The organism is Streptomyces yongxingensis, assembly GCF_055597465.1.
The window spans coordinates 1,075,753-1,537,125 of sequence record NZ_CM145717.1 but is presented as its reverse complement, the minus strand read 5'-3'; the positions used below and the strand labels follow the sequence as shown (position 1 = coordinate 1,537,125).

The 461,373-nt window shown below is 72.3% G+C and carries 236 protein-coding genes and 7 pseudogenes (2 of these 243 cut by a window edge); 122 read left to right on the top strand and 121 right to left on the bottom strand.

Going from position 1 to position 461,373, the window contains the following annotated elements; translation table 11 throughout:
- Positions 1–1,824: the 3' portion of an SDR family NAD(P)-dependent oxidoreductase gene (locus tag ACZ6TD_RS06120; RefSeq protein WP_471351416.1), read on the top strand. 4,539 nt of this gene lie to the left of the window's left edge; only the last 1,824 of its 6,363 coding nucleotides appear in the window; the start codon falls outside the window, past its left edge; the stop codon is at positions 1,822–1,824.
- Positions 1,825–1,862: 38 nt separating this feature from the next.
- Here ACZ6TD_RS06120 and ACZ6TD_RS06115 read toward each other — a convergent pair whose 3' ends face one another.
- Genes ACZ6TD_RS06115 through ACZ6TD_RS06105 form a run of 3 tightly spaced genes read right to left on the bottom strand, consistent with a single transcriptional unit; the run spans position 1,863 to position 4,148 of the window.
- Positions 1,863–2,546 (bottom strand): DUF4232 domain-containing protein, encoded by a 684-nt coding sequence (locus ACZ6TD_RS06115; RefSeq protein WP_471351414.1) that lies wholly within the window; start codon positions 2,544–2,546, stop codon positions 1,863–1,865.
- A 58-nt stretch (positions 2,547–2,604) separates the two neighbouring features.
- On the bottom strand, positions 2,605–3,984 hold the full coding sequence (locus ACZ6TD_RS06110) for a Gfo/Idh/MocA family protein (RefSeq protein WP_471351413.1): 1,380 nt from the start codon (positions 3,982–3,984) through the stop codon (positions 2,605–2,607).
- Entirely contained in the window at positions 3,981–4,148 is a 168-nt protein-coding gene (locus ACZ6TD_RS06105) for a hypothetical protein (RefSeq protein ID WP_471351411.1), read from the bottom strand. Before ACZ6TD_RS06105 ends, ACZ6TD_RS06110 begins: the two co-directional genes overlap by 4 nt.
- Before the next feature lie 31 nt (positions 4,149–4,179).
- Between ACZ6TD_RS06105 and ACZ6TD_RS06100 the strand changes: the two genes are divergently transcribed.
- The 3 genes from ACZ6TD_RS06100 (at position 4,180) to ACZ6TD_RS06090 (ending at position 9,468) form a co-directional block, all read left to right on the top strand.
- Positions 4,180–4,554: a hypothetical protein gene (locus ACZ6TD_RS06100; RefSeq protein WP_471351410.1), complete on the top strand. Its 375-nt coding sequence runs from the start codon at positions 4,180–4,182 to the stop codon at positions 4,552–4,554.
- Between the two features lie 244 nt (positions 4,555–4,798).
- Entirely contained in the window at positions 4,799–7,489 is a 2,691-nt protein-coding gene (locus ACZ6TD_RS06095; protein WP_471358853.1) for a SpoIIE family protein phosphatase, read from the top strand.
- 107 nt (positions 7,490–7,596) lie between these two features.
- Positions 7,597–9,468, top strand: coding sequence for a CASTOR/POLLUX-related putative ion channel (locus ACZ6TD_RS06090; protein ID WP_471351408.1), 1,872 nt, complete (start codon positions 7,597–7,599; stop codon positions 9,466–9,468).
- Between the two features lie 16 nt (positions 9,469–9,484).
- Here the strand turns inward: ACZ6TD_RS06090 and ACZ6TD_RS06085 are convergent.
- Both ACZ6TD_RS06085 and ACZ6TD_RS06080 read right to left on the bottom strand, forming a co-directional pair.
- Positions 9,485–9,594 (bottom strand): annotated as a pseudogene (locus ACZ6TD_RS06085) (AraC family transcriptional regulator); the annotation flags it as partial.
- Complete coding sequence (locus ACZ6TD_RS06080; RefSeq protein WP_471351407.1) at positions 9,588–10,361, bottom strand: SDR family NAD(P)-dependent oxidoreductase; 774 nt, start codon at positions 10,359–10,361, stop codon at positions 9,588–9,590. The pseudogene ACZ6TD_RS06085 and the gene ACZ6TD_RS06080, both read right to left, overlap by 7 nt.
- 174 nt (positions 10,362–10,535) lie before the next feature.
- Between ACZ6TD_RS06080 and ACZ6TD_RS06075 the strand changes: the two genes are divergently transcribed.
- Positions 10,536–11,750: a DUF4032 domain-containing protein gene (locus ACZ6TD_RS06075; RefSeq protein WP_471351405.1), complete on the top strand. Its 1,215-nt coding sequence runs from the start codon at positions 10,536–10,538 to the stop codon at positions 11,748–11,750.
- 23 nt (positions 11,751–11,773) lie between these two features.
- Here the strand turns inward: ACZ6TD_RS06075 and ACZ6TD_RS06070 are convergent, their stop codons facing one another.
- The 3 genes from ACZ6TD_RS06070 to ACZ6TD_RS06060 all read right to left on the bottom strand — a co-directional run bounded on the left by ACZ6TD_RS06070 (position 11,774) and on the right by ACZ6TD_RS06060 (position 14,468).
- On the bottom strand, positions 11,774–12,529 hold the full coding sequence (locus ACZ6TD_RS06070) for a thioesterase II family protein (protein WP_471351404.1): 756 nt from the start codon (positions 12,527–12,529) through the stop codon (positions 11,774–11,776).
- Positions 12,530–12,690: 161 nt separating this feature from the next.
- Complete coding sequence (locus ACZ6TD_RS06065) at positions 12,691–13,524, bottom strand: ATP-grasp domain-containing protein (RefSeq protein WP_471351402.1); 834 nt, start codon at positions 13,522–13,524, stop codon at positions 12,691–12,693.
- Entirely contained in the window at positions 13,521–14,468 is a 948-nt protein-coding gene (locus ACZ6TD_RS06060) for an ATP-grasp domain-containing protein (protein WP_471351400.1), read from the bottom strand. The genes ACZ6TD_RS06065 and ACZ6TD_RS06060 overlap by 4 nt, the downstream gene beginning before the upstream one ends.
- Before the next feature lie 191 nt (positions 14,469–14,659).
- Here ACZ6TD_RS06060 and ACZ6TD_RS06055 point away from each other — a divergent pair, with 191 nt between their 5' ends.
- The 6 genes from ACZ6TD_RS06055 (at position 14,660) to ACZ6TD_RS06030 (ending at position 19,111) form a co-directional block, all read left to right on the top strand.
- A complete protein-coding gene (locus ACZ6TD_RS06055) occupies positions 14,660–15,796 on the top strand; it encodes a carbohydrate kinase family protein (RefSeq protein WP_471351398.1) in 1,137 nt (378 codons plus the stop codon).
- Positions 15,793–16,728, top strand: a complete 936-nt coding sequence (locus ACZ6TD_RS06050) for a pseudouridine-5'-phosphate glycosidase (RefSeq protein ID WP_471351396.1) — start codon at positions 15,793–15,795, stop codon at positions 16,726–16,728. Before ACZ6TD_RS06055 ends, ACZ6TD_RS06050 begins: the two co-directional genes overlap by 4 nt.
- Positions 16,729–16,792: 64 nt before the next feature.
- Entirely contained in the window at positions 16,793–17,572 is a 780-nt protein-coding gene (locus tag ACZ6TD_RS06045; protein ID WP_471351395.1) for a GNAT family N-acetyltransferase, read from the top strand.
- A 66-nt stretch (positions 17,573–17,638) separates the two neighbouring features.
- Positions 17,639–17,965 carry an MmcQ/YjbR family DNA-binding protein gene (locus ACZ6TD_RS06040; protein ID WP_137981522.1) on the top strand — a complete coding sequence of 109 codons (327 nt, stop codon included), beginning with the start codon at positions 17,639–17,641 and terminating at the stop codon, positions 17,963–17,965.
- A gap of 154 nt (positions 17,966–18,119) precedes the next feature.
- Complete coding sequence (locus ACZ6TD_RS06035) at positions 18,120–18,692, top strand: hypothetical protein (protein ID WP_471351394.1); 573 nt, start codon at positions 18,120–18,122, stop codon at positions 18,690–18,692.
- Between the two features lie 107 nt (positions 18,693–18,799).
- Positions 18,800–19,111: a hypothetical protein gene (locus ACZ6TD_RS06030; RefSeq protein WP_471351393.1), complete on the top strand. Its 312-nt coding sequence runs from the start codon at positions 18,800–18,802 to the stop codon at positions 19,109–19,111.
- A 117-nt stretch (positions 19,112–19,228) separates the two neighbouring features.
- On the opposite strand, the gene ACZ6TD_RS06025 is transcribed toward ACZ6TD_RS06030, so the two are convergent.
- Positions 19,229–21,643: a tetratricopeptide repeat protein gene (locus ACZ6TD_RS06025; RefSeq protein ID WP_471351392.1), complete on the bottom strand. Its 2,415-nt coding sequence runs from the start codon at positions 21,641–21,643 to the stop codon at positions 19,229–19,231.
- A 72-nt stretch (positions 21,644–21,715) separates the two neighbouring features.
- Between ACZ6TD_RS06025 and ACZ6TD_RS06020 the strand changes: the two genes are divergently transcribed.
- From ACZ6TD_RS06020 to ACZ6TD_RS06005, 4 genes are all read left to right on the top strand, one after another.
- Positions 21,716–22,261, top strand: a complete 546-nt coding sequence (locus ACZ6TD_RS06020; RefSeq protein ID WP_471351390.1) for a GNAT family N-acetyltransferase — start codon at positions 21,716–21,718, stop codon at positions 22,259–22,261.
- Positions 22,262–22,332: 71 nt separating this feature from the next.
- The gene (locus tag ACZ6TD_RS06015) at positions 22,333–23,883 is read left to right on the top strand and encodes an ABC transporter substrate-binding protein (protein WP_471351389.1); all 1,551 of its coding nucleotides are present in this window, start codon (positions 22,333–22,335) and stop codon (positions 23,881–23,883) included.
- A gap of 14 nt (positions 23,884–23,897) precedes the next feature.
- Entirely contained in the window at positions 23,898–25,895 is a 1,998-nt protein-coding gene (locus tag ACZ6TD_RS06010) for an ABC transporter permease subunit (protein WP_471351388.1), read from the top strand.
- 74 nt (positions 25,896–25,969) lie between these two features.
- Positions 25,970–27,430: an aldehyde dehydrogenase family protein gene (locus ACZ6TD_RS06005; protein WP_471351387.1), complete on the top strand. Its 1,461-nt coding sequence runs from the start codon at positions 25,970–25,972 to the stop codon at positions 27,428–27,430.
- Positions 27,431–27,444: 14 nt separating this feature from the next.
- On the opposite strand, the gene ACZ6TD_RS06000 is transcribed toward ACZ6TD_RS06005, so the two are convergent.
- Together ACZ6TD_RS06000 and sigJ are read right to left on the bottom strand one after the other, a co-directional pair.
- Positions 27,445–28,527, bottom strand: coding sequence for an NAD(P)/FAD-dependent oxidoreductase (locus ACZ6TD_RS06000; protein ID WP_471351386.1), 1,083 nt, complete (start codon positions 28,525–28,527; stop codon positions 27,445–27,447).
- Between the two features lie 74 nt (positions 28,528–28,601).
- Positions 28,602–29,474 (bottom strand): RNA polymerase sigma factor SigJ, encoded by an 873-nt coding sequence (gene sigJ / locus ACZ6TD_RS05995; RefSeq protein WP_471351385.1) that lies wholly within the window; start codon positions 29,472–29,474, stop codon positions 28,602–28,604.
- Between the two features lie 133 nt (positions 29,475–29,607).
- Here sigJ and ACZ6TD_RS05990 point away from each other — a divergent pair, with 133 nt between their 5' ends.
- Positions 29,608–30,723: a PP2C family protein-serine/threonine phosphatase gene (locus ACZ6TD_RS05990; protein WP_471351384.1), complete on the top strand. Its 1,116-nt coding sequence runs from the start codon at positions 29,608–29,610 to the stop codon at positions 30,721–30,723.
- Positions 30,724–30,806: 83 nt separating this feature from the next.
- Positions 30,807–33,437 carry an ATP-dependent Clp protease ATP-binding subunit gene (locus ACZ6TD_RS05985; protein WP_471351382.1) on the top strand — a complete coding sequence of 877 codons (2,631 nt, stop codon included), beginning with the start codon at positions 30,807–30,809 and terminating at the stop codon, positions 33,435–33,437.
- Between the two features lie 20 nt (positions 33,438–33,457).
- On the opposite strand, the gene ACZ6TD_RS05980 is transcribed toward ACZ6TD_RS05985, so the two are convergent.
- A complete protein-coding gene (locus tag ACZ6TD_RS05980) occupies positions 33,458–34,627 on the bottom strand; it encodes a CapA family protein (RefSeq protein ID WP_471351381.1) in 1,170 nt (389 codons plus the stop codon).
- Between the two features lie 345 nt (positions 34,628–34,972).
- On the opposite strand from ACZ6TD_RS05980, the gene ACZ6TD_RS05975 reads away from it, so the two are divergent.
- Positions 34,973–35,824 (top strand): class I SAM-dependent methyltransferase, encoded by an 852-nt coding sequence (locus ACZ6TD_RS05975; protein ID WP_471351379.1) that lies wholly within the window; start codon positions 34,973–34,975, stop codon positions 35,822–35,824.
- Between the two features lie 104 nt (positions 35,825–35,928).
- On the opposite strand, the gene ACZ6TD_RS05970 is transcribed toward ACZ6TD_RS05975, so the two are convergent.
- The 4 genes from ACZ6TD_RS05970 to ACZ6TD_RS05955 form a co-directional block, all read right to left on the bottom strand.
- Complete coding sequence (locus tag ACZ6TD_RS05970; protein WP_471351378.1) at positions 35,929–37,800, bottom strand: Xaa-Pro dipeptidyl-peptidase; 1,872 nt, start codon at positions 37,798–37,800, stop codon at positions 35,929–35,931.
- Positions 37,801–37,913: 113 nt separating this feature from the next.
- Complete coding sequence (locus ACZ6TD_RS05965; RefSeq protein ID WP_471351376.1) at positions 37,914–38,153, bottom strand: DUF5988 family protein; 240 nt, start codon at positions 38,151–38,153, stop codon at positions 37,914–37,916.
- Positions 38,154–38,171: 18 nt separating this feature from the next.
- On the bottom strand, positions 38,172–38,942 hold the full coding sequence (locus ACZ6TD_RS05960; protein WP_470006853.1) for an AfsR/SARP family transcriptional regulator: 771 nt from the start codon (positions 38,940–38,942) through the stop codon (positions 38,172–38,174).
- 727 nt (positions 38,943–39,669) lie between these two features.
- The gene (locus tag ACZ6TD_RS05955; RefSeq protein WP_471351374.1) at positions 39,670–40,482 is read right to left on the bottom strand and encodes an SAM-dependent methyltransferase; all 813 of its coding nucleotides are present in this window, start codon (positions 40,480–40,482) and stop codon (positions 39,670–39,672) included.
- A gap of 244 nt (positions 40,483–40,726) precedes the next feature.
- Between ACZ6TD_RS05955 and ACZ6TD_RS05950 the strand changes: the two genes are divergently transcribed.
- The 6 genes from ACZ6TD_RS05950 to ACZ6TD_RS05925 are packed head-to-tail and all read left to right on the top strand — an operon-like array spanning position 40,727 to position 96,391.
- The gene (locus ACZ6TD_RS05950) at positions 40,727–48,043 is read left to right on the top strand and encodes a type I polyketide synthase (protein ID WP_471351372.1); all 7,317 of its coding nucleotides are present in this window, start codon (positions 40,727–40,729) and stop codon (positions 48,041–48,043) included.
- Between the two features lie 41 nt (positions 48,044–48,084).
- A complete protein-coding gene (locus tag ACZ6TD_RS05945) occupies positions 48,085–54,783 on the top strand; it encodes an SDR family NAD(P)-dependent oxidoreductase (RefSeq protein WP_471351371.1) in 6,699 nt (2,232 codons plus the stop codon).
- Positions 54,784–54,824: 41 nt separating this feature from the next.
- A complete protein-coding gene (locus ACZ6TD_RS05940; RefSeq protein WP_471351370.1) occupies positions 54,825–66,971 on the top strand; it encodes an SDR family NAD(P)-dependent oxidoreductase in 12,147 nt (4,048 codons plus the stop codon).
- A 16-nt stretch (positions 66,972–66,987) separates the two neighbouring features.
- Positions 66,988–79,194, top strand: coding sequence for an SDR family NAD(P)-dependent oxidoreductase (locus ACZ6TD_RS05935; protein ID WP_471351368.1), 12,207 nt, complete (start codon positions 66,988–66,990; stop codon positions 79,192–79,194).
- Positions 79,195–79,236: 42 nt separating this feature from the next.
- Positions 79,237–91,347 (top strand): SDR family NAD(P)-dependent oxidoreductase, encoded by a 12,111-nt coding sequence (locus ACZ6TD_RS05930; RefSeq protein ID WP_471351367.1) that lies wholly within the window; start codon positions 79,237–79,239, stop codon positions 91,345–91,347.
- 16 nt (positions 91,348–91,363) lie between these two features.
- A complete protein-coding gene (locus ACZ6TD_RS05925; RefSeq protein WP_471351366.1) occupies positions 91,364–96,391 on the top strand; it encodes a type I polyketide synthase in 5,028 nt (1,675 codons plus the stop codon).
- Between the two features lie 213 nt (positions 96,392–96,604).
- On the opposite strand, the gene ACZ6TD_RS05920 is transcribed toward ACZ6TD_RS05925, so the two are convergent.
- Entirely contained in the window at positions 96,605–97,471 is an 867-nt protein-coding gene (locus ACZ6TD_RS05920; RefSeq protein ID WP_471351364.1) for an alpha/beta fold hydrolase, read from the bottom strand.
- Between the two features lie 172 nt (positions 97,472–97,643).
- On the opposite strand from ACZ6TD_RS05920, the gene ACZ6TD_RS05915 reads away from it, so the two are divergent.
- Positions 97,644–98,903 carry a cytochrome P450 gene (locus tag ACZ6TD_RS05915; RefSeq protein ID WP_471351363.1) on the top strand — a complete coding sequence of 420 codons (1,260 nt, stop codon included), beginning with the start codon at positions 97,644–97,646 and terminating at the stop codon, positions 98,901–98,903.
- An 81-nt stretch (positions 98,904–98,984) separates the two neighbouring features.
- Here ACZ6TD_RS05915 and ACZ6TD_RS05910 read toward each other — a convergent pair whose 3' ends face one another.
- The 9 genes and pseudogenes from ACZ6TD_RS05910 to ACZ6TD_RS05870 form a co-directional block, all read right to left on the bottom strand.
- Positions 98,985–99,395 (bottom strand): acyl carrier protein, encoded by a 411-nt coding sequence (locus ACZ6TD_RS05910; RefSeq protein ID WP_471351361.1) that lies wholly within the window; start codon positions 99,393–99,395, stop codon positions 98,985–98,987.
- Positions 99,396–99,724: 329 nt separating this feature from the next.
- Positions 99,725–103,348 (bottom strand): annotated as a pseudogene (locus ACZ6TD_RS05905) (type I polyketide synthase); the annotation flags it as partial.
- Positions 103,345–104,775, bottom strand: coding sequence for an NAD(P)/FAD-dependent oxidoreductase (locus ACZ6TD_RS05900; RefSeq protein WP_471351360.1), 1,431 nt, complete (start codon positions 104,773–104,775; stop codon positions 103,345–103,347). The gene ACZ6TD_RS05900 and the pseudogene ACZ6TD_RS05905, both read right to left, overlap by 4 nt.
- Before the next feature lie 34 nt (positions 104,776–104,809).
- The gene (locus tag ACZ6TD_RS05895) at positions 104,810–105,277 is read right to left on the bottom strand and encodes a nuclear transport factor 2 family protein (protein WP_137981537.1); all 468 of its coding nucleotides are present in this window, start codon (positions 105,275–105,277) and stop codon (positions 104,810–104,812) included.
- A gap of 35 nt (positions 105,278–105,312) precedes the next feature.
- A complete protein-coding gene (locus ACZ6TD_RS05890) occupies positions 105,313–105,699 on the bottom strand; it encodes a nuclear transport factor 2 family protein (RefSeq protein ID WP_471351359.1) in 387 nt (128 codons plus the stop codon).
- 47 nt (positions 105,700–105,746) lie between these two features.
- A complete protein-coding gene (locus ACZ6TD_RS05885) occupies positions 105,747–111,587 on the bottom strand; it encodes a type I polyketide synthase (protein ID WP_471351357.1) in 5,841 nt (1,946 codons plus the stop codon).
- A gap of 88 nt (positions 111,588–111,675) precedes the next feature.
- Positions 111,676–118,269: pseudogene (locus ACZ6TD_RS05880) on the bottom strand (type I polyketide synthase); the annotation flags it as partial.
- Positions 118,270–118,358: 89 nt separating this feature from the next.
- Complete coding sequence (locus ACZ6TD_RS05875) at positions 118,359–132,686, bottom strand: type I polyketide synthase (RefSeq protein ID WP_471351355.1); 14,328 nt, start codon at positions 132,684–132,686, stop codon at positions 118,359–118,361.
- Positions 132,687–132,727: 41 nt separating this feature from the next.
- The gene (locus ACZ6TD_RS05870) at positions 132,728–133,276 is read right to left on the bottom strand and encodes a hypothetical protein (protein WP_471351353.1); all 549 of its coding nucleotides are present in this window, start codon (positions 133,274–133,276) and stop codon (positions 132,728–132,730) included.
- Positions 133,277–133,659: 383 nt separating this feature from the next.
- On the opposite strand from ACZ6TD_RS05870, the gene ACZ6TD_RS05865 reads away from it, so the two are divergent.
- A complete protein-coding gene (locus tag ACZ6TD_RS05865) occupies positions 133,660–135,057 on the top strand; it encodes a M28 family metallopeptidase (RefSeq protein WP_471351352.1) in 1,398 nt (465 codons plus the stop codon).
- Positions 135,058–135,143: 86 nt separating this feature from the next.
- Here the strand turns inward: ACZ6TD_RS05865 and ACZ6TD_RS05860 are convergent, their stop codons facing one another.
- Complete coding sequence (locus ACZ6TD_RS05860; protein ID WP_471351350.1) at positions 135,144–137,147, bottom strand: M6 family metalloprotease domain-containing protein; 2,004 nt, start codon at positions 137,145–137,147, stop codon at positions 135,144–135,146.
- A gap of 489 nt (positions 137,148–137,636) precedes the next feature.
- On the opposite strand from ACZ6TD_RS05860, the gene ACZ6TD_RS05855 reads away from it, so the two are divergent.
- A complete protein-coding gene (locus ACZ6TD_RS05855; protein WP_471351349.1) occupies positions 137,637–139,271 on the top strand; it encodes an AMP-binding protein in 1,635 nt (544 codons plus the stop codon).
- A gap of 120 nt (positions 139,272–139,391) precedes the next feature.
- Here the strand turns inward: ACZ6TD_RS05855 and ACZ6TD_RS05850 are convergent, their stop codons facing one another.
- Entirely contained in the window at positions 139,392–139,760 is a 369-nt protein-coding gene (locus ACZ6TD_RS05850) for an arsenate reductase family protein (protein WP_470004088.1), read from the bottom strand.
- 122 nt (positions 139,761–139,882) lie between these two features.
- On the opposite strand from ACZ6TD_RS05850, the gene ACZ6TD_RS05845 reads away from it, so the two are divergent.
- The gene (locus ACZ6TD_RS05845; protein ID WP_471351347.1) at positions 139,883–140,179 is read left to right on the top strand and encodes a hypothetical protein; all 297 of its coding nucleotides are present in this window, start codon (positions 139,883–139,885) and stop codon (positions 140,177–140,179) included.
- A gap of 262 nt (positions 140,180–140,441) precedes the next feature.
- A complete protein-coding gene (locus tag ACZ6TD_RS05840) occupies positions 140,442–140,921 on the top strand; it encodes a YflT domain-containing protein (RefSeq protein WP_471351345.1) in 480 nt (159 codons plus the stop codon).
- Between the two features lie 609 nt (positions 140,922–141,530).
- On the opposite strand, the gene ACZ6TD_RS05835 is transcribed toward ACZ6TD_RS05840, so the two are convergent.
- Together ACZ6TD_RS05835 and ACZ6TD_RS05830 are read right to left on the bottom strand one after the other, a co-directional pair.
- The gene (locus ACZ6TD_RS05835; protein ID WP_471351344.1) at positions 141,531–142,247 is read right to left on the bottom strand and encodes a M56 family metallopeptidase; all 717 of its coding nucleotides are present in this window, start codon (positions 142,245–142,247) and stop codon (positions 141,531–141,533) included.
- 197 nt (positions 142,248–142,444) lie between these two features.
- Positions 142,445–142,813, bottom strand: coding sequence for a BlaI/MecI/CopY family transcriptional regulator (locus tag ACZ6TD_RS05830; RefSeq protein ID WP_069860587.1), 369 nt, complete (start codon positions 142,811–142,813; stop codon positions 142,445–142,447).
- Positions 142,814–142,971: 158 nt separating this feature from the next.
- On the opposite strand from ACZ6TD_RS05830, the gene ACZ6TD_RS05825 reads away from it, so the two are divergent.
- Entirely contained in the window at positions 142,972–143,502 is a 531-nt protein-coding gene (locus ACZ6TD_RS05825) for a TerD family protein (protein ID WP_471351343.1), read from the top strand.
- A gap of 113 nt (positions 143,503–143,615) precedes the next feature.
- On the opposite strand, the gene ACZ6TD_RS05820 is transcribed toward ACZ6TD_RS05825, so the two are convergent.
- Complete coding sequence (locus ACZ6TD_RS05820; RefSeq protein WP_471351342.1) at positions 143,616–144,491, bottom strand: hypothetical protein; 876 nt, start codon at positions 144,489–144,491, stop codon at positions 143,616–143,618.
- Complete coding sequence (locus tag ACZ6TD_RS05815; protein WP_471351340.1) at positions 144,491–145,759, bottom strand: VWA domain-containing protein; 1,269 nt, start codon at positions 145,757–145,759, stop codon at positions 144,491–144,493. The genes ACZ6TD_RS05820 and ACZ6TD_RS05815 overlap by 1 nt, the downstream gene beginning before the upstream one ends.
- Positions 145,760–145,927: 168 nt before the next feature.
- Between ACZ6TD_RS05815 and ACZ6TD_RS05810 the strand changes: the two genes are divergently transcribed.
- Together ACZ6TD_RS05810 and ACZ6TD_RS05805 are read left to right on the top strand one after the other, a co-directional pair.
- Entirely contained in the window at positions 145,928–148,726 is a 2,799-nt protein-coding gene (locus ACZ6TD_RS05810; RefSeq protein ID WP_471351339.1) for an alpha/beta fold hydrolase, read from the top strand.
- A gap of 5 nt (positions 148,727–148,731) precedes the next feature.
- Entirely contained in the window at positions 148,732–149,586 is an 855-nt protein-coding gene (locus tag ACZ6TD_RS05805; RefSeq protein WP_471358850.1) for an ABC transporter permease, read from the top strand.
- A gap of 137 nt (positions 149,587–149,723) precedes the next feature.
- Here the strand turns inward: ACZ6TD_RS05805 and ACZ6TD_RS05800 are convergent, their stop codons facing one another.
- Positions 149,724–150,908 (bottom strand): FAD-dependent monooxygenase, encoded by a 1,185-nt coding sequence (locus ACZ6TD_RS05800; RefSeq protein ID WP_471351338.1) that lies wholly within the window; start codon positions 150,906–150,908, stop codon positions 149,724–149,726.
- A gap of 684 nt (positions 150,909–151,592) precedes the next feature.
- Between ACZ6TD_RS05800 and ACZ6TD_RS05795 the strand changes: the two genes are divergently transcribed.
- From ACZ6TD_RS05795 to ACZ6TD_RS05785, 3 genes are all read left to right on the top strand, one after another.
- Positions 151,593–153,932 (top strand): glycosyltransferase, encoded by a 2,340-nt coding sequence (locus ACZ6TD_RS05795; protein WP_471351336.1) that lies wholly within the window; start codon positions 151,593–151,595, stop codon positions 153,930–153,932.
- Positions 153,929–155,176, top strand: coding sequence for an acyltransferase family protein (locus tag ACZ6TD_RS05790; RefSeq protein WP_471351335.1), 1,248 nt, complete (start codon positions 153,929–153,931; stop codon positions 155,174–155,176). Before ACZ6TD_RS05795 ends, ACZ6TD_RS05790 begins: the two co-directional genes overlap by 4 nt.
- A 170-nt stretch (positions 155,177–155,346) precedes the next feature.
- Positions 155,347–155,952: an extensin gene (locus ACZ6TD_RS05785; protein ID WP_471351334.1), complete on the top strand. Its 606-nt coding sequence runs from the start codon at positions 155,347–155,349 to the stop codon at positions 155,950–155,952.
- Positions 155,953–155,963: 11 nt separating this feature from the next.
- Here the strand turns inward: ACZ6TD_RS05785 and ACZ6TD_RS05780 are convergent, their stop codons facing one another.
- The 5 genes from ACZ6TD_RS05780 to ACZ6TD_RS05760 all read right to left on the bottom strand — a co-directional run bounded on the left by ACZ6TD_RS05780 (position 155,964) and on the right by ACZ6TD_RS05760 (position 161,345).
- On the bottom strand, positions 155,964–156,860 hold the full coding sequence (locus tag ACZ6TD_RS05780; RefSeq protein ID WP_471351333.1) for a lysozyme: 897 nt from the start codon (positions 156,858–156,860) through the stop codon (positions 155,964–155,966).
- An 82-nt stretch (positions 156,861–156,942) separates the two neighbouring features.
- Positions 156,943–157,590 (bottom strand): TetR/AcrR family transcriptional regulator, encoded by a 648-nt coding sequence (locus ACZ6TD_RS05775; protein ID WP_471351332.1) that lies wholly within the window; start codon positions 157,588–157,590, stop codon positions 156,943–156,945.
- 10 nt (positions 157,591–157,600) lie between these two features.
- A complete protein-coding gene (locus tag ACZ6TD_RS05770) occupies positions 157,601–159,763 on the bottom strand; it encodes a xanthine dehydrogenase family protein molybdopterin-binding subunit (protein ID WP_471351330.1) in 2,163 nt (720 codons plus the stop codon).
- Positions 159,760–160,761 (bottom strand): FAD binding domain-containing protein, encoded by a 1,002-nt coding sequence (locus ACZ6TD_RS05765; RefSeq protein WP_471351329.1) that lies wholly within the window; start codon positions 160,759–160,761, stop codon positions 159,760–159,762. Before ACZ6TD_RS05765 ends, ACZ6TD_RS05770 begins: the two co-directional genes overlap by 4 nt.
- On the bottom strand, positions 160,758–161,345 hold the full coding sequence (locus tag ACZ6TD_RS05760; RefSeq protein ID WP_471351327.1) for a (2Fe-2S)-binding protein: 588 nt from the start codon (positions 161,343–161,345) through the stop codon (positions 160,758–160,760). Before ACZ6TD_RS05760 ends, ACZ6TD_RS05765 begins: the two co-directional genes overlap by 4 nt.
- 50 nt (positions 161,346–161,395) lie before the next feature.
- Here ACZ6TD_RS05760 and ACZ6TD_RS05755 point away from each other — a divergent pair, with 50 nt between their 5' ends.
- Complete coding sequence (locus tag ACZ6TD_RS05755) at positions 161,396–162,547, top strand: XdhC family protein (protein ID WP_471351325.1); 1,152 nt, start codon at positions 161,396–161,398, stop codon at positions 162,545–162,547.
- A gap of 78 nt (positions 162,548–162,625) precedes the next feature.
- Complete coding sequence (locus ACZ6TD_RS05750; protein ID WP_471351323.1) at positions 162,626–163,969, top strand: MFS transporter; 1,344 nt, start codon at positions 162,626–162,628, stop codon at positions 163,967–163,969.
- Between the two features lie 82 nt (positions 163,970–164,051).
- On the opposite strand, the gene gndA is transcribed toward ACZ6TD_RS05750, so the two are convergent.
- From gndA to ACZ6TD_RS05735, 3 genes are all read right to left on the bottom strand, one after another.
- Positions 164,052–165,506, bottom strand: a complete 1,455-nt coding sequence (gene gndA / locus ACZ6TD_RS05745) for an NADP-dependent phosphogluconate dehydrogenase (protein ID WP_471351322.1) — start codon at positions 165,504–165,506, stop codon at positions 164,052–164,054.
- 220 nt (positions 165,507–165,726) lie between these two features.
- Positions 165,727–166,770 (bottom strand): sensor histidine kinase, encoded by a 1,044-nt coding sequence (locus tag ACZ6TD_RS05740; protein ID WP_471351321.1) that lies wholly within the window; start codon positions 166,768–166,770, stop codon positions 165,727–165,729.
- The gene (locus ACZ6TD_RS05735) at positions 166,767–167,405 is read right to left on the bottom strand and encodes a response regulator (RefSeq protein WP_471351319.1); all 639 of its coding nucleotides are present in this window, start codon (positions 167,403–167,405) and stop codon (positions 166,767–166,769) included. Before ACZ6TD_RS05735 ends, ACZ6TD_RS05740 begins: the two co-directional genes overlap by 4 nt.
- 259 nt (positions 167,406–167,664) lie before the next feature.
- Between ACZ6TD_RS05735 and ACZ6TD_RS05730 the strand changes: the two genes are divergently transcribed.
- Together ACZ6TD_RS05730 and ACZ6TD_RS05725 are read left to right on the top strand one after the other, a co-directional pair.
- Positions 167,665–168,729: an alpha/beta fold hydrolase gene (locus tag ACZ6TD_RS05730; protein WP_471351318.1), complete on the top strand. Its 1,065-nt coding sequence runs from the start codon at positions 167,665–167,667 to the stop codon at positions 168,727–168,729.
- Positions 168,730–168,739: 10 nt separating this feature from the next.
- Complete coding sequence (locus ACZ6TD_RS05725; RefSeq protein ID WP_471351317.1) at positions 168,740–168,919, top strand: hypothetical protein; 180 nt, start codon at positions 168,740–168,742, stop codon at positions 168,917–168,919.
- A 93-nt stretch (positions 168,920–169,012) separates the two neighbouring features.
- Here ACZ6TD_RS05725 and ACZ6TD_RS05720 read toward each other — a convergent pair whose 3' ends face one another.
- From ACZ6TD_RS05720 to ACZ6TD_RS05695, 6 genes are all read right to left on the bottom strand, one after another.
- On the bottom strand, positions 169,013–169,504 hold the full coding sequence (locus ACZ6TD_RS05720) for a hypothetical protein (RefSeq protein WP_471351315.1): 492 nt from the start codon (positions 169,502–169,504) through the stop codon (positions 169,013–169,015).
- 121 nt (positions 169,505–169,625) lie between these two features.
- Positions 169,626–170,189: a DoxX family protein gene (locus tag ACZ6TD_RS05715; protein WP_471351313.1), complete on the bottom strand. Its 564-nt coding sequence runs from the start codon at positions 170,187–170,189 to the stop codon at positions 169,626–169,628.
- Positions 170,190–170,280: 91 nt separating this feature from the next.
- Positions 170,281–170,700 carry a hypothetical protein gene (locus ACZ6TD_RS05710; protein WP_471351312.1) on the bottom strand — a complete coding sequence of 140 codons (420 nt, stop codon included), beginning with the start codon at positions 170,698–170,700 and terminating at the stop codon, positions 170,281–170,283.
- Complete coding sequence (locus ACZ6TD_RS05705) at positions 170,688–170,888, bottom strand: hypothetical protein (protein ID WP_471351310.1); 201 nt, start codon at positions 170,886–170,888, stop codon at positions 170,688–170,690. Before ACZ6TD_RS05705 ends, ACZ6TD_RS05710 begins: the two co-directional genes overlap by 13 nt.
- Positions 170,876–171,232, bottom strand: coding sequence for an MFS transporter (locus ACZ6TD_RS05700; protein WP_471351309.1), 357 nt, complete (start codon positions 171,230–171,232; stop codon positions 170,876–170,878). The genes ACZ6TD_RS05705 and ACZ6TD_RS05700 overlap by 13 nt, the downstream gene beginning before the upstream one ends.
- A 78-nt stretch (positions 171,233–171,310) precedes the next feature.
- Complete coding sequence (locus ACZ6TD_RS05695; RefSeq protein WP_471351307.1) at positions 171,311–171,814, bottom strand: metallophosphoesterase family protein; 504 nt, start codon at positions 171,812–171,814, stop codon at positions 171,311–171,313.
- Between the two features lie 96 nt (positions 171,815–171,910).
- Here ACZ6TD_RS05695 and ACZ6TD_RS05690 point away from each other — a divergent pair, with 96 nt between their 5' ends.
- A complete protein-coding gene (locus ACZ6TD_RS05690) occupies positions 171,911–172,465 on the top strand; it encodes a tyrosine-type recombinase/integrase (RefSeq protein ID WP_471351306.1) in 555 nt (184 codons plus the stop codon).
- 83 nt (positions 172,466–172,548) lie between these two features.
- Here the strand turns inward: ACZ6TD_RS05690 and ACZ6TD_RS05685 are convergent, their stop codons facing one another.
- The 6 genes from ACZ6TD_RS05685 to manD all read right to left on the bottom strand — a co-directional run bounded on the left by ACZ6TD_RS05685 (position 172,549) and on the right by manD (position 181,835).
- Positions 172,549–176,055 (bottom strand): phosphodiester glycosidase family protein, encoded by a 3,507-nt coding sequence (locus ACZ6TD_RS05685; RefSeq protein WP_471351305.1) that lies wholly within the window; start codon positions 176,053–176,055, stop codon positions 172,549–172,551.
- 153 nt (positions 176,056–176,208) lie between these two features.
- Positions 176,209–176,631: a YchJ family protein gene (locus ACZ6TD_RS05680; protein ID WP_471351303.1), complete on the bottom strand. Its 423-nt coding sequence runs from the start codon at positions 176,629–176,631 to the stop codon at positions 176,209–176,211.
- A gap of 94 nt (positions 176,632–176,725) precedes the next feature.
- On the bottom strand, positions 176,726–177,733 hold the full coding sequence (locus ACZ6TD_RS05675; protein WP_471351302.1) for an NAD(P)-dependent alcohol dehydrogenase: 1,008 nt from the start codon (positions 177,731–177,733) through the stop codon (positions 176,726–176,728).
- Between the two features lie 42 nt (positions 177,734–177,775).
- On the bottom strand, positions 177,776–179,155 hold the full coding sequence (locus tag ACZ6TD_RS05670) for an MFS transporter (protein ID WP_471351301.1): 1,380 nt from the start codon (positions 179,153–179,155) through the stop codon (positions 177,776–177,778).
- Between the two features lie 32 nt (positions 179,156–179,187).
- Complete coding sequence (locus ACZ6TD_RS05665; RefSeq protein WP_471351299.1) at positions 179,188–180,621, bottom strand: mannitol dehydrogenase family protein; 1,434 nt, start codon at positions 180,619–180,621, stop codon at positions 179,188–179,190.
- Complete coding sequence (manD, locus tag ACZ6TD_RS05660) at positions 180,618–181,835, bottom strand: D-mannonate dehydratase ManD (protein WP_471351298.1); 1,218 nt, start codon at positions 181,833–181,835, stop codon at positions 180,618–180,620. Before manD ends, ACZ6TD_RS05665 begins: the two co-directional genes overlap by 4 nt.
- A 107-nt stretch (positions 181,836–181,942) precedes the next feature.
- Between manD and ACZ6TD_RS05655 the strand changes: the two genes are divergently transcribed.
- The gene (locus ACZ6TD_RS05655; RefSeq protein WP_471351296.1) at positions 181,943–182,701 is read left to right on the top strand and encodes a GntR family transcriptional regulator; all 759 of its coding nucleotides are present in this window, start codon (positions 181,943–181,945) and stop codon (positions 182,699–182,701) included.
- Between the two features lie 20 nt (positions 182,702–182,721).
- On the opposite strand, the gene ACZ6TD_RS05650 is transcribed toward ACZ6TD_RS05655, so the two are convergent.
- From ACZ6TD_RS05650 to ACZ6TD_RS05640, 3 genes are read right to left on the bottom strand one after another with little or no spacing between them, the layout of a single operon-like run.
- A complete protein-coding gene (locus ACZ6TD_RS05650) occupies positions 182,722–183,483 on the bottom strand; it encodes an aminotransferase class IV (protein ID WP_471351294.1) in 762 nt (253 codons plus the stop codon).
- Positions 183,480–183,851, bottom strand: coding sequence for a VOC family protein (locus ACZ6TD_RS05645; RefSeq protein ID WP_471351292.1), 372 nt, complete (start codon positions 183,849–183,851; stop codon positions 183,480–183,482). Before ACZ6TD_RS05645 ends, ACZ6TD_RS05650 begins: the two co-directional genes overlap by 4 nt.
- A gap of 19 nt (positions 183,852–183,870) precedes the next feature.
- Positions 183,871–184,242 (bottom strand): MerR family transcriptional regulator, encoded by a 372-nt coding sequence (locus ACZ6TD_RS05640; protein WP_471351290.1) that lies wholly within the window; start codon positions 184,240–184,242, stop codon positions 183,871–183,873.
- Positions 184,243–184,449: 207 nt separating this feature from the next.
- Between ACZ6TD_RS05640 and ACZ6TD_RS05635 the strand changes: the two genes are divergently transcribed.
- On the top strand, positions 184,450–186,552 hold the full coding sequence (locus tag ACZ6TD_RS05635) for a sulfatase-like hydrolase/transferase (protein ID WP_471351288.1): 2,103 nt from the start codon (positions 184,450–184,452) through the stop codon (positions 186,550–186,552).
- Positions 186,553–186,575: 23 nt separating this feature from the next.
- On the opposite strand, the gene nrfD is transcribed toward ACZ6TD_RS05635, so the two are convergent.
- The 3 genes from nrfD to fdh are packed head-to-tail and all read right to left on the bottom strand — an operon-like array spanning position 186,576 to position 191,904.
- On the bottom strand, positions 186,576–187,625 hold the full coding sequence (gene nrfD / locus ACZ6TD_RS05630; protein WP_471351287.1) for an NrfD/PsrC family molybdoenzyme membrane anchor subunit: 1,050 nt from the start codon (positions 187,623–187,625) through the stop codon (positions 186,576–186,578).
- The gene (locus ACZ6TD_RS05625) at positions 187,625–188,644 is read right to left on the bottom strand and encodes a 4Fe-4S dicluster domain-containing protein (RefSeq protein ID WP_471351285.1); all 1,020 of its coding nucleotides are present in this window, start codon (positions 188,642–188,644) and stop codon (positions 187,625–187,627) included. Before ACZ6TD_RS05625 ends, nrfD begins: the two co-directional genes overlap by 1 nt.
- Positions 188,641–191,904 (bottom strand): formate dehydrogenase, encoded by a 3,264-nt coding sequence (gene fdh / locus ACZ6TD_RS05620; RefSeq protein WP_471351284.1) that lies wholly within the window; start codon positions 191,902–191,904, stop codon positions 188,641–188,643. Before fdh ends, ACZ6TD_RS05625 begins: the two co-directional genes overlap by 4 nt.
- Before the next feature lie 123 nt (positions 191,905–192,027).
- Here fdh and ACZ6TD_RS05615 point away from each other — a divergent pair, with 123 nt between their 5' ends.
- Positions 192,028–192,699, top strand: coding sequence for a DUF429 domain-containing protein (locus ACZ6TD_RS05615; protein ID WP_471351283.1), 672 nt, complete (start codon positions 192,028–192,030; stop codon positions 192,697–192,699).
- 114 nt (positions 192,700–192,813) lie between these two features.
- Here the strand turns inward: ACZ6TD_RS05615 and ACZ6TD_RS05610 are convergent, their stop codons facing one another.
- On the bottom strand, positions 192,814–193,971 hold the full coding sequence (locus tag ACZ6TD_RS05610) for a transglycosylase family protein (RefSeq protein ID WP_471351282.1): 1,158 nt from the start codon (positions 193,969–193,971) through the stop codon (positions 192,814–192,816).
- Positions 193,972–195,633: 1,662 nt separating this feature from the next.
- On the opposite strand from ACZ6TD_RS05610, the gene ACZ6TD_RS05605 reads away from it, so the two are divergent.
- Entirely contained in the window at positions 195,634–196,467 is an 834-nt protein-coding gene (locus ACZ6TD_RS05605) for an MOSC domain-containing protein (RefSeq protein ID WP_471351281.1), read from the top strand.
- Between the two features lie 8 nt (positions 196,468–196,475).
- Here ACZ6TD_RS05605 and ACZ6TD_RS05600 read toward each other — a convergent pair whose 3' ends face one another.
- Both ACZ6TD_RS05600 and ACZ6TD_RS05595 read right to left on the bottom strand, forming a co-directional pair.
- Positions 196,476–196,886, bottom strand: a complete 411-nt coding sequence (locus tag ACZ6TD_RS05600; protein WP_471351280.1) for an SRPBCC domain-containing protein — start codon at positions 196,884–196,886, stop codon at positions 196,476–196,478.
- A 75-nt stretch (positions 196,887–196,961) separates the two neighbouring features.
- A complete protein-coding gene (locus ACZ6TD_RS05595; RefSeq protein WP_471351278.1) occupies positions 196,962–197,975 on the bottom strand; it encodes an Lrp/AsnC ligand binding domain-containing protein in 1,014 nt (337 codons plus the stop codon).
- Positions 197,976–198,068: 93 nt separating this feature from the next.
- On the opposite strand from ACZ6TD_RS05595, the gene ACZ6TD_RS05590 reads away from it, so the two are divergent.
- The gene (locus tag ACZ6TD_RS05590; RefSeq protein ID WP_471351277.1) at positions 198,069–199,730 is read left to right on the top strand and encodes an AbgT family transporter; all 1,662 of its coding nucleotides are present in this window, start codon (positions 198,069–198,071) and stop codon (positions 199,728–199,730) included.
- Positions 199,731–199,780: 50 nt separating this feature from the next.
- The gene (locus tag ACZ6TD_RS05585) at positions 199,781–200,935 is read left to right on the top strand and encodes a M20 family metallopeptidase (protein WP_471351276.1); all 1,155 of its coding nucleotides are present in this window, start codon (positions 199,781–199,783) and stop codon (positions 200,933–200,935) included.
- A gap of 107 nt (positions 200,936–201,042) precedes the next feature.
- Here the strand turns inward: ACZ6TD_RS05585 and ACZ6TD_RS05580 are convergent, their stop codons facing one another.
- Together ACZ6TD_RS05580 and ACZ6TD_RS05575 are read right to left on the bottom strand one after the other, a co-directional pair.
- Positions 201,043–201,279, bottom strand: a complete 237-nt coding sequence (locus ACZ6TD_RS05580; protein ID WP_470004036.1) for a DUF397 domain-containing protein — start codon at positions 201,277–201,279, stop codon at positions 201,043–201,045.
- 5 nt (positions 201,280–201,284) lie between these two features.
- Positions 201,285–202,145: a helix-turn-helix domain-containing protein gene (locus ACZ6TD_RS05575; RefSeq protein WP_471351275.1), complete on the bottom strand. Its 861-nt coding sequence runs from the start codon at positions 202,143–202,145 to the stop codon at positions 201,285–201,287.
- Positions 202,146–202,285: 140 nt separating this feature from the next.
- Between ACZ6TD_RS05575 and ACZ6TD_RS05570 the strand changes: the two genes are divergently transcribed.
- On the top strand, positions 202,286–202,828 hold the full coding sequence (locus ACZ6TD_RS05570; protein ID WP_471351273.1) for a hypothetical protein: 543 nt from the start codon (positions 202,286–202,288) through the stop codon (positions 202,826–202,828).
- Positions 202,829–202,847: 19 nt separating this feature from the next.
- Here ACZ6TD_RS05570 and ACZ6TD_RS05565 read toward each other — a convergent pair whose 3' ends face one another.
- Positions 202,848–204,812 carry a pyridoxal phosphate-dependent aminotransferase gene (locus ACZ6TD_RS05565; RefSeq protein WP_471351272.1) on the bottom strand — a complete coding sequence of 655 codons (1,965 nt, stop codon included), beginning with the start codon at positions 204,810–204,812 and terminating at the stop codon, positions 202,848–202,850.
- A gap of 198 nt (positions 204,813–205,010) precedes the next feature.
- Positions 205,011–207,317 carry an ATP-binding protein gene (locus tag ACZ6TD_RS05560; protein ID WP_471351270.1) on the bottom strand — a complete coding sequence of 769 codons (2,307 nt, stop codon included), beginning with the start codon at positions 207,315–207,317 and terminating at the stop codon, positions 205,011–205,013.
- A 366-nt stretch (positions 207,318–207,683) separates the two neighbouring features.
- Between ACZ6TD_RS05560 and ACZ6TD_RS05555 the strand changes: the two genes are divergently transcribed.
- The 6 genes from ACZ6TD_RS05555 to ACZ6TD_RS05530 all read left to right on the top strand — a co-directional run bounded on the left by ACZ6TD_RS05555 (position 207,684) and on the right by ACZ6TD_RS05530 (position 218,143).
- The gene (locus ACZ6TD_RS05555) at positions 207,684–207,878 is read left to right on the top strand and encodes a DUF5999 family protein (RefSeq protein ID WP_471351268.1); all 195 of its coding nucleotides are present in this window, start codon (positions 207,684–207,686) and stop codon (positions 207,876–207,878) included.
- On the top strand, positions 207,875–208,378 hold the full coding sequence (locus ACZ6TD_RS05550) for an ATP-binding protein (RefSeq protein WP_471351266.1): 504 nt from the start codon (positions 207,875–207,877) through the stop codon (positions 208,376–208,378). Before ACZ6TD_RS05555 ends, ACZ6TD_RS05550 begins: the two co-directional genes overlap by 4 nt.
- A gap of 312 nt (positions 208,379–208,690) precedes the next feature.
- The gene (locus ACZ6TD_RS05545) at positions 208,691–211,591 is read left to right on the top strand and encodes a helix-turn-helix transcriptional regulator (protein WP_471351265.1); all 2,901 of its coding nucleotides are present in this window, start codon (positions 208,691–208,693) and stop codon (positions 211,589–211,591) included.
- Positions 211,592–211,649: 58 nt separating this feature from the next.
- Positions 211,650–214,406 (top strand): AAA family ATPase, encoded by a 2,757-nt coding sequence (locus ACZ6TD_RS05540; RefSeq protein WP_471351264.1) that lies wholly within the window; start codon positions 211,650–211,652, stop codon positions 214,404–214,406.
- Positions 214,396–217,206, top strand: coding sequence for an AAA family ATPase (locus ACZ6TD_RS05535; protein WP_471351262.1), 2,811 nt, complete (start codon positions 214,396–214,398; stop codon positions 217,204–217,206). The genes ACZ6TD_RS05540 and ACZ6TD_RS05535 overlap by 11 nt, the downstream gene beginning before the upstream one ends.
- Positions 217,207–217,537: 331 nt before the next feature.
- Positions 217,538–218,143 carry a LuxR C-terminal-related transcriptional regulator gene (locus ACZ6TD_RS05530; RefSeq protein WP_165556367.1) on the top strand — a complete coding sequence of 202 codons (606 nt, stop codon included), beginning with the start codon at positions 217,538–217,540 and terminating at the stop codon, positions 218,141–218,143.
- A 243-nt stretch (positions 218,144–218,386) separates the two neighbouring features.
- Here the strand turns inward: ACZ6TD_RS05530 and ACZ6TD_RS05525 are convergent, their stop codons facing one another.
- The gene (locus ACZ6TD_RS05525) at positions 218,387–220,072 is read right to left on the bottom strand and encodes a PucR family transcriptional regulator (RefSeq protein WP_471351260.1); all 1,686 of its coding nucleotides are present in this window, start codon (positions 220,070–220,072) and stop codon (positions 218,387–218,389) included.
- Between the two features lie 202 nt (positions 220,073–220,274).
- Between ACZ6TD_RS05525 and ACZ6TD_RS05520 the strand changes: the two genes are divergently transcribed.
- The 4 genes from ACZ6TD_RS05520 (at position 220,275) to ACZ6TD_RS05505 (ending at position 225,150) form a co-directional block, all read left to right on the top strand.
- Positions 220,275–221,534, top strand: coding sequence for an aspartate aminotransferase family protein (locus ACZ6TD_RS05520; protein ID WP_471351259.1), 1,260 nt, complete (start codon positions 220,275–220,277; stop codon positions 221,532–221,534).
- An 88-nt stretch (positions 221,535–221,622) separates the two neighbouring features.
- Positions 221,623–223,095: an NAD-dependent succinate-semialdehyde dehydrogenase gene (locus ACZ6TD_RS05515; RefSeq protein WP_471351257.1), complete on the top strand. Its 1,473-nt coding sequence runs from the start codon at positions 221,623–221,625 to the stop codon at positions 223,093–223,095.
- Positions 223,096–223,195: 100 nt separating this feature from the next.
- Positions 223,196–224,593 carry a CAP domain-containing protein gene (locus ACZ6TD_RS05510; protein WP_471351255.1) on the top strand — a complete coding sequence of 466 codons (1,398 nt, stop codon included), beginning with the start codon at positions 223,196–223,198 and terminating at the stop codon, positions 224,591–224,593.
- Positions 224,594–224,724: 131 nt separating this feature from the next.
- Positions 224,725–225,150 (top strand): DUF4158 domain-containing protein, encoded by a 426-nt coding sequence (locus ACZ6TD_RS05505; RefSeq protein WP_471351254.1) that lies wholly within the window; start codon positions 224,725–224,727, stop codon positions 225,148–225,150.
- A gap of 147 nt (positions 225,151–225,297) precedes the next feature.
- Here ACZ6TD_RS05505 and ACZ6TD_RS05500 read toward each other — a convergent pair whose 3' ends face one another.
- From ACZ6TD_RS05500 to ACZ6TD_RS05480, 5 genes are read right to left on the bottom strand one after another with little or no spacing between them, the layout of a single operon-like run.
- Positions 225,298–225,951: a GntR family transcriptional regulator gene (locus ACZ6TD_RS05500; RefSeq protein ID WP_471351253.1), complete on the bottom strand. Its 654-nt coding sequence runs from the start codon at positions 225,949–225,951 to the stop codon at positions 225,298–225,300.
- 46 nt (positions 225,952–225,997) lie between these two features.
- Positions 225,998–226,657, bottom strand: coding sequence for a 4-carboxy-4-hydroxy-2-oxoadipate aldolase/oxaloacetate decarboxylase (locus ACZ6TD_RS05495; protein WP_471351251.1), 660 nt, complete (start codon positions 226,655–226,657; stop codon positions 225,998–226,000).
- Positions 226,654–226,821 carry a hypothetical protein gene (locus ACZ6TD_RS05490; protein WP_471351250.1) on the bottom strand — a complete coding sequence of 56 codons (168 nt, stop codon included), beginning with the start codon at positions 226,819–226,821 and terminating at the stop codon, positions 226,654–226,656. The genes ACZ6TD_RS05495 and ACZ6TD_RS05490 overlap by 4 nt, the downstream gene beginning before the upstream one ends.
- Complete coding sequence (locus ACZ6TD_RS05485) at positions 226,806–227,024, bottom strand: hypothetical protein (protein ID WP_471351248.1); 219 nt, start codon at positions 227,022–227,024, stop codon at positions 226,806–226,808. Before ACZ6TD_RS05485 ends, ACZ6TD_RS05490 begins: the two co-directional genes overlap by 16 nt.
- Before the next feature lie 60 nt (positions 227,025–227,084).
- Positions 227,085–227,954, bottom strand: coding sequence for a DUF1932 domain-containing protein (locus ACZ6TD_RS05480; RefSeq protein ID WP_471351246.1), 870 nt, complete (start codon positions 227,952–227,954; stop codon positions 227,085–227,087).
- A gap of 305 nt (positions 227,955–228,259) precedes the next feature.
- Here ACZ6TD_RS05480 and ACZ6TD_RS05475 point away from each other — a divergent pair, with 305 nt between their 5' ends.
- Positions 228,260–228,862: a recombinase family protein gene (locus ACZ6TD_RS05475; RefSeq protein WP_471351245.1), complete on the top strand. Its 603-nt coding sequence runs from the start codon at positions 228,260–228,262 to the stop codon at positions 228,860–228,862.
- Positions 228,863–228,933: 71 nt separating this feature from the next.
- Here ACZ6TD_RS05475 and ACZ6TD_RS05470 read toward each other — a convergent pair whose 3' ends face one another.
- Complete coding sequence (locus ACZ6TD_RS05470) at positions 228,934–229,668, bottom strand: peptidoglycan-binding domain-containing protein (protein ID WP_471351244.1); 735 nt, start codon at positions 229,666–229,668, stop codon at positions 228,934–228,936.
- A gap of 181 nt (positions 229,669–229,849) precedes the next feature.
- Here ACZ6TD_RS05470 and ACZ6TD_RS05465 point away from each other — a divergent pair, with 181 nt between their 5' ends.
- Positions 229,850–231,103, top strand: coding sequence for an FAD-dependent oxidoreductase (locus ACZ6TD_RS05465; RefSeq protein ID WP_471351243.1), 1,254 nt, complete (start codon positions 229,850–229,852; stop codon positions 231,101–231,103).
- Between the two features lie 57 nt (positions 231,104–231,160).
- On the opposite strand, the gene ACZ6TD_RS05460 is transcribed toward ACZ6TD_RS05465, so the two are convergent.
- Positions 231,161–232,681: an amino acid permease gene (locus ACZ6TD_RS05460; RefSeq protein WP_471351242.1), complete on the bottom strand. Its 1,521-nt coding sequence runs from the start codon at positions 232,679–232,681 to the stop codon at positions 231,161–231,163.
- Between the two features lie 58 nt (positions 232,682–232,739).
- Positions 232,740–233,747 (bottom strand): hypothetical protein, encoded by a 1,008-nt coding sequence (locus ACZ6TD_RS05455; protein ID WP_470004020.1) that lies wholly within the window; start codon positions 233,745–233,747, stop codon positions 232,740–232,742.
- Positions 233,748–233,999: 252 nt separating this feature from the next.
- Here ACZ6TD_RS05455 and ACZ6TD_RS05450 point away from each other — a divergent pair, with 252 nt between their 5' ends.
- The 3 genes from ACZ6TD_RS05450 to ACZ6TD_RS05440 are packed head-to-tail and all read left to right on the top strand — an operon-like array spanning position 234,000 to position 238,222.
- The gene (locus ACZ6TD_RS05450) at positions 234,000–235,496 is read left to right on the top strand and encodes an FGGY family carbohydrate kinase (protein WP_471351241.1); all 1,497 of its coding nucleotides are present in this window, start codon (positions 234,000–234,002) and stop codon (positions 235,494–235,496) included.
- 48 nt (positions 235,497–235,544) lie between these two features.
- The gene (locus ACZ6TD_RS05445) at positions 235,545–236,972 is read left to right on the top strand and encodes an FAD-dependent oxidoreductase (protein WP_471351240.1); all 1,428 of its coding nucleotides are present in this window, start codon (positions 235,545–235,547) and stop codon (positions 236,970–236,972) included.
- A complete protein-coding gene (locus tag ACZ6TD_RS05440) occupies positions 236,969–238,222 on the top strand; it encodes an NAD(P)/FAD-dependent oxidoreductase (protein ID WP_471351238.1) in 1,254 nt (417 codons plus the stop codon). Before ACZ6TD_RS05445 ends, ACZ6TD_RS05440 begins: the two co-directional genes overlap by 4 nt.
- Before the next feature lie 7 nt (positions 238,223–238,229).
- Here the strand turns inward: ACZ6TD_RS05440 and ACZ6TD_RS05435 are convergent, their stop codons facing one another.
- Positions 238,230–238,619, bottom strand: coding sequence for an RNA-binding S4 domain-containing protein (locus tag ACZ6TD_RS05435; protein WP_046084839.1), 390 nt, complete (start codon positions 238,617–238,619; stop codon positions 238,230–238,232).
- A gap of 30 nt (positions 238,620–238,649) precedes the next feature.
- Here ACZ6TD_RS05435 and lpdA point away from each other — a divergent pair, with 30 nt between their 5' ends.
- Positions 238,650–240,050: a dihydrolipoyl dehydrogenase gene (gene lpdA, locus ACZ6TD_RS05430; protein ID WP_471351236.1), complete on the top strand. Its 1,401-nt coding sequence runs from the start codon at positions 238,650–238,652 to the stop codon at positions 240,048–240,050.
- Positions 240,051–240,134: 84 nt separating this feature from the next.
- Positions 240,135–242,774 (top strand): SpoIIE family protein phosphatase, encoded by a 2,640-nt coding sequence (locus tag ACZ6TD_RS05425; protein WP_471351234.1) that lies wholly within the window; start codon positions 240,135–240,137, stop codon positions 242,772–242,774.
- Between the two features lie 8 nt (positions 242,775–242,782).
- On the opposite strand, the gene ACZ6TD_RS05420 is transcribed toward ACZ6TD_RS05425, so the two are convergent.
- The 5 genes and pseudogenes from ACZ6TD_RS05420 to ACZ6TD_RS05400 all read right to left on the bottom strand — a co-directional run bounded on the left by ACZ6TD_RS05420 (position 242,783) and on the right by ACZ6TD_RS05400 (position 247,422).
- Positions 242,783–243,781, bottom strand: a complete 999-nt coding sequence (locus tag ACZ6TD_RS05420) for an MBL fold metallo-hydrolase (RefSeq protein ID WP_471351232.1) — start codon at positions 243,779–243,781, stop codon at positions 242,783–242,785.
- 111 nt (positions 243,782–243,892) lie between these two features.
- A complete protein-coding gene (locus ACZ6TD_RS05415; RefSeq protein WP_471351231.1) occupies positions 243,893–245,395 on the bottom strand; it encodes a glutamate synthase subunit beta in 1,503 nt (500 codons plus the stop codon).
- Between the two features lie 38 nt (positions 245,396–245,433).
- Positions 245,434–245,688, bottom strand: a pseudogene (locus ACZ6TD_RS05410) (nitronate monooxygenase); the annotation flags it as partial.
- Between the two features lie 213 nt (positions 245,689–245,901).
- Positions 245,902–246,056, bottom strand: a pseudogene (locus tag ACZ6TD_RS05405) (acyl CoA--acetate/3-ketoacid CoA transferase subunit alpha); the annotation flags it as partial.
- Positions 246,057–246,339: 283 nt separating this feature from the next.
- A complete protein-coding gene (locus tag ACZ6TD_RS05400) occupies positions 246,340–247,422 on the bottom strand; it encodes a GDSL-type esterase/lipase family protein (protein WP_471351229.1) in 1,083 nt (360 codons plus the stop codon).
- 310 nt (positions 247,423–247,732) lie between these two features.
- Between ACZ6TD_RS05400 and ACZ6TD_RS05395 the strand changes: the two genes are divergently transcribed.
- Positions 247,733–249,775 carry an Ig-like domain repeat protein gene (locus ACZ6TD_RS05395; RefSeq protein WP_471351228.1) on the top strand — a complete coding sequence of 681 codons (2,043 nt, stop codon included), beginning with the start codon at positions 247,733–247,735 and terminating at the stop codon, positions 249,773–249,775.
- 113 nt (positions 249,776–249,888) lie between these two features.
- Here the strand turns inward: ACZ6TD_RS05395 and ACZ6TD_RS05390 are convergent, their stop codons facing one another.
- From ACZ6TD_RS05390 to egtA, 6 genes are all read right to left on the bottom strand, one after another.
- On the bottom strand, positions 249,889–251,112 hold the full coding sequence (locus ACZ6TD_RS05390) for a transglycosylase family protein (protein WP_471351226.1): 1,224 nt from the start codon (positions 251,110–251,112) through the stop codon (positions 249,889–249,891).
- Entirely contained in the window at positions 251,052–251,486 is a 435-nt protein-coding gene (locus ACZ6TD_RS05385; protein ID WP_471358847.1) for a GH85 family endohexosaminidase C-terminal domain-containing protein, read from the bottom strand. Before ACZ6TD_RS05385 ends, ACZ6TD_RS05390 begins: the two co-directional genes overlap by 61 nt.
- Before the next feature lie 227 nt (positions 251,487–251,713).
- A complete protein-coding gene (gene egtD / locus ACZ6TD_RS05380; protein ID WP_471351224.1) occupies positions 251,714–252,679 on the bottom strand; it encodes an L-histidine N(alpha)-methyltransferase in 966 nt (321 codons plus the stop codon).
- Entirely contained in the window at positions 252,676–253,431 is a 756-nt protein-coding gene (gene egtC, locus ACZ6TD_RS05375) for an ergothioneine biosynthesis protein EgtC (protein WP_471351223.1), read from the bottom strand. The genes egtD and egtC overlap by 4 nt, the downstream gene beginning before the upstream one ends.
- Positions 253,431–254,759 carry an ergothioneine biosynthesis protein EgtB gene (gene egtB / locus ACZ6TD_RS05370; protein ID WP_471351222.1) on the bottom strand — a complete coding sequence of 443 codons (1,329 nt, stop codon included), beginning with the start codon at positions 254,757–254,759 and terminating at the stop codon, positions 253,431–253,433. The genes egtC and egtB overlap by 1 nt, the downstream gene beginning before the upstream one ends.
- Positions 254,756–256,021, bottom strand: a complete 1,266-nt coding sequence (egtA, locus tag ACZ6TD_RS05365) for an ergothioneine biosynthesis glutamate--cysteine ligase EgtA (protein ID WP_471351221.1) — start codon at positions 256,019–256,021, stop codon at positions 254,756–254,758. Before egtA ends, egtB begins: the two co-directional genes overlap by 4 nt.
- A 241-nt stretch (positions 256,022–256,262) precedes the next feature.
- Here egtA and ACZ6TD_RS05360 point away from each other — a divergent pair, with 241 nt between their 5' ends.
- The 5 genes from ACZ6TD_RS05360 to ACZ6TD_RS05340 all read left to right on the top strand — a co-directional run bounded on the left by ACZ6TD_RS05360 (position 256,263) and on the right by ACZ6TD_RS05340 (position 261,594).
- Positions 256,263–257,267 carry an NADPH:quinone oxidoreductase family protein gene (locus ACZ6TD_RS05360; protein WP_471351220.1) on the top strand — a complete coding sequence of 335 codons (1,005 nt, stop codon included), beginning with the start codon at positions 256,263–256,265 and terminating at the stop codon, positions 257,265–257,267.
- Positions 257,264–258,469, top strand: coding sequence for an acyl-CoA dehydrogenase family protein (locus ACZ6TD_RS05355; RefSeq protein ID WP_471351218.1), 1,206 nt, complete (start codon positions 257,264–257,266; stop codon positions 258,467–258,469). The genes ACZ6TD_RS05360 and ACZ6TD_RS05355 overlap by 4 nt, the downstream gene beginning before the upstream one ends.
- Positions 258,466–259,617, top strand: coding sequence for an acyl-CoA dehydrogenase family protein (locus ACZ6TD_RS05350; RefSeq protein WP_471351217.1), 1,152 nt, complete (start codon positions 258,466–258,468; stop codon positions 259,615–259,617). Before ACZ6TD_RS05355 ends, ACZ6TD_RS05350 begins: the two co-directional genes overlap by 4 nt.
- Positions 259,618–259,714: 97 nt before the next feature.
- Positions 259,715–261,235, top strand: coding sequence for a GMC family oxidoreductase (locus tag ACZ6TD_RS05345; RefSeq protein WP_471351215.1), 1,521 nt, complete (start codon positions 259,715–259,717; stop codon positions 261,233–261,235).
- Between the two features lie 164 nt (positions 261,236–261,399).
- The gene (locus ACZ6TD_RS05340; RefSeq protein WP_020866016.1) at positions 261,400–261,594 is read left to right on the top strand and encodes a hypothetical protein; all 195 of its coding nucleotides are present in this window, start codon (positions 261,400–261,402) and stop codon (positions 261,592–261,594) included.
- 36 nt (positions 261,595–261,630) lie between these two features.
- On the opposite strand, the gene ACZ6TD_RS05335 is transcribed toward ACZ6TD_RS05340, so the two are convergent.
- Positions 261,631–263,019 carry a family 2B encapsulin nanocompartment shell protein gene (locus tag ACZ6TD_RS05335; RefSeq protein ID WP_471351214.1) on the bottom strand — a complete coding sequence of 463 codons (1,389 nt, stop codon included), beginning with the start codon at positions 263,017–263,019 and terminating at the stop codon, positions 261,631–261,633.
- Positions 263,020–263,110: 91 nt separating this feature from the next.
- Positions 263,111–264,523, bottom strand: a complete 1,413-nt coding sequence (locus tag ACZ6TD_RS05330; protein WP_471351213.1) for a family 2B encapsulin nanocompartment shell protein — start codon at positions 264,521–264,523, stop codon at positions 263,111–263,113.
- Between the two features lie 392 nt (positions 264,524–264,915).
- On the opposite strand from ACZ6TD_RS05330, the gene ACZ6TD_RS05325 reads away from it, so the two are divergent.
- Positions 264,916–265,833: a phosphatidylinositol-specific phospholipase C/glycerophosphodiester phosphodiesterase family protein gene (locus tag ACZ6TD_RS05325; RefSeq protein WP_471351211.1), complete on the top strand. Its 918-nt coding sequence runs from the start codon at positions 264,916–264,918 to the stop codon at positions 265,831–265,833.
- Between the two features lie 70 nt (positions 265,834–265,903).
- Entirely contained in the window at positions 265,904–266,392 is a 489-nt protein-coding gene (locus ACZ6TD_RS05320) for a GNAT family N-acetyltransferase (protein WP_246618734.1), read from the top strand.
- Here ACZ6TD_RS05320 and ACZ6TD_RS05315 read toward each other — a convergent pair.
- Positions 266,373–267,671 carry an ROK family protein gene (locus ACZ6TD_RS05315; protein ID WP_471351209.1) on the bottom strand — a complete coding sequence of 433 codons (1,299 nt, stop codon included), beginning with the start codon at positions 267,669–267,671 and terminating at the stop codon, positions 266,373–266,375. The genes ACZ6TD_RS05320 and ACZ6TD_RS05315 overlap by 20 nt on opposite strands.
- A gap of 71 nt (positions 267,672–267,742) precedes the next feature.
- Positions 267,743–269,200, bottom strand: coding sequence for a xylulokinase (gene xylB / locus ACZ6TD_RS05310; protein ID WP_471351208.1), 1,458 nt, complete (start codon positions 269,198–269,200; stop codon positions 267,743–267,745).
- Between the two features lie 118 nt (positions 269,201–269,318).
- Here xylB and xylA point away from each other — a divergent pair, with 118 nt between their 5' ends.
- Positions 269,319–270,491, top strand: a complete 1,173-nt coding sequence (gene xylA, locus ACZ6TD_RS05305) for a xylose isomerase (protein ID WP_471351207.1) — start codon at positions 269,319–269,321, stop codon at positions 270,489–270,491.
- Between the two features lie 96 nt (positions 270,492–270,587).
- On the opposite strand, the pseudogene ACZ6TD_RS05300 reads toward xylA, so the two are convergent.
- The 3 genes and pseudogenes from ACZ6TD_RS05300 to ACZ6TD_RS05290 form a co-directional block, all read right to left on the bottom strand.
- Positions 270,588–271,628 (bottom strand): annotated as a pseudogene (locus ACZ6TD_RS05300) (pectinesterase family protein); the annotation flags it as partial.
- 468 nt (positions 271,629–272,096) lie between these two features.
- Entirely contained in the window at positions 272,097–273,374 is a 1,278-nt protein-coding gene (locus tag ACZ6TD_RS05295) for an SWIM zinc finger family protein (protein ID WP_471351206.1), read from the bottom strand.
- A complete protein-coding gene (locus tag ACZ6TD_RS05290; RefSeq protein WP_471351203.1) occupies positions 273,371–276,322 on the bottom strand; it encodes a DEAD/DEAH box helicase in 2,952 nt (983 codons plus the stop codon). The genes ACZ6TD_RS05295 and ACZ6TD_RS05290 overlap by 4 nt, the downstream gene beginning before the upstream one ends.
- A gap of 142 nt (positions 276,323–276,464) precedes the next feature.
- Here ACZ6TD_RS05290 and ACZ6TD_RS05285 point away from each other — a divergent pair, with 142 nt between their 5' ends.
- Positions 276,465–276,647 carry a hypothetical protein gene (locus ACZ6TD_RS05285; RefSeq protein ID WP_471351201.1) on the top strand — a complete coding sequence of 61 codons (183 nt, stop codon included), beginning with the start codon at positions 276,465–276,467 and terminating at the stop codon, positions 276,645–276,647.
- A gap of 307 nt (positions 276,648–276,954) precedes the next feature.
- Here the strand turns inward: ACZ6TD_RS05285 and ACZ6TD_RS05280 are convergent, their stop codons facing one another.
- Both ACZ6TD_RS05280 and ACZ6TD_RS05275 read right to left on the bottom strand, forming a co-directional pair.
- Positions 276,955–277,752 (bottom strand): hypothetical protein, encoded by a 798-nt coding sequence (locus ACZ6TD_RS05280; protein ID WP_471351198.1) that lies wholly within the window; start codon positions 277,750–277,752, stop codon positions 276,955–276,957.
- Positions 277,753–277,854: 102 nt separating this feature from the next.
- Complete coding sequence (locus tag ACZ6TD_RS05275; protein WP_471358844.1) at positions 277,855–278,391, bottom strand: PadR family transcriptional regulator; 537 nt, start codon at positions 278,389–278,391, stop codon at positions 277,855–277,857.
- Positions 278,392–278,501: 110 nt separating this feature from the next.
- On the opposite strand from ACZ6TD_RS05275, the gene ACZ6TD_RS05270 reads away from it, so the two are divergent.
- Positions 278,502–279,269 (top strand): alpha/beta fold hydrolase, encoded by a 768-nt coding sequence (locus ACZ6TD_RS05270; protein WP_471351196.1) that lies wholly within the window; start codon positions 278,502–278,504, stop codon positions 279,267–279,269.
- Positions 279,270–279,299: 30 nt separating this feature from the next.
- Here ACZ6TD_RS05270 and ACZ6TD_RS05265 read toward each other — a convergent pair whose 3' ends face one another.
- Complete coding sequence (locus ACZ6TD_RS05265) at positions 279,300–279,920, bottom strand: class I SAM-dependent methyltransferase (protein ID WP_471351194.1); 621 nt, start codon at positions 279,918–279,920, stop codon at positions 279,300–279,302.
- 241 nt (positions 279,921–280,161) lie between these two features.
- On the opposite strand from ACZ6TD_RS05265, the gene ACZ6TD_RS05260 reads away from it, so the two are divergent.
- The gene (locus ACZ6TD_RS05260) at positions 280,162–280,680 is read left to right on the top strand and encodes a roadblock/LC7 domain-containing protein (RefSeq protein ID WP_471351191.1); all 519 of its coding nucleotides are present in this window, start codon (positions 280,162–280,164) and stop codon (positions 280,678–280,680) included.
- Complete coding sequence (locus ACZ6TD_RS05255) at positions 280,649–281,842, top strand: zinc-dependent alcohol dehydrogenase (RefSeq protein ID WP_471351190.1); 1,194 nt, start codon at positions 280,649–280,651, stop codon at positions 281,840–281,842. The genes ACZ6TD_RS05260 and ACZ6TD_RS05255 overlap by 32 nt, the downstream gene beginning before the upstream one ends.
- A 53-nt stretch (positions 281,843–281,895) precedes the next feature.
- Here ACZ6TD_RS05255 and ACZ6TD_RS05250 read toward each other — a convergent pair whose 3' ends face one another.
- Positions 281,896–282,324, bottom strand: a complete 429-nt coding sequence (locus ACZ6TD_RS05250) for a PPOX class F420-dependent oxidoreductase (RefSeq protein ID WP_471351188.1) — start codon at positions 282,322–282,324, stop codon at positions 281,896–281,898.
- Positions 282,325–282,443: 119 nt separating this feature from the next.
- Between ACZ6TD_RS05250 and ACZ6TD_RS05245 the strand changes: the two genes are divergently transcribed.
- Positions 282,444–282,848 (top strand): roadblock/LC7 domain-containing protein, encoded by a 405-nt coding sequence (locus tag ACZ6TD_RS05245; RefSeq protein ID WP_020865999.1) that lies wholly within the window; start codon positions 282,444–282,446, stop codon positions 282,846–282,848.
- Positions 282,849–282,946: 98 nt separating this feature from the next.
- Positions 282,947–283,909 (top strand): DUF6397 family protein, encoded by a 963-nt coding sequence (locus tag ACZ6TD_RS05240; RefSeq protein ID WP_471351185.1) that lies wholly within the window; start codon positions 282,947–282,949, stop codon positions 283,907–283,909.
- A 42-nt stretch (positions 283,910–283,951) separates the two neighbouring features.
- On the opposite strand, the gene ACZ6TD_RS05235 is transcribed toward ACZ6TD_RS05240, so the two are convergent.
- On the bottom strand, positions 283,952–284,842 hold the full coding sequence (locus tag ACZ6TD_RS05235; RefSeq protein ID WP_471351184.1) for an acyl-CoA thioesterase: 891 nt from the start codon (positions 284,840–284,842) through the stop codon (positions 283,952–283,954).
- Positions 284,843–284,903: 61 nt separating this feature from the next.
- Positions 284,904–287,432 (bottom strand): DEAD/DEAH box helicase, encoded by a 2,529-nt coding sequence (locus tag ACZ6TD_RS05230; protein ID WP_471351182.1) that lies wholly within the window; start codon positions 287,430–287,432, stop codon positions 284,904–284,906.
- A 136-nt stretch (positions 287,433–287,568) separates the two neighbouring features.
- On the opposite strand from ACZ6TD_RS05230, the gene ACZ6TD_RS05225 reads away from it, so the two are divergent.
- Positions 287,569–288,360: a metal-dependent hydrolase gene (locus ACZ6TD_RS05225; protein WP_471351180.1), complete on the top strand. Its 792-nt coding sequence runs from the start codon at positions 287,569–287,571 to the stop codon at positions 288,358–288,360.
- A gap of 92 nt (positions 288,361–288,452) precedes the next feature.
- On the opposite strand, the gene ACZ6TD_RS05220 is transcribed toward ACZ6TD_RS05225, so the two are convergent.
- Complete coding sequence (locus ACZ6TD_RS05220) at positions 288,453–290,234, bottom strand: ABC transporter ATP-binding protein (RefSeq protein WP_471351176.1); 1,782 nt, start codon at positions 290,232–290,234, stop codon at positions 288,453–288,455.
- Positions 290,231–292,183: an ABC transporter transmembrane domain-containing protein gene (locus tag ACZ6TD_RS05215; protein ID WP_471351175.1), complete on the bottom strand. Its 1,953-nt coding sequence runs from the start codon at positions 292,181–292,183 to the stop codon at positions 290,231–290,233. The genes ACZ6TD_RS05220 and ACZ6TD_RS05215 overlap by 4 nt, the downstream gene beginning before the upstream one ends.
- Before the next feature lie 157 nt (positions 292,184–292,340).
- Here ACZ6TD_RS05215 and ACZ6TD_RS05210 point away from each other — a divergent pair, with 157 nt between their 5' ends.
- Positions 292,341–293,081 carry a hypothetical protein gene (locus tag ACZ6TD_RS05210; RefSeq protein WP_471351171.1) on the top strand — a complete coding sequence of 247 codons (741 nt, stop codon included), beginning with the start codon at positions 292,341–292,343 and terminating at the stop codon, positions 293,079–293,081.
- Positions 293,082–293,164: 83 nt separating this feature from the next.
- On the opposite strand, the gene ACZ6TD_RS05205 is transcribed toward ACZ6TD_RS05210, so the two are convergent.
- A complete protein-coding gene (locus ACZ6TD_RS05205) occupies positions 293,165–293,605 on the bottom strand; it encodes a MarR family winged helix-turn-helix transcriptional regulator (RefSeq protein ID WP_471351170.1) in 441 nt (146 codons plus the stop codon).
- Between the two features lie 135 nt (positions 293,606–293,740).
- On the opposite strand from ACZ6TD_RS05205, the gene ACZ6TD_RS05200 reads away from it, so the two are divergent.
- Positions 293,741–295,603, top strand: a complete 1,863-nt coding sequence (locus ACZ6TD_RS05200; protein ID WP_471351166.1) for an ABC transporter ATP-binding protein — start codon at positions 293,741–293,743, stop codon at positions 295,601–295,603.
- Between the two features lie 55 nt (positions 295,604–295,658).
- Here the strand turns inward: ACZ6TD_RS05200 and ACZ6TD_RS05195 are convergent, their stop codons facing one another.
- Both ACZ6TD_RS05195 and ACZ6TD_RS05190 read right to left on the bottom strand, forming a co-directional pair.
- Positions 295,659–296,495 (bottom strand): AfsR/SARP family transcriptional regulator, encoded by an 837-nt coding sequence (locus tag ACZ6TD_RS05195; RefSeq protein ID WP_471351165.1) that lies wholly within the window; start codon positions 296,493–296,495, stop codon positions 295,659–295,661.
- Positions 296,496–296,669: 174 nt separating this feature from the next.
- Entirely contained in the window at positions 296,670–296,867 is a 198-nt protein-coding gene (locus tag ACZ6TD_RS05190) for a hypothetical protein (RefSeq protein WP_471351163.1), read from the bottom strand.
- 180 nt (positions 296,868–297,047) lie between these two features.
- Here ACZ6TD_RS05190 and ACZ6TD_RS05185 point away from each other — a divergent pair, with 180 nt between their 5' ends.
- Genes ACZ6TD_RS05185 through ACZ6TD_RS05085 form a run of 21 tightly spaced genes read left to right on the top strand, consistent with a single transcriptional unit; the run spans position 297,048 to position 321,456 of the window.
- Positions 297,048–297,626, top strand: coding sequence for a Pvc16 family protein (locus ACZ6TD_RS05185; RefSeq protein ID WP_471351160.1), 579 nt, complete (start codon positions 297,048–297,050; stop codon positions 297,624–297,626).
- The gene (locus ACZ6TD_RS05180; RefSeq protein WP_471351158.1) at positions 297,623–298,348 is read left to right on the top strand and encodes a carboxypeptidase-like regulatory domain-containing protein; all 726 of its coding nucleotides are present in this window, start codon (positions 297,623–297,625) and stop codon (positions 298,346–298,348) included. The genes ACZ6TD_RS05185 and ACZ6TD_RS05180 overlap by 4 nt, the downstream gene beginning before the upstream one ends.
- 10 nt (positions 298,349–298,358) lie before the next feature.
- Positions 298,359–300,623 (top strand): phage tail sheath C-terminal domain-containing protein, encoded by a 2,265-nt coding sequence (locus tag ACZ6TD_RS05175; protein WP_471351156.1) that lies wholly within the window; start codon positions 298,359–298,361, stop codon positions 300,621–300,623.
- Between the two features lie 19 nt (positions 300,624–300,642).
- Positions 300,643–301,098 carry a phage tail protein gene (locus ACZ6TD_RS05170; RefSeq protein ID WP_471351153.1) on the top strand — a complete coding sequence of 152 codons (456 nt, stop codon included), beginning with the start codon at positions 300,643–300,645 and terminating at the stop codon, positions 301,096–301,098.
- 1 nt (position 301,099) lies between these two features.
- Entirely contained in the window at positions 301,100–302,593 is a 1,494-nt protein-coding gene (locus ACZ6TD_RS05165) for a phage tail sheath family protein (RefSeq protein ID WP_471351150.1), read from the top strand.
- Entirely contained in the window at positions 302,590–303,108 is a 519-nt protein-coding gene (locus ACZ6TD_RS05160) for a phage tail protein (RefSeq protein WP_471351147.1), read from the top strand. The genes ACZ6TD_RS05165 and ACZ6TD_RS05160 overlap by 4 nt, the downstream gene beginning before the upstream one ends.
- On the top strand, positions 303,105–303,299 hold the full coding sequence (locus ACZ6TD_RS05155; protein ID WP_471351145.1) for a putative phage tail protein: 195 nt from the start codon (positions 303,105–303,107) through the stop codon (positions 303,297–303,299). The genes ACZ6TD_RS05160 and ACZ6TD_RS05155 overlap by 4 nt, the downstream gene beginning before the upstream one ends.
- Positions 303,296–303,967, top strand: coding sequence for a CIS tube protein (locus ACZ6TD_RS05150; RefSeq protein WP_471351143.1), 672 nt, complete (start codon positions 303,296–303,298; stop codon positions 303,965–303,967). Before ACZ6TD_RS05155 ends, ACZ6TD_RS05150 begins: the two co-directional genes overlap by 4 nt.
- Before the next feature lie 10 nt (positions 303,968–303,977).
- On the top strand, positions 303,978–305,159 hold the full coding sequence (locus ACZ6TD_RS05145; RefSeq protein WP_471351140.1) for a phage late control D family protein: 1,182 nt from the start codon (positions 303,978–303,980) through the stop codon (positions 305,157–305,159).
- Between the two features lie 2 nt (positions 305,160–305,161).
- Positions 305,162–305,857, top strand: coding sequence for a phage baseplate assembly protein V (locus tag ACZ6TD_RS05140; RefSeq protein ID WP_471351138.1), 696 nt, complete (start codon positions 305,162–305,164; stop codon positions 305,855–305,857).
- The gene (locus ACZ6TD_RS05135; protein ID WP_471351135.1) at positions 305,854–306,276 is read left to right on the top strand and encodes a GPW/gp25 family protein; all 423 of its coding nucleotides are present in this window, start codon (positions 305,854–305,856) and stop codon (positions 306,274–306,276) included. Before ACZ6TD_RS05140 ends, ACZ6TD_RS05135 begins: the two co-directional genes overlap by 4 nt.
- Entirely contained in the window at positions 306,273–308,213 is a 1,941-nt protein-coding gene (locus tag ACZ6TD_RS05130; protein ID WP_471351133.1) for a putative baseplate assembly protein, read from the top strand. Before ACZ6TD_RS05135 ends, ACZ6TD_RS05130 begins: the two co-directional genes overlap by 4 nt.
- Positions 308,210–310,285 carry a putative baseplate assembly protein gene (locus ACZ6TD_RS05125; RefSeq protein WP_471351131.1) on the top strand — a complete coding sequence of 692 codons (2,076 nt, stop codon included), beginning with the start codon at positions 308,210–308,212 and terminating at the stop codon, positions 310,283–310,285. The genes ACZ6TD_RS05130 and ACZ6TD_RS05125 overlap by 4 nt, the downstream gene beginning before the upstream one ends.
- Complete coding sequence (locus ACZ6TD_RS05120; protein WP_471351130.1) at positions 310,282–312,234, top strand: phage tail protein I; 1,953 nt, start codon at positions 310,282–310,284, stop codon at positions 312,232–312,234. The genes ACZ6TD_RS05125 and ACZ6TD_RS05120 overlap by 4 nt, the downstream gene beginning before the upstream one ends.
- 12 nt (positions 312,235–312,246) lie before the next feature.
- Complete coding sequence (locus tag ACZ6TD_RS05115) at positions 312,247–313,524, top strand: hypothetical protein (protein ID WP_471351126.1); 1,278 nt, start codon at positions 312,247–312,249, stop codon at positions 313,522–313,524.
- Positions 313,525–313,526: 2 nt separating this feature from the next.
- Positions 313,527–315,533: a hypothetical protein gene (locus ACZ6TD_RS05110; protein ID WP_471351123.1), complete on the top strand. Its 2,007-nt coding sequence runs from the start codon at positions 313,527–313,529 to the stop codon at positions 315,531–315,533.
- A complete protein-coding gene (locus ACZ6TD_RS05105) occupies positions 315,530–316,666 on the top strand; it encodes a hypothetical protein (protein ID WP_471351122.1) in 1,137 nt (378 codons plus the stop codon). The genes ACZ6TD_RS05110 and ACZ6TD_RS05105 overlap by 4 nt, the downstream gene beginning before the upstream one ends.
- Before the next feature lie 2 nt (positions 316,667–316,668).
- Positions 316,669–317,199, top strand: coding sequence for a hypothetical protein (locus ACZ6TD_RS05100; protein ID WP_471351119.1), 531 nt, complete (start codon positions 316,669–316,671; stop codon positions 317,197–317,199).
- Positions 317,196–319,064, top strand: a complete 1,869-nt coding sequence (locus tag ACZ6TD_RS05095) for a hypothetical protein (protein ID WP_471351117.1) — start codon at positions 317,196–317,198, stop codon at positions 319,062–319,064. Before ACZ6TD_RS05100 ends, ACZ6TD_RS05095 begins: the two co-directional genes overlap by 4 nt.
- 5 nt (positions 319,065–319,069) lie before the next feature.
- Positions 319,070–321,172, top strand: coding sequence for an ATP-binding protein (locus tag ACZ6TD_RS05090; protein ID WP_471351114.1), 2,103 nt, complete (start codon positions 319,070–319,072; stop codon positions 321,170–321,172).
- 5 nt (positions 321,173–321,177) lie between these two features.
- On the top strand, positions 321,178–321,456 hold the full coding sequence (locus ACZ6TD_RS05085) for a hypothetical protein (protein ID WP_471351113.1): 279 nt from the start codon (positions 321,178–321,180) through the stop codon (positions 321,454–321,456).
- On the opposite strand, the gene ACZ6TD_RS05080 is transcribed toward ACZ6TD_RS05085, so the two are convergent.
- The 4 genes from ACZ6TD_RS05080 to ACZ6TD_RS05065 all read right to left on the bottom strand — a co-directional run bounded on the left by ACZ6TD_RS05080 (position 321,435) and on the right by ACZ6TD_RS05065 (position 328,847).
- Positions 321,435–322,097, bottom strand: a complete 663-nt coding sequence (locus tag ACZ6TD_RS05080; RefSeq protein ID WP_471351111.1) for a hypothetical protein — start codon at positions 322,095–322,097, stop codon at positions 321,435–321,437. The two genes, ACZ6TD_RS05085 and ACZ6TD_RS05080, sit on opposite strands and share 22 nt — an antisense overlap.
- Positions 322,094–326,608, bottom strand: coding sequence for a phage tail protein (locus ACZ6TD_RS05075; RefSeq protein ID WP_471351109.1), 4,515 nt, complete (start codon positions 326,606–326,608; stop codon positions 322,094–322,096). Before ACZ6TD_RS05075 ends, ACZ6TD_RS05080 begins: the two co-directional genes overlap by 4 nt.
- Before the next feature lie 269 nt (positions 326,609–326,877).
- On the bottom strand, positions 326,878–327,549 hold the full coding sequence (locus ACZ6TD_RS05070; protein WP_471351107.1) for a TetR/AcrR family transcriptional regulator: 672 nt from the start codon (positions 327,547–327,549) through the stop codon (positions 326,878–326,880).
- Between the two features lie 83 nt (positions 327,550–327,632).
- Positions 327,633–328,847 (bottom strand): cytochrome P450, encoded by a 1,215-nt coding sequence (locus ACZ6TD_RS05065; protein WP_471351104.1) that lies wholly within the window; start codon positions 328,845–328,847, stop codon positions 327,633–327,635.
- Positions 328,848–329,327: 480 nt separating this feature from the next.
- Between ACZ6TD_RS05065 and ACZ6TD_RS05060 the strand changes: the two genes are divergently transcribed.
- The 14 genes and pseudogenes from ACZ6TD_RS05060 (at position 329,328) to ACZ6TD_RS04995 (ending at position 444,378) form a co-directional block, all read left to right on the top strand.
- Positions 329,328–330,419: a cytochrome P450 gene (locus ACZ6TD_RS05060; protein WP_471351102.1), complete on the top strand. Its 1,092-nt coding sequence runs from the start codon at positions 329,328–329,330 to the stop codon at positions 330,417–330,419.
- 112 nt (positions 330,420–330,531) lie between these two features.
- On the top strand, positions 330,532–330,738 hold the full coding sequence (locus ACZ6TD_RS05055; protein ID WP_471351100.1) for a ferredoxin: 207 nt from the start codon (positions 330,532–330,534) through the stop codon (positions 330,736–330,738).
- Between the two features lie 258 nt (positions 330,739–330,996).
- Entirely contained in the window at positions 330,997–346,554 is a 15,558-nt protein-coding gene (locus tag ACZ6TD_RS05050; protein ID WP_471351098.1) for a type I polyketide synthase, read from the top strand.
- Positions 346,555–346,639: 85 nt separating this feature from the next.
- Complete coding sequence (locus tag ACZ6TD_RS05045; RefSeq protein WP_471351096.1) at positions 346,640–361,432, top strand: type I polyketide synthase; 14,793 nt, start codon at positions 346,640–346,642, stop codon at positions 361,430–361,432.
- A gap of 25 nt (positions 361,433–361,457) precedes the next feature.
- Positions 361,458–375,716, top strand: a complete 14,259-nt coding sequence (locus ACZ6TD_RS05040; RefSeq protein ID WP_471351093.1) for a type I polyketide synthase — start codon at positions 361,458–361,460, stop codon at positions 375,714–375,716.
- A 77-nt stretch (positions 375,717–375,793) separates the two neighbouring features.
- Positions 375,794–400,570, top strand: coding sequence for a type I polyketide synthase (locus ACZ6TD_RS05035; RefSeq protein ID WP_471351092.1), 24,777 nt, complete (start codon positions 375,794–375,796; stop codon positions 400,568–400,570).
- A 45-nt stretch (positions 400,571–400,615) separates the two neighbouring features.
- Complete coding sequence (locus ACZ6TD_RS05030; RefSeq protein WP_471351090.1) at positions 400,616–410,233, top strand: type I polyketide synthase; 9,618 nt, start codon at positions 400,616–400,618, stop codon at positions 410,231–410,233.
- Between the two features lie 72 nt (positions 410,234–410,305).
- Positions 410,306–425,290 carry a type I polyketide synthase gene (locus ACZ6TD_RS05025; RefSeq protein WP_471351086.1) on the top strand — a complete coding sequence of 4,995 codons (14,985 nt, stop codon included), beginning with the start codon at positions 410,306–410,308 and terminating at the stop codon, positions 425,288–425,290.
- 52 nt (positions 425,291–425,342) lie between these two features.
- Positions 425,343–433,034 (top strand): annotated as a pseudogene (locus ACZ6TD_RS05020) (SDR family NAD(P)-dependent oxidoreductase); the annotation flags it as partial.
- Between the two features lie 186 nt (positions 433,035–433,220).
- On the top strand, positions 433,221–440,123 hold the full coding sequence (locus ACZ6TD_RS05015) for an SDR family NAD(P)-dependent oxidoreductase (RefSeq protein WP_471351082.1): 6,903 nt from the start codon (positions 433,221–433,223) through the stop codon (positions 440,121–440,123).
- Positions 440,124–440,253: 130 nt separating this feature from the next.
- The gene (locus ACZ6TD_RS05010; protein WP_471351079.1) at positions 440,254–441,690 is read left to right on the top strand and encodes a class I adenylate-forming enzyme family protein; all 1,437 of its coding nucleotides are present in this window, start codon (positions 440,254–440,256) and stop codon (positions 441,688–441,690) included.
- A complete protein-coding gene (locus ACZ6TD_RS05005) occupies positions 441,687–442,706 on the top strand; it encodes an ACP S-malonyltransferase (RefSeq protein WP_471351077.1) in 1,020 nt (339 codons plus the stop codon). The genes ACZ6TD_RS05010 and ACZ6TD_RS05005 overlap by 4 nt, the downstream gene beginning before the upstream one ends.
- Positions 442,707–442,778: 72 nt before the next feature.
- The gene (locus ACZ6TD_RS05000) at positions 442,779–443,384 is read left to right on the top strand and encodes a TetR/AcrR family transcriptional regulator (protein WP_471351074.1); all 606 of its coding nucleotides are present in this window, start codon (positions 442,779–442,781) and stop codon (positions 443,382–443,384) included.
- Positions 443,385–443,493: 109 nt separating this feature from the next.
- Positions 443,494–444,378, top strand: coding sequence for an alpha/beta fold hydrolase (locus tag ACZ6TD_RS04995; protein WP_471351070.1), 885 nt, complete (start codon positions 443,494–443,496; stop codon positions 444,376–444,378).
- A gap of 117 nt (positions 444,379–444,495) precedes the next feature.
- Here ACZ6TD_RS04995 and ACZ6TD_RS04990 read toward each other — a convergent pair whose 3' ends face one another.
- Entirely contained in the window at positions 444,496–444,903 is a 408-nt protein-coding gene (locus ACZ6TD_RS04990; protein ID WP_471351068.1) for a RidA family protein, read from the bottom strand.
- A gap of 295 nt (positions 444,904–445,198) precedes the next feature.
- On the opposite strand from ACZ6TD_RS04990, the gene ACZ6TD_RS04985 reads away from it, so the two are divergent.
- On the top strand, positions 445,199–445,987 hold the full coding sequence (locus ACZ6TD_RS04985) for a hydrolase (protein ID WP_471351065.1): 789 nt from the start codon (positions 445,199–445,201) through the stop codon (positions 445,985–445,987).
- A 146-nt stretch (positions 445,988–446,133) separates the two neighbouring features.
- On the opposite strand, the gene ACZ6TD_RS04980 is transcribed toward ACZ6TD_RS04985, so the two are convergent.
- Together ACZ6TD_RS04980 and ACZ6TD_RS04975 are read right to left on the bottom strand one after the other, a co-directional pair.
- Positions 446,134–447,414, bottom strand: coding sequence for a YeeE/YedE family protein (locus ACZ6TD_RS04980; protein ID WP_471351062.1), 1,281 nt, complete (start codon positions 447,412–447,414; stop codon positions 446,134–446,136).
- A gap of 287 nt (positions 447,415–447,701) precedes the next feature.
- Positions 447,702–448,463, bottom strand: a complete 762-nt coding sequence (locus ACZ6TD_RS04975) for a FadR/GntR family transcriptional regulator (RefSeq protein ID WP_471351059.1) — start codon at positions 448,461–448,463, stop codon at positions 447,702–447,704.
- A 158-nt stretch (positions 448,464–448,621) separates the two neighbouring features.
- Here ACZ6TD_RS04975 and ACZ6TD_RS04970 point away from each other — a divergent pair, with 158 nt between their 5' ends.
- Positions 448,622–449,425 (top strand): carbon-nitrogen hydrolase family protein, encoded by an 804-nt coding sequence (locus ACZ6TD_RS04970; RefSeq protein WP_471351057.1) that lies wholly within the window; start codon positions 448,622–448,624, stop codon positions 449,423–449,425.
- Positions 449,419–450,855 carry an APC family permease gene (locus ACZ6TD_RS04965; protein ID WP_471351056.1) on the top strand — a complete coding sequence of 479 codons (1,437 nt, stop codon included), beginning with the start codon at positions 449,419–449,421 and terminating at the stop codon, positions 450,853–450,855. Before ACZ6TD_RS04970 ends, ACZ6TD_RS04965 begins: the two co-directional genes overlap by 7 nt.
- A 64-nt stretch (positions 450,856–450,919) precedes the next feature.
- Here the strand turns inward: ACZ6TD_RS04965 and ACZ6TD_RS04960 are convergent, their stop codons facing one another.
- Entirely contained in the window at positions 450,920–451,786 is an 867-nt protein-coding gene (locus ACZ6TD_RS04960; protein ID WP_471351053.1) for an AraC family transcriptional regulator, read from the bottom strand.
- Between the two features lie 252 nt (positions 451,787–452,038).
- On the opposite strand from ACZ6TD_RS04960, the gene ACZ6TD_RS04955 reads away from it, so the two are divergent.
- On the top strand, positions 452,039–452,383 hold the full coding sequence (locus tag ACZ6TD_RS04955) for a hypothetical protein (protein ID WP_471351051.1): 345 nt from the start codon (positions 452,039–452,041) through the stop codon (positions 452,381–452,383).
- Here the strand turns inward: ACZ6TD_RS04955 and ACZ6TD_RS04950 are convergent.
- The 6 genes from ACZ6TD_RS04950 to ACZ6TD_RS04925 all read right to left on the bottom strand — a co-directional run bounded on the left by ACZ6TD_RS04950 (position 452,341) and on the right by ACZ6TD_RS04925 (position 458,557).
- Positions 452,341–453,048 (bottom strand): pentapeptide repeat-containing protein, encoded by a 708-nt coding sequence (locus ACZ6TD_RS04950; protein WP_471351049.1) that lies wholly within the window; start codon positions 453,046–453,048, stop codon positions 452,341–452,343. The genes ACZ6TD_RS04955 and ACZ6TD_RS04950 overlap by 43 nt on opposite strands.
- A 20-nt stretch (positions 453,049–453,068) precedes the next feature.
- Complete coding sequence (locus ACZ6TD_RS04945) at positions 453,069–453,602, bottom strand: ferritin-like domain-containing protein (protein WP_471351046.1); 534 nt, start codon at positions 453,600–453,602, stop codon at positions 453,069–453,071.
- Between the two features lie 167 nt (positions 453,603–453,769).
- Positions 453,770–454,654, bottom strand: a complete 885-nt coding sequence (locus ACZ6TD_RS04940; RefSeq protein ID WP_471351044.1) for a DNA/RNA non-specific endonuclease — start codon at positions 454,652–454,654, stop codon at positions 453,770–453,772.
- Positions 454,655–454,863: 209 nt separating this feature from the next.
- Positions 454,864–457,014 carry a xanthine dehydrogenase family protein molybdopterin-binding subunit gene (locus ACZ6TD_RS04935; RefSeq protein ID WP_471351041.1) on the bottom strand — a complete coding sequence of 717 codons (2,151 nt, stop codon included), beginning with the start codon at positions 457,012–457,014 and terminating at the stop codon, positions 454,864–454,866.
- The gene (locus ACZ6TD_RS04930) at positions 457,011–458,003 is read right to left on the bottom strand and encodes an FAD binding domain-containing protein (RefSeq protein ID WP_471351038.1); all 993 of its coding nucleotides are present in this window, start codon (positions 458,001–458,003) and stop codon (positions 457,011–457,013) included. Before ACZ6TD_RS04930 ends, ACZ6TD_RS04935 begins: the two co-directional genes overlap by 4 nt.
- The gene (locus ACZ6TD_RS04925; protein WP_471351035.1) at positions 458,000–458,557 is read right to left on the bottom strand and encodes a (2Fe-2S)-binding protein; all 558 of its coding nucleotides are present in this window, start codon (positions 458,555–458,557) and stop codon (positions 458,000–458,002) included. The genes ACZ6TD_RS04930 and ACZ6TD_RS04925 overlap by 4 nt, the downstream gene beginning before the upstream one ends.
- Before the next feature lie 251 nt (positions 458,558–458,808).
- On the opposite strand from ACZ6TD_RS04925, the gene ACZ6TD_RS04920 reads away from it, so the two are divergent.
- A complete protein-coding gene (locus tag ACZ6TD_RS04920) occupies positions 458,809–459,420 on the top strand; it encodes a TetR/AcrR family transcriptional regulator (protein WP_471351032.1) in 612 nt (203 codons plus the stop codon).
- Between the two features lie 65 nt (positions 459,421–459,485).
- On the opposite strand, the gene ACZ6TD_RS04915 is transcribed toward ACZ6TD_RS04920, so the two are convergent.
- Both ACZ6TD_RS04915 and ACZ6TD_RS04910 read right to left on the bottom strand, forming a co-directional pair.
- Entirely contained in the window at positions 459,486–460,508 is a 1,023-nt protein-coding gene (locus tag ACZ6TD_RS04915) for a Gfo/Idh/MocA family protein (protein ID WP_471351030.1), read from the bottom strand.
- Positions 460,505–461,373 carry the 3' portion of a Gfo/Idh/MocA family protein gene (locus ACZ6TD_RS04910; protein WP_471351028.1) on the bottom strand. Its footprint extends 136 nt past the window's final position, so only the last 869 of its 1,005 coding nucleotides appear in the window; its start codon lies off the right edge, out of view — the gene reads right to left on this strand; its stop codon occupies positions 460,505–460,507. The genes ACZ6TD_RS04915 and ACZ6TD_RS04910 overlap by 4 nt, the downstream gene beginning before the upstream one ends.

The window sequence follows — 461,373 nt, the reverse complement described above, 5'->3', positions numbered from 1 at the left end:
GTCGTCCCCGCCGACCGCACCGCGCCCCTCCCCGAGGGCCTGGACCCGCACACCGCCGCCGGCCTGCCGATCGCGTTCCTCACCGCCTGGTACGCGCTGCGCCACATCGGCCGGGTGGCCGCGGGGGAGCGGGTGCTGATCCACTCGGCCACCGGCGGCACCGGGCTGGCCGCCATCGCGGTGGCCCGGCTGCTGGGCGCCGAGGTGCTGGCCACGGCGGGCAGCGAGGAGAAGCGGCGCTTCCTGCGCGGGATGGGCATCGCCCGGGTGATGGACTCGCGGTCGCTGGACTTCCGCGACGAGGTCATGGAGGCCACCGGAGGCGAGGGCGTCGACGTGGTGCTCAACTCCCTCTCCGGAGCCGCCATCCGGGCCGGTCTCGAGTGTCTGCGCCCCTTCGGCCGCTTCGTCGAACTCGGCGTCCGCGACATCCTCTCCGACGCCCCGCTCGGACTCTCCCCGCTGCGCCACAACATCACCTTCTCCACCGTGGACCTCAGGGAGCTCCAGCTGGACCGCCCGCGGGAGTACGCGGCGATGCTGCGCGAGGTGCTCACCGCGATCGGCGAGGGCCGTCTCAAGCCACTGCGCTGCACCACCTATCCGCTCGCGGAGGTCACCGACGCGTTCCGGCGGATGGCCGGCGCCCGCCACATCGGCAAACTGGTGCTGACCATCCCGCAGGAAGGCCAGGTCGACGCGGTGCTGCCCGACGGACCGCGCACGGTGCGCGACGGCGGGACGTACATCGTCACCGGCGGTCTGCGCGGCCTCGGACTGGCCACCGCCCGCTGGCTGGCCGGGCGGGGCGCGGGCCACCTGGTGCTCAACGGACGGACCGCACCGGTCGGCGCCGCCGCGCGGACGCTCGCCGAACTCTCCGCCGCCGGCACCAGGATCACCGTCGTCACCGGCGACATCGCCCGCCCCGACACGGCCGAGCGGCTGGTGGCCGCCGCCACCGCCGACGAGGGGGCGTCGCTGCACGGCGTCGTCCACTCCGCGATGGTCCTCGACGACGCGGCCGTGGCCAACATCCGCGAGGACCAGCTGCGCCGCGTATGGGCGCCGAAGGCCACCGGGGCGTGGCGGCTGCACCGGGCCACCGAGGGACACCGGCTCGACTGGTTCGCGGTGTACTCCTCGATGGCCTCCCTGCTCGGCAACGCCGGACAGGGCGCCTACGCGGCCGCCAACGCCTGGCTGGACGGCTTCGCCGCCTGGCGCTCGGCGCGCGGGCTGCCCACCCTCGCGGTCAACTGGGGCCCGTGGGGCGAGACCGGAGTGGCCACCGGCTTCGCCGAACGCGGCTACCAGACGATCCCCACGGACGAGGGGCTCCGCGCGCTCGGCACCCTGCTGGCCCATCGGCGGGTGCAGACCGGGGTGATCCCCGGCGAACCCGCCACCTGGATCCCCGCCACCGGCCGCCGGTCCTCCCTGTTCGCCCCGCTCCTCCCCGGCGACGACACCCCGGCGGCCACCCGGGAGAGCACCGACGACATCCGCGGCCGGCTGGCCGCACTCCCCGCCGGTCCGGCCCGCCGCACCGCGCTGGAGTCCTATCTGACCGAGCACATCCGAGCCGTGCTGCGGCTCAGCAGCACCACCCTCGATCCGCGGACCCCGCTCAAGTCACTGGGCTTCGACTCGCTGCTCGCCATGGAACTGCGGGTGCGGCTGGAGACGGGGCTGGGCATCAAGCTCGCGGGCAACTTCGTCTGGCGGCATCCGACCGTGGAGGCCCTGGCCGCCGGGCTCGCCCAGCAGCTGGAGCCGGACCCGGCCGACCGGCCGGAGGAGCGGCTGGGCGCCCCGGGCTGACGGGACCGCGGGATGGCTACGGCGCCACCGGCGGGCGGCTACGGACGGGCGTCCGGGCGCTCCGGGGAATCCGGGGCCGGGCGGGCCCAGGCGCTCACGCCCAGCTTGCCGGTGGTGCCCAGGTCGATATGGTCGGGCACGGTCTGGGTGTCCGTTCCGCCGCCGTTCGGCGCGATCCGCAGATAGCGCCCGTCGGCGGCGGGGCGTGTCACGTCCGTCACCAGGTTCCGCCACGCCAGCCGCGCCACCGCCCGCTCGCCGGGCTTCAGCCGCACCGGCCCGGTGGCCGTCTCGAAGCCGTCGAGGGTGGCGATGGCCGAGGCCCCGTGGCTGACCGTGACCTCCAGCGGCTCCAGGTCCTCGTCCAGCACCTGGACGGACGGATGGCCGCTCACCGTGTAAGCGCGCGTGCCGCAGTTCACCAGCTCGATCTGCTGCACCCGCAGCCCCATCGCCGCGTCGGCCTCCGCGGCCCGCAGCAGCACCCCCGAGTCGGGGCAGGCCGCGGGAGCGGTGGGGGCGGTGGTGTCCGGGGAGGCGGTGGGGCCCGCCGGGCGGGACGTGGCCTCGTCGGGCACCGCGGCCACTCCCGACGGGACTTGCGTACCGCACGCGGTGAGCAGACCGGCCGCCGCGAGCGCGCCGAGCAGCCGTCTTCGGCGGTGCCGGGCGGCGCTCCGGAAGAGGGGCGCCCGGGGTGTGGTGATCGCATCCGTGTCCATGCGGCTCATCCTGCCCCAACCCCGGACGGAATGAGCCGCGTTGGACCGAACGCCCCGGTTACAGCGTCACGACGTCCGCCGTGGCCACCGGCTTTCCGCTGACGAACGACTGGTTGGCCGCGAGCCCGGTGACCAGCGCGAGTGCCCCGTCCTCCTCGGTGGCCCGCCGGCGGGACGCGTCCGAGGCGTCCACGGCCGCCCCTTCGGCGGCCGCCGCCGGATCCACCGGGCCGTCCGCCGGGCCCACCGGGCCGTAGAGCACATCGAGCATCCGCTCGTCCCCGCCGCCGTGTCCGGCGTGGTCGAACGCCGGCAGCTCCACCTCCCGCGGCGGCTCCCACAGCGGTCGCAAGCCCAGCCGCGGACCGCCCGCGTTGGCCAGGGCCTGGTCGCCGTGGATGGTGCCGCGGCCGGAGGCGGTGCCCAGCAGCGGCGGCTGCCACGCGCTCTCCTCGACCTCCAGCTCCAGCCGGCCCCGGGTGCCGTTGAACATCACGCGGTAGCCCTCCCAGGGGGAGTAGGCGGTCAGGTGGTACGTCATGGTGGCGCCGGTGTCATAGCGGACCAGCAGCGCCATGTCGTCCTCGATGGTGATGTCGTCGCCGAACACATTGCGGTCGCGGTGGTAGCCGTCCTCGCCCTCGGCGTCCAGGTACAGCGAGCGCATCGCGTCGTTCTCGGCGAGCTCCAGCGCGAACGGGTCGTCCCTGGCGGCGGCGGCGCCGTGCGCCCGCTCGTACTCGCGCCGGTAGCCGCTGCGTTCGCCCGCCGCACGGCCGTAGAAGCCGAGCCGGCCGTAGCCGAACACCTCCTCGGGCCGCGCCCCCAGCCACCAGTTGACCAGGTCGAAGTGGTGGCTGGACTTGTGCACCATCAGCCCGCCGCTGTGCTCCTTCTCGCGGTGCCAGCGGCGGAAGTAGTCGGCACCGTGCCGGGTGTCCAGCAGCCACTCGAAGTGCACCGACAGCACCTCGCCGATGGCGCCTGCGGACAACTGCCGGTGGACCTCCTCGTGCACCGGGTTGAAGCGGTAGTTGAAGGCGACCGCCAGATGGTTGCCGGTCTCCCGGACCGTCTCCAGGATGCGGCGGCACTTGGCCGCGTCGGTGGTCATCGGCTTCTCGGTGACCACCCGGCAGCCGGCCCGCAGCGCGGGCACGATGTACGCGTCGTGCAGCGCGTCCACGCAGGTCACCACCACCTCCTGGATATCGTCCGCGCGCAGCCTCCGCTCGAACTCCTCCGGGCTCCAGGCGGCCGCCTCCGGCTCGCCGGCCTCCTTCAGCAGCCGCTGGTGGTGGGCGATGCGCACGGGGTTCGGATCGCACAGCGCGGCGACCCTCAGCCGTGGGCGGCGGGCCAGTGCTTCGGTGAACATCTGGGCCCGGGAGCCGGTGCCCACCACCACGGCCCGGGACGGGGTGCTGCCGACGGTCATGCGTCCTCCAGCGGAAGCAAACGATTCAATCCGAAGTCGATCAACGCCTGCGCAGGATAGGACGATCGGCCGCCCGCCACCACGGGGAGTGCCGCACGGCGCCGGGGCGGCCGCGCCATGGGGTGCACCGGCGGACCCTGTGCAAGGATGAAATAGGTGGACATGACCTCCAGGGTCCCGGGAGGGCGACGGGCCATGACCGATATCCAGGAGTCGCTGCGCGAGGTGATGGAGTGCGAGGGCGCACTCGCGGCCTCGCTCGTCGACTATCTGAGCCGGATCACCCTGGGCGCCCTCCAGACCCCGCAGGGACCGGACCTGGAGAAGGTGGCCTACGGGGACACGGATGTGCTGCGGGCCAAACTGTCCACTCTGGAGTTCCTCGGCTACAGTCCGGAGCGCCTCGAGGACATCGTCGTCACGCTGGACACCGAATACCACCTGATCCGTCCGCTCAGTCAGCGCACCAGCCAGGGTGTCTTCCTCTATCTGGTGGCCGACCGGGCGCGGGTGGATCTGGACGCCGCGAGGGCGACGATGCGCGATGTGGCCCTCCGGGTCGACGTGTGACCGTGTCCCCTCGTTCCGGCGGGGCCGGTGACACCCGTCGAGGGGGCCATGATGAGCGCTGCGTGTGCGGGGCGCCACACATCGTGCCGACCCGTATCACGCTTCGGGACGGCCGTCGATCGTGCGCCACGGGGCTTCCCGGCCGGAGGGGAGTAAATGGTAGGAAGGGTGCGTGATCGGAGTTTTCGGTCTATCGAGACTTGCCCCGACCCCCTCCCGGACGCGCCTCCGCTCGCTCCTGCGCCTGCGCGGCTTGAGCGTGCGCAGCATCGCCGGGCAGGTTTTCGCTGTCCAGGTGCTGCTCGTGTGCCTGCTCATCGTGGCGGCCACGACGGCGCTCATCCTCCAGGCCCGGATCGACAGCGAGCAGGAGGCCCTCAACCGCGCCACCGCCGTCGCCCAGACCTTCGCCACCTCCCCGGGCACCGCGTCCGCGATGCGCACCGAGAATCCCACCACCCTGCTCCAGCCGCGGGCCGAGGAGACCCGCCGGCGGGCGCATCTGGACTTCGTGGTCGTGGCGAACACCCACGGCATCCGTTACACCCACCCCAAGCCGCAGTACATCGGCAAGACGCTGGTGGCCGACTGGCGGCCCGTGGTGAAGGGCAAGATCGTCACCGAGTCCGTGCAGGGGCCCCTCGGCCGGGAGGTCCAGGCCACCGTCCCGATCCCCAAGGGCGACGGCACCGTGGCCGGTGTGGTGTGCGCCGGGATGACCGCCGCCGATGTGAGCGGCCGGGTCGAGCGCCAGCTTCCGCTGGTCTTCGGCTCCGCCGCCGGTGCGCTCGCGCTCGCCACCGGTGGGACGGCGCTGGTGGGTGGGCGGCTGCGGCGGCAGACGCGAGGGCTCGGCCCCGCTCAGATGACCCGCATGTACGAGCACCACGACGCCGTTCTGCACTCCGTGAAGGAAGGCGTGCTCATCGTCGACAGCCACGGCCGCCTGGTCCTCGCCAACGACGAGGCCGGCCGGCTGCTCGACCTGCCCCCGGACGCCGAGGGCCGCCCCGTCACCGAGCTCGGCATCGAGCCGCGCACCGCCGAGCTGCTCGCCTCGGGCCGGGTCGCCACCGACGAGGTGCATCTGGCCGGGGAGCGGCTGCTGGCCGTCAACCAGCGCTCCACCCGGTGGGACGGCGGGATGTCCGGAAGCGTCGCCACGCTCCGCGACTCCACCGAACTGCGCGCCCTGTCCGGCAAGGCCGAAGTGGCGGAGCGGCGGCTGAGGCTGCTCTACGAGGCCGGTGCGAAGGTCGGCACCACCCTCGATGTCGTACGGACCGCCGAGGAGCTGACCCGCTTCGCCGTCCCGTGGTTCGCCGACTTCGCCACCGTCGACCTCGTGGACCCCGTGCTGCGCGGTGACGAGCCCGTGGGCAGCGCAATGCGCCGCACCGCCACCTGTGGCATCCGGGCCGACCATCCGCTGTGGCGGGTCGGCAAGATGATCACCTACAGCGGCACCGTGCCCCAGGCGCTGGGCTTCGGCGCGGGCCGGTCGGTGCTCGAGGCGGACCTGCGGACCTACGAGGGATGGCAGGAGCAGGACCCCGAGCAGGCCACCAAGATCGTCAAGTATGGCATCCACTCGATGATCACCATCCCGCTGCGGGCGCGGGACGTCACCCTGGGCATCGCCACCTTCTGGCGCTCGGAGAAGTCCGAGCCGTTCGACGAGGACGACGTGGCGCTCACCGAGGAGCTGGTCGCCCGCGCCGCGGTGGCCATCGACAACGCCCGCCGCTACACCCGCGAACACGCGATGGCGGCCACCCTGCAGCGCAGCCTGCTGCCCCAGGGCCTGCCCGAACAGGACGCCATGGAAGTGGCCCACCGCTATCTGCCCGCGCGGGCCGGAGTCGGTGGCGACTGGTTCGACGTCATCCCCCTGCCCGGCTCCCGGGTCGCCCTCGTCGTCGGCGATGTCGTCGGCCACGGACTGCACGCCGCCGCCACCATGGGCCGGCTGCGCACCGCCGTGCACAACTTCTCCGCGCTCGACCTGCCGCCCGATGAACTCCTGGCCCATCTCGACGAGCTGGTCAGCCGGTTCGACCAGGACCAGGCCGCCGCGGGCACCGACGCCCCGGGGATCAGCGGCGCCAGCTGTCTGTACGCCGTCTACGACCCGGTCTCCGGCCGCTGCACGATGGCGGGCGCCGGCCACCCGGGCCCGGCGGTGGTCCTCCCCGACTCCACCGTGACCTTCCCCGACGTCCCCCTCGGCCCGCCGCTGGGCCTGGGCGGCGATCCCATCGAGACCGTCGAGCTGGAGCTGCCCGAGGGCAGCCGGCTCGCCCTGTTCACCGACGGGCTGATCCGGGACCGCGGCCGGGACTTCGACGAGGGGCTCGGCGTGCTGCGCGCCACCCTCGCCGGACTGCCCGAGCGCACTCCGGAGGAGACCTGCCAGGCCGTCTTCGACACCATGGCGTCCTCCCACCCCGGCGACGACATCGCCCTCCTCGTGGCCCGCACCCATCTGCTGGACCCCGGTCACGTCGCCGAATGGGAGCTGCCCTCCGACCCCGCCGCGGTGGCCCGCATCCGCAACGAGGCCGCCGAGCAACTGAGCGCATGGGGACTGGAGGAGGCCGGCTTCACCACCGAACTCATCCTCAGCGAGCTGATGACCAACGCCATCCGCCACGGATGCGGCCCCAGCCGCGTCCGGTTGCTGCGCGCCCGCACCCTCATCTGCGAGGTGGCGGACGGCTCCAGCACCTCCCCGCATCTGCGCCGCGCCGCCACCACCGACGAAGGCGGCCGAGGTCTCTTCCTCGTGGCCCAGTACGCCCAGCGCTGGGGGACCCGCTACACTCCCAACGGCAAGATCATCTGGGCCGAGCAGCCCCTGACCGGCCCGGTGACACCGCCGGGCGAACGCACGGGCGACGACCTCCTCGACCAGTGGGCCGACACCCCCGGCTGACCCCGATTGGCGCCGAAGCCCCGTCAGACGACACCCTCATGGCGTAAAGCGCCGCTCACCACGGGCCGTTGGGCCCGGTGGCGCGATGGGCTATGGAGGAATGCGGCATGCGCAAGAGGCTGCGGGAGCGGCTGCGGTACTGGTTCGACGGGACGATGGACCGTGGCACCCCGGCGCTGATCGGCTGGCTGGGGCTGGCCTCATTGGCGTTGATCACCCTGGTCTCCGGGGCGGCGGTCGCCTTCGCCCACAAGGACACCAAGGAGAACGGCGGCTGGCCGGGCATCGTCTGGATGAGCCTGCTGCGCACCCTCGACCCGGGCACGATGGGCGGGGACAGCGGCCGGCCGCTGTTCCTCATCCTCATGCTCACGGTGACCATCGGCGGCATCTTCATCGTCAGCGCGCTGATCGGTGTGATGACCACCGGCCTGGAGGCCCGGATCCAGCAGCTGCGCAAGGGCACCTCACGGCTGATGGAGCACGGCCACACCATCGTGCTGGGCTGGTCGGAGCAGGTCTTCACGGTGATAGCGGAGCTGGTGGAGGCCAATCAGAGCGAACGGCGCTCCTGTGTGGTGATCCTCGCCGACCGGGACAAGGTCGACATGGAGGACGAGATCCGGCGCCGCATCCCGGACACCGGGAAGACCCGGGTGGTCTGCCGCTCCGGCAATCCGCTCCAGCGCGGCGACCTGGAGCTGGTGAGCCCGGACAGCGCCAAGGCCATCATGGTGCTCTCGCCCATCGGGGACGACAGCGACATCGACGTCATCAAGTCGCTGTTGCTGCTGAACAGCCGCACCTGGACCGGGACCCGGCCCAATGTGGTGGCGGCCGTGCAGAGTTCGGCGAACCTGGCGGCCGCCCGGCTCGCCGCGGGGGACACCGCGCTGGTGATCGACGCCGATGACATCGCGGTCGGCCTGATCGTGCAGTCCCACCGCCAGTCCGGTCTGTCCACCGTCTTCAACGAACTGCTCAGCTTCATCGGCAATGAGATCTACCCCTGGGACGAGCCCGCACTGGCCGGCGCCACCTACGGGGAGTCGCTGAACGCCTTCGAGCTCGGGGTGCCCATCGGCGTGCGCCGCGCGGACGGCGAGGTGCTGGTCAACCCGCCCATGGACACCGTCATCGGGCGTGGGGACCGGCTGCTGATGGTCGCGGAGGACGATCTGCTCATCAAGGCCGCGGCCACCCGGCCCCGGATCGTACGCCCGGCGATGGCCATGGCCGAGTTCCAGCCACCGGTGCCGGACCGTACGCTGCTGATCGGCTGGAACTCCCGCGCGGAGAAGATCATCGCGCAGCTCGACCTGCTGGTGAAACCCGGGTCGGTGGTGGACATCGCCGCCCCGCGTCCGCCCCGGGAGGAGGCGAACCGGGAGCTGAAGAACCTGACCGTCGGCTTCAAGCACTGCGAACCCACCCGCCGTCCGTCGCTGGAGGCGCTCGGGCTGGACGGCTACCGCCACATCGTGGTGCTGACGGACGACGGGATCGACCCCGGACGCGCCGACGACCGCACCCTGGTCACCCTGCTCCACCTGCGCGACATCGAGATCCAGCTCGGCGATCCGTATTCCATCGTCACCGAGATGCACGACGACGCCAACCGCGAGGTCGCGCAGGTCACCAAGGCCGACGACTTCATCGTCAGCACCAAGGTGATCAGCCTGCTGCTGACCCAGCTCACCGAGAACCGCCATCTGTACGCGGTCTTCGCCGACCTCTTCGACCCGCAGGGGTCCGAGATCTACCTCAAACCGGCGCCCAGCTATCTGATACCGGGCGCGGAGGCCAACTTCGCCACCGTCATCGAGGCCGCCCGCCAGCGCGGTGAGACGGCCATCGGCTACCGGCTGGCCCGGCACAGCGACGAGCCGCCGCTCTACGGAGTCCACCTCAACCCGTCCAAGACCGCGCCGCTGACCCTGGGGGAGGGCGATACGGTCGTGGTCCTGGCCGAGGACTGAACGCGGGCGCGGGGCGTCAGCCGAGCGCGCGATGGGCGCCTGGGGTGTGGCCGAAGGCCCGGCGGAAGACATCGATGAAGGCGCTGCTGGACGCCGGCCGCAGCGATGCGCCACGGCCGTCAGCGGACGGCCAGTGCGCCGTCCACGTTCATGATGGTGCCGGTGGTCCACCCGGCTCGGGGGGAGGCGAGGAAGGCCGCCGCGGCGGCCACCTCGTGGGGTTCGCCGGTCCGGCCCGGCGGATGGGCCTCCGGGGCGTGACCGGCTCCGTACCGCTCCCCGGTGCCCATCGGGACGAGGCGGTCCCGTTCGCACGCCGGGGCGGGCACGGCGCCGGGAGCGATGCCGTTGACCCGGACTCCGGAGGGACCCAGTTCATTGGCGAGTGCCCTGGTCATCGCGTTGATGGCGCCGTGGGTGGCGGAGTAGGCCGCGGACGGGCGGTCGGCGGACGCCGTATGGGCCCAGTAGCTGCTGATGTTGATGATGCTGCCACGCCCCTCGACGAGCGCGGGCAGCAGCGCCTGGGCGAGGAGGAAGGGCACCCGGACATTGTGGTGCAGCATGGCGTCGAAGGAGTCGGCCGAGGTCTGGGCGAGCGGGCTGAAGTGTGCCGTGCCCGCGTTGTTGACCAGGGTGTCCACCCGCCCGGTGAGCGCGAGCACCTGACGCGCGGCGGCGGTGGCGGCGCCGGGGTCGGCCAGGTCCACGCAGAGTCCGCGTACGGTGGTGCCGTGTCCGGCCAGGGTGTGGCGGGCCCGCTCCAGCTTGTCCCGGTCATGGGCGAGCAGTACCAAGTCGGCGCCCTCCACCGCGAAGGCGTCCGCGATGGCGTAGCCGAGGCCCTCGCTGGCTCCTGTGATCACCGCGGTGGTGCCGGCGAGGTGGGTCATGCGCGGGCTCCCTTCGAAGTGTCGGTCCTGTCGCGGCGGCCTCCCTGAGCGGACAGATCTTGTCCGATTGGATCTTCAGCGTATGTATCCGGATAGATTCTGTCCATTTGATCGTGCGTCGGGTCCCCGTACGACCGGCTCGGATGCCACGTCCGTACCGCACACTGGGGTGTCATGGAGCTGCAGATCACCGCCACCTCGCCCGAGCATCCGGCGTCCCTGCTCGATCTGCCGTGGAACATCCCGCTGGCGGAGTGGCCGGAGGAGCACCTGGTCGCGCTGGACCGGGGCATCTCCCGCCATGTCGTCCGCTTCGCGCGGGCGGGCGGCGAGATCGTGGCGGTCAAGGAGGTCGGCGAGTGGGCGGCGGTGCGGGAGTACGGGCTGCTGCGCGATCTGGACCGGCTCGCGGTCCCCGCGGTGGACGCGCTCGCGGTGGTGACCGGGCGCACCGACGAGCACGGCGATCCGCTGGAACCGGCGCTGATCACCCGCCACCTGGCGGGGTCGCAGCCGTACCGGTCCATGTTCCAGACGACCATGCGGCCCGGCACCATCAGACGGCTGCTCGACGCGCTCGCCGTGCTGCTGGTGCGGTTGCACCTGGCCGGGTTCGCCTGGGGCGACTGCTCGCTGTCCAACACCCTCTTCCGGCGCGACGCGGGCGCGTACGCCGCCTATCTGGTGGACGCCGAGACCGGGCAGATCCAGCCGAGGCTCACCAGCGGACAGCGGGAGTACGACGTCGAGGTGGCGCGGGTGAACATCGCGGGAGAGCTGATGGACCTGGAGGCGAGCGGCTCCCTGCACCCCTCGGTCGACCCGGTGCTCTTCGGCCAGGCCATCGTCGAGCGGTACTGCGACCTGTGGCACGAGCTGACCCGTCAGTCGGTCTATCCGCTCGCCCAGCGCCACGCCATCGACCGGCGCGTCCGCCGCCTGAACGACCTCGGGTTCGACGTGGCGGAGATGCAGATCGAGCGCTCGCCCGACGGCGACGCCGTCACCTTCGTGCCCAAGGTCGTGGACGCGGGCCACCACCAGCGGCAGTTGCTGCGGCTGACCGGGCTCGACGCGGAGGAGAACCAGGCCCGCAGCCTCCTGAACGACCTGGAGACCTGGATGGCCACCCAGGACGACTACGCGCCCGGCGATCCGCTCGGCGCCCGCCCTGAGGTGCTCGCCCACCGGTGGGTCCGCGATGTCTTCCGGCCCACCGTGCGGGCCGTGCCGAAAGAGCTGCGCGGTGCCACCGACACCGCGCAGATCTACTACGAACTGCTGGAACACCGCTGGCTGTTGTCCGAGCGGGCCGGCCGGGACGTGGGCCTGGACACCACCGTGGAGGACTACATACGGACCGTCCTGACCCACCGGCCAGGCGGCTGAACGCCCTGCGGCCGGGCGGGTGTTCAGGACTTCGAGGTCAGCACGTCCCGGATCGACGCGATCACCCGCGGCGCCTGGTCGTTGAGGTAGAAGTGGCCGCCGGAGTAGACCTGGAGGTCGAAGCCACCGGTGGTGTGCTCGCCCCAGGCGCGGGCCTCCTCCACGCTCGCCTTGGGGTCGTCGTCACCCACATGCGCGTGGATGGGCGTCGCCAACCGCGGGCCGGGGGTGTAGCGGTAGGTCTCGGCCGCCTTGTAGTCGCTGCGGATCGCGGGCAGCACCATCCGGAGGATCTCGTCGTCGCCGAGGAGCTGGGTGTCGGTGCCGCTGAGCGCCTTCACCTCGGCGATCAGCCCGTCGTCGTCGCGGAGGTGCACGGACTCGTCACGGTGGCAGGACGGGGCGCGCCGCCCCGACGCGAACAGCGCCACCGGCAGCACCCCCTTCTGCTCCAGGCGCAGGGCGACCTCGAAGGCCAGCGTGGCGCCCATGCTGTGGCCGAAAAGCGCCACCGGCTTGTCCGTATAGGGCAGCAGCTCGGGCACCAGCGCGTCGGCCAGCTCGGCGATGTTGTCTATGCACTTCTCGTTGCGCCGGTCCTGGCGTCCCGGATACTGCACGGCGAGCACATCGACCGTGGGCGAGAGGGCCTTGGAGACGGGGAAGTAGTAGGAGGCGGACCCGCCGGCGTGGGGCAGGCAGACGAGTCGCGTCGCCGCGGTCGGCGCGGGGTGGAACTGCCTGATCCACAGGCTTGTGCCGGTGGGGTTTGCGGTCACGTGATGTCCTTTCGTGCCGCTCGCTCTGCGGCGGCTGTCGGGTGGCTGTCACGCGCGTGCCTCGGGTCGCGCGCAGACCAGTAGACCACCCTGCCGGTCCCATCCGAGCTGCGGCCACCCCTATTTCGGCCGGGAGTCCCCTAGTATTTCCCTCGTGTCGGTCATGTGCGGGAGGCGGTGAGTCCGCCCCGTTCGGCCGTCCGCAGCGCCAGGGCCGCCAGCGCCTCGGGAGCCCCCGCCTGACCGCGGATTCCCGGGAAGGCGTTGATGTCCACGATCAGCGGGGCGCCGCCGCCCGCGTCGATCAGATCCACACCGTAGACGTCCAGACAGAACACCGAACCGACCCGGAGCACCGGATCCAGCCAGCCCGGTGGCAGCGAGTCGAGGGCGAGCGGCAGGTTCGGACCGCGGCCGCCGGCCGCCAGCTCCGACCGGCGCAGCGCGGCGAACACCCGGCCCGCGACCACCCACAGCTTGTGGTCCCAGCCGTCGTTCGGGACGAAGTCCTGCACCACCACGGGCTCATCCGCCCAGTTCGCGGTCAGGGCACGCAGATGTGCGGCGTCGTCCACGCGGGCCACCAGGTCGTGGCGGCGGCTGTGGCGGCTCTTGACGACGACGGGACGACGGGGCGGCTCCGCCGCCAGTCCGGCGAGGCAGGCCACGGTACGGGTGGGGGCGAACGGCAGACCGGCGCGGAGCGCCCGTTCGGCCATCGCCGTCCGGTCCTGGCACCGCGCGGTGGCGGCGGCGGAGTTCACCACCGGGGCGCCACGCCGCTCCAGGGACCGGGCGAGCGCCAGCGCGGGCGGGGTCCGGGCCTTCAGCAGATACACATCGGCGAGTTCCCTGGGGGAGGCCAGGTCCTGCGCCTTCGTTCCGTCGTGGCCACGCGGGTCGAGCGCCACCACCTCATGGCGGGGGCTGAGCAAGGCCGTGGCGTCGGCGAGGAGTTGATGGCCGGGGTCGGCGGTGATCAGGCCGATCCTCATCGGCCGCCGCTCACCGTGGCGGTCATCCGGCCCGTGGCCGTGGCCGCGGGGGTACCCGGGACCGGCTCCGGAGCGCCTACCGGAGGCTCGGCCCCGGTGAGGGCGCCGACGAGCTCCGGTCCGGACCGGCCACCGCCCCCGCGCGCCAACTCCAGTACCGCGCGCCCCACCCGGGCCGCCGCGTCCGGCACCTCCTTGAAGCTGGGGAAGTCGTTCACATCGACGACCACCGGTCCGTCCGGGCCCAGCAGCACATCCACCCCGTACAGATCGAGACCGTAGGCCGTGCCGACCTCGGCGGCGATGGCCGCCACTTCGGCGGACAGCGGTACCCGGCGGCCGCGTTCGCCCCCGTCGCCACCGAGCGGTGACACCCGCTCGGTGGCGTACAACTCCCCGCCCACGCAGTACACCTTGAGGTCGATGCCCGAATTCGGCACATACGGCTGTGCGATGAGCATCCCCTCCGCCGCCAGCTCGGCCCGCAGCGCCCTGAGCCGGTCCGGGGTCGGCACCAGCCGCACGGCCCGTCCCGAGCTGCCGTCCGCGGGCTTGACCACCAGGGGGAACTCGGCCTCCGGTATCTCCTCCAGCGCCTCGGGCCGGGCCGCCGCGTAGGTGGGTGGCATCGGCAGGCCACGGCTGCGCCCGATGGCGGCCGCCAGGGCCTTGTCCCGTACACCGCGGATGGAGCGGGCGTCGTTGACGGTGGTCAGCCCGACCGCCGCCGCGGCCTCCAGCAGCGTGAGCCCGGGCCCCCCGGACACCGTCTTGAGCACCCAGGCGTCATGGCTGCCCGCCCGCACCGCGTCGGACATCCGCATCAGGGAACGACCCGGCCGGACCACGTCCACCTGGTGGCCCCAGGCGGAGAGCTGACGGATCACCTCACGCGGCATGCCGTCGTGGCGATAGCGCTCCTCCACCAGAAAGCAGAGTCTCATCGGTCTTCTTCCTCGTCACCGGACAGGTTCCCGGGCCGCTGCCGAGAGTGTCCGGCGCGCCATGGCTCCTCAGGATGTCATCCGCCGTTCTTGTGCGATCTCCTGGGCCAACCCATGGGCGTCAGTGGCCTGTTCCACGGCCCCTGACCGCAGCCTGTTTATCGGGCTAAGTTTGCTTTACTCTGCTGAACATGACGCTGACGCGCAGGGAGCGGGAGATACTCGCGCTGCTGCGGCGGGACCCGCTGGCCGGAGCCCAGTCCATCGCCGACGCCCTCGGGACCACGCGGGCCGCGGTCAATGTGCACCTCTCCAACCTGGGCAAGAAGGGCGCCATCCTGGGGCGCGGCTACATCCTGCGCCAGGAGCACGCGGTGGTGGTCATCGGCGGGGCCAATGTGGACATCAAGGTGCGCAGCCTCGCCCCCGTGGCGTACCGCACCAGTAATCCGGGGCGGTCCCACACCAGCCCCGGCGGGGTGGCCCGCAATGTCGCCGAGAACCTCGCCCGGCTGGGCACCCCGACCCATCTCATCGCGGCCGTGGGGCAGGACGCGGCGGGGGAGCGGCTGCTGAGCGAGACCCAGGCCGCCGGGGTGCGCGTCGAGCATGTGCACCGCGGCCCGCATCCCACCGGCACCTATACGGCGGTGCTGGACGCCGACGGCGATCTGGTCGTGGCCATCGCCGATATGGCCGCCACGGACGCGCTGGCCCCCGAGCACCTCCACGCCGCGCGGGAACTCATCGGCAACGCCGGTCTGCTGGTACTGGACGGGAACCTCTCCCCGCGGGTGCTCTCCTACGTCCTGGACCTCGCCTCCGCCACCGGGGTCCAGACGCTGATCGACCCGGTGAGCGTCCTCAAGGCGGCGCTGCTCGCCCCGCTGTTCGCTACCGGGCGCCCGGTCTTCGCCGTCACGCCGAACGTGGCGGAGCTGGGCGCGCTCGCGGGCCGGGACCTCGACGGGGCCACGGACGCGGACGACCCGGAGCTGCTCCGGGCCGTGGCCGTCCTCCATGACCGCGGCGTGCGGCACGTGTGGGTGCGGCTCGGGGCGCGCGGCTCCCTGCTGAGCACCCTCGACGAGGGCCGGACGTCACTGGAGGCGCCGCCGGCCGAGGTGCGGGACGTCACCGGGGCCGGGGACGCGATGCTCGGCGCGTTCGCCCACGCCCTGCTCGGTGGCGCCGACCCGGTCGACGCCGCCCGCAACGGCCACGCCGCCGCCGCGCTGACCGTGGCCACCCCCGCCACCGTACGACCCGACCTGACCCCGCGTCTGATCGAGGACGCGCTCGACGCCCCGCTGCGGAGGACCACATGACCACCCCCCACCCCCGGCTGACCCTCACCGAGGAGGTCGCGGAGGCCCTGCTCGACGGCCGTCCCGTGGTCGCGCTGGAGTCCACGATCATCAGCCACGGCATGCCGTATCCGCAGAACGTCGAGATGGCCACCGAGGTCGAGGAGATCATCCGCGCCGAGGGCGCGGTCCCCGCCACCATCGCCGTCCTCCACGGCAGGCCGCGCGCCGGTCTGGACCGGGCCGATCTGGAACTGCTCGCCACCAGCCCCGAGGTGGGCAAGGTCAGCGTGCGCGACCTCGCCCATGTCATCGCGCGCGGCGGCCATGGCGCGACCACCGTGGCGTCCACCATGCGGCTCGCCGCGCTCGCCGGGATCCGGGTCTTCGTCACCGGTGGCATCGGCGGAGTGCACCGGGGAGCGGAGCGGTCCTTCGACATCAGCGCCGATCTCACCGAGCTCGCCACCACCCCGGTGGCCGTGATCAGCGCCGGGGTCAAGAGCATCCTCGACATCGGGCTGACCCTGGAGAAGCTGGAGACCCTGGGCGTTCCGGTGCTCACCTACGGCACCGACGACTTCCCCGCCTTCTACTCCCGGGTGAGCGGCTTCCGCTCCCCGCTGCGCGTCGACTCACCCGAGGAGATCGCCGCCACCATGCGCGCCCAGTGGGAGCTGGGCATGACGGCGGGGCTGAGCATCGCCAACCCGGTTCCCGAGGCCGAGGAGATCCCCGCCGGGCGGATGGACGGCATCATCGAGCGGGCCCTCGCCGAGATGGCGGAGGCGGGGATCGGCGGCAAGGACGCGACCCCGTATCTGCTCAGCCGGATCGTGGAGTTGACGGAGGGGGAGAGCCTGCGGACCAATATCGCCCTGGTCAAGAACAACGCACGGCTCGGGGCGCGGATCGCGATCCACTACGCCGCCGGGGCGGCGGGCGGATCGTAACGCGTCGACCTCGACGGCCCGAAAATCGTTTGCCGTCGGCGGGGCCCGGTGCTGGGGTGGGCGCATGGACCGTGATGTGGTGCGTGAGCTGTACGACCGGGAGATGAGACAGGGCGCGCGGGCCGACGGCCCCGGCGTCCGGGTCGAGCGCGTGGGCGCGGTGGTGCGGCAGACCGGCGGCGGCCGCGACGACTGGAACGGCGTGCTGTGGTCGGATCTGGACGACGCCACCGCCGATGCGGCGATCGCCGCGCAGCTACGGCACTTCGGGGGCGCGGACCGCGCCTTCGAATGGAAGCTGTACGCGCACGACCGCCCCGGCGACCTCGGCGAACGGCTCCGGGCGGCCGGATTCGTCCCCGAGCCCGAGGAGACGCTGATGGTCGCCCAGGTGGCCGACCTGGACACCGCCGTCGAACCGCCCCAGGGCATCCGGCTGCTCCAGGTGACCGACACGGCCGGTGTGGAACGGGTGGTGGACGTCCATGAGCGGGCGTTCGGCGACGACGGCGCCGCTCTCCGGCACCGGCTCCTCACCCAGCTCGCCGAGGAGCCGGACACGGTCGTCGCGGTGGTGGCCATGGACGGTGACCGGCCGGTCAGCGCGGCGCGGATGGAGCTGCCGCCGGGGGCGCCGTTCGCCGGGCTCTGGGGCGGGGGCACCGTGCCGGAGTGGCGCGGCCGGGGCATCTACCGCGCCCTGGTCGCGTTCCGGGCCCGTGTCGCCGCCGACCGCGGCTATCGCTATCTCCAGGTCGACGCGTCCAGCCTGAGCCGCCCGATCCTGCGCCGGCTCGGCTTCGTGCCCCTGACCACCACCACGCCGTACGTGTACCGGGCCTGACGACAGCCGGGGCCGGGGGCGGACGTGACCGGGGGCCTTGTCGGTGGGGTGTTCTACGGTCTGGCCATGACCACCTCCGATGATGTCCGTGCCATCGCCCTGTCGCTGCCGGAGACCACAGAGAAGATCGCCTGGTCGATGCCCACCTTCAGGGTCGCCGGGAAGATGTTCGCCACCTTGCCCGAGGACGAGACCTCGATGGCCGTCAGATGTCCCAAGGTCGAGCGGGAGGAGCTGGTGCTGGCGGAGCCGGAGAAGTTCTGGGTCGCCGGCCATGAGGCGAGTTCGGCCTGGGTGCGGGTGCGGCTCGCCGCGCTGGACGACCTCGATGAGCTGCGGGACATCCTGCTCGACTCCTGGCGGCAGGCCGCACCGGCCTCATTGCTCGAATGATCACACCATGCGGCCGGTCGCTCCTCGAAATGTGGCGTTATGGGTGTTCGAGTAGATAACCGACACGGGTGAAAGTATGGACTTTTCCCGGTAATCGGAGTGCCGTCTTCCGCTGTGCGGGGTTCCCTGGAGGGGGATCAGCGAGGGAGGCCGCATGGTGCACGGCCGCAGGACGAACCGCCCCGCGGTGTGCGGCGGCCCGTGCGCGGCCGCGGTCCTCCTGCTGCTGGCGGCCACCCTGCTGCACGCCGTGCTGGCCCTGGGGGTCGTCCGTGCCTCGCCGTCCAGCGGGCCGGAGCGGTGCGCGGCCGGGAAGGCCAGGGCGGCCGGAGCGGTGAACCAGGCCCCGGCCACGTCCGTGCCCGGTGGCGCAGGCGCTCCCGCCTCGGCCCGGGCCCTCGCCGCGTCCGCCCCCGCTGGTGCTCCCACTCCCGTCACCCCTGTTCCGGTGGTGCCGGAGGCCGAGGACGAGCGGTCCACCTCCTCGGCGTCGGCCGTGTTCTCCGCCCGGGACGGTGCCGGGCATCCGGCGCGGCACGCCGGGCGGGTGGCGCACGGCGCCTCGTTCGGCGCGCATCGCTCCCTCTCGACGTCCCTCGGCCCCCTCGTGCTCGTCGGGGTCCGCGGTCGCCCTGCCGACCCGGCGCCGGGCCCCGGCGCGTTCGGCGCCGGGGGCGACGTCCCGGCCGGCCGGCTCTCCTCGCGGTCCGTCGTTCTGCGCTGCTGACCGGGCCCGGGCCGTCCGTCATCCGTTTCCGCGTCCGCCGCGGACCCCGGATGCGGTCCGCCCTGCTCGCTCAGCCGTAGGACGTCCGAGACCGCAGGAGTATCCGCATGCCCACCGATGTCTATGCCGCCATGCGCGCGATGCTGCGCGCGGAAGCCACCCGGCGCCCCGTCACCCCGCGGGCCGGTACCGCCGATCCGTCGCCGCCCGCGGTGGATCCGGCCGCTCCCGTCCAGGTGAACGCCACCGTTCGGGACACGTCCGCCGAGGGGGCCGTACCGGCTCCGTCCGCCGCACCACGCCCCGTCCGCCGGGCCCGCCCATCCCGGTACCTGTCGCGCTGCCGTGCCGTGCTGTGCGCCGTACGCCACGCCGTGTCGTCCTGCTTCGCCGGACGTACGTCACGACAGGGCCGGTGACACACAGGGCCGGTGACACAGGGGCAATGACACAAGGCCAATGACACAGGGCCCGTTGACACACGGCCGTTGACCGGCCGCCGAGGGAGCGGAGCCGGAAGCACGGGTGCCGGGAGGTCACACCGGCCCGTCGTTCCGTCCGCCCTCCGGTGAATCCCCGCTCGAGAGCAACCGCTCGCGCTGCGCCACGGCCCAGGCGTAGCCGGGATTCAGCGCCACCGCACGCTCCAGATCCGCCAGCGCCTCCGCGCGTCTGCCCAGGGCCTCGTTGGCCATCGCGCGGCTCCCCAGGGCCCAGGCGTAGCCGGGGTCGAGGGCCAGCGCCCGGTCGTACACCGCGATGGCCTCCTCGTAGTGGCCCGCGAAGCGGTGGACATCGCCGCGTTCGCCGAGCGTTCCCGGGATGCCCGGCTCCAGTGCCTCCGCCCGGTCCAGGTCCTCCAGCGCGCCCGCGGTGTCCCCCAGGGTGCTGCGGACGCGGGCCCGCCGGACCAGCGCCCAGGTGTAGTCGCCGTGTCGCTCGATGGCCCGGTCCAGATCCGCCAGGGCCTCGTGGATCCGGCCGAGCGCCATCTTGGTCTGGCCGCGGCTGCCCAGGGCCACATGGTCCGTCGGATCGGCCTCGATCACCGGGTCGAGCCGGGCCAGCGCCTCCTCGTACCGGCCCGCCCGGCGGCAGGTCTCCCCGCGCTCCCGCTGCACCCAGGTCGAGCCCGGCTCCAGCGCGTCCACGCGGTCCAGCGCGTCCATCGCCGCGGCGAACTCCCCGGTCGCCCGGTGGACCACGGCACGCCCGAAGTGCGCGCGCACGTTCCCGGGGTCCAGCTCGATCGCCCGGTGGAAGTCCCCCAGCGCCCCGTCGAACTCCTCGACCGAGCGGCGGTGCCAGCCCCGTACGACCAGGGCCGCGACCCGGCCGGCGGCGTCCAGCCCGGCCCGGGCCAGCAGCAGCCCCATCGCCTCGATACCGCGCCGCCGTTCGTCCGCCAGCGCCTCCACCAGGTGCCGCCCCCAGGTGCGCACCGCGTCGGCGTCGGCGTCCTCGCCCGCCTCGACCAGGGTGGTCGCCCAGCGCCGGGCCACCGCGGGGCCCGCGTCGCAGGCGTCGATCCCGTCCCGCAGCGCTCCGGGCAGCGCCGCCGACGGCCGTGCGCACAGCAGGTGGTACCACTCCTCCAGACGCGGTCCGCTCCAGGTGTCCAGCCGCCATCCGTCGCGCGGGTCGAGCCCTCCGGCGGCCGCCTCCCGCCATCCGGCGAAGGTCTCCGCCAGCCGGGTGTGCGCCGCGCCCCACCGCTGCGGGGAGGTGGTCCGCTGCAGCCGCAGCATGGGGGCGCGCACCACATCGTGGTAGCGGGCCGCGCCGTCGCGGTCGCCGATGAACGGCAGCGACCGCAGCCAGCCGAACAGCCCGGCCCCGTCGCCGTCCACCGCCGCCCTGAAGACGTCCTCGTTCAGCCGCCGGGGCAGCGCCCCCGCCAGTGCGGCGGAGCGGCGCACCGGATCGCGCTCCCACTTCAGGAACCGGTCGACGGCGGTGGCGCTGGGGTCGTCCAGGTCCCCGCCGGTTCCGGGGTTCTCGGCGAGGGTGGACACCAGGACCGGCAGCCGACCGGAGAGCCGCAGCACCTCCCGCACCACCGGCTCATCGGTGATCCCCTTGGCGGTCAGTAGCTGCCGGGCCTCCGCGTCGGTGAACGGCTCCAGCGGCAGCTCCGCGACCACATCGGCCAGGTCGCCCCAGCAGCCGGGGTCCAGCCGGGTCTGCCCGGCCAGCACCAGCACGGTGTTGGCGGGGAGGGTGCCGAGGCGTTCGCTGGTCAGCAGGGTGCGCAGCCAGGGGTCGAGCAGCGGGCCGAGGCGCTCGTAGGTGTCGAAGAGCAGTACCAGCCACGGCACCGCCGCGGCCGCCTCCGACAACTCCCTGACCAGCAGCGGGGACAGGGTCTCCGCCGGGTCCAGCACCAACTGGACGTCCTTGTGGTCGCGGAACCGCGAGCTGAGCGCCGCCCGCAGCCGGTCGGTGCCCTCGGCCAGCGGCACCGGATCGACGGCGCTCGCCAGCGCCCCGACACCCGGCACCAGGCCGAGCCCCGCGAGACCCGCCCGCGCGACGACCGTACTGCCGGTGCTGGGCCCCTGCCGCTCGCCCTCCGCCGGTACCGACTCCGCCTCGTGGCGGCGCTGCCGATAGGTGGCGAGCCGTCGATCGAAGGCTGTCAACTCCCGACCCTGACGGGCGAATTGCTCGCTGATCGCGGCCATCGCCTCGGGGACGGAGCTCGCCGTCTCGTCGATACGGGCGGTGAGCGCTCCGTACTCCTGGCGGGCGGTCTCCTCCAGTCGGCGCACCAGCCAGGTCTTGCCCACGCCCGCGTGGCCGTGCACATGGAAGACGAAGCGATGCCGCGCGTCCTCCGGCGGCAGCCCGAAATTGTCCCGGAACGCGTCCAGTTCCAGACGCCGGCCCACGAATCCGGCGTTCCTGCGCCGCTGGATCAGCTCCTGCATCGACGGCCGTGCCCGCCCCATCGGCCCCTCCTCCCCTTGGGATCCAGTCTGCCAGCACGATCGGCGCACGGGCTTATTGCGTACGATGCGCAGGTGCCCAGCTACCGCATCAGAACCGCGACCCCCGACGACCTCGACGCCGCCCGTGGCGTGATGCTCGACACCGTCTACCGCGACTTCGGAACCGGCTATGTGCCGCGCTGGCACGCCGACATCATCGATCCCGCCGCCGCGTATCTGGACGATGTGCGCCACACCCTGCTGGTCGCGGTGGACGACGGCGACGGGGCGGTCGTGGCGACCGCCGCGCTCGATTCCCGGGGACCGGCCCATCCGCCCAACCCCCCGTGGCTGGCCGCGCGTTATCCGTCGGGCGAGACCGCCCAGCTCCGCCGGGTCTATGTGCGCCCCGAGCACCGGCGCCACGGGCTGGCCCGGCGGCTGGTGCGTGCGCTGCTGGACTTCGCCGAGGCGGACGGCGGCTATCGCGCGGTCTATCTGCACACCGATCCCGCGGTGCCGGGCGCCGAACCGTTCTGGCGGTCCCTGGCGAAGGTCGTCTGCGATGAGCGGGAGGCGCCCGGGGGCGGTCAGGGCATCGTCCACTTCGAGGTTCCCATGACCTCCGGGGCGTACTGAGCCTTATGGAAATGATTATCATCTAATATTCGTGTCCGGCCGTCCCCGCGCAGCTCTGGAGAACCACGCCCATGCACTCTGTCCGCCGCCGGTGGGCCGCCGCGCTGCTGCTCCTCCCGCTGCTCGCCGGGTGTTTCGCCGCCCGCGACGGTTCGCCGTACGACGCCGGGACCGAGGCGGGCGGCGGGCGCCTCCGCGTCGCGATGGCCTTCCCGCCCGCCGAGCGCTTCTCCCCGTACGGCGCCGACGCCACCCTGCTCAGCAGGCTGGGCGTCACCGAGGGGCTGACCCGGCTGGACGGCAACGGCGGCGCGGTGCCCGCCCTCGCCGAGTCCTGGACCCGGGAGAGCGGCCGGGGCTGGGTGTTCACCCTGCGCGAGGCGCGGTTCCAGGACGGCGCCGAGGTCACCCCGGCGGCGGTGGCGGGCGCCCTCGCCCATGCCACCCGCGCCGATCCGCCGCCCGCCGCGCTCACCGGGGTCGCGCTCACCGCGGCGGCGGTGGGGGAGCGGCGGGTCCGGGTCACCACCGCGACCGCCGACTCCGCCCTGCCGCTGCGGCTGTCCAGCCCGAGCCTGGCCATCCTCTCGCCCAAGGCGTACCGCACGAAGGCCGGTACGACGCGAGGGGAGACGGCGGACGGGGCGACGGCGGACGGGGCGACGGCGGTCGATCCGGCCGGCACCGCCACCGGCCCCTTCACTCTGGCCAGGACCACCGGCAGCACCCGCGCCACCCTCCACCGCTTCGACGACTACTGGGGCGGCCTGGCCCACGCCTCCGGCCTCGACGTCCGCTTCATCGCCGACGGCACGGCGCGCACCAACGCGCTGCGCAGCGGCGAGGTGGACATGGCCGAGGCGGTCCCGGTCTCCCAGGCGGCCACCCTCGACAAGGCCACCCTCCGCGAGGTGCCCACCGCCCGCACCACCGCCCTCTTCCTCAACACCCGCTCCGGCCCCTTCGCCGACCCCGGCGTCCGTGCCGCCGCCCGCGAGGCCGTCGACGCCTCCGCCCTCGCCGAGGACGTGTACGAGGGGCATGCCGACACCGGCCGTGGTCTGTTCGGCCCGGCCCTCACCTGGGCCGCGGGCGAGCGTCCCCGGCCGTCCGGCCGCCCCGCCGCCACCCGGGTCCGGAACACCGCGATCACCCTCGCCACGTACGACAACCGGCCCGAACTCCCCGAGGTCGCGCAGGTGCTGCAACAGCGGCTACGCGAGGCCGGGTTCGGCGTGAAGCTGGAGGTGCGGGAGTACTCCCGGCTCGAACGCGACGCCCTGGCCGGGAAGTTCGACGCCGTGGTGGCCGCCCGGAACACCATGCTCGACACCGGCGACCCGGTGTCCTATCTCGCCGACGACTTCACCTGCGACGGTGGCTACAACCTGGCGCGGGTGTGCGACAAGGCCGTGGACCGCGCGGTCGCGGAGGCGGGCTCCCGCGCCGACGACGCCGCGCGCCACCGCGCCGCCCTGGCCGCGCAGAGGGCCGTCCTGCGCACGGACGGCGTGGTCCCGCTGGTCCACCAGCGGATCCTCCACGGCGTCGGCGCCTCGGTGCGCGGTGTGATCCTCGACCCGTACGAGCGCACGCTCGTCGGCACCGGTACGCGGCGTTGAGCGGCGGCGCACGGATGTGGCCTTTCGGGCGGGGCGCGGAGCGGCTCACCGGGCCGGGTGCGGTGCGGTCCCCCGGACCGGGCGCGGGGCGGTCGGCCGAACCGGGCGCGGGGCGGACCGCCGGGTCGGGTGCGGGCCGGTCCGCCCGGCCGGGCGGGTCCCCCGAACCGGAGGCGGGCAGGACCGCCGGGCCGGGTGCGGGACGGTCCACCCGGTCGGGTGCGGGCCGGTCCACGGGACCGAGCACCGCACGGACCGCCGCGCTGGTCGCGCTGTGGCGCGTCGCGCTCGCGGGGGCGTTGCTGTGCGGGATCGGTCTGCTGCCCTGGCTGTCCCGTACCGACCCCGCCCGCACCGTCCTCAAGGCGCGCGCGGCCGACCGCGACCCCAGCCCCGAGCTCCTGGAGTCCCTGCGCTCCCAACTCGGCCTCGACGCCCGGCCGTTGAGGCTGCTCGGCCGGTGGCTCGCCGGACTGCCCCACGGGGACGCGGGCACGTCCTGGATCTCGGGGACGGCCGTGGCCCCCTCGGTGGCCGAGGCGCTCGGCGTCTCGCTGCTGCTGATGGGCGGGGCGCTGGTGGTCGCGGCGGCCACCGCGGGCGCGGTGTGCGGGCGCACGCTGTGGCTCGGGCCGCGGCGGCGGGCCGCCCGGCGCGGGGCCGGTGCGGGGAGCGGTGGCGCGCTGCTCGCCGCGCTGCCGGAGTTCCTGCTGGCGTCCGTGCTGGCCGCCGTGGTCGGGGTGCGGCTCGGCTGGCTGCCCGCGGTCGGCTGGTACGGACCGCGGTGGATGGTGCTGCCCTCGCTCGCCCTCGGCCTGCCCGCGGGCGCCCTGCTGGGCCGGGTCCTGGACGACGCGCTGCCCGGCGCGTTCGCCGAACCCTGGGCGCGGGCCGCCGCCGCGCGCGGGCTGCCCGCCCGGCGGATCGCCCGCCAGGCGCTGCGCCGCGCCGTGCCCGGAGTGCTGCCGAACATCGGGCTGTTCGTGGTCGGGCTCACCGGAGGCGCGGTCGCCGTCGAGCAGGTCTTCGACATCCCCGGGCTCGGCCGGCTCTCCCTGCAGGCGGCCGTCGCCCAGGACCTCCCGATGCTCCAGGCGTGCGCCCTCGTCCTGATCCTGCTCGCGGCCGTCGCCGGAGGTCTCGCCCGGTTCGCGGCCCGGCTGCTGCTCGGGCCCGCACTGCGCGACGGGGCACTGCCCTCGCTCGACCGGTCCACCGCCCCGCCCGCCCGCTCGATTCCGCTGCTGTACGGCGCGCTCCTGCTCACCGTCGTGGCGTTCGGTGCCCTCCGGGAGCCGCTGGCCGTGGACACCGCCGCCCGGCTCACCGGCCCGTCCTGGGCGCATCCGTTCGGCACCGACGCCCTGGGCCGCGATCTGCTGGCCCGGGTGGGACACGGCGCGCTGTCCACGCTCGCGCTCGCGGTGGCGGTGAGCGTCGCCGCGCTGGTGGCGGGGGTGCTGCTCGGGCTGGTGCCCCGGCTGTCCGGCGGACTCGCCGAGACGGTGAACGCGGTGCCGCCCGTGCTCGCCGGGCTGCTGGTCGCCGGGGCGGCGGGCCGCGGCCCGTACACCCCCGCGCTCGCCGTGGCCGCCGTCGCCTGGGCCCCGCTGGCCACGCACACCTCCGCCTTGCTGCGGCAGCAGCGCGCCGCCACGCATCTCGCCGCCACCCGCGCGCTGGGCGCCTCCCGCCGCCATCTGCTGCGCCGCCACATCCTGCCCGCGGTCCTGCCCCCGGTCGTCCGCCACGCGTTGCTGCGCCTGCCGTCCGTGGCGCTCGCCCTGGCCGCGCTGGGCTTCCTCGGCCTGGGCGCCCAGCCGCCGTCCCCGGAGTGGGGCCGGCTGCTGGCCGAGAACCACCCCTACGCCGAGCGTGCCCCGTGGGCCGTCCTCGCCCCCGCCGCCGCGCTCGCCCTCCTGGGCCTCCTGGCGGTGACGGCGTCCGGCGGGGTGCGGTGGCCCCGACGGCGCCTGCGCATTGACGACCGCCCGGGGCGCGTCGGAGACTGACGGTCCGCCGCAGTGAACCGAAGTTCATTCTGCGAACATGCCCTTGGGGCGAGGGACCGCGAAGGACATCCGATATGACCCTCCACCGCGATCTGTTGATCGATGGCAAGGACACCCCGGCCGTCTCGGGGCGCACCGCCGAGGACCTCAACCCCTACACCGGGGAGGTGTTCGCCACCGTCGCCGCGGCCGGGGCCGAGGACGTGGCGCGTGCGGTGGCCGCGGCCGACGCCGCCTTCCCGTCCTGGGCGGAGTCGGCCCCGTTCGAGCGCCGTACGATCTTCCTGACCGCGGCGGACCTGCTGGAGTCGCGCGCCGCGCGCGCCGCCGAGATCATGGCCCAGGAGACCGGGGGCACCGCCCCCTGGGCGCACTTCAACGTGAGCCTGGCCGCCAACATCCTCCGCGAGGCCGCCGCCGCGATCACCGCCCCGCGCGGTGAGGTGCTCAGCGCCCAGGAGGCGGGCGCGCTCGGCCTCGCCGTCAGCGAACCGGCCGGTGTCGTCGCGGCCTTCGCCCCCTGGAACGCGCCGGTCATCCTCGGTGTCCGCTCCGTCGCGGCGCCCCTGGCGGCGGGTAATACGGTCGTGCTGAAGCCCAGCGAGGACGCCCCGCTCGCCTGCGGGCTCTTCATCGCCGATGTGCTGCGCGACGCCGGGCTGCCCGACGGGGTGCTCAACGTGGTCACCAACGCCCGTGAGGACGCCGCCGAGGTGGCCGAGGCGCTCATCGCCGACCCGCGTGTGCGGATCGTCAACTTCACCGGGTCCACCGGCGTCGGCCGGACCATCGGCTCACTCGCCGCACGGCACCTCAAGCCGGCCGTGCTGGAGCTGGGTGGCAAGAACGCCATCATCGTCCTGGACGACGCCGATGTGGACCACGCGGTGAACGCCGCCACCTTCGGCGTGTTCATGAACTCCAGTCAGATCTGCATGTCGGGCGACCGGATACTCGTCCATGAAAGCCTCGCCGAGGAGTTCACCGCGAAGTTCACCGCCAAGGTGGCCGCCCTGCCGTGCGGCGACCCAGCCCAGCCGACCACCGTGGTCGGCCCGCTGATCGGGGCCGATTCGGCACGCCGGGTGGCGGCCCTGGTGAAGGACGCGATGGACAAGGGCGCCACGGTGCTGACGGGTGGTGGCGAACCGGACGGCGCGATCCACCCGGCGACGGTGCTGTCCGGGGTCACCCCGGACATGGAGATCCACCACGCCGAGGCGTTCGGGCCGGTCTGCGTGGTGGACACCTTCGCCGACGACGATCGGGCCGTGGCCCTGGCCAACGCCACCGACCACGGCCTGACCTGCGGCATCATCACCGAGAACGGGACCCATGGGCTCAAGGTCGCCCGCCGTATCCGGACCGGCATCGTGCACATCAACGACCAGTCGGTGGCGGACGAGCCCCAGGCCCCGTTCGGTGGCGTCAAGCACTCGGGGTACGGGCGGTTCGGCGGCCGCTGGGGCATCGAGGCGTTCAGCGACACCCGGTGGATCACCCTCGCCACCCAGCACGCCCACTACCCCTTCTGACGACCGTGCGCCCCTCAGCCGATCCCGGGAATGAGGGGCACGGCCCCGGGGCGGCGCGCCGCCAGCCGCAGCGCCCTGACCGTGGAGCGCACCACCTGCTCCTTGGTGCGCGCGGCCGACTCCCCGCGCAGCACCGTCTCGCGCGGGGAGTCGTCCGCCCGCACCAACTGGACCAGCCCGTCCCGGCGGCCCAGGCTCACGCACTGCGCCATGAAGCGGAAGCGCAACGGCTTCGGCTCCCGGCCCCGCGTCTCGGCGATGATCGAGGAAGCGGCGTGCGAACCGGACGGGAGCGCGGTGGCGCAGGCCATGCGCAGGGCACCGGCGACCGGGGTGGCCATGGCCGCCGCGTCGCCCACCGCGTAGACCTCCGGATGGGACACCGAGCGCAGTGTGGCGTCGACGCGGACCCGGCCGCCGGGGTCGAGGGTGATTCCGGCGGCCTCGGCCAGGGCGGTGTTCGCGGTCATGGCGGTGGCCCAGACCACCGCGTCGGCGTCGATGTCCTCGGGGCGCGCCACCCGGCGGCCCTCCTCGATCCGGACGCCGAGCCCGGTGAGCGTCGTACGGACATGGGCGCGGCCCTTCGCCGACAGCCCCGCGCCGACCTCCGCGCCCGTGACCAGCCGGACCTTCCAGGCGTCGTGGGACTCGGCGATCTCGGCCGCGAGCTCGATGCCGGTGAGTCCCCCGCCGACCACCGTCAGCTCACCCGGGCCGTCCAGCAGCCGCTTGTGCAGTTCGGCCGCGGTCTCGGGGGTGTAGGCGCGCTCACCGGGGTCGGCGGTGCGGCTGCCGAGCGCGTACACCAGCCGGTCGTACGGGAGCCGGCGGCCGTCGTCGGTGGTGATCCGCCGGGCGGCCGGGTCGATCCCGGTGGCGCGGGCGGCCACGTGGACGATCCCGGCCCGCCGGGTCAGCGCGTCCAGCGGATGCGTGATGTCGGGCCGTCCGACGGCCCGCTCGTGCAGCCGCACGCGCTCGGTGAAGGCGGGGCTCGGTTCGACCAGGGTGACGCGGGTGTGCGGGGCCAGCCGCAGGGCGGCCATCAGCCCCGCATAGCCCGCGCCGAGTACCAGGACCTGCTGCTTCTCCATGTGGGCGGCCTCCTTGCCGGTCGGTGTTCACGAGGAGGACGACACGGCGGCCCGAGATGTGACGGTGATGCCGGTCACAGGTTCGGCAGGTCGAGGTGGCGGAGCTTGTCGGGGTTGATGATCGCGTCGATCTCGGTGATCCGGCCCTGGTGCACGGAGAAGGCGAAGACCACGGCCTGCCCGCCCGCGCTGTCGACCAGGACCAGGCCCGGGGCGCCGTTGACGTCGCGCTGGTGCACCAGCATCGTGGCCGGGTCGAAGCCCCGGGCCAGCCGCTGGGCGAAGCGGGCCACTTTCTCGTCGCCCAGCACCGGGAGCCGGGCCGCCGCCACCTTGCCCCCGCCGTCCGAACGCCAGACGACCTCCGGATCCAGGATCTCCAGCAGCCCGTCCATGTCGCCGCCCATGACCGCCCGGAGGAACGCGTCCACGGCCCGCCGGTGCTCCTCGCGGTCCACCGAGCGCCGCGGCGCCTCCGCCCGGACCCGCTTGCGGGCGCGGGAGGCCAGCTGCCGTACGGACTCCGGGCTCCGGCCCACCACCTCGGCGATCTCCGGGAACGGCACCGAGAAGACATCGTGCAGGATGAAGGCGGTCCGCTCCGCCGGAGTCAGCCGCTCCAGCACGGTGAGCAGCGCAAGACCCACCGACTCGTCCAGCGTCACCCGGTCCTCCGGACCGCCGGCCGCCACCACCGGCTCGGGCAGCCAGGGGCCGACGTAACGCTCGCGCCGCACCCGCGCCGACCCCAGCAGGTCGTAACAGATGCGGCTGATGACGGTGGTCAGATACGCGCGGGGGTCGGCGACCTCGTCCGCGGGCAGCGCCTGCCAGCGCAGCCAGGTCTCCTGCACCGCGTCATCGGCGTCGGCGACCGAGCCGGTGATGCGATACGCGACGGCCCACAGCCGGTCGCGCTGCTGTTCGAAGGCGGTCAGCTCTGCCATGTCCCGATCCTCTCCTCGGCCTGAGAGGGAGGACGAGACAGCGGCCGGAAGTGTGACAGCCGCCTCCCGGGGCGCGGTCGTGCCCCGGGCCGGTGGGTTGGCGCGGGGGCCACGTCGGGCGTAAGCAGTAGATGTGCACACGCGGCAAGGTCCCCCGGATCTGCGCGGGCCGAGGTGGCGGACCCGCGTCCTGGTCGTGATCCCCCTGCTGGTCATCGGGCTGATCACGCTCGGCGATGTGCTGTCCCCGGCGAGTGTCCGGCTCAGCCCGCTGCTGATCGCCGCCCCCGCCATGACCGCCTCGTTCGCCGGTCCCCTGCTCACCGCGTGCGTCGGGCTCCTGGCCGTCGTCGCCCAGGTAGCGGCGAACGCCTCGGAGGGGTCCCTCGGCAATCCCGGCCGCCTGACCGAGGTGATCACCCTGGCCCTGGTCTCGGCGATGATCGTGCTGTTCCGCGCGGTCCTCGACCGGCACATGCGCGAGCTGAACCGGGTACGGGCGGTGGCCGATGTGGCGCAGCGGGTGCTGCTGCGCCCGCTCCCCGTCAGGGTCGGCCCGCTGCTGATCGCCTCGGTCTACCTCGCGGCCGAGCCGGGGGCGGAGATCGGCGGCGATCTGTACGCGGCGGCGCGCACCGCGAACGCCACCCGGCTGATCATCGGCGATGTCCGGGGCAGCGGGCTGACCGCCGTCGCGGACGCCTCCCTGGTGCTCGGCGCCTTCCGCGCGATCGCCCACTGGCCCGTACCGCTGACCGATCTGGCGTCCCACCTGGACACCGCGCTGTCCGCGGAGCGGACCGAACCCCGCGACAGGGCGCCCGGGGCGGGGGAGTCGTTCGTCACCGCGGCCGTGCTGGAGATACCCGACGACCAGCCGGTGGTCCGCCTCGTCAACTGCGGACATCCGCCGCCGCTCCTGCTGCGCGACTCCGGTGTCAAGGCGCTGGAGGGCCAGGCGCCCGCACTGCCGCTGGGCCTCGGCCACCTGGCGGCCGGCCGCTACCACACCGAGGACTTCCCGTTCGACGAGGGCGATCAGTTGCTGCTCTACACCGACGGGGTGATCGAGGCGCGGAACAGCGAGGGCGCTTTCTTCCCGCTCGCCGAGCGGCTCCCCGGAGCGGACGGCGGCGGCCCCCAGTACCTCGTCGACCGTCTGCACCGCGATCTGCTCAGCCACACCGGCGGCCACCAGGGCGATGACGCCGCCCTGGTCGTCCTCGAACGCCATGGGGCGGAGCGCTGACGCACCGATGGCTCCGGGCCGGTGCCCGCTCGCGGAACCGCCCAGGAACGGACATCGGTATCGATCGCTCGTAAACTGGTCATATGGGCAGCGGGAACGAGGGCCCGAACCAGGGCCCTGAGGACTTCGGGCCGGATCCACTCGGCGACTTCCTCGCACGCTTCCTCGGGACCGGACCGGCTGGGCAGCGGCCCGATTCACGCCATGTCGACTTCGGCCGGCTGATGAGCGAGAACGCGCGCCATCTCGTCTCGGCCGCCGCCTCCTACGCCGCCGAACACGGCAGCACCGACCTCGACACCGAACATCTGCTGCGGGCGGCGCTCTCCGCCGAGCCCACCCGCACCATGGTCTCGCGCGCCGGAGCCGACCCCGACCGGATCGCCGCGGAGATCGACCGGGAGGCGGGGGGCGGGCCGCCGCGCAACTCGGTCGCCGTCACCCCGGCCGTCAAACGGGCGTTGCTCGACGCCCATGAGATAGCCCGCTCGCGCGGCTCCTCGTACATCGGCCCGGAACACGTGCTGATCGCGCTCGCCGCCAACCGCGAGTCCACCGCCGGGCAGATCCTGGGCGCCGCCCGCTTCGAACCCCGGGCCCCCGGCCCGCCGACCGGCGGCCTCACCCCGAGCGCCCCCACGGCCGACCAGCGGCCCGTCGTGGACCAGCGGAAGACCCCGAACCTCGACCGGTTCGGCCGCGATCTGACCGAACTGGCCCGCGAGGGGCGGATCGACCCGGTGATCGGCCGCGACGAGGAGATCGAGCAGAGCATCGAGGTGCTCGCCCGGCGCGGCAAGAACAACCCCGTCCTCATCGGCGAGGCCGGAGTCGGCAAGACGGCCGTCGTCGAAGGGCTCGCCCAGCGGATCACCGACGCCGATGTGCCGGACATCCTGCTCGGCCGCCGGGTCGTCCAGCTCGACATCGCGAGCGTCGTGGCCGGCACCCGCTTCCGCGGCGACTTCGAGCAGCGCGTCACCAGCATCATCGACGAGATCCGCACCAACTCCGGCGAATTGATCATCTTCATCGACGAGCTGCACACGGTGGTCGGCGCCGGCGGCGGTGGCTCCGAGGGCGGCCAGATGGACGCCAGCAACCTCCTCAAGCCCGCGCTCTCCCGCGGCGAACTGCATGTGATCGGCGCGACCACGCTCCGGGAGTACCGCCAGTACATCGAGAAGGACGCCGCGCTCGCCCGCCGCTTCCAGCCCATCATGGTCCCGGAGCCCACCTCCGCGGACGCCGTCGCCATCCTGCACGGCCTCCGCGACCGCTACGAGGCCCATCACCAGGTCCGCTACACCGACGAGGCGCTGCTCGCCGCCGTCGAGCTCTCCGACCGCTATCTGACCGACCGTTTCCTGCCCGACAAGGCCATCGACCTCATGGACCAGGCGGGGGCCCGGGTACGGCTGCGCTCCAGCGGCCGCGGCACCGATCTGCGCGCCCTGGAGCGGGAGGTCGAGCAGCTCACCCGGGACAAGGACCAGGCCGTCGCCTCCGAGAGCTATGAACGCGCCACCTCCCTGCGGGACCGGATCGCCGAGCTGAGCAACCGGATCGCACAGGCATCCGAAACGCAGTACCACGGCGGGCGTGTCGCCGAGGTCACCGTCGAGGACATCGCCGAGATCGTCTCCCGGCAGACCGGGATCCCCGTCTCCAGCCTCACCCAGGAGGAGCGCGAACGGCTGCTGGGCCTGGAGGAGCACCTCCACCGCCGGGTCGTCGGGCAGGAGGAGGCCGTGTCCGCCGTGGCCGACGCGGTCCTGCGCGCCCGCGCCGGACTCGCCGACCCGGGCCGCCCCAGCGGCAGCTTCCTCTTCCTCGGCCCCACCGGCGTCGGCAAGACCGAACTCGCCCGCGCACTGGCCGAGGCGCTCTTCGGCAGCGAGGACCGCATGGTCCGCCTCGACATGAGCGAGTACCAGGAGAAGCACACCGTCAGCCGGCTCGTCGGCGCGCCACCCGGATACGTCGGGCACGAGGAGGCCGGACAGCTCACCGAGGCGGTGCGCCGCCAGCCCTACTCGCTGCTGCTCATGGACGAGGTGGAGAAGGCCCACCCCGATGTCTTCAACATCCTGCTCCAGGTGCTCGACGACGGCAGGCTGACGGACGCCCAGGGCCGCACCATCGACTTCAAGAACACCGTCATCGTGATGACCAGCAACCTCGGCTCGGAGGCCATCACCGGACGCGGTGGCCCCCTGGGCTTCGGCGGCGGTGGCGAGGATGCCGACAACGCGGCGCGCCGGGAGCGGGTGCTGCGCCCGCTGCGGGAGCACTTCCGGCCGGAGTTCCTCAACCGCATCGACGAGATCATCATCTTCCGCCGGCTCGCCGACGACCAGCTGCGGCAGATCGCCGATGTGCTCCTGGAGGAGACCCGGCGCCGGCTGCACGCCCAGGACGTCGGCGTGGAATTCACTCTGGCCGCCGTCGACTGGCTGGCCAAACACGGACACCAGCCGGAGTACGGCGCCCGGCCGCTGCGCCGCACCATCCAGCGCGAGGTCGACAATCCGCTCTCCCGGATGCTGCTCGGCGGCGAGCTGCCCGCGCACAGCCAGGTCCGGGTCGATGTGCACGACGACCGGCTGATCTTCCACACACAGGACGCCGCCGACCGGACGGGTCAGCCCGGCCCGCCGGGTCACACGGAGCAGTCGGGCGGGACGGAGCGACCGGGGCAGCCGGAGCGGTAGCGCCACCGGGAGCGAGCGGGTCAACGCCCCATGGACAGGCCGTCCTTCTTGCCGCCCCGGCTGAGCACCGCCTCCTGGATGGTGCTCAGGGCGCTGGTGTAACCCGGGTTGCCGGGGCTCTTCTCCAGGGCCCGCGGAAGGTTCACCAGGGTGATCGGGTCGTTGTCCACGGCGTGTGGGATGTACTCCGCCTTCTTCACCCGCCACGCCCTGCCCGGGGCGGAGGGCGGGGTGAAGGTGAAGCGCGCCGCCGAGCCCATCTGGCCGCGCTTGTCGGGCATGACCCCCGCGATCTGGTCGCCCATGCCGTAGACCACCCAGGTGCCGTTGACCTTCTCGTACGCCTGGGGGATATGCGCGTGGGTGCCGATGATCAGGTCGATGTCGCGGCGGCCGCCGTCCTTGGAGGCGGTGAGCTTCTTGGCGAGCGAGAGCTGGAGCTTGTCCGGCGCCTGCTGCCATTCGGTGCCCCAGTGCACGCTGACGACGACCACATCGGCCCCGGCGCGCCGCGCGGCCCGCGCGTCCTTGATGATCCGCGCCGGATTGATGAGGTTGACCAGCCACGATTTGCCCTTGGGCACCGGGATGCCGTTGGTGCCGTAGGCGTAGGCGAGATGGGCCACCTTGGCGCCCCCGGCCTCCATGATCGTGGGACGGACGCTCTCCGCGGCGGAACGGGCCGATCCGGCGTGCTTGAGCCCGGCCTTGTCCATGGCGTCGAGGGTGCGGACCACCCCCTCCGGACCGGCGTCGAGGGTGTGGTTGGAGGCGGTGGAGCAGGAGTCGTAGCCGATGTCCTTCACGGCCGAGGCGAGCTGCGGAGGCGTCTTGAAGGTCGGATAGCCGGTGAACGGCCCGTGGGCGGCCCCGTAAACGGTCTCCATGTGGCAGATGGCCAGGTCGGCCCGGGCGACGAGGGGCGCGGCCGCCCGGATCATGCGCCGGAAGTCATAGCTCTCACCGCCCGAGTCCGCCTTCGCCTGCCGGATGACTGAGGCGTGTACCAGCAGATCGCCGGTGGCCACGAGGGTGAAGTCCTTCGTGGACCCGCTCCTGGCCACCGCCGAGGTCTTCGATGGCTTCTCCTCGGCCTTCGGGGTGGCCGGTGTCCCGCTGCCGCACGCGGTGGCGGTGCCGAGCAGGGCGACGGCGAGAAGCGCCGTCCGATGGCGTGGGTGATGGGACACGGTGCACTCCGCACTGGTCCGGCCATACCGGACCCTTTTGTTCTGATTGTCGGATTGTCGTATTTATTGCACGACATCAGAGGGGCTTGCGGAGTGGTGGGGAGCTTCACCGGTTCGGCCGACCGGTTGCACCCGATGGGCCCGGTCAACCCCTGTCCGGGGCCCATCGATGGGACAATGCGCGCCCGCCGCGCGGCACCACGTCCGGGGCGGTCCCCGGGTGGCCGTTCATCGCGTAACTCCGTTGTGGACAAGGGCGGTCAGCGGTGCGCTGCGGGTGTTGAGCTGACACCATGGGGGTGTCGCTCGCGGCATCCGCGGTGGGACCTCGGGGGAGGACGTTCCATGCAGATCGGCCGGCCCAGCATCACCGCCCGCGGCGCGGCCGCCTTCCGCGCGGCCCACCAGGAGCTGGAGGGCGGCCGGGTGTTCCACGACCCGCTGGCGCTCCGCATCCTCGCCGCCGACGCGGACGACCCCGTCCTCGAGGCGGCCTTCCACCCCGAGCGCGAGGATGTACGGCTGTCCGTGGCCGCCCGTGCGCGGTTCGCCGAGGACGCCGTCGCGGCCGCCGTGGCACGCGGGGTACGGCAGGCGGTGGCGCTCGGGGCGGGGCTGGACACCTTCGGGTGCCGCAATCCGTACGAGGCGGAGGGCCTGCGGGTGTTCGAGGTGGACCACCCCGCCACCCAGGAGTGGAAGCGCGACCGGCTGGCCGCCGCGGAGATCCCCGTACCGCCGTCACTGACCTTCGCACCGGTGGACTTCGAGCGGCAGAGCCTGGCCGACGGGCTGACGGCGGCGGGCTTCGAACCGGCCCGCCCGGCGTTCTTCTTCTGGCTCGGAGTGGTGCCGTATCTGACGCACACCGCCGTGCTGGACACGCTCGGCTTCATCGCGGCCCTGCCGGACGGCTCGGGCGTGGTCTTCGACTACGGCGAGCCGCCGGACGCGCTGCCACCGGAGCAACGTGCCGTGCACGAGGCGCGCGCGGCGTGGGCCGCCGAGGCCGGTGAGCCCTTCCTCAGCTTCTTCACCCCGGAGGAACTCGCGGACGAACTGCGGCGGCTGGGCTTCTCCGCGAGGGAGGACATCCGCTACCGCGACCTCACGGCCCGGTACGAGAGCGGCCACCGCATGGCCGAGGGGAACGCGGACCTCGGCGCCCATGTGATCCACGCCTGGGCGCAGGGTTGAGCGCGTGGACGCGGGGCTGAGCCCCTGGACTCAGGACCGGGCCCCTGGACTCAGGACTGAGCCCGGACCGCCGGTGGCGGGCGGCCCGGACCTCGTCAACGCGCCTAATAGCTAGGGGAGTTGCGGAGACTTTCGGCGGCGGTTACCGGTACGGTGACCCGGCTGCCGCCCAGGTCCACCGTCACCTTCGCCCCGGTCGCGTCCTCGAAGTAGAGGAAGTCGGCGTCGGTGCCGCCGAGGACCAGCCCCAGCCGATGGCCCGGCTTGATCTCGTAGTCGCCCGGCAGGGTCTTCCAGGTGATCCGGTAGGACCGGCCGGGGGTGAGTGGCTCGGGGGTGGTGAGCGAGTGGCGGTTCTGGGCGTCCATCCAGCCCCGGGCGATCACCTCGGAGGATTTGCGCGCCGTCACATTGGCGGTCTGCTGGTAGCAGGCGTCGTCCTGGGCGGTGCTCTTCCCGTGGCAGGACTCCTCGTCCAGCCCCCGCAGGCCGTCGTGGATCCGGTTCTGGGGTTCGTCGCGGTTCCAGTCGATCCGTTCGTCCTCGCCGTAGTCCACGAGGAGCGCGGTGAGGTTCGACGTCGGTTTGTCGAGCGTGACCCGCAGATCGGCGGTGGGTGTGCCGGAGAGCCTTACCCCGGTGCGCAGCGGCGGGGTGAGGAACGCCAGCCGGCCCGGACGGTTCGCCGACGGGTCGGCGGCGAGATCCGCCTCGCTCAGCTTGGTGTCGGTGAAGGTCCCGGTGCCGCTCGCGGGGCTCAGCGCCAGCGAGCCGTCGGACCCGGGGTGCAGGGGGACCGAGGAGGTGCCCGCGGGCCAGTCGGCCTGGGTCGTCCAGGTGTCCGGGCCGGTCTGCAGATCCACGCGGGGCTCGTCCATGATTCCGTTCTGGACGTCGTACAGCCAGTGGTCGAACCACCGGTGCACGGTGTCGACCCACTGCGCGCGCCGACCGGGCCAGTCGAACGGATCGGTGTGGCCGTAGCGGCCCAGCCACAGCTTGCGTGGCACCCCGCGCTCGGCCAGCGCACCCCACCAGTTCGCGAGCTGGTTGATCCGGATGTTGTAGTCGTTGATGTCGTGCGCGGCGAGGACGCTCGCGCGCACTTTGTCCACCTCGGGCGCGGGCTGCGCGATGTAATCGCGCTCGTGCCAGTGGGCGTTGTAGTTGCCGGTGGCGTCGTCCTCACCGGCCTGGAGCCGCTCGCGCACCGCCTGGCACTTCTGGGGCGGGTCGGTGTCCAGGGCGGTCGTCAGATACGAGGCGAAACCGTTCCAGTGCTTGGCGCCGTTGGTGCGGGCGAACTCGTACCAGGAGCTGACTCCGGAGATCGGGACGATGGTCTCCAGACCCTCCACCCCGGTGCCCGCCACGGCGTTGGCCAGCATGCCCTCGTACGAGTGGCCGATCATGCCCACCTTGCCGGTGGACCAGGAGGCTTTCACCTCGCTTCCGTCGGCCGCGTACGCGGTGGCGCGGCCGCCCAGCCAGTCGATGGTGGCCTTGGCGGCCGCCACATCGGCGCCGCCGCCGACCGTCAGACAGCCGTCGGATCTGCCGGTGCCGGTCACGTCGACATCGACCACGGCGTAGCCGCGCGGCACGAAGTAATTGTCGTAGAACAGAGGGAACTTGGCCGGGTTGCCCTGGGCGTCGTAGACCTTGCGCTCCGACTCGAAGCCACGGCCCACGGTGTCGTTGTAGGGGCTGGACGACATGATGACCGGCACCTTGAGATCCTGCTGGGTCTCCTTGGGGCGGATGATGTCCACCGCGACCCGGTCCTTGTGGCCATCGCCGTCACTGTCGACGGGCGTCCGGACCATCAGGTGCTCGCGCACGGCGTCCGCGTAGGAGAACACCGGCTGGGTACGGCCGTCCACCACCTTGGCGGCGGGTCTGGCGGCCGTCCGGGCCGACGCGGGCCCGGCGGGCAGTGCGGCAAGGGCTGTCGACATCGTGAGCGCGGCGATCACGGCCCCGTACCATCGTGAAGTGCGCATACGGACCTCCTGGCCACGGCCCCCGCCCCGGGACCACCGGCCGGCGGTGGCCGGTCGGCGATCCCGGGGTTCCGGAGCCATGGAGGCTACTCGGCGATTTTCGTACGCATGGTCCAGCGAAAGATCGCTGTGGTGATGTCAGCGGAATCGTTGACGAGTTCGAAGTGCTCGTATCCATTGCGGTGCTGGATTTTGAGCTTCTTGCTGATGAGGGTCGACCGCCCGGTCCGGAATGCCCGGGGCAGATCGTCCGGTCCGCCTTCGAGGACGACCTCGATCGGACTGCCGTCGGACAGATAACTGACGTGTTCGCTCAATATCTCCACCTCCTTACGCGGTCCTCCTCAAGCGGGAACATGCAGTTCCAGTCGGTCATCCGAGGTGAGGATGGCCTGCTGCATGTCCTGCAGGGCCCGGCACGGCTCGAGCCCGAGTTCTTCATTGAGGGTCTTGCGCGCCGCTTGATACACATGCAAGGCGTCCGCCCGGCGGCCACAGCGGTAGAGCGCCAGCATCAACTGACGGTGCAGTGCCTCCCGTAAGGGATGCTCGGTGGTCAGCTGATACAGATCGCTCACCAGTTCACGATGTCGGCCGAGCATGAGCCGGGAATCCGTCAGCATCTCGATGCATTCCAACCGGGCTTCCTTCAGCCAGGTCTGAAAGCCTTCGAGGATCGGGCCATGGCATACGTCGTCCAGCAATGGATCGCGCCAGAGATCGAGCGCGCTTTCGAAAGTGGCGGTGGCCTGCTGGTAACGTCGCTCCCTGAGGTGATCCCGGCCCTCGCACACCAGCCGTTCGAAGCAGTGGAAGTCGAGGTGATCGGGGCCCAGCCGCAGGACATATCCCGGCGGGCGGGTGATAACGGGGCTTTCGCTCTGGCCGGGCCGGCGCAGGAACTTACGGATCTGGGAGACATACACATGAAGCCCGGCGATCGCCCGGCGCGGCGGGTCCTCCCCCCAGATCTCCGTGATGAGCTGGTCGATCGGCACCACTTGGTCGGCGCGGACGAGAAGGACGGTCAGCAGGACCTCGATCTTCCGCGCCCTGATAGTTAATTTCCTCTCCCCTTCTACTACGCGGAGAGGTCCCATGATCTCATATCGCACGATGTGCCCCATCCGAGTCGCCGACGAGTGCGGTCATGGGACAGTCGGCGTCTTTGCCGGAATTGCCCGCGGGGTTGTCTGGGTGTTCTCTCGATTTCGAGGGTGATCTGCTTCCGGAGGCGAACGCATGTACGGAACGGGGTCTGACGGCCCATGCGGAACGTCGGCCCGGGTCGTCCGGGTGGCGCGCGGGAATTGTCACGTCCCCGGAGTCCGGCGACCCTGAAGGGGATGGGAAGTGGGCGCTTGCCGAGCCGCTTGCGTGTGGAAAGGGGTCCGGCCGCGCCTCCCCGGGCGGGGACGGGCGGTGCCGCCGGGTCCACTGACGCACGCCGTTCGCGACTGCCATTACTCACCCCTCTTTTATCGCGGGCCTGCCGAGGAATCAGAGAGCGGACGAGATCGACGCCTTCGGCAGGTGCCCCACATCGTAAGCGAGTCCTATGACTACCCACCTCACCTAGAATCCGGATATACGCGCCCTCGAGGCGGCGTCCTCGACGGTACGGAGCGGGTATTCGCAATACGGTCCGGAAGATCGGAGTCCGGATATCCCGCACGTGAGGTGTTGCAGTCCGCGAAAGAGACTACGCGGATCACATCGGCCGGGACAAGCACGTCTTGCGAGATCATGGGCCCCTTGGCGGCGCTTTGATGAGGAGTGGAGAATTCCGTCTGCGTGGGACCCATGAAGGGTTCTCGAATAACCGTCAGGTTCGTCGCCGATTCAGGGCTTGTGGGCCACCACGATGGCGCAGCCGGCGCTGGGCACGGTGGGAAGCGCCGACTTGGCGGCGTCCAGCACCTCCTGCACGCTGACCCCGTGGCGCGCCTCGAACTCCCGGCGACAGCGCAGGATGCCGTCGATCATGCGGTTGGCGGTGTCCTTGGTGTTCTCGGTGACATCGGTCAGCTCATCGAGCACCAGTCCGGCGTCACCGACCAGGCCGGGCCAGTCCTCCAGCCGGGTCAGCGAGGTGACCACGGCGGGATCGTCGTCCGGCTGATAACTGCCGTCGCTCGGCGGGGTCACATCCGTGAGCACCACCCGGCCTCCCGGCCGCAGCACACGGGCCATCTCCCGCAGCGCCGTCGGACGGTCCATGTGATTGATCGATTCGAATGCGAGTACGGCGTCGAAAGACGCGTCGTCGAAAGGCATCGCCATGGCGTCGGCGTATTGGAATGCCACCCGGTCGGACAGCTCGGCCAGCCGGGCGGATTCGGTCGCCTGTTTGACCTGGAGCTCGCTGATCGTGACGCCCAGGACATTGGCGCCGGTGGCGGACGACAGCCGCATCGCCGGTTTCCCGATGCCACAGCCGACATCCAGTACCCGGTCTCCCGGCCCCACCCGCAGCCGTTCGATCAGCAGATCCGTGAAGCGATCGGTGGCCTCTTGGACCGAACGGGTATCGGCCGGGCCGTCCCAGTAGCCGAAGTGGAAGTTGTCGTCCCACGCCATCTGCAGAAGCGGGCCAAGCGAGCTGTAGTAGTCCGACACCGTGCCGCCTGGCGGCACGGCCGAGGGAGAGGTCATGGCACTCCTCCTGTGTGCTCGAAAGATCGGGTCGGCCCAGGGCACATAAAGGCTCACCCGCTCAAGCGATGGTCCGGGGTTCCGGTAACGCGTCTCTAAAGTCACCGGCCGTGGCCTATTTGGTCTTGCTTTAGAACCGCGCCCCACGATGGGCCACGTGCTCGCACCGATCATCAATCCGGAGCGGGAGTGCCGCCCATGACCACGAACACGCAGTCGTTCTCCGAGCGCCGTATGGGGTGCGATGGATAGCGCCGCGCCCACCCGCACACCTCAGCACGCGGAGCCCATCGCCGTGGTGGGAATGGCCTGCCGCCTGCCGCACGCACCCAGCCCGTCGGCCTTCTGGCGGCTGCTGCGGCAGGGCGGGAACGCCATCACCACCATGCCGGACGACCGCCGCCGGACCGGCTCCACCGCCGAGGGGCCCACCGCCGAGGGGCCCACCACCGATGGCCCTGCCACCGATGGCCCTGCCACCGACGGCCCCGCTACCGACGGCCCCGACCGGCCGGCGCCGACCTGGTACGGCGGCTTCCTGGACCGCGTCGACACCTTCGACGCCGCCTTCTTCGGCATCTCGCCCCGCGAGGCCACGGCCATGGACCCCCAGCAGCGGCTGATGCTCGAACTCGCCTGGGAGGCGTTCGAGGACGCGGGAATCCGCCCCGGAACGCTGAAGGACAGCCCGACCGGTGTGTTCGTCGGTGCCATCTGGGACGAGTACGCCGCCCTTGTGCGCCGGGACACCACTGCGGCCACCCGGCACGCCATGACCGGTGTCCACCGCAGCATCATCGCCAACCGGGTGTCCTACGGCTACGGTCTGCGCGGTCCCAGCCTGACCGTCGACACCGCACAGTCCTCCTCGCTGGTGGCCGTGCACACCGCCTGCGAGAGCCTGCGCCGCCAGGAGTGCGCCCTTGCCCTGGCCGGAGGCGTCAACCTCATCCTCACCGAGGACAGCATGGCGGCCGCCGCCGCCCAGTTCGGCGGGCTCTCCCCGGACGGGCGCTGCCACACCTTCGACGCCCGCGCCAACGGATTCGTGCGTGGCGAGGGCGGCGCGGCGGTCCTCCTCAAGCCACTCGCCGCGGCCGTACGCGACGGCGACCCGGTGTACTGCGTCATCCACGCGAGCGCCGTCAACAACGACGGCGCCACCGACGGGCTGACGGCCCCCAGCCCGGCGGCCCAGGAGGACGTGGTGCGCACCGCCCACCGGCGGGCCGGCGTCTCACCCGACGAGGTCCAGTACGTCGAGCTGCACGGCACCGGAACCCCCGTCGGCGACCCCGTCGAGGCCGCGGCGCTCGGCGCCGCGCTCGGCACCGTACGGACCGACGGCACACCGCTGCTCGTCGGCTCCGCCAAGACCAACGTGGGTCACCTCGAGGGCGCAGCGGGCATCGTCGGACTGCTCAAGACCGCCCTCGGCATCACCCACCGCCTGCTCCCGGCCAGCCTCCACTTCGACACGCCGAACCCGCGGATCCCGCTGGCCGAACTCGGACTGCGGGTCCAGGACCGGCTCACCGAGTGGCCGCGCCCGGACCGGCCGCTGCTCGCCGGGGTCAGCTCCTTCGGCATGGGCGGCACCAACTGCCATCTCGTCCTCGGCGAAGCATCCGCGTCGGCGCCCGTTCCCACCGACGACGGCTCCTTGCCCCCCGTGGTGGCCTGGCCGGTCTCCGCGAAGACCCCTTCGGCGCTGCGCGCCCAGGCCGGGCGGCTGCGGGACCATCTGGCCGACCACGACGGCCATTCCCCGGCCGACATCGGACACTCCCTGGCCACCACCCGGACCGCCTTCGACCACCGCGCCGTGGTCCTCGGGGCGGGCACCGACGAACTGCTGAGCGGGCTGGACGCGCTGGCCGACGGCATGGAGACCGCCGGAGTGGTGCGGGGCGGTGCCACGGACGGCGGTCTCGCCGTCCTCTTCAGCGGCCAGGGCAGCCAGCGAGCGGCCATGGGCCGTGAGCTGTACGCCGCCTATCCGGTCTTCGCGGCGGCGCTGGACGAGGTGTGCGACTGTCTCGACGGGCAGTTGGCAGAGCCATTGCGCGAGGTGATGTCCGCCCAGCCCCCGTCCCCGCGAGCGGCGTTGCTCGACCGCACCTCGTACACCCAGCCCGCGCTGTTCGCCATCGAGGTGGCCCTGTACCGGCTGGCCGAGTCCTGGGGGCTCACCCCCGGCCATCTGATGGGCCACTCGGTTGGCGAGATCGCCGCGGCCCATGTGGCCGGTGTGCTCACCCTGCCCGACGCCTGCACCCTGGTGGCCGCCCGCGGCCGGCTGATGCAGGCCATCACGGTGCAGGGCGCCATGGCCGCGCTGCAGGCCGACGCGGACGAGGCCGCGGGACTGCTCGCCGGCTGGGAGGACCGGCTGGACCTCGCCGCCGTCAACGGCCCCTCGTCCGTGGTGATTTCGGGCGACCACGACGCCGTCCACGCGGCCGCCGCCGCGTGGCGCGAGCGCGGCCGCAAGGCCCGGCTGCTGAAGGTCAGCCACGCCTTCCACTCGCCGCACATGGACACCATGCTCGACGAACTGCGCGCCGTCGCCTCCGGACTGACCTTCTCCGCACCGGCCATTCCCCTCGTCTCCAATGTGACAGGACGGCTCGCCACCGCCTCGGAACTCGCCGCACCGGACTACTGGGCCCGGCACGCCCGCCACGCGGTGCGCTTCATGGACGGTGTGCACACCCTTCTGGACGCCGGTGTCACCACCTTCCTCGAACTCGGGCCGGACGCCCCGCTCACCGCCATGACCCGCGAATGCCTCACCGCACGGCCCGGACCGGCCCCCGGGCGGCCACGCCCGGCCGCCGTGGCGGCACTGCGCCGTGACCGATCCGAGGCGCGCACCTTCGCCGCCGCCATGGCCCAGGCGTATGTCCGCGGCGCCGAGGTGGCCTGGGACCGGGTCTGCGGCGGACACCCCCGGCGGCGGGTCCCCCTGCCGACGTACGCCTTCCAGCGGGACCGCTACTGGCCCGGCACCACACCCGAACCCACCGCACGCGGCGCTCACACCACCGGGACGGACACCGCCCCGGACCAGGCAGCGCCCGTAGGAGAGACGGCCGGGCCCGGCGACACCGGGCCGGTCCGGGACCCGCTGGAGGTCGTGCGGACCCAAGTGGCCCTCGTCCTCGGACACTCCGAGCCGGACGCCGTCGATCCCGGACTCACCTTCAAGGAGCTGGGCTTCGACTCGCTCGCGGCGACCGAACTGAGCGAGCGGCTCGCCGCCGCCACCGGGCTGCCCCTGACCGCCACGCTCACCTTCGACCACCCCACCCCCCTGGCCGTCGCCGACCACCTGCGGGCCCACACCGCATCTGCCGCCACCCCGCCCGCGCCAACGGTCCCCGCACCGCGCGACGCCGACGAGCCGATCGCGGTGGTGGCCATGGGCTGCCGCTTCCCGGGCGGTGTCGACTCGCCCGAGGCACTGTGGCGGCTGGTGGCCGAGGGCGTCGACGCGATCGGGGAGTTCCCCCGGGACCGCGGCTGGGACCTGGCCGGCCTCTTCGACCCCGACCAGGACCGCCCCGGCACCAGCTACGCCCACGAAGGCGGCTTCCTCTACGACGCACCGGAATTCGACGCGGAGTTCTTCGGGATCAGCCCCCGGGAGGCGCTCGCCACCGATCCACAGCAGCGGCTGCTGCTGGAAACCGCGTGGCAGACCTTCGAACGGGCGGGCATCCCCTCCACCGCCCTCCAGTCCAGCCCCACCGGGGTGTTCGTCGGAGTGATGCCCCAGGACTACGGTCCCCGGCTGCACGAGGCGCCCAAGGGGCTCGACGGCCATCTGCTGACCGGCGGCACCCCGAGCGTGGTGTCCGGCCGGGTGGCGTTCACCTTCGGTCTGGAGGGGCCCGCGGTGTCGGTGGACACGGCGTGTTCGTCGTCGCTCGTGGCCATCCATCTCGCGGTGCGGGCACTGCGGCAGGGCGAGTGCGCGCTCGCCCTGGCCGGAGGGGTGACGGTGATGGCCGCACCCGGCATGTTCACCGGCTTCTCGCGCCAGCGCGGCCTGGCCCCCGACGGGCGGTGCAAGCCCTTCGCGGCCGCCGCCGACGGCACCGGATGGGGCGAGGGCGTCGGCCTGCTGCTCCTGGAGCGGCTGTCGGACGCCCGGCGCAACGGCCATCGGGTGCTGGCGGTGATCCGGGGCTCGGCCGTCAACCAGGACGGCGCCTCCAACGGCCTGACCGCGCCCAACGGCCCCTCCCAGCAGCGGGTGATCCGCCAGGCCCTCGCCGACGCCCGGCTGTCCCCGTCCGAGGTGGACGCCGTCGAGGCGCATGGCACCGGAACCACCCTCGGCGACCCGATCGAGGCCCAGGCCCTGCTCGCCACCTACGGGCGGGAGCGGCCGGAAGAGCGGCCCCTGTGGCTGGGCTCGCTGAAGTCCAACATCGGCCACACCCAGGCCGCGGCCGGTGTGGCGGGCGTCATCAAGATGGTGATGGCCATGCGGCACGGACTGCTGCCCGCCACCTTGCACATCGACGCGCCCAGCCCCCACGTCAACTGGGACGGCGGCGCGGTGCGGCTGCTGACCGAGCCGGTGGAGTGGCCGCGCGAGGAACGCCCTCGCCGCGCGGGCGTGTCCTCCTTCGGCATCAGCGGCACCAACGCGCATCTGATCGTGGAACAGTCCCCCGAACCGGAACCCGCCCCCAGCGGCGCGCGGCCGGACGAGGACGACCGGCCGGTGCCCTGGGTGCTGTCCGCCCGCAGCGCCGAAGCTCTCCGGGGACAGGCCCGGGAGCTGGCCGCCCACGCGGGCGCCGACGACACGCCGTCGCCCTGGGACGTGGGCTGGTCACTGATCACCACCCGGACGGCGTTCGAGCACCGCGCGGTGGTGGTCGGCGCGGACCGTGACGAACTCACCGCCGCCCTCGCCGCGTTGGCGGCCGACGAATCCCACCCGGGCGTGGTGGGTCCGGGTGCCACCCGCTCCGGCGCGGCAGTTGACGCGGGCCCGGTGCTGGTCTTCCCCGGCCAGGGTTCACAGTGGGCCGGGATGGGCGCCGGACTGCTGGACGCCTCACCGGTGTTCGCCACCCGGGTGGCGGAGTGCGAACGAGCACTCGCGCCCCACGTCGACTGGTCGCTCACGGACGTCCTGCGGGGAGCCGAAGGCGCCGCCGATCTGAGCCGGGTGGATGTGGTGCAGCCGGTGCTCTGGGCGGCGATGGTGTCCCTGGCGGCCGTATGGGCCGAGTACGGTGTGCGCCCCGCCGCCGTGGTGGGCCACAGCCAGGGCGAGATCGCGGCGGCCGTGGTGGCGGGAGCGCTGTCCCTGGAGGACGGCGCGAAGGTCGTGGCACTGCGCAGCCGGGCCCTGCGGCGACTCGCCGGGGGCGGGGCCATGGCCTCGCTGGCACTGGGCCATGAGCAGACCGAGGAACTGCTGACCGGGCTCGGCGACCGGGCCGCCGCGGTCGTGGTGGCGGTGGTGAACGGGCCCGAGTCCACCGTCGTCTCCGGGCCGCCGGAGCAGGTGGCCGCGGCCGTTGCCGCCTGCCAGGAGGCGGGCGAGCGGGCGCGGCTGATCGAGGTGGACTACGCCTCGCACAGTCCTCAGGTCGATGAGATCGCCGAGGAACTCACCGAGCTGCTGAGGGGAGTTGAGCCGGTCGAGGCGCCCGGATCCTCCGGGGTGGCGTTCTACTCCACCGTGACCGGCGGCCGGACCGATGTATCCATCCTGGACACGGACTACTGGGTGCGGAATCTGCGGGAGCGGGTGCGGTTCGCCGATGCCGTCGAGGCGCTGCTGGCGACTGGGCACCGGGTGTTCATCGAGGCCAGCACCCATCCCGTCCTCACCATGGCGATGCGGGAGAGCTTCGAGCACGCCGGGAGCGGCGCCGCCGCGGTGCCCACCCTGCGGCGGGATCACGGCGACCTGGCCCAGCTGACGAAGTCGGTCGCGCGGGCGTTCACCGCCGGGGCCGAGGTGGACTGGTCGGCCGCCTTCCCGGCCGACCCCACGCCTCGTACGGTCGATCTGCCCACGTACGCCTTCCAGCGTCGGCGCTACTGGCTGGACGCCCCCGGCGGGCGCGGTGGGGATCCCGGCGCCCTCGGCCTGGTCGCCGCGGACCACCCGCTGCTGGGCGCCGCGGTGCGGCTCGCCGACGGCAGCGGGCATGTGCTGACCGGACGTCTCTCCCCGCAGACGCACGGCTGGCTCGCCGACCATGTGGTGGCGGACGTGGCCCTGGTGCCCGGAGCCGTGCTGGTGGAGTGGGCGCTGCGGGCGGCCGACGAGGCCGGCTGCGGTGCGGTGGAGGAGCTGGCGCTGCGGCTGCCGCTGGTGCTGCCCGCGACCGGCGGCCGGTGTGTGCAGGTGGTGGTGGGCCCGTCCGCCGACGACGGACGCCGCGACATCGCGATCTACTCCCTGCCCGACGACCTGCGCGTGGGTGGCGACACCGACTGGATGTGCCATGCCGTGGGCGTCCTCGGCCCCGCCGTACCGGAGGACCGGTCGGGGGACTTGCCGGGGACCTGGCCTCCGTCCGGAGCGCGGCCGGTGGACACCGGCGGGTTCTACGAACGGATCGCCGCATCCGGGTACGCCTACGGCGCCGCGTTCCAGGGGCTGCGCGCGGTGTGGCGGGACGGCGCGGACCTGCTGGCCGATGTGGAGCTGCCCAAGACCGCGGGAGAGCCCGGTGGGTTCGGTATTCACCCCGCCCTGCTGGACGCGGTGCTGCATCCGACGTTGCTGATGGACGGGATGGACCGGATGGACCGGACCCGGGGGGAGGAGGACAGGGGCCGGATGTGGTTGCCGTTCACCGTCAGCGGTGTGGCACTGTGGGCGGCCGAGGCCACCGCCGTACGCGTCCGACTCACCCCCCATCCGCAGACCGCCGAGGCCGAGGCCGACGGCGAGCGTGAACTTCGGGTCGTGGTCGCGGATGCGGTGGGTGCCCCGGTGCTGACGATCGACGCGCTGGTGCTGCGCCCCGCCGACGCCGATCAGCTGCGCTCCCTGAACACCGGCCGGGTGGTGGCCACTGACAGCCTCGGTGGCGGAAGCGTACGGCGGCGCGCCGCCGCTGCCGCCACCGGAGCGTCATCCGTCGACTGGGCCGCCCGGCTGGCGCGGCTGTCGGCCGTGGAACGGTATCGCGCCCTCCTCGACCTGGTGCGCGACCACGCCGCCACCGTGCTGGGGCACACCGATGCCGAGGCGGTGCACGCCGACGCCAGCTTCAAGGAGCTGGGCTTCGAGTCCCTGACCGCCGTCGAACTGCGCGATCGCCTCGCGGCCGCCACGGGTCTGCGGCTGCCCGCGGCCCTGATCTTCCGATATCCGACCCCGGAAGGCATCGCCCACCACCTTGTGCGCCGGCTGACCTCCGACGGCACCGACGCCACCCCCACCGTGGTCGTCCCTCCGAGCACGCACTTGCCACGGCAGCCGACGGATGAAATGAGCGCGGCCCAAAGGCTGGAGTCCGCCTCCGCGGATCAGGTCCTTGAGTTTATTGACAACGAGCTTGGTGTGTCCTGAATGTGCCGGGCGCGACGATCGCTGAAGGCCGGGTGACCCTCATGGCGAACGAAGAGAAGCTGGTCGAGTATCTCAAGCGTGTTTCCGCCGATCTGCACGATACGCGTCTGCGGTTGCGCGAGGTGGAGGAGCGCTCCCAGGAGCCGGTGGCCGTGGTGGGCATGGCCTGCCGCTTTCCCGGCGGGGTCACCTCCCCGGAGGAGCTGTGGGAACTGCTCGTCTCGGGTGTCGACGCGATCGGGGACTTCCCGACGGACCGTGGCTGGGACCTGGAGAACCTCTACCACCCCGATCCGGAGCACTACGGCACCAGCTGTGTCCGTCAGGGCGGATTCATCGAGGCGGACCGCTTCGACGCGGCGTTCTTCGGCATCAGCCCCAGGGAAGCCCTCGCCATGGATCCGCAGCAGCGGCTGGTGCTGGAGATGGCGTGGGAATCCCTGGAGCGGGCCGGTATCGATCCGGTGTCGCTCAAGGGGACCCGCACGGGTGTCTACACCGGTGTGTCCAGCCAGGACTATCTGTCCAGGGCCCCGCGCATCCCCGAGGGATTCGAGGGCTACGCCACCACGGGCGGACTCACCAGTGTGATCTCGGGCCGGGTGGCCTACACCTTCGGTCTGGAGGGGCCGGCGGTGACGGTGGACACCGCCTGCTCGGCCTCGCTGGTGGCCATGCATCTGGCGGTGCAGGCTCTGCGGCAGGGGGAGTGCACCCTTGCCCTGGCGGGCGGTGTCACCTCGCTCGCCACCCCCATCATGTTCACCGAGTTCTCCCGGCAGCGCGCACTGGCCCCGGACGGCCGGTGCAAGTCCTTCGCCGCCGACGCGGACGGCACCGGCTTCTCCGAAGGCGTCGGTCTGGTGGTGCTGGAGCGGCTGTCGGAGGCCCGGCGCAACGGCCATCGGGTGCTGGCCGTGATCCGGGGCTCGGCCATTAACCAGGACGGTGCGAGCAACGGCCTCACCGCGCCCAACGACGTGGCCCAGGAACGCGTGATCGGCCAGGCGCTGGCCAACGCCGGGCTGGGGCCGGGCGATGTGGACGCCCTCGAAGCACACGGCACCGGCACCACACTCGGCGACCCGATCGAGGCCGAGGCCCTGATCGCCACGTACGGCCGGAACCGCCCCGCCGACCGGCCACTGCTGTTGGGCTCGCTGAAGTCCAACATCGGCCATACGCATGCGGCGGCCGGTGTGGCGGGCGTGATCAAGATGGTGATGGCACTCCGGCACCCCGGACTGCCCGCGAACCTGCATCTGGACGAGCCCACCCCGCATGTGGAGTGGGAGGGCAGCGGGCTGCGGCTGCTGACCGAGCCGGTGGAGTGGCCCCGCCTGGAGCGGCCCCGCCGTGCGGCGGTGTCGTCGTTCGGCATCTCGGGTACGAACGCCCATCTGATCCTGGAGCAGGCTCCTGAGGAGGATGTGCCGACGGCGTCCTCCGAGGTGGGTGGGGTGGTGCCGTGGGTGGTTTCGGGGCGGAGTGTGGAGGCGTTGCGGGGGCAGGCGGCGGCGTTGGCTGGGCGGGTGGGTGGTGCGTCTGAGTTGTCGTTGGTGGATGTGGGGTGGTCGTTGGTTACGGCGCGGTCGGTGTTTGAGCATCGGGCGGTGGTGGTGGGTGGTGATCGGGCTGGGTTGTTGGCTGGTGTGGAGGCGTTGGCGGGTGGTGTGTCGCATCCGGGTGTGGTGCAGTCGGGTGTTGCTGCGCTGACGGGTGATGTGGGGCCGGTGCTCGTCTTCCCCGGTCAGGGTTCGCAGTGGGTGGGGATGGGTGCGGAGTTGTTGGGGGTGTCGTCGGTGTTCGCGGCGCGGGTGGGGGAGTGTGAGCGGGCGTTGGCGCCGTTTGTGGATTGGTCGCTTTCGGATGTGTTGCGTGGGGTGGAGGGTGTGGCGGATGTGGGCCGGGTGGATGTGGTGCAGCCGGTGTTGTGGGCGGTGATGGTGTCGTTGGCGGCGGTGTGGGCGGGGTATGGGGTGCGTCCTGTGGCGGTGGTGGGTCATAGCCAGGGTGAGATCGCGGCGGCTGTCGTCGCGGGTGCGCTGTCTTTGGAGGATGGTGCGAAGGTTGTGGCGTTGCGGAGCAGGGCGTTGCGGCGGTTGGCCGGTGGTGGGGCGATGGCGTCGCTCGGTGTGGGTCGGGAGCGGGCGGGGGAGCTGCTTTCCGGCCTGGGAGACCAGGCTGCTGGTGTGGGTGTGGCGGCCGTCAATGGGCCGTCGTCGACGGTGGTTTCGGGTCCGCCGGATGAGGTGGCCGCTGTGGTGGCGGCGTGTCAGGAGGTGGGGGAGCGGGCGCGGCTGATTGAGGTGGATTATGCCTCGCACGGTCTTCAGGTGGAGGAGATCCGTGAGGAGTTGAATGAGGTTCTGGCCGGTGTGCGTCCGGTTGTCGCGGGTGCGGATGAGGTGGTGTTCTATTCGGCGGTGACCGGTGGCAGGGTCGACGCTTCCGTGCTGGACGCGGATTATTGGGTGCGGAATCTGCGGGAGCGGGTGCGGTTCGCTGATGCGGTTGAGGCGTTGCTGGCGGATGGGCATCGGGTGTTCATCGAGGCCAGTACGCACCCTGTGCTGACCATCGGGATGCAGGAGATCTTCGAGCAGGCGGGTGTGGACGCGGTCACTGTGCCCACGCTGCGTCGTGATCACGGTGGCCAGGCCCAGCTCCTTCACTCTCTGGGCCAGGCGTTCATCGCCGGGGTGGAGGTGGATTGGAGGGCGGCGTTCCCGGCCGACCCCGCCCCTCGTACGGTCGATCTGCCCACCTACGCCTTCCAGCACCAGCGCTATTGGCTCGACGGTCTCAGTGGCCGGGGTACGGACCCCACCGACCTCGGACTGGTCGCCGCGGGCCATCCGCTGTTGAGCGCTGCCGTGGAGTTCGCCGACGGCCAGGGCCATCTGCTGACGGGACGGCTCTCGGCGCAGTCTCATGGCTGGCTCGCCGACCATGTGGTGGCGGGCGCGGTGCTGGTGCCCGGGACGGCCTTGGTCGAGTGGGCGCTGCGGGCCGCCGATGAGGTCGGCTGCGGTGGGGTGGAGGAGCTGGCGCTCCAGGTACCGCTGGTGCTGCCGCCCAGCGGCGGGGTGCGGCTGCAAGTGGTCGTGGGCGGGCCGGGCGCCGATGGCCGACGCGATGTGCGGATGTACTCGCGCCCCGACGACGGCGCCGACACGGCGGCCGGGTGGGTGTGTCACGCGGAGGGCCTGCTGAGCCCATCTCCCGAGGGCTCCACGCCAGTGGAGGAGCTGGGCGGGGCATGGCCACCGGCGGGTGCGAAGCCGATCGACCCCGTGGACTTCTACGAGCACATCGCGGCGTCGGGATACGCGTACGGTCCGGCCTTCCAGGGGCTGCGCGCCGTGTGGCGGGACGGTGCGGACCTGCTGGCCGAGGTGGCGCTGCCTGAGGCCGCGGGGGAGCGGACGGGATTCGGCATCCACCCGGCGCTGCTCGACGCCGCCCTGCATCCCGTTCTGCTGACCGATGGGTCACCGAGCGACGTCGAGTCGGCCGATGGCCGGGTGTGGTTGCCGTTCACCTGGAACGGGGTGTCGCTGTGGGCGGCCGGGGCGAGCACGGTACGGGTGCGGATCTCTCCGTACGGGCCGAGCGCGGAGGGGGAGCGTACGCTGCGGGTGACCGTGGCGGACGCCCTGGGTGCCCCGGTGCTGAGCGCCGACGCGGTGGTGCTGCGGTCCGCCGACGCCGATCAGCTCCGTACGGCCCAACGGCCGGGCGCGGACGGGCTGTTCGTCATGGACTGGAGCCCTTTGCCGGTTCCCGCGCCGCCCAACGGCGACGGTCGGTCCGCGGATTACCCGGCCGACGACACCGACTGGGTGATCCTGGGGCCCGAGGACCGGGCTCCGGCCGGGTCCGCCGCCGTATGCCATCCGGATCCGCAGGCGTTGATCAGTGTGCTCGACGCGGGCGCCCCGGCCCCCGCCGTCGTCCTGGCACTCGAGCCCGCCGAGGCGGTCCGTGCCCGGGATGGCGGGATGGCGGCCGACGGGCTGGCCTCGGCGGAACGGGCTCTGGCGCTGTTGCAGAGCTGGCTGGCCGAGCCGCGCCTGGCCGAGGCCCGGTTGGTGGTGGTGACACGTGGCGCCGTCGCGACCGGCGACGCGGGTGGCGTTGACCCCGTGGCCGAAAGTGTGGATGTGTCCGGCGCCGCGGTATGGGGTCTGGTGCGCAGCGCTCAGGCCGAGAACCCCGGCCGTTTCCTGCTGCTCGATCTCGACCCCCGCACCGAGGTGTCCGCCGACCTCGTGACCGACGCCGTGGCGCGCGCCATCGAGCTGGACGAGTCGCAACTGGCCCTGCGCGCGGGGCGGGTGCTGATGCCCCGGCTGGTGCGCGCCACGCCGAGCGCGGGCCTGGCGGCCCCGGTGGGGCAGTCCGCGTGGCGGCTCGGGCTCGAGGGCGCCGGGACGGTGGACAGCGTGCGGCCGGTGGTGTGCCCGGAGGTGCTGGAGCCTCTGCGGGAGGGCCAGGTGCGCATCGACGTCCACGCGGCGGGCGTCAACTTCCGCGATGCGCTGATGGTGTTGGGGATGTACCCCGGGGACGCGGTGTTCGGTGGCAGCGAGGGCGCCGGTGTGGTGCGGGAGGTCGGCCCCGGCGTGACCGGTCTCGCTGTGGGCGACCGGGTGATGGGGCTGTTCGAGGGCGCGTTCGGCCCGCTGGCCGTGGCGGACGCCCGTACGGTCGTACCCATCCCCGAAGGCTGGACGTTCCGGCAGGCGGCCGCCGCCCCCGTCGTGTTCCTCACCGCCTGGTACGGGCTCGTGGAGCTGGGGGGACTCCAGGCGGGCGAGCGCGTGCTGATCCATGCCGCGACCGGCGGTGTGGGGACGGCCGCCGTGCGGATCGCGCGGCATCTCGGCGCGGAGGTCTTCGCGACGGCGAGTCCGGCGAAGCATGGGGTCCTGGAGGAGATGGGCATCGATGCGGCCCACCGGGCCTCGTCGCGCGACCTGGCCTTCGAAGAGGCGCTCCGGGAGGCCACCGGTGGCCGGGGCGTCGATGTGGTGCTCAACAGTCTCGCGGGGGAATTCGTGGACGCCTCGCTCCGCCTCCTCCGCGAGGGCGGCCGGTTGCTGGAGATGGGCAAGACCGATGTCCGTGACCCGGAGCGGATCGCGGCCGGGCACCCCGGTGTCCGCTACCACGCGTACGACCTGATCGCCGACGCCGGTCCGGCCCGTATCGGCGAAATGCTGCGAGAGCTGGGCGAGTTGTTCGCCTCCGGTGCGCTGGAGCCTCCCCCGGTGCACGCATGGCCACTCAGCCGCGCGCGTGAGGCGTTGCGGTATCTCAGCCAGGCCAAGCACACCGGCAAGCTGGTCCTGGACGTCCCCGCCCCGGTGGACCCCGAGGGCACCGTGCTCATCACCGGCGGCACCGGCACCCTCGGCGCTCTGGTGGCCGAACACCTCGTCCGTACCTGGAACATCCGCCATCTGCTGCTGGTGAGTCGCGGTGGCCCCGACGCACCCGGGGCGAAGGAGCTGGTGGCCCAGCTCGCCGACCTGGGCGCCGACGTACGCATCGCCACGTGCGACATCGGCGACGCCGCCCAGGTGGCCGAGGTCCTCGCGGGCATCGACCCGGCACACCCGCTGACCGGTGTCGTGCACGCGGCGGGGGCGCTGGACGACGCGATGCTTCCCTCGCAGGATCCGAAGCGGCTGGCACGGGCCTGGGCGGCGAAGGCCGCGGCGGCGGCCCATCTGCACACCGCCACCGAGCGTCTGCGGCTCGGCATGTTCGTCCTGTTCTCCTCCTTCGCCTCCGATCTCGGCACCCCCGGTCAGGCCAACTACGCTGCCGCCAACGCCTTTTGCGACGCCCTGGCCGCCCGACGCCAGGCCGCCGGGCGGCCAGGGCTGTCGGTGGCATGGGGGCTCTGGGCGGCCACCAGCGGCCTGACCGCGCGGCTGGCCGACGCCGATCTGGCCCGGATCGGCCGTCTGGGCATCAAGGCCAACAGCACCGAGGAGGGGCTGGCGCTGCTGGACGCGGCCTGCCACCACGGCCATCCGCATCTGCTGGCCCTCCACCTGGACACCGGCGCCCTCGCCGCTCAGGCCCCGGGCACCCTGCCCACCCCCCTGCGGGCCCTCGCCACCGTCGGCGGCAGCGGACGGGCGCGGCCCACGGCGGCCGCCGGTGGACAGAACACCGACTGGGCGGGCCGGCTCAGGGGGCTGCCGCCCACCGAACAGCACCGGCTGCTGCTCAACCTGGTGCGCACCCAGGCGGCCACCGTCCTCGGCCACGCCGATCCGGGTGTGGTGCGGCCGGACGCCTCGTTCAAGGACCTCGGCTTCGACTCGCTCACCGCCGTGGAGCTGCGCAACCGGCTGGCCGCGGCCACCGGGCTGCGGCTGCCCGCGGCCCTCGTCTTCGACCACCCGGAGGCGGCGGTGCTGGCCGAGCATCTGCGCCGGGAGCTCTCGCCGGACGGTGAGCCGGGTGCCCAGGGCCCCGACGCACCCCGGCCCCATCCCGTCCTCAACGAGCTGGTCAGGCTGGAGAACAGCCTGTCGGCCGTCGTGGTCGAGGACGTGGACTCCGGCGCGGTCACCGCCCGGCTGGAGACCTTGCTGTCCAAGTGGAAGGCGATGTGCTCGTCGGCACAGGCGGACGACGGCAATGCCGTGGAGCGGTTGCAGGTGGCGACCGCCGATCAGGTTCTGGAATTCATCGACAACGAACTTGGCCTGTCATGAACAACGTGGCGCGCCCTTCGCTGAAGGCCGGGTGATCCTCCGTGACGCACGCTAATGAAGAGAAGCTGGTCGACTATCTGAGGCGAGTGGCAGGCGATCTGCACGAAACGCGTCAGCGGCTGCGCGAGCTGGAGGACCGCGCCCAGGAGCCGGTGGCCGTGGTCGGCATGGCCTGCCGCTACCCCGGCGGGGCCGACTCGCCCGAGGCGCTGTGGCGGCTCCTCGCCTCCGGCGCGCACGCGATGGGGGAGTTCCCCGACGACCGTGGCTGGGACCTGGAGGGGCTGTTCCACCCGGACCCGGACCACCCCGGCACCAGCCATGCCCGCCAGGGCGGCTTCCTCTATGACGCCGACCGCTTCGACCCCGAGTTCTTCGGGATCAGCCCGCGCGAGGCGCTGGCCATCGACCCGCAGCAGCGGCTGCTGCTGGAGGTGTCCTGGGAGCTCCTCGAACGCGCCGGAATCGATCCGGTCTCGCTGAAGGGCACCTCGACGGGCGTGTACGCCGGGACCGCGCTGCCCGGCTTCGGCACCCCGCACATCGAGAAGAGCGCCGAGGGCTATCTGGTGACGGGCAACGCGCCCAGCGTGCTCTCCGGCCGGGTGGCGTACACCCTCGGCCTGGAGGGGCCGGCCGTCACGGTGGACACGGCGTGCTCGTCCTCGCTGGTCTCGATGCACCTGGCCTCTCAGGCGCTGCGGCAGGGCGAGTGCACCCTGGCCCTGGCCGGCGGGGTGACGGTGATGGCCATCCCGAACGTCTTCACCGAGTTCTCCCGGCAGCGCGGGCTGGCTCCGGACGGCCGGTGCAAGGCGTTCTCCGCCGACGCCGACGGCACCGCCTTCTCCGAGGGCGTGGGCCTGGTGCTGCTGGAGCGGCTGTCCGACGCACAGCGCCACGGCCATCGGGTGCTCGCGGTGATCCGGGGCTCGGCCATCAACCAGGACGGCGCCTCCAACGGCCTGACCGCGCCCAACGGACCCTCCCAACAGCGCGTCATCCTCCAGGCGCTGGCGAACGCACGGCTGTCCCCGGCCGAGGTGGACGTGGTGGAGGCGCATGGCACCGGAACCCGCCTCGGCGATCCCATCGAGGCCCATGCGCTGCTCGCCACCTACGGCCGGGACCGGACCGAGGACCGGCCACTGTGGCTGGGATCGGTCAAGTCCAACATCGGACACACCCAGGGCGCCGCGGGCGTGGCCGGTGTCATCAAGATGATCATGGCGATGCGGCATGGGACGCTGCCCGCCACCGTGAACGTCAACCAGCCGACGCCCCACGTGGCATGGCACACCGGCGCCGTACGCCTGCTCACCGAAGCGGTCGGGTGGCCGGGTGGCGAGCGGCCCCGTCGGGCCGCGGTGTCCTCCTTCGGCATCTCGGGGACCAACGCCCATCTGCTACTGGAACAGCCTCCCGCCGACGAGCCCTCCGCGTCGGACCGGACCCCTGAGCCGACCGCCGTGGACGCGGCGACGACGGCCCGCCGCGTGGTGCCCTGGGTGGTGTCCGCCCGTACCGGACAGGCGTTACGGGACCAGGCCGAGGCGCTCGCCGCACACCTCGCCGCCCACCCCGCGCTGCCCGTGGCCGATGTGGGCTGGTCGCTGGCCCGGACCCGCTCGGCCTTCGAGCACCGGGCCGTGGCCATCGGCGAGGACCGTGACGAACTGCTGGCCGCCGTGCGGGCCCTGGCCGACGACCAGAGCCACCCCGGGCTGATCCGGGCCACGGCGGCGACCCGCTCCGGCGGCACCGCCTTCATGTTCACCGGACAGGGCAGCCAGCGGCCCGGTACGGGCCGTGAGCTGTACCGGACCTTCGAGGTGTTCGCCGCCACCCTGGACGAGGTCTGCGCCCATCTCGATCCGCTGCCCGGCCACCCGCTGCGCGAGATCCTCTTCGCGGCGGAGGACACCGACCAGGCGCGGGCCCTGCACGGCACCGGTGTGACCCAGGCGGCCCTCTTCGCCCTGGAGACCGCGCTCTTCCGGCTCGTCGAGTCGTTCGGCCTCACCCCCTCGTTCCTGACCGGACACTCCGTCGGCGAACTGGTGGCGGCGCACGTGGCGGGTGTGCTGTCGCTGCCGGACGCCTGCGAACTGGTGGCCGCGCGCGGCCGGTTGATGCAGGCGCTGCCGTCCGGCGGCGCCATGGCCGCCGTCGAAGCCACCGAGGAGCAGGTCCTCCCCCTGCTCGCGGGCCGTGAGGACCGCGTGGCCCTCGCCGCGGTCAACGGCCCCACCTCGGTGGTCGTGTCCGGAGCCACCGAAACCGTCGACGAGATCGCCCGCACCCTGAAGGAGCGGGGGCACCGCACCAAGCGGCTCCGGGTCAGCCACGCCTTCCACTCGCCCCTCCTGGCCCCCATGCTCGACGACTTCCGCGAGGTGGCGCGGCGGCTCACCTACCACGCACCGCGCATCCCGGTGATCTCCAACGTCACCGGCCGGCAGGCCGACCCCGAGCAGCTCCGCGACCCCGAGTACTGGGTGCGCCACGTCAGCGAGCCCGTGCGGTTCCACGACGGGCTGCGCACCCTGCACGGCGAAGGCGTGACGCGCTACCTCGAACTCGGCCCGGACGCCGTCCTCACCACCATGGCCCAGGACGCCCTGGCCGCCGAGCCGACCTCCTCCGACACCCCCGGCGCCGCGCCCGTGTTCGCCACCGCCCTGCGCCCGGGCCGCGACGAACCCCGTACGCTGCTGACCGCGCTCGCCCTGACGCACATCGACGGCGCCACGGTCGACTTCGCCGCCGCCCTCCCCGAGGACGCGGGCCGTGTCGACCTGCCCACCTACCGGTTCCAGCGGCAGCGGTACTGGCGGCCCGTCCCGAACGCCACCGCCGACGTACGCGCCGTCGGCCTCGGCGCCACCGGCCATCCCCTGCTCCAGGCCGCCGTGGAAACGCCCGACGGCGGGCTGCTGCTGACCGGACGGCTGTCCGCGCACACCCATGCCTGGCTCGCCGACCACACCATCGCGGACAGCGTCCCCCTGCCCGGTACGGCCCTGCTGGAGCTGGCCCTCCTCGCCGCCGCGCACACCGGCTGTGAGCTGATTGACGACCTCACCCTGGAGACGCCGCTGATCCTGCCCGCCTCCGGCGCGGTACGGATCCAGCTCGCAGTCTCCCCGCCCGACGAGGCCGGACGACGGGCCGTCACCATCGCCTCGCGCCCCGCCGAGGAGGGCGGCGACGCCCTGGACGCGCCCGCCGCCTGGCGCCACCACGCCACCGGTGTGCTGTCCGACGCGGCCACGCCACCGCCCGACGACGAGCCGCCGGCCACGGCCTGGCCACCCGCCGAGGCCGTCCCGGTCGATGTGGCGGACCTGTACGAGCGCCTGGCCGCTCAGGGATACGCCTACGGGCCCGCCTTCCGTGGACTGCACACCGCATGGCGGCTCGGCGAGGAGATGTTCGCCGAGGTACGTCTGGCCCCCGAACAGCGCGGCGACGCCGACGGCTACGGGCTGCACCCCGCCCTGCTCGACAGCGCCCTGCACCCGGTGGAGGAGCTCTTCGGCGGCTTCGGAGGCTCCGGCGGCTCCGGCGGCTCCGGCCGCTTCGGCGGTGACCACGCGCCGGACGGCGCCGAGGGGACCGTCCGGCTGCCGTTCTCCTTCGGCGGGGTGCGGCTCTTCGCCACCGGAGCCACCCGGCTGCGCGTACGCATCACCCCCACCGCCCCGGACACCATCACCCTGAGGCTGACCGACGACCACGGCGCGCCCGTGGCCACCATCGACGCGCTCGGGCTGCGGGAGGTCTCCGCCGACCGCTGGCGCTCGGCCCGCGCCGCCACGGCCGACACCCCGCTGTACCGCCTGGACTGGCAGCCGTATCCGGTCGCCACCGACACCGCCCCGTCCACGGCGGGTTGGGCGCTCGTCGGATCCCAGGACCCGGACCCGGCCCTCCCGTCCCATCCGGACCTGGCCGCCCTGCGGGCCGCCCTCGACGGCGGACAGCACGCCCCCGACGTCGTCATCCTCGAATGCCCCGGTGCACCGGAGATCTCACCACACCCCGACGAAACACCCGCCCGTGTACGCGCGGCGGTCCATCAGGTCCTCGACGCGCTGCGCACCTGGCTGACGGACGAGCGGTTCGGCGGAACCCGGCTGGTCATCGCCACCCGTGGCGCGGTCGCCACCGGCCCGGGGGACGCGCCCGCCGACCTGGCCACCGCGCCCGTATGGGGCCTGGTCCGCGCGGCCCAGGCCGAACACCCCGAGCGCATCCTGCTGCTGGACCTGGACGACGACCCCGCGTCGCGCGAGGCCCTGCGCACCGTCCTGCCGGCCGCCGTCGCCGGTGCCGAATCCGAGGTGGGGTTAAGAGCGGGAACGGCCCATGTGCCCCGTCTGGTCACCGTCCGCCCCGGTCAGGACACCCCGCCCCGCCCCCTCGACCCGGACGGCACCGCACTGATCACCGGTGGCACCGGAGCGCTGGGCCGGCTGGTGGCCCGCCATCTGGTCACCGCACACGGCGCCCGCCACCTGCTGCTGGTCAGCCGGCGCGGTGGCATCACGGAGGACATCGACGCGTTCGCGGACGAACTGACCGCGCTGGGCGCGGCGGACGTACGCGTCACCGCGTGTGACGCCGCCGACCCCGAGGCGCTGGCCGCCCTGCTCGCCACCGTCCCCGAAGAGCATCCGCTGACCGCCGTCGTCCACGCCGCAGGGGTGCTCGACGACGGTGTGGTCACCGCCATGACCCCCGAGCAACTCGACACCGTCCTCGCCCCGAAGCTGGATGCCGCATGGCATCTGCACCGGCTGACCCGGGACATGGATCCGGCCGTGTTCGTGATGTTCTCCTCCGCCGCCTCCATCATGGGCAACGGCGGCCAGGCCAACTACGCCGCGGCCAACATGTTCCTCAACGCCCTCGCCGAACACCGCCGCGCCGAAGGGCGGACGGCCCACACCCTGGCCTGGGGGCTGCTGGCGTCCGCGGGTGGCATGACCGGCCACCTGGACGACGCGGACCTCGCCCGGATGGCCCGCTCCGGTATCGCCGCCGTCTCCAACGAGCAGGCGCTGACGCTGCTCGACACGGCGCTCACCACCGACCACCCCACGCTCGTCCCCGCGCGCTTCGACCTCGCGGCGCTGCGCACCCGGGCCGCCGCCGGACCGCTTCCGCCCGTGCTGCGACGGTTGGTGCACGTCCCCACGCGGGCCGCGCGGAACACCGGGGCGGGCTCCTTGTCCGGGCGGCTCGCCGGGCTGTCCGCCGAGGAACAGGACCGGCTCATCGCGGAGCTGGTGCGCGATCAGGTGGCCACCGTGCTCGCCCATCCCGCCCCGGAGGCCATCGACCTGGGCAGGGCCTTCCAGGACCTCGGCTTCGACTCGCTCACGGCCCTCGACCTGCGCAACCGGCTCAACGCTGCCACCGGCACCCGGATCCCGGCCACCGTCATCTTCGACTATCCGACCCCCGACGCCCTGGTGCGCTTCCTGCGGGAGCGGCTGGGCGGCGCACCGGCCGGGACACCGCTCCCGGCGACGGCAGCCGTCGTGGCCACCGACGACGACCCGATCGTCATCGTCGGCATGGCCTGCCGCTATCCGGGCGGAGTGGGCTCCCCCGAGGAGCTGTGGCGGCTGGTGGCCGAGGGCGTGGACGCGATCGGGGAGTTCCCCGCGGACCGCGGCTGGGACCTCGGGGGCCTCTTCGACCCCGACCCGGACCACACCGGCACCAGCTACGCCCGCGAGGGCGGATTCCTCTACGAGGCACCGCGGTTCGACGCCGAGTTCTTCGGGATCTCCCCCCGCGAGGCGCTGGCCACCGACCCCCAGCAGCGGCTGCTGCTGGAGACGGCGTGGCAGGCGTTCGAGAGCGCGGGCATCGACCCGGTGAGCTTACGGGGCAGCCGCAGCGCGGTGATCACCGGCGTGATGTACGACGACTACGGCAGCCGCTTCCTGGGCCGCACCCCGGAGGGCGTCGAGGGCCGGCTGATGACCGGCAGCACACCGAGCATCGCCTCCGGTCGCGTGGCGTTCACCTTCGGCCTGGAGGGGCCCGCGGTGACGGTGGACACGGCGTGTTCGTCGTCGCTGGTGGCCATGCATCTCGCGGCACAGGCCCTGCGGCAAGGGGAGTGCACCCTGGCCCTGGCCGGTGGCGTCACGGTGATGGCCACACCGAACACCTTCGTGGAGTTCTCGCGGCAGCGCGGACTGGCCCCGGACGGCCGCTGCAAGCCGTTCGCCGCGGCGGCCGACGGCACCGGCTGGGGCGAGGGCATCGGGCTGCTCGTCCTGGAGCGGCTGTCGGACGCGCGCCGCGAGGGCCGTGAGGTGCTGGCGGTGATCCGTGGGTCGGCGGTCAACCAGGACGGCGCGTCCAACGGTCTGACCGCGCCGAACGGCCCATCGCAGCAGCGGGTGATCCGCCAGGCCCTGGCCACCGCACGGCTCTCCCCGGCGGACGTCGACGTGGTCGAGGCCCACGGAACGGGCACCACGCTCGGCGACCCCATCGAGGCCCAGGCGCTGCTGGCCACGTACGGGCAGGAGCGGCCGGAGGGCCGTCCGCTGTGGCTCGGCTCCATCAAGTCCAACATCGGTCATACGCAGGCCGCCGCGGGCGTGGCGGGTGTGATCAAGATGGTGATGGCGATGCGCCACGGTCTGCTGCCCGCCTCACTGCACATCGATGAGCCGAGCCCGCATGTGGAGTGGGACGACGGGGGAGTGCGGCTGCTGTCCGAGGCGGTCGAGTGGCCGACGGACGAACGTCCGCGCCGGGCCGCTGTGTCGTCCTTCGGCATCAGCGGCACCAACGCCCATGTCATCCTCGAACAGGCCCCCGACCGGGACGAACGCACCAAGCAGGAGCCCGAGTCCGACGGCCCTCGAGTGGTGCCCTGGGTGCTGTCCGCGCGGGGCGCGGGCGCGCTGCGGGACCAGGCGCGGGCGCTGGCCGCGCGGCTGGCCACCGGCACCACGGCCACGCCCGTCGAGGTGGGCTGGTCCCTCATCCGCTCCCGCACCCTGTTCGACCACCGCGCCGTGGTGGTCGGCGAGAGCCACGCGGAACTGATGGCGGCCATCGAGGCGCTGGCGGCCGACGAGACACACCCGGGCGTGGTGCACACGGGCACGGCCGCCACCACGGGCGGCGCGGGCCCGGTGCTGGTCTTCCCCGGCCAGGGCTCCCAGTGGATCGGGATGGGCGCCGGACTGCTGGACGCCTCACCGGTGTTCGCCGCCCGGGTGGCCGAGTGCGAACGAGCGCTCGCGCCCCATGTCGACTGGTCGCTCACCGATGTGCTGCGCGGCGTGGCCGGCGCGGGCGATCTGAGCCGGGTGGATGTGGTGCAGCCCGTCCTGTGGGCGGTGATGGTGTCCCTGGCCGCCGTATGGGCGGGCCACGGGGTGCGGCCCGCCGCCGTGGTCGGCCACAGCCAGGGCGAGATCGCCGCCGCCTGCGTGGCCGGGGCGCTGACCTTGGAGGACGGCGCCAGGATCGTGGCCCTGCGCAGCCGGGCGCTGCGCCAACTGGCCGGTGGCGGGGCCATGGCCTCCGTCGGCGTGGGCCAGGAACAGGCCACGAATCTGCTGTCCGGACTCGGCGACCGCGCCACCGCCGTGGTCGTGGCCGCCGTGAACGGCCCCGCCTCCACAGTGGTGTCCGGCCCGCCGGAGCAGGTGGCCGCCGCCGTGGCGGCCTGCCGTGACACCGGGGAACGCGCCCGTATGATCGAGGTGGACTACGCCTCGCACAGCCCCCAGGTCGATGAGATCGCCGACGAACTCACCGAGTTGCTCAGGGGAGTCGAGCCGGTCGAGGTGCCCGCGTCCGAGGTGGTGTTCTACTCCACCGTGACCGGTGGCCGGGCCGACGGCTCCGTCCTGGACACGGGCTACTGGGTGCGGAATCTGCGGGAGCGGGTGCGGTTCGCCGAGGCGATCCAGGCACTGCTGGCCGATGGCCACCGGGTGTTCATCGAGGCCAGTACCCACCCCGTCCTCACGGTGGGCATGCAGGAGAGCTTCGAGGAGGCGGGCGTCCCCGCCGCCACCGTCCCCACCCTGCGCCGCGACCACGGCGATCTCGCCCAGCTGGTGCGGTCGCTGGCCCAGGCGTTCACCGCGGGCGTCGACGTCGACTGGACCACCCTGTTCCCCACCGACCCCGCGCCCCGCACCGTGCCGCTGCCCACCTACGCCTTCCAGCGCGAGCGCTACTGGCTCGAGGGCACCGCGGGCCGGGGCGGCGACCCCATCGACCTCGGCCTGGTCTCCGCGGACCACCCGCTGCTCGGCGCGGCCGTGGAACTCGCCGACGGCAGCACCCATCTGCTCACCGGGCGGCTGACGGCCGGTGGCGGCGAGGGCTGGCTCGGCGAACACGTGGTGGCGGGCGCCCGGCTGGTGCCGGGCGCGGCCCAGGTCGAATGGGCGCTGCGGGCCGCCGACGAGGCGGGCTGCGGCACGGTGGAGGAACTCGCCCTGCAGGTTCCGCTCGTCCTCCCCGACACCGGCGGGCTGCGCGTCCAGGTGGTGGTGGGCGAGGCCGCCGCCGACGGACGCCGCGACGTACGGGTGTACTCCCGGCCCGACCGCGACACCGAAACCACCGCGGACCCGGTCTGGGTGTGCCATGCGGTCGGCGTACTCGGCCCCCAGGGCGAACCGGCACCCCGACCCTCCGGGGTCTGGCCCCCGCCGAGCGCGGAGCCGGTGGACATCGACGGCTTCTACGAGCGTGCCGAGGCCGCCGGATACGGATACGGCCCCGCGTTCCAAGGCGTCCGCAAGCTGTGGCGCGACGGCGCGGATGTGCTGGCCGAGGTGGCGCTCCCGGAGGCCGCGGGCGACCAGGCCGGATTCGGCATCCACCCGGCGCTGCTCGATGCCGCGCTGCACCCGGCGTCCCTCCTCGACCGGCCCGACCGGCCCGAGGAGCAGCACGACGACGGCCGGGTGTGGCTGCCGTTCGCCTGGAACGGCGTGTCGCTGTGGGCGGCCGGAGCGACCACCGTACGCGTCCGGCTGTCCCCGCGTGAGCAGGGCGCGGACGGCGAGCGGGCGCTGCGGATCGCCGTGGCCGACGCCGTGGGCGACCCGGTGCTCACGGTCGACTCGCTGGTGCTGCGCCCCGCCCGTACGGATCAGCTGCGGACCGCCGGACGAGGCGCCGTGGACGGACTGTTCACCCTGGACTGGATCCCGCTCTCCGAGCCGGCGCCCGGAGCGGACACGGGCCTGCCCCAGTTGGTGGCCGGGGACGGCGGCTGGGTGGCGCTCGGCTCCGAGGGCCTGGACTGGGCCCCACCGGGCGTAGTCCGCCACCCGGACCTGGAGTCGCTGGTCGCGGCGATCGACGCCGGGAGCCCCGTACCCTCGGTGGCGCTGACCGCCGTACCGGCCTCGACCACGGCCGTGGACATCGTGGCCGCGGAGGCCGATGCCCTGGCGGCCGTACGGCGGACCCTGGATGTGTTGCGGGGCTGGCTGGCCGAACCCCGACTGGCCGAGAGCCGCTTGGTCGTGGTGACACACGGCGCGGTCGCCGCAGGTGGCCAGGTGGCGGAGGACCCCGGCTCCGGGGCCGTGGACACGGCCGGTGCCGCGGTGTGGGGGCTGCTGCGCAGCGCACAGGCGGAGAACCCGGAGCGGTTCATCCTGCTCGACCGCGATCCGCACGGCGCGCCCGACCCCGACGAGATCGGCGCGGCGGTGCTGGACGGTGTGCTGAGGTCCGTCGCCCTGGACGAACCGCAGGTGGCGGTCGGATCCGGCCGGGTGTGGGCACCCCGCCTGATGCGCGCGGGCGGCCCCGGCAGCGGCGGTCTGGTCGGCCCGGTGGCACAGCCCGCGTGGCGGCTCGCCGTGGAGGGCGCGTCCACCGTGGACAATGTGACGCCCGTGCCGTGCCCCGAGGTGCTCGAGCCACCGGGGCCGGGAGAGGTCCGGATCGCCGTGCACGTGGCGGGCATGAACTTCCGCGATGCGCTCATCGTCGTCGGGATGTACCCCGGGGGCGGGGTGTTCCGCGGCAGCGAGGGCGCCGGGGTGGTCGTGGACATCGGCCCGGAGGTGACCGGTCTCGCGGTGGGCGACCGGGTCATGGGCCTGTTCGAGGGCGCGTTCGGCCCGTGGGCGGTGGCGGACGCGCGCATGGTCGTGCCGATCCCCGACGGCTGGAGCTTCCGGCAGGCGGCCGCCGTACCGGTGGTGTTCCTCACCGCCTGGTACGGGCTGGTGGACCTGGCCGGGCTGCGGAACGGCGAAACGGTGCTGATCCACGCCGCCACCGGCGGCGTCGGCATGGCGGCGGTGCACATCGCCCGCCACCTGGGCGCCGAGGTCTACGCCACGGCGAGCCCTGGCAAGCACGGGGTGCTGGCGGAGATGGGCATCGATGCGGCGCATCGGGCCTCGTCGCGCGATCTGGACTTCGAGGAGGTGTTCCGTGAGGCCACCGGTGGCCGTGGTGTCGATGTGGTGCTCAACAGCCTCGCCGGGCCGTTCGTGGACGCCTCCCTGCGGCTGCTGGCCGACGGCGGACGGCTCTCCGAGATGGGCAAGACCGACATCCGCGACCCGCAACACCTCGCGGCCGCGTATCCGGGTGTCCGCTATCGCGCCTTCGACCTGGTCCCCGACGCCGGGCCGGACCGCATCGGGGAGATGCTGCGCGAGTTGAGCGAGCTGTTCGCCGCCGGAGTGCTGCGACCCGCGCCGGTACGGCCCTGGCCGCTCAGCCGGGCGCGGGACGCGCTACGGCAACTGAGCCAGGCCAGGCACACCGGCAAGCTGGTCCTGGACGTACCTGCGGCGGTCGACCCGGACGGCACGGTCCTCATCACCGGTGGCACCGGCACCCTGGGCGGCTACATCGCCGAACACCTCGTCCGCGCCTGGGGGATCGGCCATCTGCTGCTGGTGAGCAGGCGGGGGCCGGACGCTCCGGGCGCCCGCGACCTGGCCGCCCGGCTGGAGGAGCTGGGCGCCCGGGTGCGCGTCGCGGCGGCGGATGTCACCGACGCCTCGGCGGTGGCGGAGCTGGTGGCGGGGGTCGACCCCGAGCATCCGCTGACCGGAGTCGTCCACGCCACGGGTGTGCTGGACGACGCGGTGGTCACCTCACAGACCCCCGAACGGCTGGCGCGGGTCTGGACGGCCAAGGCCACGGCCGCGGCCCATCTGCACACGGCGACGGCCCATCTGCGGCTCGGCATGTTCGTCCTCTTCTCCTCCGCCGCCGGCACACTCGGCAGCCCGGGACAGGCCAACTACGCCGCCGCCAACGCCTTTTGCGACGCGCTCGCCGCCCACCGCCGGGCCGTCGGGCTGCCGGGTGTCTCGATCGCCTGGGGGCTGTGGGCCGACGCCAGCGGCATGACCGGACACCTGGCCGAGGCGGATCTGGCCCGGATGTCCCGGACCGGCGTCGCGGCCCTGAGCACCCGGCACGGTCTGGCCCTGCTCGACGCCGCCGTCCAGCACGGCGGTGCCCATCTGGCCGCCGCCCACGTGGACCCCCGCACCCTCGCCGGACTGCCCGCCGACAGCCTGCCCGCCACGCTGCGCGCCCTGGCCGCCACGGGCGGCGGTGGCGGCACCGGGCGGCGCACCGCGGCGGCGGCCGGGGAGGACCGGCAGGTCGACTGGGGCGCCCGCCTCGCGGGCCTGTCCACGGCCGAACGGCACCGACTCGTGCTCAACCTGGTCCGTGGCCACGCCGCCACGGTGCTCGGACACGCCGATGTGGACGCCGTGCAGGCCGAGGCCAGCTTCAAGGAGCTGGGTTTCGACTCGCTGACCGCCGTCGAACTGCGCAACCGCCTCGCCGCCGCCACCGGTCTGCGCCTGCCCGCGGGAATGGTCTTCGACTACCCGGAAGCGGCCGCACTCGCCGACCACCTGCTGGAACGGCTGGCACCCGGCGACGGGGCCGCGCCGGGGCGGGACGCGGTCGACCCGGTCCTGGGCGAGCTGGCCAGGCTGGACACCACCTTGGCCACCCTCGACACGGACGACGAAGGCCGGCAGCGGATCGCCCAACGGCTGGGCGCCCTGCTGGCGAAGTGGAACGGCGGCGGGTCCGGCGACCCGGCCGGGGCGACCGGCTTCGACGCCCTCGAAGCCGCCTCGGACGACGAGATGTTCGAGCTCATTGACCGTGAACTGCCCTGATGGAGGCGCGGAACTGATGTCGGGTACCGAAGAGAAGCTCCGCCAGTACCTCAAGAAGGTCACGGCCGATCTGGGGCAGACGCGTCGGCGACTTCGCGAAATGGAGGAGCGTTCCCAGGAGCCGGTGGCCATCGTCAGCATGGCCTGCCGATTTCCCGGCGGAATCACCTCGCCCGAGGACCTGTGGGAGCTGGTCGCCGCGCGCGGGGACGCGATCGGGGAGTTTCCTACCGACCGCGGCTGGGACCTGGCCGGGCTGTTCCACCCCGACCCCGACCACTCCGGCACCAGCTATGTCCGCCACGGCGGATTCCTGGACCGGGCCGACGGCTTCGACGCCACCTTCTTCGGCATCAGCCCGCGCGAGGCCCTGGCGGCCGAACCCCAGCAGCGCCAACTCCTCGAAGTCTCCTGGGAATTGCTCGAACGCGCCGGAATCGACCCCACCTCGCTGAAGGGCACCCCCACCGGGGTCTACGCGGGCGCCGGAATCCTCGGCTTCGGCACCCCGCAGATCGAGAAGAGCGCGGAAGGATATCTGCTCACCGGAAACACCCTGAGCGTCGTCTCCGGCCGGGTGGCCTTCACCCTCGGGTTGGAAGGGCCCGCGGTGACGGTGGATACGGCGTGTTCGTCGTCACTGGTGGCGATGCATCTCGCCTGCCAGGCGCTGCGGCAGGGGGAGTGCACCCTGGCCCTGGCCGGAGGAGTGACCGTCATGACCACCCCGAACACCTTTGTGGAGTTCTCCCGCCAGCGCGGTCTGGCCCCCGACGGCCGGTGCAAGCCCTTCGCGGCCGCCGCGGACGGCACGGGCTTCTCGGAGGGCGTGGGGCTCCTGCTGCTGGAGCGGCTGTCCGACGCACAGCGCAACGGCCACCAGGTGCTGGCGGTGCTCCGGGGCTCGGCCATCAACCAGGACGGCGCGTCGAATGGACTGACCGCACCGAACGGCCCCTCCCAGCAGCGAGTGATTCGCCAGGCGCTGATCAACGCGCAGTTGTCCTCCGCTGAGGTGGACGCGGTGGAGGCCCACGGCACGGGCACCACGCTGGGTGACCCGATCGAGGCCGAGGCGCTGCTTGCCGCGTACGGCCGGGACCGGCCGGAGGGCCGGCCGCTGTGGCTCGGCTCGCTGAAGTCCAACATCGGCCATACGCAGGGTGCGGCGGGTGTGGCCGGTGTGATCAAGATGGTGATGGCGCTGCGTCATGAACTGTTGCCCGCCACGCTGCACGTGGATGAGCCGACCCCGCACGCGGACTGGTCCGGCGGGGCGGTGCGATTGCTTACGGACCCGGTGGAGTGGCCGAGGAACGAGCGGCCACGCCGGGCCGGGGTGTCCGCGTTCGGGATCAGTGGCACCAATGCGCATGTGATTGTGGAGCAGGCTCCTGAGGAGGATGCACCAAAGGATCCGGGCTGCTCGGACGGCATGGTGCCGTGGGTGGTGTCGGGGCGGTGTGTGGAGGCGTTGCGGGGTCAGGCTGCCGCTCTGGCTGGGCGGGTGGGTGGTGCGTCTGAGTTGTCGTTGGTGGATGTGGGGTGGTCGTTGGTCACCAGTCGGTCGGTGTTTGAGCATCGGGCGGTGGTGGTGGGTGGTGATCGGGCTGGGTTGTTGGCTGGTGTGGAGGCGTTGGCGGGGGGTGTGTCGCATCCGGGTGTGGTGCAGTCGGGTGCGGCGGCGTTGACGGGTGATGTGGGGCCGGTGTTGGTGTTTCCGGGTCAGGGTTCGCAGTGGGTGGGGATGGGTGCGGAGCTGCTGGGGGTGTCGCCGGTGTTCGCGGCGCGGGTGGGGGAGTGTGAGCGGGCGTTGGCGCCGTTTGTGGATTGGTCGCTTTCGGATGTGTTGCGTGGGGTGGAGGGTGTGGCGGATCTGGGCCGGGTGGATGTGGTGCAGCCTGTCCTGTGGGCGGTGATGGTGTCGTTGGCGGCGGTGTGGGCGGGGTATGGGGTGCGTCCTGTGGCGGTGGTGGGTCATAGCCAGGGTGAGATCGCGGCGGCTGTCGTCGCGGGTGCGCTGTCTTTGGAGGATGGTGCGAAGGTTGTGGCGTTGCGGAGCAGGGCGTTGCGGCGGTTGGCCGGTGGTGGGGCGATGGCGTCGCTCGGTGTGGGTCGGGAGCGGGCGGGGGAGCTGCTTTCCGGCTTGGAGGGCCAGGTCGCTGGTGTGGGTGTGGCGGCCGTCAATGGGCCGTCGTCGACGGTGGTTTCGGGTCCGCCGGAGCAGGTGGCCGCTGTGGTGGCCGCGTGTCAGGAGGTGGGGGAGCGGGCGCGGCTGATTGAGGTGGATTATGCCTCGCACGGTCCTCAGGTGGAGGAGATCCGCGAGGAGTTGATGCGGGTGCTGGAAGGCGTCCGTCCGCTCGATACCTCCGGTTCGGATACGGCGTTCTATTCGACAGTGACGGGCGGCCGTGCCGTCACCACCGACCTGGACGCCGCCTACTGGGTGACCAATCTCCGTGAGCGGGTGCGGTTCACCGATGCCGTTGAGGCGCTGCTGGCGGACGGGCATCGGGTGTTCATCGAGGCCAGCACCCACCCCGTGCTCACCCTTGGCCTTCAGGAGACCTTCGAGCAGGCGGGTGTGGACGCGGTCGCTGTGCCCACGCTGCGTCGTGATCACGGTGGCCAGGCCCAGCTCCTTCACTCTCTGGGCCAGGCGTTCGTCGCTGGGGTGGAGGTGGATTGGAGGGCGGCGTTCCCGGCCGACCCCGCCCCTCGTACGGTCGATCTGCCCACCTACGCCTTCCAGCACCAGCGCTACTGGATGAACGCCTCGGGCACGGCGGGTGACCCGAGCGGCCTCGGTCTGGTCGCCGCGGATCATCCGCTGCTGGGCGCTGCCGTGGAACTGGCCGACGGGAGCACCCACCTGCTCACCGGGCGTATCGCGGCCGGTGGCGGTGACGGCTGGCTCGGCGAACACATCGTGGCGGACGCCGTCCTGGCCCCGGGCGCGGCCCTGGTGGAGTGGGCGTTGCGGGCGGCCGACGAGGTCGGCTGTGGTGGGGTCGAGGAGCTGGCGCTGCAGGTCCCGTTGGTGCTCCCCGAGTCGGGCGGACTGCGCATCCAGGTGGCAATGGGCGCCACGGCGGAGGACGGGCGGCGCGATGTGCGGATCTACTCCCGTCCGGATGGCGAGGCCGACTCGGGCAATGACATGGGCTGGGTGTGCCATGCCGAGGGGGTACTGAGCCCGGCACCGGAAGGCGCGGACCGGTCGGCCGAGGGGCTGGGCGGCGCATGGCCCCCTGCCGGTGCGCGACCGGTGGATCTGGAGGGGTTCTACGAGCGCGCCGCGGCGGCGGGCTATGCGTACGGTCCGGCCTTCCAGGGGCTGCGTGCCATGTGGCGGGACGGTGCGGACCTGCTGGCCGAGGTGGCGCTGCCCGAGGCGGCGGGCGACGCGGACGGATTCGGCATCCACCCGGCGCTGCTCGACGCGGCTCTGCACCCGGCCCTCCTGCTCGACACGGGATCCGACCAGGAGCGGGACGGCGGCCAGGTGTGGCTGCCGTTCGCCTGGAACGGGGTGTCCTTGTGGGCCGCTGGAGCCAGCACCGTACGCGTTCGGCTGTCCCCGCATCGGGATGGTGCCGAGGGTGAGAGGGGGCTGCGGCTGGTGGTGGCCGATGCCGTGGGCGACCCCGTTCTGACGGTCGACTCCCTGGTGACGCGACGGGCGGCCGTGGAGCAGGTGCGAGCTGGGGCGGCGCGTGGTGTGGACGGTCTGTTCGTCCTGGACTGGACCCCACTGCCGCAGCCGACCCGGACCAACGAGCCGGTGGCCGATCGCGATAGCTGGGCGGTGCTGGCCACCGAGGGCGCTGACCCGGATCTGGGGGCGTTGCTCGCGGGGCTCGATGACGCGGAGCCGGTCCCGGCCGTGGTGCTCGCCGAGTTCCCGCGCCCGGACGCCGCTGCCGATGCCGTGGCCGACATGGCGACTGCTGGCCTGGCGATGGCGCAACGAGCCCTGGAGCTGGTGCGGAAGTGGCTTACCGAGCCGCGGTTGGCCGATGCCCGGTTGGTCGTGGTGACGCGTGGCGCGGTCGCCGTCGCCGACGCCGAGAGTGGTGCGGATGTGGCCGCCGCCGCGCTCTGGGGACTCCTGCGGAGCGCTCAGGCCGAGAACCCGGGGCGCTTCCTTCTGCTCGACCTCGACAGGGCGACCGATGCGACGGCAGAGGATGTGCGGGACGCCGTCGCGCGGGCGGTGGACCTGGATGAGCCGCAGTTGGCCGTGCGGGATGGTCGGGGGTGGGTGCCACGGCTGACCCGTGCCTCCGCCGGCAGCGGTGCGGAGGGGCGCGACGCCCCGGTGGCGCTCGATCCCGACGGCACCGTGCTGGTGACGGGCGGCACCGGCACCCTCGGCGGCCTGGTGGCCGAACATCTGGTGCGCACCTGGCAGGTCGGCCATCTGCTCATGGTGAGCCGTCGCGGGCCGGACGCCCCGGGAGCGCGCGAACTGGCGGCGCGCCTGGAGGAGTTGGGCGCGCGAGTGCGGATCGTCGCCGTGGACGTCACGGACGCGTCGGCGGTGGCAGAGCTCGTGGCGGGGATCGACGCCGACCATCCGCTGACCGGTGTCATCCATGCCACGGGGCTCCTCGACGACGCGGTGGTGACCTCACAGACGCCCGAGCGGCTGGCCCGGGTATGGGCGGCCAAGGCGGCGGGCGCGGCGCATCTGCACAACGCCACCGCCGATGTTCCGCTGTCCCTGTTCGCGATGTTCTCGTCGGCCGCCGGGGTCCTGGGCAGCCCGGGCCAGGCCAACTACGCGGCGGCGAACGCCTTTTGTGACGCCCTCGCCGCCCACCGTCGGGCCCATGGCCTCCCCGGCCTGTCGGTGGCCTGGGGCCTGTGGGCCCAGGCCAGTGAGCTGACCGGAAAGCTCGCCGCGACGGACCGGGCCCGGATGTCCCGCTCGGGCATCACCGCGATGTCCGGCGAGAAGGCGCTGGGCCTGCTCGATGCCGCCTGTGCGCAGGGCAGCTCCCTCTGTGTCGCCGCCGCCGTCGACACGGCCGGGGTGGCTCGTGAGGATCTCCCGGCGGTGCTGCGGGGGCTGGTGTCCGGCCGGACCGCGCGCCGGATGGCGGCCGGTGAGACGGGGACCTCCGGATTGGCCGCTCAGTTGGTGGGGTTGGATGCGGCTGGTCGGTTGGATGTGGTGGTGGAGGTGGTGCGGGGTGGTGTGGCGGTGGTGTTGGGGTTTGGTTCGTCGGGTGAGGTGCGGGTGGATGCGGCGTTCAAGGAGTTGGGTTTTGATTCGTTGACGGCGGTGGAATTGCGTAATCGGTTGTCGGTGGTGACGGGGTTGCGGTTACCGGCGACGTTGGTGTTCGACTATCCGACGCCTCGGGTGCTGGCGGAGTATTTGTGCACCCGGCTGACTGGCGAGACCGCCGGAACCCGTGCTGCCCTCGCCGCGAGGGCCGACGCGGACGAGCCGATCGCCATCGTCGCGATGACCTGCCGCTTCCCTGGCGGGGTCAGCTCCCCGGAGGAGCTCTGGAATCTGGTCGCCTCGGGCCGTGACGCCATCGGGGAGTTTCCGACCGGCCGGGGCTGGGACCTGGACGGGCTCTTCCACCCCGACCCCGACCACCCCGGCACCTCGTACGCGCGCAAAGGCGGGTTCCTGTACGACGCCGATGCCTTCGATGCGGCGTTCTTCGGGATCAATCCGCGGGAGGCGCTGGCCACGGATCCGCAGCAGCGGTTGCTGTTGGAGGCGTCGTGGGAGGTGCTGGAGCGGGCGGGGATCGATCCGGTGTCGTTGAAGGGCAGCCCGACCGGTGTCTACGCGGGTGTGATGTACCACGACTACGCGGCCGGGCTCAGCGGTGGCGACGCGCGGCTGGAGGGCTACGCCATGCTGGCCAGCTCGGGCAGTGTGGTTTCGGGTCGGGTGGCGTACACGTTGGGCTTCGAGGGTCCGGCGGTGACGGTGGACACGGCGTGTTCGTCGTCGTTGGTGGCGATGCATCTGGCGGCGCAGGCGTTGCGGCAGGGGGAGTGCACGCTGGCGTTGGCCGGTGGGGTGACGGTGATGGCCACCCCGGATGTGTTCACCGGTTTCTCGCGCCAGCGCGGTCTGGCCCCCGATGGTCGGTGCAAGCCCTTCGCCGCTGCGGCTGATGGCACGGGCTGGGGCGAGGGTGTGGGCGTTCTGCTGCTGGAGCGGCTGTCGGATGCCCGGCGCAACGGCCACGAGGTCCTGGCGGTGATCCGTGGGTCGGCGGTCAACCAGGATGGCGCGTCCAATGGGTTGACGGCACCGAACGGCCCTTCGCAGCAGCGGGTGATCCGGCAGGCGTTGGCGAGTGCCGGGTTGTCGGCCTCGGATGTCGATGCGGTGGAGGCGCACGGTACGGGTACGACGTTGGGTGATCCGATCGAGGCGCAGGCGCTGCTGGCCACCTACGGTCAGGATCGTCCCGCCGATCAGCCGCTGCTGCTGGGCTCGATCAAGTCCAACATCGGGCATACGCAGGCGGCGGCGGGTGTCGCGGGCGTCATCAAGATGGTGCAGGCGATCCGGCACGGAACACTGCCCGCCTCCCTGCACATTGACGAACCCACTCCCCATGTGGACTGGGAGAGCGGTGCCGTGCGGCTGCTGACCGAGCCGGTGGAGTGGCCGAACGGTGAGCGCCCGCGCCGGGCCGGTGTGTCCTCCTTCGGCGCCTCCGGCACCAACGCCCATCTCCTTCTTGAGCAGGCCCCCGAGCCCGGCGGGCGCGTCACGACCGAGCCCGTGGCCTCTCCCGACCCGCGGGTCGTCCCATGGGCGCTGTCCGCCCGGAGCGCGGAGGCGCTGCGTGGCCAGGCCGCCGCGCTGGCCGACCGCATAGTCGGGCACCCGGAGATGTCGGCGGCCGACGTGGGCTGGTCACTCGCCACCACCCGGTCGCTCTTCGAACACCGGGCGGTGGCGTTGGGCGATGATCCCGCCGAACTGCTGGCCGCCGTGGAGGCGCTGGCCACCGGTGAACCCCATCCGGGTGTGGTGCTCCCCGGCAGTGCAGCGGCGGCGGGCAAGACGGTGTGGCTCTTCAGCGGTCAGGGCAGCCAGCGCCAGGGGATGGGGACGGGGCTGTACGACCGGTTCCCGGTGTTCGCCACGGCGTTCGACGAGGTCTGCGGACTGCTCGACCCCGACCTGGAACATTCCCTCCGCGATGTGGTCTTCCACGGTGTGGCCGAGCGGCCCAGGCTGTTGGACCACACCACCTACGCCCAGGCGGGGCTGTTCGCGTTGCATATCGCCCTGGCGCGGCTGCTCGACTCGTTCGGCGTACGCCCCGACGCCGTCATCGGACACTCCATCGGAGAGATCGCCGCCGCCCATGTCGCCGGGGTCTTCGACCTCCCCGACGCCTGCCGACTCGTGGCCGCCCGCGCCATGCTGATGGGTCAACTCCCCACCGGCGGAGGCATGGCCACCATCGCCGCCACCCCCGAGGAACTCGCCGAGGATCTGGCGGCACACGACGGCCAAGTGGGCATCGCCGCTCTGAACACCCCCGGCAACACCGTGGTCTCCGGTCCGATCGAGCTGGTCGCCGACATCCGCGCCACCTGGGCGGCGAAGGGCCGTAAGACCAGGTCCCTGACGGTCAGCCACGCCTTCCACTCCCCGTTGATGGACCCCATTCTGGAGCCGTTCGCGCGGGCCATCGACGGCCTGACCTTCCACCGGCCCACCCTTCCGGTGCTCAGCAACCTCACCGGTGAGCCGGCCGACGAGGAGATGGCCACACCGGGCTACTGGGTGCGGCACATCCGCCGACCCGTGCGATTCCACCCCGCCGTCGCTCATATCGCCCCCGAAACCGGCGTCTTCCTCGAGCTCGGCCCCGACCCCGTCCTGGCCACCGCGACCCAGCACACCCTTCAGCACCTCACCGCCGACCAGGCGACGGCCGACACCGACGAGGGCGAGGGCGGGGCCGGGCGGCCGAGCCCGCTGGTGGCGGCCACCCTGAGCCGCAAACGCCCCGATGCCCACGCCCTCGGCCACGCCCTCGCCCAACTGCACACCCATGGCACCGATGTCGACTGGGCCCGCTGGTTCCCGGCCGATCCGGCGCCCCGGACGGTGGATCTGCCGACGTACGCCTTCCAGCGCGAGCGCTACTGGCTGGCGGCGGGCGGTGGCGTCGGGGACGTGGGGGCCGTCGGGCTCCAGCGCCTCGAGCACGCGCATCTGCCGGCGGCCGTCGGGCTCGCCGACGGCGGGCTGGTGCTGACCGGCCGGATCGCGGCCGGGGGCGCCGGGGGGTGGCTGGCCGAGCACGTGATGGCGGGCGCCGTGCTGGCGCCGGGTGCGGCGCTGGTGGAGTGGGCGCTACGGGCCGCCGATGAGGCGGGCTGCGGCGGGGTGGAGGAGCTGGCGCTCCAGGTCCCGCTCGTCCTGCCCGCGTCCGGTGGGCTCCGTGTGCAGGTGGTGGTCGGCGTGGCCACCGAGGACGGGCGGCGTGATGTGCGGGTGTACTCCCGGCCCGACCGCGATGTCGGGCCCGGTGCCGACCCGGGCTGGGTATGCCACGCCGAGGGCATCCTGGGCCCGCCGTCCCCGCAGGGCACCGCGCGGGGTCCGGCGGACGAGCCGGATCTGGCATGGCCTCCGGTGGGTGCGGAACCCGTACGGCTGGACGGGTTCTACGAGCGCGCCGAGGCATCCGGGTACGCGTACGGGCCGTCGTTCCGTGGACTGCGGGCGGTATGGCGGGACGGCGCCGATGTGTTCGCCGAAGTGGCGCTGCCCGACGCCGCCGGAGACCCGGAGGGGTTCGGTATCCACCCGGCACTGCTGGATGCCGCGCTGCATCCGGCGTTCCTCCTGGACCGGCCCGAGGAGGACCATGACGACGGCCGGGTGTGGCTGCCGTTCGCCTGGAACGGCGTGTCGCTGTGGGCGGGCGGTGCCACGACCGTACGGGTCCGGCTCTCGCCCCAGCGGCAGGAGGCGGGTGGCGCCGGGGGCGAGCGCGGGCTGCGGGTCGAAGTGGCCGACGCCGTGGGCGGTCCGGTGCTGACCGTCGACTCGCTGGTGATGCGACCGGCCGCCGTCGACCAGCTCAAGACCTCCGGTGGGCCGCAGGTGGACGGGCTGTTCACCCTGGAGTGGACGCCCCTGCCCGTCCCCGCACAGGACACCGATACGGAAGGCCAGGAGCCGGATCCGGTGGGCGGTGGCGCTTGGGCGGTTCTGAGTCGGGACGAGTGCGGACCACTCGTGCCGGGCGCGGTGCACCATCCGCATCTGAAGGCGTTGGTGTCCGCCCTCGACGGTGACGACCCCGCCCCCTCGGTGGCCATCGCGTATCTGCCTGCCCTCTGCGACCCGTCCGACGAGGACACGGGTACGGACCTGGCGGCCGCGGGTCTGGCGGCCTCGGAGCGGGTGTTGGAGCTGGTGCGGGGCTGGCTGGCCGAACCTCGGCTGGCCGACGCCCGGCTGGTGGTGGTCACGCGGGGGGCGGTGGCGATCGACGCCCCCGAGGCGGAAGGCGCCGGAGACGGCGGCGTGGACATGGCCGGGGCCGCCGTGTGCGGCCTGGTGCGCAGTGCGCAGGCGGAGAACCCGGGGCGGTTCCTTCTGGTCGATCTCGACCCGGACGCCGAGCCGCTCGCGGAGGGTGTGCGCAGCGCGGTGGCGTGGGCGACGCGTCTGGACGAGCCCCAGGTCGCGCTGCGGGCAGGGCGGCTTCGGGTGCCCCGGCTGATGCGTGCCGGTGGCGTGAGCAGCGGTGGTGTGGCCGCACTGGTGGGACAGCCCGCATGGCGGCTGGAACTGACCGGCGCGGCCACGGTGGAGAACGTGAAGCCGGTGCCGTGCCCGGAGGTGCTCGAACCCCTCGGACCGCGCCAGGTGCGGGTGGCGGTGCACGCGGCCGGTATCAACTTCCGCGACGCACTCATCAGTTTGGGCATGGTCCCGGGCCAGACCGGGCTCGGTGGCGAGGGCGCCGGTGTGGTGCTGGACATCGGCCCCGAGGTGACCGGGCTCGCGGTGGGCGACCGGGTCATGGGGGTCTTCGACCGCGCGTTCGGCCCGACGGCGGTGACCGACGCCCGCATGGTGGCGCCCATTCCCGCCGGGTGGACCTATCCGCAGGCGGCCTCGGCGCCGGTGGCGTACCTGACCGCCTGGTACGGGCTCGTGGAGCTGGCCGGGCTCCGGGCCGGGGAGTCGGTCCTGATCCATGCCGCGACCGGCGGTGTGGGCATGGCGGCGGTGCGGATCGCCCGCCACCTGGGGGCGGAGGTCTACGCGACGGCGAGCCCTGGCAAGCACGGGGTGCTGGCGGAGATGGGCATCGATGCGGCGCATCGGGCCTCGTCGCGCGATCTGGACTTCGAGGAGGTGTTCCGCGAGGCCACCGGTGGCCGTGGTGTCGATGTGGTGCTCAACAGCCTCGCCGGGCCGTTCGTGGACGCCTCGCTGCGGCTGCTGGGCGAGGGCGGTCGGCTGATGGAGATGGGAAAGACCGACCTCCGTGACCCCGAGCGCGTCGCCGAGGAGCACCCGGGGGTGACGTACCAGGTCTACGACCTGATCACCGACGCCGGACCCGAACGCATCGGCCGGATGCTGGGCGAACTGGGCGAGCTGTTCACCGCCGGAGCTACACGAGCCGCCGAGGCCACAGAGGCCGCCGGGCCCACCGAGGTCACCGGAGCCACCGAGGCCACCGGAGCCGCCGGAGCGACCGGACCCACCGCGGCCCTGCCGCCGCTGCCGGTGCGGACCTGGCCGCTGGGGCGGACACGTGAGGCGCTGCGCCACCTCAGCCAGGCCAAGCACACCGGCAAGCTGGTCCTGGACGTCCCCGCCCCGGTGGACCCGGATGGCACGGTCCTCATCACCGGGGGCACCGGCACGCTGGGCGCGCTCGTCGCCGAACACCTCGTACGGGTCTGGCGGATCGGGCATCTGCTGCTGTTGAGCCGCCGGGGCCCGGACGCGCCGGGCGCCCAGGACCTCGCCGCCCGGCTGACCGCCCTGGGCGCGCGGGTACGCGTCGTCGCGGCCGATGTCACCGACGCGGCAGCCGTGGCCGATCTGGTGGCGGGGGTCGATCCCGAGCATCCGCTGACGGGAGTCATCCATGCCGCGGGTGTGCTGGACGACGCGGTCGTCACCGCGCAGACTCCCGAGCGGCTGGCGCGGGTCTGGGCGGCGAAGGCCACCGCCGCGGCGCATCTGCACACCGCGACGGCACATCTCCGCCTGGGCGCGTTCGTGCTGTTCTCGTCGGCCGCCGGGGTCATGGGCAGCCCGGGGCAGGCCAACTACGCGGCGGCCAACGCCTTCTGTGACGCGCTGGCGGCCCACCGCCAGGCACTGGGCCTGCCGACGGTCTCGGTGGCGTGGGGGCTGTGGGCCGAGGCCAGCGAGATGACCGGCGGCCTCGCCGACGCGGACCTGGCCCGGATGTCCCGCTCGGGCGTCACCGCGATGGCCGCGGACCACGCCCTCCGGCTGCTCGACGCGGCGGCCGAGCACGGCGGCCACCAGCTGATCGCGGCGGATATGAACACCCGTGTCCTCGCCGCCCAGCCCGCCGACAGCCTCCCCGCCACGCTCCGCGCCCTCGCCGCCTCGGGTGCCGGTGGCGCGGTGGCGCGGCGTACGGCGGCGGCAGCCGACGCACGGCCGGACGACTGGGCGGACCGGCTGGCGGGCCTGTCCGCCGCGGAACAGCAGCGCGCCGTCCTCCAGTTGGTCCGTGGCCATGTGGCCACCGTGCTCGGACACGCCGACGCCGAGGCGGTGCAGGCCGACACCAACTTCAAGGAGTTGGGCTTCGACTCGCTGACCGCCGTCGAACTGCGCAACCGGCTCGCCGCCGCCACCGGGCTGCGCCTGCCCGCCGCCCTCGTCTTCGACTATCCGGACGCCGCCGTGCTGGCCGACTACCTGCTGGGGCGCATCGCCCCGGCGGTCGGCGCCACACCGGGCCGGGGAGGCGCCGATCCGGTCCTCAACGAACTGGCCAGGCTCGAAGCCACCCTGATCGGCCTCGAGATGGAAGACGGTGACTCGGGGGCGGTCACGGCACGGCTCGAAAGCCTGCTGGCGAAGTGGAAGGCGACACGAAAGCAGGCGGAGGAAGAGATGACCGCCGCGGAGAGGCTGGAGTCCGCGTCCGCGGCCCAGGTTCTCGACTTCATCGACAACGAACTGGGCGTGTCCTGAATGTGCCGGGCGCGACGACCGCTGAGGGCCGGGTGAAACCTCATGGTGAACGTGAATGAAGAGAAGCTGGTCGAGTATCTCAAGCGCGTTTCCGCGGATCTGCACGATACGCGCCTGCGTTTGCGTGAGGTGGAGGAGCGATACCAGGAGCCGATCGCGGTCGTGAGCATCGCCTGCCGGTTCCCGGGCGGGGTGACCACACCCGAGGACCTGTGGCGGCTGGTCGCGGACGGCGTGGACGCCATCGGGGACTTCCCCACCGACCGCGGCTGGGACCTCGACAGCCTCTATCACCCGGACCCGGACCACCCCGGCACCACGTATGTCCGCCGGGGCGGATTCCTCGACGACGCCGACCGATTCGACCCGCGGTTCTTCGGCATCAGCCCGCGCGAGGCGCTCGCCACCAGCCCCCAGCAGCGACTGCTGCTGGAAACCGCCTGGGAGGCATGCGAACGGGCGGGAATCGACCCGGTGTCCCTCAAGGGCTCCCGGACGGGCGTCTACGCCGGTACGGCCACCACCGGCGGTGCCACATCGGGCGACCTTCCGCAGAAGGGATCCGAGGGATACGCGGGCAACGCACCGAGCCTGCTCTCGGGCCGAGTGTCCTACACCCTCGGCCTGGAGGGACCGGCCGTCACGGTGGAGACGGCGTGCTCGTCGTCGCTCGTCGCGATCCATCTGGCCTGCCAGGCACTGCGGCAGGAGGAGTGTGCCCTGGCCCTGGCCGGCGGGGTGACGGTGATGACCACCCCCGAGGTGTTCACCGGCTTCTCCCGGCAGCGCGGGCTGTCCCCGGACGGGCGGTGCAAGGCGTTCTCGGTGAACGCCGACGGAACGGGGTGGGGCGAAGGCGTCGGCCTGGTGCTGCTGGAGCGGCTGTCCGACGCGCGGCGCAACGGCCATCGGGTACTGGCGGTCATCCGTGGTTCGGCCATCAACCAGGACGGCGCCAGCAACGGTTTCACCGCGCCGAACGGCCCTTCCCAGCAGCGGGTCATCCGCCAGGCCCTCGCCAGCGCCCGGCTCGCCCCGTCCGAGGTGGACGCGGTGGAGGCGCATGGCACGGGCACCAAGCTGGGAGACCCGATCGAGGCCGACGCGCTGATCGCCACCTACGGCCGGGACCGGCCGGAGGACCGGCCGCTGTGGCTCGGCTCGCTGAAGTCCAACATCGGCCATACGCAGGGTGCGGCGGGTGTGGCCGGTGTCATCAAGATGGTGATGGCCCTGCGGCACGGCGTCCTCCCGGCCACCCTCCATGCCGAGGAGCTGACGCCCCATGTGGAGTGGGACGGCGGCGGTGTACGGCTGCTGACCGAGCCAGTGGAGTGGCCGAACGGTGAGCGCCCGCGCCGGGCCGGTGTGTCGTCTTTCGGGATCAGTGGCACCAATGCGCATGTGATTGTGGAGCAGGCTCCTGAGGAGGATGTGCCGACAGCGTCCTCCGAGGTGGGTGGGGTGGTGCCGTGGGTGCTTTCGGGGCGGAGTGTGGAGGCGTTGCGGGGGCAGGCTGCGGCGTTGGCTGGGCGGGTGGGTGGTGCGTCTGAGTTGTCGTTGGTGGATGTGGGGTGGTCGTTGGTTACGGCGCGGTCGGTGTTTGAGCATCGGGCGGTGGTGGTGGGTGGTGATCGGGCTGGGTTGTTGGCTGGTGTGGAGGCGTTGGCGGGTGGTGTGTCGCATCCGGGTGTGGTGCAGTCGGGTGTTGCTGCGCTGACGGGTGATGTGGGGCCGGTGCTCGTCTTCCCCGGTCAGGGTTCGCAGTGGGTGGGGATGGGTGCGGAGCTGCTGGGGGTGTCGTCGGTGTTCGCGGCGCGGGTGGGGGAGTGTGAGCGGGCGTTGGCGCCGTTTGTGGATTGGTCGCTTTCGGATGTGTTGCGTGGGGTGGAGGGTGTGGCGGATCTGGGCCGGGTGGATGTGGTGCAGCCGGTGTTGTGGGCGGTGATGGTGTCGTTGGCGGCGGTGTGGGCGGGGTATGGGGTGCGTCCTGTGGCGGTGGTGGGTCATAGCCAGGGTGAGATCGCGGCGGCTGTTGTCGCGGGTGCGCTGTCTTTGGAGGATGGTGCGAAGGTTGTGGCGTTGCGGAGCAAGGCGTTGCGGCGGTTGGCCGGTGGTGGGGCGATGGCGTCGCTCGGTGTGGGTCGGGAGCGGGCGGCGGAGCTGCTTTCCGGCCTGGGAGACCAGGCTGCTGGTGTGGGTGTGGCGGCTGTCAACGGGCCGTCGTCGACGGTGGTTTCGGGTCCGCCGGAGCAGGTGGCCGCTGTGGTGGCCGCGTGCCAGGAGGTGGGGGAGCGGGCGCGGCTGATTGAGGTGGATTATGCCTCGCACGGTCCTCAGGTGGAGGAGATCCGCGAGGAGTTGATGCGGGTGCTGGAAGGCGTCCGTCCGCTTGATGCCTCCGGTTTGGATACGGCGTTCTATTCCACAGTGACGGGCGGCCGTGCCGTCACCACCGACCTGGACGCCGCCTACTGGGTGACCAATCTCCGTGAGCGGGTGCGGTTCACCGATGCCGTTGAGGCGCTGCTGGCGGACGGGCATCGGGTGTTCATCGAGGCCAGCACCCACCCCGTGCTCACCCTTGGCCTTCAGGAGACCTTCGAGGAAGCCGAGATTTCGGCCGTTACCGTGCCCACCCTGCGCCGCGATCACGGCGGCCAGGCCCAGCTCCTCCACTCCCTCGCCCAGGCGTTCACCGCCGGGGTCGACGTCGACTGGATGGCCGCGTTCCCGGGTGAGCCCACCCCTCGTACGGTCGATCTGCCCACCTACGCCTTCCAGCGCCAGCGCTACTGGGCCACTGCCACCGGCGGGGTCGGTGATGTGGGTGCCGCGGGGCTGCAGCGGGTGGAGCACCCGTTGTTGCGGGCGGCGGTGGGCCTTGCCGATGGCGGCCTGGTGCTGACCGGGCGGGTGTCGGCTACCGGCGGTGACGGCTGGCTCGGTGACCATGTGGTCGCCGGGGCGTCGCTGGTGCCGGGTGCGGCGTTGGTGGAGTGGGTGTTGCGGGCGGCCGATGAGGCGGGCTGTGGTGGCATCGATGAGCTTGCGCTGCAGGTGCCGTTGGTGCTGCCGGAGTCGGGCGGGCTGCGGGTGCAGATCGTGGTGGGCGGGGCCGCCGAGGACGGGCGGCGCGATGTGCGGGTGTACTCCCGGCCCGACCGCGATGCCGAGCCCGGCGCCGATCCGGACTGGGTGTCCCATGCGGAGGGTGTCCTGAACCCGCCGGCCGCGCCGGCTGCGGCCGAGGAGCTGGCGGGAGTCTGGCCTCCCGAGGGCGCGAAGCCGATGGACGTCGAGGACCTCTACGAGCATGCCGCGGCGTCGGGGTATGCGTACGGGCCCTCGTTCCAAGGGGTGGGCGCCGTGTGGCGGGACGGTGCGGACTGGCTGGCCGAGGTGGCGCTGCCCGAGGCGGCCGGGGACGCGGATGGATTCGGCATCCATCCGGCACTGCTCGACGCGGCCCTGCACCCCATGCTGCTCGCCGCCGACACCGAGTCGGCCGACGATGGGATGAGGCTTCCGTTCGCCTGGAACGGCGTGTCGTTGTGGGCCACGGAGGCGACCACGGTCCGGGTCCGGCTCTCGCCCCATCGGGATGGTGCGGCGGGTGAGCGCGGGGTGAGGGTGGTCGTGGCCGATGGCATGGGCGCCCCGGTGCTGACGGTCGGCTCCCTGACGATGCGTCCCGCCGACCCCGGTCAGCTGCGGTCCGTGGGTGGACGTGGCGTCGATGGGCTGTTCACGCTGGACTGGATCCCGATGCCCGACGTGCCGGACGCGGACGCTTCCGACACCACGGGCTGGGTCGTGCTGGGCGAGGACGCCCTGCACTTGGCCGAGGAGCCCGGACTCGGCGGTGGGGGAGTGGTGTGCCAGCCGGGTCTCGAAGCGCTGGTCGCCACGCTCGACGACGGTACGCCACCTCCCGCGTTCGCCGTGACCTGCCTGCCCGCCGACGGCGGCCCGGCGGGGGCCGGAGCCGCGGCGAGGGCGGCTGATGGCTTGGCTGCCGTTGGCCATGCGCTGGAGTTGGTGCAGGGGTGGCTGGCCGAACCACGGCTGGCCGACGCCCGGTTGGTGGTGGTGACACGCGGCGCGGTGTCGATCGGCGGCCCCGAAGGCGGGGATTCCGGCGGCGGAGAGCTGAATGTGGCGGCTGCGGGGCTGTGGGGCCTGCTGCGGAGTGCGCAGGCGGAGCACCCCGACCGGTTCGTCCTCCTCGACCTCCACCAGGCCATCGATCCGGCCGCGGGTGAGGTGGCGGATGCCGTGCTCCGTGCCGTACGGGCGGATGAGCCACAGGCGGCGCTGCGCACCGGGCAACTGGTGGTGCCCCGGCTGGTGCGCGCGCGTGCCACCGACGGTGCCGACGAGGCGGAATCCGGCGGGCTGACCCCTGGTGGGCTCGACCCCCACGGCACGGTGCTGATCACCGGGGGTACGGGTCTGCTGGGCGGTCTGGTGGCCGAGCATCTCGTACGTACGTGGCAGGTCAAGCGTCTGGTCCTGGTCAGCCGACGTGGCTCGGACGCGCCCGGCGCACCGGAGTTGGCCGAACGGCTGAGTGACCTGGGCGCGCAGGTGCGGATCGCCGCGGTGGATGTCACGGACGCGGACGCGGTGGCCGATACGGTGGCCGGTATCGACCCGGCGCATCCGCTGACCGGTGTCATTCATGCGGCGGGGCTGCTGGATGACGCGGTGGTCACCTCGCAGACCCGGGAGCAGGTGGCGCGGGTGTGGGCGGCGAAGGCCACGGCCGCCGCCCATCTGCACACCGCCACGGCGGACCTTCCGCTCCGCATGTTCGTGATGTTCTCCTCGGCCGCCGGAGTCGTGGGCAACGCGGGTCAGGCCGGATACGCGGCGGCGAACGCTTTTGTCGACGCACTGGTCGCCCATCGGCGGGCGCTGGGGCTGCCCGGGCTTTCCGTCGCCTGGGGGCTGTGGGCGCAGGCCAGCGAGATGACCGGACATGTGGGCCGGGCGGACCTGACACGGCTGCGCGGAATGAGGCCCTTGGCGTCCGAGCGCGGGCTGGCCCTGCTGGATGCCGCCTGCCGGTTCGCGAACCCGCTGATGGTGGCCGTGGACTTCGACACGGCCGGGGTGGCCGGTGAGGATTTTCCGGCGGTGCTGCGAGGGTTGGTGTCCGGCCGTACCCGGCGGCGGGCCGCCGAGGGAGGACCGTCGGCCTCGGGGTTGGCCGCTGAGCTGGTGGGGTTGGATGCGGCTGGTCGGTTGGATGTGGTGGTAGAGGTGGTGCGGGGTGGTGTGGCGGTGGTGTTGGGGTTTGGTTCGTCGGGTGAGGTGCGGGTGGATGCGGCGTTCAAGGAGTTGGGTTTTGATTCGTTGACGGCGGTGGAATTGCGTAATCGGTTGTCGGTGGTGACGGGGTTGCGGTTACCGGCGACGTTGGTGTTCGACTATCCGACTCCTCGGGTGCTGGCGGAGTATTTGTGCACCCGGCTGACCGGGGAGACCGCCGGAACCCGTGCTCCGCTCGCGGTGCGGGCAGATGCGGAGGATCCGATCGCGATCATCGGCATGACCTGCCGTTTCCCGGGAGGTGCGAACTCCCCCGAAGCGCTGTGGGACCTGGTCGCCTCAGGGAAGGACGCGATCGGGGAATTTCCCAGCGGCCGGGGCTGGGACCTGGACGGGCTCTTCCATCCGGACCCCGATCACCCGGGCACCAGCTATGCGAACGAGGGTGCCTTCCTCTATGACGCCGATGCCTTCGATGCGGCGTTCTTCGGGATCAATCCGCGGGAGGCGCTGGCCACGGATCCGCAGCAGCGGTTGCTGTTGGAGGCGTCGTGGGAGGTGCTGGAGCGGGCGGGGATCGATCCGGTGTCGTTGAAGGGCAGCCCGACCGGTGTCTACGCGGGTGTGATGTACCACGACTACGCGGCCGGGCTCAGCGGCGGCGCGGATGTGAAGCTCGAGGGGTATGCGATGCTCGCGGGCTCGGGCAGTGTGGTTTCGGGTCGGGTGGCGTACACGCTGGGCTTCGAGGGTCCGGCGGTGACGGTGGACACGGCGTGTTCGTCGTCGTTGGTGGCGATGCATCTGGCGGCGCAGGCGTTGCGGCAGGGGGAGTGCACGCTGGCGTTGGCCGGTGGGGTGACGGTGATGGCCACCCCGGATGTGTTCACCGGATTCTCGCGTCAGCGCGGCCTGGCCCCCGACGGTCGGTGCAAGCCCTTCGCGGCGGCCGCCGATGGCACGGGCTGGGGTGAGGGTGTGGGCGTTCTGCTGCTGGAACGGCTGTCGGATGCCCGGCGCAACGGCCACGAGGTCCTGGCGGTGATCCGTGGGTCGGCGGTCAACCAGGATGGCGCGTCCAACGGGCTCACCGCGCCCAATGGCCCTTCGCAGCAGCGGGTGATCCGGCAGGCGTTGGCGAGTGCCGGGTTGTCGGCCTCGGATGTCGATGCGGTGGAGGCGCACGGTACGGGTACGACGTTGGGTGATCCGATCGAGGCGCAGGCGCTGCTGGCCACCTACGGTCAGGATCGTCCCGCCGATCAGCCGCTGCTGCTGGGCTCGATCAAGTCCAACATCGGGCATACGCAGGCGGCGGCGGGTGTCGCGGGCGTCATCAAGATGGTGCAGGCCATGCGCCAGGGAATGCTGCCCGCCTCGCTGCATATCGATCAGCCGAGCCCGCATGTGGACTGGGAGAGCGGTGCGGTGCGGCTGCTGACCGAGCCGGTGGAGTGGCCGAACGGTGAGCGCCCGCGCCGGGCCGGTGTGTCCTCCTTCGGCGCCTCCGGCACCAACGCCCATGTGATCCTGGAGCAGGCTCCCGCCCTGCCCGAGGAGGATGCGCCGGAGGCGGAGACGGTCTCCTCCGACATGGGCACGGTCTCGTGGGTGCTTTCGGCACGGAGCGCGGAGGCGTTGCGGGGGCAGGCGGCCGCCCTGGCTGACCGCGTGGGCAGCGCGTCCGAGTTCTCGCCCGTCGATGTGGGGTGGTCGTTGGTGACCACGCGATCGGTGTTTGAGCATCGAGCGGTGGTGGTGGGCGATGACCGCGCGGAGCTGTTGGCCGCCGTGGAGGCGTTGGCGGGGGGTGTGTCGCATCCGGGCGTGGTGCAGTCGGGCACGGCGGCGCTGATGGGCGATGTGGGTCCAGTGCTGGTCTTCCCCGGCCAGGGTTCGCAGTGGGCCGGTATGGGGGCGGAGCTGCTGGAGGCGTCGCCCGTGTTCGCGGCCCGAGTGGCCGAGTGCGAGCGGGCACTGGCGCCCTATGTGGACTGGCCGCTCACGGACGTGCTGCGTGGCGCGGAGGGCGCGGCGGATCTGGGCCGGGTGGATGTGGTGCAGCCTGTCCTGTGGGCGGTGATGGTGTCGCTGGCGGCGGTCTGGGCTGGACACGGCGTACGTCCTGCGGCGGTAGTGGGCCACAGCCAAGGCGAGATCGCGGCGGCTGTCGTCGCGGGGGCGCTGTCCCTGGAGGATGGTGCCAAGGTCGTGGCGCTGCGGAGCAAGGCGTTGCGGCGGCTGGCCGGGGGCGGGGCGATGGCCTCCCTCGGCGTGGGCCTGGAGGGGGCGGGCCAACTGCTCTCCGACCTGGAAGACCGGGCCGGAGGCGTAGGCGTGGCGGCCGTCAACGGCCCCTCCTCCACGGTGGTTTCAGGACCGCCGGAGCAGGTGGCCGCTGTCGTGGCCGCGTGCCAGGAGGCGGGGGAGCGGGCACGGCTCATCGAGGTGGACTACGCCTCGCACGGCCCTCAAGTGGATCAGATCCGCGAGGAGTTGAACGAGCTCCTGGCCGGTGTCCATCCGCTCGATACGTCCGGTTCGGGCGCGGCGTTCTACTCCACCGTGACCGGTGGTCGGGCCGACGGCTCCGTCCTGGACCCGGACTACTGGGTGCGGAACCTCCGTGAGCGGGTGCGGTTCACCGATGCGGTTCAGGCGCTGCTGGCCGACGGGCATCGGGTGTTCATCGAGGCCAGCACCCACCCCGTGCTCACGCTCGGCCTGCAGGAGACCTTCGAGGAAGCCGAGATCCCGGCCGTTACCGTGCCCACCCTGCGCCGCGATCACGGCGGCCGGGCCGAGCTCCTCCACTCGCTCGCCCGGGCGTTCACCGCCGGGGTCGACGTCGACTGGACCACCTTGTATCCGGGCTCTCCGACGCCCCGCGTGGTCCCTCTGCCCACCTACGCGTTCCAGCGCGAGCGCTACTGGCTCGACGGCCACGGCGGACGCGTCGGCGACCCGGCCGACCTGGGGCTGGTCTCCGCCGGACATCCGCTGCTGGGCGCCGCTGTGGAGCTCGCCGATGGCCGTGGCCATGTGCTGACGGGCCGGATTTCGGCGCGTACGCACACATGGCTCGGTGAGCATGTGGTGGCGGACGCGGTGCTGCTCCCGGGTGCGGCGCTGGCCGAGTGGGTGCTGCGGGCGGCCGATGAGGTCGGCTGTGGCGGCGTGGACGAACTGGCGCTCCACGTGCCGCTGGTCCTGCCGGAGTCGGGTGGGCTGCGGGTGCAGATCGTCGTGGGCGAGGCCGCCGAGGACGGGCGCCGCGAGGTGCGGGTGTACTCCCGGCCCGCCGCCGGTGAAGGAGAGGCCGTCGCCACGGGATGGACGTGCCATGCGGAGGGTGTGCTGAGCCCGCCCTCGGACCGTTCCGACGAGGCGCCGGGCCTGGGCGGGGCGTGGCCTCCGGCCGGTGCGGCACCGCTCGGCGTCGAGGGGTTCTACGACCGGGTGTCGGCCTCGGGCTATACCTACGGGCCGTCCTTCCAGGGGCTGCGGGCCGTGTGGCGGGACGGGGCCGACGTGTGCGCGGAGGTGGTCCTGCCCGAGGCCGCCGGTGAACAGGCCGGATTCGGCATCCACCCGGCGCTGCTGGACGCCGCGCTGCATCCCGCACTGCTGATCGACCAGCTCGACACGCACGATGACACCGGGACGACCGGTGACGAACCCACCGATGGCCGGGTCTGGCTGCCATTCGCCTGGAACGGCGTGACGTTGTGGGCGGCCGGGGCGACCACCGTCCGGGTACGCCTCTCTCCCCACCAGGAGGCCGCCGAGGGCGAGCGCGCACTGCGGCTGACCGTGGCCGACGCCGTCGGCGCTCCGGTGCTGACCGTCGACTCCGTGGCGATGCGGCCCGCGAGTGTCGATCAACTGCGGGCGGCGGTGGCCCCCGGCAGCCACGCCACGGACAGTCTGTTCACCGTCGAGTGGACTCCCTTGCCGCTCGCGGCCGGGGGCGGAGAGGCGGCGGCCGAGGACGATGGCTGGGCGGTCCTGGGGGCCGGAGGTCACCCGGATCCGGCAGCACTGGTCTCGGCACTCGATGACGATGAGCCCGTACCACCCATCGTTCTCGCCGATATGACCGACCTGACCGGGCCCACCGGCGAGGGCGCCGAGGAGGCGGCGGCCGAGGCGCTGTCGGCGACCGGACGGGCGCTGGAGCTGGTGCGGGGCTGGCTGGCCGAACCGCGGCTGGCCGACGCCCGGTTGGTGGTGGTCACGCGGGGCGCGGTCGCCGTCGACGGCCCCGAGAGCACCACCCGGGCGGACCTGGCCGCGGCCGCCGTATGGGGCCTCGTACGCAGCGCACAGTCGGAGAACCCCGGCCGCTTCGTCCTCCTCGACCGCGACGAAGACCCCGACAACGACCCCGACAACGACCTCGACGTCAAAGCCGCCCCGCACACCGGCGCCGTGCGCGTCGCCGTGGCGCGCGCCGTGCGGATGGACGAGCCCCAACTGGCCCTGCGCGCCGGTCGGGCCCTCGTGCCCCGCCTGGTCCATGCCGGGACCGGGGGTGCGGGGCTGGTGGGCCCCGTGGCGCAGCCGGAGGCATGGCGGCTGGACACGGCGGGCACGGCGACCCTGGAGAACGTCGTACCGGTGCCCTGCCCCGAGGTGCTCGAGCCCCTGGGGGCGGGCCAGGTGCGGATCGCCGTGCGCGCCGCTGGGGTCAACTTCCGTGACGTCATGGTCGGTTTGGGCATGGTGCCCGGCCAGACCGGACTCGGCGGTGAGGGCGCCGGAGTCGTGGTGGACATCGGCCCCGAGGTGACCCACGTGTCCGTGGGCGACCGCGTCATGGGCGTCCTCGACCAGTCGTTCGGACCGCTCGCGGTCACCGACGCGCGGTTGCTGGCGCCGATCCCGGACGGATGGAGCTTCCGGCAGGCGGCGGCCGTACCGGTGGCCTATCTGACCGCCTGGTACGGACTGACGGACCTCGCCGGGCTCCGGCCCGGGGAGTCGGTGCTGATCCATGCCGCGACCGGTGGCGTGGGAACGGCCGCGGTGCGGATGGCGCGGCACCTGGGTGCGGAGGTCTATGCGACGGCGAGTCCGGCGAAGCATGGGGTCCTGGAGGAGATGGGCATCGATGCGGCCCACCGGGCCTCGTCGCGCGACCTGGCCTTCGAAGAGGCGCTACGGCAGGCCACCGGCGGAGGTGGCGTCGATGTGGTGCTCAACAGCCTCGCCGGCCCCTTCGTCGATGCCTCACTCCGTCTCCTCCGCGAAGGCGGGCGGCTGCTGGAGATGGGCAAGACCGATGTCCGTGACCCGGAGCTGATCGCGGCCGAGCACCCCGGGGTGGCCTATCGAGCCTACGACCTGATCGCCGACGCCGGTCCGGCCCGTATCGGCGAAATGTTCCGGGAACTGGGCGAGTTGTTCGCCTCCGGTGCGCTGGAGCCTCCCCCGGTGCACGCATGGCCACTCAGCCGCGCGCGTGAGGCGTTGCGGTATCTCAGCCAGGCCAAGCACACCGGCAAGCTGGTCCTGGACGTCCCCGCCCCGGTGGACCCCGAGGGCACCGTGCTCATCACCGGCGGCACCGGCACCCTCGGCGCTCTGGTGGCCGAACACCTCGTCCGTACCTGGAACATCCGCCATCTGCTGCTGGTGAGCCGCGGTGGCCCCGACGCACCCGGGGCGAAGGAGCTGGTGGCCCAGCTCGCCGACCTGGGGGCCGAGGCCCGGATCGAGGCGGCGGACGTCACCGACGGCGCCGCGGTGCACGACCTCGTCGCGGGCATCGACCCGGCACACCCCCTGACCGGTGTCGTCCATGCGGCGGGTGTGCTGGACGACGCGGTGGTCACCTCGCAGACCCCGGAGCGCCTGGCGCGGGTGTGGGGGCCCAAGGCCACGGCCGCGGCGCATCTCCACGCCGCCACCGCGCATCTGCGGCTCGGCATGTTCGTGATGTTCTCCTCGGCCGCGGGCGTGATGGGCAGCCCGGGCCAGGCCAACTACGCGGCGGCCAACGCCTATTGCGATGCCCTGGCCGTCCACCGCCAGGCCATGGGCCTCCCGGCCGTCTCGGTGGCCTGGGGCCTGTGGGCCGATGCCAGCGGGATGACCGGGCATCTGGACGAGTCGGACCTGGCCAGGATGTCCCGCTCCGGCATCGCCGCCATGTCCGGCGCGCGGGCGCTGGGGCTGATGGACGCCGCCTGCTGGCACGGCGCCCCGCAACCCGCGGCCGTACAGCTCGACCTCCGAACCCTGGCCGCCCAGCCCGCGGACACCCTGCCCGCCCTGCTGCGCACGCTCCTCGACAGCGGGACGACCACCCGTCGTACCGCCGCCACCGGGGCGCCCGCCGCCGGTCTGGTCGCGCAGCTCGCGGCGGTGCCCGCGGAGGAGCAGCACCGGATCCTGCTCACGCTGGTGCGCACGCAGGCCGCGGCGGTCCTGGGCCACACCGACGCGGGGGCGGTGTCCGGTGACACCCCCTTCAAGGACCTGGGCTTCGACTCGCTGACCGGCGTCGAACTGCGCAACCGGCTCGCCGCCGCCACCGGGCTGCGGCTGCCCGCCACCGTCGTCTTCAGGCATCCGACGCCCTCGGCCATCGCCGCCGAACTGCGGACGCGGCTGTGCCCCGCACAGGCGGACACCTCGGCGCCGGTCTTCGGCGAGCTGGAGCGGCTGGAGGCGGCCATGGCGGGGCTCGGTGCCCACGACGAGGCCCGCGGCCGGCTGGCGAAGCGCCTGGAGGCGCTGGTATGGCGGCTCAACGACGACACACCGGCCGAGGCCACCGCCGAGCACCGCCCCACCGTGGACGACGGCGCCCTCGACTCCGCGTCGGACGACGAGTTGTTCGAGTTCATCGACAGGGAACTGCCCTCTTGATCGTGAGTGAGGACTGATGTCGGGTACGGAAGAGAAACTCCGCCAGTATCTGAAGCGGGTCACGGTGGATCTCGGGCAGGCCCGTCAGCGGCTGCGCGAGATGGAGGAGCGGTCCCAGGAGCCGGTGGCCATCGTGAGCATGGCCTGCCGCTATCCGGGTGGCGTCGGCTGCCCCGAGGAGCTGTGGGAGCTGGTGGCCTCCGGTGGTGACGGCGTCACCGCGTTCCCCACCGACCGCGGCTGGGATCTGGAGGGCCTCTACCACCCGGACCCCGACCACCCCGGCACCAGCTATGTCCGGCACGGCGGTTTCCTGGACGGCGCCGACCGCTTCGACGCGGAGTTCTTCGGGATCAGCCCGCGCGAGGCCCTGGCGATGGATCCGCAGCAGCGGTTGCTGCTGGAGGTGGCCTGGGAGCTGTTCGAGCGCGCGGGTGTCGACCCGGTGACGATGAAGGGCAGCCGGACCGGTGTGTACGCGGGCGTGTCCAGCCAGGACTATCTGTCCCGGATGCCGCAGGTCCCCGAGGGCTTCGAGGGCTATGCCACGACCGGCAGCCTGACCAGTGTGGTGTCCGGCCGGGTGGCGTACACCTTCGGTCTGGAGGGCCCGGCGGTGACGGTGGACACGGCGTGTTCGTCGTCGCTGGTGGCGATGCATCTGGCGAGCCAGGCGCTGCGCCAGGGCGAATGCGATCTGGCGCTCGCGGGCGGGGTCACCGCGCTCACCACACCGACGGCGTTCGCCGAGTTCTCACGGCAGCGCGGGCTGGCCCCGGACGGCCGCTGCAAGTCCTTCGCGGCGGCCGCGGACGGCACGGGCTTCTCCGAGGGCGTCGGCCTGGTGCTGCTGGAGCGGCTGTCGGACGCGCGGCGCAACGGACATCGGGTGCTGGCGCTGATCCGGGGCTCGGCCATCAACCAGGACGGGGCCAGCAACGGACTGACCGCGCCCAACGACGTATCGCAGGAACGGGTGATCCGCCAGGCGCTGGCCAACGCGCGCCTCGCCGCCGACCAGGTCGACGCGGTGGAGGCGCATGGCACGGGGACCTCCCTCGGCGACCCGATCGAGGCACACGCACTGCTGGCCACCTACGGACGGGACCGGCCCGGTGAACGGCCCCTGTGGCTGGGGTCGCTCAAGTCCAACATCGGCCATGCCCAGGCGGCCGCCGGTGTGGCCGGTGTGATCAAGATGGTGATGGCGCTCCGCCACGAGACGCTGCCGGTCACCCTGCACATCGATGAGCCGACCCCGCATGTGGAGTGGGAAGGCGGCGGGGTACGGCTGCTGACCGAACCGGTGGCGTGGCCGAGGGGCGAGCGCCCTCGCAGGGCCGGGGTGTCCTCGTTCGGCATCAGCGGCACCAACGCCCATCTGATCCTGGAGCAGGCCCCCGAGCCGAGTAGCCCTGCCGGGCAGGAGGAGCCCGGGCAGGAGGAGCCCGAGCAGGAGGAGCCCGCCGACCGCGGGTCCGAGGCGGTGGCCGTGGCGGTGGCGACGGCGGTGGCGCCCTGGGTGCTGTCCGCCCGTAGCGCCCAGGCCCTGCGGGGGCAGGCGGCGGCGCTCGCCCGGCGGATGGCCACCGATCGGGGGCCGTCCATCGCCGAGGTGAGCTGGTCGCTGGTCACCACCCGCTCGGTGTTCGGCCACCGGGCCGTGGCCGTGGGCGAGACGCGCGAGGAGCTGATGGCGGCCGTGGAGGCGCTGGCCACCGGCGGAACGCACCCGGGCCTGGTCCACCCCGGTGGCGCCGCCGTGGCCGGGGACCTGGGCCCGGTGCTGGTGTTCCCCGGCCAGGGCTCGCAGTGGGCGGGCATGGGCGCTGAACTGCTCGACGCCTCACCCGTGTTCGCCGCCCGCGTGGCGGAGTGTGAGCGAGCCCTGGCGCCGTACGTCGACTGGTCCCTCACCGATGTGTTGCGCGGCGCCGACGGGGCGGCCGACCTGGGCCGTGTCGACGTGGTGCAGCCCGTCCTGTGGGCCGTGATGGTGTCCCTCGCCGCGGTGTGGGCAGGCCATGGCGTACGTCCCGCGGCGGTGATCGGGCACAGCCAGGGCGAGATCGCGGCGGCCGTGGTGGCCGGGGCCCTGTCGCTGGAGGACGGTGCCAAGGTCGTGGCGCTGCGCAGCAAGGCGTTGCGGCGGCTGGCCGGTGGCGGGGCGATGGCCTCCCTGGGAGTGAGCCGTGAGCGGGCCGAGAAGCTGCTGGCCGGGCTGGGCGACCAGACGGCGGCCGTGGGCGTGGCGGCCGTCAACGGCCCCTCGTCCACGGTGATTTCCGGGCCGCCCGAGCAGGTGGCGCACGCCGTGGCGGCGTGTCAGGAGGCGGGCGACCGGGCCCGCCCGATCGAGGTGGACTACGCCTCGCACAGCCCCCAGGTGGACGAGATCGCCGACGAGCTGGCGGAGGCCCTGGCCGGTGTCCGGCCGGTCGCGTCCACCGTGGCGTTCTACTCCACGGTCACCGCCGGCCGGATCGACACCACCGCGCTGGACACCGGCTACTGGGTGACCAACCTCCGTGAACCGGTGCGGTTCGCCGACACCGTCCGGGCGCTGCTGGCCGATGGCCACCGCGTGTTCGTCGAGAGCAGCACCCACCCCGTCCTGACCGTCGGCATGCAGGAGAGCTTCGAGGAAGCCGGAGTGGACGCGGTCACCGTGCCCACGCTCCGGCGCGACCACGGCGGCCCGGCGCGGCTGATCGAGTCGCTCGCCCTGGCCTTCACGGCGGGCGCCGCGGTCGACTGGACCACCCTCCACCCCACCGGCCCCGCCGCCCCGCGTACCGTCGAACTGCCCACCTACGCCTTCCAGCGGGAGCGGTACTGGCTGGCCGACTCGGTGTCCTTCGACACCCGGCCCGCGGCGGACGAGGAGGAGTCCCGGTTCTGGGCCGCGGTGGAGGGCGAGGACCTGAGCACGCTCTCCGAGACGCTGAGCCTCCCGGATGACACCGGCCACCGGACCTCGCTGGGCACCGTGCTCCCCGCGCTCTCGACATGGCGGCGCGCCCGGCGTGAGCGCTCCGCCGTGGACTCCTGGCGCTACCGCGTCGCGTGGTGGCCCGTCGGTGATGCCGCTCCCGCTGCCGAGGGCTCCTGGCTCGTGGTCCACCCGAAGGGCGCCTCCGACGGCTGGGCGGACGCCTGCGTACGGGCGCTGGGCGCGGGCGGCGGCCAGGTGCGGCGGCTGGAGCCGGCCGAGGACACCGACCGGGAGGGGCTCGCCGAACTGCTGCGCTCCTGGCGCGCCGAGGAGCCGCCACCGACGGGCGTCCTGTCGCTGCTGGCCCTGGACGACGGCCCGCCGCCGCTCCCCGGCGTGGCCCCCGGCCTGACCGGCACGCTCACCCTGCTCCAGGCGCTGGTGGACGCCGCCGTCACCGCGCCGCTGTGGTGCGCCACCCGCGGCGCGGTCTCCATCGACGACTCCGATCCCCTGGACGCTCCCCACCAGGCCCAGCTGTGGGGGCTCGGCAGGGTGGCCGCCCTCGAACACCCCGACCGGTGGGGCGGTTTGGTGGATCTGCCCGCGAGCCCGGACACCCTCGACGCGGAGCGGCTGCGGGCTCTGCTCACCGGGGCCTGTGGCGAGGACGAGGTGGCGCTGCGCCCGGCCGGTGCGTACGGCCGCCGACTGGTCCCCGACCCGATCGGCGGCCGTGCCCCGCGGCGCGCCTGGAAGCCCGAGGGCACCGTGCTCATCACCGGAACCGCCGACGGCCCCGCCGCCCATGTCGCTCGCCACCTGGCCGCCGACGGGGCGGAACACATCGTGATGCTGTGCCCGGGAGGTGGCGATGCCCCCGGTGCCGTGGAGCTGAAGGCCGAACTGGACGCGCTCGGCACCGGACTCACCGTGGCCGACCACGCGCCCGCCGACCGGGAAGCCACCGCAGGCGTCGTCGAGCGCGTGGCGGAGGAGAGCGGACGGATCGGGACCATCATCCACACCTCGGCCTCCGGCGAGCTGGCCCCGCTGATGGAGCTCACCCCGCCGCGGCTGGCCGAGGAGATCCGCGCCCATCTGGACGACACCGGGCGCCATCTGGACGAACTCTGCGGTATGGGCCCCGAGAACACCGTGGTCTATTTCTCCACCGTCGCCGCGTCCTGGGGCAGCAAGGACCACGGCTCCTACGCGGCCGCCACCGCCTGCCTCGACGCGCTGGCGCGGCGCGACCGGGCAGACGGACGGCCCACCGTCTCGATCGCGTGGGGGCTGTGGGACCTGCCGTACGGCGGTGACACACCGGACGCGACGACGCCCTCGCCCACCGAACGCTCCCGGCGGCAGGGCCTGTCCCCGCTGCACCCCCGGCCGGCGCTGACCGCACTGCGCCAGGTGCTCGACCACCACGATCCGGGCCTCACCATCGCCGATGTGGCATGGGAGCGCTTCGCGCCGCTGTTCACCCTCGCCCGCCCCAGCAGGCTCTTCGAGGGTGTCCCGGCCGCCCGCCAGGCCATCGAGGCCGCGCGGGGACCCGCGGCGGACACCGGCACCGACGAGGCGTCGGCGCTGCGGCGGGAGCTGGCCGCCCTGCCCGAGGACGAGCGGGTCGAGCGGCTGCTGGCGCTGGTACGCGCCCATGTGGCGGCCGTACTGCACTATCCGGCACCGGAGGCGGTCGAGCCGGACCGCCCGTTCAAGGAGCTGGGGTTCGACTCCATCGCGGCCGTGGAGCTCAGGAACCGGCTGCGCGCCGCCACGGGGCTGAGCCTGCCGACCACGGTGGTCTTCGACTATCCGACACCTCGCACGCTGGCGGGCCATCTGCTGGCCGAGGTGGACCCGGGGGAGGCCGACGCGGCGCATCCGGTGTCCGGACACCTCGACGAGCTCGAGGCCGCACTGGCCGGGCTGCCGGCCGGTGACCCGCGCCGCGCCGCCCTGGTGAACCGGTTGCAGGCCCTGGTGTGGAAGTACACCGCCACCGCGCAGGAGGCCGATGAGCCGACGGACGAGCAGGATCTGACGGCGGCCACCGCCGATGAGGTGTTCGCCCTCATCGACCGCGAACTCGGGGTCTGACCGGCGGATCCGGGCCCCGGGTCCGGACCGCCGGTGCGTCAACTGCTGTGCTCCCGGCGTCGGCTGCTGATCGAGTCGGGGTCCCAGCCCGGTCGGGGAACGGACGACGGCCAGCGCCCTCGCGATCGCGGCGCGTTGGCGCCGGCCGCCGGAGAGCTTGCGGAGGTGAGGTCGTCGGCGCGGTGGCAGGCGACCAGGGCCGTGCCGTGCCGGTCAGCGAGCGTTGCCGGCCGGCTGGAGGCCGCGGGCCAGGTCGAGCAGATCGTCGGCCACCCGCCGGGGGTGCTGGGCGTGCAGATCGTGCTCGGAGTCGAGATATTCACGCATCGTCGCATGGCGCAGATCGGCCGTGGTCTCCCTGACGCGGGAGCGGATGCGGTCCGCCCACTTCGCGTCGGCGCCCTTGGGGATGGCGGGCATCAGCAGGGTGGGCACGTCGATGGCCGCGTACCACGGCCTCGGCGGCTCGTTCCAGATGCTGTGCAGGACCGACATGTGCTGCTCGGTGGACATGCGCCGGGACAGCGACCCGTCCGGGTTCTCCCGCATCGTGGCCACCGCGGCCTCGATCGCCGCCGGGGACCAGTCCGGGTGGATGGCACGGAAGTAGTCGCTCACGCTCTGCACGGTGGCGCCCTCCAAGGACGCCGGCCGCAGCGCCCCGACGAACGCCTCCCAGGAGGAGAACGCCTTGGCCGGCTCCAGCCAGCCGCCGTCCACCAGGGCCAGCGCGGCGACCAGCTCGGGGTGCTCGGCGGTCAGCCGTACCGAGATATTGCCGCCCCAGGAGTGACCGGCCACCACCACCCGGTCCAGCCCGAGAGCGGCGGACGCCGCCACCAGATCCGCGACCGCGGTCGGGGTGTCGTACCCGGTCTCCGGGGCGTCGGAGTCCCCGTGGCCGCGCAGATCCACCGCGTACACCGCATGGCCCGCGGCGGCCAGGTGGTCGGCGACCTCGTCCCACAGCCGGGCACTCGACGCCATGCCATGGACCAGGAGAAAGGGAAGCGGTGCCGTTCCCGGCCGGTGCCGGAAATGCAACTTCACATCGTCGGTTACGGGCACGGAAAGATCCATGACGGAATTCTAGCCGGACCGCCCAATCCGATTCGACCGCTGGGGATGTGATGTATTCCCAGATTAGCGGCGCTTAAGCGGGACGCGAGATGCTGGATGACCGGGTGATTCATACTCTCATGCCGACCCACCTCCCTTGCCGACCGTAGACTCCGAGCTGAAGTGAGGCGCCGTGTATCCCCCGGAATCCAGGTTCGCCCACATCGACAACATCGACCTCACCGACTTGTCCTTCTGGGCACAGCCCTACGGCGACCGCGACGCCGCCTTCGCGGCGCTCCGCGGACGGCCGGAGCCCGTTCTCTTCCGCGAGCCGGTCATGCCCGGGTTCGGGCAGGGTTCCGGCTATTACGCGATGGTGCGGCATGCCGATATCGCCGAGGTGAGCCGGCGCCCGCAGGACTTCGGCTCCGTGCCCACCGCGATCAGCATCATCGATCTGCCGGAGGAGTTCAACAACTTCTTCGGATCGATGATCAATATGGACAATCCCCAGCACGCCCGGATGCGCCGATTGGTCTCCCGCGCGTTCGGCCGGGGAATGGCCGCCGAGTTCGAGGCGGCGTCCCACAAGGCGGCCCGGAAGATTGTCGACGACCTCATCGCGGAAGGGCCCGGCGACTTCGTCCGGAAGGTCGCGGCGATCATGCCGATCGCGGTGCTCAGCGGCATGATGGGGATTCCCGATGATGACTACGAGTTCATTTACGACCGGTCCAATATCATCGTGGGCACCTTCGATCCGGAATATGTTCCCCGGGCCGATCAGGCCACCGCCGCTCTGCTGAAGACCTCCCATGAACTCGCCGACTACATCGCACGGCTCGCCGCCGACCGCACCCGCAACCCCACGGGGGACCTGATCACCCGGCTGGTGCAGGCGCAGATCGACGGTGAGCGGCTGAGCCCCGAAGAGCTCTCGTCCTTCTTCATCCTGCTCGTCGTCGCCGGAATGGAGACGACCCGCAACGCCATCTCGCGCGGTCTGGTGCTGCTCAGCGAGCACCCGGAGCAGCGGAAGCTGTTGCTCTCCGACTTCGAGGGCTACGCGCCGGGCGCGGTCGAGGAGATTCTGCGGGTCGCGACCCCCATCAACTGGATGCGGCGCACCGTCCGGCGCGACTGCGAGGTGAACGGCCACCGCTTCACGGAGGGAGACAAGCTGCTGCTCTTCTACTGGTCGGCCAACCGGGACGAGGACGTCTTCCCCGACCCCTACGCGTTCGACATCACCCGGGACCCCAATCCCCATATGACCTTCGGGTCGGTCGGACCGCACTTCTGCCTGGGTGCCCATCTCGCCCGGATGGAGGTCACGGTGCTCTTCCGCGAGCTGTTCAGCCGGTTGCCGGAGATCCGCACGGTGGGGGAGCCCCGGCGGCTGGTGGCCAGCTTCGTCGAGGCCATCAAGCATGTGGAGTGCGCCTTCTGACCACCTGCCCCGCATCATCAAAAACGCCGCGCGGGAGGGGGCTGATCCCCCTCCCGCGCGCGTTGTGCCCCGCGGGCCGGACTAGGCCGTGGCGCCGTCACCGGAGGTGACCGCGGCGTACGCCTCGGCCAGGTAGTGGCCGAGCTGGGCGGGGGTGGGGTACTCCAGGATGGCGACGAGGGGGATCTCCACGTCGGTGAGCGTCATCAGATTGCGGGTGAGCTCGAGCGCGGTCAGCGAAGTGAGCCCGTTCTCCAGGAAGTTGCTGTCATCGTCCACCACGGTGGGCGCCAGGATGTCGGCCAACTGCGTCCGTACGGTCTCCCGCATGATGTCCTCCCGCCCCTCGGCCGTGGCGATGGCGAGCGCCTGGTGCAGCGCCGCCCCGTCGAGTGCGGTCTCGCTCTTCTCCGTCTGCATCGCGGATCCGTCTCCTTGGGCTTCGGTGGCGTCGCCGGGGGTGTGGTTGTTGACTTTGGTGTGTGCGTTCATGGGTACTCCCGCCTGGTTGGGCCGGTCGGCGTCGGTCACCGACCGCGGTGCGTATGCGGCGTGCTCGAAGGGCCGGAGACGTCATCGAAGAGCCGATGTGTTCCCAGCTCGGAGGCGTGTGCGGTCATCCAGGTCCAGTCGATGTCCGCGATGACCACGGACGCCGTGTCCGCCATGACCGCCTGCCGCAGCAGGGCGGCGGCCGAGCGCTGGGGCAGCGCGGGCAGCCCGTTGGTGCGCAGTTGCTTGGCGGCGCCGGCGGCTGTGTCGGGATCGTCGATCGAGCCCCAGCACACCGATGTCGCCGGAACGCCCCTTGCCCGGCACTCCTGGGCGAGTGCGCTCAAGTAGGCGTGCGCCGGCGCCTGGTTGCCCAGACCCGGGCTGGGCAGGACGCCCACGACCGAGCACCCGAGCACCAAGGCCGACAGCTCATGGTCGCTGCCGAGGGCGCAGAGGTTCACCGCGCCCGCCACCGTGGCCGCCCACTCGTGCTCGATCCGCGCCACCTCCAGCCGCCCCGCCTCGGCGGCCAGGGGCGCCGTGAGATGCAGGACGGCGGTCAGCGGGAACTCCGCGGGAATGCCCGCCACGGCCGTGGCGAGCGCCTCGGGGTCCGCCACATCGAGGGTGGCCACGGACACCCGTACGCCCGAGGCGCCGAGCTCGGCCACCAGGTCGGCGGCCGGTGGCGCGGTGTCGATGAGCAGCAGGTGTTCGGCGCCGTCCTCGGCCGCCCAGCGGGCGGTGTGCGCGCCCAGGGCGGTGGCGGCGCCCGTGATGAGGGCCGTTCCCCGGAGCCGCCGGGCGGAGGTGGTGAGGGCCGTGGGGACATCGCGCACCAGGCGCCGGGCGAAGCAACTGTCGGCTCGTACGGCCACCTCTCCTTCGCCGTACGCCCCGGCCAGCACCCCCGTGAGCCGTCGCCCCGCGCGGTCGTCGAACCTCTCCGGCAGCTCGACCAGCCCGCCCCACCAGCGCGGACGCTCCATCGCCAGCGCGCCGCCCAGGCCCCAGAACCCGGCCTGCTCCGGACGGGACATCCGATCGCCCACGTCGACGCTGACGCCACCGCGGGTGGCCAGCCACACCGGGGCCTCGACCCCGGCCCGCCGCAGCGTCTCGAACAACTCCACGGTCGGGGCGAGCGCCGGGCTCCGCCCGTCGTCGGCCGGGGGGCGCGCGCTTTCCAGGGCCAGCACGGAGAGCACCCCCGCGACCGGCCGTCCGGCGACGGCCTCGGCCATCCGCCGGGCCCGCGCCTCGGCGTCCGGCGGTGTGGAGTCCGACGCCGTGGTGTCCGGGGCGAACGCGACGGTCTCCGCGCCATGGTCGCGCAGCGCGGCGGTCACCGCGTCCACCGTGGCGTCGTCCCCGTCGTCCCCGTCGTCGCCGGACGTCACGACCAGCCAGGTGCCGGTCAGCCGTGGCGTCGGTGGGTCGGGTAGGGGCTTCCAGGCGATGCGGTAGCGCCACTCCCGCTGCCGCCGCCAGGTGGCCAGGGCGGGCAGGATCTCCGCGAGCACCTCCCGCCGGTCGGCCGGGACCTCGAGCGCCCGCGTCAGGGCCGCCGCGTCCGTACGTTCCACGGCATCCCAGAACTCGGCCTCCGCCCAGGTCTCGACCGTGGGCACGGCATCCGCCGGCGCCTCGTTCTCCAGCCAGAAGCGCTGTCGCTGAAAGGCGTAGGTGGGCAGGGCGACGGTGCGGGGCGCCGGATCGGCGTCGAACAGGGCGGCCCAGTCCACGGTGGCGCCCATGGTGTGCATACGGGCCAGGCCGCACATCAGCTCCCGCACCTCGGACCCCTCGCCACGGAAGGGCGACAGCGCCAGCGCGGCCGGGGCGGAGGGCAGCATCGTCCCGGGCCCCAGCTCCCACACCGCACCGGCCTCGTCGAGCGAGGGCATGGGCGGTCGCTCGTACTCCACCGGCCCCCGATCGGCGTCGGCGGCCACCAGCCGGCAGGCGTGGGCGAGGTCCAGAGCACCGGTGATGTGTGCCGCGGCGATCTCCCCGACCCCGCGGCCCACCACCGCGTCGGGGCGCACCCCCACCGAGGCCAGCAGCCGGGCCAGCGCGATGTAGAGGGCGAACAGCCCGGCCCGGGAGGACACGTCGGGTCCCCCCTTCACCCCGAGCAGCCCACCGACCTCGTCGAAGGCCATGGCGAAGACCGGGAACCGGTCGTACAGCCCGGCGCCCGTCCCCGGCGGATGACCGCCCTCGCCACCGAAGGCGAACACCGTCCCGCCCGCCGAAGCCGCCGTGCCGGAACGGGCCACATCGGGCCCCACCACCGCGGGATGCGGCTCACCGGCCGCAAGCGCCGCCAGCCCCGCCCTCAACTCGTCCGGCCCCCGGCCGACCACGACCGCGCGGTGGTCGAACACCGACCGCGTGGTCACCAGCGACCAGCCAACGTCTGCGGGGGACAGCCCGGGAGCGGCCGTATGTGCGGCCAGCGCACGGGCCTGGCCGCGCAGCGCCGCCGCGCCGCGCGCGGACAGCACCCACGGCACCACCTCCGGATCGCGGGGGTCACCGTCGTCGGCGCCCTCCACCGGTTCGGTGAACTGCTCCAGAATCACGTGGGCGTTGGTGCCGCTGGCGCTGAACGAGGACACACCGGCCCGCCGCGGCCGGTCCACCCGCGGCCAGTCCATCCGCTCGGTCAGCAGCCGCACCGCGCCCTTGCGCCAGTGCACCAGCCGGGTCGGCCGGTCGATGTGGAGCGAACGCGGCAGCACGCCCCGGCGCATCGCCATCACCATCTTGATCACACCGGCCATTCCGGCGGCGGCCTGCGTATGACCGATGTTCGACTTGATGGATCCCAGCAGCAGCGGCCGGTCGTCCGGACGGTCCTGCCCGTACGTGGCGAGCAGCGCCTGGAGCTCGATGGAGTCGCCGAACGCGGTACCCGTGCCATGCGCCTCCACCGCGTCCACGTCCCCCGTGGCCAACCGGGCGTTCGCCAGGGCGTCGCGGATCAGCTGCTGCTGGGCGGGGCCGTTGGGCGCGGCCATGCCCGTACTGGCACCGTCCTGGTTGATCGCCGAACCGCGGATCACGGCCAGCACCGGATGGCCGTTTTGCCGTGCGTCCGACAGCCGCTCCAGCAGCAGCAGACCGGCGCCCTCCCCGTACACCATGCCGTCGGCGCCGTCCGCGAACGACCGGCACCGGACATCGGGAGACAACTGGCGCTGGCTGGACGCCACTTGGAACACGCTCGCGGTGTACATGATGGCGGCGCCACCGGCCAGCGCCAGCGTGCACTCGCGCCGCCGCAGCGCCCCGGCCGCCAGGTGCATCGCCACCAGCGACGACGAACACGCGGTGTCCAGGCTGACCGCCGCGCCCCGCAGGCCGAGGGTGAACGCCACCCGGCCCGAGGACACACTGCCCGCGTTGCCGTTGCCCACATGGCCCAGCAGGCCCTCGGGGATCTCGTCCAGACGTGAGGCGTAGTCGTGGTACATCACCCCCGTGTAGACGCCGGTCCGGCTGCCCCGCAGGGTGTGCGGATCGATGCCGGCGCTCTCCGTCGCCTCCCACGCCAGCTCCAGCAGCATCCGCTGCTGCGGTTCGATGGCCGCCGCCTCCCGGGCGCCGATGTCGAAGAACTCCGCGTCGAAGTCGGCCGCGTCATAGATGAAGCCGCCGGCCCGCACGTACGAGGTGCCGTGGTTTTCCGGATCGGGGTGGTAGAGGTTCTCCAGGTCCCAGCCCCGGTCGGTGGGGAAGCTGGAGACGGCGTCCCGCCCGTCGGCCACCAGGTCCCACAGCTCGGCCGGGGTGCGCACCCCGCCGGGGAAGCGGCAGGCCATCCCGACGATGGCGATCGGCTCGTCGAGGTCCTCCCGCACCTCCCGCAGCCGCTGCCGGGTCTCGTGGAGCTCGGACGTGGTCCACTTCAGATAGTCGACGAGCTTTTCCTCGTTGCTCATGAGCCGCCCGCACCCACTGTGCTGCGCGGGCTCAGATCCACCAGCGCCAGCTCATCGGCGGTCAGCGGCGGCTCGGTGAGCTCCGGGAGGACCCGGTCCTTCTGCATCAGCGAAAGGAAGCCGCTGGACGCCAGCTCGGACTGTGGGGCGGTGAGACTGATGACGTCGGTCACCACATCACACACCGCCGAGGAGCGGATCGACCGGTCGGCGATCAGATCGGAGAAGCGCTGCCGCGCCACGGCCCCGCCCGTCAGCCGTGGATCCGTCGTGTTCATCCGGCAGTTGACGTACTCCACGTCCTTGGACGCGGCCATGATCCAGGGGTCGTCCACGGTGGCGCTGATCGCCTGCTGGGCCCGGTGCGTCGTTCCCCCGGCGATCCCGGACCGCTGGAGTTCGGCGTCCAGAGCGGCGGCCGCGCGAGCCGCCGAGCTCATGCCATGCCCGTAGATCGGGTTGAACGCGGCCAGCGCGTCCCCGAGCACCAGCAGCCCCTCCGGCCAGATGTCCAGCCGCTCCGGATACAGCCGCCGGTTGGCGCCGACCCTTGAGACGGCCACCGAGGTCAGTGGCTTCGCGAGCGCGATGAGATCGGCGACCAGCGGATGGCGCAGCGTCCGCGCGTAGGGCAGGAACTCGTCGTCGTGGGTGGGCAGCCCGGCGCCCCGGGTGCACGACAGGGTCACCATCCAGGTGCCGTCCTCCTGGGGATACACCACCCCGAACCGGCCCGGCTCGCGCAGCCGGTGGTCGGCGGCCACATTGACGGCGGGGAATCCGGCGGCGGCGCCCGGCGGGCCCTGGTACACACGGGTGGCGTAGGCGATGCCCGCGTCGACGATGTCCTCCTCCAGCGGCGGCACATCCAGCGCCGACAGCCAGTGCCGGAGCCGGGAACCGCGCCCGGAGGCATCGACCACCAGATCGGCCTCCAGGGTTTCGCCCGCCCCGGTGTCCATGTCGCGCACCCGGACCCCGGTGACCCGTTTGGCATCGCCGACCAGATCGAGGATCTCGGTGCGCTGGCGCACCGCGATCCGCCCGGTGGCGAGCACGCGGTCGCGGACCTTCCAGTCCAGGAACGGACGGGTGCACATCAGGGCGTACTGCCGCGGCGGAAAGCGGTGCTGCCAGCCGTGGGACGTCAAGGTCACGAGGTCCTGATGGAATCCGATCCGGCGGGCGCCCGCGTCGAGCAGTTGGTCGATCATGCCCGGCAGCAGCGTGTCCACGATGCGCGCACCGCTGGACCACAGCACATGGACGTGGCGCCCCTGCGGCGATCCCTTGCGGTGCCGGGGGCCGTCCGGAAGCACATCGCGCTCCACGACGGTGACGCGCTCCAGATGGCGGGCCAGCACATGGGCAGCCAGCATTCCCGCCCAGCCTCCGCCCAGAACGACTCCGTGTGTGGGTTCGGTCATGGTTTTCGCTCTCGTCCCTTCACCGCTTACGGCTTTACATCGGACTGGGGCTGCCCTTGGCCTGGACCATCTTGGCGAGGTTCTGGGTGACCGCCATGAAATGCGCGACCCCGGTGAGTTCGGGGCCGTCGCCCACTTTCGTATCCGTGATGCCCCAGAACGCCTGGGCGTGATGGACCAGACCGTCATCACCGAGTTCGATCACGCCGATGATGCTGAAGGTGAGTTTGGCCGGCGCGTACACCGTGACCGTGGTCGGCACCGCCACCCTGCGGCCGTCCATCGAGGTGACCGGACGGCCCGGGGTCTCGTGCACCTGGCATTCGATGGACCAGGCGATGTGTTCGCGAAGCGCGTCCTTTCCGATGAGCGGGGGCGCGCCGACCGGGTCCTCGAAGACGATATCGTCCGAGAACAGCTCCAATACGGCCTCGACATCACCCTCGTTCATGCGCCGCGCGTATTCCAGAGCCATCCTCTTGAGGGTCGCCTCATCGGCCATGAACGCCTCCTGTGCGGTGCCGGGGTCGTGGGGGATCAGCCGGCGATACCAATGTCCGACCTCCCCCAGAACATCTGCAGTTCCTGAATGAGGCCACCGGCCCCCGCGCGCATCATCAGGACGTAGTCCCAGGTGATGCGGGAGTCCTCCGGGGCGTCCGGGGCCGTCAGCCAGCCGCGCTCGGCGAAGCCGGGGCCTTTGGGCAGATAGTCCATGGTGGCCGTCACCGGCACCAGGACATGCACACCGTCCTGCCCCGCGACCGGCTCACCGGGAATCTCGGTGATACCCGCCGCGGCGAGCTCCTCGAAATGCGCACGAAGGGCGTCCCGTCCGGTCCTGGGCCCCGATCCGACCGGATCCTCGAATGAGACCTCGTCCGCGTAGAGTTCGAGTAGGCCGTCGATATCCGCGGCGTTCATCCGGCGGCTGTGCTCGAGAATGAGCTTCTTCCGGCTTCGCTCATCAATCACCGTGTGCCCCCATGTGCGTGCTCTCCGTCGCTTTCGCTTCGGCCCAGGTCCTGGTCGATGAACTGGAAGATCTCGTCGGCCGTGGCGTCCTGAATACGGCCGGCCGCTTGGCTTTCCTCCGTCCCGCCGCCGTGCAGGGCGCCCAGCTTCGACAGCGTGGACTGAAGACGCTTCAGCAGCGCCTCATGCGCCGTCTCGTCCTGGGCCACGGAAAGCAGCGCGCTTTCCAGCCTGTCGATTTCGCCCAGCATCGGGGGAAGCGGATCCACATCCTCGGGCGCCAATTCCGCGTGCAGATGGGCGGCGAGCGCGGCCGGATTCGGGTGGTCGAAAATGAGGGTGGTGGCCAGCCGCAGCCCGGTCACGGCCGTCAGCCTGTTGCGCAGTTCGATCGCGGTCAGCGAGTCGAAACCGAGCTCCAGGAAGCCGCGCTCGGTCTGGATCCGCCCCGGGTCGGAGTGGCCCAGCGCCGCCGCGGCATGGGTGAGCACCAGGTTGAGCAGCGTACGGCGCTGCTCCTCCACCGGCAGCGCGGCCAGATGACCGGCCCAGTCGGTGTGCGGGCGGGCCGTGGCCGCGGTGCGCCGGGCCGTACCGCCGCCGGTGAGCGCCCGCAGGGGAGCGGGCAGGGTGAGCGCCGGCCGGCCCGCCAGGGCCCGTACGTCCAGGTCGATGGCGATGAGATGGTGGTGGCCGTGGCGCACGGCGGCGTCCAGCAGCCCCAGCGCCCGCTCGCTGGACATCGCCCCGATGCCCGACCGGCTCATCCTGGCCCGGTCCGTCTCCCCCAGATGCCCGGTCATTCCGCTGGCGTCGGACCACAGGCCCCACGCCACCGAAAGCCCCGGCAGGCCGAGGGCGCGGCGCCGGGCGGCCAGGGCATCGCAATAGGCGTTCGCAGCGGCGTAGTTGGACTGCCCGGAGGCACCCAGCGTGCCCGCCGTGGAGGAGAACATCACGAACAGGGACAGCGGCAGCTCCGCGGTCGCGGCGTGCAGATGGGCCGCGGCCGTGGCCTTCGGACGCCACACCCGCGCCAGCCGCTCCGGGGTCTGGCTGGTGAGGACCGCGTCGTCCAGCACCCCGGCCGCGTGGACCACACCGGTCAGCGGATGCGCGGGATCGACCCCGGCCACCAGACCGGCCACCGCGTCCGGGTCGGTGACATCGGCTGCGGCGATCCGTACCTGAGCGCCCAACTCGGTGAGTCGGTCGGTGAGTTCATCGGCCCCGGCGGCCTCCGGGCCGCTTCGGCTCACCAGCAGCAGATGCCTGACTCCCCACGTGCGCACCAGGTGTTCGGCGACCAGAGCGCCCAGGGTGCCGGTGCCACCCGTGATCAGCACGGTGCCCTCGGCGTCGAGTCCGGTGGTCTGCTCTTCGTCCTGGCCGCCGATGGCCGGGCCGGGTGCGGCCGTCGCGCGGACCATCCGGGGCACCAGCATCCGGCCGTCCCGCACCGCCACCTGGGGCTCCTGCGCGTCGACCGCGCGCACCACGGCCTCCACGAGACCCTCCCGGCACTCATCGAGGTCGAGCAGCACAAACCGGCCCGGGTTCTCCGACTGGGCGCTGCGGATCAATCCCCATGCCCCGGCACCGGACGGATCCAGCGCGATGTCGTAGGCGTCGTCGGTGTGGTCGGTGTCATCGGTGTCATCGGTGTCATCGGTGTTTTTGCCTGGACGGCCCGCCGCCACCGCGCTCCGCGTGACGACCACCAGCCGCGTGTCGGCCAGCGCCGGCCGCCGCAGCCAGGACTGCACCAGCCCCAGCAGCTCCTCGGTCGCCCCCAGCCCGTCCCCGTGGCCGCCCCCGGCGGCGGACGGATGGACCAGGACGACGGCAGGGGCGGGCTCACCCGTGTCGACGGCCGCGATCAGCGCTTCCAGGTCCGGATGGCACGCCACGGCAGCGCCCGTGCCCGCCTGGACCGGCTCCGCCAGCCCCAGCCGGTCCTCGCCCAGCACCACCCAACCGCCGTCGCCCACCACCGAAGTGGGGGACGGCGCGGTGGCCGCAGCGGGCAGCGGCGTCCAGTCCAGGGCGAACAGCCCGTCCACGGCACGGGCGGCCGTGCGCAGCCGGTCCGTCGCGGCCGGACGGGTCACGAGCGAGTCGACCGTCAGCACCGGAGCGCCCACCGTGTCCGCCACCGTCAGCCGCAGCGACTGCCGCTCCTCGTCCCGCGACAGCCGGACCCGTACGGTGGCCGCCTCGGTGGCCCACAGGGACACGCCGTTCCAGGCGAACGGCAACCACACCTGGCCGTCGTCCTCCTGCCCCTCGGGCCGGTCCATCAGCAACGACGGATGCAGCGCCGCGTCCAGCAGCACCGGATGGATGCCGAATCCGTCCCGGCCCCCTGCGGCATCGGGCAGCGCCACCTCGGCGAGGACATCCCCGCCATGGCGCCACGCGGCCGTCAGACCTTGGTACGCCGGGCCGTATCCGTACCCCGCCGCCATCACCTGCTCGTAGAAGGCGCCGACGTCCAGCGGCTCCGCGCCCGGCGGCGGCCATACCCCGCCCAGGCCCTCCACCGGTGCGGGGGCGTCGGCGGCGGGTGCGAGTACACCCACCGCATGACACACCCACCCCGCGTCCGGGCCGGGACCGAGGGCCAGGGCGTGGCCGACGCCGTTGGGGCCGCCGGGACGGTCGGGCCGGTCAGGACGCGAGTACATCCGCACCTCGCGCCGACCGTCCTCCGTCGCGGCACCCACCACCACCTGCACCCGCAGGCCACCGGACTCGGGCAGCGCCAGCGGAACCTGCAGTGCCAGCTCCTCCACACCGCCGCAGCCGACCTCGTCGGCCGCCCGCAGCGCCCACTCCACCAGCATCGCGCCCGGCGCCAGCACCGCACCCGCCACCACATGCTCGGCGAGCCATGGATGGGTCCGCGTGGAGATCCGGCCGGTGAGCACGTGGGTGGTGCCGTCGGCGAGTTCCACGGCGGCACCGAGCAGCGGATGCCCGGCGGCCGTCAGCCCCAGATCGGCCGGATCGCCACCCGGACCGCCCTCTCCGTCCAGCCAGTACCGCTCACGCTGGAAGGCGTAGGTGGGCAGGTCGATGACGCGGGGTGCGGGGTCGGTGGGAAACCAGCGGGTCCAGTCGACGGTGACCCCGGCGGTGAACGCCTGCGCCACGGACCGTGCCAGCTGGGCCGGCCCACCGTGGTCGCGCCGCAGGGTCGGGATGGTGACCGCCTCGACCCCCGCCTCCTCGATGCTCTCCTGCATGCCGATGGTGAGGACGGGGTGGGTGCTGGCTTCGATGAACACGCGGTGGCCGTCGTCGAGGAGTGCTCGTACGGCGTCGGCGAAGCGGACGCGTTCGCGGAGGTTCTTGACCCAGTAGGCGGTGTCGAGTCCGCTGGTGTCCATGCGGGTGCCGGTGACGGTCGAGTAGAACGCCACCTGGCCCGGCATCGGCTTGACCCCGGCCAGGAGTTCGTGCAGCTCGTCTGCGATTTGGTCGATTTGGGCGCTGTGGGAGGCGTAGTCGACGTCGATGTGTCGGGCGCGGTGGCCTGCTTGTTGGCAGGCGGTGACGGTGTGGGCGACTTGTTCGGGTGGTCCGGAGATGACGACGGAGCCGGGTCCGTTGACGGCGGCGATGCCGACGTTGTGGGCTGGTTGGCCGAGTTTGGTGAGGAGTTCTTCGGTGTGGTTTTGGCTGAGGGTGAGGGAGGCCATGGCGCCGTGGCCGGTGAGGCGGCGGAGGGCGTGGGCGCGGAGGGCGACGATGCGGGCGCCTTCGTCGAGGGTGAGGGCTCCGGCGATGCAGGCGGCGGCGATTTCGCCTTGGCTGTGGCCGACGACGGCGGTGGGGGTGACGCCGTGGTGGTCCCATACGGCGGCCAGGGAGACCATGACGGCCCATAGGGTGGGCTGGATGATGTCGACGCGGGTGAGGTCGGCGGTGTTGACGCCGCCGCGCAGGACTTCGGTCAGGGACCAGTCGACGTGGGGGGTGAGGGCTTGTTCGCATTCGGTTACGCGGGTGGCGAAGGCGGGTGAGGTGTCCAGGAGTCCGGCGCCCATGCCGAGCCATTGGGAGCCTTGGCCGGGGAAGACCAGGACCGGGCCCGTGCCTGCTGTTCCTGGGCCGCCGCGGGTGGTGGTGGTGCTTGGTTCGATGAGGGTGGGGTGGGTGTCGCCGGTGGCGAGGGCGTGGAGTCCGGTCAGGAGTTCGTCGTGGTGTGTGCCGATGATGACGGCGCGGTGGTCGAAGACGGACCGGGTGGTGATGAGTGACCAGCCGACTTCCGTCGGTGATGCCTCGGGGCCGGTGGCGATCCGTTCGGCCAGTGCCCGTGCCTGACCGCGCAATGCCTCAGCGCCGCGCCCGGACACCACCCACGGCACCACACCACCCGCCGGAACACCACCCGCCGACACACCGCTCCCCGAGGTGTCCGATGCGGGGGCGGCCTCGGCCGGTTCGGGTGCCTGCTCAAGGATCAGATGGGCGTTCGTACCGCTGATGCCGAACGACGACACACCCACACGGCGCGGCCGTCCGTTCGCCGCCCACTCGACCGGTTCGGTCAGCAGCCGCACCTCGCCCGCGCCCCAGTCCACATGCGGTGTCGGCTCGTCGATGTGCAGCGAGGCGGGCAGCACCTCATGCCGCAGCGCCTGCACCATCTTGATGACGCTCGCCACCCCGGCGGCGGCCTGGGTGTGCCCGATGTTGGACTTGATGGAGCCCAGCCACAGGGGGCGTCCCTCCGGCCGGTCCTGCCCATACGTGGCCAGCAGCGCCTGCGCCTCGATGGGGTCGCCCAGCGTCGTGCCCGTGCCGTGCGCCTCCACCGCGTCCACCTCGGACGGCGACAGCCCCGCGTTGGCCAGGGCCTGCCGGATCACCCGCTGCTGCGAGGGCCCGTTCGGCGCCGTCAGACCATTCGACGCGCCGTCCTGGTTGACCGCAGAGCCCCGGATCACCGCCAGCACCCGATGCCCGTTGCGCCGTGCGTCCGACAGCCGCTCCAGCAGCACCAGGCCGACGCCCTCGGAGAAGCCCGTGCCGTCGGCCGCCGCCGCGAACGCCTTGCACCGCCCGTCCGGGGACAGCGCGCGCTGACGCGAGAACTCGGTGAACCCACCGGGCGTGGCCATGACCGTCACCCCGCCCGCGAGGGCCAGCGAGCACTCGTCCTGCCGCAGCGCCTGCACGGCCAGATGCGTGGCCACCAGCGACGACGAGCACGCCGTGTCCACCGTGACCGCCGGCCCCTCCAGGCCGAACGAGTACGACACCCGGCCCGAGACCACGCTGCCGAGGTTCCCGGTGGCTACATAGCCCGCCGAGTCGCTCGTCGTCTGGCCGATGAGCGACAGGTAGTGGTACGAGTCCACCCCGGCGAACACCCCGGTGGCACTGCCGCCCAGCGCCTCCCGCGTGAGCCCCGCGCGCTCGAACGCCTCCCACGCCGTCTCCAGCAGCAGCCGCTGCTGCGGATCCATCGCCGCGGCCTCACGCGGGCTGATCCCGAAGAACTCGGCGTCGAAGTCGGCCACATCGCGCAGGAATCCGCCCTCGCGAGCGCTGCTGGTGCCGACGTGCTCCGGATCCGGGTCGTAGAGACTCTCCAGGTCCCAGCCACGGTCCTCGGGAAACGAGGAGATGACGTCCACGCCCTCGTCCACCACTCGCCACAGGTCCTCGGGGGTCGCCACATCACCGGGGAAGTGGCAGGCCATCCCGATGATGGCGACGGGCTCCCGGGCGCGGTCCTCGACCTCGCGCAACTGCCGCCTGGCCAGACGCAGATCGGCGGTCGCCCGCTTGAGATAGCTGCGGAGCTTCTCGTCATCCGTCATATCGCATCAACCCGATCGTCACGGCTGTCCTGATTCAGCGGTCCTGATCCAGTGGTCCTGGTCCTGGTCCTGGTCCAGCGGTCCTGATTCATCGGAGACTGTCGTCGGAGGGGACGGTCAGCTCGTTGTCGAGCGCCCGGAACAACTCCTCGTCGCTGGCCGACGCCAGATCCTCCTCGGCGTCGTCGTCGCCGTCCGCGTCCTGCCACGGGCCGTCCGCCTTGCGCAGCAACTCCCGCAGCCGGGCCGCGATCCGGGCCCGCTGCTCCCGGTCGGTGATCCCCCCGGCCAAGGCGGCGTCGAGGGAGTCGAGGCCGGTGAGGAGCGAGTCCGCCGACGCCGCCCCGGCCGGGGCGAGGAGCTCCTCCAGCAGCCGCACCACCGCGGTGGGCGTGGGGTGGTCGAAGACCAGCGTGGCGGGCAGCCGCAGACCGGTGGCGGCGCCCAGCCGGTTCCGCAGCTCCACGGCGGTCAGCGAGTCGAAGCCCAGCTCCCGGAAGTTCTGGGCGGGGTGGATGGCGTCCGCCGCGTCATGGCCCAGCACCGTCGCCGTGGCATTGCGCACCAGCTTCAGGAGCGCCTGCTGCCGGTCCTCCCCGGACATGGCGGCGAACGCCTCGGCGGGTGCCGCTCCGCCCGACGCGATGGCTCCGGTGGCCGCCTGTGGGGCGGCGCCGCGCACCAGGCTCCTGAAGAGGGGCGGCAGATCGTCGGCATGGGCCTCACGCCGCATGGTGACCAGGTCGAGCCGGATGGGCGCCAGGGTCGGCAGGCCGCTGTCGAGCGCGAAGTCGAGCAGTGCGAGGCCCTGTTCGGTCTCCAGCCCCACCATCCCGGCCCGCGTCAGCCGTGCCCGGTCGGTGTCGCTCATCCCTCCGGTCATCCCGGTGGTCTGGGCCCAATACCCCCAGGCCAGGGAGGTGGCGGGCAGGCCGCGGGCATGACGGTGCACGGCGAGCGCGTCCAGGAATGCGTTGGCCGCCGCGTAGTTGCCCTGGCCCGCGGCGCCCAGCAGCCCGGCGGCCGCGGAGAACAACACGAACGCCGACAGCCCGGCGTCGCGGGTGAGTTCATGGAGATTCCACGCCGCGTCGGCCTTCGCCCGCAGTACCTCATCGAGCTGATCGGGCGTGAGCGCTTCGACCGTGGCATCGCGCAGCAGCCCGGCGGCGTGGACGACGGCGGTGAGCGGATGGCGGTCGGGAACGGTCTCCAACAGCTTGGCCAGCGCGGCCCGGTCGGCCGCGTCACACGCCACGACGGAGACGTGTGCGCCGAGCTCGGTCAGTTCGGCCACCAGCTCCGTGGCCCCCCGGGCGTCGGGGCCCCGGCGGCTGATGAGCAGCAGCCGACGTACGCCGTGGTGGGCCACCAGATGGCGGGCGGTGGCGGCGCCGAGGGTGCCCGTGCCACCGGTGATGAGGACCGTGCCCTCCGGGTCGAGGGCGGTGGGGAGCGTCAGGACGATCTTGCCGATGTGGCGGGCCCGGCTGAAGTAGCGGAACGCCTCGGGGGCCCGGCGGATGTCCCACAGCGTGGTGGGCAGCGGTTGCAGCGTCCCGTTCTCGAAGAGGGTCGACAACTCGGCCAGCATCTGCTGGACACGGTCCGGGCCCGCGCCGCCGACCAGGTCGAACGCGCGGTAGGCGACCCCCGGATACCGGGCGCCGACCTCCCCGGAATCGCGGACATCGGTCCGGCCCATGTCGATGAAGCGGCCACCGGGCGCCAGTAGCCGCAAGGACGCGTCCATGAAGTCACCGGCCAGGGAGTTGAGCACCACGTCGACGGATCCGGCGGCGGTGCGGAACCGCTCCTCGAAGTCGAGGGTGCGCGAGGAGGCGATGTGGCGGTCGTCGAAACCGCGCTCCCGCAGGGCGTGCCACTTCGCCGGTCCGGCCGTGGCGTACACCTCGGCCTGCCAGTGGCGCGCAAGCTGCACGGCCGCCAGGCCCACCCCGCCGGTGGCCGCGTGCAGCAACAGCTTCTCCCCGGCCCGCAGCCCCGCGAGGTCGGCGAGACCGTAGTAGGCCGTGAGGAAGGCGGACGGTGTGGTGGCCGCCTGTGCGTAGGACCACCCCGCGGGGATCCTGGTGATCATCCGGACGTCGGTGACGACCAGCGGCCCGGTGCCGTTGAACAGGCCCATCACCCGGTCGCCCACCGCGAACCCCTCGGTGTCGGGCCCCACTTCGACGACCACGCCCGCACCGTCGCCGCCCAGTGGCCTGGGGTCCTCCACCATGCCGAGCGCGACGACGACGTCATGGAAGTTCACCCCGCCCGCCCGAAGCGCCACCCGGACCTCGCCCCGGCCCAGCGGGCGGGTGTTGTCCGGGCAGTCGACCAGCGCCAGCTGATCCAGGCTGCCGTGGCCGGTCAGCCCCAGACGCCACGCCGCCGACCCCTCCGGCGGGGTGAGCCGCTTGGCCGCGTCGTCGTGGACCAGCCGCGGTACGTACGCCACACCCTCGCGCAGCGCAAGCTGGGGCTCGCCCGATGCCACGGCGCCGGCCAGGGACCGTAGCGAGGCGTCCCGTCCGTCGAGCTCGAGTCCGTCGACGTCGAGCAGCAGGACCCGGCCGGGGTTCTCCGACTGGGCGCTGCGCACCAGACCCCACACGGCGGATGCGGGCAGATCGTGGACATCCTCATGGCTCTGCGGGGCGACCGCCCCACGGGTGACCACCGCCAACCGTGCGTCGGTGAATTCAGGGGCGGCGAGGAACTCCCGCAGCACCCCGAGGGCCTCCCTGCCCAGGTCATGGGTGCGCTCCACCGGATCGCCCCGGCCATCGGCGGAAGAGCCGAAGAAGGCGAACACCACATCGGGGGCGGGGGCCCCGTCCGCCACGGCCGCCCGCACGGCGGCGAGATCCGGGAGGTGGGAGGCATCGGGCAGCGCGCCGGCCAGGGGGCCGCCGTCCGGGCCGATCACGGCCGAACGGCACGCGGGGGCGCCCTCGGCCGGTGTCATCCGCGTCCAGGCGAGCTGGAACAGCGCATTCCTGCCCGCCGCACGGGCCCGGCCCAACTGCCCGTCCGGCACCGGGCGCAGGATCAGATCGTCCACGACGGCCACCGCCGCGCCGGTCGGATCGGCCGCGAGCAGGGTGAGCCGGTCCGATGCCGTCGGAGTGATGCGGATCCGCAGCGTGTCCGCGCCGGTGGCGCGCAGCCGCAGACCGCTCCAGGTGAACGGGAGCAGGATCCGGTGCGCGTCCTCGGAGTCCGGGGCGACGTCCAGGGCGCGGGCGTGCAGCGCGGCGTCGAACAGGGCGGGATGGATGCCGTACGCGGTCGCGCCCTCGCGCTCCCCTTCGGGCAGGGACACCTCGGCGTAGACATCGCCGTCCAGCCGCCACGCGGCGGTGAGGCCCTGGAAGGACGGTCCGTAGTGGTATCCGTGGTCGGCGAGCCGCCGGTAGAAGTCCTCGACGGGGAGCGGTGTCGCCCCGGGGGGCGGCCAAGCACCGCCCAGGGTATGGGAGTTGGAGGCGGCGGAGGTGGCGAGCGCCCCCGTGGCGTGCCGGGTCCAGGCCGCATCGCCGGTGTCGGCCGCCGGCCGTGAATACACCGTGATCGGACGCTCGCCCGTGTGATCGGGAGCGGCCACGGCGATCTGCACATCGACCGCCTCGCCCTGCGGAATCACCAGCGGTGCGTGCAGGGTCAGCTCCGCCACATGGTCACAGCCGGTCCGCGCGGCCGCGTGCAGGGCGAGCTCGGCGAAGGCGGTGCCCGGCAGCAGAACGGTGTCCAGCACCCGGTGGTCGTTCAGCCAGGGACGGGTTCGCGGCGACAGCCGACCGGTCAGCAGATGGGCGCCGCCCTCCGCGAGTTCCACGGCGGCACCGAGCAGCGGATGCTCAGCGGACCCCAGCCCGAGGTCGCCCGGGTCGCCACTGCGGCCACCCCTCCCGTCCAGCCAGTACCGCCGCCGCTGGAAGGCGTAGGTGGGCAGGTCGATGACGCGGGGTGCGGGGTCGGTGGGGAACCAGCGGGTCCAGTCGACGGTGACCCCGGCGGTGAACGCCTGCGCCACCGACCGCATCAACTGGGCGTGGTCGCCGTGGTCCCGGCGCAGGGTCGGCACCGCGGCGGCGGGCACACCGGCTTCCTCGAAGGTCTCCTGCATGCCGATGGTGAGGACGGGGTGGGTACTGGCTTCGATGAACACGCGGTGGCCGTCGTCGAGGAGTGCTCGTACGGCGTCGGCGAAGCGGACGCGTTCGCGGAGGTTCTTGACCCAGTAGGCGGTGTCGAGTCCGCTGGTGTCCATGCGGGTGCCGGTGACGGTCGAGTAGAACGCCACCTCCGCCTGGACGGGCTCGATCCCCGACAGTATGTCCCTCAACTCATCTGCGATTTGGTCGATTTGGGCGCTGTGGGAGGCGTAGTCGACGTCGATGTGTCGGGCGCGGTGGCCTGCTTGTTGGCAGGCGGTGACGGTGTGGTCGACTTGTTCGGGTGGTCCGGAGATGACGACGGAGCCGGGTCCGTTGACGGCGGCGATGCCGACGTTGTGGGCTGGTTGGCCGAGTTTGGTGAGGAGTTCTTCGGTGTGGTTTTGGCTGAGGGTGAGGGAGGCCATGGCGCCGTGGCCGGTGAGGCGGCGGAGGGCGTGGGCGCGGAGGGCGACGATGCGGGCGCCTTCGTCGAGGGTGAGGGCTCCGGCGATGCAGGCGGCGGCGATTTCGCCTTGGCTGTGGCCGACGACGGCGGTGGGGGTGACGCCGTGGTGGTCCCATACGGCGGCCAGGGAGACCATGACGGCCCATAGGGTGGGCTGGATGATGTCGACGCGGGTGAGGTCGGCGGTGTTGACGCCGCCGCGCAGGACTTCGGTCAGGGACCAGTCGACGTGGGGGGTGAGGGCTTGTTCGCATTCGGTTACGCGGGTGGCGAAGGCGGGTGAGGTGTCCAGGAGTCCGGCGCCCATGCCGAGCCATTGGGAGCCTTGGCCGGGGAAGACCAGGACCGGGCCCGTGCCTGCTGTTCCTGGGCCGCCGCGGGTGGTGGTGGTGCTTGGTTCGATGAGGGTGGGGTGGGTGTCGCCGGTGGCGAGGGCGTGGAGTCCGGTCAGGAGTTCGTCGTGGTGTGTGCCGATGATGACGGCGCGGTGGTCGAAGACGGACCGGGTGGTGATGAGTGACCAGCCGACTTCCGTCGGTGATGCCTCGGAGTCGGTGGCGATCCGTTCGGCCAGTGCCCGTGCCTGACCGCGCAATGCCTCAGCGCCACGCCCGGACACCACCCACGGCACCACACCACCCGCCGGAACACCGTCGCTGTCGCCGTCGGTCGGCACCGTTGCGACGGATGGCGTCCCGGCGGGGGCGGGTGCCTGCTCCAGGATCAGATGGGCGTTCGTACCGGAGATCCCGAACGCGGACACACCGGCCCGGCGCGGACGCTCCCCACGCGGCCACGCAACCGGCTCGGTCAGCAGCCGCACCGCACCCGACGCCCAGTCGGCGTGCGGCGTCGGCTCATCGATGTGCAGTGAGGCGGGCAGCAGCTCATGCCGCATCGCCATCACCATCTTGATCACACTGGCCGCACCGGCGGCGGCCTGCGTGTGCCCCAGGTTGGACTTGATCGAGCCCAGCCACAGCGGCCGGTCCTCCGGCCTGCCCTGGCCGTACGTGGCCAGCAGCGCCTGCGCCTCGATCGGATCGCCGAGGGTGGTCCCGGTGCCGTGTCCGTCGACCGCGTCCACCTCGGCGGTGGACAACCGCGCGTTGGCCAGGGCCTGCCGGATCACCCGCTGCTGCGAGGGCCCGTTCGGCGCCGTCAGACCGTTGCTGGCCCCGTCCTGGTTGACCGCGGAACCCCGGATCACCCCGAGGACACGGCGGTTGCGGCGCTGCGCCTCACACAGGCGCTCCAGGACGATCAATCCCGCGCCCTCGCCCCACCCGGTGCCATCGGCGGCCGCCGCGAACGGCTTGCAGCGGCCGTCCGGCGCCATGCCGCGCTGACGGGAGAACTCGATGAACGCGCCGGGCGTCGCCATCACGGCCACGCCACCGGCCAGGGCCAGATCGCATTCGCCGTTGCGCAGCGCCTGACACGCCAGATGGATGGCGACCAGCGACGAGGAACAGGCGGTGTCCACCGTGACCGCCGGCCCCTCGAGGCCGAGCGAGTACGCCACCCGGCCGGACACCACACTGCCGAGGTTCCCGGGGCCGACATAGCCCTCCACCTCGCTGGTGATGTCGCCGATGACCGACAGATAGTCATGCGAACCCACCCCGGCGAACACCCCGGTGTTACTGCCGCCCAGCGACGCCCGGTTGAGCCCGGCGCGTTCGAACGCCTCCCACGCGGTCTCCAGCAGCAGCCGCTGCTGGGGGTCCATGGCCTGGGCCTCGCGGGGGCTGATGTCGAAGAAGGCCGCGTCGAACTCGGTCGCGTCGTAACAGAATCCGCCCTGGTCCACATAGGACTTCCCATAGCTTTCGGGATCCGGGTCGAACAGCTCCTCAACGCCCCAACCCCGGTCCGTGGGAAAGCCGGAGACGGCGTCCTCGCCGTCCCGCACCAGCCGCCACAGCTCCTCCGGCGACCGCACCCCGCCCGGATAGCGGCAGGCCATGCCCACGATCGCGATGGGCTCCGGCTCGGCGGACTCGGCCTCCCGCAGACGCTCACGGGTCTGGCGCAACTCGGCCGTGACCCACTTGAGGTGGTCGAGAAGCTTCTCTTCGTTCGACATCTAGCGGGGGCTCCTTGGCGCGTCGCGGAGGATGGGGGTCATCGGGCTCACGGCTTTCCGAACTCGTCGGACTTTCCGAACTCGTCGGAGATGAGGTCGAAAATGTCTTCTGCCGTCGCCGTCTCGAGCTCGCTGTGGGCCGCGGAACGCTCCGTTTCCCGTTCCGTGTCGTTCCACTTGGCCAGCAGCAGCCGCAGTCGCCCGGTGATCCTGCGACGGGCCGCCTCGTCCACCGCCGAGGGCCCCGAGACCGCGTCCCACCGGTCGAGCTCCGACAGCAGATGCCCCTCGGAGGTCAGCTGCCCCTCGACGAGCCGCTCGCGCAGATAGTCGGCCAGCTCCTTGGGGGTGGGGTGGTCGAAGACCAGGGTGGGCGGAAGGTCGAGACCGGTGGCGGCGGAGAGCCGATGCCCGAATTCGACGGCCGTGAGGGAGTCGAACCCCAGCTCCTGGAACGGCTGGGCGGGCGGGATGGCATCGATGGTGGGATGGCCGAGGATCGCGGCGGCGTGTGTCTGGATGTGATGGAGCAGGAGCTGATGCTGCTGGGCGGGGGAGCCGGTGGCCAACTGCCGCTGAAGCGAACTGCTCATGGCCGCGGTGGCATCCGGGGCGGCATCGGCGCCCGGCGACGCGGCGGCGGCCAGGTCGGACAGCAGCGGGCTGGGCCGCTGTGCGGTGAAACCGGCCGGGAACCTCTCCCAGTCGATGTCCGCGATGGTGATCGCGGTGTCGCCGTGGTCCAGGGAGTGCTGGAGCGAGGCGATGGCGAGATCGGTGTCCAGGGGACGCATCCCGCGCCGGCGGTAGTAATCGATGACGGCCTCGTCGGCGGCCATACCCGCATCGCTCCATGGCGCCCAGGCGAGGCTGGTGGCGGGGAGTCCCCGGGCGCGGCGGTGCTCGGCGAGGGCGTCGAGATAGGCGTTGGCGGCGGCGTACGAGGGCTGTCGGCTACCGCCCCACGCGGCCGCGCCGGACGAGAAGAGCACGAAGGCGCTGAGGCCGAGATCCTCGGTGAGCTCATGGAGATGGGTGGCCGCGAGCGCCTTGGGCCGCAGCACTGCCTCGATCCCCGGAAGGTCGAGCTCGGCGAGCGGGATGTTCTCCGCGAGCCCGGCGGCGTGGACGACGGCGGTGAGGGGGTGTTCGGCGGGGATGGTGCCCAGGAGGTGCTGGAGTGCGGCGCGGTCGGATACGTCGCAGGCGGTGACGGTGACGGTCGAGCCCAACGCCGTGAGCTGTTCAATGAGTTGTGTGGCGCCAGCGGCATCGGGGCCGGAGCGGCTGACGAGGTGGAGACGGGGTGCGCCCTGACGGGCGAGCCAGCGGGCCACATGGGCGCCGAGACCGCCGGTGCCGCCGGTGATCAGAGTCGTACCCGTGGGGCGCCACGCGGTGGGTGCGGTGTCCGGGCAGGCGGCGCGCTCCAGACGACGCGCCAGGGCGGTGGCGCGGATCGCCACCTGGTCCTCGGGCTGGCCGGGCGCCAGTACGGCGGCGATACGGGCGGGGGTGCGGACGTCCACGTCGGCCGGGAGGTCGATGAGGCCGCCCCAGAGGTGGGGGTGCTCCAGCGCCGCGACCCGGCCCATGCCCCAGACCTGGGCCTGGCGCGGGTGGGGGAGCGGATCGGTGGCGGTGGCGGCCACCGCACCCTGAGTGACGCACCACAGGGGCGCGATGAGCGGCGTCTGGCTGAGGGCCTGGACAACGGCGGCCGTCGCGGCAAGCCCGGTGGGGACGGCCGGGTGGTCGGGGTGGGGCCCCTGGTCGAGCGCGAGCAGACTCAGAATGCCCTCGGGTGTGCCGCCGTCGGGGAGGTGGGAGAGCAGGGGGACGAGGGCGTCGCGTCGGGCGTCCGCGCCGTCGAGCGACAGGATTTCATGGGCCGCGCCATGGGCATCCAGCGCCTGGACGGTGGTGTGGACGGCCGGGTGCTCCTCCAGCCCCGATGGGACGAGCAGCAGCCAGGTCCCGCTGAGCGCCGGCGCGGTGGCGGAGTCCGGCAGTTGCTTCCACGCGACGCGGTAGCGCCAGGAGTCGATGGTGGACCGCTCGCGGTGCCGGCGCCGCCAGGTCGACAGGACGGGGAGCGCGGGCAGTAGGGCGTCGATGCCGGGGCTGTCCTTGTCGAGCTGGAGCGTGCTGGTGAGGGCGTCGACGTCGAGCTCCTCGATGGCGTCCCAGAGCCTGGCTTCGGCCGGGTGGTGGCCGTTGAGATGACCGTCGGCGCGCGGAGCGGGCGGGGCGAGCCAGTAGCGCTGGTGTTGGAAGGCGTAGGTGGGGAGGTCGATGGTGCGGGGGGTGGGGGTGGCGGGGTACCAGCTGGTCCAGTCGATGGTGGTGCCGTTGGTGTGGAGTTGGGCGAGGGTGTGGGTGAGGGCGTGTGTGTCGGGGCGTTTGTGGGTGAGGGTGGAGGTGATGAGCGGTGTTGTGGGGTTGTTCTGGTTGGTGGTGTGGTGGTGGAGGGTGTGGTGGGTTGCGGTGGCGAGGATGGGGTCGGGGCCGAGTTCGAGGTAGATGTTGGTGTGGGGTGTGGTGTGGGTGATGGCGGGGTGGAAGTGGACGGGTTGGCGGATGTGTTGGGCCCAGTAGTCGGGGGTGGTGATGTGGTCGTCGGCTGGTTGTCCGGTGAGGTTGCTGATGAGGGGGATGGTGGGTGGGTGGTAGGTCAGTCCGTTGATGGCTTCTTTGAAGGGTTCGAGGATGGGGTCCATCAGGGGGGAGTGGAAGGCGTGGCTGACGGTCAGGTTCTTGGTTTTGCGGCCTTTGGCTGCCCAGGTGGTGCTGATGTTGGTGACGAGGTCGATGGGGCCGGAGATGACGGTGCTGGTGGGGGTGTTGAGGGCGGCGATGCTCACTTGACCGTGGTGTGTGGCCAGGTCCTCGGCGAGTTCGTCGGGGGTGGCGGCGATGGTGGCCATGGCTCCGCCTTCGGGGAGTTCTCCCATGAGGGTGGCGCGGGTGGCGACGAGGTGGCAGGCGTCGGGGAGGTCGAAGACTCCGGCGATATGGGCGGCCGCGATTTCGCCGATGGAGTGTCCGATGACGGCGTCGGGTCGTACGCCGACCGATTTGAGGAGCCGTGCCAGGGCGATGTGGAGGGCGAAGAGTCCGGCTTGGGCGTAGGTGGTGTGGTCCAGCAGTGCCGCCTGTTCGGGGTTGCGGCTGAAGACCAGCTCCCGCAGGGGGTGTTCGAGATGCGGATCGAGAAGACCGCAGACCTCGTCGAAGGCTTCGGCGAAGACGGGGAAGCGGTCGTACAACTCGGCGCCCATGCCGGGGCGTTGGCTGCCCTGTCCGCTGAAGAGGAACACCGTCTGACCGGTGGCCTCCGCCGTCTCCCTGGGCTCCACCAGGCCCGGATGGGGTTCTCCGGCGGCCAGTGCCTCCAGTCCCGCCACCAGCTCTTCGCGGTCCTGGCCGATGACCACGGCGCGGTGGTCGAAGAGCGTCCTGGACCGCAGCAGGGACCAGCCCACCTCAGCGGCACTCACCTCGGGCCCGTCGATGATGTGCCCGGTCAGGGCCCGCGCCTGGCCCCGCAGCGCCGCGTCGCTCTGCGCTGAAATCACCCAGGGCACCACACCGGCGACGTTCGATACGGGGGCGGGCTCGATCGGCTCGGGGGCCTGCTCAAGGATGAGATGGGCGTTCGTACCGGAGATGCCGAAGGAGGAGATCCCCGCTCGACGGGGCCGTTCGCTCCGGGGCCATGGGACGGGCTCGGTGAGCAGGCGCAGGTTGCCCGCGCTCCAGTCGACATTCGGGGTCGGTTCGTCGATGTGCAGTGAGGCGGGCAGCACGCCGTGGCGGATCGCCATCACCATCTTGATGACCCCGGCCACTCCGGCGGCGGCCTGGGTGTGGCCGATGTTGGACTTGATGGAGCCGAGCCACAGCGGACGCCCCTCGGGCCGCTCCTGCCCGTACGTGGCCAGCAGCGCCTGCGCCTCGATCGGATCGCCCAGCGACGTACCCGTACCGTGCGCCTCCACGGCGTCCACCTCGGACGCCGACAGCCGGGCGTTGGCGAGCGCCTGCCGGATCACCCGCTGCTGCGACGGCCCGTTCGGCGCGGTGAGGCCGTTGCTGGTGCCGTCCTGGTTGACGGCGGAGCCACGGACGACGGCCAGCACGCGGTGGCCGTTGCGCCGCGCGTCCGACAGCCGTTCCAGCAGGACGAGACCGACGCCCTCGCCCCACACCATGCCGTCCGCCGCGGCCGCGAACGGTTTGCACCGCGCGTCGGGCGCCAGACCGCGCTGGCGGGAGAACTCGATGAACGCGCCCGGGGTGGCCATCACCGTCACCCCGCCGGCCAGGGCCATCGTGCATTCGCCCTGCCGCAGCGCCTGGGCCGCCAGATGCATGGCCACCAGTGAGGACGAGCACGCCGTGTCCACCGTGACCGCCGGACCTTCGAGGCCGAACGAGTAGGCCACCCGGCCGGACACCACACTGCCGATATTGCCCGTGGCGACATAGCCTTCGACGTCGCTCGCCGTATCGCCGGTGAGGGAGATGTAATCCTGGGACGTCACTCCCGCGAACACACCCGTGTTGCTGCCCGCGAGCGCCTCCCGGTTCAGGCCCGCGCTCTCGAAGGTCTCCCAGGCGGCCTCCAGGAGCAGGCGCTGCTGGGGGTCCATGGCGACCGCCTCGCGCGGGCTGATGCCGAAGAACCCGGGATCGAACTCGGCCGCCTGGTAGAGGAATCCGCCCTCACGGACATAGCTCGTCCCTGAGCGGTCGGGATCGGGGTCGTAGAGCGCGTTCAGATCCCAGTTGCGGTCGGTGGGCATGTCCGCGATGGCATCGCGGTGGGCCATGACCAGCTCCCACAGGTCCTTCGGGGAGTGTGCGTCGCCGGGGTAGCGGCAGGCCATGCCGACGATCGCGATCGGCTCGTCCTGGGCGGCCGTGGTGGGGGTGCGAGCGGCGACGGCCGACTGCTGGCCCGTGAGTTCGGCGCGCAGGTACGTGGTGAGGGCGTTGGGCGTGGGGTGGTCGAAGACGACCGCGGGCGCGAGGTCGATTCCGGTGGCGGTGGCGAGCTGGTTGCGCAGCTCCACGGCGGTCAGGGAGTCGAACCCGAGCTCCTGGAACGGCTGGGTGGGCGGAATGGCGTCCGGCCCGGAATGCCCCAGGATCGAGGCCGCGAGGGACTGGATCCGCTCGAGGAGGAGCTGGTGCTGCTGCTCGGGGGTAGCGGCGGAAAGCCGCTGTTGGAGCGAGCTGCCGGCGGACGTGCCGGCGGTTCGCTCGGTGGGGTTCTCGGCGGCCGTGACCAAGTCGTCGAGCAGCGGGCTGGGACGCTGCGCGGTGAACGCCGTCGGGAACTTCTCCCAGTCGATGTCCGCCACGGTGACCGTGGTGTCACGGTGGTCCAGGGCGTGCTGGAGCGATGCCACGGCCAGCTCCGGGCTGAGCGGAGACAGCCCACGCCGCCCGTAGAACGTGAGCGCGGTCTCGTTGGCGGCCATGCCCGCGTCGCGCCAGGGGCCCCAGGCGAGGCTGGTGGCGGGGAGTCCCCGGGCGCGGCGGTGCTCGGCGAGGGCATCGAGGTACGTGTTCGCGGCGGCGTAGGCGCCTTGCCGACTGCCGCCCCACGCGGACGCGCCGGACGAGAAGAGCACGAAGGCGCTGAGGTCGAGCCCCTGGGTCAGCTCATGCAGATGAGCGGCGGCCAGGGCCTTGGGGCCGAGCACATGCTGCAGCCGCTCCGGCCCCAGATCGGCGATGAGCTGGGTGTCCGACGTTCCGGCGGCGTGGATGACGGTGGTGAGGGGGCGTTCGGCGGGGATGGTGTCGAGGAGGTGCTGGAGTGCGGTGCGGTCGGAGGCGTCGCAGGCGGTGATGGTGACGGTCGTGCCCAGGCCGGTGAGTTCTTCGGCGAGTTGTGTGGCGCCGGGGGCGTCGGGGCCGGAGCGGCTGATGAGGTGGAGATGGGGTGCGCCGTGGTGGGCGAGCCAGCGGGCGACATGGGCGCCGAGGCCACCGGTGCCGCCGGTGATGAGCGTGGTGCCGGTGGGCTGCCAGGTCCTGGGCGCCGTGGTGGGCGTACTGGCCCTACGGAGGCGCCGGACGTAGCTGCCGGCGGCGCGGATGGCGGTCTGGTCCTCCGGGCCACCGGGGGCGAGCAGGGCGGCCAGACGGTCGGCGGTGTGGTGGTCGATGACGGTCGGGAGGTCGATCAGGCCACCCCAGCGGCGAGGGTGCTCCAGGGCCGCGGCCCGGCCCAGGCCCCACGTCTGCGCCTGCCGAGGGCTGGGGAGCGGATCGCCGGGACCGGTGGCGACGGCGCCCTGCGTGAGGCACCACAGGGGCGCCGGGATCTCGGCGTCGTCGAGGGCCTGGACGAGCGCGGTGGTCGCGGCCAGCCCGGAGGGCACGGCGGCGTATTCGGGGTGCGGCTCCTCGTCGAGGGCGAGCAGGCTCAGTACTCCGGCGGGTTCGTCCTCCGTGGCCAGACGCGTGAGGTGGCCCGCCAGGGCGTCACGATCGACGGTACGGGTGTCGAGCACATGGCGGAGCGGAGTGGCGCCGTGGCTGGTCAGGGCCTGCGCGGCGGTTGCCACGGCAGGGTGGTCGGACTGATCGGCGGGGATGATCAGCAGCCAGGTGCCGGAGAGGTCCGGACGCACGGAGGAAGCGGAAAGACGCTTCCAAATGGTCTGGTAGCGCCAGGAATTGATGACCGACCGCTCCCGGTGCTGCCGCCGCCAGGCGGACAGCGTGGGGAGAACAGCGCCCAGCATGGGCCGCTGGTCCGCCGGTGAGTCAATGGTCGCCGCCAGGGCTTCCAGATCCTCGCGCTCCACCGCCTCCCAGAACTCCCTGTCGACCAGAGCAGCCTCTGTGGGCGCCGAGTCGGAGGAGGAGGCGGACGACAGCCAGTAGTGCTGGTGTTGGAAGGCGTAGGTGGGGAGGTCGATGGTGCGGGGGGTGGGGGTGGCGGGGTACCAGCTGGTCCAGTCGATGGTGGTGCCGTTGGTGTGGAGTTGGGCGAGGGTGTGGGTGAGGGCCCGCCCCTCGGGCTGCTTACGGGTGAGGGTGGAGGTGATGAGCGGTGTTGTGGGGTTGTTCTGGTTGGTGGTGTGGTGGTGGAGGGTGTGGTGGGTTGCGGTGGCGAGGATGGGGTCGGGGCCGAGTTCGAGGTAGACGTTGGTGTGGGGTGTGGTGTGGGTGATGGCGGGGTGGAAGTGGACGGGTTGGCGGATGTGTTGGGCCCAGTAGTCGGGCGTTGCGATCTGCTCGTCGGCTGGTTGTCCGGTGAGGTTGCTGATGAGGGGGATGGTGGGTGGGTGGTAGGTCAGTCCGTTGATGGCTTCTTTGAAGGGTTCGAGGATGGGGTCCATCAGGGGGGAGTGGAAGGCGTGGCTGACGGTCAGGTTCTTGGTTTTGCGGCCTTTGGCTGCCCAGGTGGTGCTGATGTTGGTGACGGGGTCGATGGGGCCGGAGATGACGGTGTTGGTGGGGGTGTTGAGGGCGGCGATGCTCACTTGGCCGTGGTGTGCGGTGAGGTGCTCGGCGAGTTCGTCGGGGGTGGCGGCGATGGTGGCCATGGCTCCGCCTTCGGGGAGTTCTCCCATGAGGGTGGCGCGGGTGGCGACGAGGTGGCAGGCGTCGGGGAGGTCGAAGACTCCGGCGATATGGGCGGCCGCGATTTCGCCGATGGAGTGTCCGATGACGGCGTCGGGTCGTACGCCGACGGAGTCGAGGAGCCGTGCCAGGGCGATGTGGAGGGCGAAGAGTCCGGCTTGGGCGTAGGTGGTGTGATCCAGCAGCCCGGTACGCTCCCGGTCGGTATCGAAGACCACCTGCCGTAGCGGGTGTTCAAGATGCGGATCGAGAAGACCGCAGACCTCGTCGAAGGCTTCGGCGAAGACGGGGAAGCGGTCGTACAACTCGGCGCCCATGCCGGGGCGTTGGCTGCCCTGTCCGCTGAACAGGAACACCGTCTGACCGACCGCCTCGGCGGCCCCGCCGGGGTGCACCAGGCCCGGATGGGGTTCTCCGGCGGCCAGTGCCTCCAGCCCCGCCACCAGCTCTTCGCGGTCCTGCCCGATGACCACGGCGCGGTGGTCGAAGAGCGTCCTGGACCGCAGCAGGGACCAGCCCACCTCAGCGGCACTCACCTCGGGGTCGGCGTTCACCCGTGTCACCAGCGCCCGCGCCTGGCCTCGTAGTGCCTCCGTACCGCGTGCGGACACCACCCACGGCACCGGCCCACCCATCGGTTCTGCCGACTCCACCGGCTCCGTCGGTCCCGCCTCGACGGCTCCCACCGCCGCCACCGGCTCATCGGGCGCCTGCTCCACGATGACATGCGCATTGGTCCCGCTGATGCCGAAGGACGAGACGCCCGCTCGGCGTGGATGCTCGCCCCGCGGCCACTCCCGCGCCTCGGCCAGCAGGCGGACATCGCCCGCGTTCCAGTCCACGTGCGGGGTCGGTTCGTCGATGTGCAGTGAGGCGGGCAGCACCTCGTGGCGCATCGCCATCACCATCTTGATGACCCCGGCCACTCCGGCGGCCGCCTGGGTGTGGCCGATGTTGGACTTGATGGAGCCGAGCCACAGCGGGTGTCCCTCGGGCCGCTCCTGCCCGTACGTGGCCAGCAGCGCCTGCGCCTCGATCGGGTCGCCGAGCGTGGTGCCGGTCCCGTGTCCCTCCACCGCATCGACCTCTGTCGGCGACAGCCGGGCGTTGGCGAGCGCCTGGCCGATCACCCGCTGCTGCGACGGCCCGTTGGGCGCGGTGAGGCCGTTGCTGGTGCCGTCCTGGTTGACGGCGGAGCCACGGACGACGGCCAGCACGCGGTGGCCGTTGCGGCGCGCGTCCGACAGCCGTTCCAGCAGCAGTAGCCCCGCGCCCTCGCCCCAGCCGGTGCCGTCGGCCGCCGATGCGAACGGCTTGCACCGGCCGTCGGCCGCCAGGCCGCGCTGGCGGGAGAACTCGATGAAGGTGGTCGGCGTGGCCATCACGGTCACGCCACCCGCCAGCGCCATCGTGCACTCGCCCTGCCGCAGCGCCTGGGCGGCCAGGTGCATCGCCACCAGCGAGGACGAGCACGCCGTGTCCACCGTCACCGCCGGGCCCTCGAGGCCGAACGCGTACGCCACCCGGCCCGACATGACACTCGGCGTACCGCCCGCGAGTAGATACCCCTCGACCTCCCGCGCCGAGGAGTTGCCGGAGGCGCCGTAGCCCTGATAGGTGCCGCCGGCGAAAACGCCGGTGTCGCTCCCGGCGAGCGTGTCCCGGTCCAGGCCCGCGCTTTCGAAGGTCTCCCAGGCGGTTTCCAGGAGCAGCCGCTGTTGGGGGTCCATGGCGAGCGCCTCGCGCGGGCTGATGCCGAAGAACGCCGCGTCGAACCCGGCCGCGTCGTGGAGGAAACCGCCCTCGCGCGCATAGCTGGTGCCCAGACGCTCGGGGTCGGGATCGAAGAGGGTGTCCAGATCCCAGTCGCGGTCGGCGGGCATCTCCCCGATGGCGTCCCGGCCCGTGATGACCAGTTCCCACAGCTCCTCCGGCGACCGCACACCGCCCGGGTAGCGGCAGGCCATGCCGACGATCGCGATCGGCTCGTCGTCGGCGGCCACCGACGACGCGTGGGTGGTGACGGCGGCCTTCTGCCCCGCGAGTTCGGCGCCCAGATACGTGGCGAGCGCGTTCGGCGTCGGATGGTCGAAGACCAGTGCCGGGGCGAGGACGAGGCCGGTCGTGGCGGCGAGCTGATTGCGCAGCTCGACCGCGGTGAGGGAGTCGAAGCCCAGCTCCTGGAAGGGCTGCCCCGGGGGGACCGCGTCCAGGCCGGAGTGGCCGAGGATCGTCGCGGCCAGGGCCTGGACATGGCGCACCAGGATCTGGTGGCGCTGAGCGGCGGGCGCCGCACTGAGTTGTCGCCGCAGCGGATTGTCGTCGGCGGTGGCCGTGGACGTGGCGGGCTCCGCGATCGACGGCATCAGTCGGGTGAGGAACGGACTCGGGCGCTGCGCGGTGAACGTACGGCCGAACCTCTCCCAGTCGACATCCGCGATCGTGACGGCGGTGTCGTCGTGTGTCAGCGCGTGATGCAGGGACGCGATGGCGAGGTCGGTCGGGAGAGGGGAGAGACCCCGCCGCTCGAGGTGGGAGAGCGTGTGCTGGTCGGCCGCCATGCCCGCCTCGCCCCACGGCCCCCAGGCGAGGCTGGTGGCGGGCAGGCCCCGGGCCCGGCGGTGTTCGGCGAGCGCGTCCAGGTAGGTGTTCGCGGCGGCGTAGGCGGCCTGTTGCCCGCTGCCCCATGTCGCGGCGTTCGACGAGAAGAGCACGAAGGCCGTGAGATCGAGGCCCTGGGTGAGGTCGTGCAGATGAGCGGCGGCCAGGGCCTTGGACCGCAGAACGGACTGCAACCGCCCCGGGTCCAGCTCGCCGATCTGCCCGAGTTCCATCGTGCCGGCGGTGTGGATGACCGTGGTGAGGGGGTGTTCGGTGGGAACGGTGTCGATGAGCCGCCGGAGCGCGGTGCGGTCGGAGACATCACAGGCGGTGATGGTGACGTCCGTTCCCAGAGCGGTGAGCTCATCACTGAGCTCGGACGCGCCGGGCGCGTCGGGTCCGGAACGGCTGACGAGGTGGAGGCGGGGTGCGCCCCGGCGGGCCAGCCAGCGGGCGACCTGGGCGCCGAGACCGCCGGTGCCACCGGTGATGAGCGTGGTGCCCGACGGCTCCCAAGGGGTGGGGGCGGTGTCGGCGGCGGGCACACGAGTGAGGCGGCGCGCGTACGTACCGGTGGTGCGGATGGCGACCTGGTCCTCGGGCTGCCCGGGGACGAGAAGGGCCGCCAGCCGACCCGCGGTGTGGTGGGTCATGGTGGCGGGCAGATCGATGAGACCGCCCCAGCGCCGCGGATGTTCCAGCGCGGCCACGCGGCCGAAACCCCAGATCTGCGACTGCTCGGGGTGGAGGAGGAGGTCGCTGCGGCCGGTGGCGACGGCGCCCTGCGTGACGCACCACAGGGGCACGCTGATTCCGGCGTCATCGAGAGCCTGGAGGAGGGCGGTGGTGGCGCCGAGCCCGGCGGACACCGCGGCGTGACCGGCGAGCGGCCCCTGGTCGAGGGCGAGCAGGCTGATGAGTCCGGTGAGCCGGGACTCCTCGGTCAGCCGGTCGAGGCGTTCGCGGAGCGCGGCGCGATCGATGTGATGAGCGTGGACCGCGTACGGGAGCGCCGTGGCGCCGTGCGCCCGCAGCGCCTGGAGGGTGACCTGGACCGTGGTGTGCTCCTCCTGCCCGGCAGGGACGACCACCAGCCAGGTGCCTGTCAGGGCCGGGGAGGCCGCGTCGGGGAGCTGCTGCCACGTGGCCCGGTAGCGCCAGGAGTCGATGGTGGAGCGTTCACGGTGCTGCCGCCGCCAGGCGGACAGAACGGGGAGCGCGGGCAGTAGGGCGTCGATGCCGGGGCTGTCCTTGTCGAGCTGGAGCGTGCTGGTGAGGGCGTCGACGTCGAGCTCCTCGATGGCATGCCAGAGCTGCGCCTCGGCCCGGTCCCCGGCAGCCCCCTCGATGCTCGTACGGGCGGCGGGCGGGGCCAGCCAGAAGCGCTGGTGCTGGAAGGCGTACGTCGGCAACGCGACGACCTGGGGGGCCGGGTCGGCGGGGAACCAACTGGTCCAGTCGACCTCGACACCGGCGGTGTGCAACTGGGCGAGGGTGTGGGTGAGGGCCCGCCCCTCGGGCTGCTTACGGGTGAGGGTGGAGGTGATGAGCGGTGTTGTGGGGTTGTTCTGGTTGGTGGTGTGGTGGTGGAGGGTGTGGTGGGTTGCGGTGGCGAGGATGGGGTCGGGGCCGAGTTCGAGGTAGACGTTGGTGTGGGGTGTGGTGTGGGTGATGGCGGGGTGGAAGTGGACGGGTTGGCGGATGTGTTGGGCCCAGTAGTCGGGCGTTGCGATCTGCTCGTCGGCTGGTTGTCCGGTGAGGTTGCTGATGAGGGGGATGGTGGGTGGGTGGTAGGTCAGTCCGTTGATGGCCTCTTTGAAGGGTTCGAGGATGGGGTCCATCAGGGAGGAGTGGAAGGCGTGGCTGACGGTCAGGTTCCTGGTTTTGCGGCCTTTGGCTGCCCAGGTGGCGCTGATGTCGGTGACGAGGTCGATGGGGCCGGAGATGACGGTGTTGGTCGGGGTGTTGAGGGCGGCGATGCTCACTTGACCGTGGTGTGTGGCCAGGTCCTCGGCGAGTTCGTCGGGGGTGGCGGCGATGGTGGCCATGGCTCCGCCCTCGGGGAGTTCTCCCATGAGGGTGGCGCGGGTGGCGACGAGGTGGCAGGCGTCGGGGAGGTCGAAGACTCCGGCGATATGGGCGGCCGCGATTTCGCCGATGGAGTGTCCGATGACGGCGTCGGGTCGTACGCCGACCGATTCGAGGAGCCGTGCCAGGGCGATGTGGAGGGCGAAGAGTCCGGCCTGGGCGTAGGTGGTGTGGTCCAGCAGTGCCGCCTGTTCGGGGTTGCGGCTGAAGACCAGCTCCCGCAGGGGGTGTTCAAGATGCGGATCGAGAAGACCGCACACCTCGTCGAAGGCTTCGGCGAAGACGGGGAAGCGGTCGTACAACTCGGCGCCCATGCCGGGGCGTTGGCTGCCCTGTCCGCTGAACAGGAACACCGTCTGACCGACCGCCTCGGCGGCCCCGCCGGGGTGCACCAGGCCCGGATGTGGCTCTCCGGCGGCCAGTGCCTCCAGCCCCGCCACCAGTTCCTCGCGGTCCTGGCCGATGACCACGGCGCGGTGGTCGAAGAGCGTCCTGGACCGCAGCAGGGACCAGCCCACCTCAGCGGCACTCACCTCGGGGTCGGCGTTCACCCGTGCCACCAGCGCCCGCGCCTGGCCCCGTAGCGCCTCCGTACCGCGTGCGGACACCACCCACGGCACCGGCCCACCCACCGGCTTGACCGACTCCACCGGCCCCGCCTCGGCGTCCCCCTGAACCGTCGCGGCGCCCTCCGGGGCCTGCTCCAGGATCAGATGGGCGTTCGTCCCGCTGATGCCGAACGACGAGACCCCCGCCCGTCGGGGATGCTCGCCCCGCGGCCACTCCCGCGCCTCGGTCAGCAGATGGACATCGCCCGTGCTCCAGTCCACGTGCGGGGTCGGTTCGTCGATGTGCAGTGAGGCGGGCAGCACCTCGTGGCGCATCGCCATCACCATCTTGATGACCCCGGCCGCGCCCGCGGCCATTTGTGCGTGCCCGATGTTGGACTTGATGGACCCCAGCCACAGCGGACGCCCCTCGGGCCGCTCCTGCCCGTACGTGGCCAGCAGCGCCTGCGCCTCGATCGGATCGCCCAGCGACGTACCCGTACCGTGCGCCTCCACGGCGTCCACCTCGGACGCCGACAGCCGGGCGTTGGCGAGCGCCTGCCGGATCACCCGCTGCTGCGACGGCCCGTTCGGCGCGGTCAGGCCGTTGCTGGCGCCGTCCTGGTTGACCGCCGTACCCCGGATCACGGCCAACACCCGGTGGCCGTTGCGCCGCGCGTCCGACAGCCGTTCCAGCAGCAGGACGCCCACCCCCTCGGCCAGGGTCATGCCGTCGCTGTTGGCCGAGAACGCCTTGGACCTGCCGTCCGGCGCGAGCCCGCGCAACTCGCTGAAGCCGATGAACGGTGCCGTCGAGGACATCACGGCCACGCCCCCGGCCAGCGCCATATCGCATTCGCCCTGCCGGATCGCCTGGCAGGCCAGATGCATGGCGACCAGGGAGGAGGAGCACGCGGTGTCCACCGTCACCGCGGCTCCCTCCAGCCCGAGGGTGTACGCCACCCGGCCGGACACCACGCTGGCGGAGTTGCCGATGGTGAAGTAGCCGGCCGAGCCCTCGGGCACCTGGGAGGCGTCGGAGCAGTAGTCGAGGTGATCGCAGCCGATGAAGGTGCCGGTCCGGCTGCCCCGCAGCGACTCCGGATCGACCCCGGCGTGCTCGATGGCCTCCCAGGACGCCTCGAGGGCCAGCCGCTGCTGCGGGGCCATCCCGAGCGCCTCGCGGGGGCTGATGCCGAAGAACGTGGCGTCGAATCCCGCAGGGTCGTCGATGAAGCCGCCCTCGCGCGTATAACTCGTCCCCGGGTGGTCCGGGTCGGGGTGGAAGAGATTCTCCAGGTCCCAATTGCGGTCGGTGGGGAGCTCCGAAATGGCGTCCCGCTCCGTGGCGACCAGTTCCCACAGCTCTTCGGGGGACCGTACGCCTCCGGGGAAGCGGCAGGACATTCCCACGATGGCGACCGGCTCATGCCCCGCGGACTCGACATCCTTCAGACGGCGCTGCGTCTGCCGGAGATCCGCCGTCACCCGCTTCAGATAGTCGAGCAGCTTCTCTTCATCACTCGCCATGGTCGGCCACCCCCACTTCCCTCGGTCCGGAACGCTGAACGCTATTGGCGGCGGCAGTCGTAACTGCCCTGCAAAGTACTTCCGTCGGGGAAGGTGAAGCTCGTGGTGTCCTTGAAATGCCCTGGCCCGAGCACCTGGTAGTCATCCTTGAGATCCAGCTTCACGCCCGTTGTCTGCCCCGAGGCATTCGGTGTGATCACCTGGGTGAGGGGACCCTTGAATATCAGGTGGCCGTCCTGCCAACCGGACGAGGTGTAGTTTCCGGAGGAACCCCAGTTGTCGTGGTATTGGGTCATGAATTTCCCGTCCACGGGGTTCCAGCCGAAGGACGAACGGCCGACCACGCTTCCGGGTTCGAGCGTGGCGTCCGTGTACAGGTAATGCCCGCCCATGGCCCGCCTGGTGTTCAGCTTCAGCACCGCCGGCTTTCCGCCCGGCGGTGGGGTGTAGTCGCAGGTGTAGGAGCCGAGCAGAAAGTCCAGGTCGCGGATCTGCGGGGGAGCGGGGAGCGGATTCCTGCCGCGCGGCGGTTTGGCTCTGGTATCGGGCTCAGCGTTCACCGGGGAGACGGTGAGCGCGATCAGGCTCACCGCGGCCACACCCACGACACCGGCCGGGACCTGCCGGCTCCACCTCCTCCGCCGGGCCGTGCCCCGCGGTTCCCGTTCCCGTTCCCGTTCCCGTTCCCGTTCCTCCGACCTTTCGGTACGCACACTCGACTCCCAACCGTCAATCGGGCGCTGACCTGTGGTTGAGCCGCCTGATCGGCGGCTTGTCCGGATACGGCGACCATCATTTGTGCCGTCACCAAAGTGGGTCTAACGCCCGGCTTGGCCTCCTCCCGGATGAGAACCAGACCTCCTCCCGGATGAGAAAAGGGGCACCGCGAAAGAGGAGTACCGGCCTCGCATTAGCCCAGCTTTAGCCCGCCCGCCGACCATGAATGCCGACCATGGCGATGAGGAGGATGACGATGAGCGGATGGCCGGAGCTGGAGAAGTACATCGATCGGGCCCCCACCTCGAAGGAGATGATGGCCTGGATCGAACTGATCGTCAGCCAGGGCATTCGCCGGGCGGGCTACCCGGCCGACGGCTGGACCGAGGAGTGGGCCGCCGAACAGTTCCGGGAGACGGGCCTGGAGGACGTACGGCTGGAGCCGCTGGACACGCCCATCTGGCGGCCGCGGTCCGCCGCCTTCGAGATCTGGCCCACCGGCCGGCCCGATGAGGTCATCCGCTTCGAGGGACTCGCCCTGCCGTACACCACCCCGACCGAGGGCACCGAGGGCCGGCTGGTGCGGATGGAGGACGGGGAGGTGCGGGGCTCCATCGCGGTCCAGGAGATCGGCTTCACCCGGCTGCCGCAGACCGAGGTGCAGGCCCGCGCCACCGGCTCCTACGACCCCGAGGGCGTGTTCCCCGACCTCGTCCAGACCGTGCCCTTCGACCTTCCCCATGTGCTGGACTTCGACATCGCCATCAAGGACGGTGCCACGGCCTATGTCGGCCTGCTCACCGGACTGCCCTGGGAGACCAGCGACTTCTACTGGCCTTATGACGCCGAGCGTCGCTCCGTCCCCGGCATCTGGCTGAGCGGCGAGGACGGGCAGCGGGTCCGCGAGCTGATGGCGTCGGGGGAGTGCGAGGGCCGGATCGTCTCCGATGCCACCATCACCGAGGAGACCACCCACAACGTGGTGGGCACCCTGCCCGGCGCCTCCGACCACTGGGTGATCGTCGGCTCACACCACGACGGTCCCTGGGCATCGGCCGTGGAGGACGCCTCCGGGGTGGCGCTCGTCCTGGCGCAGGCCAAGTTCTGGGCGTCGGTGCCGCGGGAACTGCGGCCGCACAACATGCTGTTCGTGCTGACGTCCGGCCACATGGCGGGCGCCGCGGGCACCCAGGCGTTCATCGCGGCGCACCCCGAGCTGTTCCCCCAGGTCGTCCTCGAAATGCATCTGGAACACGCCGCACGCCAGGCGGAGGTGGTCGACGGGGAGGTCGTGCCCACCGACGACCCGGAGGTGCGCTGGTGGTTCACCACCCAGGCGCCCGAGCTGGAGCGGCTGGTGGCCGAGTCGCTCGAGGCAGAGGACCTGCGCCGCTCGTGGATCCTGTCGCCGACCGCCTTCGCGCCGAACCCGGCCACCGACGGCGCCTACTTCTACTACACGGGTGTGCCGCTGGTGCAGCTGATCACCACGCCCATGTACATCTTCGATCCGCGGGACACCCCGGACAAGGTGGACGAGCAGAGCCTGGTGCCGCTCACCAAGGGGGCGGCGCGGATCATCGCCGGTACGGCGGGCTGTGAGCCCGACACCCTACGGGTGCCGATTCAGACCGCGGCCGACGAGACGGAGTAGGACGGCCGGCGGAGTGGGACGGCCGACGGAGTGGGACCGCCGAACGGGGACGGCCCGCCGAGTTCCGGCGGGCCGTCCCCGTCGCCCTACCGGCGACCCGACAGCCGGCACAGCGCCTTGGCGGTTCGGTGCGGATCGCTCTCGGAGCGGGCGGTGAGGACGACCGCGCCCCGCCGCTCGGCGCCCTTCTTCGCGGCCACGGCCACCTCCACATCCACCGAGCCACCGGCCCTGGCGGTGGCGAGACGGTTGGGCAGCCAGGCGGACCAGCCCCGGCCGACGGCCCTCGCCGACAGCCGGTAGACATCCGAGTCCACCGACGTGGCCGGAGCCGTCGCCCGCTCCCCGGTGGCGCGTGCGGTGTTGTCGAGGCCGAAGGTGCACACGGCCCGGGAGCGGGAGGGATCCCCCTTGGCCTCGCCGCGGTGCAGGGCCACTCCGCGGCGCTGCGGTCCGGCGCCGTCGAGGGACTTCACGGCGATGGTGTACGAGAGCACTCCGGACCTGTCGCGCTTGAGGTCGAGCACATAGAAGTGCAGCCGGTTGGCCCGGTCGAGGTACTCGTACTGGCTGCCGGAGTCGGCTCCGGCGTGGAAGAGCGCATCGCTGAGCTGCCGGTAGTCGCCCATGGTGATCTTCTGGGTGGTGCCGTCGGGGCGCCGGAAGTCCACCAGGTCGATGTCCTCGGGGTGGGCGTCGACCACCCAGGCGAACGGCGCCCGGTCCTTGTTCTTGGTCTTGGCCAGCAGCACCCCGTGATCCGGGGTGAACGAGTCCATGCCCATGCGGTCGACGACCTCGACGGTGTAGTTGTCGTAGCCGCCGCCGTCGCACAGCGGGTCGGTGCCGTTGTCGCAGGGCTCCGACAGATCGCTGCCTATGGCGATGTTGACCCCGGAGAGCCCCTTCTCGCCCGGTGGCGCCGAGCGTGCGGTGACCCGGGCGACGACCAGGCCGGAGCTCTTCAGCGCGTCGCGGTCCAGCCGCAGCACGTTCTTCTCATCGACGATGCCGAGCTTCAGCTTGTCGCGCAGTACATGCTGGGAGCCCATCGAGCCCCCGGCCGTGGCGGGGATCTGCCAGCGGGTGTGCGGTCCGCCGGGGCCGTTGAAGGAGCCGCGGGAGAGCATGCTCCAGATACCGGTGTACGAACGGCTGAGGGGGGTGCCGTACGGGTTGTTGTAGTTGTCCCCGATGCCCAGGATGTGGCTGAGCTCATGGGCGTACACGGCCATGCCGGAGCTCTCGGCCTGCACCGACGACCCGTCGGCGGCGTTGGGCCAGATACGGGCGGCGGCCTGCCAGGACGTCCACGGCACATAACGGGTCCGGGCGGAGTTGTCGCCCGCAGAGGACGGCGGCCCCCAGGCGGCGGGTACGTCCGGTGCGCCCGGGAACTTCATCGGGCCGAACTCCTGCCAGGTGGACGACTCGTCCTGTCCGGCGGTGAGATAGAAGACGAAGTCGAACGAGTCCGCCTTGTCGGCGCCCACATCGGCTACCCAGGCGGCCTTGCCGTCCTCCCGGATGTCTTTGCCGCAGGTGTCCCCGGCCGGGCAGGCGCCCGGGTTCATCGAGTCCTCGACGCCGTACTGATAGGACTTGCCCGGCATGCGGTACACACCGAAGGCGGTCAGATCGACACCGATGCGGCCGCCGGAGTCCTCCATCCAGTACTCGTTGATGGTGTGACCGTTGTTCAGCGGCCCCGGGGTGTTGAGGAAGTCCTGGTAGAAGCGCGGGAGGCGGTCGCGCGGGATACCGGAGGCGCTCGGCTGCGGATTGCCGAACAGGGTGGAACCGGCCGGCCGGCTGACCGTGAACTCCTCGTCCGGGTAGTCCAGGAGCACCAGCGCGCCCTTGAAGGTGCGCTGGGTGGGCTTGACGGAGAGGTCCGCCCAGTGCGTACCGGGGACCGCGCGGTAGTCGGCCCAGGTCATGTCGTCGGGGTTGCGCCAGTGCTGCGGATCGATCGGCCGCACCAGCGACGGCCGGGCGGAGGCGGCCGACGGTGTGCCGTCGGGGGTGGCCCGCGCGGGTCCGGCGGCGATGGCCGCCGCGGTGGCGAGGACGGTGGCGACGACGGTCAACCGGCCGACGGGTCTTCGGGGGAGGAACAAGGCTCACCTCGTGTCGGGCGTCTCGGAGCTCAGACATGACAAGCCGTGCGGGCGGTATGCCTACCGCTGCCCAAAGGTAGGACGGGGGAAGGGGGGACGCCAGAGTGCCTCGGGACGCAAGAGTGCGTCAGGACTTCCGGAGTGCCTCGGGGGCGCCACGTGCCTCGGGACTACCGGACGTCCGGGGCGTCGCCCGCCGCCCCCGGCTCCGGCCCGCGGATGCCGTCCCGGTCCCGGTACCGGAGGACGGCTGCCGGGCCGGCCGGAAAGCGCGATAGCGTGTACAGGCCAACGGGAGCTGCCGCCGCCTGGGACTTCGTCAGCACACCCCGGGAACAGCCCACCCCGGAAGGCGAGGTGCGCCCGTGCCTCCGAGGTGCGTCCGCGCTCGCCCGAAGCCGGGCACCGGCCCTCCCTCCCGTCCGGCGCGACTCGTGGATACCAGCACTAGGAGCCCTCTTGACCAGCCCAGAACAGCGCATGGCTGACCTGCTCAAGACCTTCGGTGAGCCTGCGGCGAACACCGCGTACCTGCTGTGCGACAGGCACCCGGACGACGCCGTCGCGTTCACGGTGGTGGACAAGGACATGACCGGCCACGACATGACGTACGGGGAGCTTCGTGACCGTTCCTCGCGCATGGCCGGTTCCCTGGCCGCACTGGGAGTCGGAGTGGGCGACCGCGTCGCCACCTTGATGGGCAAATCCACCGAACTGCTGGTCGCGAGCCTTGCGATCTGGCGGCTCGGGGCCGTCCAGGTGCCGCTGTTCACCGCGTTCGCCCCGCCGGCCGTCGCGCTGCGGATCACGGGCAACGACACCAAGGTCGTGATCACCGACGCCGACCAACGCCCCAAGCTGGACCCGGAGTCGGGCTTCCCCGGCGAGCGCCCCTGGCGGATCGTCACCACCGGGCCGGTCACCGAAGCCGATCTGTCCTTCGCGGAGCTGGCCGAGGGGCACGCCCCGCTGTCCGAGCCGGCGGCCGTGGGCGGCGACGGGCTCATCGTGGAGCTGTTCACCTCCGGCACCGCGGGCACCCCCAAGGCCGTCCCGATCCCGCTGCGGGCGGTCGCGAGCTTCGCCATGTACCAGCAGTTCGGCCTGGACCACCGGCCCACCGATGTCTTCTGGAACGCCGCCGATCCGGGCTGGGCGTACGGCCTGTACTACGCGATCATCGGGCCCCTCGCCCTCGGGCAGCGCGGACTGCTGCTGAACGGCCTGTTCTCCGCGGAGTCCACCTGGGAGGTGCTCTCCCGCTTCGGCGTCACCAACTTCGCCGCCGGGCCCACCGTCTACCGCAAGTTGCGCACCTCCGGCACCCCCGCCCCCGCCGATCTGCGGCTGCGCTGCTGCTCCGCGGCGGGCGAACCGCTGCCCCCGGACGTCGTCGACTGGGCGCTCGAGACGCTCGGTGTGCCCGTGCGCGACCACTACGGCTCGACCGAGCTGGGCATGGTGATCGCCCACGCCTGGCACCCGGCCCTGCGCGAGGAGATCAAGCCCGGCTCCATGGGCCGTCCGCTGCCCGGCTGGGGCGTGCAGGTGCTGCGCGAGGACACCAACTCCGCGCCGGCCCGCGTGGACATCCCCGGCCGGGTCGTGGTGGACATCGCCGACAGTCCGCTGATGTGGTTCAAGGGCTACCGCGACGCCCCCGAGCAGACCGCGGAGAAGTTCAGCCCCGACGGGCGCTGGTTCTACACCGGTGACACCGCCGCCCGCGACGAGGAGGGCCACCTGTTCTTCTCCGGGCGCGGCGACGACATCATCCTGATGGCGGGTTACCGCATCGGCCCCTTCGAGGTGGAGACCGTGCTGCTGGAGCACGCCGCGGTGGCGGAGGCCGCCGTGGTCGGCGTACCGGACGAGGAGTACGGCGAGGTCGTGGAGGCGTTCGTCGTGCCGCGTCCCGGGATCGAGACGGGCGACGCGCTCGCGGCCGAGCTGCAGCAACTGGTCAGGGAGCGGTACGCCAAGCACGCCTATCCGCGGCATGTGCACTTCGTGTCCGAGTTGCCGAAGACCTCCAGCGGTAAGACGCAGCGGTTCCTGCTGCGCCCGCAGCAGGCCGCACCGCGGAGCCGCTGAGTCGGCCCCAGGCGGTGTGCACGACCGGGCACCGCGTACGCCCCGGCGCCCCGTGTACGTACACGGGGCGCCGGGGCGTTTCCGTGGCCCGAGGCGTGGTCCCGAGGCGTGGCCCTGACGTCAGCCGCGGGACCGGGACAGCGCCTCCCGCACCGCCTCCTCGGTGCGCCCCACCACCGCCGAACCGTCGTCCGCCGTGATGATGGGCCGCTGGATGAGCTTGGGGTGCTCGGCGAGCGCCGCGATCCAGCGGTCCCGTGCGCTCTCCTCACGCGGCCAGTCCTTCAGGCCCAGCTCCTTCGCGGCCGCCTCCTGGGTCCGGGTGATGTCCCACGGCTCCAGCCCGAGCCGGTCGAGCACCGCGCGGATCTCGTCCTGGCTCGGTACGTCCTCGAGATAGCGGCGCACGGTGTAACCGGCGCCCTCCGCGTCGAGCAGGGTGAGCGCGCTACGGCACTTCGAGCATGCCGGATTGATCCAGATCTCCATGCCGCACACGGTACCGCGAGACCGCCTTGGAACGGGGCCTGACCAGGGGCCTTTGTCAGTGCCCGGCCGTAGAATGGAAGGAGTTGAAGGGAAGGTTTCCCGACCAACTCAGGAGGTTGCCGATGGCCGTTGCCGGACCCCCTCTTCAGGATCTGCCGACCTTTCCGACCCTGCCGAAGAAGCGGATGCCGGCCGGGCGCCCGCGTGAGTGGTACGAGTCCCACAACCGCCGTCTGAAGGCCATGCGCCTGGCCATCGCGCTGCTCAACTCCGGTGTCTACCGCCCCGAGCAGGCGCCCAACCGCAAGATACGCTCCACGGCCGCCAGGATCGGGGTGCATCCGCCGTCCGACACCACCTGCCGGATGGTGCGCTCCCTCATCCGCACCGACCACACCGACCGCGCCGCCCGCCGCTGATACCCGTAAGGTCCGTCGCGCCTCCGGTTCCTTTCCGCTCGACGGAAAGGAACCGGTCGCTCCCGGGAATCGCGCGGTGTCGGGCCGGGTGGGAATTGAGGGGCGGAGAGTGCCGGGGAAATGTTCCGCGGAGAGCCGCGGTGGCCGTTCCGGATATCCGGTGACGCGGGCCCTCGGCGGGTTTCTCCGCTCTTCACCGCCCCGCTCCCGTTGCGCGGGGGCAGGCGCGGGCGCACGCTCTCCTTGACGGAGGGAGTCAGCGATGACCCAGCAACCGCCGTCGGCGGTGGTCGACCGCCCGGTCGTCGGCTCGTACCCGACCTACGCCGGCGCCCAGCGCGCGGTGGACTTCCTGGCCGACAACAAGTTCCCGGTGGAGCACACGGCGATCATCGGCTCGGACCTCCGGATGGTCGAGACCGTCCTCGGGCGGCTGACCAGGGGCCGGGCGGCGCTCGCGGGTGCCGGTACGGGGGCCTGGTTCGGGCTGCTGATCGGGCTGCTGCTGTCCGTCTTCGCGGCGGGGGCCCACAACGTGATCGTGCTGCTGGTGAGCGGTCTGGTGTACGGCGCGGTGTTCGGCGCGATCTTCGGTTTCGTCGGGCACGCCATGACCGGAGGGCGGCGCGATTTCTCGTCCCGGAGCCAGATCGTGGCCGCGCGCTATGAGGTGGTCGCGGACGCCCAGGTCGCCGATGAGGCGAAGAACATGCTGGCCAGGCTGGCGATGCGGGAGGGCTGAGCGGCTCCCGGGGGCCTTCGCCACGCACACTCTGGGCCACCCCGACGGCGGCTCCGGCTCGGGCATGACCCACTCGGCGCACCATGCGCTCGGTGAGATGCGCCCCGCGCTGTATGGCGGTGCCCCCGCACCGTATGGCGTCGGCCACGGCGGCGGTACGGCCGCCACCGGCTCCGGGTCGTGGCGGACCGCTCTCGCCCCGTCCGCCGAGGCCGGGCACGCCCGGCCGCGCCCGAGACAAAGCCACGCGAACCCATGACCGGTATGGACATGGCCTCGCCGTGTGTCGCGGTGCTCGGCGTGTGGGGGTGCTCGGAGCGCTCCTGCACGCGGCGGTCACCCGCCGGAGCGGGCCACCGCTGAGGCTTCCCGTGGCGGCGGTCGCCGTCGCCCGGCCCGATCCTCCCTCGCCCAGACCCGACCTCACCGCCCTGTCTGTTCTGCGGATATAGGCCGAACCGCGCGTAAGGCGCCGGTACGTCCCATGAAACAGTCAACACTTGGCAAAAAGAGGTATATCGACATGACCGCATTCACGCGTCATGCCCCGCCCCGGGTCTTGCGGTCCGTCCGCAGGGCCCGGGGCGGCCTTTGAGGGTGCTTGACGTGTTACATCCCGGGGGCGCAGCCCAGTAGGGGAGGCAGTAGCGGTAAGCCCACCGCGACCGCCGCCACCACGCCGCGCAGCGCCGGATGCGGGCGCCGCCGGGCGTCCAGCATCCGCCGCAGCCGGACCACGGCGCCCGGTCCGCCGACGGTGAAGGCCCCGCCGGGAGCGTGGGAGCAATGGCTCGCCGCCATCGTGTAGAGGGCGGAGACGAGCGCCTGGCGCGGATGGCGGCGCAGCGCGCGGTCGTCCGCGGCCATCTCCAGCAGGAGCGCCGTCTGTGCCCTGGCCTCGCGCGCCAGTGGCAGCCACCGGAACGCCCGCGCGAACGCCTCCGTGGCCGCCAGCGCCAGATGGTGGCGGCCCGCGATGTGCGCGCGCTCGTGCTCCAGTACGGACTCCAGCTGTGCGGGGGAGAGCAGCCGCAGCGCGCCCGCGCTCACCACGATCCGCGGCCTGCGGCCGGGCAGGCAGTAGGCGGTGGGCGTGTCGTGGTCCAGCACGGTGGCGCGCAGCCGCGCCGAGCGTCGGCCGACCATGTCCAGAACGTCCCGGTGGCGGGCGCGGACGCGTCGGGCCCGCAGCACCTCATGGCCGAAGCGGGCGAGCGGAACCAGCGCCACCGAGGCCGGTGCGGCGATGGCCGGAACGCCGACCGGGCCCGTGCCCGGGAGCCGGGCGTCCGGCGTCAATCCGCAGAACCGGAGCAAGCCGGACATTCCATTATGAAGATGCCAAGTTGGGGTGACGAGGTGATAAGTGGTCAGAGCGAGCGCGATGGTGAACGACAGGACCAACCCGTGCCAAACGGCAACCGCCAAGGCGGGTGCGCGATGCGGCCAGGCGCTGCGCGTCAGCGCCTTCGGGGCCGCTGCGCCGACGACGGCGGCGTAACAGGCCAGGGCGAGGGCGGCCGTCACGCCCTGGTCCGGCGCCCCGCGGCCCGCAGGGCCTTGCGCAACGCGCTGACCTCCTCGGGGCCCATCTGCTCGACGAAGTGGGTGAGGGCGGCGGAGCGGTCCTCGCTGGTGCCGAGGGCGTCCTCCATCAGCGCCGCGGTGTACTCCTCACGGCTGCGGACCGGTGAGTACACCCACGCCCGGCCCTCCTTGGCGCGCAGCAGCCAGCCCTTGTTGTAGAGGATCGAGGCGACGGTCATCACCGTGGTATAGGCGACCGGGCGGTGCTCATTGATGTCGTCCACGATTTCCCGCACCGTCGTGGGACGCTGCCAAGCCCAGAGGCGGTCCATGATCTCCGCCTCGAGCTCCCCCAACCGTCGCATGGACGCTTCCTTCCGCCGTTAGTACGGAGGCCCATAGTAGAGACCCCTCGGCGGGGCGCCGCACGCGGCTGTGGAAAAATCCTCAACTCGCCCCGCCCGCGATAGGCTTGACGCCACGCGCATTCACATCCGCACGGTTCCAGGGAAGGGAAGTCCGGGTGACTGGTCTCAACAAGGGGCTTCAAAAAATCGAGGTGGCGCTCAAGTGGGATCCGAGCCCCATGGGTGAGCCGCCCCATGATCTCGACATCGTGGCCGGGACGTACCGCGCCGCCGATCCGTACGGTGCGCCCGCGTACCTCGTCCACTTCGACAGCCGCTCACCGGACGGCACCATCAACCTCAACAGGGACAGCCGCACCGGTCAGGGCCTTGGCACCGACGAGTCCATGACCCTCGAGCTCGAACGGCTGTCGTCCGAATACGTTCGTGTGGTCGTCGGGATAACCATCCAGCAGGGCTCGGGGCGGAAGACGTTCGGAGATGTCCCGAACACCAGTGTCCGGATTCTCGACGGATACACCGAACTCATGACGAGTGACTTCACCGGCGTCTCGGAAGCCACTTCCGCCACGGTCGCGGTATTCACCCGGGACGACGCGGGGGAATGGGGAATTCAGAGCGCTATTCGTGGATTCGAGGCGGACCCCGAAGGCTTTGGGCAGCTCATGGGCAAGGACTATTCCTGAGCGTCCGGGCGAACTTCCCGAGAGCTTCCTGAGCGGCCGGTCCACCGGGGCCGGACGCGGCGCGGGGCCCGCACCATCGTCGTGCGGGCCCCGCGCCGATTCCGGACATCAGGTCAGATGTCGGATCCGGGTCCGACCGGTGGGCGGCCCGGAGCGCGCGGCCCCCGGGTGAGGGTGTAGCCGCCCACCCCGGCGAGCGCCGCCAGCGCCGCGCCGATCACGGTCCACACCCACCGGTCCGACCACCAGCCGGAGCCCCAGCCGTCCTCCGGCTCGGCGACCGCGTGCGGGACCTCCCCGCCGCTGTCGTTCGGGGAATCCGAGGCCGTGTTGTCGTCCGGCGGCTCGGAGTCCGTCCCGGGGGCGGTTCCGGCCCGCAGCACCGGATTGAGCGGGGTCACGTCCCCGCCGTCGGCATGCGCCCCGCCCGCGTCCCGTACGGACGCCTCGACCTCGGCCTCGATCGGCAGCCCGAGGTCCTGGGCGGGCAGATCGACGACGGTGAGCCGCACGTAATACGCGCCCTGCAGGGGGTCGTTGGCCCAGCGCTCGGACCAGGACCGCACCTGGCGCAGGGTGCAGCTCACGGTGACCGTCCGATCCTGCTGGGCCGCCCGGCGCGCCGGGGTGCCCGAGGCGCACGGCTGGTGGCGGCGCAGACCGTCGTAGACATCCAGCTGCCAGGTGGCGCTGCCGTGCCGGCTCGAGGCGTCGGGCAGCTTCAGCTCCGCCTCGACCTCGGGAACCTGCCCGGCGGCGGCCGGGAACACCCAGTACAGATAGTCGCCGGTGGAGGCCGCCGCGGTGGCCTGCTGACCGGGCTTGATCTCGGTGGCGGTACGGAAGTTGGTGCCCGCCTCGGTGGGCGCCTCCGTGCCGCTCTTGCCGTCCGTGCCGTCCGTGCCGTCCGCGGCGGCCGGTGCGGCGGCGGTCAGCCAGGCGGCGGCGCACAGGGTGAGCGCGGCGCCGAGAGTACGCAGGGCTCGCATCAGTTGGACCTCCAGACGGTGACACGCCAGCGGGCCAGCCAGCCCCACAGCAACCCCACGAGCAGCCCGCCCACGGTGAGCACGCCCAGCAGCACCCAGCCCCGGCCCAGGCCGAAGGCGGCCACATCGGCGGGCGGATCGTCGTTGTCCACCACATCGACGGCGAGCTCCACCGGAAGGCCCGGAGCGCGCTTGACGGAGGCGGGCGCGGAGAACGACTGGCTCAGCTCGACGCACACCGTCCGCGCCGTCTCGTCCTCGTCGTCGTCCACATCGGCGACCGGATGGCGCAGCCCGCTGGAGATGACGTCCGTACGGCCGCTGCCCGCCTCGCTGCCGCGCACCAGCTCCCGGCCGCCCGGGGTCACCGCCCGCAGCAGCACGCCGTAGTCCGGGTCGACGGCGCGGTCCACGGCCACGCTCGCCGAGGCCCGCAGCTCCTGACCGGGTGCCACCCGCATCCGGTACCAGAGGTGTTCCCCGAAGCTCTCCCGGTCGCTGTACAGGCCGGAACCCAGATACGGGGCCTTCGCACACTGGGCGGCGCCCCGCACCGGCGTGGGCGTCTCCACGGGGGTGTCGGCGGAGCGCCGGACCAGCTGCTTGATACGGCTGGAGAGCTGGTCCCGGTGCTGGATCGCCGTATACGTGCCGCCGGTGGCCTCGGCGATGCAGCTGAGCTGCTCGCGGACCTTGCGGTCCAGCGTCAGCCCGAGCGTGTCGACGACCAGGTGGGTTCCCTGGGCGGCCAGTTCACGGGCCACATCGCACGGGTCCGGCAGACCGCAGGAGTCCTCGCCGTCCGTGATCAGCACGATCCGGCGGGTCCCCTCGCCGCCGGAGAGGTCCTTGGACGCGCCGCGCAGCGCGAGCCCGATGGGCGTCCAGCCGGTGGGGCGCAGCGTGGCGACGGCCGCCTTGGCCTCGGTGCGGTCCACCTGGCCCACCGGGTAGAGCCGCTCGCTGTCCTGGCAGCCGGCCTTACGGTCCTTGCCGGGGTAATTGGCGCCGAGGGTGCGGATGCCCAGCCGCACCTCTTCGGGTGTGGCGTCCAGCACCTCGTTGAACGCCTGCTTCGCTGCCGCCATCCGGGTGTCGCCGTCGACGTCGCGGGCCCGCATGGAGCCGCTGACATCGAGCACCAGCTCGACCTTGGGGGAATCGGGAGCCGGTTCGCCGGCCATCGCGGCGGGAGGGGATATCAGGCCGCAGGCGAGGGCCGCGAGCAGCCCCAACGCGCCTGTCGCCAGACGTTTCTTTATGATCACCGGCGCATCCTATGGAGCATCATCCGACTGATCCAAAAGACCGGCCGCCACGGTCGGGGGCATACCGCGCCGGGTGTACGGGGGGTGTCCGGGTACTCCCCGGGGAGTGGACGAGAATCCGTCTGGTGTCAGCCGTGCCGTTTGCCTCCTCCTCTTAGGGTTTCAGACATGGATCTCCGAAAGACCCGGCCGAGGGGCCGGCGCCTGGCCGCCGCCGTAGCCGCCGCGGTCCTCCTCGTGGGCGCGGGCACCTGGGCGGTCGCCGCCTCCGGCGACCGGCCGGCCGTGCACCGCCAGGACCGCGTGCTGGACATGCCGGGCGCGCGCATCGACACCTCGTACTTCACCGCGGGCACCGGCCGCCGGCCCGCGGTCCTGCTCGGCCACGGCTTCGGCGGCAGCAAGGACGACGTACGCGACCACGCCGAGGAACTGGCCCGCGACGGCTACGCCGTGCTGACCTGGTCGGCGCGTGGCTTCGGCAGATCCACGGGGAAGATCGGGCTCAATGACCCGGACCACGAGGTGGCCGATGTCCGGCGGCTCATCGACTGGCTGGCGAAACGTCCCGAGGTGCGGCTCGACCGCCAGGGCGACCCCCGGGTGGGCGTCGCCGGCGCCTCCTACGGCGGGGCGATCTCCCTGCTCGCCGCCGGATACGACCGCCGGGTGGACGCCATCGCGCCCGAGATCACCTACTGGAACCTCGCCGACGCGCTCTTCCCGAACGGCGTCTACAAGAAGCTCTGGGCCGGGCTGTTCTTCACCACCGGCTCGGGCGACCTCACCGGTGCCCAGGGCGGCCAGGGCGACGCCAGCGGCGCGGGAGGCTCAGGTGGGGGGATGGGGCCGGGAGGTCAGGGGGGCCAGGAAGGCGGCGGGGCGGGCCAAGGGGCCCAGGCAGACCCGGGAGAGGCGAACGGCGGGCGAGAGGCCAGGACGGACCGGGGCCAGGGCTGCGGTCGCTTCGAGAAGCAGCTGTGCGAGATGTACGAGCGGGTCGCGGTCGCCGGAAAGCCCGACGCCGCCGCCCGCCGGCTGCTCGAGGCCCGCAGCCCGTCCGCCGTCGCCGACCGGATCAAGGTCCCCACGCTGATCCTCCAGGGGCAGGCCGACTCCCTCTTCCCCCTCGGCCACGCCGACGCCATGGCGAAGGCGATCCGGGCCAACGGGGCTCCGGTCGCCGTCGACTGGACGGCCGGAGGACATGACGGCGGCGACCGCGAGACCTCACGGGTGGCGGCCCGCACCGACGCCTGGTTCGACCGCTACCTCAAGGGCGACAAGGGCACCGACACCGGACCCGCCTTCCGGATCAGCCGCACCGGCGGCATCGACACCACCAACGGCGCGGTCCAGTTGCGCGGCGCCACCGGCGACCGCTACCCCGGTCTCGGCGACGGCAGCCGGACGGTGCCGCTGCGCGGACGCGAGCAGTCGTTCGCCAACCCGCCCGGAGCGGGGCCGCCCTCCGTCTCCACGGTGCCGGGCATCGCCGGGCTGTCCCAGGTGTCCTCGCTCGGCGTCGGCCTCACCCTCGATGTCCCCGGCCAGTTCGCCCGGTTCGACTCGGCGCCGCTGGACCGGGCCGTGCGGATCACCGGATCGCCCGAGGTGAAGGTGCGGGTCAAGGCCGACACGGACGACGCCGTGCTCTTCGCCAAGGTCTACGACGTCGGGCCGGACGGACAGCAGGTGCTCCCCGAGCAACTGGTCGCGCCGCTGCGCGTCAACGGCGCGAAGCAGGGCCGTACCGTCACCGTGCGGCTGCCCGCCGTGGACCACGAGCTCATCGCGGGCCACCGGCTGCGGCTCGTGTTCGCCTCCACCGACCTCGGCTACGCCTCCCCGGCCGAGCCCGCCACCTACACGGTCGGGCTCGCGGACGGCGGCCTGACGGTGCCCACCGCCCCCGGGGTGCACACCCAGCCCGCCCCGCTGCCCGCATGGGTGTGGGGGCTGCCGCTCGGCGCGGCCGTGGTGGCGCTCGCGCTGCTGCTGGCCGGCAGGCGGCGTACGGCCACTGCACCGCCCGACCCCGAACTGGCCGACGTACCCCTGCAGATCACCGGCCTGAGCAAGCGCTACGCCAAGTCCGCCGATCGCTACGCGGTGCGCGATCTGTCCTTCCGCGTCGAGAAGGGGCAGGTGCTCGGGCTCCTCGGGCCCAACGGCGCGGGCAAGACCACCACTTTGCGGATGCTGATGGGGCTCATCACCCCCGACGACGGCGAGATCCGGGTCTTCGGCCAGGCCATCAGGCCCGGCGCGCCCGTGCTGTCCCGCGTCGGCGCCTTCGTCGAGGGGGCGGGCTTCCTGCCGCATCTGACCGGCAGCGCCAACCTCGAGCTGTACTGGCGGGCCACCGGCCGCCCCGCCGCCGACGCCCATATCGAGGAGGCCCTGGAGATCGCGGGCCTGGGCAGCGCGCTGGAGCGTGCCGTACGCACCTACTCCCAGGGCATGCGGCAGCGGCTGGCCATCGCCCAGGCCATGCTGGGCCTGCCCGATCTGCTGATCCTCGATGAACCGACCAACGGCCTCGACCCGCCGCAGATCCGCGAGATGCGCGAGGTGATGATCCGGTACGCCGCCGCGGGGCGCACGGTGATCGTTTCCAGCCATCTCCTGGCGGAGGTCGAGCAGTCCTGCACCCATCTGGTCGTGATGGACCGCGGCCGGCTCATCCAGGCGGGTCCGGTCGGCGAGATCACCGGCAACGGCGGCAGTGTGCTGGTGGGCCACGACGGCGAGCTGAGCGAGGCCCTGACGGGCAAGGTGGGCGCGCTGCCCGGGGTCGGCTCCGCCCGCCGCACCGCCGACGGACTGCTCGTCCAGCTCGACGGGACCACGCCGGCGCGGCTGCTCGCCGAACTGGTGCGGCTGGAGATCCCGGTGACCAGCTTCGGGCCCAACCGGCGCCTCGAAGACGCCTTCTTGACACTGATCGGAGGAGGATCCGCGTGAGCTCCCTGTCCCAGGTCACCGAGGTCGCACCCGGCTACCGGGCCGGCCACACCCTGCCGCTGCGGGTCGAGGCCGTACGGCAGCTACGCCGTCGCCGGACCCTGGTGATGGGCCTGGTGCTGGCCGTGCTGCCGTTCGTCCTCGTGGTCGCGTTCGCCATCGGCGGCACCCCCGAGGGGCAGGAGAACCGGGTCACCCTGATGACCACGGCCACCGCCTCCGGCGCCAACCTCGCGGCCACCGCGCTGTTCGTCTCGGCCGCCTTTCTGCTGGTGGTGCCGGTCGCGCTGTTCTGCGGCGACACCGTGGCCTCCGAGGCAAGCTGGTCCTCGCTGCGCTATCTGCTGGCCGCGCCCGTGCCCCGGGCCCGGCTGCTGGTGAGCAAGCTGACGGTGGCCCTGGTGTTCAGCGCGGCCGCCATGGTGCTGCTGCCGCTGGTCGCGCTCGCGGTGGGCACCGTGGCGTACGGCTGGGGGCCGCTGCGGATGCCCACGGGCGGTGAGCTGCCGGTCGGCGACGCCCTCGTCCGGCTGGCCCTCGTGGTGCTGTACATCTTCCTGTCCCAGCTGGTCACGGCCGCCCTGGCGTTCTGGCTCTCGACCGTCACGGACGCGCCGCTCGGCGCGGTGGGCGGCGCGGTGGGGCTCACCATCGTGGGCAATGTGCTGGACGCGGTCACCGCGCTCGGCTCGTGGCGCGACTTCCTGCCCGCGCACTGGCAGTTCGCGTGGGCGGACGCACTCCAGCCCCACATGGAGTGGGGCGGAATGGTGAAGGGCGTCTCGGTGTCCGTCGCGTACGCGCTGGTGCTCGTCGCGCTCGCCTTCCGCGGTTTCGGCCGCAAGGACGTGGTGTCCTAGCCCGGCCACGACTCCTGGTCCGGGCCCGGCCACGGCTGCTGACCCGGTCCCGGCTGCTGACCCGGTCCCGGCTACTGGCCCGGCCACGGCTGCTGGCCCGGCCAGGGCTGCTGGCCCGGCCAGGGCCGTCGGGCCGGTCAGTAGTCCTTGAGCGGGTAGGAGTTGACCACCTCGTAGAAGCGGTCGTCGATTTGGGTCGGGTTGGTGTCGGGCTCCTGCCCGGCCGCTGTCTCCTGCGCCGCGTCCTTCCGGGCCTTGTTGTCCAGCGCGAGCTGCTGGTTGGCCGCCACATAGCCCCGCAGCTCGCGCTCGTAGGCGGCGAAGGCCGCGGTGTGGTCGCCGCCCGCGGCCCTGAGCTCGCCCGCCAGGACATAGGCGCCGACCACGGCCACGCTGGTGCTCTGCCCGGACGCCGGTGAGCCGCAGTAACCGGCGTCACCGACCAGGGTCACCCGGCCACGGGACCAGGAGTCCATGTGGATCTGGGCCATCGCGTCGAAGTGGAAGTCCGGCGCCCCCCACATGTACTCCAGCAGCCGTGGCATCTCCCAGCGCGCGTGCCGGTACCGCTCGGCCACCAGCCGCTTCTGCTCCGAGACGGACCGGGAGCCGAGGAACGTGGCGGGCGGCTCGTCCGAGTCGATGCCGATGTAGACCCGGGCCTCGGTGTTGTCGCGGACACTCATCACCATGCCGCCCCAGACGTCGCCGGCCATCTGGTAGATGACCTCCCAGCGGTCGAGGCCCAGATAGTTCGGCACCGTCCACACGCCCAGATAGCCCCCCAGATGGCGGAGGAAGCTCTCCTCCGGGCCGAAGACCAGCGCCCGGGTGGAGGAGTGCACCCCGTCGGCCGCCACCACGATGTCGAAGGCACGCGCGCCGCCCCGGTGGAAGGTGACCGCCACCTCGTCGGGGCCCTGGACGAGCGAGGCGATCGAATCGTTGAAGAGGTACTCGATTCCGTCGCCGCCCGCGGCCATCAGTACCGACGACAGATCGTCCCGGAGGATCTCGATGTCGGAGCTGCTGAGATCCCCGCCACTCGCGGTCCGCTCGGTGGTGCTGAACAGCTCCTTTCCGTCGTCGTCGACCATCGACATGCCGCGCAGCCCGGTGCGGCGCGCCCGGACCTCCTCCAGTACGCCCATCCGCTCGCACACCTCGAGCGCCGGGCCCCGTACGTCGATCGCCTGTCCGCCCGGGCGCGGCCGCGCGGCGCGCTCCACGACGGTGACCTGGAAGCCATAGCGATCCAGCCAGTAGGCGAGCGCGGGCCCGGCGATACTGGCCCCGGAAATCAGAACCCGTGCATTCCGCATGGTGTTGTCCCTTCCGAATTCAACCACCGAATGTGGTGCCTCGAAAAAGACTGGCCGGAGCTACCGACACCGCACCGACGCGCCGCCGACGCCGGGTCGATGACGCGCCGACGAGCCACCGACGCCGTACCGACAGAGCTCCGACACCCCCGTGTCGCAGGCAAGTTGGGCATGGCCGTGGTCGATCGGCAGGCGAACGGAACTCTCTCATCGGTTAATGAGAGTGTTACTTCGATGTGTTGTGTGATTCCGTAGTGATCGATGAGACTGGGGATTCCGACCGGTCGGCCCAAAAGATCGGTCGCCCCGTACTGGTGACGTTCGGTCCGCCCCCCACGATCCGAACAGGATGGGACCTAATGCGCAATTCGCTGGAGCACGTCCGCGTGATCCCCGCCGCCGTCGTGCCCGTCTGCCCGAGACCCCGCCGGAGATCTCACCTCTCCCCGCGCGGATCGGTCACGGTCGCGGCGTAGCCGCCTCTCACCACTCACCGAACGGCGGATCGCCCCGGCCTTCCCGGCGACGCCGTCCTCCGGCCTGCCCGTAGGCACCTGCCCCTGTGCACATGCCCGCGGGCCAGGTGGTCTGCCATGACCACGTGGTCTGCCCTGGCCCCGGCCGGAACGTCCGCGTGCCCACGGCCCGTTCGGTGACGCACCCCCCACGAAAGGAACCCCTCAGGTGCTTACTTCGCACCACCCACGATCACGCGAATCCCAGCAACCCGTGCCCGCCGCCCGCGGCGGCGTGGCGGGATCGAACGGGCATGTGCTGGCGGTTGGCGCACCGGGCCCCAGGCTCGACCGGCTGACACGGACACTCGTCTCCACCGGGCATGAGGTGAGCCATGCGGAGCCCGGCGACGTCAGCCGGCAGATGCGGCACTCCCCGCCGGACGCGATCGTCGCCCTGGACGACGCCGACGACGGACTGGACGTGATACGCGAGGTCCGCGCCGTCCCCGCGGGACGGGCGCTCCCCCTGCTGATGGTCACCTCCGACCCCGGCCCCACCGGGGTCGCCGACATGCTGCGCGGCGGCGCCGACGACTGCGTGGCGGAGACCTCCGACCCCGTCGAGCTCTCCGCCCGGATCGAGGCCAAGCTGCGCCGGGTCCCGGTCCCCGTCGAGAACCTGCTGCTCGACCCGCGCACCGGGCTGTACTCCCAGCCCCACTTCCTGGGCGAGCTCGACCGGGAGCTCAAGCGGGTCGACGACAGCCGCACCGGTGGCGTCGTCGCCATGGTGGGCGTGGCCGAGATCGCCGCCCTCGAGGCCCGGCTGGGGCCGCGGGTGCGCCGTGAGGTCGCCGAACGTCTCGCGGGAGTGGCCGAGAAGCTGGGCGGCGTGTGCGACCGGCTCGGCTGGGACGACGAAGGCCATCTGCTGATGCTGATGCCCGGTGTGGACGAGGACACCGCGCGCCGCGAACTGCAGAACTTCGCCAACGCCGTGGCCGGGACCCGCTTCGTGGTGGCCGATGAGAACGTGCGGCTGACCCCGGCGATCGGATGGATCCCGCTGGCCGACTGCGCGGACCGGGCCCAGGCGGTCGCGGGCGCCCGGAACGCGGTCGAGGAGTCGATCCGCCACCGGGACCTGCGGCCGGTCAAGTACGCGGCGTGGATGCGCGGCACCCACCGGCGCGGCCGTCGTACCTTCGCCACCGCGCTCCGCGCCCTGCTGTCGGCGCTCTCGCCCGTCCTGGTGCTCCTCTTCGGGGTGGGCATCCCGTTCGTCTTCTACCAGCAGATGTACGAGCTGGGCTGGGACGTCGGCTCGGCCGCGTACTGGGTCGTGGTGTCCGGCCTGGTGCTCTCCGCCGCGCTGATCGTGCTGGAGTGCCTCTTCTCGCTCGACGCCAAGCCCCGGCCGGAACGGCCCGCGCAGCCGTATCCACCGGCCAGCGCCGTCATCGCCGCGTATCTGCCCAATGAGGCCGCGACCATCGTCGACACCATCGAGTCCTTCCTGCGCCTGGACTACCCCAACGAGCTGGAGATCGTGCTCGCGTACAACACGCCGCACCCCATGCCCGTCGAGGAGACCCTGCGCGAGATCGCCCGCCGCGACCCGCGGCTGGTGCTGATGCCGGTGGCGGGCAGCACCTCCAAGGCGCAGAACGTCAACGCCGCGGTCACCCGGGTACGCGGTGAGTTCGTCGGCATCTTCGACGCGGACCACCACCCGGTGCCCGACGCCTTCCAGCACGCCTGGCACTGGCTGTCGAACGGGTATGACGTGGTCCAGGGCCACTGTGTGATCCGCAACGGCGAGAGCTCCTGGGTCTCCAAGCTGGTGGGCGTGGAGTTCGAGGCCATCTACGCCGTCAGCCACCCCGGCCGGACCCGGCTCTACACCTTCGGCGTCTTCGGCGGCTCCAACGGCTTCTGGCGCACCGATCTGCTCGCCCGGACCCGGATGCACGGCACGATGCTCACCGAGGACATCGACTCCACGATGCGCGCCCTGCACGAGGGTGCCCGGATCGCCACCGACCGCACGCTCATCTCGCGCGAACTGGCGCCCACCACCCTCAAGGCGCTGTGGAACCAGCGGTCGCGCTGGGCCCAGGGCTGGCTCCAGGTGTCGCTGAAGTACCTGTGGCGGGGCTTGCGTTCTCCGGCCTTCACCACCCGCCAGAAGGCGGGACTGCTGATGCTGCTGGGCTGGCGGGAGATCCAGCCGTGGCTGACCCTGCAGATCCTGCCCGTGCTGCTGTACTCGGCGTGGCGGGCCGGGGGAGTGGACCACCTCGACTGGGCGGTGCCGGTCTGCCTGCTGGCCACCCTGTTCACGCTGTCCGCCGGGCTGGTGCAGGCGCTGTTCGCATGGCGGCTCGCGGTGCCCGAACTGCGCCGCCGCAGGGCGTGGTTCTGGCGGTATCTGCTGGTGTCCACCGTCTTCTACAGCCACTTCAAGAACATCGTGGCCCGTCAGTCGCTCCTCAAGGAGGTGCTGCGGGACCGCCAGTGGCGGGTCACCCCGCGCCCCGGTGACAAGGCGGTGAAGCGGACATGAGCACGGTGTCCACGACCATCGCGTCCACGACCCCTCCCCGGGCCGTCAACGGCACGCCCGCCAGGAGCGCGCCCGCGCGGAACCGGAGGAACCAGGAGATCCAGGGCTTCCGTGGAATGGCGGCGCTCCTCACGGTCGTCTTCCACGTCTGGCAGCAGTACTTCGTCTACGACCGGGACGGCGCCCACTCACCGGTGCCCAACCGGTACGCGAACGCGCTGGTGTCGCTGGAGGTCATCGACTTCTTCTTCGTCCTCTCCGCGTATCTGCTGACGCTGTCCTACGCACGGGCGGCGATCGACGGGGGCTCGACCCGCCCCGGCCGGGTGTTCCTCTTCCGGCGGGCCATCCGGATCGTCCCGCTGTACTTCCTGGCGGTGACGTTCATCTGGGCCACCCGCAATCCCACCCTGCCCGGCGAGTGGTCCGATCTGCTGCACCATCTCACCTTCACCCAGGTCTTCGACCAGGAGCAGATCTTCTACACCATCGGCCCCACCTGGTCGTTGTCGCTGGAAATCATGTTCTATGTGGCGCTGGTGGGGCTCGGCCCGCTGGCCGCCCGCGCCTGCCGTCCGCTGCGCCGGAGGGCCTCCCGGGTGGCGGTGTGCGCCGTGGGATGTGCCGTGCTGTACATCGGGCCGTTTCTCTGGATCGCGGTCGCCCGCTACGGGCTTCGGATCCCGCACACCGAATGGCCGGTGTACTTCGGACCGCAGGCCCGCTTCGGCGGGTTCGCGGCGGGCATGGGCCTCGCCGTGCTGATGGTCGCCCTCGGCGACCGCGGACGGCTGCACGCGAAGGTGGCGATCCCGCTGCGGGCGGCCGCCCTGGTGGGGCTGTATGTGCTGTCCTTCTCCGGTACGGAGGCGGAGGACTTCCCCACCACCTTCTACCATCCGCTGTCCGCCCTGCTGTGGACGCTGCTGCTGTACAGCACCATCCATGTGCGGCGGCAGGGACGGTGGCACTCGTGGCTCACGGCCCGCTGGCTCACCGGTGTCGGCCTCGCCAGCTACAGCCTCTTCGTCTGGCATGAGCCGATCATGCTGGGCCTGTACAACGCGGGGCTGCTGCCGCCCGACGGCCAGTCGGGCTTCCCGCTGGCCGTGGTCATCGTGCTGGTGGTGGCCGTGGCCGCCGCCGCGGTGAGCTACTGGGTCATCGAGTACCCGGCGAGCCTGCTCGGGAAGCTCAAGGACGGCAAGGGCCGTCCGCGCGACTTCTATGAGGCCGCGCGCTAGCCAGGAACACACGTTCCCCGGTGCACGGGTGGCCGTACACCGGGGGACGGTGGTTATCATCTGGCTCGTTCTTTACTCTGTGACACGTGTGCGTCGGACATCAGTTCCGCTGGGAATCGGGCTTCCGGGGCACCCCACCCAACCCATGCCATAACGGGGAGACCAGCGAAATGGGTCGACACAGCCGACCGACCGCCGCACATCAGGCGCGCACCACGACGCTCAAGGCGGCCACCGCCCTCGGAGTGGCCGGAACCATAGCCATCGGCCTCCACTCGACGCTCGGCGGTGACAAGTCCGTGCAGGCCCGCTCCGATGTGAACGCACAGCAGGCGCAGGCGCCGGAGATCGAGCCCACCGCGGATGACACGCCCTCGCAGAGCCATGTCGCGCCCAGCGAGTCCACGAAGCCGAAGCTGATCTCCGACCACACCGACGCCGCCACCCCCGGCGGTGGCGGTTCGGACCGGAGCGCCGGCACACCGCGGCACGCCGCCCCGGCCACCCCGGACGCGGCCCCCTCCAAGGCCGCGCCCACCATGGCGCCCACCGCCCCCGCGCAGCGGGGCGACCAGGTGCCCTCGTCGCCCTCCTCACCGAGCGAGACGACCCCGAGCGCCGACCCGACCACCCCGCCGCAGCAGCCCGGCCAGCCGTCGCAGACCCCTGGCCAGGGTGGTCACCACGGCAAGGGTCTGGTGGGCGGACTGGTGGACGGTGTCGGTGACACCCTGGACGGGGTGCTCGGCGGGGTCGGCGGTGTGCTCGGCGGCTGAGCGCCGCCGCCTCACCCCGTGGCCAGCGCCTTGAGGTCCGCCAGGCTTCCGTTGAACCGGTTGTGGTCACCCACCAGCGGCCCGCTGGAGGTGTACTGCCACAGGGTGTGGGTCTTCCAGCCGGCCGGCAGCGGCCCGGGGGTGGCGGCGTACCGCGCCAGCCACAGCGGGTTCCGGTCGGCGAAGGCGGCGCTGTCGCCGGTGCACGTCTGCCACCAGCCGGTCGTCGTGTAGATCACCGGCCGGCGTCCGGTGCGCTCCGCGACGCGGGCCGTGAAGTCGCCGATCCAGTTCACCATCTGGGAGGCGGTCAGGCCGTAGCAGGTTGCTCCGTACGGGTTGTACTCGAGGTCCAGGACGGGCGGCAGCGTCTTGCCGTCGTCCGACCAGTCGCCACCGCCCGCGACGAAGAAGTCCGCCTGACGGGTGCCGCTGGAACGGTCCGGCAGGGCGAAGTGGTAGGCGCCACGGATCATGCCCTGCTGGAAGGAGCCGTTGTACTGCGAGGCGAACGAGGGGTTCTTGTAGGTCGTGCTCTCGGTGGCCTTCACATAGGCGAATCGGACGTTGTCGTCCCACAGGGCCGCCCAGTCGACCGAACCCTGGTGGTCGCTGACGTCCACGCCCTCCACCGAGGCCGCTCTGGTGGCCCGGGGCGTGGCGCCGGGGTCGGTCTTCTCGTGGCGGGCGATGGTCGAGCCCATCCAGTCCCGCTCGGGGTGCGGGACGGACGCGGCGGGGGCCGGGCCGTTGCCGGCGTCGGGGTCGGGGTCGGTCGTCGAGGCCGTGGCCGGTACGAGGGTGGCGAGGACGGCGGCGGTGACCGCCATTCCCAGTCCGCCGATGGCGTAGGGCGAGCGCAGACGCGAAGGCGCCCGGTGGGCGCCCTTACCGGATTTCAGGGACATCTGTTCCTCCGATCCGTTCCGCATCGACGGTATGCGCGCCGAACGAAGAACGTGAAGCGGAACGGGAAATTCTGTCCCTCCGTCAGCGGTCCCGGCCCTCCTCGCCAACCGGCCCGGACGGCACGCCGTAGCCCGCCACCAGCGCCCTGGCGGCCCGGGTCGCCCGGATGGCGACCTCCTCGACCACGTCATCCGGATCGCCGAACTTCCCTTCCAGCAATTGGGCGACATAGCCGCGGGCGAGCGCGTGCAGGGCGTCGAGCAGCGCCACGGCCGTCACCGCGGCCTCGCCCGGGGCGACCACCTCGAAGGCGCTCGGCAGCAGCAGATCCACGAACTCCCTGCTGCTGTCCCGTAGCTCCGGATGGGTGGCCCGCAGCCCCGGCGCGAAGAGGATGTCCAGCCCGCCGCGGTAGCGGGCCGCCGTGCGCACGAAGGTGCCCGCCACCGTCGCCAGCCGCTCCTGGGCGGACCCGATGTCGGCCACCGTGTCCAGGTAGATGGCCCGCAGCCGCCGCGAGACCTCGAGGGCGGCGGCCGCGAGCAGCGCGTCACGGTCGGCGAAGTGGCGGTACGGCGCACCGGGGCTCACACAGGTGCGCCGCGCCGCCTCCGCCACCGAGAAGCCGCGCACTCCGACCTCGTCGATGATCTCCAGGGTCGTCTGCACCAGCGCGGCGGCCAGGTCGCCGTGGTGGTAGGTGGCGCGTCCCTTCGAGGTGGGTGCCATTCGGGTGACCCTACCCGACCCGTGATTCCGGCTCACTCGCCCCTGGCCTGCGCCTTTCGGCGGCCCGGGCGGCCCGCAGCGCGTCCCGCGAGCGCTCGATGCGGATCGGCAGATCCCGCACCCGCTCTCCGGTGGCATGGTGGAAGGCGTTGCCGATGGCCGCCGCCGCGCCCACGATGCCCAGTTCGCCGATGCCCTTGGCGCCCACCGGGTTGGTGGTGTTGTCGTCCTCCTCCAGCAGCACCACGTCCAGTCGCGGAACGTCGGCGTGGGCGGCGATGTGATAGCCCGCGAAGTCATGGTTGGCGAAGTCGCCGAAGACCGGATCGACCTCGCCGATCTCCAGCAGCGCCATCGACAGACCCATCGTCATGGCCCCGAGGAACTGGGAGCGCGCGGTGTGCGGATTGACGATCCGCCCGGCCGCGAACACGCCCAGCATCCGGTCCACCCGGATCTCACCGGTGTCGCCGTCCACCCGCACCTGGGCGAACTGCGCCCCGAAGGTGTGCCGCGACAGATCCGCCCGCCGCTTCAGATCCTCGGCGGTGTCGGCCACCACCTCCAGACCGCCGTCCGGGACCACACCCCCGTAGGTGTCCAGCTCCTTGAGCAGCGCACGGCACGCCTTGTCCACCGCCCAGCCCCACGAGGCGGTGCCGAGCGAACCGCCCGCGAACGGCGCCATGCCGAGCGACGCACGCCCGATCTCCAGCCGCAGCCGCGACAGCGGAACGCCGAGCGCGTCCGCCGCCACCTGGGTGAGGGCGGTACGGGCGCCCGTGCCCAGGTCGGCCGCGCCGATGCGCACCCGGTACGTCCCGTCCTCCTCGGCGCGGGCCACCGCGGAGGAGGGGAAGGTGTAGTCCGGGTGATGCGAGGCGGCCACACCGGTGCCCAGCAGCCAGCGGCCCTCGCGCCGGATCCCCGGCGCCGGATCGCGGCGCTCCCAGCCGAAGCGCGCCGCGCCCTCACGCAGACAGGCGACCAGATTGCGGCTGCTGAACGGCTTGCCGCTCTCCGGGTCGTGCTCCGGCTCGTTGCGGATCCGCAGCTCGACCGGGTCCATGCCCAGCGCCCCGGCCAGCTCGTCGACGGCCGACTCCAGCGCGAACATCCCCGGGGTGTGGCCGGGGGCGCGGAACCAGGCGGGCGTCATCACATCCAGCGGCGCCACCTTCACCGTCGTACGGGCGTGGGGCGCCGCGTACATCATCCGCGTCGAGGACACCGTCTGGTCGGCGAACGGCACCTGGGCCGAGCGCTGCTGCACCGACTCGTGCTGGATCACCGTCAGCCGGCCGTCGCGCTCGGCCCCCAGCCGCACCCGCTGGATCGTGGGGGAGCGGTAGGGGATGAGCTGGAACATCTGCTGCCGGGTCAGGGCGATCTTCACCGGCCGTTCGACGGCCCGCGCGGCGAGCGCCGCCAGCACCGTCGGCGAGCGCGGAATGCCCTTGGACCCGAAGCCCCCGCCGATGTACTCGGCCACGATCTCCACCGCGCCCAGCTCGATCCCGAACAGCGCGGACATCACCTGCGCGCTCATGTAGGGGCCCTGGTCGGAGTTGAACAGCGTCAGCCGGTCCTCGTCCCACACCGCGATGGTGGCATGCGGCTCCATCGGGCTCGGATGCTCCACCGGAGTGGTGTACGTGGCGTCCACCCGCACCGGCGCCGCCGCCCAGGCGGCATCGGCGTCACCGCGCTCCACCAGGCCCGGGCTGCCGTCGGTCACCGTCTCGGCGATCTCCAGCCGCTCGTCGTCGGCGCGCAGCACCACATCGTGCGGCTCCCGCTCATAGCCCACCCGGACCGCCGCCGCGCCCTCGCGCGCCGCCTCCAGCGAGGTGGCCACCACGGCGGCCACCATCTGGCCGTGGTACGCCACCTGAGGGGACTGCAGCACGAAGAGGTCCGCGCTCGCCTCCGCCTCGGCGTTCAGCCGCGGGGCGTTGGTGTGGTCGAGCACCGTCAGCACACCGGGCAGGGCCAGCGCCGGGGCGGGGTCCACCTCCGTCACCCGGCCACGGGCGATGGTGGCCTGCACCGGCCATACGTAACTGACGTCCCGGGTGGGGAACTCATAGGCGTAGCGCGCCGCGCCGGTCACCTTGTCCAGGCCGTCGACCCGGATCACCGGGGCGCCGATGCTTTGCTCGACGGTGGTCATGCGCGATCCCTCCTCGCGACGAGGTCGCGGACGCCCGCGACGATCAGATCGGTGGCCAGGTCGACCTTGAAGGCGTTGTCGGGCAGCGGTCGCGCCTCGGCCAGCTCGGCCCGCGCCGCCTCGCGCAGCGTCTCCTCGTCCGGCCGGCCGCCGCGCAGCCGCTCCTCGGCGATCCGGGCGCGCCACGGCCGCGGCGCCACCCCGCCGAGCGCGATCCGCACGTCCCGCAGCGAGCCGTCCTCGGCCACGGACACCGCGGTGGCGACGCTCACCAGCGCGAAGGCGTACGACCAGCGGTCGCGCACCTTGCGGTAGCGCATCCGGGCACCGTGCGGCGGCGGGGGCAGTTCCACGGCGGTGATGAGGTCGCCGTGGTCCAGGACGGTCTCCCGGTGCGGTGTGTCGCCGGGCAGCAGATACAGCTCCGCCACCGGAACGGTGCGCGAGCCGCCGTCCACCGACCGCACGTGTGCCACCGCGTCGAGCGCCACCAGCGCCACCGCCATGTCGGAGGGGTGGGAGGCCACGCAGTGGTCGGAGGTGCCCAGCACGGCCAGATCGCGGTGCGCGCCCTGAATCGCCGGACACCCGGTGCCCGGCTCGCGCTTGTTGCACGGCTTGGTCACGTCCTGGAAGTACCCGCAGCGGGTGCGCTGCAGCAGATTGCCGCCCACCGTGGCGACCGTGCGCAACTGCCCGGAGGCCCCCGCCAGCAGCGCCTGGGACAGCAGCGGGAAGCGCTCGCGGATGCCCGGATCGCCCGCCAGCGCGCCGTTGCGCACGGTGGCGCCGATGAGCACGGAGCCGTCCTCGCGGTGCTCGATCCGGTCGTACGGCAGCCGGGTGACGTCGATGAGCAGCCCGGGGCCGGTGACGCCCAGCTTCATCAGGTCCACCAGATTGGTGCCCCCGCCGAGATAGGTGGCGTCGGGGCGCTGGGCGATCAGCGCGGCCGCCTCGGCGGCGTCGCCCGCGCGGGCGTAGGCGAACTCCTTCATCGGACGCCTCCGACGGCGGCCGTGTCCTGGGCGCCTTGGGCGCCCGCGGCCTCCAGCACGGCCTCGACGATCCCGTTGTACGCGCCGCAGCGGCACAGGTTGCCGCTCATGCGCTCGCGCACCTCCGCCGCGTCCAGCGCCGAGACATCGGCCACCCCGGTGGCGGTGTCCTCGGTGACATGGCTGGGCCAGCCGCGCCCGGCCTCGCCCAGCGCCCCGATGGCGGAGCAGATCTGGCCCGGGGTGCAATAGCCGCACTGCAGCCCGTCGTGGTCGAGGAAGGCGCGCTGCACCGGGTGCAGCTCCCCGCCGTCCGACAGCGCCGCCACGCCCTCGATGGAGACGATCTCGCGCTCCTCGGCGGTCACCGCGAACATCAGGCAGCTGTTCACCCGCTCACCGTCCACCAGCACCGTGCAGGCCCCGCACTGACCGTGGTCACAGCCCTTCTTGGTGCCCGTGAGCCCCAGTCGCTCGCGCAGCACATCGAGCAGGGTCGATCGGTTGTCGATGGTCAGGGCGTGGGACGTGCCGTTGATCCGCAGGATGATGTCGCTACTCGGTGAGTGATGTGAGAGGCTCATACATTGAATGTATCAACCTCTTACATCCGTGGCGAGGAGATATGAATTCCATGCGGGACGTCGTAGCGCAGATGCACCGATGGTGGGGCGAGGGCGAGCCGTTCGCCCGTGCCACGGTCGTGGCGACCTGGCATTCCTCGCCACTGCCGCCCGGGACGTCCATGCTGGTCGGGCCCGATGGCGCCGCGATCGGCAGCGTCTCCGGCGGCTGCGTCGAGGGCGCCGTCTACGAACTTGCCCAGGAGGTGACCGACAGCGGCAGGCCCGCGCTGGAGCGCTACGGCGTCAGCGACGACGACGCCTTCGCGGTCGGGCTGACCTGCGGCGGAATCATCGACGTCTATGTGGAGCGGATCGACCCCGCGGGCTTCCCCGAACTGGGCGAGGTGGCCGAGGCGGTGGCCGCCGGAGAGCCGGTGGCCGAGGTGATCTGCGTGGCCGTCGACGGGCCCGACCCGGAGGGGCGGCTGGGCCGCCGGCTGGTCGTACGGCCCGAGGGCACCTCCGGATCCCTCGGCTCCGGGCGGCTGGACGCGGCCGTCGCCGAGGACGCGCGCGCACTGCTGGCCGGCGGGCGCACCGAGACCCTGGCCTACGGCTACGACGGCGTCCGCATGGACGAGGAACTCACCCTGTTCGTCTCGGTCCACGCCACCCCGCCGCGGATGCTGGTCTTCGGCGCCGTGGACTTCGCGGCGGCCATGGCCCGGATCGGCGCCTACCTCGGCTACCACGTCACCGTGTGCGACGCCCGGCCCGTCTTCGCCACCCCGCGCCGCTTCCCCGAGGCACACGAGGTGGTCACCGACTGGCCGCACCGCTATCTGCGCACCGAGGCGGAGGCGGGCCGGATCGACGAACGCACGGTGGTCTGTGTGCTCACCCACGACCCCAAGTTCGATGTGCCACTGCTGGAGGTCGCCCTGCGCCTGCCACTGGCCTACGTGGGCGCCATGGGCTCCCGCCGCACCCACGACGACCGGCTCCGCCGGCTGCGCGCCACCGGCCTCGGCGAGGAGTCGCTGGCCCGGCTCGCCTCGCCGATCGGCCTGGACCTCGGCGCCCGTACGCCGGAGGAGACCGCCGTCAGCATCGCGGCCGAGATCATCGCCGACCGCTGGGGCGGCAGCGGCACCCGGCTGACCTCCCTCAGCGGCAGCATCCACCGTCAGGAGCCGATGCGGCCCGCGGCCGGAGGCTGAGACCGGGGCACGGCTGGGGCCGGGGATCGTCACAATGGTTCCCGGCCCGAAATGGATGTAGGAGGAATCGAACCAGCCGTGGAGACCGCTCGAAGCAGCGACGACGACATAGAACCCACCGCCGCCGACGATGACGCCGTCCCCGGCGCCGTGGACGCCGCCCCCGCCCCGCCGCCGAGACCCGGCTGGCGCCGCTGGGTGATGGACACCCGGCCGCTGCGCCACCGCCCCTTCCGCCGGCTGTGGAGCTCCACCACCGTCACCGCCATCGGCAGCCAGCTCACCGCCGTCGCCGTGCCCAAGCAGATCTACGACATCACCGGCTCGTCGGCGTGGGTCGGCTACGCCAGCTTCGCCGGTCTCCTCCCGCTGGTGGTCTTCGCGCTGTGGGGCGGGGTGGTCGCCGACCGGATGGACCGGCGCACCCTGATGCTCGTCACCAACGTCGGCATCGCCGTCACCTCGCTGCTGTTCTGGGCCCAGTCCTTCGCCGGTCTGGACTCGGTGGCGCTGCTCATGGTGCTGCTCGCCGCCCAGCAGGGCTTCTTCGGTATGAACTCCCCGGCCCGCAGCGCCTCCGTCGCCCGACTCGTCCCCGCCGACGAACTGCCCGCCGCGGGCGCCCTGCAGTCCACCGTCGCCCAGACGGGCATGATCCTCGGCCCGCTGCTCGCGGGCGCCCTGATCCCCGTCCTCGGCCTGCCCGCGCTCTACCTCATCGACGCCGTGGCGCTGTGCGCCACCCTGTGGGCCGTCTGGCGGCTGCCCGCCCTGCCGCCCCTCACCGAGGGCGGTGCGGGCGGCGCGCGGCGGGCCGGATGGCGGGATGTGGCCGACGGCTTCCGGTACATCGCCGCCCACCGCATCCTGCTGATGTCCTTTCTCGCCGACATCATCGCCATGGTCTTCGGCATGCCCCGCGCGCTCTTCCCCCAGCTCGCCTCGCACACCTACGCGCCCTGGGGCGAGGGGTTCGCGCTCGGCCTGCTCTTCGCGGCGATCCCGCTCGGCGCGGTGGCCGGCGGTCTGCTGTCCGGCACCTTCTCCCGCGCCCGCCGCCACGGTCTGATGGTCATCGCCGCCGTGGTGGCCTGGGGCGTGGCCATCACCGGATTCGGGCTCAGTGTCAACCTGTGGTGGGCGGTGGCCTTCCTCGCCCTCGCGGGCGTGGCCGACATGGTCTCGATGGTCTTCCGCGGGACGATCCTCCAGGCCGCCGCCACCGACGACATGCGCGGCCGGATGCAGGGCGTGTTCACCGTGGTGGTGGCGGGCGGCCCGCGCATCGCCGATCTGCTGCACGGCACCGCGGGCTCCCTCCTCGGGGCCCGCGCGGCGGTCGCCGCGGGCGGGCTGCTGGTGGCCGTCAGCACGCTCGGGCTCGCCGTCGCGGTGCCCGCCTTCCGCCGCTACACGCCCTGACGACGCGGCCGCGCGGGCAAGCGAACGCACCACGGCCGTGCCCCCGCCGGAACCCGGGGCGGGGGCACGGCCGTCGCGGCTCTCAGGCCGTACGCTCGTCGCGGTCGCCGCCCCACAGCGTGTGGAACGAACCCTCGCGGTCCACCCGCCGGTAGGTGTGCGCGCCGAAGAAGTCCCGCTGCCCCTGGACCAGCGCCGCGGGCAGCCGCTGCGAGCGCAGCGCGTCGTAGTACGCCAGCGCCGCCGAGAAGCCCGGCGCCGGCACGCCCAGTTCGACCGAGGTGGCCACCACCCGCCGCCAGGCGTCCTGCGCGGTGCCCAGCGCCTCGGCGAAGTGGTCGTCGGTCAGCAGCGTGACGGGCTTGCGCTCCTTGGCGTACGCCTCGGTGATCCGGTTCAGGAACCGCGCCCGGATGATGCAGCCGCCCCGCCAGATCCGCGCGACCGCCCCGGGGTCGATGTCCCAGCCGTACTCCTGGCTGCCCGCCTCGATCTGGTGGATGCCCTGTGCGTACGCCACGATCTTCGAGGCGTACAGCGCCTGCTCGACATCGTCGGCGAACCGCTCCGCCGCGGCGCCCGTGAGCCCCTTGCCGGACGGCCCCGGCAGCCCCTGCGAGGCGTTCCGCAGATCCGCGTGGCCGGACAGCGAACGGGCGAACACCGCCTCGGCGATCCCGCTCACCGGCACGCCCAGGTCCAGCGCGGTCTGCACGGTCCAGCGGCCGGTGCCCTTCTGCTCGGCCTGGTCCTGCACGACGTCCACGAACGGCTTGCCGGTGGCGGCGTCGGTGTGCCCGAGCACCTCGGCGGTGATCTCGATCAGATACGACTCCAGGCGGCCGCCGTTCCAGGTGCGGAACACCTCCGCGATCTCACCCGGCGACATGCCAAGAGCCCGCCGCAGCAGGTCGTACGACTCCGCGATGAGCTGCATGTCCGCGTACTCGATGCCGTTGTGCACCATCTTCACGAAGTGGCCGGCGCCGTCCGGGCCGATGTGGGTGCAGCACGGCGTGCCGTCCACCTTGGCGGAGATGGACTCCAGCAGCGGGCCGAGCGACTTGTAGGATTCCACCGATCCACCGGGCATGATGCTGGGCCCGTTGAGCGCGCCCTCCTCGCCGCCGGAGATGCCGGTGCCCACGAAGTGCAGCCCGCGCTCGCGCAGGGACTTCTCCCGGCGCCGGGTGTCCTCGAAGTGGGCGTTGCCCCCGTCGATGATCACGTCGCCCTCTTCCAGGAGGGGTGCGAACTCCTCGATGACGGCGTCGGTGGGCGCACCCGCCTTGACCATGATGATCAGCCGCCGGGGCCGCTGCAGCGCGGCCACGAACTCCTCGGCGGTCTCGGCCGGCACGAAGTCCCCCTCGTGGCCGTGCTCCTCCATCAGCGCCTTGGTCTTGGCGAACGTGCGGTTGTGGAGAGCGACGGTGTGCCCGTGCCGGGCGAAGTTGCGGGCGAGGTTGCTCCCCATGACGGCGAGCCCGGTGACGCCGATCTGGGCCGTGGGCTGGGCGGTGGAAGGGCTGGGCATTCGGTGTTCCACTCCTGTCACGCGCATCGAAAGCTTATGCGAGGCAGCAACGCCGAGGGGAGCGAGGATCTTCCCCATCGATCAGCCGGGTATCGCCCGGCCATAGTTGCACGATGTGCGCGACGGCGGATGAGTGTCCGGGGAAAGCGGCCGGGGTGTGTCATTTTTCTCCCGCCCGGGCGCTGCACCGGATTGTGGAGTATCCATAAAAAGACAACGACTAGGCCCTGGAGCGTCGCTTGGCGCGGCGGGGTATCAGGAGCGAGACGCGGGTTCCCTCACCGGGGGTGGAACCAATGGTGAGGTGTCCGTTCAGCAGGTGGCCGCGCTCGCGCATGGCCGACAGTCCGGTACCCGTGGAGACCACCGTGCGGAGCGCGGATCGGTCGACCGGGGTGGAAGGTTGATGAGCCATTCCGCGGCCGTCGTCCCTGACCGCCACCCTGATCGCGTGATCGTCGCTGTCGAGTTCCACGAGAAGGTGGCTCGCCTGAGCGTGCTTGACCGCGTTGTTCACCGCTTCCTGCACGATGCGGTAGATGTGGGCCTGGGCTTCTGGCGACAGTTCGTCCCCGAGCCCGCTCCACTCGGCTCCGACGCGCAGTTCCGCCTCCAGCCCGAAGGTTTCCCCGGTGCGCCGGCACAGCGTCTCGAGGGCGGGCGCGAGTCCGAGCTGGTCGAGGGCGAAGGGCCGCATTTCCACGATCAGGTGCCGCAACGATGTGATCTGGTTCGCGATCAGGCCGCGCGCCTGGTTGATGGCCTCCTTCATGGCGGCAGGCTCGCCGCCGCCGGCGGCGGTGGACAGAACGATCTGAACGGCGACCAGTTCCTGAAGCGTCTCATCGTGCAACTCGCGTGCCCAGCGCCGCCGTTCTCGTTCTTCGCCGTCGCTGCGGGCCCGAGCCCGCTCCCGCGCGAGACTGCGGCGGCGCGCCACCGCGCTGCGGCCCAGCATGGCGGCGCAGCCGATCAGCAGGAGAGGCACGATGTTCAAGCCGTTGAAGAGCGGCTCTTTGGTCATGCGCACCAGTTGTGACACGGCGAGGATGAGTGCGAGCCCGCACAGGGCCGCCAGCCATGCCCGCCGGACGGCGGTGTTCAGCGCCGCCGCGATGATGAGGACAACGGCCGCGCCGAGGGAGAGCCGCATCACCCAGCGGGGCTGCTGCTGGAGGACCTCGATCGCGAAGGCGATGACGAGCAGCGCCGCACCGGCGGCCTCCATGATCGGACCGGCCTTGGCCCGCGGCGAGCTGTTCATCCCAGCAGTCCGCGCTCGCGAGCCGCGGCGATGAGTTCTGCCCGGGTCTCGGTTCTGAGCTTGTCCCGAAGCCTGGCGCGGTGAGTCTCCACCGTCCGGACCGAAACGTGGAGACGTCGCGCGATCTCCTGGTTGGTGTGGCCCAAGGCGAGCAGCGAGAGAACCTGAAGCTCGCGCGCGGTCAAAGACGCATCGCCATCGGTGCCGGGAGTGCCGGTGTCCGCGATGGCCAGTCGGGCGCCCATGGCGGGTTGGAGGTACGTGGCTCCCTTCGCGACCTGGCGAGCCGCACCGACCAGTTCTTCCGCCGCCGCTTCCTTGAGCAGATATCCGGCCGCCCCGATCCGCAGGGCCGCGCGGGCGAACGCGGGATCCTCCTGCATCGTGAGGACCAGGATCCGGGTGCCGGGGGACGCCGCGAGCAGGTCCGGTATCGAGGGCAGGCTGGATTGCCCGGCCATGGTGAGATCCAGGACCAGCACGGACGGCTGGTGCTTCGTCACGGTCTCCACGGTCTCCGGGACCGTGGAGCTCTCCGCGACGACCTCCAGGGAATCGTCCTGGGACAACAGCACTCGCATCCCCGCACGGACCACAGGATGATCGTCGGCGATCACCACGCTGAGGCGCGACACGGCATCCACTCCCTGTTCAGCGCGGTCGGCATGCACGGGAGTAAAGGTACTCGGCGGGGCCGGCCGGTCCGGGCCCCAGGGCACCGGTGGAGCGATCGGACGAACTCCGGAGCGGCGGCTGCGGGAAACCCGAAGGAAGCCTGCGGACGGACACCGAGGCCCCCACGGCGCCGGAGCACCACTATGGCTGTTCAGAGCACTCAGTCGGGCGTGAAACGCCCGCCGCGCCGACACGGACAGAAACGGTTCAGGTTCACAGATGATCGACAGGCGTACCTTCGGCAAGGCCATCGGCGCGGGGGCGGCGGGAACGGCTGCCGCATCACTGACCGGCCTGAGCAGCCCCTCGTCGGCAGCGGCCTCGTCGTCATCCGGGCCGGGCGCCGGCAGGGCGGCAACGGCGCCGGCGTCGCACACCGGCGGCGGGTCCTTCCCGGTGCTGAAGCAGGTCAAGGCCGGCGAGCTCACCATCGGCTACGCCGAAGCCGGTCCGGCCCACGGACCGGCCGTCATCCTCCTGCACGGATGGCCGTACGACATCCACAGCTACGGGGAGGTCGCGCCCCTGCTGGCGGCCCGGGGCTACCGGGTCATCGTCCCCCATCTGCGCGGCCACGGCACCACGAGCTTCCGCTCGCCCCACACCTTCCGCAACGCGCAGCAATCGGTGATCGCCCTCGACATCATCGCCCTGCTGAACGCCCTGAAGATCGAGAAGGCCGTGTTCGGCGGCTTCGACTGGGGATCCCGGACCGCCGACATCATCGCCGCACTCTGGCCGGAGCGGTGCAAGGCCCTGGTCTCCGTGACCGGTTACCTGATCACCAACCGGGAGAAGAACAAGCTGCCGCTGCCGCCGTCGGCCGAGTGGGCATGGTGGTACCAGTACTACTTCGCGACCGACCGCGGTGCGCTGGGCTTCGAGAAGTACCGACACGATTTCGCGAAGCTCATCTGGCGCACTGTCTCCCCGACGTGGCACTTCGACGACGCCACCTTCGATCGCACGGCGGCGGCGTTCGACAACCCCGACTACGTCCCCATCGTGGTGCACAACTACCGCTGGCGGCTGGGCCTGGCCAAGGGCGACCCCCGCTATGACCGGCTCGAGGCGCGCCTGGCGGCCGCGCCCGGCATCGCGGTGCCCACGATCACCCTCGACGGTGAGCTGGACCCCTTCACCCCGGCCGGTGACGGCGCCGCGTACCGGGACAAGTTCACCGGCCCCTATGACCACCGAACGCTCGAGGGCATCGGCCACAACGTGCCGCAGGAAGCGCCCGAGGCGTTCGCCGAAGCCGTCCTCGACGTCGACCGATTCTGAGGAGGATGACATGACATCCGAAATGCCCACGCCCTCCGATGCCGCCGAGACCAGGAGGCGTGCCAGGTTCGGCACGTTGCCGGAGCGCATTCGTGCGGAGCAAATGATCGAAGAAAAGCCGGCCACGGTACCGGATTCGGCGAGAGACGCGTACGACTCCGACGAATGGCTCGTTCGTACGTGCCTGTGAAAGGCGCCGCGCATACGAGGGTGCCGTCCGGATGGGGACGGCACCCTCGTATCCGTGGCCTTTCCAGCCGTTTCCCCGTGCCCGGGGGCGGTGTTATCTCGGCATCTCCGTCGCCGTGCCGTTCACCGTTCCGGTGGCACGCGTCGGGCGCTCCAGGATGCCCCGGGCGTCGGGCGGGGCCGGATCCGGCGCGCCGGCGGTCTGCTGCGGGCCCGTGGAGTCGGCGGAGCCGTTCGCGGTGCCGTTGTGCGGATGCGCCGAGCCGTTGATCTTCTCGATCGCCTGCCGGGCCTGCTCACCGGGGGAGCGGGCGGCCAGCGGGGGCGAGGTGTGGGGCGCGGTGGGCGCGGGCTGGTTCCGCTCCCGCTCCGGTTTGGCGTGGACGCCGATGGTCTGGGTCGTCCCATGGCGCAGCCGGTGGCTGACCGCCTCGTCGAGGCTCACCGGCCGCTGTGACTGGGCCGCCAGCCGGCCGGCCTCCTGGCCCAGGGCGGCGACCACTTCCCAGGGCAGATGGAGCACCAGGCGGACTTCGGCGTCGCCATCCGGCAGCGCCTGGATGGGAGGGATGAACCGGTCATTCATGGAACGGGGCCTCCGGTCTCGGTATCGGCCTGTGCGGGCGGTGCGCGTCCCCATGGGCAGGACGCACACAGAGCCATACGGAGAACCGGCCCAGCGTGTTCACCCGACCGCCGGAGGGCTGTCAGGTCTTGCTGAGCACGATCGTCACCGTCGCCAGGATCGCCGCCAGCACCAGCAGGGCGATGCCGTAGATCAGCCGCTGCGACCGCAGGAGGGGGAGGAACGCGTCGAGGGAGATCCGGCCGGCGCCGGACAGCGCGAGCCCGGCCGCGCCGACGCCGATGAGCACCGGGAATTCCATGCCGCCGAAATAGCCGAGCGGCGTGGAGGCGGCCACCGCGTTGGCCATCGTGCCCGCGACGGCCGCACCGGCGAGCGGGGTGAGCAGCCCCACGGCGAGGCCGAGGCCCCCGAAGGTCTCGGCGATTCCGGCGATCACGGCCATGGCCTTGGGCGCCGGATAGCCGAAATGCGCGAACGCCACCGCCGTCTTGTCGATGCCCAGGCCGCCCCACCAGCCCAAGAGGTGCTGTGCGCCGCGCGCGGCGACGACCAGCCCGACGCCGAGCCGGATGACCAGCAGACCGACGTCATGGGCGAGCAGCACGTGCGGCGCGGACCTGGGTGAGTGCGGGGCGGGTGCGGAGGCGTTCTCCGAGTCGTTCTCGTAGGGGGAATAAGACATGGCGCCCTCGTCTGGTCGGGCTCGGCGCGGATCGCCGAGCCGATATCCGATATGCACCTTAAGTACTCTTTATTCCACCGGGGCGCCGGGTTCAATCCGGACGCCCGTCGGCGGCGGGGCGGCCTCCGCGGGAGCCACCGGGCCGTGTCCGTGTCACCAGCGTGATGACCAGGAGCGCGGCCCCGGCCAGACAGCAGCCCCCGGCCGCCGTCAGGGCCGCGTCGGCCGTGCGAATACGCCCCGCCACCGGCCCGGCCAGCGCCATCGCCGCCGCCGGGGCCAGGAAGGCCGCCCCCGCTTCCGTGGCCGACAGCCCCCACGGCCCCTGGAGCGCCAGGGGCACGACGAACAGGACGACCACGGTCGCCGCATTGGCCGCCGCCCCGGCCGCCGTGAGAGCCACAAAGGGCCGGTTGCCGAACAGGGCGAGATCCACCAGCGGATCCGCCACCGCCCGCTCATGCCGTACGAAGACGCACCCGAGCGCGACGGCCAGCGTCAGGGCCGCCACCGAGCGGCCCGAGGACCAGCCCCACAGCGGCCCCGGTCGACCAGGACCGCGAGCGCCGCGAGCGCGCCGGTGGCCGTGACCAGCCCCGCCACGTCCACGGACGGCGGCGCGGTGGTGTCCCGCGACTCCCCGGCCCGTGCCGCGCACACCCCGGCGACCAGTGCGACCGGTACGTTCAGCCAGAACACGCCCGCCAGGACACCGCCTCGGTGAGGACCCCGCCCGCGTACGGCCCGCATACGGTGGCCACGCCCCCGATGCCCAGCGCCCGTCCCATGACCCGCGCCCGCGAACCGGGCGGGCACGCGTTCGTCAGCAGGGCGAGCCCGGCCGGCATGGCCACCGCCCCGCCCGCGCCCTGCACCACCCGCGCGGCCACCAGCACCGGGAGCGACGGGGCCAGCGCACACACCAGCGACGCGCCGCCGAACACCGCCAGGCCCGCCGCCGGCGACCGGCGGCGGCCGTACAGATCGCCGAGCCGCCCCGCACCCGCCATCAGCGAGCCGGCCGCGAGCAGATACCCGCTCACCACCCACCAGCGGCCGCCTCCCGCCGCCCCCAGGTCGCGCCCGGGAGAACGGCGATACGCCCGGGGAACGGCGATCGGTCAGCGGCGGGGCGGCAGCCGGTGCAGCTCCACGGCGGTCAGCCGCCCGCCCTCGATCGCGGCCGTCAGATACGTACAGTACGGCTGCCGGCGCCGGTCGGTGGGGGAGCCGGGGTTGAGCAGCCGCAGCCGCCCCTCGGCCGTGGTGTCCCACGGGATGTGGCTGTGGCCGAACACCAGCACATCAAGGTCGGGGAACCGCTCGGCGCAGCGCCGCTCCCGCCCCTTCGCCTGGCCGGTCTCGTGCACCACGCCCAGCCGCACACCGGCCAGTTCGGCCTGGGCCACCTCCGGCAGCCGCGCCCGCAGCTCGGGCCCGTCGTTGTTGCCGTACACCCCGATCAGCCGCCGCGAGCGCTCCTCGAGCAGATCGAGGGTGGCGAGGTCGACCCAGTCGCCCGCGTGGATCACCACATCGGCGTCCGGCAGCCGCTCCAGCAGCTCCCCGGGGAGCGCCTTGGCGCGCCGGGGGAGATGGGTGTCGGACATCAGCAGAAGGCGCACACGGACGACCGTACCGCCGCCCGTCCCTTGACGAGCACATCGGCGGAAGAAATAGTGTGCCAAGCGGCTCGATCGGGAGGCTCCCAGGGGGTGGACATGGTGGCGCGGACGGCGAAGGAGCCGGCGCGGGACCGCTATCCACGGCCGGTGGTCACGACGGCGGAGGCGGAGTGGATCTGGCGCCGGTTGTCGGTGCAGGCGATGGAGGACGGCGCGAAGCCGGAGACCGTACGGCTCGCCGTGGTGGTGGGCCTGGCGCGGGCCAGCGGCGCCCGGTACGGCGGGCTGCTGCGCTGCACCCTGTCGGCGCTGGACCTGGACTCCGGATGGGTGACCATCGAGCACGGCAAACACCGCGTCCCGCGCCGGCACGGCCTGGACCGCGGCACCGTACTGGTGCTGCGCCGCTGGCTGCGGGTGCGTCAGGAGCTCTGCGCCGAGCTGGAGGGGTCGGTGCCGGACGCGCTGCTGCTGACGGTGCACCACACCCATGACAACGGGGTGACCGTGGCCGCCGGGCTGCCGATCACCCGGCAGGGTCTGGTGCTCTCCTGGCGCCGGTTCGTCCACCGCACGAACGCCCGGTACGCCGGACGCCGCCCTCCGCTGCCCACCCGCTTCGAGCAGGTGCGCCGTGTCTGGGACACCTGAGCGCGACGGGGCGACTGGGCCTGGTGGGGCCCCTGGGCCTGGTGGGGCGGGGCGCTCAGGCCGCCCCGCCCCCACCGGCCCGGCTAGGCCGCCGGCGCCGCGGCCGCCGCGGCGACGGTGAACCGCGCCTGTGCGGTGGCGCCGTTCACGCTCACCGCGAGGGTGGCCGTTCCCGGGCGCAGCGCGGTCAGCCTGCCGGTCGCCGGATCGTACGCCGCAACATCGCGGCGCCCGGCGTCGTCCGGATCGCCGATGTGGAGGTTGGGCGAGCCGGTCCAGTCCGCGCTGAGCGGGAAGCCGACCGGCACCCGGCGGGCAGCGGTCCCCTCGCCCTGGAGGACGGTCGCGGTCACATCGGCGTCCTGCCCGGTGCGCAGTTCGGCCGGGGCGGTGACGGTCAGCCCGTCCACATGGGCGCGGGTCTGCACGGACACCCAGTCCGGGCCGCCCTGCCACGGTGCGTGGCGGGCGGCCGCCCGCTCCCGCGCCGAGACGTGGTCCACGCCGACCAGCGACCAGCCGGTGAAGCCGCCCTGGCCGGGCGGGGTGGCGGGGTTCTTGCCCGAGTTGCCGTTGATCAGGTATGGGACGCCGTCCACCCGGGAGGCGTGGAAGGTGCCGACGTGGCTGCCGATGAACCCCGCGCCCTTGCCCGTCGTGCGACGGAAGTCGGCCAGCCAGCCCTCCAGCAGCGCCGCCTCCTTGCGGTCGCCGAGCTGGCTGCCCTGCTGCGGGGTGGGGTCACGCGGCGGTACGTGCTCGATCACCATGACCGACCCGATGTCCGGGTCCTCGGCGGCCGCGTCCAACTGGGCGCGCAACTCCTTGATCTGGTCGAAGCCACCGGCGCGCAGCCCCAGACGTGAGGTGTCCAGGGTGAGGAAGCGGGTGCCCCGGTGGTCGAACGTGCGGTGGGCGGGCCCGAATTCGGCGGTGAAGTTGTCGATGGAGCCGCCCATCACCTCGTGGTTGCCCGGTACGTAAGTCCAGGGCAGCTCATCGCCCAGCTCCTCCTTCAGCACGGTGCGGGCGAAGGACAGGTCGGCGGGCGAGCCCTCGTCCACCAAGTCGCCGTTGATCACCAGGAAGTCGGGCTTGGCCGCCTTGATCTCGCGCAGGGTGCGGCGGGCCTGGGCGACGATCGGGCTGTCCGGATCGCGGGCCACGAACTGCGCGTCGGACATCACCGCGAACCGCCAGTCGCGTCCCCGCGTCCGGGCGGCGGTGGAGACGAGCGGATCGGGGCGCGCGCTCTCCGTGGGCAGTTCGACGGAGGGCGGCACCCGCGCGGTGAGGTCGTCGATGACCACGCTGCCGGTGTACTGGCGGGTGGCGGAGGTCTCGGCGAGGTAGAAGCGGTTGGCCTTCAGCGGATAGGCGACCCCGGCCGGTACGGCGAAGTCGACATGTCGCCATCCGGTCCAGGTGACATACGGCCCGCGGAGCAACTGGTCGGAGCCCGCCGCGTCCTTGAGGTGCAGGGTGGGCCAGGCCCCCTTGCCATCGCCCTTGATCCACAGCCCGAAGGACTGCGGCTGTCCGTCCACCGCGATCTGCTGGGGCGGGGTGACATAGGCGGCGCGGGTGGCCGTGGACTGGGTGAAGTCGTAGTCCAGCTTGAGCCCGGTGCCGGTGTGGCCGTCGGGCGTGGCCTCGGCCGAACCGGAGGCGCGGGCCTGGCTGAAGGTCCAGCGGTCGGCGTCGTCGAAGGCCGCCTCCGGCCGCTCGGTCAGGCCGACGGTGACGGCGAGCACCGTGGTGGTGCCGTCGACGGCGACCTTGACCTGCCCCGCGGCCTGGTCGTGGCGCGCCGTGACGGCGAAGGTGCCGGTCCGGGGGTCCGGGGCGATGTCGAACAGCGCGTGGTCGTACGACAGTCGCACATCGGACGGTTCGATGGGGGCGCTGGTGCCGTGCGCGTCCAGGCCGACGACGCCGAACCGGCCCGTGGCCTCGGCGTCGGCCAGGCCGACCAGTCGGCTGGTGGGCTGGATCCGGTCCAGCCGGTCCAGGACGGTGAGGCCGAGGTCGCCATGGGCGGCGCCGCGCCGGGCGGTGACGGTGGTGTCGCCGCCGTGGCGGGCGGTGAAGGTGCCGTCGGCATCGACCCGGCCGATGTGGGTGTCGGCCGTCCGCCACTGCGGCGCGCCCTCGGCGGGGCCGTACGTCTCGTCGTAACCGGCGGCGGTGAGGCGGCGGGTGAGCCCGGGGAAGACCCGCTCGGGGTGGCCGCCCCGGACCGGATCGGCGGTGGGCGCGGAGGCGCGGTCCATCGCGGTGTCCACCCAGAAGCCCTTGAGGCGGCCGCTGCCGTCTGGGGCGGTGAGGGCCAGGCCGTTGGGGACGGTGCGCTCGGCCCCGTCGGACGGGCTGTTCTCGACCCGGGTGGTGTCGCTGCCGGGTTCGCGGGCGACGAGCGTGGAGGAGCCGCCGCCGTCGAGGTTGAGCGCGCTGTAGGCGCCCGCGTCCTTCATCATCAGGCCCAGCTCGGTGAGGGTGACGCCGCCGCTGTCGGCCTGCCGCCCGTCCACGGTGAGGATCCGCATGGTGCGGCCGTCGCGGGAGAAGCCGACCGCGGTGCGCGGCGCCGTGGCGTTGTTGCCCTCGCCCTCGTGGCCGACCGCCTTGCCGTCCACGACCAGCAGCTCGCGGCCGCCGAGGGCGGTGCGGGGCAGGTCGCCGCCGTCGGTGCGGGGCCGGTACTCCATCGACACCGCGTCGCCGACGGCCAGTTCGGACAGCGTGTCGGCCCCGGCGTCCCGGCCGACCAGCACGGTGGCGTCGGCCGGGATCGGGCCCTTGCCGGGCGCGCCGGCCGCCTGGGTGACCTTGCCGTCCACGACCGTGACCTCGGCGGTGCGCCGTGCGCCGTCCACGGTCTGGGCGCGGTCCGCCTCGCCCCACTGGGCGGTGTACGCCCCGATCCCGGTGGCCGGGACGTTGGCGGCGTTGAGCGCCGCGAGGGGGTGGGGGCCGTCGGGGAGGGTCAGGGTGCCGTCGAAGTAGAGCTGGAGGACGCGGCCGGCGTCGGCGGGGCCGATGCCGACGGCTCGGGCGGGCCCGGCCGCGGAGGCGGAGTTGACGAGGCGGCCGTCGCCGATGCCGTTCCCCTCGGGGGCGCCGGTCTGGTTGATGTCGAAGAAGTCACCGTTGATGGCCGCGACCGTGCGGCGCCCCGGCCCGGGGTCGTGCTCGGCGGCCAGTTGGGAGACGGTCCGGCGCCCCGCGACCTTGTCGGGGTGGAGATAGTCGACCTTGGTGCCGCCGGCCAGGTCCACCGACAGCGAGTCCACTCGCAGCCATTTGTCCGACTCCAGCCGGTCGTACGAGGTCAGCCGCACCCCGGGGGCGACCGGCCGGGAGGAGCGGGCGGTCTGCACCCCGTCGCCGTCGGCCACGGACCGGGTGCCGGTCGCACCGCTGGCGGCCGGGGGCGCGACCGGACGCAGCATCTCCGAGGACGACCTGGGAGCGGGTTCGGGCGCCGGGGCGGGGGTGTTGTCGGCGGTGGCCTGGCCGGCGGCGCCCAGTACGAGGGCGGACACCGCGGCCAGGGCCGCCAGTGGTCTGGAACACGCGACAGGGGGCACGGCAACTCCATGGAGCCGGGGGGCACGCGTGGTTCACACGCACAGCGCCCCAGCATCGCCCCGGAGTTGACCGGGCACCAGAAGGCGTCGGCGACGACACGGGAAACAAATGACCAAGTCGGTGCGGACCGTGATCGCTGACGCGGGGTGGGGTCAGTCCCCGGTCACACCGTCGAGATAGACCCAGGCGCCCTCGTGGCGTACGAAGCGGCTGTTCTCGTGGAGCGAGCCCGCGCGGCCGCCCTGGGTGTAGTGGGCGCGGAACTCGACGGTGCCGGTGGTGTGGAACGCGCTGCCCCCGGTGGTGCCCAGGATCTCCAGGCGCACCCAGCGCAGCCCCGGGTCGAGGTCCGCGCCGGGCGGCCGGGTGGTGGGGTGCCGGCTGCGCAGCAGATACGCCTGGTCCCCGACGGCGAAGGCGCTGTAGCGCGAGCGCATCAGCTGTTCGGCGGTGGTCGCCGGGGCCTGGCCGCGGTGCAGTCGCCCGCAGCAGTCGTCATAGGCCGCGGGCAGCCCGCAGGGGCAGGTGGCCGGGGTGGCGCTGGTCTGCTGCGGGCGTCGGGTACGTCGGGACATGATCCCCATTTTGACGGGTGGGACGGACGGGTTGCCGCCGTGCCACGGCTGCTCAGGTCGCTGGGGCTCTGCCCCGGCTCGCGGCCCGAGCGGCTCAGGGCTCGATGACGACCTTCAGTTGTGCCGGGTCGGTGAGCGCCGTCTGGAGCGCGTCCGCCGAACGTTCCAGCGGGAAGCGCGCGGTGATCAGCGACTCCAGGGCGACCCGTCCGGTGGCGGCCAGGGACACCGCCGCGGGGAACTCCCCGGCGTAGCGGAAGGCGGTGACCAGGCTGAGCTCCTGGCGCTGCATCCAGGCCAGCGGGAGCGTGGTCCGGGGCTGGGGCGGGTTGCCGACGGCGACCAGGGTGCCGCCGGGGCGTACCGCGTGCGCGGCGGCGGCGAGGGCGGCCTCGATGCCGGAGCAGTCGAGTGCGATGTCGAACAGCGGCTCCTGGGGCAGCGGTTCACGGGAGGTGTCCAGGATCCGGTCGGCGCCCAGGCGGTGGGCGTGGGCGAGCCGGCCGGGGTTGATGTCGGTCACCACGGTCTCGCCCGCCCCCACCGCGCGGGCGGCCTGCAGGACCAGCAGGCCGATCGGCCCGGCGCCGGTGACCAGCACCCGGTCCCCGGCCGCGACGCCGCCGCGGCGCACCGCGTGCAGGGCCACCGCGAGGGGTTCGACGAGCGCCCCGGAGGCGAGGGGGAAGCCGTCGGGGAGGGGATGGGCGAACTCCGCCGGCACGGCCAGGTGTCCGGTCAGGGCGCCGTGAGTGGGCGGGGAGCCGAAGCAGCGGCCGTGCGGGCACTGGTTGTAGCGGCCCGCGCGGCAGGCGCGGCAGCGTCCGCAGGGGATGGCGGGCTCGATCGCGACCCGGGTGCCCGCGGGCAGCGGGCCGTCGCCCGCCACGACCGTTCCGGCCGCCTCGTGGCCGAGCGCGGTGGGGGAGCGGAGCACATTGGGGCCGTTCTCGCCGTGGGCGTAGTAGTGCAGGTCGGAGCCGCACAGCCCGACCGCGCCGATCTCCACGAGGACCTCGCCGGGGGCGGGCTGGGGAATCGGGTGCCGCTCGATGCGCACCTCCTTCGGGCCGTGCAGGATCGCGGCGGTGGCGTCGTTCATCGGGGTGGTTCTCCAGGTACGTGACGGATGTGCGGAGGGGGCTCAGGCGGCGGTCAGCCGCAGCGGTTCGACGCGCTTGATGACCAGGCCGTAGGTGAGGGCGCCGACGACGCACAGCGCGCCGGACAGCATCAGCGGGGCGACGAAGGAGTGGTGGAAGAAGCCCAGCAGCAGACCGGTGGTGGTCGAGCCGAGCACTCCGGCGAGGTTGGAGGCGAAGTTCTGGATGCCGCCGAGCGAGGCGACATGGCGCGGGGTGGGTGCGACGTCGGCGGGCAGGCTGGCCACCGAAGCGGCGGAGAAGGCCAGGCTGGCATAGCTGACGGAGAGCAGGGCCAGGGCCCACATGGCGCTGGGGACGAGCACGGCGAAGGCGATGACGGAGGAGAAGAGCATCCCGCACACCAGGCAGGTCTTGCGGGCCCGGGACACCGACCAGCCGCGGCGCAGCAGGGTGTCGCTGGTCCAGCCGCCGAGCAGGCTGCCGCCGATGGCGACGATGCCGGGCAGGGCGCCGTAGAAGCCCAGTTTGAGCAGGTCGAAGCCGCGGGCGTCGACGAGGTAGCTGGGGAACCAGGTGATGAAGAAGTAGATGACGTAGTTGAGGCAGAAGAAGCCGATCATCATGCCCCAGACCGTGCGGTGGCGGAACAGGTCGCGCCAGCGGACGGCGGGCTCCTCCGGGGCCGCCTTCTCCTCGGCGGGGTTCTCCTCGAGCCGGGCGCCGCCCGCCATGACGTAGGCGCGCTCCTCGGCGCTGAGCCCGCCGCGCGCCGAGGGCTCGCGGTACGCCTTGAGCCACAGCGCCACCCACAGCAGGGCCACGGCTCCGGTGACCCAGAACGCCATCCGCCAGCCCTGCCAGGCGATCAGCGCGGTGACGACGGGGGCGGCGACGGCGGTGCCGGCGCGGGCGCCGTTGTCCCAGACGCTGTTGGCCAGGGCCCGTTCGCGGACCGGGAACCAGCGGGAGACGGACTTGGCGCACGAGGGGTACGCGGGGGCCTCGCCCGCGCCGAGGGCGAGGCGGGCGAAGAGCAGGCTGCCGATGCCCCGGACGAATCCGGTGCCCACGGTGACCAGTGACCAGATCAGCCCGCCGATGGCGAACATGCGCTTCTCGCCGTAGCGGTCGATCAGCGCCCCGGCGGGCAGTTGGCCCAGCGCGTAGGTCACGAAGAACATGCTGAGGATGACGCCCTGCCACTCGGGGCCGATGTGCAGGTCATCGGTCATATAGGGCAGGGAGATGGAGATCGTGGCGCGGTCGACGTAGTTGACGGTCATGCCCAGGAAGCAGAGGAAGACCATCAGCCAGCGGGTGTTGTGGCGCAGCCCGCGGGGGCGCGGTGGCGCAGGGCTGGCCTCGTCCTGGGATGGGGAGGGCTGCTCGGTGGCGGGGACGGCTCTGGGGGTCTTCAAGGCGGCTCTCCTTTGAAGGGTGGTGCGTGGGGTCAGCGCGGTGGCGGGGCGCCGGGGTTCAGCTCCGCCCGTACGGAGGCGACGAGGGCGGTGTCGTCCGCGAGGTCCTCGGCGCCCAGCAGCCGCAGCAGCCGGCGCGGGGCCTCGGTGTGCGGGCCGTCCCAGGCACGGCGCAGCTCCTCGGCCCGGGGATCGTCCAGGGGGCGGTCGCGGGTGAGGCGGGCCCAGGCGGCGAGGGCGCCGGCCAGGAGCGGGGTGTCCCGTCCGGCGGCGCGCAGTTCGCGCAGCGGGGCGAGCCACCGTTCGGGGATCTTCTGGGATCCGTCCATGGCGATCTGCTGGATGCGGTGGTGCATGGCGGGGTTGGCGAAGCGGTCCACCAGGCTGTCGATGTAGGCGGGGAGGTCGAGACCCTCGGTGGGCGGCAGGCTCTGCGCGGCCTCGGCGCAGTAGGCGCGTACGGTCTCCTCGCCCCAGGGGGTGGCCAGGACGTCGGCGACGGTCTCGCATCCGTCCGCGAGGCCGAGGTACGCGATGAGCGAGTGGGAGCCGTTGAGCAGCCGGAGCTTGGCGAGCTGGTAGGGGCTCACATCGGGGACGAAGCGCACCCCCGCCGCCTCCCAGTGCGGGCGGTCGGTGGCGAAGATGTCCTGGAGCACCCACTGGGTGAACGGTTCGCCGGTGACCGCGCCCGCGTCGTCCACGGTCAGGGCGCGGGCGGCGGTCCGCCGGTCGGTGTCGGTGGTGGCGGGGACGATGCGGTCGACGACGGTGGCGGGGAAGGCGACCGAGCCGGTGATCCAGTCCAGCAGGCGGTCGCGGTCGTCCCATGCGGTGGCGGTGATGAACTCCCGTACCAGGCGCCGCAGCACGGCGCCGTTGTCGGCCATGTTGTCGCAGGAGACCAGCGACACCGGGGCGCCGCCGGCCCGCAGCCGGGCGCGCAGCCCGGCGGCGAGCTGCCCGGCCACGCTCGCGGGGGCGGGCCGGCCCGCCAGGTCGCCCCGGATCAGCGGGTCGTCCAGGGCGAGTCCGCCGGTGGCGGCGGCGCGCCGGTAGCCCTTCTCGGTGACGGTGAGGGTGACGACGGTGACCTCGGGGGAGGCGAGGAGCGCGCCGAGCCGGGCGGCGTCGTCGGTGGCGTGCAGCACCTCGGTCACGGTGCCGACCACGCGGGTGGCCGGGCCGTCGGGGCGCCGCTCGGTGAACGAGTACAGCCCGTCCTGTGGGCGCAGCGCGTCCACGACGGACCGGCTGCGCTGGGTGACACCGGCGATGCCCCAGCCGCCGCCGTGCGCGGCCTCGGCGCCTTCGGTGTAGAGGGCCTGGTGGGCGCGGTGGAAGGCGCCGATGCCCAGGTGCACGATCCGGGGGCGCAGCGTCCGCGGGTCGACGCGCGGGCGGCTCTCGGCGGGGACGTGGGGCAGGGTGGCAAGCGACAGGCGCCGCGCGGAGTCGGCGCTCACCAGTCGTGCACCGACCCGTCGGTACGGCGGCTCACCGGGAGGTACTTCGGGTCGTACGGGAAGCGGGCGGCCGCCTCCTCGTCGAGCTCGATGCCGAGGCCGGGCACGGCCTGGGGGTGCAGCGCGCCGTCGATCAGCTCGTAGCTGGGCCGGAACACCTCGTGGGTGAGCGGGTCGTGCGCCATGTACTCCTGGATGCCGAAGTTGGGCACGGTGACATCGAGGTGGACGGCCGCGGACATGCTCACCGGGGACAGGTCGGTGGCGCCGTGCGAACCGGTGCGGACCTGGTACAGCTCGGCGAGGTGGAAGATCCGCCGCAGATGGGTGATGCCGCCGGCGTGCACGACCGAGGCGCGGATGTAGTCGATGAGCCGCTCGGTGATGAGCTGCTGGCAGTCCCAGATGGAGTTGAAGACCTCGCCGACCGCTATCGGGGTGGTGGTGGACTGGCGGATCTGGCGGAAGGACTCCTGGAGCTCGGCGGGGGTGGGGTCCTCCATCCAGAACAGCCGCACCTCCTCCAGGCTGCGGCCGAGCCGCCCCGCCTCGGTGGGGGTGAGCCGGTGGTGGACGTCGTGCAGCAGGTGGAAGTCGAAGCCGAACCGCTCGCGGACCGCCTCCAGGTAGCGCGGTGCGAAGTCCAGGTACGCCTCGGTGGACCACGGCTGCTCCTCGGGCAGCGCGCCGGTGGCGGGCTCGTAGACGGTGGCGACCGTGCCGTGGCGGATGCCGTAGGTGCCCGGTGAGCCGGGGACGGCGGCCTGGGCGCGGATCGCGCGGTAGCCCATCTCCTGGAAGCGGGCCACGTCGTCCAGCAGCTCGGGGATGTCGCCGCCGCTGGCGTGGCCGTAGACGAGGACGCCCTCGCGGGCCTTGCCGCCCAGCAGCTCGTACACCGGAAGGCCCGCGACCTTGCCCTTGATGTCCCACAGCGCGGTGTCCACGGCCGAGATGGCGGTCATGGTCACCGGGCCGCGGCGCCAGTAGGCCCCCTTGTAGAGATAGTGCCAGGTGTCCTCGATACGGGCGGGGTCGCGCCCGATCAGCAGCGGTACGAGGTGGTCCTCCAGATAGGAGGCGACCGCGAGTTCGCGGCCGTTCAGGGTCGCGTCACCGAGACCGGTCACGCCGTCGGAGGTGGTCACCTTCAGGGTCACGAAATTGCGACCCGGCGAGGTGACGATGACCTTGGCCTCCGTGATCGTGGCCATGCGTGGGTGCTCCTCACTGAGCGGGCTCCCGGGGTGGAGCCCGGGCTGTCGGTCGGCTACCATACAAGTACGTCAGCAAGCGGAGTCAAGGGTTCGGAAGGGGTCGGATGGGACCGGCGGAGGGATTGCACGCGGCACGCTCCCGGGGGCGGAACACCCGGCAGCTGGTCCATGAGGTGCTGCGTTCGCGCATCGTCGGCCTGGAGCTGGAGCCCGGCTCCGCCGTCTCGGAGAACGACCTGGCGGCCGAGCTCGGGGTGAGCCGCACCCCGGTCCGCGAGTCCCTGATCCTGCTCGCCGACGAGGGGCTGGTGGACATCTATCCCCAGATGGGCACGTTCGTCTCGCGCATCCGGGAGCGCGATGTGGCCTCCGCCCAGTTCATCCGGGAGGCGCTGGAATGTGCCGCGCTGCGGGAGGCCGTGGAGAAGGCCACCGCGCGGGACGTGGCGGAGCTGCGGGTGCTGCTCACCGCGCAGGAGGAGGCCGACCGCCAGTCCGACATGGAGGGCTTCTTCCAGCTGGACGAGGAGTTCCACGCCCGGCTGATGGCGGTGAGCGGACACGCCTCGGCCTGGCCGGTCGTCAGCCAGGCCAAGGCCCAGCTGGACCGGGCCCGCAGGCTGTCACTGCCGATGACCCAGCAGATGTCCCTGCTCATCGGCCAGCACCGGGAGGTGGTCGACCTGCTGGAGGCGGGCGATCTGGACCGCGCCGACGAGTCGCTCCGCTCCCATCTGCGGCTGGTCTTCAGCGATGTGGAGAAGATCCGCGTCAGGCACCCCGAGCTCTTCAGCGACGAGGACGCGCCCTTGCGGCCCCGCCGCGACAGCGCCCGGCGCACCGCCGCCCGGGGGGACCGCTAGCGGCGGCCCCCCGGGCATCCTCAGATGGCGTCCCACTCCACCGCGTCGTACGCCGCGCCCACCCGCCGCATCAGCTCCGCGTCGACCGCGTACTCGACCTCGTCGATCCGCCGCACCGGTGCGAATCCCTGCGAGTTGGTGAGGAACGCCGACCGGTAGGAGGAGAGGTCGGCGAGGGTGACGCGGCGGCGGGCCGAGGGCAGGCGCGGGGCGAGCAGGGCCATGGTGATGCCGAGCAGCGAGGGGGCGTCCGGCCAGATCACGGACGCGCCGTCCCAGAAGGCGATATTGGTGATCGCGCCCTCGGCCACCACGCCCTGGGGGTCAGCCAGGAGGGCCTCGTCGTGCCCGGCGCGGTGCGCGGCGGTGAGGTAGTGGTGCTGCCCGAAGCCGCCCAGGTGCTTGATGTGGGGGATTTCGCGGACGTAGGGGACCGACATCACGGACTTCGGCTCCGTGGCCATCGTCTGCGGGGGACGCACCGTGACCATCAAAGTGGCCCGCTCGTCGCCCTCGGGCCAGTAGACATACACCCGCAGCGAGGCGTCGCGGACGCCGGCGGCCTCCAGGGCGTGCCGGATGTCCGCGCGTACGCGCGCGTCGTCGAGGTCGCCGCCGAACAGTTCCCGGGTCGCCGAGCGCAGCCGCTCGAGATGGAGGCCGAGGCCGCGGACCCGGGCGTCCCTGATCTGCATGGCCGTGAAGTGGCCGTAGCTGGTGAGCGCGGGCAGCCGCAGGGCGTCCGCGGTGGCGGGCGATCCGTTGATCTCGATGTAGCTCATCCGTCCACGTCCCCGGGCTCCCGGCGGTGGGTCAGCACATTGATCACCCGGCCGTTGGGGTCGCGGACGAAGAAGCGGCGGACGCCCCACTCCTCGTCCCGCAGGGGGTGGACGATCTCGGCGCCGCTGTCGCGCATCGCCGCGTAGGCCGCGTCCACGTCGTCCACCTCGATGCTCAGATCGGGGACCACCGGCCCGGTTTTGTCGTCGGTCATCACGCCGATCTGGGCCGTGGGGTTGGTGGGGGCGGCGAGGGTCATGACCCAGCCGAGGTTCATCACCTCCTCGAGGCCCAGGAGACCGTAGAACTCCCGGTTCTCGCGCATCGCTTCGGACCGGACGTTGGGTACGACACGGCGGACGGTCATCGTGGGCTCCCCCGGTGGTTCAGCTGGTGGTGTGGTTGTCGAGCACGGCGTCAAGATACTCGGAGATGGCGTCCCGGTTGCGGGTCAGGCACTCGATGCGCCGGGTCATGCGGTCCCGCTCGTCCTCCAGCGTGGCGATCATCTCCGGTGTGGCATCGGAGAAGTGAATGAGCCGGGGCTTGTCGAGGCACGGCAGGATCTGCTTGATGATGCGGGTGGGGAGCCCGGCGTCGAGCAGGCCCCTGATCTGCAGCACCCGGTCGACGAGCCGCTCGTCGTAGGCGCGGTAGCCGTTCGCGCAGCGGTCGGGCAGGATCAGTCCCTGCTCCTCGTAGTAGCGCAGCAGCCGGCGCGGCGTGCCGGTGCGCTCCGACAGCTCTCCGATGCGCATATGCGGGTCCCCCTCACCTTCACATCTGTGTGAGGCACGCAGCGTAGCGTCAGGGCGGGCGCACTCGCGAGGGGCGGAGGGCGCCGGGAAAAGTGCCAGGTGATTGAACGCGGACCCCCGGCACGCCGTACGGATAACCGACGGGCCCGGCCACCCGAGCCGGGTCCGCCGTGCCACCACCGGGCTTCGCAGGGAAGGACCTTCGGGTTGTCGCGCCAATCGAGCTCTCGCCAGCGGTCGGAAACGGACAAGGGAACCACGGAGGAGGGCCTGACGGAGGGCCCGTCACCGGAGGGTCCACCTGAGCGCACGCCGGATGTCCCCGCCCAGGGGCGGGATGACGCGGAGGAGCGGGATACGGCCCCCGCGCGGGCGGCGGACACGGACGCCTCCGCGGACACGGACACCGCCACGGAGACGGGCGCCGCCGCGAACGCGGACGTCCCCCCGGACACGGGCGCCTCCGCGGGACACGACGAGTCCCCGGAGCCGTCCGGCGAGGCGGAGGAGGCGGAGGACCCGGAGGAGACCACCGTGACCGGCCCGCTGGCCGGCACGGCCCCCGACGTGGCCCCCGCCCGCGAGGGATGGCGGGCCAAGTACCCTCTCGTGGCACGAACGGTGGCGTGGACGGCCACCGGACTGTCCCTCGCCCTCGTGTTCATCGCCCTCCTCCTGCCGACCAAACTCACCCTCGTCGAACCCAGCGCCTTCATGCGCATCCCGGTGGAGGGGATCTTCGGCGCCACGCTGCTGCTCATGCTGCCGACGACGGCGCGGCGGGTGGTGGCGGTGCTCGCCGGGGCGGCCCTCGGGGCGCTGACCATCCTGAACCTCCTCGACATCGGCTTCAACGAGTTCCTCGGCCGTGGGTTCAACGTGGTGCTGGACTGGATACTGCTGGACGACGCCGAGTCGTACCTCAAGGACTCGTTCGGCGAGACGGCCGCCACCGTCGCCGTGATCGGGGTCGTGGTCCTCGCCGTCGCCGTCCTCGTCCTGATGGCGCTCGCCGTCCTGCGGGTCAGCAACGTCATGGCGCGGAACACCGCCGTGGCCACCCGCACCACTCTGGTGCTCGGCACCGTGTGGGTGATGTGCGCGGCGCTCGGGGTACAGGTGGCCGGGGCGCCGTTTGCGTCCAGGAGCACCACCGCGCTGGTCCAGGACCGGGCGGAGCGGGTGCGCAAGACCCTCAAGGACGAGCGGGAGTTCGCCAAGGTGGCCGCCGTGGACACCTATGGCGACACCCCCGGCGACCAGCTGCTGACCGGGCTGCGCGGCAAGGACATGATCTTCACCTTCATCGAGAGCTACGGCCGCTCGGCCATCGAGGACCCGGCGATCGCACCCGGTGTCGACAAGACGCTCAAGAACGCCACCAAGCGGCTGAGCAAGGCCGGGTTCGCCGCCAAGAGCGGCTGGCTCACCTCGGCCACGTACGGCGGCAGCAGCTGGCTGGGCCACTCGACCTTCCTCACCGGGCTGTGGATCGACAACCAGAACCGCTACCGCACCGTCACCGCGGGCGACCACATGTCCATCACCCGCGCCTTCCAGCGCACCGGCGCCTGGCGGACCGTCGGCATCATGCCGGGTGTCACCAAGGGCTGGCCGGAGGGCAAGTTCTATGGCCTCGACCACGTCTACGACTCCCGCGACCTCGGCTACAAGGGCCCCAAGTTCAGCTGGTCGACCATGCCCGACCAGTACGCCCTGAAGGCGTTCCAGCGCCTGGAGCACGGCAAGAAGCGCGACAAGCCGCTGATGTCGGAGATCATCCTGACCTCCAGCCACCAGCCCTGGGCGCCCATCCCCAAGACGATCCCCTGGAGCCAGGTCGGCGACGGCTCGGTCTACAAGGCCATCCAGAAGGCGGGCAAGAAGCCCGCGGACGTGTTCACCGACCCCACGAAGGTGAAGACCGAGTACGGGAGGTCCATCCAGTACTCGGTGAACAGCCTCATCGACTATGTGCTGAAGTACGGCAACAAGAACACGGTGCTGGTCTTCCTCGGCGACCATCAGCCCCTCGCCCGGGTCAGCGGCGACAACGCCAGCCGGGACGTGCCGGTGGCGATCGTCGCGCACGACAAGGCGGTGCTCGACCGGATCTCCCACTGGGGCTGGGACGACGGTCTGATGCCGGGCGCGAAGGCCCCGGTGTGGAAGATGAGCTCCTTCCGCGACCGCTTCCTGGACGCCTACGGGCCGAACCCCGGCGGTGGCACGGCGCCCGCCTCACCATCGGCCTCGCCCGAGGCAACCTCGCCGAAGACGACCCCGCCGTCGCCTTCGGCGAAGCGATAGCCCTCGACGCTCCCGGCGGCGGGTCAGTCGTCCTCCGACCGCTCCCGCCGCGCGTCGAGCCGCTCCCGCTGGGGCAGGACCGTGTACTTCGGGTCCTCCGCCGACCGCATCCCGGCGTGGAACACCCCGAAGCGGGTGCAGGCGGAGGCCGCCAGCAGGGCAGCGCCGCTGAGGGCCGCGGCGGGGCGGCTGCGGCGGCCGAGGAGGGCGCCGCCGAGCGCGCCCGCCACCGACAGCGCCTCGGCGGCGCGCATCAGCGTGCCCGCCCGGCCCTCGCGGTAGGTCTCGGCGACCACCCCGAGCCGCCGTTCCATGGCCTTGACGGCGGCGGTCTCCACCGCCGTGCCGAGCAGCGCCACGCCCCGCGCCGGGGCGTTCTCGGCGACCGGCGAGGCCAGCAGGGCCATACCGCCCGCCGCCATGGCGGCCGAGCCCACGAAGAGATACGGCAGTTCGCGGTAGCCGTCGTGCCATGCCGGGACGGCGGTGTCGGCGGCCAGCACCGCCGTGTACGAGGCCACCGCCGGGCCCAGCAGCGCCGCCCCCACCGTGGCCGCCCGGCCGGCCCGCGGCAGCCGCCCGGCCACGTCCGAGGCGGCGGCAGCACCGGCCATCGGGCCGTAGGCCGCCAGCAGCCATGAGCCGACGCTCATCGGCGAGGTGGGCTTGAAGACCCGCAGCATGTTCGCGAACCGCCCCGGGCGCCCGAGGTCGTGGATCAGGGCGGCGGTGGAGCCGGTCAGGGCGGCGACCGAGGACACCTTGAGCGCGCGGGCCATGGCCGGACGGCCGGTCAGCTCGGCGCCCGCCGCGAGCACCGACCCGGCGCCCGCGAGCCCGCCGAGGAAGAAGTAGCCCGCGATGTCCCGGGAGCGCCAGGTGGGCGGATTGAGCACCGGCCGCCCGTAGTAGGAGGTGAACTCCGCCCGGGGGACCATCGACTGCTCGCCCCTGCGGCCCTTCCCACCCTTGCGGCCACGCCGCTTGCCGTCCCCCATCCCCTTGCCGACCTGCGCGTCCCGGCCCGGCCGGGCGCCGCGGACGCCGTCACGGGTGACGTCCGACTCGCTCATCAGCGCCTCCTTCCGGTACGGCGCCCGCTCACGCCGGCCTGGGCCGCGAACACGGCGGCCACGCCCCCGAGCAGGGTCAGGGCCGCGGTGCCCGCGTGCCGCCACATCGAGGGCAGGTCCCGGGTGGTGACGACCGGGTCCGGCGGCAGCCCGTACACCTCCGGCTCGTCCAGCAGCAGGAAGAAGGCGCCGTCGCCGCCGACGCCGTCCTCCGGATCGTGTCCGTACAGCCGCGCGTCCTCGACGCCCACCCGGTGCAGCTCCTCGACCCGGGCGGCGGCGCGCTCGCGCAGCTCGTCCAGGGGGCCGAACTGGATGGAGTCGGTCGGGCACGCCTTGGCGCACGCGGGCTCCTGCCCCGCGCCCAGCCGGTCGTAGCACAGGGTGCACTTGTGGGCCCCGCCGTCCTCGGGCGTCACGTCGATGACCCCGTACGGACAGGCGGGCACGCAGTAGCCGCAGCCGTTGCAGACGTCGTCCTGGACCACCACGGTGCCGAACTCGGTGCGGAACAGCGCACCGGTCGGGCACACGTCCAGGCACGCCGCGTGGGTGCAGTGCTTGCACACGTCCGAGGACATCAGCCACCGCAGCCCGTGCTGCCCGCCGTCGGACGGGGGCGCCGGGGAGGTGGGGGTGATCGCCGCCTCCTCGACGGGGGTCCCGGAGCCCTGTGCCGCGAGGGCCAGCACATCGACATCGCCGTGGTCGACCCCCGTCCCGTCCCGGCCCAGCGGCTTGTTCTGCTCGATGAAGGCCACATGGCGCCAGGTGGAGCCGGAGAGGCCCTGGGTGTTGTCGAAGGACATGCCGGTGAAGTCCAGCCCGTCCTCCGGGACGGCGTTCCACTCCTTGCACGCCACCTCGCACGCCTTGCAGCCGATGCACACCGAGGTGTCGGTGAAGAAGCCGACCCGGGGCGGATGGTCCTCGTGCCCGGCGTCCCCGGCGACATCCGGTTCGGCTCCGGCGAGCAGATTGCGGCCGATCAGCGAGGAGCGCTTCGAGGTGTCGGTCATCCCCGCACCTCCGTTCCGGTCCGCACCGTGATGCCGGCGCGCCGCCGGTAGTCCTCGAGCAGGGCCGTCAGCTCCGGGCCGCGGGGGCGGCGGCCGGGACGGATGTCGGCGCTCAGCGCCTTCACCTCCTGGATGTGGACATTCGGGTCCAGGGCGATGGCGGTCAGTTCATTGGCGGCGTCCCCGCGGGTGTAGCCGTTGGGACCCCAGTGGTACGGCAGCCCGATCTGATGCACCGTGCGGCCCCCGGCCCTGATCGGGGACATCCGCTCGGTGACCATCACCCGGGCCTCGATCACCCCGCGCGCGCTGATCAGCGTCGCCCAGCCGGTGTGCTCCAGATGCCGCTCACCGGCCAGCTCGGGGGAGACCTCGCAGAAGAACTCCGGCTGGAGCTCGGCCAGATACGGCGTCCAGCGGCTCATCCCGCCCGCAGTGAAGTGCTCGGTGAGCCGATAGGTGGTGATCATGTACGGGAAGACCTCGCTGCCCGGCTCACCCCCGCTGGGGTGGAGGGCGTTGTGCTCATCGGGGATCACCTCCCGGGCCGGGTTGCGCTGCTGCTCCGGGTAGAGGGGATTGCGCACCGGCGAGTCCTGCGGCTCGTAGTGCGTCGGCATCGGGCCGTCCACCAGCCCGGCCGGGGCGTACAGCCACCCCTTGCCGTCGGCCTGCATGATGAACGGATCCACTCCGCTGAGCGCGTCCGGGCCTTGGGCGTCCTGGGGCGGCCGGTAGGACGGCGCCCGGTCGGGGATGAAGTCCGGGATGTCATGGCCGGTCCACCGCTCTTGCTCGGCATCCCACCACACCAGCGCCTTGCGCTCGCTCCACGGCTTGCCGTCGGGGTCTGCCGAGGCGCGGTTGTAGAGGATGCGGCGGTTGGCCGGCCAGGCCCAGGCCCATTCGGCGGCGACCCAGTCCTGCTCGGTGTGCGGCGTGCGGCGGGCGGCCTGGTTGACGCCGTCGGCGTACACCCCGCAGTAGATCCAGCAGCCGCAGGAGGTGGAGCCGTCGTCCTTGAGCTGGGTGTACGCGCTGAGCGGCTCGCCCCGCGCGTCACGGCCGTTGATCTCCGCCAGGATCGCCTCGGCGCTGGGCTCGTCCTGCGGGCCCTCGGTGGGGTAGGACCAGGCCAGGTCCTGGATGGCCCGGTCCATCGGGTCGGTGGAGTCCTTCAGCCGCTCCTTGATCCGCCGCCCCAGGTGGTACATGAACCACAGATCGCTGCGCGCCTCGCCGTCCGGCTCCTTGGCCGCGAAATGCCACTGCAGCATCCGGTTGGTGTTGGTGAAGGAGCCGGACTTCTCGGTGTGGGCGGCGGCGGGGAAGAAGAACACCTCGGTGGCGATGTCCTCGGTCCGCAGCTCGCCGGTCTCGATCTCCGGGCCGTCCTTCCACCACGTGGCCGACTCGATGAGGGAGAAGTCGCGGACCACCAGCCAGTCCAGGTTGGCCATGCCCAGCCGCTGCATCTTGGTGTTGGCCGAGCCCACGGCGGGGTTCTCGCCCATCAGGAAGTACCCCTTGCAGACTCCGTCCAGCATCTCCTTCACGGTGTGGTAGGTGCTGTGGGAGCCGGTCAGCCGGGGCAGATGGCCGAAGCAGTAGTCGTTGTCGGCGTGCGCGGCGTCGCCGAAGTACGCCTTGAGCAGGCTGACGACATAGGAGCGCATCTCGCCCCAGAAGCCCTTGTCGGTCTTCATGGCCTCGACGAAGGTGTCCAGGTCCTCGTGGGCGTGGGCGTGCGGCATCGGGATGTAGCCGGGGAGCACGTTGAACAGGGTCGGGATGTCGCTGGAGCCCTGGATGCTGGCGTGGCCGCGCAGCGCCTGGATACCGCCGCCGGGGCGGCCGATGTTGCCGAGCAGCAGCTGGAGGATGCTGGCGGTGCGGATGTACTGGGCGCCCACGGTGTGCTGGGTCCAGCCGACGGCGTACACGAACTCCGAGGTGCGGTCCGGGCCGGAGTTCTCCACCAGCGCGCGGCACACCTCGAGGAAGGTGTCCTGGGGAATCCCGCAGGTCCTCTCGACCATCTCGGGTGTGTAGCGGGAGAAGTGGCGCTTGAGGATCTGATAGACGCAGCGCGGGTGTCGCAGGGTCCGGTCGGTGGGGACCTCCGCGGAGGCGGGCGCGCCGCCGGAGCCGTGGGATTCGGAGGAGGCGGCGGTCGACAGGGACGCGCCACGCCGGGTGCGGTCCTCGTACAGCTCGTCGGGCGCGCCCTGCGGCGCCTGGACCTCGGCGCCCTCGTAGGCCCAGGTGGAGATGGAGTAGTGGCCGGTCTCCGGGTCGAGACCGGAGAAGATCCCCGCCAGGTCCTCGGTGTCCTTGAACTCCTCGCCGACGATGCTTGCCGCGTTGGTGTACTCCAGGACGTAGTCGCGGAAGTCGTGGCCGCCGGTCAGGACGTGGTTGATGATGCCGCCGAGGAAGGCGATGTCGGTGCCGGCCCGGATCGGTACGTACAGATCGGCGAGCGCGCTGGTGCGGCTGAAGCGCGGATCGACATGGATGACCTTCGCGCCGCGCGCCTTGGCCTCCATCACCCACTGGAAGCCCACGGGGTGGGCCTCGGCGAAGTTGGAACCCTCGATCACGATGCAGTCCGCGTTCTGGAGGTCCTGCAGAAACGTGGTGGCGCCACCGCGGCCGAAGGAGGTGCCGAGCCCGGCCACGGTCGAGGAGTGGCAGACCCGGGCCTGGTTCTCCACCTGGATCACCCCGAGCCCGGTCAGCAACTTCTTGATGAGGTAGTTCTCCTCGTTGTCCAGGGTGGCGCCGCCGAGGCTGGCGATCCCCAGGGTGCGGTTGACGCTGACCCCGTCCCGCTCCCACTGCCAGCCCTCGCGGCGGGTGTGGATCACCCGCTCGACGACCATGTCCATCGCGGTGTCCAGGTCCAGCCGCTCCCAATCGGTGCCGTACGGGCGCCGGTGGAGCACCTCGTGGCGCCGGGACTCGCCGGTGGTCAGCTGGAGGGACGCCGAGCCCTTGGGGCACAGCCGGCCGCGGCTGACCGGTGAGTCGGGGTCGCCCTCGATCTGCACCACCCGGTCGTCCTTCACATAGACGTTCTGGGCACACCCCACCGCGCAGTAGGGGCACACCGACTTGACCACCTTGTCGGCCGTGACGGTGCGGGGGCGCTGCTCACGGGTGGCGGCCGAGGTGGTGGCGGCGCCGCGGCCGAGCGGGTCGCTGCCGGTCAGCTGGCGGTAGACAGGCCATTCCTGAATCCATGTACGTACGCCCATCGCCGTCCTCTCCTGCCGTTCGGCCCCGTACCGGCTCATCCGCGTGGTCGGATACGGCGCATGGGTTCCCGTCGCGATACTTTTCACACTCCGCCCGCACCCGGATGCGCCGAATCGCCCGTCGTGGGAGTGGACGCCTGCCGCACCGGCTGGGTGGCCGTGAGCCTGGACGAGGAGGGCCGCTTCGCCGGGGGCGACACCGCCGAGGCGCTGAGCGAGCTGCTCGGCCGGGTTCCGGACGCCGCCGTGGTGGCGGTCGACATGCCGCTGGGACTGCTGGCGGAGGGATGGCGCGCGGCCGACGCCCTGGCCACCGCGCTGGTGGCCCCGCACCGCTCCCGGGTCTTCTCCGTACCGCCGCGCGAGGTCTGGGAGGCGGACGACTACGACAACGCCAACGCGGTCTGCCGGCGGCTGACCGGTCAGGGGCTGAGCCGTCAGTCGTGGGGGCTGGCCGCGAAGCTGCGCGAGGCCAACGCCTGCCGCGACGGGGGCGACCACCGGCTGTACGAGGTCCATCCCGAGGTCTCCTTCGCCGCCCTCGGCGAGGGGCGGCCCGTGCCCTGGAGCAAGAAGAGCTGGAGCGGCCAGGCCGTGCGCCGCCGGCTGCTGGAGGACCAGGGCATCGTCCTGCCCGACGACCTCGGACCGGCCGGGCGGGTGCCGCCCGACGACGTCCTGGACGCCGCGGCGGCGGCCTGGAGCGCGCGGCGCATCGCGCTCCGGGCCGCCCGGAGCCTTCCCGATCCGCCTCAGACGGCGGAGACCGGGCTGCCCGTCGCGATCTGGTACTGACCGGTCCCCGCGCGGATGGCGGGAGGCCGCCCGAGCCGTGCCTCGGGCGGCCTCCCCTTCCCCCACCCCTCGGAGATGGACCGTGCGGACGCGAGGCGTCCGGTGAGTGCGGCGTCAGACGCTGACGCCGTGGGAGCGCAGATAGGCGAGCGGGTCGATGTCGGACCCGTAGCGCGGACCGGTGCGGACCTCGAAGTGGAGATGGGGTCCGGTGGCGTTCCCGGTGCCGCCGGACCGGGCGATCCGGTGGCCCGCCCCGACCGACTGCCCGGTGCGGACCGTCAGCGCCGACAGATGCGCGTAGTGGGTGTGGAGCCCGTCGGCGTGGCGGATGATCACCTGGTAGCCGAAGGCGCCGCCCCAGCCGGCCGCCACCACGGTGCCCGGGGCGGCCGCGCGCACGGAGGTGCCGATGGGGACCGCGAAGTCCACGCCGGTGTGATGGCCGCTCGCCCACCGCGAGCCGCGGCTGCCGTACCCGGCGCTGATCGGGCCGCTGACCGGGGCCACATGCGGACGGGCCGCCGTCTTGCGGACCACCGTGTGGCTCGAGATCGCCGAGGCGCGGTGCCGGGGCGCCGTCCTGTGCGGATGCCGGGAGCCCGCGGGCAGGGTCAGCCGCTGCCCCGGGTGGATCAGATCCGGGTTCGGGCCGACGGTCTCGCGGTTGGCGTGGTACAGCGCCTTCCAGCCACCTTGGACGGACGCACGCGTGGCGATGCGGGACAGCGTGTCGCCGCGGACGACCGCGTAGGAGCCGGACGCCGCCGCGCGCCGGGCGGTGTGCTGCCGGGCCCGGGACTTCGCGGCGGACTTGGCCGACTTCTTGGGCTTGGCCGGGTGCTGGGCGCGGGGGTGGGCGTTCTGGCTCGTCACTCCGGCGGGTGGACCGGACCGGGTCAGCCGGCTGCGGACGGAGCACACCGGCCACGCGCCGGGGCCCTGTTTGCGCAGCACCGCCTCCGCCACGGTGATCTGCTGGGCCTTGGAGGCCAGATCGGCCCGCGGGGCGTAGCCGGTGCCGCCGAACGCCGCCCAGGTGTGCTGGGAGAACTGCAGTCCGCCGTAGTAGCCGTTGCCGGTGTTGATGTGCCAGTTGCCCCCGCTCTCGCACTTGGCGATCCGGTTCCAGGTGTCGACCGAGGCCGCGTGGGCGGCGCCGGTGCCGAGGAACGGCAGGACGATGCCGACACCACCCGCGGTGAGCGCCGCGCACAGCGGCGAGACCCGGTTGGGCGATGCGGGGCGTCGGTGACTTCCTCGTACGGCCATGAGGCTGGTTCCTCTCCACAACGGCTCTCGACGTCGCCCTCCGGAGGACCCGGCGGGCTGTACGAGTACCGCAGCCCGGCCCCGCCGGTCACAAGGCGCAGGGGGCCTCATGGACCGCCGCGCGCCGCCCGGTGCCACCCCGGAATCGGCTGACGCCCCCTCAGCTGCGCTGCGGGAGGCGCATGGAGGACCGGGGGCGCACGGCCGCCGGCGGGGCGGGAGCGGCGGCGCGGGGGCGGGCGCGGGCGATCACGCGCCGCCGGACGTCCTCGTACGGCGGGAAATGATTCTCCGGGGCGCCGGACCGGGCGGACGCTATTCCGCCGGATTGGTTTGCGGGGCGATCGGTGACCGATCTCGGACGGCGGTCCGGGCGAATTGCCGCCGGAGCACGGGAGGTTGAAGCGCGGACGAGCGGCGGGCGGCTCAATACGGCGTCCGGTGCGGGCCGGGCCCGTGGCACGGGATCTTCCCCGGTGCTATTGCGTCACCGCCCGGTCAAGATCGGCCGCTTGGCGGCCGGGCCCGGGCAGGCGGCCGTAACCGTGCGGCACCGCGCCGGATCCCGCCGTTCCGGCCCCCTCCCCGGCATCCGGAGAATGCCGGGGAGGGGAGGAGAGGAAGGCGCGAGCGGGAGAGGGCGGGAGGGGCGGGAAATAGGACGGCCTTGCGGTGGGACGGGGAAGAGGGGGACGCATGAGCGAACGCCCCGGAGGTGCCCGGCGGAGATTCCCGGGGCGCGGCGGGAGACTGAAACCTATCGACGGGGCCCGCCGCCGACCGTGGCGTTCAGGGGCGGGGCGGGCCGGGAGCGGGCGCGGCCCCGGGCGACGGCACGGCGGGGAGACGACGGGGAGATGGCGAGGCGACCGCCTCTTCTTGGGGCGCTCGCCTCCGGGCGCTCTGATCCGGTGCCGGCACTCCTCGTCGACGGTCGCTCGTTCCTCGCTCCCCGCTCCTCGTCGTTTTCGGCACCGGCGCGCCCTACGGCTCGCTCCCGAGGGCGCCGGGCGCGGAACCCGGGCCCCGACTCGTATGCCCTCTCGCCCCCGGTATGGCCCCCGGAACCGGGGCAGCCGCTCGGCGCCTGGCCAACTCATGGGCCACCGAACGGACTTGACTCGGCGTTTGCCGTATCTCTTGTCGGGCATCGCCTCGCCGGCCGCCCGTGCACCGCGGCAGTTCTCCGAAAAGGGCCGGTCGTCATGGCGGCGGGGAACTGGCGGAGAATCACGCCGCCCGTGTATAGCGGGAACCGCGCCGCCGCGCATATCATTGCCTCACATCGACTTCCTCCCTTCCAGCCGCTCGCCGGAGCGGCCCCGGAATAATCTCCCTTCACCCCCGCCTGTCCGGGACCCCGGGCGGCGCCGGTGGCCGCGCTTTTCCCGCGGCCTCGTCCGCCGCTCCCTGGAATCGGTTCGTTTTGGTTCCCGCCGACGGAAGCCGCAGCGCGCCTACGGCGTATGCCGGTGGTCACCGGCCGTGCGCGGTGGGTCATTCGGCGTACTCGGCGCTAGGCCCTGCCGCTGGACGTCGGGCCGGGGGCGCATGGCGGAGCCGGGCCGTGCCGTGAAACGCCGGTCGGGCACCGGACGATGGGGGATGAGCGCCCCGACCGGCCGCTCGGAGGCGCCGCCACCCCTGGGGTAGGGTGCCCGCGTGGCCACCGTTGTCGAGCTGATCTGCTATCCCATCAAGGGCTGCGCGGGCGTTCCCCTGTCCGAGGCGCTGCTGACGGAGGCGGGTCTGCGACACGACCGCAGCTTCATGGTCATCGGCGAGGACGGAGAGTGCCGCACTCAGCGGCGGGATCCCCGGCTCGCCGTCATCCGCCCCGCCATCGACCCGCTCGGCACCCGGCTCACCCTGTCCGCGCCCGGCGAGGGCGAGGTGGCCATCGACATCGACACCACCTCCGCGCGGCGCGAGGTCACCGTGTTCGACAAGCCCTACCTCGGCATCGACCAGGGTGAGGACGCCGCCACGTGGCTCTCCCGGTTTCTGGGCGCGCCGAGCAGGCTGGTGCGGGTGCCTCCGGAGCACGACCGGGTGACCGACGGATGGATCCCCGGCACCTGTGGCTACGCCGACAGCGCCGCGGTGCACATCGTCTCCCGGGCCAGCCTGGACGGGCTGAACGAGCGGATCGCCGAGGCGGGCGGCGCGGCGCTGCCGATGAACCGCTTCCGCCCCGGCATCGTGATCGGCGGATGGGACGAACCCCATCGGGAGGACCGGGTCCGCAGGATCGCCATCGGCGGTGCCGAGCTGGGTTTCGCCAAGCACACCGCCCGGTGCGTCGTGACGACGGTCGATCAGAGCGAGGGCGTCAAGGCGGGCCCGGAGCCACTGCGCACCATGGCCGGCTACCGGCGCGGCCCCCGTGGCGCCCCCCTGTTCGGCTGCCAGTTCTCCGTGATCCGCGCCGGAAAACTGGCCGTGGGCGACGAGGTGGACGTCATCGAGTGGGACGGGCCGCCGCCGGGGGAGTGACCGGGAGCTCAGACCGACGCGAGCACCTTGGCGAAGGCGTCCAGGAGCTGGGCGGCACCCTCCTCGGCCTGGGCGCACTGCTCCTGCGGCGGGGCCGGCTGCCGGAGCACCACCCGGGTCCGGCCGCCGTCCAGATCGGCGAACGCGGCGGTCATCTCCATCGCGCCCTGCGGCAGGTCCAGCGTCCACACCAGCCGCTCCCGCTCGACCACCTCGCGGTAGACACCGCGCATCGGCATCTCGCCCGTGGGTGTGGCGACGGTCGCCCGCCAGGCGCCACCCGGCCGGACGTCGAGGGCGACGGACTCGGGGGCGGCGCCGAACCAGCGGGCGAAGTACTCCGGCTCGGTCCACACCCGCCACACCGTCTCGCGCGGTGCGTCCAGGTCCCGGGTGATGGTGATCTCGTCGCTGCTCATGGTGTCTCCTCGGTGAGCGGGAGCGGGAAGGTCTCGCCCCCTGTCTCACCCTCGGACCGGCGCGCCGACCGGAACTCATCGGTCCTGGTTCAGCAGCCTTCCGTCCTCGCGGCCGATCCAGTACCGGCGCAGCACATCGAGGACCACCGACACCTCGCAGGCGGTGATGCCGGGGAGCGTCGCCAGATCGCGGGTGAGCAGCTCGGCCAGGCCGTCCTCGTCCCGGAACGCCCCGTGGTGGATCACCGAGGAGGTGCCCGCCACGATCGAGACATAGCGCGCCGAAGGATGCCGGGCCAGCGCGTCGGCCACTTCCTGGATGGCCCCGGGCGCGGCATGCAGCTCGATCACGACCTCCAGCGGATGGCCGAGCAGCGCCGGTTCGATCTCCACGCGGGGCCGCACCAGCCCGCGCTGGAGGAGCGACTGGGTCAGCCGGTAGGCGGTGGACCGGCTGATGCCGAGCCCGCGCGCCACCTCGGCGGCGCTCGCCCGACCGTCCTGGCGCAGCAGCTCCATGGCCCGCAGCTCGTCGTCGCTGAACCCGGTGACGGAGGCGGGCTCCTCCACCGGATCCGCGACCTCCCGCAACGCCCGCACCTGGGCGTCGTCCAGCCGCCGCAGCCGCCAGGAGTCGGACTTCGCCGTCGCCCGCAGCACCAGTTCGGTATGGGCCGACCGGACACCGGGGACGGACGGGATCCGTGTCATCAGCAGCTCACGCGCCCGGTCACGCCGGGTGGCGTGCAGGGAGCAGTAGACATCGGTACGGCCCGTGGTCGTGGCGACGAACGGGATCTCGGGCAGCTCGGACAGCTGCCGGGCCACCTCCCACGCCTGCCCCGGGGCCGTGGCCACCCAGATGTGCATGGGGTTGCCCTCGGCCAGCATCGGCCACTCCACCTGCCCGATCACCCGCAGCAGCCGCTCCTCCTCGAGCCGGGTCAGCCGGCGGCCGACGGTGCTGGCGGAGCTGCCGAGCACCTCGGCCAGCGCGCTCAGCGGCGCCCTCGGCGCCACCTGCAGGGCGGCCACCAGATCGAGGTCGGCGTCGTCGAGCACCGGTGGGGTGGGAGGAACGGTTGCCATGGGTACGAATCTATCGTGCGATTGGTGCGCCATGCGTGAATCATTCTTGCGTAACGAGTCTTTTACTTGCCTCATTCCGCCATACCTTCTCTAATGGACGACCACTACTGCGTTGTCGACGAAGGAGTGCGGACGGTGAGTTCCAACGACACCACGACCACGCCGGACAACACGCCCGGCAAACCGCCTCCCGACGCGCCCGGGGACTCCTCGGCGGCGCTGTCCGCGCTGCTCCGGGTGCTCGGCGCCGTCGAGCGCGCGGGCAACAAACTTCCCCATCCCTTCTGGCTGTTCGCCATCCTCAGCGCCGCCCTCGCGCTGATCAGCTGGGGGCTCGCCACCGCGGACGTCTCCGCGGTCGACCCGGCGGGGGACAAGACCGTGGCGGTGCGCAGCCTGATCTCGGTCGACGGGGTGCGGTCGATGATCAACGACGCGATCACCAACTACGCCACCTTCCCACCGCTGGGCACCATCCTGGTCGTCATGCTCGGTGTCGCCGTCGCCGACCGGTCGGGGCTGCTCGCGGCGATGCTGCGGGCCGGTGTCGCCAAGGTCCCGGCGCGCTGGATGACCTTCGCCCTGGCCTTCACCGCGATGGTCGCCCACATCGCGTCCGACGCCGCCTACGTGGCGCTGGTCCCCCTGGGCGGGCTGGCCTTCCGGGCCGTCGGGCGCAGTCCGCTGCTGGGGATCGTCGTGGCCTTCGTCGGCGTATCGGCCGGCTATGACGCCAGCCCGCTGATCACTCCGATGGACGCGGTGCTGTCCGGGCTGACCACGGCCGCCGCGCACACCGTGGACCCCGGCTATGTCGTCACCCCGCTGTCCAACTACTTCTTCTCCCTCGCCTCCTCGGTGGTGCTGGCCGCCGTGATCACCTTCGTCACCGAGAAGGTGCTGGTGAAGCGGGTGGCGGCACTTCCGCCCGAGCCCGAGGAGGCGGACGGGGAGACCGCGCACCCGGCCGGGGACACCCCGGAGGTCGAGCTCACCCTGGCCCCCGAGGAGCGCCGCGGGCTGCGCCGCGCCGGCGTCGCCCTCGTCATCTACCTCGCGGTGATCGTGGTGGCGATGATCCCCACCGGGTCCCCGCTGCGCGGCGAGGGTGGCAGCATCGTCGAATCGCCCGTGCTCTCCGGTATCGCCGTGGTGCTCGGACTGCTCTTCGCCCTCCTCGGCGCGGTCTACGGGCGTGCGGCCGGCACCGTGCGAGGCGGCCGTGACATCCCGGACTTCATGGCGCAGGGCATGCGGGAGATGGCCCCGATCCTGGTGCTGTTCTTCGCCATCTCCCAGTTCCTCGCGTACTTCAAGTGGACCGGCGTCGGCCAGGTGCTCGCCATCCGCGGCGCCGATCTGCTGAAGGACCTCGGGGTCACCGGCCCGGTCGCCTTCCTCGGCATCGTGGTGGTGTGCACGGTGATCAATCTGGCGATGACCAGCGGTTCGGCCATGTGGGCGCTGGTCGCCCCGGTCTTCGTGCCGATGCTGATGCTGCTGCACATCCCCCCGGAGGCCACTCAGGCCGTCTACCGCATCGCCGACTCCTGCACCAACGCCATCACCCCGATGAGCGCCTACTTCGTCATGGCGCTCGGCTTCCTCCAGCGCTACCGGCGCTCCGCCGGAATCGGCACCCTCGCCTCGCTGACCCTGCCGCTGTCCGTGGCCATGCTGGTGGCCTGGACCCTGCTCTTCTACGTCTGGTGGGCGCTGGGCATTCCGCTCGGCCCCGGCGCGCCCGTCCGCTGATCCCCAGCCGCTCCCTCACCCACGCCACCCCCGGGAAGGATCCTCATCGCATGACCCCCTCCGACCTCGCCGCCGCCACCGCCCAGGCGCTGCCCGAGATGATCGAAGACCTACGGGCGCTGGTGGAGCTGGAGACGCCGAGCAACGACAAGCGGCTGCTGGACGCGGGACTCGCCACGATCAGCGGCTGGGTCGTCGACCGGCTCGGCGAGCCGGACGGAACCGAGCGCCACGACTGCGGACCGCACGGCGATGTGCTGGCCCTGACCTATCGCGGCACGGCACCCGGCACCGTGCTGATGCTGTGCCACTACGACACGGTGTGGCCGGCCGGAACGCTCGCCGAATGGCCCTTCGAGGTCGAGGACGGCCGGGCGAGCGGCCCCGGTGTCTTCGACATGAAGACGGGTCTGGTGCAGGCCGTCTGGACGCTGCGGCTGCTGCGCGAGCTGGAGCTCCCCCACCCCTCGGTAAGGCTGCTGCTCAACGGCGACGAGGAGATCGGCAGCCCCGCCTCCCGGCGCCATATCGAGCGGCTGAGCGAGGACGTCCTGGCCACGCTGGTCTTCGAGGCATCGCTGGACGGGGCGCTCAAGACCTCCCGCAAGGGCGTCGGGCTGTTCGATGTGACGGCCTACGGCATCGAATCGCACGCGGGTCTCGACCCGTTCGCGGGCGCGAGCGCCATCCACGCGCTGGCCGAGGTCGTCCCGCAGATCGCCGCGCTCAGCGCCCCGGAGCGGGGGACCACGGTGAACGTGGGGCTGATCACCGGCGGCACGGGGCGCAATGTGATCGCCGCACAGGCGAGTTGCGGCATCGACATCCGGATCGCCACACCGGAGGAGATGAAGCGGATCGACGCCGCGCTGCACGCCCTCGCCCCCTCCGACCAGCGGGTGCGGCTGACCGTCACCGGCGAGTGGAACCGGCCGCCGATGGTCCCCAACGACCCGTCCCGCCGGCTGTTCGAGCAGGCCCACGCGATCGCCGCGGAACACGGCTGGGAACTGGAGGAGACCGCGGTCGGCGGTGCCAGCGACGGCAACTTCGTCTCCGCGCTCGGCCGTCCGGTCCTCGACGGGCTCGGCGCCCTCGGCTCCGGCGCCCACGCCCGCCACGAACACACCGTGCTCGCTCCGATCCCGGCCCGCACCGCGCTGACCATCGGCCTGCTCCGGGCACTGGCGGCGGACGCCTCCTAGGGGTGTCCGGCGGAACGTGACGCCTGCGGCGGGCTGCCCCCGCCCCTTCCCGGCACCTGACGATCGGCGCCGACCGGCCGACCGGCCGTCGGCGCCGGTGAGGCACATCAGCAGACGAGGAAGTCCGCCTCGCCCGCCTTGGCGCCCTGGATGAACGCGATGATCTCGCTGCGGGTGTAGACCAGCGCCGGACCGTCCGGATCGGTCGACTGGCGGATCGCGACCCGGCCGTCGTCCAGCTTCATGGCTTCGACGCAATTGCCGCCGTTGCCGCCGCTCCACGGCTTGTGCCAGCCCTCACTGCCGAGGTCGCTCGCGCGCATGCCGTTGTGAATGCGATCCATTCCGATCAGAGCTCCTTGCGGAAATCCCGGAGGATTTCCTTTGTGCGTCGTGCGGTTGCCGCCTGGGCCGCCATGCGGTCCATGGCCTCCAGATGGGAGGCCACCTCGATGCGCTCATCCAGGTAGACGGCGCCGGTCAGGTACTCGACGTAGACCATGTCCGGCAGTTCGGGGACAGCGAAGCGGAAGAGGACGAAGGGCCCATAGGTGCCCGGATGGTGCCCGGAGGAGAACTCCGAGATCTGCAGCGTGATGTGCGGCATCTCCACGGCCTCCAGCAGCCGGTCGACCTGCCGGCGCATCACCGCCGCCGAACCCACCTGCCGGCGCAGCACCGTCTCGTCCATCACCACCCACAGCCGGGGTGGATCCCGCCGGGTGAGCAGGCCCTGCCGCTCCATGCGCAGCGCCACATGGCGCTCCGTCTGCCGGGGACCGGCCTGGCCGATGGCCCCGGTCTGCATGACCGCGCGGGCGTAGTCCTCGGTCTGGAGCAGCCCGGGCACGAAGTGCGGCTCGTACGCCCGGATCATCTCGGCCGCGCCCTCCAGGCTGACGTGGACGCTGAACCAGTCCGGCAGGATGTCGTGGAACCGCTGCCACCAACCGGGCTTGTTGGCCTCCTCGGTCAGGGTGATGAACGAGTCGAGCTCCTCGCCGGTGATCCCGTAGGCGTCCAGCAGCATCTGCACATACGGAACCTTCAGCGCGACCTCGGCGGTCTCCATGCGGCGGATGGTGGCGGGCGCCACCCGCAGCACTCTGGCCGCCTCGTCCCGCTTGAACCCCGCCTTCTCCCGCAGATCCTGCAGCCTCTTGCCGAGGACGACCTGACCCACGGTCGGGGCCGACCGCGGTTCGCTCACCTGAATCCCTCCCTGACCTCCCCAACGCTGATGTTCGCAGTGTGCCATGGCCAGTGCGGAACGGACACATTGCACTGACGACTCTGCACTTTTCAGAGTGCCCCTTGCCAAGTGTCCCCGGCGATGCGCATAGTTGCGTCATGATCCCGTTACCGCGCTCCGCCGCGGCGACCGCAGGCACCATCGGCCCGACCTCTGTGAAGTGCCCCTCGATGACGTACGCCTTCGCCGGTGCGCTGACCGGCCTCGTCCGCGGCCGGTTCGGCCGGCGGGGATTCCGCGCGGTGTCCGGCCGCCACCGCCTTCAACTGCCCCCGGCGCTGCGGACGGACCGGGCCTACGACGCGGTGGGGATCGCCGAGCGGCACGGCCCCGGGGTGATGGCCCTGCTGCCCCGGGCGGGATGTGTGCTCACCGGCGCCGGACACTGGTGGTGGGTCGTGCCGCCCCATTCGGACGTCGGGGTCGACTGGCCCGCACCGGCCGTCTACGCGGTCGGCGCCATGGTGACCGGCCCGCCCGCGCGGCGGACCGGCCCCACGGGGAGGGAGGAGCCCGGTGTGGTGCACTGGCCGGGCGACGGGGAGCCGTACACCCATCCCCTGCTGCTGCACATCGCGGTCTGCGCGGCGGCCGGGGTCTCCCCGGCCTGGCCGTGCGACGACCGGATGCGTCGGTCGTGACCTCGGCACCGGGGCCCGGTCATGCGGTCGAGTCGTCCTGGAGGTACGCCGCGGGGCGCGGATAGCGCTGCAGCGCCGGGGTCTGGCCGGTCGGGTCGTCGTCCTGCTCGCTGAGGGGAATCACCGGGGCCGCTGCCGCCGCCGCGGCCTTCAGCTCGGCGGGGTCGTAGGTCATGGCCTGCGTCCGCTCCATCGGCGACGGCTCGGGTATTCCCGTGTCCTGCTGCCCGTAGAGCGGGATCTGGTCCATCGTCGTCTCCTCGGGCCGGGACTGGACGTACGCCGCCGTCCCCTGCCCCTGCGCACCCTGGGCCTGTGCCTGGGCTTGGGCCATCGGCATCTGGGAGGTCTGCGCCTGGGCGCCCTGGTACTGCGCGCTCTGCGGCTGGGGCGCCATCTGCATCAACGGCGCCTGACCCTGCGGCGCCTGGCTCTGGGCCGGCTGTAACTGCGGGGCCTGGAACTGCTGCGCCGGTGCCTGCTGCGGGATCTGCGGCTGCGGGGCCTGGACCATCTGGGGCTGCGGCAGCGCGGCCGGGGCCTGGTACAGGGGTGGCTGGGCCGGGGGAGTGGCGACATACGCGGGCGACAACTCCGGGAGCGGCTGCTGCTGGACATACCCGGCCGAGGCACCCGTGCCCGCGAAGGACGCCTGCCCGTACGGGTCGCCGGAGACGCCCTGCGGGGCCGGGAGGGCGGCCGCGGAGTACATCGGCTGGGGCTCCTGCGCCACCGGCGCGGCGGGCAGCTGGGGCGGCTGCTGGTAGGAGTAGTCCAGCGACTGCTGCTGGTAGGAGTAGTCCAGCGACGGCTGCTGGTCCCAGCTGACCTGCGGGGCGTAGAAGGACGTCCCGTACAGCACCGTGCTCAGCCCGGTCAGCAGCCGCTGCACATCCGGCTGGGAACGCACCACCAACCGCATGAACTGGCTGCTGCTGCCCAGTTTGTTGCCGCATTCGCGCACCAGCACACCGTGCTGGGACAGCAGTTGGTCGCGGACCCAGCCGCCGTCCGTCCCGGCCGGCAGCTTGACGAAGACGAAGTTTCCCTGGGAGGGATAGACCGTCATCCCGGGCAGTCCGGCCAGCTGGGTGGTCATCTGCTGCCGGTCGCGGCTGAGCATGCGCAGGCTCTCCACGTACTCCTGCCGGTACCGCTTCAGCATGAAGACGATGACCTCGGCGAAGGAGTTGAGGTTCCACTTCGGCAGCCGGGAGCGGATCTGCACGGCGAGCGACGGGTTGGCCACCAGATAGCCGAAGCGCACCCCGTGCAGTCCGAAGTTCTTGCCGAGGCTGCGCAGCACGATCACGTTCGGGCGCAGGATGGCCTCGTCCACGACGCTCGGATACGCCTCGGCGTCCGCGAACTCCAGGAAGGACTCGTCGATCACGATCAGGTCGAGGTCGGCCAGGGCGTCCATGATGCCGATGAGGGCCTGGCGGGGCACCAGGCCGCCGTCGGGGTTGTTGGGATTGCAGATCACGGCGACCCGGGAGCCCCGGGAGCGTACGAAGTTGACGAAGGCGTTGGGGTCGAGTGCGAATCCGCTCATTTCCGGGAGCTGGAACATATCGACCCGTTTGCCGGTCTCCATCGGCTGGTCGGTCCAGCGGCCGAAGGTGGGGATCGGCACCGCCAGGCTTTCCTTCACCAGCAGATGGTCGATCCAGGTGATGAGCTCGGTCGAGCCGTTGCCCATCGCCATGGTCTGCGGCTGGAGCCCGAGCACATCGGCCAGTTCGGCGGTGATGGTCTCCGCGGAGCTCGGGTAGTAGGTGAGGATGTCCCGCAGCCTGACCGCCATCACGGCGAACATCGCGGGGGTGGGGAAGTACGGATTGCAGGGGATGCAGAAGTCCACGAGCTCCTGTCCGCCACCCGTGACCCCGGCGCGGTTGAGCGCGAAGAACGACGGGCTGTGGGCGGTGCCACGGAAAAGCCCCATGGCATCACCGGTATTGCCGACTGCGGCAACAGTCACGGCGGGACCTCCTCGGTCGCATGGGCCGCGTCGACGCACTGACACGGCCGTTGCGGCTCGTCCCTCGAGCCTGACGCATGATCTCTCGAAGCCGGGGTGGGCGAGGATTTTCGTGGGGGTTTGGAAAACTTCCGGGACACCTGCTCCGGTCTCGAATAGAATTCCGCCCCTTGCCCCTTGAGAATGCCGGTGCGGCCTTCAGACCGTATCCCCCGGCGGGCGTTCGCCAGCGGCCCCGGTGGTGCGGTGCTGTTCCGCTACCCAGACCGCCACCTGCGCACGCGAGGTGAAACCCAGCTTGCTCAAAATGTGCTCAATATGGCCCTCGGCCGTGCGCTGGGCGATGACCAGGGACGAGGCGATCTCCTTGTTGCTGAGCCCCTGCGCGACCAGCCGCGCGATTTCGGACTCCCGGGGCGTCAGCTGCGACGGCCGCCCGGCCGCTGCCGTCTCTCCGCTGGGCAGTTCGTCCTCCAGCGCGTACTCCAGCGCCTCGGCGTAGGACAGCCGGGCGCCCTGTTTGCACGCCGCGTTGAAGGCCGGTTTGCCCAGGGCCCGCCGCACCGCGGCCTCGCACTCCTCGTGGTAGTGGACGAGGTGCCCGTAGCCGGAGTGCGGGGCGCCGATGGCGTGCCAGAGGGTCCCCAGGGCGCCCAGCAGCCTGGCCGCCCGGGTGTGGTCCTGTTCGGTGGCCGCGATCCAGGCCAGCACCTCCAGGTTGACCCCGACGCCCAGCGGGTCGTCCAGCGAGCGGTTGAACGTGAGGCTCTCCTTCTCCAGGGCGGCCGCCCTGGCGGTGTCGCCCTGGCGCCAGACGTCCACGCCGAGCGCCATCATCGTGTAGGCCCGGTGCCAGCCCTCCCCGTACGCGTCGCACACCTCCAGCGACTCCTCGCCCAGGGCGATCGCGCGCGGTGAATCGCCGATGAAGGAGTGGGCGAGCGAGAGCCGGATGAGCGCCAGGGCCAGCCCCACCGGGTCGCCGGTCGCGCGATGGCGGACCACGGCCTCCTGGTAGAGCGCGATCGCGGACCGGGTCTCGCCCCGGTACATGGCGACCATGCCGGAGTAGAGCGCGACGTAGCCGAGCACCGGCTCCAGGCCCAGCCGGGTGCCGAGGGACCGGCTCTCCTCGAGCATGGCCGCGGCGGCGTCGACGTCGGACTGGATGACGGCCAGCCAGCTGTCGGTCCACAGGGCCCGCGCCCGTGCCCCGTCGGGTTCGGTGTACAGCGCGAGGGCCTGGTCCAGCCAGCGGCGGCCCTCGCCGAGGTAGTAGCTGGTGATCCAGTGGTAGAGCAGGTCGGCGGCCATGTCGAGGCCGCATGCGGTCTGTCCGGGCTCGGCCAGCCAGCTCTCCAGGGCGGTGCGCAGATTGGCGTGCTCCAGGTGAAGCCGGGTGAACCACTGCACCTGGGCCGGTCCGAAGAGCGCCGCCCGCGCGTCCGCGGCGAGTCCGCGGTAGTAGTCGCGGTGGCGCCGCAGCCGTACGGCGGCGTCCTCCCCGGAGGCGGCCAGCCGCTCACGGCCGTACTGGCGCAGCGTGTCCAGCATCCGGTAGCGCACCGCCGTCGGGTGCTCCTCCCTGAGCAGCACCGACTTGTCCACCAGCTCGGTCACCAGGTCCAGGATCTCCTCGCGGTCGATGCCCTCGCCCGAGCAGACCGCCTCGGCCGCCTCCAGGTCCAGGCTTCCGGCGAACACCGAGACCCGGTCCCACAGCAGCCGCTCCCGCTCGGTGCACAGCTCATAGCTCCAGTCGATCAGCGCCCGCAGCGTCTGGTGGCGGGCGAGGACCGTCCGGGAGCCGGTGGTGAGCAGCCGGAACCGGTCGTCGAGCCGGTCCAGCAGCTGCTGGACGGACAGGGCGCGCAGCCGTACGACCGCGAGCTCGATCCCCAGCGGGATGCCGTCGAGCCGGCGGCAGATCAGCTCCACCCCGTCCCGGTTGTCCTCGCTGAGCTCGAACCCGGGGACGATGGCCGCGGCCCGCTCGACGAACAGCCGTACCGCGTCCCACCGGGCGAGCGTCGCGAGCGACGGCCGCGGCCCCTCGGGGTCCGGCAGTCCCAGGGTGGGCACGGGGAGGCTCTGCTCACCGGCGGTGCCCAGCGCCTGACGGCTGGTGGCCAGCAGCCGCAGCCGGGGGGCCGCGCGCAGCAGCCGGTCGGCGAGCCGGGCGCAGTCCTCCAGGAGGTGTTCGCAGTTGTCGAGGACGATCAGGGCCTGCCGGTCCCGCAGATGGTCGACGAGGATGTCCATCGCCGGGCGGGAGGAGTGGTCGCGTATCTCCAGCGCCTCGGTGACGCCCTGGGCGAGCAGCGTGGGGTTGTCCAGCTCGGCGAGTTCGGCCAGCCAGACCCCGTCGGGGAAGGCCCGGCGGGCCTCGTCCGCGACCCGCAGCGCCAGCCGGGTCTTCCCGACCCCGCCGACCCCGGTCAGGGTGACCAGGCGGGACGCGGACAGCATCCGCCTGACCTCGGCCGCCTCGTGCCGACGTCCCACGAAACTCGTCACCTCGGCCGGCAGCCTGACTGTCTGCCGCCCGGTCGGGGTGCCTGTCGCCACCGCACCCATCGATGCCTCGCACCGGCCCCGGGTGGGCGGGACCTGTGCCCGCACGGACCCGGAGCCCTGTTTCCAGGCTATGCCCGGGCCAGGGGCCGCCGCACCCACCCCGGGCGGGCGCGGGCAGGGTGCGCCGAGGGTGAGCTGTGGCCGACCGACCGTGACCGCCCCGGCGGGGGAGGGGAGCGGAACGGGTACCGATGCGGGGATATCTCCCCTCGCCGCGTCCGGCCGCGCCGACCCACGATGGTGGCCTCGGTGAGTTCCGCCGCTCCCTCTGGCGGAAGATCGAAGGTTCGGACCATGTGCCTCCATCAACCCCCATGTCCTCCCGCCGACGCACCGGACCACGATTCGGCGCGTCCGGTGGCCTCCCACCTCGAGCAGGGATGGAGCCTGCTGTGCAACGGAGTGGTGATCTTCGCGGACACGGGTGAGATCCTTCCCGACGGGCGCGCCATCCCCGCCCCCCGGACCAGCCCCGACCCGTCAGCATGAACGCCGCTGCCCCCACCCTCACCCACGGCTCCACGATGAGCACCGAGCGCCGCCCCGACACAGCGCCCCCCGCCACCAGCGGCGGGACGTCCTGGCTGCTCCCCTCCGAGCCGTCCTCGGTGCCGACGGCCCGGCGGCTGACGCTCGCCCAGCTGTCGGCGTGGACACTGCACGACTTCGCCGACGACGCCGAACTGCTCGTCAGCGAGCTGGTCACCAATGCCCTGCGGCACGCGGGCGGACCGATCCGCCTGACGCTCTCCCTGTGCTCCGTCGACCGCGCCTTCCGCTGCGAGGTGGCGGACGAGGACCCCGGCCGGCCCCGGGTGCGCCGGGCGTGCGGCGATGACGAGGGCGGGCGCGGGCTCCACCTGCTGGACCTGCTCTCCCGCTGCTGGGGATCCACCTGCACGGCGGCGGGCAAGGTCGTCTGGTTCGAGCTCCACCCGCCTGCCATCGCCCTGGAAGCCGCCCTGGAAGGGGCCCCCGAGACCCCGTGATCGTGAGCCGACGAAGGGAGATGCCATAGACGACTTCACGCCTCGTACCCACACAGTGATACCGAACGGCCCGGGGACGGAATGGTGAACGCCCTCACCACGCCTTCCGTCTCCGGGCTTCGCTGATCGCGCTCCGGGCCCGACTGATCGGGATCCGGACTTCACCGATCGGGCTGCGGGCGGGACGGCCGATCGGGATTGCATGACGGCTGATCGGGATTGATCGTCGTCATTGCGCTCGTGTAATCTGCTGATCGCGGCAGCAGCACACTTTTCCGAAATTCTTCGCATTTTGTGGCTCGAGGAGGCTGCGTGGTGGACCGGAAAATGGATTCCGGTTTACCCGGCGCGCTGGTCGGACGCGCCGCCGAACTCGCCGCGCTGACCGCCCACGCGGAGGCCGCCCACAGCGGCCGTTCCGGTCTGGTGGTCCTGTCCGGTCCGGCCGGAATCGGCAAGACCAGCCTGCTGCGCGCCTTCCTCGACGGCGACGCCTGCCGGAAGATGACCGTGCTGCACGGCGCCTGCGGTGAAGTGGTGGCCGGCGCCGGATACGGCGGGGTGCGCGCCCTCTTCGGAAGCCTCGGGCTCTCGGCCGAGGACGCCCAGGACTCCCCGCTGCTGCGCGGCAGCGCCCGCCGCGCCCTCCCCGCGCTCAGCCCCCGCCCCGGCGAGGAGGGGCCGTCCACGGCCGCCACCGTCTACCCGGTGCTGCACGGCCTGTACTGGCTCGCCGCCAACCTGATGACCCAGGGCCCGCTCGTGCTCGTCCTGGACGATGTGCACTGGTGCGACGAGCGCTCCCTGCGCTGGATCGACTTCCTGCTGCGCCGGGCCGACCAGCTGCCGCTGCTGGTGGTGCTCGCCCAGCGCAGCGAGGAGGAACCGGTCGCCCCCGCGGCCCTGGCGGACATCCTCGCCCAGCCGCGCTCCGCGGTGATCCGCCTCGACCCGCTGACCGACGCCGAAGTGGCCGAAATGGCGCACCAGGTCTTCGCCGCCCCCGTCGCGCCCTCCTTCGCCGAGCGCGCCGCCGCCGTCTGCGGCGGCAACCCGCTGACGGTCGCCCGGCTGCTGCGCGAGCTGCGGGCCAAGGGCGTGGCGCCCGACGAGAGCGGCATCCGCGAGATCGCCGAGGTCGGGAGTTACGTGGTCGCCCTGTCCGTGCGCGCCCTCTTCGACGCCCAGCCCGGCTGGGTCCGGGACGTGGCCACCGCCATCGCGGTGCTCGGCCAGGAGGACGCGGAGCACATCGGCGCGCTGGCCGGAGTGCCCGCCGCCCGCGTCGCGGAGGCCGTGGAGCAGCTGCGCGAGGCCGATGTGATGGCGCCGGACCGGGCGGACCTGACCCATGACGTGGTGCGCTCCGCGGTGCTGGAGGCCGCCGGGGAGGAGCGGCTGGCCGAGCTGCGCGCCAGGGCCGCCCTGCTGCTGAGCGACGCCGGACGGCCCGCCGAGGAGGTCGCCAACCAGGTGCTGCTGGTGCCCGGCACCCCCCAGCCGTGGATGGGCTGGGTGCTCCGGGAGGCCGCCGCCCAGGCCGAGCACCGCGGCGCCCCGGAGGCCGCCGCCCGCTATCTCTACCGGGTCCTGGAGGCGGAGCCGGACAGCCTGTCGGCCCATGTCCCGCTCGCCAAGGCGCTCGCGGAGATCAACCCCGCCGAGGCCATCCGCCTGCTGAAGCGGGCGCTCACGCTGGCCACCGACATCCGCACCAAGGCGCCCATCGCCGTGCAGTTCGGCCTCACCTGCCTCACCGTCCAGCAGTCACCGGCCGCCGTACGGGTGCTCAGCGAGGTGCTCGACGAGCTCGAGGCCGAGCTGGGGCCGGACCCCGATCCCCGCGACCGCGAGCTGCGCACCCTCGTCCAATCGACGCTGCTGATCAGCGGATCCGATGAGAAGGCCACGATCCACACGGTCCGGGAGCGCTTCGCGCGCATCCCCGAACCCGCCGGGGACACCCCCGCCCAGCGCCAGATGCTCGCCATGATGACGGTCCTGTCGGCGATGGAGGGCCGCTCGGTGCGGCGGGCGGTGGGGCAGGCCCGCCGCGCGCTGAGCTCCGCGGACCGGCTCGACAACTGGTCGCTGCTCTTCTCCGCGTTCACCCTCGGCCTGGCCGACGAGATCGAGGAGGCGATGGAGGCCCTGGAGCACGCGCTGCGCCACGGCCAGGACAACGCCGCGGTGTGGTCGTACGTGATCACCCTCTCCTACCGCGCCCTGCTGCTGCACGGCGTCGGCGCGATCCCCGACGCCCTCGCCGACGCCCAGACCGCCGTCGAGATCATCGGCGAGGAGCGGTGGAGCGCCAATGTGACCGTGCCGCAGACCGCGCTCGCGACGATCCTGATCGACCGGGGCGAACCGGAGCGGGCCGAGGAGCTGCTGGCCGCCGTCACCCGGCCGAACCTGGACGGGTTCGTCATGGAGTACCACTCGTATCTCATGGCCCGCGCCCGGGCCCGCTGGGCGCTCGGCGACAGCGCCACCGCGCTGCGGCTGCTGCTCGACTGCGGCGCCTCCCTGGAGGAGTCCGGCTTCGCCAATCCGGTGTTCCTGCCCTGGTGGACCGAGGCGGCCTGTCTGCTCGCGGCGGAGAAGCGGGCGGACGAGGCGCGGGACCTGGTCGAGCACGGCGCCGAGCTGGCTCGCCGCTGGAGCACCCCGCGCGCCTTCGGACTCGCCGCCCTCGCCCGCGGGGTGACCACCCCCGGCGAGGAGGGCATCGCCCGACTCACGGAGGCGGTCGAGCACTTCTCCGGGTCGCCCGCCCGCGCCGAGCACGCCCGGGCCGAGTTCCTGCTCGGCGGGGCGCTGCTGGACGCGGGGCGGCCGCGCGAGGCCCGGGAGCGGCTGCGCTCGGCCGTCGACCTCGCGCAGGGCTGCGGCGCGCTCGCGCTCGCGAAGGACGCCCGCAACCGGCTGGTCGCGGCGGGCGGCCGGATGCGCGAGATCACCGCCTCACCGGTCGACCTGCTCACCGGCACCGAGCGCAAGGTGGCCCAGATGGCCTCGCGCGGGGCGGGCAACCGCGAGATCGCCGAGGCGCTGTTCGTCACCGTACGCACCGTGGAGACCCATCTCACCAGCGTCTACCGGAAGCTGAGCGTCAGTCAGCGCGGGGAGCTGGCCTCGGTGCTGAACACCCCGCGCCTTCCCGACCCACAGGCCCCCGCGTGGGTCTTCGCCTCGCGCGGCCGTCGCTGACGCGCGCAGGGCGGTTCGGTGACAGGTCCACGCCCCATCCCAGGCATATAGTCACACCATGCAGCTCAACGGGCTCCCGTTCCCCGGCCGTGAACGAGAGCAGGCCATGCTTGCCCAGACCGTCGCCGATCTCGGCCGGGGCCGATCCTCGGTGGTGACACTGATCGGCAAGCCCGGTTACGGACAGAGCCGCCTGTTGAACCTCGCCGCCCGGCTGGCCGAGGACCAGGGCTTCCGCGTGCTGCGCGCCAAGGCGACCCCCGGCGAGCGCGATGTGCGCTACGGCGTGGTGGGACAGCTGCTGGCCCCGATGGACGGACTCACCGACGGCTCGATGAGGGCCCTGACCGGACGGGGGCCCGAGAGCCGCTTACCGGGCCTGACCGAGTTGCTGCGGACCGCCCGGGAGCGGCCCACACTGCTGGTGGTCGACGATGTGGAATGGCTGGATCCGGCCTCGCTGCGCTGGTTCGGGGCGCTCATACGGCGGCTGCCCGACGCCCTGATCGTCCTCCTGGTGGGCGGCACCGGCCGGCTCCGCCCCGGCGCGTGCCCCCTGTCCACCGCGCCGCAGCAGGTGATCACCCTCGAATTCGAACTGGCCCCGCTCGCCCCGCGCGACGTGGCCGCCACGGTCGCGCTGATCTGCGGCCGCCCCGGCGACAACGCCTTCATCTCCGCGGCCCTGGAGGCGAGCGCGGGCAACCCCGAGGTGCTGTCCGAGGCACTGCGCCGCTTCACCAAACACGGCTACGCGCCGGTGGCCGGGCGGGTGCCGGAACTGTCCACCATCACCGAGGCCGTGGGCGGTGAACACGCCGTCCGCGTGCTGGGAGCGCTGTCCGACACGGCCGTCGCGCTCGTCCGCGCGCTCGCCGTCTGCGGCGATCTGCTGGACGTTTCCCTGCTGTACGCGCTCGCCGGCCCCCGCGCCGCGAGCGAGCCCGGACTGCCCGAGGTCCTCCAGGAGAGCGGGCTCGCCATCGCCTCCGGGACCGGGCTCCGGCTGAGCCGGCCCGAGGCGCGGAGCTGGATCCTCGCCGAGATGCCCGGCGAGGAGCGGGCCGAGCTGCACGCCCGGGCGGCCGAGTTGGCCTACCGGGCGGCCGTGGCCGACGAGGACATCGCCCGGCTGCTGCTCGCCGCCCGCCCGGTCGACGAGCCCTGGGTGATCCCCGTGCTGCGCCGCACCTGCGCCGCCGCACTGCGCGCGGGCCGGACCGCCCAGGCGATCGCCTGTCTGTCCCGGGCGCTGGAGGAGCCGCTGGACCCGGCGCCGCGCGCGCGGCTGGGCCTCGAACTCGCCGCCATTGAAGTGCTGGCCGCCCCCGAGGCCGCGGGCCGCCGGCTGGCGGAGATCATACGCACCGGCGACGGCGGGCCCGGCCGGATCCGGGTGCGCGCCGCCGACCTCGGACTCTCCCGCGGCGACGACAAGGCGCTGCGCCGCGCGATCGTCGAGGTGCTGCCCTCGACCGACGGCGAGGAACGGGGGGCACTGGCCGGGCTGTTCTGGCTCACCGAGTCCGACGGGCAGGACGACACCGATCTGGTCCCGGACGGGATCCCACCGCTGCCCGACGACCCCACCTGCCCGGTGCAGGCCGCGGCGCGCGCCTGGCGGCTGGCCCTGCGCGGGGCGGACCTGCCCACCGCCCGGGCGCTGGCCCATCGGGTCTTCACCCTGGACGGCGGCGCGGGCGCCCTGATCCTGCCCCGGCTCACCGCCGCCCGGACCCTGCTGCTGACCGACGACCTGGACGAGGCCGAGGTCCGGCTGGACGTGCTCCACACCGACCTGCGCCGGCGGCACGCCCGCGCGGCCGCGGCCCAGGCCCTGGCCGTCCGCGGCGAGCTGAACCTGCGGCGCGGCCGTCTCGACATGGCCGAACGGGACGTGGCCGCCGCCGAGCGGTCACTGCCCCGCTCCCTCTGGCACCGCTACACCGTCCCGTATCTGCTGGCCGTCCGGATCCTCATCGCCCTGGAGAACGGCGACCTCGGCCAGGCCGGTGTGCTCGCGGCCGCCTCCGCCCCCGCCGAGTCGCGCGAGGGCGCCTCCTGGGGCTATCTGCTCTTCGCCAGGGCGCTGGTGGCCGTCAAGGACGACCGGCTGCCCGAGGCGGTGGAGCTGTTCCGGGCCACCGGCAGATGGCAGCTGGGCCGCGGGCGGATCAACCCCGCCCTGATGCCCTGGCGTTCGATGGCCGCCCGGGTCCACGACGCCCTCGGCGACCACGAGGAGGCACGGCGGCTCGCCGACGAGGAGCTCGCGCTGGCCCGGTTGTGGGGCGCCCCCAACACGCTCGGCTGGGCCCAGCTGGGCGCCGGACGGGTGGCCCACGAGGGGCGGGTCGAGCGGCTCCGCGAGGCGGTGGCCACCCTGCGCTCCACCCCGGCCCGGCTCGCCTACGCGGGGGCCCTGCTGGAGCTGGCCACGGCCGAACTCGACACCGGGAACCCGCGCGCCGCGGCCCCCCTGGTGGCCGAGCTGTTCACCTTCGTCATCGCCCACCGGCCCTCCAGCAAGCTGGTCGCGAAGGTGCGCGAGCTGTCCGAGCGGACGGGGCCCTCCGCCGTCCGCGGACGCGTCCCGCATCCGGCGTGGGCGACGCTGACCGAACCCGAGCAGCGCACCGCCGCCCTCGTCGGACTCGGCCATGGCAACCGGGAGATAGCCGAGACCCTCTCCGTTAGCAGACGCACCGTGGAGCTGAGGCTCAGCGGTGCGTACCGAAAGCTGGGGATCGGCGGTCGCGCGGAGCTGATCGCGTTGCTGCGGGCGGCACAGGGAGGCGGAATCGATGTTGCTTGAACGGGAGGCCGAGCTGGCGCAGGTCGCGGAGGCCCTGCGGGCCGCGGCGGCGGGCGACTCGTCACTGCTGTTGCTCACCGGCCCCCTGGGCACCGGCCGGACCGCGCTGCTGCACCAGCTGCCGATGCTCGCTGACGGCGAGAGGATCAGGGTCCTGCGCGCCAACGCCGCGCCGATGGAGCAGGACTTCGACTTCGGCGTGGTCCGCCAGCTCTTCGACAGCCTGCTCACCGGCGCCCCGGAAGAGCTCCGCGGGCACCGCATCGAGTCGGAGGTCGACCTCTGCCGGACGGTCTTCTCCGACGACGCCCCGCCGCTCGGCGAGGACGGGGCCGTCACCATCCCCGAGGAGGCGCTGTACGGCCTGCGCTCGGTGCTGGCCGTCGCCGGCGCCGAACGCCCGCTGCTCATCCTCGTGGACGATCTGCAGTGGGTCGACACCCCCTCGCTGCGCTGGCTCGCCTTCCTCGTCAAGCGGCTGCACGGGCTGCGCGCCGTGGTCGTCTGCGCGCTGCGGGACGGCTACCGGCGCCCCGGGGACCCACTGCTGCGGGAGATCGTCGAGGCGGCGCGCCGGGTGCTGCGCCCCGCGCCGCTGTCGCTGGGCGCCACCAAGGAAGTGATCCTCGAGCAGTTCGGCGTGCCGGGGGACGAGGAGTTCGCCCGCGCCTGTCACGAGAGCTCCGGGGGCAACCCGCTGTTCCTGAAGTCGGTGCTGGCGGACCTGGCCATGCGCGGCCACCGCCCCACCGCCGAGCAGGCCGAGACGGCCCGCACCCTGCGCCCCGCCCTGCTGCGCGAGCGGCTGGCCAGCTCCCTGCGGGCCCAGCCCCGGCCTCCGCGCGACCTGGCAGCCGCCATCGCGGTCCTCGGCGACCAGGCCGAACCGGACCTGCTGGGCCGGCTGGCCGGGCTGGACCCGATCGGCTTCCTGGCCGCGCTGCGCGACCTCCACCAGCTGGGGCTGCTCGCCGCCGAGCAGGAGCCGCGCTTCCTCCACCGGGTGGTGCAGGACGCCGTCGAGTCCTCGATGACCGTGGCCGAACGGGAGCGGCTGCACGACGCCGCGGCGGCCCTGATGTACCACAACGGACGCCCCGCCGAGCTCGTCGCCGCCCAGCTCATGGCCGTCACCAGCTCCGACCACCCCTGGGCGGTGGAGGTGCTGCGGGCCGCGGCGGACACCGCGCTGCGCCGCGGCGCGCCCCGCACCGCCGCCCGCTATCTGCGCCGCGCCCTCCTCGACGGCTCGCTGACCGGGGAGGGCCGGGCCCGGCTGCTGATCGATCTGGCCACCGCGGAGCGCGGCTTCGACCCGGCCGCCTGTGAACGCCACATCTCCCAGGCGATCCCCCTGCTGACCACGGCAAGGCTCCGGGCCGCCGCGGCCCTGCGGATCTCGCCCACCATCGTGGGCCTGGGGCCCCCGTCGGTCATCGATCTGCTGCACCAGGTCGCCGAGGACCTGGGGCCCGCGGCCTCGCTGGAGGGCACGGCCCGCGATGTGGCGCTGCGGCTCGAGGCGCGGCTGCGGCACGCCGGACACGAGGACCCGGCGGAGCTGGCCGCGGCGGTCGAGCGGCTGTCCGCGCTGGGGGAGGAGCCGCCACTTCTCACCTCCGCCGAGCGTGAGCTGACGGCGGTGCTGCTCAACGCGGCGGTGCTCACCGCCCGATGGCCCGCGGCCGAGGTCGCCCGGCTGGCCAACCGCATCCTGGAGCGCGAACCGGCCACTTCCGACCAGGTCCACACCCCGCTGCCGCTGGTGGTGATCGGGCTGGTGGCCGCCGATTCGGTACGGGGGATCAGCTCCTGGCTGGCGATGGAGCAGCAGACGCGGCGGCAGGGCGGCACGGTCGTGGACGCGCTCGTCAACGTTCAGCAGGCCATGGTGCTCAGCGCCCGCGGCCGCGTCGCCCAGGCACGTGAGTACGGTGAGCGCGCGGTGCGGCTGGCCGAGGTGCACTGGCAGGAGGCCGGGGTCGTCTCCACCCTCGCCCTCACCCGCGTCGCCCTGGACCTCCAGGACTCCGCGCTGATCGAGCGGATTCTGGACGGTCCCGGGCGGCGCCGCTCCTCGAGCCTGGCCCTGACCACGGCGCTGCAGTTCGTCAAGGCGGCGCAGGACGCCGAGCAGGGCCGCTGGACCAGCGCCCTGGAAACCCTCCTGGCCAGCGGCCGGCAGTTGGAGGCGTCGGGCTGGCGCAATCCCGTGCTCTTCTCCTGGCGGCCCTGGGCTGCCGACCTCCACCGGCGGGTCGGTGACCCCTGCGCGGCCAGGGCGCTGGCCGACGAGGAGCTGCTGCGGGCGACGGAATGGGGCGCCCCGGTGGCACTCGGCCGCGCGCTGCGGGTGAAGGCCCGGTTGAGCGACGGTGACCAGGGGGTGCGGCTGCTGCGCGAATCGGTCGATGTGCTGCGTGCCTCGGCCAATGAACTGGAACTCGCCCGCACGCTCCTGCTGCTGGGCAAGCGGCTGAGGCCGGGAGGCGGCGAGGCGGCGGCGGTCCTCCGGGAGGCCGCGGCCCTGGCCTCGGCGTGCGGGGTGCCACGGCTGGTCGAGCGGATCCGCGCGGCGGACGGCAGCGGTGCGGCGGCCGCCCCGCCGGAGGCGACCCTGACCCGTACCGAACGCACCGTGACCTCCCTCGTCGGACGCGGCCTGACCAACCAGGAGGTCGCGGCCGAGCTGGGGGTGAGCTCCCGCGCCATCGAGAAGCATCTGACGAGTTCCTATCGCAAGCTGGGCGTCTCCGGGCGGCGCGAGCTCATCGAGCTGCTGCCTCGCATGCATTCGTGAACGGCGCGTTAACGGCGATAATTGGACGCTGTTTGACGAGGATTCGTGAACCGACCGTACCGGCCCACCGAAGGGGTGGGGTGCGGACCGAACCTTCGGGGCACCCCACCACGGGATTGGGCGGCGACACCCCTGTTGACGTTGACTTCCGTACCCGTAGATCCCTAGTCTCAATTCTGAAATGAACATTTGGAATTGAATATTGATATTCGATTCCGAATACTGAGAATTAGGAAGGGATGGCAGTCCCTTGGCATTGCCTTTACTAGCGGATTCGGCTCGGCCAACCCCCCACGAGCTTGGACACGAGCAGACCGAGTACACGGATCTATTGCGCCAGTTCGATCAGCCAGGGGCGTGTGTCGTCTGTCTCGACCCGTCGCTCATCGTCCAGCAGGCGAACCGGGAATTCTTCCGGCAGTTCGACGACGCCTCCTCGGACGTGTGCGGCCGCGACTTCCTCGACCTTGTCCACCCCAGCGTCCGACAGGCGCTGAAGCGGCAGTTCACCCGGCTCCTCGACGGCTCCCGCCACCGGTTCACCACCCATGTGGTGGCCATCGGGGCCGAGGGGGCCGCCTTCACCAGCGGGCTCACCGCCGTGGCGGTGCGCGAGGGCACCGCCCATGTGGCCTCGATCCTCGTGGTGATGCGTCCCACGGCGGGTGGCGAGGAGGTGGACATGGTCACCAACCGTAAGAAGCTCCTCACCGAGACCGAGGCGCGCATCCTGGAGGGCATCGCCGCCGGGCTCTCCACCATCCCCCTGGCCTCCCGGCTCTACCTCAGCCGGCAGGGTGTCGAGTACCACGTGACTCGGCTGCTGCGGAAGCTGCGGGTGCCCAACCGCGCGGCCCTCGTCTCCCGCGCCTACTCCATCGGCGTACTCAACGTCGGTTGCTGGCCGCCAAAGGTCGTCGACGACTTCGTCAAATGACCCGCGTGCCGCGGAGGTCCACGAACGCGCCACGGCCGGCCCGGATTCGATCCGGGCCGGCCGTGGCGCGTCGCCGTTTCAGAGCCTGTGTCATATCCCCGGTCGGATCAGCGTGCGGCGTCTGGGGCGTGCGATCGCAAGGCGCCGGAGCGCCCTCGTGGCGGAGCCACTTGGGCGTTTCGGCAACGCGGCGAGCGTGCGTGCCAGGCGTCGCACGCCCGGCCGGGGATATGACACAGGCTCTCAGGACGGGGCCGGGCCCCGGGACAGCCGCAGCAGACGGAAGGCGGTGAGTGCCACATGGAGCTGGGTGCGCTGCTCACCCGACTCCAGATCGCAGCCCAGCACCCGCTCCACCGAGTGCAGCCGCTGGTAGAACGCCTGCCGGGACAGATTCGCGCGCTTGGCGGCCACCGTCTTGTTGCCCGCCGCGTCCAGGAAGGTGTGCAGCACCGGCAGCAGATCGGTGCCGTGCCGCTCGTCGTAGTCCACCAGCCGCCCCAACTGCCGCTCCACGAACTCCTGGAGCCGCACATCGCCGCGCAGCGCGTACAGCAACTGCCGCAGCCCGATATCGGACAGCTCGTGGAACGCCTTGTCCGGCGTCCCCGGAACGGCGGCGTCCGCGACCCGTGCCGCCTGCTGGAACGACCGGGCGGTCTGCGACAGCTCCGACACCTCGGAGCCGACGCTGATCACGGCGTCCGGCCGGGACTCCCGCACCGAGCGGCTCAGCCGCTCCACCAGCGGCCGCCACGGCGTGGCGGCGGGCAGGGCCAGCAGCACCCCTATGTGGTCACCGGGCACCGCGCCGACCAGCACGGCGGCCCCGGCCGCCCCCAGCTCGTCCGTCAGCCGGTCCTCCAGCTCGGTCGTCTCCCCGGCGCCGGGGCCGGGGCTGACCAGTACCACCAGCAGCCGGCGGCCCGCGACCGGCACGCCCAGCGCCTCGGCCCTGGCCCGGGCCTCGCCCCTGGACCGGCAGCGCTGCTCCACCAGGTCCAGCAGCAGCGTGCGCTGGGCCCGCCGCTCCCAGCGGGTGTGATGGGTGAGCCGGGCGATGGTCAGGGCCGTGGCGGTGCGCTCCAGGACCATCGCGTCCTCGGGGCCGACCGCCGGGTCCCCGGTCCCGTCCGGGAGCATCAGCAGCCGCCCCCACCGCTCGCCCCGGTACTCCACCGCGGTCACCAGCCAGTCCTCCGGGCCGCTCAGCCCGGTCCGGTCGGGCGAGCGGGTGGCGCGCGAGCGCCGCTCCCAGCCGGTCAGCGCCCCCTCCACCCCGCGCCCCGGGGAACCGCAGATGACGGCCTGGTGCACCAGGTTCTCCAGCACCACGGGGTGCCCGCTCATCTCGGCCGCCATGTCCACCACCTCCTCGGGCCCGGCGCCGCGCAGGGTCAGCGCGGTGAAGGTGTCATGGACGTCCTGGGCCCGGCGCAGGCTCTCCACCTGACTGCCGACGATCAGGGAGTGGAGCACCTGGGTGACCTCCACGAAGTTCACCGTCCGCGAGAGCAGGACGAGCGGGAAGTCCCGCGCCAGACAGGCCCGTACCAGCTCCGAGGGCGGCCGGTGGTAGCGCCGCACCAGCTCGATGACCAGTCCGGCGGCGCCGACGTCCGCGAGCTCGTCGACATACCGGCGGACCAGCGCCGGGTCCTCGGGCAGCGGCATCCCGGTGGTCAGCACCAGCTCCCCGCCCTTGAGGAAGGACGCCGGGTCGAGCAGCTCGGTGATGTGGACCCAGCGGACCGGCCGGGACAGCTGCCCATGGCCGGAGACCACCTCCGGCGCCCCGGCGGCCAGCACCGGAAGCCGCAGCACCTCGGCGAGGCTGAGCGGCGGACGCCCCGGGATCCGCGGGGGCTCGGCGGGCCGGGTCGGCGGCCGTCCGGCAGCGTCGTACGCGGTGCCACCGGAGCCGTTCATGCCGCTCACTCTGACAAGCCCGCACGCCGAGCGCAACCACGATCCCGGTCGGCCTCTTGACAGGGCCCGTCCCCGGGGTCGTTGACAGATCGTCCATAGCGATCACCACCCAGCGACACAGTGATCATTGTCCCGACCGGGTCCGCCCCCTCACCCTCGAAGTGTCCGAGAGCATCGCCGACCCGTGGGTGTGGGAGAGAACATGACCAATCTGTCGCCGCAGCTCCGTCAAGCCACTCCGGTGGTCGCCGTCCGCGGAGAGGGCGCCTACGTCGACGGCGAGGACGGGCGGCGATACCTCGACTTCACCGCGGGCATCGGCGTCACCAGCACCGGGCACTGCCATCCGCGGGTCGTCGCCGCCGCCCAGGAGCAGGTGGGCACGCTCATCCACGGTCAGTACACGACCGTGATGCACCCGCCGCTGCGGCGACTGGTCGAGAAGCTGGGCGAGGTGCTCCCCACGGGCCTCGACAGTCTGTTCTTCACCAACTCCGGCAGCGAGGCCGTGGAGTCGGCCCTGCGCCTGGCCCGCCAGGCCACCGGCCGGCCCAACGTCCTGGTCTGCCACGGCGGATTCCACGGGCGCACCGTGGCCGCCGCCTCCATGACGACCTCCGGAACCCGCTTCCGCTCCGGTTTCTCGCCCCTGATGAGCGGCGTCGTGGTGACCCCGTTCCCCACGGCCTACCGGTACGGCTGGGACGAGGAGACCGCGACCCGGTTCGCCCTGCGGGAGCTGGACTACGTCCTGCAGACCATCTCCCCGCCCGACGACACCGCCGCGATCATCGTCGAACCGGTGCTCGGCGAGGGCGGCTATGTGCCCGCCACCGAGGGCTTCCTGCAGGGCCTGCGGGAGCGGGCGGACCGCCATGGCTTCCTGCTGATCCTGGACGAGGTGCAGACCGGGGTGGGCCGCACCGGACGGTTCTGGGGCCATGACCACTTCGGCGTCCGCCCCGACATCCTGGTCACCGCCAAGGGGCTGGCCAGCGGCTTCCCGCTGTCCGGCATCGCCGCCTCCGAGGAGCTGATGAGCAAGGCATGGCCCGGCTCCCAGGGCGGCACCTACGGCGCCAACGCCGTGGCCTGCGCGGCGGCCGTCGCCACCCTCGACGTGGTCCGCGAGGAGAACCTCGTGGCCAACGCCGAGGCCATGGGGGCGCGGCTGCGCAGCGGTCTGGAGGACGTGGCCGCCAAGACCCCCGCCATCGGCGATGTGCGCGGCCTCGGCCTCATGCTGGCCAGCGAGTTCGTCACCGCCGACGGCGAGCCGGACCCGGCGACCGCGGCCCGGGTGCAGCGCGCCGCCGTGGACGAAGGGCTGTTGCTGCTCCTGTGCGGCGCCTGGAACCATGTGGTCCGGATGATCCCCGCCCTCGTCGTCGACGAAGCGGCGATCGACGAGGGTCTGCGCGCCTGGTCCGCCGCCGTCAGCGCCGGAACGGCGGAATCCTGACGCGCACCGCACATCACCCACGGGAGCCCGATCCGCCCGCCGGTCCGAACCCCTCGGACCGGCGGCGGTCCGATAGGAGATTGCCCCTATGTCCACCCCCTCGTACCCCTCGGCCGCGGAGGTCCTCGCCGCGGTGCCCAAGCAGCTCTACATCGCCGGGTCGTGGTCCGACGCGGCGGGCGGCCAGACCATGTCGGTCGACGACCCGGCCACCGGTGAGGTGCTGTGCGACGTCGCCGACGCCGCCCCCGCCGACGGGCAGCGCGCCCTGGCCGCGGCCGAGGAGGCCCAGGAGAAGTGGGCGGCCACCGCGCCCCGCGCGCGCAGCGAGATCCTGCGCCGCGCCTATGAGCTGATCATGGAGCGGGCCGACGCGCTCGCCGCGCTGATGACGGCCGAGATGGGCAAACCGCTGGCCGAGGCGCGCGGAGAGGCGGCCTACGCCGCGGAGTTCTTCCGCTGGTTCTCCGAGGAGGCCGTGCGCGTCGAGGGCGGGTTCTCCACGCTGCCGGACGGCAAGAACCGCATGCTGCTGATGCGCCGCCCGGTCGGCCCCTGTCTGCTCATCACGCCGTGGAACTTCCCGCTGGCCATGGGCACCCGCAAGATCGGCCCGGCGATCGCCGCGGGCTGCACCATGGTGCTCAAGCCCGCCCCGCAGACCCCGCTGTCCAGCCTGGCGCTCGCCGGGATCCTGGCGGAGGCGGGACTTCCGGCCGGGGTGCTCAACGTGGTCACCACCTCCCGCGCGGGTGAGGTCGTGGAGCCGCTGCTGACCGGCGGGCACGTCCGCAAGCTCTCCTTCACCGGCTCCACCCAGGTCGGCCGCACCCTGCTCGCCCAGAGCGCGCCCGCGGTGGTCCGCACCTCCATGGAACTCGGCGGCAACGCCCCCTTCATCGTCTTCGAGGACGCCGACCTCGACGTCGCGGTCGAGGGCGCCATGACCGCCAAGATGCGCAACATGGGCGAGGCGTGCACGGCGGCCAACCGCTTCTTCGTCCACTCCTCCGTGGCGGCCGAGTTCGCCGACCGGCTGGCCCGCCGCATGGGCGCGCTGGAGGTCGGCCCCGGCAGCCGCCCCGGTGTCCAGGTCGGGCCGCTCATCGACCGGGCCGGCCGTACCAAGGTCGAGGAACTGGTCGCGGACGCCGTGGCCCGCGGCGCCGAGGTCCTGGTCGGCGGCAGCACCCCCGAGGGCCCCGGCTGCTTCTACCCGCCCACCGTGCTCACCGGTGTCTCCCCGGCCAGCCGGCTGATGGAGACCGAGATCTTCGGACCGGTCGCGGCCGTCCTCACCTTCGACGACGAGGACGAGGTCGTCGCCACCGCCAACAGCACCGAATGGGGCCTGGTGGGCTATCTGTTCACCCGGGACCTCAACCGCTCGCTGCGGGTGAGCGAGCGGCTCGAGGTCGGCATGGTCGGCCTCAACACCGGACTGGTCTCCAACCCCGCGGCCCCCTTCGGCGGCGTCAAACAGTCCGGGCTCGGACGCGAGGGCGGCCGCGTCGGCATCGACGAGTTCCTGGAGTACAAGTACGTCGCGGTGCCGGTCTGACCGCCGCCACACCGCCCGGGCGCCCGCCGGAACCGCCGGGGGCGCCCGGGCGTTGCCCTCATGACGCGTTGCCTCCGGATACACGCGGTGAGGAGCGGACATGGGCGAGTTGGTGCCCGGCGGGAACCAGGCGCTGCCCGACGGCGCGCTGACCATCCGGGTGCCGGGCCCGTTCGACCTGTCCGCGCTGATCACCGGCGAGGACGGAAAGGTCGCGGGCGACGGCGACTTCGTCTTCTTCAACCAGCCCACCGCACCCGGCGCCCGGCTGGACGGCGACACCGTCACCCTGCGACCGCGGGCGCTGCGGCCCGGCGCCGCCCGGGTCACCCTCGTCATCAGCCCCGCCGACCCGGGCACCCCGCTGGGGCGGCTCCCGGCGCCCGTGCTGAGCGTCCTGGACGAGCGGGGAGCGCCGCTGGCCCGGTTCGCCCCGCCGCGCCCCTCGCGGGAGACGGTGCTGCTGCTCGCCGAGATCTACCGCCGTGGCGGCGACTGGAAGGTGCGGGCCATCGGCCAGGGGTACGCCGACGGACTGGCCGGTGTGGCCCGGGACTTCGGCGTCGACGTCGCCGACGACGGAGCCCCTGCCGCGCCCGGGTCCTCCGCGTCCCCCGCGTCCGCGCCTCCCCAGGCTCTCGTGTCTCCCGCGCCTCTCATGTCTCCCACGCTCGCGCCTCCCGCCCCGGCGCCTCTCGCCCCCGCGCCCGTCGACGGGGCCTCGCGGCAGGCCCTCGACGTGGTGAACGCGGCGCGGGCACGGGCCGGGGCCGCGCCCGTGGCCCTCGACGGACGGCTGACCGCGGCCGCCGAGGCGCACGCCCGGGCCATGGCCGCCCACGGCGCGCCGGCGCTGGAGAGCCCGGACGGGACCTCGCTGTTCCACCGGATCGCCGCGCACGGATACCGCCCGCTGACCGTCGCCGAGCACATCGTCTCCGGGCCGCGCACCCCACGGGAGTTCGTGGACTACTGCATCGAGGGCGCCGAGCGCAGGGGACCGTTCCACGATCCGGCCCTCGTCCACCTGGGGATCGGCCGGGCCGACGGACCCACCACCGGGGACGTCTACTGGACGGCGGTATGGGCGTGTCCGTTCACCCCGGACGGGCTGCTGCGCCTGGCCTCCGAGGTCATCGCCCTCACCAACGCGGAGCGCGCCGCCGCCCGGCTCGCGCCCCTGGCCCCGGACCCACGGCTGACGGCGGCCGCACAGGCGCACAGCGACGACATGGTGGCCCGCGACTTCTACTCCCACACCGGCCCCGAAGGGGCCCAGCCCTGGGACCGGGCCAGGGCCGCCGGGGCCGCCCACCGCGGCATCGGCGAGAACATCGCGTGCGGCCAGCGCTCCCCGGAGGAGGTGGTGCGCGGCTGGATGAACAGTCCGGGCCACCGCGCCAACATCCTGAAGCCCGACTTCACCCACATCGGCGTCGGCCACGCCACCGGAAGCCGCGCGGGCACGTACTGGACCCAGGTCTTCGGCGCCGCCTGATGGCCCCCGCCCCTGTCCGCCTCCGGCCGTGGCGGCCCTGTTCTCCCGAAGCTACGGCGAAGTGACAAGTAGCTCTCTGTAGCGGATCTGGGGTGCGCTTGTCAGCGTTTTTGAACGCCGGGGAGATCCCGGTGCCGGCGGTGTCGTACGTCGCCCGGCAGGTGAAGGTGGCCGCGGAGGAGTGGGCCGCGTACGACTGGTCGGGGCGGGCGATCAAGCGGCACCGGATGGAGATCCGGGGCGGGTTCGGCTTCCGTGAGTGCTCCGAGGACGACCAGGCCCGGCTCGCCGAGTGGCTGGCGGTCGAGCTGTGTGGGGTGGAGCTGAACAGGGACAGGCTCGCGGAGGCGGCGGTGGTGGCCCGTTGCCGCAAGGACCGGCTGGAGCCGCCGGCTCCAGGACAGATAGCCCGGCTGGTGGGCAAGGCGGTCAGCACCTTCGAGGAGCGGTTCTGCACGGTCACCGTGGGCCGACTGTCAGCGGCGACCCGGTCCCGGCCGGACGACCTGATCACCGAGGACGCGCGGCAAGGAGGGCATCCTGCTGCGGCTGGCTGAGGCGGCGGCGGCTCGACGACGCCGAACGCCGCCTGGCCGGGCTGCGCACCTTCGCCGCCTCGCTCCAGCACGCCCTTGAGCACCTGGACGCGCTGCCCGACCGCAGCACCCGCTGCGACCCCGAGTGCGGATTCCTCCCCCCCCCCGCTAGCACTGCAGGGGCGCAGGCGCCGCGGTCAGTGCCAGGTAGGACAGCCGCAGGTGGGCCTCCATGACGGCGCGCGCGGCGGCGGCATCGCGCAGGGCGATGGCGTTGGTCAGTTCGCGGTGGTCCTGGAGGCTGCGCCCGAGTTGGTGACTGTTGTAGAGCTGGAAGGAGCCCAGCATCATCGGCGCGCGGGCGAGGTTGACGGCGATGCCGTACAGGCGAGGTGAGGCGGCACATTGCAGCACGAGGAGATGAAAGTCGTGGTTGCTGTGTGCCAGTTCATCGCGGAAGTCAGAGGCTTGCTCTGTGGCGCAGGCTTCCATCCGGTCGCACAGGGTGTAGAGCTCGGTGAGCTGGGAGTCGGTGCGGCGTTCGGCGGCGAGTTGGGCGGCGTACGGCTCGAGCATGGAGCGGATCGCCATGACTTCGGTGGCGTCGCTGTCGGTCCAGGAGGCCACGAAGGCGCCGCGGTTGGTCTCGATGGTGACCAGGCCGTCCTCGCTGAGTCGGCGCAGGGCGTTGCGGACCGGGGTGCGGCTGACGCCGTACTCGGCGCGGAGGTTTTCTTCGACGAGGTGCTCGCCGGGGGCGAGCTGGCCGGTCTGGATGGAGGATTTCAGAGCGAGGTAGATCGCGTCTGCTGGCCGCCCCAACCTTACTCGCCTCCTCATACCGGTTGCCCCCGGCAAGACTAGCCGACTACCGGCTTGCCTCCGTGGTGCCGGGGTGAGGGAGTCCGAGCAGGTCAAGGGTGGATTCACCGGCGCGGATGCGGTCGCGGAAGTCAGCTTCCTTGGCGGCACGGGCTTCGGAGGCGGCCAGGGCATGCTCGGTGCGGTCGGCGGTGATGCGGACGAGGCCGTCGGCGTCTCCGAGGATCACGTCGCCGGGGTGGATGAGGACGCCTCCGACGGTGACGGGAACGTTGATCTGGCCGGGGACGGCCTTGCTGGTGCCCTTGATGGACAGACCGCGGGCGAAGACCGGGAAGCCGGCCTCGACGATGTCGCGGCTGTCGCGGACGGCACCGTCGATGACGAGTCCGGCCAGCCCTCGTTCCTGGGCCGCGCAGGTCAGGACGTCGCCCCAGGGTCCTGCTTCGGTGTAGCCCTGGGCGTTGACGACGAGGACGTCGCCGGGACCGGCCTGGAGGAGTGCGACGTGGATGTACCAGTTGTCGGCGGGTGCCAGGTCGACGGTGACGGCGGTGCCGACCAGCGTGCGGCTGGCGTCGAGTGGCTTGAGACCGGAGTCCAGGGCGCCGGTCTGGCCGTTGGCCTCGTAGACGGTGGCGGCGCCGAGTTCGCCGAGACGGGTGAGGATTTGCTGAGCGGGACGGGGAGCGTGGATGAGGGTCACGTTCGGTCCTTCGGGATCGGCGAGCGGGAGGTGTCGGCGGCAGGGGCAGGCGTGGGGGTGCGGTCGTGGTCGGTGTCGGTGGGCGCGCGCAGTGCGGCTTCGGCGTCGCGGACGAAGCGCGGGCGTACCACGAGGAGACCGGAGATGATCAGGACGACGGCCACGAGGGCAGGCCCGCTATCAGACCGAACTGGGCCTGGCTGATGCCCAGGTCGGCGTTCATGTCGAGGGCGGCATAGCCGACGTTGGCGCGGTCGATGAAGGCGATGACGTAGAGCAGTGCCAGGAACGGTACGAGCCGCAGTCTGACCCTGTTGACGACGGCGGGCCTGTACTGTCCGGCCACGTCATTGGGGACTGTGGACATGGCTCTCCGCTGAAGAGGGGGATGAGGAAAAGGTGGGGGGCGGGCTGAGGAAGGCACGGGTCAGAGCGTGTTCGAGCGGGTCGCGGTGATCCAGTCGATCGCTGCGTCGGTGGTGTCGTCCGCGGGGCCGGAGGAGTCGGCAGCCGCGCGGGTTACCGCAAAGCGCTGCTCGGTGGCGCGGGTCATCGCGCTCGGGCAGCCGATCTGCTCAAGCTGCTCGGCGGCCTGCGCGACCTCGTGCTCGCGGCGGGCGGCGTGCCTCGGGTGGGTGCGGGTCATGGCCTGGAGCAGGTTGGTGAAGCCCGTGCGGTCCACGTCCTGCAGAGCGGCCCAGAGCTGGTCGAGCACGCCGTAGGCACGGGCAGCCGGCAGGCACTCCACGGCCAGCGCCTCCAGCCCCTTCATCAGCACCGAGCGCAGGAGCTTGACGCGCATCGCGTCCCCGGGGCGGCTGTCGTCCAGCAGCGTGACCGGGGCGCCGAGTTCCCGGAACAGGTCGAGGAGTTCTGGGATCGTCTCGCCCGCGTAGAGCAGTGGGGTGGCGGCCCTGCTGACCGCCACCGACCCGGTGATGGCGATGTCGACGTAGCGTGCGGAGGTTTGTGCGCAGCGTGAGGCGGCGTCCCGCTTGGCGTCCGCGGAGGCGGTGCTCAGGTCGGCGATCACGGCACCGGCAGGGAGATGAGGCAGCAGCGAGTCGAGCACTGGCTGGAGCGCACCGCCCGGGGTGGCCAGCAGCACCAGCTCCGCCCCGCTCAGCCATTGCCCGGTCTCGCGGTGCAGTGACAGGCCCCGCCCGTCGGCAAAAGCCACCGCCGCAGATGCCGGAGCGGGATCGAGCAACTCCAGGTGCGGAGCAGAACTGAGCTGCAGGGCCTTCTCGGCGTAGGCCAGACCGACCTCGCCGCAGCCCACGATCACGATCTTCATGCTTGGGGACCTTGCCTTCCGCGCACAGCGACCCACTCAACAATGGATCGTGCAATCAAAGAACAATCAGCCGCGTTCACGTCGGGAAACCGTGTGCTAATCGTTTGGTTGTACTTTGATAGCACGGTTGGGGTGACCTGCCTACCCCCTCCGGATCGAGCACCGCCGGGGGATCGAGGCCGCGATGTCGCAGCACACAGCCCCGCGGTCCTGCCCGGGAGCGTCCACGCGCAGCAACCTGGGTAAGGGTCGACACCGCAGAGAGCAGTGCAGCGTCCGAACAATCGACCCGACGACCTGATCCAGTGAGTGCACCTCCAAGGACCTCGGCGGCCGGCGCCCACGCGGCAGCCGCCGACGGCGGGCGAGGCCCGGGCCGCCCGTGGCGGCCCGGCAACCCACCCCCGGCGCCGATCGACCCGGACCTGCCGAGCGCGGACGTCCGCATCGGCTACGCGCGCTGCTCGACCCTCGGGCAGGAACTCGACTCCCAGCTCGACGCGCTCGCCGAGCACGGCATCCCCCGCGACAAGATCTTCAGCGAGAAGATCAGCACCCGCGTCCGGGCCCGCCCCCAGTTCGAGGAGGCACTCCGCACAGCGCGGGAGATCAAGGCGCACGCCCCGCACTGCCGGGTCATCTTCACCGTGTACGAGATGAAGCGCCTCGGCCGCGACGCCGCCGAGCTCACCGCGCTCGCCGACCACTTCACCGCCCACGGCCTGGTCCTGGAGATGCTCATCCCCGCCGGCAAGCGCAAGGCAGAACCCCTCCGTCGCGAGCATCTACCGGGCGCTCGCCGAGCACGCCAAGCGCGAGGCGTACCCCGAAGCCGTCGAGCAGGCCCACGCCGACTTCGCCGCCCTTCAGGTTGGCGAAGTCCCTGGGCCCCGCCTCACTCTCCCTGACCGGGCGTCACTCTCATTACAGAGAGCTACTCGTCACTTCGCCGTAGCTTCGGGAGAACACGGCCGTGGCGTCAGGTGCGCGACTCCAGACCGCGCCGTGTGGCGCTCCCGTACACCCCGTTCGCGTCACCCCGGATCCCGTACCACACCTGGAACCGGGAGACGGCCTGGGCCAGCGTCTGGTCGTACTGGCCGTTGACCTGCCCGTCCTGATACACGTTCGGGACCCGCAGCAGCCGCTTCTGGAGCTCGGTGACCTCCGGGCCGGTGCTCCCGAGGGTCAGCACATCGCCCGGGTCGCCCGGCGGCGGCAGTTGGTCGTCCGGGGCCTGGGAGGCGGGGGCGCTCGGCGTCTGCGGCGCGCCGGAGGTCGCGGGCGCGCTGGGCGCGGTCGGTGTGGCCGACGCGCCGCCCTCGGCCGCGCCGGACGCCGAGTCCCGGGGCATCATCATCACCAGCGAGAGGGCGACCCCCGCGCCGAGCCCGGCCAGCACCAGCAGGGCGGCGCTGGGGCGGCGCCGTCCGGCCGGGGCGGGCGGTTGCTGAGGCGCGGCCGGTGCCTCCTGCGGGGGCCAGGCGTCGGCGGCGGACGGGCCGCCCGTCATCTCCTGGGTGTCGTCATCCGCCATGGGCGGGGCCTCGGGCGGGAGCTCGGTGCCCGGCGGGCGGAAGAGGTCGAGCTCCTCCATCCACCCCTCGACCGGCCCCTCCGAGGCATCGTCGTACTCCGGCGTCGCGGGGAAGACGGCGGTCGGCTCGATCACCTGACGCCCGGCTGGTCGGTCCGGATCGGGTTCGGCTGCCATACAGACCTCCTTATGCGCCCCACACCATCACGCGGGGATACGGACGCGGGCGCGGGAAGATTCAAGCCGATCGTGAATCGGAGGCCCCGGAGCCCCGCGGCGCCGGTGTGGCGTGGCGCTGCCGGGTAACCCCTCCTGAGAGGGTGCGCATGGCCTCGGGGACGTCGAAGGGAGCCATGAGATGGAGCGGACCACATGCTGTGTGGTGGGCGGCGGGCCGGCCGGGATGGTCCTCGGCCTGCTGCTCGCCCGGGCCGGGGTGGAGGTCACCGTCCTGGAGAAGCACGGGGACTTCCTGCGCGACTTCCGCGGCGACACGGTGCACCCCAGTACGCTGAGGCTCCTGGACGACCTGGGCCTCGCCGACCGGTTCGCGGCCCTGCCGCAGCGGCATGTGCACTCCATCCAGTTGCCCATAGGGCGGGGCGGCGAGCTGTTCACGGTCGGCGATATCGGCTCACTGCCGGGCAAGTACAACTACGTGGCGATGGTTCCGCAGTGGGACCTGCTCGATCTGCTGGCGGACGAGGCCGGCCGGGAACCCACCTTCCACCTGCGGACGAACACCGAGGTGACCTCCTTCCTCATGGAGCGCGGACGGGTCACCGGGGTCCGCTACCGCGACCGCACGACCGGCTCCGCCGGCGAACTGCGCGCCACCCTCACCGTGGCCTGTGACGGCCGGGGATCGCTCGCCCGCGACCTGCCGGAGCTCGGACTCCAGGAGTTCGCCTGCCCGATGGACGTCTGGTGGTTCCGGCTGCCGCGTGCGGAGAGCGACCCCCAGGGGCTGGTGGGCAATGTCGGCGAGCGCTTCCTCACCGCGATGATCGACCGTGGGGACTACTGGCAGTGCGCCGCCCTGATCCCCAAGGGGGCCGACGCCAAGTGCCGGGCGGAAGGTCTCGACCGGTTCCTCGCCGCGTTCACGGAGGCCACCCCATGGATGCGGCGGGGCCCTGCCGACCGTGAACCCGGCCCGCGGTCCTGGGACGAGGTGAAGCTGCTGGACGTACGGATGGACCGGCTCCGCCGCTGGCACCGCCCCGGGCTGTTGTGCATCGGGGACGCGGCCCACGCGATGTCGCCCGTGTTCGGGATCGGCATCAACCTCGCCGTCGAGGACGCGGTCGCCGCCGCCCGCCATCTGGCCGGGCCGCTGCGCGAGGGCACCGTGGGCCTCGCCGACGTACGCGCCGTCCAGCGCCGCCGGTGGCCGACCACCGTCGCGACGCAAGGGTTGCAGCGGATCGCCCACGCACGGGTCATCGGGCCGCTGCTGGAGGGGCGTTCACCGGCCGCCGGAGGGCAGCCGCTGCGGCTGGCCGAGGTGCTCACCAAGGCGCCCTGGCTGAAGCGGGCTCCCGCGTACTTCCTCGCCTACGGCGCGGGCCGCGAGCGGCCCCCGGCCGAGTCGCTGCGCCGTTCCGGATGAGCCGGTGAAGCCGGGTGCGGTTTCCTTCCGCACCCGGCTTCACACCTGCGCAGAACCTCAGACGATGCCCTCCGCGATCTCCGCCTGCTCACGCGCGGTGCCGTACGCGGACGGTGTGTTGTACGAGCGGCGGGCCACGAACCACCAGATCGTGGCCAGCAGCAGCACCACGGCCAGCGCGATCGAGGCGTAGTTCATCGAGTCCACCGTCACCGGGCTGGACTGCGGCAGACAGAACAGCACCGTCACCACCGCCACCCACACCACCGCGACCCAGCCCACCGGCTTGCTCCAGCGGCCCAGGTTCCACGGGCCCGGCTGGAACCGGTCCCCGGCGCGCAGCCGCAGGAAGACGGGGATGGCGTAGGCGGGGGTGATCCCGATGACGTTGATGGCGGTCACCGCGCCGTAGGCCGTCTCGGAGTAGAGGGACGGCAGGGCCAGCACACACGCCACCGCCACCGACAGCCAGACCGCGAGCACCGGCGTCTGGGTACGGGAGCTGACCCGCTGCCACAGCCGTGAGCCCGGCAGCGCGCCGTCCCGGCTGAACGCGAACACCATCCGGCTGGCCGCCGCCACCTCGGCGTTCCCACAGAACAGCTGCGCCACGATGACGATGAGCAGCATCGCGGTGGCGCCGCCCGTGCCCAGGGCGTCGATCAGAATCTGCGCCGGCGGCACCCCGGTGGCGCTTCCCTGCGTACCGGCGTAGTCCTGGATGGCGAAGGTGAGCCCGGCCAGCAGCACGAACCCGGCCACCCAGGACACCCAGATGGCGCGGACGATCCCCCGGGCGGCGTAGACGGAGGCGTTGGAGGTCTCCTCGGACAGATGCGCGGAGGCGTCGTAGCCGGAGAAGGTGTACTGGGCGAGCAGCAGTCCGATCGCGGTCACATACAGCGGATTCGACCAGCCGGTGTCATTGACGAATTCGGTGAAGACGAATTCGGGCGACTGGTGGTGGGAGGGCACGATCGCCAGCGCGCCGACGATGATGGCGACGCCCGCCAAATGCCACCACACACTGACCGAGTTGAGCACGCTCACCAGCCGCACTCCGAACAGATTCAGCGCCGCGTGCAGCAGCAATATGCAGACGAAGATGAGCATGGTCGATTCCGGTGTGGGATCGAATCCCCACTGGAGGTTGAAGAGCGCGCCGGTGAACAGGGCGGCGCCGTAGTCGATTCCGGCGATGGCCCCGAGCAGCCCCAGCAGATTGAGCCATCCGGTGTACCAGCCCCAGGTCCGTCCGCCCAGCCGGTCGGCCATGTAGTACAGCGCCCCCGAGGTGGGGTACGCGCTGGTCACCTCCGCCAGGGCGAGCCCGACGCACAGCACGAAGAGCCCCACTCCGGCCCAGCCCCACATCATGACCGCGGGGCCTCCGGTGTCCAACCCGAAGCCGTACAGCGTCATGCATCCGGAGAGAATGGAGATGACCGAGAAACTGATGGCGAAATTGCCGAAGCCGCCCATGCGGCGGGCCAGGACGGGTTGATAACCGAGCTCACGCAGCCGCTGTTCATCGTCCCGGTGGGGGGCGGGACGTGAACTCGACCATGCCGTGGACATGAATGTACCTCCGGAATGCTGGGGCGGGCGAGGGGTGGTACAGGTGGGGGGAATCGGCTCAGCCGTGGGCCCCGGGTCTTGGCCCACGGGCGCCGGCCAGCGAGCGGACCCGGGCGCGAAGAAACATTTCTTCAGCCAGGGCGCGGTCGGTCGCGTCGTGGGTGCGGTAGGCCCAGGGGAGCGGGGTGAAGTACGGCCCCAGCGTCTCGAAGACGCGGGCCGCGTCGGAGAACAGCAGCGCGCCCCACAGGGCGTGTGCCAGATGGTTGAGATCGAGCAGGGAACTCGTCGCGACGTCCGCGTGGTCGAACCAGCCGTGCAGCGCCTTCCTCGCGTCCCGGGTGGCGTCCTCGGTGGCCCAGTGCAGGTCGAGCGCCTTCTCGTAGCCCCGCTCCTCGCGGTACCGCTCGACATGGACGTACAGCGGCAGCACCTGCAGCGCGGATCCCTCGGGCGCGCCCGAGACCACCCACTGCACGAAGTTGACCGCTTCGGCCAGCGAACCCCCGGCCCGCCGGGCGTACACGAACTGCAGCATCCGGTGGTATGCCTCGCGGTTGTACGGATCGCGCCGGTCGGCCTCCGCCAGCAGCCCCCAGGGGCCGGGGAACAGCAGCGGACCGGGCGGGGCCACCCGGTGTTCCTCCTGCCGCTGCTCCTTGTCCAGTTGGGCCAGGGCCAGCAGACACACCCAGGGCACCGGATCGGCCGGGGAGTTGTGCGCGGCCAACTGGCAGGACTGCCACGCCTCCCGCCACAGCTCCCGGGTGCGGGGGTGTCCCTCGCGGTGTGCGCGCACCGCGCGCTCCACCCCGACCCGGGTGTGCATCACCAGGGCCGCCACGCTCTGCGGCTCCTCGGTCCGCCACGCGTCCACCACATTGGATCCGGCGGCGGCCGTGGCCAGCACCTGGGTGCGCTGGGTCCACAGCGACCAGGTGGGAGTCTCCGCGAGCAGATTGCGCATCGATATCCAGCGTCCGGTGCGCAGATCCTGCAGCGCGACGCGCAGCCCGCCGTCATAGCCCGCGGGGTGGTACACGGGGCGGAACTCTTCCTCGGGCATCGGATGACTTTCGTACGGAGCTGACGTACCGGACGCGGGAAAACGATGGGCCTGGGGGATGATTGCAGGGATCTTATAGTCCCGGCACAACGATTCGGGAACGGGGGACTCCGGTCCGTGCCCGAACGGGCCGTCTTGACGCCCGCCCCGCGCCTGCACCAGGCTTTCCGGCAAGATCTCCGCGCCCCGTCCCGCGAGCGCGCCGTCCCCCGAGCCCGAAACGATCCGCCCGTCCCGAGCGAAGAACCGGACATGCTGCCTGCAGAGCGTCGCCACCGCACCCCGGCCGACCCCGCGACCGGCCCGGTCCTCGCCATCGACCAAGGCACTTCGGGCACCAAGGCGCTGGTGCTCTGCCCCGAGCGCGGGGTGATCGGCTCCGCCGAGGTGCCCGTACGGCCCCGCTATCTGCCCGGCGCACTGGTGGAGGTCGAGCCGGCCGCGCTGCTCACCTCGGTCCTCGAGGCCGGACGCCAGGCCCTCGCGGCCGCGGGGGAGCCGGTCGTGGCGGTCGGCCTGGCCAACCAGGGCGAGACCGTACTGGCCTGGGACCCCGTCACGGGAGAGCCGCTGACGGACGCGCTGGTCTGGCAGGACCGACGGGCCCACACGGTGTGCGAGCGGCTCGCGCCGCACGCCGAGACGCTGCGCGAACTCACCGGTCTGCCCCTCGACCCGTACTTCGCGGCGCCCAAGATGGCGTGGATCCGGCGCCATCTGACCGGCGAGGGCGTGGTCACCACCAGCGACGCCTGGCTCGTCCATCGGCTGACCGGCGCGTTCGTCACCGACGCCGCCACCGCCGGGCGCACCGGGCTGCTCGACCTGGACCGCGTCGCCTGGTCCCCGAAGGCGCTGGACCTGTACGGGCTGACCGCCGAACGGCTGCCGCGCGTCGTCGACGCCGCCGGGCCGGTCGGCACCACCACGGCCTTCGGCGGCGAGGTCCCGCTCACCGGGCTCCTGGTCGACCAGCAGGCGGCCCTGCTGGCGCAGCGGGTGACCGAGCCGTCCACCGCCAAGTGCACGTACGGCACCGGTGCCTTCCTCCTCGCCCAGACCGGCGACCGGCCCCGGCGTGGCCCCCATGGGCTGGTCTCCTGTGTGGCCTGGCGGTTCGGCGGGCGCACCAGCTACTGCCTGGACGGCCAGGTGTACACCGCCGCCTCCGCGGTGCGCTGGCTCAGCGACCTCGGGGTGATCCAAGGGCCCCAGGACCTCGACCCGGTCGGGGGGACGGTGCCCGACACCGGGGGAGTGACCTTCGTACCGGCGCTCGCCGGGCTCGCCGCGCCGTGGTGGCGCGGCGACCTCAAGGGCTCGCTGACCGGGCTCGGCCTCGACACCACCGCCGGGCATCTGGTGCGCGCCCTGTGCGAGGGCATCGCCGCCCAGGTCGTGGAGATCGCCGAGGCGGCCGCCTCCGACCTGGGCGCGCCGCTGACCGTCCTGCGCGTCGACGGGGGACTGACCCGCTCGGCGCTGCTGATGCAGACCCAGGCCGATCTGCTGCAGCGGCCGGTGGAGGTGTCGGCGCTGCCGGACGCCACGGCGCTGGGCGTGGGCGCCGCCGCGCGGATGGGGCTCGACCCGGGCCTGACGGTCGAGGAGGCGGTCCCCGCGTGGGAGCCCGCCGCGGTCTACGAACCGCGGATCAGCGCCGAGCGGGCCGCCGAGCGGCTGGCCGCCTTCCGCTCGGCCGTGGCCACGCTGCTGGACCACGCGCCGACGGCCGCCGCCCACGACTGAGGCCCCCGCGCATCAGGAGCCGTGTCCACCACCGAGCAAGGGACCAGCATGACCGTTACGACCACGGGTGACCTCCCCGACGAGGTCTACGACGTGGCCATCATCGGCGCCGGGGTGGTCGGCGCCGCCATCGCCCGCGAACTGGCCCGGTACCGCTTGCGGATCGCCCTGGTCGAGGCGTCGAACGACGTCGGCGACGGCACGTCCAAGGCCAACACCGCGATCCTGCACACCGGGTTCGACGCCACCCCGGGCACCCTGGAGGCCCGCCTGGTGCGCGAGGGCTACCAGCGGCTGACCGCCTACGCCGCCGAGACCGGCATCCCGCTCGAACCGCTCGGCGCGCTCCTCGTCGCCTGGGACGGGGAGCAGCTCGCCGCGCTGCCGTCACTCGCCGAGAAGGCGGCGCGCAACGGCTACGACGAGACGGCCATCCTCGACGCGGACGCGGTCTACGCCCGCGAACCCCACCTGGGACCCGGCGCCCTCGGCGCGCTCGAGGTCCCCGGCGAGAGCATCATCTGCCCCTGGACGACGACGCTCGCCTACGCCACCCAGGCGGTCCGCGCGGGCGTCGCCCTGCATCTGAACTGCCCGGCCGGGGCCATCGCCACCGGCGCGGACCACCACGAGATCGCCACCCCGCGCGGGGTGCTGCGCACCCGTCATCTGGTGAACGCCGCGGGGCTGTACTCGGACGAGATCAACCGGCGGCTCGGCCACGAGGAGTTCACCGTGACCCCGCGCCGCGGCCAGCTCATCGTCTTCGACAAGTTCGCCCGCGGCCTGGTCGGCCACATCCTGCTGCCGGTGCCCACCGCGCTCGGCAAGGGCGTGCTGGTGGCGCCGACCGTGTACGGCAATGTGATGCTCGGCCCCACCGCCGAGGACCTCGACGACAAGACCGCCACCGGATCGTCGGCCGACGGACTGGCCTCGCTCCGCGAGAAGGGCGCGCGGATCCTGCCGGAGCTGCTGGAGGAGGAGGTCACCGCGGTCTACGCCGGGCTGCGCGCCGCCACCGAGCACGGCGACTACCAGATCCACACCGACCCCGGGCGGCGGTATGTCGCCGTGGGCGGCATCCGCTCCACCGGACTCACCGCCTCCATGGCGATCGCCGCGCATGTGGCGGAACTCCTCGTCGACTGCGGTCTTGACCTCGGAGGCGAGCGGGAGATCGAGCCGGTACGGATGCCCACCATCGGCGAGGCGTTCCCGCGCCCCTACCAGCGCGCCGACCTCATCGCCGCCGACCCCGCGTACGGCACCGTGGTCTGCCACTGCGAACGCGTCACCCGGGGCGAGATCCGCGACGCGCTGACCGCCACCGTGCCACCGGCCTCGCTCGACGGCCTCCGGCGCCGCACCCGGGCCCTGGCCGGGCGCTGCCAGGGATTCTTCTGCGGCGCCGCAGTGCGCGCCCAGTTCGAGGCGGCCACCGCGGCCCAGGACCGGACGGAGGCCCGGCGATGACCCCCACCGACCGCATCCACCGCACCGTCGACGTCCTGGTCATCGGGGCCGGACCGGCCGGACTCGCGGTCGCCGCGCGGCTGGCCGCCGCCGGGGTGGACCGGGTCGAGGTCCTCGACCGCGAACAGCGCGCGGGCGGCATCCCCCGCCACTGCCACCACACCGGATTCGGGCTGCGCGATCTGCGCCGGGTGATGTGGGGGCCGGACTACGCCCGCCACCACATCGCCGCCGCCATCCGCGCCGGGGCCGTGCTGCGCACGGGTGTCACGGCCACCGGCTGGGCGGCGCCCCGGACCGTGGACATCACCGGCCCGACCGGCCTGGAGCGGATCACCGCCACGGCCGTCGTCCTGGCCACCGGCGCCCGGGAACGCCCGCGCGGCGCCCGCCTGGTGCCCGGCACCCGGCCGGCGGGTGTCTTCACCACCGGGCAGCTGCAGCAGGCCGTCCATGTGCACCACCAGAGCGTCGGCCGCCGCGCCGTCATCGTCGGCGCGGAACGGGTCAGCTACTCGGCGGTGGCCACCCTGCGCCGGGCCGGGGCCGAGGTCGTCGCCATGGTCACCGACCAGCCCCGCCACCAGACCCACCCGGCGCGCCACCTCGGCACCTGGCTGCGCCACGGCGTATCGCTGGTCACCGACGCCACCGTGGCCGAACTGACCGGCCGGGGGCGGCTGGAGAGCGTACGGCTGCGGCACCGGGACGGCAGGACCGCGGCCATCGGCTGCGACACCGTGGTGTTCACCGGCGACTGGATCCCCGACCACGAACTGGCCAGAAGCGCCGGGATCGCCCTCGACCCCGGCACCCGGGGCCCGGCCACCGACGCCGAGTTCCGCACCGGCGAGCCCGGGGTCTTCGCCGTGGGCAATCTGCTGCACCCGGTCGAGACCGCCGATATCGCCGCCCTCGACGGCCGGTTCGCCGCCGGGCCCGTACTGCGCCATCTCGCGGGTGTGCCATGGACCCCGGGACCGCTGCCGGTGCGGGTCGAGGCGCCGCTGCTGTGGATCTCACCCAACCGGCTCACCCCGGACGGGCCCCGGCCGCCGCGCGGCCGGTTCACCCTGCGCACCACGCGGTTCCTGACCCTGCCGGTGCTCACCGTCAGCCAGGACGGCCGGACGCTGCACCGCGGACGCCTTCCTCACACGGTGGCGCCCAACCGGCCGTTCCACCTGCCCGCCGACTGGATCGCCGGGGCCGACGCACACGGCGGCCCCGTGCGTATCACCGCGGACTGACCAGTTCTCAGCCGAGGCCCCCGGGCGTACCGCGCAGCCGCTCCATCTCGCGCCGGTCGCGCTTGGTGGGGCGGCCCGTCCCGCGGTCGCGCAGCCCGATCGGCACGGTGTGCTCGCGCGGAGGCGGCGGCGGGCTGTTGTCGACGTAGCACTCCACCGCCACCGGCGCCCCGACCCGCTTGCGCACGATGCGCGAGACGACCACGATCCGGTCGCGCCCCGCATGGCGCAGCCGCACCTCGTCCCCGGGTCGCACCGTGTGTGCGGGCTTGACGCGCTCGCCGTTGACCCGGACGTGCCCCGCGCGGCAGGCCGAGGACGCCATGGAGCGCGTCTTGGTCAGCCGCACGGACCAGATCCAGCTGTCCACCCGTACGGACCCCTCGTCTGAAGCCATACCCCGACTCTAATGTCTAAGGTGCGACGCATGAGCGCACATTTCGACGTGGTGGTCCTGGGAGCCGGGCCGGGTGGCTATGTCGCCGCGATCCGCGCCGCCCAGCTGGGCCTGACCACGGCCGTGGTCGAGGAACGCTACTGGGGCGGCGTCTGCCTGAACGTGGGCTGCATCCCGTCCAAGGCCCTGCTGCGCAATGCCGAGCTGGCCCATCTGTTCATCCACGAGGCCAAGGACTTCGGCATCCGGGTGAACGGCGATGTCACCGTGGACTACCGCGACGCGTTCGAGCGCAGCCGCAAGGTGGCCGACGGACGGGTCAAGGGCGTCCACTATCTGATGAAGAAGAACAAGATCACCCAGTACGAGGGCCGGGGCACCTTCACCGGACCCCACGACATGCGGGTCACCCGCTCCGGCGGCGGCACCGAGACGCTCACCTTCGACCACTGCGTCATCGCCGCGGGCTCGATCACCAATCTGCTGCCCGGCACCTCCCTCAGCGAGCGGGTGGTGACCTACGAGGAGCAGATCCTCTCGCCCACCCTGCCCGGCAGCGTTCTGATCGCGGGCGCGGGCGCCATCGGCGTGGAGTTCGCGTACATCATGCACAGCTACGGGGTGCAGGTGACGCTGGTGGAGTTCATGGACCGGATCGTGCCCCTGGAGGACGAGGAGGTCTCCGCCGAGCTCACCCGGCGCTTCCGCAGGCTCGGCATGAACATCCTGACCTCCACCCGGGTGGAGGCGATCAACGACGCGGGCCCCGCGGTCAAGGTCATGGTGACCACGGGCGGCCAGCGGCAGACCCTCCAGGCCGCCCGGGTGCTCCAGGCCATCGGGTTCCGGCCGCGGGTGCACGGATACGGGCTGGAGCACACCGGCGTCCGGCTGACCGAGCGGGGCGCCATCGGCATCGACGGCCGGTGCCGCACCAATGTGCCGCACATCTTCGCCATCGGCGACGTCACCGCCAAGCTGATGCTGGCGCACGCCGCGGAGGCCATGGGCATCGTCGCGGCCGAGACCATCGCCGGTGCGGAGACCATGGAGCTGGACTATGTGATGATCCCGCGCGCCACGTTCTGCCAGCCGCAGATCGCCAGCTTCGGCTGGACCGAGGCCCAGGCGCGCGAGCGCGGCTTCGACGTCCGGGTGGCGAAGTTCCCGTTCACCGCCAACGGGAAGGCCCAGGGGCTCGGCGACCCGGTCGGCTTCGTGAAGCTCATCGGCGACGGCCGCCACGGCGAGCTGCTGGGCGGCCACCTCATCGGCCCCGAGGTCACCGAACTGCTGCCCGAGCTCACCCTCGCCCAGCAGTGGGATCTCACCGTGCACGAGGTGGCCCGCAACGTCCACGCCCATCCGACCCTCAGCGAGGCGGTGAAGGAGGCCGTCCACGGGCTCGCCGGACACATGATCAACATGTGACCGCCGGTGCTCCCACCCCGGCCGCCACCAGGTGTGCGACCCGCGGATGTGCGTTAGACAGGGCATGTGAACGTGCGCTCGGGCTTGAGCTCGCGCAGTGTCGGCGGGCAGGTGCTCGCCCTGATGCTGGTCATCGTGACGCTCCTGGTGCTCGCCGCGGGGGCCACGCTGTCCCTCCAGGCGCGCGGCAGCCGGGACAACCAGGCCCGGGGCCGTGCGCTGACCGTCGCACGGACCGTCGCCTTCGCCCCCGGCGTCCAGCAGGCGCTGGAGTCCCGCGACCCCTCCAGGACCCTCCAGCCCTACGCCGAGAAGGTCCGGCGGCGGACCGGTGTCGACTACATCGTGGTGACCACCCCCCGGGGCATCCGCTGCAGCCATCCGAACCCGAAGATGATCGGCAAGCGCGTCGACCGCAGCCTCTACCCGGCCACGGTGGGCCGGGCCTTCACCGACAAGACCCCGGGCATCACCCGCCCGGCCCCCTCGATCCGGGCCGCCGTGCCGGTCACCAACGCCCGGGGCCGGGTGATCGGCGTCGTCAGCGCCGGGGTCTCCATCCCCTCCGTGGCCCGCACGGTCAGCCGTCAACTGCCGGTGATCTACGGCTCCACGGCCTTCGCCCTCCTCCTGGGCGGGGGCGGCGCGGCGCTCGTGGCCCGGCGGCTGCGGCGCCAGACCCACCGGCTCGGCCCCGCCGAGATCACCAGGATGTACGAACACCACCATGCCGTGCTGCGCTCGGTTCGGGAGGGGGTGCTGATCCTCGACGACGAGGGACGGCTGCTGCTCGCCAACGACGAGGCGCTGCTCCTGCTGGGTCTCGCACGCGACGCGCACGGACGGCGGATCACCGACGTCGGTCTGCCCCCGGAGATCGCCGGGCTGCTCGCCTCCGCCCGCGAGGCCACCGACGAGGTGTACGAGGTCGGGAACCGGCTGCTGGCGGTCAACCAGCGCCCGGCGGAGCGGGGCGGACAGCCCTGGGGCAGCGTCGCCACCCTGCGGGACACCACCGAGCTGCGCGCCCTGACGGACAAGGCCGACCGGGCCTACGCACGCCTCCGGCTGCTGTACGAGGCCGGAGTCCGCGTGGGCAGCAGCCTCGACATGGAAGGCACCGCCCAGGAACTGACCCGGGTCGCCGTGCCGCGCTTCGCCGACTACGCCACCGTCGATCTGCACGAGGCCGTGCTGGGCGGCGAGGAGCCGGGCGACCGGGACTCGCCGCTGCGCCGGGCCGCCTTCAGCGGCATCCGGCAGGACCCTCCGCTGCGCCGGGTCGGTGAGCGCGTGTCGTCCTTCCCCGTCACCCAGCGGGCCGGGGGCACCGGCCAGGCGCGCGTGTTCGCCGTCGGCGAGCTGCCGTCCCACGCCGACTGGACGCCCCGGGACCCGGAGCGGCTGGAGTGGGTGAGGGAGTACGGCATCCACTCGCTGCTGGCCGTGCCGCTCAGCGGGCGCGGCGTCCGGCTGGGCCAGGCGGCGTTCTGGCGCTCGGGGGACACCCCGCCGTTCGACGAGGAGGACCGGACCTTCGCCGAGGAGCTGGCCGGTCAGGCGGCGGTCGCCATCGACAACGCCCGCCGCTACGCGCGCGAGCACGCCACCACCCTGGCCCTCCAGGAGAGCCTGCTGCCGCGCGGCCGCCCCGAGCAGCAGGCCGTCGTGGCCGCCCAGCGCTATCTGCCCGCCCCCGGCGGGGTGAGAGGCGACTGGTTCGACGTCATCCCGCTGTCCGGGGCCAGGGTCGCCCTCGTCGTCGGCGATGTCGTCGGCCACGGACTGCACGCCGCCGCGACGATGGGCCGGCTGCGCACCGCCGTGCGCAACTTCTCCGTCGTGGACCTTCCCCCCGATGAGCTGCTCGCCCGGCTCGACGACGTGGTCGACCAGCTCGACCGGGAGGAGACCGCCATGGGCGGCGGCGCCGGGGCCGCCGGGGCCACCTGTCTGTACGCGGTCTACGACCCGGTCTCCCGGCACTGCACCCTGGCGCGGGGCGGCCATCCGCCCCCGGCCCTGGTCCATCCCGACGGCTCGGTGACCTTCCTCGACCCGCCCGCAGGACCGCCGCTGGGACTCGGCGGACGGCTCTACGAGGCGGCCGAGACGGAGCTGCCCGAGGGCAGCCGCATCGTCCTCTACACCGACGGGCTGGTGCAGGACCGCGAACGGGACATCGAGGCCGGGCTCGCCCAGTTGCGGGACGCCCTCACCGATGCCGACCCCGACCCGGAGCGGGCCTGCGACACCGTGATGGCCGACCTGCTCTCGCCGCGCCGCACCGACGACGTCTGCCTGCTCATCGCCCGTACCGCCGCGCTGGACCCGCGCCGGGTGGCCTCGTGGGACCTCCCGGCGGATCCGGAGGTGGTGGCCAGGATGCGGGCGGCCGTCGCCCGCACCCTGGCCGAGTGGAACCTGGAGGAGGCCGCCTTCACCACCGAGCTGGTGGTCAGCGAGCTGCTCGGCAACGCCATCCGGCACGCGGTGGGCCCCGTACGGCTGCGCCTGCTGCGCGACCGGGCACTGATCTGCGAGGTCGCCGACGGCAGCACCACCGCGCCCCATCTGCGCCGGGCGGCCACCACCGACGAGGGGGGACGCGGGCTGTTCCTCGTCGCCCAGATGGTCCAGCGCTGGGGCACCCGCTACACCAGCCAAGGCAAGATCATCTGGACCGAGCAGGACCTCCCGGCCGCGGAGCGCGCCCTGCGGTGACCAGGTGGTCAGGCCGAGGCCGCCTGCGCGCCCTCGCGCCGCTCCCATGCCACCTGGGCCAGATCGGCCATGGTGGCCATGAGGTCCGCCGCCTCCTCCGTGCCGTTCAGATGCCGGTACTCCGAGCCCACCGTGATCACCAGCCGCTCGGGCAGGCCCAGCGACGGATACGCGTTCTCGGCGATCAGGGTGCGGGCGGCCTCCAGGGCCGGTACCCCGGCCGTGTGCAGCTCCCGCGTGCGGTCCCGCAGATGTTCCAGATAGCCGATGTGGCCGCGGACCCCCTCCCGGTCGAGGACCGGGCCATGGCCGGGGACGATCACCTCGGCCCCGGTCGCGAGCACCCGCTCGCACGCGGAGATCACATTGTCCAGCGGGCCCGCCCAGTGCACCGCGTGGTCGCCGGGGTCCTGCGGACCGGAGGCGAAGATGACATCGCCGGTGAACGCCACCTTCTGCCGCGGCAGATACGCCACCAGGTCGCCCGCGGTGTGCGCGGACTCCAGGCTGAACAGCCGCACCGGCACCTGGCCCACGCGCAGGTCGAGTTCGCCCACGAAGGTGAGCGTCGGCTCGACCACCTCGGTGGCGGACCAGTCGAACCGCCCGAAGTGCCGCTGGAGGTACCAGCCGAGGGGAGTCGCCGGATCGCTGCCGTGCACCAGGCCGTGCAGTTGCTGTGGCGAGGGCTCGTACTCGATGTGGCCGAGCGCCTCGCGGGTGGCCACGATCTCCGCGTCCGGTACGACCTCCGCGCCCCACAGGTGGTCGCCGTTGGCATGGGTGACGACCACCCGCTCGATCCGGCCCCCGTCGGGCAGCAGGGCACGGCTGTATTCCAGGAACTCACCGGCCATCCGACGGTCGTAGGGGCTGTCGATCCAGGCGGCGTGGCCGTCGGGCGAGACGATCAGACCGCAGTTGGCCAGACCCCAGCCGGCGCTCGGGGTGGGGGACCAGATGTGCACACCGTCGGCCACGGTGAGGAGGGGGGATTGCGAGATCATGGACGCACACTATGCCCGCGCCGCACACCCGTGGCAGGCGGCCCGCCCTACCCGCGCGGGTCCCCGCCACCCGGCCACCGCCGCGTCAGGCCGTCATCGGCAGGTCGGTCGTCAGGCCGTCATCGGCTGGTCGGTCGGCCCGACCGGTGCCGGGAGCGTCGTGGAGCCCGCGAGATAGCGGTCCACGGCGGCCGCGGCCGAGCGGCCCTCGGCGATCGCCCAGACGATCAGCGACTGGCCACGGCCCGCGTCACCCGCCACGAACACCCCGTCCGCGCTGGTGGCGAAGGACGCGTCGCGGGCGACGGTGCCGCGCTCGTCGAGCTCGAGACCGAGCTGGTCGATCAGCCCACCGTCCCGCTCCGGGCCGCGGAAGCCGAGGGCCAGCAGCACCAGATCCGCCCGCAGCACCCGCTCCGTGCCCGGTCCGGGGTCGCCATCGGCACGGGCCCCGACCAGACGCAGCGCCCGGACGCCGCCGTGCGGCCGCTCCGCGTCCGGTGCGGTCCCCTCGAAGCGGACGGTGGTCGCGGAGAAGACCCGCGCGTCCACGTCCGCCTCCGGAGAGGCCGCCAGCTCCCGCGCCTCCTCATGGGCGGCGGACATCCGGTAGATCTTGGGGTAGGTGGGCCAGGGCTCGCCCTCGGTCCGCTCGTCGCCGGGGCGGGGGTGGATGTCCAGTTGGGTCACGGAGGCGGCGCCCTGCCGCAGCACGGTGCCCAGACAGTCCGCGCCGGTGTCCCCGCCGCCGACGATGACCACATGCTTGCCCTCGGCGGTGATCGGCGGCCGGGCGTAGTCGCCCTCCAGCACCCGATTGGCCATCGGCAGATACTCCATCGCCTGATGGATCCCGGCCAACTCCCTTCCTGGAACGGGCAGTTCACGCCAGGCTCGGGCGCCCACGGCTATCACGACCGCGTCGTAGCGCGCCCGGATCTCGGCGGCGTCCATATCGGTGCCGACGTCCACGCCGGTACGGAACTTGGTGCCTTCCGCGCGCATCTGCTCCAGCCGCCGGTCCAGATGGCGCTTCTCCATCTTGAACTCGGGGATGCCGTAGCGGAGCAGTCCGCCCACCCGGTCGTCCCGCTCGTACACCGCCACGGTGTGCCCCGCGCGGGTGAGCTGCTGGGCCGCGGCCAGGCCCGCGGGCCCCGAGCCGACGACGGCGACGGTCCGGCCGCTCAGCCGGTCCGGTGGCTTGGGGGTCACATGGCCGCTCTCCCAGGCCCGGTCGGCGATGGCCACCTCGACGTTCTTGATGGTGACCGCCGGCTGGTTGATGGCGAGCACACAGGCGCTCTCGCAGGGGGCCGGGCACAGCCGGCCGGTGAACTCCGGGAAGTTGTTGGTGGCGTGCAGCCGCTCGCTCGCGCGCAGCCAGTCGTCACGGGAGACCAGGTCGTTCCACTCCGGGATGAGGTTCCCCAGCGGGCAGCCCTCGTGGCAGAACGGGATGCCGCAGTCCATGCAGCGGCCCGCCTGCGCGTTGATGATCGGCAGCAGTCCGCCGGGCGCCGGAACCTCGTCCCAGTCCCGCACCCGCTCGTCCACCGGACGCCGGGGCGGAAGACGACGGGGTGTCGTGAGGAAACCCTTGGGGTCGGCCATGACGACCTCCCATTACCCATGTCATGGTCTGGCCGCTTTCACCCCACTGTACGACCGCTGGTCAGCAGGTCCAGGGTCTGCGCGGCCTCGGCCGTGATCCGGTCCACCAGCTCCGCGCAGGTGGGCAGATCCCCGATCACCCCGGCCACCTGACCGGAGGCCGTCACCCCCGTGTCGGTGCGGCCGTCCACCATCGACGCCTTCAGCGGCATCGGGGCGGTGGCGGCCGGCAGGACCTGGCTCCAGGTGAGGTCCTTGCCGTGCCGCATCGCCAGCCCGTCGCGCACCATCCGCGCGTCGGCTCAGCCCGGCCGTCCGCCGGCCCCGCCCGTCGTGGAAGCCGCCCGCGGCCACGACCGGGACGTCCACCGCGCCCGCGTCCTTGAGCCGGTCGATCAGCTCGCGCTCGGGGGCCGGCGTGAACGAGGGGGCGACCCGCACCCCTCCTCGACGATGATCCGCACCCCGCTCCCCGGCGTCCCACCCACCCCATGCCCGTCTGGACGATCGGATGGCGCACCCCGACGAGCCGGGTCAGCGGGCAGCCGGTGTACGGCGGCGGTCAGCCCCCACATCATCATCGCCTCGTCCAGCTCGGTCAGTTCGATGTCCCCCGCTCGCGCGCCACCCGGAAGCGCGGCTAGAGGGGGATCGAGTCGAGCGGTTCAGCCCCCCTACGACTGGACCGCCGGAGCCATGATCTCGACCGTGGACGATCTGACCCGGTTCGAGCGGGCGCTCTTCGGCGGCAAGCTGCTCCGCCCCGACCAGCGCCAACTGGTCCTGGCCGCCACCGTCTACGACCGAGACGGCGGCCCTGTGCGACTGAGCCCCTTCTCCCCTGTAGCCCCCCCCGGTCGCCCTTCTCAGGAAACGGGCCGCCGGGGCCAGCGTCGGCACCGAGGCGTGGCCCAGCGGGAACTGACGGACGCAGACCTCTTCGATCAGGGTCTCGACAGGGGCACACAGCCGGCCTGCCGCAGAAGGGTGCTGAAGCGCGAGGCGAGGACCGGATGGCCGTCCGCCGCGGGATGCAGCCGGTCCGAGCCCTCGGCCTCCAGCATCAGCCGCGCACAGGCGGGGCCGAACACATCGGGGCCGTGGAGGTAGCGCAGCCGGGTGTCGCCGTGGTCGCGCAGCAGGGTCACGGCCCGGCGTATGCGCGCCCGGCACTCGCGCATCGTCAGCCCCGAAGGGCCCGGCACCTCCTCCCGCTCGGGTGCCGTGATCGTGGACATCACGGCGAACGGGGTCGTGGGGTGGCCCTCGCGCACGGTGCGGACGAAACCGATGAGCGCCGAGACCAGCGCGTCGCGGTTGTGGCTGCCGAGCACCTGGACGTTGACCCCGACGCAGAGGGTGAGGAGATCGGCCGGTAGATCCCGCATCAGCCGCGCCGTCATGGGCTCCAGACAGCTGGACCTGCCCACGGCCAGTGAGGTGAGATCCCAGCCGTTCCGCCGGGCCACCAGGGCGGTCCAGGTCCGGCTGGGGGACGCGGCGCCGCGCCCCTGCGAGATGGAGCTGCCGCAGTGGACCCAGCGCGGCCGCGGCCCGGGGGCGTCGCCCTCCACGGCCGCGCCCGCCTCCACGGACAGTCCGCGCAACCGGAACTGATGGTAGAACGGCAGCCACAGCTCGACCGTCGCCATCCGCCCCGGCAGCCCGTCGCACCGGAACTCGGCGTCCCCGCCGTGGGTCTCGAGCTTCACGGTGTCGGCCCGTCGCCCGTCGCACACCACATCGAGGTGGGCCCGCTCCTCGGGCCCGTTCAGCGTGGGCGCGGGGTCGGCCTGGTAGCGGCAGGTGAGCGAGGAGCTGTCGGTGCGCAGCGCCACGCGCACCCCGGACGGCATCGCGGCCCGGCCCAGCCCGCCCTCGGGGAGATACAGCGCCGCCTCCTCGCGCGGCAGCCGCCAGGGGGCGGTCCACGCGGGGTCCCGCTGCAGGGAAACCGCGCCCCGGTAGCGCAGCCGGGGATCGTCGTGAGGGATGTCGAGCGAGGCGCGGGCGGGGCGGGTCTGCATGGTCGCGAGTCTGACACCCGCCTCGGACATGTGAGGTGAACCGCGCCGCTCAGGGGCTACTCGGCCGTGCAGCGAGTGCCCTCTAGGCCAAAGGGGTGATTTTCCGTACCCAGTGTGGTGAATCGTCCCGCGCGGTGAGTGTACTGGTACTGACGACTGTGGGGTGCCCATCTCCCTGTCGGGGTAAGGACGGAGACGTTTCCGCGTTCTCTGGTCCATTCCTTTGGGCACCCCGGCGGCGAGTGGCAGCCCCACCACCCTCACTCGAAGGGGCTGCATCATGCCAGTCGCTATCACTCCCCCCACACCCGTGGCGTGTACCACGTTCACGGCGCAGGTCACCTCCATCCCTGCCGGGGTCAGCGCCGGAAACACCGCCACTTTCACGTACGACGGCCAGACCCAGTCCGCGACCGTCGCCGCCGACGGGACCACCCCTCCGGTCACCTTCACCGCCGTGGGATCCGGGCCCCAGACCATCACCGTGGTGTACACCAGCGGCGCCACCATCACCGGTACCGAGGTCGTCCCGGTCACCGTCACTCCCGCACCCCCCGGGACCCTGACGACCACCCTGACCACCGTGGGCACGACCACGCAGGCCAGCACGACCCTCACCTGCGGCGGTGCCGCCACCTCGATCAACGGCACCATCCAGTACACCCTGCCCGGCGGGGGGACGGTATCGACGCCCGTGGTCAACGGCGTCGTGACCCCGGTCAACCTCGGGGTGCTGCTCACCTCGGGGCAGTCGGTGACGGCCACGTTCGTGGCGGCTGCCGGTACCTGCCCCGCGTGCACCTTCGCCCCGGTCACCACAAGCCTGTGCACGGTGGTGCTGCTGCCTCCGGCGGGTGTGGTCACGGCGGGTCAGCCGACCACTCTCCAGGCGCTGGTGCTGTGCAACGGCGTCCCGGTCAGTGGTGCCACGGTCTCCTTCGCCACTCCGAGTGGCACGTTGGGCACGGGGACGACCAACGCGTCCGGGTTGGCTTCGGCGACGGTCACCTTCCCGACCGCCGGGGCCACCACGGTCACGGCCACCGTCACCGCTACCCCCGCCGGCACCGCATGCAACTGCACCGGAACGGCGTCCGCGCCCCTCCCTGTCGTAGTGGTGCCCGCGGCCGTCTGCACGGTGGTGCTGCTGCCTCCGGCCGGTGTGGTCACCGCTGGTCAGCCCACGACCCTCCAGGCGCTGGTGCTGTGCAACGGCGTCCCCGTGAGCGGGGCCACGGTCAGCTTCACGAGCCCGAGTGGCACGTTGGGCACGGGGACGACCAACGCGTCCGGGTTGGCTTCGGCGACGGTCACCTTCCCGACCGCCGGGGCCACCACGGTCACAGCCACGGTCACCGCCACTCCCGCCGGTAGCGCCTGCAACTGCACGGGGACGGCGTCCGTCCCGCTCCCCGTCGTGGTGTTGCCCGCGGCGGTGTGTACGGTGGTGCTGCTGCCTCCGGCAGGTGTGGTCACCGCTGGTCAGCCCACGACCCTCCAGGCGCTGGTGCTGTGCAACGGCGTCCCGGTCAGTGGCGCTACGGTCAGCTTCACGAGCCCGAGTGGCACGTTGGGCACGGGGACGACCAACGCGTCCGGGTTGGCTTCGGCGACGGTCACCTTCCCGACCGCCGGGGCCACCACGGCGACTGCCACCGTCACCGCCACTCCCGCGGGCAGTGCCTGCAACTGCACGGGGACGGCGTCCGTCCCGCTCCCCATCGTGGTGCTGCCCGCGGCACTCTGCACGGTGGTGCTGCTGCCTCCGGCCGGTCTGGTCACCGCTGGTCAGCCCACGACCCTCCAGGCGCTGGTGCTGTGCAACGGCGTCCCCGTGAGCGGGGCCACGGTCAGCTTCACCACTCCGAGCGGCAGTTTGGGCACGGGCACGACCAACGCCGCCGGGCTGGCTTCGGCGACGGTCACCTTCCCGACCGCCGGGGCCACGACGGTCACGGCCACCGTCACCGCCACTCCCGCCGGTAGCGCCTGCAACTGCACCGGCACGGCGTCCGTCCCCCTCCCCGTCGTTGTCCAGCCCGGGTCGACCACGCCGCCGGGACCGCTACAGGCCCTCCCCGCCTGCTGGCGGGTCAACCTGTCCAACCCGACCGTCTTCCCGACCACTCTGACGGCCAAGGTGACGCCGCCGACCGCGGGCATCCCCGTGCAGTTCCTCGTGGGCGGCGTGCCCGTGGGGACGGCGACGACCGATGCGACCGGCACCGCCACCCTCCCGGTGAACCTCACCCTGTTCCAGATCATCAACACCACCTACCAGGCGACCGCGGTCGTCGGAGGCACCACGGTCACCTCGACGGCCTCCCTGCAGCCGTGCATCCCGCCGGTGTGACCCTGGTCCACGGGTGAACGCGTGCGGAAATAAAGGGCTGTCCCCCGTAGTGCGAGTACGGGGGACAGCCCGGCGTTCGGCACGCCCGCGTGTCCACCGACCCGGGCCAAGGGTCAGAGGCTGACGCCGTGTGACCGCAGATAGGCGAGCGGATTGATGTCCGAGCCGTAGCCGGGGCCGGTGCGGATCTCGAAGTGGAGATGCGGCCCGGTGGCATTGCCCGTCGAGCCGGAACGGCCGATCTGCTGGCCGCCGTTGACGTTCTGCCCGGCCCGCACCGAGAGCTGCGAGAGATGGGCGTACTGGCTGTACTTGCCGTCCGGATGCCGGATGACCACCTGATAGCCGTACGCGTCGCCCCACCCCGCCGAGACCACATCGCCCGAGCCCACGGCCTTCACCGAGGTGCCGATGCCCACGGGGAAATCCACACCCGTGTGGTAGCCGCTCGACCAGCTGGAGCCGGCCGCCCGGTAGGCGGTGCTCGGGCTGACGCCGCTGACGGGGGCGGTGAAGCCCGAGGAGACGACGGGCTTGGCCGCCCGCTCCCGGCTGGTGTGCTTCTCGGCCTTCGGGTGCGGCGCGGGCTTCGGCTTCGGCTTCGCCTTGGCCTTGTGGTGGGGCTCGGGTTCCGCCTTGGGCTTGGCGGTGGCCTTACCGCCCTTCAGGGAGAGCTTCTGACCGGGGTAGATCAGATCGGGATCGCCGCCGATCGTCTCGCGGTTGGTCTCGTAGAGCGCCTCCCAGCCGCCGTTGACGTCGTGGGTGTCGGCGATACGGGACAGCGAGTCACCGCTGACGACCACATAGCGGCCGGACTTCGTGGAGGCGCGCCCCTGGAGGCTGGTGGGCGTGGGCTTGCTCGCCGCCGCCTGCTGGGCCTTCTCCGGCCGATGGGTCTGCTTGATCGGGGCGGCGGCCGTCCTGACGACCTTCTGAGCGCTCTGCGGCGCCGCGTCGTCCCGCGTCAGACCGGCCTTGCCCGAGCACACCGGCCACGCGCCGGGGCCTTGGCCGTCGAGCACCTTCTCCGCGATCGCGATCTGCTGGTCCTTGGTGGCCAGATCGGCCCGTGCCGCGTAGGCCGTGCCGCCGTACGCCTCCCATGTGCTCTGCGTGAACTGCAGCCCGCCGTAGAAGCCGTTGCCGGTGTTGATGTCCCAGTTGTCGGTGGACTCGCACTGGGCCACCTTGTCCCAGGTTTCGCCCGAGGCCGCGGACGCGCCCGCGGCGCCGACGAGTGGAAGGGCGATTCCGGCGCCGCCCGCCGTGACGGTCAGTGAGGCACGGGAGATGCGGTTGGGCTTGTAGCGGCGGTGGCGTCCCCGTAAGGGCATGGACGGCTCCTTCTCGTGCTGCCGGGTGCGGCGAGCTGCCGGGCGGGCCAAAGATAAGGGGGCCGATTTGGGCACAACAAGAGGGAGTTCACCTGGAAAGAGGGCCACAGCGCGCTGTGCTGCGGCCCTCTCCCGCTTATGTGATGTGCATCACACGAATTCGGTCGGTGGTTCGGGCGGGACGCAGGGTGACCGGCCCGCCCCGGCTGCCAGGCGAACGACGCGGCGGAGGGCTCGGACGAGGTGAACAACGCGTCCACGGCCCGGACTTCGATCCGCGTCGCCGCCTCGCCGCCCTGGCGTGCGAGGGCGGCGACGTAGAAGGCGGTCTGGCACGTCCCTCCGAGGAAACGGCGGCCCCCGTCCGGAGCCACCTGGTGCAGTTCGTCATGGCGCACGGCACCGGGGAGCGGCCCCAGGACAGCCGCAGTGCGGCCGTTCCGCCGTCCGTCGCGGTGAGGCGCACGCCCAGGGCGTGAACGGTGTCCGGGCGCACCCCACGCAGCCGTCGGCCGATCCGCAGGGTGGCGGTGGTCCAGCCGGTGCCCGCCGCCCGCGACCGATGGTCCCGGGCGGCGGCGTGCCGTGCTCTGCCGAGGAGTTACCGGCGCACGGCGAGCGACACCGCGAAGCGGCCCTCCGCGTCGGTCCACCAGCGCCGCGAATCCATCCCCGCGGCGGCAAGTTCGGCCCGCACCTTCTCCTCCCGGAACTTGGCGGACACCTCGGTGCGGACCTCCTCCCCGGCCGTGAAGTGGACCGCGAGATCCATGGCGGGGATCTTCGCGGTGAGCTCCTTACGGGCCCTCAGCCGCATCTCGATCCACTCCTCCTCGGCGTTCCACACCGCCACGTGGTCGAAGTCGGAGGGGTCGAAGTCGGCGCCCAGCTCGCGGTCGAGCACCGTCAGCACGTTCTTGTTGAACGCCGCGGTGACCCCCTGGGCGTCGTCGTAGGCGGAGACGAGCGTGGCCTCGTCCTTCACCAGGTCGGTGCCGAGCAGCAGCGCGTCGCCGGGCGCGAGCAGCTCGCTCACCGAGGCGAAGAAGGCCGCCCGCTCCGCCGGCAGCAGATTGCCGATGGTGCCCCCGAGGAAGGCCAGCAGCCTCGGCCCCGGGGTGTCGTCGGGCAGCGCGAGCCCGTTCATGAAGTCGGCCACCAGCGCGTGCACCGTCAGCCGTGGATGCTCGGCCAGCAGGGCCTCCCCGGCCAGTTCCAGGGCGCTCTCGCTCACGTCGACGGGTACGTAGACGTGCAGATCCGGCAGTGCCCGGATCAGGTGGCGGGTCTTCTCGGAGGAGCCGGAGCCCAGTTCGATGAGGGTGCGGGCCCCGGTGGCGTCGGCGATCTCCGCCGCGCGGGCGACGAGGACCTCCCGCTCGGCGCGGGTCGGGTAGTACTCGGGCAGCCGGGTGATCTCTTCGAAGAGCGCGCTTCCCCGGGCGTCGTAGAACCACTTGGGCGGAAGCTGTTTGGGGGTGCTGGTCAGCCCGTCGGCCACATCGGCGCGCAGCGCGGCCGTGGTGGCATCGGCGGGCAGGGTGCGGGTGACGGTGAAGGGGCTCAACGGGAAGCCTCCTTGAGTGCGGTGAGCAGTACATCGGTGCGGGTGGCGGTGAGCAGGGTGCGGTCGGGGACCTCGGTCCAGCCGGGGTCCTGGTCGTACGGCTCGGAGGCCACCACCACGCCCCGGTCCGGGTCGGCCAGGTACCACAGCGTGTCGCCCCAGGCGGTGGCGGCGATGGTCTCGCCGTCCATGAGCAGCAGATTGAGCCGTGAGCCGGGGGAGGCGCCGGCGAGCTGCTCGACGGCCTCGGCCAGCGCCTCCGGCGGCGCGTGGCCCAGCCGCAGCCGGTGCAGCACCAGCGCCCAGACGAACGCCGAGTCGCACCGGGCCTCCAGGCCGAGCAGATCCACCGGTGGCAGTGCGGCGGCGAGGTCCGCGACCGCGTGCGGCCAGTCGCGGATCGCCCCGTTGTGGCTGAACAGCCAGGTCCCGGAGGCGAACGGCGAGGCGCCCGCCTCACCGTCCGCGCTCGCCTCGGTGGCATCCCTTACGGCGGCCATCAGCGCCTCCGTGCGCACCACGCGGGCCAGGTCGGCGAACGACAGATCGCCCCAGATGGGCCCGGCGCGGCGGTAGCGCGCGGGCACCGGGTCGCCCGACGCGTACCAGCCGACGCCGAACCCGTCGGCGTTGACCGTGCCGTGCGCCTGCCGCCGCGGCGCCCACGACTGCCGGAACAGGCTGTTCGCGGGCGCCACGACCACCTCGCCGATGGAGGTCCGCGGCCCGAGGTAGGCCAGGTGCCGGCACATCAGGACGCGTCCCGCGCGGTGCGGAAGCCGGCGAAGATCTGGCGGCGGACCGGCAGGTCCCAGTTGCGGAACGTGCCCCGGCAGGCGACCTCGTCCACCGCGAAGGAACCGCCGCGCAGCACCTTGTGCGACGGGCCGAAGAACACTTCCGAGTACTCGCGGTACGGGAAGGCGCGGAACCCCGGATAGGGCAGGAAGTCGCTCGAGGTCCACTCCCAGACATCGCCGATCAGCTGCCGCACCCCCAGCGGGGAGGCGCCCAGCGGATAGCTGCCCGCCGCCGCGGGCCGCAGATGGCGCTGGCCCAGGTTGGCGTGGACGGGCGTGGGGTCCTCGTCGCCCCACGGGTAACGCCGGGACCGGCCGCTCTCCGGGTCGTGGCGGGCGGCCTTCTCCCACTCCTCCTCGGTCGGCAGCCGCCGTCCCGCCCAGCGGGCGTAGGCGTCCGCCTCGTACCAGCTCACATGCACCACCGGCTCCTCCGGCGGCACCGGCTCCGTCACCCCGAACCGCCGGCGCAGCCACTGCCCGCCCTCGCGCCGCCAGAACAGCGGGGCGGCGAGGCCGTGCTCCTGGATGTACGCCCAGCCGTCGGCCGTCCACCAGCGCCGCTCGGTGTAGCCGCCGTCCGCGATGAACCGCTGGTACGCGCCGTTGGTCACCGGGGTGGTGTCGATGTGGAAGGCCGGGACCAGCCGGTGGTGTGCGGGCCGCTCGTTGTCCAGGGCCCAGGGCTCGGCCGAGGTACCCATGGTGAACGGGCCGGCCGGGACCAGCACCTCCTCGGGCAGCGCAGCGCCGTCCGCCGTGCCGGGCGGCGGCGGGGCGGTGAGCGCGGCGGGTCCGCGGCGCAGCTGGTGGGTGATGAGCATCGTCTCGTCGTGCTGCTGCTCATGCTGCGCGATCATGCCGAAGGCGAAGCCCGCGTCCACCAGCGGGGCGCCGCGCAGCTCGATCCGCTCCAGGATGTCCAGCACCCGGCCGCGCACCTCGTGCACATAACCGCGGGCCTCGGCGGGCGCCAGCAGCGGCAGGGTGGGCCGCTCGGCGCGCGGATGCTCGAAGGCGTCGTAGATCGAGTCGATCTCGGGGCGCAGGGCGTCACGTCCGCCGACCGCGCGCAGCAGCCACTGCTCCTCCTGGTTGCCTATGTGCGCCAGATCCCACACCAGCGGGGACATCAAAGGGGAGTGCTGGGCGGTGAGGTCGGGCTCGTCCACGCAGGTGGTCAGGGTGTGGGTGCGGTCGCGCGCGGTGCGCAGCGCCTTCTCGGCGCGCCGGCGCAGCGCCTCGGGATCGATGGTGAGATCGGAATCGGGGGCGGTCATGACCGTCCCTCCTTACCGGTGAGGGGAGCGAGCAGATCGTCGGCGGGACATCGGCCGCGGACCACGTAGCGGTCGGTGAAGGCGGCGACGGCGGCGGTGACGGCGGGGGAGGCGCCGATACGCGGCAGTGCGTCCAGCGCCGTGGTGAAGCAGCTGACGGCGGCGGTGCGCAGCTCGGGGTCGGCCAGACCGTGGCGGGCCGCGGCCCGCCACAGCGGATTGTCCGGTGCGGGGCGGGCGCCCGCCGTCTCGGCGAGGGGTTTCACCACCCGGTAAACCGTTTCAGCAGCCTCGGGATCGTCGAAGAGCGCGACCGTGACGGCGAGGGGGACGATCCATCCGTCCTCACCGCTCTGCGCGTCGATCATGCGCAGTTCCAGATGGCCGCGCGGGCGGACGGGGGGAAAGAGGGTGGAGATGTGGAAGTCGAGGTCGCCGTGGGTGGGTGGCCGGGGCAGCCCCGTCCGGGCCCACTGGCGGAAGGTCACCCCGGACGGCACCGTCCAGGGCGCCTTCTCGTCCCGGATGGCCATCACGGGCGCGTCCAGCACGTAGTGGGCCCAGGCCGTGCGGGGATCCTGGCCGTCGGCCGGGGCGTGGGTGCGTCCGGGGTCCATCGCCGTCCACAGCGCCTGCCGGGTGGAGCGGTAGCCCGTGGGGCGGCCCTGGCGCAGGGGCGAGTTGGCGAACGCGGCGGTGAGTACCGCCCCCAGCAGATGGGCGAGCCGCCAGCGCCGTGCCATGCCGAGCGGTCCGGGCTCCTCGTGCCCGGCGTCCACGCAGACCTGCACGGAGGCGGTGTTGCACATCATGGAGCGCCCGGCCGGCCCCCGGCGGTCGAAGTAGGTCTCCATGCACTCGTACCGGGGCGTGGCGAGGAAGCGTCTCGGCGGGCGCCAGGGGTCATGCCCGTGGCCGGCGAGACCGAGGCCGAGGCCGGTGAGTACCGAACGTACGAGGACCAGATCGGCGGCCGCGGACTCCACACACGCGGTGAGGGAGTCGGCCGGGAGGGAGCTGAGCTCCACCTGACCGCCGGGTTCGAAGGTGACGGCGGACCGCAGCGGCAGTCCGCGCAGGGCGGTGACCGCGGCTTCGAGCCGGGCCGCCTCGATGGGTCGTGCCGGGTCGTGCGGGTCGTACATGAGCCATTCGAGTTCGACTCCGATGCGGCGCGGCGGCCCGGTCTTGAAACAGATGCCGTGCAGCCTGGCCTCCATCTCGGCCTCGCTGATCGCCTTGTCGTCGGGCACAGTCGTCATCTCCCGTCCCGTTCCGGCAGTGGCTCGCCGGGAAACGAACCGATATGTCGCCGTCCACTCTCAACTGCCGACGCGCCGGGCTCAAGGGTGCCTCCAGAGTTGCACAAGAGTTCATCCGCCGCCGGGCGGGCAGGTCAGGATGGCTGACGGTGGTGGCGGTTCCGCTCCTCGTACCGACTGGTTAGTATGTTCGATCCGGCGCGGTACCGCGTTCCGACGATCCGTTTGTGGAGGCCACCGGATGCAGGCATGGCGAGTGCACGACAATGGCGAGCCCGGTGAGGTCATGCGCCTCGACGAGGTGCCGGACCCCCAGGCGGGACCGGGACAGCTGCTGCTGCGGGTCCGGGCCGTCAACGTCAACTTCCCCGACGCCCTGCTGTGCCGCGGCCAGTACCAGGTGCGGCCGCCCCTGCCGTTCACCCCCGGCGTCGAGGTGTGCGGCGAGGTCGTCGCCGTCGGCGAGGGCGCCGAGGCCGTGGTCGGCTCCCGCGTCCTGGCCACGCCCACGCTCCCCGCGGGCGGCTTCGCCGAGCTGGTGCCCGTGGAGGCGGCGGCCGCGCTGCCCGCGCCCGACACCCTGGACGACGCCGAGGCCGCGGCGCTGCACATCGGCTACCAGACCGGCTGGTTCGGCCTGCACCGCAGGGCCCGCCTCCAGTCCGGCGAGACGCTCCTGGTGCACGCCGCCGCGGGCGGGGTCGGCAGCGCCGCCGTCCAGCTCGGCAAGGCGGCCGGGGCCACCGTGATCGGGGTCGTCGGCGGCGACGACAAGGCCCAGGTCGCCCGGGAGCTCGGCTGCGACCTCGTCCTCGACCGGCGCGCCGACGACATCGTGGCGGCCGTCAAGGAGGCCACCGGCGGACGGGGCGCGGACGTCGTCTACGACCCGGTCGGCGGCGACGCCTTCGTCAAGTCCGTCAAATGCGTCGCCTTCGAGGGCCGCATCGTGGTCGTCGGCTTCGCCAGCGGCGTCGTCCCCCAGGCCGCCCTCAACCACGCCCTGGTCAAGAACTACGCCATCCTCGGCCTCCACTGGGGCCTGTACAACACCCACGACCCGGCCGCGATCCGCGCCTGCCACGAGGAGCTGACCGAGCTCGCCGCACAGGGCACCGTCAAACCGCTGGTCAGCGAGCGCGTACCGCTGAAGGACGCGGCCGACGCCGTCCAGCGCGTCGCCGACGGCGTGACCACCGGCCGCGTGGTCGTCGTTCCCGGGCAGGCCGCCGGAGGGGCCCGATGAGCACCACCCGGCACCGCCCCGCCGTGGACGCCGACGAGCTGCGCCGCCGCGTCCGCGAACTCCTGGACGCCCATCCGCCCGCCACCACCGACCGCCTGGACTTCCTGCGCGCCCGCTTCGACGCCGGGCTCGCCTGGGTGCACTACCCGGCCGGGCTCGGCGGCCTGGACGCCCCGCGCTCCCTGCAGGCCGTCGTCGACGCCGAGCTGGAGACCGCGGGGGCACCTGACAACGACCCCCGCCGCATCGGCATCGGCCTCGGCATGGCCGCCCCCACCATCCTCGGCTTCGGCACCGACGAGCAGCGGCAGCGGCTGCTGCGCCCGCTGTGGACCGGCGAGGAGGTGTGGTGCCAGCTCTTCAGCGAGCCCGGCGCCGGATCCGACCTCGCGGCGCTGGCCACCCGGGCGGTGCGCGACGGCGACGACTGGGTGGTCGACGGACAGAAGGTCTGGACCTCCAGCGCCCATCTCGCCCGCTGGGCCATCCTCATCGCCCGCACCGACCCCGGCCAGCCCAAACACCGCGGCATCAGCTACTTCATCTGCGATATGACCGACCCCGGGGTCGAGGTCCGGCCACTGCGCCAGATCACCGGCGAGGCGGAGTTCAACGAGGTCTTCCTCACCGGGGTGCGGATCCCCGACAGCCGGCGGCTCGGCGAGATCGGCGAGGGCTGGCGCGTCGCCCAGACCACCCTGATGAACGAGCGGGTCGCCATCGGAGGCGGCCGCGTCCCCCGCGAGGGCGGCATGATCGGCCTGGTCGCCGACACCTGGCGCGAGCGGCCCGAACTGCGCACCCACGACCTCCACCAGCGGCTGCTGCGGCTGTGGGTGGAGTCCGAGGCGGCCCGGCTCGCGGGCGAGCGGCTGCGCCAGCAGCTCGCGGTCGGCCAGCCCGGCCCCGAGGGCTCGGCTATGAAGCTCGCCTTCGCCCGCCTCAACCAGCACATCAGCGCGCTCGAGGTCGAGCTGCTGGGGGAGGAGGGGCTGCTCTACGACGACTGGACGCTGCGCCGTCCCGAACTCGTGGACTTCACCGGCCGCGAGGCCGGCTACCGCTATCTGCGCGCCAAGGGCAACTCCATCGAGGGCGGCACCTCGGAGGTGCTGCTCAACATCATCGCCGAACGCGTCCTGGGCCTGCCGCCCGAGCCGCGGACCGACAAGGACGTCCCGTGGAAGGACCTGCCCCGATGAGCACCGCCGACCTGCTCTACTCCGAGGCGGAGGACGATCTGCGCGCGGCCGTACGGTCGCTGCTCACCGACCGCTGCCCGCCCGCCACGGTGATCTCCGAGGCCGAGAGCGGCCGGGCGTACGACGTGGCGCTGTGGCGCGCGCTGGGTGCCGAGATGGGCACCGCGGGGCTGCTGGTGCCGGACAAGCTCGGCGGCCAGGGCGCCACCGCGCGTGAGGCGGCGGTGGTGATGGAGGAGCTCGGCCGCGCCGTCGCCCCCGTGCCCTACCTCACCAGCGCCGTCCTCGCCGCCGCTGCCCTGCTCCGCTGCGACACCGACCAGGAGGCCGTGGCCCGGCTGCTCGGCGCGCTCGCCGAGGGCCGCACGGTCGGCGCCCTCGCGGTGCCGCTGTCCACCGTGGCCGTAGCGCCCGGCGGTGGATCCGGCGCGCCTGCCGCGACCGTACGGGCCGACGGCGACACCACGCTCAGCGGCCAGGTCTCCGGTGTCGCGGGCGCGGCGGGCGCCGATGTGCTGCTCGTCCCCGCCACCGGCGCGGACGGCTACGGTCTCTACGCCGTGGAGACCGCCGAGACCAGCGTCACCGTCGAGCCCCTCACCTCCCTCGACCTCACCCGCCCGCTCGCCGCGGTGACCCTCACCGGCGCCCCGGCCCGCCGGCTGGCCGGGCCCGACCGGGCCGAGGCGGCCATCGGGCGGGCGCTGCTGACCGGGGCCGGGCTGCTCGCCTCCGAGCAGCTGGGCGTGGCCGAATGGTGTCTGACCGAGACGGTCCGCCACACCAAGGAGCGCCATCAGTTCGGGCGCCCCATCGGCTCGTTCCAGGCACTCAAACACCGCATGGCCGCGCTGTGGCTGGAGCTGGTCTCGGCGCGCGCCACCGCCCGGTACGCCGCCGACGCACTGGCCACGGACAGCCCGGACACACCGGTCGCGGTGGCCGTGGCCCAGGCGCACTGCGCCGAGGTGGCGGTGCACGCGGCCGAGGAGTGCGTCCAGATGCACGGCGGCATCGGCATGACCTGGGAGCACCCGGCGCATCTGTACCTCAAGCGGGCCAAGAGCGACGAGATCGCGCTGGGCACCCCCGGCCGCCACCGGCAGGCGCTCGCCGGGCTGGTGGATCTGCCGGCCCCCACCGGCTGACCGGCCGGATCCGGCGAACCCGCCCCCGCTCCGCGATCACGCCACTAGAGTGCCGAACGGCTGTGCGGCACGTCGGGCGAGGCCGGAACGGGGGCACATGATGAGCGACTTCGACTACATCGTGGTGGGGGCGGGCTCGGCGGGCGCCGTGGTGGCGGCCCGGCTGACGGAAGCCCCGGACGTACGGGTGCTGCTGCTGGAGGCCGGAAAGGACGACGCGGCCGAGCAGATCCACGACCCCACCGCGTGGTTCACCCTCATCGGCGGTGAGCACGACTGGGGATACACCACCGTCCCGCAGCCGGGCCTGGCCGGGCATCCGCAGGCCGCCGCGCGCGGCAAGGTGCTCGGCGGCTCCAGCAGCATCAATGTGATGACCTACGTCCGCGGCCACCTCGGCACCTTCGACGCCTGGGCCGCCGACGGCTGCACCGGCTGGGACGCCGCCTCGGTGCTGGAGACCTTCCGCGCCCTCGAGCACACCGAGGGCCGTGACCCGCGCTTCCGGGGCACCGGCGGCCCGCTGCGGCTCAGCCGGGCCGAGACGCCCAACCCGCTGAGCAGCGCCTTCCTCGAGGCTGCCAAGGAACTCGGCCATCCCTGCAACGACGACTTCAACGGCGCGGAGAGCGACGGCGCCGGGCGCCATGAGTGGACCATCCACGAGGGGCGCCGCCAGAGCACGGCGGTCGCCTACCTCGATCCGGCGATGGACCGCCCCAACCTCACCGTCCGCACCGAGGCCCGGGCACACCGGCTGCTCTTCGAGGGCACCCGCTGCGTCGGCGTCGAATACGCGGGCTCCGGTGGTGTGGCACGGCGGGTGCGCGCGGCGCGGGAGGTGATCGTGTGCGCGGGCTCGGTGGACTCGCCCAAGCTGCTGATGCTCTCCGGAATCGGCCCGGCCGGCCATCTGCGCGAAGTGGGCGTCCCGGTGCTGGTGGACGCCCCCGAGGTGGGGGCCAATCTCCAGGACCACCCCCTGGTCGGGCTGGTCCACGAGGCGGGCACCCCGCTGCCGCCGCCCCCGCTGACCACCGCCGAGGCGGCCCTGTTCACCCGGACCGACCCCGAGCTGCCCCGCCCCGACCTCGAGGTGTTCCTCTTTCACATTCCGTTCCACCCCAGACTGCTGCCGTTCCCGCCGAACAGCTTCACTCTGACGGCCGCCGCGATGCAGCCCCACAGCCGGGGCACGGTCCGGCTCTCGGGCGCGGACCCCGAGGACCGGCCGCTGATCGACCCCGGCTATCTCGGCGACGGAAGGGACCTCGCCACCCTGGTCCAGGGGGTCGAACTGGCCCGGTCGCTGGCCGCCACCGACGCGTTCGGGGCGTGGCAGCCGCGCGAACTGCTGCCCGGCCCCGGGGTGAGCGGCCGGGACGGACTGGCCGACTTCGTCCGCGAGAACACCGGCACCTACTTCCACCACGTCGGCACCTGCCGGATGGGCGGGGACGAGCAATCGGTGGTGGACCCCCGGCTGCGCGTCCGCGGCGTCGAGGGGCTGCGGATCGCCGATGGATCGATCATGCCGTCGATCGTCTCGGCCAACACCAACGCGGCCTGCGTCATGATCGGCGAGATGGCCGCCGAGCTGATCCGCGCCGACGCCTGAGCGGGCTCCCCGCACCCGCCCATCACGGAGGGGCAACCGCCTGGGAGTAACCGAACAGCAGATCGGCACCCGTATGGAGCACCAGGTGGCGGCGGTACAGGGGCGATTCTGGGCCACACTGACGGCCGGATTCCGATGCTCCGTAGTGGCCGAGGAGGCTCCCCATGGCCATTTCCATCTCCGTGGTGCTGCTGCTTCTGATCCTCACAGTGGTGTTCCTCCGCAGCGGCGGACTGCGCATCTCGCATGCGCTGGTCTGTGTGACGCTGGGCTTCTACCTGGCGAGCAGCAGCGTGGCGCCCACCATCTCCGAGGGGCTGGCAGCCACCGCGGACGTGGTCAGCAGCGTCCGTCCCTGATCCACGCCCGCGGCGACCGGTCTCTGACGGCCGGGCTCAGCGGCCGATCTCGACGTCCTCCAGCACACCGAGCGCATCGGGCACCAGAATCGCCGCCGAGTAGTAGGCGGAGACCAGGTAGGACGTCACGGCCTGCTCGCTGATGCCCATGAACCGGACGTTCAGACTGGGCTCGTACTCATCCGGGATACCGGTCTGATGCAGACCGATGACCCCCTGGCTCTCCTCGCCGGTGCGCATCGCCAGGATCGAGCTCGTGCCGGACTCGCTGATCGGGATCTTGTTGCAGGGCAGCAGCGGAACCCCGCGCCACGCCCGCACCGCGACCCCGGCCACCTCGACGCCCTGTGGATACAGACCACGGCTGCTGCACTCCCGTCCGAAGGCGGCGATGGTGCGCGGATGCGCCAACAGATACTGGGTCTTGCGGCGCCGTGCCAGCAGCTCGTCGAGGTCGTCGGGGGTGGGCGGTCCGCTGCGGGTGTGGATGCGCTGGGAGAGGTCGGCGTTGTGCAGCAGGCCGAATTCGCGGTTGTTGACGAGCTCGTGCTCCTGGCGTTCGCGCAGGGCCTCGATGGTGAGGCGGAGCTGCTGCTCGACCTGGTTCATGGGCTCGTTGTAGAGGTCGGCGACGCGGGTGTGGACGCGCAGTACGGTCTGGGCCACGCTCAGCTCGTACTCCCGCGGCTCCAGTTCGTAGTCCACGAACGTGCCCGGCAGCGCCGGCTCACCCGAGTGGCCGGACGCGATGGCGATATCGGCCTCGCCGCGCCGGTTCTGCGCGGGCGCGGTCCGCTCGGCGAGCCCCTGGAGATGGTCGCGCAGCGACGCGGAGCGGTCGGCGGCCTCCTGGACGACGCGGCGGGGGAGGGTGAGCACCGTGGTCCGGGTGACGGCCCGGGCGGTGAACTCCCAGGTGCGCTCCGGACCGGTCAGGACCGCGTCGCCGAAGTACTCCCCGTCGGCCAGCACCGCCAGCGTGCTGCCCTCGTCATACGCGCCGGGGGCGATCTGGCGGACCTTGCCATGAGCGATCAGGAACACCTGGTCGGCCGGGCGGCCCGCCTCCACCAGCACATCCCCCGGCGCGTACTCGCGCTGCACACAGCCGTCGGCCAGCGACTCCAGCACGGGGGTGTCCGCGAAGCCGCGCAGCGTCGGCAGCTCGCCCAGCTCCGGTGGGATGACCCGCACCTGTGATCCGGTGGTGATGAACTCCACCCGCCCGTCCCCGACCGTGTAGGTCAGCCGGCGGTTCACCCGGTACGTACCGGCCGACACCTGGACCCAGGGGAGGACGCGCAGCAGCCACCGGGAGGAGATGGCCTGCATCTGTGGAACGGACTTGGTGGTGGTCGCCAGGTTCCGTGCGGCGGCCGTGCCCAGACTCAGCGGCTGCTCACCGGACTCCACGGAGGTGGTCATAAGTGCTCATCACCCATTTCGGTAGATCTTCGGGAAGGTATGCGAAGGCCACAGGCCCGGTGGGGTGGACGTCAGAGTCCGTCGGGTGGATTCAGAGTCCGACTTCCACGTTCTCCAGAATTCCGAGCGCGTCCGGGACGAGCACGGCCGCGGAATAGTAGGCGCTGACGAGATAAGAGATGATGGCCTGCTCGCTGATCCCCATGAACCGCACCGAGAGGCTCGGCTGGTATTCGTCGGGAATTCCGGTGCGATGCAGTCCGATGACCCCCTGATTCTCCTCCCCGGTGCGCAGAACGAGAATCGAGCTCACCCCGCTCCGGGAGACCGGAATCTTGTTGCACGGGAGGATGGGCACCCCCCGCCAGGCCGGCAGCGCGTGCCCGTTCACCTCAGTGGGCTGCGGGGAGATGCCACGGCTGTTGAACTGCCGGCCGATCGCCGCGATGGCGCGCGGATGGGCCAGGATCAGCCCCGGGTCCTTCCAGACGGTGGCCAGCAGCTCGTCGAGGTCGTCGGGGGTGGGCGGTCCGCTGCGGGTGTGGATGCGCTGGGAGAGGTCGGCGTTGTGCAGCAGGCCGATCTCGGGGTTGTTGATGAGCTCGTGCTCCTGGCGTTCGCGCAGGGCCTCGATGGTGAGGCGGAGCTGCTGCTCGACCTGGTTCATGGGCTCGTTGTAGAGGTCGGCGACGCGGGTGTGGACGCGCAGTACGGTCTGGGCCACGCTCAGCTCGTACTCCCGCGGCGCCAGCTCGTACTCCGCGAAGGTGCCCGGCAGGACCGGCTCGCCCGAGTGGCCTGAGGCCAGCGCGATGGCCGCCTCCCCGTGCTCGTTCCGCTCCGTCTCCGGCGCCGAGCGCACCGCCTCCACATGCGCGCGCAGCTCAGATGAGCGGTCCAGCTGCTCCTCGAACTCCTGCCGGGGCAGGGCCAGCACGGTGCAGGACGTCACGGCCTTCACGGTGATGCCCCAGGTGCCCGCCTCGGCGGCGGTCAGCTCCGGCTCCCCGATGTGGTCGCCACCGGCGGCCGAGCCGACCACCGAGGGCTCGTCGAACGCGCCCTCGGTCAATTTCTCGACCTTGCCGTGGGCGATGAGGAGGAGCTCATCGGCCGGGCGCCCGGCCTCCACCAGCACATCGCCGGGCGCGAATTCCCGCTGGGTGAAGCGGTCCGCCAGGGCCTCGAGCACCGCGGTTTCCTCGAATCGCCGCAGCAGCGGCAGCTCGCGCAGCTCGACCGGGATGACCCGCACCTGTGATCCGGTGGTGGTGAACTCCACCCGGCCGTCCCCGAGCGTATGGGACGCCCGGCGGTTCACCCGGTAGGAACCACCCGGAACCTGCACCCACGGCAGCATGCGCAGCAGCCACCGCGAGGTGACGCCCTGCATTTGCGGAACGGATTTGGTCGTCGTCGCCAGATTCCGCGCGGCCGCCGTGCCGAGGCTCAACCGCGGCTGCGAAATGTCGGTACCGGAACCCGGTTCAACGGACGTCGTCATCGTGAATGCTCACCCATCCCTGTACAGACCTTGAAGAGAAAATCCGCTCGAGCAACTGCCAAGCTATCAGCGGACTTTGGGCGGCTGCATTCACTCAAAAGAGTGCCCGGGTGAGGGTTATGGCGGCGGTCGCCGACGGGTAAACACTCCGAATGCGCCGTGGGCCGACGGCCGCCGCGCCGCGCCCGTTCACCCGGCGCGCGCATCCGCCCGGCGCCCCCACGAGCACCGCCGCCACCGCCCCGGCACCTTGGGAACGGCGAGGAAATGGCCGGGGACCACCCGTGGAACTCTTCGCTCAGTACTGCCCTTTGGGTGTACGGCCGCCCGATACTCACTGGCGTCGAGCCTGCGTATCCCGCACCGCGCCGGGACGAGAGCCGGGAGGCCCCATGGACCGCCGTACACGCCGTGCCTTTGTCGTCACCCTCGGAGCCGCTCTGGCGGGCGGCGCGGCCGCGCCCGCGTTCGCGGGCACATCCGCCTCGTTGGGCGACACCGCCGTCGCGAAGGACAACTCCGAAGACGGCTCGAGGGACCGCTCCAAGGGCAAGCGGCCGCTGGCCAGAGCCCACGCCCACAACGACTACGAGCACCCGCGTCCGCTCCTCGACGCGCTCTCCCACGGCTTCGGCAGCGTCGAGGCCGACATCTGGCTGGTCGACGGCCAGCTGCTGGTCGCGCACGACGCCACGGACCTCGACCCCACCCGCACCCTGGAGTCGCTCTACCTCGACCCGCTGGCCCGGCGGGTCAAGGCCAACGGCGGCCGGGTCTACCGCGGTTACGACCTGTCGCTGCAGCTGCTGATCGACCTCAAGACCGCCGGGGAGCCCACCTACCTGGAGCTGGCCAAGCGGCTGCGCCGCTACGGCCACCTGTTCAGCGCCGCCTACGGCGGGGTCGGCGGCCGGGTGCGCCGCGGCGCGGTGACCGCCGTCATCTCCGGCGACCGCGGCGCACGGGCCCCCATGGAGGCCGAGAAGGTGCGCCACGCCTTCTACGACGGACGGCTGGAGGACCTCGGCTCGGGCGTGCCCGCCTCCTTCATCCCGCTCATCAGCGCCGATTGGACCAAGACCTTCACCTGGACGGGAGCCGGTCCGATACCGGCGGCGGAGCGCGAGACCCTGCGCCGCCTCGTCGCCTCCGCGCACGACGCCCGGCAGACCGTGCGCTTCTGGGCCACCCCGGACGTGGCAGGGCCGGAGCGCGACGCCCTGTGGGGTGAGCTCCTGGCCGCCGACGTGGACTACCTCAACACCGACGACCTGGCGGGCCTGGAGGCGTTCCTGCGCGCGGCCCGCTGAGGCCCCGTGGGGCGGCGGCCGGGGAGAAAACCACTCGCGTGCCGCCGCCCGCACGGCCATGCTGACCCTCATGCTCATCAGGACCGCCACCGCCGAGGACTGGCCCGCCATCTGGGCCTTCCTGCGCCGCATCGTCGCCGCGGGGGAGACCTACACCTACCCCCGGGACCTGGACGAGGACCGGGCCCGCGAGATCTGGATGCTGGAGCCCCCGAGCCGTACCGTCGTCGCCACCGACCCCGATGGCACGGTCCTCGGCTCGGCCAAGATGAACCCCAACCACATGGGGCCCGCCGCGCATATCGCGGGGGCCAGCTTCATGGTGGCCCCCGAGCACGGCGGGCGCGGTGTGGGCCGGGCCCTGGGCGAGCATGTCCTGGACTGGGCGCGCGCCGAGGGCTACAAGGCCATGCAGTTCAACGCCGTGGTGGAGAGCAACACCCGGGCGGTGGCGCTGTGGCGCTCACTCGGCTTCGAGGTCATCGGCACCGTCCCCAAGGCGTTCGCCCACCCCACGAACGGCTATGTGGGGCTGCACATCATGCATCGCTTCCTCTGATCCCGGCCGGCTCACCGGCCCCGGCGGGGTCCCTGAACCCCGCCGGATCGTCGAGGACCGCCTGCACCACCGAGCTGGCCGCGCCCAGCAGCGGACCGTCCGGGCCGAGCCGGGAGACGGTCACCGCCCCGCTGCCCGGACGGGCCGGGTCGGTGAGCCGCCGGCCCAACTCCCGCTCCAGGGCGGGCAGCAGCCAGGGCGCCAGCGGCGTCAGCGCGCCTCCGAGCACCACCTTCTCCGGGTCCAGGAGGTTCACCGCGCCCGCGAGGGCGATCCCGAGCGCCGAGCCCGCACCGCGCAGCGCACGCCGCGCCCGCTGGTCGCCGCTCGCCGCCCGCACGGCCAGTACGGCGATACGGCCGCCGGGGCCCGGGTGCTGGGCCGCGGCCTCCTCCGGGGACAGGCCGCTCGCCCGCAGTACCGCCTCCTCGCCCGCGTACTGCTCCAGACAGCCGCGGCCGCCGCAGGCGCACTCCGGCCCCTCGGGACGCACCGGCACATGGCCCAGCTCGCCCGCGAATCCATGGGTGCCGCGCAGCAGTTGCCCGTCGAGCACGACCGCGGCGCCGATGCCGATCTCGGCCGAGACATGGACGAAGTCCCGGGGCGCCGGGTCGTGGCCGCCCCGCCACAGCTCGGCGAGCGCGCCCAGATTCGCCTCGTTGTCCACGGTCACCGGCAGACCGGGCAGCGCCGCGCGCAGCTCGGGGCCGATGTCCACCCCCTCCCAGCCCAGATTGGGGGCGCGGACGACCAGCGACGAGTCCCGCGCCACCAGGCCGGGCACCGCTACCGCGAGCCCCACCGGCCGCAGCCCGCCCAGCTCCGCCTCCGCCGCGACCTGCCGGACCAGACCGGCGAGCTGGGTGAGCACCGGGGCCGGTGAGCGGTCGCGGTTCGCCGACGCGAGCTCCGTACGGGCCCGTACCCGCCCGGCGAGGTCCACCGCGCACACCGCGAGGTGGTCCACCCCGATCTCGGCGCCCAGCCCGGCCGGACCGCGCTCGTTGAGCTGCAGGGCGCTGCCGGGGCGGCCGACCGTGCCGGGCCGGGAGGGGCCCAGCTCGACCAGCAGCCCGTCCCGGATCAGCTCGTCGACGAGCGTGGAGACGGCGGCCCGGGTGAGCCCCACCCGGGCCGCCACCGCGGCACGCGACAGCGGGCCGTGGGCGGCCACGGCGTGCAGCACGAGGGAGAGATTGCGCCGGCGCATCGCCTGCTGGGTGTTGGGCAGTGGCGCTGCCACCTGAATCCGTCTCCTCTCGGCCGATCCGCTCATTGTGCCGGGCCGGTACGACACCGGGCCCGCCCGGCCGCCGCCGTACGGCGTTCATGCGTGGCGCGGCGCGCTCACGCGTGGCGCAGCAGGCCGTCCGCGTTGGCCAGCACCCGGGAGAGCCGCTCCAGCGCCGCCTCGTCGCGGGGCACCGGACCGTAGGACGGCCCCTCGGCGGTGGACCAGCGCCGGGCCACCGCCGCCGGGTCCTCGCCCAACACCAGCCCCGCGGCCTGCGCGGCGGCCCCGAGGGCGACCAGTTCCTCGGCCCGGGGCACCTGGACCGGGCGTCCGCTCAGCCGCCGGACCGTCTCCCGCCACGCGGTGCCCTTGGCGCCGCCGCCGATGAGCAGCAGCGGGGCGTCGGGCGCCGCGTCCTCGTCCAGCACCTGGTCCAGCGCGGTGAGCAGGGCGAAGACGGCCCCGTCGTAGGCGGCCTGGAGTACCTGGCCCGGGGTGGTGTCATGGCGCAGACCGTGCAGCAGCCCGGAGGCGTGCGGCAGGTTGGGGGTGCGCTCACCGTCGAGGAACGGCAGCAGCACGGTCGAGCCGCCCGGCTCCACCGCCTCCCGGTCGCGGCCCAGCAGTGCCGCGATCCGGTCCACCGCGAGCGTGCAGTTGAGGGTGCACGCCAGTGGCAGCCAGGCGTCACGCGTGTCGGCGAAGCCGGCGACCACCCCGGTGGGGTCGGCGGGCCGGTGTACCGAGACCGCGTAGACGGTGCCGGAGGTGCCCAGGCTCAGCACCGGCTGCCCCGGGCGCAGGCCGAGCCCCAGGGCGGCCGCCATGTTGTCGCCCGTGCCGGTGGCCACCAGGGCGCCGGTGGGCAGCGGCAGATCGGGCAGCTCCCGCACGGTCCCGGCGGCCTCGCCGTGGCGCAGCACGCGCGGCAGCAGCTCGGCGGAGAGCCCGACCCGGTCCAGGATCTCCTCGTCGTAGGACTCGGTGCCCGAGGCCCACCAGCCGGTGCCCGAGGCTTCGCCGCGGTCGGTGGTGCCGTAGCCGGTGAGTCGTTCGGTGAGATAGTCGTGAGGGAGCCGGACGGCCGCGGTGGCGCGGGCCGCCTCCGGCTCGTGCTCCATGAGCCAGGCCCACTTGGTGACGGTGAACGACGTCGGAGGCACGCTGCCGACCCGCTCCGCCCAGGTCTTCGGGCCGCCCAGCTCCTCGATGAGCCGGTCGCGCTGGGGCGCGGAGCGCACATCGTTCCACAGCAGGGCGGGCCGCACCGAGCGGCCGGAGGCGTCCAGCGTGACCAGGCCGTGCTGCTGGCCGCCCACGGAGACCGCGGCCGCCTCCCGGGCCGGGGTGCCGCACTGGCGCAGCGCCTCGGTGAGCGCCTCCCACCACTGCTCGGGGACGGACTCCTTACCGGTGCCGTCGCTGCCGCCGCCGACGGTGTGCGGGGCCTGTCCTCGGGCGACGACCGCACCGGTCGCGGAGTCGACGACGAGCGCCTTGGTCGACTGCGTGGAGCTGTCCACGCCGACGACGAGCGGTCCTTGCGGCACGGGCACGGCTGCTGCTGCCATCTCGCGCTCTCCCTTGCGTCCATGGGTCGTGCGGTGTGCGGGCTGTACGGGGCTTCCCCGGAATGCTCGCGCATACTAATTTGTAAAGCGCCATGACGAAATAGGCGAGGGAGCCGCGATGAGCTACAACCCCACCCCCGAGGACAGGTTCACCTTCGGACTGTGGACGGTCGGCTGGCAGGGCCGGGACCCGTTCGGGGACGCCACCCGCCCGGCGCTCGACCCCGTGGAGTCCGTGACCCGGCTCGCCGAACTCGGCGCGTACGGCGTCACCTTCCACGACGACGACCTCATCCCCTTCGGGGCCTCGGAGACCGAGCGCGAATCGCACATCAAGCGCTTCCGGCAGGCCCTGGACGCCACCGGGATGACCGTGCCCATGGCGACCACCAACCTCTTCACCCATCCGGTCTTCAAGGACGGCGCCTTCACCGCCAACGACCGCGATGTGCGCCGCTACGCGCTGCGCAAGACCATGCGCAACATCGACCTCGCCGCCGAGCTGGGCGCGAAGACCTATGTGGCCTGGGGCGGCCGCGAGGGCGCCGAGTCCGGCGGGGCCAAGGACGTGCGCGCCGCGCTCGACCGGATGAAGGAGGCGTTCGACCTGCTCGGCGCGTATGTCACCGAGCAGGGCTACGATCTGCGCTTCGCCATCGAGCCCAAGCCCAACGAGCCGCGCGGCGACATCCTGCTGCCCACCGTCGGCCACGCCCTGGCCTTCATCGAGCGGCTGGAACGGCCCGAGCTGTACGGGGTCAACCCGGAGGTCGGCCACGAGCAGATGGCCGGGCTGAACTTCCCGCACGGCATCGCGCAGGCGCTGTGGGCGGGCAAGCTCTTCCACATCGACCTCAACGGCCAGAACGGCATCAAGTACGACCAGGACCTGCGGTTCGGCGCGGGCGATCTGCGGGCCGCCTTCTGGCTGGTCGACCTGCTGGAGACCGGTGGCTACGAGGGCCCCCGCCACTTCGACTTCAAGCCCCCGCGCACCGAGGACGTCTCGGGCGTCTGGGCCTCGGCGGCGGGCTGCATGCGCAACTACCTCATCCTCAAGGAGCGCGCGGCCGCCTTCCGCGCCGACCCCGAGGTCCAGGAGGCGCTGCGCGCCTCGCGCCTGGACCAGCTGGGCCGCCCGACCCTCGACGAGGGCGAGACCCCGGCGGCGCTGCTCGCGGACCGCACCGCCTTCGAGGACTTCGACGTCGAGGCGGCCGCCGAGCGCGGCATGGCCTTCGAGCGCCTCGACCAGCTGGCCATGGACCATCTGCTGGCCGCGCGCGGCTGACCGGGCCCGGCTGACCGTGTCCGGCCGCCGGTCCCGCCCCCCGACGGGACCGGCGGCCGGGGCTCTCACCGGCTCAGGACTCCGGCCGGCGGCCGCTCAGGACGACGGCTGCCAGCCGCCGAGCCAGTCGGCGATCTCGTAGTCCGCGGCCTGGGCGTCGGTCAGCTGCGGTCGGTCGGTGCTCGCCGCACCGGAACCGGCGCCGGTGTTCTTGTACTCCCCGAAGCGGTCGTCCTTCCAGGAGAAGCCGCTCATATCCGTCCACGGTGTGGTCTTGATCGCCGCTGACAGATCCGTATTGCGGACGATCGCCTGCGGATCGAGACTGGCGTCGCCGCCCGCGTGCCAGGGACGGCCGAGATAGAACGACCGGCTGCTGACATCCCCGGTGACGTTGCTGTTGATGAACAGGAAGCCCTTCTTCCCGGCCGCCGTCGAGGGTGCCGCGACATAGCCGCCGGAACTGCCGTCGTAGCGCTTGACGAGCCGGATCGCCGACTTGTTGATCACGGCGGAGGCCCGGCCGAAGATGAAGTCGACGTTCCCCTGGATCCAGGCGTCGTTGACATACACCCGGCCGGCCTTGTCCTTGCTCGCCGAGTCCAGCAGCAGGGTGTCCTGGTCCCCGACCGCGCCGATGTTGTCCAGGACGATCCGGTCGCCCGCGGTGCGCAGGGCGACCGCCTGCTTGTCGGTGATGCTGGTGTCGCCCTCGTTGAAGTCGTTCACGAACTGAAGATTGCGGGCCTGGAAGTCATCGGCCTCGACGGCGACGGTCGCGCTGCCGCTGGTGCCGTAGGTGCCTCCGCCGGGCTTGGGGGTGCCGGAGGCGTTGTTGTAGACGATCGTCACGTCGTTCTTGCTGCTCGTGGTCCCCACCAGCCGGATGTGCGGCTTGTTGGCGGGGACCTTCACCGTCTCGCGGTACGTACCGGGCTTGACGGAGATGGTGACGGCGGACGGGTTGTTCGCCGGCACCGCGTCGACGGCCGCCTGCACGGTGGTGTAGGTGCCGCTGCCGTCCTTGGCCACCACGATGGTGGCGGCCGCGGCGGCCGTGGGCGTGGCGGCGTGGGCCGGGGCGACGGCGAGCCCGACACCGGTGGCCAGGGCCAGGGAGCCGATGAGCGGAGCGGGGCGGCGGCGCCGGGGGCGCCGTGGACTGAGGGTCATGGTCGGTGACTCCGTCCCGTGGAGGCGTGCCGAGGGGGTTGACGCCTTACGGTCTCCACGGCCCACCCAAAGGTTGCCGCCCGGCTGCCTTCGGCGTGGCCGGCTCTTCGGTCCGGCTGGATCTTCGGCCTGTCTCGTCCACGGTCACCGGCCGCACCCGTAGTACGGGCGGCCGGGAGGGTTAGCCCGCGAGGCGTACTTCGGCCCGCCCCGCGAGCCGGGGCGATGGCCCGGGCCTCACCCCTTCCGTACGGGCGGCCGGTCCCGCTACTTCCCTGAGGCCGGGCCTCGCGCCTTCCTTACCGGCAGCGTCATCGGGATCGGGCGAACCTCCTGCCCGAGGCCCGAGGCCCGAGGCCCGAGGCCCGAAGCCCGAGGCCCGAGGCCCGGTACCGGTGGCGGAGGGATACCGCCACCGGCCGTGTCGCCCCGTCAGCCGTCGGAGACCGGCATCGCCAGCGCCGCCGCCGGGTCGTGTCCGGCCGGGCCCGCGGGCCACCAGCGGCCGCGTTCCCTGCGGTACGGCCACCAGCGGCCGTCGTGGCCGTAGCGCACCTGGAGATCGGCGCCCACCACCGTCCAGCGGTTCGCCGTGGCACGCATCCGGGGCGCCCGCTCGTCCCCCTCCCAGGCGGCCGCGAGCTGGGCGCGGGCCCGCGCGAGGGCTTCCGCGTCCGGCGTCCACTCCTCCTCCAGCACGGTGAGCGCGGCGGCCCCGCCGTGCTCCCAGGCGCGGACGGCCCGCGCCAGATCGGTGCGGTCGCGCCCGCAGCCGGCCGCGAGCCGCGCGGCGATCGGGGCCGGGGGACCGGCGGCGGTCAGCCGCACCGTGTCCTCCCACACCGTCAGCGTCGCCGGGACGGGGGAAGTGGCGTGGCCGGGTGCGAGCGCCTCGGCCAGCAGCCGCTGGGCGCGTACGGCGGCGTCCGCCGCCAGGAACTCCAGCGCGGCCACGTCCAGCCCCTCGGCCGGGTCCGTGCCGCCCGCCAGCGCCGGCGGACGGCCGGGCGCGGCGACCGTGGGCGGAGGTCCGGGCAGCGGCGGCGGGCCGGGCGCGGCGAACGCCTCCCGGGCCGGTACCCCCTCCGGAGCCGGGGGAGCGGCGTCCTCCGCCGCCCGCGGAAGGTGCCGGGCGGCCCGCGCCGCACTGCGCACCTGGAGCTCGTCCAGCAGCTCCCGCTCCCCGCGTCCGCGCATCAGGAGCAGCACATACGGATCCTCGTCCAGCAGCCGGGCGAGCTGGTAGCACAGCGCGGCGGTGTGCGGGCAGTGGTCCCACGCCTCGCAGCCGCACTCCGGCTCCAGATCGCCTATCCCCGGCAGCAGTTCGACGCCCACGGCCGCCGCGTCCTCGGCCAGCTGCGGGGGCATGTCGCGGTCCAGCAGGGCGGCGATATGGCCGGAGCGGTCCGCGACCACCCCCAGCAGCCGGTCCCATTCCGCGTCGGTGAACTCCCGCAGCAGTACATCGGACCGGTAAGGCGTGCGGTCGCGGTCCCGCACCACGGCGGTGATCCGGCCGGGGCGTACACACACCGCGCCCACCGCTCCCTCGCGCGCCTGCTTGCGGCCGCGCTTCAGCTGTTCGCCGTCCAGCGCCGTGTCCTCCAGGGCCTTCAGCCACGCCTGGCCCCACCAGGTGCGGGCGAAGCCGCGGCCACGGGCGGGCGGCAGTGCGGCGAAGGTGCGCTCGGACTCGGTACGGCTCATCGTTCGGTCCCCCTCAGCTCCACGAGCTCCGCCAGCTCGGAGTCGGTCAGTTCGGTCAGCGCGCCCTCGCCGGAGCCGAGCACGGCGTCCGCCAGCTCCCGCTTGCGCGTCAGCATCGCGGCGATGCGGTCCTCCACGGTTCCCTCCGCGATGATGCGGTGGACCTGCACCGGCTGGGTCTGGCCGATGCGGTACGCGCGGTCGGTGGCCTGTGCCTCGACGGCCGGGTTCCACCAGCGGTCGTAGTGCACGACATGCCCGGCCCGGGTGAGGTTGAGCCCCGTGCCCGCGGCCTTCAGCGACAGCAGGAACACCGGGACCTCGCCGTCCTGGAAGCGCCGCACCATCTCCTCGCGCCGCGCCACCGGCGTACCGCCGTGCAGCAGCTGGGTCGGCACCCCGCGCGCGGCCAGGTGGCTCTCGAGGATGCGCGCCATCTGGACGTACTGGGTGAAGACCAGGACGCTCGCGCCCTCGGCCAGGATGGTGTCCAGCAGCTCGTCGAGCAGCTCCAGCTTGCCGGAGCGCCCGGGGATCACCGGCCGGTCCTCCTTCAGGTACTGCGCCGGGTGATTGCAGATCTGCTTCAGACCGGTGAGGAGTTTGACGATCAGCCCGCGCCGGACGAGACCGCCGGTGCCGGAGATCTCGGCGAGGATCTCGCGCACCACCGCCTCGTAGAGCCCGGCCTGCTCCTTGGTGAGCGCGACGGCCCGGTCCGTCTCGGTCTTCGGCGGCAGCTCGGGGGCGATACCGGGGTCGGACTTGCGGCGCCTGAGCAGGAAGGGGCGGACCAGTTTCGCCAGCCGCGCGGCGGCCTCGGGGTCGCTGCCGCTCTCCACGGCCTGGGCGTAGCGCCTGCGGAACGCGCCATGAGTACCCAGCACTCCCGGCGTGGTCCAGTCGAGGATCGCCCACAGCTCGGAGAGGTTGTTCTCGATGGGCGTTCCGGAGAGCGCCACGCGGGCCTTCGCGCCGATGGTGCGCAGCTGCCGCGCCGTCGCCGAGAACGGGTTCTTCACATGCTGCGCCTCGTCCGCGACCACCATGCCCCACGGCCCGGCCTCGGCCAGCCGCTGCGCGTCGAGCCGCATCGTGCCGTAGGTGGTGAGGACGAACTCGCCGTCGTCAAGGCCGTCCAGGCTGCGCGCGGAGCCGTGGTAGCGGCGCACCGGGGTGCCCGGCGCGAACCGCTCGATCTCCCGCCGCCAGTTGCCCATCAGCGAGGTGGGACAGACCACCAGAGTGGGTCCGGAGGCTTCGGGGACGCCCATGCGGTGCAGGTGGAGCGCGATGAGGGTGATGGTCTTGCCGAGGCCCATGTCGTCGGCGAGACAGCCGCCGAGGCCGATCGAGGTCATCCGGACCAGCCAGTCCAGGCCGCGCAGCTGATAGTCGCGCAGTGTGGCGGCCAGGGCGGCGGGCTGGGACACGGGCGCCCGCTGGGCACCGGCGGTCCCCTCGGGGTCGGCGAGGTGGTCCCGCAGGGCCTCCAGCCAGCCGGTGGCGCGCACCTCCACATCGGTTCCGTCGGCCTCCGTGCGGCCGGTAAGGACGGCGCCGAGGGCGTCGGCGGGGGTGAGCTTGCGGTCCTGCCGGTCCTGGACCCGGCGCGCCGCCTCGGGGTCGAGGAGGACCCATTGGTCGCGCAGCCGTACCACCGGCCGGCTGGCCTCGGCGAGCTTGTCGAGTTCGGCGCGGGTGAGCTCCTGGTCGCCCACGGCGAACCGCCAGCTGAAGCGCAGCAGTGCGTCGGCGGAGAGGAAGGCGGGGAACCGGGGCCCGGCGTCGTCCTGAGCCTCGTCGTCCCCGTCCGGGCCGATGACGGCGCGGGCGGTGAGCCCGCGGGCCAGCTCCCTGGGCCAGTGCACCTGGACCCCGGCGGCGTCCAGCGCTCCGGCCGCCGGACCGAGCAGCTCGGTGACCTCCTCGTCGGCGAGGTCGAGGGCGTCGGGCACGGCGGCCGACAGCAGCGGGGTGAGCGGCGCCCAGGCGCGCGCCGCGCGCCGCAGGGTCAGCAGGGCGTCCATACGGGCGCGCGGACCGAGGGCCGGGGTGATGGGCGAGGTGCCCGCCCAGACATCGGCGGCGTCCGCGACCAGTGCCGGATCGGTGAGGCTGTGCAACTGGAGGACGGCACGGAAGCGCGGCCCGTCCGCCTTACCGTTCCCACCGACGCCGTGCAGCAGCTCGATACGGATCGAGAGCCGCACCCCCGCGTCGTGCCCGGCGGCCACGTCGGCGGCCCAGGCACGCTGTTCGGGCAGCCGCCGTGGCGCCGGGGCGGCGAAGGCGGGGCCGCCCGCGGCCAGCGCCGCCGCGGGCGAGCGCGGCAGGCCGTCCGCCACCGCGTCCAGGAACGCCCGCAGATGCCGCTCGGGCTCGGGCAGCAGCACCGGGCCGGAGACGGGCAGCGGCGTCGCGTGCGCCGTGGGCGGCATGGCGGCGGCCAGCTCGCGCACCCGCGTCAGATCGTCGGGGGTGAGCGGGCCGACGCGCCAGGCGTCGTGGTCGGTGGCGCTGAGCCCGGGCAGCAGCCTTCCGCGGGCCGCGAGTTGGAGGGCGAGTACGGCGGCGGCGCCCCAGAAGGCCGTGGCGGGGTCGCACTGCCCCGGACCGGCCTGGGCGGCCCGCGCCCGGGCCCGGGTGAGCACCGGCAGTGCCTCGCCCAGGGGCAGTACGAGCGCTCTTACGGTACGCGTCTGGACGTCGAGGCCGGTGGGGGCGGGGCCGGTGGGGCCGTCATGGGGACCGTCATCGGTGCCGTCCACCGGGACGACGACGGTCAGCTCCTCGGTGGAGCCGGTGGCGGGGCCGGAAGGAGGCGCGCCGTCCGGCCGCCAGAAGGCGACCCGGCCGGTGCGTGCCGGGTCACCGGGAAGGAAGACCGCGGTGCAGCGGGAGAGTTCGGCGATGTCGGAGGGTGTTGCCGCGGAGGGTGGTGTCACAGCGCTGAGCGTTCCTCAAATTTGACTAGTCGAGCCCGGGCCGCCCGAGGGTACAGGATCACGGCGCGGGGAGGAACCGGGGGCCGCCGGTGTCCGTTGTGTGAAGTGAGTGCGGCTATGGGCCGCGAAGGAGGCGGGTGAGATGTCCACACGCGCGAAGGTCGCCACCGGTGGTGTGGTGGCGGGTGTGATCCTGCTCTGGGTGTTGCCCTTCTGGGCGGCGCTGCTGGTGATGGTGGGAGTGCCGGCGGCGGCCTATCTGCTGCTGGACTCCTCCCAGCGCCGCAGGCTGAACAGGGTCACCCGTAAGCAGCTGGGCCGCTGAAGCGGCCGGGCCGCCGAGCGCGGCCGCGCTCGGCGGCCCGGCTGGGCCAGGGGCCACGGGCGGAGCGCACCCGGGAGTGACCGTGCAGTACCGACCGCGGACCGCCCGCGACCCCGTTCCTGGTCCGGCCGGCTGGGAGCGATCACGCCCCCGCCTGGGCCGGAGGCCCGGACGGAGAGGGCCGCGTGAACCGTAAGGGCGCGAGGTCACGTAGGTCGGCGTGCCCGACCGGCCCGGACGGCGTCCTCGACCGGTTCCAGACGGCGTCCTCGACCGGCCCGTACGGGAGAGGGCAAGGCGTCAGGTCTCAGTGCGGGCGCACGGCCAGCTTGTCCAGAGCCGTCAGCAGCCCCGGCAGCTCGGGGCCGCGACCGACCGGCAGCACCTCGCCCGGTGCGTCGTCCAACAGCACGAACGCGATGTCGTCGGTCCGCGCGACCATGCTCCAGCCCGGCCCGTCGGCCCGGAGCGTCCGCGCGTCACCGGAGGCGAACGCCGAACGGATACGCCCCGGCGGCGGGGGTGAGTCCAGATAGCCGCGCGCCTCTTCGAGCACCCGTCGCACGCCCCCGTGCGGTTTCTCGCCCGGGGACACGAACGTCACATCGCTGTCGACCTGCTCACGCCAGATCGCCCACTGGAGCGCGATCTCATCGGCGCCGAGCCGCCGCTGGGCCGGGCCCCACTGCTCGGAGTCCGGCGGCGACAGCGGCGCCCGGGAGGCGCTTTCCCCCAGCTCGGGGTCGGGCGCGGGATCATGAGGAGCCGGTACGCCCGGGGCGGCCACGGCCACCGCGAGCGGCCAGCCGGGAAGCGAGGCGACCACCGTACGGTCTTCGATGGCCAGGGCGTACTCCATACCGCAGTCCCAGGTCGCGATGGCGATGGCCACGAGCGACACATCGTCGGTGACCACCGTCCAGCGGGCGCCGCCGCCGTCCTGCCCCAGCACCAGTCCGTAGCCGGTCTCGTACGGCTCCAGCCCGAGCGCGGCACATGCCTCGGGATAGTCGTCGCCGAGCACGCTCGGGAATTGAGCGGGTGTCAGCAGCACCGCGGTCAGCACATACAGCGCCTCGTCGCGTGACTCCTCCGTGGCGGGCACGACAGCCTCCTCTTGCGCACGCGGATCCGATGAGCGATCCGTCGTCGCGCACCTTAACCACCCAGTAGCCACGGAGTCGAGACATCGGGCCGCGGTCGGCCCTCAGTCGTCGCTCGCCGCCCGGAGCGTGTCCAGTGTGCGCCGCAGCCAGGACAGTTCGGCCTGGCTGGTGGCGCGGGCGATGGTGAGAATGCCGCGCCGGAAGGGATCCTCGACCTCTTCGGCCCGCAGCGGACGGTCGCCCTCGTAGAAGAAGCTCGACGGCTGCCGCAGAAAGGCCATCCGGCGCTCCAGCACCTCCGCCTGGGCCGACGGGTCGTCGAGGTGGCGCAGGAACGCCAGCACGGTGAACCAGCGGTTCTCGTCGGTGATGTCGACGTCCGCCGGGTGCGCGAGGCGGCGGCGCAGCTCCGCCTGCCCCTCGGCGGTCAGCGTGAGCACGTGCCGGGGCGCGGCCCCCGCGCCCGGCTGGGTCCGGCGGGCCAGCAGACCGGCCTTCTCCAGCCGCTTGATCGCCGGGTAGAGGGTGGACTCGGCCACGGGTTTCACATGTCCGGTCAGCGCGGCGATGCGCTTGCGCAACTCGTAGCCGTGCAGCGGCGCGTCGTGGAGGAAGCCCAGGATGGCGAGTTCGAGCATGGTCGCATTGTGTCGCATGACCGCTGTACCTCGCAGACGTAATACATCGATAGCGATGTATTGTCGGTGTCCGACGCGATCCTCAAGGCGGGAACGGCGGGAGGAAGGTCATGGAGCACGCCTCATTCGGCCCGGAGGGGGCCCACATCAGATGGACCGGCACGGCCGGGGACGGGGACGGCGGCCCGCCGCGGGTGTACGTCCATGGGCTCGGCGCGACATCGGCCGTCTATCACGCCCATATAGCCGCCGTCCCGGCCCTCGCGGGCCGGCGGTCGCTCTTCGTGGACCTGCCCGGCCACGGGATCAGCGACCGCCCCGCCGACTTCGGCTACACGCTGGAGGACCATGCCGACGCACTGGCCTCGGCCCTCGACGCGGCCGTGGTGCGGGGTGCCGAGCTCATCGGGCACAGCATGGGCGGATCGGTCGCCATCGTGCTGGCGGTGCGCCGCCCGGAGCTGGTGTCCCGTCTGGTGCTCACCGAGGCCAATCTGGATCCCGACCCGCCCCTGACGGCGGGCAGCAGCCGGATCGCGGCGTACCCGGAGGACGCGTTCGTGCACGGCGGCGGATTCGAGGAGACCCTGGAGCGGATCGGGCCGGTGTGGCGGGCGACGATGCGGCTCGCCGACCCGACCGCCGTGCACCGCAGCGCGTGCGCACTGGTCCGCGGTACCCGGCCGACCATGCGGGAGATGCTCCTCGGCCTGGAGATTCCCCGCACCTTCCTCGTCGGTGGGCACGGTGAGGAGCTCAGCGGGCGCGAGGAGCTGACGGCGGCCGGGGTGACGGTCCGTACCGTGCCCGGGGCGGGGCACAACGTGATGTTCGACAACGCCCCCGGCTTCGCGGCGGCGGTCGCGGGTCAGCCGTGAGCGGTCTGCTCGGGCCGGCCGTTCCGATCCTCAGCCGACTTCGCGGACGGAGAGCGCCAGAAAGCGTGTGTCCTCGTCGGTGTAGGACTCCAGCCGCCAGCCCGCGCCCGCCAGCAACGTCCGTAGCCGGGGCTCCGCCCGCAGATCGTCGGGGGTGAGGGCGCGGCCGTGGCGGGCGGCGAGAGCGGCCCGCCCCACCGGGTGGAACAGCGCGAGCCGCCCGCCGGGGCGCACCACCCGGGCCAGTTCGCGCAGGTTCTCACGGGGGTCGGAGAGATGGGAGATCAGCCCGGCGGCGAACACCGCGTCGAGGCGGCCGTCGTGCAGCGGCAGCCGCGCCACATCGGCGAGGGCGAGGCCCGCGCAGCCGTCCCGGCCCTCGCGCAGGGCGGCGTCCAGCATGGCGGGCGTGAGGTCCACTCCGAGGACCGTCCCCTCGGGGCCGACCGCGGCGCGCAGCGCGGGCAGCGCACGCCCCGTTCCGCACCCCGCGTCGAGCACCGCGTCCCCGGGGCGGAGCCCGAGGTCGGCGACGGCGGCGGCGTAGGCGGGGCCGTCGTCCGGGAAGCGGCGGTCCCAGTCGGCCGCCCGGGGAGTGAAGAAGTCCCGCACGTCGGCCGCGCTGTTTCCATGGGAGGGCTCATGTGGCACGGGAACTCCTCGGGGCACCTGGGACACGACGGTGAGACGCTGCGCTGAGCAAGCAGCCTACGCCCGCATCGAGGGCAGATTCGGACGCTCATCGATCGCTCTGGCATCTGACTCTGTCAATTTTCAACAGGTTCCGTAATGCGCCCTCAATGTGTGCCCCCGCCGGGTCTAGCGTCCCTGGCCCAGGGGAACACCTGGAGCGCCGCACGGCGCGGCGCATCCCGACCGAGGGAGACCGCCCATGACCAAGCCGCGCAGCACCGCCGCACGCTCCGTGGCCGATCTCGACCGGATTCTGGACGGTCTGGTGGCCGGAGCCGCAGGCGTACGCCATGCCGTGGTGCTCTCCCGGGACGGGGCGACCGTCAGCGCGTCCGGTGGGCTCTCCCGCCATGAGGCCGAGCACCTGGCCGCCGTCGCCTCCGGATTCCACGGCATCGCCGCGAGCGCCGGGCGCCGGGGGCGTGGCGGGCCGTCCCGGCGGACGATGATCGAGACGGCGGCGGGCACCCTCTTCGTCGTGGCGCTGGCCGACGGCGCGTGCCTGGCCGTGCTGGGCACCGCGGGCGCCGAGCCGGGCGTGATCGCCGAGGAGACGACCCGGCTCGTGGACCTGGTGGACCGGCGGCGCGGCCCATGGTCCCGCCGACGGTTCGGCCGGATGCGCCGGGGTACCCGGAATGGCCCCCGGAAGATCACTCCGACGACCACGGCGAAGGGATGCGGCGATGCGAGCGGTGACCTGGCAGGGCCGACATGATGTGCGGGTCGAGACGGTGCCCGACCCCATCATCAAGGAGCCGACGGACGCGATCGTCCGGATCACCACCACGGGGCTGTGCGGGTCCGATCTGCATCTGTACGAGGTGCTCACGCCCTTCATGACCCCCGGCGACATCCTCGGCCACGAACCGATGGGCATCGTGGAGGAAACCGGCCCGGAGGTGACGCACATCAAGCCCGGCGACCGCGTGGTGGTCCCGTTCCAGATCGCCTGCGGTCACTGCTGGACGTGCCGCTCCGGTCTGCCGACGCAGTGCGAGACCACCCAGGTCACCGAGCACGGCATGGGGGCGGAGCTCTTCGGCTACACCAAGCTCTACGGTGCGGTGGCCGGCGGCCAGGCGGAGTATCTGCGGGTGCCGCAGGCCCAGTACGGCCCGATCAAGGTGCCCGAAGGAGTCCACGACGACCGCTACGTCTATCTGTCCGACGTACTGCCCACGGCATGGCAGGCGGTCGAGTACGCGGAGGTGCCGCGCGGCGGCACGCTCGCGGTCCTGGGGCTGGGCCCCATCGGGATCATGGCCTGCCGGGTGGCGAAGGCCCGGGGTCTGGCCGACCGGATCATCGGCGTGGACCTCGTCCCCGAGCGGCTGCGCCGGGCGCGCGCCGATGGCGTCGAGGTCCATGACCTCAATGACTTCTCCCGCCAGGAGGACCTGGTCGAGGCCGTCCTCTCGACCACCGGCGGCCGCGGACCGGACGCGGTCATCGACGCGGTGGGAACGGAGGCCCACGGCAGCCCGCTGGGCCGGACCGCCCAGCGGGCCACGGGTCTCCTGCCGCGGGAATGGGCCGCCAAGCTCACGGAGAAGGCCGGGGTCGACCGGCTGGCGGCGCTGCGGCTGGCCATCGCGCTGGTGCGGCGCGGCGGAACGATCTCCCTCAGCGGGGTCTACGGCGGGATGGCCGATCCGCTGCCGCTGATGACCATGTTCGACAAGCAGATCCAGCTGCGGATGGGCCAGGCGAACGTGCGGCGCTGGGCCGACGACATCTTCCCGCTGCTGACGGACGACGACCCGCTGGGCGTCGACGGGTTCGCCACCCACCGCGTGCCGCTTGAGGAGGCACCCCGCGCCTATGAGATGTTCCAGCACAAGGAGGACGGTGCGATAAAGATCCTCATGCGCCCGTAAACGTCGGATGGGCGCGGGTGCGTCATGAAGGGATGGATTTCGGTCGAATCTCGCTACTCGGCGACCCCGGAGAGCGCGAGCACCTTGTCGACGCGCACCCTGACCAGCAGCTCGCCCGGCACGCCATTGCGGGCGCCGTACTCCTCGGCCCGGTCCTCGCCCATGTAACGGGCGGCGATCCGGGTGGCCCAGTCGCGGACCTGCCCCAGATCGTCGATGAGTTCGGCGCGCCCCCGCAGGGTGACGAAGGCGAACGGCGGCCTGTCGTCGTCCACACAGATGGTGAGCCGGTCGTCCCGGGCCAAGTTCCGCCCCTTGACCGTCTCCTGACCTGTGTTGAAGACGAGGTCGTCACCGTCGAGCAGGAACCACACGGGGGCGAGGTGCGGACTTCCGTCGGCCCGCACGGTCGCCAGCTTCGCGGTGCGGGTGCCCTCCGTGACGAACTTCTGCCACTGATCCTTGGTCATGTTCTGTGCCATGTCCCCATCCTGCGTCAATCAGCGCACAAGCGTGGGGTGCCGGGCGGGGTGGGTTGCCCAGACGGCGGCAGTGAGAAAGGCTGGCACGCAGCTGAAGGGGAATCGGGGAGGAATCGGATATGGCAGTGAACAAGGGGCTCGACTGGTTACTGGACGACCTGACCGAGCGGATCGCGGAGATACGGCACGCGCTGGTGTTGTCCAACGACGGGCTGGTGACGGGGGCGAGTTCCACGCTGGTGCGCCAGGACGCCGAGCACCTGGCGGCGGTGGCGTCCGGGCTGCACAGCCTCGCCAAGGGATCCGGGCACCACTTCCGCACGGGCCGGGTGCGGCAGACGATGGTCGAATTCGACGAGGGCGTCCTCTTCGTCACGGCGGCGGGGGACGGCAGCTGTCTGTGCGTGCTCACCGGGCCGGACGCGGATGTGGGGCAGGTCGCCTACGAGATGGCGCTGCTGGTCAACCGGGTGGGGGAGCACCTGGGAGTCGAGGCCAGGCAGGAGAGCGGCGCACCCAGTTGATGCCGCGCGGAAGTTATCCACAGGCATGACCGGCCGTCTTGCTTCGCGGCTATCGTCGTCACTGTCAGTGATTGAGGCAGTGCGGGGGAGGACGTCGCATGGCAGTGCGGGTGGATCAGGAGCTGCGGGAGAGCCAGGGGCCGTGGAGCCCGGAGTGGCTCGGCGAGCCGAGCGTGCCGGGACGGGCGAGCGGGCCGGGAGACCCTGGCGGGCCGGCGGGGCCGGGCGGATCGGGCGAGAGCGTCGCGTTCGGCGCGGCGGCCCGGGCGCTGGGGCTCAGCACGCGGGAGTTCGAGCTGGCCGTTCAGCTGGGGGAGGTGCGCACCGTCACCACCGGTCTGGGCCGGCGGGTGGCGTGCGAGGAGTTGAGGCGGGTGACCGCCGCCGAGGGATTCCCGGAGGCGCTCATCGCCCGTCTCCGCGTGGTCGGCACCGCGGAGGGCGCGGAGCTGCTCGGCATTACCCAGGGGCGGTTGACCCGCCTCGCGCGCGGGGGTTTCTTCGCCCCCGTCCGGTTCTATGTCAATCGCTATCGGGCCGTCGTATGGCTCTATCTGGCGTCGGATCTGACCGAGTTCGCCGTCAGGCAGCCGGAGTTGCTGAGCGGCCGCACCCCGCCGGGGCTGAGCGCCGCATTGGCCGCCGGGGAGGACTGGCGGGCCGCCAAATGGCGCAGCCGCAGGATCGGCCAGCTGCTCGCCCAGACCGAGGACCCCTGGGAGCGGGCCGCGGTGCCGGCCTCGGTGCTGGGCTCCGTCGAGCTGGCCTCGGCCGTGGCCGATCCGTATGAGCGGGCCCATCTGCGGGAGCTTCGCCCCGCGCTCGTCCGGATGCGTCCCGAGGCCGGCACGGTCCGGGATGTCGTCGACAGGGTGGTCACGGCGGACGACCCACGGGAGATCCGGCGCTATCGGGCCGCCCTCGCCGCATCGTTGGACGACGCCCGCCGGACCCGGCCCGCGCCGCGCCCGGACGCCGGGCCGGAGCCGACGCTCGATGACCGCATCCCGGCCCCGGGCCGCCCGCGAAGCCTGTGGCAGAAGCTGATCGGCAGGCGATGAGCCATGGCGCGGCACGTCCCGGTGGAGCACACCACGATGGGCTCAGCCGCCGTCGGCGGCACCTTCGGCGGGCCGTAGCGGACGAAACAGTCCCTCTTGCACCACGGATACCAGGAGCCGACCCGCGCGGTCGTAGATCCGGCCGCGCGCCAGTCCCCGGCCGCCCGTGGCCACGGGCGACTCCTGCTCGTAGAGAAACCACTCATCGGTGCGGAACGGCCGGTGGAACCACATGGCGTGATCGAGCGAGGCCATGTCGAAGCCCCGTGGGCCCCACAGCGGCTCGACCGGCACCCGCACCGCGTCCAGCAGCATCATGTCGCTCGCATAGGTGAGCGCACAGGTGTGCACCAGCGGGTCGTCCCCGAGCGGCCCCACCGCGCGCATCCATACGGCACTGCGCGGTTCCGCGCCCTTGAGCTCCTCGTCCGTCCAGCGCAACCGCTCCACATAGCGGATGTCGAAGGGCTGCCGGCGCTCCATGCGGGCGAACGCCTCGGGGAGCGTGCCCAGATGGGCGCGGACCTCGTCGGCGAGGGTCGGCAGACCCTCCGGCCCGGGCACATCCGGCATCGGCAGCTGCTGCTCGATACCCGGCTCAGGAGAATGAAAGGAAGCCGTCAGATTGAAGATCGTGCGACCCTGCTGGATGGCGACGACCCGGCGGGTGGTGAAGGAGCGCCCGTCCCGGACCCGCTCCACCTGGTACACGATGGGCACACCGGGCCGCCCCGGCCGCAGGAAGTACGCGTGCAGCGAGTGCACCGGCCGCCGCCCGTCGGTGGTCCGCCCGGCGGCCACCAGAGCCTGGCCCGCCACCTGCCCGCCGAACACCCGCTGCAGCGACTCATCGGGGCTGCGGCCGCGGAAGATGTCCAGCTCGATCCGTTCCAGGTCGAGCAGATCGACCAGGCGCTCGGCGGGATTGGTCATCGGTGGTGCTCCTTCACTGAGGGGGCCGGGCCGGTCCCCGGCGTGGACCGCCTCCAGGAGGCTACAGTTGGCCCACGTCGGTGACCCGGACCACCGCCCGGCCCTCCTCGTCGGAGGCGGCGAGATCGACCTCCGCCGAGATGCCCCAGTCGTGATCGCCGTTCGGGTCGTCGAAGGTCTGCCGCACCCGCCACAGACCGTGCTCGGGGTCCTCCTCGATCCGCAGCAGCTTCGGCCCGCGGGCCTGCGCTCCGGTACCGAGCTCCTCGTACTCCTCCCAGTACCCGTCCAGCGCCTCCGCCCAGGCGTCCTCGTCCCAGCCGGAGTCGGCGTCCATCTCCCCGAGCTCGGCGACCTTGTCCAGCGCGGCCAGCTCCACCCGGCGGAACATGGCGTTGCGCACCAGCACGCGGAAGGCGCGGGCGTTGGCGGTGACCGGCCTGACCTGGTCGGCGCGCTCCTGGGCCTCCTCCGCCGACTCCTCCTCCGGGTTGGCCAGCTGCTCCCACTCGTCGAGGAGGCTGGAGTCGACCTGCCGCACCATCTCACCGAGCCAGGCGATGATGTCCTGGAAGTCATCGGACTTCAGATCGTCCGGCACGGTGTGGTCCAGGGCCTTGAAGGCGCTGGCCAGGTAGCGCAGCACAATGCCCTCGGTCCGCGCCAGGTCGTAGAACGAGGTGAACTCGGTGAAGGTCATCGCCCGCTCGTACATGTCGCGGATCACCGACTTGGGCGAGAGCGGATGGTCGCCGACCCATGGATGGCTCTTGCGGTAGAGCCCGTACGCGTGGAAGAGCAGGTCCTCCAGCGGCTTGGGGTAGGAGATGTCCTGGAGCCGCTCCATGCGCTCCTCGTACTCGACGCCGTCCGCCTTCATCGCGGCCACCGCCTCACCGCGCGCCTTGTTCTGCTGCGCCGCCAGGATCTGCCGGGGGTCGTCCAGCGTCGACTCCACGACCGAGACCATGTCCAGGGCGTAGGAGGGCGATTCGGGGTCCAGCAGCTCGAAGGCGGCCAGCGCGAAGGTGGACAGCGGCTGGTTGAGCGCGAAGTCCTGCTGCAGATCCACCGTCAGCCGGACGATCGGGGCGCCTCCGTCCTCCCCGTCGGCGTCCCTGGGCTTCACCTGCTCGACCACCCCGCCGTCCAGCAGCGAGCGGTAGATCGCGATCGCCCGGCGGATGTGCCGCAGCTGGTTCTTGCGCGGCTCGTGGTTGTCCTCCAGCAGGTGGCGCATCCCCTCGAAGGCGTTGCCGGGACGGGCGATGACCGACAGCAGCATCGCGTGGGTGACCCGGAACCGGGAGGTGAGCGGCTCGGGTTCGGAGGCGATGAGCTTCTCGAAGGTGTTCTGGCCCCAGTTGACGAAGCCCTCCGGCGCCTTCTTGCGGACCACCTTGCGGCGCTTCTTCGGATCGTCCCCGGCCTTCGCGAGCGCCTTCTCGTTCTCGATGACGTGCTCGGGCGCCTGGGCCACCACAAAGCCCGCGGTGTCGAAGCCGGCCCGTCCGGCCCGGCCCGCGATCTGGTGGAACTCCCGGGCCCGCAGCGTCCGCACCCGCTGGCCGTCGTACTTGGTCAGCGCGGTGAACAGGACGGTGCGGATGGGCACATTGACGCCCACGCCCAGGGTGTCCGTACCGCAGATGACCTTGAGCAGCCCGGCCTGCGCCAGCTTCTCCACCAGCCGCCGGTATTTGGGCAGCATGCCCGCGTGGTGCACACCGATCCCGTGCCGGACGTAACGGGACAGGTTGCGGCCGAACTTGGTGGTGAACCGGAAATTGCCGATCAGCGAGGCGATCTCGTCCTTCTCGGCGCGCGAGCACATATTGATGCTCATCAGCGCCTGGGCCCGCTCGACCGCCGCCGCCTGGGTGAAGTGCACGATGTAGACGGGCGCCTGCTGGGTCTCCAGCAGCTCGGTCAGCGTCTCGGTCAGCGGCGTCGTCCGGTACTCGTAGCTCAGCGGCACCGGCCGGGTCGCGGACCGCACGACCGCGGTGGGCCGCCCGGTGCGCCGGGTCAGATCCTCCTCGAACCGGCTCACATCACCGAGCGTCGCCGACATCAGGATGAACTGCGCCCTCGGCAGCTCCAGCAGCGGGATCTGCCACGCCCAGCCCCGGTCCGGCTCCGCATAGAAGTGGAACTCGTCCATCACCACCTGGCCGATATCGGCGTCCTTGCCGTCCCGCAGGGCGATGGACGCCAGCACCTCGGCGGTACAGCAGATGACCGGCGCGTCCGCGTTGACCGACGCGTCGCCGGTGAGCATCCCGACGTTCTCGGTGCCGAAGAGCTTGCACAGCTCGAAGAACTTCTCCGAGACCAGGGCCTTGATCGGCGCGGTGTAGAAGGTGACCTCGTCCCGGGCGAGCGCGGCGAAGTGGGCCCCCGCCGCCACCAGGCTCTTGCCCGAGCCGGTGGGGGTCGAGAGGATCACATTCGCCCCGGAGACCACCTCGATCAGCGCTTCCTCCTGGGCGGGGTACAGCGAGATGCCCCGCTCCTCGACCCAGGTGGAGAACGCCTCGAAAAGTGCGTCGGGGTCGGCGTCGCTCGGCAGCTGATCGATAAGAGTCACGCACCTATACTGCCTGGTTTCCCCGCCGGGGCGGCAACCGGCTGTACGTGCGAAGATCGTCCGCAGCTAGGCTGTGCCGGGCCGAAGCAGTCAACTCCCGCTCGGAAGCGGGAAAGAACAGGGGCGGGGTACGACCATGATGGGACCGGCGCATTCGCTGTCCGGGGCGGCGGCCTGGCTGGGGGTGGGGGCGGCGGCCGCGGCGGCCGGCCACGCGATGCCCTGGCCGGTACTGGTCGCCGGCGCGCTGATCTGCGCGGGAGCGGCGCTCGCCCCCGACCTCGACCACAAGGCGGCGACCATATCCCGCGCCTTCGGGCCCATCTCGCGGGCTCTGTGCGAGGTGATCGACAAGCTCTCGTACTCCGTCTACAAGTCGACCAGGAAGGCGGGCGACCCGCGCCGCTCCGGCGGCCACCGCACCCTCACCCACACCTGGGTATGGGCGGTGCTGATCGGCGCCGGAGCCTCGGCGCTCGCGATGGTCGGCGGGCGCTGGGCGGTGCTGGGCATCCTCTTCGTGCACATGGTGCTGGCCGTCGAGGGCCTGCTGTGGCGGGCCGCGCGGGTCTCCAGCGATGTCCTGGTGTGGCTGCTCGGAGCGGCCAGCGCCTGGATCCTCGCCGATGTGCTGCACAAGCCCGGCAATGGCTCGGACTGGCTGTTCAGCGCACCGGGCCAGGAGTACCTCTGGCTGGGCCTGCCGATCGTGCTCGGCGCCCTGGTCCACGACATCGGGGACGCGCTCACGGTCTCCGGCTGCCCGATCCTGTGGCCCATTCCGATCGGCCGCAAGCGCTGGTACCCGATCGGTCCGCCGAAGGGAATGCGGTTCCGGGCCGGCAGCTGGGTCGAATTGAAGGTGCTGATGCCGGTCTTCATGCTGCTCGGTGGCATGGGCGGACTGGCCGCCCTCGGCGTGATCTGAACCCCGGACCGGGCCGGGGCGGCCCCGGACTGGACCAGGGGGGTCCCGGACGGCACCGGGGTGGCCACGCCGGTGCGCGGCCACCCCTGCTGCTACTGATGCCAGGAGCGCCACAGCGCGGCGTACGCCCCGTCCGCCGCGACGAGTTCGTCATGGCTGCCCAGTTCGGTGATCCGGCCGCTCTCCACCACGGCGATCACGTCCGCGTCATGCGCCGTGTGCAGCCGGTGGGCGATCGCCACCACGGTCCTGCCCTCCAGCACCCGGCCCAGCGACCGCTCCAGATGGCGCGCCGCCCGCGGGTCCAGCAGCGAGGTGGCTTCGTCCAGCACCAGCGTATGCGGATCGGCGAGCACCAGCCGGGCCAGCGCGATCTGCTGCGCCTGTGCGGGGGTGAGCGCGAGGCCGCCCGACCCGACCTCGGTGTCCAGGCCCTCGTCCAGCGCGCGGGCCCAGCCGTCTGCGTCCACCGCGCCCAGCGCCGCCCACAGCTCGGCGTCCTCGGCGTAGGCGCGGGCCAGCAGCAGATTGTCCCGCAGCGAGCCCACGAAGACATGGTGCTCCTGGTTGACCAGGGCCACATGCTCCCGGACCCGCTCGGCCGGCATTCGCGCCAGCTCCGCCCCGCCCAGGGTCACCCGGCCGGTGCGCGGGGAGTAGATCCCGGCCAGCAGCCGCCCCAGGGTGGACTTCCCCGCCCCGGACGGGCCCACCAGCGCCAGCCGCGTCCCCGGAGGCACCTTCATGGACACCTCGTGCAGCACATCGCTGCCCTCGTGGTAGCCGAACCGCACCTCGTCCGCCCGCACCTCCCGGCCACCGGGGACCACCCCCTCGTCGGCGGGGCCCTCCTCGATCTCCCGCACCCCCACCAGCCGGGCCAGCGACACCTGCGCGACCTGCAGCTCGTCGTACCAGCGCAGGATCAGCCCGATCGGCTCGACCAGCATCTGCGACAGCAGCGCCCCGGTGGTCAGCTCGCCGATCGACATCCAGCCCCGCATCACACACAGACCGCCGATCATCAGCACCGAACCGGTGATCAGCGTGTAGCTCACATTGATCACCGGGAAGAGCACCGAGCGCAGCCAGAGGGTGTAGCGCTCCCATGCCGTCCACTGCCGGATGCGCAGCTCGGACTGGGCGATCCGCCGGTCGCCCAGCCGGTGGGCCTCGATGGTCCGCCCGGCGTCCACGCTCTCGGTGAGGGAGGCGGACACCGCCGCGTATCCTGCCGCCTCCGAGCGGTAGGCGCTCGGCGCGCGGCGGAAGTACCACCGACAGCCGATCACCAGCACCGGGAGCGCCACCAGCACCGCGAGACCCAGTGGGGGAGCGGTCAGGGTCAGCGCGCCGAGCAGCAGGCCGGTCCACAGCACACCGATGGCGAGCTGGGGCACGGCCTCCCGCATCGCGTTCGCCAGCCGGTCGATATCGGTGGTGATCCGGGACAGCAGATCCCCGGTGCCGGCCCGCTCCAGCACCCCCGGGGGCAGACCCACCGACCGTACGAGGAAGTCCTCCCGCAGATCCGCCAGCATTTGCTCGCCGAGTACCGCCCCGCGCAGCCGCACCAGCCGGACGAACACGGTCTGCACCACCAGCGCCACCGCGAACAGCGCCACGGTGCGCCCGATGTGGAGGTCCTTCTCGCCCTCGGAGAGGTCCTCGACCACGCCACCCAGCAACTGCGGGCCGACCATGGAGGCGAGCACCGCGGTCGCGTTCACGACCATCAGCACGGTGAAGGCGGCCCGGTGCCGCCGCAGCAGCTCACGCACATAGGCCCGCACGGTGGTGGGTGTGCCGACCGGCAGCGTTGTCGCCGACTCCGGTGCGGCCGGGTCATAGGCGGGCGGTGCCACGCCGATCATGCCGACTCCTCGATCTGTTCCTCGATCCGCCCGATGTCTTCGCGCGCGACGTCCTCTCGCGCGAGGTCCTCCGGGCCGTGGTCGGCCGGCCCGGCGGGCCGCCCGGCACTCCGCACGGCGGCCTCGCCGTCCGTCTCGCGGGTGACGACCGCGCGATACGCGGAATCGGTGCCCAGCAGCTCACGGTGGGTGCCCACCCCCGCCGCCTCGCCGTCGGCCACGAACACCACCCGGTCGGCCCGGTCCAGCACCAGCGGGCTGGAGGTGAACACGATGGTGGTCCGGCCCGTCCGCAGCCGCCGCACCCCGTCGGCGATCCGCGCCTCGGTGTGCGAGTCCACCGCGGAGGTCGGCTCGTCCAGGACCAGCACCTCAGGATCGGTCACCAGCGAGCGGGCCAGCGCCAGCCGCTGCCGCTGGCCACCCGACAGCGAGCGGCCGCGCTCGGTGATCCGGGTGCGCATGGGGTCGGCGTCACCCTCGTCGGCCGCCGACGCCTGCGCCAGGGCCTCCAGCACATCGCCGCACTGGGCCGCCTCGAGGGCCTTCTCCGCCGAGACCTCCCCGGACCTCGGCACATCCAGCAGCTCGGCGAGCGTCCCTGACAGCAGCACCGGGTCCTTGTCCTGCACCAGCACCGCCGTGCGCGCCGAGGCCAGTGCCACCTCGTCCAGGGCGACCCCGCCCAGCAGCGCCGACGGCGCCGCGCCGTGGTCCCCGTCGCCCGGGCCGCCGTGCGCGGGATGTCCGCCGAGCCGGTCCGCCAGCCGCCCGGCCGCGTCCGGGTCGCCGCACACCACCGCGGTCAGCACCCCGCTCGGCGCCAGCATCCCGCTCACCGGGTCGTACAGATCCCCGCCGAGCGGTGTGGTGGCCTCCCGCGCTTCCGCGCGCTCGCCACCGTCCGCGGACGCCGCGGTGGCCACGGTGGCCGTGCCCTCGCCGCCCCCGGAGGAGCGCCGCAGCGCCAGCACCCGGGCCGCGCGCTGCGCGGAGGGCCGGGAGAAGGAGTACGCCATGGCGATCTCCTCGAAGTGCCGCAGCGGGAAGAGCAGAAAGGTGACCGCGCTGTAGACGGTGACCAGTTCGCCCACCTCGATCCGCCCCTCGCGGGCCAGCGACGCCCCGTACCAGACCACACCGATCAGCAGCAGCCCCGGCAGCGCCACCTGTACGGCCGCGATCAGCGCCCACATCCGCGCGCTGCGCACCGCCGCCGCCCGCACCTCCTGCGAGGCGTTCCGGTAGCGGCCCAGGAACAGCTCCTCGCCGCCGATGCCGCGCAGCACCCGCAGCCCGGCCACGGTGTCCGAGGCCAGCTCGGTGGCCCGGCCCGCCTTCTCCCGCTGGTCGTCGGCCCGGCGCGCCGCGCGCGGCAGCAGCGGCAGCACGGCCAGCGCCAGCGCGGGCACACCCACCGCCACCACCACTCCCAGCGCCGGCTGGTAGAGCACCAGCGCCACACAGAGCGCGACGGTGGTGATCGCGGCCGCGGTGAAGCGGGACAGGGCCTCCACAAACCAGCCGATCTTCTCGACGTCGCCCGTGGAGACGGCGACGACCTCGCCGGCCGCCACCTTCCGGGTGAGCGCGGCCCCCAGCTCCACCGCCTTGCGGGACAGCAGCTGCTGCATCCGTGCCGCCGCCGTGATCCAGTTGGTGACCGCCGCACGGTGCAGCATGGCGTCCCCCAGCGCGGTGACCACGGTGAGCCCCACCATCAGCGCCCCGGCCATCGCCAGCCGGGAGCCGGAGCGGTCCACCACCGCCTGCACACCGAAGCCGATGGCGAGCGGGAAGGACACCAGCGCGGCCATGTGCACCAGACCCCAGAGGGCCGCCTTGACCTGCCCGCCCAGCTGATTCCTGCCCAGCCAGAAGAGAAACCTCGGACCTGACCGCACGTCGGGTCGGCCGGGATCGGGGTACGGAAGATCGCGAATGTGCATGACGTCCCAAGGTCGGGCGGGCGGCGGAGGAGGGGAGGCAGGAGACGTGCAAGGCTGACGTTCTCACGGTGCGGAATTCAACTGGTTTTCCCGGGACCGGCCGGAACACGCCAATCCCGCATGCCCCACTGTCCTATGGGGGTGGGACCATGGGGACATGCGAATTTCCGGCACGATGTCCATGCGTGCGGCGGCCGCGGCCGCCGCGGCCCTCGTCCTCCTCACGGCCTGCGGTGACGGCGGCGGTGACAGCGGCGGCGACAAGGGTGCGGACCAGGGCGAACAAGCGCTGCGCAGCGGGGCGCCCAGGCCGGATCCCACGCGTATCCCGGATGTGGGGGACAAGCTCCAGTCCAGGATCCCGGACCAGTCCCGTCAGGTCGTTGCGGTCTACGGCAAAGGGGTGAACTCCGGGGACTCGACCGTGGTCCTCTACACCAAGCAGGGCAAGGCATGGGAGCGGACGCGCAGTTGGACCGCGCACAATGGCAAGCGCGGCTGGACGACGAACCATCACGAGGGCGACAAGCGCAGCCCGGTCGGGGTCTACACGCTCAGCGACGCGGGCGGTGTGCTGCCCGACCCCGGCGCCCGGCTGCCGTACACCTCGTCCGGCTCCTTCGCCGCGCCGCACTACTGGCCCAAGTCCCACTGGACGGACTTCAACTACGTCATCGCCATTGACTACAACCGCGTCAAGGGCACCTCGCCGCTGGACCAGACCCGGCCCGAAGGGCAGCGCAAGGGCGGCAGCATCTGGCTGCACATGGACCACGGCAGCGGCACTTCGGCCTGTGTCAGCCTCCCCAAGTCCGGTATGGAGTATCTGCTGAAGAACCTCGACCCCAAGCTGCACCCGGTGGTGGTCATGGGGGACAAGGCGCACCTGGCCGCCTGAGCGCGGCGCCGGGGACTTCCCGGCGGTCCAACGGATCGAGGTGGCGAGGTCACACGGATCTCGGCGGGGCAGCCGCCCAGATCTCAGCAGCGGTGGTCCGGGGCGCCGGACAGGGTGTCCAGCAGCTCGCCCAGCACCTCGCGCTGCTGATCGTCGAGCGGTGCCAGGATGTCCTCCGCGGCGGCCCGGCGGGCCTCGCGCAGCGATCGCAGCGTGGAGCGCCCGGTGTCGGTGAGCTCGACGCGCACCACCCGGCGGCTGGTCGGATCCGGTACGCGGCGCACCGAGCCATGCGCCTCCAGGGCGTCCACCAGCGTCGTCACGGCGCGCGGGACCACCTCGAGGCGCTGGGCCAGGTCCGCCATCCGCGGCGGCTGGTCGTCATGGGCCACGGTGCGCAGCAGGCGGGACTGGGCGGGGGTGATGCCCAGTGGCTCCATATAGCGCTTCTGGGCGCGGTGCAGTCTGCGGGTCAGGCGCAGCAGCTGCTCCGCGAGGAGGCCGGATGTCTCGGGCGTGGGCATGATCGCAGTTTATCAGGACCGGGTTCATTGTGAGCATAGGTAACAATGAGCTATGCTCTCAAAGTCCGCGCCGACGCGGCCGCGGCTCGACCAAGCCGACACCCGCGGCGGCCTCCCTGTCTCCAGAAGGAGCCCATGCACCCCGACACACCTCCGTCATGGACACCGTCCGCACAGGAGCCCGAGCGGCCCGCCCAGGTGCGCCGCATCCTCCGGCTCTTCCGTCCCTACCGAGGCCGCCTCGCCGTGGTCGGCCTGCTGGTCGCCGCCTCCGCGCTGGTCTCGGTCGCCACGCCGTTCCTGCTCCGGGAGATCCTCGACACCGCCATCCCCGACGGCCGCACCGGACTGCTCACCCTGCTCGCCCTCGGCATGATCTCCGCGGCCGTCGTCAACAGCGTCTTCGGCGTTCTGCAGACCCTGATCTCCACCACCGTCGGCCAGCGTGTGATGCACGATCTGCGCACCGCCGTCTACGACCGGCTGCAGCGCATGCCGCTCGCCTTCTTCACCCGCACCCGCACCGGCGAGGTGCAGTCCCGTATCGCCAATGACATCGGCGGTATGCAGGCCACCGTCACCTCGACCGCGACCTCGCTGGTCTCCAACCTCACCAGCGTGGTCGCCACCGTGGTCGCGATGCTCGCGCTCGACTGGCGGCTGACCGTCGTCTCCCTGCTCCTGCTGCCGGTGTTCGTCTGGATCAGCCGTCGCGTCGGCGCCGAGCGCAAGAAGATCACCTCGCAGCGCCAGAAGCAGATGGCGGCCATGTCCGCGATGGTCACCGAGTCCCTGTCGGTGAGCGGAATCCTGCTCGGCCGCAGCATGGGCCGGTCCGAGTCGCTCACCCAGCAGTTCGCCCAGGAGTCCGAGCGCCTGGTGGGCCTGGAAGTGCGCTCCAACATGGCAGGCCGCTGGCGGATGTCCACCATCGGTATCGTCATGGCCGCCATGCCCGCGCTGATCTACTGGGCCGCGGGCATCGCCCTCCAGGCCGGTGGCCCCGCCGTCTCCATCGGCACGCTCGTCGCCTTCGTCTCGCTCCAGCAGGGGCTGCTCCGGCCCACGGTGAGCCTGCTGTCCACCGGTGTGCAGGTGCAGACCTCCCTCGCCCTCTTCGCCCGCATCTTCGAATACCTCGACCTGCCGATCGACATCACCGAGCCCGCCGACCCGGTGCGCCTGGAGAAGGTGCGCGGTGAAGTCCGCTTCGACGGCGTCGACTTCGACTACGACGGCACGCCGCCCGGCCCGTCGAAGGGCGCGTCGAAGGGCCCGTCGAAGAGCACGCCGTCGAAGGGCACCCTGCGCGGCATCGATCTGACCGTCCCCGCGGGCGGCAGCCTGGCGGTCGTCGGATCGACCGGCTCGGGCAAGACGACCCTCAGCTATCTGGTGCCCCGGCTCTACGACGTGACCGGCGGCCGAGTGCTGATCGACGGCGTGGATGTGCGCGACCTCGACTTCGACTCCCTCGCCCGGGCCGTCGGCGTCGTCTCCCAGGAGACCTATCTCTTCCACGCCTCCGTCGCCGAGAATCTGCGCTTCGCCAAGCCCGACGCGACCGATGAGGAGCTCGTGGCCGCGGCCGAGGCCGCCCAGATCCACGACCACATCGCCTCCCTCCCGGACGGCTATGACACCCTCGTGGGAGAGCGCGGCTATCGCTTCTCCGGTGGGGAGAAGCAGCGGCTGGCCATAGCCCGCACGATTCTGCGCGACCCGCCCGTCCTCATCCTGGACGAAGCCACCAGCGCCCTGGACACCCGCACCGAGCAGGCCGTCCAGGAGGCCATCGACGCCCTGTCGGCCGGCCGCACCACGATCACCATCGCCCACCGGCTCTCCACCGTGCGCGACGCCGACCAGATCGTCGTCCTCGACGGCGGCCGCATCGCCGAGCGGGGGACCCATGAGGAGCTGCTGGCCAAGGACGGACGCTACGCCGCACTGGTGCGGCGCGACGCCCATCTGTCGCCGGTGGTCCCCGCCGTCTAGTGCCCAAAGCCCTCCGCAGAACCTCCTGAAAGACGCGGCACCGCAACCCCCACGGTCACGCGGGCACGGTGCCGGCCGGGGCCGAGGTGTCCGTGCACTGCGCCGGGACCTCGCTCGCCGGGTGGCAGACGATCCGACGTGTCGGGAGCTCCGGAGCGGCGCCCCCACCCCCGGAGTGAGCGGGCATGCCCCCGCCCCCGGAGTGAGCCGGCACCAGGTTCCTCAGCGTCTGGCCCGGCTCCAGACCCAGCTCCTCGAGCAGCACACGGCGGCACTGCTCGTACTGCCGCAGCGCCGCGCCCCTGTTGCCGGCGGCGAGATGCGCGTTCATGAGCACACGATGAGCGCTCTCCCGCAGGGGTTCCGCGCGTACGGCGGCGAGTCCGGCGGCGACGGCCTCGCCATGGCGGCCCGCCGCCGTCAGCCGTTCGGTCATCGCCTCCAGGGCATACAGCCGGAGTTCATGGTATTGCTCCTGCTCGACCAGCACCCACTCGTTCTCCGACCACTCCGGTAAGAGATCGGCCGAGAGATCCTCCCGTGTCTGCGCGGTGAGGATGTCATCGCACGGCCGCGTCATATCCAGCAGCCGGTGCGCGCGCGTCGCCGCCACGTGGATATCCACGTCGATGTGCTTGCAGATGGCCAGTTCCTGCGTGGACGCGTCGATGACCTGATGCCCCGTTCGGGTGGCGCGCCATAACGACGATCGGAGGTTGGCGTTGGCGCGGGAGGCCGTGACGTCCGGCCACAGCATTCCGGCCACGTAGGTCCGGCTCCGTGGCATGTTCTGCAGGGCGAGGAAGGCGAGGAGGCGCTGGGCGCTGGAGGATATGGGAACGCGGTTCTGATCGACCGACAACGCGAAACTCTTGAGCAGTCTCAACGTCATGACGTGGCCTTCTGCGCTCATCGGCCCCCCGGGGCGATATTGGCTCCAGCGACCCATCCCGTGCGTCCCGTCGGGATGCCCTAAAGCCATGTTACGAGCAGATCATGATCGTGTGTCCGTCTTCTCGCCAAAGGACGCTATATGGCAGGCCATCACCGGAACGTCGCGGCGACGTCACCTCTCCGGCTCGAGTAACTGGTCGAGCCAGGCACGCACGGCCGTGAGCACATCGTCGACCGCGCTCACCGCGCTGGGGGCCGTCTGATGCCCGCCCCCGGTCGGCACGATGCGCGCACGGAATCCATCCGGCCTGCCGCCTTCCACCCAGACCCGGAGGATCAGGACACCGGTCCGTTCTGAGGGGATTTCCATGAAGGGACAATATGCCCGCTCGTGTCACCTCGGCGTTGTCGACGTGTGTCCGGGCTCGTCATCGTCGGCCACGAAAACGGACCGGTGACGTTCGAGTGATGTGCGTATCGCGGTCCGGCCACGCCGGGCCCGGCATCCTCTCGGAGCACGCTTTCGAGCGCGGAGAGGGGGAGCATTCGCATGGGCGACTTCGGCGTCATCGCCGACGTCTCCACGGTCATCGTGGACAGCCTGACCCAGGCCCTGCGCGGGCTCAGCCAGGTGGAACCGCCGATCGCGGAACTCAACGACCTCTCCGAGACGGTCCAGACACCACCGCCCAAACTCACGGTGTTCCTCTACGAGATCGCCGAGGACCCCACCTCGCGCAACCGGCCGCCGGTGCGCTCCCAGCCCCCCGACCCCCCGACCACCCGCAAGCCGCCGATGGCCCTGCTGCTGCGGTACCTGGTCACCCCCTGGGGCGGTGACCAGGCCACCCAGCACCGGATGCTCGGACGGGCCCTCCAGACGTTCTACGACGACGCGATCCTGGACGGCGCACAGCTGTCCGGCAGCCTGGCGGCGAGCACCGACGCGCTGCACCTCAGCCTGACCCCGCTCACCTTGGACCAGAAGTCCTGGGTCTGGTACGCGATTCAGAAGCCGTACCGGCTGTCGCTCAACTACGAGGTCCGCGTGGTCAACCTGGACTCCGCCGTCGAGACGCCGGTCCGCCCGGTGCACAGCCGGGTCATCAGCGGGGCGGGGCTGCCATGAGCCGCTTCCTGCCGCTGGAGCGGTCGACGCTCTACAGCCCGGCCTGGTTCATACCCTTCGACGACTACGCCCGGCGGGTGCGCGCCGCCGGGGTCACCGTCCAACTGGACCGCTACGACGACGGCGGCTGGCTGCCGCTGGACGACACGGCGGTGCGCACCCCCAGCGCGGCCTTCGTCTATCCGGGTCTCGGCCGGTGCGCCGAGCCGTGGGCGGCCCGGCCGCGGCGCCACCGGGCCCGTTTCACGGCCCCCGGCTACCAGCCGCTGTACCCGGCCGACGGACAGCCGTTCTCGGCCGCCCTGGTGGGCGTCGAGTTCCTGGTGCACCCGCATGACGACGGCCACCCGCCGCCGGTGGTGACCGAGCCCCGGCTGGTCAGGCTGCTGCCGAGCGTCTCCTTCCGCTATCCGCCGGGACTGCGCACGGTGCACGGCGCCGTGATCGACGCGGCCACGAAGGCGCCGATCGCCAATGCGCTGGTGGAGGCCAGGGGGCAGACCAGCCGGGACCTGACGCCATGGCACGAGCGCACCCTGTCCGACGCCGCGGGCGCCTTCCGGCTGGCCCTGCGGTGGGAGGGCGAGAAGGCCGACGAGCACGCCGTCGAGGAGACATTCCGCCTCCAGGCCACCGAGCGGCCGGGCCGGTCCGGATCGCTGGTCGTGCGGCTGCCCCAGGACACCGAGCGCCGGCACGTCATAGAGATCCGCGATAGTTAAGGAGCCGTCCATGGCGGAGTATCTGAGCCCCGGGGTCTACGTCGAGGAGATCGACGCGGGCCCACGGCCGATCGCGGGGGTGAGCACCAGTACGGCCGGAATGGCCGGGGTCACCGTGCGCGGTCCGTACACCGGCAAGCCCAAACTGGTCACCAACTTCCTGGAGTTCCAGAACACCTTCGGCGGATTCCTCCGCGAGCCCGACCCGCTGATCCGGGACACCTGGGCGAACGACCCGGCGGAAGGCGGCCGCTGGTGGCTGTTCCCGCTGGCCGTCAAGGGCTTCTTCGACAACGGCGGTCAGCGGCTGTACATCAAGCGGGTCGCCAGCAAGCAGGCCGGCCCCTCCTCGGGCGTGCTGGGCCACGGTCTGGTGAGCCCCGTCACCGGCGACGCCGCCAAGGGCGCCACCCGCCTCGAACTCGGCCATCTGATCGGGTTCTCCGGCGTCGGGCAGCAGATCCAGATCTTCCGCGGCGACGACCAGCAGTCGATCCACACCGCCGGTGTCGCCGCCTATGACGCCACCACCCACCGGATCGAGCTGGACGCCCAGCTGCCCGCGGAGGTCAGGGCGGGCCGCGGCGACTATGTGCAGATCGGCCCGCGCAGCGCGGAGCAGACACTGGAGTTCGCCGCCGTCAGCCCCGGCTCGTGGGGCGACGCGGTGCAGGTGCGGATCCAGCCGATGACCTCGGCCGCGTTGCCGGTGCTGCCGGATCCGCAGGAGGGCGGGCTGTTCGTCACACGGCTGGCCGCGGACGCCGCCGCCGACAGCGAGACGGTCGAGGTCGCCGCGGTGACCGGGCTCGACCCCGACGAGCTGCCGTCCGACGTGTGGGTGCAGATCGGCTCCGGCCGCTTCAAGGTCCAGGTGAGCCGGCCGGCGGACGGGAAGGTCACGCTGACCCTGCCGTCCGGCGCGGCCCATGAGGCATGGCGCGGTGGACTGCTGGTGCGCCGGGTGCGCCGGGGCAACACCTCGGCGGGGACGACGCTGCGGGTCGGCGGGGCGAGTCGGCTCTACGAAGGCGCCGTCGTCCAGCTCGACGACGGCACCCATCTGACCGTCCGCACCGTCGAAGCGGTCGCCGCGGACGTCGTGACCCTCGACGGAAACGTGCCCGGGACGCTGTTCGAGACCGATCGGATGCATCTGATCGAGGCGCAGGTCGACGCCCGCTTCACCGACCCGTCCGGGGCCGTGGAGACCGAGACCCACCGCAACCTCCGGTTCACCGGCGACACACCGGCCAACCTGGTGACCACCCTGGCCGGCCGCTCCCGGCTGGTGCGGGCGACGGCGCTGGGCGCCCTGTCCACCGACCCGACGAAGTTCCCCCTGCCCGCCGTCGGATCCTGGCTGACGCTGGGAGACGGGGACGACGCCTACCGGAGCCTGAGCGTGGCCGACTTCGTCGGCGAGGACGGCGGCAGTGGCAAGCGCACCGGGATCGCCGCGCTGGAGGACATCGACGAGGTGGCCGTCTGCGCCGTGCCGGGCATGTGGTCCGGGACGGTCGAATCGGCCCTGGTCACCCACTGCGAGCTGCTCAAGGACCGGTTCGCGATCCTCGATCCGCAGGACGGCCTGGACATCGAGGGCGTCCAGGCGTTCCGCCAGCGGTTCGACACCAAGTACGCCGCGCTCTACCACCCGTGGCTGGTCACCCGCGACCTGTCGGCGGGCCGCGACGTCGAGGTGCCGCCCTCGGGCCACATGGCCGGGATCTACGCGCGCGTGGATGTGGAGCGAGGGGTGCACAAGGCACCGGCCAACGCGGTCATCCGGGGCATCCGGCTGACCGACGGCATCGCCCAGGACATCACCAAGCGCCATCAGGACGTGCTCAACCCCAAGGGCATCAACGCGCTGCGGTTCTTCCCCGGACTCGGCCACCGGGTCTGGGGTGCGCGCACGCTCTCCTCGGACAGCTCGTGGAAGTACGTCAACGTCCGGCGGCTGTTCCTCTATCTGGAGGAGTCGATCGAAGAGGGCACCCAGTGGGTGGTGTTCGAGCCGAACGACGAGGCGCTGTGGTCCCTGGTCCGCCAGACGGTCACGAACTTCCTCACCACGGTCTGGCGCGGCGGCGCGCTCGCCGGTACCACCGCCGACGAGGCGTTCTTCGTCGCCTGTGACCGCACCACGATGACCGAGGACGACCTCGCCAATGGCCGGCTCATCTGCGTCATCGGCATCGCGCCGGTCTTCCCGGCGGAGTTCGTGATCTTCCGGATCCAGCAGAAGACCCGCGAGACCCAACTCGCCTGACTGCCCGAGGGAGTCCACCATGCCGCCCGTGATCAGGGACGATCCATACGCGTCCTATAACTTCGAGATCTTCGTGTTCAACGTCAGCAACGACGGGCTCGCGGTGAGCGGGTCCTTCACCGAGGCGAGCGGGCTGGAGCTGGAGATCCCGCCGATCGAGTACCGCAACGGGAGTGAGGACATCACCGTCCGCAAGATCCCGGGGCTGAAGAAGTTCACCAACCTCACCTTCAAGCGCGGCATCACCGGCCACGCCGCCTTCTGGAAGTGGGTGGCCGACGCGCTCAACGGCACGGTGAAGCGCACCCACGGCTCGATCGTGCTGTGCGACGAGAACCGCAACCACGTGATGCGCTGGAACTTCGACCGCGGCTGGCCCACCAAGTACACCGGACCGACGCTGAGCGCCACCAAGAACGAGATCGCCATGGAGACGCTCGTCCTGGCGGTCGAGAAGCTGGAGATCGAAACCTGACATGGCAGGCGATGCGCTCCCCGGAGTATCCCTCGCGTGTCCGCCACGCGGCTCCGACACGGAGCCGCTGCGCACCGACGTGGCGGCGTTCCTGGGCCGGCTCCAACGCGGCCCGGTCGGCACTCCCGTGCGCGTGGAGAGCTGGAACGACGTCGTGGGCACCTTCGGGCCGCCGGAGGGCGCCTTCGCCACCCCGTACGCACTGCGCGGCTTCTTCGAGAACGGCGGCCGCACCGCCTGGGTGCTCCGCCTGTCCGGGCCGGCCACCACGGCCCGGACGGCGTGGACGGTCGGGCCGCTGAGCGGATGGGACGCCACGAGCTACCAAGTGGTGGCCACCAGCCCGGGAGCCTGGGCCGACGGCGGGCGCGTCGCCATCCGTTACCAGGCCAGCACCGTCGCCGGACCGCCCACCGTGGGCGTCCGGGTGATGATGCCCGGCGAGCCACCCGAGACCTTTCCCGGGCTGCCGCTCGCCGGCATGGCCGACCGGCTCGCCGGATCCCGCTACATCCGGCTGGTCCCGGACGGGCCGCCACCGCCACCGGGGCGGCCCGGCCCGATCTCGATGTCCTGGGACCTGACGCTCGAGGGCGGCGCCGACGCCGCGCCCACCCGCGAGGCGTACTCGGACGCCGTGACCGTACAGGCCGAACTGCCCGAACCGGCGCTGGTGGCGCTGCCGGACCTGGGAACGGACCTGTCCGGCGCCGCGCACACCGACGTGGTGCTCGAACTGCTGCGGAGCGTGGAGTCGTCGCACGACCGCCTCGCCGTTCTGGACGTGCCGCCCGCGCTGCCCTCCGTGGACCAGGTGGTGGACTGGGTGGGCTCCCTGGCGGCCACCGGCGACAGCCAGTTGCTCGGCTGCGCCGCCGTCTACCACCCGCCGCTGCGCACCCCCGACGGGCAGGACCTGCGCACCGTCCCGGCGTCCGGGCACGTCCTGGGCGTCATCGCCCGCCTCGACGGCGAGCGCGGGGCGCACCACACGCCCGCGAACGCCGTGCTCCTGGAGGCGGTCGACCTCGCCACCGAATACCCCGAGCCGCAGCAGGTCCGGCTGTTCGACGCGGGGATCGACCTGATCCGGTGCACCCGCGGGCGGGGGCTGATGGTGTGGGGCGGGCGCACCCTGTCCACCGACCCGGGCACCCGCTACATCGCCCACCGCCGGCTGGTGCATCTGCTGGTGCGCGCGATCCGGCGGGCGGCGAGCCCGCTGGTGTTCGACGTCAACTCGGCCGAACTGCGGCTGACGTTGGTACGGGCGCTGACCTCCGTGCTCCTGTCGGCCTTCCGGGCCGGGGCGCTCGCCGGGGCCCGGCCCGAGCAGGCGTTCCGGGTGGTGTGCGACGACACCAACAATCCGCCCGAGCAGGACCCGGGGCAACTGGTCTGCGAGATCGAGGTGGCCCCGGCCGTCCCCATGGAGTTCATCCGGCTGCGTCTCGTACTCGGCCAGGACCGAGGTCTGGAGGTGATCGAGGCGTGAGCCTGGATCCGCTGCCCAAATACCGTTTCCTGGTCACCCTCGACCCCGGCGACGCGTATCTGCCCGCCGCGCAGGCACTGCTGCTGCCGCTGGCCGCCTCCGGCGCGTTCCAGGAGGTCACCGGGCTCGGCGCACAGCTCGAGGTGACGAGCTACCCCGAGGGCGGGCGCAACGACTCGGTCCACCAACTGCCGCTGCGCCACTCATGGAACCGGATCACGCTCAAGCGCGGCGTGGTGCGCGACCCGGGGCTGTGGTCCTGGTACCAGGCCGGGCTCGCCGACTCGCTGGGCGCCCGCCGCGACGGCGCGGTGATCGTGCTCGGCCCGGACGGGGTGCCCGGTGCGGCGTGGGCCTTCCACGGCGGGCTCGCCGCCAAGTGGACCGGCCCCGACCTGCACGCGGAGCAGAACGCGATCGCCATCGAGTCGCTGGAGATCGCGCACGAGGGACTGACGAAGGTCCTGCAGGACGCCGCGGCGAGCGCCTTGCCGCGCCAGATCCAAGGGAGGTGACCGAGGTGCCGAAGGTGACCATTCACCACCTCGAGGTCCGGTTCCAGGTGGACGGCGACGACGGCGCCGTGTTCACCCGTCTGTTCAACCAGCACATCCAGGCGTGGGCGAAGTTGTACGAGGACCAGTGCGCACGCGCCAAGCACACCGAGGCCGAACGGCGCTTCGGCGACGGGGAAGGCCGTCCATGAGTGTGACGCCCGTGTCCTTCGCCCGGCAGGGGGCCGCCCGGGCCCGGCTGGAGATCGTCCGGCCGGTGATCGCCGACGAGCGGCAGCGGCGGATCCCGCTGCGGTTCAACCCCACCGACTACAAGCTGAGCAAGAGCAACACCTTCGCCGAGATCACCATCCCCGGCCTGGAGACACCGCCCTTGCAGTACGTCCGCGGCGGCACGGAGACCCTCACCGTGCAGGCGCTGGTGGACACCTCCGACACCCTGGAGAACGTACGGAAGACCTACGTCAACGCGGTGCGCAACCTGCTGCGGCCCGACAGCCGCGAACACGCCCCGCCGGTCGTGCGGTTCGTCTGGGACGAGGAGGTCTTCACCGGCGTCGTGGAGAAGCTGGACGTCAACTACCAGCTGTTCCGGCCGGACGGCGTGCCGCTGCGGGCCGTGCTGGACCTCTCGCTCAAGGAGTTCCGCACGGCCGCCGCGCAGGTCGCCGAGACGCCCCGCTCGTCGCCCACGGTGGAGAAGAGCTATGTGGTGCGGCGCGGCGACACGCTCAGCTCCATCTCCGCCGCGCTGTACCGGCGGCCCGACGCCTGGCGGGAGCTGGCGCGCGCCAATGGCATCAGCGACCCACGGGACCTGCGGCCGGGCCGGGTGCTGACCGTGCCCCGGCTGGCGTGAGGAGCGCGCGATGAGCACCCCCACACCCGAGGTCGCCTCGCCCGACCGGTACGCGCCCGAGTTCGATGTGCGCATCGAGGGCCTGGAGATGGACCCGTCCACCAAGAACGACATCATCGACATCAAGGTGAACCGGGACATCGACGAGCTGTCCGGCTTCGATCTCACCCTGAACAACTGGGACGACGCCAATCTGCGGTTCAAGCACAGCGATTCGCCGCGCTTCCGGCTCGGCGGCCGGGTCTCGGTCCGGCTCGGCTACGCCGACAAGCTGCTCACCGTCGCCACCGGGACCATCGCCACGCTCAGCCCGAAGTTCACCGACGGCGCGTCGCCCACCGTCCAGGTCAGCGGCGTGGACGGGCTGCTGCGGCTCAAGGACCGCAAGCCCACCGAGAACGAGACCAAGATCTACCGCAATCTGCCGGACTGGCGCATCGCCGAGCAGATCGCCCAGCGCAACCACCTGCGCATCGAGGTCACCCGGGAGGGCCCCACCCACGACGTGGTGGTGCAGAAGAACCAGGACGACGCGACGTTCCTGCTGGAGCGGGCCAAGCGGCTGGACTTCGACTGCTACATCCTGCCGGACGCCAAGACCGGTGAGGACACGCTGTACTTCACCAAGCCGACCGACGGCCGTGACGGCCGCCCGATCCGGCTGTACCGGCTGGCGTACGCACCCGGGCTGAGCACCGGCCCCACCGGCCAGCCCGAGGGGCTGGTCCCCAACCTGATGGAGTTCACCCCGACGCTGACCGTCTCCCAGCAGGTCAGCAAGGTCACCGTGCGCGGCTGGGACCCCCGCGCCAAACAGCCGATCGCGTTCACCGCGACCGCCGAGAACCTCCCGGCCGGGCAGAACACGGCCGACGGGCAGAGCGGGCCGCAGGTCGCCGAGTCCACCCTCCAGGGCCGCCAGGAGGTCGTGGTCGACGCCCCGGTCGGCAGCGACCAGGAGGCCCGCGAACTGGCGATCAGCCTGCTGCGCGAGCGCGCCTACGAGTTCATCACCGCGACCGGCAAGGTGGCGGGCCTGCCCGAGCTGCGGCCCGGCGACAACCTGGAGATCTACGGCCTCGGCCACCGCTTCTCGGGCACCTACTTCGTCAAGCGGGTCGAGCACACCCTCAACACCAGTGGTTTCTTCACCCAGTTCACCGCACGGCGGATCCACCAGGGGGACCAGTGACCATGAGGGGCACGCCACGCGCCCGCTCCACCGACAAGCGCTACTACGGCGTGGTCGAAGCGCTCGTCGTGGAGAACGAGGGCCACGACGAGGGCCAGGTCAAGCTGAAGTTCCCGTGGTTCGACGACACCACGGTCACCGACTGGGTCCGGGTCAGCCAGCTCTACGCGGGAGGCGGCTACGGCTCGGTGTTCGTCCCCGAGAAGGGCGACGAGGTGCTCGTCGCCTTCGTCCACGGGGACATGCGGTACCCGATCGTGCTCGGCGGCCTCTACAACGGCGAGGACAAGCCGCCGACCGCCCGCTCGGGCGGCCGCGACCAGAAGATCATCCGGACCCGGCACGGCCATGAGGTGCTCCTGGACGACACCCAGTCCAAGGCCGCCGTACGGATCACCTCCGCCGCCGGACACGTGGTGGAACTGGACGACCAGGGCAAGGCCATCCGCATCACCGCGGCCGAGGGCGGCAGCGTCACCGTGACCGCGCAGGGCGAGATCACCCTCAAGGCGCCGAAGCTGACGGTCGATTCCCCCTCCATCGACCTCGGCGGCGGCGCCACCGAACCGCTCGTGCTCGGCAACGCGCTGCTCCAGGCGTTCAACACCCACACCCACCCCTCCGCCGCCGGGCCCACCGGCCCACCGACCCCGCCGCTCACCCCCGCCGTCCTGGCCAAGAAGGCGAGGACGGCATGAGCGAGGAGTTCCTCGGAACCGGGTGGCGGTTCCCGATCCTGCCCGACGCGTCCGGGCGGCTCGGATACGCCGTCGGCGAGGAGAGCATCGAGCACTGTCTGCGGGCGCTGCTCCTCACCGGCGCGGGCGAGCGGGTGATGCGGCCCGAACTGGGCACCCGCGCCCATGAGTTGGTGTTCGCGCCCGGCAGTGTGCAGAACCTGCGCGACCTGGAGCAGTCGATCGCCGTCGCCGTCCGCGACCATGAGCCGCGGGTGGAACTGGAGGAGGTGCGCGCGGAGGCCGACCCGGCCGACGAGTCGCGGATCACCGTCTCGATCGTGTACCGCATCCGGCGCAGCAACACCAAGGCGAACCTGGTGTTCCCCTTCTACACCGGGCTCACCGGACTCACGGGCCTCACCGGGGGCACACCATGACCCTGCCCCCGCCGAAGCTGGACGACCTCACCTGGGCCGACATGATGGCGGCCATCCGCCGCCGGATCCCCGCCGAGTCCGACGGCACCTGGACGCTGCACGCGCCCGTCGACCCCGGCGTCACCCTCCTCGAACTCTTCGCCTACCTCCTCGAACAGCGGCTGTACTGGCTCGACCAGGTGCCGGACGCGCTCGTGGTCGCCATACTGCGGCTGCTCGGCCTCGAACCGCCGCGCCCCGCCCGCCCCGCCGCCACCGTGCTGCGCCTCGCCGCCCGGCAGGAGGGCACCGCGGTCCCGCTCGTCCCCGCCGGGACGGCGCTGACCCGGGACCCCACCGGGCAGGTCGTCTTCACCCTCGACGACGACGTGGCCGTCCTGCCGCTCGCCGAGGCGGGTGAGGTCACCGTGTGGACCGACCGCGATCGCACGGCGGATCTGCGGGCCCGGCGTGGCATCGCGCTGCTGGCGAGCGACGGCGCCCCGGCGCAGGTCCGGTTCACCCTGCCGTTCACCGGGGACCACCCCGCGCCCGGCCCGATCGGGCTGCTCGTGGAGCTGGACGCGCCCGCCGCGTCCGCGCCGTCGTGGCTGCCCGGCGCGGTCGCCGACGTACCGCCTCCCGCCGAGCTGACCTGGTCCTGGTTCCGGCCGGGCACGGACATCTCCGGTGCCTATCAGAAGGTCGAGGACGGCACGGGCGGGCTCAGACGGTCCGGTGTCGTCCGGCTCCACCCCCCGGCCGAATGGTCCACGCGGGACACCGGGCTCCTGGTGTCCACCCCGGCCGCCACCTACGCGGCCCCGCCGCGTCTGCTCCAACTCGCCGTCAACGCCTCCGCCGCACACCACCGCCGGCACCGCTCCGTGAGTGGCGCCGACCTCCAGGACCAGATCGGCGCCTGGCTCCGGCTGCCCGGCCAGCATCTCGTCCTGCCGGACGCCGCCGACCGCCTCCTGGAGGCGACGCTGCGCCTGGCGGGCCAGGAGTGGCGGCCGGCCCCGGACTTCACCTTCGGCGCCGCGGCCGACCGGATCTTCGTGCTCGACCGGGCCGAGGGCGCGCTGGTGTTCGGCGACGGACTCACCGGGCGCATCCCCCACCCGGACCCGGACGCGCACATCGACTACGTGACCGGCGGCGGCCGGATCGGCAACGGGGGCATGACCGCCAACTGGCTGCCGGCCCAGGACCTTCCGGGAGCGGTCTCGGCCGCCAACCTCGTACGGGCCGAAGGCGGCACGGACCCCGAGACCATCACCGAGGCGCGCCGCCGCGCCGCCTCCTCCCTGGGGGAGGCGACCCGCGCGGTCACCGCCGAGGACTACGTCACCCTGGCCCGTACGACACCCGGCGTCGCCATCGCCCGCGCCTACCCGGCCGTCGGCGCGCACCCGGGCTTCCCGTGCGCCACGGTGCCCGGCGCGGTGACCGTCCATATCGTCCCGGCCGCGCCCCGGGACGACCTCACCCGCGAGGATTTCGTGGCCGCGCCGCTCCCCGACCCCGGCATGCTGCGCGCGGCCACCGCCCACCTCGAACAAGCGCGGCTGCTCACCTCCGAGGTCTTCGTCCGTGCGCCCCGCTACCGCGTGGTGACACTGCGCGTGACCCTGTCGGGCGACCCGGCGGACGCCACCCGCGTGTCCACCGCGCTCACCGCCGCGCTGCGCCGCTTCCTCGACCCGCTCGTGGGCGGTGAGGGCCAGGACGGCTGGCCGTTCGGACGGCCGCTGCGGCCCTCGGGCCTGCTGCGGGCCGCACAGCGGGCGCTGGGCGACCTCGCGGACGTCGCCGCCGTGGCGATCGGCCTCGACGGGGCCGACGCGATCGAGGAGTGCGACGAGGTGCCGCTCGGCGAGGGGGAGCTTCCCGTCCTGCGGACGGTCCACACCCGGATCGTGCCCGCCGTCGAACCGGGGGAGGGGCTGGTATGACCGGCGAGGTGTGGTGGGAGAGGGACGCGCGGGAACGGGAGCGGGAGGACGGGCGGATCGTGCCCGGCCCCGGACCGACCGGCGGCCGGCCCGAACTGGTCGACGCCACCCGCGAGGCAGTCCGCGCCGACGTCCGCGGCCGGATCGCGGGCTACACCCCGGACTGGACCGACCCCGACCGGCAGGACGCTGGTGTCGCCCTCGTCCGCCTCTTCGGCACCCAGACCGAACCCGTGCTCGGCCGCGTCAACCGGCTGCCGGAGAAGGTGCTGGCCGAACACCTGGCGACGGCGGGCGTGCGGCGGCGCCCGGCCGGCGCGGCGGCGACGCTGCTGGAGTTCACCGTCAACCCGCCGGACGGCGCCTCGGTGCTCGTCCCCGCCGGGTTCCAGAGCGCCGCCCAGGCCCCGGCGGGCCAGGTCGTCTACGAGACGGACCAGGACCTGTACGCCACCCCGGCCACCCTCGCCGACCTCGCCGTCCAGGAGGCCGGAACGATCCAGGCCCTGCCGCTGGGACCGGCCGGGCCCAGCCGTCCCTTCGAGCCCTTCGGCCGCGATCCGCAGCCCGGCAACGCGCTGTGGATCGGACTCGCCGGACCGGCCGCCCCCTACCCGCGGCTGTCGCTGGGCTTCGTGGTCGTCGCCGCTCCGCCCGCCCCCGCGGCTTCCGGCGGCACCGCGCCCCTGCCGCTGCCGCCCGCGCCGCTGCTGCGCTGGGACGTGCTGGACGGCGCCCGGCTCCTCCCCGCCGAGCTGATGCGGGACTCCACGGCCGGATTCGGCGCCAGCGGGACCGTCGAGCTGCGGGTCCCGCGGTCATGGGAGCCGGGCAGTCCGTCCGGCACCCGGCCCCGGCTGCGCTGGCTGCGCCTGCGGATCGCGCACGGCGCGTTCGCCGGGCCCGCGCCCGTACTGTCCGGGCTGCGGCTGAACGTGGTCGCCGCCACCGCCGCCCGCACCATCCGGGACGAGCCGCTGCAGCCCGTCCAGGATCCGGCGGCCACCGGGCTGCGGCGCATGAAGCTCAGCCAGGTGCCCATCCTCGCCGGATCGGTGGTCATCGAGGTGGACGACGACACGGGCGGCGACGTGTTCGGCACCACGGCCGGCACCACTGCCGGTACCACGGCCGGCACCTCGTCCCGGTGGCGTGAGGTGGAGAGCCTGGCCGGGTACGGCGCCGACGACCGGGTGTTCACCGTGGACCACGAGAGCGGCGAGGTGACCTTCGGGGACGGCGTCAGCGGCGCCGCCGTCCCGCCCGGCTTCCGCAACGTCCGTGCCGTGCGCTACCGCGTGGGCGGCGGCAGCGCCGGGGCCGTAGCGGCGGGCGCGGTCAACGGGGTGGTGACCGCGCTGCCGTTCGTCACCGGCGTGAGCAACCCCTTCCCGGCCTCCGGCGGAACGGACGCCGAGCCCGACGCCGACGCCATGCGCCGCGGCGCCGGTGAACTGCGCGCCCGTGGCCGGGCCGTGGCCCCGGCCGACTACGGGCAGCTCGCCACCCGCGCGCCCGGCGCCTCGGTGGCCCGCGCCCGGGGCGTGCCCGGTCTGCACCCCGACTTCGCGGGGGTGCCGATCCCGGGCGTGGTGGGCGTCCTCGTCGTACCGCCCGTAACTCCGGGCGGCGACCCGGACGAACCGCCGGTCGCCACCGCCGCGACCCTGAAGGCCGTCGCCGACTTCCTGTCGAGGGAAGCCGCGCCCGCCGGGGTCACGGTGGTCGCCGCCCCCGCGTCGTACCGCCGCGTCGCGGTGGAGTCCTGGGTGGCCCTCGACCCGGACCTCGACCGGGCCGCCGTCCTGGCCCGGGCCGGGGACGCGGTGCGCACCTACCTCGATCCGCTGCGCGGCGGGGAGGACGGCGCGGGCTGGCCCTTCGGCGCCGCGCTGCGCCACACGGCGCTGGTCCGGCGGCTCCTGGCGGTCGAGGGCGTGCTGGCCGTCACCCGGCTCTCGCTCACCGTCGACGGGGTGCGCCGACCGCCCTGCACCGACCACGCACTCCCGCCCCACACCCTCGTCTGGCCGGAGCGACCGCTGCTGATCCCGGTAGGAGACCAGCCATGACGTGCACCCCGCACCCCGCGACCTTCCGCCTCCTCGACGCCTACGTCGGCTGGGACCAGCAGGAGGCTGACGGCATCGTCGGCTTCGAGGACCCGGCCGGAGTCCGGCTCGCCCATCGCGGCGCCGCGCCCGAAGGCCCCACCAGGGACCGGCTGCTGCCGTGGTTCCCCGACCCCCGCCTCGCGCCCGGGTGTGGGCGGTGCGGCTGGTACCTGCTCGTTCCGGGCGATCGGCGGCTGCTGCGCCGTGACGGGTGCGGCGGCGCCTTCACCCCCGTCTGGCCGTCCGGCTGCGACCCCGACCCGCTGCGCGAACCGCTCTCGGTCGCCGCACGCGGACACCGGCTGGCCGTGGTGGAGTCCGACCGGGTCCTGGTGTGGCGGCGTGAGGGCGACCAACTCGCCGGTGTGATCCGGGTCAAGCGGCCCCGGTGGGCCGCCCTGGGGCCGGGCGACGACGTCCTGGTGGCGTGTCAGGGCAGCACGGACCTGCGGCGGTTCGACTCGACCGGCGGCTTCCGCGGGGTGCTGCGCACCGGTGTGCGCGGGGAGATCAGGGCCTTGCGCACCGGGCCGGAGCGGACCGTGTGGCTGCTCACCGACGACGGCGGACGGCTCGGCATCCACCGGGGCGGTCACCGCCGCCCCTTCCGCCCCGTCACCGTCGACGAACTGGCCGCGGGCCTGCCGCCGTCCACGCTCACCTCGGCCGACGAGGACGGGTTCTGCCTGACCGAGAAGTGCCCGGAAGGCCCCGCGGCCCTCTGCTTCACCTGGCAGGGCCGGCCCCGGGACCCCGCGCCGCCCGCCACCGACGCGTATGTCACCAGCGGGTCGTACCTCACCACCCTCATCGACAGCGGTATCTCGCGGTGCCGCTGGCACCGGGTGCGCCTGGACGCCGATGTGCCCGCCGGGACGGCGGCCGCCGTCGAGATCGTGGTGAGCGAGGACGGCCGGTACGACGAGAGCGACTGGCAGGCGTCGGCCCCGGGCGTCACGGACTTCCTCGTCGACCAGCCGCCCGGCCGCTTTCTGCGGCTGCGGCTGCGGCTGTCCGGCGACGGCGGCTCGACTCCGGTGCTGCGCCGGATCCGGCTGGACTTCCCCCGCGTCACCAGCGCCGACCTGCTGCCGCCCGCCTTCCGTGAGGACCCCGCGGCCGACGACTTCACCGAGCGCTTCCTGTCGCTGTTCGACGCCACCCTCGCCCAGCTCGACCGGGTGATCGAGCGGTATCCGTCGCTCCTGGACCCGGCAGGCGTCCCGGACCGGGCACTGCCGTGGCTGGCCGGGCTGCTGGGCCTGTCGTTCGAGGCGGGCTGGGACGCCCGCACCCGGCGCGCGCTGCTGGCCGCCGCCCCGGAGCTCTACCGGCGCCGGGGCACGCCGTGGGCGCTGCGCGAGGCGGTGCGCATCGTGTTCGGGGCGACCCCGGTCGTGGACGAGCTGGCGGCGGACCGCCGCTGGGCCCACCTGCGCGCGGCACAGGACCAGGGCCCGGGGAGGACCCAAGGACTCGGCGCCATGCGGCTGTTCGGCCGCTCGGCGAGCCGCTTCCGCGTCGGCGGCACGGCGCTCGGCTCGGCGCCGCTGCGCGCCTTCGGCGCGCCGGACAGCGACCCGTACACCGCGCACGCGCACCGGTTCCGGCTGCTGCTGCCCGCCGGATCGGCGGACGCGACGGCGCTGCGGCGGCTGGTGGAGCGGCAGGCGCCCGCGCACACGGTGGGGTCGGTACGCACCGGCGGCGCGGGCTTCGTGGTCGGTTCGCGGTCCACGGTCGGCGTGGACACCGCGTTCGTGCCGCTGCCGGCGCCCGTACTGGGCGGAGCCAACCCCGTGCGGCTGGGCCGCGACGGGGTGCTGAGGCCGGGACCGAGAGGGTTGCGCCGAGGGGTGGGCGTGGGAGTCGTCTCCGCCGTCGGCCTGCATACGCGAGTGTCGTGAGAGGACGGGGCGATGACCGAGACAGGACCATCGAGGACCGAGGAGTTCCACGCGCCACCACCGCGCCGGCTGCGGTACTTCCACGGCCAGATGCTGGGCGCGCGGGACTTCCAGCGCGAACAGGAGTACTACCGCGAGAAGTTGAGACTGCGCATGCGCTGTCTGCTCGGCTACGGTGTGGTGTGCGGCCTCCACGTGGAACCGGTGCCACGGGACGAGGACGACTGCCCGCCGGAGGACCCCGCCGAAGAGTCCGCGCGGCCCGAGCAGAGCGCGGAGGAGGGCGGCGAGGAGGGCGGCAGCGAGCCGGAGCGCACCCGGCGCAGGGCCAAGGTGAGGATCACTCCCGGTCTCGCCGTGGACTGCGAGGGCAACGAGGTCGTGGTGCGCGGCGGCTGCGAGATCGACCTGTGGAAGGCGCTGCCCCCGCACGAACGGGACACCGACACCGTCTGGATCGGCGTCGAGTACGCCGAGCGGCCCGTCGAGCCCACCCGCGCCGTCTACAACGACGCCTGCGCGGACACTGGCGACTGCGAGTTCGGCTGGACCGAGGAGTGCTACACGGTGCGGGTCACCGGCTGCGAGCCGCCGGTGGACGAGCGCTGTGACACCTGCTGCGAGCCGTGCGAGCACACGGTGCTGTGGCTGGCCAGGATCACTTGCGTGGACTGGTACGAGCCGGTGCGCCGCGACGACATCCACATGAACGTACGCCGCCCGTTCGGCCGCCATCTGCCCACGGTGATCACCGGCATCAACTGGATCCACGGCCACACCTACACCATCGACGAGGCCAAGGACCTCCTCGGCACCCTGGACGAGGGCGGCGGGCTCGTGGTGCGGTTCTCCGCCGACGTACGGTCCGACACGCTGCGGCCCGGTGTGGTGGAGCTCCAGGTGATCGAGGGCGGCAGCGGCCGCAACGCCTCCACCTGGTACATGGGCGGCACCTTCGCCGAACCGGACCTGGAGTCCGACGAGTCCGACGAGTGCGACGAGTTCACCCAGGAGTTCCGCTACCGCCAGACCACGCGCGAGACGCTGCAGGACGGCGACCGCGTACTGATCACCGTCCGGGCCGCGTTCCTCCTCGACCGCTGCTGCCGCCCGGTCGACGGCACCCATGTCGGCGGGCGCGTCCCGCTCATCCGCACCGGCTCGACGCTGTCGGCCGAGCACGGCGGCGACGCCTGCGACCTCCCGCCCTCGGGCATCGGGCCCTGGACGTCCGGCACCGGCGCGGGCGGGGACGTCTTCGAGAGCTGGTTCTTCGTGAAGGAGCGCTGATCATGCGAACAGACTGCGGATGCGGCTGCGGTGGCGACGCCACCCGGACGTCCGCCTTCGTACGTCCTCGCTTCTTCGCAGGGCAACTGCTGACCGAGGACGACCTCAGCCTGCTGGTCGAGTACACGACGGCGAAGGCCAGACTGCACAACCGGTCCCTGTACGGGCCGGGCGTCATCTGTGGCCTCGGCGTCACCTGCGACCCGTGCGGCGGCGGCACCGTGGCGGTCCACCCCGGACACGCGCTGGACTGCGCCGGGAACGACATCGTGGTGCCCTGCACCGAGCGGGTCGACGTCACCGCGCTGGTGCGCGAGCGCCGCATCAGCGCCCTCGGCGTGGACTGTGGGGAGGACTGCGACGACGACGGCGGGCGCCGCTACGGGCTCTATGCGCGCTACCGCGAGCTCTCCGTCGAGCCGGTGGCGCCGTACGCCACCGAGGAGCCCTGCCCCTCACCGGGATGCGTGCCCTCCAGGATCCAGGAGGGGTACCAATTCGTCGTCAAGTGCGACGACTTCGAGGACCATCGCCACAACCCCGGCACCCGTCTCCTGATGACCCTCGGCGACCTCGCACACGCCGACCAGGCCCGCACCCGCGACCGGCGGCTCGGGTTCTACACCGACGCCCTGACCGTCGCGTCGCTCGGCACCGGCCGGGTCTTCCGCTTCGACGCCGCCGACGCCCAGCGGTACGCGACCGCCTTCGCGTGGCTGCGCGACAACGCGGGCGGGGAAGGCCCGCCCGCCCCGCCGACGGCCCGTGAGATGACCGAACACGTCCGGGCGCTGGCCGCCGCCGTCGCCCGGTACGACACCTACGACGCGGCCGGGCAGGCCCAGCTCGCACGGGACTACCCGGACCTCGCCACCGTGCGGGAGGCCCGGAGCACCCTCGGCACGGCGTGCCGGCGGCTCGGCGGCGCCGACCTGGAAGCGGCGTGGCCGGACCCGCTGCGCGCCGGGATCGCCCGTGCCGTCGTCACCGAGACCGCGGCCCGCGTCGTACCGGAGCGGGGCGACCCGGACGCGCCTTTGGAAGTGCGCATGCTCGCCCAGGGCACCCCGCTCGGTCACGCGCTGCGGGTGGAGTTCCGCGCGGACCTCGCTCTGGTCCGGGAGTGGCTGCTGTGCCGGCTGGACCAGGCCACCGACCTCGCCGACTGCGCGCTGCGCCAGGACATCGCCGCCGTCGACGTACCGCCGCTGCTGCCGTCCCCGGCGCCGGACAGCACCGAGAAGGCGGCCATCGCCGAGGTGCAGCAGATCGCGGAGGCGGCCGCCGCACTGGGCACCGCGGTGCGCCGGTTCCTGACCGACGCGGCGTGCGCCACGCTCAACCCGCCCTGCGGCGACGGCACCGACACCGACGTCCTGCTCGCCCATCTGGAGCTGGACGGCTGCGATGTCGTACGGGTCTGCTCGGCCACCCGGGAGCAGGTGCTGCCGGGCGGATCGGCGTACGGCGAGTGGCTGCCCAAGCTCTACCGGCTGCGCGAACTCGCCGAGCGGGTGTGCTGCCGGCCCGCGCCGCGGTACCAGAAGCCCACACTCCCGTCCGAGGGCCCGGTGGCGCGCCCGTACGCGGACGGACTGCTCGGCGACTGGCCGCGCACCGGTGACCTGGAGGAGATGCTGTCCCTGCTGCTGACCCCCGCACCCGGCGAGACACCGCCCAAGGCACTGCACGAACAGGTCTATACGACCCCCAGCGAAGTCACCGACAGCATGCAGGAGCTCGCCCGGCTCAGGACGCGGGTCGCCGATCTCACCGCCGCCGTGGAGGGGCTGCGCGCCCAACTGGGCAGCGCGCAGACGCAGGTGGGCCACCTGGAGGAGCGGATGTCGAGCCGGGCGCCGGACCCATCCGGCGAGTCCGCGCCGGAGCCGGATCAGACCCCGGACCAGCCGCCCGAGCAGGGCGCCGAGCAGGCGGCCGCGCCCGCCAAGCCCCCGGCCAAGCGCACCCGGCCGTCCCGCACCCGGAAGCCCGGTGAGACGCCATGACGGGCCCGCTGCGCCCCGCCTTCCACGAGGGCCAGGTGCTGGCCGCCGCGGATCTGTCGGCCACGGTGGAGTACGCGCGCGGCGGGGCCGCCCGGCATGCGCGGCACCTGCACGAGTGGGGCATCGTCGAAGGGCTCGGCCTCGTCACCCAGCCCCGTACCGACCCGCTGACGGGCGTCCGCCACGTCGAGGTGAGCGTCTCGGCGGGGATCGCCGTGGACGGCACCGGCCGCGAGGTGGTCGTCACCGAGCCGGTCGTGCTGCGCGAGAGCGACTTCGAGGAGGTCAACGGCGCGGACCAGCGGACGGACGAGCCCTACCCGGTCTTCCTCACCGCGGCCGACCGGGAACCGGCCCAGCCCGCCGGGCCGGTCTCCTGCTCCGGGAGCGCCACGAAGACCCGGGTGGAGGAGTCGTACCAGATCCTCTTCGGGCGCCGCGGCGACGAGCGGCTGGCCGCGGAGCAGCAGCCGCCCGCGATCGGCGCCCCTCCGGCCGATCCGCCCACCCGCTGGCTGGTCCTGCTGGGCTATGTCCACTGGGCGGACGGCCACTTCAGCGGCGTCGAGACCGCGGCGCGCGGCGTCGCGGCCCGGTTCGCCGGAGTGCGTGCGGACACCGTCTCGGCCCGGTCGGGCGCGCTGACCCTGCGGACGGGCACGGACATCCAGGAGGGCGAGCCGGCGCTGGTCCTGACCGGCGGCGAGACGCCGAACCTGGTCTTCGGCCTGTACCAGGGCGGTGGCGCGGTCGCTCCGCTGATGACCGTGGCGGCCAACGGCAACCTCACGATCGAGGGCAGCTTCGGCGGCCGGATGTCGGCCGGCAGCACGCTGGTGGCCTCCGGGACCGCCACCGACGGGATGCTGCTGCCGCTGCCGTCCGGCGTCACCGCGGAACAGGTCGCCGACGGCCGGGTCGTGATCCATGTCCATCTGACCCCGCGCATACCGCCCCTGGCGGAGACGGCGCTGTTCAGCCCGGTGGAGGCCACGGTGGACGCCGACCGGCGGGTCCGCTGCCGGGTGCGGGTGTACAACCCCTCGGTGAACTGGAAGCAGCCGGTCGAACAGCCCGGGGCGGTCGACTTCCTCGTCCTGGCGACGGTCGCGGCAACGAATGGCGGTGGCTGACGATGGCTCTTTCCGTGGTGTACGCCGCCGACACCGGGCATGTCGTGGGCGCGCTCGCCCTGACCGGCGCCGCTGCCCCGGCCGATGTGGCGTCGCTCGTCGGACGCGCGCTGCCGCTGCGCGTCTCCCTGGGCGAGGGCCGCATCGCGACCCTTCCGCTGAACGCCAGGGACCTCGCCGTGGCGGCCGTGGACGACGAACCGGGCGCCCTCGCCGAGCCGTTGGCCCACGGGGTCGAGATGACGCCCGAGGGCAAGCCCAAACCGGGGCTGGTGCGCCTCGCGTCGTGGACCGACGGCATCGCGCTGGCCACGGACGGGGTCACGGTCACCGTGAAGGTCGCCTCGGCCCGCGCCACCCCCGTGGTCGCCCTGGTCTCCGACGAGCAGGACACCCATGTGCTCACCGGGGAGATCCCCGCCCAGCAGACCCAGGTGAAACTGCCGGTGACCCTCGTGGCGGGCAGCGCGCACGGAGTGCTGGTGCTCGCGGTCGGCTGGGCGGGCCGCCTGGAGCGGCTGGGGGTGACGTGAACGCGCCCACCGCGCCGCCCACCGACGGGACCGGTGGGACCGGCGATGGCGCCGAGTCCGGCGAGATCACCGTGCGCCGGTGCACCGTCACGGTGGTCCGGCGCGGTGGGTGGAGCTGGGGCCCCGAGCCACGCGGGCTGATCCGCCGTGTGGTGGAGGACCTGCCGGAGTTGCTGGCGGACCACTTCGCCGAGCGGCTGGCGGCCGGGGGGCCGGATGTGGAGATCACCGAGCCGCTGACCGTCACCGTGCGGCCGGGCCGCTCCGGCCGCTCGATGGCCGGCGGTCCGCCGGTCGAGGTCCACTTCGCGCCGGTGCCGGTCGTGGAACACCCCGTCGGCGAACCCGGCACCGGCACCGAGTCGTTCGCGCGGTCCTTCGAGGAGTCGTTCGCGGCCGCCCCGGCCCCGTGGACCGCCCCGGGCGCCGCCGCGCTCTTCGCCGAACTCGCCGAGCGCGGCGAACTGGACGCGCTGCTCGCGCTGTTGCCCGAGGAGTCGGTGCGAGCGTACTTCCTCGCCCTGCTCGGCATCGACGACACGGCGGGCGCACGGCTGCTCGCCGAACTCGTCGGGCGTGCCCTCGCGGTGGACCCGCCGCCCGCTCGCCCGCCACTCGGCGAGGCCGCCCGCCCCGGGCCCGCCGAGGCGCTGCCCGAGCGTCTGCGCGCCGCCGTCGCCGGCGCGGCGGATCTGCCCCGGCTGCTCGCCGACTTCCTGGCGTCGGCCGACCGCGAGGAGGCCGTACGGCTGGTCCGGTCCCTGGCCGGGCCGTACGGCCCGGGCGCCGAGGAGCCACCCGGCACGGCGGACTCCACCGCCGCGGGTACCACTTCAGGAACGAGCACGACCGCCGGTGCGCGGACCAGTGGCGAGGTACGGGTGTGGTCCGCCCTGCCCTTCCTGCTCGCCGGGCCCCTGGCGCGCATCGGGTACCTCGACGCGATCGGGCCCGCCCTGGCCGGTATCGAACTCGCCGACGAGGCACCGCTGTTCGCCGCCGCCCTGGCGTACAAAGTGCTGGGCGAGACCACGCGGGGCTGGCGCCGCGCCGAGCGCGACACCGAGGCCGCCGCCGCCTTCGCGGGCCTCCCGCCATCCCTCGCCGAGGAGCGGCTGACCGACTTCGCCCGCCAGGTGGGCCCCGCGCTTCCCGTCCTCGACGGGGTCCTGGCGCTGTCGGTGTGCCGGGGCCACGACCCCGCCGACCCGCTGCTGCTCACGGGGGCCGACGACGGGCTGCTCCTGATCGACGCCCACGGCATGTTCCCCATCGCCTGGACCGCGGAGGCCGCCGGACTGCTGCCGCACTGGCAGTCGTGCGGGCGGCCGCCCGTGCTGCTCTGCGACGGCCCCCTGCCGCCCGGTACCCTGCGCGACCTGGCCTCGGCGGGCGTGCCGTTCCTCACCGGCGTACGGCCGCTGCGCGGCGACCCGGTGGCGCGGCTGCCCTGGCGCACCCCGCTCTGGGCGGCCGAGGGCGCGGCACCGGACCTGCGCCTCGCCGCCGAACTGCCCGCCCACGCCCGGCGGTGCGCGGACCTGGTCAACGCCCTGGTCACCGAGCGCCGAGCGGTGCCGCTCGCCCGGGACGGCGGTCTGGAGCGCACCGTCACCCTGGCCGCCGCCCTCGGCCTGTCCACGATCGCCTGGACGCTCTGGCGCGACCGCGAGACACCGGATCCGGTGCCGGCCCTGCATCGCTTCGCCGACCTGGAGGCCACCGTGCGGTTCGAGGCCACGGCCGTCCGGGTGCGCGTCCCGATGGGACGGCGTCACGCGGACCTCCTGGGCGGTGGCCTGCTCGCCGATGTGCCCGACGTGGTCTGGCTGGGCGGCCGGACCCTGACCTTCTCGGCCGGGTGAGACCCATGGGCGTCATCGCGGTGGAGCACCTGCGGATCCGGCTGGCGGGCCTGCACGGGGCGCTCAGGGCCGCCGTCGAGCGCCAGGCCCGGCTCGCCGCGCGGCTCACCAGGCCCGACCTCACCCCGTACTGCGTGACCGACGAGCAGGTCGATGTGCTGCTCGGCGAGGTGCGCGCCTTCACCGACACCATGGCCGAGCCCTACGCACCCCGGCCGCCGGAGCCGGAAGCCGAACGCGACCTGAGACGGCGGGCGTCCGCCGAGGGAATGGCCCTGCCCCTGGACGCGCTCGCCACCCGCTTCGGCCTGACCCGCGCGGAGCAGGACGCCCTGCTGCTGGCCGCCGCGCCCGAACTGGACCGCGGCTACGAGCGGATCTACGCCTACATCGTGGACAACCTCAACCGGCGGCTGCCCAGCGTGGAGCTGCTGGTGGCCGTGGGCGCGGACAGCGCGGCCGCGCGCCTCGCCCTGCGCCGCTCCCTCGGCCCGGCCGCGCCGCTGCGCCGGTACGGACTGCTGCGCGCGCACGGCGAGGCCGCGGTCGAACTCGCCCAGGAACTCCTCCCCGGCCCCGGGGTGCTGGACTTCCTGCTGGGCTGGGGCGGCGACGTCGGACTGCTCGGCCACGACCCCGGCGAGGTCGCCCCGCCGGAGCCGCGCGTGCTGTCCCCGTACCTCTCCTCCGAGCGGCTCACCCGGCTGGGCCGGGCGCTGGGCTCCGGCGATATCGACCTGGCCGGGCTGTGGGGCTGCCCGCCCGACGGCCAGCTCGACGCCGTACAGGCGCTGGCCCGGGCCGCCGGGGCACCGCTGCGCACCCTGACCGACGACCCCGAGGCCGATCTGCGGACGGCCGCCGTGCTGGGCGCGGTGCTGTGGATCCCCGCCGACGACCTGCACGGCGAGCCGCGGCGGACCACGGCCGACGCGGTGTCCGCCGCGCTGCTCCGCTCGCGCGTGCCGGTGTGCCTGACCGGCCTCAAGCCCTGGCGCCCGGCGGGCCTGCTCGCCGCCCGCGCCTACGCGGAACTCACCGTGCCGGTACCCGGATTCACCGACCGCCGCGCCATGTGGTCGGCCGCCTTACCGGAGCTGAACGGAACCCTCCTCGAAGACCTCGCCGTCCGCTACCGGATGAGCGGCGGCGAACTGCGTGCCGTCGCCTCGGTCGCGGACGCCGGGGCGCGCCTGGCCGGAAACGGACACCCGGAGCCGGTCGCCGAACACGTCGAACCCGCGATCGCGACCGTCACCCGCGGCCGCGGCGGCGGCGCCGTCCACTCGATCACGCCCCGCCGCACCGTCGATGACCTGGTCCTGCCCGACGTCCAGTTCCGCCAGATCCTGGAGATCGCCGCTGCCTTCCGCGCCTGGCCCCGGATCGCCGAGAGCTGGGGCTTCGCCCGCCGCTCCGGGCACGGCGGGGTCAAGGCGCTCTTCACCGGGGAGCCCGGAACCGGCAAGACCATGTCCGCCGAGATCGTCACCGGCATGCTCGGCCTGGAACTGCTCAAGGTGGACCTCGCCCAGGTCGTCTCCAAGTGGGTGGGGGAGACGGAGAAGAACATGGAGATCGCGTTCCGGCAGGCCGAGGAGAGCCACGCGGTGCTGCTCTTCGACGAGGCCGACGCGCTGTTCGGCAAGCGCGGCGAGGTGAAGCACGGCACCGACCGCTACGCCAACCTGGAAGTCGGCTATCTGCTGCAGCGCCTGGAGGCCAGCGACGGCCTGGTCATCCTGACCAGCAATCTCAAGGACAACATCGACCCGGCCTTCACCCGGCGCTTCCACTTCGTCGTCCACTTCCCCCGCCCGGCCGCCGCCGAACGCCGCCGGCTGTGGCGCCTCGCCTTCCCCCAGGAGGCCCCCCTCGCCCCCGACGTGGACCTGGACACCCTGGCCCGCCTGGACATGACCGGCGCCGCCATCGCCGCGGCGGCCCGCGCGGCGGCACTGGCGGCGGCGGACGGGGGCGGCGATACGATTGCCATGCGCCATGTCGTACGTGGTGTGGCACGCCAGTTCCAACGCGAGGCCCGCCTGCTCCGCCCGACCGAACTGGGCCCGCACGCCCATCTGCTCGACGACGCGTCCCAGGGGTGAAGCCGATGCTGCCCACCGAACCCCCGCTCTCCCTCCACCGCCTCCTGGCCCCGGTCCCGCCGGCCCGGCCGCAGGAGGTCGCGACGGCGGTCCGACAGAGTGCGGCCCCGGCCCCCGCGAAGCCGCCCACCCCCGTCGAACGTCTCCTCGTGGCGGGGCAGGACCAGGTGGGCAACGCGGCGGTGGCGGGCGCGGCGGCCCGGACGAGTCCCGTCGCGCACCCGCCGACGGCCACGGTGGTGGTGCTGAAGCCGAAGCCCGCTCAGGCTCCCGCGTCCCCCTGACCCTCGGCGACGCGCTCGGCGACCTGCCGCTGCAACTCCTCGACCCGCTCCAGGGACGCGTACGCCCGGTCCACCTCGTCGTCCACCGAACCGGCGCCCCAGTTCGAGGGTGAGCGCAGTTCCTTCTCCAACCGGCGGACGGACGTGGTGTGCTCGGTATGCAGGACTTCCAGCAGGGAGCCACCGCAGCCCAGGGCGTCCGCGGCGGCGGAGGACTCGAAGAGGCGGAAGACCGTCGAGCGGCCCGCGCGCAGCTCGCTGAGCCGGTAGCAGACGATCCGGTCCTCCCTGCCGGGATCGGCGGCGGGAATGCGGACGAGCGGCATCAGGTCGGGGTCCCCGGCCAGGAGCCGCAGTTCGGTGTCGATCAGACCGTCCGGCTCGGCCGCCGGGCCGCCCCGGTCGGGCGGTACGGCCAGTTGCCAGGGCTGGTTGGTGAAGAGCGCCAGCAGGCGCAGCCGCCACAGCCCCCCTTCCGCGATGACGAAGACCTCTTCGGGGAACGCGACGCCGTAAGCCTCGTACAGCACCTCGTGCGGGCGCAGCCCGGTGCCGTACAGCGCTCGCGCCAGCCGGGCCATCGACGCGTAGTCGTCGCGTACCGCTTCGGCGCGCAGCCGGTCGAGGGCGTCCGGGGTCATCGCCGGTCTCCTCGTCGGCCTCTTGTTTCGGATGGCTTCTTCGTGACGGCGTCCAAGGCCAGGTTGATGTTCTTCCAGAGCTTGGCGAGTTGGGGGGCGGTCATCGCCGAGATGATCTCCTGGGTCGTCTTGTGCGCCGTGTCGACGGCTTGCTGGAGTACGGGGTCCTGTGCCACCGCCTGGAGCCTGTTCAGGGCCTGGATTTCGGCGTCGAGCCGGTCCCTCAGTGCCCTGACCGCCGGGCTCCTGCCGGTCAGCTTCGGATTGTCGGCCATCAGCATGGCGGCGTCCTCGACATGGGAGAAGATTTTGTTCTGCAGGAGGCGCTGGGCGGTCTCGTCCAGCCCCGGGGTGGCGTGGGTGAACTCCCTGGCGAGGGTGCGGGCGCTGGCGTTCGACTGCGACTGGATGATGAGCGCGTACATCCGGTGGGCGGTGCGCAGTACCTCCTCGCGGCCGCGTACGCGCATTCTGCCCTGGGCGGCCCGGCGGACGGCGAGCGGAGTGACGGTGAGGCCCCGGGCCTCGTCGTCGGGGAGTGGGCTGGTGCCGGTGCTCGCGTCCGGCGCGTACGCCACGGAGAAGTCGGTGCCGAACGCCTTCATGAGCTCGATGCGCATCGCACGGCCCTCAGCGCCGCGCACCCCGAACAGCAGGCCCTGGACCTCCAGCAGGGCCAGGCCCCGGGCGTCCTGGAAGATCCCGCCGACGCGGCCCTGCTGCCGGTCCCACGCCTTGATGAGCATGTTCGGCTCGGTCGGGTAGAGCATCTGCGGATACTTCCTGGCGATGCCGACCCGGATGGCCCGGTCCAGCTCGTTGGCCAGCCGCGTCAGCTGCTTCGCACGGCGGTCGGCCTTCCTGCCCCAGTCGAAGTCGTTGAAGTGGTAGCCGCCGATCGTGAGCAGTGGATGGGCCCCCATCTCGGTAAGCACCTTCTCGTACGCTCTGAGGACGCCCACCCCGCTGATGGCCGCGACGCCGGTGTCGGCGTCCTGGCTCACGATATGCACCTGTTGGTTCACATCCTTGAGGATGTTCACCGCTGACTTGGTGTAATCGGAGCGGATCACCTCGTCCCGGAAGACTCCGTAGGGCAGCGCCCCCTTGTCGCGCAGCCCCTTCTCGTTGGCCTCGGCCCGCCGCTTGTTGGAGCCTTCGAGCTGCTGGTAGGCCGCGCGTACCTCCTCGATGTCGACCTTGCGCTTACGCTTCCCCTTGACCCACCTGGGGGTCCAGACGAAGCCGAAGACCGCCATCAGGAGCTCGGGCTTACGGCCGACCCTGTCGATGGCGCCGCGGATGGCGTCCCCCTCCTGCGGATTGAGCCGCTCGAAGGAGTTGATGCCGATGATGACGGCGGTCCGTGCCGCCGCCATGTCCTGGGCGTGCAGGGCGCCCGTGCCCCGCCACGCCGCGTCGAGGTAGCGGGTGGCGACGTTGGGGTTCTTCATGATCTCGCCGGGGACGGCGGCCATGTTGACGACGAAGCCGATCCAGCGGTCGTTCCTCTCCATGGGCTGGTCGATCGGCTGTAGTTGCACGACCGCGTGCGGGTGGCGCTTGATGGTGAACTTCCCCTGGGCCCGGTCGATCCGGTACGGGAAGAGCTCCTTGTACGAGGTGCTCTTCGAGGGGTTGATGGTCACCATCACGGAGTAGCTGTCGGACCCCTTCTTCTTCAGCTCGATCCGGGTCAGGCGGTGGCGCCGCTTGATGGCCGGGAGCCCCTCCCGTACCGACTCCTCGGTGGCCCCTTCCGCGTCGAGCAGACGCGTCGCCTCGCGGACGGCGGCGTCGAGGGCGCGCCTCCTGGCCGCCTCGGACCGCTTGTCGGGGCGCTTCTTCTTCCGGTCGCCCCTCCGCTTCGGCCTGCGCCGGTCGGGGCGGCGCCGCTGGTCCGGACGCCTGCGCCGGCGCGGTCCGCCCGGCCGCTTCCGGTCCGGGCGGCGCTTCGGCTTCTTCTTGTCGAACCGGGACTTGATCCTGGCCCAGACCTTCTTGACCAGCCCCACGATCTTGTCGATCACCCAGTCCACCGCCCGGTTCACCGGCTTGGACAGGGCCTGGACGATCTGCTTGACCTTCGCGGCGATGCCGCCCACGCCCAGGATCGCGGCCAGGACGCCCAGCAGGACCGGGATGGAACGGGCCAGAGCGCGTTCGATGAGGCCCGGGACGCCGCCGCTGCCGCCTCTCGCGATCGCGATGACCGCGTCCAGGACGGCGTTGACGAACTCGAAGATCTGGCGCGCCTGGGTGACGATGAAGCGCACGATGTCGATGATCAGCTTCACCGCGCGTACGAACGCGGACGCGGGGTTGAGCAGCGAGAGCACCCACATGATCCCGGCCTGGACGATCGTGGGCGTCACATACGCGATGACCTTGTCGAGCAGATCCTTCTTCAGGTCGCCCACGCGCGTCTTGAGGTCCTCCCACATCCCCGCGACGCCCCGCTTGCGGACCTCCGCCACCAGCGGGACCGCGGTCTCGGCCGCCGCCACCGCCGGTTCCATCTTCGGCACCTTGCGGACGATGCGGGAGCGGATGTTGGCCCAGGTCAGTCCGAGCAGGGAGGCGAGCATCTTCAACACGCCCGGCGCGTCGAACTTCGCCGGCAACTCGAGGCCCGCCTCGGCCGTCTTGCCCAGCAGCCAGGACATGATGCCCTGTTGCAGGTGGCGGCCGATGTTCGCCAGGAACTGCCGCAGGCCGGCGCCGACCGCCGAGACCAGGTTGCGCAGGAAGCCGATCGGGTCCTTGAGGATCAGCATGACCGCCGACGCGGCCTTGGCCAGAACCGACAGCAGCAGCCGCTTCAGCTCCAGGATGGTGTTGATGACGGACTTGACCGCGTCCACGGCCTTGGCCACGAGGCCCTTGTTCTTTTCCTTCTCCGCGGCGATCTCGTCGTCGACGGACTTGAGCGCGTCGGTGTACTTGGTGGCCAGCGTGTCGACGAGCTGGGTGCCCTTGTCGTCCACGGACTGGGTGAGTTCGTCGAACTTGTCGGTGAACTCGGCGGCCGCCTGCTGCCCGATGGACCGCAGATCGGCCGGGAGCTTGCGCACCGCGGTCCGCATGTCGGTCCGGCCTTGGGCGATGCGGCGCTTCGCCCGGTTCAGCTCGCCGCCGATGGTGCCGGCGACGTCGGAGATGACCTGCCGCATCCGGCGGACGTAGTTGTCGCGGGCCTCCTCGAAGATCTTGTCCGCTTCGGCGGGCAGCCCGGCGAACAGGTCCCGGACCCACCGCGCCTTGCCTGCCCAGCCCGAGTACCGCCGGTCCTTGTACTCCTCCATCTTCCGTTTGTGCTCGGCGGTGAACGCGTCCCGCGCCGCCTTCTCTTCTCTGCCGAACTGCTCGTCGACGAGCTTGTCGAGGCCGTCGAGAATCGCCTCGACTTCCTTCTTCATCGTGTCGAAGAGGCCCTGCAGGATGGCCGTGACCTGGGCTCGCTTCTCCTCGTCCCGGCCCTTGGCACCGGTCTTGCCCGCGCCGACCTGCTGCCCGGTCCGCACCCGCTGGGCGCCGATCGCGCCCATGGCGGCGGCGCCGAGCCGCTGGGCCCGTGCGGTGGCGGCGCGCAGCTCCTTCTTCTCGTGCCCGCGCATCCGGCCGGGGGCCACCTCGGAGTGCCGTTCGGCGGCCTTCTTCTCGCCCAGGGCGTCCTTGAACGTCGGCTCGTTGGACGTCTTCAACTGCGTCTCGGTGACCTGGGCGTCCGCCATCTGCCGGTCGACCCGTGCGGGACCGGCGGACAGGTCGGTGGCCGACGGCGGCAGTTTGTCCGGTACGGCGTTCGCCGGATTCGGCGTGCCCGGGGTCCCGGGCGGCCGGTCCGGGGTCAGCGGTACGACCTTCTTGGGGACGGCCGCCGAGGTGTCCGGCGGGGCGGCGGTCGTCGTGGCGATCTGCCCGGCCGAGTCCGCCTTGCCCTCGCCGACCTTGCCCCGCACCTCCTGCCGCACCTCATCGGCCTTGCCGGAGTCGGCGAACTTGTCCGCCTCGTCGAGGTTCTTCGGCGCCTTCTCGGCGATCGCCTTCTCGACCGCCCTGATGAACGCGTCCTTGTCGAAGTCCTTCGGCTCGGCCTCGTTCATCTTCTCGGCGTTGGCGGTCTTGCCCTGCGCCTCTTCGTCGTCCTTGGGCGGCCGGGCGGCGTCCTGCGCGGCCCCGGCCTCCGCCTTCGGGGGCGGGTGCGAGCTCGCGACCGAGCGCTTCTTGCGCCGTACGTCCTTCTTCAGCGCGGCGAACTTCGGATCTCCATCCGGGCCGGGCCGTGCCTTGCTCTCCGGCGCGGCACCCGAGTCCGCGGGCGCGGGCGCGGTCTCCGCCGTGTCCATCGGCGCCGGTTCGGCCATGGACGGCTGCCGGGGGCCGGACTCGGTAAGGCGAGCCGCCGCCACCGCGCCATTGCCGACCGTGTCCTGCCCGGTAGGCGGCAACCGGGCGGAGGAGCGTGGCAGCGCCGCCGGACCGCGTCCGCCGGACAAAGCGGCCGTCACCGCCGCATTGGACAGGGGAATCTGGGGCCGTGCGGGGCCGCGTACTTCTGTCCGGTCCTGTGTGGGCGCGGGTACCGTCGTCGACACTCCGGGCCGCAGCGCGAGAGTCTTCGACGGTGGCATCGGACGGGCCCCTCCCACGCATGTCGGTGCCGACAGGAACGTGGCGTCCCGCTGACACTTCCCGACGAGGGTGGCAGCACGGGCGTGACGAGGCCGTCACCCCTGTGTCGTCCCGGCGTCTCCATGAGCGTGGGGAAGCCCCGCGGTCACAGAGGGCCGAGCAGGGCGGTGGTGAGTCCGCACAGCGCCGTGATCAGGTCCTGGCCCAGTGCCCGCCAGGAGTCCTCCGCCGCGGCGCGGTCGATGCGGCCGTTCGCCAGGTCGTATTCCAGCTCGGCGAAGGCGTGTACGGAGAGCTGGCGCACCATGGTGCCGTGCCGGGCGAGGAGTTCGGGGCGGATGCCGTCCCGGCGGATGGCGCCGATCTCGTCCAGGAGCCGGAGCGACGGAGTGTCCAGATGTTCCTGCAGGACGTAGTCGCGCAGTGCGGGTTCGACGAGGGCCTGCGCGAAGAAGCGGGCACGCCATGTCGGCGTGCCCGCTTCGATGTGCTTCTCGACGGTCGGCAGGATCAGGCAGCTGTGGTGCTCCTCCAGGGACACCGTCTCCTGCTCGCGCAGCGCCTCCACCATCGTGATGCGGTGTTTCTCGACCAGACGGGTGTGGTTCGACAGAATCGTCCTGATGAGCCCGTCACGGCTCTCGAAGTGGTACTGCACCGCTGAGTTGTTGCGCTGGCCGGCCGCCTCGCTGATCTGCCTGACCGAGACGTTCGCGAAGCCGCGCTCGGCGTAGAGCCGTTCGGCGGTGCGTATCAGTTTCTCCCGCGCGAGCGCTGAGCGTGGAGACGGCGGGTCGGCCGGGCCGGGAGGAGTCATTCCGTCAGGCTAATGGCACCGGTCGGCCATGTTCCGGCCGCCGCACGGACCGCTCCGCTCGCTCACCGCGCCGCCGTGGAGCGTCACCAGGTGACCCACAGGTCCTCGAACCCGCCCGCCGAGATCCCCTCGCGGACGCGGAGGTCTTCCGGGGCGTCCCGCAGCCGCAGCTCGGGCAGGCGGCTGACGAAGGTGGCCAGGCACACCTGGAGCTCCACCCGGGCCAGCGTCTGTCCCACGCAGAAATGCGGTCCGGCACCGAAGGCGACGTGCTGGGCGCTGTTCTCCCGGCGCGGATCGAACCGGTCGGGATCGGGGAACTTGCGCTCGTCCCGGTTGGCGGCGTGCAGGTTGACGAACAATGTGCTCCCGGCGGCGACCGGCACTCCGTTGACCTCCGTGTCCTCGGTGATGAACCGGGGGATGCCCACCCCGCCGAGCGCGTCCATCCGCAGGGCTTCCTCCACCACTCCCGGCACCAGGCCGGGCTCGGCGACCACGGTTTCGTAGCGCTCCCGCTCCGACAGCAGCATCGCCGTCATCTTGAGGATCATGTTCGAGGTGGTCTCGTGCCCCGCGAGCAGAAGACCGACCACGGTGGCGATCAGCTCGTCGTGGCTGAGCCGGCCGTCCTGGCTGTCGGAGATCTGGGTCAGCTCACTGAGCAGGTCATCACCGGGCCGCGCCCGCTTGCGCTCCACGAGATCGGAGGCGTAGGCGCGGAACTCCGCCTGCGCGTCGTCCACTTCGGCCTGGGTGTAACGGGTCAACGTCAGCAGGGTTTCCGACCAGCGCGCGAACTTGTCCTGGTCCTCGCTCGGCGCGCCCAGCAGCGCGCAGATGACCCGCACGGGAAGGGGGAGGGCCAGCGCCGCGCGGAGATCCGCGGGCGATCCCTTGGTCACCATGGCATCCAGCAACTCGTCGGTCATCTCCTGGATACGCGGGCGCCACGCCTCCATCTTCTTGACCGTGAACGCGCGGCTGAGCAGCCGTCGCCACCTCCGGTGCCCCGGGCCCTCCTTGATGTCCGCGTCGCCCTGGGCGGGCCGGCTGAACATCCCTCCGTCCTCGGTGGTCGACATGCGCGCGGCGCCCTCCCGGGCGAGGTTGCGGCTGAACCGCGGGTCGGTCAGCAGCCCACGGATCTCCTCGTACCCGGTCAGCAGACCGACCACGTCCCCACTGGGCATCCGTACGTGCGCCACGGGGCACGTGGCCCGCGTTTCCGCCCACTCCCGCGGGGGCTCCAGCGCATTCGGCTGCTCGAACGGGTAGTTGGGGATGGCTTGCGTCATGGGGGGACTCCTCCGGTGTCGGGGACCTGTGATCACGGTAAGGCGGTCGTCTTATTAAGACAATCGACTTAGACGGGGTGGCTGACATTCGACCGGCATGGCCAACAGGTGGGGTTGGAGAAGCCGAACCCAGGGAAGGAGGGAGGCGAGCGATGGGGGCGCGACGCTCGGACGTCGCGGACGGCGCGGTGAGTTCACCCGCGCGCACGGGGTCAACAGCTCCCGCCTTTGTCTAAGGAAATTTGCAGATGTTGTCTGCGGGGACCTTTGGGTGCGCTTTCGAGCCGACGGCGAGGCTAGCATCGACATCGAGCCAGCCGGTGTAGCCGCCGACGACCTCGATACATGGGTTATAAAATCGATGGAGGAGTCTTGGTCGACGCCCCGCACCCCCCTGTGTCACTGCCCACTAAGCGGAGCCGCCCCTTCAACCCTCCGGATGGCTACACCCCCCTGCGCGAGCGGGAGCGGATAACGCGCATGAGTTATCACGGCGGGACGCCCGGGTGGCTCATCACGCGTCACGCGGAAGCGAAGGAACTGCTCACCCATAAGAGCTTCAGCGCGCGCCAGGAGGGGATAATCTCTCCTGTCCCCACGGAGCTGGGATACGCTGGTCCGGCCGATCCGGGCGCCTTTGCGAAGACGGATGACCCGATCCACAGCCGGTATCGCAAGCTGGTCACCGGCTTTTTCACGGTTCGGCGCACGCGTCAGTTCGCCCCCATGATCGAGCGAATCGTGCACGAACAACTCGACGACCTGGAAAAGGCCGGGCCGGGCGCCGATCTGGTGGAGGTCTTCACCGAATCCGTTCCCTCCCGGGTGATGTGCGAGATGATCGGCGTCCCCGAATCGGAGCGGAAGACCCTGCAGCGGCACGTGGAGACGCTCGGACGGCTCTCCTGTACCGTTCCCGAGGCGCTTGCCGCGGTGTCCGGGATGAGTGGATTCCTGTCGCGGTTCGTCCCCGTCAGGATGGAGGACCCCCGAGACGACCTCCTCGGAGATTTGATCCGGGGCGGACAGCTCACTGAGCAAGAACTCATGGGCATGACCGCCACGTTGATCACCGGGGCCTTCGACACCACGGGCAACATGCTCGCCATGGGCGTCTTCACCCTGCTCGAGCACCCCGATCAACTCGCCAAGCTCCGCGACGACCCGGAGCTCATGGGGACCGCCGTCGAGGAGCTCCTCCGTTTCCTCACCATCTCCCACCTCGGGGCCAGCCGGTGGGCGCTCGAAGATGTCGAGTTCGCCGGCCAGACCATCAAGAAGGGTGAGGTGGTCACCATCGCCCTCCCCGCGGTCAACCGCGATCCCGAGCGCTACGACAACCCCGATCAGCTGGACGTCGGCCGTACGGACCACGGGCACCTGGCACTCGGCCACGGCGTCCACCAGTGTCTCGGCCAGCACCTCGCCCGCACGATCCTGCGCATCGGCTACGAGGCCCTGTTCGACAGGTTCCCCACGCTGCGACTGGCCGTGCCGAGCGATGAGATCCAGATGCGCGACGACTTCGTGCACTACGGCCCCAGGTCGCTCCCCGTCACCTGGGACGACTGATCGAGAAGTCGAGCGGTAGGTCCGACGGGCGGTGTGGAGTTCTCGCACCGTCCGTCACGCAGGAGTGCCCACACAAGACGTACCACGAACAACAAGGTAGGACTGAGACCCGATGAGGATCACCGCCGACCGTGAGGTGTGCTGTGCGGCGGGCCAGTGCGCGCTGATCGCGCCTGACCTGTTCGACCAGAGCGACGAGGACGGCTCCGTCGTTGTGCTCGACGCGCAGCCCGACACCGGACGGCTGGACGTTCTGCGAGAGGTCGTATCCCGCTGCCCGACCGGTGCGATCCGCCTCGAAGAAGACCTTGGCGCGTGAAAACAGCGCGTGAATTTTCGGGGGCGCGAATAGCGGCGGAGAACGCACAGTGGCAAGGTGCGCACGGCTGGTGAAACGCCATTGAAACCAAATCCCGGGAACACGCCCGGGGGTCAACCACGCCTGAGTGGGTTTCTAGGGTTTCCCTTACGGGGCCGGAGCTAGTGTGGCCGGTGTCCGTCTGGCAATGCGTGTTTTCATTACTTTCAGGGCCGTTGCGCTCTCCCAGCGAACGACGCGTTAAGTGTGGAGTTTCTGATGCCTGCTGCATCCAACCAGAACAAAGCCGTTGAAGCGCTGCGCAAGTCGTTCAAGGAAATCGAGCGGCTCCGGCGTCAGAACCGCCAGCTGACCAGTGCGGCCACCGAGCCCATTGCCATCATCGGTATGGCCTGCCGATTTCCGGGTGGAGTGAACTCCCCGGAAGCGCTGTGGCGGCTGGTCGCCGATGGAACGGACGCCATCTCGCCCTTCCCGACAAACCGCGGCTGGGACGTGGAGGGGATCTACAATCCGGACCCGGAGCATCCGGGTACCAGTTACGTTCGCGAAGGGGGCTTCCTCCACGACGCGGACCAATTCGACTCCGCGTTCTTCGGCATCTCGCCCCGCGAGGCCCTGGCCATGGACCCGCAGCAGCGGCTGCTGCTTGAGACGTCGTGGGAGGTGCTCGAGCGGGCGGGCATCGACCCCGCGTCGCTGCGTGGCAGCCAGACGGGCGTCTTCACCGGCGCCATGCACACCACTTACGCATCAGAGGCCGCGCAGATCCCGGACGAGATCGAGCCGTACCTCCACAACGGCGCCACCACCAGCATCGCCTCGGGCCGTGTCTCCTACACCTTCGGCTTCGAAGGTCCCGCGCTGACCGTGGACACCGCCTGCTCATCGGCGCTGGTCGCCCTGCATCTGGCCACGCAGGCGCTGCGTCAGGGCGAGTGCTCCATGGCGCTGGTCGGCGGTGCGACGGTCATGGTGAGCCCCAAGGGCTTCGTCACCTTCAGCCGCCAGCGCGGACTGGCCGCCGACGGCCGGTGCAAGGCGTTCGCCGACGGAGCCGACGGCACCACATGGTCCGAGGGCATCGGTGTGCTGCTGGTGGAGCGGCTGTCCGACGCCCGGCGCAAAGGGCACCAGATACTGGCGGTGGTGCGCGGCTCCGCCGTGAACCAGGACGGCGCGAGCAACGGTCTGACGGCCCCCAACGGCCCCTCGCAGCGCCGGGTGATCCGGCAGGCCCTGGAGAACTGTGAGCTGACCCCCGGCCAGATCGACGCGGTGGAGGCGCACGGTACGGGTACGACGCTGGGTGACCCGATCGAGGCACAGGCGCTGCTGGCGACGTACGGGCAGGACCGGCCGGACGGGCGGCCGCTGTGGCTGGGCTCGCTGAAGTCCAACTTCGGCCATACGCAGGCCGCTGCCGGTGTGGCCGGCGTCATCAAGATGGTGATGGCGATGCGGCACGGCGTGCTGCCGAAGACGCTGCATGTCGACGCTCCGTCGAGTCACGTGGACTGGTCCGAGGGCCAGGTCGAGCTGTTGACCGAGGCGCGGGCGTGGCCGGAGACGGGCGAGCCGCGCAGGGCCGGCGTGTCCTCGTTCGGCGTGAGCGGGACGAACGCGCATGTGATCCTGGAGCAGGCTCCGGAGGTCGAGACCAAGGCTGACACCACCGAGGAGCCTGCTGACGGTGGTATCGCGGGTCCGGTGGCGTGGGTGGTGTCGGGTAACGGCGATACCGCGTTGCGGGCGCAGGCCGGGCGGCTGCGGGAGTTCGTGGCGGAGCGACCGGAGCTGGGCGCCGCCGATGTGGCTCTCTCGCTGGCGACGACCAGGTTCGCGTTCGCGCAGCGCGCCGTCGTGACCGGGACCAGCCGTGAGGAACTCCTCGAGCGCCTGGAGGCGGTGGCCGAGGGGGCGAAGCGCCCCGGTGTGGTCTGGGGAAAGGACGCCGAAACGCCTGGCCGTTCGGTGTTCGTGTTCCCGGGGCAGGGGGCGCAGTGGCTCGGTATGGGTGTGGGGTTGTTGGAGTCCTCGCCGGTGTTCGCGGAGGCGATGGCCGAGTGTGAGACGGCCCTGTCGGCGTATGTGGACTGGTCGTTGACGGATGTGCTGCGTGGCGCGGAGGGTGCTCCGGGCTTGGACCGGGTGGATGTCGTTCAGCCGGTGTTGTTCGCGGTGATGGTGTCGTTGGCGAAGTTGTGGCGTTCGGTGGGTGTGGAGCCGGACGCGGTGATGGGTCATAGTCAGGGTGAGATCGCGGCGGCGTGTGTGGCGGGTGCGCTGTCGTTGCAGGACGCCGCGAAGGTGGTGGCGTTGCGGTCGCAGGCGATCGCGGCCGGTCTCGCGGGCCGTGGTGGCATGGTCTCGGTCGGACTGTCGGCGGACCAGGTCAAGGAGCGTATCGCCGCCTGGGATGGGGCCATTTCCGTCGCGGCGGTCAACGGTCCCGGTTCGGTCGTGGTGTCGGGTGATCCGGGGGCGCTGGATGAGATGGTCGCGGAGCTCGAGGGTGAGGAGGTGCGGGTTCGCCGGGTCCCGGTGGACTATGCGTCGCATTCGGCGCATGTGGAGGCGATCCGTGAGGAGCTGCTGAAGGTCCTGGCGGGCCTTCAGCCGCGTGCGTCGGAGGTGCCGTTCTATTCGACGGTGTCCGGTGAGCTGGTGGACACGGCTGGTCTGGACGCCGAGTACTGGTACCGCAACCTTCGGCAGACGGTCGAGCTGGAGGCCACCACCCGCACCCTGCTCGATGAGGGTCACACCGTGTTCATCGAGGTGAGCCCGCATCCGGTGTTGACCCTGCCGGTGCAGCAGACGGTGGAGGCCGCTGAGGCGCGGGCGGTGGTCGTGGGGACCCTGCGGCGGGACGAGGGCGGGGCCGAGCGGTTCCTGACCTCCGCCGCCGAGCTTCACGTCAGCGGGGCCAGTGTCGACTGGCGGAAGGTGTTCGCGGGCCACGGCGCCCGCCGCGTTGAATTGCCGACGTATGCCTTCCAGCGGGAGCGTTTCTGGCTCGATGGTCTCGCGGGTGTGGGTGATGTGGGTTCGGTGGGGTTGGGCTCGCTGGGGCATCCGCTGTTGGGTGCGGTGGTGGCGTTGGCGAGCGGTGGCGGGGTGTTGCTCAGCGGGCGGCTGTCGCTGGCCACGCACGGGTGGCTGGCGGATCACGCCGTACACGGCGTGATGCTGCTGCCGGGAACGGCGTTCGTGGAGCTGGTGGTACGGGCGGGCGATCAGGTCGGCTGTGGCCGGGTTGAGGAACTGATCCTGGAAGCGCCGCTGATCGTGCCCGAGAAGGGCGGCGTACACCTTCAGGTCGAGGTGGGGGAGGCGGACGCTTCGGGCTTCCGTGAGGTGAGTGTGTACTCCCGGGAGGAAGCGGAGGGCGAGGGCGCGGCGTGGGTGCGGCATGCCCATGGTGTGCTGGGTTCGGCCGCGCCCGTCTCCGGGGCGCAGTTCGACTTCGGTGTGTGGCCTCCGGCGGGGGCCGAGCCGGTTGATGTGTCGGATGAGTATGTGCGGGCCGCGGAGAACGGGCTGGAGTACGGGCCCGTCTTCCAGGGGTTGAAGCGCGCATGGCGGCGTGATGGTGAGGTGTTCGCGGAGGTTGAGCTCCCGGAGGGGGAGCGGGAGCGGGCGGGCCAGTTCGGTCTGCATCCGGCGTTGTTCGACGCGGCCTTGCATGCGATGGGTGTGAGTGAGGGGCTGGCGGGTGGTTCGGGGAGTTCGCTGCCGTTCTCCTGGCGTGGGTTCGCGCTGGAGGCGGTGGGTGCCACATCGCTGCGGGTGCGATTGGCATCGGTGGGTGCTGGGTCGGATGCGGTGTCGGTGCTGGTGGGGGATGAGTCAGGACGTGGAGTGGCGTCGGTCGAGTCGCTGGTGCTGCGGCCGGTTGACGCGGATCAGCTCAATGCCGTGAGCGGGGCGGCGCGGGATGCGCTGTTCCGGGTCGAGTGGCTGGGCGTGCCCGGGGCTGTGGTGGCGGGCGAGGTGCCGCCGGGGACTGAGGTTATGCGGGTGGTGTCCGGTGGTGTGGATGTGGTGGGTGAGGTGTATGGGTGGGTTCTTGGGGTCTTGGAGCGGGTGCAGGAGTGGCTGGCGGACGAGGACCGTGCGGGTGAGCGGTTGGTGGTGGTGACCCGGGGCGCTGTCGACGCGGGCGAGGGCGTGGCGGATATGGCGGGAGCCGCGGTGTGGGGTCTGGTGCGGTCCGCGCAGTCGGAGAACCCCGGGCGTCTGGTGCTGGTGGACACCGATGACCCGGAGGGAGTCGACGGTCTGCTTCCCGGGGTGCTGGCTTTGGGTGAGGAGCAGGTGGTGGTGCGGTCGGGTGCGGTGCGGGTGCCGCGCCTGGGCCGGTCGCTGCCTTCGGGTGACGCCCCGGAGCCGGGGGTGTTCGGCGCCGGTGCGGTGCTGGTGACGGGGGGCACGGGTGTGCTGGGCGGCTTGGTGGCCCGGCATCTGGTGACCCGGCATGACGTCAGGAAGCTGGTGCTGCTGTCTCGCCGTGGTGCGGAGGCCGAGGGTGCGGCGGAGTTGCGGGCGGAGTTGGAGGCCGCCGGTGCCGAGGTGGTGATCGCGGCGTGTGACGCCGCGGACCGGGAGGCTCTGGCCGGGGTGTTGTCGGGGTTGCCGGAGGGTTTTGGTCTGAGTGGTGTGGTGCATGCGGCGGGCGTGCTCGATGACGGGCTGCTGACGTCGCTGACCCGGGAGCGGGTTGAGCCGGTGTTGCGGGCGAAGGTGGACGCGGCGTGGAATCTGCATGAGCTGACCGAGGGGATGGACCTGTCGGCGTTCGTGCTGTTCTCCTCGGCCACCGGTGTGCTGGGCGGCGCCGGGCAGAGCAACTACGCGGCGGCGAACGTGTTCCTGGACGGCCTGGCGTCGTGGCGCCGGACGCGGGGGCTGCCGGGTGTGTCGATGGCGTGGGGCCTGTGGGCCGAGGCCAGCGGTATGACCGGCCACCTCGGCGAGGACGACGTCCAGCGGATATCCCGCTCGGGTCTGGTACCACTGGCCACGGACGAGGGGCTTGAGCTGTTCGACGCCGCTCTGGTCTCGGACACCGCGGTCCCCGTTCTCTTCCGGCTGGACATCCCGGCGCTGCGTGCGCAGGGCGCCGAACTTCCCGTTCTCTTCCGCAACGTCGTACCGGGGATGACGGTCCGGCGTGTCGCGGGCGCCGGGGACGCGGGCGGGGACGACATCGCCGCCCGCCTGCGGCGGCGACTGCTCAGCATGTCCGAGGCGGACCAGGAGCAGTTCCTGCTCGAGGAGCTGATCCGCATCCAGGTGGCCGCCGCCTTGGGGCACGCCAAGTCGGACACCGTGGAGGTGGGACGGCCCTTCAAGGAGCTGGGCTTCGACTCGCTCACCGCCGTGGAACTGCGGAACCGTCTGAGCGCGGAAACGGGTCTGCGCCTCCCGGCCACGCTCGTCTTCGACTACCCGAACCCGACCGTCCTGGCGGGCTATCTGCGCTCGGAGATCCTCGGGGCGCACGACACGGCCATCGCGGCACCGGCGGCGGGCGGATCCTCCAACGTCCCGGCAGGCACGGACGACGACCCGATCGCGATCGTCGCCATGAGCTGCCGCTTCCCCGGCGGGGTGCGGACGCCCGAGGAGTTGTGGCAGCTGGTGATGGCGGGCACCGATGCCACGTCGTCGCTCCCGTCCAACCGTGGCTGGGACCTCGAGTCGACGTACGACCCGGACCCCGCGCGCGAGGGCACCTACTACGCCCGCAACGGTGGCTTCCTCTATGAGGCGGACCAGTTCGACCCCGCGTTCTTCGGGATCTCGCCGCGCGAGGCGCTGTCGATGGACCCGCAGCAGCGGCTGCTGCTGGAGACGTCGTGGGAGGCGTTCGAGCGGGCCGGTATCGCCCCCGAGACGGCGAAGGGAAGCCGGACCGGCGTCTTCGTCGGCGTCGTGTACAACGACTACGGCACCCGGCTGCAAGGGAACGCTCCCGAGGGCTTCGAGGGCTACCTCGGCACCGGCAGCGCGGCCAGCGTGGCCTCCGGTCGGATCTCCTACACCCTGGGCCTCGAGGGTCCGGCCGTGACGGTGGACACCGCGTGCTCGTCGTCGCTGGTCGCGCTGCACCTGGCGGTCCAGGCGCTGCGCCAGGGCGAGTGCGACATGGCGCTGGCCGGTGGCGCGACGGTGATGTCGACACAGGCCGGGCTGGTGGACTTCAGCCGACAGCGGGCGCTGTCCGCGGACGGCAAGTGCAAGGCGTTCAGCAATCGCGCCGACGGATTCGGATTCGCCGAGGGCGTCGGGCTGCTGCTCGTGGAACGGCTGTCGGACGCCCGGCGCAAGGGCCACGAGGTGCTGGCCCTCGTCCGGGGTTCGGCGGTCAATCAGGACGGCGCGTCCAACGGCCTGACCGCCCCGAACGGCCCGTCGCAGCAGCGGGTGATCCGCGCGGCGCTCGAGACCGCCCGCCTGTCGGGCGCCGAGGTCGACGCGGTGGAGGCGCACGGCACCGGCACCTCGCTGGGTGACCCGATCGAGGCGCAGGCGCTGCTGGCCACCTACGGCCAGGGGCGGCCGGAGGACCAGCCGCTGTGGCTGGGCTCCATCAAGTCCAACATCGGCCACTCGCAGGCCGCCGCCGGTGTGGCCGGTGTCATCAAGATGGTGATGGCGATGCGTCACGGTGTGCTGCCGCAGACGCTCCACATCGATGAGCCGTCACAGCACGTGGACTGGACGGCGGGCGACATCGAGCTGCTCACCGAGGCCACGGCCTGGCCGGAGACGGGGCACCCGCGCCGCGCCGGCGTGTCGTCCTTCGGCGTGAGCGGGACGAACGCGCACGCGGTCCTGGAGCAGGCTCCGGCCGCCGAGACGGCCGAGGTCGCTGAGGCCGAGGTCGCCGACGGTCCGGTGGCGTGGCTGGTGTCCGGCCGTACCGCGGAGGGGCTGCGGGCGCAGGCCGGGCGGCTGCGGGAGTTCGTGGTGGAGCGGCCGGAGCTGAGTGCCGCGGATGTGGCGTTCTCGCTGGTGGCGTCGCGGTCGGTGTTCGAGCACCGTGGGGTGGTGACGGGGGCCGATCGTGAGGAGCTCCTGGAGCGGCTGGGCGCGTTGGCCGGGGACGAGGTCGCCTCGGGTGTGACACGTGGTGTGGCGGACGTGCGGGGCCGGTCGGTGTTCGTGTTCCCCGGTCAGGGGGCGCAGTGGGTCGGTATGGGCGTGGGGCTGCTGGAGTCCTCGCCGGTGTTCGCCGAGGCGATCGGCGAGTGTGAGAAGGCCCTGTCGGCTTATGTGGACTGGTCGCTGACCGAGGTGCTGCGTGGCGCGGAGGGTGCTCCTGGTTTCGACCGGGTGGATGTCGTTCAGCCGGTTCTGTTCGCGGTGATGGTGTCGCTGGCGAAGCTGTGGCGTTCGGTGGGTGTGGAGCCGGACGCGGTGATGGGGCACAGCCAGGGCGAGATCGCCGCGGCCTGTGTGGCCGGTGCGCTGTCGCTCCAGGACGCCGCCAAGGTCGTCACCTTGCGCTCGCAGGCCATCGCGGCCGGTCTGGCCGGCCGTGGCGGCATGGTGTCCGTCGGCCTGTCGGTCGAGCAGGTCAAGGAGCGTATCGCCGCCTGGGATGGCGCGATCTCCGTCGCGGCGGTCAACGGCCCGGGTTCGGTCGTGGTGTCCGGTGACCCGGGGGCGCTGGATGAGATGGTGGCGCTGCTGGAGGGTGAGGAGATCCGGGTCCGTCGGGTTCCGGTGGACTACGCCTCGCACTCGGCACATGTGGAGGCGATCCGCGAGGAGCTGCTGGAGGTCCTGGCGGACCTTGAGCCGCGTGTGTCGGAGGTGCCGTTCTACTCGACGGTGTCCGGTGAGCTGGTGGACACCATCGGTCTGGACGCCGAGTACTGGTACCGCAACCTGCGGCAGACCGTTGAGCTGGAGGCCACCACCCGTACCCTGCTCGACAGTGGCCACGGCGTGTTCATCGAGGTGAGCCCGCACCCGGTCCTCACCCTGCCGGTGCAGCAGACGGTGGAGGCCGCTGAGGCCCAGGCCGTGGTCGTCGGCACGCTGCGACGCGACGAGGGCGGCCTGGAGCGGTTCCTGAGCTCCGCCGCCGAGCTTCACGTCAGCGGGGGCGGCGTCGACTGGCGGAAGGTGTTCGCCGGACACGGGGCCCGCCGGGTGGACCTGCCGACGTACGCGTTCCAGCGCCAGCGGTACTGGCTGGACGCCCTCTCGGCCGCCGAGGTGACGGCCGCCGGTGACGGCTTGAGCGCGGACGCCGTGGACGCGCGCTTCTGGGAGGCCGTCGAGCGCGAGGACCTGGAGGCGCTGGCGCGGACGTTGGAGGTGGAGGACGAGCAGCAGCAGTCGTCGCTGACGGCGTTGCTTCCCGCCCTCTCGTCCTGGCGTCGCCAGCGGCGTGAGCAGAACACGGTGGACGGCTGGCGCTACAAGGCGGTCTGGAAGCCCGTGGCGTCCGCGTCCGAGACGACGCTCTCGGGCACCTGGCTCGTGGCCGTTCCGGAAGCCCGTGATGACGATGCTCTGGTTGCCGCCGTGCTGGATGGCCTGGCCGGGCGCGGTGCGCGCCTGGTTCGCGTGGTCGTCGGGGCGACGGATGGCCGTGAGGCGATCACGGAGCGGCTGCGTGTGGCGCTGGACGGCGCGGCGGTGGAGCCGTCGGGCGTGGCGGGTGCGTTCTCGCTGCTGGGTCTTGACGAGTCGGCGCATGAGTCGTTCGAGGTCGTCCCGGCTGGACTGGCGGCGACGGTGGGCCTGGTCCAGGGGCTGGGCGACGCGGGGGTGGTGGCTCCGCTGTGGTGCGGCACCCGGGGTGCGGTGTCGGTGGGTCGCTCCGACCGGCTGGTGAGCCCGGTGCAGGCGATGGTGTGGGGCCTGGGCCGCATCGTGGGGGCGGAGTACCCCCAGCGCTGGGGCGGCGTCGTGGACCTGCCCGAGACCATGGACAGCCGCGCGGTGGCCCGCCTGGCCGGAGTGCTGGCCGGTGCGGAGACCGAGGATCAGGTCGCGGTGCGTGGCTCGGGTGTGTTCGCCAAGCGGCTGGTGCGGGCCTCCGCGCCGGAGGCCACGACCGCCGATGGCTGGCGTGCGCGTGGTTCGGTGCTGGTGACCGGTGGTACGGGTGCGCTGGGTGGTCATGTGGCCCGGTGGCTGGCGCGTACGGGTGCCGAGCATCTGGTGCTGACCAGCCGTCGTGGCATGGAGGCCGAGGGCGCCGCCGAGTTGAAGGCGGAGCTGGAGGAGCTCGGTGCCCGGGTGACCGTGGCGGCCTGTGACGCGGCCGACCGTGAGGCGCTGGCCGCAGTACTGAGGGGAATCCCGCAGGAGTTCCCGCTGACCGCCGTGGTGCACACCGCCGGTGTGCTCGATGACGGCGTCCTGGACGCGCTGACGGTGAGTCGGGCGGCCGGTGTGTTGCGCCCGAAGGTGGACGCGGCCCGCAATCTGCACGAGCTGACCGCCGGGATGGATCTGTCGGCGTTCGTGCTGTTCTCCTCGGCCGCCGGGACGTTGGGCGGCCCGGGGCAGGGCAGCTACGCGGCGGGCAACGCCTACCTCGACGCGCTGGCGTCGCAGCGCCGCGCCGATGGCCTTCCGGCCACCTCCGTCGCCTGGGGCGCCTGGGCCGGAGGCGGCCTGGTGACGGGCGCGGTCGGCGAGCAGATGACCCGATCGGGGATGCTGGCCATGTCCCCTGAGCTGGCGATTTCCGCGCTGCAGCAGGCGTTGGACCTCGACGAGACGTTCCTCGCCGTCGCGGACATCGACTGGACGCGCTTCGAGGCGGACGCCGTCGACACCCCCCTCTTCCGCGAGCTGCGGAACGCGCGGAGCGCCACCACGGAGAAGCAGTCCACGGCGGGCAGCGCCGACCCCGGACGGGTGGAACTGCACGACCGGCTGGAAGCCATGCCCCGGGAGAAGCGCGAAGCGGCGCTGCGGGACCTGGTGCGTGCCCAGGCCGCCGATGTCCTCGCGCACGACAGCGCGGACGCGGTCGCCTCGGACCGTGCCTTCCGCGACCTCGGCTTCGACTCGCTGACCGCAGTTGAACTGCGCAATCGGATCGGTGCGGCGACCGGGCTGCGGCTGCCGGTCAGCCTGGTCTTCGACTACCCCACGCCCACGGTGCTGGCGCGGTTCCTGCACGGCGAGATGTTCGGCACCGAGGAAGGCGGCGTCGCCGAGACCACGCCGACCCGGTCGGACTCGTTCGACGAGCCCATCGCGATCGTGGCGATGAGCTGCCGGTTCCCGGGCGGTGTGCGGACTCCCGAGCAGCTGTGGGACGTGGTGAACGCCGGAGTCGACACGATCTCCGGCTTCCCCGACGACCGTGGCTGGGACCTCGAGGGGCTGTACGACCCCGACCCCGACAAGCCGGGCAAGACCTACGCCCGCACCGGCGGTTTCCTGGACAACGTCTCCGACTTCGACCCGGACTTCTTCGGCATCTCGCGGCGTGAGGCCCTGGCCATGGACCCCCAGCAGCGGCTGTTGCTGGAGACGTCCTGGGAGGCGTTCGAGCGTGCCGGTATCGACCCGGCGGCGCTGCGCGGCAGCCAGGCGGGTGTCTTCATCGGCTCGAACTACCAGGACTACAGCGGGCGGGCCATCAGCGCACCGGACGGTGTGCAGGGCTATCTCGGACTCGGCAGCGCGTCGAGCGTCGCCTCCGGCCGCCTCTCCTACACCTTCGGTTTCGAGGGCCCGGCCGTGACGGTGGACACCGCGTGCTCGTCGTCGCTGGTCGCCCTGCACCTGGCCTGCCAGTCGCTGCGCCAGGGCGAGTGCGACATGGCGCTGGCCGGCGGTGTGACCGTCATGGCCACGCCGGGCACGTTCGTCGAGTTCAGCGCCCAGCGCGTGCTCTCGCCGGACGGACGCTGCAAGGCGTTCTCCGCCGAGGCCGATGGCACGGGCTGGTCCGAGGGTGTGGGCCTGCTCCTGGTGGAGCGGCTGTCGGACGCCCGGCGCAAGGGCCACAAGGTGCTGGCCGTCGTCCGTGGCTCGGCGATCAACCAGGACGGCGCGTCCAACGGCCTGACGGCGCCGAACGGCCCGTCGCAGCAGCGGGTGATCGGCAAGGCTCTGGAGAACGCCGGCCTGTCGGCCGCCGATGTGGACGCGGTGGAAGCCCACGGCACGGGCACCTCGCTGGGTGACCCGATCGAGGCGCAGGCGCTGCTGGCCACCTACGGCCAGGGACGGCCGGAGGACCGGCCGCTGTGGCTGGGCTCCATCAAGTCGAACATCGGACACACGCAGGCCGCCGCCGGTGTGGCCGGTGTCATCAAGATGGTGATGGCGATGCGCGCGGGCGTGCTGCCGAAGACGCTGCACGCGGACGAGCCCTCGCCGCACATCGACTGGACCAGCGGCGCCGTGTCCCTGCTGCACGAGCCGACCCCGTGGCCGGAGACGGACCATCCGCGCCGGGCGGCCGTGTCGTCCTTCGGGATCAGCGGCACCAACGCGCACACCATCATCGAGGCGGCTGACGCCGTCGAGTCGCCGTCGCCGGAGACGGGCGGCGAGGTCACCGGTTCGCCGGCCGACATCACGGTGGTTCCGTGGCTGCTCTCCGGGGGCAGCCCTGATGCGCTGAGCGCTCAGGCCGGGCGACTGCGCGAGTTCGACAGCGTGCGTACCGCGCACGCCGGTGACGTCGCCGACATCGGCTATTCGCTGGCGACGACCCGTTCCGCCCTGCCCTACCGCGCCGTCGTGGTCGCCGAGGAGCCGGCGCAGTTCCGGTCCGGACTCGACGCGCTGGCGGAGGGCAGGAACGCGGCCACTCTGGTCCAGGGCGTGGCGCGGGCCGAGCACAAGACGGCGTTCCTGTTCTCGGGCCAGGGCGCGCAGCGGCTGGGCATGGGCCGGGAGCTGTACGACGCCTTCCCGGTGTTCGCCCAGGCGCTGGACGAGGTGTGCGCACATCTCGATGTGCTGCTCGACCGTCCGCTGACCGAGGTGATCTTCGCGGCCGAGGGCAGTGCGGATGCCGAGCTGCTGGATCAGACGGCGTTCACCCAGCCCGCGCTCTTCGCCGTCGAGGTGGCGCTGTTCCGGCTGCTGGAGCACTGGGGTGTCACTCCGGATGTGCTGATCGGCCACTCCATCGGTGAGGTCGCCGCCGCGCATGTGGCGGGCGTCTTCTCGCTGGAGGACGCGTGCGCGCTGGTGGCGGCGCGTGGCCGGCTGATGCAGGCGCTGCCCGAGGGCGGCGCGATGGTCGCCGTCCAGGCGCCCGAGGAGGAGATCGCCGCGTCGCTGGCCGGGCGCGAGGCCGAGGTGAGCATCGCCGCGATCAACGGCCCGACCTCCGTGGTCATCGCGGGCGATGAGCCCGCCGTGCTGGAGATCGCCGGACAGTGGGAGCGGGAGGGCCGCAAGACGCGCCGCCTGCGCGTCAGCCACGCCTTCCACTCCCCGCGCATGGACGGAGTGCTCGGTGACTTCCGGAAGGTCGTCGAGGGGCTGTCGTTCGCTTCACCGGCCATCTCCCTGGTCTCCAACGTCACCGGCACGTCGGTGGACGCGGATGAGGTGTGCTCGCCGGATTACTGGGTGCGGCATGTGCGGGAGGCGGTGCGGTTCGCGGACGGGGTACGGGCCCTGGAGAACCTGGGCGTGACGTCGTTCGTGGAGGTGGGCCCGGACGGTGTGCTCACCGCGATGGCCCAGGACTGCCTGACGGCTGGGGAGTCCGATGGCGGGCCCGCTGCTTCCCTCGTACCCGTGCTGCGCAAGGACCGGCCCGAGATCCAGTCGCTGACCATGGCGCTGGCCGAACTGCACGTCCACGGCACCATGGTGAAGTGGGACGCGGTGTTCGCCGGGCGTGGCGCCCGGCGGGTGGAGCTGCCCACCTACGCCTTCCAGCGGCAGCGCTACTGGCTCGAATCGGCGCCGGCCGCCGGCGGAGACGTGACGTCGGCGGGGCTGGACTCACCCGACCACCCGCTCCTCGGCGCCGCCGTCGCCCTCGCCGACACCGACTCCTACCTGTTCACCGGCCGTCTGTCCGTCTCCACCCAGCCGTGGCTGGCCGACCACGCCTTCGCGGACACCGTCCTCTTCCCCGGCACGGCCTTCGTGGAGCTGGCCCTGCGCGCGGCGGAGCAGGTGGGCTACGAGCGGCTGGACGAGCTGACCATTGAGATGCCGCTGGTCCTGCCCGCACGGGGCGCGGTCCAGATCCAGCTCACCGTGGGCGAGCCGGACGACTCCGGAGCCCGTTCGCTCAACCTGTACTCCAGGCCCGAGGACGCCCAGCCGGACGCCCCCTGGACACGCCACACGACCGGCCTGCTCACCAGGGACCCGTCCACCACGGCACCGGAGTCCGTGGCCGCCGACTTCGCCGTGTGGCCGCCCGAGGACGCGAAGCCGATCGACGTGGCAGACCTCTACGACCGGTTCATCGACGTCGGCTTCGCCTACGGCCCGGCCTTCCAGGGGCTGCGAGCCGCCTGGCGCCGTGGTGACGAGATCTTCGCCGAGGTCGACCTGCCCGAGACACAGGAAGCCGACGCCGCCCGGTACGGTCTGCACCCGGCGCTGCTCGACGCCTCGCTGCACACCGTCGCGTTCAAGCCGTCCGGCACCGACGGCAGCACCCTTCCGTTCTCCTGGAACGGGGTGACCCTCCACACCGCTGGCACGTCCGCACTGCGCGTACGGCTCGGGACCGTCGGCGAGGACACGGTCTCCCTGCACGCCACCGACACCTCCGGCGCGCTCGTCGCCTCGGTCGACTCTCTCGTGCTGCGGCCCGTGGCCCCGGAGCAGGTGAACTCCGCCCAGCCGTACGAGTCGCTGTACCAGGTCGAGTGGGTGCCCACCGCCCCGGACACCTCCCGCGCCCCGGAGGCGAGCGGGGCCGGGCGCTGGGCCCTTGTCGGCCCCGACCAGGTCGAGGTGGCGGGCGTCCTCGGGTCGGCCGGTGTCACCGTGGACACCTACCCGGACCTCGCGGCCCTGGCCGGGGCCATCGACGCGGGCGCCACCGCGCCCGAGGTCGTCCTGGCCGCGCACATGTCCCGTACCCGCCGGACGCAGGAGCTGGCGGACGCGGTTCGGGAAGCCGGTCACCGCGCCCTCGACCTGCTCAAGAGCTGGCTGGCCGACGAGCGCTTCGGCGCCTCCCGGCTGGCGTTCCTCACCCAGGGGGCCATCGCGGCGGGCGACGACACCGATGTGGCCGACCCCGCCGCCGCGGCCGTCTGGGGCCTGGTGCGCTCGGCCCAGTCCGAGAACCCCGACCGGTTCGTCCTGGCCGACCTGGACGACCAGGACGGCTCACGCCGGATCCTCCCGGTGGCGCTCACCGCCGACGAGCCACAGATCGTGGTCCGCGACGGCGAGGTCCTGGCCGGCCGGCTGGCCCGCGTCCCGGCTCGTGGCAACGCGCCCGAGCAGGACACAGCCACGACCGGCATCACCTGGGACCCGCAGGGCACCGTCCTGGTCACCGGAGCGGCGTCCGGCCTCGGCGGCCTGGTCGCCCGGCACCTCGTCGGCGAGCACGGCGTCCGCCACCTGGTGCTGGTCAGCCGCCGCGGTCTCGCCGCGGACGGCGCGGCCGAACTGCGCACGGAGCTGGCGGACCTCGGCGCCCACGCCACGGTCGCCGCCTGCGACACCGCCGACCGCGACTCCCTCGCCGCGCTTCTGGCCTCCCTGCCGGACGAGCACCCGCTCACCGCCGTGGTTCACACCGCGGGCGTGCTGGACGACGGCGTCGTCGAGGCCCTCACACCCGAGCGCATCGACCGCGTGCTGCGACCCAAGGTCGACGCGGTGCTCAACCTGCACGAGCTGACCGCCGGGCTCGACCTGTCCGCGTTCGTGCTCTTCTCCTCGCTCTCCGGGACCCTCGGCGGCACCGGCCAGGCCAACTACGCGGCCGCCAACGCCTTCCTGGACGCGTTCGCGCGGCGGCGCCGGGCCGAGGGCCTTCCCGCCCAGTCGCTCGCCTGGGGCCTGTGGGAGGAGCGCAGCGGCATGACCGGCAAGCTGGACGAGGCCCATATGCGGCGCCTCGCCCGTGAAGGCGTGACGCCGATGGCCTCCGAGGAGGCGCTGGCCCTGTTCGACGCCGCTTGCGGCATCGACGCGGCCACCCTGGTTCCGGCACGGCTCAACGCCTCGGCGTGGCGAGCCCAGGACGGGCCGATCCCGGCCCTGCTACGGGGCATCATCCGGACCACGGCTCGGCGCGGCCCCGCGAGGACATCCACGGCCGGTTCCGGCGCCGACCCCGCCGACCTGCGTCGCCGTATCGGCTCGATGAAGCCCGCCGCCCGGCAGCAGGCGCTCCTGGAACTGGTGACCGAGCACGCGGCCAGGGCGCTGGGCCACGACAACACTCGCGCCATCGTCCCGGACCGTGGATTCCTCGAGCTCGGCTTCGACTCGCTGACCGCGGTCGGACTGCGCAACCAGCTGGGCACGGTGACCGGCCTTCGGCTGCCCGCCACCCTGCTGTTCGACTACACGACGTCCAGGGCGCTGGCCGGGTATCTGGCGGAGGAACTCGTCGCGGAAGAGCCGGACGCGTCGGTGGTGCTGCCGGTCCTGTCGGAGCTGGAGAAGCTGGAGAACTCCTTCGCCGAGGTGGTGGCGGACGAAGCCGCCAGGACACGCCTCACATCACGCTTGCAGCAGGTGCTGGCGAAGCTGACCGCAGGGCAGCAGACCCAGACGACGAACGGTGAGGTCGCTGCCGCCGACAAGTTCGAGTCGGCGACCGACGACGAGATCTTCGATTTCCTCGACGAGGAGCTCGGAACGTCGTGAGCGGAACGCACCCCGTCCCTGGAAGTTACCGGCCGAAGGCCATCAACCCCCTGTCCCGGGGTTCTCAGAGGAGTGACAAGAGGCAGTGAGCGACACCAAACTGCGCGATTACCTCAAGCGCGCGACGGCCAGTCTGCACGAGACTCGTCAAGAGCTGCGGGAACTCAAGGACAGGGACACGGAACCCATCGCGATCGTCGGCATGGGATGCAGGTATCCGGGTGGCGTGGAATCGCCGGAAGACCTGTGGGAGCTGGTCGCCTCGGGCACTGACGCCATCTCCACCTTCCCCGTGGACCGGGGATGGGACGAGGACCTGTACGACCCGGACCCGGAGAAGCCGGGCAAGAGCTACACGCGTGAGGGCGGGTTCCTGCACGACGCGAACGGCTTCGACGCCGCGTTCTTCGGCATGAGCCCGCGGGAGGCGCTGGCGACCGATCCGCAGCAGCGGCTGCTGCTGGAGACCTCATGGGAGGCGCTGGAGCGGGCGGGAATCGACCCGGCGTCCGTGCGCGGCAGCCGCACCGGCGTGTTCGTCGGTGTGATGTACAACGACTACGGTTCCCGCATCCAGTCGATACCCGAGGGGCTCGAAGGCCACCTGGGCAACGGCAGCGCCGCGAGTATCGCGTCCGGCCGCATCTCCTACACCTTCGGCTTCGAAGGTCCCGCGGTGACCGTGGACACGGCGTGCTCCTCGTCGCTCGTGGCGCTGCACCTGGCCGTGCAGGCCCTCCGCAAGGGCGACTGCTCGCTGGCGCTCGCCGGAGGCGTGGCCATGATGGCGACACCAGGGGTGTTCATCGAGTTCAGCCGGCAGCGCGGACTCGCCGTCGACGGGCGCTGCAAGTCGTTCTCGAACGCGGCCGACGGCACCTCATGGTCCGAAGGCGCCGGTGTGCTGCTGCTGGAGCGGCTGTCCGACGCGCGGCGCCACGGGCACGAGGTACTGGCCGTGGTACGGGGCGCCGCCGTCAACCAGGACGGGGCGAGCAGCCGGTTGACCGCGCCGAACGGTCCCTCGCAGCAGCGGGTGATCCGCGACGCGCTGCGGAACGCGGGCCTGTCGGCGGCCGATGTGGACGCGGTGGAGGCACACGGCACGGGTACGACGCTGGGTGACCCGATCGAGGCGCAGGCCCTGCTGGCCACCTACGGCAAGGAGCGCCCCGGGGCGGACCGGCCGTTGTGGCTGGGGTCGTTGAAGTCGAACATGGGGCACACCCAGGCGGCCGCCGGCGTGGGTGGCGTCATCAAGATGGTGATGGCGATGCGGCACGGTGTGCTGCCGAAGACCCTGCACGTGGAAGAGCCGTCGGAGCACGTGGACTGGTCGGCGGGGGCGGTGTCGCTGCTGACCGAGCCGACCCCGTGGCCGGAGACGGGGGCACCGCGCAGGGCCGGTGTGTCCTCGTTCGGGGTGAGCGGGACCAACGCACATGTGCTCTTGGAGCAGGCTCCGGAGGCCGAGGCGGTCGATGCCGCCGAGGCCGGGGGCGTCGATGGTCCGGTGGCCTGGGTGGTGTCCGGACGTGGTGCGGAGGGATTGCGGGCCCAGGCCGGGCGGCTGCGGGATTTCGTGGCGGAGCGCCCGGAGTACGGTGTGGCCGATGTGGCGCTGTCGTTGGTGACGACCCGGTCGGTGCTGGAGCACCGAGCGGTGGTGGTTGGCCGGGACCGGGACGCATTGATGGCGGGCTTGGCCGCGGTAGCGGAGAAGTCGGCTCATCCCGGCGTGGTGGTGGGCGAGAGCGCGCCTCCCGGCCGTTCCGTTTTCGTGTTCCCGGGCCAGGGGGCACAGTGGGTGGGCATGGCGGTCGGACTGCTGGAGTCCTCGCCGGTGTTCGCGGAGGCGATGGCCGAGTGTGAGGCCGCGTTGGCGCCTTACGTGGACTGGTCGCTGACCGGGGTGCTGCGTGGTGTCGACGGTGCTCCCGGGTATGACCGGGAGGACGTCGTTCAGCCGGTGCTGTTCGCGGTGATGGTGTCGCTGGCGCGGCTCTGGCGTTCGGTGGGTGTGGAGCCGGACGCGGTGATGGGCCACAGCCAGGGCGAGATCGCCGCGGCGTGCGTCGCGGGTGCCCTCTCGCTGGAGGACGCGGCCAAGGTGGTGGCGTTGCGGTCGCGGGTGATCGCGGCGAGGCTGGCCGGCCGTGGTGGGCTGGTGTCGGTCGGACTGCCGATCGACCAGGCGCGGGAGCGTATCGCCGCTTGGAACGGCGCCGTGTCCGTGGCCGCGGTCAACGGTCCCGGTTCGGTAGTGGTGGCGGGTGCTGGGACGGCGCTGGATGAGCTGTTCACGGAGTTGGAAGGCGAGGGGATCCGGGTCCGTCGGGTTGCCATCGACTATGCGTCGCACTCCGTCTTGGTGGAGGAGGTCCATGAGGAGCTGCTGAAGGTCCTGGCGGACATCGAGCCGCGCTCGTCGGAGGTGCCGTTCTACTCGACGGTCACCGGTGAACCGATGGACACGGCTGGGCTGGACGCGGAGTACTGGTACCGGAATCTGCGGCAGACCGTCGAGCTGGAGGCCACCACCCGCAGGCTGTTTGCCGACGGGCACTCGGTGTTCGTCGAGGTGAGTCCCCATCCGGTGCTGAGGCTGCCGGTGCAGCAGACCATCGAGGCCGCCCAGACAGATGCCGTGGTTCTCGGCACGCTGCGGCGTGACGACGGTGGACTTGAGCGGTTCTTGATCAGCGCCGCTGAGCTGTTCACCCATGGCGTCCAGGTGGATTGGGCCGCCGCGTTGGAGGAGCGTGGCGGTCGGCGGGTCGGGTTGCCGACGTATGCCTTCCAGCGGGAGCGTTACTGGCTCGATGCGCCCGCGGGTGCGGGCGATGTGGGTTCGGTGGGGTTGGGCTCGCTGGGGCATCCGTTGCTGGGTGCGGTGGTGTCGCTGGCGAGTGGTGGCGGCGTGGTGCTGAGTGGGCGGTTGTCTTTGGCCACGCATGGGTGGCTGGCGGATCACGCCGTGCACGGCGTCGTGTTGCTGCCGGGAACGGCGTTCGTGGAGTTGGCGCTGCAGGCGGGCGACCAGGTCGGTTGTGGCCGGGTTGAGGAACTGATCCTGGAAGCGCCGCTGATCGTGCCCGAGAAGGGTGGGGTGCACCTTCAGGCCGAGGTGGGCCAGGCGGATGCTTCCGGCTACCGCGAGGTGAGTGTGTTCTCGCGGGACGAGGCGGAGGGAGAGGGCGCGGCCTGGGTGTGTCATGCCCGTGGGGCGCTCGCGCCGGCCGAAGGCGCTGATGGGGCCCTCTTTGATTTCGGGGTGTGGCCTCCGGCGGGGGCCGAGGTCGCGGATGTGTCGGGGCAGTATGTGCGGGCCGCGGAGAACGGGTTGCGGTATGGGCCGGTTTTCCAGGGGCTGAAGCGTGCGTGGCGGCGTGGCGACGAGGTGTTCGCGGAGGTGTCGCTTCCGGAGGGGGAGCGGGAGCGTGCGGGTGAGTTCGGTTTGCATCCCGCGTTGTTCGACGCGGCGTTGCACGCGATGGGCGTGAGTGAGGCTCTGGCGGGTGGTTCGGGCAGTCTGCTGCCGTTCTCGTGGCGTGGATTCTCGCTCGGCGCGGTCGGTGCCTCCTCGCTGCGGGTGAGGCTGGCTCCGGCGACGGAGGGCAGTTCGGGTGCGGTGTCGGTGGTGGTGGGGGACGAGTCCGGGCGTGCGGTGGCATCGGTGGAGTCTTTGGCGTTGCGGCCGGTCGAGGCTGGTCAACTGAGGGTTGCGGGTGGGGCGGCCCGGGACGCGTTGTTCCGGCTGGAATGGGTGAACGCGCCCGCGGCGGATCGGGCGGTGCCCGTGCCGGACGCGGAGGTTGTGCGGGTGGCCTCCAGCGGTGCGGACGTGGTGGGTGAGGTTCATGGGGAGGTGCTTGAGGCTTTTGAGCGGGTGAGGTCGTGGGTGACCGATCAGGAGTCCTCGGACGCGCGGTTGGTGTTGGTGACGCGGGGCGCGGTGGACGTGGGCGATGGCGTTGGCGTGAGGGATTTGGCGGGGGCCGCGGTGTGGGGCCTGGTGCGGTCGGCGCAGGCGGAGAACCCCGGCCGCCTGGTGCTGGTGGATACCGATGATGTGGAGGGGGTGGCCGATCTCCTTCCCGGGGTGCTGGCCTTGGGTGAGGAGCAGGTGGTGGTGCGGTCGGGTGTGGTGCGGGTGCCGCGCCTGGGGCGGGTGCCCGCACCGGGCACAGTGGAGTCGGGTGGGTTTGGTTCGGGTGCGGTGCTGGTGACGGGGGGCACGGGTGTGCTGGGCGGCTTGGTGGCCCGGCATCTGGTGACCGGGCATGACGTCAGGAAGCTGGTGCTGCTGTCTCGTCGTGGTGCGGAGGCCGAGGGTGCGGCGGAGTTGCGGGCGGAGTTGGAGGCCGCCGGTGCCGAGGTGGTGATCGCGGCGTGTGATGCCGCGGACCGGGAGGCTCTGGCCGGGGTGTTGTCGGGATTGCCGGAGGGTTTTGGTCTGAGTGGTGTGGTGCATGCGGCGGGCGTGCTCGATGACGGGCTGCTGACGTCGCTGACCCGGGAGCGGGTTGAGCCGGTGTTGCGGGCGAAGGTGGACGCGGCGTGGAATCTGCATGAGCTGACCGAGGGGATGGACCTGTCGGCGTTCGTGCTGTTCTCCTCGGCCACCGGTGTGCTGGGCGGCGCTGGGCAGAGCAACTACGCGGCGGCGAACGTGTTCCTGGACGGCCTGGCGTCGTGGCGCCGGACGCGGGGGCTGCCGGGTGTGTCGATGGCGTGGGGCCTGTGGGCCGAGGCCAGCGGTATGACCGGCCACCTCGGCGAGGAGGACCTGCGCAGGGTGTCGCGCTCGGGTCTGGTGCCGCTCTCCTCCGAGGAAGGGCTCGAATTGTTCGACGCCGCGCTGGTGTCGGACGAAAGCGTGCCGGTCCCGCTGCGGCTGGACATCCCTGCGCTGCGTGCGCAGGGCGCCGAACTCCCCACTCTCTTCCGCAACATCGTGCCTCACGTGATGACGCGCCGTACCGCGCGATCGGAGCAGAGCGCGAGTCTTCCCGACGAATTGCGCCGGCGCCTCGTGGGTCTGCCGCAGACGGCGCAGGACGAGATGCTGCTGGAGCTGGTCCGCGTTCAGATCGCGGCGGCCCTTGGGCACGCCACCCCCGAGACGGTGAACACGCGCCAGCCCTTCAAGGAACTCGGCTTCGACTCACTGATGGCCGTCGATCTGAGGAATCGGCTCACCGCGGAGACCGGCCTGCGACTGCCCGCCACGCTGATTTTCGACTATCCGACCCCGATGGCACTCGTCGGCCACCTGCGCGACGAACTTCTGGGCGGGGACGGCGTCATCTCGTCGGCGGGCCTGGGGGAGGTGGCCGGGCCTGGCGCACCGGTGGACGACGACCCCATCGTGATCGTGAGTATGAGCTGCCGTTTCCCGGGCGGGGTGCGGACGCCCGAGGAACTGTGGCAGCTGGTGATGGCGGGTACGGACGCGGTGTCCGAGTTTCCGTCCAATCGCGGCTGGGACCTCGAGGGGATGTACGACCCGGACCCCGACCGGGAGGGCACGTACTACGTCCGGAACAGCGGATTCCTGCACGACGCCGACCAGTTCGACCCGGTGTTCTTCGGGATCTCGCCGCGTGAGGCCCAGGCGATGGACCCGCAGCAGCGATTGCTGCTGGAGACCTCTTGGGAGGCGTTCGAGCGGGCCGGGATCGATCCGGTCGCCAACCAGGGCAGCCGATCCGGCGTATTCGTCGGTGTCATGTACAACGACTACGCCACTCGTCTCCAGGGGAACGCTCCGGAAGGCTTCGAGGGCTCCCTCGGCACCGGCAGCGCGGGCAGCGTGGCGTCCGGTCGCATCTCGTACACGTTCGGTCTCGAGGGACCTGCGGTGACGGTGGATACGGCGTGTTCATCGTCGCTGGTGGCGTTGCATCTGGCGGCTCAGGCACTGCGTCAGGGTGAGTGCGAGCTGGCACTCGCCGGTGGCGTGACGGTGATGTCGTCGCCGAACACCTTTGTGGAGTTCAGCCGTCAGCGAGGACTTTCCGCCGACGGCCGGTGCAAGGCGTTCTCGGACGCGGCGGACGGCACGGGCTGGTCCGAGGGCGTGGGCATGCTCCTCCTGGAGCGGCTCTCGGACGCCAGGCGGAACGGCCACCCGGTGCTGGCCGTGGTCCGGGGTACGGCGATCAACCAGGACGGCGCGAGCAACGGCCTGACGGCTCCGAACGGCCCGTCGCAGCAACGCGTGATCCGGCAGGCGCTGGCGAACGCTCGTCTGTCGCCGGCTGACGTGGACGCCGTGGAGGCACACGGGACCGGTACCCCGCTGGGTGACCCGATCGAGGCGCAGGCGCTGCTGGCCACCTACGGTCAGGAGCGCCCCGAGGGCCGGCCGCTGCTGCTGGGTGCGTTGAAGTCGAACATCGGTCACACCCAGGCCGCGGCGGGCGTCGGCGGCGTCATCAAGATGGTGATGGCGATGCGGCACGGTGTGCTGCCGAAGACGCTGCATGTGGATGAGCCGTCGCGGCAGGTGGACTGGTCGGCGGGCGAGGTGCGGCTGCTGACGGAGGCCACGGAGTGGCCGGAGACGGGGCATCCGCGTCGGGCTGCTGTGTCGTCGTTCGGCGTGAGCGGGACGAACGCGCACACCATCATCGAGCAGGCCCCGGTACCTCCCGAGGCGGAGCGGGACGAGGCTCCCACCGACGACCACGGCATCGCCCCCTGGGTCCTCTCCGGCCGGAGCCCGGAAGCCCTGCGCGCCCAGGCGGAGCGGCTGCGGTCGTACCTGCTCGACCGCACCGAACTGAGCACGCTGGACGTGGGTTACTCGCTGGTGGCGTCGCGGTCGGTGTTCGAGCATCGCGGTGTGGTGACGGGTGGGGACCGTGACGAACTCCTGGAGCGGTTGGGCGCGTTGGCCGGGGACGAGGTGGTCTCCGGTGTGACGCGTGGTGTGGCGGATGTTCGTGGCCGCTCGGTGTTCGTGTTCCCCGGTCAGGGGGCGCAGTGGGTGGGGATGGCGGTGGGGCTGCTGGAGTCCTCGCCGGTGTTCGCCGAGGCGATCGGCGAGTGTGAGAAGGCCCTGTCGGCTTATGTCGACTGGTCGCTGACCGAGGTGCTGCGTGGCGCCGAGGGCGCTCCCGGCTTCGATCGGGTGGATGTGGTCCAGCCGGTGTTGTTCGCGGTGATGGTGTCGCTGGCGAGGCTGTGGCGTTCGGTGGGTGTGGTGCCGGACGCGGTGATGGGTCACAGTCAGGGTGAGATCGCTGCGGCGTGTGTGGCGGGTGCGTTGTCGCTGGAGGATGCCGCGAAGGTGGTGGCGCTGCGGTCGCAGGCGATCGCGGCGAGTCTTGCCGGTCGTGGTGGCATGGTGTCGGTCGGGCTGCCGGTCGACCAGGTGCGGGAGCGTATCGCCGCCTGGGACGGCGCGATCTCGGTGGCGGCGGTGAACGGCCCCGGTTCCGTGGTGGTCTCCGGTGATCCGGGGGCGCTGGATGAGATGGTGGCCCGGCTGGAGGGCGAGCAGGTGCGGGTCCGCCGGGTTCCGGTGGACTACGCCTCGCACTCCGCGCACGTGGAGGCGATCCGCGAGGAGCTGCTGAAGGTCCTGGCGGACATCGCACCGCGTACCTCGGAGGTGCCGTTCTACTCGACGGTCTCCGGTGAGCTGGTGGACACGGTGCGTCTGGACGCGGAGTACTGGTACCGAAATCTGCGGCAGACCGTTGAGCTGGAGTCCACGACGCGGGCTCTGCTCGGCAGCGGGCATGGCGTGTTCGTCGAGGTGAGCCCGCATCCGGTGTTGACCCTGCCGGTGCAGCAGACGGTGGAGGCGGCTGAGGCGCGGGCGGTGGTCGTGGGCACGCTGCGGCGGGATGAGGGCGGCCTGGAGCGGTTCCTGACCTCCGCCGCCGAACTGCACGTCAGCGGGGTCGGCGTTGACTGGCGGAAGGTGTACGAGGGCCGTGGTGCACGGCGGGTGGAGCTGCCGACCTACGCCTTCCAGCGCGAGCGCTACTGGCTCGATGGATTCGGCCTGCCGCCCGGCGGAAGCGCGGCCGATGGCGCCGGTTCCGTCGATGCGCGGTTCTGGGAGGTGGTGGAGCGCCAGGATCTGGAGTCGCTCGCGGACGCGCTGGCGGTCGACAGCGAGGCGCCGCTGAGTGCGGTGCTGCCCGCCCTGTCCGCGTACCACCGCAATACCCGTGACCAGTCCACGATCGACGGCTGGCGTTACCGGGTGGCGTGGAAGCCGGCCTCCGACCTGGCCGATGGGTCGTTGTCGGGGACGTGGCTGGTGGTGGTTCCGGCCTCCCGCGCCGGGGACGAGCTGGTGTCGGGGGTTGTGTCCGGGCTCGAGCGCCATGGCGCGGGTGTGGTGTCGCTCGTGGTGGACGAGCGCGACCTTGACGCCGACGTGCTGGGGGAGCGGCTGAGGGAAACGGTCGCAGAGGTGCCTGAGCTGGGTGGTGTGCTGTCGCTGCTCGCCCTGGACGAGGAACCCTGCCCCGGATATCCGGCGCTGTCGGGCGGCTACGCCCTGACGTTGGTGCTGGTGCGGGCCGTGGTCCGGGCGGGCATCGAAGCCTCGCTGTGGTGTGGTACACGGGGCGCGGTGTCGGTGGGGCGTTCGGACCGGCTCACCAGCCCGGTGCAGGCGATGGTGTCGGCGCTGGGCCGGGCGGCTGGGTTGGAGTTGCCGTCGCTGTGGGGTGGTGTGGTCGATCTGCCGGAGTCGCTGGATGAGCGTGCGGTGGCGCGGCTGGTGGGTGTGCTGTCCGCCGGGGGTGGCGAGGACCAGGTGGCAGTGCGCGGTTCGGGTGTGTTCGCGCGTCGTCTGGTGCGGTCGGCGCCTGTCTCCGGTGAAGAGACGTCGTGGCGGGCGCGTGGCACGGTGCTGGTGACCGGTGGCACGGGTGGGCTCGGTGGCCAGGTGGCTCGCTGGCTGGTCCGCAGCGGTGCCGAGCATCTGGTGCTGACCAGCCGCCGCGGTCTCGAGGCCGAGGGCGCCGCCGAGTTGAAGGCGGAGCTGGAGGGCATGGGTGCCGAGGTGACGGTGGCCGCGTGTGACGCGGCGGACCGTGACGCGCTGGCCGCCGTTCTGGACGCCGTACCGGAGCACCGGCCGCTCACCGGGGTGGTGCACGCGGCAGGTGTCACGATGACGGCTTCCCTGCTGGAGACGGAGCTCGTGGACGCGGCCAGGGCGGTGTCGGGCAAGGTGGCCGGCGCCGTCAACCTGGACGAGCTGCTCGGCGACCGTGAACTCGACGCGTTCGTGGTCTTCTCCTCCATCTCCGCCGTGTGGAGTGGTGCTGAGCAGGGCGTCTACGGCTCAGGAAACGCCTTCCTGGACGCGCTGGTGGAGCGGCGGCGTGCGCGGGGTCTGGCGGGCACCTCTGTCGCCTGGGGCCCGTGGGCCGAGGAAGGCATGGTGACCCAGGGCGACGCTGGGGAGCAGCTGGCGCGGCGTGGCCTGCCCGCGATGGCACCCGAGTTGGCGATCGCCGCTCTGGAGCGCGCGGTGGCCGGTGACGACGGTCTGGTGACGGTCGTGGACGTGGAGTGGGAGCGGTTCGCTCCGGCGTTCACCGCGGTCCGGCACAGCCGGTTCCTGAGCGAGCTGGAGGAGGTCCAGCGGCTGGAGACGAAGGGGAACGACGGCGAGAGGGCCGAGGCCGCCGGGGCGCAGCTGCGCGAGCGGCTGCAGCCGCTGACCGAGGGCGAGCGGGACCGGGCGCTGCTCGATCTGGTGCGCAAGCACGCCGCCGCCGTGCTCGGCTACGCCTCCGCGGAGATGGTCGAGCCGGGCCGGGCCTTCCGCGATCTGGGCTTCGACTCGCTGACCGCGGTCGACCTGCGCAACCGGCTGGCCGCGGAGACCGGTCTCGGCCTGCCCGCCACGCTGGTCTTCGACTACCCCAGCGCCGGCACGCTCGCGGCGTATCTGCGGACCGAGGTGCTGGGGGCGTCGTCCCCGGCGATCGCCGCCGGGTCCGGGGCGCCCGCCGGTTCCGGCGCGGACGACGAACCCATCGCCATCGTCTCCATGAGCTGCCGCTTCCCCGGCGGGGTGCGCAGCCCGGAGGACCTGTGGCAGCTGGTCGAGAGCGGCGGTGACGCCATCTCCTCGTTCCCGTCCGACCGCGGCTGGGACGTCGAGGGGATGTATGACCCGGACCCGGACCGTTCGGGGACGTTCTACGCCCGTGAGGGTGGGTTCCTCTATGACGCGGGGGAGTTCGACCCCGGCTTCTTCGGGATCTCGCCCCGTGAGGCGCTCACCATGGATCCGCAGCAGCGGCTGCTGCTGGAGACCTCGTGGGAGGCGTTCGAGCGGGCCGGTATCGATCCGGCATCCGTGCGCGGCAGCCAGATCGGTGTCTACGTCGGAACCACGACCTCCGGCTATGGAACCGGGCTGCAGGAGATCCCCGAGAGCCTTGAGGGACAGTTGCTGACCGGCAGCGCGACATCGGTCGTGTCGGGCCGTATCTCCTACACGTTGGGTCTTGAGGGGCCCGCGGTGACGGTGGACACGGCGTGTTCGTCGTCGTTGGTCGCGCTGCACCAGGCCGCGCAGGCGTTGCGTCAGGGTGAGTGCGAGATGGCGCTGGCCGGTGGTGTGACCGTGATGATCACGCCGGGCGCCTTTGTGGAGTTCAGCCGTCAGCGTGGGTTGGCGCCGGATGGCCGGTGCAAGCCGTTCGCGGACGCCGCGGATGGCACGGGCTGGTCCGAGGGTGTCGGTCTGCTGCTGGTGGAGCGGCTGTCGGACGCCCGGCGCAAGGGTCACCGGGTGCTGGCCGTGGTCCGGGGTTCGGCGATCAACCAGGACGGTGCGTCGAATGGTCTGACGGCGCCGAACGGTCCGTCGCAGCAGCGGGTGATCCGGCAGGCGCTGGCCAGTGCGGGGCTGTCGGCCGCCGAGGTGGACGCGGTGGAGGCGCACGGCACGGGTACGTCGCTGGGTGACCCGATCGAGGCGCAGGCGCTGCTGGCCACCTACGGTCAGGAGCGCCCCGAGGGCCGGCCGTTGCTGCTGGGCGCGTTGAAGTCGAACATCGGCCACACCCAGTCCGCCGCCGGCGTCGCCGGGGTCATCAAGATGGTGATGGCGATGCGGCACGGTGTGCTGCCGAAGACGCTGCATGTGGATGAGCCGTCGCGGCAGGTGGACTGGTCGGCGGGCGAGGTGCGGCTGCTGACGGAGGCCACCGTGTGGCCGGAGACCGGGCGGCCGCGCCGGGCCGCGGTGTCGGCGTTCGGGGTGAGCGGTACCAACGCCCACACCATCATCGAGCAGGCCCCTTCCGACATCGAACAGGAGCGACCGGCCGACGCGGCGGCGCCCGACGACCGTGGCACGGCGCCGTGGGCGCTTTCCGCCCGGAGCTCGGACGGGTTGCGGGCTCAGGCACGGCGACTGCTGGCACATCTGAATGCCCGGCCGGAACTGAGCACGCTGGATCTGGGTTATTCACTGGTGGCGACGCGGTCGGTGTTCGAGCACCGTGCCGTGTTGACGGGCGCGGGCCGTGCGGAGCTGCTGCGCGGCCTGGAGGCTGTCGCCGCTGGTGAGGTCGCCCCGGCAGTGGTTCGTGGTGTTGCGAACGCTTCGGGACTGAGGGCGTTCTTGTTCTCGGGCCAGGGTGCGCAGCGTCTTGGCATGGGGCGGGAGTTGTACGACGCCTTCCCGGTGTTCGCCGACGCGTGGGACGAGGTGTGCGCGCATCTGGATGGTCTGCTGGACCGTCCGTTGCGGGAGGTGGTGTTCGCGGCGGAGGGCAGTGCGGATGCGGAGTTGCTGGATCAGACGGCGTTCACGCAGCCGGCGCTGTTCGCGGTCGAGGTGGCGTTGTTCCGGTTGCTGGAGCACTGGGGTGTGACCCCGGATGTGGTGATCGGTCACTCCATCGGTGAGATCGCGGCCGCGCATGTGGCGGGTGTGTTCTCGCTGGATGACGCGTGCGCGCTGGTGGCGGCTCGTGGCCGGTTGATGCAGGCGCTGCCCGAGGGCGGCGCGATGGTGGCGGTGCAGGCGTCGGAGGAGGAGATCGCCGCGTCGCTGGCCGGTCGTGAGGCCGAGGTGAGCATCGCCGCGGTCAACGGTCCGACCGCCGTGGTCATCGCGGGCGATGAGACGGTGGCGCTGGAGATCGCCGGGCAGTGGGCGGAGCGGGGCCGCAAGACGCGCCGTCTGCGCGTCAGCCACGCGTTCCACTCGCCCCGCATGGACGCGATGCTGGACGACTTCCGCAAGGTCGTCGAGGGGTTGTCCTTCCAGGCACCGTCGATCGCCCTGGTCTCCAACCTCACGGGTGAGGCGGCCAAGGGTGACGAGATGTGCTCCCCGGAGTACTGGGTGCGGCACGTACGGGAAGCGGTGCGGTTCGCGGACGGGGTGCGAGCGCTCGAGGCGCAGGGTGTGACCACCTTCCTGGAGGTGGGGCCCGACGGCGTGCTCACCGCGATGGCGCAGGACTGCCTGACGGCGGTGGAGGCGTCGGCTCCCGTCGTGGTGCCGGTGCTGCGCAAGGACCGTCCCGAGACACAGGCGTTGACGACAGCGCTGGCCGAGCTGCACGTCAATGGGGTCACCATCGACTGGGAGCGGCTGTTCGCCGGACGTGGCGCCCAGCGGGTGGAGCTGCCCACCTACGCCTTCCAGCGACAGCGCTACTGGCTGGAGGACAAGGCAGAGGTGGCAGACGGCCCCACCGCTGCCGACAGCGTGGACTCCCGGTTCTGGGAAGCCGTTGAGCGCGAGGACCTGGAGGGGCTGGCGCGGACGCTGGCGGTGGAGGACGAGGCGCAGCAGTCGTCGTTGATGGCGTTGCTTCCGGCGCTGTCGTCGTGGCGGCGTCAGCAGCGTGAGCAGGCCACGGTGGACGGCTGGCGTTACAAGGTGGTCTGGCAGTCCATGGCGTCCGCCGCTGAGGCGTCGCTCTCGGGTGCCTGGCTCGTCGTCCTTCCCGCGTCGCATGCCGATGACGCTCTCGTGTCCGCCACGGTGAAGGGGCTGGAGGCGAGCGGCGCCGATGTCGTGCCGGTGGTGTTGGGCGGGTCCGACGACGATCGTGGCATGGTCGCGGAGCGGCTGCGCGCGGGGCTTGACGGGGCGGGGCTGGAGCCGTCCGAGGCGGTGGGTGTGCTCTCGCTGCTGGGGTTGGACGAGTCGGGGCATGGCGCGTTCGGGGTGGTGCCGGCCGGGCTGGCGGCGATGGTGGGGCTGGTTCAGGGGCTGGGCGACGCCGGTGTGGTGGCACCGCTGTGGTGTGGGACGCGGGGTGCGGTGTCGGTGGGGCGTTCCGACCGGCTGGTGAGTCCTGCACAGGCCACGGTGTGGGGGCTGGGGCAGATTGTCGCGGCGGAATATCCGCAGCGCTGGGGTGGCGTCGTCGACCTTCCCGAGACCGTGGACTCTCGGGCGGTGGCGCGTCTGGCCGGGGTGTTGGCCGGTGCGGACGGTGAGGATCAGGTCGCGGTGCGTGGCTCCGGGGTGTTCGTGAAGCGGCTGACGCGTGCGTCCGTGCCCGAGGAAGCGGATGGCCGGGCGTCCTGGCGTCCGCGTGGTTCGGTGCTGGTGACCGGTGGCACGGGTGCGCTGGGTGGTCATGTGGCGCGGTGGCTGGCGGGGCGTGGTGCTGAGCATCTGGTGCTGACGAGTCGTCGTGGTATGGAGGCCGAGGGTGCCGCCGGGTTGAAGGCGGAACTCGAGGCTCTGGGTGCCCGGGTGACGGTGGCCGCGTGTGACGCGGCGGACCGTGAGGCGCTGGCCGCGGTGCTGGACGGGATTCCGGCGGAGTTCCCGCTGAACGCGGTGGTGCATACGGCGGGTGTGCTGGACGACGGTGTGATCGACGCGCTGACGGTGGGACGTGCGGCCGGGGTGCTGCGTCCGAAGGTGGACGCGGCGCGGAATCTGCATGAGCTGACCGCCGGGATGGACCTGTCGGCGTTCGTGCTGTTCTCCTCGGTGGCAAGCACGTTGGGCGGCCCCGGCCAGGGAAGTTACGCGGCGGGTAACGCCTTCTTGGACGCGCTCGCGCTGCAGCGGCGTGCGGATGGTCTTCCGGCCACCTCCATCGCCTGGGGCGCCTGGGCCGGAAGCGGCATGGCGATCGACGGGGACCTCGAAGAGCACATGAGGCGGGGCGGCATGGTCCCGATGAACCCGGAGTTGGCCATCTGCGCACTGCAGCGCGCTCTTGACGTGGACGACACCTTCGCCCTTGTCTTCGATGCCGCATGGGAGCGCCTGGCGGAAGAGCTGAAGGGGGCTCGGCCGGCACCGTTGCTGAGTGAACTGCTCACGACGGCGCGTTCCAACGCGTCGCTGGTGCCCTCGGACCCGGCATCGACCGAGTCGGCCGCGGCGGAGCTGCGTACGAGTCTGGAGGGGCTCTCCTCGGCGAAGCGTCAGCGTTCCCTCCGCAAGCTGGTCCGGCAGCACGTCGCCGCGGTCCTGGAGCACACGACGCCTGACGGTATCGAGAGTGACCGGTCGTTCAGGGAGCTCGGGTTCGACTCGCTGACGGCCGTTCAGCTCCGTAACGCGTTGGGCGCGATCACTGGCCTGGACCTACCGACTACGTTGGTATTCGACTACCCGAACCTCACCGCACTGGCCGCGCATCTGGAGACGAGCATGTTTCCGCAGGGCGGCGCGGTCGAGCAGAGCGACCCAGAAGAGGACCGGATACGCGAGGCGTTGGCCTCCGTTCCGCTCGCGCGTCTCCGTGAAGCCGGACTAGTGGATGTCCTGCTGGAACTCGCCCACACCTCAGAGAACGTCTCTGAGTCGGCGCCGCAAGAAGGAACGAATAGCGCGCTCGACGCGATGGATGTCGATGATCTCGTCCAGAGGGCACTGGGCGGCGCGGACCTTTGATGTTTTTGGAAGTGTGGAGATACTGATGGCTACGTCCTCCGAAAGAGTCGTCGAGGCGCTGCGTGCTTCTTTGCGGGAGAACGACCGCCTTAAGCTGCAGAACCAGCGCCTGGTCGCGGCATCGAAAGAGCCCATCGCCATTGTCGGCATGAGTTGCCGCTTCCCCGGAGGTGTGCGCACCCCGGAGCAACTGTGGCGGCTGGTCGCGGATGCCGTCGACGCCATCTCCGGGTTCCCGGCGGACAGGGGCTGGGACACCGAGGCGCTGTACCACCCGGACCCGGACAACCCGGGGACGAGTTACACCCGAGAAGGCGGCTTCATCTACGAGGCCGACCAGTTCGACCCGCAGTTCTTCGGTATGTCTCCCCGTGAGGCTGCGGCGACCGACCCGCAGCAGCGATTGGTCCTGGAAGCGTCGTGGGAGGTGATCGAGCGAACCGGGATCGACCCGCTGTCTCTGCACGGCAGGCCGGTCGGGGTTTTCGTGGGCACGAACGGCCAGGACTACGCGAGTCATGTCTATGAGGTAGGGGGTGAGCTCGACGGCTACCTGACGAATAGTTCGGCCAGTGTGGTGTCGGGCCGCATCTCGTACACCCTCGGTCTCGAGGGGCCCGCGGTGACGGTGGACACGGCGTGTTCGTCGTCGCTGGTGGCGTTGCATCTGGCGGTGCAGGCGCTGCGCCAGGGTGAGTGTGAACTGGCGCTGGCCGGTGGTGTGTCGGTGATGTCGTCGCCGGGCACCTTCGTGGAGTTCAGCCGGCAGCGTGGGCTGGCGCCGGATGGCCGGTGCAAGCCGTTCGCGGACGGGGCGGACGGCACGGGCTGGGGCGAGGGTGTGGGCATGCTGCTGGTGGAGCGGCTGTCGGACGCGCGGCGCAACGGCCACAAGGTGCTGGCCGTCGTCCGGGGCTCGGCGGTGAACCAGGACGGTGCGTCGAACGGCATGACCGCGCCCAATGGCCCCGCGCAGCAGCGGGTGATCCGGCAGGCGCTGGCCAGTGCGGGGCTGTCGGCCGCCGAGGTGGACGCGGTGGAGGCGCACGGCACGGGTACGAAGTTGGGTGACCCGATCGAGGCGCAGGCGCTGCTCGCGACATACGGCCAGGAGAGGCCCGAGGGCCGGCCGCTGTTGCTGGGGGCCATCAAGTCGAATATTGGTCATACGCAGGCCGCGGCGGGTGTGGCTGGTGTGATCAAGATGGTGATGGCGATGCGGCACGGCGTCCTGCCGAAGGTGCTGCATGTGGACGAGCCGTCGCGGCAGGTGGACTGGTCGGCGGGTGAGGTGCGGCTGCTGACGGAGGCCACCGCGTGGCCGGAGACGGGGCATCCGCGCCGGGCCGGTGTGTCGTCGTTCGGTGTGAGCGGCACCAACGCGCACACCATCATCGAGCACGCCCCGGAAGCCGACCGTGATGGACAGCCTGAGGCGGTGGACCCCAAGGCGGGCGAGGGCAAGCGGCCCGCTGTCCTGCCATGGCTGGTGTCCGGCAAGAGCCCGGAGGCGCTCGCCGCCCAGGCGGGTCAGCTCCACGCCCACCTGAGCGCTCACTCAGAGCTGGACGTGGCGGATGTCGGCTTCTCCCTGGCCACGACCCGTTCGGCTTTCCAGCATCGCGCGGCCCTGGTCGCCGGGGACCGAGACGAATTCCTCCGCGCCCTGGAGGCCCTGACCAACGGCGAGAGTTCCGCTCAGGTCGTTCAGGGCGTAGTACGGAGCGAGGACACGCTCGCGTTCCTGTTCTCGGGTCAGGGTGCGCAGCGTCTTGGCATGGGGCGGGAGCTGTACGAGACGTTCCCGGTGTTCGCTGACGCGTGGGACGAGGTGTGCGCGCATCTGGATGGTCTGCTGGACCGTCCGTTGCGGGAGGTGGTGTTCGCGGCGGAGGGGAGCGCGGATGCGGAGTTGCTGGATCAGACGGCGTTCACGCAGCCGGCGCTGTTCGCGGTCGAGGTGGCGTTGTTCCGGTTGCTGGAGCACTGGGGTGTGACCCCGGATGTGGTGATCGGTCACTCCATCGGTGAGATCGCGGCCGCGCATGTGGCGGGTGTGTTCTCGCTGGATGACGCGTGCGCGCTGGTGGCGGCTCGTGGCCGGTTGATGCAGGCGCTGCCCGAGGGCGGCGCGATGGTGGCCGTCGAGGCGTCGGAGGAGGAGATCGCTCCGTCGCTGGCCGGTCGTGAGGCCGAGGTGAGCATCGCCGCGGTCAACGGTCCGACCGCCGTGGTCATCGCGGGCGATGAGGCGGCGGTGTTGGAGATCGCCGGGCAGTGGGCGGAGCGGGGCCGCAAGACGCGCCGTCTGCGGGTCAGCCACGCGTTCCACTCGCCCCGCATGGACGCCATGCTGGACGACTTCTGCAAGGTGGTCGAAGGGCTCTCGTTCGCCCCGCCCTCCATCGATCTGGTCTCCAATGTGACCGGCGGGGTGGCCTCGGACTCCGAGGTGTGTTCGCCGGAGTACTGGGTGCGGCACGTGCGGGAGGCCGTGCGCTTCCTGGACGGAGTGCGGGCACTCGAGGGCCAGGGCGTGACCACCTTCCTGGAGGTGGGTCCCGACGGCGTGCTCTCGGCGATGGCGCAGGACTGCCTGACACAACAAGCCGAGCCCGCCTCGGCGCCCGTGATCGTGCCGGTGCTGCGCAAGGACCGCTCCGAGGTCGCGGCCCTGACCACGGCGCTGGCCCGGCTACATGTCCACGGGTCCGCTGTCGACTGGACGTCGGCCTTCGACGGCCTCGGGGCCCGCAGGGTCGACCTGCCGACCTACGCCTTCCAGCGCCGCCGCTACTGGATCGAGAAGTCCACCGACGCGGCCGGTGCCGATGCGGGCATCCGGCACGAGGTGGATGCGCGGTTCTGGCAGGCCGTGGAGCGGGAGGACCTCGAATCGCTCGCGAGGACGCTGGACTTCGACGACCAGGCGTCACTGGGCGCGGTGCTGCCCGCGCTGTCGGCGTACTGGCGCAGCAGCCGCGACCAGTCGACGATCGACGGCTGGCGTTACCGGGTGGCGTGGAAGCCGGTTCCGGACGTGGCCGAGGGGTCGCTGTCGGGGACGTGGCTGGTGGCGGTTCCGGCGTCCCGTGCCGGGGGCGAGCTGGTCTCGGGGGTTGTCGCAGGGCTCGAGCGGCATGGTGCGGGTGTGGTGTCGCTCGCCCTGGACGAGCGGGACCTGGACGGAGACGCGCTGGCGGGGCGGCTGCGTGAGGTGGCCGGGCAGGCGCCCGAGCTGGCCGGTGTCCTGTCGCTGCTCGCGCTGGACGAGGAGCCGAGCTCGGGGTATCCGGCGCTGTCGAGCGGCTATGCGCTGAGCTTGGTGCTGGCGCAGGCGATGGTTGAGGCGGATGTTCCGGCTCGGTTGTGGTGCGGTACGCGGGGCGCGGTGTCGGTGGGGCGCTGGGATCGGCTCACCGGGGCGGTGCAGTCGCAGGTGTGGGGTCTGGGGCGGGTCGTGGCGCTGGAGCACTCCGCGGTGTGGGGTGGTCTGGTGGATCTGCCCGAGTCGCTGGATGAGCGCGGTGCGGCGCGGCTGGCCGGTGTGCTGTCCGCCGGGGACGGCGAGGACCAGGTCGCGGTGCGTGGCTCGGGGGTGTTCGCCAGGCGCCTGGAGAGGGCTGACGCGGGTGAGGGCGCGGAGCGGCCGTGGCGGGCGCGTGGCACGGTGCTGGTGACCGGCGGCACCGGCGCGCTGGGCGGCCGGGTGGCCGGTTGGCTGGCGCGTAGCGGTGCCGAGCACCTGGTGCTGACCAGCCGTCGCGGCCTTGACGCGCCGGGCGCTACCGAACTGCGCGAGGAGCTCGAGGCGCTGGGCGCGCGGGTGACCGTGGTGGCGTGTGATGTGACGGACCGGGACGCGCTGGCCGCTGTCCTGGCTGCCGTTCCGGAGGAGCTTCCGCTCAGTGCGGTGTTCCATGCGGCGGGCGTTGAGCAGACGGCCGAGCTTCGGGGAATGAGTCTGGCGGACGCGGCGGCGGTGGTGTCCGGGAAGGCCGCGGGGGCCGCGTGCCTGGATGAGCTGCTGGGCGACCGTGAGCTGGACGCGTTCGTGGTCTTCTCGTCGATCGCCGGTGTGTGGGGCAGCGGTGGCCAGGCCGCGTACAGCGCCGCCAACGCGTATCTGGACGCGCTGGTGGAGGACCGCCGTGCCCGGGGTCTCGCCGGTACCGCCGTGGCCTGGGGCCCCTGGGCCGAGGGCGGTATGGCGGCCGCCGAGGGGGTGGAAAGGGAACTCGCCCGTCGTGGCCTGCTCGCCATGGATCCGGCCTTGGCCCTTGCCGCCTTGCGGGGCGCGATCGCGGGTGACGACGGCGTGGTGACGGTCGCGGACATGGACTGGGAGCGGTTCGCCCCCTCGTTCACCCTGGGGCGACCGAGCCCGTTGATCGGTGACCTCCCCGAGGTCGCGAAGATCCTCGAGGCCGTGAGTGCGTCCGGCGGGGCAAATGCTTCGGCGGGCCTGCGGGAGCGGTTGTCGGGGCTGACCGAGGCGGAGATCGACCGGGCCCTGCTCGACCTGGTGCGTGGTCATGTGGCCGCGGTCCTCGGGTTCTCCGGTGGCGAGGTGGTCGAGGCCGATCGTGCGTTCAAGGAGCTGGGTTTCGACTCGCTGACGGCGGTGGAGTTCCGCAACCGGCTGAACGCGGAGACGGGGCTGGTGCTTCCGGCGACGCTGGTCTTCGACTACCCGAGCGCCACGGTGCTGGCCGACCATCTGCGTGCCGAGGTGCTGGGGACGCGGGGCGCGGTGGCCGCGCCGTCTGCGGTGGCGGCCCCGGTCGACGACGACCCGATCGCGATCGTCGGGATGAGCTGCCGCTTCCCCGGCGGGGTACACAGCCCGGAGGACCTGTGGAACCTCGTGGCCGGCGGGGGCGACGCGATCTCCGACTTCCCGTCCAACCGCGGGTGGGACGTGGAGGGGATGTACGACCCGGACCCCGAGCGCTCGGGCACGTTCTACTCGCGCGAGGGCGGTTTCCTGCACGAGGCGGGCGAGTTCGACGCCGCGTTCTTCGGGATCTCGCCGCGTGAGGCGCTCGCGATGGATCCGCAGCAGCGGTTGCTGCTGGAGACCTCGTGGGAGGCGTTCGAGCGTGCCGGTATCGCTCCCACGTCCGTGCGCGGCAACCAGATCGGCGTGTTCGTGGGGGCCGCCACCTCGGGTTACGGGGTCGGTCGCAGCGAGCTGGCCGAGGAGCTGGAAGGACAACTGCTGACCGGAAACGCGACATCGGTCGTGTCCGGTCGGATCTCCTACACCTTGGGTCTTGAGGGACCCGCGATGACGGTGGATTCGGCGTGTTCCTCGTCGCTGGTCGCCCTGCACCAGGCCGCGCAGGCGCTGCGTCAGGGCGAGTGCGACATGGCGCTCGCCGGTGGTGTGACCGTGCTGGCCACGCCGGCGGCCTTCGTGGAGTTCAGCCGTCAGCGTGGGCTCGCCCCCGACGGCCGGTGCAAGCCGTTCGCGGACGCGGCGGACGGCACGGGCTGGTCCGAGGGTGTGGGCATGCTGCTCGTGGAACGACTGTCCGACGCCGAGCGCAACGGCCACCAGGTGCTGGCGATCGTGCGCGGCTCGGCGGTGAACCAGGACGGTGCGAGCAACGGTCTGACGGCGCCGAACGGTCCGTCGCAGCAGCGGGTCATCCGGCAGGCACTGGCGAACGCTCGCCTGTCGGCCGCCGAGGTGGACGTGGTCGAGGCCCACGGCACCGGCACCAGGCTCGGTGACCCGATCGAGGCGCAGGCGCTGCTCGCCACCTACGGCCAGGAGCGGCCGGAGGGCCGCCCGCTGTTGCTGGGCGCGCTGAAGTCGAACATCGGCCATACGCAGGCCGCCGCCGGTGTCGCCGGGATCATCAAGATGGTGATGGCCATGCGGCACGGTGTGTTGCCGCGGACGCTGCATGTGGACGAGCCGTCGCGGCAGGTGGACTGGTCGGCGGGAGAGGCGCGGCTGCTGACGGAGGCCACCGCGTGGCCGGAGACGGGGCAGCCGCGCCGGGCCGGTGTGTCGGCGTTCGGTGTGAGCGGCACCAACGCGCACACCATCATCGAGCAGGGCCCGGTGTACGACGAGGGCGTGCGGGACGAGGCTCCCGCCGCGAACCACGGCGTCCTTCCCTGGGTCCTCTCCGGCCGGAGCCCGGAAGCCCTGGGCGCCCAGGCCGAACGGCTGAGGTCGCATCTGATGGAGCGCACCGAACTGGGCGCGCTGGATGTGGGTTACTCGTTGGTGGCGACGCGCTCGGTTCTCGAACACCGTGCGGTGGTCACGGGCGCGGATCGGGCGGAACTGCTGCGGGGGCTCGAGGCAGTCGCAGCCGGTGACACCGTCCCGGGAGTGGTTCGGTCCGTCGCGCGTACGTCGGGTTCGACGGCGTTCCTGTTCTCGGGTCAGGGCGCGCAGCGTCTGGGCATGGGCCGGGAGTTGTACGAGGCGTTCCCGGTGTTCGCCCGTGCGCTGGACGAGGTGTGCGCGCAGCTGGACGTGGTGCTGGACCGTCCGCTGAAGGATGTGGTGTTCGCGGCGGAGGGGAGCACGGACGCCGAGTTGTTGGACCGGACGGCGTTCACCCAGCCGGCGCTGTTCGCCGTTGAGGTGGCGTTGTTCCGGCTGCTGTCGGCGTGGGGGGTGGCGCCGGATGTGGTGATCGGTCACTCCATCGGTGAGATCGCGGCCGCGCATGTGGCGGGCGTGTTCTCGCTGGAGGACGCGTGCGCCCTGGTGGCCGCTCGTGGCCGTCTGATGCAGGGGCTGCCCGAGGGCGGGGCGATGGTCGCCGTCGAGGCTTCCGAGGAGGAGATCTCCGGCTCGCTGGCCGGTCGTGAGGCCGAGGTGAGCATCGCCGCGGTCAACGGTCCGACCGCCGTGGTCATCGCCGGTGATGAGGCCGTGGCGTTGGAGATCGCCGGGCAGTGGGCGGAGCAGGGGCGTAAGACGCGCCGGCTGCGGGTGAGCCACGCCTTCCACTCGCCGCGCATGGACGCGATGCTGGAGGACTTCCGCAAGGTCGTCGAGGGTCTGTCGTTCGCCCCGCCCTCGATCGCGCTGGTGTCCAACGTGTCGGGTAAGTCGGCGGGTGCGGATGAGGTGTGCTCGCCGGATTACTGGGTGCGGCATGTGCGGGAGGCCGTGCGGTTCGCGGACGGAGTACGAGCACTCGAGGCGCAGGGCGTGACCACCTTCCTGGAGGTGGGCCCGGACGGTGTGCTCTCGGCGATGGCGCGGGAGTGCCTGACGGCGGAGGACGCTTCGGCTTCTGTCGTGGTGCCCGCGCTGCGCAAGGACCGCCCCGAGCCACAGGCGTTGACGACGGCTCTGGCGGAACTGCACGTCCACGGCGGCACCGTCGACTGGAAACAGCTCTTCGCCGGACGCGGTGCGCGGAAGGTCGAGCTGCCCACCTATGCCTTCCAGCGACAGCGCTACTGGCTGGAGGACGAGGGCGGTGCGTCGGGCGGCTCCGCCGCCGACAGCGTGGACGCCCGGTTCTGGGAAGCGGTCGAGCGCGAGGACCTGGAGGCTCTGGCCGAGGCGCTGGACGTCGACGGGGAGGGCTCGCTGAGCGAGCTGCTGCCCGCGCTGTCGTCGTACCGCCGGCAGCAGCGTGACCGGGCCACGGTCGACGGCTGGCGCTACCGCGTCTCCTGGAAGCCGGCCCCGGACATGACCACCGGGTCCCCGTCGGGGACCTGGCTGCTGGTGGTGCCGGCCGGACTGGCGGACAGCGACGTCACCACGTCGATCCGCCATGGATTCGAGAAGCACGGCGCCCGGGTGGTGCCGGTGGCGGTTGCGGCCGACACGGACACCGACGGGCTGGCCCGGGCCCTGCTCGGCGCACTCGACGGTGAGTCCGAGGCCGGCGTGTTGTCGTTGCTCGGCTTGGACGAGGAGCCCCTCATCGAGGAGCCGCTGGTCACGGCGGGACTCGCGCTGACCCTGCGATTGGTGCAGGCCCTGGCGGGGCTGGACATCGAGGTTCGGCTGTGGTGCGCCTCGCGGGGCGCGGTCTCGGTGGGGCGTTCGGACCGGCTCACCAGCCCGGTGCAGGCGGAGGTGTGGGGCCTCGGCCGGGTCGCGGCCCTGGAGCATCCCCGAATGTGGGGTGGACTGGTCGATCTGCCCGAGGTACTCGACGAGCGCGCCGTGGGGCGGCTGGCCGGTGTGCTGTCCGCCGGGGGCGCCGAGGACCAGGCGGCGGTGCGGGGCTCCGGAGTGTTCGTTCCGCGGTTGGTGCGTGTCGCGTCGTCGGGCGGTGGAGCCTGGCGGCCGAGCGGCTCGGTTCTGGTGACCGGCGGTACGGGGGCGTTGGGCGCGCATGTGGCCCGCTGGGTGGTGGCCGAGGGCGCGGAGCACGTCGTCCTCACCAGCCGTCGCGGCCTGGCGGCCGACGGTGCGCCCCAGCTGAAGGCGGAACTCGAGGCCATGGGTGCGCTGGTGACGGTGGTCGCGTGTGATGTCGCGGACCGCGAAGCGCTCACCGAGGTGCTGGCGGGCATCCCCGAGCGGTTCCCCCTGCGCGGGGTGGTGCACGCGGCCGGTGTGCTGGACGACGGTGTACTGGACGGTCTGCCCGTCGACCGGGTCGCCGGGGTGCTCGGTGTGAAGGTGCAGGGCGCCTGGCATCTGCACGAGCTGACGGCAGACCTGGATCTCGACGCGTTTGTGCTGTTCTCGTCGTTCGCCGGCGTCGTGGGTGGCGCCGGCCAAGGGGCTTACGCGGCGGCGAACGCCTACTTGGACGCGCTCGCGGCCCTGCGTCGTGGGGTCGGGCTGGCTGGTACGGCGGTCGCCTGGGGGCCATGGGCTGAGGCCGGTATGGCCGCGGAGGGCCGTGCCGAGGAACGGCTGCGGGGCGGCATGGTGTCCCCGATGGCCCCCTCCCTGGCTGTGGCGGCCCTGCGGTGGGCCGTCGGCCATGATGACGCATCACTCGTCGTCGCGGACGTCGACTGGGAGCGTCTGGCTCCGGGACTGGCCGGGGCCGGCGGCGGTGCTCTGCTCGGTGACATCCCCGAGGTGCGCAAGCACCTGACCACGGTCAACGGCGGTGCCACAACGGAGGCGGCCACATTCGCCGAGACGCTCGTCGGACTCTCGGCGGCCGAGCGGAACCAGGCCGTGCTGGACCTGGTACGAGGCCACGCGGCCGCCGTACTCGGCCACACCTCGGTGGAGGCGGTCGAGCCCGGCCGGGCCTTCCGCGACCTCGGGTTCGACTCCCTCACGGCGGTCGAACTGCGCAACCGGCTGGACCTCGCGACCGGCCTCCGCCTCCCGGCGACGCTGGTCTTCGACTACCCGACTGCCGCCGAACTGGCCGACCACCTGGACGCCGAGGCGTTCGGCACCGCCCAGCCGGCCCTCGACGCCATCGCGCCGAGCGCGGTGGCCGTGGACCACGACCCCATCGCGATCGTGGCGATGAGCTGCCACTTCCCCGGGGACGTCCACACGCCCGAGGACCTGTGGCGGCTGGTTGCCGAGGGCGGCGACGCCATCTCCGAGTTCCCCGCCGACCGCGGCTGGGACCTCGACGGGCTGTACGACCCCGACCCCGAGCGACTCGGCACGTCCTACGCGCGGGAAGGCGGCTTCCTCTACGGAGCCCCGGAGTTCGACGCCAGGTTCTTCGGGATCTCGCCGCGTGAGGCGCTCGCCATGGACCCGCAGCAGCGGCTGCTGCTGGAGACGTCGTGGGAGGCGTTCGAACGGGCCGGTATCGCTCCGGAGTCGCTGAAGGGCACCCGAGCGGGGGTGTTCGTCGGGACGAACGGCCAGGACTACACCGGGCTGTGGGTGGACGCGCAGGGCGACCTCGAAGGCCACTTGGGTACGGGGAGCGCGGCCAGCGTGGTATCGGGCCGCGTCTCCTACACCTTCGGTCTCGAGGGACCCGCGGTGACGGTGGACACCGCGTGTTCGTCGTCGCTGGTGGCGCTGCACATGGCCATGCAGGCACTGCGCCAGGGCGAGTGTGACCTCGCCCTCGCCGGCGGTGTGTCGGTGATGTCGACGCCGGGTGCGTTCGTGGAGTTCAGCCGTCAGCGTGGGCTTGCCCCCGACGGCCGGTGCAAGCCCTTCGCCGAAGCGGCGGACGGCACCGGCTGGTCCGAGGGCGTGGGCATGCTCCTCGTGGAGCGGCTCTCGGACGCGCGGAAGAACGGCCACCCTGTACTGGCCATTGTCCGGGGCTCGGCGATCAACCAGGACGGTGCGTCCAACGGTCTCACGGCGCCCAACGGCCCGTCGCAGCAGCGGGTGATCCGGCAGGCGCTGGCGAGTGCCCGTCTGTCGGCGGCCGACGTGGACGTCGTGGAGGCGCACGGTACGGGCACGACCCTGGGTGACCCGATCGAGGCGCAGGCCCTGCTGGCCACCTACGGCCAGGGGCGGCCCGAGGGGCAGCCGCTGTGGCTGGGTGCCATCAAGTCGAACATCGGACACACCCAGGCCGCCGCCGGTGTCGCCGGGGTCATCAAGATGGTGATGGCGATGCGTGAGGGCGTGTTGCCGGAGATCCTTCACCTGGACGAGCCCTCGCGGGAGGTGGACTGGTCGGCGGGTGCGGTGCGTCCGCTGACGGAGGCCACCGCGTGGCCGGAGACGGGGCGCCCGCGCCGGGCGGGCATCTCCTCGTTCGGGCTGAGCGGGACCAACGCCCACACCATCATCGAGCAGGCTCCGGCAGCCGAGGAGCCCGCTGCTTCGGAGGCCGTGGCCCCCGCCCCCGAGGCGGTCGAGTCGATGGCCGTGGTGCCGTGGCTGGTCTCGGCCAAGAGCCAGGAGGCACTGCGGGCACAGGCCGAGCGGCTTGCCGCGCATGTGGCGGCCCGGGGCGACCTCGGCGTGCTGGACGTGGGGTATTCGCTGGCGTCCCGGTCGGTGTTCGAGCACCGCGCCGTGGTGGTCGGCGAGGACCGGGAGACCCTTCTGCGTGGTCTTGAGTCCGTGGCCGGGCGCGGGATCGCCTCCGGCGTCGTCCAGGGGCAGGCGGTGCCGGGCGGTAAGACGGCGTACCTGTTCTCGGGGCAGGGTGCGCAGCGCCTGGGCATGGGCCGGGAGCTGTACGAGGCGTTCCCGGTGTTCGCCCGCGCTCTGGACGAGGTGTGCGCGTACCTGGACGTGCTGCTCGACCGGCCGCTGAAGGATGTGATGTTCGCGGTCGAGGGCAGTGCGGACGCCGAGTTGCTGGATCAGACGGCGTTCACCCAGCCGGCCCTGTTCGCGGTCGAGGTGGCGCTGTTCCGGTTGCTGGAGCACTGGGGTGTCACCCCGGACGTGCTCATCGGCCACTCGGTGGGCGAGATCGCCGCGGCCCACGTGGCGGGCGTGTTCTCGCTGGAGGACGCGTGCACGCTGATCGCGGCGCGTGGCCGTCTGATGCAGGCGCTGCCCGAGGGCGGCGCCATGGTGGCCATCCAGGCATCCGAGGAGGAGGTCGCCGCCTCACTCGCCGGTCGCGAGCACGAGATGAGCATCGCGGCGGTCAACGGTCCGTCGGCCGTGGTGATCGCGGGCCATACGCAGGCGGTCCAGGAGGTGGCGGACACATGGACGGCGAAGGGGACAAAGACTAGGCGTTTGCGGGTCTCGCATGCGTTTCACTCTTGCCTCATGGACAGTATGTTGGACGCGTTCGGCCACGTGGTCCGTGAGGTCTCTTTTGAACCGCCGACCATGGCGCTGGTGTCCAATGTCACCGGTGGGCTGGTATCGGAGGCGGAGACCTGTTCTCCGGATTATTGGGTTCGGCATGTGCGTGAGGCGGTGCGGTTCGCGGATGGGGTACGTTCGCTTAAGGCGTTGGGTGTGACCAGGTTCCTGGAAGTGGGTCCCGACGGTGTGCTCACCGCGATGGCTCAGGACTGCCTCGCGGAAAGCGCTGAAGACACTTCAGCGGCAATGCTGGTCCCCGCGCTGCGCAAGCAGCGCCCCGAAGCAGGGGCGTTGATGACGGCGCTGGCCGAATTGCATGCGCACGGTGCCGCGGTGAACTGGGAATCGGTATTCTCCGGGCGCGGGGCCGGCAAGGTGGAGTTGCCCACCTACGCGTTCCAGCGCGAGCGGTTCTGGCCGGAGGTTTCCATGGCCGGTGGCGGCCGGGATGCCGGTTCGACCGCCGCGGATTCGGTGGACGCGCGGTTCTGGGAAGCGGTCGAGCGCGAGGATCTCGAAGCGCTTGCCGAGGCCCTCGACGTCGATGGCAACGCACCGCTGAGCGCGGTGCTGCCCGCGCTGTCCGCGTATCACCGGAGCAACCGCGAGCAGTCCACGATTGACGGCTGGCGTTATCGGGTGTCCTGGAAGCCGGTTCCGGACGTGACCGGCGGGTCGTTGTCGGGGACGTGGCTGGTGGTGGTTCCGGCCTCCCGTGCCGGGGACGAGCTGGTGGCCAAGGTCGCCTCCGGGCTTGAGCGGCACGGCGCGGGTGTGGTGTCGCTGGTGGTGGATGAGCGGCACCTGGACGCCGGGGTGTTGGGGGAGCGGCTGCGTGAGGTGGTCGCCGATGCGCCCGCGCTCGGTGGTGTGTTGTCGCTGCTCGCTCTGGACGAGGAGCCCTGCCCGGAGTACCCCGCGCTGTCCGGCGGCTTCGCTTCCACGTTGACGTTGGCACAGGCGTTGGTGGAGGTGGGTGCCGAGGTGCCGCTGTGGTGTGGTTCGCGGGGCGCCGTGTCGGTGGGGCGTTCGGATCGACTCACTGGTGTGGCGCAGTCGCAGGTGTGGGGTCTGGGCCGGGTCGTGGGGCTGGAGCACTCGGCGGTGTGGGGTGGTCTGGTGGATCTGCCCGAGGTGCTGGACGAGCGTGCGGTGGGCCGGTTGGTCGGTGTGCTGTCCGCCGAGGGCGATGAGGACCAGGTCGCCGTGCGCGGTTCGGGGGTGTTCGTCCGGCGTCTGGTGCGGGCTGAAGCTGGGGTTGGTGAGGGTACGGAGCGGTCGTGGCGGGTCGGCGGTTCGGTGCTGGTGACCGGTGGTACCGGTGCGCTGGGTGCTCGGATCGCGCGGTGGGTGGTGGGTCAGGGTGCCGAGCACGTGGTGCTGACCAGCCGTCGTGGGCTTGACGCGCCGGGCGCGTCCGAGCTGTGCGAGGAGCTCGAAGCCCTGGGCGCGCGGGTGACCGTGGCGGCCTGCGATGTGGCCGACCGTGAGCAACTGGCCGCGGTGCTGGACGCCGTCCCGGAAGAGTTCCCGCTGAGGGCGGTCTTCCATGCGGCGGGTGTGGAGCAGGCCGCCGAGCTGGCGGGGATGAGCTTGGCGGACGCCGCCTCGGTGGTGTCGGGGAAGGCCGCCGGTGCCGGCCATCTGGACGCCTTGCTGGGCGATCGTGAGCTGGACGCGTTCGTGGTGTTCTCCTCGATCGCGGGTGTGTGGGGCAGTGGTGGCCAGGCCGCGTACGGTGCGGCCAATGCCTATCTGGACGCGTTGGTGGAGGACCGGCGTGCCCGGGGTCTTGCCGGTACCGCGGTGGCCTGGGGTCCCTGGGCCGAGGGTGGCATGGTGGGCGGAGACGAGGGCGAGCAGCTCGCTCGCCGCGGTCTGCTCACGATGGCGCCGGGTCTGGCGATCGCCGCGCTGCAGGGAGCGGTCGCGGGTGACGACGGTGTGGTGACGGTCGCCGATGTGGACTGGGAGCGATTCGCCCCCGCGTTCACCATCGGGCGGCCCAGCCCGCTCCTCGGCGAACTGCCCGAGGTCGTATCGGCCCTGGAGCAGGCCCGTGCCGCCGAGGAGGGCCACGCGGAGGGCGGATCAGGGCTGAGGGAACGGCTTCTCGCGCTGGCTCCGGGCGAGCGGGAGCGCGCCGTGCTCGACCTGGTACGCGGTCATGTGGCCGCGGTTCTCGGATTCTCCGGTACGGAGGGCGTGGAACCCGACCGCGCCTTCAAGGAATTGGGATTCGACTCGCTCACGGCGGTAGAATTCCGAAACCGGTTGAACGCGGACACGGGTCTGCGGCTGCCCACCACCCTGGTCTTCGACTATCCCAACGCAAGGGCTCTCGCGGAACACATACGAGCGGGCGTCCTCCCCGATGAAGGGACATCCGCCACTCCGCTGATCGCGGATCTGGAAAAACTCGAGGCATCACTCTCCACGGCTGAGCCGGACAACGCCGAGCGAATGGCCATCGCATCCCGACTCCAGGTGCTCCTTGCCAAACTGAATGGCGGCGAGGGCGGGGCGACAGACGCTGAGAGCATTACGCAGCGGCTTGACGACGCGTCGGACGACGATCTCTTCGATTTCATCGAAAATGAGCTCAGCTAAATGTGAACGCCGAGGTGCAGCTCTCTGGCCTCCTTTCATTCTTCAGTCTTCTTTGACTCGTAACAGGCAAGGTTTCCATGGTGAACGAAGATAGGCTTCGGGACTACCTCAAGCGGGTAACGGCAGATCTGCACCAAGCGCGCCAACGCCTGCGCGAGCTGGAGGCAGGAGAGCAGGAACCCATTGCCATCGTGGCGATGAGTTGCCGTTTCCCTGGCGGTGTGGGGAGCCCCGAGGATTTGTGGCGGCTGGTGGCCGGCGGTGGCGATGCCATCTCTGACTTCCCGTCCAACCGTGGGTGGGACGTGGACGGGATGTACGACCCCGATCCCGAGAGTTCGGGCACGTTCTACTCCCGTGAGGGTGGTTTTCTCCACGACGCGGCCGAGTTCGACGCGGGCTTCTTCGGGATCTCGCCGCGCGAGGCCCTTGCCATGGATCCGCAGCAGCGACTGCTGCTGGAAACCTCGTGGGAGGTCTTCGAACGGGCGGGCATCGCTCCGGGGTCGGTGAAGGGCCGTCGGGGCGGTGTCTTCGTGGGGGCCTCGACCTCGGGCTACGGGTCGGACGTCGACGAGTTCCCGGAGGATGTCGAAGGCCACTTGCTGACGGGCACGTCGACCTCCGTCGTATCAGGTCGTATCTCGTACACCTTCGGTCTTGAAGGACCCGCGGTCACGGTGGACACGGCGTGTTCATCGTCGCTGGTCGCGCTGCATCTGGCGGTCCAGGCGCTGCGGCAGGGCGAGTGCGACCTGGCGCTTGCCGGTGGTGCGACGGTGATGTCGACACCGGGTGCCTTTGTGGAGTTCAGCCGGCAGCGCGGTCTGGCCCCCGATGGCCGGTGCAAGCCGTACGCGGACGCGGCGGACGGCACGGGGTGGTCCGAGGGTGTGGGCATGCTGCTCGTGGAGCGGCTGTCGGACGCCCGGCGCAACGGCCACCAGGTGCTGGCGATCGTGCGTGGTTCGGCGGTCAACCAGGACGGTGCGTCCAACGGTCTCACGGCGCCGAACGGCCCCTCGCAGCAGCGGGTCATCCGCGATGCGCTGGCGAGCGCCCGACTGGCCCCGTCCGATGTGGACGTGGTGGAAGGACACGGGACCGGTACGTCCCTGGGCGACCCGATCGAGGCGCAGGCCCTGCTGGCCACGTACGGCCAGGACCGCCCGGAGGGCCGCCCGCTCTGGCTGGGCGCGCTCAAGTCCAACATCGGTCACACACAGGCCGCCGCCGGTGTCGCGGGTGTCATCAAGATGGTGATGGCGATGCGGCACGGGATGTTGCCGCAGACGCTGCATGTGGACGAGCCCTCGCGGCAGGTGGACTGGTCGGCGGGCGAGGTGCGGCTGCTGACCGAGGCCACCGCGTGGCCCGAGACCGATCAGCCGCGCCGGGCGGGCATCTCCGCGTTCGGTGTCAGCGGCACCAACGCGCACACCATCATCGAGCAGGCTCCGCCGGTTGACGAGAACGAAGACGAGGCCGAGACGAGCCCGGCGTCCGACGCCGACATCGGTGTGGCCACCTGGCTGCTGTCGGGTCGTGACGCGGACGCGCTGCGGGCCCAAGCGGCCCGGCTCAGGGCGTTCCTGCTGGAGCGGGCCGAATTGAGCCCGCTGGACATCGGCCATTCGCTGGTGGCGACGCGGTCGATGTTCGAGCACCGTGCCGTGGTGTCCGGTGCGAACCGTGCGGAACTCCTCGCCGGGCTCGAGGCCGTCGCCGCGGGCGAGGCCGCTCCCCATGTGCTCCAGGGCGTGGCCGGGTCGGCGGTCAAGACCGCGTTCCTCTTCTCCGGCCAGGGTGCGCAGCGCCTCGGGATGGGCCGGGAGCTGTACGACGCGTTCCCGGTGTTCGCCCAGGCGCTGGACGAGGTGTGTGCGCATCTGGATGTGGTGCTGGACCGTCCGCTGCGGGAGGTGGTGTTCGCGGCGGAGGGGAGCGCGGACGCCGAGCTCCTGGATCAGACGGCCTTCACCCAGCCCGCGCTGTTCGCGGTCGAGGTGGCGCTGTACCGGCTGGTGGAGCACTGGGGCGTCACCCCGGACGTGCTGATCGGCCACTCCATCGGCGAGATCGCCGCCGCCCATGTGGCCGGTGTGCTCTCCCTGGAGGACGCGTGCACCCTGGTCGCGGCGCGTGGCCGGCTGATGCAGGCGCTGCCCGAGGGCGGCGCCATGGTCGCGGTGCAGGCGTCGGAGGAGGAGATCGCGGGCTCGCTCGCCGGACGTGAGGCCGAGGTGAGCATCGCCGCGGTCAACGGCCCGACCGCCGTGGTCATCGCCGGTGACGAGGCCGCTGTACTGGAGATCGCCGGACAGTGGTCGGAGCAAGGGCGCAAGACGAGCCGGCTGCGGGTCAGCCACGCCTTCCACTCGCCGCGCATGGACGCGATGCTGGACGACTTCCGCCGTGTGGTGCGGGGGCTGTCCTTCCAGCCCCCCACCCTGGCGCTGGTCTCCAACGTCACGGGTGAGCCGGTCGGGGCCGACGAGGTGTGCTCGCCGGAGTACTGGGTGCGGCATGTGCGCGAGGCCGTGCGCTTCGCCGACGGCGTTCGCTCCCTCGCGGCCCAGGGCGTCACCGCGTACATCGAGGTGGGCCCCGATGGTGTGCTCTCGGCGATGGCGCGGGACTGCCTTGCGGGAGAGGCGGCTTCGGCCTCGGCCGTGGTGCCGGTCCTGCGCAAGGGGCGCCCTGACGCCCAGGCCCTGATGGCCGCGCTGACCGAGGCCCACGTCCACGGTGTGACGGTGGACTGGGAGCAGGTCTTCGCCGGGCGGGGTGCCCGCACGGTCGAGCTGCCGACGTACCCCTTCCAGCGGCAGCGCTACTGGCTCGAGGGCACGAGCGCGGTGTCCGGCGGTTCCGCCGCTGACAGCGTGGACGCCCGCTTCTGGGACGCGGTGGAGCGCGAGGACCTGGAGGCGCTGGCGGAGGCGCTGCACGTCGAGGGAAGCGGTTCGCTGGGCGAGCTGCTGCCCGCGCTGTCCTCGTACCGTCGTCAGCAGCGCGACCGGGCCACGGTCGACGGCTGGCGGTACCGGATTTCGTGGAAGCCGGTCTCGGAGTCCCCCGCGGCCACGCTCTCGGGGACATGGCTCCTGGTCGTCCCCGGCTGCGGCGACGACGACGCGTTCGTGGAGTCGGCGTCCGCCGCGCTCCAGCGGCACGGTGCCGAGGTCGTTCGTGTGGTGGCCGACGAGGCCGACCTCGCCCCCGGCGTGCTGGCCGCACGGCTGCGTGAGATCGCCACCGATCCGTCCGGGATCGGCGGTGTGCTGTCCCTGGTGGGCGTGGACGAGCGGCCCTGCACCGGGCACCCGGAGGTCTCCCGTGGCCTCGCCCTGACACTGATGCTGGTGCGGGCCCTGGCCGAGGCCGACATCCGCACCCGGCTGTGGTGCGGCACCCGGGGTGCCGTGTCGGTGGGCCGCTCCGACCAGCTCATCAGCGCCGTGCAGGCGGAAATCTGGGGCCTTGGCCGGGTGGCCGCGCTGGAGCACCCCCGCATCTGGGGCGGCCTCGTCGATCTGCCCGGGACGCTGGACGAGCGCGCCGCCGCGCGACTGGCCTGGGCGCTGTCCGCCGAAGGCGGCGAGGACCAGGTGGCGCTGCGCGGCTCCGGAGCGTACGCCCGGCGCCTGTCCCGCGTCACGGTGGGCAACGAGTCGGCGGAGCGCGCGTGGCGGCCCCGGGGCACGGTGCTCATCACCGGTGGCACCGGCGCCCTGGGCGCGCAGGTGGCGCGCTGGGCCGTGCGCGAGGGCGCCGAACACGTGGTGCTGACGAGCCGTCGCGGCCCGTCGGCCGAGGGGGTTCCCGAACTCACGGCGGAGCTCGAAGGGCTCGGCGCCGAGGTGACCGTGGCGGCCTGCGACGCCGCCGACCGCGATGCCCTCGCCGCCGTGCTGGCCGCCGTCCCCGAGCGGTATCCGCTGAGCGCCGTCGTGCACGCGGCGGGCATTCTGGACGACGGTGTGCTGGACGGCCTGACCGTCGACCGGCTCGCCGGGACGCTGGCCGCGAAGGTCGAGGGCGCGCGGCACCTGCACGAGCTGACCGCGGAGTTGTCGCTCGACGCGTTCGTGCTGTTCTCCTCGTTCGCCGGCGTCGTCGGCAGCGCGGGCCAGGCCGCCTACGCGGCGGCCAACGCCTACCTGGACGCGCTGGCGCAGCAGCGCCGGGCGCAGGGCCTTTCCGCCACCGCGGTCGCCTGGGGCCCGTGGGCCGACGGCGGCATGGCCGCGAGCGGCCGCGCCGGGGAGCGGCTCCGCGGAGGACCGCTGCCCCCCATGGCCCCCTCGCTGGCCGTGGACGCGCTGCGCTGGGCCGCGGGCCAGGACGAGCCCGCGCTGGTCGTGGCCGACATCGACTGGGCCGCCATGGCCTCCATGCTGAGCGCGGGCCCCAGCGCCCTCGTCGGCGACATCCCCGAGGCGCGCGAGCTCCTGACCGCCGCGGCCGGGACCACCGGCCGGGCAGCACCGGGCCACGACCTGCGGGACCAGCTGGCCGGACGGTCGGACGAGGAGCAGCGCCTCCTCCTGCTGGACCTCATCCGCACCCACGCGGCCTCGACACTCGGCCACTTCTCGGCGGAGTCCGTCGAGCCGGGCCGCGCCTTCCGGGACCTCGGATTCGACTCCCTCACCGCCATCGAGCTGCGCAACCGGCTCGACCTGGCCACCGGTCTGAGCCTGCCCGCGACCCTCGTCTTCGACTACCCGACCGCGGAGGTGCTCGCCGACCATCTGCGGCGGGAGCTGGGCGGGGTCCACGCCGCGGCGGTCACCTCGGCTGTGGCGCACCGTGCGCGGCCCGATGACGACGACCCCATCGCGATCGTGGCGATGAGCTGCCGCTTCCCCGGAGGCGTCGAGACCCCGCAGGACCTGTGGCGGCTCCTGGCCGAGGGCGGCGACGCCATCGCCGGGTTCCCCGGCGACCGTGGCTGGGACGTCGAGGGCATGTACCACCCGGACCCCGAGCACCCGGGCACGTTCTACGCCCGCGAGGGCGGTTTCCTCTACGGGGCGCCCCAGTTCGACCCCGGGTTCTTCGGGATCTCGCCGCGCGAGGCGGTGGCCATGGACCCGCAGCAGCGGCTGCTGCTGGAGACGTCGTGGGAGGCGTTCGAATACGCGGGCGTCAAACCGGCCTCGCTCCGTGGCACCAGGACCGGAGTGTTCGTCGGCACCAACGGCCAGGACTACTCCACGCTCATGCTCGACGCCCCCGAGGACTTCGGTGGCCATGTGGGCACGGGCAGCGCGGCCAGTGTGGTGTCCGGGCGCATTTCGTACACGTTCGGCCTCGAGGGGCCGGCGATGACGGTGGACACGGCGTGTTCGTCGTCGCTGGTGGCGCTGCACCTCGCGGTGCAGGCGCTGCGCCAGGGCGAGTGCGATCTGGCCCTGGCCGGCGGTGTGTCGGTGATGTCGACACCGGGTGCCTTCGTGGAGTTCAGCCGCCAGCGCGGTCTGGCGCCCGATGGCCGCTGCAAGCCGTTCGCCGAGGGTGCGGACGGCACGGGCTGGTCCGAAGGTGTCGGCATGCTGCTGGTGGAGCGGCTGTCGGACGCCCGGCGCAACGGCCACCAGGTGCTGGCGATCGTGCGGGGCTCCGCCGTGAACCAGGACGGTGCGTCCAACGGTCTGACGGCGCCCAACGGCCCGTCCCAGCAGCGGGTCATCCGGCAGGCGCTGGAGAGCGCGGGGTTGTCCGCGTCCGAGGTGGACGCGGTCGAGGCGCACGGTACGGGGACGACGCTGGGTGACCCCATCGAGGCGCAGGCGCTGCTCGCGACCTACGGCCAGGACCGCCCGGAGGGCCGCCCGCTGTGGCTGGGCGCCATCAAGTCCAACATCGGTCATACGCAGGCCGCCGCGGGCGTGGCCGGGGTCATCAAGATGGTGATGGCCATGCGCGCGGGCGTGCTGCCGAAGACGCTGCATGTGAACGAGCCGTCGCGGCAGGTGGACTGGTCGGCGGGTGAGGTGCGCCTGCTGACCGAGGCCACCACATGGCCCGAGACGGGACAGCCGCGCCGGGCGGGTATCTCCTCGTTCGGGCTGAGCGGAACCAACGCGCACACCATCATTGAGCAGGCTCCCGACCTGGCAGAAGCCGTGGCCCCGGAGACGACCGGGCCTGAGACGGTGTCGGCGGCCGTGGTGCCGTGGCTGGTTTCCGGGCAGAGCCGGGAGGCGCTGCGGGCGCAGGCCGAGCGGCTGTACGCGGATGTGGCGGCGCGCGAAGACATCGGCGTACTGGAGGTCGGACACACGCTGGCGGCCAGGACGGTGTTCGAGCACCGTGCCGTGCTGGTGGGTGAGGACCGGGAGACCCTGCTGCGCGGCCTGCGGGCCGTCGCGGAGGGCGGAATCGCCTCGGGAGCCGTCCAGGGACAGGCCGTGACGGGTGGCAAGTCGGCGTTCCTGTTCTCGGGCCAGGGTGCGCAGCGCCTGGGCATGGGACGGGAGCTGTACGACGCGTTCCCGGTGTTCGCCCGTGCGCTGGACGAGGTGTGCGCGCACCTCGATGTGGTGCTGGACCGTCCACTGCGGGAGGTGGTGTTCGCGGCGGAGGGGAGCGCGGACGCCGAGCTGCTGGATCAGACGGCGTTCACCCAGCCCGCGCTGTTCGCGGTCGAGGTGGCGCTGTACCGGCTCCTGGAGCACTGGGGCGTCATCCCGGACGTGCTGATCGGCCACTCCATCGGTGAGATCGCCGCCGCCCATGTGGCCGGGGTGTTCTCGCTGGAGGACGCCTGCACGTTGGTGGCCGCTCGTGGCCGTCTGATGCAGGCGCTGCCCGAGGGCGGCGCCATGGTCGCCGTCGAGGCTTCCGAGGAGGAGATCTCCGGCTCGCTCGCCGGTCGTGAGGCCGAGGTGAGCATCGCCGCCGTCAACGGCCCGACCGCGGTCGTCATCGCGGGCGATGAGGCCGTGGCGCTGGAGATCGCCGAACAGTGGGCGGAGCAGGGCCGTAAGACCCGCCGGCTGCGCGTCAGCCACGCCTTCCACTCCCCGCGCATGGACGCCATGCTGGACGACTTCCGTGACGTTGTCTCCGGCCTGTCCTTCCAGACACCGTCCATCGCCCTGATCTCGAACGTCACGGGCGAGGCGGCGGACGCGGACCAGGTGTGCTCGCCCGAGTACTGGGTGCGCCATGTGCGCGAGGCCGTGCGCTTCGCCGACGGCATGCGGGCACTCACCGCCCAGGGCGTCACCAGGTTCCTGGAGGTCGGCCCCGACGGTGTGCTGTCCGCGATGGCGCGCGACTGCCTGACGGAGGACCAGGCCGCGGCCTCGGCCGTGGTGCCGGTGCTGCGCAAGGACCGTCCCGAGGCCCAGGCGCTGACGATGGCGCTGGCCGAACTCCACGTCCACGGAGCCTCGGTGGAGTGGGAGTCCGTCGTCGCCGGGCGCGGTGCGCGCATGGTGGAGCTGCCGACGTACGCCTTCCAGCGCGAGCGGTACTGGCCCGAGGTGTCCCTCTCCCTGAACGGGTGGGACACGTCGGCCGCCGCGGACTCGGTGGACGCCCGGTTCTGGGAGGCGGTCGAGCGCGAGGATCTCGAGGCGCTCGCCGAGACGCTCGACGTCGACGGCGAGACGCCGCTGAGCGCGGTGCTGCCAGCGCTGTCCACGTACCACCGCAACCGGCGTGACCAGTCCACGATCGACAACTGGCGCTACCGTGTGGCGTGGAAGCCGGTCCCGGACGCGGCCGGCGGGTCGCTGTCGGGGACGTGGCTGGTGGTGGTCCCGGCGTCCCGTGCCGAGGACGAGCTGGTGGCGGACGTCGTCTCCGGGCTCGAACGGCACGGCGCCGATGTGGTGCCGCTGGTGGCCGATGAGCGGGACCTGGACGCCGAGGCGCTGGGGGAGCGGCTGCGTGGGGCGATCGCCGACGCGCCCGCAGTGGGTGGTGTGTTGTCGCTGCTCGCCCTGGACGAGGCGCCCTGCCCGGGACACCCCGCGCTCCCCAGCGGTCTGGCCCTGACGCTGACCCTGGTACGGGCCATGGCGGACGCGGGCATCGAGGCTTCGCTGTGGTGCGGTACGCGGGGCGCCGTGTCGGTGGGCCGCTCCGAAAGGCTCAGCCACCCGACGCAGGCGATGGTGTGGGCATTGGGCAGGGTGGCCGCGCTGGAGTTGCCGGCGCTGTGGGGCGGTCTGGTCGACCTGCCCGATTCCCTGGACGAGCGTGCGGTGGGCCGGTTGGTCGGTGTGCTGTCCACCGAGACCACCGAGGTCGCCGAAGACCAGGTGGCGGTGCGCGGTTCCGGGGTGTTCGCACGCCGCCTGACCCGTTCGGCCGCGCCCGCGGCCGACGGAACGACGTGGCGGGCGCGCGGCACGGTGCTGGTGACCGGTGGCACGGGTGCGCTGGGTGGCCGGGTGGCCCGCTGGCTGGTGCGCAACGGTGCCGAGCACCTGGTGCTGACCAGCCGTCGTGGGCTTGACGCGCCGGGCGCGTCCGAGCTGTGCGAGGAGCTCGAAGCCCTGGGCGCGCGGGTGACCGTGGCGGCCTGCGATGTGGCCGACCGTGAGCAACTGGCCGCCGTGCTGGACGCGGTGCCGGAGGAGCTTCCGCTGACGGCGGTCTTCCATGCGGCGGGTGTGGAGCAGGCCGCCGAGCTGGCGGGGATGAGCTTGGCGGACGCCGCCTCGGTGGTGTCGGGGAAGGCCGCCGGTGCCGGCCATCTGGACGCCTTGCTGGGCGACCGCGAACTCGACGCGTTCGTGGTGTTCTCCTCGATCGCGGGTGTGTGGGGCAGTGGTGGCCAGGCCGCGTACGGTGCGGCCAATGCCTATCTGGACGCGTTGGTGGAGGACCGGCGTGCCCGGGGTCTTGCCGGTACCGCGGTGGCCTGGGGTCCCTGGGCCGAGGGTGGCATGGTGGGCGGAGACGAGGGCGAGCAGCTCGCTCGCCGCGGTCTGCTCACGATGGCGCCGGGTCTGGCGATCGCCGCGCTGCAGGGAGCGGTCGCGGGTGACGACGGTGTGGTGACGGTCGCCGATGTGGACTGGGAGCGATTCGCCCCCGCGTTCACCATCGGGCGGCCCAGCCCGCTCCTCGGCGAACTGCCCGAGGTCCAGCGGGCGCTGGCGAACGCCGGAAGCGCCGAAGGCACCTCGGCCGGCTCGGCCCTGCGGGAGCGGTTGACGGGGCTGACCGAGGCCGAGATCGACCGAACCCTGCTCGACCTGGTGCGCGCCCACGCCGCCGCGGTCCTCGGCTTCGCGGGTGCGGAGGCGGTCGAGCCCGGCCGTGCGTTCAAGGAGCTGGGTTTCGACTCGCTCACGGCCGTGGAGTTCCGTAACCGGCTGAACGCGGAGACCGGGCTGGTGCTTCCGGCCACGCTGGTCTTCGACTACCCGAGTGCCACGGTGCTGGCCGACCATCTGCGTGCCGAGGTGCTGGGGACGCGGGGCGCGGTGGCCGCGCCGTCGGCGGCGGCGGACCCGGTCGATGACGACCCGATCGCCATCGTCGGGATGAGCTGCCGCTTCCCGGGCGGTGTGCGCAGCCCGGAGGAGCTGTGGAACCTCGTGGCGGCCGGTACGGACGCCATCACGGACTTCCCCTCCGACCGTGGATGGGATGTCGAGGGGATGTACGACCCCGACCCGGACCGCTCGGGCACGTTCTACGCCCGCGAGGGTGGGTTCCTGGACGGGGCGAGCGAGTTCGACGCGGCGTTCTTCGGGATCTCGCCGCGTGAGGCGCTCGCGATGGATCCGCAGCAGCGGTTGCTGCTGGAGACCTCGTGGGAGGCGTTCGAGCGGGCCGGTATCGACCCGGCGTCGGTGCGCGGCAGCCAGATCGGCGTCTACGTCGGAGCCGCGACCTCCGGCTATGGAGCGGGGCTGCAGGAGATTCCCGAGGGGCTGGAGGGGCAGCTGCTGACCGGCAGCGCCACCTCCGTCGTCTCGGGCCGCATCTCCTACACGCTGGGTCTTGAGGGGCCCGCGCTGACGGTGGACACGGCGTGCTCGTCGTCGCTGGTCGCCCTGCACCAGGCCGCGCAGGCGCTGCGTCAGGGCGAGTGCGACATGGCGCTCGCCGGTGGCGTCACCGTGATGACCAGCCCGGCCGCCTTCGTGGAGTTCAGCCGTCAGCGCGGGCTCGCCCCCGACGGCCGGTGCAAGCCGTTCGCGGACGCGGCCGATGGCACGGGCTGGTCCGAGGGTGTGGGCATGCTGCTCGTGGAGCGGCTGTCCGACGCCCGCCGCAACGGCCACCAGGTGCTGGCGATCGTGCGCGGCTCGGCGGTGAACCAGGACGGTGCCTCCAACGGTCTGACGGCCCCCAACGGCCCCTCGCAGCAGCGGGTCATCCGCCAGGCCCTCGCCAACGCCCGGCTGTCCGCCGCCGACGTCCAGGCGATCGAGGCACACGGCACCGGAACGACGCTGGGCGACCCGATCGAGGCTCAGGCCCTGCTGGCCACCTACGGCCAGGAGCGCCCGGAGAACCTTCCGCTGTGGCTGGGATCGATCAAGTCGAACATCGGCCACACGCAGGCCGCCGCCGGTGTCGCGGGCGTCATCAAGATGGTGATGGCCATGCGGCACGGGGTGCTGCCCCAGACCCTGCACGTGGACGAGCCGTCGCGCGAGGTGGACTGGTCGGCGGGCGAGGTGCGGCTGCTGACCGAGACCGCCGCATGGCCCGAGACCGGGCAGCCGCGCCGGGCCGGCATCTCCGCCTTCGGCGTGAGCGGCACCAACGCGCACACCATCATCGAACAGGCCCCGGTGTACGACGAGGCGGAGCCCGCCCCGGCGATCCCCGCCGACGATCACGGTATGGCCCCCTGGGTGCTCTCCGCCCGGAGCCCGGAAGCCCTGCGCGACCAGGCCGAGCGGCTGCGCGCGCACCTGTCCGAAGGGGCCGGGTCCGGCGTTCTGGACATCGCCGAATCGCTGGTCGCCACGCGATCGGTGTTCGAGCACCGCGCGGTGCTGCTGGGCACCGAACGCGAGACGTTGCTGCGCGGCCTGGAGGCCGTCGCCGCGGGCGACGACGCCCCCGGCATCGTCCGGGGGCAGGCGGCCAAGGGCGGAAAGACCGCGTTCATGTTCACCGGTCAGGGTGCGCAGCGCCTGGGCATGGGCCGGGAGCTGTACGAGGCGTTCCCGGTGTTCGCGCGGGCGCTGGACGAGGTGTTCGCGCGGCTTGACCTTCTGCTGGACCGTCCGCTGCGGGACGTGCTGTTCGCGGCGGAGGGCAGTGCGGATGCGGAGTCGCTGGATCAGACGGCGTTCACGCAGCCGGCGCTGTTCGCGGTCGAGGTGGCGTTGTTCCGGTTGCTGGAGCACTGGGGTGTGACCCCGGATGTGGTGATCGGTCACTCCATCGGTGAGATCGCGGCCGCGCATGTGGCGGGTGTGTTCTCGCTGGATGACGCGTGCGCGCTGGTGGCGGCTCGTGGCCGGTTGATGCAGGCGCTGCCCGAGGGCGGCGCGATGGTGGCCGTCGAGGCGTCGGAGGAGGAGATCGCTCCGTCGCTGGCCGGTCGTGAGGCCGAGGTGAGCATCGCCGCCGTCAACGGTCCGACCGCGGTCGTTATCGCGGGCGATGAGGCGGTGGCGCTGGAGATCGCCGGGCAGTGGGCGGAGCGGGGCCGCAAGACGCGCCGTCTGCGCGTCAGCCACGCCTTCCACTCCCCTCACATGGACGCGATGCTGGAGGACTTCCGCGCGGTCGCGGGAACGCTCGTCTACCACAGCCCGTCCATCGCGCTCATCTCCAATGTCACCGGTGAGCAGGCCGGAGCCGAAGCGGTGTGCTCGCCGGAGTACTGGGTGCGGCACGTACGGCAGACCGTCCGCTTCTTCAGCGGAGTACGGACCCTCGAAGCGCAGGGCGTCACCGCGTACATCGAGGTGGGCCCCGACGGCGTACTCTCCGCGATGGCCCAGGAGTGCCTGACCGAACCGGTCGACGACATCGTGGCCGAGGAGGCACCGGCCCCCCTGCTGGTTCCGGTGCTGCGCAAGGACCGCCCCGAGACGCAGGCGCTCGTGGCGGCCCTCGCCGAGGCGCACGTCCACGGCGAAACCGTCAACTGGCGGGCCTTCTTCGCCGGGCGCGGCGCCCGCCGCGTGGACCTGCCGACCTACGCGTTCCAGCACCAGCGCTACTGGCTGGAGTCCGGTGCCCCGGCGGGAGACGCCGCCGCCTTCGGCCTCGACCCCGCCGATCACCCGCTGCTGGGCGGAGCCGTCCCCCTCGCGGGCGTCGACGGCCTGGTGTTCACCGGAACCCTCTCGCTGCACACCCAGCCCTGGCTGGCGGACCACGTCCTGCGCGGCGAGGCGGTCCTGGCCAGCGCTGCCCTCGTCGAACTGGCCATTCGCGCCGGCGACGAGGTCGGCCTCGGCCTGGTGGAAGAGCTCGTCATCCAGGCGCCGCTGGTCCTTTCCCGAGGGGGCGGCGTCCAGATCCAGCTCGCCCTCGGCGAGGAGGACGAGTCCGGCACCCGTTCGCTGGAGGTGTACTCCCGAGCGGCCGAGCCGGAGGGCGAGGACGAGTGGATCTGCCACGCCAGCGGTGTGCTCGCCCCCGAGCCGGACGACACCGGGACCGCCGAAGGAGCGGCACGCTTCGACTCCGCCGCCTGGCCCCCGCCCGGCGCCGAGCGCGTCGATGTGGACGGCCTGTACGAGTCGCTCGCCGACGACGGCCTTGTCTACGGGCCTTCGTTCCGTGGCCTCCGAGCCGTCTGGCAGCGCGATGACGAGGTGTTCGCCGAGGTCAGCCTGGCTGAGGAGTCCGTTGTGGACGCCGAGCGGTTCGGGCTGCACCCCGCCCTTCTGGACGCGGCGCTGCAGCCGCTCGGCCTCGGAGTGCTGGACGGCGTGGGGCGCGGCCGCATCCTGTTCAGCGTGGCCGGGGTGTCGCTGTACGCCTCCGGTGCCTCCGCGCTGCGCGTCCGGCTCGTCCGTACCGGTCCGGAGACCCTCTCCCTGGACGCGGTCGACGGAGCCGGCGAAGCCGTGCTCTCCGCCGACGCGCTGACGCTACGTCAGGTCGCCACGGAGCAGCCGGAGATCCCGGCGCCGGACGCGGCCGAGACCGCCACCTCGGCCGAGGTGGCCACCGGCACCCCCGTCGAGGAGACCCCCGCCAAGCCCGCCCGTCGGCGCAAGACCGCACGGCGCACCGCCAAGCGGGGTGCCGGCTCGGACTCCGGGCCGCTCGCCGCACTGCGGGAGCGGCTGGCCGGACTCTCCCAGCCGGAGCAGGACCGGGTACTGCTCGATGTGATCCGCACGCATGTCGCGGCGGTGCTGGGACATTCCTCGGCCGACGCGGTCCAGGGATCGCAGGCGTTCAAGGACCTCGGATTCAGCTCGCTGACCGCCGTCGAGTTCCGTAACCGGGTGAGCAAGGCCACGGGCCTGCGTCTCCCGGCGACGGCCGTGTTCGACTACCCGACCCCCGCCGAACTGGCGAAGTTCGCCCGTGCCGAGGTGCTCGGCACGCGGACCGGAGCGCTGGAGCCGGTACCGGTCGCGGTGGCGGCCAACGACGATCCGATCGTGATCGTGGGGATGAGCTGCCGCTACCCCGGAGGGGTGGCCACTCCGGAGGACCTGTGGAACCTGGTCGCCGAAGGCCGGGACGGCATCTCCCCCTTCCCGACGGACCGCGGCTGGGACGTGGAGAACCTCTACGACCCGGACCCGGACGCGCCGGGCAAGTGCTACACGCAGGAAGGTGGCTTCCTGCACAACGCCAGCCAGTTCGACCCGGGGTTCTTCGGGATCTCGCCGCGTGAGGCGATATCGATGGACCCGCAGCACCGACTGCTGCTGGAGACCTCATGGGAGGCGCTGGAGCGGGCCGGTATCGACCCGGTCTCCACGAAGGGCAGCCAGACCGGCGTCTTCGCCGGTGTGACCTACCAGGACTACGGCGGTGTCCTCGCCGGATCCCAGGAGAGCGTCGAGGGCCTCGTCGGCACCGGTGTCTCGCCGAGCGTGCTCTCGGGCCGCATCTCCTACACCCTGGGCCTCGAAGGGCCCGCCATGACGGTGGACACCGCCTGCTCGTCGTCGCTGGTCGCCCTGCACCTCGCGTGGCAGGCGCTGCGCCAGGGCGAGTGCTCGCTGGCGCTGGCCGGTGGTGTGACCGTGATGTCCACCCCGATGTCGATGGTCGAGTTCAGCCGGCAGCGCGCGCTCGCCTCCGACGGCCGCAGCAAGCCGTTCTCGGCCGCGGCGGACGGCGCGAGCTGGGCCGAGGGCGTCGGCATGCTCGTCCTCGAGCGGCTGTCGGACGCCCGCCGCAACGGCCACCCCGTCCTCGCCGTGGTGCGGGGCAGCGCGGTGAACCAGGACGGCGCGTCCAACGGCCTGACGGCGCCCAACGGCCCCTCGCAGCAGCGGGTCATCCGGCAGGCGCTGGCGAACGCCCGCCTGTCGGGCGCCGAGGTCGACGCGGTGGAGGCGCACGGCACGGGTACCACCCTGGGTGACCCGATCGAGGCGCAGGCGCTGCTGGCCACCTACGGCCAGGACCGCCCCGAGGGCCAGCCGCTGTGGCTGGGTGCCATCAAGTCGAACATCGGTCACTCGCAGGCGGCGGCGGGCGTGGGCGGCGTCATCAAGATGGTGATGGCGATGCGTCACGGCGTGCTGCCGAAGACCCTGCACCTCGACGAGCCTTCACCGCACGTGGACTGGACGGAGGGTGACGTCGAGCTGCTGGCCGAGGCCAGGCCGTGGCCCGAGACCGGGCATCCGCGGCGTGCGGGTGTGTCGGCGTTCGGGATGAGCGGCACCAATGTGCACACCATCCTGGAGCAGGCTCCGGAGGTCGAGACCGCCGAGGCCGCTGAGACCGAGATCGTGGACGGTCCGGTGGCGTGGGTCGTGTCGGGCAAGAGCAACGACGCGGTGCTGGCCCAGGCCGAGCAGCTGCGGGAGTTCGTGGCCGAGCGCCCGGAGTTGCGTGCCGCCGATGTGGCGCTCTCGCTGGCGACGACCAGGTCCGCGTTCCAGTACCGGGCCGCGGTCACCGGGACCGGCCGAGAAGAACTCCTGCAGCGCCTGGAGGCGGTGGCCGAGGGTGCCAAGGCACCGGGCGTGGTCCGCGCGAGCGCCGTCGAGGCACCGGGCCGTTCGGTGTTCGTCTTCCCCGGTCAGGGGGCGCAGTGGGTGGGGATGGCGGTGGGCCTGCTCGAGAGCTCGCCGGTGTTCGCCGAGGCGATGGCCGAGTGTGAGACGGCTCTGTCGGCGTACGTGGACTGGTCGCTGAGCGAGGTGCTGCGCGGTGCCGAGGGTGCTCCTGGTTTCGATCGGGTGGATGTCGTTCAGCCGGTGTTGTTCGCGGTGATGGTGTCGCTGGCGAGGCTGTGGCGTTCGGTGGGTGTGGTGCCGGACGCGGTGATGGGGCACAGCCAGGGTGAGATCGCCGCGGCTTGTGTGGCCGGTGCGCTCTCGTTGCAGGATGCGGCGAAGGTGGTGACCCTGCGGTCGCAGGCGATCGCGGCGGGTCTTGCGGGCCGTGGTGGCATGGTGTCGGTCGGACTGCCGGTTGACCAGGTCAGGGACCGTATCGCCGCCTGGGACGGTGGAATATCCGTCGCCGCGGTCAACGGCCCCGGCTCGGTCGTGGTCTCCGGCGACCCGGGGGCGCTGGATGAGATGGTCGAGCGGCTGGAGGGCGAGGAGGTCCGAGTCCGCCGGGTTCCGGTGGACTACGCCTCGCACTCCGCACATGTGGAGGCGATCCACGAGGAGCTGCTGGAGGTCCTGGCGGGTATCGAGCCGCGCGCGTCGGAGGTGCCGTTCTACTCCACGGTGACCGGCGAGCTGGTGGACACCGCCGGTCTGGGCGCGGAGTACTGGTACCGGAACCTGCGGCAGACCGTCGAGCTGGAGGCCACCACCCGCACCCTGCTCGACAGTGGCCACGGCGTGTTCATCGAGGTGAGCCCGCACCCCGTGCTCACCCTGCCCGTTCAGCAGACCGTCGAGGCCGCTGAGGCCCAGGCGGTGGTCGTCGGCACGCTGCGCCGCGATGAAGGCGGTCTGGAGCGGTTCCTGACCTCGATCGCCGAGCTTCATGTCAACGGGGCCGACGTCGACTGGCGGAAGGTGTTCGCCGGGCAGGGCGGCCGTCAGGTCGATCTGCCGACCTACGCCTTCCAGCGGCAGCGGTACTGGCCGCAGCCGGCCGAGGACGGTGGGCTCGGCAACGGCCCCGTGTCCGAGGCCGACTCGGTGGATGCCCGGTTCTGGGAGGCCGTCGAGCGTGAGGACCTCGAAGGGCTGGCACAGACCCTGGATCTCGACGGCGAGGCGCCGCTGAGCGCGGTGCTGCCCGCCCTGTCGTCGTACCGGCGAGGCAGGCGTGACCGTTCGACGGTCGACAACTGGCGCTACCGGATCAACTGGAAGCCCCTCATCGACCAGTCGATGTCCGGCTCGGACCAGGAGCAGGGCGCCCCGATCACCGGTACGTGGATGGTCGTCGTCCCGCCGGTCGACACCGCCCGTGAACTGGCGGAGCGCATCGCGCGGGACGTGGAGCGCCACGGTGCCCGCATGGTGCGGGTCGACCTGGACGAGGCGGAGCCGGAGCGGTCGTCGCTGACCGAACTCCTGCGGGCCGCAGCCCCCCATACGCCCGCCACGGACGGATCCGAGCAGGAGGGGACGCTCGCGATCGACGGAGTGCTCTCCCTGCTCGCACTGGACGAGGAGGCGCTCGCCGAGCATCCGGGCATTCCGCGTGGCTTCGCCGGCACCGTGGCCCTGGTCCAGGCGCTCAGCGACATCGACATCGACGTGCCGCTGTGGCTCGCCACCACCGGAGCCGTGTCCGTGGGCCGCTCCGACCGGGTCGGCAGCGTCAAGCAGTCCCTGGTGTGGGGTCTGGGCCGGGTGGTCGGCCTGGAGTACGCACAGCGCTGGGGCGGTCTCGTGGACCTTCCCGAGTCGCCGGACGCGATCGACGAGCGGGCGCTCAACCGCCTGGTCGGCCTGATCGGGCGCTCCGGTGACGAGGACCAGGTCGCGGTGCGCGCCTCCGGGGTCTTCGGCCGAAGGCTCGTCCGCGCGCCGCTGGGGGACGCCCGGCCGGCCCGCGCCTGGCAGCCTCGCGGCAGCGTCCTGATCACCGGTGGTACCGGTGCCCTCGGTGGCCGCCTCGCCCGCTGGCTCGTCCGTGGCGGTGCCGAGCACCTGGTGCTGACCAGCCGCCGCGGTCTGGACGCTCCCGGCGCGGCCGAGCTGAGGGACGAGTTGACCGCTCTGGGTGCGCGGGTCACCGTCGTCGCCTGTGACGCCGCCGACCGTGGCGCGCTGCGGGAGCTCCTCGACGGGCTGCCCGCGGAGTACCCGCTGACCGCGGTGGTGCACGCGGCCGGTGTGCTGGACGACGGCCTCATCGACACCCTCACGGTCCCCAGGGCGCAGGGCGTCTTCCGGCCCAAGGTGGACGCCGTGGTGAACCTCCACGAGCTGACCCGGGACCTGGACCTGTCCGCCTTCATCCTCTTCTCTTCCTACGCCGGAACCGTCGGTGGTGCCGGTCAGGGCAGCTACGCCGCCGCGAACGCCTTCCTCGACGCCCTGGCGCAGCAGCGCCGGGCCCAGGGGCTGGCGGCCACCTCGGTGGCGTGGGGCGCCTGGGGCGGCGGTGGTCTGGTCGACGACGCCATCGCGGCCCAGCTGAAGCGGCGCGGTATGCCGGCGCTGGTGCCCGAACTCGCCGTCGACGCCCTGCAGCAGGCGCTCGACCACGACGAGGTCGACATCACCGTCGCCGACGTGGACTGGGAGCGCTACGCCCCCGGGTTCGCCTCGGCCCGGCCGCGTCCCCTGCTGAACGAGCTGCCGGAGGTGCGGGAGGCACTGGAGGCGGCGGAGGCCGAGCTCGGTGCGGCCCTCTCCGGGCTGGCCGAGCGCCTCGAAGGGCTGTCGGCCGCCGAACGCGAGGCGGAGGTGCTCGACCTCGTCAGGTCCCACGCCGCCGAGGTGATCGGATACCCGAGCGCCGACGCGGTGGAGCCGGACCGGGCCTTCAGGGACATCGGGTTCGACTCGCTGACCGCCGTGGAGCTGCGAAACGGCCTGAGCTCGGTGGCCGGTGTGAATCTGCCGGTCACGGTGGCCTTCGACTACCCGACGCCCACGGTGCTCGCCCGGTTCATCGTCGGTGAGGTGGTGGGCACCGCGCCCGCGCCGGCCGATGACCTGCCGGTGGTGACGGGCACGGTCGTGGACGACGACCCGATCGCGATCGTGTCGATGAGCTGCCGCTTCCCCGGCGGGGTGCGCACTCCGGAGGACCTGTGGCGGCTGGTCTCCGAGGGCAGCGACGTGATCAGCGCCTACCCGACCAACCGTGGCTGGGATCTGGATTACCTCTACGACCCGGACCCGGAGAACCAGGGCACCAGCTATGCGAGCGGCGGCGGCTTCGTCTACGACGCCGATGAGTTCGACCCGGCGTTCTTCGGGATCGCCCCGCGCGAGGCGCTGACCATCGACCCGCAGCAGCGGCTGCTGCTGGAGACCTCCTGGGAGGTGTTCGAGCGGGCGGGCATCGACCCCGCGTCGCTCAAGGGGAGCCGGACGGGTGTCTTCGCGGGAAGCAACGGCCAGGACTACATCGGCCTGCTGCTGACCGCCCCGGGCGGCCCCGACGGCTACCTCGGAACCGGCAACGCGGGCAGCGTCGTGTCGGGCCGTATCTCGTACACCTTCGGTCTCGAAGGACCGGCGGTCACGGTGGACACGGCGTGCTCCTCGTCGCTGGTGGCACTGCACATGGCCGTGCAGTCGCTGCGCCAGGGCGAGTGTTCCCTGGCGCTGGCCGGCGGTGTCACGATCATGTCCAGCCCGGGCTCGTTCGTGGACTTCAGCCGGCAGAAGGGGCTGTCGACGGACGGGCGGTGCAAGGCGTTCGCGGCATCGGCCGACGGCACGGGCTGGGCCGAGGGCGTCGGCGTGCTGCTGCTCGAGCGGCTGTCGGACGCGCGGCGCAACGGCCACCCGGTGATGGCGATCGTGCGCGGCTCCGCGATCAACCAGGACGGCGCGTCCAACGGCATCACGGCGCCCAACGGCCCGTCGCAGCAGCGGGTGATCCGCCAGGCGCTGGCCAGCGCCGACCTCGCCGCCCACCAGGTACAGGCGGTCGAGGCGCACGGCACCGGCACCAGGCTCGGTGACCCGATCGAGGCTCAGGCGCTGCTGGCCACCTACGGTCAGGGACGGCCGGAGGACCAGCCGCTGTGGCTGGGCTCCATCAAGTCGAACATCGGGCACACCCAGGCGGCCGCGGGCGTCGCAGGAATCATCAAGATGGTCATGGCCATGCGCGAGGGCGTGCTGCCGAAGACGCTCCACGTCGACGAGCCGACGCCGCATGTGGACTGGACGGCGGGCGAGGTCCGGCTGCTGACCGAGCCGACCGCATGGCCGGACAACGGCGAGCCGCGCCGGGCGGGCATCTCCTCGTTCGGCATCAGCGGCACCAACGCCCACACCATCATCGAGCAGGCCCCGGAGCCGGAGGAGCCGAAGGCGGTCGAGCGGGTCCGTACGGACGACGCCCCCTCGACCGGCTCGGAAGCACTTCCCTGGACGGTCACCGGCAAGGGCGCCGAGGCGCTGCGGGCCCAGGCCAGGAACCTGCGCGACTACGTGGCGGCCCACCCCGAACTCGACCTCGACGACGTGGGCTATTCGCTGGCGGCCACCCGGTCCGTCTTCGACCACCGCGCCGTGCTCCTGAGCGGTGACCGGGACGGGCTGCTGAGCGGTCTCGACGCCATCGCCTCCGGTGCCACGGCCCCCGGAGTCGTCCAGGGATCCGTGGGCACGGCCGGTAAGACGGCGTTCCTGTTCTCGGGGCAGGGCGCGCAGCGTCCGGGCATGGGACGGGAGCTGTACGACCGCTTCCCGGTGTTCGCCCGCGCTCTGGACGAGGTGTGCGCGTACCTCGATGTGCTGCTCGACCGGCCGCTGCAGGAGGTGATGTTCGCAGCCGAGGGCAGCGCGGACGCCGAGCTGCTGGATCAGACGGCGTTCACCCAGCCCGCGCTGTTCGCCATCGAGGTGGCGCTGTTCCGGCTGCTGGAGCGCTGGGGCGTCACCCCGGACGTGCTCATCGGCCACTCGGTGGGAGAGGTCGCCGCGGCCCATGTGGCCGGGGTGCTCTCGCTGGAGGACGCGTGCGCGCTCATCGCGGCGCGTGGCCGCCTGATGCAGGCGCTGCCGGAAGGTGGCGCGATGGTGGCGGTGCAGGCGTCGGAGGAGGAAATCGCCCTGTCGCTGGCCGGTCGTGAGGCCGAGGTGAGCATCGCCGCGGTCAACGGTCCGACGGCCGTGGTGATCGCGGGCGATGAGGCCGCTGCGCTGGAGATCGCCGAGGACTGGGCCGAGCAGGGCCGCAAGACCCGCCGCCTGCGGGTCAGCCACGCCTTCCACTCGCCCCGCATGGACGCGATGCTGGACGACTTCCGTGACGTCGTCTCCGGTCTGTCCTTCGAGGCACCGTCGATCTCGCTGGTCTCCAACCTCACGGGTGCGTCGGCGGGAGCGGCCGAGGTGTGCTCGCCGGATTACTGGGTGCGGCATGTGCGGGAGGCGGTGCGCTTCGCGGACGGGATACGGGCCCTGGAGAAGCTCGGGGTGACCTCGTTCCTGGAGGTGGGCCCCGATGGTGTGCTCACCGCGATGGCCCAGGACTGCCTGCCGGCCGACGAGGCCGGAGGCACTCTCACCCTCGTCCCCGCGCTGCGCAAGAACCGCCCCGAGACGCAGTCGCTGACGACGGCGCTGGCCGAACTCCACGTTCACGGCACCACCGTGAACTGGTCGACGGCGTTCGCCGGACGCGACGTGCGGCGGGTGGAACTGCCCACCTACGCCTTCCAGCGGCAGCGCTACTGGCCGAAGGCCGGCCCCATGACCGGGGACATCTCCTCCGTCGGGCTCAGCTCTCCCAACCACCCACTGCTGGGTGCCGGAGTCGAGCTCGCGGGCCGCGACGGATTCCTGTTCACCAGCAGGCTGTCGGTACAGAGCCAGCCGTGGCTGGCCGACCACGCGATCGCGGGCGCGGCCCTGTTCCCCGGGACCGGATTCCTCGAACTGGCCATCCGCGCCGCCGACCAGGTCGGCTGCGGCCGGGTCGAGGAGGTCACCCTGGCCACCCCGATGGTCCTGCCCGGACACGAACCGGTCCAGGTGCAGCTCTGGGTGGGTGACACGGACGAGACGGGCTACCGCTCGCTCAGCCTGTACTCCCGCCCGGCCGACGCGCCCTCGGACGAGCCGTGGACGCAGCACGCGGCCGGTGCGCTCGCCCCGGCCGGCCCCGAGCCGTCGTTCGACCTGAGCGCATGGCCCCCGGCGGATGCGGAAGCCCTGGACATCAGCGACTTCTACGAGCGCTTCGCCGCCACCGGCTTCGCCTATGGCCCGGTGTTCCAGGGCCTGCGGGCCGCCTGGCGCTCCGGCGACGACGTCTACGTCGAGGTCGGTCTCGATGAGGAGCACGCGTCGGACGCGGCCGACTTCGGCCTCCACCCCGCCCTGCTGGACGCCGCCGTCCAGGCGGTGACCTTCGTCGCCCTGGAGGACGTCGGGCTCTCCCGGCTCCCGTTCTCCTGGAGCGGGGTGTCGCTCCACGCCGGTGGCGCGTCCACCCTGCGGGTGCGGCTCACCCAGCTCGGTCCGGACTCCATCTCCCTCGCGGTGGCCGACGGAACCGGCCGCCCGGTGGCGTCGATCGAATCCCTCGTGTTGCGCCCGGTGTCGGTGGAACACATCGACTCGGCCAGGACGTCGGCGTTCCGCGACTCGCTGTTCACGCTGGACTGGACCCCCGTACCGGCCATCGCACCGGCCGAGGCGGCAACGGCGCGGTGGGCCGTGGTGGGCACCGACCACTACGGACTGGCCGCCGGCGCGGTCGCCGGAGCCGAGGTGACCGCCTACGCCGATCTCGACGCGCTGGGCGCCGCGATCGACGCGGGCGCCGCCGCCCCGGAGGCCGTGCTGGTGTCCTACGCACCGGGCCTCGACGACGAGGCGGCCCAGGGCAAGCCCAAGAGCAAGGCGAAGGGCAGGGCCAAGGGCAAGGGCAAGAGCAAGGCCAAGCGGGGCCTGGAGCCCGCGGGCGCCATCCACGCGGTGACGCACCACACGCTCGGCCTGATCCAGGGCTGGCTCGGCGACCGCCGGTTCGACTCCTCCCGACTGGTCTTCGTGACCTCGGGCGCCATGGCCCCCGAGGACCGCGATGAGACCCCGGACCTGATCCACGCACCCCTGTGGGGCATGGTGCGGTCCGCGCAGTCGGAGAACCCGAGCTGCTTCGTCCTGGTGGACCTCGACGAGGACGAGGCGTCCAAGGCGGCACTGCCCGCCGTGCTCGCCGGCGACGAGCCGCAGGCCGTGGTCCGCGAGGGCACGGTGCTCGGCCAGCGCATGGCCCGGGTCTCCTCGGGCACCGCGCTGCTGCCGCCCGCCGGAATACGGGAATGGCGCCTGGACATGCATGCCAAGGGAACCCTGGAGAACCTGGCGCTGCTGCCCTGCCCCGATGCCACCGAAGCCCTACGCGAGAACGAGATCAGGGTCGAGATGCGCGCGGCGGGTATGAACTTCCGCGACGTGCTCAACGCCCTGGGGATGTACCCCGGAGAGGCCGGGCCGCTCGGTGGCGAGGGCGCCGGTACCGTGACCGAGGTCGGCCCCGGAGTGACGGACCTGGCGCCCGGCGACCGGGTGATGGGCATCTTCAGCGGGTCGTTCGGCCCGGTCGCCATCACCGACCGGCGCGTCGTCGCCCGGGTCCCGGAGGACTGGACGTTCGAGCAGGCCGCCTCCACTCCCATCGTGTTCCTGACGGCCTACTACGCCATGGTGGACCTGGGAGCCCTCCAGGCCGGCCAGTCGGTGCTGGTGCACTCGGCGGCCGGTGGTGTGGGCATGGCCACGCTCCAGCTGGCGCGGCACCTCGGGGCCGAGGTCTTCGGCACGGCGAGCGAGGGCAAGTGGGACACCCTGCGGTCGCTGGGTCTGGACGACGAGCACATCGCGTCGTCGCGGACGCTGGACTTCGAAAAGCGCTTCCTCGATGTCACCGGCGGGCGCGGTATGGACGTGGTGCTCGACTCGCTGGCGCGGGAGTTCGTGGACGCGGGCCTGCGTCTGCTGCCGCGCGGCGGACGGTTCCTGGAGATGGGCAAGACCGACATCCGGATCCCGGACGAGGTGGCCGCCGAATACTCCGGAGTCTCCTACCGGGCGTTCGACCTCATGGAGGCGGGACCCGACCGCATCCATGAGATGTGGAGCGACCTGATCTCCCTGTTCGAGAGCGGGGCACTGCGGCCGCTGCCGGTGCGCACCTGGGATGTCCGCAGGGCACCCGACGCCTTCCGCTTCATCAGCCAGGCCCGGCACACCGGCAAGGTGGCGCTGACCATCCCGAGGACGCTGGATGGTCCGGGGACGGTGCTGATCACGGGTGGTACGGGTGGTCTGGGCGCGTTGCTGGCCCGTCATCTGGTGGTGGAGCACAAGGTTGAGCATCTGGTGCTGACGAGTCGTCGTGGCGTGGAGGCGCCGGGTGCGGCGGAGTTGGTGGCGGAGCTGGCCGGGTTGGGTGCCGAGGCGCGGGTGGTGGCGTGTGATGTCGCCGACCGGGCCGCGGTGGAGAAGCTGCTGGCGGGGATCGGGTCGGAGCATCCGCTGTCGGCCGTGGTGCATGCGGCGGGTGTGCTGGATGACGGTGTGGTGGAGTCGCTGACGCCGGAGCGGGTGGACAAGGTGCTGCGTCCGAAGGTGGACGCGGCGCTGCATCTGCACGAGCTGACGCGCGACCTGGACCTGTCCGCCTTCATCCTGTTCTCCTCCGTCTCCGGTACCTTCGGCGGCGCCGGCCAGGCCAACTACGCGGCGGGCAACGCGTTCATGGACGCCCTGGCCCAGCACCGCAGGGCCGAGGGGCTTCCCGCGGCCTCGCTCGTCTGGGGGCCGTGGACGCAGGACGGCGGCATGACCACCGAGCTGGCCGACGCCGACGTCAGCCGGATGACCCGGACCGGCATGGTCGCCCTCACCCCCGAGGCGGGACTCGCGCTGTTCGACGCGACCCGCGATCTCGACGGTGCCGTCCTGGTGCCCATGACGATGGACATGGCGTCGGTGGGCGAGCACGTACCCGCGCTGCTGCGGGGACTGGTGCGGGCACCCGCGCGCCGGACCGCGGAGGCGGGCGCCGCGAGCACCACGGCCGACCCGGCCGCCGAGCTCAAGCAGCACCTGGCCGGGAAGTCCGAGACGGAGCGCGAGCGGATCCTCGTGGACCTGGTGTGCGATCAGGTGGCCGTCGTCCTGGGCTACGCGTCGGGGCGGGCGATCGAGCCTGGACACGCGTTCAAGGACCTGGGCTTCGACTCCCTGTCGGCCGTCGAGCTGCGCAACCGGCTCAACGCGATCACCGGAACGCGGCTGCCGGCGACGCTGGTGTTCGACTACCCGACCCCGGCGTCGCTCGGACGATTCCTGCGGGAAGAGGTCACCCCCGCGGACGGGCCCGCGACCGAGCCCGTCTTCGGAGAACTCGACCGGCTGGAATCCACCCTGTCGGCGCTCGACTCCGACAGCGAGACGCAACGCCAGGTCATGGCGCGGCTCCAGGGCCTGGTGGCGAAGTGGTCCGCCGGCGGCACCGGGCAGATGTCCGGCGGCGCGCTGGAGCCGGACGACGACACGGACGACGACAGCGAGATCGAATCGGCGACCGCCGACGAGATCTTCAAACTCATCGACGACGAATTCGGAATGTCCTGACGTGGCGAGCTGGAACTCACAGAGTGTTTCAAGGGGCTGGGGATAGTGGCGGAAGACGAAAAACTCCTTGACTACCTCAAGAAGGTGACGGCAGACCTGCGTCAGGCTCGTCGGCGACTTCGACAGGTGGAGGAGCGGGACCGGGAGCCCATCGCCATCGTGGCGATGAGCTGCCGGTACCCGGGAGGTGTGAAGACTCCGGAGGAGCTGTGGCGGCTCGTCGCCGAGGGCGGTGACGCCATCACCGAGTTCCCGCCCGACCGGGGCTGGGACGTGGATGGCTTCTTCGACCCGGACTCGGACCGATCCGGCACGTTCTCCGTCCGTGAGGGCGGATTCCTGGACGCGCCCGGCGACTTCGACCCCGGCTTCTTCTCCATGAGCCCGCGGGAGGCGCTCGCCACCGACCCCCAGCAGCGGCTGCTGCTGGAGACCGCCTGGGAGGCGTTCGAGCGCGCCGGAATCGACCCGGCGTCGGTGCGGGGCAGTCAGGCCGGTGTGTTCGTCGGCGCCTCGCCCTCCGGCTACGGCGCCGGGGTGAGCGAGATGCCCGAAGGCGTGGAGGGGCTGCTGCTCGCGGGCAACGCCACCTCCGTGGTCTCCGGGCGGGTGGCCTACACCCTGGGTCTGGAAGGACCCGCCGTGACGGTGGACACCGCGTGCTCGTCGTCGCTGGTCGCCCTGCACTGGGCCTGCCAGGCGCTCCGTCAGGAGGAGTGCTCGCTGGCCCTGGCGGGTGGCGTCGCCGTCATGTTCACCCCGAGCATGTTCGTCGAGTTCAGCCGGCAGGGCGGGCTCGCCCCCGACGGACGGTGCAAGGCGTTCGGCGCGGGCGCCGACGGCACCGGCTGGGCGGAGGGCGTGGGCCTGCTCCTCCTGGAGCGGCTCTCCGACGCCCGGCGCAACGGCCACCCGGTGCTGGCCGTCGTCCGGGGCTCGGCGATCAACCAGGACGGCGCGTCCAACGGTCTGACGGCGCCCAATGGCCCCTCGCAGCGGCGGGTGATCCGCCAGGCGCTCAAGAACGCGGGCCTGACCCCCGCCGATGTGGACGCGGTGGAGGCACACGGCACGGGTACGTCGCTGGGCGACCCGATCGAGGCGCAGGCGCTGCTGGCCACCTACGGCAAGGAGCGGCCGGAGGACAAGCCGCTGTGGCTGGGCTCGCTGAAGTCCAACATCGGCCACTCCCAGGCCGCCGCCGGTGTCGGTGGGGTCATCAAGATGGTGATGGCCATGCGGAACGGCGTGCTGCCCAAGACGCTCCACGCGGATGAGCCGTCCACCCAGGTGGACTGGTCGGAAGGCGATATCCGGCTGCTCAACGAATCGACCCCGTGGCCCGAGACCGAGCAGCCCCGGCGGGCCGGTGTGTCTTCGTTCGGCATCAGCGGGACGAACGCGCACGCGATCCTGGAGCAGGCTCCGGAGGCCGAAGCGGTCGAGGAGCCTGTGGCCGAGGTGGCCGACGGTCCGGTGGCGTGGGTGGTGTCCGGCCGCAGCGCGGCCGGTCTGCGGGCGCAAGCGGGCAGGCTGCGGGAGTTCGTGGCCGAACGGCCGGAGCTGAGCGCCGCCGATGTGGCGTTCTCGCTGGTGGCGTCGCGATCGGTGTTCGAGCACCGTGGGGTGGTGACGGGGGCCGATCGTGAGGAGCTCCTGGAGCGGCTGGGCGCGTTGGCCGGGGACGAGATTGCCTCGGGTGTGACGCGCGGCGTGGCGGATGTTCGTGGCCGCTCGGTGTTCGTGTTCCCCGGTCAGGGGGCGCAGTGGATGGGCATGGCGGTGGACTTGCTGGAGTCCTCGCCGGTGTTCGCCGAGGCGATGGCCGAGTGCGAGACGGCGCTGTCGGCGTACGTGGACTGGTCGCTCACCGAGGTGCTGCGTGGCGCCGAGGGCGCTCCCGGCTTCGATCGGGTGGATGTGGTCCAGCCGGTGCTGTTCGCCGTTATGGTGTCGCTGGCGAAGCTGTGGCGTTCGGTGGGGGTGGAGCCCGATGCCGTGATGGGCCACAGCCAGGGCGAGATCGCCGCGGCCTGTGTCGCGGGCGCGCTCTCGCTGCGGGACGCCGCCAAGGTCGTCACCTTGCGCTCGCAGGCGATCGCCGCGGGCCTCGCGGGCCGTGGTGGCATGGTGTCCGTCGGCCTGCCGGCGGACCAGGCCAAGGAGCGTATCGCCGCCTGGGACGGCGCGATCTCGGTTGCCGCGGTCAACGGCCCGGGCTCGGTCGTGGTCTCCGGCGACCCGACGGCGCTGGACGAGATGGTCGCCCAGCTTGAGGGTGAGGAGATCCGCGTCCGCCGGGTCCCGGTGGACTACGCGTCCCACTCCGCGCACGTGGAGGCCATCCGCGAGGAGCTGCTGGAGGTCCTGGCGGACATCGAGCCGCGCGCGTCGGAGGTGCCGTTCTACTCCACGGTGACCGGCGAGCTGGTGGACACCGCCGGTCTGGACGCCGAGTACTGGTACCGCAACCTGCGCCGGACCGTCGAGCTGGAGGCCACCACCCGCGCCCTCCTCGGCACGGGACACGCCACATTCGTCGAGGTGAGCCCGCACCCGGTGCTCACCCTTCCCGTGCAGCAGACCGTGGAGGCCGCTGAGGCCCAGGCCGTGGTCGTGGGCACGCTGCGGCGCGACGAGGGCGGCCTGGAGCGGTTCCTGACCTCGGCCGCCGAGGTGTTCGCGCGTGGCACCAAGGTCGATTGGCTCACCACGCTGGAGGGCCGTGGCGGCCGCCAGGTGGAGCTGCCGACCTACGCCTTCCAGCGCGAGCGCTACTGGCTCGATGGATTCGGCCTGCCGCCCGGCGGAAGCGCGGCCGATGGCGCCGGTTCCGTCGATGCGCGGTTCTGGGAGGTGGTGGAGCGCCAGGATCTGGAGTCGCTCGCGGACGCGCTGGCGGTCGACAGCGAGGCGCCGCTGAGCGCGGTGCTGCCCGCCCTGTCCGCGTACCACCGCAATACCCGCGACCAGTCCACGATCGACGGCTGGCGCTACAAGGTGTCCTGGAAGCCGCTCTCCGACGCCCCCGACGGCTCGCTGTCGGGGACGTGGCTGGTGGTGGTGCCGGCGTCCCGTGCCGAGGACGAGCTGGTGTCGGGGGTTGTCGCCGGGCTCGAGCGGCATGGCGCGGATGTGGTCCAGGTCGCGGCGGACGAGGCGGACCTCGACGCCGACGTGCTGGCGGAACGGCTGCGCGAGGCGGCCGCCGAGGTGCCCGACCTGGGTGGTGTGCTGTCGCTGCTCGCCCTGGACGAGGAGCCCTGCCCGGGGTATCCGGCGCTGTCGGGCGGCTACGCGCTGAGCCTGATGCTGGTGCGGGCCATGGTTCAGGCCGAGATTCCGGCCCGGTTGTGGTGCGGTACGCGAGGCGCCGTGTCGGTGGGCCGTTCGGACCGGCTCACCAGCCCGGTGCAGGCGATGGTCTGGGCGCTGGGCCGGGTGGCCGGGCTGGAGCTGGCGCCGCTGTGGGGTGGTGTGGTCGATCTGCCCGAGACGCTGGATGAGCGCGGCGCGGAGCGGCTGGCCGGTGTGCTGTCCGTCGAGGGTGGCGAGGACCAGGTCGCGGTGCGTGGCTCGGGTGTTTTCGTACGCCGTCTGGTGCGGTCGGCGCCTGTCTCCGGTGAAGAGACGTCGTGGCGGGCGCGTGGCACGGTGCTGGTGACCGGTGGCACGGGTGGGCTCGGTGGCCAGGTGGCCCGCTGGCTGGTCCGCAGCGGTGCCGAGCATCTGGTGCTGACCAGCCGCCGCGGTCTCGAGGCCGAGGGCGCCGCCGAGTTGAAGGCGGAGCTGGAGGGCATGGGTGCCGAGGTGACGGTGGCCGCGTGTGACGCGGCGGACCGTGACGCGCTGGCCGCCGTCCTGGACGCCGTACCGGAGCACCGGCCGCTCACCGGGGTGGTGCACGCGGCAGGTGTCACGATCGCGGCTTCCCTGCTGGAGACGGAGCTCGCGGACGCGGCCAGGGTGGTGTCGGGCAAGGTGGCCGGCGCCGTCAACCTGGACGAGCTGCTCGGCGACCGTGAACTCGACGCGTTCGTGGTCTTCTCGTCCATCTCCGGTGTGTGGGGCGGCGGCAGCCAGGGCGTCTACGGCTCCGGAAACGCCTTCCTGGACGCGCTGGTGGAGCAGCGCCGGGCGCGGGGTCTCGCCGGCACCGCCGTCTCCTGGGGCCCGTGGGCCGAGGGTGGCATGGCGACCCGGGACGACGCGGGGGAGCAGCTGGCGCGGCGTGGCCTGCCCGCGATGGCACCCGAGCTGGCGATCGCCGCTCTGGAGCGCGCGGTGGCCGGTGACGACGGTCTGGTGACGGTCGTGGACGTGGACTGGGAGCGGTTCGCGCCCTCGTTCACCGCGGTCCGGCCCAGTCCGTTGCTGAGCGACCTCGACGAGGTCCGGGCACTGGAGACGAAGGGCGACGGTGGCGAGAGCGCCGAGGCCGCCGGGGCGCAGCTGCGCGAGCGGCTGCAGCCGCTGACCGAGGGCGAGCGGGACCGGGCGCTGCTCGATCTGGTGCGCAAGCACGCCGCCGCCGTGCTCGGCTACGCCTCCGCGGAGACTGTCGAGCCGAACCGGGCCTTCCGCGATCTGGGCTTCGACTCGCTGACCGCGGTCGACCTGCGCAACCGGCTGGCCGCGGAGACCGGTCTCGGCCTGCCCGCCACGCTGGTCTTCGACTACCCCAGCGCCAGTACGCTCGCGGCGTATCTGCGGACCGAGGTGCTGGGCACCTCGTCCCCGGCGATCGCCGCCGGGTCCGGGGCGCCCGCCGGTTCCGGCGCGGACGACGAACCCATCGCCATCGTCTCCATGAGCTGCCGCTTCCCCGGCGGGGTGCGCAGCCCGGAGGACCTGTGGCAGCTGGTCGAGAGCGGCGGTGACGCCATCTCCTCCTTCCCGTCCGACCGCGGCTGGGATCTGTCGGGCATGTATGACCCGGACCCGGACCGGCCGGGCACGTTCTACGCCCGTGAAGGCGGATTCCTCTACGACGCGGCCGAGTTCGACCCCGGCTTCTTCGGGATCTCGCCCCGTGAGGCGCTGGCGACCGACCCGCAGCAGCGGCTGCTGCTGGAGACCTCGTGGGAGGCGTTCGAGCGGGCGGGCATCAACCCCGCGTCGGTGCGGGGCAGCCAGGTCGGTGTGTTCGTCGGCTTTTCGGGCTCCGGTTACGGCGCCAATCTGGAGACGGTGCCCGAGGACGTCGAGGGCCATCTGCTGACCGGCAACGCGGGCAGTGTCGTCTCCGGCCGTCTCGCCTACACCTACGGCCTGGAGGGTCCGGCCGTCACGGTGGACACGGCCTGCTCGTCGTCGCTGGTGGCCCTGCATCTGGCTTGCCAGTCGCTGCGTCAGGGCGAGTGCTCCATGGCGCTGGTGGGCGGCGTGGCGGTGATGGCCACTCCGATGGCGTTCGTCGAGTTCAGCCGGCAGGGCGGGCTCGCCCCGGACGGACGGTGCAAGCCGTTCTCGGCCGCGGCGGACGGTACGGGCTGGAGCGAGGGCGCCGATGTGCTGCTCGTGGAGCGGCTGTCGGACGCTCGGCGCAATGGCCACCAGGTGCTGGGCATCGTGCGGGGCTCCGCCGTGAACCAGGACGGTGCGTCCAACGGTCTGACGGCGCCGAACGGCCCCTCGCAGCAGCGGGTGATCCGTCAGGCGCTGGCCAGCGCCGGGGTGTCCGCCGCCGAGGTGGACGCGGTCGAGGCGCACGGTACGGGTACGTCGCTGGGTGACCCGATCGAGGCGCAGGCGCTGCTGGCCACCTACGGCAAGGAGCGGCCGGAGGGGCAGCCGCTGCTGCTGGGCGCGCTGAAGTCGAACATCGGCCACACCCAGGCCGCGTCCGGACTCGCCGGTGTCATCAAGATGGTCATGGCGATGCGGCACGGCGTACTGCCGAAGACGCTGCACGTGGACGAGCCGTCGCCGCAGGTGGACTGGACGGCGGGCGAGGTGCGGCTGCTGACCGAGACCACCGCGTGGCCGGAGGCGGGCCGGCCGCGCCGGGCCGGTGTCTCCGCGTTCGGTGTCAGCGGCACCAATGCGCACACCATCATCGAGCAGGCACCCTCGGACACCGAAGAGGCGCGACCGGCCGAGGTGACGGCTCCCGACGAGCGTGGCGCGGCTCCCTGGACGCTCTCCGCCCGGAGCGCGGACGGGCTGCGCGCCCAGGCACGGCGGCTGCGGGCCCATCTGACCGCACGGCCCGAGCTGGGCCTGAAGGACGTGGGCTACTCCCTGGTGGCCACCCGGTCGGTGTTCGAACACCGTGCCGTGCTGACGGGCGCGGACCGTGCGGAGCTGCTGCGCGGGCTCGAGGCCGTCGCCAGCGGCGAGGAGGCTCCCGGAGTTGTGCGCTCGGTCGCCACTCCGACGGGAATCACCGCCTTCCTGTTCTCGGGCCAGGGTGCGCAGCGCCTGGGCATGGGCCAGGAGCTGTACGACACCTTCCCGGTGTTCGCCAAGGCGCTGGACGAGGTGTGCGCGCACCTCGATGTGCTGCTGGACCGTCCGCTGAAGGACGTGATGTTCGCGGCCGAGGACAGCGCCGACGCCGAGTTGCTCGACCAGACGGCGTTCACCCAGCCCGCGCTGTTCGCGGTGGAGGTGGCGCTGTTCCGGCTGCTGTCCGCGTGGGGCGTGGCGCCGGATGTGCTGATCGGTCACTCCATCGGTGAGATCGCGGCCGCGCATGTGGCGGGGGTGTTCTCGCTGGAGGACGCGTGCGCGCTGGTGGCGGCCCGTGGCCGTCTGATGCAGGGGCTGCCCGAGGGCGGCGCGATGGTGGCGGTGCAGGCGTCGGAGGAGGAGATCGCCGCGTCGCTGGCCGGTCGTGAGGCCGAGGTGAGCATCGCCGCCGTCAACAGCCCCGCCTCCGTGGTTATCGCCGGTGACGAGGCGGCGGTGCTGGAGATCGCCGGTCAGTGGGCGGAGCAAGGGCGTAAGACGCGTCGGCTGCGGGTCAGCCACGCCTTCCACTCGCCGCGCATGGACGCGATGCTGGACGACTTCCGCAAGGTCGTCGAGGGTCTGTCGTTCGCGCCGCCCTCGATCGCGCTGGTGTCCAATGTGACGGGCAAGTCGGCGGGTGCGGATGAGGTGTGCTCGCCGGAGTACTGGGTGCGCCACGTACGGGAGGCGGTGCGCTTCGCGGACGGGATGCGCTCCCTGGAGAACGCGGGGGTGACCAGGTTCTTCGAGGTGGGCCCGGACGGTGTGCTCTCGGCGATGGCGCGGGAGTGCCTGACGGCGGAGGAGGCTTCGGCTTCTGTCGTGGTGCCCGCGCTGCGCAAGGACCGCCCGGAGGCCCAGGCGTTGACGACGGCCCTGGCTGAACTCCATGTCCACGGCGTCACCGTGGACTGGGAGGCCCTGTTCGCCGGTGAGGACGTCCGGCGGGTCGAGCTGCCGACGTACGCGTTCCAGCGGCAGCGCTACTGGCTGGACGCCCCCGAGGGCGACGCCTCCGCCGCCCCCGCAGCCGCGGACGAAGGTGACGCCCGGTTCTGGGACGCGGTCGAGCGTGAGGACCTCGAGGCGCTGACCACCGCGCTGCAGGTGGACGGGAACGCCTCACTCACCGAGGTGCTCCCCGCCCTGTCGTCCTACCGCAAGGGCCACCGTGAGCGCTCGACGGTGGACGGCTGGCGCTACCAGATCGCGTGGACCCCGGTGTCCGAGCTCGCGGAGCGGGCGCTGACCGGGACCTGGATGGTCATGGTTCCCCAGTCGTACGCCGACCACGAGCTGGTCACCTCCGCGGTGACCATGCTGGAGCGGCAGGGCGCTGAGGCGGCGCGGATCGTGCTCGACGGCGCGGCTGACATCGACCGCGCGGCGGTCGCCGAGATGCTGCGCACGGCGGCCGAGGGCGCGCCGGACGGGGCCGTCGGCGGGGTGCTCTCCTTGCTGGCCCTGGACGAGGACCCCTGCGCCGGGCACACGGTGGTGCCGCGAGGGCTCGCGCTGAACCTCGTCGCGCTGCAGGCACTGGTGGACGCCGGTGTCGAGGCCCCGCTGTGGGTGGCGACGCGAGGTGCCGTGTCGGTGACCGGATCCGACACCCTGCGCAGCGCCGCCCAGGCGCAGATGTGGGGCCTCGGCCGGGTCGCCGGTCTGGAACACCCCCGGCTCTGGGGCGGTCTGGTCGACCTTCCGGAGACGCTCGACGAGCGGGCCGCGGCCCGGCTGTCCGGTGTGCTGGGCGGCGGCGCGGGCGAGTTCGAGGACCAGGTGGCGGTGCGCACGTCCGGCGTGTTCACCCGGCGCCTGGTGCGGGCCACCGCGCCGCAGACCACGGCCCGGCCGTGGACCGCGCGGGGCTCGGTGCTGGTCACCGGCGGCACCGGGGGAGTGGGCAGGCAGGTGGCCCGGTGGCTGGCGCACGCCGGCGCCGAGCACCTGGTGCTGACCAGCCGCCGTGGCCCGGAAGCCGACGGGGTGGCCGAACTGCGCGACGAGCTCACCGCGTTGGGCGCGGACGTGACCATCGCGGCATGTGACGCCGCCGACCGGGAGGCCCTGGCCGCCGTACTGGCCGCCATCCCGGACCGGTATCCGCTGAGCGCCGTCGTGCACGCCGCGGGCGTCCTGGACGACGGTGTGCTGGACGCGATGTCGGTCGAGCGGGTCGCGGGCGTGCTGCGTCCCAAGGTGGACGGGGCCCGCAACCTGCACGAGCTCACCGAGGGCCTCGACCTCTCCGCGTTCGTGCTGTTCTCCTCGCTCGCCGGAGCCATCGGCGGCGCCGGGCAGGGCAGTTACGCGGCGGCCAACGCCTACCTCGACGCCCTGGCACAGCAGCGCCGGGCCCAGGGCCTGGCGGCCACCTCGGTGGCCTGGGGCCCGTGGGCCGAGGGCGGCATGGCGGTCGACGGGGCGCTGGAGGACCGGCTGCGGCGCGGCGGTATGGCCGCGATGACCCCGGAGCTGGCGGTCAAGGCCCTCCAGCAGGCCCTCGACCTCCAGGAGACCCACCTGGCCGTCGCCGACCTCGACTGGGAGCGATTCGCCCCCTCCTACACCGCCGTACGGGCCACCCGGCTGCTGGACGAGGTGCCCGAGGCGCGGCGGATCCTGGAGGCCGCGCCCGGCGGCGGGACCGCCGCGCAGTTCGAGACCGGTGGTTCGGAGCTGCGCGAGCGGCTCGCCGGAATGTCCGAGGCGGAGCAGGAACGAGCGCTGCTCGAGTTGGTCACCACCCAGGTGGCGATGGTGCTGGGCTTCCCGTCGGTGGAGTCGGTCGAGTCCCAGCGGGCCTTCCGCGAACTCGGCTTCGACTCGCTGACCGCCGTCGAACTGCGCAACCGGCTTGATGCGGCGACGGGCCTGCGCCTGCCCGCGACGATCGTCTTCGACCACCCGACGCCCGTGGCGCTGGCCCGCCGACTGCGTACCGACGTCGTGCGGGACGGGGTCTCGGCGGCCGCACCGATCCTCGGCGAGCTGGACCGGATCGAAGCGGCGATGGCCACGATCTCCGCCGACGACGTGGACCGGCCGAGGATCACGACGCGCTTGCAGACGCTGCTTCTGAAGTGGGGAGAAGCGGAACAGGATTCGGGCAACGCTGGCAAGAAGACGGTCGCGAACACGATTCAGTCGGCGACATCCGATGAGATCTTCGACTTCATTGACAAGGAGCTTGGGATTTCCTGAGCTGAGTTTCCTGACGGAGCCTCGGTCAATCCCGAGGGGTCGCTCCTTACTACTTACTGGGTGATATTCACAATGAACGAAGAAAAGCTTCTCGACTATCTCAAGCGGGTGACCGCGGACCTCCAGCAGACTCGCCAGCGCCTTCTCGAGGCCGAGTCAGCCGACCAGGAACCGATCGCGATCGTCGCCATGAGCTGCCGGTTCCCTGGAGGCGTGAGCTCCCCCGAAGATCTGTGGCGCATGGTGGCGGACGGTACCGACGCGATCTCGGAGTTCCCCACGGACCGGGGCTGGGATATCGATGCCCTCTACCACGAGGACCCGGACCGCCCCGGCACCAGCTACACGACCGCAGGCGGATTCCTGGAGAAGGCCGACCAGTTCGATCCGGCGTTCTTCGGAATCTCGCCGCGTGAGGCGCTGTCGATGGACCCGCAGCAGCGATTGCTGTTGGAGACGTCGTGGGAGGCGGTCGAGCGGGCGGGTATCGACCCGATGTCCCTGCGTGGCAGCAGGACCGGCGTCTTCGTCGGGACCAATGGCCAGGACTACTCCATGCTCATGCTCGGTGCCTCCGAGAGTCTCGACGACGTCGAGGGCCACTCGGGCACCGGTAACGCGGCGAGCATCGTATCCGGCCGTATCTCCTACACCATGGGTCTTGAGGGACCCGCGCTTTCCGTGGACACCGCGTGCTCGTCCTCCCTGGTGGCCCTGCATCTGGCCGTTCAGGCACTGCGTCAGCGCGAATGCACACTCGCGCTGGCCGGTGGCGTCACGGTGATGTCCACTCCGTCGGCGTTCGTGCAGTTCAGCAGGCAGCGCGGCCTGGCGGCCGACGGCCGGTGCAAGCCGTTCGGGGCCGCGGCCGACGGCACCGGCTGGGGCGAGGGCGTCGGCATGCTGCTCGTGGAGCGGCTGTCCGACGCCCAGCGCAACGGCCACGAGGTGCTGGCCATCGTCCGGGGTTCGGCGATCAACCAGGACGGCGCGTCCAACGGTCTGACGGCTCCCAACGGCATCTCGCAGCAGCGGGTCATCCGGCAGGCACTGACCAGCGCCCGGCTGTCGGCCGCCGAGGTGGACGCGGTGGAGGCGCACGGGACGGGCACCACATTGGGTGACCCGATCGAGGCGCAGGCGCTGATGGCCACTTACGGGCAGGACCGGCCCGCGGATCAGCCGCTGTGGCTGGGCGGCATCAAGTCGAACATCGGGCACACCCAGGCCGCCGCCGGTGTCGCCGGGGTCATCAAGATGGTGATGGCCATGCGCGAGGGTGTGCTGCCCAAGACGCTCCACGCGGAGGAGCCCTCGCCGCACATCGACTGGACCGGCGGCGCCGTGTCCCTGCTGCACGAGTCGACCCCATGGCCGGACCGGGACCACCCGCGTCGCGCCGCCGTGTCCTCGTTCGGCATGAGCGGCACCAACGCGCACACCATCCTCGAGCAGGCCCCGGAGTCCGAGGCGGCCGAGGCCGCCGAGGCCGAGGTCACTGACGGTCCGGTGGCGTGGGTCGTGTCGGGCCGCGGCGCCGAGGCGCTGCGGGCACAGGCCGGACGGCTGCGGGAGTTCCTCACGGAGCGCCCGGAGTTGAGCGTGGCGGACGTGGCGCTCTCGCTGGCCACGACCAGGTCCGCCTTCGAGCACCGGGCCGTGGTGACCGGGGCCGACCGTGAGGAACTCCTCCAGCGGCTGGAGGCGGTCGCCGAGGACGCCACCACGTCGAACGGAGTGGTGCGGGGGAGGACCGGAGACGCCGGCCGCTCGGTGTTCGTGTTCCCCGGTCAGGGGGCGCAGTGGGTGGGGATGGCGGTGGGCCTGCTCGAGGGCTCGCCGGTGTTCGCCGAGGCGATGGCCGAGTGTGAGACGGCTCTGTCGGCGTACGTGGACTGGTCGCTGAGCGAGGTACTGCGCGGTGCCGAGGGTGCTCCTGGTTTCGACCGGGTGGATGTCGTTCAGCCGGTGTTGTTCGCGGTGATGGTGTCGCTGGCGAGGCTGTGGCGTTCGGTGGGTGTGGTGCCGGACGCGGTGATGGGGCACAGCCAGGGTGAGATCGCCGCGGCCTGTGTGGCGGGTGCGCTCTCGCTGGAGGACGCGGCGAAGGTGGTGACCTTGCGCTCGCAGGCGATCGCGGCGGGTCTTGCGGGCCGTGGTGGCATGGTGTCGGTCGGGCTGCCGGTCGAGCAGGTCAAGGAGCGTATCGCCGCGTGGGACGGTGCGATTTCGGTCGCGGCGGTCAACAGCCCCGGTTCGGTCGTGGTGTCCGGTGATCCGGGGGCGCTGGATGAGATGGTGGCCCAGCTGGAGGGTGAGGAGATCCGTGTTCGCCGGGTTCCGGTGGACTACGCCTCGCACTCCGCGCACGTGGAGGCGATTCACGAGGAGCTGCTGGAGGTTCTGGCGGATCTGGAGCCGCGTTCCTCGGATGTGCCGTTCTACTCGACGGTCTCCGGTGAGCTGGTGGACACCGCCGGTCTGGGCGCGGAGTACTGGTACCGGAATCTGCGGCAGACCGTCGAGCTGGAGGCCACCACCCGAAAGCTGCTGGATGACGGCCACACCGTGTTCATCGAGGCCAGCCCGCACCCGGTGCTCACCCTGCCTGTGCAGCAGACCGTCGAGGCCGCTGAGGCCCAGGCGGTGGTCGTGGGCACGCTGCGGCGGGATGAGGGCGGCCTGGAGCGGTTCCTGACCTCCGCCGCCGAGGTGTTCGTGCGGGGCGTCGCAGTGGATTGGGCCGCCCTGCTGGAGGGCCGTGGCGCCCGCCGGGTGGAGCTGCCGACCTACGCCTTCCGGCGTCAGCGGTACTGGCTGGATGTGTCGGCCGCGGAGATGTCGGCCACCGTCGACGCTCTGGGCGCGGACGCGGTGGACGCCCGCTTCTGGGAGGCGGTCGAGCGCGAGGACCTGGAGGCGCTGGTCCGCACGCTGGAGGTGGAGGACGAGGAGCAGCAGTCGTCGCTGACGGCGCTGCTTCCGGCGCTGTCGTCCTGGCGCCGTCAGCGGCGTGAGCGGAACACGGTCGACAGCTGGCGTTACAAAGTGGTCTGGAAGCCCCTGCCGTCCGCCACCGACGCGGTCCTCTCGGGCACCTGGCTCGTCGTCCTTCCCGCGTCGCACGCCGATGACGCGCTCGTGTCCGCCACGGTGAACGGGCTGGCGACGAGCGGTGCCGACATCGTCCGGGTGATGCTGGACGGATCGGGCGACGACCGCGGCACCGTGGCGGAACGGGTGCAGGCGGCGCTCGGCGAGGCCGGTGTGGAGCCCTCGGCTGTGACGGGCGTGTTCTCGCTGCTCGGGCTGGATGAGTCGGGGCATACGACGTTCGGTGTGGTGCCCGCCGGGCTGGCGGCCATGGTCGGGCTGGTCCAGGCGCTGGGTGACACGGGGGTGGTGGCACCGCTGTGGTGCGGCACCCGGGGCGCGGTGTCGGTGGGGCGTTCCGACCGGCTGGTGAGCCCCGTGCAGTCCATGGTGTGGGGCCTGGGGCGGATCGTGGGCGCGGAGTATCCCCAGCGCTGGGGTGGTGCCGTCGATCTGCCCGAGACCATGGACGGCCGTGCGGTGGCCCGTCTGGCCGGAGTGCTGGCGGGCGAGGAGGGCGAGGACCAGGTCGCGGTGCGCGGCTCCGGTGTGTTCGCCAAGCGCATGGTGCGGGCCACGGCGGCTGAGGACGCGGAGGGCCGCGGGTCCTGGCAGAGCCGGGGTTCGGTGCTGGTGACCGGTGGTACGGGTGCGCTGGGCGGCCATGTCGCCCGGTGGCTGGCGCGTACCGGTGCCGAGCATCTGGTGCTGACCAGCCGTCGTGGGATGGAGGCCGAGGGTGCCGCCGAGCTGAAGGCGGAGCTGGAGGAGCTCGGTGCCCGGGTGACGGTGGCGGCGTGCGACGCGGCGGACCGTGAGGCGCTGGCCGCGGTGCTGGACGCGATTCCGCGGGAGTTCCCGCTGACCGCCGTGGTGCATACGGCCGGTGTGCTGGACGACGGTGTGGTGGACGCCCTCACGGTGGGGCGGGCGGCCGGGGTGCTGCGCCCGAAGGTGGACGCCACGCGGAACCTCCATGAGCTGACCGCCGGGATGGACCTGTCCGCCTTCGTGCTGTTCTCCTCCGGGGCGGGCACATTGGGCGGTCCGGGCCAGGGCAGCTACGCGGCGGGTAACGCCTACCTCGACGCGCTGGCGCTGCAGCGGCGCGCGGACGGACTACCGGCCACGTCCATCGCCTGGGGCGCCTGGGCCGGAGGCGGCCTCGGATCCGGCGAGGTCGGCGAGCGGATGGACCGTTCCGGCATGGTCGGAATGGTGCCCGAGCTGGCGATCTCCGGCATGCAGCAGGCCCTTGAACTGGACGAGACCTTCGTCGTCATCGCCGAGATCGACTGGGATCGCTTCCGGCCGGAGTTCGTCGGTTCACGTCCGAGCGCGCTGTTCCGTGAGCTGCCCGAGCTGAACCGCCCCGCTGCCGCCACTGGCCCGGACACCGGCGACGGCGACGACGCCATGTCCGTGCTGCGCCGGGAGATGGCGAAGCTGTCCCCCGCCGAGCAGCCCCAGCTCCTCCTGGAGCTGGTGCGCAACCAGGCCGCCGACGTCCTCGGCTACGACAGCGCGGACGCCGTGGAGGCCGACCGTGCCTTCCGCGACCTCGGCTTCGACTCGCTGACCGCCGTCGAGCTGCGCAACCGCCTCGGCGTGGTCACCGGCCTCCGGCTGCCGGTCACCTGTGTCTTCGACTACCCGAACGCCACGGTTCTGGCCCGGTACCTGTACACCGAGATGTTCGGTGATCAGCCGGTCACCGCGGGGGCCACCGCCGCACCTCAGCGGCCGGAGGGGGCCGAGAACCCCACGGCCACCGATGAACCGATCGCCATCATCGGCATGAGCTGCCGGTTCCCCGGCGGGGTGCGCAGCCCCGAGGAACTGTGGGATCTGCTGATGGCCGAGGGAGACGTGATCTCCGGGTTCCCCGAGGACCGTGGCTGGGACATCGACGGTCTCTACGACCCGGACCCCGGGAAGTCCGGTACCAGCTACGTCCAGGCGGGCGGCTTCCTCGACGAGGTGGGCCACTTCGACCCGACGTTCTTCGGGATCTCGCCCCGTGAGGCGCTGGCGATCGACCCCCAGCAGCGGCTGCTGCTGGAGACCTCCTGGGAGGCGTTCGAGCGCGCCGGCATCGACCCCGTGGCGCTGCGCGGAAGCCGGACCGGAGTCTTCGTCGGCTCCAACTACCACGACTACGGTTCGCGCATCGTGCGCGATGCCGAAGAAGTGGAGGGGTATCTCGGACTCGGCAGCGCCCCCAGCGTCTCCTCCGGCCGCATCTCCTACACCTTCGGCTTCGAGGGGCCGGCCGTGACGGTGGACACCGCGTGTTCGTCGTCGCTGGTCGCCCTGCACCTGGCCTGCCAGTCGCTGCGGCAGGGCGAGTCCTCCGTGGCGCTGGCCGGCGGTGTGACGATCATGGCCACGCCCGGCACGTTCGTCGAGTTCAGCGCCCAGCGCGTGCTGTCCTTCGACGGGCGGTGCAAGGCGTTCGCCGCATCGGCCGACGGCACCGGCTGGTCCGAGGGCGTGGGCATGCTGCTCGTGGAGCGGCTGTCGGACGCGCAGCGCAACGGCCACAAGGTGCTGGCCGTCATCCGGAGTTCCGCCATCAACCAGGACGGTGCGTCGAATGGCCTGACGGCTCCGAACGGCCCGTCGCAGCAGCGGCTGATCGAGCAGACGCTGGCCAGCGCCCGGCTGGTCTCCGCCGATGTGGACGTGGTCGAGGCCCATGGCACCGGCACTCCCCTCGGTGACCCGATCGAGGCACAGGCACTGCTGGCCACCTACGGCCAGGGCCGCCCCGAGGGCCGGCCGCTGCTGCTGGGCGCCATCAAGTCGAACATCGGTCATACGCAGGCCGCCGCCGGTGTCGCGGGCGTCATCAAGATGGTGATGGCCATGCGGGAGGGCATCCTTCCCAAGACGCTGCACGTGGACGAGGCGTCGCCGCATGTGGACTGGTCGGCGGGCGACGTGGAGCTGCTGACCGAGGCGGTGCCCTGGCCGGAGCGGGACCACCCGCGCAGAGCGGCGGTGTCCGCCTTCGGCGTGAGCGGCACCAACGCGCACACGATCATCGAGCAGGCACCGGCCTCCGACGAGCCGGAGGCACCGCGGGCCGAAGAGACACCGGACTCCACAGCGGTCCCGGTGCCGTGGATCCTGTCCGGTAAGACCGACGCCGCCCTTCGGGGCCAGGCCGAGCGGCTTCGTGGTCAACTGGCCACGGCCACCGAAGAGTTCATGCCCACCGTGGACGTCGGCTATTCCCTGGTGACGAGCCGGTCTCTCTTCGACCACCGGGCCGCCCTGGTCGGCGAGGATCGCGCGGAGATGCTGCGTGGCCTCGAGGCCCTCGCGAAGGGCGAGACCGCGCCCGGCGTCGTACGCGGCGTGGCGGGCGCGGCCGGCAAGACGGCGTTCCTGTTCTCGGGCCAGGGTGCGCAGCGCCTCGGCATGGGCCGGGAGCTGTACGACGCCTTCCCGGTGTTCGCCGACGCGTGGGACGAGGTGTGCGCGCATCTGGATGGTCTGCTGGACCGCCCGCTGCGCGATGTGGTGTTCGCGGCGGAGGGCAGCGCGGATGCCGAACTGCTGGATCAGACGGCGTTCACGCAGCCGGCGCTGTTCGCGGTCGAGGTGGCGTTGTTCCGGCTGCTGGAGCACTGGGGTGTCACCCCGGATGTGGTGATCGGTCACTCCATCGGTGAGATCGCGGCCGCACACGTGGCGGGGGTGTTCTCCTTGGAGGACGCCTGCGCCCTGGTGGCCGCCCGTGGCCGTCTGATGCAGGCCCTCCCCGAGGGCGGCGCCATGGTGGCGGTGCAGGCGTCCGAGGACGAGATCGCTCCGGCACTCGCCGGTCGTGAGGCCGAGGTGAGCATGGCCGCCGTCAACGGACCGACGTCCGTGGTCATCGCGGGCGACGAGGCGCCGGTGCTGGAGATCGCCGCCGAGTGGGAGCGGCAGGGCCGCAAGATCCGTCGGCTGCGGGTCAGCCACGCCTTCCACTCGCCCCGCATGGACGCGATGCTCGGCGACTTCCGCAAGGTCGTCGAAGAGCTGTCGTTCGCCCCGCCGGCCATCACCCTGATCTCCAATGTGACGGGGCAGACGGCCGGCGCGGACGAGGTGTGCTCCGCGGAGTACTGGGTCCGCCATGTGCGGGAGGCGGTGCGGTTCGCGGACGGCGTGCGGGCGCTCGAAGCACAGGGCGTGTCCCGGTTCGTGGAGGTCGGTCCCGACGGTGTGCTCACCGCGATGGCGCGCGAGTGCCTGACGGCCGAGGAGGGATCGGCCCCCGTCGTGGTCCCGGCACTGCGCAAGAACCGTCCCGAGACGCGGGCGCTGACGACGGTGCTGGCCGAGCTCCACGTGAACGGCGTCGGAGTGGACTGGGAGCGGGCCTTCGCGGGACGTGGCGCACGGAGGGTCGAGCTGCCCACCTACGCCTTCCAGCGGGAGCGCTACTGGCTGGAGAGCCTGACGTTCCCCGGCGACTTCGCCGCCGCGGGGTTCGCCCCGTCGGTGGATACGCGGTTCTGGGAGGCGGTCGAGCGTGAGGATCTCGAGACGCTCACCGAGACGCTCGACGTCGATGCCGAGACGCCGCTGAGCGCGGTGCTGCCGGCCCTGTCGGCGTACCACCGCAACAGCCGTGACCGGTCCATTGTCGATGGCTGGCGCTATCGGGTGTCGTGGAAGCCGGTCCCCCAGGCCGCTGACGGCTCGCTGTCGGGGACGTGGCTGGTGGTGGTTCCGGCGTCCCGCGCGGAGGACGAGCTGGTCTCGGGGGTCGTCGCCGGGCTTGAGCGGCATGGCGCGGGTGTGGCGTCGGTCGTGGTGGACGAACGGCACCTGGACACGGACGCGTTGGCGGAGCGGCTGCGCGAGGCGGTCGCGGAGGTGTCCGGGCTGGGTGGTGTGCTGTCGCTGCTCGCCTTGGACGAGGAGCCCTGCCCGGAGCACCCGGCCCTGTCGAACGGCCTCGCCCTGACGCTGTCCCTGGTGCGGGCCATGGTCGAGGCGCGTGTCGAGGCTTTGGTGTGGTCCGCAACGCGTGGTGCCGTATCGGTGGGCCGTTCCGAGCAGCTCAGCCATCCGGTGCAGGCGATGGTGGCGGCGTTGGGCCGGGTGGCCGCGCTGGAGCTGCCGCCGCTGTGGGGCGGTGTGGTCGATCTGCCCGAGACTCTGGATGAGCGTGCGGTGGCGCGGCTGGTGGGTGTGCTGTCCGCCGGGGGCGGTGAGGACCAGGTCGCGGTGCGTGGTTCCGGTGTCTTCGTGCGCCGTCTGGTGCGGTCGGCCGCGGCTGTCGGCGAGGGGGTCTCGTGGCGGGCGCGTGGCACGGTGCTGGTGACCGGTGGCACGGGTGCGCTGGGTGGTCATGTGGCGCGCTGGCTGGCGCGTAGTGGTGCCGAGCATCTGGTGCTGACCAGCCGTCGCGGCCTCGAGGCGCCGGGCGCGTCCGAGTTGCGCGATGAGCTGGAGGCGCTGGGTGCCCGGGTGACCGTGGCGGCCTGTGACGTGGCCGACCGTGACCAGCTGGCCGCGGTGCTGGACGCCGTCCCTGCGGAGTTTCCGCTGACGGCGGTCGTGCACGCGGCGGGTGCCAACGGGGTGGCGCCGCTGATGGAGACCGGGTTGGCCGACGTCGCCGACGTGGTCTCCGGCAAGGTGGCGGGTGCCGTCAACCTGGACGAGCTGCTGGGCGACCGGGAGCTCGACGCGTTCGTGGTCTTCTCGTCGATCGCGGGTGTGTGGGGCAGTGGCGGTCAGGCCGGGTACAGCGCGGCCAACGCCTATCTGGACGCGCTGGTGGAGGACCGCCGTGCGCGGGGTCTCGCCGGCACCTCCGTGGCCTGGGGCCCCTGGGCCGAGGGCGGTATGGCGGAGGGCGACGGTGGCGAGCAGTTGGCGCGGCGTGGTCTGCCCGCGATGGCGCCTGATCTGGCGATCGCCGCCCTGCAGGGGGCGGTCGCGGGCGATGACGCTGTGGTGACGGTCGCCGATGTGGACTGGGAACGGTTCGCCCCCTCGTTCACCATGGGGCGGCCGAGTCCGCTGATCGGTGATCTGCCCGAGGTCGAGCGGGTGCTGGCGGAGGCCGGGGAGACCGAGAACGACGGGCTCGGTGCGGGTGCGGCGTTGCGGGAGCGGCTGGCGGGGCTGACCGGGGCCGAGACCGACCGGGTCCTGCTCGATCTGGTCCGGGACCACGCCGCCACGGTGTTGGGATTCACCGGCACGGAGGCGGTTGAGCCCGGGAGGGCCTTCAAGGACCTGGGTTTCGACTCGCTCACAGCGCTGGAGTTCCGCGACCGGCTGGCCGCGGAGACCGGTCTCAGCCTTCCCGCCACGCTGGTCTTCGACTACCCCAGCGCCACGGTGCTCGCGGCGTATCTGCGGACCGAGGCGCTGGGGGCGTCGTCCCCGGCGATCGCCGCCGGGGCCGGGGCGCCCGCCGGTTCCGGCGCGGACGACGAACCCATCGCGATCGTCTCCATGAGCTGCCGCTTCCCCGGCGGGGTGCGCAGTCCGGAGGACCTGTGGCAGCTGGTGGAGAGCGGCGGTGACGCCATCTCCGAGTTCCCCGCTGACCGCGGCTGGGATCTGTCGGGCATGTACGACCCGGACCCGGAGCAGTCGGGCAGGTCCTACGTCCGTGAAGGCGGATTCCTGTACGACGCGGGCGAGTTCGACCCCGGGTTCTTCGGGATCTCGCCCCGTGAGGCGCTGGCGACCGACCCGCAGCAGCGGCTGCTGCTGGAGACCTCCTGGGAGGTGTTCGAGCGGGCGGGCATCAACCCCGCGTCGCTGAAGGGCAGCCAGGTCGGTGTGTTCGTCGGCTCCTCGGGCTCCGGTTACGGCGCCAACCTGGAGGCGGTGCCCGAGGACGTCGAGGGCCATCTGCTGACCGGCAACTCCGGCAGTGTCGTCTCCGGCCGTCTCTCCTACACCTACGGTCTGGAGGGCCCCGCCGTCACGGTGGACACGGCCTGCTCCTCCTCGCTGGTGGCCCTGCATCTGGCTTGCCAGTCGCTGCGTCAGGGCGAGTGCTCCATGGCGCTGGTCGGTGGGGTGGCCGTGATGGCGACTCCGATGGCGTTCGTCGAGTTCAGCCGGCAGGGCGGGCTCGCCCCGGACGGACGGTGCAAGCCGTTCTCGGCCGCGGCGGACGGTACGGGCTGGAGCGAGGGTGTCGATGTGCTGCTCGTGGAGCGGCTCTCGGACGCGGAGCGCAACGGCCACCAGGTGCTCGCGGTCGTGCGGGGCTCGGCGGTGAACCAGGACGGTGCGTCGAATGGTCTGACCGCGCCGAACGGTCCGTCGCAGCAGCGGGTGATCCGCCAGGCGCTGGCCAACGCTCGCCTCTCGGCCGCCGAGGTGGACGCGGTGGAGGCGCACGGTACGGGCACCTCGCTGGGTGACCCGATCGAGGCTCAGGCGCTGCTGGCCACCTACGGCAAGGAGCGGCCGGAGGGGCAGCCGCTGCTGCTGGGCGCGTTGAAGTCGAACCTCGGGCACACCCAGGCCGCCTCCGGTGTGGCTGGTGTGATCAAGATGGTCATGGCGATGCGGGAGGGCACGCTTCCCAAGACGTTGCACCTGGATGAGGCGTCGCCGCATGTGGATTGGTCGGCGGGTGATGTCGAGCTGCTGACCGAGGCGACGCCCTGGCCGGAGACGGGTCGTGTGCGCAGGGCGGCAGTGTCCGCGTTCGGGGTGAGTGGCACCAACGCGCATGTGATCATCGAGCAGGCGCCGACCGCTGACGGGTCCGGTACGGAGCAGGCGGGGGATGTCGCGGGCTCCACCGCGGGCCCGGTCCCTTGGGTCCTGTCCGGTAAGACCGAGGCGGCTCTTCGGGGCCAGGCCGAACGGCTGCTCGGTCAGCTGGCCTCGGCTGTCGACGATTCCGCGGTCGTTGCGGATGTCGGCTACTCCCTGGCGGCGACCCGATCGCTCTTCGACCACCGGGCCGTGTTGGTCGGTGAGGACCGTGAGGAGCTGCTGCGCGGCCTCGAGGCCGTCATGCGGGGCGGGACCGCGCCGAGTGTGGTGCGCGGTGTGGCGGGGAGGGCCGGTAAGACGGTGTTCGTCTTCCCCGGCCAGGGGGCGCAGTGGATGGGCATGGCGGTGGGGCTGCTGGAGTCCTCGCCGGTGTTCGCCGAGGCGATGGCCGAGTGTGAGACCGCCCTGTCGGCGTACGTGGACTGGTCGCTGGCCGAGGTGCTGCGCGGTGCCGAGGGCGCTCCCGGTTTCGACCGGGTGGATGTGGTGCAGCCGGTGTTGTTCGCGGTGATGGTGTCGCTGGCCAAGCTGTGGCGTTCGGTCGGCATTGAGCCGTATGCCGTGATGGGTCACAGTCAGGGCGAGATCGCCGCGGCGTGTGTCGCGGGCGCGCTCTCACTCGAAGACGCCGCGAAGGTGGTGACCTTGCGGTCGCAGGCCATCGCGGTGGGCCTGGCGGGTCGCGGTGGCATGGTGTCGGTCGGGTTGCCGGTCGACCAGGTCAAGGACCGTATCGCCGCCTGGGACGGCGCGATCTCGGTCGCCGCGGTCAACGGCCCCGGCTCGGTCGTCGTCTCCGGTGACCCGGGGGCGCTGGACGAGATGGTCGAGCGGCTGGAGGGCGAGGAGATCCGGGTTCGCCGGATCCCGGTGGACTACGCCTCGCACTCCGCACACGTGGAGGCGATCCGCGAGGAGCTGCTGGAGGTCCTGGCGGACCTTCAGCCGCGTTCCTCGGGGGTGCCGTTCTACTCCACGGTGTCCGGTGAGCTGGTGGACACCGCCGGGCTGGACGCGGAGTACTGGTACCGCAACCTGCGGCAGACCGTCGAGCTGGAGGCCACCACCCGCACCCTGCTCGGCAGTGGCCACGGCGTGTTCATCGAAGTGAGCCCGCATCCGGTGCTCACCCTTCCCGTTGAGCAGACCGTGGAGGCCGCCGGGGCCCGGGCCGTGGTCGTCGGCACGCTGCGCCGCGACGAGGGCGGTATGGAGCGGTTCCTGACCTCCGCCGCCGAGGTTCATGTCAACGGGGCCGACGTCGACTGGCCGAAGGTGTTCGCCGGATACGGCGCCCGCCGGATTGACCTGCCGACGTACGCCTTCCAGCGGGAGCGCTACTGGCTGGAGGGCCCGACGACGTTCGTCGGCGATGTCACCGCCGTGGGGCTCACCCCGCCGGTGCACCCGTTGCTGGGCGCTGCCGTCGAGCTGCCCGGCACGGACGGCTTCCTGTTCACCGGCCGTCTCTCGCCGCAGACCCATCCGTGGCTCGTTGACCACATGGTTCAGGGCACGATTCTCCTGCCCGGCACCGCCTTCCTCGAACTGGCGTTGCACGCTGCCGAGAAGGTGGGCTGTGACCGGGTCGAGGAGCTGACCCTCACGGCGCCTCTCGCGCTGCCCGAACAGGGCGCGGTGCACCTCCAACTCGCGGTGAGCGGGCCGGACGAGAGCGGCACGCGTGCGCTGAACGTCTACTCGCGGCTGGAAGACGGCACCGTGACACAGCCGTGGACACAGAACGCCTCCGGTCTGCTGGCGGCAGGCGGCGCACGGCGAGAGGCCGGGCAGCTCGATCTCACCGTATGGCCCCCGGAGGGCGCGGAGCCGATCGACACCGAGGGCATCTACGACACGATGATCGAGGGCGGCTTCGGTTACGGTCCGATCTTCCAGGGGCTGCGGTCCGTGTGGCGCCGTGGCGACGAGGTCTTCGCCGAAGTCCGTCTGCCCAAGGAGAACGCCGCGGACGCCGAGGAGTTCGGGCTGCACCCGGCTCTGCTGGATGCCGCGCTTCACGCCGTCCTGTTCGTACCGCGGGAGGAGCCGATGCCCGCCAGGCTTCCCTTCTCCTGGACCGGGGTCTCGCTGCGGGCCGTGGGCGCCTCGGAGTTGAGGGTGCGCCTCAGTGCGCTCGGGCCTGACTCGATCGGCCTCCAGGTCGCCGACGGAACCGGCCTCCCCGTGGCCTCCGTCGACTCCCTGGCGCTGCGACTGGTCGCGGAGGGGCAGATCCAGGCGCCCGGTGCCACGGCGGCCGGGCATGACTCGCTCTTCCGTCTGGAGTGGACCCCCGTTCCCGTCGCCGCGCCGGCTCCCGCGTCCGAAGGGACGTGGGCCGTGCTGGGCACGGACGGTCTGGGGGTGCGCTCCGGCTTGGAGACGGCGGGTGCCGACGTGGAGGCATACGCGGATCTGACCGCGATGCGCGAGGCGATCGAGTCCGGCGCCGCCGTACCGGACGTCGTCATGGTCACGGGCACCGCGGAGGCGGTCGGCATCGATGACGACGACGACCTGGCGGGGCGGGTGCGTGACGTCGCCTATCGGGCGTTGGACCTGGTGCGGTCGTGGGTCACCGATGAGCGGCTCGCCGACTCCTACCTGGTGTTCGTGACCCGCGGCGCGATGGGTGTCCGACACTCCGACCACGTGCGCACCCCGGCCGAGGCAGCCGTATGGGGTCTGCTGCGCTCCGCGCAGAGCGAGTATCCCGGGAAGTTCCTCCTGGTCGACCTCGACCCGGAGGAGCACGGGGACGTGTCCTCGGCGCTACGGTCGGCGCTCGCCTCCGAGGAGCCGCAGGTCGCGGTCCGTGAGGGAACGGTGCTCGGTCTGCGCATGGCGCGGGTCTCCTCGGGCGGCGGCGCCCCGCGGGCGCTGGATGGTCCGGGGACGGTGCTGATCACGGGTGGTACGGGTGGTCTGGGCGCGTTGCTGGCCCGTCATCTGGTGGTGGAGTACGGGGTTGAGCGTCTGGTGCTGACGAGTCGTCGTGGCGTGGAGGCGCCGGGTGCGGCGGAGTTGGTGGCGGAGCTGGCCGGGCTGGGCGCCGAGGCACAGGTGGTGGCGTGTGATGTCGCCGACCGGGCCGCGGTGGAGAAGCTGCTGGCGGGGATCGGGTCGGAGCATCCGCTGTCGGCCGTGGTGCATGCGGCGGGTGTGCTGGATGACGGTGTGGTGGAGTCGCTGACGCCGGAGCGGGTGGACAAGGTGCTGCGTCCGAAGGTGGACGCGGCGCTGCACCTGCACGAGCTGACGCGCGACCTGGACCTGTCCGCCTTCATCCTGTTCTCCTCCGCCTCCGGTACGTTCGGCAGCGCCGGCCAGGCCAACTACGCGGCGGCCAACGCGTTCATGGACGCCCTGGCCCAGCACCGCAGGGCCGCGGGGCTCCCGGCCACCTCGCTCGCATGGGGGCCGTGGACACAGGACAGTGGCATGACCACCGAACTGGCCGACAGCGATATCACCCGGATGACCAGGAACGGCATGGTCGCCCTCACCCCCGAGGCGGGACTCGCGCTGTTCGACGCGACCCGCGATCTCGACGACGCCGTCCTGGTGCCCATCACCATGGACATGGCCTCGATGGGCGAGCCGGTACACGCACTGCTGCGCGGACTGGTGCGCGCCCGCGCGCGGAGGGCCGTGGAGTCGGCCGCCGATCCGGCTGCCGCGCTCAAGCAGCACCTGGCCGGGAAGTCCGAAGCGGAGCGCGAGCGCGTCCTCATGGACCTGGTGTGCGACCAGGCGGCCGTTGTCCTCGGCTACGCGTCGGGAGAGGCGATCGAGCCGGAACACGCGTTCAAGGACATGGGATTCGACTCCCTGACCACGGTGGAACTGCGGAACCGTCTCAACGCGGAGACCGGGCTGCGGCTGCCGGCGACCCTGGTGTTCGACTACCCGACCCCGGAGGCGCTCGCACGGATCCTGCTCGAGGAGGTCACCCCCGCCGACGGGCCCGTGACCGAGCCCGTCTTCGGAGAACTCGACCGGCTGGAATCCACCCTGTCGGCGCTCGGCTCCGAGGGTGAGGTACGGGCGAAGGTGGCCGGACGGCTGAGGGAGTTCCTGAACAAGCTGGATGACGCCCCCGAGAGCGTCGACGCCACCGGGGATATGGCCGAACGGATCGGATCGTCCTCCAACGACGAGCTGTTCGACTTCATCGACCAGGAACTCGGCCTTTCCTGAACCCTGCCCAAGACCTCGTGAACTTTGACTGCGAAGAAAGTGGCGCCAAACAATGAGTGATGCAAAGCTCCGCGACTACCTCAACAGGGTGACGACTGATCTGCACCGCACCCGTCAGCGCCTTCGGGATGTGGAGGCGAAGCAGCGGGAGCCGATCGCGATCGTGGCGATGAGCTGCCGTTTTCCTGGTGGGGTCACCTCGCCGGAGGAGCTGTGGCGCATCGTCGCCGACGGGGCCGACGTGCTCTCACCGTTCCCGAAGGACCGAGGCTGGCCCGAGGAGCTGTTCAATCCCGACCCGGACAGCCAGGGGACCAGCTATGTGAACGAGGGCGGGTTCCTGTACGACGCCGCGCTCTTCGACCCCGTGTTCTTCGGGATCTCCCCGCGTGAGGCGCTGGCCATGGACCCCCAGCAGCGGCTGCTGCTGGAGACGTCCTGGGAGGTCGTGGAGCGGGCGGGCATCGATCCGCTGTCTGTCAAGGGCGCTGCGGGCGGCGTGTTCATAGGCGGTGCCAACACGGGGTACGGCGCGGCCGGGGCGATGGAGGCCGAAGAGGTCGAAGGCCATCTGCTCACAGGGCAACACCCTGCCGTCACCTCCGGCCGGATCTCCTACGTGCTCGGCCTCGAAGGCCCCGCGGTGACGGTGGACACAGCGTGTTCATCGTCTCTGGTCGCCCTGCACATGGCCGTGCAGGCGCTGCGCCAGGGCGAGTGTGACTTCGCCCTGGCCGGGGGCGTCGCCGTGATGGCCCTCCCGGGAGGGTTCACCGAGTTCAGCCGCCAACGAGGACTCGCGACCGACGGCCGCTGCAAACCCTTCGCGGCGGCCGCCGACGGCACCAACTGGTCCGAGGGCGTCGGCGTGCTGTTCGTGGAGCGGCTGTCGGACGCCCGTCGCAACGGCCACCCGGTGCTGGCCGTGGTCCGAGGTTCGGCGATCAACCAGGACGGCACCAGCAATGGTCTGACGGCTCCCAACGGCCCCTCGCAGCGCAGGGTGATCCGCCAGGCGCTCGATAGCGCGGGACTCACCCCGGACCAGGTAGACGCGGTCGAGGCGCACGGCACGGGCACGTCACTGGGTGACCCGATCGAGGCGCAGGCGCTGATCGCGTCCTACGGCCAGGAGCGGCCGGAGGACCAGCCGCTGTGGCTGGGCGCCCTCAAGTCCAACATCGGCCATACGCAGTGGACGGCGGGTGTGGCCGGGGTCATCAAGATGGTGATGGCCATGCGGCACGGCATCCTGCCGAAGACACTCCACGTGGACGAGCCGACACCCCATGTGGACTGGTCGGCGGGGGGCGTGAAGCTGCTCACCGAGGCTCGGCCCTGGCCGGAGACAGGCCGGCCCCGCCGGGCGGGGATCTCGGCCTTCGGGATCGGTGGAACCAACGCGCACACCATCATCGAGCAGGCCCCCGAAGCCGAGGAGCCGGGGCCGGCCGATTCGCAGGCCGGCCCCGGGGGTGAAACCCCCGCCCCGGTCGCCTCCTCCGCTGTGCCATGGCTGGTCTCCGGCAAGGGCGAGGCCGCGCTGCGGGCACAGGCCGAGCGGCTGCACGCGAGTCTGACGGCCCAGGACGCATCCCAGGACGACGATCTCGCGCTCGCGTCGGTGGCGGACGTCGGCTACTCCCTGGCAGTGTCCCGGTCGGCGCTCGAACACCGTGCTGTGGTGATCGGCGAGGACCGCGACAGCCTCCTGCGCGGTCTCCAGGCCGTGGCTCAGGGCGAGATCGCTCCGGGCGTGGTCAAGGGACAGACGGTGAAGCGACCCAGGACCGTCTTCGTGTTCCCGGGGCAGGGGGCGCAGTGGGCGGGGATGGCGGTGGGCCTGCTCGAGAGCTCGCCGGTGTTCGCCGAGGCGATGGCCGAGTGTGAGACGGCTCTGTCGGCGTACGTGGACTGGTCGCTGAGCGAGGTACTGCGCGGTGCCGAGGGTGCTCCTGGTTTCGACCGGGTGGATGTCGTTCAGCCGGTGTTGTTCGCGGTGATGGTGTCGCTGGCGAGGCTGTGGCGTTCGGTGGGTGTGGTGCCGGACGCGGTGATGGGGCACAGCCAGGGTGAGATCGCCGCGGCCTGTGTGGCCGGTGCGCTCTCGCTGGAGGACGCGGCGAAGGTGGTGACCCTGCGGTCGCAGGCGATTGCGGCGAGTCTTGCGGGCCGTGGTGGCATGGTGTCGGTCGGGCTGCCGGTCGAGCAGGTCAAGGAGCGTATCGCCGCGTGGGACGGTGCGATCTCGGTCGCGGCGGTCAACAGCCCCGGTTCGGTCGTGGTGTCCGGCGACCCGGGGGCGCTGGATGAGATGGTGGCCCAGCTGGAGGGCGAGGAGGTCCGTGTTCGCCGGGTTCCGGTGGACTACGCCTCGCACTCCGCGCACGTGGAGGCGATCCGCGAGGAACTGCTGGAGGTCCTGGCGGGTATCGAGCCGCGCGCGTCGGAGGTGCCGTTCTACTCCACGGTCTCCGGTGAGCAGGTCGACACCGCCGGCCTGGGCGCGGAGTACTGGTACCGGAACCTGCGGCAGACCGTCGAGCTGGAGACCACGACGCGCACGTTGCTGGATGACGGTCACACGGTCTTCGCCGAGGTGAGCCCGCACCCCGTCCTCACGCTTCCCGTTCAGCAGACGGTGGAGGCCGCTGAGAAGCGGGCGGTGGTCGTGGGCACGCTGCGGCGGGACGAGGGCGGCGTGGAGCGGTTCCTGACCTCCGCCGCCGAACTGCACGTCAGTGGCGTCGGCGTCGACTGGCGGACGGTGTACGAGGGCCGTGGTGCCCGCCGGGTCGACTTGCCGACCTACGCCTTCCAGCGTCAGCGCTACTGGCTGAACTCGGTGGCGGCCGTCGGCGACGTGGGATCGGTGGGCCTCGGGCCGGTGTTTCATCCCCTGCTGGGCGCCGCGGTCTCGCTTGCGGGCGGCGGCGGAGTGTTGCTCAGCGGGCGGCTGTCGATGGCCACGCACGCCTGGCTCGCCGACCATGCGGTGCAAGGGGTGCCGCTCGTGCCCGGGACGGCCTTCGCGGAGATGGCCGCGCAAGCGGGGGACCAGGTCGGCTGCGGCCGGGTCGATGAGCTGGTGCTGCTGGCACCCTTGGCGGTGCCTGAGCGCGGAGGGCTGCAAATCCAGGTCGAGGTGGGGGAGGCCGACGCCTCGGGCCATCGCGAGGTGAGCGTGTACTCACGGATGGAGCCGGCCGACGACAAGGCCGACCTCGAGGAGCCGTGGGTGCGGCACGCTCACGGCGTGCTCACGCCGCCCGGTCCCGCGGCCTCCTTCGACTTCGCGAAGTGGCCGCCCTCCGGGGCCAAGCCTGTCGATATCTCGGGCGGCTACGAGCACGCCGAGGAGCACGGGCTGCACTACGGCCCCGCGTACCGGGGGTTGCAGCGCGCCTGGAAGCGCGGCGACGCGGTGTTCGCCGATGTCGAGCTGCCTGAGGGTGAGCGCGGCATCGCGAAGTACTTCGGTCTGCACCCGGCCCTGTTCGACGCGGCCGTCCAGGCGATCGGCGCGAACAACGCGTTGCGCGGCGGCGACGACGCGCCGAGCGCGGGCAGGCTGATGCCGTTCTCGTGGCGGGGATTCTCCCTGGAAGCAGTCGGTGCCCAAGCGCTTCGCGTCCGGATCATCCCGGACGGACGGCAGGCCGTGTCGCTGGCCATGGCCGACACCTCCGGCCGCCCGGTGGCTTCCGTCGATTCCCTCCTCTTCCGGCCCATGCAGGCCGCCACGTTGCAGAACGTGGGCCGGACGGCCGGTGACGCGTTGTTGCGCATGGAGTGGACCGCGGGCGCGGCGAAGCCCGCCGAGGGCGTGGCACCCGGCTGGTGGGCGGTGCTGGTCGACGACTGCCTTGGCGTGGGCGCCGCTCTGGAGGCGGCGGGCACCTACCCCGCCGATGTGTACCCGGACCCCGCGGCGCTGAGTGACACCGTGGCGGCGGGCACGAGCATGCCCGGAATGGTGGTACTGCCGGTGGCTTCGAACGGCCCCGCTGTGGTGGACGAGGTCCACACACGGGTCGGTGAGGTGCTGGAGACCGTTCAGTCATGGGTGGCGGACGACCGGTTCGCGGGCACCCCGCTGGTGGTGCTGACACAGGGTGCCGTCGACACTGGCGACGGTGTGCGGGACCTGGCGGCCGCGGCCGCATGGGGTTTGGTGCGGTCGGCGCAGTCGGAGCACCCGGGACGGGTGGTGCTGGTCGACACGGATGATGTCGAGCGTGCGGTGAAACTGCTCGCGGGCGTGGTAACCGCTCGTGAGGAGCAGGTGGTGGTGCGTTCGGGCGAGGTCCGCGTGCCACGTCTGGCCCGCTCGCTGCCCGCGGGCAACGCTCCCGAGCTGGAGGTGTTCGGTTCCGGCGCCGTGCTGGTGACGGAGGGCACGGGAGCTCTGGGCGGTTTGGTGGCCCGGCATCTGGTGGCCCGGCACGGTGTCAGGAAGCTGGTGCTGCTGTCCCGCCGTGGTGCGGAGACGGACGGCGCGGTCGAGTTGCGGGCCGATTTGGAGGCCGCGGACGCCGAGGTGGTGGTCACGGCTTGTGACGCCGCGGACCGTGAAGCGCTTGCCGCGGTATTGGCAGGGCTGCCCGAGGAGTTCGCGTTGAGCGCCGTAGTGCATGCGGACGAGGTGCTCGACGACGGGCTGTTCGCATCGCTGACACACGAGCGGGCGAGCGCGGTGCTGCGGGCGAAGGTGGACGCGGCCTGGAACCTGCATGAGCTGACCGAGGGCATGGACCTGTCGGCGTTCGTGCTGTTCTCATCGACCGCGGGTCTGCTCGGCGCGGCCGGGCAGAGCAACTACGCCGCGGCGAATGTGTTCCTGGACGGCCTCGCGTCATGGCGTCGCGCTCGAGGACTGCCGGGTGTCTCGCTGGCGTGGGGCCGGTGGGCCCAGGACAGCGGCGTGACACAGCAGGAGGAGATCGACAACTGGCGTTACCAGGTGTCGTGGAAGCCGGTCCCGGACGTGGCCGGGGGCTCGCTGTCAGGGACCTGGCCGGTGGTGGTTCCGGCGTCCCGGGCGGGGGACGAGCTGGTCTCGGGCGTTGTCGCCGGGCTCGAGCGGCATGGTGCGGATGTGGTCTCGGTCGTGGTGGACGAGCGGGACCTGGACGCGAACGTGCTGGCGGAGCGGCTGCGCGAGGTCGCCGAGCAGGCGCCCGAACTGGGCGGTGTCCTGTCGCTGCTGGCCCTGGACGAGGAGCCCTGCCCGGGGCACCCGGCCTTGCCGGGCGGCTACGCGCTGAGCCTGGCGCTGGTGCGGGCCATGGTCGAGGCGAAGATTCCGGCTCGGCTGTGGAGCGGTACGCGAGGGGCCGTCTCGGTGGGCGGTTCGGAGCGGCTCACCAACCCGGTGCAGGCGATGGTGTCGGCGTTGGGCCGGGTGGCCGCGCTGGAGCTGCCGCCGCTGTGGGGCGGTGTGGTCGATCTGCCCGAGTCGCTGGATGAGCGCGGTGCGGCGCGGCTGGCCGGTGTGCTGTCCGTCGAGGGCGGCGAGGACCAGGTCGCGGTGCGTGGTTCCGGTGTCTTCGTACGCCGTCTGGTGCGGTCGGCCGCGACCACCGGTAAGGCGACGTGGCGGGCGCGGGGCACCGTGCTGGTGACCGGTGGCACGGGCGGGCTGGGTGCTCATACGGCCCGCTGGCTGGCGCGTAGCGGTGCCGAACATCTGCTGCTGACCAGCCGTCGTGGTCCTGACGCGCCGGGCGCGTCCGAACTGCGCGATGAGCTGGAGGCGCTGGGGGCCCGGGTGACGGTGGCGGCCTGCGATGTGGCCGACCGTGAGCAGCTGGCCGCGGTGCTGGACGCGGTGGAGCAGGAGCATCCACTGACTGCGGTCGTGCACGTGGCGGGGGCCACCGGGGTGGTGCCACTGGTGGAGACCGGGTTGGCCGATGCCGCCGCCCTGGTATCGGGCAAGGTGGCGGGCGCCAAGAACCTGGACGAGCTGCTGGGCGACCGGGAGCTTGACGCGTTCGTGGTCTTCTCGTCGGTCTCCGGTCTGTGGGGCAGCGGCGGCCAGGCCGCCTACGGCGCGGCCAACGCCTATCTGGACGCGCTGGTGGAGGAGCGTCGTGGACGGGGTCTCGCCGGCACGTCCGTGGTCTGGGGCCCCTGGGCCGAGAGCGGCATGGCGGCAGGGAACGTCTCCGGGGAGCAGCTGGCGCGACGTGGGTTGCCCCGGATGGCGCCGGAGCCGGCGATCGCCGGTATGGAACGCGCGGTAGCGGGCGGCGACGGTGTGGTGACGGTCGTGGACGTGGACTGGGAGCGGTTCGCGCCTTCGTTCACCGCGGTCCGGCCCAGCCGGTTCCTGAGCGATCTCTACGAGGTCCAGCGGCTGGACACGGCATGGAACGATGCGGCGCGCACCGGTCTGGTGCCGCTCTCCTCCGAGGAGGGCCTGGAGCTCTTCGACGCGGGCGTCGTCTCCGACACGGCCGTGGTGGTTCCCGCCCGGCTGGACATCGGTGTGCTGCGCGCCCAGGGCGCCGCGATGCCCGCCGTGTTCCGTTCCGTCGTCCCGGATGCCCCCGTCCGCCGTGCGGCTCGGGCGGCGGAGTCCGAGGCGGGCCAGCCCACCCAGCTGCGGCAGCGGCTGGCCGGGCTGTCGGAGGCCGAGACGGACGAGGTGCTTCTCGAACTGGTGCGTACCGTCGCCGCCGCGGTGCTCGGGTTCGCATCACCCAATGACATCGACACCAGCCACGAGTTCATGGAGATGGGCTTCAACTCCCTAACCGCGGTCGAATTCCGTAACCAGCTCGCTGCCCTTACCGGCCTCCGGCTGAACACCACGGTCGTCTTCGACTACCCGAGCCCGGGCGAGATGGTGGCCCATCTCAGGCCCCGGCTCGCGGCCGAGGTCGCGTCCGGTCCCGTCGGCCGCCAGGTCCAGGAGCGGACCGCCCCGGCCGCTCCGGTCGCCGCACCCGCGCCCGTGACCGAGCCCGCTCCCGCGGCGCCGCAGGCGGACGCGCCCGACACCCTCGGCTCTCTCTACCGGCAGGCGGTGCAGCAGGGCAAGGCCAAGATCGGTATGGATCTGCTGGTGAACGCGGCAAGGCTCCGTCCGACCTTCGAGGACCCCGCCGACTTCGAGGGGAACATCAGGCCCGCGCGGCTCTCCCGGGGCCCTGGGCGTCCCCGGCTGGTGTGTCTCTCCTCCCACGTCGCCCTGGGCGGCGTCCACCAGTACGCGCGGTTCGCCGCGCCGTTCCGCGGCAACCGGGACGTGGCGGCCCTCGGCACCGTGGGGTCCGTCCCGGGTGAGAGCCTTCCGGCCACCCTGGACGCGCTGTTCCGCTTGCAGGCGCGGGTCGTTGCCGAGTACGCCCAAGGCGACCCGGTCGTCCTGTGCGGCTCCTCGGCCGGGGGAATGTTCGCCCACTCGGTGGCCGCCGCCATGGAGGGCCAGGGCACACCGGCCGCGGGAGTCGTCCTGATGGACACCTACCTTCCGTACACCACGAAGCTCGGCCAGTTCGAGGACGCCTGGACGAACGAGATGTACGAGCGGGAGGAACTCGTCTCCATGGAGGGCGTCAGGATGTCCGCCATGGGCTGGTACGTGCATCTGCTCGAGGAGTGGAAGCCGCCGCAGATCTCGGTTCCCAGCCTCCAGATTCGTGCGACGGAGCCGGGGCTGGCGGCGGCTCCGGACGCGGAGGCGCAGAGCTGGCAGGCGGACTGGCCCGCCGACTCCGCCATCGACGTGCCCGGAGATCACTTCACCATGATGGAGAAGCACGCGGAGACCACCGCCCAGGCCGTCGAGAACTGGGTGGCCAACCTTTAACGGCCAGGCGCCCGCCCGACACCGATGAATGGCGGGCGGGCGCCCACCCCGAAGCCGCACTCAGCGCGGCACACAGCTTTGACGCAAGATCTTCCACGAAGCAGGAGTTAGGTGAGCAGCATGTTGCGCGGGTCCAGCGACTCAGGCGAGTCCGGAATCCAGGCTGGGCCGGATTGCGGCGAGAGCCCAGGCGAACTTCCTTCACTCGCACCGGACTTCCAAGAACTGCCGGATCACGAGCAGCGCAGGGTCCTGTTCGACCTGGTGCGCGCGCACGTCGCCGCGGCGCTGCGATCGGAGTCACCGCGCACGCTCGACGCGGAGAGCTCCTTTCTCGACCTGGGACTTGACTCACTCGCGGCGGTCAACCTGCACCGAGGGCTGGTCGCCGCCACCGGCCTCACTCTCGAAGTGTCACTCGCCTACGAGTATCCGACGCCCAGCCAGCTCGTGGACCACCTCCACCGGCAGATCTTCCCCGTGACCACGGACGACACCGCTCCCGCGCGTGCCGTCATGGGCTCGGACGACCCCATCGCGATCGTCGGGATGAGCTGCCGCTTCCCCGGCGGCGTCAACAGCCCCGAGGACCTGTGGAAGGTCGTCGTCGAGGGCGTGGACGCCATCACCCCGTTCCCCACCGACCGGGGCTGGGACCTGGAGGCGCTCTACAGCCCCGACCCGGACCGGCCCGGCACCAGCTACGCGACCGAGGGCGGATTCATCCACGACGCCCCCGAGTTCGACGCGGAGTTCTTCGGCATATCGCCGCGTGAGGCGCTGGCCATGGACCCGCAGCAGCGGCTGCTGCTGGAGACCAGCTGGGAGGTCTTCGAGCGGGCCGGCATCGATGTGACCAAGCTGAGGGGGAGCAGGACCGCCGTCTTCACCGGCGCCGAGCACCACGACTACGGGCCCCATCTGCAGAGCACCAAGAGCGGCCTCGAAGGCTATGCGCTGACCGGCATCGCGGGCAGCGTCGCCTCCGGGCGCATCTCCTACACCTTCGGCTTCGAAGGCCCGGCGTGGACCGTGGACACCGCGTGCTCCTCGTCGCTGGTCTCCCTGCACCAGGCGGCGCATTCGCTGCGCCAGGGCGAATGCGACCTCGCGCTGGCCACCGGTGTCGCCACGATGCCCACCCCGGGTGACTTCATCCTCTTCAGCCGCCAGCGCGGACTCTCCTCCAACGGGCGCTGCAAGGCGTTCGGAGCCGAGGCCGACGGCACCTCGTGGGCCGAGGGCGTCGGCGTCCTGCTGGTGGAGCGGCTCTCGGACGCCCGGCGCAACGGCCACGAGGTGCTGGCGATCGTGCGCGGCTCCGCCGTCAACCAGGACGGCGCCAGCAACGGTCTGACCGCCCCCAACGGGCGCTCCCAGCAGCGCGTCATCCGGCAGGCGCTGGCCAACGCCGAGCTGACCGCGGACCAGATCGACGTGATCGAGGCGCACGGCACCGGAACCTCGCTCGGCGACCCCATCGAGGCGCAGGCGCTGATCGCCACCTACGGCGAGAGCCGCCCGGAGGGGCAGCCGGTATGGCTGGGGTCCCTCAAGTCGAACATCGGCCACACCCAGGCGGCGGCCGGTGTGGGTGCCGTCATCAAGATGGTGATGGCCATGCGCCACGGCATCCTGCCCAAGACGCTGCACGTCGAGGTGCCGACCCCGCATGTGGACTGGTCGTCGGGCGGCGTGGCGCTGCTCGCCGAGCAGCGCCCCTGGCCGGAGACCGGGCGGCCACGCCGCGCCGGTATCTCCTCGTTCGGCATGAGCGGCACCAACGCGCACGCCATCATCGAGCAGGCACCGCCGGAGGAGCACGCCCCCGCGGCGGACGACGCCGACATCGAGGAGACGGCCTCCCAGCCGGTTTCGTGGCTGGTGTCCGCCAGGAGCGAGGAGGCGCTGCGGGCGCAGGCCGCCCGGCTGCGCGAGCATGTGGTGCGCCACCCCGACGCGCGGCCGGTCGACATCGGATGGTCGTCCGCCGTGACACGTGCCGCACTCGAACACCGGGGCGTGGTGGTGGCGTCCGACCGTGAGGGGCTGCTGCGCGGCCTCGCGGCGCTCGCCGAGGAGACCGACGCGCCGGGCCTGGTGCTGGGCAGGTCCACGGCCCAGCGGGTGGCGTTCCTGTTCACCGGCCAGGGCGCCCAGCGGCTGGGCATGGGCCGGGAGCTCTACGAGACCTACCCGCTGTTCGCCGACGTGTTCGACGAGGCGTGCGACTACCTCGAGGTGCGCCTCGGAACCTCCGTGCTCGACGTCGTCTTCGGCCCCGAGGACGGCGACGCGGCCGCGGCCGGTGACGAGCTGAACCAGACGATGTTCACCCAGGCCGGGCTGTTCGCCTTCGAGGTGGCCCTGTTCCGCCTGGTGGAGTCCTGGGGCGTGCGCCCCGACTTCCTGATGGGCCACTCGGTGGGCGAGATCGCGGCGGCACACGTCGCCGGGGTGCTGTCCCTGGAGGACGCCTGCGCCCTGGTGGCGGCCCGCGGGCGGCTGATGCAGGAACTGCCCGAGGGCGGCGCCATGGTGGCCGTCCAGGCGTCGGAGGAGGAGGTGGCCGAGAGCCTGAAGGGCCGCGAGGACCAGGTGTCGCTGGCGGCGCTCAACGGCCCCACCTCGGTGGTGCTCTCCGGCGACGAGGACGCGGTGCTCGAACTCGCCGGCCACTGGGAGGCCCAGGGCCGCAAGACCAAGCGGCTGCGGGTCAGCCACGCGTTCCACTCCCCCCGGATGGACGCCATGCTGGAGGAGTTCGGCCAGATCGCCGCCTGCCTGGACTACTCGGCCCCGGCGATCCCGGTCATCTCCAACGTCACCGGCGATGTCGCGGGCGCCGAACTGGCCACCCCGGAGTACTGGGTCCGCCATGTGCGCGAGGCGGTCCGCTTCGACGACGGCATGCGCCGCCTCGCCGACCAGGGCGTGACGACGTGCGTGGAGCTCGGCCCCGACGCCGTGCTGACCGCGATGGGCCAGGACTGCCTGGACGCCGTCGGCGCCGACGCGGCGTTCGTCCCCCTGGCCCGCGCCGCGCGCGCCGAAGCCCAGACGCTGGCGGAGGCGGTCGCCACCCTGTACGCCAACGGCGTCGGCGTGGACTGGGACGCGGTGTACTCCGGGCGCGGCGCACGCCGCGTCGCCCTGCCGACCTACGCCTTCCAGCACAAGCGGTACTGGCTGGAGTCGGGCGGCGCCATGACCGGCGACGCCCGCAGCGTCGGCCTCGGCAGGGTGGACCACCCACTGCTCGGCGGCCTCACCGAACTGGCCGAGGGCGACCGCACGGTGCTGACCGGGCGCCTGTCACTGCAGACCCACCCGTGGCTCGCCGACCACGCCGTGGCCGGCGGAGTGCTCTTCCCCGGCACCGGATTCGTGGAGCTGGGCCTGCTCGCCGGCACCGAGACCGGGGCGGGACGGCTCGGCGAACTCACCCTCGAGACCCCGCTCCTCCTGCCGGAGCAGGGCGGCGTCCGCATCCAGCTCGTGGTCGGCCCCGCCGACGAGTCCGGCGTACGGCCGCTGGGCGTGTACTCGCGCTCCGACAGCGACGAGCCGGGAGAGGAGTGGGTGCGGCACGCCCAGGGCGTCCTCGAGGCCGACAGCGGCGCCGCGGTCACCGACAGCCTGCTGCAGTGGCCCGTCCCGGGCGCCGAGCAGGTGCCGATGGAGGGCTTCTACGAGGGCCTCGCTGAGGTCGGTTACGGATATGGTCCGGTCTTCCAGGGGCTGGAGTCGGTCTGGCGGCTGGACGGCGACGTCTACGCCGAGGTGGCGCTGCCGGACTCGGCCGCCCAGGAGGCCGGACGGTTCGGTCTGCACCCCGCCCTGCTCGACGCCGCTCTGCATGCCATGGAGATGGGCGACTTCGGCGGCGAGAGCGGGCGCGTGACGCTGCCGTTCTCCTTCACCGGAGTGACCCTGCACGCGGTGGGCGCCGGACGGGTGCGGGTGCGGCTGCGCCCGCAGGGCAAGGACACGGTCGCGCTGCTGGTGACCGACGCCACGGGCGCTCCCGTCGCCTCGGTGGAGTCGCTGGTGGTGCGCGAGGTGGCGGCCGAGCGGTTCGCCTCGGGGCCGCGCGGCACCGGTGGCGACGGAACGCTGTTCCGGGCCAACTGGGACGTGTTCGCCGCCGCGCGCGGTGGCAACCACACCGTGGACGGCGCGTCCACGGCGGTGATCGGCGCCGACCGGACGCGGGTGGCCGAGCTGCTCACCGCCTCCGCCGTCGAGCACACCGAGTACGCCGGGGTGGAGGCGCTCGTCGCCGCCGTCGACGAGGGTGCCGCGGTGCCGGACGTGGTCTGGGCCTGGTGCGGCGCCGGACCGGACGTCGACAATCTCGCCGACGCCGCCCGCGAGGCGACCCACCGGGCGCTGGCCCTGGTGCAGTCCTGGCTCGCGGAGGACCGGTTCGACGGGGCCCGGCTGGTAGTGGTCACCAGCGACGCGGTCGCGACGGGCCCGGGCGAGGGCGTCGCCGGGCTGTCCAACGCCGCCGTCTGGGGACTGCTGCGCTCGGCGGCCACGGAGAACCCGGGCCGGATCCAGCTGGTGGACATCGACCGCCACGCCGAGTCGGCCACCGCGGCCGCCGGTGTGGTGACGGCCGCGATCGCGGCGGGCGAGCGCGAGGTGGCGATCCGCGCGGGCCAGGGGCTGGTCCCCCGGCTCGCCAGGAACGCCGCCGGGCGGGTCCTCGAGGCCCCCGCCGGCACCTCGGCGTGGAAGCTCGGCACCACCGGCGGCGGCACCCTGGACAACCTCTCGCTGCTGCCCGACCCGGCGGCGGAGGCGCCGCTGGCCCCCGGGTACGTGCGGATCGCGGTGCGCGCCGCGGGTCTGAACTTCCGTGACGCGCTGATCGCCATCGGCATGTACCCCGACGACCACGCCACCATGGGCGGCGAGGGCGCCGGTGTGGTCCTGGAGGTCGGCCCGGGCGTGACCGATCTGGCCCCCGGTGACCGGGTCATGGGCATGATCAACGCATCGTTCGGGCCCATCGCGGTCGCCGACCGGCGGCAGATCGTCCGCATGCCGCGCGGCTGGACGTTCGCGCAGGGCGCGTCGGTGCCGGTGGTCTTCCTGACCGCCTACATCGGCCTGGTGGAACTCGGCAAGCTCCAGGCGGGCGAGTCCATCCTGGTGCACACCGCCACCGGCGGTGTGGGCATGGCGGCCGTGCAGCTCGCACGCCACCTCGGCGCCGAGGTGTACGCCACGGCCAGCCCCGGCAAGTGGGACACCCTGCGGGCGATGGGATTCGACGAGAAGCACATCGCCTCCTCCCGGGACCTGGAGTTCGAGCGGCGCTTCCTGGAGGCCACCGAAGGCCGGGGCGTGGACATGGTGCTGGACTCGCTCGCCCGCGAGTTCGTCGACGCCTCCCTGCGGCTGATGCCCAGGGGCGGGCGGTTCCTGGAGATGGGCAAGATCGACGTGCGCGACCCCGAGGTCGTCGCCCAGGACCACCCCGGGGTGAAGTACACCGCGTACGACCTGGTCGTGGCCGACTACGACTGGGTCCAGCGGATGCTGGTCGAGCTGGTCGAGCTCTTCGACCGCGGCGCGCTGCACCCCCTCCCGGTGACCGCGTGGGACGTGCGCCGGGCCCCGGACGCGGTGCGGTACATCAGCCAGGCCCGGCACATCGGCAAGAACGTGTTCACCATGCCCCACGCCCTGAACCCCGAGGGTTCGGTGCTGGTCACCGGTGGCACCGGCGGCCTGGGCAGCGAGGTGGCGCGCCACCTGGTGGCCCAGCGCGGAGTGCGCAACCTGGTCCTGGTCTCCCGGCGCGGGCCGGACGCGGAGGGCGCCGCCGACCTCAAGGCCGAACTGACCGAGGCGGGCGCGTCGGTGACGCTGGCGGCCTGCGACGTGGCCGACCGCGCCTCGCTGGAGCGGGTGCTGGCCGGCGTACCCGCCGACCACCCGCTGACCGCGGTCGTGCACGCGGCGGGCGTACTCGACGACGGTGTCATCGACACCCTGTCGCCGAAGCGGATCGACGCGGTCTTCGAGCCCAAGGTCAACGCGGCGTGGAACCTCCATGAGCTGACCCGGGAGCTGGACCTGGCGGAGTTCGTGATGTTCTCGTCCGTCGCCGGTGTGTTCGGCAGCCCGGGACAGGGCAACTACGCCGCGGCCAACTCCTTCCTGGACGCGCTCGCCGCCCACCGGCGCGCCCTCGGCCTCCCCGCCGTATCGCTGGCCTGGGGGCCGTGGGAGCAGGCCGGCGGCATGACCGGCACCCTCAGCCAGGCGGACATGGTGCGCATGGCGCGCGAGGGCATGGCGGCCCTGTCCATGGCGGGCGGTATGCGTCTGCTGGACGCCGGCGGCACGAGCGAGGACGCCCTGCTCGTGCCGATGCGGCTGGAGACCTCGGCGCTCAGCGGCCAGACCGACATCCCCACTCTGCTGCGGGGTGTGGTCCGGGTACGCAGCAAGGCGGCGGCCGACGGGAAGGCGGCCGCTCCCGAATCGGCCAAGGTGCAGCTGGCCGGGCTGTCCGGCGCCGAACTCGACCGTGCGCTGCTCGATCTGGTGCGCGGCAGCGCGGCGGTGGTGCTGGGGCACAGCGGCGCCCACTCCATCGAGCCCGACCGGTCCTTCCAGAACCTCGGCTTCGACTCACTGGCGGGTGTGGAGTTCCGTAACCGGCTGAACTCGGCCACCGGGCTCCGCCTCCCCTCCACGCTGATCTTCGACAATCCCACGCCCGCGGCCCTCGCCGAGTATCTGCGCGGCCGGGTGGCGACGGACAGTCCGGCCGAGCCGGACGTCGATCCGGAAGAGGCCAGGATCCGTGCCCTTCTGACGTCGATTCCGCTGGAGCGGCTGCGCCGCGCCGGCCTGCTGGACACGCTGACCGAGCTGGCGAGCGGCAAGGACCAGGCCGAGGCGGACACCGAGGAGAAGGAGACGGACTCCATCGACGCGATGGACGACGACGACCTGATCGACATGATGCTCGAGGATCTCGACTCCTGACGAAGTGCGAGTCCCCCCGGAGACCTCCGGGGGGACTCGCGGTCCAGGGCCACGGACAGAAGAGCGCCGGCGTCGCGGGTGGCTCTCACCCCAAGAGGCTTCAAGAAGAAGAAAGGCTCAGTGAAACCCGATGACCGCGAAGGTCTTTGCGACGGAAGCGGTGCATTCGCTTCCCGAGTTCGAACAGCGGGCCCTGGCCATCGCCGAAGCGCTCCGCGAGCGCGGCGTCAGCGACGGCACCCGGGTCATGCTGAAGGCGGGCAATTCCGCCGGCTACGTCGGGGCCCTCCTCGCCCTGATGCACACCGGCGCGTCGATCGTCATGGTCGACCACCAGGAGCGGGCGGAGGCGACACAGCGCATCTGCGACCGGGCCGGCGTCAAGATCTGCGTGGTCGACGACGACACCCCGATGCCCGAGAGCGGCCCGACCCGGGTCACCATCTACGAGCTGCTCGTGGCGTCCATGGAGCAGACCCCCGCCGAGCGGCGGCTGTCCCTCGACACCTGGTGCGCGCTGCCCGACGGCCTGATCATGTGGTCCTCCGGGTCCACCGGGGAGCCCAAGGGCGTCGTCAAGACCGGGGCGAAGTTCCTGAAGAACCTGGAGCGCAACGCCGAGCAGGTGGGCCACCGCCCCGATGACGTCCTGCTGCCGTTGCTGCCGTTCTCCCACCAGTACGGGCTGTCCATGGTGCTCATCGCCTGGCTGGTCAAGTGCTCGCTGGTCATCGCGCCCTACCGGCGGCTGGACCGGGCGATGACCATGGCGGGCGCGTGCGGGGCCACGGTGGTCGACGCCACCCCGGCCAGCTACCGCAGCATGCTCAACATGATCGGCCGCAAGCCCGCCCTGGCGGACGAGCTGTCCGGCGTCCGGATGTTCTGCAGCGGGGCCGCCCCGCTGGACCCCGGCCTGGTCGCCGACTACGTCAAGCGGTTCGGACTGCCCCTGCTGGACAGCTACGGCAGCACCGAGGCCGGGAACGTGGCCTTCGCGACCGAGGACAACGTGGTCGCCTGCGGGCGGGCCGTCGAGGGCCTGAAGCTGCGGATCGTCGACGACGAGGGCGCCGTGCTCCCCTCCGGCGAGGTCGGGGAGATCCAGGTCCACTCGCCCGACCTGATGGAGGGCTATCTGGCGGAGGACGGCACGGTGGCCCCCGTCGACCCGGCCAAGACCGACTGGTACCCCACCGGCGACTTCGGCTATCTGGACGGCGGGGACAACCTCTTCGTCCTCGGCAGGAAGTCCGCGGTGCACCGCAACGGCCACACGCTCTACCCCGAGATCATCGAGCACAAGCTGGCCGCGGGCGGCTGCCTCGTCAAGGTGGTCCCCGTCCCCGACGAACAGCGCGGCTGCCAGCTCTTCTTCTTCGTGGAGGACGAGCAGCAGCGGGAGCCGCGGCACTGGCGGGAGCCGATCACCTCCCTGCTGCCCGACTTCGAGCACCCCAACCGCATTCACGTCCTGGAGCGATTCCCCCTGAACCGCAACGGCAAGCCCGACAAACGACAGCTCGAGCAGCTGGCTCTCGACCTGGCGCCGGGAGCGAAGGCATGACTGACCCACAGACCACCGAGCCACAGGCCACGGAGCCGCGGACATCCGATCCGGAGACCAGCCGTACGGCGATGGTCTTCCCCGGGATGGGGCCCTTCCGCTTCACCGACGTGGGCGAGTTCCTGCTGACCAACCCCCATGCCCGGCGCCGGCTCGCGATCGCCGACGAGGTGGTGGGGTACTCCGTGTTCGACCGGTACCGCCAGTCGGACGCCGATGAGGAGGCGCAGTACGCCGAGCACACTCAGATCGCCTTCCTGACCGTCTGTCTCTCCCTCGCCGACTGGGCGGAGGAGACGCTGGGAGAGCGGCCCGAGCTGTGCGCCGGACCGAGCTTCGGCCAGCGGGCCGCGGTGACCTACGCGGGCTCCCTGCCGTTCGAGGAGACCGTGCGGCTCACCGCCGAACTGGCGCGCTGCGAGGAGGAGTACTTCCGGCAGGAGCACCGTGAGGCGGTCACCCACTGCGTGATCCACACCCCCGAGGAGCGGCTCCGGGAGGCGCTGGCCGAACTGGACGCCGAGGGGGAGTGGCACGACGTCTCCGGCTACATCGACCAGGGCTTCTACCTCGTGTCCCTGCGCGAGCCCATGCTCGACCGGTTCAAGAAGCGGATCGGCGAGCTCGGCGGATACAACATGTACACGATGTGGCCGCCCGTGCACGCCCCGGCGTTCGCCGCCCTGCGCCGCAAGGCGGAGGAGGAGGTCCTCGGCACCTTCGAGGTGGCCGACCCCAAGCTCCCGGTCGTCGCCGACCAGAACGGCGCGCTGCTGACCGACGCGGACGGTGTGCGCACCATGCTGCTCGACACCTTCGACCACCCGATCCGCTGGCCGGACATGGTGGACACGATGCGGGAGCACGGCATCACCAAGGTCTGCATCGCGGGTCCGGACAACCTCTTCGGCCGGGTGAACCGCACCGTGGACACCTTCGAGGTGGTGGCCATCGACGCCCGCAAGGCGATGCGTCCGCGCGTCCGTCAGAGGAGTGCCCGCCGGGCGAGGCGGTGATGGGGGCGCTGCCCCCGGGCAGCGCCCCCTGTGTAATTGACTGATCGATCTCAAAAGAGTTAGCGTGCCGGTATGGCACGGAGGAAGGAATTCGATCCGGAGGCCGCGCTGGACGCCGCGATGCGGCTGTTCTGGCGCAATGGCTACGAGGGGACGTCCACCAGCGACCTGGTGGACGAGCTGGGCATCGCGCGGGCGAGTCTGTACGGGACCTTCGGGTCCAAGCGCGGGCTGTACCTGGCCGCGCTCGACCGCTTCCTCTCCGGTGCCGCGGGGCCGAGTCCGGCCGACATCCTGGCGTCGCGCACCTCGGCCCTGGATGCCGTCCGGGATCTTCTGGAGACCAGCGCGGCGGCCCCGAAACCGGGCACACCCCAGGGCTGTTTCGCGGTCAACGCCACGGTGGAGCACGGCGATTCCGACCCCGAGATCGCACGGCGCCTCGAGGGCAACCGAAGCCGCCTCGAGACCGCGCTCTACGGCGCGCTGCTGAGGGCCCGCGCGGAGGGCGAGCTGGCTCCCGGCGTCGATCCGCGATCGGCGGCCACCATGCTGGCCTCGCTCAACAGTGGTCTGAAGGTGCTGTCGTGCGCGGGCGCGGACCAGCGCGACCGCATCACCACCTCCGTCGACGCCGTCATGGCGATGCTGACCCCACCGGCGGCCGCCGCCGACTGACGGCGGCGATCCGCGGCCGCGCGAGCGCGCTGTGGTCGCCAGCGGCTCATGCCTGCGTTCATTCGAGACTACTCAGTCTCGAAACCCTGAGATCGATCATGGAGAAGCAATGATTTCCGACCATCGTGGAGCGCCTGTCCGCACCGGCCGCGCCGCCGTCAACGGAACGAAGCTGCATTACCGCACGGCCGGTTCCGGCCCGGTGGTGGTACTGCTGCACGGCGTGCCCAAGACCGGCTATCACTGGCGGCACCTGGTCCCGAAGCTTTCGGCACGGCACACCGTCGTCGTGCCGGACCTCCGTGGTCTGGGCGACTCCGCCCGTCCCGCGGAGGGATTCGACTGCGCGACGATGAGCGATGACATCGCCGCGCTGATGGCCCACCTCGGACACGAGACCTACACCGTGATGGGGGAGGACTGGGGAGCGGTGGTCGGCTACCAGCTCGCCGCCCGGCACCGCGATCACGTCGAGGCCCTGGTGTTCGCCGAGGCATTGCTGCCCGGGTTCGGCTTCGAGGACCACACCGCCCTGACCCACGAGAACGTCTCGGGCGGGATGTTCCTGTGGCATCTGGGCTTCTACTTCCAGCCGGACGTACCCGAGATGCTGATCGCCGGGCATGAGCGCGAGCTCATCACGTACATGCTGAAGGACGAGCGCAGCTACCCCGACACCGCCACCGCGGACGCGATCGAGGAGTATGTGCGCTGCTACTCCATGCCCGGCGGTATCCGCTCGATGCTGGCGATCTACCGGGCGATGCTCGTCGACGCCGAACAGAACCGGGAGGCGGCGCGGACGAAGCTGGACATCCCGGTGCTGGCGCTCGGTGGCGACGCGTTCATCGGCGACCGGAACGAGGCCCAGATGCGGCTCCTCGCCCATGACGTCACCGGCCATGTCTTCGAGGCCGGACACGACCTCGCCGAGGAGGTGCCGGACGAGGTGGCCGATGTACTGCTGGCGTTCCTGAACGACCGGCTCACATGAACCGAGTCGGCTCCCCGTATCCGTGATCTCTTGCGGTGACTCGGGAACTATAGGAGAGTGACTCGCCTTGGGTCGCGCGGTTGGCCCCGTGGAGATGGGGCCACCGCGCGGCCAGGCTCAGTCGAGGACCGCGGTGGCTTCGATCTCGACCAGATGCTCGGGCACGTCGAGTGCCGCGACGCCCAGCAGCGTGGCCGGCGGGACCGGGGTGGCCCCCAGCTTCGCGGCCGCCCGCGCGACCCCCTCCAGGAACTGGGGCATCTTGTCGGGGGTCCAGTCGACGACGTAGGCGGTCAGCTTCGCCACGTCGTCGAAGGAGCCACCGACCTCGGCCAGAGCGGTGGCGACGTTGAGGTAGCACCGCTCGACCTGAGCGGCGAGATCGCCTTCGCCGACCGTGACCCCGTCGGCGTCCCAGGCCACCTGCCCGGCGATGTGGATCAGCCTCGACCCGGTCGCGATCGACACCTGTCGGTACGCGTCGATCTCCGGCAATCCGCTGGGGTTTACCAGGGTGATGGCCATACTGCCTGCCTTCTCGTCATGGGAGCCCACGGGCTCGCTGTCATGGAATCCAAGAGCCCGCGCTCTCTGGTGGTTACTCGGAAACCATAAGAGAGTGCCCTCTGACATGGAAGAACGCACTTTTCGGTGACCGGGGAACCTTTTCGTAACCGACTGGGTGAAGCGACCGGTGGGCCGTTGGCGCGGACGTCCGCCTTCCAGACTTGTCATGTACGGGCTACAGTGCGGGCAATGCATGGGAGCGCTCCCAGGCTTCCGGGCGCTCCCGGTCCTCTGACCAGCCGAAGGATCTCCCATGACCCCCACACCACACCGCGCCCTGGCCGTCGCCGCGGTGGCCGCGGCGGTGGCGCTGACCGCCCCGGCCGCGCCACGGGCCTCGGCGCAACCGGCGGCCTGTGCCGCCAACGGCTTCTGCGAGGACTTCGAGTCCCAGACCGGGACCACCCCCGCGGGCCGCTGGACCACGGCCGTCGCCAACTGCTCGGGCACCGGCACCGCCACCGTGGACACCACGATGGCGCACGGCGGCGCCAAGTCGGTGCGGATCACCGGCAAGGCGGGGTACTGCAACCACGCCTTCGCCGGCACCTCGCTGTCCGGCCTGCCGTCCGGCGGCGACCTCTACGCCCGCTTCTGGGTCCGCCACACCACCGCGCTGCCCGCCCAGCACGTCACGTTCGCCGCCCTGCGCGACGCCAACGACAACGGCAAGGACCTGCGCATGGGCGGCCAGAACAAGGCGCTCCAGTGGAACCGCGAGTCGGACGACGCCACCCTCCCCGCCCAGAGCCCGGCGGGCGTCGCGCTCAGCACCCCCCTGCCCGTCAACACCTGGACGTGTCTGGAGTTCCGCCTCGACCGCACCGCGGGCCGCCTGGACACCTGGGTGAACGGCGGGCTCGTCACCGGCCTGGTGGTCGACGGCACCCCGACCCAGGACGTCGACCAGCAGTGGCTGAACCGGGGCGGGTGGCGGCCCGCCCCGGCCGATCTGCGGCTGGGCTGGGAGAGCTACGGCGAGGGCGACGACACCCTCTGGTACGACGACGTGGCCGTCGGCACCTCCCGTATCGGCTGCTGACCAGCGGTCAGGGACCGTGCCAGGGCCCCGCCGGACCCATCGGACCAGGGCTCAGGGGGAAGCCGACCGACCGGGACTTCTTCCACGCCTCATGCCCCAGGTCCTTGGCCTCGGTGCCGTCCCCGTACGGGTCGGCCGCGCCCCCGTCAGCAGACGCCGTCGCCCGGCTTCGGGTTCCCGAGCCCGAAGAGCGGCCGCAGCTTCAGCCCGGCCCAGGTGCCGAGGAGGGCGAAGGCGCCCCAGACCCAGCCGTGCAGGCTGCCGGAGGCGATGCCCGCGAGATAGGCGCCGATGTTGCAGCCGCCCGCCAGCCGGGCACCGATGCCCATCAACACCCCGCCGAGCACCGCTGCGGTCGCCGTACGCCACGGCACCCCGCGGTGCAGGGTCCAGGTGCCGCCGAGCGCCGCGGCGACCGCCGCGCCGATCATGATGCCGATGTCGGTGAGGCTGGTCTTGTCGGCGAGCACGGGGCCCGCGAGCATCTCCTTGTTCCCGGGCTGCTGCCACCAGCTCCAGCTCTCCGGGTGGCCGCCGAGCGCGCGCACCAGCTCCGAGCCCCACAGGCTGAAGGCGCTGGTGACACCCCACGCGCCACCGGAGACGAGCAGCACACCGGCGCCCAGCACGGCCAGCGCCAGCGCGCCGACCGCCAGCGGCCAGGAGCCGCGCAGCACACGGGCGGCGGCACCGCGCGCGGAGGGCACCGGACCGATCGGCGGCGGGGTGCGGCGGGCCTGGACGCGCCGGCTGACCAGGACGATGGCGGCGAGCACGAGGATCGTCACCGCCCAGGAGCCGAACCAGCCGATGTGGTCCGCCATGACGACCGGCTTCAGCGAGGGCAGGTCCTTCCACAGGTCGAACTGCCAGGCGGCCAGGGTGGCGCCGCCGATGAAGCCGCCGAGCGTGAGCACGATGGACGTCTGCCCCGAGCCGACCGCGAAGAGGGTGCCGGAGGCGCAGGCGCCACCGAGCTGCATGCCGACGGCGAACAGGAACGAGCCGATCAGCAGCCCGAGCCCCAGCGGCCCGGCCGAGGGCGCGGGCACGGACCCGAACAGCCCGGTCTTCGTGCCGATGAGCAGGGCGAACAGCGTGGCCGTGGTGCCGAGCAGCAGGGTGTGGGCGCGCAGCCCGGTGCCGTTGCCGACGGCCACCAACTGCCGCCAGGCGGAGGTGAAGCCGAACCGGGAGTGGAAGAGGGCGACGCCCAGGGCGAGGCCGAGCAGTAGCAGGACGCCGGGCTTGGCCCCGTGGGCGGACCATACGTACGCGGTCAGCGCGGCGGCGAGCAGCCCGGACACGGCGAGCGGCACCGGCCGCACCGGTGGCGCGGCGGGCGCCTCCGGCCGCGGCACGGAGGTGGGGGACGGGGACAGCAGTGCGGCGGTCTTCGGCGCCTCGGCGGGCGGGGCGGTGGTCACGTGCGGACTCCGGAGATGGGCGAGAGGTGGATGACGCTGGGCGGGAGGGCCCGGCCGGACGGCGCGGCGCCGAGGCGGCGGCGCGCGGTGGGGGAAACCGGCTGGTTCGGGCTCAGCGGCGACAGAGGCCGTCGTCGACGCACCACGCCGAGCTCGCGAACAGCGCGAGACAGAGCAGACGGGCGGGTGCGGACATGCGCTCCAGGATATGGTCCGGTTTTCAAGAATTGGACCCCGATCTCACCATGCGATCTGTGGAGTCAGCCACAGACGCGCATGGCCTCGCGTCAGCCGTCCTCGCCCCGCTCGGCGGTGTCCGCGAGGCCGACGTACATCGAGTGGTGCAGCTCCGCCACATGGTCCCGGAGGAGGGCGGCCGCCGAGGCGGCGTCCCGCGCGGCGAGCGCGGCCCTGATGGCCTTGTGCTGCTCGTTGCTGCCGCGGAGGTAGTCCAGCGGATACGGCAGGAAGTACGCGTACAGCTCTCCGGTGACCCGCTCGTACATCCCCAGGGCGGAGGGCAGCCCGGCGCCCTCGGCGAGGGCCAGGTGGAACCGCTTGTCGCCGGCGTGGAACTCGGCCCAGCTCTCGGCCGCGTCCATCTCCCGGACGCACTCGTCGAGCCGGTCGAGCCCCGGCTGGTCGAGCCGCTCGGCGGCCAGCTGCGCGAAACCGGCCTCCAGCACGATGCGTTCGTCGATCAGCCGGTGCACCCGTTCGCTGTCCTCGCGGTACGCGGCCACCTGCGCCACGGTGCGGCGGCGCGGCCGCTCCGCGATGAAGGTGCCGCCGGTACGCCCCGGGCGCCGCTGGACGACACCCTCGCGCTCCAGGGTGCCGAGGGCCCGGCGGACGGTGATCTCGCCGACCCCGAGCGCCGCCGCCGTGGCCCGGACATTGGGCAGCCGCTCGCCGGGCGCCAGCAGGCCCAGGTCCACCGCCAGCGAGATCCGGGCCCGTACGGTGTCGACGGCGCTGGTGCGGCGGATCGCGGCGAGGGCGCTGCTGGTCAGGGCGCTCGGTGCGCGGGACGGTTCCTGGGTCGCCATTCCCTCAGCGTAGGCACCGCGCCCCGCGGCCTCCCCACGGTTGTCGTACGGGGTCCGCCGCTTTGCGGAACCGTGACCTCCGGGGGTTTACCTGATCAAAGTGAGCATGTTTTCATGGCTCGCATTCACCCCCTGGACGCCGACTGTCGAAGGCACTGATGAAGATCTCCGGACTGCAGACGGCGGGAACGCCCGGCGACGTCGACGCCAACCTCCGCGAACTGGACGCGGCGTGCCGCCGGGCCCGTGCCGAAGGTGCCGAACTCCTGATCACCACCGAGCTGTTCGTCACCGGCTACGACATCGGCGACGCCGTCCGGGACCTGGCCCGCACCGATCTGCTCTCCCCGGCCCAGGAGATCGCCGCCGCCCACGGCATCGCGCTCGTCCTCGGAACCCCCGAGTACGACGACGGCGCCTACTACAACAGCGCCTTCTTCATCGACCCGGCCGGAGCGATCCTCGGCCGCCACCGCAAGACCCATCTCTTCGGCGAGCTCGACCGCAGGTACTTCACACCGGGTGACCGGACCGCTCCCGTCATCGATTACGCGGGCGTCCGGATCGCGATGCTGATCTGCTACGACGTGGAGTTCCCCGAGAACGTACGGGCCGCCGCCCTCGCCGGCGCGGACCTCGTCGCGGTCCCGACCGCCCAGATGCAACCGTACGAGTTCATCGCCGAGCACCTGCTGAGGGTGCGCGCCTGGGAAAACCAGATCTACATCGCCTACGTCAACCATGACGGCGACGAGGGTTCACTGCGCTACGTCGGCCGCAGCTCCGTCGTGAGCCCGTCGGCGACCGTGCTGGACAGCGTCGAACACGGCAACCGGCTGCTCTTCGCCACCGTGGAACCGCACACGGTCCGGGAAGCGCGCAAGGCCAACCCGTATCTGGCCGACCTCCGGCCGGACCTCTTCACCCCGTCCGCCCGCGCCACCAAGGACCCGTCATGCTGACCGACCCCGATGTGCACGCATCCACCCCGCGACAGACCACGACGAACCTCTCGGGTCGGCTCGGCACCGGTGCCATCGTCTTCATGGTGATCGCCGCCGCCGCGCCCCTCACGGTGGTCGGTGGCAACGTCCCGCTCGCCATCGCCGGGGGCCCCGGCGCCGGAGCCCCCGTCGGCTTCGCCCTCGCCTCGCTGGTCCTGCTGGTGTTCGCGGTCGGTTTCGTCACCATGACGCCCCACGTCCCGCAGGCCGGAGCCTTCTACGCCTACGCCACCCGCGGCCTGGGGGACCGGGTCGGAGTGGGCACGGCCGCCGTCGCGCTCGTCGCGTACACGGCGATCCAGGTCGGCGTCTACGGCTATCTGGGATGGGCCGTGAACGATGTCCTCCACACCTTCGGCGGGCCGTCCCTGCCCTGGTGGGTGTGGGCGCTGGCGGCGCTCGGCATCGTGGCCTTCCTCGGCTACCGCCATATCGACCTCAGCTCCAAGGTCCTCGGTGTGGCACTCGTCCTGGAGATCGCGGTGGTGCTCGTCCTGGACGCCGGGATCTTCGCCCGGGGCGGCGCCCACGGTGTCAACGCCGAGTCGTTCACCCCGCATGCGGCGTTCTCCGGACCGCTGGGCGTGGCCGTGCTCTTCGCCATCACCGGATTCATCGGCTTCGAGGCCACCGCCGTCTTCCGGGACGAGGCCCGCGACCCGGAGCGGACCATCCCCCGGGCCACCTATCTCGCCGTCCTGATCATCGGTGGGTTCTACACGCTGTCCTGCTGGGCGCTGGTCCTGGCGGCGGGCACCGATGACGCCCCGGCCGTGGCCCGGAAGACCCTGGACGGCCAGGGCAACATGCTCATGGACACCGCCCAGGCGTACGTCGGCACCGCGCTGCGGGACGTGATGCAGGTGCTGCTGCTCAGCAGCCTCTTCGCCTGTGTGCTCTCCTTCCACAACGTCATCGCCCGCTACACCTTCACCCTCGCCCGTAAGGACCTCCTCCCCGCACGGCTGGGTGTGGTCCATCCGCGCCACCACTCGCCGTCCGTCTCCTCGGTCGTCCAGACCGTCACCGCGCTGGTCCTGGTCGTCTGCTGCGCCGTCGCCGGACTGGATCCGCTGGTGGGCGTCTTCGGCTCCATGGCGGGGGTGGCGACGGTCGGCATGCTCCTGCTCATGCTGATCACGTCCGTCGCCGTGGTCGCCTTCTTCGCGCGCAACGCCCGGCTCGCCTCGGGCAGGGCCTGGCAGACCCGGATCGCGCCGGTGCTGGCCGTGGCCGGACTGCTGACCGCGCTGTGGCTGGTGTTCTCCAACTTCACCCTCGTCACCGGCGTCGGTGTGGGGGCGAGCGCCGTCCTCGGCGTCATCCCCTTCCTCGCCCTCATCGCGGGCCTGGCCCGAGGGGACCGCGGCGCGCGGGAGCGTGTGTGAGAACCGCCCGGCCGGCCGCCCGGACAAGGTACGGGCGGCCGAACCGGACCACGTCTACGGAGCGTCAGACCGCCGTCCGCTCCACGGGGATCCACAGCTCCGCGTCCGCCCGCCCCCCGTCCTGCGACAGCCGGGTGCGCAGGATCTCCGGCCCCGGCCTGCTCTGGTACGGATTGGACGGGAACCACTGCGTGAAGACGTCCCGCCACAGGTACTGGAGCGCCTGCGGGAACGGCCCGGAGTTCTCGAAGACGGCCCATGTCCCCGCCGGGACGGCGAGCGTGTCCAGGCCCTCCGGCGCGGCGACCCCGGTCACCACCCCGTGGTAGTAGTCGAGTTCGGTTCCCTCCGCCCGGCTCGGGTCGAGGTTGTCGCTCACCCCCACGATCCCCTCCGGCTCCTGATCGGACAGAGCGGCGATCCGCCGTATCGTCTCCTGGCCGATCCCCCGGATGAACTCCGCGATCCCCGGATTGACCCCCTCATGGACGAGCGGAACCCGGACCTTCTTGCCGACCACCTGGAACCGCTCCTTCTCCACGACCCGGTATCGCATACTGCTGCTCCCTTCGACGATGAGGCGGAAGGACATCCGCGGCTGGGAGCTCAGCGAGGCACCCGTCCGCCGGGCCTCACCCGGACCCACACCGTGCATGGCCCGGAACGCCCGCGCGAACGCCTCCCCCGAGCCGTAGCCGTAGCGCACCGCGATCTCCAGGAGCGTCCGCTCCCCGGCGAGCACCTCGGCCCCCGCGAGGGTGAGCCGTCTGCGCCGGATGTACTCCGACAGCGACATCCCCGCCAGCGCGGAGAACAGCCGCCGGAAGTGGTACTCCGACGTCATCGCGATCCGCGCCGGCTCGGCCACCTCGATCCGCTGATCCAGGCGCGACTCGATGTGGTCCAGGGCCTCGTTCAGCCGCTCCAGCACCTCGGTCTCCTTCCTTGACGCTGATCACGTTAGGAAGTCGGCACCCCGCCGGACCCGACATCCTGTGCCCGGTCCGGTCGGGTACGGCAGTTCGCCACGGGCCGCCCCGGCCGTCGCTTTGCCCGGGTTCCGGCGTGGGTTCGTCTGTACGTCCGTTCGGTCACCGTTTCATCACAACGCATACACGGCTCTCCCACTTCGCCGCGCCCGCGCCGCATGATGCACCCCACCATCCACGCACCGGGGAGACACATGGGCACCCGCACCGTCGAAGCCGCGGCAGTCATCGCCATCACCCTGCTCCTGACCGGCTGTTCCACCGGCGGTGACGTGCGCGACAAGAGCACCCCGAGCGGCACCCCGGCCGCCGCCGAGAAGGCCGAGGTCACCCGGGCCTGTGTGGATGCCATCGCCGACCGGGCCGCCGCCAACAAGGGCGGAGCGGTCCGCTCCCACCCCGTCCCCGCGCCCTGCGCCCGGCTGTCGGACGCCGACTATCTGGACGCCTATATGAAGGGTCTCGAACAGGCGCATCGCGCCGCGAAGAAGACCTCTCAGGGGGAGACCGGCAAGGCGGCCGACGGCGGGGGAAGCTGACCCGAGGCCCGGTTCGCCGCCCGGGCCGGATGGTCGGCGCAGGAGACCCGTGCGCTCGACCGGGAGCCGTCCGGGCAGAGGACGTTCTCCCAGCTCGTCGTCGAGATATCCGCATCCCGCAGCCGCGCGCCGCGGAGATCGGAGTCGGACACCGTGGCTCCGGCCAGATCGGCGCCGCTCAGATCCGCTCCGTTGAGACCGACATGGGTGAGGGACGCCGCTCGCAGATACACGCCGTCCAGCCGTGCGCCCTCGAAACTGACATCGGTGAGCAGACCCCTGCCGAGCCTGGCGCCGCTCAGATCGGCGCCGCGCAGATCGACTTGCGAGAGGGTGGCGGAGGTGAGGTCCGCCCGCCGGAGGTCGGCGCCCCGCAGATCGACGTTCTCCAGCGACACCGCGGCCAGCCGTGCCGCGTAGAGATTGCCGCGCCGCAGATTGGCCTCGGACACCAGCCCGGTCAGGGTGGACCGTTCGAGATTGACGCACCGCAGTTTCTTCTGCCACAGGTCGCCACCGGCCACGGTGCGGCTGGAGAGGTCCTTGCCCGTACGGCCGGTACAGCTCCGGCCGTGGTCGTCGCCCTCCCCGCACCCGGCGAGCAGGGCCGAGGACAGGGCGGTCACGATGAGGCAGGAGAGCGAGCGGGGCCACCGCGTGGTCATGGGCCGACCCATCACGGATGTCAGACGCCGATCAGATCCACCAGATCGTCGGCATGCTCCTCCTCTTGCTCCAGGATCGACTCCATCAGCCGGCGGGTGGTCGGGTCGTGTTCGCCCAGCCAGCGGATGATCTCCTGATAGCTGGCGATCACGATGCGCTCGGCGAGCAGATTGTGCTCCAGCATCGCCTTCAGGTCGTTGTCGGCCGGGGTGGTGTAGTCGGTGTGGGAGCGCTGGGTCAGCGAGGCGGGGTCGAAGTCGGGGTCGCCGCCGAGCTGGGAGACGCGTTCGGCGGCGCGCAGCGCGTGCTGCATCTCCTCCTTCGCGTGCTCGGTGAACTCCGCGGACACCTGGGCGCGGTCGATCCCGCGGGCCGAGATGGCATGGCGGGTGTAGCGCAGCCAGCACACCACCTCGGTCGCGATGACGTCATTGAGGATGCCGATGACCCGGTCCTTGTCCAGACCGTAGGCGTCCGTCACCGGGCCCGCCGCCATCTTCCGGCGGGCCTCGTCGCGGATCCTGGTCACGTCCAGCACGAAGTCGTCGCTCATCGGTGCCCTCTCTGCTCTCCTCGGCTTGGGCGAGTGTTCCCCGCCGGGGCCCGGAGCGGAGCGGGCGGAGCGGGAAGATGACTGGATCGCCGCACAGCGCCAGCCGATCGGCGGTATGCGGCGCCGGTGCGGCGTCACGCGGCGTCAGATCTGGTCGGCGGAGGGGTTCATGCGGCGTGCACGGTGATGTCGTCGTAGGACTCCAGGAGGGTCCAGCGGGGTGCCGCGCGCCGTCCGGCGGTCAGCCGGTCGGCCGCCGGGAGCGGGCCCAGGTCCAGGCCGGTGAGGCGGGCGATGTCGGAGACCGGCACCTGGAAGGTGCGGAACGCCCCGAGCGGGGGAGGGTCGCCCGCTCGCGCGGCCTCCGCCATGACCCGGGCGGCGGCGTCCCGGCTGAGGTCGGGGCTCTGGTCGAGCACATAGGCGGTGGACGCCAGCTCCCCGTCCTGCAGGAAGGCGGCCACCTTCCAGAACCGGAGCGGCACCTTGATGCCCCGGTAGGGCGGATCGGAGTCCTCGAGCACGGGCCCGGTGAACACCGTCAGCTTCCTGTCGAACTCCTCGGCGTGGCCCAGCAGGAAGTTCTCCAGCCCCTGCCAGAGCTTCTTGCCCTGGTTGAAGACGTTCATCTGGGGAGCGGCGTTGGTGTAGTGGAAGGTGTCGTCGTTCGCCATGGACGCGTCCGGACCCCATACGGGATCGAGACGGCGGACCAGATGTCCCTTGTCCAGCGGGTTGTCCTGGTAGACGGGGTCACCGGCCTGCTGGGCCTCGGGCAGGCGGGGGTCGAAGCGCCAGTCGTCCTCGCGCGGCACGTCGACGAGGTGCGCACCGTCGATCGTGACGGCCGTCGCCGCGGCCAGCCGGCGGTCCGGGCGGAAGACGACGCTGAAGTTGGTGTAGGGCAGGACCGTCGTCTCGGTATCGGGGCCCGTCGGCCGGGGCAGCGGCAGGGAGGGGCCCAGGAAGCGCTCGTTGTAGCCCTTGCGGTCCACCAGGGGGGCGGGGCTCGCGGTCTCCGCGTTCTGCGGGGGATCGGGGGGAGTGGCCATGCCGTTGTCGGTACCGTGCCGCCCGATCACATAATCGGACCGGACCTCCCATCCCGCCCGTATGGTCGAGCGGACTCGCCCCACAAGGCCACATCGCGGCGGCCGGACAGCGCACCGACGAGCTCGGCGCGGCCGGACCGCGCCCCTACGAACTCGGCGCCGGCCAGGTGGGGGACCTGGCCGGCGCCGAGCACTCGACGGTGAACGTGTCAGCCCGCGTGGCCGGGCTCCGGCACGTTCAGCCCCGCCGACAGGACCCGGTCCGGGCGGATCGGCAGGTTGCGGTGGCGGACGCCCGTGGCGTGCCACACCGCGTTGGCGATCGCCGCCGCGGCTCCCACGATGCCGACCTCACCGACGCCCTTGATGCCGACCGGGTCGTCCGGGTCCGGGTCGTCCACCCAGTCCGCCTCGACGATCGGCACATCGGCGTTCGCGGCGAAGTGATAGCCCGCGAGGTCGGGAGCGACGAGGCCGCCCGAGGCCCGGTCCCTGACCGCCTCCTCGTGCAGGGCCATGGAAATGCCCCAGATCATCCCGCCGACGAGCTGGTTGCGCGCGGTCAGCGGGTTGACGATCCGGCCCGCCGCGAAGATGCCGAGCATCCGCCGCACCCGGACCTCTCCACTGGTGACGTCCACGGCCACCTCGGCGAACTGCGCGCCGAAGGAGTGCCGTTCCTTATTGGCCAGGGCGCCGATGGCTTCGGTGGTGTCGGAGCGCGCGGTGATCCCCTCGGGCGGGATGTCGCCGCCCAGGGCCAGCCGCTCGCGCAGCTCGCTCACCGCGATCGCCACCGCCCAGGCCCAGGAGCGCGTGCCCATCGAGCCACCGGCGAGCATCGCCGGGCCGAGGTCGCTGTCCGCCATGACCACCCGGACCCGCTCCGGATCCACCGCCAGCCCGTCCGCGGCGACCAGGTTGATGGCGGTCCGGGCACCGGTGCCGATGTCCGCCGCGTTGATGCGCACGGTGAAGGTGCCGTCCGCCTCCGCCGTCACGGCCGCCGTGGACGGCCCGGCCCCGGAGTGGAAGCTGGCCGCCGCCATACCGGTCCCGAGCAGCCAGCGCCCCTCGCGGCGCACCCCCGGACGGGGATCCCGGCCCGCCCAGCCGAACCTGCGGGAGCCCTCCTCGTAGCAGGCGACCAGATTGCGGCTGCTGAACGGCAGGCCCGAGACGGGACCCCGGTCGGGTTCGTTGCGTACGCGCAGCTCGATCGGGTCGATGCCGGACTTCTCGGCGAGCTCGTCCAGCGCGCACTCCAGCGCGAACGAGCCCGGTGCCTCGCCCGGCGCGCGCATGAAGGTGGGGGTCGGCACATCGAGCCGCACGACGCGGTCGCTGGTGTAGTGCGCGTCGGCGTCGTACATCACGCGGCCCACCGTGGCGCTCCGCTCGATGAACTCGTGGACCGTCGACGTGACGCACTCGGACCGGTGGTCGAGCGCCCGCAGCCGCCCCGACTCGTCGGCGCCGAGCCTGACCCGCTGCGCGGTGGGGCTGCGGTAGCCGATGGTGGAGAACATCTGGCGGCGGGTCATGACGACGCGCACCGGGCGCTGGAGGATGGTCGCGGCCATGGCGGCGGCCACCTGGTGCGGGCGGACCGTCTTGGAGCCGAAGCCGCCACCGACGTGCTCGGACCGCACCCGCACCGACTCCGCGTCGAGCGAGAAGACCTGCGCGAGCTCGGCGGCCACCATCGTGCTGCCCTGGTTGGAGTCGAAGACCTCGAGCCGGCCGCCGTCCCAGTGGGCCGTCGCCGCGTGCGGCTCCATGGGGTTGTGGTGCTCTTCCGGGGTGGTGTACTCGGAGTCCACGACGAACGTGGACGCGGCGAGTTCGGCCTCGACGTCCCCCTTCGTCGCCACCGCCGGCCCGAAGGGCGAATCCGGAGGGGTGTACGCATCCGGGTGTCCGGAGGTGAACCCGATGTCGTGCGGCTCCTGGTCGTACCGGACGACCAGCGCTTCCGCCGCCTCCCTGGCCTGCTCGGGCCGCTCGGCGAGGACCAGCGCCACCGGCCAGCCCATGAAGGGGACACGGTCGTTCTGGAAGACCCCGATGATCGGGTCGGGCTTCCCGATCATGCCCATGTAGTCCAGGTTGACGCGCGGGGCGTTCTCGTGGTGGATGACGGCGAGGACACCGGGCATGGCGAGGACCGGCTCGGTCTCGACCGAGCTGATGCGGCCGCGGGCCACGGTGGACAGCACCATCCAGCCGTGGGCGAGGTCGGGCAGGGGGATGTCGCCCGCGTAGCGGGCCGCTCCGGTGACCTTCTCCCGGCCCTCCACGCGGGTGCGCGCGGTGCCGAAGGCGCCCGTCGTCGTGGTGGTTCCGGTCGTCGTGGTCATCGGGCGGCCTCCTCGGTGAGTTCGGTCAGCAGGGCCACGACGAGGTTGCGCATCAGCGGCACCTTGTATCCGTTGTGGGGCAGCGCCTCGGCGGCGGCCAGTTCCGCGTCCGCGGCGGCGGCGAACGCCTCGGCGGTCGCCGGGCCCCCGGTCAGCGCCCGCTCGGCCGCCAGGGCCCGCCACGGCCGGGAGGCGACCGCCCCGAAGGCGAGGCGGACCTCGTGGACGACCCCGTCCCGGACGTCGAGGGCGGCGGCGATCGAGCCGATCGCGAAGGCGTAGGACGCGCGCTCGCGGACCTTGCGGTAGCGGGAGTGGGCGGCCACCGGGGCCGGGGGCAGGGTGACGCCGGTGATCAGCGCGCCGGACGGCAGCGCGGTCTCCAGGCGCGGGGTGTCGCCCACGGGCAGATAGAAGTCCGCGAGCGGCAACTCGCCCGGCCCGTCGGCGGTTTCGTACCGTACGACGGCGTCGAAGGCGGCGAGCGCGACCCCCATGTCCGAGGGGTGGGTGGCCACGCAGTGCTCGGAGGCGCCGAGGATCGCGTGGTTGTGGTGCTCACCCTCGATGGCCGGGCAGCCGCTGCCGGGGAGGCGCTTGTTGCAGGGCCCGGCCACATCGGTGAAGTAGCCGCAGCGGGTGCGCTGCAGGAGGTTGCCGCCGACGGTGGCCATGTTGCGCAGCTGCCCGGACGCACCGGCCAGGACGGCCTGGGCGAGGGCCGGGTAGCGGCGCCGCACCTCGGGGTGGGCGGCGAGATCGCTGTTGGTGACGGTGGCCCCGACGCGCAAGGCCCCGTCCGTCGTCACCTCGACGTGGTCCAGGGGCAGTTCGCGCACGTCGACCAGGCGTCCCGGCCGCTCGACGCCGGTCTTCATCAGATCGACCAGATTGGTGCCGCCGCCCAGGAAACGCGCGTCGGGGTCGGCGCCGAGCACGGAGATCGCCTCGGAGACCTCGAGGACCCGCTGGTAGCCGAACTCCTTCATGCGAGGGCCTCCTCGGTCCCGGCCGTGCGCGCCTCGGCCGCCCGCGCGACCGCCTGCACGATGGACACGTAGGCGCCGCACCGGCACAGGTTGCCGCTCATCCGCTCCCGGATCTCCTCCGGGCTGAGGGGCGGGGGTCCCGCTTCGGGGCGGACGTCGGCGGTGGCGGCGCTCGGCCAGCCCGCCGCGTGCTCCTCGAGCACGGCGAGGGCGGAACAGATCTGCCCCGGGGTGCAGTAACCGCACTGGTAGCCGTCGAGGTCGAGGAACGCCTGCTGCACCGGGTGCAGCTCGTCGCCCTCGGCCACGCCCTCGATCGTGGTGACCTCACGGCCCTCGGCCGCCACCGCGAGCTGGAGGCAGGAGACGGCCCGGCGGCCGTCGATCAGCACCGTGCAGGCACCGCACTGGCCCTGGTCGCAGCCCTTCTTGGTGCCGGTGAGGTCGAGCTGCTCCCGCAGCGCGTCGAGCAGGGTGGTGCGGTGGTCGACGGGCAGCGTGTGTTTCTCGCCGTTGATGGTCAGCGTGATGACGCTGGACGTCGATGGGGCCATGATCAGCCTTCTTTCGCGGGTGTGGTGCGCGTTGAAGTCGTCCGATGGAGGGGCCCGGGGCCTACGGAGGGAGTCCCGGGCACATCGGATGCGGGACAATGCCGGTCGGCGCTCGGTTTCGGCCATCCACACTGGCCGTTTCAGCCGGTAAGGTGGACCTAAACGGACAACTGTCCGCTGTGCATGAAACTTAGCGGACAGCTGTCCGGTGAGCAAGGTCGGCGCTACGGCGAGGTCCGGAAGGAGGACGAGTGCGGGCAGAGAAGGACGCGCGTCTGCGCTCGGACGCGGCCGCGAACCGCGAGCGCATCCTGGAAGTGGCGCTGGCGGAGCTGACGCGCTCGGCGGACGTCCCGCTGAGCGCCATCGCGAAGAAGGCGGGCGTCGGGCAGGGCACGCTGTACCGCAACTTCCCCAGTCGCGAGGCCCTCGTTCTGGAGATCTACCGCCACGAGATGCGACAGGTGGCCGACACCGCGGCCGAGCTGTTGCGTACCCGGGCGCCGGATCAGGCGCTGCGGGAGTGGATGGGGCACCTCGCCCGGTTCGCCATGGCCAAGGCCGGACTCGCCGACGCGCTGCACAAGGCCATCAGCGCATCCTGCGGCCAGGAGAAACCGGGGCACGGCCAGATGACCGAGGCCGTGGCGCTCCTGCTGCGGGCCAACGAGGAGGTCGGCACCATCCGTCCGGGCGTCACCACCGACGACTTCCTGCTCGCCATCGCCGGCCTGTGGCAGATCGGCCCCGACGAGAACGGGCAGGCACGCGCCCGACGGCTGCTGGACCTGGTCATGGACGGGCTGCGCGCGGGCGCGCCCGGAGCGGCCGGGCCGGGGACGGCAGCCGACCCGGCGGGCTGAGCCCGGCCGGAGGCCACCGTCCGCCCACGGGCGGTGGCACTCCGTAGCGCGGGTTGTCTCGCGGATCAGCCCGGGACCGGAAGCGCGGTGCGGGGCCGGGGTGGGAACCCGGCGGCGCGGTAGCACGCGTCGATCAGCGACATGGTGGTCAGCGCGTCCTCCGCGTCCAGCGGAAGCGGTGTGCCGTGCCGCAGGTGCGCGGCGTACGCCTCCAGCTGGTAGGTGTACGAGGAGCGCTTGCCCAGCTCCTCGGTCCGCTCACCCGCGGACGTACGCACCACGACCCGGTCGTCCAGATGGGGCTGGACGAAGTTCATGGCCGTCGCCTCGCCGCGCGAGCCGATGACCCTGAAGCTCATCCGCCACTCCTCGTGTGCCATATGGCAGCGGGCGGATCCGGTGGCGCCGCCGGGGAAGGCCAGGTCCGCGTCCAGCCACTCGTCCACCTCCGGTGCGCCGTGCCGTGCGCCGCCCCGGGCGGCGACCAGGCGCGGGGGGCCACCGGCCCAGGGGGCGAGCGTGGCTTGCGCGTGCAGGCTGTAGCAGCCCAGGTCCATCAGGGCACCCCCGGCCAGGGGCAGGGACCAGCGGGGATCGGACCCGGGCGGGGCGGGCATGGCCATCATCGTCTCGACATGCCGCAGCTCCCCGAGCTCCCCGGAGCCGAGCAGCTCGTGGAGGCGGCGGGTGACGGGGTGGAAGAGGTAGTGGAAGCCCTCCATGAAGACGGTGCCCGCCTTCGCGGCGGCGTCGCGCACCTCGGCGGCCTCCTCGGCGTTGCTCGCCGAGGGCTTCTCGGTCAGTACGTGCTTGCCCGCGGCGAGGGCGGCGAGGTTCCACGGGCCGTGCAGGCTGTTGGCCAGCGGGTTGTAGACCACCTCCACATCGGGGTCGGCGATCACATCGGCGTAGGAGTCCAGGACGCGCTCGACGCCGTGCTCGGCGGCGAAGGCGTCGGCCCGGCCACGGGAGCGGGCGGCCACCGCGACGAGACGGTGGCCGCCCGCACGGGCGGGGCCGACGAGGGAGAGCTCGGAGATCCGGGCGGCGCCCAGGACCCCTATGCGCAGCGGCTCGGCTGTCGTCATGCCTTGCGTACCTCTTCCATGGTCACGGGGCGGTGTTCGCGCAACGAAAGCGTGCATGCCTCGGCGATCCAGCCGGCCTCGACGGCGTCGGCGACGGTGCAGGGGGAGGGCCGCAGACCCGCCGCGACCTCGGTGAAGGCGGTGAGCTCGGCCCGGTAGGCGGCGGCGAAGCGGTCCATGAAGAAGTGGTGCGGTGTGCCGCCGGGGAAGGTGGCGCCCGGTTCGACGGAGCGCAGCGGCAGCCTGTCCTCCAGGCCCGCGGCGACGCTGTCCGTCATGCCGTGGAGCTCCAGGCGGGCGTCGTAACCGCGGGGGTTGTGGCGGGTGTTGGAGACCACGGCGAGAGTGCCGTCGTCCAGGGTGAGGAGGGCGGAGGCGGTGTCCACGTCTCCGGCGGCCGCGATGTACTCGGCGCCGCGGTTGGCGCCGGTCGCGTAGACCTCGGTGACCTCGCGGCCGGTGATCCAGCGGACGGTGTCGAAGTCGTGCACGGCGCAGTCGCGGAAGATGCCGCCGGAGACGGCCACATAGGCGGCCGGGGGCGGCTCGGGGTCCAAGGTCGTGGACCGCACGGTGTGCAGCGGCCCGAGCTCACCGCTGACCACCGCCTCCCGCGCGGCCACGTACCCGGGGTCGAAGCGCCGGTTGTAGCCGATCTGGACCTCCACACCACTGCCCTCCACCACGCGGAGGACGTCGAGGCTCTCCTCGATCGTGCGCGCCACGGGCTTCTCGCAGAAGACCGGTGCGCCCGCCCGCACGGCGGCGACGATGAGCTCGGGGTGGGCGTCGGTGGCCGCGGCGATCACGACGCCGTCCACACCGGCGGCGAGTACGGCCTCCGGCGAGTCGACCGCGTGGGCGC

Excerpts from the sequence above, each read along its gene's own strand:
- ACZ6TD_RS05080 (WP_471351111.1), bottom strand. The coding sequence starts at position 322,097 with ATGACCCCGGACGCCCTCGACCGGCTGCGCGCCGAAGCGGTACGCGAC.
- ACZ6TD_RS06075 (WP_471351405.1), top strand. The coding sequence starts at position 10,536 with ATGGAGCTGCAGATCACCGCCACCTCGCCCGAGCATCCGGCGTCCCTG.
- ACZ6TD_RS04990 (WP_471351068.1), bottom strand. The coding sequence starts at position 444,903 with ATGGCCATCACCCTGGTAAACCCCAGCGGATTGCCGGAGATCGACGCG.
- ACZ6TD_RS06045 (WP_471351395.1), top strand. The coding sequence starts at position 16,793 with ATGGACCGTGATGTGGTGCGTGAGCTGTACGACCGGGAGATGAGACAG.
- ACZ6TD_RS05895 (WP_137981537.1), bottom strand. The coding sequence starts at position 105,277 with ATGGCCGATGAGGCGACCCTCAAGAGGATGGCTCTGGAATACGCGCGG.
- ACZ6TD_RS05190 (WP_471351163.1), bottom strand. The coding sequence starts at position 296,867 with ATGGAAATCCCCTCAGAACGGACCGGTGTCCTGATCCTCCGGGTCTGG.
- egtC (WP_471351223.1), bottom strand. The coding sequence starts at position 253,431 with ATGTGCCGGCACCTGGCCTACCTCGGGCCGCGGACCTCCATCGGCGAG.
- ACZ6TD_RS06100 (WP_471351410.1), top strand. The coding sequence starts at position 4,180 with ATGACCGATATCCAGGAGTCGCTGCGCGAGGTGATGGAGTGCGAGGGC.
- ACZ6TD_RS05360 (WP_471351220.1), top strand. The coding sequence starts at position 256,263 with ATGCAGGCATGGCGAGTGCACGACAATGGCGAGCCCGGTGAGGTCATG.
- ACZ6TD_RS05235 (WP_471351184.1), bottom strand. The coding sequence starts at position 284,842 with ATGACCAATCCCGCCGAGCGCCTGGTCGATCTGCTCGACCTGGAACGG.
- ACZ6TD_RS05145 (WP_471351140.1), top strand. The coding sequence starts at position 303,978 with ATGAGCACCCCCACACCCGAGGTCGCCTCGCCCGACCGGTACGCGCCC.
- ACZ6TD_RS05085 (WP_471351113.1), top strand. The coding sequence starts at position 321,178 with ATGCTGCCCACCGAACCCCCGCTCTCCCTCCACCGCCTCCTGGCCCCG.
- ACZ6TD_RS04955 (WP_471351051.1), top strand. The coding sequence starts at position 452,039 with ATGGGCACCCGCACCGTCGAAGCCGCGGCAGTCATCGCCATCACCCTG.
- ACZ6TD_RS05070 (WP_471351107.1), bottom strand. The coding sequence starts at position 327,549 with ATGACTCCTCCCGGCCCGGCCGACCCGCCGTCTCCACGCTCAGCGCTC.
- ACZ6TD_RS05060 (WP_471351102.1), top strand. The coding sequence starts at position 329,328 with ATGAGTTATCACGGCGGGACGCCCGGGTGGCTCATCACGCGTCACGCG.
- ACZ6TD_RS06015 (WP_471351389.1), top strand. The coding sequence starts at position 22,333 with ATGCACTCTGTCCGCCGCCGGTGGGCCGCCGCGCTGCTGCTCCTCCCG.
- ACZ6TD_RS05090 (WP_471351114.1), top strand. The coding sequence starts at position 319,070 with ATGGGCGTCATCGCGGTGGAGCACCTGCGGATCCGGCTGGCGGGCCTG.
- fdh (WP_471351284.1), bottom strand. The coding sequence starts at position 191,904 with ATGGGCGTACGTACATGGATTCAGGAATGGCCTGTCTACCGCCAGCTG.
- ACZ6TD_RS05680 (WP_471351303.1), bottom strand. The coding sequence starts at position 176,631 with ATGTCCCGACGTACCCGACGCCCGCAGCAGACCAGCGCCACCCCGGCC.
- ACZ6TD_RS06025 (WP_471351392.1), bottom strand. The coding sequence starts at position 21,643 with ATGGGGCGGGCACGGCCGTCGATGCAGGAGCTGATCCAGCGGCGCAGG.
- ACZ6TD_RS05055 (WP_471351100.1), top strand. The coding sequence starts at position 330,532 with ATGAGGATCACCGCCGACCGTGAGGTGTGCTGTGCGGCGGGCCAGTGC.
- ACZ6TD_RS05040 (WP_471351093.1), top strand. The coding sequence starts at position 361,458 with ATGGCTACGTCCTCCGAAAGAGTCGTCGAGGCGCTGCGTGCTTCTTTG.
- ACZ6TD_RS05730 (WP_471351318.1), top strand. The coding sequence starts at position 167,665 with ATGATCGACAGGCGTACCTTCGGCAAGGCCATCGGCGCGGGGGCGGCG.
- sigJ (WP_471351385.1), bottom strand. The coding sequence starts at position 29,474 with ATGGCAGAGCTGACCGCCTTCGAACAGCAGCGCGACCGGCTGTGGGCC.
- ACZ6TD_RS05440 (WP_471351238.1), top strand. The coding sequence starts at position 236,969 with ATGACCCCCACCGACCGCATCCACCGCACCGTCGACGTCCTGGTCATC.
- ACZ6TD_RS05295 (WP_471351206.1), bottom strand. The coding sequence starts at position 273,374 with ATGAGCCGTACCGAGTCCGAGCGCACCTTCGCCGCACTGCCGCCCGCC.
- ACZ6TD_RS05770 (WP_471351330.1), bottom strand. The coding sequence starts at position 159,763 with ATGACCACCGTCGAGCAAAGCATCGGCGCCCCGGTGATCCGGGTCGAC.
- ACZ6TD_RS05110 (WP_471351123.1), top strand. The coding sequence starts at position 313,527 with ATGCGAACAGACTGCGGATGCGGCTGCGGTGGCGACGCCACCCGGACG.
- ACZ6TD_RS05460 (WP_471351242.1), bottom strand. The coding sequence starts at position 232,681 with ATGTCCACGGCATGGTCGAGTTCACGTCCCGCCCCCCACCGGGACGAT.
- ACZ6TD_RS05890 (WP_471351359.1), bottom strand. The coding sequence starts at position 105,699 with ATGAACGCCGCGGATATCGACGGCCTACTCGAACTCTACGCGGACGAG.
- ACZ6TD_RS05180 (WP_471351158.1), top strand. The coding sequence starts at position 297,623 with ATGAGCCGCTTCCTGCCGCTGGAGCGGTCGACGCTCTACAGCCCGGCC.
- ACZ6TD_RS05455 (WP_470004020.1), bottom strand. The coding sequence starts at position 233,747 with ATGCCCGAGGAAGAGTTCCGCCCCGTGTACCACCCCGCGGGCTATGAC.
- ACZ6TD_RS05950 (WP_471351372.1), top strand. The coding sequence starts at position 40,727 with ATGGATAGCGCCGCGCCCACCCGCACACCTCAGCACGCGGAGCCCATC.
- ACZ6TD_RS05520 (WP_471351259.1), top strand. The coding sequence starts at position 220,275 with ATGACCAATCTGTCGCCGCAGCTCCGTCAAGCCACTCCGGTGGTCGCC.
- ACZ6TD_RS05250 (WP_471351188.1), bottom strand. The coding sequence starts at position 282,324 with ATGGCACAGAACATGACCAAGGATCAGTGGCAGAAGTTCGTCACGGAG.
- ACZ6TD_RS05740 (WP_471351321.1), bottom strand. The coding sequence starts at position 166,770 with ATGAACAGCTCGCCGCGGGCCAAGGCCGGTCCGATCATGGAGGCCGCC.
- ACZ6TD_RS05535 (WP_471351262.1), top strand. The coding sequence starts at position 214,396 with ATGTTGCTTGAACGGGAGGCCGAGCTGGCGCAGGTCGCGGAGGCCCTG.
- ACZ6TD_RS05525 (WP_471351260.1), bottom strand. The coding sequence starts at position 220,072 with ATGAACGGCTCCGGTGGCACCGCGTACGACGCTGCCGGACGGCCGCCG.
- ACZ6TD_RS05105 (WP_471351122.1), top strand. The coding sequence starts at position 315,530 with ATGACGGGCCCGCTGCGCCCCGCCTTCCACGAGGGCCAGGTGCTGGCC.
- ACZ6TD_RS05000 (WP_471351074.1), top strand. The coding sequence starts at position 442,779 with ATGGCACGGAGGAAGGAATTCGATCCGGAGGCCGCGCTGGACGCCGCG.
- ACZ6TD_RS06110 (WP_471351413.1), bottom strand. The coding sequence starts at position 3,984 with ATGACCGTCGGCAGCACCCCGTCCCGGGCCGTGGTGGTGGGCACCGGC.
- ACZ6TD_RS05200 (WP_471351166.1), top strand. The coding sequence starts at position 293,741 with ATGCACCCCGACACACCTCCGTCATGGACACCGTCCGCACAGGAGCCC.
- ACZ6TD_RS05325 (WP_471351211.1), top strand. The coding sequence starts at position 264,916 with ATGGACCGCCGTACACGCCGTGCCTTTGTCGTCACCCTCGGAGCCGCT.
- ACZ6TD_RS05390 (WP_471351226.1), bottom strand. The coding sequence starts at position 251,112 with ATGCCCTTACGGGGACGCCACCGCCGCTACAAGCCCAACCGCATCTCC.
- ACZ6TD_RS05645 (WP_471351292.1), bottom strand. The coding sequence starts at position 183,851 with ATGACCGTCCGCCGTGTCGTACCCAACGTCCGGTCCGAAGCGATGCGC.
- ACZ6TD_RS04945 (WP_471351046.1), bottom strand. The coding sequence starts at position 453,602 with ATGAGCGACGACTTCGTGCTGGACGTGACCAGGATCCGCGACGAGGCC.
- ACZ6TD_RS05930 (WP_471351367.1), top strand. The coding sequence starts at position 79,237 with ATGGTGAACGTGAATGAAGAGAAGCTGGTCGAGTATCTCAAGCGCGTT.
- ACZ6TD_RS05120 (WP_471351130.1), top strand. The coding sequence starts at position 310,282 with ATGACGTGCACCCCGCACCCCGCGACCTTCCGCCTCCTCGACGCCTAC.
- ACZ6TD_RS06080 (WP_471351407.1), bottom strand. The coding sequence starts at position 10,361 with ATGACCCACCTCGCCGGCACCACCGCGGTGATCACAGGAGCCAGCGAG.
- ACZ6TD_RS05400 (WP_471351229.1), bottom strand. The coding sequence starts at position 247,422 with ATGCAGACCCGCCCCGCCCGCGCCTCGCTCGACATCCCTCACGACGAT.
- ACZ6TD_RS05450 (WP_471351241.1), top strand. The coding sequence starts at position 234,000 with ATGCTGCCTGCAGAGCGTCGCCACCGCACCCCGGCCGACCCCGCGACC.
- ACZ6TD_RS04985 (WP_471351065.1), top strand. The coding sequence starts at position 445,199 with ATGACCCCCACACCACACCGCGCCCTGGCCGTCGCCGCGGTGGCCGCG.
- ACZ6TD_RS05920 (WP_471351364.1), bottom strand. The coding sequence starts at position 97,471 with ATGGATCTTTCCGTGCCCGTAACCGACGATGTGAAGTTGCATTTCCGG.
- ACZ6TD_RS05320 (WP_246618734.1), top strand. The coding sequence starts at position 265,904 with ATGCTCATCAGGACCGCCACCGCCGAGGACTGGCCCGCCATCTGGGCC.
- ACZ6TD_RS05210 (WP_471351171.1), top strand. The coding sequence starts at position 292,341 with ATGCGAATTTCCGGCACGATGTCCATGCGTGCGGCGGCCGCGGCCGCC.
- ACZ6TD_RS06055 (WP_471351398.1), top strand. The coding sequence starts at position 14,660 with ATGACGCTGACGCGCAGGGAGCGGGAGATACTCGCGCTGCTGCGGCGG.
- ACZ6TD_RS06000 (WP_471351386.1), bottom strand. The coding sequence starts at position 28,527 with ATGGAGAAGCAGCAGGTCCTGGTACTCGGCGCGGGCTATGCGGGGCTG.
- ACZ6TD_RS05760 (WP_471351327.1), bottom strand. The coding sequence starts at position 161,345 with ATGAGCCTCTCACATCACTCACCGAGTAGCGACATCATCCTGCGGATC.
- ACZ6TD_RS05340 (WP_020866016.1), top strand. The coding sequence starts at position 261,400 with ATGGCCATTTCCATCTCCGTGGTGCTGCTGCTTCTGATCCTCACAGTG.
- ACZ6TD_RS05840 (WP_471351345.1), top strand. The coding sequence starts at position 140,442 with ATGACCCAGCAACCGCCGTCGGCGGTGGTCGACCGCCCGGTCGTCGGC.
- ACZ6TD_RS05955 (WP_471351374.1), bottom strand. The coding sequence starts at position 40,482 with ATGACCTCTCCCTCGGCCGTGCCGCCAGGCGGCACGGTGTCGGACTAC.
- ACZ6TD_RS05195 (WP_471351165.1), bottom strand. The coding sequence starts at position 296,495 with ATGACGTTGAGACTGCTCAAGAGTTTCGCGTTGTCGGTCGATCAGAAC.
- ACZ6TD_RS05065 (WP_471351104.1), bottom strand. The coding sequence starts at position 328,847 with ATGACGCAAGCCATCCCCAACTACCCGTTCGAGCAGCCGAATGCGCTG.
- ACZ6TD_RS05865 (WP_471351352.1), top strand. The coding sequence starts at position 133,660 with ATGAGCGGATGGCCGGAGCTGGAGAAGTACATCGATCGGGCCCCCACC.
- ACZ6TD_RS06005 (WP_471351387.1), top strand. The coding sequence starts at position 25,970 with ATGACCCTCCACCGCGATCTGTTGATCGATGGCAAGGACACCCCGGCC.
- ACZ6TD_RS05935 (WP_471351368.1), top strand. The coding sequence starts at position 66,988 with ATGTCGGGTACCGAAGAGAAGCTCCGCCAGTACCTCAAGAAGGTCACG.
- ACZ6TD_RS05550 (WP_471351266.1), top strand. The coding sequence starts at position 207,875 with ATGAACGCCGCTGCCCCCACCCTCACCCACGGCTCCACGATGAGCACC.
- ACZ6TD_RS05345 (WP_471351215.1), top strand. The coding sequence starts at position 259,715 with ATGATGAGCGACTTCGACTACATCGTGGTGGGGGCGGGCTCGGCGGGC.
- ACZ6TD_RS05485 (WP_471351248.1), bottom strand. The coding sequence starts at position 227,024 with ATGTCCACAGTCCCCAATGACGTGGCCGGACAGTACAGGCCCGCCGTC.
- ACZ6TD_RS05900 (WP_471351360.1), bottom strand. The coding sequence starts at position 104,775 with ATGACCGAACCCACACACGGAGTCGTTCTGGGCGGAGGCTGGGCGGGA.
- ACZ6TD_RS06065 (WP_471351402.1), bottom strand. The coding sequence starts at position 13,524 with ATGAGGATCGGCCTGATCACCGCCGACCCCGGCCATCAACTCCTCGCC.
- ACZ6TD_RS05165 (WP_471351150.1), top strand. The coding sequence starts at position 301,100 with ATGGCAGGCGATGCGCTCCCCGGAGTATCCCTCGCGTGTCCGCCACGC.
- ACZ6TD_RS04950 (WP_471351049.1), bottom strand. The coding sequence starts at position 453,048 with ATGACCACGCGGTGGCCCCGCTCGCTCTCCTGCCTCATCGTGACCGCC.
- ACZ6TD_RS05755 (WP_471351325.1), top strand. The coding sequence starts at position 161,396 with ATGCGGGACGTCGTAGCGCAGATGCACCGATGGTGGGGCGAGGGCGAG.
- ACZ6TD_RS05555 (WP_471351268.1), top strand. The coding sequence starts at position 207,684 with ATGTGCCTCCATCAACCCCCATGTCCTCCCGCCGACGCACCGGACCAC.
- ACZ6TD_RS05625 (WP_471351285.1), bottom strand. The coding sequence starts at position 188,644 with ATGACCGACACCTCGAAGCGCTCCTCGCTGATCGGCCGCAATCTGCTC.
- ACZ6TD_RS05675 (WP_471351302.1), bottom strand. The coding sequence starts at position 177,733 with ATGAACGACGCCACCGCCGCGATCCTGCACGGCCCGAAGGAGGTGCGC.
- ACZ6TD_RS05435 (WP_046084839.1), bottom strand. The coding sequence starts at position 238,619 with ATGGCTTCAGACGAGGGGTCCGTACGGGTGGACAGCTGGATCTGGTCC.
- ACZ6TD_RS05245 (WP_020865999.1), top strand. The coding sequence starts at position 282,444 with ATGGCAGTGAACAAGGGGCTCGACTGGTTACTGGACGACCTGACCGAG.
- ACZ6TD_RS05985 (WP_471351382.1), top strand. The coding sequence starts at position 30,807 with ATGGGCAGCGGGAACGAGGGCCCGAACCAGGGCCCTGAGGACTTCGGG.
- ACZ6TD_RS05420 (WP_471351232.1), bottom strand. The coding sequence starts at position 243,781 with ATGATCTCGCAATCCCCCCTCCTCACCGTGGCCGACGGTGTGCACATC.
- ACZ6TD_RS05515 (WP_471351257.1), top strand. The coding sequence starts at position 221,623 with ATGTCCACCCCCTCGTACCCCTCGGCCGCGGAGGTCCTCGCCGCGGTG.
- ACZ6TD_RS06035 (WP_471351394.1), top strand. The coding sequence starts at position 18,120 with ATGGTGCACGGCCGCAGGACGAACCGCCCCGCGGTGTGCGGCGGCCCG.
- ACZ6TD_RS05465 (WP_471351243.1), top strand. The coding sequence starts at position 229,850 with ATGGAGCGGACCACATGCTGTGTGGTGGGCGGCGGGCCGGCCGGGATG.
- ACZ6TD_RS05225 (WP_471351180.1), top strand. The coding sequence starts at position 287,569 with ATGATGGGACCGGCGCATTCGCTGTCCGGGGCGGCGGCCTGGCTGGGG.
- ACZ6TD_RS05540 (WP_471351264.1), top strand. The coding sequence starts at position 211,650 with ATGCAGCTCAACGGGCTCCCGTTCCCCGGCCGTGAACGAGAGCAGGCC.
- ACZ6TD_RS05205 (WP_471351170.1), bottom strand. The coding sequence starts at position 293,605 with ATGCCCACGCCCGAGACATCCGGCCTCCTCGCGGAGCAGCTGCTGCGC.
- ACZ6TD_RS05790 (WP_471351335.1), top strand. The coding sequence starts at position 153,929 with ATGAGCACGGTGTCCACGACCATCGCGTCCACGACCCCTCCCCGGGCC.
- ACZ6TD_RS05010 (WP_471351079.1), top strand. The coding sequence starts at position 440,254 with ATGACCGCGAAGGTCTTTGCGACGGAAGCGGTGCATTCGCTTCCCGAG.
- ACZ6TD_RS05315 (WP_471351209.1), bottom strand. The coding sequence starts at position 267,671 with ATGAGCGGATCGGCCGAGAGGAGACGGATTCAGGTGGCAGCGCCACTG.
- ACZ6TD_RS05350 (WP_471351217.1), top strand. The coding sequence starts at position 258,466 with ATGAGCACCGCCGACCTGCTCTACTCCGAGGCGGAGGACGATCTGCGC.
- ACZ6TD_RS05445 (WP_471351240.1), top strand. The coding sequence starts at position 235,545 with ATGACCGTTACGACCACGGGTGACCTCCCCGACGAGGTCTACGACGTG.
- ACZ6TD_RS05850 (WP_470004088.1), bottom strand. The coding sequence starts at position 139,760 with ATGGAGATCTGGATCAATCCGGCATGCTCGAAGTGCCGTAGCGCGCTC.
- ACZ6TD_RS05115 (WP_471351126.1), top strand. The coding sequence starts at position 312,247 with ATGACCGAGACAGGACCATCGAGGACCGAGGAGTTCCACGCGCCACCA.
- ACZ6TD_RS05595 (WP_471351278.1), bottom strand. The coding sequence starts at position 197,975 with ATGGCAACCGTTCCTCCCACCCCACCGGTGCTCGACGACGCCGACCTC.
- ACZ6TD_RS05005 (WP_471351077.1), top strand. The coding sequence starts at position 441,687 with ATGACTGACCCACAGACCACCGAGCCACAGGCCACGGAGCCGCGGACA.
- ACZ6TD_RS05285 (WP_471351201.1), top strand. The coding sequence starts at position 276,465 with ATGTCCACACGCGCGAAGGTCGCCACCGGTGGTGTGGTGGCGGGTGTG.
- ACZ6TD_RS04935 (WP_471351041.1), bottom strand. The coding sequence starts at position 457,014 with ATGACCACGACGACCGGAACCACCACGACGACGGGCGCCTTCGGCACC.
- egtB (WP_471351222.1), bottom strand. The coding sequence starts at position 254,759 with ATGACCGCCCCCGATTCCGATCTCACCATCGATCCCGAGGCGCTGCGC.
- ACZ6TD_RS06010 (WP_471351388.1), top strand. The coding sequence starts at position 23,898 with ATGTGGCCTTTCGGGCGGGGCGCGGAGCGGCTCACCGGGCCGGGTGCG.
- ACZ6TD_RS05140 (WP_471351138.1), top strand. The coding sequence starts at position 305,162 with ATGAGGGGCACGCCACGCGCCCGCTCCACCGACAAGCGCTACTACGGC.
- ACZ6TD_RS06105 (WP_471351411.1), bottom strand. The coding sequence starts at position 4,148 with ATGTCCACCTATTTCATCCTTGCACAGGGTCCGCCGGTGCACCCCATG.
- ACZ6TD_RS04925 (WP_471351035.1), bottom strand. The coding sequence starts at position 458,557 with ATGGCCCCATCGACGTCCAGCGTCATCACGCTGACCATCAACGGCGAG.
- ACZ6TD_RS05510 (WP_471351255.1), top strand. The coding sequence starts at position 223,196 with ATGGGCGAGTTGGTGCCCGGCGGGAACCAGGCGCTGCCCGACGGCGCG.
- ACZ6TD_RS05335 (WP_471351214.1), bottom strand. The coding sequence starts at position 263,019 with ATGACCACCTCCGTGGAGTCCGGTGAGCAGCCGCTGAGTCTGGGCACG.
- ACZ6TD_RS05830 (WP_069860587.1), bottom strand. The coding sequence starts at position 142,813 with ATGCGACGGTTGGGGGAGCTCGAGGCGGAGATCATGGACCGCCTCTGG.
- ACZ6TD_RS05355 (WP_471351218.1), top strand. The coding sequence starts at position 257,264 with ATGAGCACCACCCGGCACCGCCCCGCCGTGGACGCCGACGAGCTGCGC.
- ACZ6TD_RS05185 (WP_471351160.1), top strand. The coding sequence starts at position 297,048 with ATGGGCGACTTCGGCGTCATCGCCGACGTCTCCACGGTCATCGTGGAC.
- ACZ6TD_RS05925 (WP_471351366.1), top strand. The coding sequence starts at position 91,364 with ATGTCGGGTACGGAAGAGAAACTCCGCCAGTATCTGAAGCGGGTCACG.
- egtA (WP_471351221.1), bottom strand. The coding sequence starts at position 256,021 with ATGACGACTGTGCCCGACGACAAGGCGATCAGCGAGGCCGAGATGGAG.
- ACZ6TD_RS06060 (WP_471351400.1), bottom strand. The coding sequence starts at position 14,468 with ATGAGACTCTGCTTTCTGGTGGAGGAGCGCTATCGCCACGACGGCATG.
- ACZ6TD_RS05035 (WP_471351092.1), top strand. The coding sequence starts at position 375,794 with ATGGTGAACGAAGATAGGCTTCGGGACTACCTCAAGCGGGTAACGGCA.
- ACZ6TD_RS04995 (WP_471351070.1), top strand. The coding sequence starts at position 443,494 with ATGATTTCCGACCATCGTGGAGCGCCTGTCCGCACCGGCCGCGCCGCC.
- ACZ6TD_RS05415 (WP_471351231.1), bottom strand. The coding sequence starts at position 245,395 with ATGGCCGACCCCAAGGGTTTCCTCACGACACCCCGTCGTCTTCCGCCC.
- ACZ6TD_RS05590 (WP_471351277.1), top strand. The coding sequence starts at position 198,069 with ATGGACGACCACTACTGCGTTGTCGACGAAGGAGTGCGGACGGTGAGT.
- ACZ6TD_RS05640 (WP_471351290.1), bottom strand. The coding sequence starts at position 184,242 with ATGCGCATCGGAGAGCTGTCGGAGCGCACCGGCACGCCGCGCCGGCTG.
- ACZ6TD_RS04930 (WP_471351038.1), bottom strand. The coding sequence starts at position 458,003 with ATGAAGGAGTTCGGCTACCAGCGGGTCCTCGAGGTCTCCGAGGCGATC.
- ACZ6TD_RS05050 (WP_471351098.1), top strand. The coding sequence starts at position 330,997 with ATGCCTGCTGCATCCAACCAGAACAAAGCCGTTGAAGCGCTGCGCAAG.
- ACZ6TD_RS05885 (WP_471351357.1), bottom strand. The coding sequence starts at position 111,587 with ATGACGGATGACGAGAAGCTCCGCAGCTATCTCAAGCGGGCGACCGCC.
- ACZ6TD_RS05875 (WP_471351355.1), bottom strand. The coding sequence starts at position 132,686 with ATGGCGAGTGATGAAGAGAAGCTGCTCGACTATCTGAAGCGGGTGACG.
- ACZ6TD_RS05650 (WP_471351294.1), bottom strand. The coding sequence starts at position 183,483 with ATGAGCTACATCGAGATCAACGGATCGCCCGCCACCGCGGACGCCCTG.
- ACZ6TD_RS05125 (WP_471351131.1), top strand. The coding sequence starts at position 308,210 with ATGACCGGCGAGGTGTGGTGGGAGAGGGACGCGCGGGAACGGGAGCGG.
- ACZ6TD_RS05240 (WP_471351185.1), top strand. The coding sequence starts at position 282,947 with ATGGCAGTGCGGGTGGATCAGGAGCTGCGGGAGAGCCAGGGGCCGTGG.
- ACZ6TD_RS05610 (WP_471351282.1), bottom strand. The coding sequence starts at position 193,971 with ATGGCCGTACGAGGAAGTCACCGACGCCCCGCATCGCCCAACCGGGTC.
- ACZ6TD_RS05215 (WP_471351175.1), bottom strand. The coding sequence starts at position 292,183 with ATGCACATTCGCGATCTTCCGTACCCCGATCCCGGCCGACCCGACGTG.
- ACZ6TD_RS05975 (WP_471351379.1), top strand. The coding sequence starts at position 34,973 with ATGCAGATCGGCCGGCCCAGCATCACCGCCCGCGGCGCGGCCGCCTTC.
- ACZ6TD_RS06040 (WP_137981522.1), top strand. The coding sequence starts at position 17,639 with ATGACCACCTCCGATGATGTCCGTGCCATCGCCCTGTCGCTGCCGGAG.
- ACZ6TD_RS04970 (WP_471351057.1), top strand. The coding sequence starts at position 448,622 with ATGAAGATCTCCGGACTGCAGACGGCGGGAACGCCCGGCGACGTCGAC.
- ACZ6TD_RS05570 (WP_471351273.1), top strand. The coding sequence starts at position 202,286 with ATGATCCCGTTACCGCGCTCCGCCGCGGCGACCGCAGGCACCATCGGC.
- ACZ6TD_RS05800 (WP_471351338.1), bottom strand. The coding sequence starts at position 150,908 with ATGCGGAATGCACGGGTTCTGATTTCCGGGGCCAGTATCGCCGGGCCC.
- ACZ6TD_RS05715 (WP_471351313.1), bottom strand. The coding sequence starts at position 170,189 with ATGTCTTATTCCCCCTACGAGAACGACTCGGAGAACGCCTCCGCACCC.
- ACZ6TD_RS05725 (WP_471351317.1), top strand. The coding sequence starts at position 168,740 with ATGACATCCGAAATGCCCACGCCCTCCGATGCCGCCGAGACCAGGAGG.
- ACZ6TD_RS05655 (WP_471351296.1), top strand. The coding sequence starts at position 181,943 with ATGGGACCGGCGGAGGGATTGCACGCGGCACGCTCCCGGGGGCGGAAC.
- ACZ6TD_RS06050 (WP_471351396.1), top strand. The coding sequence starts at position 15,793 with ATGACCACCCCCCACCCCCGGCTGACCCTCACCGAGGAGGTCGCGGAG.
- ACZ6TD_RS05275 (WP_471358844.1), bottom strand. The coding sequence starts at position 278,391 with ATGCTCGAACTCGCCATCCTGGGCTTCCTCCACGACGCGCCGCTGCAC.
- ACZ6TD_RS04940 (WP_471351044.1), bottom strand. The coding sequence starts at position 454,654 with ATGGCCACTCCCCCCGATCCCCCGCAGAACGCGGAGACCGCGAGCCCC.
- nrfD (WP_471351287.1), bottom strand. The coding sequence starts at position 187,625 with ATGAGCGAGTCGGACGTCACCCGTGACGGCGTCCGCGGCGCCCGGCCG.
- ACZ6TD_RS05470 (WP_471351244.1), bottom strand. The coding sequence starts at position 229,668 with ATGGCAGCCGAACCCGATCCGGACCGACCAGCCGGGCGTCAGGTGATC.
- ACZ6TD_RS05600 (WP_471351280.1), bottom strand. The coding sequence starts at position 196,886 with ATGAGCAGCGACGAGATCACCATCACCCGGGACCTGGACGCACCGCGC.
- ACZ6TD_RS05150 (WP_471351143.1), top strand. The coding sequence starts at position 303,296 with ATGAGTGTGACGCCCGTGTCCTTCGCCCGGCAGGGGGCCGCCCGGGCC.
- ACZ6TD_RS05255 (WP_471351190.1), top strand. The coding sequence starts at position 280,649 with ATGCGAGCGGTGACCTGGCAGGGCCGACATGATGTGCGGGTCGAGACG.
- ACZ6TD_RS05810 (WP_471351339.1), top strand. The coding sequence starts at position 145,928 with ATGGATCTCCGAAAGACCCGGCCGAGGGGCCGGCGCCTGGCCGCCGCC.
- ACZ6TD_RS05845 (WP_471351347.1), top strand. The coding sequence starts at position 139,883 with ATGGCCGTTGCCGGACCCCCTCTTCAGGATCTGCCGACCTTTCCGACC.
- ACZ6TD_RS05720 (WP_471351315.1), bottom strand. The coding sequence starts at position 169,504 with ATGAATGACCGGTTCATCCCTCCCATCCAGGCGCTGCCGGATGGCGAC.
- manD (WP_471351298.1), bottom strand. The coding sequence starts at position 181,835 with ATGGCCACGATCACGGAGGCCAAGGTCATCGTCACCTCGCCGGGTCGC.
- ACZ6TD_RS04915 (WP_471351030.1), bottom strand. The coding sequence starts at position 460,508 with ATGACGACAGCCGAGCCGCTGCGCATAGGGGTCCTGGGCGCCGCCCGG.
- ACZ6TD_RS05270 (WP_471351196.1), top strand. The coding sequence starts at position 278,502 with ATGGAGCACGCCTCATTCGGCCCGGAGGGGGCCCACATCAGATGGACC.
- ACZ6TD_RS05220 (WP_471351176.1), bottom strand. The coding sequence starts at position 290,234 with ATGATCGGCGTGGCACCGCCCGCCTATGACCCGGCCGCACCGGAGTCG.
- ACZ6TD_RS05910 (WP_471351361.1), bottom strand. The coding sequence starts at position 99,395 with ATGAACGCACACACCAAAGTCAACAACCACACCCCCGGCGACGCCACC.
- ACZ6TD_RS05775 (WP_471351332.1), bottom strand. The coding sequence starts at position 157,590 with ATGGCACCCACCTCGAAGGGACGCGCCACCTACCACCACGGCGACCTG.
- ACZ6TD_RS05130 (WP_471351133.1), top strand. The coding sequence starts at position 306,273 with ATGACCCTGCCCCCGCCGAAGCTGGACGACCTCACCTGGGCCGACATG.
- ACZ6TD_RS05480 (WP_471351246.1), bottom strand. The coding sequence starts at position 227,954 with ATGAAGATCGTGATCGTGGGCTGCGGCGAGGTCGGTCTGGCCTACGCC.
- ACZ6TD_RS05945 (WP_471351371.1), top strand. The coding sequence starts at position 48,085 with ATGGCGAACGAAGAGAAGCTGGTCGAGTATCTCAAGCGTGTTTCCGCC.
- xylA (WP_471351207.1), top strand. The coding sequence starts at position 269,319 with ATGAGCTACAACCCCACCCCCGAGGACAGGTTCACCTTCGGACTGTGG.
- ACZ6TD_RS05100 (WP_471351119.1), top strand. The coding sequence starts at position 316,669 with ATGGCTCTTTCCGTGGTGTACGCCGCCGACACCGGGCATGTCGTGGGC.
- ACZ6TD_RS06090 (WP_471351408.1), top strand. The coding sequence starts at position 7,597 with ATGCGCAAGAGGCTGCGGGAGCGGCTGCGGTACTGGTTCGACGGGACG.
- ACZ6TD_RS05785 (WP_471351334.1), top strand. The coding sequence starts at position 155,347 with ATGGGTCGACACAGCCGACCGACCGCCGCACATCAGGCGCGCACCACG.
- xylB (WP_471351208.1), bottom strand. The coding sequence starts at position 269,200 with ATGGCAGCAGCAGCCGTGCCCGTGCCGCAAGGACCGCTCGTCGTCGGC.
- ACZ6TD_RS04965 (WP_471351056.1), top strand. The coding sequence starts at position 449,419 with ATGCTGACCGACCCCGATGTGCACGCATCCACCCCGCGACAGACCACG.
- ACZ6TD_RS05170 (WP_471351153.1), top strand. The coding sequence starts at position 300,643 with ATGCCGCCCGTGATCAGGGACGATCCATACGCGTCCTATAACTTCGAG.
- ACZ6TD_RS06030 (WP_471351393.1), top strand. The coding sequence starts at position 18,800 with ATGCCCACCGATGTCTATGCCGCCATGCGCGCGATGCTGCGCGCGGAA.
- ACZ6TD_RS05765 (WP_471351329.1), bottom strand. The coding sequence starts at position 160,761 with ATGAAGGAGTTCGCCTACGCCCGCGCGGGCGACGCCGCCGAGGCGGCC.
- ACZ6TD_RS05175 (WP_471351156.1), top strand. The coding sequence starts at position 298,359 with ATGGCGGAGTATCTGAGCCCCGGGGTCTACGTCGAGGAGATCGACGCG.
- ACZ6TD_RS05585 (WP_471351276.1), top strand. The coding sequence starts at position 199,781 with ATGACCCCCTCCGACCTCGCCGCCGCCACCGCCCAGGCGCTGCCCGAG.
- lpdA (WP_471351236.1), top strand. The coding sequence starts at position 238,650 with ATGAGCGCACATTTCGACGTGGTGGTCCTGGGAGCCGGGCCGGGTGGC.
- gndA (WP_471351322.1), bottom strand. The coding sequence starts at position 165,506 with ATGCCCAGCCCTTCCACCGCCCAGCCCACGGCCCAGATCGGCGTCACC.
- ACZ6TD_RS05780 (WP_471351333.1), bottom strand. The coding sequence starts at position 156,860 with ATGTCCCTGAAATCCGGTAAGGGCGCCCACCGGGCGCCTTCGCGTCTG.
- ACZ6TD_RS04975 (WP_471351059.1), bottom strand. The coding sequence starts at position 448,463 with ATGGCGACCCAGGAACCGTCCCGCGCACCGAGCGCCCTGACCAGCAGC.
- ACZ6TD_RS05690 (WP_471351306.1), top strand. The coding sequence starts at position 171,911 with ATGGTGGCGCGGACGGCGAAGGAGCCGGCGCGGGACCGCTATCCACGG.
- ACZ6TD_RS05835 (WP_471351344.1), bottom strand. The coding sequence starts at position 142,247 with ATGTCCGGCTTGCTCCGGTTCTGCGGATTGACGCCGGACGCCCGGCTC.
- ACZ6TD_RS05025 (WP_471351086.1), top strand. The coding sequence starts at position 410,306 with ATGAACGAAGAAAAGCTTCTCGACTATCTCAAGCGGGTGACCGCGGAC.
- ACZ6TD_RS06115 (WP_471351414.1), bottom strand. The coding sequence starts at position 2,546 with ATGGACACGGATGCGATCACCACACCCCGGGCGCCCCTCTTCCGGAGC.
- ACZ6TD_RS05580 (WP_470004036.1), bottom strand. The coding sequence starts at position 201,279 with ATGGATCGCATTCACAACGGCATGCGCGCGAGCGACCTCGGCAGTGAG.
- ACZ6TD_RS05135 (WP_471351135.1), top strand. The coding sequence starts at position 305,854 with ATGAGCGAGGAGTTCCTCGGAACCGGGTGGCGGTTCCCGATCCTGCCC.
- ACZ6TD_RS05260 (WP_471351191.1), top strand. The coding sequence starts at position 280,162 with ATGACCAAGCCGCGCAGCACCGCCGCACGCTCCGTGGCCGATCTCGAC.
- ACZ6TD_RS05820 (WP_471351342.1), bottom strand. The coding sequence starts at position 144,491 with ATGCGAGCCCTGCGTACTCTCGGCGCCGCGCTCACCCTGTGCGCCGCC.
- ACZ6TD_RS05330 (WP_471351213.1), bottom strand. The coding sequence starts at position 264,523 with ATGACGACGTCCGTTGAACCGGGTTCCGGTACCGACATTTCGCAGCCG.